This window comes from Halobacillus sp. A1-3 (assembly GCF_050971765.1).
Taxonomy (GTDB): domain Bacteria; phylum Bacillota; class Bacilli; order Bacillales; family Halobacillaceae; genus Halobacillus; species Halobacillus mangrovi_B.
In genome coordinates, this window is the sequence record NZ_JBPCEO010000002.1 from 114,191 (window position 1) to 516,990 (window position 402,800).

The window sequence follows — 402,800 nt, forward strand, 5'->3', positions numbered from 1 at the left end:
TGAATCGGCTCTTCATATACTTTTGCTTGCTCCCATTTTTCTTCAAAGAGGAATTGATGAGGGTTTTCTGGGTTCCTTTTCTCTAAATAAAGCTGCTGTACATCCGGTCCTACGTTGGTGACTCCCCATGCTACGTTATCGTTGTGACCAAGAATGATCCCAGGTATGCCTGCAAATATCACCCCAGAAACATTTAATTCTGGTGAACGGAGATGCATTTGATACCAAATTGAAGGGGTAGCAAGACCTAGATGTGGATCATCAGCGAGCATAGGAGCCCCTGAAGCTGTTCGATCCCCGCTAACCACCCAGTTGTTACTCCCATTGAATTCATGAGGGAGAATAACATCTTCAAAGCTTGCCGCTACATCGACGACTTCTGATTCATCCAAGATTGTCGGGGCAGCTTTTGGATATGTAGGAAAAAGTTCATACGCTTTCTCTTCGGGAAATTGGGACATTAAATAATAATTGAACGCCTGTCTTTCCCAGTGCCCACCTAAATCAAACGCCATATATTTCCCTATGGTTAGAGAGTCGATGGGCGTCCAAGGATCAGGTGAAATACCCATCAAAGCAAACTCAGGTGGAAGGCGATTTTCCTCTTTAGCCTCTTTTATATACGCATTTACCCCATCTGCATAGGCTTGTAAAATATTCACGGCATCTTCTGAGTACACTTTCAAAGATCTCTCAGCTGCTCTTCTTAAACCTAAGGTACGAAAATACTTGTCCTGATTTACTGTTGCCTCACCGACAACCTCACTCAATGTGCCTGATGCCTGTCTTCTTGCAAGTTCCATTTGAAATAATCGATCTTGCGCCTGTACATAGCCCTGGGCCTTGAACAAATCCTGAGAATTCTCAGCTTCTATATGAGGCACTCCGTCGCCGTCTCTTGTCACCTCTACAGGTTTTTGCAGTCCTTCAAGCAGTACTTCTCCCTCTACCTCAGGCAGACTACGATTTATGTAAACGTTTACAAAAATAAAAAGACTAATAACAAGCATACAAATGATTCCAAGTGTTACTAATGTCCATTTTTTCCACTTTCGCTTTTTGGGCCGTTCAGTATCGACCGATTTTTTCGCTACTTCCATACCCTTCCCTCCACGCCATATTTAACCTCATTATATCTTAAATATTCTGAAAGTTATATAAAAATGGTGGTCTGTTTCGACCATCGAAACGATTAATACAAGCTAAACACGGGTACATACATTCAGAACGCTTTGGAGGTGTTTATGATGGAAATGATTAATATTAGCAATACAAAATTACAAGCGAGCCGCATAGGTCTAGGTACATGGGCAATTGGCGGCTGGATGTGGGGCGGTACGGAGGAAGACGAGTCCATCCGCACGATCCATTCAGCGCTGGACCGGGGCATTAATTTTATCGATACCGCGCCCGTTTACGGCTTCGGTCGCTCTGAGGAGATCATTGGAAAAGCTATTCAACAGAAAGGTAATAGAGAAGATCTTTTGCTGGCTACCAAAGCAGGCATTGATTGGAACGATGATTCTGTATTCCGTAACGCCAGCAAGGAACGAATTCACAAGGAATTGGAAGACTCACTGAAACGCCTGCAAACCGACTACATTGACGTGTACCAGGTTCATTGGCCCGATCCTGTAACACCGATTCACGAAACTGCCGAAGCACTCCACTATTTATATAAACAAGGCAAGATTAGAGCAATAGGTGTCAGCAATTTCAGTCCTGAGCAAATGGATACGTTTAGGGAGGCAGCACCTATCCATACGTTGCAGCCGCCATACAATTTATTTGAACGGGAAATTGAAGATAAAACCTTGCCTTATACGCAGGAACATGACATTACAACAGTGTCTTACGGCTCTTTATGCAGAGGAATGCTATCCGGTAAAATGTCCTCAGACAGAGAGTTTGAAGGAGACGATTTGAGAAACAATGATCCTAAATTCCAACAGCCAAGATTCAAACAATATTTGAACGCCGTTCACGAGCTTGATCAATTAGCTCAGAACCGTTATGGTAAACGAGTGCTGCATCTTGCATTGAGATGGGTTCTCGACCAGCCTGGATCAGGCATTGCTCTCATGGGTGGCCGTCGCCCTGGACAGTTGGATCCAGTTGAAGAGGTTGAGGACTTTAAGATCGATGAAAAGACAATGCACGATATTGATGAGATTTTGCTAAAACACGTACATGATCCAGTGGGTCCTGAATTTATGGCTCCGCCTGATCGACAGGAACTTGGGTTGAAATAATCATCATCGTAGTCGGACTTTTTACAGTCCGGCTTTTTGATTTTAGGAAACCTTTATGAGAGAGTAATCGTACAAACATTAGAAAGTGAAAAATCAGGAGGTTCGCTTATGGATATTATCATTTGGGTGATTATCATCGCCTGTTTTATTGCTAGCTTTGCCAGCGTTATTTTTCCGATCATACCAGCACCCCTAGTACTTTGGATCGGTTTTCTTGCATACTTTTTCTTCCTAGATGGAGATCCGCTTTCTGCGTTCTTCTGGATTGGAATGATTCTACTAACCGTTATCCTAATTGTTTCCGATATTATTGCGAATAGCTATTTCGTCAAACGGTATGGAGGAAGTAAATGGGGAGAACGGATGGCTGCTGTAGGTGTTATTGTCGGTTCTTTCATTATTCCACCACTTGGTATTTTAATTATTCCATTTATTCTTGTGATTGCAACAGAGCTGGTGCAAAAACGATCTTCAAATGAGGCTTTTAAAGCCGCGATTGGCTCTCTGTTTGGCTTCTTGAGTGGAACGGTGGCAAAAATTATTATCCAGATCATCATGATTGTCTGGTTCTTTTTAGAGATTTAGTGCAGTAACTTACCAAAAATAATACTAATAAGTAAAAGCTCAGAGCTATAAACTCTGAGCTTTTACTATGTGGCCATATTCATCTAACTATTAATGTAGATTGTGAATTCTTTTTTACTTCTGTCCCATTCCTCTTAAGAATTGAAGAAGCATCGTAATGCTGCGATTGATTTCGGGATCTTTTAAGGCCTTTGCTAAATCAAAGATTGACGTTTTCTGTTCAGGACCGTCGGCATCCATGGCTTCAAGTCCCTGGTTTAGTCGATTGGTTAGGTCTCTTAATGCTTTCACATCAATTTCACCTAGTAAGAATATAAGCTCTGGTAGGTTTTCAAGTAAAGGAGTGTAACGCTCCTTACTAATTTCCTGGACAACATTTTCAAGCGCCTCTTTTTTTGTTTTAGTAAATGCGCTAGCGGTATCCAGGGTTCCTCCTTCATTTAACGCCTGAAGAAGATCGATGCCTTTTAAAATCGCTTCCTTGTTGTCGGCAACAGCTTCACGAACTTCAGCTGCGTCACTCTCCACCTGCTCCTCACGGGTTCTTTCATATCTTTTAATTTTAGTAATTGATTTCGCCATTATTTATTCACCTTATTTCCAGGGAATTTATAATCATCGCGTTCCCATTTTTTCTCGACCTGGACACTGATTTGTGGTACAGGGTTTCCTCTTCTATGATTATTCGGCGGAATTGGTGATTTTCCTTTCTTTTTCAGGACTTTCATCTTCACAGCAATTTCTTTATAGGCAGGTGTATCGGTATCTTTATCCACACGGTTGTCTGTCAAGTAGTTGATGGCCGTTTTTCCTCTGCCGCTTAAAGGTAAGAATAGCTCTTTCCCTTTAACACGATCCGTGATCGTTACGATTCCTGTTGCTTCTCCGGCTTCCGAGATCAACTTCACTTCTGCTCCTTCTTGAATGCCGCGTTCTTTCGCGAGTTCCTCTGATACCTCAATAAAGGCCTGAGGTGTCTTCCTAACAATCCCTTCAATACGATAGGTCATATTGCCCTCGTGGAAATGCTCAAGGAGCCTGCCGTTATTTACGTGCAAATCGTATTCTTCATTCGTATCATATTTCAACTCAAACGTAAGCGGATAGAGCTTCGCTTTTTTGTCTTCAAAAGGAAATCCTTCTGTGAACAACAGCGGAGAATCCGTTCCGTCTTCAGCAACCGGCCACTGCAATGATTTATACCCCTCCAGGAGCTCATAATTGACTCCAGCGAATAGTTTAGCTAGACTCGCGGATTCCTCCATAATTTCAGCTGGATGCTGATAATTCCAGTCATGGCCCATTTCTTTAGCGATCATCTGGATAATCTTCCAATCTGGATACGTTCCTTCTAACGGTTCGAAAGACTGATAGAGTCGCTGAATTCTCCGTTCGGTATTAGTGAATGTCCCTTCTTTTTCAAGACTCGGGGATGCTGGAAGAACAACATCTGCATATTCAGCCGTCTCTGTAAGGAACAAGTCCTGAACAACAAAGAAATCCAGTTTCTCAAGGGCAGCGGTGACATAATTGATGTTCGCATCGACGATCCCAGTGTCCTCACCCATAACGTACATAGATGAGAGCTCTCCGTCATGGATGGCCTTGATCATTTCGTGGTTGTCCATCCCAATCTCTTTTGGCAATTCAACGCCCCAAGCTTTTTCGTAGCGGGTTCTAACCTTTTCATCATCTACTTTCTCATATCCTGGGAAAAAGTTCGGCATGCTTCCGAAATCACTGCAGCCTTGAACATTGTTATGGCCACGGAGCGGATAGGCTCCCGTTCCCGGCTTTCCGTAATTGCCTGTAATCAACAATAGATTCGAAATAGCTGTACTCGTATCACTGCCTCGCATGTGCTGAGTCACACCCATAGCCCAGCAAACCGCGACGCTTTCTGCTGAACTGATTTCTTTAGCTAGTTCTTTTAACTCTTCGATAGAAATTCCTGTCATCTCTGAAGCATACTCTAGTGTGAAAGGTTCAAGACTTTCTCGATAATCATCAAAACCATTAACCCATTCGTTAAGGAAACTCTTATTCTCCCAACCTTGATCAAGAATGTATTTCGTAACGGCGGACAGCCAGACAAGGTCGGTGCCGGATTTCGGCTGGTAGAAACGGTCGGCTCGCTTCGCCATTTCATGTTTTCGAAGATCGAAGACAAATAGTTTCTGATCAAATAGTTTTTGAGAACGCTTGATTCTTGAAGCAAGGACAGGATGAGATTCCGCTGTATTTGAACCGATTGTAATGACAAGTTTTGCGCTGGCAATGTCATCGATGGAACCAGAATCTCCGCCATATCCAACCGTTCTAAACAAACCTTTAGTTGCTGGTGCCTGACAGTAACGGGAGCAATTATCTACGTTATTGGTTCCGATCACCTGGCGGGACAGCTTTTGCATGACATACGACTCTTCATTAGTTGCTTTTGATGATCCAATAAACGCAAGATGGTCAGCACCTTTTTCTGCTTTGATTTCATTGAAACGCTGAGCAACGTAAGAAATGGCTTCATCCCATTCCACTTCTTCAAAATAATCGCCACGGCGGATCAAAGGCTTCTGAAGGCGATCTTCACTATTAACGTAATCCCACCCGAATTTTCCTTTTACACACGTAGAAATGCCATTGGCTGGCGATTGTGGGTGAGGTTCGACTTTCAGCACTTTCCGATCCTTCGTCCAAACATCGAAGGAGCAGCCAACCCCACAGTACGTGCACACCGTTTTCGTTTTTTTAATGCGCTCTTCCCGCATTGCTGCTTCTGTATCGGACACAGCGAAAAGCGGTCCATACCCAGTTTCTACCTTCTTAGTCATCTCGATCATTGACCTTAGGATTCCTGGTTTCTGATCAGTTAAAAAACCCGCTTCGTGTTCCATTCCTTTTTCCATCATTGCGTTACACGGACACACTGTAGAGCACTGTCCGCAATTCACACACGAAGACTGGTCTATCGGAACATCGTTATCCCAGATGACACGTGGTTCTTGACGTTCCCAATCAATTGTAAGTGTTTCATTTACCTGGACATCCTGACAGACTTCTACACAACGTCCGCACAAGATACATTGATCAGGATCATACCGGTAAAAGGATCCTGAATCATCTATGTTATAGGAGGTTGGCTGGAAAGGTCGCGATTGATGCTCCAAACCGAAGTCCGCCATCGTATTATGAATTTCGCACGAGCCATTATTATAATCACAAACCGTACAATACAATTCATGTTTTTCCAAAATGCGGTCCAATGCTTCTTTCTGAGCTTTATGTACTTGAGGCAGTTGGGTTTGGACGCGCATTCCTGGCTCCACTTTCATACCACAAGCTCGTTCAAGTTTTCCATTTATCTGAACTAGACATGTGTCGCAAGTTTCGATAGGTCCTAACGATTCGTTGTAACAGATTTGAGGAACATTTTCCCCTGTGGTATTAATTAGATCCAATAAGTTTTGACCAGGATCCGCTAAGTATTCATTCCCGTTTACCGTAACGACTGTATGCTCTCTTTCTAACAAGTTAATCTCCCCTTTTTACTCAGAAGTGTTGAACGAGTGAAAATCGATGCGTTCTGGATGTGTGTACACATTCATCCTCTCGCCCCGGACAAAACCTACAGCTGTAATATTCAAGTCTTCAGCAAGCTGCAGTGCCAAGTCCGTAGGTGCAGATTTCGATAACAAGCACCCAATCCCCATTTTGGATACTTTTAATAAAACTTCAGATGAAATACGACCGCTGAAGATGATCACTTTATCTTTCAACTTCACACGGTTCTTTATCGTGTACCCGTAAAGCTTATCAAGAGCATTGTGTCTCCCGATATCAGCGAATTGAACTTCAATTCCATCTTTGGTTGCAAGTGCTGCTTGATGAGCGCCGCCTGTTCGTTGGAACATTCTTGCGCTTTCCTGGAAGTTATCCATCAGTTTGGAGCATTGTTCCGGCTTTATTGTTAAATGGCTCATTACTGTCTTTGCTGTAGTCGCATCATTTTGAAAATAGAAGGCCCTGCTCTTCCCACAACATGAGCCGATCCACCTTTTTTGCTGGGCAGCTAAATCAGGAAGATTTCTTCCTGTTTCAACGTAAGCAAAACCGGTGTCCTCATCGATAGAAAAACTTAATAAGTCCTTTCGATTACGAATAATTCCTTCAGAGGCTATATAGCCGATCACCAGTTCCTCCAGATTCAGCGGTGAACAAACCATTGTGGCGAACTCTTCACCATTGATTATCAAGGTCAACGGAAATTCTTCAGCAACTTCGTCGGTGACTGGGGTTGCTGTGTGATTGTGTATTCTGATCATATCCCAAGTTACTGTTCCTTTTTCCATAAGACCTCCTGTTAAAATGGATAATATAAACTGTTTTCCTCTTCTCGAAAAAATCAAACATTTGATAGCAAAAACGCCTGTCATTCATGTCGAATCACAGGCGCACACCGTTATATTTTTATATACTCCATTTCTCCTCTAAACTCCTCTTTCATTTGTCTATCATTGATAATTAAACTACTCTCGCTTAATGTCTTTCATTACTTCAGCAAAATTCCCACTCTTTTCTTCCAGCATTTTTTTTGCTTGAGAAACATCTGTTTTTAGTAAGACCATAAGAATGGCGACACGGGCATCACCTTGCGCCTGTTGACTATAGTGAAGAGCTTCCGCTTCTCCCACCCCAGTAAGCTCCTGAATAATAGAAAGAGTGCGTTTGCGAAGTTTTTCATTGGATGCCTGGACATTGACCATCAAATTGTTGTACACCTTACCAAGCTTGATCATCGATGCAGATGAGATCATGTTAAGTACCATCTTTTGAGCAGTGCCTGCTTTCAATCTTGTGGACCCAGTGATGACTTCCGCTCCTACTGGCAATTCAACAGGAAAATCGACTAACTTAGAAAGTTCAGCATTGTCGTTACAGCTAATACCCGCAGTTGGTACACCTAACTTTTTGGCCGCATCAATGACCCCAAGCACATAAGGAGTTCTCCCGCTTGATGCAATGCCTATGACCATATCATGCAGACTCACATGTTTCCCTACATCAGCTGCACCTGCTTCTTCACTATCCTCTGCTCCTTCTATTGCAAATCGGAGGGCGTGATCCCCTCCGGCTATAATGCCATTCACTAAATCATTCGGTACGCCAAATGTCGGCGGGCATTCTGAAGCATCAAGCACACCCAAGCGTCCACTCGTTCCCGCTCCGAAGTAAAAAAGCTTTCCCCCGTTTTTTAAAACCTTTACAGCTCGATCAATGACTTTTTCAATTTGAGGGAGGGCACGTTTGACGACTGCTGGCACCAAATGATCCTCTTCATTCATCAGCTCGATAATTTCCAGGGTAGAAAAGTTGTGCAGGCGATCAGATTTCTTATTTCTCATTTCCGTATTTAATCGATCGTTGACGTCTGTCATATTCGTACCTCCATTAGATGATGCTGTCGCAAATCGACTGATAGGACGATTTTGCTTTTTCTTTTATTTCATGGGTAATTGTAATACCAGCGGTTATCAATGCGCAGATACAAGCCCCTCCTGCTGGTGTAATATCTGGATAACATAACTTCTGTCTAATTTCCCTTTGATCCATTTGTTTTTTAAAAAGACTTCTAAAAAACTCCGAATGGAACATCCCTCCGCAGAGGACTAAGAATTCATTCCTTGTTTCAATTGCTTTAACCAGGTCCAAAAGGTGGTCAATAGATTTACGAACAAGAGTTAGAGCAGCCGGATTCTGCTGTTCTGCAAGAATGATTACAGTTCGAGACAGAGATGCAATTTTTAATCGAGGGTAAGGATCTTCATAAATCTTTGTAATGATTTCAGGTATGCTTATCAAATTCAAGTCGGAAAGCATCTCAGCAATAAACTCATCGTCCTTCTTTTCTCGTCCATCATGCATGACTGCTAGCAACTTCAAGGCTTCTTTTCCGATATCATATCCGCTTCCCTCATCCCCAAACAAATACCCCCACCCACCTACTCGCTTAAGTTTTGGTTCTTCATGGGTAACAGAATAAGCAATTGATCCTGTTCCTGCGATTAAGACATTTCCATGTAAAGAATACGTTCCGCTTGCCAATGCTCCATAAGCATCATTTACTACCTCAATTCGACCTTTGAAGTTCGGGAGCACCTCAACCATCCATTTTTTCCAGCGCAATCGATCCTCTTCTCGATCTCCGCCTGCTGTTGAAACGTAAATTCCCTTCAAGTGATCGATTGGCAGAATTTTTGTTAATTGAGAAAATATCCTGTGGATGGCATGTCGTACATCTTGTTCGCTCCGTGATTTTAAATTCGTAGATTCAGCTACCATTCGTTGGATGATCCTACCTTCATGATCACAAAGCAGCGCCTCTGTTTTTGAACCGCCGCCGTCTACTCCAACATAATAACTTTTACTTAATTGCACCTTGCGTCAGTCCCTCCATAAATTGCTTGGAAGCGACAAAGAAGAGAACCATCATTGGAAGGGATGCCAGAGTCAAACCAGCAAACAATGCTCCCCAGTCAGCCGAATATTCCCCAAACAAGGACAACATTCCGACTGGAATCGTCTTCTTTAAGTCATCGGTAATAAATATTAACGGGAAGAAAAAGTCATTCCACGATTGAATGAATTGGATGATCATAACAGTCCCTAGCGCAGGTCTCATCAGTGGCAGAACTACATTCCAGAGGATCCGCAAGTTCCCTGCCCCATCCATTCGAGCGGCTTCCTCAAGTTCTCTTGGCATCGTTCTGAAAAAACCAGTCAAGATGAGGATGGATAACGGGATACCTGTTGCCACATACATAAAAATCAAGGACCACAGCGAGTTTAATAGGTTCAAGTCTTTCATTAATATAAACAGCGGTACGATTCCCAGCTTGATCGGCAGCATCATTCCCATTAAGAAGAAAAAGAAAATCATGTTGTTCCATACAAACGTGAACCTTGCGATGTAAAAGGCCGCAAGAGAAGATGTCACCAGGATGAGCAAGACGGAAACGACACTTACAATCACACTATTGGTAAAGTACGTCATGAACGGAACCATTTCCAATAAGTTGCGGTATGTATCAAGCGAGAACGACTGTGGAAGTGCAAGCGGACTTGTAAAGATTTCTGCACTCGTTTTAAACGAGGATAAGATCATCAATAGAATGGGATAGATGCTGACAGAGGCGACAAAAAAAGCAAAGGCATAATAAAACGGTTTTGACCAGATGGTGTAATTCATCCTATCCCTCCTACATATCGACTTGTTTTCTCTGCATGTACTTCAAATATAATGCCGTAAAGAACGCAATAAACAGAAACAACACAACAGCAAGTGCGGATCCGAGACCAACAGCTGTAGTCGCACCACCTGTCGAGCCACCAAAGGCGAGACGATAGAAATAAACGGCCAGTGTATCGGTCGAGTGGTAAGGTTCTCCTTGCGATCCCTGCATCGCATAGACGAGTTCAAAGGCTTCAAACGATTGAATAAAGGTGAGTACTGTCATAATCATGATTGAGGGCACCATCAAAGGAATGATGATTCTCGTAATCATTGAAAAACTGTTTGCCCCATCCAGTTTGCCTGCTTCAAGCAGTTCTTGAGGGATGGATTGAAAGCCTGCCAGGAAGATTAATACACCGAAGCCAAGCCCGTACCAGCAGTTTACTAGGATAATAGCGATCAAGGCGGTATCCGGGTCTCCGAGCCAAGCTTTTTGCAAGGACTCTAAACCTAACCTCTCAAGAATCACGTTTAGCGCTCCATAGTTCGGATTTAGAATCAGCTTCCATAGAAAACCGACCACAATGACTGATAATAACCTCGGCAAAAAGTAAGCAATCTTTAGAAATTCCGATCCACGGACTTTTTTGTAAATCACATAGGCTAGTAGAAATGCAAGGCCATTTTGAAAAACCATCTGGAGCGCGAAATACAGAATATTATGGCCGAATGCATTCCAAAATAGATCAGAGAAAGGTTGAAGCGTAAAAAGATCTTTAAAATTTTTCAATCCGACAAATTCTCCGCGAACGATGCCTTTCCAATCAAAGAAACTATAGGTAAGCGCAGCGAACAGCGGGTAAACAATAAACAATCCATAAATGAGTAAGGCGGGAATAGGGAAAAGGTGAATCGTCCACCTTTTCCAGTTCCTCTGTTTTTTGTTGTTGCTTACAATCTTCGTCGCTGCTTTCCTATTCTCCGCTCCCTGTGTCCTATTGTAGTGGTTCATACCAGGATGCCGCGCTTTCTTGAATTGCTTTTGCCACTTCTTCTGGCGTACGCTCACCTAAATACATGCCTTGCAATTCTGTTTCAAGCGTTGCTTTAGTCGTAGGATTGCCGCCTGAAAAATGGACGAGCATCATGTATGGCGTAGACATTTCCTCTACTGCTTTACTAAGGTTATTAACAAGCTGATCATCAGATTCTATTCCAGGAATTGCGCTAATCATTTTAAACTCTTTTGTGAAAAGTTTTCCAAATTCTTCTGTCGTCATGAATTGAACGAATTTTTTCGCTGCCTCTTTGTGTTCTGAATTCGCATTTACAGCATAGGATCCATCTACCCAAGTCGTAATGGTTGGTTCTTTACCGACAGCTGAAGGCATCGGGAAGAAACCTAGCTCAAGATCAGGGTTCATTTCACGCAAAACCTCGATCTCCCAGCTTCCTAGCGGAAACATGGCAGCGTCACCAGTAAAGAACATCGTACGTATATCTTCCATACCTAGCCCTTCATAGTTTTCAGGGAAGTACTTTTTGAGCTCATCCATCGCATCAATAGAGCTTTGGAATTCTTCACTAGTAAAATCTTTTTCTCCCGCTGTAATTTTATCTACGAATTCATTTCCACCATAATGTGCTGGGCCAATGATTCCGTGTGATAGCGACAGCAGCCATCCTTCTTTTGATCCAAGAGAGATAGGGGTGTACCCTTCTTTTTTCAACGTTTCATTTAAAGAAATGAATTCTTCCCAAGTTTTCGGTTCTTCCAGACTGAGTTCATCGAAGACCTTTTTGTTATAAAACATTTGCGTTGTACTGATGTTTAAGGGAACGCCATATTGTTTTCCATCCGATCCTTTGGACGCTGCTAATGTGTCTTCTGAGAATTTATTAAGTCCTTCTAGATCGTCTAAAGGTTCAAGATAACCGGCATCGGCAAGTTCAATTCCAGGGGCATAAGGACGAAGGTGAATAATATCTGGACCTTCTCCGCTTTTAAGTGCTGTGTTCAAGATTGTGTTATATTCCGTGTTTTTTGAAGGCTCAAACTCGACGTTAATGTCTGGGTTTTCTTCTTGGAACTTATCAATAATTTTCTGGTAACTCGCTTTATCTTCCGTTCTCCAGCTGCCAATGGTTAACGTAACACTATCTTCACCAGAGTCTGAATCACCAGATGCATCTCCACTGCTTTCAGAACTACATCCTGACAATATTAGAATAAATGCTAAAAACCCTACAAACGTAAACGCTTTCATTTTTTTCATAAAATGATCCTCCTTAATCATTAATTAAAGATGAATGAATCAGTGAATGCAGGTGTGGCCGAATACGACCCATGTTATGCTTCCTGCCGAAATGCACAATATTCGTTAAAAAGGTGACGACAAGCTCTTTCTTTGGATCCACCCAAAGACTGGTTCCTGTAAATCCTGTATGGCCAAAACTTCCTTCTGACCACCTCCTTCCACATGAAAGCTCATTGCCTTGACCGCTCCATACTTCAAACCCAAGTCCCCGATTTTGTGTCACGTGTGTGGTTGCCTGCTGCATTCGCTGAGCATTTAGAACTTGCTGTCTAGTTGGGTAGAGAAAGTAATTTCCTAATTTGGCGACATCCGAAGCTGTTCCGAACAAACCTGCGCTTCCACTTCTTCCTTTAAGAAGATAAGCTTTTTCATCATGGACTTGCCCTTGAATGTAGTGATTTTTATACCATTCAGTTGAAGCTGTAAGATCAAGTTCTTTTGGGTTAAAAGTGGTACGTTTCATCCCCCAGGGGTTAAAAAGATGTGTCTTTGTGAATTCACCAAGTGTTAGGCCGCTGATCCTTTCTACAAGTTTACCGAGCAGAATCATTCCCAGGTCACTATAGAGGACCTGTTTTCCAGGAGAATTAAGCAAATTTAATTGGGTGATTTCATATAAAATATCTCTACTTTCCTCCCGTTTGACCATTTGAAGATCTGCAGGGAGGCCGGATGTATGGGTAAGCGCGTGTACAATTTGGACTTCGGGATGGGCGAATTCTGGGATGTACGTTTGAATGGAGTGATCCAATTCCAGACGGCTGTGATCGAGCAGCCAAAGGATGGATGGAAGTGTAGCCACCACTTTTGTAAGGGAGGCCAAGTCAAAGATGGTGTTCGTGGTGATTAGCTGTTCTCTTTGTATACGGGTGGTAAATCCACCATAAGCTTTGTGAAAAACTGTATTGCCTTTGTGCTGTATATGGAGAACCGCACCCGGAATCTCTTTACGATCTACTAATTCAGTTAAAAATTGATCAAACATGTTTTTTTACATCAACAGCCTTGCGGGTTCGCTCAAGAGCTGCAACGCTTTCTTCATAATTTCTACTCGTCATGCCAACATACAAAATATCAATCACGTTCAACTGGGAGATTCGTGAACTCATCGCACCGCTTCGAATGCTCTTTTCTAATGAGCTTGTGTATAGCTTAATGTCAGCTAGTTCTGAAACTGGATTCAATCCGTATTTCGTTAAGGTTATGACTTTTGCTCCGTTATCCTTGGCGACCTTTAAAGATTGAATAATATCTATGGTCTGGCCTGAATAAGAAATGCCAAAAACGACATCTGACTCCCCAAGATTTGCACTGATCGTCCCTTGGGTGTCATAGTCGACAGCGGCTTCACACCACCGGTTGATTCTTGATAGCTTTTGTTTAAAATCCCGGGCAATTAACCCCGAGGCCCCGATTCCATAAAGGGCAACTTTCCTTGCCTCTTGAAGGGCGTTGATCGCTTTTTCAACTTCTTCTTTAGATAGAACTGAAATAGTGTCATGAATGGACTGAATATTATTGTTTGAAACATTGGATATGAAAGAATCTACAGACCCGTCAATTGAAATCTCCTGGTAGGACTGATTGAAAGACGAGGACTTTGTGGCCAGGTCCCCGGCAATCCGCAGTTTCAACTCTTGAAAGCCTTTGTAATTTAGAGTGCGAGCTAAACGGATAATCGTCGCTTCACTAACCTCTGCCCGCTGGGAAAGCTTCTGGATGGACAAGTTGATCACTTCTTCTGGAAAATTAATTATGTACTCGGCTGCTTTACGTTCAGACGGCTTCAGTGAAGTAACGGCCTCTTGAATACTGATTAATCCACCGTTCATGAGTTGCCCCCTTTCTTATTTGCTCAGTTTATTCTAGTTTACCAAGTTTTATTTTATAATCAAGTGAATATTCTGAAGTTTTATTACATTATGAAAAATACCACCCGCCTTCGTTTGCGGGTGGTCGATGTTTAGTATAAGAGGTAATTCTCTCTCACTTCTTTAAATTCATTTAAGTCTTCTTGCCATTTGGCCTTCATTTCTTCCACACTGGTTCCTTCTTCAATTGCTTCGCGTATCCATCCATTCCCAACTAAAAGATCAAAGAAAGATACACCTTCACTATTTTCAGCGCGGAACTCAAAATCTTCTGGATACAGGTCATGGATAGTTTTCACTAAGCTTACACCCGTAGTTACAGGCTGAAAGGCTTCTTTATCTGTCACATGAATCTGGACCCCATGTGACAATTCACCAGCATGTTTAGAGAAAGATGGCGTGAAAGAGGCGGCTCTAAAATCAACGCCTGTAAGTTCCAATTCATTAAGAGCAGAAGCAAGCTCAGTTGAATCAATGTATGGCGCACCAATCAGCTCAAACGGTTTTGTTGTTCCTCGTCCTTCCGAGACATTCGTTCCTTCAATTAATGCCGCCCCGGGGTAGACGATTGCTGTATCCAGCGTCGGCATATTAGGAGATGGAAGTACCCACTCTAGCGGTGTCTCATCATAATACATATCTCTCTTCCAATGATCCATTTCTACAACAGTCAAGTCAGCTCCAATACCGAATTCCTTGTTGAACAGCTTCGCAAGCTCACCAACTGTCATGCCGTGACGGAGAGGAATTTCATACTTTCCTACAAAGGAGGAGTATTCATCGTTAAGTACCGGACCTTCCACAGCTTCACCGCCTAGTGGATTTGGGCGGTCAAGCACAATAAATTCAATGTTATTTTCCTGCGCAGCTTCCATAGCATAAGCCATTGTGTAAATGTAGGTGTAGAAGCGTGTTCCCACATCCTGGATGTCGAACAACAGAACATCAATACCCTCTAGCATTTCAGGCGTAGGTTTTCTTGTTGATCCGTATAGACTATACACAGGCAGACCTGTAGCTTCGTCAATGTAGTACTCTACATATTCTCCTGCCTGAGCACTACCACGCACTCCGTGCTCTGGACCATAGAGTGCTGTTAGATTAACGTCAGGGTCGTTATGGAGAGCATCCACGATGCTGTTTAGTTCTTGGTCTACCCCAGTAGGGTTGGTGATTAGCCCAACATTCTTTCCTTCAATAAGCTCTTTCTCATCTTCAAGTAAAACCTCTACTCCAAGCTCAAAATTCTTGTGTTTTTGTTTGTCGTTCCCATACCCATGACCCTTTCCTTTGCCATTATTGTCAGCAAGCACAACAGATAGGGATGACAATACGAGCAGCAACGCCAAGAAGATAATTGACCATTTTTTCAAGACAACATTCCTCCTCTTATTTTGTAAAAGCAGGTAGAGAAAAGACCCCTGCCGCTTATTGAACTAGTACGTTAACCCATGACCGAATGGATACAGGACGCCGTTTTCTTCACCTGGGATCGTCACAGGCAGTTTTCCTGCAGGTACATTTTCACCAAAAATCGCAGCAGCGGTTGCCTCAAAACTGGCGGTTCGGAAGCCATATTGAGCAAGATAAGCATCCACTTCAGGGTAAGCCATGATGTCATATGGATTTCGGATTCCTACACCAACCACGGGTGTTTCTGATTGAGTCAAAAGACGGTCGACCATTTGCATTTGCGGGTGTTCTGGAGATCTAGTCCACACACTATATGTGTAAGTGCCAACGATGATCTTATCAGCTGATTCGACGATTGTTTTCTGTTCTTCAGTAAAATCATAGTCTGAACCCACTTCTACAACCGTCGTATTTGCATGCTGATCTTTAACAGCATCTCCAAGGGAATTAACAAAACTATTTCCAATGACGACTACATGGTCATTGCTTTCTGCGTCTAAAGGCAGAACTTGTTCATTTTTCACTAAGGTAATGGATTCTTCAGCGGCCTCTTTTTCTACCGCTCTATGTTCGTCTGATCCTACTGTTTCAACAGCCTTTTGAATTTTATCTTCGATATTCTCAGGATTCTCAGTCTTAATGATGCCCCGGTTTACTTTCAGAGTTAAAATACGGTCTACAGAAGCTTCAATTCTTTTCTCTGAAATCTCACCAGATTGAACTGCGTCAAGGAGGCCCCCGGCTACTTCTTCAAGACCGACTGGCATCAAAACGATATCAGTTCCCGCTTTTACGGCCCGAACGGCTGCATCAACAGCACCGAAATGTTCAGCAATCGCGTTCATATTCATAGCATCTGTAATAATCACACCTTCATGGCCCATCTCTTCTCGCATAAGTCCTGTTAATACTTTATGGGAGAGTGTGGCTGGAAGAGAAATTTTCGTTCCATCTTTTTTGGAAATTACTTTCGTATCATCGATTTTTGGAAAGGTTACATGAGCGGTCATAACTGCATCGATCCCTGCTTCCATTGCTTTCTGGAATGGGTACAGTTCAACTTCTTTCAAACGCTCTTTATCATGCGGGACCTCGGGAAGGCCAAGGTGCGAATCAACGGCTGTGTCCCCATGGCCAGGGAAGTGTTTAGCCGTAGCAGCTACTCCTGTTTCTTGAAGACCTTTCGTATACGCCACTCCTAAGTCTGCCACTAGCTGTGGGTCTTCACCAAATGAACGAACACCGATAACAGGATTGTCCGGGTTATTATTTACATCCAGAACTGGAGCAAGGTTCATATTAATCCCAAGAGAAGAGAGTTCCTCTCCAATGGCGTGACCGACTTCATTACTGATTTCTTCAGAGCGTGTTGCCCCCAGCGCCATGTTTCCTGGCATATCTGTCCCTGATTGAAGACGGGTGACTATTCCGCCTTCCTGATCAATCGTCATCAACAACCCATATTTCTCGGAAGTTTCTTTATAGGCGGAAACCAATTTTGCTGTCTGCTCTGTTGTTACAACATTCTCTCTAAAAAGAATAACTCCACCTAAGTGGTATTTCTGGATTTGTTCTTCGATTTCAGGAAGCATTTCTGTCACATTCTCGCCATTCCATTTACGAAAATCCGGCATAAGCATCTGTCCAACTTTTTCTTCCAGTGTCATACCTTCAATGGCATTTTTGATAATGTCGTAACGATCACCTTTCTGCTTAACAAATGAAGGTTCTGCTTTTTTCAAAGAAGATTTATTTACTTTGTAATCCAGAGCGATTCTGTCAGTATGCACACCATCTGAAACACTAATAAACGTACGTCCTCTATGCTCCAAAATCGTTACATTCCCTTCATCATCTACGGTAGCCACATTATTGTTTGACGACTTCCAAGTCAGGTTATCCGATGTTTTCATAAAATGTCCATCATCATAAATGTGTAAGGCGGTCAGCGATACTTGATTTCCTTCGATTTGTGTATCAGCTTCTGGCACATTTTTCATTAGCACTAAGTCAGAGACTTCACTCTCGTCAGCACTAGTGCCTTTCGGTGTCAAAAGCGCCTGGGAAAAACTCATGACAAGCACTAAAAGTACAATCGTAAACTTTTTACTTCTAACTCCCAACTTTAACCCTCCTTTATATTACTTCCTAATAAGAGCGTTCCACCCATTCGTTACTTGTAAAGGTAATACTAGAGCCATTTACTTTAATATCATCTACATACCAGCCTCGGTTGTTGACAGAACCATCCGTCTCATAGGTGAACCGGACAAAATTCGTATCAGCGGGTAGTTCAACGTCCAATGTTTCCCATTCCTCACTGCTTCCCGTGACCATTGCGGCTTCTATCCAATCTTCTCCGTCTTTCGAATATTCAACGATTCCTTTGTCATAGCCTTCTTCAACCTTGTACCAAGTCTCAAACGAAAGTGTAGATTTCTCTTCAAGACTTAGTTCGGCTATAAGTTGATTTGTTTGATTGGACCCGTACCCTGCAAACCATGCTTCTCCTTTTTCATCCATCTCAACTGGAATCGCATCCGCCACTTTTCTGGCAAACTCTCTCCGCGTTGGTGACGTTGAAACAGTGTTTCTAGTAGGATGAACTCGGTTAGTCATTAGAATCGCAATGGTTTGGTTAGTCGGACTCACTACGATTGATGTCCCTGTATAACCTGTATGACCAAGAGTCGTTCTCTCTGATAGAGCATCCATAAACCAACCTTGCTGAAGCTCCCATCCAAGTCCATGATCATCACCTGGAAACTGAGGGATCCGATTCTCTGTTAAAAGTTGAATTGTCTCTGGTTTAAGAATCCGTGTGCCACCATACTTTCCTTCCATTAAAAACATGTGAGCGAACTTAGCTAAGTCTGAAGCCGTTGAGAAAACACCAGCATGACCGGCTACCCCGTCAAGGGACCATGCGCTTTCATCGTGGACTTCACCCCATACAAGTCCCCGGTTTGTCCATGGCTGGTATTCTGTTGCTGCGATACGGTCCTTTAATCGGGCAGGTGGATTATACATCGTATCGTCCATTCCGAGTGGTTCTGTAATTTCTTTTTTGACAAATTCATCAAGGCCCATTCCGGACAGGCGCTCGATTAAAGCTCCAAGTGTAATCATGTTGAGATCACTGTATGTATACTCGGCACCAGGTTCATCTTGAAGTGGATATTGGAATACGTATTGTAGCCGATCTTCGCGGGTACCTTCTACGGTGTAAAGAGGAATCCATGGTTTAAAACCAGAGGTATGTGTCATTAATTGTTCAATGGTAACGCTTTCTTTTCCGTTTGCAGCGAATTCTGGAATATATTTGGCAACCGGATCATCGAGCTCAAATTTCCCTTGCTCGTATAATTTCATTGCTGCGGTGGTTGTAAACAATTTGCTAATGGAAGCAAGATCAAAAATCGTATCTTCGCTCATAGGAATTGGATCATCCACTTGGGTGAACGCATCATCTTTGTATTGAACGGCATATCCATATGCTTCTTTTTTAACGACATGTCCTCTTCTGGCTACGAAAGCGACAGCTCCTGGCATCACCTGTTCCTGAATAGCTGAATTTAAGATGCTGTCAATTTCATTCAGGGGTGCTTCTCGCATGCCTGCGCCTCTAATGGAGCCCTGATGGAGGACTGGAGAGGTTGGTCCTGGCTGGTCCCATGTAAAGACAGGATGTCCTTTGTCACTAGATTGATTTAGATTTTGCTTTCCTTCTTTTTCAATCGTAGGCCCCTGATTTGCTAAACTAACTCCTGGTACGAGCAATGTGGTTCCTAGCACAGTCACTAACGCAACAGACAACGTTTTTCGACTCATATGTGTCCTCCTTTTTTCTTATCAGGTGGTGCAACTAAAGCCTCCTTTCTTCGCAGCTATAATGAACTTCTGTCTCAAGCATAAACCGAGCCTTTATAGTCGTCTATACCACTTTTGTCACGGTTGGTAAAAAAGCCTTTAATTTCCAATACTATCCACCTAAGCCATTTGAATGATTTTGAAATTTTGTGACATTTAAATGTATTTACCTAGGTAGTTTTATTTCAAAGGATCGTTTTAATGGGACTCAGGGAAGTGAGATTCTGCTGACTCTTTTCTACCTTGCTGAAACTCGGTATCTTCATTTCCCTATCTTCTTAACCAACACTTTCATTATTTCGATAACTCATTAGAATCAGACCGTATATAATTAAAAGTAGTACCGCCCCAACCAAACCGATGGATCCGCCTATCCACCCTGCTTTTTGTGCATGAACATTCTCTAAGATAATCCCTGTCCCAAACATGACTAAACCGATTTGGATATTTAAAATTGCTTCGATTAACCCAAAAACTCGACCTTGTTTACCCTTGGGGATTTGCTGCATGATCAGAGTATCCACACTCGCTCCACCAACCCCTCCTATAAAAGAAATACTGACAAATAATAGAGATAGCTGGAGAAAGTTATCAACTTGACTTGCAACTATCTGAAAAATACTTTCAGCAATTAACGCTACCATTCCAATTAAGAGGAAGTTCTTTGTTAGACGGCCGGTTACAAGAAAACTGAATATAAGGCCAGTTCCTAATGATCCGTATAGCAAGCCAACTCCAAGTTCATCCAACTTGAATGTTTGAGCTCCGTATACACTAATGAGAACATTAAATACCCCATCCATAGTCGCTGTGATGGTTTGAAGAATAACGGCAACAATTACAAATATACTAATCCCTTTTGAAAAGCTGCCCCTAGCTACCCTACTTTCAACTAAGGTTTGCGATTTATTCTTAACAGATAGCTTTCTAATAAGAAGCGCAGCAGCCAAAAAGGAACACGCGTTAAGCACAAATGCGAACTGATTACCTAATAAAAAAGCGACGACTCCACCAGTAATGGAACCTCCAATAAGCACGATTCCTAAAATCAGCTGCTCCATCCCATTCACTTTTATCAAAATGGTTTTATCCGTGATTTCTGCAATCGTACTTTTTCTAACTGGCAAATAGAAGGCTTCCCCACATGATAAGGCAATAACTCCTACAAATACGATCCATAAGTCCTCTTTCGATTTTACAAATAGAAAACTTAACGCAAAGGGAATACGAAGAAGATCCGTCGCCATCAGCAAACACTTTTTATTAAGTCGATCCGCAAGTTTTCCACCCAAGGGAGCAAGCAGCAAAAACGGCAAAATTCTAATGCCAAGTACAGCTCCGACCGCTAGTCCTGAACCTGTGATGTGAAGTACGAGTGTTAATACAGCGACTTGGCTGAACCGGTCTCCTATTCCATTGACAATTCCAGAAAAAAATAAGTAACTATATGGGTGATACTTCAATAAATTCATAGTATCCTCTCCACTAATTAGATATACATCTAATTAGTTATTCAAAAAAATTTGTTGATCTTCATTTGACTTACAACCTCAGTTCAGATTAAGACTCCTATTCTGATAGACTTTAATCCGAGGTATTTACTTGAAGTATGGCGAATGGAAATGACTCATACTGCAGCTAAATGGAGTGATTCTAAGCTTAATTTGAGTGATACAATCTTGGGTTTGAGGGGTTCTTTTGTAAGTGTGAGCGATTCTATAGTTTTAGGCATTGAGAAAGGGGGAGACTCGAGTGGGATCATTGTAAAGGGAAAATCCCGCAAGGCGCAGCTTGAGGAAGCTCACCGTACACCAGCGGAAAGCGAGTCCTTCCTCAATGCCCATAAACCATCACAAACATCTCAAAATCGAGTATTTTTAAGAGCTTGCAGATAGGTGTTACCTTCTCACAACGACTGGCCACATTTCTTTCGGGTTCAGTTCGTAACGATTGTTTTCTCTGTACATGAATGAATGCATGATCCATTCCCTGCGGATAGTGGCAAAGTCATCGAAGAACGTTTTAATGTATTCGTTAACTTCTTTTTCTTCATACGTCATCCCTTGCTCAAACCCTTGAACAAAATAAGATAGAATAACAATTTTCTTCTTCAGCTGACTTGGTATTGACTTCAGTTTCCCATCTTTTGCAATAAAGTTGTTCAACACCTTGGTCTGTTCTTTATCCGTAACTTGAAGTTCATTCCTGTTCATGGCTTCTTCATCTCCAATCCTTAAAATTGCTGTGGTCATAAACTCAAGCTTTCGTTCATCCAAATGAAAGTAAATCGTGTTTTTATCTCGGCGGGAATACACCATACCTGTATCCCTTAACTTTTTAAGATGATGAGTGATTGTCGGAGGTCTCAAGCCCAGTTTTCCGGCAATCGCCTGTCCGTGCAGAGGCCCTTGCCGCAATAATGCTACGATTCTTAGCCTTGTGGGATCCCCAACCGCTTTGTGAAAGGCAACCATTTTATCTAATTGCATATCGACTCCCCATTCCTATTTTCATATTCATCTAATTAGATAATAATCTAATCATTTAAAGCAGTCAATAAAAATCCATAAGAAAAGCACAGCATTTTTAGCTGTGCTTGCATAGTTCATTTAGTTAACGTTCGGCATGAGTTTTCATAAATTCATACACTTTCATGTCAATATATCCCCTGTCCTGCTCCCTTGCCTCAAAATTCTCGGTGTGAAGGTAAGCCGTAAGCCCTTTATGAAACTCGTCTTCTGATACTTCAGGGGACGTCAGGTAATCCAATTGAGCCAGCCATTGCCTAAGGTTCGACTCCTCTTCCCCTTCAATTTTTATTACGTCATCTGGGTTCGTCTCGCCAAAGTAGAGCTGCTGAAGCTGATAAATTCTCTCTAATTCTTCAATCGGTTCTGGATGATCGTCTACACGCAAATCAACGAACACATCGCTTAAACCTCCATACCCCCCATTTTCCTTAACGACATAAATGGCTGCTGACTGCTTCCCTCTGCTGTCACCGCCGGCATTTTGTGCTGCTTTTAATCCTGCAATCAATCGGTCGGCTAGTGGACCCTCGGTTGTTTCGAAAGCATCACCCAAGTGAGTGACTGTCTCTTTATTAACAAGGATGTTTCCCTGAGCAGCATAATTTTCCCCAGTAATGCCTCCAGCCCAGTCATAGCACTCCTCTCCAGTAAAAGTCGCCGCATTGCCTTTGGCATCGATGACCCCAATTTGTCTATGCGAAAAGTCTTCGTCATTGGATATAAGGGTTTGAATTACTTCATCTGGACAGCTTCCTTCTTCTAAAAGTCTCAATCCTTCAGGGCCATACGCTGGATTGGCGAACGCTTGGGTCGCGACAGCTCCTACCCCTGCTTTTGCCCACGGGACAACAGAGCCTACACCTAAGAATTTTGACTGGACAGCGACCCCTATTTCTCCTGTTTCTGGGTCATATCCCACAATAGAAAATGTTGCTATAATCGGTTGATTCTTTTTCAGTTTCATCCCCTCCAATAGTAGTTCCATTCGACTTTTTCCAGTAAAATCCTTCTTATCTTCAGGAGCATCTCTATGTTTTTCGTCAAAAAAATCGGGTATTAAATCAAATGTACCTTACAAAAAAGGAGAGGATCGAAATGAAACCACTACTACGTGAATACACAAATGATGAAAAACTGATGCAAGACGTAACGTCTCTTAAAAATCAAGGCATCGATAATAAGGACATTTATATTTTGTCTCACGATGATGATCGTACAGATCGAATCGCGAACAACGTGAACGCGAACACTATCGGCTTGTCCGAGCAAGACTTCAAAAATGTCATCTCTAACATTTTCAGTAAGCAAGGAGATGAGCTGAGAACGAAGCTTCAGGAAATAGGCTTTTCTCAACAAGAAGCGGAACAGTATGAAGAAGACATGGATGAAGGAAAAGTTCTGTTGATCGTTACCGATACACAAAAAGCACAGGGAATTCTATAAAATAGGAAGGACCGCTCACTCTTGAGCGGTCCTTTATTTTTGAACTCGCTGATTCGCTGATATATATCAGCGTTCGGCGATAAATATCTTCTTTAGCTGATAAGTAATAGATTATCGTTGATAAGTTAATATTCAATCTCAAACTCTACGGCCAGTAGTTTCCTAATATCGGTGTTAGATGCATCAAATTCTTTCACCACTCTATATTTTCCATTATCTAAGTTATAACTTTCTAGCTTTATTTCCTGAGTAAAATTTTCACCAGGGCCCGCCAAGTATTCGATATCTTCAAAGGCTCGATTTCCAGATACATTTTTCCATGACCCATTTTGATATTTTTCTATCGTATAAGGGGCACCGAAAGTTAATTGGGTAGGTCCCCAATTCTCAATCTTTACATTCATCGTATCATCAGGTTCTAGCACATCATTTTCTGTGTACATCCGCGCATTAAATTCCTCTGGAGGTACATAAAACAGAGACACATCCGTATCCAATACTTCATTGTTTTCACCAAGTGCCTCTTGGCTGTAGGTGTAAAGCACATCGGTTTCCTCAGGAAGTTGCACCGACAGCTTTTCCCCATTAGTAAATATTTTCTCCTTCACTATTTCGATCATCTCTAAGTCTCGATTACGTTCAATAAGCTGCACTCGAATCTTCTGATCGGGGAAAGACTCGTTTGTCCCTACATTCTCCCCTGGGTTGACCCTGTGAAAAGTAGTAGTTAAATAAATCCCTTTAAAGAATTTCTTCGTATAAGGTTCATAACCTGTTTTTTTATTGATCTCTTCTGTGGTCCATTCATGTTGATCAGGTATGTTCATCATAGAGTTAGGACCTCCGATTTGACTAGGAATTTCATTGGTTTGGGAATTACTTTTTGTGAAGGAACTACATCCGGCGAAAAGCACAAGTAAGACAACTAGTATGGACATTTGTTTCATGATATCCCCCCTCATTATCACCCATAGGTTTTCTCTATTATTTCAAAGGAGGAAAAAATAAACAATACTATAGTCCTGTAATTAGAATATAAAACCCATTGAGTGATCAGCCCAAAATAAGATATACCTTAAAGAGAATCAATTAAAAATAAAAGACGCCTTTCATGAGAAGACGCCTTTTTCACGTTTATTTTATTGAACCTTTCATCACTCCACTAATGATCCACTTCTGCGCAATTACATACACAAGAATCATAGGAGCAAGGGCCATCAAGTAGGAAGCAAAAGCCAGATTGTAGTTCGTACTGAATTCAGTTTGGAAAATATATTGAACGAGTGGTAGTGTCGCAAAGTCCGGATCGCTCAAAATAACAAGAGGAAGCATGAAATCGTTCCATGCCCACAAGCATGTCAATATCCCCACGGTAGCGTTCATTGGTGTTAGCAGAGGAAAAATAACTTTCCAAAACACTTTCCACGTACTAGCACCGTCCATGATAGCGGCTTCCTCCAGTTCCTTAGGAATGGATTTGATGTAGCCGACGTAAATGAATACGTTAAAAGCGAGTCCATAAACGACATACAAAAGAATCAGCCCTATCGGGTTATCAATATTCCAGATCGCCGTCTGCTTAACGATTGGGAGCATGATAATAGGGAACGGAACAAACATCGCACTAACGAAATAATAGAATAGAAATTTGTAGAATCGCTTGTGCATATTTCGTGCAATCGCGTAGGCAACAAGGGAATTGGAAAGCAGTGTAAACAACACGACAAACACCGTCACAAGTGTACTGTTCAACAACGCTCCAAAGAAATCCGTTACTTGAACAGCATCAACAAAGTTCTGAAAGCGCCACTCATTAGGCAGAGACAGTAAGGACCCTGACATTTCCTCGGGTGTTTTCAATGAGATCGTTATCGTCAAATAGAGAGGAAGTAAGACGAGCAAAGTTCCCACAATTAAAAGAGTAGTGACAAGCCAGTTTTTCTTTCCCTTTTCCATTACATCTCCACCTCCCGCTTCTGAAGTACGCGAATTTGAAAGATTGAAATGACAACAATAATGATAAAGTAAATGACAGCATTAGCAGATTGATAGGCGAACTCCCCGCCTTCAAATCCTCCTTTATAGATTAAAAGAGAAATAGATTCTGTCGCCTGCCCGGGGCCGCCATTTGTAAGAGCGACAATCTGATCAAAAGCCATAAGGAAATTTTTCATGGCCAAAACCATGTTGATCGTGAAAAATGGCGCAATTAAAGGGAAGGTAATTTTCAAAAACTTCTTCCACGCATTTGCTCCGTCCATTTCAGCCGCCTCATATACATCTTCCTGAATGGTTTGAAGACCGGCTAGATAAAGTATGGTATTGAAAGCTGTCGCCTGCCATACCGTCATAATGACAATTCCGAGCCATGCCGTATCAGGATCGCCGAGAATATTCTTGGCAAGAGCATCAATTCCTAGCACACCCATAATTTCGGGAAGAAAGTGAGTAAAAATGAAATTGAAGATAAACCCGACAATAAGAATACTTAAGATATTCGGTAGAAAATATATGGCTCTCAGTGTTTTTCTGAACTTAATTTTCGCATTTAACCCGAGTGCCACAGCTAAACTGAATATGTTTACTAGAATCGTAGATACAACCGCAAACTTAAATGTAAACCAGTAGGAACTTAACGCACGTCCATCTTGAAAAACATTTAAGTAATTACTGAAACCGACAAAATCCCACTCACCGTACCCACGCCAGTTTGTAAAGCTATAGAATATCCCTTGAAGCACAGGATAGGTGTGAAAAATAAAGAATATAATGACGGCTGGCATCGCCATCAGCAGAAAAGCACGCTGACGATTTTTCATTTTGCTTCCTCCCTTTTAACGTTTTTGGACTTTCTCCCATTCACGGTCCATTTTTTTCAAAAAGGCATCTGAATTCTTCTCGATCAGAAAAGCTTGAATTAGGTTCGGTGCCTGCATTCCGCTCGGATAGTAGTGATCTGGGAAGCTTGTAATCTCATCGTTCGCGATTTTTTCTTGCAAACCACTAAGCATCTCATCTTCTTGCTTTACACCTTTTAAAGCAGAGAAGGCATACTGTTCTTCAATGTACTGTTTAGCATTTTCTTCTTTCATCATAAATTCAATGAATTGACGCGCCTCTTTTGGATGATCCGAATCTTTTAGAGCAGTGAGCATCACATCTACACCTGACACAAGCTCATTCTTCTCAGGCTCGTTCGTGACTGGCATAGCAAATGTTCCGAGTTGTATCTCCGGATTAACTTTTTTCAGCTCTGGAATCGCCCAGTTTCCTTGGAAATAGAAAAGCGATTCTCCGTTTGCAAATGCATTGTTTCCATCGTTATAGCCATATTGGAAATTATCACTCAACCCGTACTCCAAAAGTGTCAGCATTTTATCTGTCACTTCTTGATAATCTTCAGCAAAACTTGCTTCACCGTTGTCTTTCTTCCGGCCGAAGTTATCCGGCTGCAACACGCCAGCTACAGCGTTCCAAGGAATCATGCCTGTCCACGCATCCTTCAGTGTGAAATAGATGGGCGTATTTCCCTCCTCTTCGGCTGTCTCTAATGCAGAGATAAATTCATCCCAGGTTTTTGGAACGTCTAACCCAAGTTCATTCATCAACTGTTTGTTATAAATGACGGCATTAGCATTGGTCGCATAAGGGAGGCCATAGGTCCCATCATGATTTCCTGGTACAAGGTCATTAATCATATCAATGTAACTCGGCTGAATATTCTCAAGCATCTTTGTCCCAGAATAATCCTTTAGCATTCCGGCATCAGCCAGCTCTCCATATAGTGAACTTCCTGCAATCGATAGAATATCAGGCATGTCTTCCTTTACTAGCTTTGTACGGAGCACCGTTTCTGCAGACGGCGGCGCGTATAGTTCTACATCAATGTTCGAGTGCTCCTCCTCAAATTCTTTGATCAGTTTGTTGTACGTCTCAATGCTTTCCGCTTTATTCGAAAACAGCTCAAGCTTGACTTTTCCGTCTGAAGAGGTATTCTCTTCACCGCATCCAGCAAGCAGTAAGCTTATGAACAAACAGCCTGTCAATAATTGAACGGCTCGCTTCATCATCTTCCACTCCTTTTGAGTAAGCGTTTACGTAAACGGTAAAACCAGTTCCCTATTCTTTATTTTTCTTTAGAGAGTAGACAGTGGCTTCATATGGCTCAAGTGACACTTTAGCAAGGCTTGATGGATCTGTAATGGTTCCTTCACGGTTCGTCAATACGACTTCTCCACTCTCTTGATGAAAATCACCAAGGAGCACTTTCTGTTCTTTACCCGTAAAATTACAAAGGACGAGTAAAACTTCATTACCATATGATCGTGTGTAGGCAAATACTTCTTCGCTATCCTCCAGAAGAAGATCAAATTTTCCGTGAACCACTAGGTCTTTAGATTTCCTAAGCTTAATTAACTTCTGATAATAATAGAAAACAGAATCTGGATCTGCTAGAGCTTCTTCAGCATTGATCGATTTATAATTAGGGTTTACTCCAAGCCAAGGGGTGCCTGTTGTAAATCCACCATTCTCTTCTGCCGACCATTGCATCGGTGTTCTTGCGTTGTCACGTCCTTTATGATGAATACGTTCCATCACGTCTTTGACGGAGTCTCCAAAGTCGTTCACCCGCTCTTCATACATGTTCAAAGACTCAAGGTCTTCATATTGATCAATCGTTTCAAATGCCACATTCGTCATTCCAAGTTCTTCGCCTTGGAAAATGTAAGGAGTTCCTTTCATCATATGAAGGCATGTACCGAGCATTTTTGCTGACTTTTTACGGTATTCCTGATCGTTACCGAACCGTGAGACGACACGAGGCTGGTCATGGTTATTCCAATATAAACTGTTCCAGCCTTCCTCCTCTAGCTCATACTGCCACTTCGATAGAATTCGTTTTAAATCTGTCAACTTCCACCCATTCAATGACCATTTTCCAAGTTCCCCACCATCGACATCCATGTGTTCGAAATGGAAGACCATTTGTAGTTCGTCACGGTGTTCTGCTGTGTAAAGTTTGCCTTCTTCAGGCGTGACACCAGGCATTTCACCAACAGTCATGACGTCATAATTAGATAGTACTTCTCTATTCATTTCATGTAAAAATTCATGAATTCTAGGACCATTCATAAAATAAGGGCTTCCATCTCCGTACTTTTTCCCTTCATGAATTAGACCGTCTGGATATTCAGGATCTTTTGATATGAAATTAATGACATCCATTCGGAAACCATCAATTCCTTTATCGAGCCACCATTTCATCATGCCATACAAATCTTCACGCACATCTTCATTCTCCCAATTCAAATCAGGCTGTTTTTTTGAGAAGATATGTAAAAAATACTCCTCTGTCGCTTCATCATATCGCCAGGTTGAACCACTGAAAGCAGATTCCCAATTGGTTGGAGGCTGACCGTTCTTACCTTCTTTCCAAATGTAATAATCTCTTTTTGGATTATCTTTTGATGATTTTGATTCCACAAACCATGCGTGCTCATCAGATGTATGGTTAACGACTAAATCCATCACAATTTTAAGGTTACGGGTGTGGGCTTCCTTTAACAAAAGTTCAAAATCCTCCATCGTACCGAACTCATCCATAATGGCACGGTAATCACGTATGTCATAGCCATTATCATCATTCGGAGAATCATATACCGGAGAAAGCCAAATCACATCGATTCCGAGCTCAGCCAAATAGTCCAATTTTTCAATGATGCCTGGAATATCTCCTATCCCGTCGCCATTACTGTCGTTAAAACTCCTTGGGTAAATTTGATAAACAACACTTTCTTTCCACCATTGTTTCGTCATTAATCTTTCCTCCTTAGAAAATAACGTAAGCGTTTACGTAAATAACTAAAAAAATTAGTTTATTTTTTTCACCGATTCCCTTTCCACTAACTTGTGAGAGAGAATCGCAGACTCTGCATTTTTCTCTTGTTTCATCGCAAGCACCATTTCAATCGCTTTTTCTCCCATTCTTTGAAAGGGTTGGGCAATCGTAGTTAATGGAGGGATGGACATTTCCGCATGCTTTAGATTGTCATAGCCAATAATGGACACATCCTCAGGAATACGTATATCCATCTTATAAGCAGCGGCTATAGCTCCTATCGCAATCTCATCACTTGCTGCAAAAACAGCTGTAGTTTCAGGATGACGTTCGATGAGCTTCGGAAAGTTTTCCACGCCATTTTCATAGGTGAATGAGGTTGATGTTTCCACAAGAGAATCTGAATATGGAAGCCCCGCTTCCAACAGTGCGCGTTTAAACCCTTCAATTCTCCCCATTCCCGCCATAAGTTCAGTAGGGTTACCTGAGATCATGCCAATATGTTTATGGCCGGAATCAATCAAATGACGTGTTGCTGTATACGCAGCATGGGAGTCATCTACTTTTACATAGGGAAGCGGAAATTTATATGACTGGGTTAACACTAAGGCTACAGGAACCCCCATCCGCTGAAAGGCGCTGTAGTAGTCTTCCGTTACCTCTTCACTTACAAACACCAGCCCGTCTACACGTTTTTCACTCAGTAATTGAATGTATCGGAGCGTCTTCTCTGGGTCAGCTGCAGTATTACAGACAATAACGCTGTACCCTTGCTCATGCGCACGCGCTTCGATGCCGTGAAGCACTTCAGCTGACAACATTCCAGAAACACTCGGAAATAAAACGCCGATCGTCCCCGTATTACGATTGACAAGTCCTCTTGCGATCGCATTCGGCTGATACCCAAGCTCCTCAATCGCCTCCAACACCTTGAGCCGTGTCTTTTCTGAGAAACCCGGCTGATTATTGAGCACTCTTGAAACGGTTGCAATGGACACATTCGCTGCTTTTGCTACATCTTGAATCGTTGGATTCATGGCCTGCACCTTACTTTCTTGATTTACGTAAGCGTTTACTAAAAGTATATACTTCACTATAAGTATTCCTTGTTTTTCCGTCAAGAACATTCTGATATTATCCTACTTATTTCACAAAGCACGGAGAGAAGTCCTATATGTTTAATTATCTATCTAAAATGCTATACTATTTGTTATAATATGTCAGAACATTCAATTAAAAGGAGGGTTACGATGGAAAATTCTTTAATTAAGTCTGATGACATTTGGTTATTATGGGCCTTCTTAGCAGGCTGGGCGGCCGTAAGTATTTATTTGGAACAACATTACAAATGGGCATCAAAAGTATCCGGTGCGATTATCGCATTAGTCGGGGCTATGATTTTAGCGAACCTGCAAGTCATCCCCCTGCAATCACCCGCTTATGATACCGTGTGGAACTATGTTGTACCGTTAGCCATTCCGCTTCTTTTGTTTAAGGCGAATATTAAAAAGATATGGAACGAAAGCGGACGGCTTCTATTTATCTTCTTTATCAGTGCTGCGGGTACAGTAGCTGGGTCTATAATCGCTTTTTCCCTTCTCAAAGATTCCATCCCAGGGCTTGATAAAGTGGGGGCTATGATGACAGGCTCCTACATTGGAGGGGGTGTAAATTTCGCCGCATTATCAACAAAATTTGAAGCTCCAGGTGAACTTGTGTCTTCAACGGTTGTTGCTGACAACTTGATGATGGCTCTGTATTTCTTTGTACTCATGGCTTTACCTGCGATCAACTTTTTCACAAAAAACTTTAAGACTCCTTACATAGATGAAAGAAATAGTTCGAGCAATAACGAAGCTGGTACAGAAGCTGCTTCCTATTGGGGAAGAAAAGAAATGTCCCTGCAGGATATTGGTCTCGCTGTCGGAACAGCGTTCGTTCTTGTTGCTGTTTCCTTTCAGTTAGCCGGATGGCTGGACGAGGTGATTCCTTCCGGAGACGAGGTGAACTTTTTCATAAATGCATTAAACGGAATATTCGGGGATAACTACTTGATGCTAACGACTCTAACCATGCTAGCTGTAACTTTCTTTCCTAGTTACTTTGAAAATATCCGCGGATCCCAAGAAATTGGCACCTATCTGATTTATATTTTCTTTGTGGTCATTGGAGTGCCTGCTTCCATTGTATTAATTTTTCAAAACGCTCCTTTACTACTAGTCTTTGTGTTTATCATTGTCGCCAGTAATATGATTGTCTCCTTTGTTTTAGGAAAAGTATTTAAATTCAGTCTAGAGGAAGTTATTGTTGCCTCAAATGCCAATGTAGGAGGGCTACTACGGCAGCAGCAATGGCGATTGCTAAAGGCTGGACGAGACTAGTTGTTCCTATCCTTTTAGTCGGCACCTTAGGCTATATTGTTGGAAATTATATTGGAACTGGAATCGGTGTATGGTTTAGTCAGTATTAGTCCTTTAAGAATTGCAACAGCCCGGCACCTAATTATACTCAAGGGGCCGGGCTCTCTAATTATTTCAGCTTCTTTTATAATATTTTACACCCTGTCTTATGGACAGATTTAAATTAAGAAGGAAGGATACTCCTTTACTTTTCAATAATCAACGCTTACCACCAATAAGGATAAAAGGGCCCGAACCATCTAAGACCGAAAAAAGGAAATCCGAATAAACCGAATGGACCAAAGAACGGAAAGAAGAAACGATTATCGCTAGATTGTTGCTGCGTTGATTGGTTTCCACTCGGCATGATTACATACATTTGATTTTGATCATAACTATGCAGAATGCCTGCATATCTATTTCCATCCGTTGTTTCAAACTGAACGAGTTGATACAAGTTCTTCTGACACATCTCTTTTATTTGCTGAGGACTCATTGCTTGAGTGTTACCGTTTGATAATTCTCTAGAAAAACTCAAGTCATCCCCTCCTTTAATGTTCTCCGATAGTTTATTCTGGAATGGTATCGGTGTGTTTGACCATTTAAAAGAAGAGAATGATTAAGTTTAGTTCCTCCAAGTTTTTCCTTTGTAAATTACAAATAAGCTATCTCTCATCCTCTTCTTCTTTTTTTCTGTCTTCTTCAAATGTACCCCAGTCGTAGCCTGATTTCCCCCAATAATATAGAAAAACCGCAGGTGCAGCGATCATTAAAACCCCTACAATTAAGTTCATCCCGACATGCTCACTCCTTCCTCCTCTTTGGCATATTTTCCTCAACAATTCATCCTTGAATCTTTCACGTTTAGTAAATTGTTTAATTTAATTTCCACGTGGAATGGTTTAGAAAAAATTGCAAGAAAGGATGTTCCTCTATGAAGGCAACAGATAATTACTTTACTAGGACATACGAACAATCTAGAGAAACGTTTCGCAATCTTTTATTTACTGTAAAAGAAAAATGGCCGAAAGCTGAATTATATACAAAGAGCATCGGTGAAGAACCGGACAATTCCATCGATGTCATTTATGCAGAGGGAGTTTCCTCTAATGATAAGGTTCTCTTCTTTACTACCGGAGAACACGGAATTGAAGGTTACACGGGAGCAACAGTCACCCATCTTTTTGTAGAAGAATATTTAGAAAAAATTAATCCAGAAACGACGGGGATTTGTCTCGTTCATGCCATCAATCCATGGGGCATGAGGAATTTCCGCCGTGTTACTGAAAATAATGTGGATCTTAACCGGAATTATGTATTTGAACCAGCGTCCGTTCCTGAAGATATAAACGAAAACTATGCAAATGAAAACCAAATTTTCCAGCCAAATGAAAAAGTAAAAGATGTAACTAAAGAAAAAACAGAGCTTTATGAGCAGTTGAGTAAAGGAATGATGAGAGAAGGCTACAGCGGCATTAAAAAGGCTAAAAGCATGGGCCAATTCGAATTTGAAAAAGGTGTCTATTATGGCGGTTCAGAAGAGGAAGAGTCAGCGCAGTATATAAAAACGTGGCAGAGAAAACTGCTTGCCAATTATCCACGGGTCATTCATATGGACTGGCATACGGCTCTAGGCCCTCCCAACGAGGTGACTATGGTCGTCTCAGAGCATGATGAACGTGATGAAGAGGAGATGAAAGAGCAATACGGTATGGAGAATATTGAAAAATTCACTCCTAAAAAAGTAAAAGGTGATTCCACGAACTACTTTCACAAACTTAATAAAGAAGAATATCCGGATACGTACCTTTTCTCTGCTCTGTTCGAGTTTGGTACTTTCGGTACAAGCAGAAAAGCGGAACTTAGGGAATTCACAACCATCATTTTAGAAAACCAACTGTACTGGGAAGGTGCCGAAAAGGAGGAGGATAGGCAGTGGATTTTAGAAGAGTTTCAAAACATGTTCTATCCTGATGACGAAGAATGGAGAGAATCCGTATTGAAGGAAGCACGTCTTGGCATTGAATCCGTTCTTACTCAAGAAGGAATTTTAGTTACAGGATAAGCAGCAGATATTTACTATAAATGGATGACAGCCGCCTTAGAGGCCAAACTAAGGCTTGAGGTGATAATAATGGAAAAACAACCAAAGAAAAAGTTTGAAATTCCGACTGAAGCTAATAAAAACGGAGAAGTCGGGATGCAGAATTCTGTAAACTCGAATCAACCTCTCAAATCTGAGGACAGCTTTTCTGGAGATTCTGTTGATGAGCATAAGAAATTAGAAGCCTTCAATGAGGATCAGGCAAAAAAGGAAATTGATCAGATCTTCAATAATTCTTAGGTAAATGTAGTAATTTAAAAAACTCCGCAAGGTCTTATACCCTGCGGAGATAACTATTGTTATTAAGCACCAGCCCATACATCTTTAGCGAACCGACCCTCTTTTTCAAGGTTATTTAACCATTCAACAGCATTCTCATAGGAGGTTTGCTGAATATCCTGATATCCTTTAATTAAAGTCTCGGTTACTTGGGGCGCCATTTTACTACCATCGCCACAAATGTACAAAAATCCCCCGTTGTTCAAAAGATCTACAAGCCGTGCTGCATCTTGCTGCATCAAATGCTGGACATACGTTTTCTTACAACTCTCTTGACGGGAGAAAGCTGTGTGCAGAGTGATCAGTCCTTCCTGCTCTGCTTTTTTCAACTCTTTCTCATACAAAAAGTCTTGTTCTGGATGACGGCACCCGAAATATAAATGGGCATCACCTAGTGCTTGCCCTTGCTCTTTTAGTACACGCCGTGTTTGGATAAAGCCTCGAAATGGCGCGATTCCTGTTCCTGGCCCAACTAAGACCATCGATGCCGCAGGATCTTCAGGGAGCTGGAAGTTGGACTGCGGTGTTCGGATGAAACAAGCCACTTTATCGGCTCCTTGTCGACAAGCCAAATAGTTGGATGCAACTCCAAGGTACTCGCCCTTTCCGCTCCATGCCGGTCCACGAACAACGCTCACAGTCACACTCACTTTGTCCTGCTGTAATCGTGGCGAACTGGATATAGAGTAATAGCGAGGTTTTAATGCTGGTAATAATGCCAAGAAACGCTCAAAGTCCAATTCACAAGAAGCAAATTCTTCAAGAATCTCAAGCATCGTTTTACGTTTTTCCAGCACCTCTTGCTTGTACTTATTATCTTCCAGCCACTGCTCTAGTTCTTTTTTATGAGGTGGACAAGGGTTGCTTGAAGCTAACTCGCGGAGCTGTCTCCTTGTTGCAGGTTCTTGTAATTCTACATAAGACATAAGCAGCTCCTTAAGCTGAATAGGTTGTTGAGTAGGCAGGTGTGCAGCTTTCCCCGCATCTTCCCCGAGCACGACGTAGTCGTCACCCTTTAAGCTAAAACGCTCTAGCACACGAGAAACGAGTTCATCACTATTTTGGGGCAATACTCCAAGGTGATCTCCTTCTTTATACATGACACCAGCCGGCAGATGTAGTTCTATGTGTCGTGTGCTTCGCTCCTCCGTAGTTAAAAGCTCTCTATTCTCTGTGACAACTGCTGTGAAAGCATGATGCTCACGAGCAACCGGCGTGTGGGATGATCCACTTATAAATTCCATCGATATTTGATTGGATTGCTGATTCGATTCCTCAAGCTTAAGGTTAAAGGTTTCTGCTAAACGATCCCATAGGAATTCTTCCCACTTTTCAAGGTCCCCTTCAAAATCTTCGTTAGCATCCCCTTCTCCACGAGTCACGATTCTCGTTGCGCCTCTTTTTTCAAGCTCTTCATCAATCAGTGTGGGGATTCTCTGGTACGTATTTGCCCAATTCCGATCTCCACAACCAAAAACAGCATATTTAACACCCTTCAAATCCTCTTTTTGTGTGGAGGATAGCCATTCGACAAATGAAATGGCGTTGTCTGGCGGGTGACCATTATAGGAAGCAGATACGATAATGGTACCGCCTTCCACTGGAAGCTGCCCTGTGTAATCATTAAGAGAAGCTGTTTCCACTTGAAACCCCAGATGTCTGGCTTTTTCCGCCAGTTCACGTGCCACACCTTCAGAAGTACCTAAGTTTGATCCATATAATAAAAGCATTGGAGTGTTATGGGCATCCACCATAGCGGTTTGCGCATTATTATCCTCTTCTGCTTTCTTTTCAGAATGGACAGGCATCTGAATGAAGTCAGCATTTTTTCTAGACTTTACTCTCATTGTCAATCCGTCTGGCTTCAAAGTAAGTGTTTCTTTAACATCAAGCTCATAGTTCGAATGATCCTCTAATTCAAAATGCTGCAAGACCATGCCAAGGACAAGAGTGGCTTCGTGCAGGGCGAATTGTTGACCGATACAGGCACGCTGGCCATTTCCGAAAGGTTTATAGGCATGGTGAGGAATCGAAGATGGGTCTTCAAACCGCTCTGGTTTAAAAGTTTCTGCATCTTCCCCCCATACAGATTTATCGCGATGAAGTTCTGGAATCAGAAGTGTAAATGTTTCCCCTTCTTCCACCTCATAAACACCATCAAGTGATGTATTTTCTTTTGCGTAGACAGAAAAAGCTGGGGCTGTCGGCCATAACCTTAACGCTTCACTCAAGACCATGCGTACATACTTCAACTTCTTCACCTGTTTATACGTCGGTGTTTCTTCTCCCAGAACTTCGTCTACTTCTTTATAAGCTTTCTCCAGCTTTTCTGGATTTTTCAATAAGTAATAGAGAGCAAACGACAGAAGGCCACTTGTAGTTTCGTGTCCTGCAATGAGAAAAGTGATGATTTGGAAGCGTATGTTTTTGTCATCAAGAGCTTCTCCCGTTTCTGGGTCTTTTCCTTTCAGCATATGAGCAAGCAAATCGTCTTCACCTTGATCTCCTGCTTGTTTTCGTTCTTCAATCAGCTCATCAACTAGGTTGAACATATAGTCGATGTCCCCTTTATATTGACGTTTCGATTTGACCATCAGTTTGTCCTGGATGCCCAAACGCTGAGTTTGATTCATGGATTCATCAAGTGCTCGTACCATCTTCTGAACAAACGGATGAGATGTCTCACGATAGAAACTATTAAACCGATAGTTAAACCCGCAGAGACCGATGGTATCCAATGTCAGGCGAGTCATATCTTCTGGGACATCGACTTCTTCCTTAGGGTTGAGTCTTGCCCATTTTTGAATTAATTGGGTAGCAAGATCGACCATTTTGTCATGATAGCCCTTCATTGCCTGTTGACTGAAACTTGGAAGAAGAATATTGTGGGCTTTCTTCCAATTCGGCTCCTCGGTTTCACTCGTGAACAATCCGTCACCGCCAAATGAACGGACTTTTTGAAGCGCAGGACCCAACTTTTTATCAAATCTTGATTCATCACAAATTTCAGCAGCAAATCTTGCGCTCGATACGAAATTACTCGTTCTTCCTGGAAAATGGAATTGATAGAGTGGTCCGAGTTCCCGAGCAAGCTTCATAAAGGACTGTATTGGTTTTTCTTTATCAATCAAAGGAAGGTTTCCTAAAGGACCATAGGATTTTGGTTGAGGGAGCATTTGAGTTTTTGACATTTAATTCACCTCTTAAAAGTTTATAATCCATACCGGAATGAATATTCATTCCAAAATAAAAGAGAAGGAACAGTGTCCCTTCATTCGTGACTACGGACCGCATCCCAGCAGCTAGCTTCTACACCTGCCAGTAATTCTTCTGACGCTTCAATTTCTCCTGCACGGATCAATTTGTATAATTCCAGAAAACCCCCGAAAATTATAGCGATTAAGGCTTTAGATGGAAGTTCTCGGATTTTATGCTCTTCCTTTCCCTTATCTAAGAAATCTCGAAGAATAGAGAGTAATTTTTCAAAGCGTTCACGACTTGTTTCATCTAAAAAGTAAGCGGCGTTATGTGTTTTAATGAAATACAACGCATGTTCATGTTCATTAGTAAACCGCACCATTCCTTCAAATAAATGATGAAATTGATCACGAATGCTGTGACCGAGTGGGTAATCTTCAAGCAGTGTATCTGTAAACAATTGAACATAATGTTGAAAAAGTGTGTTAACGAGTACTTCTTTATTTTCAAAATAGCGATAAATGGTCCCTGCCCCTACCTTTGCATCATTTGCGATCATCGGAATTGTTGTAGCGTCAAACCCTCGCTCAGCAAACAATGTCAAAGCACTGTAAAGGATATTCTCTCGCTTGCTTTCTGTAGTCGGCATGTTTTTTCCTCCCTCATCACCGGAATGAATGTTCATTCCAACTTAGTGTAAAACAGGAATGGAAAGAATTCAATCAAACAATATGCTCATCTGTGAATGATCCCAACATTTAGGAGTTTGAAAAAAATTGCTTAACAAGGTTTCCTTTTTCCAATTAAGTGGAAATCACTAAAATATCTGTTTGTAAAAGGTGGTCGTAGCATGACGAAAAATCTAAGTAAAGGGTGGATCTTTTTCTTCGGAGCCCTGGGCGGTTTGCTCTATGGATACGATACTGGAGTAATTTCAGGTGCCCTATTATTCATTAATGAAGATATCCCTCTTTCAAACTTCCTAGAAGGGCTAGTTGTCAGCTCCTTGCTTGTTGGTGCAATTGTCGGAGCAGGAATGAGCGGCTATGTATCGGACAGGTTCGGACGTAGACGTGTCGTTTTTGTTATCGCACTGATCTATATTATTGGTGCTCTAGTTCTCGCCTTTGCTCCTAATGTATCGATTTTAGTTCTAGGCCGTGTGATCTTAGGATTAGGTGTTGGCGGATCGACTGCAATTGTCCCTGTATACTTATCTGAAATGGCCCCGACTGATTCAAGGGGGGCCCTTGCTTCTCTTAACCAACTGATGATTACTATCGGAATTGTGCTTGCGTATTTTGTAAACTATGCCTTTACTCCTATCGAGGGATGGCGGTGGATGTTAGGGCTGGCAGCTGTACCTGCCGTTGTGCTTATGATAGGTGTTATGTTTATGCCAGAAAGTCCGAAATGGCTGCTGAAACAAAATCGTGAAAAAGAAGCACGAAAAGTTATGGGGCTTACAAGGAAACAGAGCGAAATCGACGACGAAGTTGAACAGATGAAAAAAATCGAAGCTGAAAAAGAAAGTACTTGGGATGTATTAAGATCAAAATGGGTACGCCCGATGCTAATTGTCGGGAGCGGAATTGCTATTTTCCAGCAGTTTATCGGGATCAATGCCGTAATCTATTACGCACCGACTATATTTACAAAAGCCGGACTTGGAGACTCTGCCTCCATTTTAGGTACTGTTGGAATAGGAATTCTTAACGTTCTCATGACTCTGGTCGCGATTGCAACGATCGACAAACTGGGCCGAAAAAAGCTATTGTTAATCGGAAACGTCGGGATGGTAACAAGTCTTGCCGTATTGGCCACTATATTATTTACGATGCAGTTAACAACTAGTGTTGCCTGGCTGACGGTTGTATTCCTCGGCTTATTCATTATCTTTTTCTCTGCCACATGGGGACCGGTGGTCTGGGTCATGCTGCCTGAATTGTTTCCAACAAAAGCTAGAGGTGCAGCAACGGGCTTTACCACATTGCTTTTATCTGCAGCCAATCTTATTGTCTCATTATTTTTCCCGATTCTGCTTGGAGCCATCGGTACCGCCTGGGTCTTCGTTATCTTTGCGGCAATAGGTGTGCTAGCCTTTCTATTCGTAGCCAAATACGTACCGGAAACGAAAGGCAGGAGCCTGGAAGAGATTGAACGTGATTTGAGAGGTCATGCTTCTTAAAAAGTAGGATCTGTTATCCAAGATGGGTGATTTATTCTGTCAGATTTCTTCAGTATAATAGCAGTATTTTGGAAGATTCGATTCCGAGATATCGTGGGTTTGTATATGTAATAGTGTTAGGGATGGCTGGAAAATAACTCGCTTTCCTGTGGAGGAACTGCCGAGCCTCCTCGTTCGCTGCGCTCTCTGTGGGGTCTCGTCTAGGTCCTTCTCCCACGGGAGTCTAGTCATTTTCCAGCCATCCCTGCTGTCAATAGTTTAACGAACCCTTTAGAATTGAGTTTCAGTATCCAAAGGGTGTTTAAATGAATTCCTCTCAACAACAGAGTGTTAAAGATACTCCTTGAAGCCTCTTCCTATAGTACAAGTACTAAAAAACGTGCTTCTGAAATGAAGAACCTACTATCTCATAATGGGTTTCCTTTTAATCATTTAATTGTAGGTGGGAGGGGAAATGGGGAGACTCCTAATTTAAAGGTGGAGGCGCCTCGAACAGCGGCGTATGGACTGGACTGAGCTGGAGGAGATAAAGGAAACACGTTGAGCGTTAGCGAATCGATGTTGACTTATCGTACAGAAGCGAGGGAAGTCTCACTAGCCGCTAGGCGCTGGAACTAGATATAACTCGGGAATGGAATGACTGGCAAGACCCCACAGAGAGCATAGCGAACGAGCAGGCTTGCCGTCATCCCCGCGGAAAGCGAGCCATTTCCCCACCCACCTCTCCAAATTACTAGGTAACTTAAACACCTCATTACCTTAGTCTTCAGGATAAGGAAGCTAATATTGAATAGGGATATTCCTTTAATGTTAGCCTTTTATCTACTACAAGGTTTAACTTCAAGAAAGAATATGAACAGAGAGCGCCACTTAAGAAGTGACGCTCTGTTTTTTATCCCCTTATGAATTTTTAGGCTCTCTAGCAAGCACCACATACACACTCATCCGTTCGGTTCCTGTGTTCTCTAGGCTGAGCATTTCTTCCTTACTGCAATGAATGGTATCTCCTTTTTCAATCTTATATTCATGATCGTCAATTTTGCATTTTCCTGTTCCAGCAAGCACTAATAGATAAACTTGTGTGTATGGATGGCTATGAGAAGGCAGATGCTGTCCAGGCATAAAGTTTAAAACGAACGCTTTACTCTTTTCTTCTTCAAATACCATTTGTTTGGTCATGCGTTTTTCATCAAACTTCTGAAACTTTCCAATTGGATGAACAGGCATAATGTCTCCTCCTTTAAGCGTTTTCAATTTTACTCACAGGACTGAACACTTCATAATGACGATGTTCCTCAGGTACTTCCCATTGTTTCAATGCTTCGTTAATGGTTTTCATAAAAGGGATAGGTCCGCAAAAATAGAAATCTTTCTTGTTATCTCCTAAAATCGTTTGTAACCACTCTAAATCTATGAACCCTTTTTTATCATAATCGTCTTCTAGTAGATCTTCATCAGAAGGGTTAGAGTAACAAACGTATGAGTGCACATTTTCATATGTAGCTGCGAGTTCTTTAACATGAGCACTCATTGCGTGGACTTTTCCTTTTTCTGCTGCGTGAATAAAAGTTATTTCTCTTCCCGGCTCGTCTTTCACAAGAGTATTTAACATGCTAATCATTGGTGTCAGCCCTACTCCCCCACTAATTAATACGATGGGCATCTCTTCTGTCACGATCGTAAAATCTCCAGCAGGAGCAGCGATATTCAGAAGGTCTCCCTCATTAATCTCTCGATGGAGATAATTCGAAACGACGCCCGGGGGTACTTCCTCATGACCGTCTTCACGTTTTACTGATATCCGATAGTAATCCTTTCCAGGGGAATCTGATAGACTGTAATGTCTCATATGAGTATAATTATCTCCTTCGATTTCCACTTGAAAAGTTAAATACTGTCCTGGCTTATAGACCATAATCTCTTTCCCATCCTCCGGTTTTAAATAAAAGGATGTGATGACATCACTTTCTTTAACTTTCTTGTCTACATAAAACGAACGTACTCCATTCCATCCTCCTGGCTGCTCCTCCACTTTTTTATATAATCCACTTTCGATATCAATAAACGCATTAGCGATCGCTTGATAGGCTTCTTCCCACGCACTCATCGTTTGTTTATCAATTGAATCACCAAGAATATCTTTTACTGCTTCCAGCAGAGTCTCACCAACAAGCGGATATTGTTCTGGCTTCACACCCAAGGCTCTATGTTTTTCTGTAACTCTTTCAATCATTTCTTCTATATTTTCCAATTGATCAATGTTTTCACCCGCTTTATAGACAGAATAAGCAAGGGCAGATTGTTGGATTCCAAGTCTTTGGTTGGTTTGATTGAAGATGTTATACAATTCTGGAGCTGTTGAGAATAACTTTTCATAAAACCTAGTACCAATTTCACGGCTATGCTCTTCTAATATTGGAGCGGACTGTTTAACGATATCTACTGTTTTCGCATCTAACATTAAATCCCACCTTCTTCTTAGATTGGGTAAAGCACCTTACAATTCCATGCTAGAATATTCCGACAATAAAAGCAATATTTAAAATACATCTTTTATCCTTTTTTCTCCAGTAAGGTTGCCAATACGTTCGCGTGGTTATATGTCGTTTCCTTTGCTGCAAAGAGGAGCGTAAGCTTTTGGTCTTGTGCATACTCTTGGAGCGTTTGAAACCCCTCTCGTTTCTTTTGGTCATTCTCTAACTCTTTTGTATAGAGACGTTCAAATTTTTCAAACTTATCTTCCTCATGATTGAACCATTGCCTCAACTCCTTGCTAGGAGCAACTGACTTTAACCATTCGTGCAGCCGTGCTTTATCTTTTGATACGCCTCTCGGCCAAATTCCATCTACTAAAATACGGACACCATCATCCTTTGAAGCATCCTCATAGATTCGTTTCGTTGTAATATGCATGTTTCTGATCCTCCCTCTCGTTACATAAATAAAAGAACCCATCTATAAATACATAAATGGGTTCTTTCTCGGTCATTTTTACTTTTCTTCAATAGGTTCATCAAATAAATCGGTAAATTTAGCAACATTTTCGTAGCTGAATTCAAACGCCATTCTTACTTCACCAAAACCTGGCTGGAAAAAATAGCCCTGAACCTCGTAGCTGCTCTTGTTTTCTCTAACTTTTGTAAGATGGAAGTATCTTTGAATATATTGTGCCATCTCTTCCAGTTTTTTGTTCCGTACTTTTATCCATTGGTCTTTTAGTTCTTCTGTTGGAAAGTCAGATTCCTTTAGCATTTGTTCACTCCTCTACGGAAATCAATTCTCTGAAAACTGTTTCTGTCATTATAATATAAAAGCTCACACTTATTTTCAACTGCTAGCCTTAAATGTCTGTTAGATTAATAGGTTTATTTTCAGAATTCACTAAAATTATATGGGAAAATCGTTCTTATTAACACTTCTTTGCCATTAAATACTTTATATTTTACTGAAGGTAGGGGTAGTAACTTTTAGATAATGAAGTATATTTTTGTCGCAGTTCTGAAAACATTTAGTTATGGTGAATGAAATAAGGCCTGAATAAAAGAAAAACAAGCCCAAAATGAGGCTTGCCTTACGAATGGTACAAAAAAATAGTTAAGTTTTCATTTTCATCAATCGTAGCTAATAAAATATCAGTTAGTTTAACGTCCTTATAGTTGGCGAAGAGCTTATTTAAAAGCCATACTTCATCTTTACCCATTTCGTGCAATTTTACATAATCAACTTTTCTTTCTTTAATGACGGTCTTTGGAAGCTGAAAAGGCTTAAGTGGCGTTCCAAAAGTCGAAGGAGTGATCGGCTGGTATTCACTTTTTAAGAAAATTGAAATTTGCCCACCTGGCTCCCATAATGCAAGCGCAACTTTCTCGATATCCTCCGTTTTTTTCTTTCGCAACTCTGACATAAGGACATCAACAGAAATTCTTGCTTTATTCATATTTTTCGACAGGATTTTCCCGTTCTCAATTAAAGGGTATGGCGTAGGTATAAAAAGTTTTCTAACCTTGCTAGACCTCAAACTCAATAAAATGCCTAGTAAGTATAAGACCAATATCACGCCCATTGTAATCATGGACCCTTTAAGCCCCAGCCCTTCATCGGAAAGTGGGTGTGCCATAATATTACCGATTAGCAGAATAATTACCATATCCAGAATCCCGAACTGTGAAATTGAACGCTGTCCCATAATTTTAGCCAGGATAAGAAAAAAGACAAAGCCAATCACGGCTCTTAACGCCCACTCTATAGTGTTTAGCGATTCTTGAGAACTGAAAAATTCCATTTATATAGTCTCCTTAAGAAAGGTACAGGTATAGTTTGCACCATTATCAAGGAGATTATAAAAAGAGAAAGGCAACTAATCTCACCACTGCCTCTCCATTCTCAGCTTTAAAGGTTTAAAAGCCTTTCTTTCACTTTTGCTGAATGAGTCCAATCCCGTTACCTGTCGGGTCTACCAAATACGCGAGAAAGAACTCGTCAAAATCCATTGGTTCTCTTACCACCATAGCCCCTTGTTTCTTAGCTTTTTCAATGGTATCTTCGATCGAATCCACTTCAATCTGAATCCTTGTCCCGTGCGGATAATCTTGAGGTCCCTTACTAATCCCACCGCTTAGATCCTGCTCTTTACCGAATGAAACAGGTCTGTAGCCCCATCTTGGTTCAGAAATTTCCCATCCAAACACTTCTGAATAAAACACTACTGCTCTTTCTGGTTCCTGACTATTGAGTTCAAATCCCACTACTCTACCCATCATAAAAGCCCCCTCATAAACTTTCCTAACTATCGACACTTTATATCCATTCGCTTCCAACTTCATAATTCCTTCTATTATGTTCAAATTAGAATTAGAATTTAGCTTTATCTTTAGCGTATAGAATGAAAAACGGGATTTATAAGAAATATATAGGTTTTATTCTCGCACAAGGACTGAGGAGGCTTGCCAGTTCCCCGCAGGAAAGCGAGTTGTTTCCCAGCCATACCCAACTTATTTATAAAAACGGACACAAATTATCCCGAATTCAATTTTCCCATCATAATATGGATATATTCTTTAATAAAAAAATAAGAGCCAGCAGGCATATTGATCTGCTGGCTCTTATTTTTTTATTAATTTACTTTCTTGTGAATGTCTCTGAAATTACTACTCCACGTTTTGCCATTTCCCCGATATAAATATCTCCTGGCACGATTCGTTCTGGAGGGCAAACCCCACGCTTTGTAATCGTCTGATGACCAATCAATTGGGCAACTACAGAAATGGTGTTAGCTGTCGCACGTGCCATGGCGGTAACTTGATTCTCTCGGTCTTTATATGTGATCATCTCATATTGATAGGTAGTCTCTTTACCGTACTGATTTCCTCCAACTTCCACACGCAGAAGAACGACATCGTCTTTATCCTTTAGATCCACGATTGGATCAATCGTTTTCAATAAAACTTCACGCGTCTTCACTTTCGTTCCATTCACTTCTACTTCATTGTCGCTGCCCGTCAATTTAAGATCGACTAAAAGCTTCATTTTTTCTGCATGACCTGGATAGCGAATGGTCTTATACTCTAAAGTGTCGATATCCGGATAGGACTTCAGCAAGGTAGAGGTTCCTCCAGAGGTATGAAAAGCCTCTAGCGGCCCGAACCGTTCAAAGTAGAGCGGTTCAAGTTCTGTCAGGGATGTCACTTCTTGTAACTTTCCGTTTCTAATAATAGTGGATGGATCTGTATAGTGATCCAATAAGCCTTCCATAGAAAAGACGTGATTGTATTCAATCGGAGGCTCTGGCTTAACTGGAATTCCTCCGACAAATAACCGGATAGAGTCTAGATGATCAAGCTTACTAGCACCGTATCCAGAAAGTATATTAATCATCCCAGGGGCTACCCCAAGGTCAGGAATCACAGTCACCCCGGCTGCTTTAGCAGCTTTATCGTGCTCTAGCACTTTGTCCGTAATATGACCAATGTGTCCACCAAGATCAACAGAATGCACTCCAACTGAAATCGCTGTTTTAGCAACAATTTCATTAAATGAGTAAAATAAAGCATTGATGACAACATCATAACTCTGAATAAACGCAGCCAATGCCTGCGTGTCGCCCGCGTCTACCTGATAGGCTTGAATCTTAGGTGAATTCAGTGACTGACAGACCGCTTGTGCTCTTTTCAGGTCGATATCTGCGAGGCCGACCTTCTCTACTCCTCGGCTTTGGACTAAATCTCTTGCCGCTTCTTTTCCCATCAATCCAGACCCTAGAACAGCTACTTTCATCGTCTGCACTTCCTCTCCCTTGGATTACATATGCCTCTACTCCACATCAATTTGCGCACGCTGAAGTTTCCCGCTGAAATCGACATATACGGATTTCCATTCAGTAAACACATCCAGCGCTGCTAATCCGGAATCCCGATGTCCGTTCCCTGTTCCTTTTGTACCTCCGAATGGCAGGTGAATTTCTGCACCTGTCGTCCCTGCGTTCACGTAAACAATCCCTGTATCTAAATCACGTTGTGCCTGAAACACTTTATTGACATCACGAGTGAATATTGAACTGGATAATCCATACTCCACGCTGTTATTAATTTCAATAGCTTCTTCCAAACTTTTAATAGGAATCAGAGAAACGACCGGACCGAAGATTTCTTCCTTAGCAATCCGCATATCAGGAGATACATCAGTAAATAGTGTTGGAGCAAAATAATGACCTTTGGCAAAGGCTCCATTCTCCATAACGTAACCGCCTGCTAATAGCTTTGCGCCTTCATTTCTTCCGATTTGGATATAGCTTTTAATCTTATCTAGTCCGCCTTGATTGATAATAGGCCCTACTTTGATCGTTTCATCTAGTCCATTACCAATGGAAAGCTTGGCCATCTCATTCAGTAAGCGCTCTTCTAACTGATTCTTCAAACTCTCATGTACCATCACTCGGCTACACGCTGTACAGCGCTGACCGCTTGTCCCAAAAGCACTCCACAGAATTCCTTCTACGGCCAGGGATAGATCGGCATCATCCATCACGATGACTGCATTCTTTCCACCCATTTCTAAGGAGACCTTTTTCAATTTCTGCCCGCATTTAGACGCAATGTTACGCCCAACGTTATTGGAACCAGTGAATGAAATGACACGTATATCATCTTGCTCGATCATTGCTTCCCCAACACTTGACCCAGATCCAAATACAACATTGACGACCCCGTTAGGAAGTCCTGCTTCTTCAAAAATTTTCGCGAGTTCAAATGCCATAATTGGTGTTTCCGTAGCCGGTTTCCAAACGACCGCATTTCCCGCTACGATGGCCGGGAATGATTTCCATGTTGCAATGGCAATTGGGAAGTTCCATGGCGTAATAATCCCGACGACCCCCACTGGGGCTCTTACACTCATAGCAAATTTATCTTTCAGCTCAGAAGGAGTGGTCTGTCCAAATAGTCGCCGCCCTTCCCCAGCCATATAAAAAGCCATGTCAATGCCCTCTTGGACTTCTCCGCGAGCTTCTTCGATAACCTTTCCGTTCTCCATCGTCAACAGTTGCGAAAGGTGCTCTTTTCTATCCTTCATAATCAGACCTACTCGGTAAAGCACTTCCGCCCGTTGAGGCGCTGGTACGAGGGCCCAATTTTTTTGAGCTTTTTTAGCGGACTCTGTAGCAGACTCCACGTCTTCCTTATTGGATAATGGAACTTGAACGAGCGTTTCTTTATTGGCAGGGTTCTTTACCGCTGTAAACTTTTCTGTAGAAGGTTCTACCCATTCCCCATTAATATAATTAAGAAGTTTTTCTTGTTTCATTAGCTTTTGATTCATTATCCATGTCCTCCTTGATCAGCTATTTGTTATAACGTGCTCTTACCTGCTGGATCGTCGAAGCAACTGAAATCTGCTCTCGATCCATTTCTACTTCAATGAGTACAGGTTTATCTATCTCCAACGCTTCTTCAAGCGCCTGTTCAAATTCTGACGGCCGTTTAACAAAATAACCTTTGCCTCCTAGGCTCTCAGCCATTGTAGAAAAAGGAACATCACCTAAGTCCGTGCCAATTGTTTTATACGGATAATGCATTTCTTGATGCATCCGAATTGTTCCATACATACGATTGTTGAACACGATACTTATAATTGGAATTTCATATCTGATGGCTGTTTCAAATTCCTGCATCGTCATCATGAACCCGCCATCACCAGATAACGAAACGACTGTGCGATTCGGTTGAGCAAGCTTAGCTCCAAGAGCTGCTGGCATCCCATATCCCATCGCCCCTGAGGTTGGCCCAATATATGTGTTGCGTTCATTAAACTGATAAAACGCATGCAGCCATCCAGCAAAATTACCTGCATCATTCGTGATCATTGTCCCTTCAGGCAGACATTTTTGCATAATGGAAATCAATTGTTGGTTGACGGTTCCATTTTCAGTCAATGTGCCTTTATAAACTTGTCTCCTTTTTTCCAGCCACTTTTGCCATTTCGGCCATAGTTTCATTGTTTGAAGAGCTTGTAGCGCTTCTTTAGTATCTGCCACAATGCCAAGGTCCGGGGCATAAACTTTTCCTAATATTTCACTATCAATATCTATATGAATGAGCGTTTGCTCTTTAGAAATAATGGAGTAATCCTGAGTCGTTACTTCGGAAAGCCTTGTACCAACGGCTAGAATCGTATCCGCTTCCTTGACCGTCTGCAGTAAGTCAGTGCGCATTCCTAATCCTAAATGACCGACGTAGTGAGGGTGATTATTCGGAAATACATCATGCCTCCGAAATGCCGCCATCACAGGCAAGCTGTATTTTTCCACAAAGCGCTGCAATGACGATTCCGCCCCTGCACTTTTTACACCGCCCCCAGCGATGACTAAAGGCTTTTCTGATTCCATAAGCAACCCTTCAACTTGCAAAACCTCAGAAATCGAAGGCCTTGGCTTCGGCCGAACAACTTTCGGGCCAAAAGTCATTTCAGCATCTTTCTTTAACACATCTTCAGGTAAAGCCAAAACAACTGGCCCTGGCCGCCCGGTCTGTGCAATTCGCAATGCGCGCTGCATCAGCTCAGGGACTCTTGGCGGTTCACGAATTTCGGCTACCCATTTTGCAATCGGACGAAAGAACGCTTCCAGATCAACTTCCTGAAAACCTTCCCTGCCGCTGAAGCTGCTATGGACTTGTCCTAACAAAACAACTAAAGGGGTGGAATCCTGATAAGCAGTATGAACGCCGATTGTCAGGTTGGATGCCCCTACACCTCTAGTCGCCATCACTACGCCAGGCTTTCCACTTGCCTTCGCAAATCCTTCCGCCATAAAGGAGGCACCGCCTTCATGGCGAGCTGAAATGAGTTCAATCTCTGGTGCATCGCGAATCGCATCCATAACCGGAAGATAACTTTCTCCGGGTACGCAGAACACTTTTGAAATTCCTTCCAGTCTAAGACATTCAACAATGGCTTGAGCACTAGTAAGTAACCTCACTCTACAGTCCCTCCTTTCCGAATATTTTTCATACGTTCAACCGCTTCACTTAATCTTTCAGTTGGCACAGATAAGGATATCCGGATGTACCCTTCTCCTCTCTGTCCGAAGGCTGTCCCAGGTGTTACGATGACACCCGCTTGATCGAGCACAAATTCAGAAAAGCTTTGCGATGTATATCCATCTGGAACTTTCGCCCATAGAAAAAACGTTCCTCTTGTTTTTTCCGCTTCCAGCCCAATTTCTTGTAATGGAGGCAGTACGGCTGCCATTCGTTTTTCATAGATCTCACAATTATCACTAACCGATGAAAAGTCGCTATTTAAAGCTGCAACACCAGCCTTCTGTATCGCAAGAAACTGACTCGTATCCGTGTTGCTCTTCACAATTGATAAAGCACGAATTAAGTCTTTATTCCCAACCACATAACCGATTCGCCATCCCGTCATATTAAAACTCTTGGATAACGATCCAAACTCTACTCCTATATCTCGAGCTTCAGGAACTTGTAGGAGACTCGGAGATTCATAGCCACGGAATGTGACTAAATCATAAGCCGCATCATGAGCGATGCAAATCTGGTTATTCCTCGCAAATTCCACCGCTTCCGTAAACGTCTCCGGCTCAACAGTTGCCCCTGTAGGGTTATTCGGATAGTTTAATAGCATTAGCTTGGCATGTTTCCTGTCAGTATCAGAGATTTGTTCAAATCCGGGCACATATCCTCTTGTTTCATCCAAAGGAAAATGAAGACTTTTACCGTGAGCCAAATGAACAGCTGATTGATAAACAGGATAGCCAGGATCAGGCAGCAATACCCCATCTCCAGGATTAATCAGTGCTTGAATCAGATGGGCAATCCCTTCTTTTGAACCGATTAATGTCAAAACTTCAGTATCAGGATCCAGTTCCACCTGATAATTTTTTTGATAAAACGAAGCAACCGCTTCTCTGAATTCTTGACAACCTCCATAAGGAGAATATTTATGATTTTTACTGTTTTTGGCTTCTGATATTAAACGATCGATAATAAAAGACGGTGTCGGCAAATCCGGCGCACCAATTCCCAAATCGATGACATCGATGCCTTGCTCTTCTAACTTTTTCTTTTTTTGATGAAAGATAGAAAACAGATAAGGAGGTAAACTTTTTACACGTTCTGAACCATAGATCATCTTTTTTGACCCCCGAATCAAGAGGATTATTTAGGAGGCTCTATTCAGTTTGAGAGCTTTAGCTCTTTCACATGGATTGCCTACTGTTACATCCTATTAAGAAAAAATGGGTTTATGATTGATCATTTCATAATCATAAATTCTATCCATTCTCTATAAAATGTAATGTAACTTAAAAACTATGAGGACAGACCCTATGCCTCTACTCCAATCAATCTAGTAGATCCCAAGCCAGCTGGATTCATACGTCGTATGGGTTCTGCTGGCTTTTTCCTATACAGAAAGGATGTGAACAATGTGATGGCTGCTTTAGAAGGAATCAGGGTACTCGATTTGACTAGAGTGCTCGCAGGTCCTTATTGTTCGATGATTATGGGTGACTTAGGTGCTGAAGTCATTAAAGTGGAGGCTCCGGGTGGAAGTGATGATACAAGAAAATGGGGGCCGCCGTTTCAGGAGGGGGTCAGCGCTTATTATTTATGTGCGAATCGGAATAAGAAGAGTTTGACCATCAATTTGAAAAGTGAAGATGGGAAAGAGATTATAAAAAAATTGGTGAAGCAAAGTGACGTTGTCCTACACAACTTCAAAACCGGAACAATGGAACGGCTTGGACTTGGTTACGACACGTTAAGTGAGATAAACCCTGGACTTGTGTACTGTTCCATTACCGGTTTTGGTGAGACGGGCCCATACAAACATCTGCCCGGCTATGATTTTATTATCCAGGCAATGAGCGGGCTGATGAGCATTACAGGAGATGCTGACTCGGGCCCACAAAAATTAGGGGTGGCCATAACGGACATCTTGACAGGTTTGTATGCATGTATTGGTGTTCAGGCGGCTTTATTAGAAAAGGGACAATCGGGAAAAGGACAGAAAATTGACCTTTCCTTATATGACTCGGCTGTAAGTTCGCTTATTAATATTGGCAGCAACTTTCTAATGACAGGACAAGTACCAGAACGATTAGGGAATCACCACGCAAATATCGTCCCTTACCAGACTTTTCGGTCCAGCGATGGCGAAATGGTCATTGCTGTAGGAAATGACCATCAATTTGCTGCGCTCTGCCAGGTCATCAACCAGAGCCACTTGATATTTGATACTCGGTTCCGGACCAATCCTGAGCGGGTCGAAAACAGAGAAGGACTGACAAAAGTATTGCAAAGCGCTTTTTCTAAGGAATCTACAGCGTTCTGGCAGGAAAAATGCCAAGAGGCTAATATTCCGTTCGGACCGATCCAGACGTTGAAAGATGTAGAAAACGATGATCATTTAAAAGCCCGTGAAATGTTCGTATCTGCAGACCATCCGAAAGCAGGACGCGTCAAAATGATTGGCAGTCCTTTGAAACTTTCACGTACACCGGCTCGAGTGAAGCACCATCCTCCTGAACCAGGTGAACATACAGAAGAAGTTTTGCAGGCGTTAGGGTACACACGATCCCATATTGAAAAACTGAGAGATTCAAAGACGATCTGAGGAGGGTTATTATGAATTTTGAATTTAGTGATGAACAAGTCATGCTGAGAAAGACAGTAAGAGATTTCGTAGATAAAGAGATTATGCCTTATATCGGAGAGTGGGATGCAAAAGGGCATTTTGAAACCAGTATTTTTAAAAAACTGGCCGACCTGGGTCTTATGGGTGTATGTATTCCGACAGAATATGGCGGCAGCGGAATGGATTACAACGCTTTGGCGATCGTTTGTGAAGAGTTAGAACGAGGGGATACGGCTTTTCGAACAGCGGTATCCGTCCATACGGGATTGAACAGTATGTCCCTCTTGCAGTGGGGAACTGAAGATCAAAAGCAAAAATATTTAGTTCCACAGGCAAAAGGAGAAAAAGTCGGCGCATTTGGACTAACCGAACCGGGAGCAGGATCTGATGTAGCTGCCCTGCAATCTACGGCAAGGCTTGAAGGAGACTATTATATCCTCAATGGACAAAAAACTTGGATCTCTCTTTGTGACACGGCGGATCATTTTCTCGTCTTCGCTTATACGAATAAAAACAAAAAACATCACGGAATCTCAGCGTTTATCGTTGAAAGGACGATGACCGGATTCTCTTCTAAAGCAACGAAAGGGAAGCTTGGCATTCGGGCAGGGAATACGGGAGAACTATTTTTTGACGGCGTTAAAATACCTAAAGAAAACCTACTCGGTAAAGAAGGTGACGGATTTAAAATTGCCATGGCTTCGTTAGACAATGGTCGCTTCACCGTTGCAGCGGGCGCGTGTGGACAGATTATGGCCTGCCTGGAAGCGAGCGTTGCCTACTGTCATGAACGAAAAACGTTTGGAAAAGAAATCGGCAGGCACCAACTTGTTCAGCAGATGGTTGCAAAGATGGAAGCAGGCCTGCAGATGAGCCGTTTACTCGTTTATCGTGCGGGGGAGCTGAAGAATGAAGGAAAACGAAACACGAGGGAGACGTCGCTAGCGAAATGGCAGGCGTGCGATTTTGCCAATCAAGCCGCTGATGATGCTGTACAAATTCACGGGGCTTATGGGTATTCGAATGAATATCCGGTTGAACGTTATTTAAGGAATTCAAAGGCACCTGTTATCTATGAAGGAACACGGGAGATTCACACGATTATGCAAGCGGAATATGTGCTCGGTTATCGTAAAGATAAAACACTGAATAAGATGCTTCCTCCTTGGAAGGGTTGATTATATAAAAAAAGCGTCATTCATAATTGAATGGCGCTTTTCTGTGAATTTTGGTGCAATCTATTCAAGTTTGTGCGTACTAATTAATCTTGTACGAAACTCAGTTCATTCCCATCCAGATCCAAGATAGTGAACTTTCGGCTGCCATATTCCGTATTAAAAAGTGCTTCTATTACCTCCACCTTATCTTTCACTCTGCTCCAAACGTCCTCTACGTCGTCAACATAAAAGTTAAATCTTCCCCTTGAAGGAATTTGTTCGTGTTCCAACAAGCCAAACATCGCACCGTCTTCATATTCAAAATGTACATAATTCGGATTGTCTGGCGGCCACTCTACTTCCACTACAAACCCTAAGGTGTCTTCATACCATTGGACAGCCTTGTTTATATCTTTCACATTAGCTCTTACATGCCTTAAGCTGGTTTTCACTCTATCCTCCCTCTCTCTTAAAAGGTTAACATCGCACCACGCTCATCAAAGGTCGAATCTGGATTCCAGGCAACTTCCCATAAATTGTTCTCAGGGTCTGCAAAATAGGAAGTGCGCCCTCCCCAAAATGCGTCACTCGGCTCTCTTAAAATTTCAGCTCCGAGTTCTCTCACCTGTTCAATGACTTCGTCTACCTCTTCCTTCGAATTCACGTTAATTGCGAGAGTAATCGGGTGATATTCACCTGTGGAGCGTGTTAATTGGATACCTGCATCCTTTTCCAATTCTTTAAATGGAAATAGGGTCAGCATTACTCCTGCTGTTTTAAATACGGCATAGTGATCGGAGCTAATGTCAGCTTCTTCCCAGCCTAACTTTTTATAAAAGGATCGCAGCTTAGGTAAATCTTCTGCTCCTAATGTAATTAATGAAACTCTTTGTGGTATCATTTTCCCACCCCTTATTCTTAATCTACTATTAGTATAATTATCTATTGATTCTGTGTATTGTAAAAATCGGACACCCTCAAAAAGGAAGGAGTGGTACCAACTCGTTTTTTTATGTCTTTTACAAAGTGGGATTGATCATAAAAATCAAGATCGTCAGGAAGGTTCAACTTCTTTGATGGAGACTGGTCAATCCATAAACTTAATGCCGATTGGAACCGGATGACCTGACTGAATTTTTTAGGACTCATACCGATAGCTTGATCGAACAGACGCTGCATACGCCGTCTTCCAATCACTTCTTTTTCACTGATTTGATTTACTGAGAGCATCCCTCTACTTGAAATAATCTGGAAAAGAATATTGTGTAGCTGATCGTCCTCTTTTTTTCTGAGGCAAGCATCCTTCAATATCTTTCGCAGCATATCATCACAAACTTTAATAAGTTCTGAAACAGATCGCGATTTTTGGAAAGCTTTATGGAGTACGGTGTTCAATAGCGGAGCCACATTACTTAATTCTGTAATCGCCTGAGCTGTTTCTTTCGCCTTTTGTGGAACGAAAAGAGAAGCAGCTCCAGGATAAAACCGGATCCCGAAAGACTTTTTGGTAGAAGATGTATCTTCTTTAAACGTAAAGTGATCTTCAAAAATACCACAATACCGAAAACTTAAGTCTTCGCAGTTATCATGGTATTCAATAATAATATCCGTACATCCATCTGGAATAACCGTAGACGTATACCCCTTCTTCTCGATTAAACTTCTCGGAGCAGAACTCCAATAGCAGCATACATAGGGCTGCAACGTCGGATGTGGCTGGTATTCATGATAGTGTGTGTAAGGACTTGTCATGATTTTTGGGGCGTAGGATCCAAATAGATCGATGACCAACCCCTCCTTAGCTGTAATTATTCTTTTTACTTCATTCAACAAACCATCCGTTTTTTCCTTTTGCGTTTTATTTCCATTCTACTTCAGAAGAGTAAACATATAGTTTTAATGAAAGAAAGACAAGGAGTGAATTCAAATGAGTGATTTCCATCTGTTTGTTATACTCACCGTTGTTTTAGTTGCATCAGCTTCCGTCATATTAGCAATAAGGTTTCAACATACCCTTAATCACGGTCAAAAGATGGTCTTAGCTATGGCACAAGGAACGAACCTTGGGTTTGTTGCTGGACTATTTATCGCTACGATCTTTCCAAACCAGTTATTTCTCTCCTCCCTCATAAGTCTTTTTGCAGGGGTTATTATTGGGGGTATATGTGGATATAAACTTGGAATGATTTCATGTTTAGAGGGAGTAACCTCAGGCTTGATGAGTAGTTTAATGGGGGCCATGCTGAGTGTAATGATACTTCCTCAACAAGCTATTATCTTTATACAGCTCTTCTTAACTTTATCGTTCTGTAGCCTTCTAATCTATCCTGTGCTTACAAACCACTCCACACGAATACCTTCAAAAAAATGGTTTCTAAAACCTTTGTTTATCTTATTGATCTCATCTGGCTACCTTATTGCTGGCAGTGTACTGGATCATTCACCAAACCATCACCCAGTTGACCACCATAAGAACCAGGATATTTCATAAAAAAAGGCAGAGAAATCATCTCTCTGCCTTTTTTCACTATAGTTATGCTGCTTTCAATAATTTTGCGTTTATGGCTACTACAATAGTACTGAAGCTCATGAGAATTGCTCCTACTGCTGGACTCAATACAATACCAATGGGTGCAAGCACGCCTGCAGCCAATGGAATCGCGAAAATATTGTATCCGGCTGCCCACCATAAATTTTGAACCATTTTCTTATACGTATTCTTAGATAGCTTGATGATAGACAGGATATCTTTTGGATTACTTTTAACAAGGACAATGTCCGCTGTTTCCACAGCTACATCGGTTCCGCTTCCGATCGCGACTCCTACATCTGCTGTAGCTAACGCGGGAGCATCATTGACTCCGTCACCTGTCATGGCAACTTTACGACCTTCTTCTTGTACCTTTTTCACTTGATCAGCTTTATGATCGGGTAGTACTTCAGCATACACTTCATCAATGCCGATCTGATCAGCTACCCAATCTGCCACTTTCTTGTTGTCGCCTGTAAGCATGATGGACTGAATATTATGTTTTTTCAATTCAGCTACGGTTTCTTTAGCGGAGTCCCGAACCATGTCTGCCATTGCAATCATTCCGACATAGTTTTGATCAACGAGAACGAATACAACCGTTTTTCCTTCTTCAGAGAGCTTGTTGAATGCATCGGTATCATAAGAATATCCTTGCTCTTTAATGTAGCCAGGACTAACGACCTTCACTTCCTGACCGTCTACTTTTCCTTGTAACCCTTTCCCAGTCATGGATTCAAAGTCTTTCACTTCGCCCAGATTGATCTTTTGGTCACGGGCTTTTTCTAATATACCTTGTGCTAGCGGGTGTTCAGAATTTTGCTCCACACTTCCCGCCCAGTATAGGAGTTGTTTTTCTTCCTGATTTTCTTCAGGTACGACATCGGTAACGCCGAACTCACCTTTGGTTAACGTACCTGTTTTATCAAAAATAACCGCATCGATGTTGCGTGCATTCTCAAATTGAGTACGGTTTCTAATTAACAATCCTTGCTTAGCGGAAAGTGACGTAGAGACGGCTACCACTAATGGAGCGGCAAGGCCTAATGCGTGCGGGCAGGTAATGACCATGACCGTAACCATTCGCTCAACGGCTGTATCAAAGGCAAACCCCAGGGATGTCCAAATAATAAATGTGGTTATCCCTGCTGTGAGTGCTAAATAAAACAACCACTTGGCTGCTCGATTTGCAAAATCTTGAGCCCGAGATTTAGAACTCTGAGCTTCTTTTACAAGCGTAATCACTTGAGACAAGTACGTATCATCACCGGTTTTCTTAACGCGGATCTTCAAGCTTCCTTCTTTGTTGATGGACCCTCCGATGACTTCATCTTCTTCGTTCTTCTCTACCGGCATGGATTCCCCTGTTAACATTGACTCATCAATGGCGGATTTTCCTTCATAAATCGTACCGTCTACCGGTATTTTTTCCCCAGGTTTCACTAAGACAAGATCATCGGATTGCAATTCTTGAAGCGGAACATCTTCCGTTTCTCCATTTTCGTTCAAGCGGTGAGCTTCGTTCGGCATCAGTTTAACAAGTTCCTGAAGAGCATTGGATGCCCCCATGACTGATTTCATTTCAATCCAGTGTCCGAGAAGCATGATATCGATTAAAGTCGCCAGCTCCCAGAAAAAGTTCCGACCTGACCAGCCGAATACAACCAGGGAACTGTACCCGTATGCCACTACGATAGCGAGACCGATCAAGGTCATCATACCAGGTTCTTTATTTTTCAGTTCATCCACAGACCCAGTCAAGAATGGCCAGCCACCGTAGAAAAAGACGAAAGTGGCTAATCCAAACAGTACGTATTGATCATAAGGGAATGAGAACTCAAGCCCGATAAATTCCTGAATCATTGGGGATAATAGCAGGATTGGAATGGTAACAATTAAAGAAATATAAAAACGTCGTTTAAAGTCTTCAATCATACTCCCATGGTCGTGATGATCATGGCCTCCATGATCGCCATGGTCATGATCGTCATGATGTTCATGTTCCTCATGATAATTGTGGTCATCCTGCTGCTCATGACTTCCATGATTATCATGCTCATGTGTTCGATGATTATGGTTGTGTTCTTGTGACATAACTGACTCCTCCTGTACGCATGATTCCATTTTTGTAATACTATTACCATGTAGGGGTATAAATAAAACATAAAAGATTATAAAAATAACCACGGATTCGAAAATTCAAATCCGTGGTTATTTTATGTCAGTATGGATTAAGCTATACTCTTACAAGCATCTGCACACTGGAAGCAAGCCTCCGCACATTTCTGGCAGTGATCGTGATCATGCTTCTTACACTCATTGCCGCAATCCTCACAAATTTTCGCACATACATTAGCGAGTTCAGCAGCAAACGGAGTGCCCCTTACTAATGCTTGTTCAAGGTAACCACAAATATCCGCACATTCGCGGTCTAAACGGATACATTGCGCCATCATTTTAATGTCATCCTCTTGCAGACAGGCATCGTAACAATGGTTACACGCCTCCATGCACTCATGCAAAGCTTTGATGGCAGACTGATAATTTTCGTGTGACATAACTAATTAAACGCCTCCTTATAAGATATGGTTCACAGAGACGATTACCCTATACCGGTATCATTAAACATATATTCCAAAATTTACGATCCGCAAATTTTGTTAACTAGCCAAATACAGGAATGTATTCCTATTTCGATTGACATGGATATTCGATTGGCCAAAGTCTAAGTGATTAGGGACAGAAACTGAATTTATAAAGGTTAATTTACAAAAAAAGAACCTCTCCTGATAACATAGAGAGGTTTTTTACTTCCTTTATTATTGCTGTGAAACAGGTCTTTTGTATGAAATTTCATTTTTATTATAAAACAAATAGAATTGCGACATTGATAACAAGATGATTATCGAAAACCCTAAGAAGATATTGCTGTAGACAGAAGTATCTCCATTAAAACCCAGCCAGTTGAATGGGTGAGATGGGTTAAATAGGTCCAGGGTTTTTCCAATTACCGCTCCACTTAAGGCTCCTGAAACAAAATTAAGCAAATTGAAAACTCCCATGCCTACACCTGTTTCATTCTTTTCTAACAGGTTGGCAAGTATATCAGCAGAAGACGCCTGAACAAGCGGAAAACTCATATAAGCAACAATAATGGTCGCACTGACAACAATCTGGTTTGCTCCTACGATTATGGAAAGAAGGAAAAATCCAGCCGCTAACAGGGCCATCGCCAAATATAGAACGAAAGTGTTGCCTTTTGAGTCGACAAGACTTCCGCCTTTTTGCCCCATAAGAGCAGCACTTAACGCACCAGGGAACAAGACAAGGCCAATAGCCATCGTTCCCAGTTGATAGCTATCTCTGAACATGATCGGCAGCATGAACATCATCCCGAATAAACAAGTGATGCTTAGAAAGCTTGTGATTATCGTCGAGCGGTATTTCACATTTTTAAACAAGTGCGGAGGGATAAACGGCTCTGCAATCGACCTCATTCTCCAAATATTTAATGCAAAGAAAAGGACGGTTAAAGCAAAAATCCACGTGATGCCAAGGGTAATTCCTAACAGGAGTGTGGAGATGAAACCAGCAATGAAAACAGCCCCTATATAATCAATGTATCCCTTCTTTACTTCTTCTTGAGGCAGATTTCTCCTTAAAAAAGGCAAAGTTATAATGATCATTGCAGAGGTTAAAAACAAATAACGCCAGTCGAGGAATCCGGCTATAAACCCTCCTGCTATCGGACCAATACCAGAAGCGAACGCCATTACAGATGAGACAATGCCTAAGACCTTTCCTCGGGTCTTTGGAAAATAACGAATCGGTGCTAAAAAGACTAGTGCAGGGATCATTGCTCCCCCAACGGCTTGAATGACTCTTGCCACTAACACCATTCCATAGTTCTGTGCGAAGAAACCAAATAATGATCCTATCGCAAAAATTGTTAATCCAAACGTGATCAGTGTACGGAATGGATAATAGTCAGCCAATTTACCATACGTCAATGCTCCGACAGCGTAAACCATGATATAACCCGTCATTACCCAGCTTACTTCCGAGGGCATCAATTGATAAGTCTTAGCAATATCCGGAACAGCGATATTGAACATTGTTCCGTTCATGACAGAAAGCATAAGGACCGCACATAAAGACACCAGAAGTCTCGTTGGATTTGGTATGTGCGGTTCGTTTTGCTGATCCATAGGAATTCCCCTCCTTTTTATTTCGTTACCCGAAATGAATCCTACACAACATGAAGGAGAATTGCAAAGATAAAGTGTCCATATTAAGATATTTTATAATTTCTTAACATTCAGATTCAGGATTCTGGCACTAAACTATAGTGAGAAGGTCAATAGTCCGTTACAATAGAAGTAAATATTAAGCTTAATATAGGAGGGAAAAAGATGAAAAAGTGGGCATTTGTTTCCGATTTTGATGGTACGATCTCGAATAAAGATTTTTACTGGGTTGTCATTGAAAAGTACTATCCAGAAGGAGAAGAGCTTTTTAAAAAGTGGAAAGCAGGTGAAATGAAAGATATTGACTTCCTGAGCACAATCTTCTCTTCCATAGACCAAGAGGAAGAAAAAATTATCGATGATATTTTGAACATCCCGATTGACGAGCACTTCCCTGCTTTTATAGAAAAAGTCCAACAAAACGGTGCTGATGTATACGTACTAAGTGCAGGTACAGATTATTATATCTATCACATTCTTAAGAAGTATGGCGTTAAGAATGTAACGGTCCTATCAAATGAAGGATACTATGAGAAAAAGAATATACATATGAACATAGATCCTGAGCACCGACACTACTCCGAACGTTACGGCATTGACAAGTCAAAGGTCATTCAAGAGTTAAAAGAAACCTATGACACCGTACATTTCGTAGGGGACAGCGAGCCAGATTCCCACCCTGCTATTTATGCAGACCTTACATTTGCCAAAGAAGCACTCCAGGATATTTTGACAGAAAAAGGTGTGCCCTTTGTTCCTATAGTATCCTTTAGGGATGTGGAAGAAAAATTGAAAGAGGAAGGTTTTATCTCTCATGAGTAATCCTATAACAAACATCCCCATACCTGCTATTCTGGAGATTAGAAACGGAGCAATTTACCACTTGGAAGCTTTGCTTAACAAGCATGGCTTTAAAAAAGTACTCGTTTTGTTTGATGATTTTACTTTTCATCAGTTCGAGCAAGAAGTGCGGGGAGCGTTTTCTACATTAGAACTTGAGACAGTCCTTTTGAACAATCAGATGGACTTAAGAGAGCTTGTTACGTACGCTTTTTCTTTTCACCCGTATGACGTCATTGTGGCCATTGGAGGAGGTTCCGTCATTGATTACGGGAAGTATATCAGCTTTTCACGTGGGACCCCATTCATCAGTGTCCCGACCTCTTCATCCAATGATGGCTTTGCGAGCAGCAACTGTTCTTTGCTTATTGGAGGGAAAAAAACGACGGTCCCCGCCAAAGTTCCTTATGGAATCGTTGCCGATCTTGATATTATCCAGCATGCCCCTGACAAATTCATTTTGGCTGGCGTTGGTGACTTGATGTCGAACATAACTGCGCTTTATGACTGGGAGTTCGAAGAGTCTCAAGGCGTAGGCTATGTGAACGCTTTTGCATCCATGCTGAGTAAAAAAGCCGTCAATAGCTTTATACGAACACCGATGCAAGACATCAAAAACCCTACGTTTTTAAAAGAGCTCGTCAGCTCCTTAACGATGGGAGGCGTAGCTACCGTCATCAGCGGAAACAGCGCCCCGATCAGCGGCTCAGAACATTTAATTTCACACGCCTTAGACAAGTATGCAGAACATCCACAGATGCACGGAATTCAAGTAGGAATCGCCACCTATATCATGGCAAATGTCCATGAACACCGGGCAGAACGAATGCAGAAGGTGTTTAGCCGAACGGGTTTTTTTGATTATGTAAAATCTCTTGAGATGAAAAAACAAGACTTTCAGCAAGCGATTGAAAAGAGTCCGCTCATCAAGCCGAACCGCTATACTTTTCTGCACCAAGAAGAGTATCGTACAAAAGCATTACGTTTTGTAGAAGAAGATGAAGTTATGAGGGACATCTTAATGTAATTGGTAAGGAACTCGCCAACGGGTTCCTTTTATTTTTTACACACAAAACCTTTATTTATAAAAATGTACTACGGAACCTCAACCTCGTGGCCCCCACAACATAACCGCCACCCCTACGATGCAAATCCCTGCTCCAAGAATATCGTAGAAATCAGGTGTTTTTCGATCTATCCCCCATCCCCATAATACAGACAATACAATGAAGACCCCGCCATAAGCGGCATAGACTCTGCCGAATGATGGAAAAGACTGAAAGGTCGCTATCACTCCATAAAGGGCTAGAGATAATCCACCAATGATCCCAAAGGAAAATGGTTTTCCTTCTCTCAGCCATAACCAAATTAAATAACCGCCTCCGATTTCAGCTACACCTGCGATTACAAATAGTAAAACAACAGTAATCAAAAGACTTCCTCCAAACCGTATATATTTTCACACCTTGATTATGTAAAAAAATAGAGAGCTCCCCTTCTCTATTTTTGTCTTATCAATCTCATACTGTTAATGGTCATGACCAGAAATGATTCCCGGGTCTGCTAAAACACCCATTCATACGTGAGGTTAATAGCATTGTTCCGAGCTTCGTAATGATTGAGAAACAGCAATACCGTTTAATGATGGCTAACGTTTTCCGGTCCTCTCATCGCAATTAAATAGACCAGTAATTTTAGCTGTTTTTTCTTGATTCTAACGCTTCAATCACCTGTACAACCGGCTCATCCCAAGGATGGTGAGGGTAAATGCCCTCCTCAATAATCTTTGCTAGTAACTCTTCATCTCTAGGGATAGAAAATTCCACTTTAAGTGAATTAACTTTTGTTGTCTCTCCAATGGTCCCTTCTTTTGGTATGGAATTTTCAGATGGAACAAACTGTTCTATTCCACCTTCAGAATTCCAGATTACATTTTTATAATTCCCATACCTTAAGTCATCGATAGCTAACACTCCATGAACTACCTTATCTAGGTATTCTGGTACAACAAACGTTCTAATTCTATAGATTTGTATTAGCTTCATACCCAATCTCCTCCTACTACTAATTTAGATCTAATACTATCACCATTTATAATTTCTGTTATTTAGTTGAATAGTATAAGTTTTGGTTTTAGTTCTGGGATACTAAATAGTTTTGCTCTTAATGGATTTAAGGTCTTACTCTTTATTGAGAATTTTTAATATTGTCTTAAAAAAGTTGATTCATGTTGTTTCCTTTAACTATACAAGCTGGTATAGAAATACATATACTATCTTAGTTAATTATAGGAGGTGAGAATAATGGAAAAATTCATAGCAAAACTGAAAGGAAGAAACGAAGTTCCTCCAGTAGATACCAATGCTTTCGGAGTGGCTAAATTTATAGCTAATAAACATTGTACGAAAATAAAATTCCATCTTGAAGTCGAAGATATTAAAAATTTCGTTCAAGCCCACATTCACTTTGGTAACCGTAAAGAAAATGGACCGGTGCTTGTTTTCCTTTTTGGTGCTGATCTAATGACTCTAGAAGAACAAAACGGCATAACTACACGGCGAGGAGTAGTTAGGGGTGTTATAACGAGTAAAGATATCGAAGACAACAATGTAGGTGTTAAAGATATTAGAGACCTACTCAAGCTTATGGAAAAAGAACTTACGTATGTAAACGTCCATACAGAGCAGAATCCTGGTGGAGAAATCAGGGGACAAATCATCCCTCTTCAAAAAAAATACTAAAGTAATTTCTACAGTCCTCTCTTCAGATATAAAACAGCCCCTTACTTCTTCATTACCCTAAAGGCTTCTTTTATTAGAAGTCTTTAATAGTTGATTACAATCTCTTTGAAAAAAGAAATCTCACCTAATTCGAGTTACCGCTATTTTAATGCAAAGAAATAGAGAGGCGAACCTCTCTATTTTTGTCTTAATAATCTCATACTGTTAATGATTACGACCAGAGCCGCTCCTGTATCAGCTAAAACAGCCATCCATAACGTGAGTAAGCCAGGAAAGATCAACAGCAAGGCTGCGAATTTCGTAATAAGAGAGAACCAGACGTTTTGTTTAATGATGGCTAAGGTTCTCCTGCTTAAACGAATAGTATGCGGAAGTTTTTCCAAGTTATCTGCCATTAGAACGATATCAGCTGTTTCCATTGCGGTATCCGTTCCTGCTCCTCCCATCGCGATCCCTAGATCAGCAGTAGCCAGTGCAGGAGCATCATTGATTCCGTCACCGACCATAGCTACGCGTTTTCCTTCTGCTTGAAGCTCTTTAACGGCCTTGACCTTATCTTCAGGTAGAAGCTCAGAGAAATATCGGTCCACTCCAGCTGATGAAGCTATTTTTTTCGCTGTGCCATCGTTATCACCTGTAAGCATAACTAATTCATTTAAACCAGCCTGCTTTAAATTCTGGATCGATTGAACCGTGATCTCACGGATTGTATCAGAAACTCCGATGATACCTAACACTTCTTTACGGGTACCAATAAGGACAATGGAACCTCCGTCGTTTTGAATGGAATGAATTTCACCGTTGACCTTATCTAAGGCAATATTCATCTCCTTGAAAAGTTTAGGGTTGCCTGCGAAATATTCCACACCATCAATCACAGCTTTCGCACCCTTCCCTGCAATCGCTTCGTAATTGGTTCCGTTTTTTACAGAAATATGTCTTTCTTTAGCGTAAGACGTAATCGCACTTGCGATCGGATGGGTCGAATACTCTTCAATGGTACGGGCAATCGATAACAAATCATCCCTATTATGACTCAAATCAACAAGCTGGGTTACTCTCGGTTTTCCTTCTGTAAGTGTACCAGTTTTATCAAAAGCCATTGCTGTAATTGCTCCAGCTTTTTCTAGGAAGGTACCTCCTTTAATGAGCACACCATTCTTCGCGGCGTTGCCAATTGCAGAAACGATCGCTACTGGAGTAGAGATTACTAATGCGCAAGGACACGCCACTACTAATAACGCAAGCCCTTTATAAATCCAATCTCCCCATGTTCCAAATCCTAAAAGCGGAGGGAAGACCATGATAAGGAGAGCAAGGATAAACACTATGGGTGTATAAACGCTTGCAAATCGATCGACGAATGCTTGAGTAGGGGCTTTTTGGGCCTGTGCCTCTTCTACAAGGTGGATAATGTTCGCAATGGTCGTGTCTTCCACAAGCTTTGTAACCTTTACCTCTATCGATCCATGCTCATTAATGGTCCCAGCAAATACTTCATCTCCTTGCTTTTTATCGACAGGCAGTGACTCCCCTGTGATTGGTGCCTGATTTAAGCTCGAGGAACCAGAAATGATTTCCCCGTCCAACGCAACTTTTTCTCCCGGCTTAATTAAAAGGACTTCTCCTATATACACATCCTCTACCGCTTTTTTAACCCATCCACTTCCAGCCTTCACTGTTGCTTCTGAAGGAGTCAGGTCGATTAAACTTCGAATTGAGTCTCTCGTACGTTCAATCGATCTGTTCTGAAGCGTGTTCCCAAGGGCAAACAGCCAGACAACCATTGCTCCTTCAAACCACTCGCCAATGAGGGCAGCTCCTAGAGCAGCAGAAGCCATTAGGACATTCATATCTAATGAACCACTTTTAATGGAATAGAATGCACTTTTTGCTGGTTTATATCCTCCGACAACTATGGATACAGCATAAAACAGTACGGCAAAAATTTCAGGAAGAGCTGTAAACGAACCGATAAAACCGAGCGCTAAGAAACTGCCGGAAATCGTCGTTCTAAGGTCTTTCGGTTTCGATTTTACCGCTTCTTCTTTTTTCACCTTTGAATCCACAGTTGCTTTAAACCCGGATTTTTCTACTTCTTTCATAATGACACTCGGAGACGCTGTATGTTGGATCTGTAATTTTCCGGTAGAAAAATTAACCCGTGCCTCTTTTACATCTGGATGCTGACTTAGATGCCTTTCGATGGTCTGGGCACAAGAACCACAGTCCATCCCTTCAATCACATAAGTTTCAGCCTGATGATTAACTACCGGAGGGGTTAGATCAAATCCTAGTTTACGAACCAGTTGTGGAACCTCATCAAGGACAGCTTCGCTGGACGCTTCTACCTTCAGCTTCCCTGTTCCATAATTGACTTCTACTGATTGAATACTTTCATTCTTTCCAAGACTTTTCTCAATCGTCGCCGCGCATGAAGGGCAATCCATCCCTTCCACTTTATAAGTGCGCAGAGATACCGAAGGTGAGATATTTTGTTTTGACTTCTCCCCCGCTCCTTGTTCACTTGAGCAGCAGCCAGAGCTTTCTTTTTCTGAAGTACTGCAGCATGTTCTTTCCTTCTCTATAGTACTGATATTCGGGCTATCTTTTTCTGTAGTTCCACAGCAGGAACTTTCTTTCTCAGAAGTACTCCAGCTCAATCTATCTTGTTCTTTAGTTACACTGCACGATGCATTTATGTCAGATTCAAGCGTTGGTGTGCTTGTATTGTCTGATGATTCGCTTGAACAGCAACTATTTTTCGGATGTTCTTCGATGCGACTCATTTCCATCACTCCAATTAACCTTCATTATTCATTCGCGTGAATCAAAGCAATCTTCACAAGCTGGTGAATATGTTCATCAGCTAAAGAATAAAAAACTAACTTTCCCTCTTTACGGTACTTAGCTAATCCCATGTTTCTTAATAAGCGTAAATGGTGTGACGCGGTAGCATTAGTTGAACGGATAATGTTTGCAACATCACAGACACACAGTTCCTCTTCTAGCGTTAACGCGTAAGCGATTTTCAAGCGCGTAGAATCTGACAACGCTTTAAAGATCAACTCTACACCCAGAACGTCATCCATTTTGGGCTGGACACGCTGGACTAGGTCTTCATCGTAGCAAAATGTATCGCATGTATCTTTGTTCGTAGTCTTTAATACTTTTTCACTCAATCTATACACCCTCATTCTAATATTCATTTGAATGTTTGTTTATAGTGTATGTTTCTGATGGAATGAAGTCAATACTTTTCATTCAAATAGGCATTTGAATGAAATGAGACCTCCATTTAGACTCTCTTTTACAGCTCTTATAAAAAAACAACGGATCACAGGGATCCGTTGTTTTTTAAGAGAATAACGATGTGACAGATTACTGCCCTCACCTTGTTACCAGCTTGCTTTTTTAACGCCAGGTACTTGCCCTTTATGAGCGTACTCTCTAAAAGCAATGCGAGACATATTAAATTTTCTCATATATCCACGCGGACGGCCGGTAATTCCACAGCGTCCATTCAGACGAGTTGGTGAAGAGTCACGGGGAAGCTTTTTCAACGCTTCGTAATCCCCTTTAGCCTTCAGCTCTTTACGAAGGTCTGCATATTTAGCGACCATTTCTTGTCGTTTCTTTTCTTTAACGACTTTTGACTTTCTAGCCATACAGTGAAAATCCTCCTTATTATATATTTTTTAATATGAAAAATGTCTATTTATTCGGTGTGCGTAAATAGTAATGGTTACTAATAAAAAATTAACAAAAATATATCGCGGGGTTTTCGACCGCGCGATAATCGATTAATAGTAACTATTACGATTTATTTTATACCTAAAGAATACATTTGTAAAGCCTTTAGGATTTTACACGCTCGGCGTTCCCTTCAGTAGTCGTTTCTGTATCCAGATGGCAGCAATTGCTCCTTCCCCCATTGCCGCTGTGACTAGTTCAGAGTGTGCCGCAATGTCTCCTGCTGCCCAAAGGTCAGGAACACTCGTCATTTTTGTACGAGAATCAATGATAAGATGATGCTTTTCATTCATCTCTGCACCTAACTTACTTGCTAACTTTGACTGAACTTTGTTACCGCCAAACGCTAAGAATCCTTTTTCAGCCTTAATGACCTTTCCCCCTGCTGTCTCCACACTCCCTATCGAACCGTTTTGGTGGTTAACTTTCTCAATCCTTTCATTTTGGACGAGAATGTTCCTATTTTCCATTGCCAACCTTCTCTTCTTTGAAACATCAGCTCCATCATGATTAATGTAGATAATATCTTCGCTCCAGTAATGGATGACCTCAGCCATTGCAGCGCCTGCATCCCCTGAGCCGATGACAATTGTCTTTTTATCCATAATCTCATACCCATCACAGTCTGGACAAATATAGAGGGATAGACCAAGACATTCCTTCATCCCTGGAATTGCTGGAAGGTTGTCCTTCACTCCTGTGGCAAGAAGCACCGTTTTTGCTTTGAATAGGCTTCCCTTTTCCACAGCGACAGTGAATCCTTCAGGTTCCTTATGTAGACGAGTAACTTCATCATTTAAAAATTCGACTCCAAGCCCTTTTGCTTGTGTAACTCCAGCTTGTCTTAGTTCTTTTCCACTTACCCCATTTGGGAAGCCAAGAATATTATTGTACTTTCTGCACAAGGTGGATCGCCCTTCCCCTGCATCAATCGTTAATACTTTTCTATTGTATCGCCCCAACTGAATAGATGCCTGCAACCCTCCAATACCGCCTCCGATGATGATGCAATCGTAAGTCATGAATAACGTCTCCTTTTCAAATGCCCTTTCCTTATTCTTCTACTCGATCCTTTCCATTATGTATGGAGTTTTACTTCTAAGGGGAGAAACACTCTATAATTTAGCTGTCGTTTTCCATTCACTATACTTTTTCTACGTAACAGCTTCGAAACTGAGTCTTCAGGATAAGGAGGATAATATTATTAGTGAATAACCTGGTGTTAAGTTATTCTCAGCAAGACGGTTCATTATTGTCACTAGAAAAAATCTCCCCAGCAAGGATACGGAGGAGATTTATGTTATTTATGATTCCTCAATAACGTAAGAAGTCAATTCTTTTATTTTTGCCTGTTTCCCTGCACTTGTGAACATGATAATATCGCAGAAATGAATTTGTTTACCCCCATTGAAGAAAAGAGTTCCATCAGCTGCACCAGTGCGTCCATGGGTAATGATGTTCTTCATATGAATTTTTGAGATGTTGCTTTCTTTCATCTGCTGGAGGGCTTCAGAAAAAGCTTTTTTACCTTGGATGAATTGATCTCCAACTATGTTCCATTTAATATCATCCGAGACACAACTTATTACAAACTCCACGTTATTCGTTGCAAAAGCAAGGTTAAACTCTTTAATTAACTGTTTCTTCGGAGCATTTCCGCAATCGTCATCACAAATAACCTCTAGATCTTCTTCCCGATTGTTCAATTTTGCACCTCCTATTTAACTGGGATCCATATCTCTGAGTAATAATCCTCTCTATATGGATCTTCTTCAGAATATACTTCCAGATCAGGTGTACCTGCATGTTCATATCCACTGGATGGAAACCATTCAGAGTAAATTAGTTTCCAAACCTTTTGAATCGCATCTGGCATAGGACCGTGCACTTCAAATACGGCCCACTTGGAAGAAGGTAGGTCAAGTTTGGAAAAGCCTTCAGGTACTTCTCCTTCATGGGCGGCTGCAATCCAGTAGTCAATATGATTGGCTTTAGTTTTACTTTTATCTACACATACTCCTAGCACGCCTTTAATGGCTCCGTCATTTACTCCGAATAACGTTTGACCTGTTCCATCCGCATTTACCTTATCCCAAAGTTGTGGAATTACCCTGTGGTTTTCTCCATTTGCACAAGAAACTTCCTGCTTCAATCCGACCACCTGAATTGGACCTTTTTCCACCATTTTGTATTGCATCGGTTCTGCCCCTTTCACATTTACCTGGATCACCAGGCGATTGTAGGATTTCATCTTTCCTCTAAAACTTCTTACTTCTCTTGGAGAAATACCGTGTTGTTTTTTGAAAGCTTTAGAAAAAGACTCAGGAGTGTCATAGCCGTATTTATAAGCCACATCAATTACCTTAATGTTTGAGGTTGAAAGCTCATGCGCCGCAAGAGTCAGTCTTCTTCTTCTGAGGTATTCGGCAACGGGAATGTCCGTTAACAATGTAAACATTCGCTGAAAGTGAAAAACGGACGTATGGGCCTGCTTGGCGATATCCTCAATGGAGATATTTTGGAGCAAATTTTCTTCCATATAATTAATTGACTTTTGTAATAATTGAACAAGCGTCAAATGAATCACTCCCTGACTCTATACTATCTTTACATCATGGCAAAATCCTGTCCGTTTCTGCTTTGTAAGAACAGGTTGATAAAGTGGGATTTCTCCCCTGTTATACCCCAGTAAAAAGGAGAATGCTCTATTTAAGTCACCCTCTCTTTCTACTTATCTTCCCTCATATAACGTTGGGTTCTGTCGTAGAAAATCCCAGGTTCATCAACTTTTACGTAAACGGTTTGAATCCTCTTCTTAAACCCGAAAAACCTTCTTATTTCAACGGGTTCTTTCAATTTTACGACGTAAGGAATAAATTCCTTTTCAAGACCGTGAAGGGCAAGCTCAAAACAATTCCGATCTCTTGCCACTTCCTCAGGTGTCTTTGTATTTTTCATGACAGCGTCTATCTTTTTCCAGGGGATGAATCCATAATATCGGATACCTTTTTGAAAATGAATGCCTTTCTGGTCAAGTACGACGGGCGCGAGTCTTATAGCTTGATAATCTGAAATGATAAAAAGTAACGCATATACATCAAAGGCAGTGAGAATCCAGGCAAGTGTGTGACTGTACATGGCGACCATGACATGAACGGCGATAATTTCAATGGCCATAGCGTGGACAAGCATAATGAAGACAGCCAGATAACTTCCGTCTTTGTGGAAACTAAAAGCACTGCCTTGGCTTTCGGGAATAACAGGTGCTGTTTTCCTCCAGCTGAACAAACTGTAGTATATAGCTGCTATATCGGTAGCTAAAATTCTCAGTGTGCTCTGGAATTTGTTTAAATGGTTAATTTTGAAGGAGAAGGTTTGTTGAATGGCATGAGTAAAACTAGATAGAAAGTGATAACGGCTCTCCTTGGCGATTTTATAATTCTCTATTAACAAAGGAAATCTCTTAACGACTGCAATAAGAAGAACTAGCTCGAGGAAAATTACTAATGCTTCGAGCATAATGACAGAGTGGTTAAAATAGGAGAGGTACCCGTCTGCTTGTTGAGGAATGACCCAGTTTGCAAGCAGCAACCCCAAAAACATAAAGGCAACCAATACCACCCACGATACTCTCTTCTTAAATCCAAAGAAGTAGAGTAAAAGAGGCAAAATAACGACAAGATCAAGTGCGGTACCAATACCTACAAAATCGTCAATTGGACCGACGAGCTGAACTTGCATGACGAGGATATTCGGAAGGATGATTAAGAAGAGAAAGAACAACATAAGTTTCCAAGCAATTTGATTCAAGGAAAAAGAAGCTGGCATGCGTTTCCCCACTTTCCATTTATGGATTTACCTCAAGTATATCTTAAAGGAAATAAATAAGTACGTTATTTCGGTGGTTTGTACTAAAAATAACACATTTTACCTTAGAGTTTATTTCATAAGGAAAAAGGTTTAGATGACCACTCAATCGGCTATACCTATTCGTGGTGCTATCTTCAATCTATCAAACCCTAATATTGTAACAAATACTTAATAATTTAGCATAAACATGTAGTTTACTTTTAGTAAAGTTTCTGTTAATTTATAAAAATGTTTAACATATAGAATACCAGGAGGTTACCTATGTTGAATCAAAAACAAAATTTATTAAACAAGGGCTGGTTTTTCTTTGCCATTGCTGCACTGTTTCTTTGGGCAAAAACCTATTACGCTCTTCAAAGTGCGTTCACATTAAATATTGAAAATTGGATCCAACAGTTTATATTAGTGATTACACCAATTAGTTCTTTACTATTTTTCTTAGGATTATCGTTCTTCTTCTCTCCTAAGAGAAGAAACAAAGCATTTATGACGATTTATTTCTTAATGTCCTTTGCTTTATATGCAAACGTTGTGTATTTCAGATTCTTCAACGATTACATTACTCTTCCAGTTCTTATGCAATATAAGAACTTCGGGGATCTCGGCGGAAGCGCTAAAGCACTTATTCATCCAATGGACATCCTGTATTGGGTTGATATCGTCATTCTGATTACATGGCTTGTTGCCAAAAAAGTTCGACCTAAGATGGAATTCCGCAGAAGAACCGTTGCGATGATTTTTGCAGCTTCTCTAGGGTTTGCAGCAGTGAATATAAGTTTAGCTGAAATGGAACGACCTCAGTTGCTAGTGAGAACGTTCGACCGTGCAAAACTCGTTAAATTACTAGGAATTTACAACTATCATATCTATGATACGGTAATGACAGCGAAAACTTCGTCTCACCGTGTTATGGCAGATAGTAACGAATTGACGGAAGTTTTAAACTATGTAAATTCTCAACAAGGTAAAATGGGTGCAAAAGGAAAGTACTTCGGTAAAGCAGAAGGAAAAAACGTTGTACTGGTATCCCTTGAGTCTACCCAAAACTTTGTAATCGACCGGAAATTGAATGGTCAAGAAATCACACCATTCTTGAATGATTTGAAAGATGATAGTTTTTACTTTAGTAATTTTTATCACAACACAGGACAAGGTAAAACGTCTGACTCAGAGTTCATCATTGATAACTCTATGTATGGACTTCCTAGAGGAGCTGTATTTACAACCAATGCAGGAAATGAATATAACGCTACTCCAGAGATTGTGAAGGATCACGGGTACACGCCGGTAAGTTTCCACGGAAATAACGCAAGTTTCTGGAACCGTGACATCATGTACCAAAGCCTTGGGTATGACCATTATTTCTCTAAAAAAGAATATAACGTGACGGATGAGAACTCCGTAAACTATGGATTGAAGGATATTCCATTCTTTGAACAGTCCATGCCGAAGCTGAAAGGTCTGGACAAGCCGTATTACGCGAAGTTCATTACAATGACAAACCATTACCCATATATCTTAAACAATGAAAAAAATAAAATGATTGAACCAGCGAATACAGGTGACGGATCCGTCGACCGTTATTTCCAAACGATGCGTTATCAAGACGAATCTATTAAGAAGTTTTTCCAAATGATGAAGGAACAGGGAGAATATAAAGATACAATCTTCGTCTTATATGGAGACCACTATGGTATTTCTGAAAACCATAACCGTGCCATGAGTGAGATACTTGGAAAAGAAATTCGCCCGTTTGAGCACATCCAACTGCAAAAGGTACCATTGATCATTCACGTACCTGGAATGGAAGGAAAAGAGATGGATACCGTAGGTGGACAAATCGACTTGAAACCTACAATTCTTAACCTGTTGGGCATTGAGCAAGAAAATGACGTGCAGTTTGGTACAGACTTATTTAAAGAAAACCGTGAAGATATGACCATCTTTCGTGATGGAAGTGTCGTCACTGATAAGTACGTTTACGCTGCTGAAAAAGATATTTGTTACGACAAAGAAACAGGAGAAGAAATTGATGCTAAATCCTGCGCCCCATTAAAAGAAAAAGCAGAAACGGAACTTGGTTTCTCTGACGAAGTCGTATACGGTGACTTGTTGAGGTTTATGGATAGTGAACAAGAAGAAAACAAACAGTCAGAATAAGAAAAAAAGACAAGCTCAGAGGATAACTCTGAGCTTGTCTTTTTCTTTAAGATCCTGACTTTTCATAAAGGGTTTCCCTTTTCTTCTTCTGTTGAGATAAATCCCGGCCTGACAAAAACCAGCCGCCAATGGCAACGGATAGTAACACAGTCCAGAAAATAATCGTCCAGGCAAGTCCGTGTGCGAAGTGTTCATCCAACACACCGACTTCTTTATGTGAAAGTGTAATGACAGCAAGTTTCACACCGACCCAGGCTACTATTAAATAAGCAGTTGTTTCCAAGCTAGGGCGTGTTTCAAGCAGCTTCACAAACCAGGTGGCTGCAAATTTAATTAAGACCAGACCAGCCACCCCTGCGATGACGACAACTAAGAATTTACCTCCATCCATTCCACCGAACTCTGGAAGTGGTGAACTTGGAAGCGCCAATGCCAATGCAACAGCAGCAAGTATTGAATCAATAGCAAAAACTAAATCTGCTGCTCCAATTTTGACGACAGTGGGCCAGAAGCCCTTTCCTTTCGCCTGATGACCATCAGCTGAACCTTCCTCCTCGTCTTCAGACTTACCTAAAATATTTTTAAGTCCTAAGTAAATGAGATAAGCGGCTCCGATGGCTTGTACTTGCCACACAGTAGCGATAAATGAAATCGCGAAAAGTGCTCCAAATCTAAATAGGAATGCAAAGAAAATACCATAATTGATCGCTCTTTTCTTCTGATCTTCAGGCAGGTGTTTGGCTATAACAGCCAAAACAAGAGCATTATCCGCTGACAATAACCCTTCTAATCCAATAAGGATCAATAATGTCCATCCATATTCTAACCAAATTGATTCCATAAACGTTCTCCTTTCAAATAAATAAAGGTCTTTACCACTTTTACGCAGTAAAGACCTCGCAAATAAAGACCTTTACCTTGTTGGCAAAGGTCTCGCTAGCAACTATACAGTCACCAGTAGTGCCGAGAGTAAATCTATCACTCTGTAATGACGACACCTACTGTTAAAGCTACTCCCCTTTTTAAACTAATTAGTAATATACCAAGTTAGTAATAATAGGTCAAGGTAGATTTCACCCGAAGCATATACTTTGAGAAGATGTTTTGGTTGTATACCCTTTACAAGCGTTAGTCAGGCCTTTCGCTCTACTATTGAATTCTAATAGAATTAATCCAATCTTATTGATGTCCCTTTTTAAAGATTAGTGGATTTCAAATCGGGTATGGATTATTAATGGAAATTATTCAAAGGAGGAATAAAATTGAACAACAAGATCATTGGTGGCGTTTTTTCTAATGTAGGAGATGCAGAGCGAGCGATTAAGGATTTACAACATCATGGATATGGATCTAATGATATATCAGTTTTTGCTAAAGACAAAAGTAAAGTAAATGTATTAGAAGATGAAATGGATACATCGGTATCTACCAATAAAGGTGGTCGTGGAAAAAATGCTGGGAAAGGCGCTGGGTTAGGCGCTTTATCCGGTGGAGTGTTAGGTGGAATTGGCGGTCTGATTACCGGGCTAGGCTTGCTTGCTATCCCAGGGATCGGGCAAATCGCTGCCGCTGGCCCGATTGCTGCCGCCCTTACTGGTGCAGGAGTAGGCGCTGGCGGGGGAGGAATCGTCGGGGCGTTAGTTGGAGCTGGAATGTCTGAGCATGAAGCTAAACAATACGAGAACCATTTGAAAGAAGGCAAAATTATCGTCATTGTTGAAGCTTCTGAAAAAATTCAGGATAAAGTTTATCGTACTTTCCTTAGTAATAAAACAGAGAACAAATCGATGTATCCTGATTCATACAAAAATCATAACCAAAACCATACCCAAAGTCATAACCAAAATTCTCATCATAGCCATACAACGGACAATAACCATGACAGAAAAACAAAAGAGGAAGCTTACGCTGGAAATCCATCTTCCAACCGCGAAACAGAAACACGTACGAGAACATCAGAGAGGCACGACTCTTCTCGAACAGAAACCAGCAGACGTAATTAAAAACACTAATATGACCTCTGGGAAATTACGAGCCCCAAAAAGGGAGCAGAAAAACCCTTAAGGCGATACGCCTTCGTAAAGCGAGTAATTTCCCAGACCAACTTTTTCTCTCTTTTTAGCCAAACGTACACAGAGAGAATTGTTTCTTTCACTTACTCAGTTTATAATAGTCCATCGTCGAAGAAATGGTAAAATCACAAGATTGATAAAGCAAAAGAGCATTTCTATTATCTACGACGACCTGCAACATAATTTTCTTAACCTGTTTTTCTCTCAATTGCTTAACTGCATTCATTATTATCTCTCTGCCATATCCTTTTCTCCGTTCTTCAGGAACCACCCCTAATCCATAGATTCCCCCCTTACCTTCACTTACTTCAAGGTGAACTTTTCCTACAGGTCTTTCTTCCCTTTCAGCAATATAAATTTCTACACCATGTTTCTCTTCCTCCTCAGGCAAAGTCAATCTTGTTTCGTCAATTTGAAAGTAAATGGCATTTTGTCTTGCGATTTCTTTTGCATCCTCGTTTGTAGCTTTTCTCAACTTGAGTTTACCGGTGGTATTCATATCTTCTGGTAATTTTGTTAAATACATATCATGTTCGGAATGTTCATACTGAGCACCCTGAGCTTGAATAAAAGCTTGGCCAGCTTCAGAATTTGAATCACTTAGGAGAAGGATCTCCAGCGATTCTCTTCTTTGCCATTCTTGCTTCACATGGGAAAATAATTCACTGAAAATGCCCTGCCTTCGATAGTCCGGATGAACCATTCCGTTTACTTCGAGTGCTTCTCCACCAAATTGACAGATTCCGATATATCCAATCAGAAAATCTCCATTATAGTATAAGAATTCATTCTTTTGCTCGCTTTCTTTTTTCAAGTGACTTCTTTTATAATCAAGCTCCAATTTCAACGTTACTGCATCATAATTCACACAAGCTCTTTTCAATTCTGTTACATCAATAAACTCTCCTCGGCTCAGAGCCGTTTTCTTTTTTATAGCAGGATTAGGGATAGGGGACATCATTAATCGCTCCTTATTAAATAATTACACTGCCCTTTTCTTCTTTATAAACCAAATGAAGGAAAAACCAAGGATAAATGCTACCAGGATATAAATGATTTTTTCGTACATATCCATGTAAACGACGATTTCGTTCCATGATGTACCCACTGAAGCCCCTACAAATACGAGCACAACGTTCCAAATCAAAGTCCCAAATGTGGTCAAAGCAAGAAATAATGAAAAGCTCATATTCGACATTCCTGCAGGGATGGAAATCAAACTTCGGACTAATGGTATAAATCGGCAAAACAGAACTGTCCACGGTCCATAGCGATCGAACCACAGATCTGCTTTATAAATATCCTTTTTCGTCAATCGTAAGAGATAGCCCCACTTGTCCACGATTTTTTCAAGCCTCTCTACATCCAGCTGCAACCCAAGTCCATACAGCAATGCTGCCCCTAACACCGAGCCAGCGGTTGCGGACATGATTACTCCGAATATGCTGATATTACTGGTTGTCGTCATAAACCCTCCAAAGGTCAAGATCACTTCAGAAGGAATGGGAGGAAAAATATTCTCAAGCGCAATCAATAAGAGAATCCCAATATATCCATAAGTATTGATTAGATCAATCAACCAATTTTCCATTTTTATCTCCCTCTTTAGATTGTTTCCTTATCCTTTTAGCACGATCGTTTCTCTCTTCGTATTTTGCTCCTCTTGCCATTCAATTACCATATAAACTCGACTGACTTCGTCAAAAGTAACAGGCTTGCCTTCCCTGTTTACGTATGTATCTCCTTTAATGGAACCTGTTTCAATCTTATTGACTTTGCTCTCGCCACTTACTGACTTTGTTTGTACGATTGTATCTGTTTCATCAATGACCGCATGAACGTTGATCTTGTAAAATTCAGGACTTCCGTTGTCCTTTCCTTTAAAAATGACCTTCCCATCTCCTGCTTTAAACAATTTTGGGGTACATTTGATCTTATAATGTTGTACTTCCCAATGGTCACTTTCTCCGTTCAACGATAGATGAAAGTGGTTTTCTTTATTCTCTTCCTGCAGGCCACAGCCCAAAAGCAACAATACTATCATTAAAAGCAGACTACATATTTTGATTATTCTCATGTTTTCTTACACCTCTGCTAGTTCATTCTATAGTTCTCTTGAATCAATCAGACCATTTCTGATGACGTTTTCTCCATTTTTTACAATAACATAAATATCCAGTTATAAATGAATCAAAATTCATTTTTCCATAAAAAAAAGACTGAATCCCATTCGATTCAGTCTTTCAACAAATCAATAAGTTGTGAACCATGTCCATTTTTGCAGATGATAGGTGGCGTAGCGAATAAATGTAAGATTACCTTGAAACTCCGAATAGTCTGCTGTATAAGTCTCGCCGTTTTCGTTATTCCACATCCGTTTAAAGTAGCTATCCACTTCTTTAAAAACTTCTTCAGAAGGTGGACCTTTGATGACCACATCTGCTTCAAGATTCAAGTTTGCCAGATTACGTCTTGTATAATTGGCAGAACCTGCAATAATAACATTTTCTTTCGACTTATCTATATATAACATTTTGGTGTGAAACTGCTCGATATTTACTTCATACCAGCGCATATTGATGTTTTTGTTACCTAAATTCTTCATTTCCGCTGCTACAGGTAAGTTAGGCAGGCCAGGTTTTTGGTGCCCAAAGGCTTTCTTATTCGGATCCATGATTATATTGACTACAGCCCCGCGATCAGCCGCTTTATCAAGCTGGTCAATCACTTTCCGGTCACCCAAGTAATACATGCCTAGCCAAACATTATCGCCTTCTCCTGCTTTTTTAAGTTCATCAAGAATGGAGCGATAGATCTTTCCTTCCGTCACAAATTGAGTTTGTAAATTTCCCTCTTGTTTTTCAAAAGACATGTCTTCATATTCAGGAAAATCAGCTTCTCCTGAATAATTGACCACTGCTTCTTCTGCTTCTAATATATCCTTAATGATTGGGCCTTTCATTTTGAATGCTACATTCTCATGATAGCCGCTTGCATCGTGTGGGTTTGCAGTTTGAACAATGGCAGAATCCTCCGTGACCAACAGCTTACGGTGATTCGCTTTAATGTTCAATAACTTCATGTACGACCTTAAGGTGACATCTGGTGCTTCTTTTGCGATTGGGTTACCAATCCAGCCCTGCCCTTCGGTTCCCATCCAGGAAAAGAACAAGCGCCATACGCTTGAATAAAGAGGGTTGGAATCACGGAGCTTATTTAGATTCGTGAGTACAACGTCCACTCCAGCGTCTTCTAAGCGGCGGATGGTCTCTGATTCGTACGATCCATAAATGGTATTGATCCGATCAGTAATGAAAACAACTTTTAGGTCAGGATGTTTTTCTTTTTGCTGGACAATTTGATCAACAAGGTTATCCGAAATCGGAGGAAACTCATTTTTTCCGTTTGTATAGCCATTAAATAAGAACATATCCGCTACAATAAAATCTTCTGCCTCAGAAATCGTCCGCCCTAACTCCTGAAAGATTTGACGTTCATGTACCGTCTCTCCGTCTTTATTCTCGTACGTTAAATCATAAAAAAATTCGATATCTTTCATCGAATGGGTTTCTCCTTGATAAGATATTCCTTCAGGCAATGGCTTCCACGAGGTATGATAGGCAATCATGAAGGTATTAACGAGGATAAATATGATGATGGTCCAGAAAATTTTGCTCTTATGAATTTGTCTTAACTTATTTCTTCTTTTCCGCATCCGTTTCTTCAAAAATCTCTTCATTAGTCAGTCCGCCTTTTTTATAGGGTGCAGTACTATTTTCACTAAAAAAATAGAAATCAAACCTAATACCTAAAAAAACCCTCGTTTTTATATAAAACGAGGGTTTTATCTTACTTTATTACTAATTGTGGGCGTTGAACAAAAAGCAGGGCTACAATCATCGCGCTCAGGACAAAAGCCGGCAGCATGTACCCCCCGTTATAAATAAGGGAGTACAACCATACGGGCTGACCTTCTGGAGCGAATTCTCCGTAAAAGACTATTCCAGCAATAAAGTGCCCCAAAAAGCGGAGTAAGCTTCCGATAAAACATCCGACAGTCACCCAAAAAATCAAAGAACCTTTTTCATTCGAAGAGATAGCTTTCCAGAGTGGTTGTGCCACAACCCCAGCTAAACCGATGACAGAAAAAGCGACCAGATAATCGAGAACCGTCTGCAACGGCGTGATGATATAAGCACCCGTTAGTATTTGATAAATCCCGAATAAAAGTCCTGTCGTCATTCCTCCTTTTACTCCCCAGCGAAATGCCATGATAAAGACGGGCACCATTGCAAATGAGACAGATCCGCCCTGCGCCCATAGTTTAAACGATAAAAAAGGAATGATATCAAGTAAAATGGCTAAAGCAGAAAAGATTGCCATTTCCACTAGAAATAATACACGTTGGTTTCTCACGATTGAGCCTCCTAATAAAAGACACAAAAAAAGCAACACCCAGGGGAAGCTTCCTGATGGAGGTTCCCGTTAAGCATTGCTCAACCATCAAAAGAGCCACCATCCCTACGCCAGTGCTAACTGACAGGTTCGAAGGGTCTGAACCGCATTCACTCTCAGCCGGAAGGCTCCCCTTGAAGGCTTTATACCGTTTACTTTTCTTGATTTGTCTTCTATTATAGTAAAAAAACAATGAGAATACAAAGATTTTTATTGCCCGGGAAATCCCTTTATAAAGGTATTCTAACGGTTGGGCTTTCGCTTATCATTTCGTTTTCGTGTACATTTGAAAGAATTCTAGACTTCGCTCAATAATTAAATCCTGGTCATTATCCAGTGTGGCTACGTGATAACTGTTTTCTAAATGGACGATTTCTTTGTGTTCTGAAAACACAGTATCAAAAATCACCTCTGAGTTATGCGGAGGAACGACGTGATCTTCATCTGAAACAAACACAAGTATCGGACAATGGACGCTTGATAGCTGGCTTTTCACCTGACTCATTAAATCTAAAAGCTGGTCAATGGAACGAACTGGTGTCCGTTCATAAGCAAGCTCTTCTACATCTTCCATCTTAATATCCGAACCAATCGCATCAGTGAACGGACCGTCCATTGCTTCTGTATTTTCCATCGCAGGAATATCAATCGCCGCATTAATCGGAATGACGCCTTCAATATCCGGATAGTTCTGGGCGACATATAACGCAAGTGTACCTCCCATAGAGAGTCCTACAGTAAAAATAACCTCACACCGATCTTTCAACCAGCGGTAACCCTCATCAATGGACTCGATCCAGTCCTCTTTTGTCGATTTTTCCATATCTTCTGGTGTCGTTCCGTGACCTTTCAGTCGTGGCGCACAAACGGTGTATCCAGCCCTTGCGTAGGCTTCTGCAAGAGGCCTCATGCTTTGAGTTGTACCAGTAAACCCGTGGGAAACTAGAATACCGACTTCATTTCCCTTGAAGTAAATAGGATCTGCACCTTTCAAGACGTTCGTCATTTCCATAAATTTCTCTCCTTTATCGATATATAATCAGGAAAGCAGATTTTTTAAAACCATTCTCTCTAACCATGCCCACGGAAGCACCTTCTTTAAGAATAGGTTCATCCTTACTCCTGGGCCAATTGGATAACGCAATTTTCGAATGCGATCTTTGTCTGCAAGTTTGGTCATTAGTGTAGCTACTTGTTGTGGGTCTCCGTGAGATTCACGATTTAATGCTTTCCAGAGAGCTTTCACATAATCAGCATAAGGTGATTCAGGGTTATAAACTGCGTTGGGCAGTTCCATTCCAGAACTCCAAATATTTGTTTCGTATGAGCCTGGTTCTATTAAAGCGACATCAACCCCAAAAGGTTTTACTTCTAACCGTAAACTTTCGGATAGTCCTTCCAGTGCGTATTTTGATGAGACGTATGCGGACAATCCAGGAAAGCCAATTCGACCGCTCACGCTGCTGACGTTTAAAATCTTTCCGCTTTGCTGTTTTCTCATTACAGGGAGTACGGCCTTCGTTACACTAATTACACCAAATACATTCGTTTCGAATTGGCGGCGATAGGCCTCCAAAGGTACCTGTTCCACAAAACCACCAATTGCAAAACCCGCATTATTGACGAGCACGTCCACTCTTTCAACTTCTTGAAGCCTTTCTTGAAAGTGAGCCAACGAGATAGCATCTGTTACATCTAATTGCCAAACTTCAATTCTTCGTTTGACTTCCTCATTTATAGAATCCCTTTTAAATAGTTTCGCTTTTTCCATATTTCTCATCGTTGCAATAACACGGAATCCTTTTTCTGCACATCTCAATGCGGTCATATAGCCAAAACCACTGGATGCACCGGTAATCACTACCGTTTTCATCAGATCAAACCTCCTCACTATTCTCTACATTTAGTTCGATACAGGCCCACCTTTTCCCTTTTCTAAAAAGGAATGCTAGGGTTCGATCTCGAATAATGGTAAAATAGCACGTGGTTTGTTTCTAACCAAAATCATTATAGAAAGGAAGTTTCATATCTATGAGTTCCAACATGAAGCTTCAGAAACTCTCGCCCTCTTTTGATCCATGGGAAGCATATATGGACGTAAAAGAACATGGAGAGATGACCTTATCCAATATTGAATTCACGACGACAACCTTATGTAATATGAGATGCGAGCACTGTGCAGTAGGATATACGTTACAAGATAAAGATCCAGAAGCATTGCCGATGGGACTAATTTTAAAGCGACTTGATGAGATCCCTCATTTACGAACTTTGAGTATCACTGGCGGAGAACCGATGATGTCTAAAAAATCTGTTGAAAACTACGTCGTGCCTTTGCTTAAATATGCTCACGAGCGTGGGGTCCACACGCAAATAAATTCCAACCTAACTCTTCCTTACAAGCGATACTTGCCGATTATTCCTTACTTGGATGTTTTACATATTTCACACAACTGGGGAACGATTGAAGAATTTATCCATACTGGATTTGCACGTATGGAAAGAAAACCATCGGAAGAAAACCGTAAAATGTTTTTCGACCGTATGGTGGAAAACTCTCAGCGTTTATCAGAAGAAGGGGTGATGGTTTCAGCAGAAACAATGCTGAACCGTCGGACGTACCCTTATCTTGAGGAAATCCACGACCATGTAAAGAAAATGAAGTGTGCAAGGCACGAAATTCACCCGATGTACCCTGTGGATTTTGCCAGCAGTTTAGAAACGTTGAGTCTTGAGAAAATGAGAGTAGCTATTAATCGTTTTCTTGATCACCGGGATCAAGAAATCTGGATGCTTTTTGGTACTCTTCCTTATTACCCATGCAGTTCTTCTCAAGATGATCTTGCCATGCTAAAACGATTGTATGAAGAGAAAAACGTGACAGTAAGGAATGACCCTGACGGCCGTTCCCGTTTAAACGTAAATGTTTTCAGCGGAGACATTATCGTGACTGACTTTGGAGACGAACCTGGCCTCGGAAACATCAAGAACACGAAACTTACAGATGCTTATCTCACCTGGATGCGAACAAAAACGGCTGAAAGTCTTAACTGCCACTGTCCAGCAGTTGAATGCCTTGGTCCAAATGTATTAGTCAAAAACACGTATTACCAAGATGTCGACTTCAAAAAACGCAATACAAAGCTATCTCTATAATAAAAGAAGAGCTTTCCACCGGAGACTCTTCTTATAATTTTTGACGAAATCCCCAAGTTTCAATAAACTTAATTATATTATCCAAGAAGGGGGAAGAAGTATGCCAGAAATAAAAGATGGTCCTGCTACAATAGCTTATACTTTACATAAAGAAGCAAATATTCATTTTGTGAAAATATATATTGATGATTTGAACGGGATTCAAGTGACTGCCCCGGAAGCAAGAAATGAAGATAAAATACAAGCCTTTCTTAATAAGAAAACAGAATGGATTATAGAGAAATGGAAATCTCTCCATGAAAATCTTTATCAAGTAGACCGTCTCACCTTAGAGGAAGGACAAAAGCTTTCTTATCTCGGTCGATCCTATCAACTCATCATTCAAGAATCAGATGAGGACCAAGCAACATTTCGCTTTCAAAAAGGGAAGTTTTGGTTTACTTTTCCACCAGCAATGGATAAAGAAGAGAGAAATGAGAAATTGATCCGCCTTGCTAAAGAGTGGCTTCAATCCAAAGCAGATGAAAAGTTTAGTAAGCTTCATAGTAGAAAAATTTTTCTGCAGGAAGACGTCTTTCGGTTAGGAATTAAAGAGCCTGATCACATTAAATTAAATTGGAGACTAGTGCAGCAGCCTAAAGCTGAAATTCTAGAACGAATTGAGGACTTAATACAAGAGAAGACATGTTAAAAACCCGCCAGAAGATTATCTGACGGGTTTTGATTTAAATGAATAGTAATAAACTTAAGGCCATCACAGCCATTCCTGCGACAACTCCATATATTGATAGATGGGCTTCCCCGTATCTTCTGGAAGCTGGAAGCAGCTCATCTAATGAAATAAAGACCATAATTCCCGCTACTCCAGCGAAGAGAATGCCGAAGACCATATCATTCAGAAATGGCATTAGAACGAGATAAGCAAGGATGGCACCAACCGGCTCTGACAATCCACTCAAGAAAGATAGATTAAATGCTTTCTTTTTGCTGCCTGTAGCGAAATAGACCGGAACTGAAACAGCAATTCCCTCTGGAATATTATGAATGGCAATTGCTACAGCGATCGCAACCCCGAGACTCGGGTCGTTCAATGCAGCAGTGAACGTTGCAATTCCTTCTGGAAAGTTGTGGATCGCAATAGCTAATGCTGTGAACGTTCCCATTTTTAGCAGCTGAGCATCTGTTCTTTCAGATTTAGGCTTCGACATATCCTCGACTTTCTTCACTTCATGCGGATTACCAGCTTTTGGGATTATTTTATCAATTAAGGCAATTACGAGCATTCCGCCAAAGAATCCTCCAACAGTCAACCATTTTCCTGGAACTTCACCCATAGAACTGACAAGCGCATCCTGAGCTTTAAAGAAGATTTCAACCATAGATACATAAATCATTACCCCTGCTGAAAAACCAAGGGATAAGGATAAAAATTTGGTATTAGTTGTTGATGTGAAGAAAGCTAAAATACTCCCGATCCCAGTAGCCAAACCGGCGAGAAGGGTCAGGCTAAAGGCGAGTACAAGATTTTCCATTCTTTTCTCTCCCTTTCTTACGAACATGCTAAAGTCATTGTATCTTATATTTTTTCGTTTGAACAACTTTTTTAGTTAGAGTAACTTTTTGTGTCCGCATAGAAATTATATGGCTATGACCTAAGTCCTTTATAATATTCAATTCTCACGCATGTGTGCCCATTTCCGCTCGACTCCAATGAAGAAACTATATAACTATAAAATACCTGACTTCTCATGATTAACGCCCATACTAGATCCTCCTATAGCGAACTCTTATAATGAGGAAAAATTACCAATTACAAAAGAGCATTATATGAGGATAATAATTATTAAATGTGTTATGGTGGGGACATGTCTCAGATTAGGAGTTGAAGTATGGAATTACTTCAATATATAAAAGATGAAGGATACACGGAAGCTTCTTTCGTTCATTTAGATGGAAACAACTATAATCTTTCCCTTCGCGAAATAAAAACTAACAAACAGCTTTATGAGCAATTGAATTTGGTACCAACCCGAGTTCATTATTTCCCGCTGGAGAGAGAACCCTATCTAGAATGTGTAAACTATGAAAAAATAATAAAAATTAAACTGATCAAGGGCACCCTGTGACCCTTCTTTTTAATTCACGGTCAGCCTCTCCTGATCTACTTCATAGAATATAAGCTTATGTATGGAGGGTTCCCATGTTCACACTTAGTGATATTCCTATGTTCTTTGTTAACTTTTTTCTTATATTACCCATCGTAACCCTCGTCCATGAAGCGGGACATGTGTTGACAGCCCGCTTGTTTGGAGGAAAGATCAAATTTTGCATAGGGACAGGCGAAACCCTTTTAAGTATCGGTTCTCTTGAAGTAAAGAAAAAATATTTTATGGAGGGCTGGTGTCAATATGAGTCCTTGACCTACAATAAAACATGGGCTCATGTCTCTATCTATCTAGCCGGTAGTCTATTCAATTTAATCGTCATCCTGCTGATGAATTACCTCATTATTACGGATGTCTTACCTGCCACACTATTTTTCTATCAGTACGCTTATTTTTCCATTTACTTCATCTTTTTTTCGTTATTCCCTTACAGAAATGATGATGGAAAGCCAAGCGATGGAATGGCTGTCTATGATGTCATTCGATACGGAAAAGCGGAAGATCCTATAGACTAAAACTAATGAAAAAAATTAAGGAGTATCTTCATGAATAACTTTCAAGTCGGGCAGCTAATTCAAAAAAGATGTACAAGCTGCTATAACAACCAAGTAACCGTCCTTAAAGTCGACCAAAAAGATTTCAATGAAAAATCCGCATTCTTCATTTGGACGCAATGTCCTGAATGCGGAATGAACCATAGCGAATTGATGCCAGAGAAAGTGAAAGTCAATGATAAAAGATCAACCAGTTAAATTGGTTGATCTTTTTTTATTTTTAACACTTTATTTTTTTACCCTTCTATAAGTGAAGGAAGAATCCAATAACGGGAATCGCCGCAGCTAAACCGCTCCCAAACATGCCTGTATAACTTACGTCTCTATTTTAATTCCAAACAGAAATGAAAAAAGAAACAATTTCACTGCAACAACCGTGCTATTAGAATCGGATATCCCTGGCCCCCCTGTGATCACTTTCTTTTCCTTCTGGCAACGTGCACACCGATAAATCGACCGAGACTTTATTTTCTTTATCCCATCCCACATGGATATATTTATGTAAGCCGATTCTGCAAAAAAGGGCAACTTCTTTCCTGATTACTAAATTGGAAACAATGATGCAGAGCACTCCACCTGTTATGAGAAAAACGGCAATTACACTCGACACCTTATGTTTGAAAGAATTCCTGTTAATAAAAGCAATGCACCAGCAAATTGCAATCCTCTCACGGGTAGAGAACCACCTTCCATCTCATCTTAAAAAATTTGAAGCTCTTCCCCACATAGATAAGTGTAGACACAACGAAACAGCCAACAAAAAACACGGTTTTGCCGAAGGTCGACCATCCTTTCATCCACCCCCAGCGTTTTCGGTCTGCATTTAACCAGAAAAAATCAATCACTACAGCAAGAACGAGGAGGACTAATGCAGAAAAGCGCCCATCTTAAAAACCTCCCATTCAATATTTTCACAAAGCACACCACAAATATTCCAAAATCATCCATTATAATGATTCGATAAGGGTCAATAAAGGTTTAGAAATCACGTCTTTCCCCTTTAACAGTAAAATAAAAGCATCAAGCTACTTCATAAAGAACTGAGAGGTCACGTCTGAAACCCCACATCAATAGCAGCATAGAGGAAATAATTAAAAACGGACCAGTTATCACTTGGAAAATATCTTGTTTAACGATACGGGTAAAGAATATTTTTAACCCACTAGCTTAAACCCAATTATACCTATAAAAGTAAAATGAAATAATACAATCTCATTCAAGCACCCTCCTTTATTTACTTTCATTCCATAAACCAAATTATGATTGAAATCATCTCATCACTCCCTATATTCTTGTTAACTGAAGAAAAGTTTCTACCTCTCTAAATTCATGAAAATTTAAGCAATGATGGGAATCCGTACAAACCCTTTTTAACTGAAGTGCATAGGAATATTATGTATAAATTTCTTGTTTACGGCTAATACTTTTAGCAATTTGATACGTTTTAAAACGAAAGGAGCCGTATCGTGGTCGAGAAGTATATGATTTATTACCAGGCAAAGTCCGGACTTGTTAAAGAAGCACCTGTGTTTGCCTCTCATAGAGAAAAAGCAAGGCAAGATTATTTAAAGAGTAATCCCCAAGCTAAAATTATTCATATCCGTCTTTTATAGAGATATGTTACTGTGCAAACGGCTAACCGAAAATTGGTTAAGCCGTTTTTCTTTTTAGTAAAGTAAGATGCATTCCATAGTGAATATTGATCACAAGACATATAAATTGTGATACCAATTTTCTACAAACATCCATATTATAAGAACTATATAAAATTCTTACAGTTCGTGCAATGAAGGTTAAATGTTGAATCATAAAGGGAATACGGCTATTATGAATTTCCAAATCTTTTCTTTAGGAGGGTATGAAATGTCTGAAAAAAAAGTTCTAATTGTAACTGGTGATGCTGTAGAAGCTTTAGAGGTGTATTACCCGTATTTCAGGTGTTTAGAAGAAGGTTTTGAGGTGGATATCGCTGCTCCTCATCAAAAAAAGCTGAACACAGTCATCCATGATTTTGAGGATTGGGAAACGTACACGGAAAAGAGGGGATATATGGTAGAGTCCAACCTGACTTTTTCCGATGTGAACCCTGGTAATTACGATGCATTGATCATTCCTGGGGGACGTGCTCCCGAACATATCCGCATGAATGAAAATTTGCCAGGAATCGTAAGCCACTTCTTTATTGCAGAAAAGCCTATTGCCGTTATGTGTCATGGAAGCCTTGTACTAACGACAATTGCGGATCAAGTGAAAGGGCGAAAGTTAACTGCCTACCACGCTTGTAAACCTGAAGTACAAAGCATCGGAGCAGAATACATGGATGAAATGAATTACGTCGATCATAACCTTATATCCGGTCATGCTTGGCCAGATCTTCCTGCGATTATGAAAGAATTTGTAAAGCAGGTGAATGGTTCAAAAGTAAATACGTAAGCGCAAGCTATTATGAACGACGATGTAGATAAATAGTTTTATTCCATTTAATTGAAGAATTCTGGATGACTGAATTTCGAGATTACAGCGTAATAGTGGAATGTAGATGGGAACCGTCCCCCCTCTTTTTAAGATTGTATCTTACATTATCTTAAGAAATGATAACTTGCTACGAAGGTGTCTTTACTATTCAAACGTTACGTAAGGAGATCCGAGAAATTGTGAGACTCCTACGGGGTGAACATGTTAGATGAGACCTTGGAAAACGAAATTTGAGGAGGCTCAGCAAACGTGAGCGATTTCACGGACCTCCTAAATCTATTCTGTTAACAGAAACCATTCATTCAATATCTCAAAACTGAGTCTTTAAAAACAGGGTATTTTTTTGAACAACAGAGTATAAATTCTACTTTTTGTCATTCATACGATAAAAGGGCGATATCAATCGCCCTTTTATAGTGATTTACCTGCTTTTTTGACAGGTTTCACACAGCATTTCGCCTTCATTTCTTAAATAAGATTTCACTTCTGCAAACCCTTTCATTTTAGGGTAGCGTAATTTCACATAGACAACATCGTTGCCGCTTATTTCTTTACCGCAACTTGCACATTCGGGTGCTCGATTTATCAATTGATCCACCTCCAAATGAATGTCTTCCCCTTTTATACGTATTGCTTCTAAAAAAGTTCCTTGCCCTACCATTTTTTCATTTTGCCCCTTAAAATTCAATGTTTAAATCACTTTTTATTTCATTAATTTTTTTATGATTGATCTGCCTGCCAACTAGTTTTTTTTAACCTCGGAGTCATAGTGAGCATGCCATCCTTTTGTGAAGTGTCGCTTTCCCAGAAAACTACCATCTAAGGATGATCTAATACCCAATCAAGTCAATAAAAATGTAAATAAAGCTGTAATTACTTAGATTATAAAAATGGGTTTTTCAACTTGTTAGTCGCCAGCTTTTTCTGACTCTGGTTTAGCCTTCTTCATCACTTGATAAATGTTTTTCACTCCCACAAGCACTAATAAAATCATTGCGATAGTGCGGATATCAATCCCGTTCCCCATGTAGATAGCATTAATATATAAAATAATTAAAGATGCAGCGATAAGAATAACGTTGGTAATGAGAATGATTATATTTTTTGCATTCATAGTGTACTCTCCTTTTCTCTTGTTACTTCCTCTTATTTTCACAGAAATTCCATAACAATTATTTCAAATTATTGCATAGGTGACAAATGTGTTTTTAGAGTGTACCCTATCTATTAGCATTCACTTATACTAGAATACAATTGACTTAATTTTATGATAATGGTATTGTGGTTGTTTATGAGATGAAAATCAATTACTATAGAAATAGCGAATTTTTTAATGAGGAGCGTATATATGAAACCATCCATTTACGGATTGACGTTTGATCAATTGACGGACTGGTTGATTGAGCACGGAGAGAAAAAGTTCCGAGCGAAGCAAGTATGGAATTGGCTCTACCAAAAGCGCGTGACGGATTTTTCACAAATGAAAAACTTGAACCAATCCTGTGTGGATCTGCTTGATCAACACTTTACAATTGAAACGTTAACCGAAGAAATTAAACAGGAGTCAAAAGACGGAACCATTAAGTTCTTATTTAAGCTTAATGATGGAAATGTTATTGAAACCGTTCTGATGCGGTTTAATTATGGTCTTTCTGTCTGTGTAACCACCCAGGTCGGATGTAATATCGGGTGCTCGTTCTGTGCAAGTGGTATTTTACGTAAAAACCGCGATTTAACGAGCGGGGAAATTGTTGAGCAAATTATGCAAGTACAGCACCACCTTGACCAGCAAGGAAAAGATGAGCGTGTCAGTCACATCGTTGTCATGGGAATTGGTGAACCATTCGATAACTACGACAACTTGATTGACTTTTTAAAAGTCGTCAACGACCAGAAAGGCTTGTCCATTGGAGCTCGCCACATCACGGTTTCCACGAGTGGAATTGCACCGAAAATGTACGAGTTTGCGGATGAAGGCATCCAAATCAATCTTGCTCTATCCATCCACGCACCAAACAATGAGCTGCGTTCACGAATCATGAAAATCAATAAGGCGTACCCGTTAGAAAAACTGATGCCTGCGATTGATTACTATCTTGAGAAAACCAACCGACGGATTACGTTTGAGTATATTCTGTTGCGCGACGTCAATGATCACGTAGCCGAGGCTCATCAGCTTGCAGATTTGTTGATGGATAAGCGCCACTTGTCTTACGTGAACTTGATTCCGTACAACCCAGTCGCTGACCATCCTTACGAACGAAGTGAAAAAGATGCAATTTTGTCGTTCTATCAGACATTGATGGATCGCGGAATTAAATGCGGAGTGCGCACTGAGCATGGCACGGACATTGACGCCGCATGTGGACAGCTACGCAGTAAGCAAATTGAAAAAGAAAAAGCACGCAAGAAGAAAAAGATGCAAACAAACTAAAATAAATGCATGAGGCCACGGGCCTCATGCATTTTTATTTCTAAAAGCGTAAGTATTTGATATTGAAAAGGTACACTTATGCCCCCTACAACTTTTACATTAACGAGTCATTAATAATGAATATGTTAAAAAATATAACAAATCTATAACAGACTAATTGAACGAATCAAAATATGTTATATTAATCTAGGTTTCTTATTAATAACCAATGTAGAAGGAGTACAGTTTATGAATAATAATAGAATAGAATCCATTTATTTCTTAAGATTATTCGCAATGCTTATGGTGGTACTCGTTCATGTCACCGCTGTTTTTCAATCAACTCTCACGCAGGGCACGGATGCGTATGCCACTTATCATTTTATCAATCGAATTATCCGTGTTGAGGCCGGAATATTTATTATGATTACAGCCATGGTATTTTTTTATAAATATATGAATCAAAAAATGGACCTCAATGAATTGAAACTCTATTATAAAAAAAGGGTCATGTATATCCTTGTTCCCTACCTTGTATGGGCGGTATTCTATGAAGCATTTTCTGTCTACACGGGGCTCGTTGAATTGAACTTTGTAGAGATGACATGGCGAATTCTTCAAGGAGAGTCATTTTACCAACTCCACTTTATCTTCTTGATCGTCCAGTTTTATCTCGTTTTTCCTATTCTTCTATATGCAGCAAAGAAGATAACCTTTTTCAGGAGGTATATGTGGTTAATTGGTATTGGAATAGAAGTAGGCTTCTACTTTCTTAACCGGGAATTCAGCTTGATCCCTTTCAATAGTTTCATCAGTTCCTTGGGTCCTTACTTGCTTGGTGCATGGATTGGAACGTACTACTTGAAACAAAAAGCCAAAATCTATAATCGGTCTACAATTGGCTGGTTGCTTTTTGCTATTATTGCAGGAGCCTCCTTTGTTTATTTAAATTACCATCTTTATACGGTAGCTTCGTTTACGCTTCCTGGCTATGTTTATCTGGTCGTGAATTTATTTTATATCGTAAGCGGAAGCTTCATTCTATTCCGTTTGACGGAGATCATCTGCGATCGATGGCCTGGAATCATTCCTTACGTAAAGAATATAGCTGTTTATTCTTTTGGGTTTTATTTGCTGCATCCAGTCATATTAAAAGTGGTTGCTCAATTCGTTCCCGTATCTGCTGGTGAATGGTTCCACATGGAAGTAGCAGCAAGGTTTTTATTTACACTTGTGTTGTGTTACTTCGCTATTTATATGACCCATCGGTTCTTCCCTTACCCTGGGTTAATTTTTGGAAAGCTTCCTAAGAAAGCTCGTTTCTTTATAACTCCAGAAAAACCTATTTTCGATCACCAAAAAAATGTTTCCTAATTAATAAAAAGCATGAGGCTAAGCGCCTCATGCTTTTTGCGTTTACAAGAGAGAAAGATTTCGTTAGAGTGCTTTCCTTGAGGTTGGGTCGCAATACTTATAAGATAAGGACTTATCTCATCGAGTTACGGCGCTACACCTCTAAGATAGGGCGTTATTCCATTACATTAAGGATTTATCCCTCTGAGTTAGGTCCCTATCAGCATCCATCAATTCCATAAATAGAGCCAGCCCAACCTACTGGACTGGCTTTACAATCATATTATAAATGATCACCATTCATAATGGAGTTTTTCACGACTACATAATCGACGTGGCGAATCGCATCAATATGGCTTCCCCCTGCGTACGAAATCGCGGACTGGAGATCCTGCTCCATCTCAACTAGAGTATCTTTAAGGGAACCTTTGTGAGGCACTATCATCTTTTTCCCTTCCACATTCTTCTTCTCGCCTTTTTGATACTCAGAAGCACTGCCAAAGTATTCTTTATATAGCGTTCCGTCTTTTTCAATCGTTTCCCCTGGAGACTCTTCATGACCGGCAAATAAAGAGCCGATCATAACCATGGAAGCACCGAATCGGATTGATTTGGCAATATCTCCGTGTGTGCGGATACCGCCATCAGCAATGATTGGCTTACTTGCTGCTTTCCCGCACCATTTTAAAGCAGCTAATTGCCATCCGCCCGTTCCGAAGCCTGTCTTCAGTTTGGTGATACACACTTTTCCAGGTCCTATACCTACTTTAGTAGCGTCTGCTCCAGCATTTTCCAGCTCACGTACAGCTTCCGGAGTACCTACGTTGCCGGCAATAACAAAAGTTTCTGGTAAGTGGTTTTTAATATGTTGAATCATTTCGATCACGGAGTTGGAGTGACCGTGAGCGATATCAATCGTAATAAACTCAGGGAAAAGCTTTTCTTCAGCTAATTGCTGAATGAACTCATACTCCTCTGCTTTTACTCCAACACTGATTGAGGCAATCAGATCCCTTGCTTTCATATCTTTTATAAAATCTTTACGTGTTTCAGGTTCAAAGCGATGCATAATGTAAAAGTAACTGCCTTCAGCAAGAGACCGTGCAATATTTTCGTCAATAATCGTCTGCATATTGGCAGGAACAACTGGTAATTTAAATTTGTGATTTCCTAAAGTAACTGTAGTATCGCATTCAGAACGACTGTTTACGATACATTTTGCTGGAATCAATTGAATATCTTCATAATCGAATACATTTTCCATAGTTAAACACCTCTAAAAACCGAATATTATACATTCGGCATAATATAATTGTTCGTCTATAAGTAAATTTACAAGATCAGAGACCTCTTGTCAAAGCATATACATTGTTACTTCCCAGATAATTGTCCTTTACATTCTCCTTTTCGTTCGTGTTCTTAACTATTCACTAATATAAGAAAAATTTGACCAAAGTTTGAAACGTTATTTGTACATTTTCGTATAACAGATAAAGGAGTGAAAGAAATGGAAGCATGTGTTTATTTTTCGGATAATTTCTTCTCTGCAGGCCGGACAGACATTTACAATGAAGAAAAGGAAATGGTTGGCTCATTAAACTTAAAAAGTGCCTTTTCTTCAAGTGTTGATGTAGAAGATACAAATGGAGAAATAGTAGTTCAAGGTTATTTTCCAATATTTTCTAATAAATGGAGTGTGCAACAAACAAAGGGTGAAGAGCTTGGGAAAGTAAAAACCGGATTTTCTTTCTTCAAAAAGCGTTTTCGATATGAGTCAAAGAACCAGTCACTTGAGATCGAATCTCCTGCCATGTCAAAAGAGTATACAATGACGGATAAATCCGGCGTAGAAGTAGCTACTTTCCGTAAAGTCAGCGGCGTTTTTCAGTCTGCGGCTTTCGAATTAAAAAACCACACCTCTTCTATATCAACTGAAGAATTGATTTCAGTCGTCATGGGAGTAAATGCGATTGAAAAAAGAAGAAGATCCACTGCGCACGGGACGCCTACATAAGCACAAAAGCGCATTAAATCATTTATATTTTCCTAGATAAAAGACAGAAGGAGATGTCTTCTTCTGGCTTAAGGTAAGTATTGAAATTGTGCTTCCACCCTTGCAACAATCTCCTGCTGCCCAGGTTCGATGGGAGTGAGAGCTGCTGCACTCATCACCTCAGCTTTTGGATAAGGACGGATGGGAGCTGTCTCACTCCCTCCCTTTTCAATCATTCTGATAGGCGTCTGCTCTAAATTCAATCGCATTGTGTTCGCAATGGTCTGCGCGTGTGCGAGTGCTTGCCCTAAAGCTATTCTTAAAGCTTCTTGATAATATTGTTCTGGATTTTTCAATGTGAATTGAATATTAGAAACCCTGTTTGCTCCATTAGAAACGGCTAAATCAACGATTGCTCCTGTTTGGTTGATGTCCTCCACTCTCACAGAGAGAATGTGCGTGACTTGATATCCACGGAATTGCTGCTTGCCGTCCACATAATCGTATTCAGGAAAGATGTAATAATCGGCCGTTTGAATATTCTCTTCCGATATGCCCGCTTGAATTAATGATTGTGTAATCTGACTGATTGTTTCGGCATTTGACTGCTGGGCTTCCTTCAATTCACGATTGTTTGTCTCTACACCAAAGCTGAGAATGGCCACATCTGGCCTTGCCGCTACCTTACCAGTTCCGTTTACTGTCATCATCCGTGCTTCTCCGTGGCTCCGGTTCATTTGAGGATAATAGTACAAAATCGGAACCCCCTTTCCTTGAACCTTCTTCTACATTTGATGACTCTATAAAAGAAATTATGCCGGACAAATAATGTAGCCCCATTTTAAAGAGGGCTACTATACTTTATTTTAATTTGTCATACAAGCGCATGAGCGCAACTGCAAATTCTCCACGGGTAAGATTGTTTTCTGGCAGGAACAGACCATTAGGATAACCGTTCAACAAACCAAGCTCAGCTGCACGTTTAATGGCATCTGCATAATAGGAGTCCGGCGGAACGTCACTGAAATCAGTCTCATCCTCATTAGAAGGTGGGATATAAGAGACATTGAAGTATTCGCAGATTCCTTTGGCGTGTTCCACTGCTACCTCACGTTGAAAAGATTCATTTATCATAAGTAAAGCTTCTTCTTTATTGTCCATAAACCCATTTTCCGTCAGTATTGCAGGCATGTTCGTTTCACGAAGTACGTGAAAGTTCGCCTCTTTGATTCCACGCCAGTTTTGCTTTGTTCCTTGGCGAAGATATTTACCTACAGCTGTAGCAAGTTTTCCTGACTCTGCGTTTAAGTTACCTGGATATACATAGATTTCTATTCCACTGGGGTTTTGTCCGGAAAACGAACCATCAAATGCATTATAATGAATGGAAACGTAAATGTCTGCTTTCCGAACATTCGCTAAATCTGTTCTTTTCACTAAGGGAATATCTTCATCTGTCGGAGCAACAAGAAGTGTAGCAAAGCCGCACCTCTCAAGTTCCTGCCTCAAAATTTTTACAACCGCTCGGTTAAACTCGTTTTCTTTAATTGACCTTCCTAATTCAGGTATAAACGGAGTACGTTTTCCAGCCGTATTCATACCATGGCCGTCATCCAACGCGACTAGTATTGTCATATTTCTCACTCTCTTAACTAATATTCAGGGCTTTAAAAGGTCCACGTATACGATTTGAATCCTGTAATTAAAGCTTATATACCGATTTATGAAAATACTTGCATTTTCCCCTAAAACCCTACTATCAGTAAATGCGCCAGTATTTAAAAGGGATTGTGTGAATGAACCATTCTGTAAAAAAAGTCCCGGAGCATTCGCCCCAGAACTCTCTACTCTTCTTCCTCTTCAGAGGTTAGCTCTTTTCCACTTCCCTCAAAGATTTTCATCGACTTGTTTTCAAACTTAACTGGGTAGGTCACTTTGTACTTCTTCACCTGTACTTCTCCGTCTTTCGTCTCTTCAGCTGTTAAAAACACAGTCACTTCAACGTATTCATCTATTGGATCAGCCACCAAGTTATCGACAGTCACAGACAAGGAGTTGTAATATCCTGACCTGAACTCTTCAAAAGACATTTCCTCCTGCTGAGTGCTGCCAAGTAAGGAATATGCCGTAACAAAGTCCCCTTGATTGATACTGTCATAAAAATAGTGGACTAAATAGGTCGCTTGCTCCGTCGGTGTTCCAGTCACCGGAGACTGAGGCTGGTTTTCTGTCAGCTCAGGAAAATCAGGCAGAGATTTCATTGGTTCAGCGCTCCAATTTTTAACCATCGGAAGAACACTTGCGATTGGTATGCTGAAACCTATGGACTCTTTTCCAAGCTTAGCCGAATTAATGCCAATGACTTCGCCTGTATGGCTATCGATTAATGGACCTCCGCTGTTGCCTGGAGATATCGGAGCAGAAATTTGATAAACATCCTTATATTCGAACGGGTCTATGTTCAAATTACGATTCAATCCACTGACTTCACCACGCGTCACAGTATTTTGCATCCCCAGCGGACTGCCCAGGGCTAGTACTTCATCGAGAAGCTCTACCCCACCATCTGTCTGAATCGTTAAAGGCTCTTTCCCTTTCAACCCTGGCACCCTGACAACAGCGATATCTGTGTCACGGCTGACCCCGATCACACTGCCCGACATTTCTTTTGAATCTGCGGTTACCACCTTCACTTCATTTGCATTAGCGACTACGTGAGCATTGGTGATCACGTCGCCTTGTTCATTGTAAAGAAATCCGGATCCTATCGAACCATCTTCAAGCTCGATTTGGACCACCAGTTTCTGAGATTCATAGATAATATCTTTCGTTTTTTTCGATACTTTTTCTTCACTATCTTCCGCACTGAGCGGCTCAGTTAATGCAGCTGTCGCACGAAGTTCTTCTGAGATGGAGTCGGATATAAAGTAAGCGGATATCCCTCCACCTGCGAAAATCAGGATCGATAGTGAAAGGCTGATGATCCAAGCACGTTTCACATCTCTTCCTCCTATTCTACTAGCCATTCCAGATCGGTCACTTGAACTGTATAATCACCATTTTTTAAATCATAATAGACTTTTTCAAAGGTCCCTTCATCCCCTGGATTCAAATATACTGGATATACTTTTGCTGAATCTTCTTTTACAACTTCATTTTCCTCATTACGAATTACATAATTAGCTGTAACCGTACTGAGTATTTGGGTAGCTACACTTTTCACCCTTCCGTTTAATTTAACATCTCCGTACTCGTCTTTTTTTAGCTGGACATCCACAACTTCAAGGGCAGCGTTTTGATTTTTTAATTCATCTTTTGCTGCCTGCTGCATGGCATCCTCCATACGATCTTGCTGTGCCTGCTCAAAGGATTCTCTTTCTTGCTTAATTCGTTCTTTCAGCTGGATCAGCTTTTCATGGTTTGTGACATATTGAAGTCCCTGGTCCACGATAGCTACAGCCTCATTATACTGTTTATTCTCGAGCGCAGCCTCTGCCTTTTTTGTCGATAGAGAAACGATCTTTTCATTAATTTTCTTTCGTACCTTTGAAGTTTCTTCTAGATTTAAACCAGATAACGTATTAAGCTTGGCAGCGAGTTCATCAACCTGCGTCAACTTACTTAATTCATCATTGATTTGCCTGAGCGTAATCTGAGATTGAAGACGGTTAGCTTCAGGAGTGAGAGTTGAAAAAAGTTTACTCTGTTCATTCTGAATTTGATTTTGAATCGCCGTCAGTTGTTCTTCCGCTTTATTTAAATCATTAGATTTAATATGCTTCTCTACTTCCGCCATATCACTTTGAATTAGCAACACCGTTTGGACTGCATTTAAGTTTTCTTGTAGCGGAGGAAATTCAGGGCGTTTATCCACGGCCTTTATCAATATTTTCTCAGCTTCTTCATATTTTCCGTCCAGTGCCAAACGCTCGGCCTTTTCTTTATTCTGGATGACTTGTTCATTCACTTCTTGTTGGTGAGTGTAGGTCCAAAACAGTCCACCTGCAGTCAACAGCAAAGCTAACACAGGAACTAAAATGGGCCACAGGAACCTGGACTTCTTTTCTCCGCTTTCCTTATGTATGTGATTTCCTTCGTTATCTATTAAACGCGTACCACATTGGGAGCAAAAACGGGAGTCCTCGTGCACTTCTTTCCCACAATGAGGGCAAAAAGTCATCGGCCCGTCCTCCTTTTTCCTAAACTTTTCACTATTTTTTGGAATTTCAAGCAATCAACCTCATTATAGCATGAGAATCTATTGAGTCGAAAACTAAAATTGAACCATTTTACCCTATTCCCCATATTCATTTCTTTTTCCAATTATGACAACTTTTAAAAAAACCATGAGAGACGCACTGCCCGATTCTCTGCTTATGCATAAGATGAGGTATCCCAAGCGAGAGGAGTGTAAATATGAGCAATCAAGCTAATAACAACAACCAGCCAAAACGTAAACCCTCACGCAAATCCTGTTGTGGTAAAAAAAGAAAAGGGACCTCTAGATAAGATTTGAAAGAGTCGCTGAGTGAAATAGCGACTCTTACCACTTTAGCACTATTTACCATTATCTGATGTAATTAAAATGTAACATAAATGTATCCGATCTGTCCTTGAGCATAGGATTTATGACCTGTTATACTCCTCTCAGTCAACCTTTGAAAGGGGTAAAAAAGTCATGAAGAAATCATTCATTTTATTATTTACAGTGGCTTTATATACACTTGGTATTTTGAACTTCGGCTCTCAAACGCACACCACAGTTCATGCAGATGAAATAGACGAGCCATCTAAGAAAAAAACAACAGTTATGGAGCTGAAAACAATAAGTCTAGACGAAAAAGAAAAAGAGCACAAGCGTTTTGAAAAGAAGCGAAATGATAAGAAAAAACATGCTGCAAAAGCTGCCGTTAAAAAAACAGTCAACGTAGAAGCGACTGCATATACTGCTTTTTGTGAGGGGTGTAGCGGCACCACTTATACAGGCATTGATCTTCGGGCCAATCCCGATAAGAAAGTAATTGCGGTCGATCCTGACGTCATCCCTCTAGGTTCAAAAGTAAGAGTCCCTGGTTATGGAGTAGCCGTAGCCGGTGATATCGGCGGAGACATTAAAGGGCACCGTATTGATGTGTTTATCCCACAAGAAGCAAAAGCCTTCAAATTCGGCAGAAAGCAAATCAAAATTGAGATCCTTGAATCATAATTTACAAAAGCCCAGCTCTATAATCAAAAGAGCTGGGCTTTTCTTATTAATCTCTCGAGAACCTTGTTCTTTTAGCACAGCGATCAAGATAAAAGCTTTCTACACCACTTGTGTGCAAAGCAACCCCGTCCTCTAGGAACCACCATGTTCCTCTGTCAAGCTGCTTCACTATAAATTCAGTTGCTTCTCTTTCGTTCATATCTTCACTTAATTCTAGATCATGGGTAACCACTCGTTTACTGTCGAGCAAAAAAATAACATGCCATTCTCTTTTACTAGCCATTTGAGTTCCTCCTTTATATGTAAATAGTTATTTTCTATTTACCCCAGCCCTTTTTAGTTTAATCTACCTCTCCCATAAAATACGTAAAACAGAAAAAACTACGCCTTTTTCAGACGTAGTTTCATGTTCTTTATGTAGGGGGAGGTGCGCCAGATGTTCGCCACGAAGTTCTTCGACTTGATTTCAACTGAACAAGGAAAAACCAACGAGTGACATGTAGGCAAGCGACAGGTATAAGACATCCCTCCAATTAGTTTATAGATTGTCCTGTCTTCCGTTTCAGTTTACCACTTGTCCGAACGATTAGTGTTAAGCGTTCGTAAAAAGTCAGTGAGAGTATTCTTTATAGTTCCATTGTATGCAGAAACCTTTACAAATAGACGAGCTATCCTTTAAAATAATTGACATTTAATAACATAGTAAACAAATAGGAATTAGGAGGTTTTAAATTGGCACAAACAGCTACTCCGTCCAATCAATGGAATAGACAGGAGAAAAAATATACTACTGAAATCGCTCAGTTAAATCCAATTCAAAAACCACTTGTCTGGGTCGGTGTAATTGCCGCACTCATACTATTTATTAGTATTGTAAGTGTAACCACATGGACTCAGGGCATTCTTTTTATCATCGGTTTAGGTTTCGGGCTTGCATTGCTCTATGCCCGCTTCGGATTCACTTCAGCTTTCAGAAGACTGATATCTGTCGGTAATGTCCAAGGATTGCAAGCTCATATGCTCATGCTTGCCGTGGCTACGACCTTGTTCGCTATTATTTTATCAACAGGTTTTAGTTTTACTGGTCAAGGGCCCCAAGGATACGTGTTCCCTGTCGGACTTAGTGTCGTTGCCGGCTCATTTATGTTTGGTGCTGGCATGCAAATGGGGTCAGGCTGCGCATCTGGTACCCTCTATACGGTGGGAGGTGGAAAATCTTCCATGGTTCTCACACTCTTTGGCTTTATTGCTGGATCAGTCCTAGGAGCTTATCACATCGGGTTTTGGCGGGAGCTCCCATCATTACCAGCCATCTCTCTTGCTGAGAGCACAGGATTTGGATACTTCGGGGGCTGGATCTTACAGATTGTCATCTTTTTAGGGATTTACGGTCTGACCTTGAAAATTTCTAAGAAAAAGAACCCGCCTAGAATGAAGCCTCTCGCGACAACTACTGGACTTAAAAAGTTATGGAGAGGGGCATGGCCGCTGCTTCTTGCTGCTGTTATTCTAGGGTTGTTAAACGCCTTAACGTTAACAATAAGAGGAAATCCCTGGGGCATCACATCAGCGTTTGCCTTATGGGGTTCTAAGTTCTTGCAAGTCTTTGGTGTCGATGTCGCAAGCTGGACGTATTGGCAAGGAAATGATGCATTGAATAAGAATGTCCTTGCAGACTCTACAAGTGTCATGAACTTCGGTATTATAATCGGCGCATTTATTGCTGCTGCTTTTCAAGGAAACTTCAAACCAGGAAAAATTAAGCCAGGAATTGCAGCGGCTTCCATCTTCGGTGGCGTACTGATGGGATATGGGGCACGCCTTGCTTTTGGCTGCAACATTGGTGCCTACTTCGGTGGTATCGCATCCTTCAGTCTTCACGGGTGGGTTTGGATGATCATGGCTCTCCTTGGAACGTATCTTGCCTTGTTCATTCGCCCTCTATTCGGATTGAAAAACCCAAGTCCTAAAGACTCAATTTGTTAAGTATAAAATCTCAGAGCACTGCTCTGAGATTTTTTTTTGCAGGCAGAGACCTCCCCTGTTCTTCTGCATGTTTTTTTGCCCAGTAGCAGAGACCACTAGGTAAACATCATCATTACCTGTTTCTTTTCCACGCAATCATGTCACATGAAGCCCTTTTGTATTTTCAAATAGATCCTTGTATAAAATATCTCCTTGTTCTTCAAGATAGAAAAGGATGGATTAACCAAGTATATCTAAAGGAGCTATCGATTTATGGATATCTTTGAACTAATATTTAGACTCGTTCTTGCCTTTTTAACTCTCCTAGTACTGACAAGAATTATGGGGAGAAAAGAAATCTCCCAGATGACTTTTTTCAACTTTGTTTCAGCCATTTCAATCGGGACATTAGGTGCTTCCCTTGCCATAGACTCCACCCTTAGTATTCAGAATGGGATGATCGCGCTTGTGGCATGGAGTGCTTTCACTATTCTCCTGGGTTACATTGATATTAAGTCTAAAAAAGCTCGTACTGCTGTAGAAGGCGAGCCTATTATTCTTATTAGAAACGGAAAGATCATGGATGAAGCCTTACAAAAGACTCGTCTTGATGTTGACGCCCTAAATGTTTTATTGAGAAAAAAGAATGTTTTTTCTCTATCAGATGTGGATTATGCGATCTTTGAGACAGACGGAACTCTTTCGGTATTGAAGAGCCACACGAAGCAAACGGTTACTAAAGGGGATATGAATACTCCCCTCAATCCGAACGAAATGTTTTCTTTACCTACAGCAGTTATTGCAGATGGAAAAGTAAATAGAGGAAACCTGGATAAATTAAACCTTGACCAAAATTGGCTTGATCAGCAGCTGAAGTTATCTGGTGTGAACTCTGTAGATGATGTGTTCTATGCCGAGGTGCAGAAAGACGGTTCTTTATATGTAGATCAAAATGAAGATATGCTTCATTAGGTAAAAGGATAGCAGTTATTCATATATAGCAGGATTATAGAAGGCTCGATATGGAAGCAAGGTGAGTTTGAAAGTTTCCGTTGCGATTAATTCCACCGATTGTATATGCGTAATTTACTTGGCAGGGCGATGGAGCTGGATGAGTCGTTTTCTTTCCAGGTAACCCTTCCTCCTACACTTAACAGCCGGTTTATAAACTAAAAAAGATCCTGTCACCTTGGTGGCAGGATCTTTAATTGATTTATTGATTCAATTGTTGTTGACACTGTTGAACAAGCTGCTGGATTTGTTGTAATTGCTGAGCAGCATTTTGTTCTGCTTGACTCATTTGCTGTTGAGGTGCATTCATTTGCTGGTTAGCTGGATTTCCAGCCTGAGCCTGCTGCTGAAGTTGCTGGGCGTTGCTCTGTTCCTGCTGCTGCAGTTGCTGAGCAATCTGAGCGATTTGTTGTAACGTCTGCTGTGCTTGTTGGTTAGCCATACGGAATTCCCCTTTCAAAATTAGGTACTATCGTATTTTCTCTATCTCCCTGTTTTTTATACGGGATAATTCCTTTGCTGCATTAATTTTAAAAATGAAAGGGATAAAAGGACTAATATGAAACAGGACGGAATAGCAATAACAATCGTAACAGCTTGAAGGGTCGATAGGTTTCCAATAAATAATAACGCTGCAGGCGGAAGGGATAATGCGATGGCCCAAAACAAGCGGTTCCACCGTTCTGGATCCCTGTTGACAGAACGCTGAGCCACTGCTGCAATAATGTAGGAAGAGGTATCATACGTCGTCGCAGTAAAGATCATGGATAACAAAGTAAACAAAGCCACCATGACTCCTCCTAATGGAAGTGTATAAATGATAGAGATAATGGCCTGATGAGGGACGCCTTCCTGGATAAATGAAGAGACATTCAAGACATGGGATAACTGCAGGAAAAGACCGTAGTTCCCTATAATGCAAAAAAACAGCCAGCACCCAAGTGGTCCGAACACAATAGTACCCAAAATCATTTGCTGAATCGTCCGTCCTCGCGATACTTTTGCAATAAATAATCCGATCGACGGCGCGTAAACAATCCACCAGGCCCAATAAAAAACTGTCCATTTCTCTGGGAAGCCTGATTTACCGATTGGATCAATCCAAGTATTCAGTCTAAAAAAGTTATTAGCGATCAGCCCAATACTATTCGTGGAGACCTCCATAATGAAAACCGTAGGGCCCAGAATAAAAATCAGTGAAAGAAAGAGCAAAATTAAATATAGATTTAGATTACTCAAGGTTTTTATCCCTTTTTCAAGACCAACATACACGCTCCCTGCAAAAAGCAGAGAACAAACCATCAGAATCATTACGTTCATTTGAAAACTTTCATTGATCCCTGTCACTTTGCTGATGCCTGAAGTCATCATTGGTACACTGATCCCAAGTGTCGTTCCAGAAGCTCCTAATAATCCTAGAACGAAAAACAAGTCAATTCCCTTCCCCACCCACGTGTCTGTATAATGATGCAGCATAGGACGGCAAGCTTCACTGATCTTAAGAATCGGTTGTCCCTTTACATGATAGATATAAGCAATCGGTAATGCAGGAAGAGTATAAATTGCCCAAGCCGTAGGACCATGGTGAAACATACCATAGGCGGCACTCCATTCAATTGCACTTGCAGTATTCGGAGCTAACCCAAGAGGAGGGTCTATCATGTGAAACCCCCACTCGATCGTGCCCCAGTACATTATGCCCGATCCAATCCCAGCACAGAAAATCATAGCAATCCAGCTTAAGCTTGAAAAAGCAGGAGTCTCCTGCTTTCTTCCCAATTTAATCTTTCCATAGGAGCTAAAGGCAACCCACAGAAGGAAAAGCAAAGCAGACATTCCCGCCCATAAAAAGACGATGCCCATCGCTTCATTAATTTGAATTCGAATGGTATCAAACCAAACATATAACGTATCAGGGAATAAAAATATCGCTCCACATACAATCGTCAAAAATAGTAAAGCTGCAATAAAAAAGTGCCAATCGATGACCGTGTTTTTCACAATTTAAAACTCCCTTAAAGAGACTGGCCTTTTTTCTGGCTTGTACTATTTTTATTCGAATCGATATTCGATAGAACATCGGAATATCTCTACCTTTTGCACGACTGTTCTCGTAACGGAAATCCCTTTTTATGTAATACTAAATATTCCATTATAAATTGGTTCTTTTCAATCTAACTATTTAATGTATTCAAAAAATACAATCCTATTTCCGAACGGATCTCCAACCCGAATTTCTCTCGTACTCCAAGGAGTTTTTTCAATGCCAGGACGTGCATATTTATATTGCTTTGAGCTCAACTTGGTATGAAGAGCATCTAAATTTTTTACTTCAATTCTAATTGAAGCTCCAGGACAACAATCTCCATAATGCTCTGTTAGTTGGATAATGCATTGATCAAACGATACTTGCATGTAGATAGGAAAGTCATTTTCTAATCTAAACTCCCAATCCACCTTAAATTCTAAAAAAGTCAAATAGAATTCTTTGGCTTTTTCTTCATCAAATATCCGAAAGATAGGTGTTGGGGTTTTTAACCTTATTTCATCAGTCTTCATATGGTTTATCACCTTTCCTTTTAATTATAATCACTTGTTTAACATAATATCAGGTGAAGCTCCGTTAGTTCTATTAAGCTCAGCGGAAAAGTGCATATGACTACTACCACTAATAACAATTCCATAATAACTAACTGATACCTCTTCTTCTCTGAGATTTTTCTTTCGTTAAAAAATAATAGGACTCTCTTTGGAAAAAGTTAAATTGATTGAATCCTTTTAATTTATATTTTCGTATATTCTAAGAAAAGGAGGAGAAACCATGTTTAAAAAACTATTAGCAAGTGTAGGGGTAGGCGCAGCAAAGGTTGATACCCAGTTAGAAAAAGAACAATTCATTCCAGGGGAAGACGTGCATGGCAAGGTAGTCATAAAAGGTGGAGATGTTGACCAAACTATCGATTCTATCCATATATTCCTCATGACAGAAGCGGTCCGTGAAGTGGATGACCGAAAAGTTAAAGAAAAAGTAGTTCTGCAAAAGTATCCTATTACTTCGCAGGAAACGATTAAGAAAGGTGAAACAAAAGAAATTCCATTCTCCATCAAAATTCCGTATCATGCTCCTGCATCTCTCGGAAGACTTCCGATTTGGTTTGAAACAGGACTCGATATTCCGAGGGCTCTGGATCCAGAAGACAGAGACCCGATCAAGCTGGCTCCACACCCTTCTATTGAGAGTGTGCTAGATGCCCTAAGTTACCTTGGATTTCAGCTTAGAAAAGTTGAAATGGAGTCATCAAAACGCTTCGGTTATGTTCAAGAATTTGAATTCACCCCAGGTGGAGAATACCGTTCATACTTAGACGAGCTTGAAGTGATTTTCTTCTTACAAGAAAATCATGTTGATGTCATGCTTGAAGTTGATCGACGTGCTCGAGGACTTGGCGGGTTATTTGCAGAAGCTTTAGAGATGGATGAAAGCCGTGCGAAAGTTACATTTACCAATCATGAGCTAAATGGACCATTAGATTCTGTCGTACGTAAGCTACAGCGCAAGATAGATCAATATAAGAAATAAGCAGTACCCGAGTGCAAGATTGAAATCGAACGACTTGATTAGATAGTTCATCCCTATTAATGTGTGAAATACTTAGCAAAATAAAAAAATCATATATAACAATAAACGTCTAGGCTGCGCACCTAGACGTTTATTGGTTCAACTAACCTTTTGTACCCCTAACGATAAAGTATAGGTATAAATCCATCAATTATTAAAACTAAGTAATATTTGGATCTGTAACTGCTTGACCAACTCCTGTGTCCACTACAGGAGTCCCATCTCCGTTGGTTTCAGAGATCGTCACATTTTCAGGAGCAATATACAACGAATCTCCAAAATTAATAACGCCACCACTAACGTTATTAATCTGAATTTTGCCAAAGATAATACAAGGCATATAACCATTCCTTTTCATGATATCTACTATATCTATATGATGGACCTTATACCTTGTATAGTTGATATGCGTAGTTCTATCCATTATTTATAGGATAAGGAAGTTGTCTCGATAGCGAGTACATATTCCCAATATACTAGCCTATAGTTTATATTAGCTTGATTTGTAATGCGAGTTTATAGAAATTGGCTTTTCTCCACCGCTGGAGCTTGTTCCTTTAACCTGTTTTAGCGTCGCTACTATAAGAAAGCTGACAATGACTAACAAAAGCCATGAACTCACTTTTCCTAGGTGAACGAGACTCCATGCCTCTGATTGGTTTGGGTATTCCCAGGCACCAAAGTAAGTCGCGATATTTTCTGCGACCCATATAAAAAAACCAATAAGAACAAAGGATAGGGAAAGAGGCATTTGGTAACGACTTCCATTAACCTCATAATCCACCCATGATCGCCAAAATACGATGAGAACTAATCCAGATAGCCACCAACGAACATCAATCCAGTAGTGATGCGTGAAAAAATTAAAATAAATTGCTGCTGCAAGAGGTACAACGATCCAAAATCGCGGCCATTGAACTAACCGAACATTCAACCTCCTCCAAGCCTGGCAAAGGTAGCTCGCTACACTCGCATACATGAATCCACTATACAAAGGCACGCCAAAAAATTTGGTATAACCTTCCTCGGGATAAGACCAGGAACCCATATGCACCTTAAAAATCTCAAGAGCAAGCCCTATAGCATGAAACAACGTAATAACCTTCAGTTCATCACGTGTTTCAAGTCCAGATCGTACCATCCACCATTGCATGAGAAGAAAGATAATGAGCAGCCAGTCGTACCTGGGCAGGAAGGGAAGTGGCAGAATTTGTGTAACGGCCAAAGAGCCAAAAATAACGACAGGAAACAAACAGGAAAGGGCTTGCTCCCATCCAAAATGAAGGAGTTGTTGAAATGCTCTTAGGATGCGCCTGCGGACTAATCTTTTAGTAAGCTCAATCGTCCTGTTCACTTTTATACTCCAATATATCGCCAGGCTGACACTCTAGCGCTTGACATATCGCTTCTAAAGTTGAAAATCGAACTGCTTTTGCCTTGCCATTTTTTAAAATGGATAGATTAGCCATCGTTATTCCAACCCTCTCTGAAAGCTCTGTCACACTCATTTTCCTTTTAGCCAGCATCACATCAATATTGATAATAATCGCCATATTTTTCACCTCATACCGTCAGATCATTTTCTGCTTTTATGTCTATGGCATTTTTTAGAAGCTTTTGAAGAACTGCCGTAAATACGGCAATCACTAGGGAAGCGAAAATAAATACCATACCGATCAGGATGACACCTGGAGCGTCATCTCTTTCTCCAATAATATAAAAGAATGGCAAGACGACCATATACACAATACTTATTGCAACTGCACAGAATTTCACATTTCTTAATGCTTCTACAGATGAGCTAGAAAATGCATAATTCTTATCAATAAAGCTCAAAAGTCTTAAAGCCTGGTACAATGCAATGAAAAATGGAATTGCTGCTATATACATACCTATTATTACAGCGTATAAAAAAGGAGCATAATTACTTTCTGATCCTTCACTCGCTATTGAGGGCAGCGCAAATATACATAACAGAAAAACCGTTAATCCAATCAGAAATACAACTGCTCTCAAAAAATTTGTTGATCCTCGATTCATTTCATCCACCTCGCTTGGTTATGTATTATTGATTATAATGTAATTTTTATCGTTTTACAATAAAACTATATCTTAATTTAACATATAATTATCGTTATATGTTCATCAATAAAGGATATGAGTAATACACAAAAAACGCAGCCACTTTTTACAAAAGAGCACTGCGTTCAAATAACTTTAGTGAGATTATTACGTCTATAGAGATATTAAATGTTTATAAAGTTTAAATAAGGAAATATATGGAGTGAAAATGGTTATCCTGTATTTTATGAGGTGTTTATATGAAACTATCACACAGAGTTATGATAGGAGTTATAATCGGAATTGCTCTTGCGTTAGGGCTTCAGCTAGGTATGATGATTACAGACAATTTTTTAATCGTTTGGATTATAGCACTTTTGATTGGCTTATTAGCTCGTGTCATAGCCCAGCTTGTTCTTAAAAATTTCGATACATCCAAATAGATGCGCATTATAAAAAGACACATTGCCAAGACAATATGTTTTTTTATGTAAGCTAGTTTTTCTTTATCTGTTCTCTTGACGATTCCAATTGATAGCCTTTGATTCTATTTTTGAAACTACTTCCTTCTTACCATTTATATAAGCATTTATATTAAAAGGATAGCGCTCAGCCAACTCAACTTTTAACTTTCCGTACTCCATTCTTTCCTTTGAATGGACCCTTAAATAATCTCGAAAAGCAACATGGCGTTCAATCTGCTCATCTCCTACCTCATAGATATGGACATGATGAGTTCGAACATCGCCGCCTTTTTCAAAATACCTCCGACCTGTTATTCCATTTTCCCCTTTGGGATGATAACTGATCGCTTTCATTGCTTTATTAAAATCGTCCACTTTGTTAATTTCTTTCACCACAGGCATTAGGTCAATAATGGGTTTAGCCATCATACCTTTTACAGAGGTGCTTCCTATATGGTACACATCTACCAATTCGTCTTTGAAAATCTCTCTTATTTTTTTCTTTTCTTCTTCAAACATAAACTCCCATTCTACTGTGTAAGGCTTAACCTCTACTTTTCTCATTTTGTTCACCTTTTCTTAGCTTTTAATCTCTCTTACATGAGCAACAATGGATTTCACAATTTCAGCCGCAGATCCACTTTGACTTAACCGCGGACTCTGGCCAGACCATAGTGACATTAATTCTGGTCGGTTCTGTTTAGCTGCTTCCTTTCGAATGCCCTTTGTCAAAGAGTTTTGTAATGGATAGTCTAATAGTTCACGTTCGTGGGCTTCCATTTCTTTAATGAAGGTGTTCTTAATACCTCTAGCAGGCTTACCACTAAATGAACGAGTTATAACCGTTTCTGTTTCACTTGTATGTAGAATCGATTCTTTATGTTGCGGTTTCGCTCCGCTTTCTTTACAAGTAACAAAAGCTGTGCCTAATTGAACGCCATCCGCACCTAGTACCAGAGAAGCTCGCACCCCTCTGCCGTCCATAATTCCACCTGCAGCAATTACGGGAATCTTCACTTGATCTGCGACTTGAGGTATGAGTGACATCGTGCCAATCATCGACTGATTGTAGGAACCAGAAAATGTTCCACGATGGCCTCCGGCTTCACTTCCCTGCGCTACCACGGTATCCATTCCATATTGTTCATTAAGGATTGCTTCTTCTACCGTAGTGGCCGTTCCCATTAAAACGATTCCTTCATTTTTAAGGTCTCGTATGATACCTTTCGGTGGAATTCCAAAGGTAAAACTGCATACCGGGACTTGCTCTTCAATAATTACATTGATTTGATTTTCAAAAAGGGATTCATCCACTTGCGGTTTCGCTTCATCTTTTATTCCTAATTCATTTCGAAAAGGTTCGAGTAACCGATTCGCTTCTTCTATTTCTTTCTCAGTCGCATGAGGATTTTCAGGCACAAACACATTTACGCCAAATGGACTTTGGGTTAAGTCCTTGATTTCTTGAATGCTCTCTTTCATAGTCTCAGGTGTCATATATCCTGCCCCGAGTGTTCCGAGCCCTCCTGCATTAGAAACCGCAGCGACGAGCTCTGGAGTGGTGACCCCTCCTGCCATACCAGCTTGTATAATTGGATGATGGATATTTAGCAACTCAAGTAATCGATTATAATTCCACATGTAGTCTACTCCTTTTGCTAAAGAATTTGAACCGGGTTTATCTTAACATATTTTTCCTGTTAATCTGATAACTTAACATTAAAAACATTTGCCATAAGCTAAGCCTTTTCTCATTAGCGGAAGTAATTATTTCTGAAAATTTTTTGCTTTCTAAGACAAATTAAAATAAATGGGTTTAGCGAAGCAAAAGCAGCAATGAGCAAGAAAGGTGAAGGCAGGTCTCAGCAAAGTGAATGCTCCATCTGTTACAAAAGAATCTTAGGTAAACATAAAAACCTCCAACATTGTGTAGTGCAAATAAACTTTTAGTACCCTGCCAAAACTGCAATAACTTCCTGGGTATCTGGGTCTACTAAAATAGTGGGGTAAGCATTTCTTTTTTCGCTGTCCCCTGGCGTAACCTTCAAGACCGTTTTGTTCAAATAATCTTCATCTAAATTCTGATGGGAGACGATTTCTTCATCAATTACTTTCTTTTCAATCTCTCCATTCAGCCATGCTTCCTTTTCCCGAAGTGCGATTTCAGAGTTCTCTACATACGACCAGACATTTTCTCTGATTTTCTGATCGGTCTCGCTACCTTGATTGCTTCTTTTTTCTATTGCCGTTGAATCACAACCTACAACAACGAACACAATAGATACAATCATTATGACTAGTTGCTTCACTAGTACCTTCCCCTTTGTGAGCTTTGTCGGTTTACTATGGTTACATTTTGAATAACCCCTCTAATTTTTACATCCTCCCCCTATCACTTTTTACCGATGACCTTTATAATAAGGAAGCATGAACTTTTGTAGAAAAGGTGTTTAAAAATGAGTTTATTAACTGTACAAAACTTAACCCACGGATTCGGAGATCGTGCGATTTTCGATGACGTTTCATTCCGTTTATTACAAGGAGAGCATATTGGACTGATTGGTGCCAATGGCGAAGGCAAGTCCACGTTTATGAATATAATTACTGGTAAGGTAGAGCCGGATGCCGGGACGATTACGTGGTCAAAGCATACGCGCGTCGGTTACCTCGATCAGCATGCTGATTTAAAGGAAGGCATGACGATTCGCGATGTTTTAAGAACAGCGTATCAATATCTATTTGATATGGAAACAGAGATGAACGAGCTTTTTACTAAAATGGGAGAAGTAGGTCCCGATGAATTAACAGAACTTCTAGAGGAAACAGGTCGGATCCAAGATGCCCTGACCAACAATGATTTCTATACAATTGATGCAAAAGTAGAGGAAGTGGCCAATGGTCTTGGGCTCGATGAAATCGGACTAGAGCGTGATGTATTTGACTTAAGCGGCGGTCAGCGCACGAAAGTGCTGCTAGCGAAGCTGCTTCTTGAAAAGCCGGACATTCTCCTTCTAGATGAGCCGACCAACTACCTGGACGTGGAGCATATTGAATGGCTGAAAAACTACTTGCTAGAGTATGATCATGCATTCATTTTGATTTCACACGATATTCCATTCTTAAACAGTGTTGTAAACTTGATCTATCATATGGAAAACCAGCAGCTAACCCGCTACCCTGGCGATTATCATGAATTTCTTCGTGTCTATGAAATGAAGAAACAGCAGCTGGAAGCCGCTTATAAAAAGCAGCAAAAAGAAATCGCCAATTTGAAAGACTTCGTGGCCCGTAACAAAGCGAATGCCGCAACGAGTAAAATGGCGATGTCCCGTCAAAAGAAGCTTGATAAGATGGATGTTATTGAGCTCGATTCGGAAAAACCGAAACCAACCTTTAACTTCAAACAAGCCCGGACTCCTGGGAAGTACTTGTTTGAAACGAAGGACCTTGTGATTGGATATGATGAACCCCTTTCCCGTCCGCTTAACCTTAGTATGGAACGCGGTCAGAAGCTTGCGTTATCAGGCGCAAACGGAATTGGAAAAACAACACTCTTGAAGAGTATACTAGGTGAAATCGAACCTGTCTCAGGCTCTGTCGAATTGGGTGATCACTTACACATCGGCTACTTCGAGCAGGAACTTAAAGAGATTAGCAACCACACCTGTATTGAAGAAATCTGGGAAGAATTCCGCCACTTTACTCAATATGAAGTACGTTCTGCCCTTGCTAAATGTGGCCTGACGCGTAAACATATTGAAAGCAAGGTTCAAGTTTTAAGCGGTGGTGAGAAGGCGAAAGTCCGCTTATGTAAATTGATCAATAAAGAAACCAACTTACTTGTACTGGATGAGCCCACCAACCACCTCGATGTCGATGCAAAAGCAGAGCTGAAACGGGCGCTTAAGGAGTATAAAGGAAGTGTCCTTCTCATTTCACACGAGCCTGAATTTTATCAGGATATTGTCACAGACGTTTGGAATTGTGAAGACTGGACCACTAAGGTCTTTCAATGAATGAACATTAAAAACGGTCATCGCAGCTTGTGGTGACCGTTTTTTATATTTATTTTATAACTGACCAATCGAGTTCACTGGAAGGTTTTATATCAATAGAATTCGTTTCGCTCCAAAAATTCGTTAATGTATAATGAGTATGATCAATGATTTGCTGCGCCGTTAGGTGGTCATTGTCACAAGTGGTGTGAGCATCTGAAATAAGAGTTACATTGTAACCAAAATCAAAAGCTCCTCTTGTAGTACAATCAACGCAGTAATCCGTCTGGGCGCCGCAAATATAAAGGTGGTCGGCTTGAATATCATCTAGGGTTCTCTTGAGTGATGTATGTACAAAAGCATTCGGCACAGTTTTAAAAATAATCGCATCTTGTTCCAAAGGCTTTTCTAATTCTGAATAGAGCTGCCAGCCTTCAGCCCCTCGTTTCATGGGACCTTCTGGATATTCATGCTGGACATATACAATAGGAATTTGCTTTTCTCTAGCCAAATGAATGGCTTTGTTCATGTGGTTGATTTTTTCTTCTCGTTTGTAGGCGTTTTCTACAACAGCCTCTTGCACATCAATTACAACGAGCGCTTCTTTTCCCATCTACTTCCCACCTTTGAAAATTATCTTCTTTATTTACTTTCTCTACTTCATCTCCTAGTTCCTGCGAATTTCGACTGCCAAACATTAAAATGAGAAAATAGAACCTATGGAATATTTTAATCGCACAATATTTAGAGTGCAGTTCAGGCAGCTTTTCACACAGTGGTAAAGGGCTTTAATATATTAATAGAAATAAAACTTTTTTAATGAATCCTTTAAATACCCCGTTTCGTATCAAGGATAAAGGGTAAAAAAATGGTATTAAGGGAGGATAGAAGCGTGAACGATAAAAAAGGATTAGAATTACAGAGGGAAGAAGTTAGAGAAAAAATGTATGAAGCGTATAATGCCCCTAATAACTACAGTGAAGTGCTAAGAATTTCTCAACAGCTGGATCAATTGTTGAATAAACTAAACGGAGAAGGATAATGGAACCTACATCGTTCCTCTAAAATGGTAAGGTATATTGCTTTTAAGCATGTCTTTCAATTTATAGGGAAGGTGAAGATGCTTCTCAGCCACCTCTTGATCTATCCATCGAATATCTTCAATCTCTTCCGGAAAGGATATCCTAATCTTTCCCCCAATAATTTCACCTGTAAAAGTAAAGAAAACGGCGTGATGCCCTCGTTCTTCTACAAATGCTTCACTTAGGCTGAATATCTGGTCAACTTCTACAATCAAACCCGTTTCTTCTATTACTTCTCTGATAGCGGCTTGCTTTAGAGTCTCACCATCTTCTACTGCTCCACCCGGTAGCGTAAAGTAAGACTCTTTTCTTCCTTTATTTTTAACCATCAATACCTGATCTTTTTCATTTAAAAGCAGCACATAAGCCACATCGACTCGTTTCACTTTTTTACCTCCTCAATGGAATAAAATCAACTGCCCAAAATAAACAAAGCTCATAATGACAATTACTAATGAGAAAGTCGTAAGGGAGCGAGGGAGTTTTCCGCGATAAACCACCAGGGACAGTCCTATGATTAGATGAAAGATCAGAAATAGTGATAAATTCAATTCACCCTCACTCCTCTGACTAGTATTGGATGGACGTAGATGGAGAAACAGGAGATTCCTCCATTTCCCATTCAGCCGGACCTTCGCTCGGTGCGATAGCCTTTCTCCAATACTCCCCGCTTTCTTTATCGAAGATGATAAGATTCGACTCGTTAGCTGAAATTATTTCGTATTTATAGCCATCTTCTTTTTCAACATCCACTTGCACATCTCTATTTTGTATAGGAGAAGGAGTATCCTTAGAATTGGCTACAGATTGAGAGATCAGCCAGCACCCAATCAGTATGCAAAGTCCTAAGAGAATATTTGAAAAGCTATGTAGTGATTTATTCATTTCTTAACCTCCATTACTTAAGAATCTATTTATTATGTATTCATAACAACCATCAAAGTCTATGCCAAAATTTGCATTCCATTCGGTGTATCCTTTTTAAGATTAGCACGGTAATAATCGATACCATCACAAACTTCACAATTTCCGTATCTTATGGTTATCGATCAGTCTTTGCATAGTAACTCTCCTCTTCATTCATCTTTGGAAAAATACTCATTTTCAACTCATTCCCCTCTCCCTCAGGTCATCCAAAATTTGGAATACCTGAGGGGAGGTGACTTTACACTTATTTTCTCATAGCATCCACGATGATCTACAAAATGCGAGAGAAATAAAATTAGAATACATCCTTTCGAGTGTTGTTCTATTTCATTTAATTACTGATAATAATTATGAAACAATCTCCCTCCAAACGGAGCCAACATCTCATCAATAAACTTGATTAGCTCACTTTTTTCATTTTCATTATAAAAGTATTGAGCACAATGTGTGAGTCTTTCCGCAATGACCTCGTCAAATTCTTTCAAGGAGCGGTACATCCATTTCCCCTCTCCTGTCCACATCTTATTGGCTCGTAAAATAAATTGGTGAAAACTTTCGATAAGCGCACTAACAGTATAAATGTCCTCCTGCCAGACTTGCGAGCCTTCTAGATCATCAAGAAGATCAGATAAAATATAGCGGTATTCATCCATTTTATGCGCAGGAAACGCACTCGGCCCTTCAGCTAAACGTACCTTCCCTTTTTCAACCAAGTCTTCCGCTTCTGTCCCGCCTTTAAGTACCACACCCTCTGCACACATGCGAGTAATCAGCGGAGTTCCTTCCTGTTGTTCTATAAAAAATTGAAGGTCAAGGGATTCATCATTATGGACAAAAGCTTCAACCGGAACACCGTGGAATAAGTATGACTTACGAAAAGAGCTCTTATCAATAATGATAATATCCAGATCAGAAGCAGGAGTTGCCCTGCCACTTACGACGCTACCTGATAATAAAGCAATAGAGCAATCGGGATAATGAGTTGATACAAATTGTCGGGCTTTATCCATCAGTTCTTTTTTCATTGCTTTCCATCCCCTTATAAAACAAGTCCAGACCATATTAAGGCCTGGACTTGAGTATTGATTAACAATAAAACGCAGCTCCAACGATGATCAGCAAAATAAATAGAACGAGGATTAAAACAAACGTATCGCCACGATCATACCTCGGTCCCCAGTATCCACAATGACTCATGTGATTTCCTCCTTTTTTCTAATCACCATAGCCTATGTAATTGGAGGAAAAGATGGATGGGCACTTACCTAACGAGCTGTCTTTGCATTCGTAAAACTTTACGCCTATAGAAAAAGCTTCGCTAAGATCACTCTTCTTCCTACTTACCTTCCTTAACCAATTGTGATTTCAAGAGTTCCTCCGATAAAACTGTTTGTTCATATGCATCTGAATCAATACTAAGCTCAACATCAATAGACTCTTAAGCATCATGAGTTCTTTCTGGACGGGATCTATCTAATTCATCGTTTTGTAAAAAGAATAACCGCAATGATCATGAGCACCATTCCAGCAATCCTCTGTCCATCCAACTGAATCTGAGGCATTCCGAACCAGCCGAAGTGATCAATTAATGAACTTGCAATCAACTGCGCTGTAATTAATGTTATGATTGCTGCAGCTACTCCTATACGTGGAACAGATAATACCATCGTTGAAACATAAAAAGCTCCTAGCAATCCCCCTAAAAGCTGCCATTTTGGCACTTGAAAAACATTCAGCAGATTCCCTCTTCCGAAAAACAACATAACCAGAAACAAAGCCACGGTCCCTACTAAAAATGAAACAAATGCTCCTTCGAAAATTCCAACCTTCTGACCGAGCCCGCCGTTTACGGTTGACTGTATTGCTACTCCAACGCCACCTATGAATACTAGCAGCATTAATAACCATTGCATGATCTCCCCTCCCTATTGTTGTGGTGTCAGATACAGGATGAACTCTTCAAGGTACAAGACACCAAATAAATCTTTGCCAGTACACAGTACCCACAATTCAGAATACTTACAATTATTGCAAACAGAGGGAGGTTTCTCAATAGTTTCAGGAAGGGTTTTACACTGAACTGTACCCCTAAAATGGACAGTTTAATAAAAGCGCCACTATTCCGTCTAAAACCTTTGGTGCTAAAAAATAGCCGAGACACGTGTCTCGGCTATCCTTATAGTTATTCTTATTTTTGTTCTTCAGCGAATTTTTGAATACGTTCACTAATCTCATCACGAACACGCTGGAAAACAGACCATTTTTCGTCATCTGTTCCTTCAGCTTTTGCGGGGTCGTCAAATCCCCAGTGGAAACGAGTTACGTGCGAAGGTGTCATTGGGCATTTGTCATTCGCGTCCCCACATAGTGTGATCGCATATGCGGCACTGTTCAATATATCCGGATCGATAATATCAGACGTTTGATCACTAATGTCGATTTCAACTTCTTTCATTGCCTTTACGGCGTTCGGATTTAAACCGTGTGCTTCAATTCCAGCTGATAGAACTTCGAATTGATCACCTAAATATTTCTTACCAAACCCTTCTGCCATTTGACTGCGGCAAGAGTTTCCTGTACATAGAAAATAAATGACTGGTTTGTTAGACATGGTGAATTTCTCCTTTATGGTTCAATTTTTTTATATAATCAATAGCCACACATATAAACCGACGAGCGTGATAAATAGCGTCGGAACGGTGAGAATGATTCCTACTTTAAAATAGTAGCCCCACGAAATACGGAATCCTTTCATCGATAAAACGTGAAGCCATAGCAATGTTGCTAAGGACCCAATTGGGGTAATCTTCGGTCCAAGATCAGAGCCGATAACGTTCGCATAAATCAATGCTTCCCGCATCGTTCCGGATGTATCTGTTCCGGCAATTGCTAATGCATCAATCATGACAGTAGGCATATTGTTCATGACAGACGATAAAATAGCTGCAATAAATCCCATCGAAATCGTTCCCACAAATAAGCCCTGATCGGCAGTTGCCTGTATGACATTTGCTAGCACATCGGTCAAACCGACGTTACGCAGTCCGTAAACGACAATATACATACCGAGTGAGAAGAAAACAATCGCCCATGGTGCTCCTTTGACAACATCACCTGTTTTGACGGCTGCACTTCTTCTTGCCATAAGTAAGAAAAAGACCGCTACGATTCCTGCGATGATGGAAACTGGAATTCCGAGTGGTTCACTGGCAAAATACCCGATGAGCAGAACCGCCAGAACACCCCATGACATGCGAAACATTTTAGAGTCCTGAATCACTTCTTTTGGTTTTTTCAATTGAGTTAAGTCATATTGCGCTGGTATACTCTTGCGGAAAAATACGAATAAAACCAACATACTTGCAGCTAATGAGAATAAATTCGGAACGATCATGCGAGAAGCATATTCGATAAATCCGATGTCAAAGAAGTCTGCCGATACGATGTTTACTAAATTACTGACAATCAACGGTAGTGACGTTGTATCTGCTATGAATCCACTCGCCATAATAAACGGAAGGATCATCGCTTCCTTGAAGTTCAAGTTCCTCACCATTGCCAATACAATCGGCGTAAGGATCAAAGCTGCCCCGTCATTCGCGAACAGCGCAGCTACCACTGCCCCCAACAACGTGACGTAAATAAACATTCGTTTTCCATCACCTTTGGCTACTCTTGCCATATGCAAAGCGGCCCATTCAAAAAATCCAATCTCATCAAGGATTAATGAAATGATAATGATGGCAACGAATGCCAGGGTCGCATTCCAGACAATGTCTGTGACAGCAAGGACATCCTGAAAGTCGACGACTCCAAAAATTAAAGCAAGAATCGCTCCTGCACAGGCTGACCAGCCAATGCCCAAATTCTTTGGCTGCCAAATAACTAAAACTAACGTAAGTACAAAAATAACTGTTGCAATAAGTGCCAAATTCAAAAGTATCCCCCTACTAATCGCACTGGATTCTGAGACCTGCTTCCTCCAATGCTGTTAATTTCTCTTTTTGATCAGGTATTTGTTCTAGTATTTGCAGTATGATCGGATAGGTTTCATGAGACGTATTCAAGGCATAAAATACCCATTGGCCATTACGTCGCTCTTTTACCAACCCAGCATCCCTTAATTTTCTAAGGTGCTGACTGACAGAGGGTTGGCTCATTTGCAAAACCTCTACGAACTCACAAACACAGCATTCTTGATCCTTTAAAAGCCCGATGATTGTTAATCGGGTTTTATCCCCTAATAGCTTCAACGTTTTTGCCGCAAATTCTAATTCAATGATGGTTTTCTCCATGTCATCACCTCGCTTAATATGATATAAGCATATACTTATATATGCAATAGGTAATACTAAAAAATTAAAAAATCCAGAAGCTTAATTAGCTTCTGGATCAATTTGTTGGTGATTTACTTATGAAGATTTCTTCCTGACTTCCTTTTCTCTTCTGAACTTACTACTCCTTGAAACTTCCTGATTGGCAGCTTTAAAGAACGAAGCTCCCATCAGAATAAGCACGAGTGAAAAAGGCAAAGCAGATATAATTAGGATATTCTGCAGCCCTTGAGTTCCGCCAAAATAAACGATGATAGCCGCCATGGAGGACAGCATAACACCCCAGACAATTTTCACGGTACTGGAAGGTTCTAAAGATCCCGATGAACTAAGCATCCCTAAAACGAAAGTTGCCGAATCAGCAGAAGTTATGAAGAAGATGGCAATGACAAAAATGGTGATGAAGGACATTAATGTACCTAAAGGATATTGCTCCAACACTCCAAAGGTTGCTGTTTCAAGAGCGTACTTCGAAATTTCAGCTACACCGTTTTGCTCGAGCTCAAGCGCAGAAACACCGAAGACCGCAAAGAAAATAAAGCAAACGAGCGACGGAACAATCAGCACCCCAAGCATGAATTCTTTCAACGTACGTCCTTTTGAAATACGGGCGATGAAGATACCGACAAAAGGAGACCAGGATATCCACCAGGCCCAGTAAAAGATCGTCCAGCTGTTGATCCATCCCCTGTTATCTTCATTTAATGGAGCTATTCGAAAGCTCATTTCAATAAAGTTCGTCATGTAATTTCCAAGCGATGCAGTGAACATATTCAATATGTGGAGAGTCGGTCCTACGATAAACAATAGAAGCAGCAAAAAGAAGCCGAGCCCCATGTTAATGTTGCTTAAATATTTTATCCCTTTATGAATTCCGGAATAAGCAGAAACGATAAATAGAACAGTAGCCACAGTTAAAATAATCAGCTGGAATCCATAGTTACTCGGCGTATTGAATAAAAAGGATAGACCTTCGTTAATCTGAGCAGATCCGAATCCTAGAGTTGCCGCTACACCTACAACGGTTGCAAAAACGGCTAATGTATCGACGAGCTTTCCAAAAATTCCATTCATTCGCTTTTCCCCAAACAAAGGAACTAGTGTGGCACTCACCAATCCCGGATAGCCTTTATGGAATTTGAAATAGGCAAGTACTAACGCGATAATTCCATAGACCGCCCAGGCAGAGATCCCCCAATGAAAAAAAGAATACTGCAAGGAGTCTTTGATCGCTTGATCTGAACCGAGCTCTGCCCTTGGAGAACTTTTGAACGCATGCGAAATTGGCTCAGCCGTAGTCCAGAAAACCATCCCCATTCCCATGCCTGCGCTGAATAGCATTGCAAACCAAGTCGGAAGGTTAAAATCAGGCTTTTCACCTTCTTTTCCTAGTCGCAGCTTTCCGAACCTGGAAAAGGTCAGGTAAACGCAAAAAAGAAATATGCAGGCCACGAGTAATAAATAGTACCATCCAAATTTATCTGATATGTATGAAGTAGCTGTACTGGAAACTGATTCTAAATGAGAAGGAGCGACAACTCCCCAGATGACAAACACGGAACAAAGAGTGACCGCGTACCAGAATACTGCAGTGACGTTTTTCATAAATCCACCTCTTCTATTGTTGTAACAACCATTCACTGATTGGATTGCAATATTGTAAATACCACTAGCTAAAAACTGGTAAACCACTTTTTATTTTTCCAGAAAAATATTTAGTGCATTTATGAATCAACCATTTACTTTCTTCACACAAGAAAACACGACCCTTAAAGAGAGTCGTGTTCTTCCTTAGTTATTTAACTTCAAGTGATACGTCATCGATAGAAATTTCATGACTTTCAGCTAATTGCCCCATCAAAAACTTAAGTGAGGCCGTGTCATCCGCTGTCATATCCCAATCAAACTCGTACGTCTGCATATCTTCAGTTAGAGAAACGACTTCGCTAAAGTAGCGATAGTAAGAGGCATTCTCTATCGTCACCTCAATGTTTCTCGGGATACTAGATTTGGCTTTAAAGGATAGAGTATACGTAATGTCTTTGCTTAACGAAAGCCCAGGTTGTTCTACTAGAACACTCCATGCTTCATTTCCCGCATTCTCAATATCTACTTTCAACTCTTCATCAATGGTCGACACATTCGCTTGTGCATCAAAGTGAATGTATGGAGACCAGGCTTCCATCCCGTTCGCAAAGTCTCCATTCTTCAATGGCTGAAGCTCCACGGAGTTGGATGTTTGCACAAGTCTTACATCATCTAAGTAGACCACTTCCGATTGGCCTCCAAGTTTGAAAAGCAGCTGTGATTCTAAGTCTGTAATGGTGTCAGGCATTTGGAACGTAACGGTGTGAGATTTCATTTCCTTAGAAAGATCGATCATTTCTGATGAATAACTCTCTGCTCCATCTTGACTGACGAAGTCTACTTCAAGGGACCTTTCTTTGTCTGCTCGAGCATTAAAAGTAAATTCATATTCCTGACCCTCCTGCAATTGAAGTCCAGTTTGTTTGAATATGAGGTCTTCAGGATCATCGCCTTTATCTAAAGGTTCAATTTTCGCTTCCCGTGTTTCCTCTGAGACACTTACCTCTGCTGAAGCTCCATTTTGAGAAATCAATTCCCAATAGTTGAGACGGGTCATATCCCCCTGGTCGAACGTTCCGTTATAAATACGGTTTCCGTCACTTAAAGGAGTCTTGGAAGTTGTTTCCTCCTGCTGACCGGTAACATCTTCTACACGAACATTTCCAATCCATACAGGTGCGGTTCCATTGCTACCCATATTAAATTCAAGTCTCGCGCCTAAATCTGTATCCTGATTCAGGGTGAAAGAGTAATTGTAAGACTGAACGGAGTCACTAAGCTGGAAGGTCTTCTCTCCAGAATAACTCGCATAGCCCCTTTCAGCTCCACCTGAAACTTTTGTCATCAAATTACGGTTCGTGTTCGATTTGGCATCAAAAGTCACTTCGTAGGTATGACCTTTCAAGATGGCAACCTTCTGAATCTGCTGCAAGGACCACAAAGCGTTTCCAGGGTTTTCAATTGTTGTCTTCGCGAACCGCTCTCCGTCAACTTCTGTAGTCGTCAGTGTACCCTGTCCCTCAAAGTTAGGTAGTTTTACAAAATTCCAATAGAGGGGATCAAGAGATTTTTCCGGTTGATCTACGATAGTAATTGGTTTCTCGTAAGTTTGATCATAAATCAAATTCCCATTCTCTAACGGCTGTTTTGCGTCCTCTGGCAGCTCTTCATCTTCAACTACCGGTTCAACAGGTTCTTGATAATCTCGTCCTGTCAGTTCATAGACTCTTACATAATCCACTTCCATTTCTCCAGGAAATTCAGTGGTTTCATCAGGGTTTCCACCATACCAGCCGCCAACAGCTAGATTCAGAATCATATAGAATTCTTGATCGAACGGTGCTGGATAGGCAAACTTATCTGCCTTATTGGTCCCTTTACTGAACCAGTCGTTTAATGTCTGATACAGATTACCATCTACATACCAACGGATTTCTCCTGGTTCCCACTCTACAGAGTATGTATGGAATCCAGTAATATCTTCTCCTTCTGGGAAGTGGTATTCCGTTCCAGTATAGGTGTTATTCGGGTATTCCTCACCATAGTGAATTGTACCGCCAACTTTGGTTGGGTCGCCGCCTGCTGCCTCCATAATGTCGATTTCACCGGACACAGGCCATGAGCCGTAAACATCATCTTCAGGCATCATCCAAAAAGCCGGCCAATACCCCTGTCCTTCTGGCAATTTCATTTTAGCTTCGAACTTCCCGTACTTTTTACTGAAAAGTCCTTTTGTCTTTAACTTTGCTGAAGTGTAGTCATAGGTTCCATATTCACCTTCAATAGGCTCTTCTTCTTTTTGAGCTTTAATAACAAGTTTCCCGTCCTCTGTGTAGGAGTTCTCACTTGAGTCTGTATAGTACTCCAACTCATTATTTCCCCAGCCAGGTGCCACAGGTTCACCTTCTTCATCTATGATCCAGTTTCCAATATCATAGTCCCATTTATCACGGTCAATCTGATTGGATATAAACTCATCAGCCCAAACGAGCGACCAATCTGAGTTTTCCTTAGATGCATCAAAGACACGCACATCATTTAATTCTGAATCAATGGTTAAAACATCATTTTGAATCGAATGATCAATATAAACGGTCCCCGTCACAGTAATTTCTTCTAACACAATATTTTTACCGCTCGTGATTACTAGATCCCCGTTTATTGTACTTTGCGAGAGTGTGACATTAGAGTGGTTGATCCAAGCGTTCCCCTGAACCTCTTCTCCTTCATATTTTCCTTTCTTGTCATAATAAGCTTCTATAAAAGAAGCGGACATAGATAGAACATCTGAACGTTTTACTGGCTTGTCAGACTCTTGATGCTGATTGAATTCATTTTCTAGTTGTGATGGAAGCAAGCGATCGCTGATTTCCTTGGCTTCCTTTTGCTTGATGACCTTGTTCAGATTTATTTGTTGACCACTTACATCTTGAATGGTTTGTATGACCTCTCTCGTCTCAATCCCAAACAAGTTGCCGAGAAAGGCAGCATACTCTTGATACGACATCGCTGCCTGATGATTCTTCTGTTCCTTCAAACCTTCCAACCATTCGCTCTCATATTTATACTCTTTTGATTCGCCATTCTTTGCTGAAGATTTTTCAGCTTGTACGGGTGAAAAACTCCCAAGGACAATCAGCACCGCCATGAAACAACAGAAAATTTTATTCAAACAAGCTCCTCCTTTGATTATTGTACAATCAGGAAACCGGTTTCGTTAATTATCAAAAAAATTTTATCGTTCAAACCACTTGTTCGTTACCGTTTGTTTATACCAGTAATAGCTGTCTTTTCTCGTCCGTTCAAAGGTTCTGAAATTGACATGAATGATCCCGAACCGCTTCTCATACCCTTCAGCCCATTCAAAATTATCAAGCAATGACCAGACAATATATCCTTTGATTGGTACGCCGGCTTGGATAGCTCTTTGCAAGGACGTCAGATGCTGTTTTAAATAATCGATCCGCTCCTGATCGTTCACTGTTCCATTTTCAACTTCGTGGTTATAGCAAGCACCGTTCTCCGTAATATAGATTGGTACATCCCCGTAAGTTTCGTGAATATTAGTGAGGACTCGATAAAAGCCATCCGCATAAATTGGCCATCCGATATCTGTCCGACGCTCGTCCAAAGGAATTTCTTCAACCTGGAACAAACCTCCATCTTCTTTGTAACGACCAAGACTGCCCGTGTAATAGTTGAGACCCATAAAATCAATTGGTTGTGAAATGACGTCCAGATCGCCTTCTTCCAATTTCAAAACTGCCTGATGTTCTTCAAAAAGGTGAACTAGCTCTTCTGGATAAGATCCTTTGAATACCGGATCCATGAACCATTCCTTTTGCCACATCATCGAACGTTCACATGCCTTTTTGTCTGCTTCAGATGGAGTGTAAGGCTGCAGCCAACCAACATTTGGTGCATAGCCGATTTCACCATCGGGAACGAGTTCTCTAAAGGATTGTACTGCCTTTCCATGAGCGAGCAATAAATGGTGCGCAACATCCACACCAGCTTGCAAATCTGTCTTCCCTGGAGCATGAATGCCTAAGTAGTTTGATAGAAACGAAGCGCACCAGGGTTCATTAATTGTAATCCATTTCTTTACCCGATCTCCAAATTCATTGAACATGGCAACCGCATAGTCATGGAATGCATCTGTTGTCGCTCTGCTTTCCCAGCCTCCGTTTTCTTGTAAAACTTGGGGAAGATCCCAATGATAGAGTGTAATCATAGGCTCTATCCCGTTCTCAAGAAGCTCATCTATCAAATTGCTGTAGTAAGCAACCCCTTTTGGATTGAGATCACCGGTTCCTTGAGGGATGACCCTCGACCAGGAAATCGAAAACCTGTATAGATCTACACCTAAATCTTTAAGATGCTGAACGTCTTCTTTATAGCGGTGATAGCTATCGCAAGCTTCATCCCCATGGTCTCCGTTTTTAACGTTGCCAGGAGCATGAGCAAATGTATCCCAAATCGAAGGTGTGCGTCCGTCTTTATGAGCCGCACCTTCGATTTGATAGGAAGCGGTGGCCGCTCCCCACTTTAATGTATCTGGAAATTGTATTGTAATTGTCATCTGTAAAACCTCCAACACTTTATGAAGGAATGGCTTATTTCTCTATACGCTAGATGACCGAATGACTAGCTCAGGATCCACTTTAACTGGGTAAATGTCCTCGTTTTCCTGAATGAGATCATCAAGCATATAGGCAGCCAGTTTCCCTAGTTTTTGTTTGTCTTGCTTCACGGTTGTTAAGGGTGGATCACTGTAACGGCAGGATTCAATATCATCACAGCCTATTAATTGAATATCTTCAGGAACAGACATTCCTTTTTCTTTAATGGCTTTCAACGCTCCTAACGCCATCATGTCAGAGGCAGCAAACACAGCTTGAGGTAATTCATCAGTCTCTAAGATCTGTTTCATAGCTTGATAGCCGCTCTCTTCAAAGAAGTCCCCGTATTTAATCCAACCTTCATGAATCGGTAACCCGAATTGCTTCATCCCTTCCATGAAGCCTTCATTCCTGATTCCCGCAATCAAGGAATCAGGCTTTCCTCCGATGTAAGCCACTTTCCGAATTTGATTCAAGTAGAGATGTTCCACCACTTTTAACCCGATTTTTGTATTATCCGTCATGATGTAACTAGAGCGAGGTCCCTCTAATTTCAAGTCGATTCCCATACAAGGAATGTCGCTTTTCGTAATTTCTTTAACCTCTTCTTCAATCTCATCCCCTGCAATGATAAGACACCCGTCTACGTGGAAATGTTTACAACGTTCTAAGTACTTGCTTTCTCCTTTGTAAAACTTCTCATTTGAAAACAAAAGGATGTCATAACCTAAACCGCCTACCGACTTTTTAAAAGCGTTGACCACCTCATTGAAGAACGGGTGTGTAAAATCAACATTGATTTTACCGGCATAGATCAATCCAATTAAATTGGATTTTTTAGTCGCTAATGATTTTGCAGAAAATGTTGGCTGATACTTTGTGTCCTCTATGATTTTATAAACTTTTTCACGAGTTGCTTCGCTGATTCCTCCATAATTGTTGATAATTTTGGATACAGTGGCTGGTGATACCCCAGCCATTTTAGCGATATCTCTGATTGTTAAGTCCATCCGTTACAGCTCCTTACACATATCCAAGTTTCTTATTTCTATATTGTACCAACAATTAGAGGGAGTAGCATGGTTATTTGATCGACCCTTCTGTGATACTTGAAATAAACCATTTATTAAAGAAAAGAAATATAACAATCAATGGAACAGTTGCCCAGAATACTCCGGAAAGCAGCATTCCAAAATCAACTCTAAACGCATTGTTTAAAGATGCTAGAGCCACTTGCAGTGTATAGGATGATGGGTCACGAAGTACGGTAAATTGCCATAAGAATTCGCCCCATACAAGAGTGAACACGATAATACCAAGCGTTGCAAATGCCGGCTTAACGATCGGCAATACGATACTCCAATAAATCCGGAAATTCGAGCACCCATCTAGTTTAGCCGCTTCCATCAATTCATCAGGCACCGACTGGCTGATATATTGCCGCATAAGGAAGATCCCCAGTGGATTCAGCAAGAAAATCACTCCAGCTCCCAGCAGTGTATCCAACCACCCTAGTTGAGAGATTAGATAATATTGAGGAATTAACCCTAATTGCGGCGGAATAACCATTGTAAGCAGAATACAAATGAACAAAAAGTTCTTACCAGGAAATTCAAATTTCGCAAAAGCGTAACCTGCCAGTGAACTGATGATCAAGACCGCCGCGGTGACGGTCGTACATAGTAGGATCGTATTCCACATCGCCTGGAAGAATGGAATCATATCTAACACTTTTTGGAAATTCTCGACAAGCATCCCTCCTGGAAGGATCGTCGGCGGAATTGAATTATAAGCCGCACTTGGTCTTGTGGCCATGACGAACATCCAATAAAACGGGAATAGAGATAGTAGAGAAGCAATCGTCAGCACAACATAAATCGGGATTGTACTCTTATTCAACTTTCTTTGGTATTGCTGCTTCATGATTTTGCACCTCGCTTCTTGCTGCCTGCTCCAGAAGTGAGCCATGTATTCAGTGCAGCCGCTCCGACAATAATGATTAACAACAAGACCGCAGTAGCTGATGCTGTACCGAAGGAGCCTAAGTTAAAGGCATCTCGATATAAGTACATGACTACAGTCATTGCCTCATCACGACTGAATGCCGATGAACCTAAGAAAACGGTTGGTTCTGCAAATAGCTGCAAAGCTCCTACTGTGGACATAAATACTGTCAGCACAATAAATGGCTTCAATAATGGAATCGTAATATGAAAGAATTGCTGGACTTTATTCGCTCCATCAATCGTTGCTGCCTCATACAAATCTTTCGGAATACTTTGAAGACCAGCCAAATAGATGATGGTGTTATATCCGACCCAGCGCCAAAATACCATGAGTGAAATCGCAATTTTCGCTCCCCACTCGGAGGTCTTCCAACTGACAGGGTCAAACCCAAACCAACCAATTACATAGTTAGCAAGAGCACTCTCATTGCTGCTGAAAAATACACCGAAAACTAATGCCACAGCTACCATGGAGGTGATATACGGCATAAAAATTGTTACTCTGAAAAAATTCGTGAAACGTATGACTGCCATATTTAAAAAGTAGGCTAAAATAATCCCTACTATTAATTGTGGAGCCGTCCCCATTAACCCCATAAGGACTGTGTTATATAACGACTTCCAAAACAAAGGATCCTGTAGAACAATAACAAAGTTGTTCATACCTACAAATTCCATTTCACCTAAACCATTCCACTTTTGAAAAGCAAGGACAATACTAAAAATGGCTGGATAAAGTCCAATGATGCCAAAAACGATAAAGAAAGGAGCCACATATAAATATCCTGAGATCATATCCTTCTTTTTCTCAGATAACTTTTTGGCTTTTACCGTAGATGCTCTTGCTTGCTTGTGTACGTTCTCCAAACTTTCTCCCCCCTTATGTAATCAGGGCTAGATGAAAGCTTCATCCAGCCCGATTGACTTTTATCTTTTCATCAGATCTTCTATACGCTTGACGGCTGCCTCCCACTCTTTCTCAGGATCTCCGCCTTCTTGCACATTACGTAACGCAGTTAAAATTTCATTGTTCACCGTAACGTATTTTGGTCCTTTGTAAACTTCAGGAATTTGCTTAGCAGCTTCAGCGAAGTATTTCGCTGTATTTTGGCCCCCAAAGTATTCATCTGCATTGTTCTTGAACTCTTCCATTTCATACACAGATGGTGCGGATGGGAATAGTCCACTTTCTACAAAAGATTTCAGTTGGTTTTCAGGAGATAGAAGCCATTTCGAGAATTCGTATGCTGCTTTCTCATGTTCCGTTTCTGCAGGAATTGCTACATAAGATCCGCCCCAGTTACCTGCAAATTGTTCTGGTAATGTGGTCACGCGCCATTTTCCTTCGCCTTCAGGAGCATTTTCTGTCATGTATCCTTTCAACCAGGCTGGTGCCATTTCTACAGCAAAACCACCTTTATTCAAAGCGTTAGCCCACTCTGGTGTCCACATTTCAAAATTGCCAACGTATCCTTCTTGATCTAAATCTACAGCGAAGTCATACGCTTCTTTAACGCCAGTATCCCCTTCGCCAATCAATAGTTCACCATCACGGTTAAAGTAACTCACTTCTAACGCATCCATATGAGCACGAAATGCCATTTCCATGCTGTCTACCATTGGTTGACCAGTCTCATCAAGGACTTTCTTCGCCGCATCCTTGAATTCTTCAGGAGTTGAAATGACCTCGCTTACTTTATCTGGATCTGTTGGCAAGCTGGCTTTTTCAAATACATCTGTGTGATAATACATCGCTTTCGGTCCGATGTCTGTAGGAAGACCGAACAAGAAATCACCTTCCCCATTCTCAGCACCGTTCCATTTCCAGTCTAAGTATTGATCCTGGATTTCTTCAGCACCTAAATCATATAAGTTCACAAAACGATCTTGCGCTTCACGGTATCGGTCTAGTTGATCCACTTCGATCATTGCTAAGTCAGGAGCTCCCGTACCAGCAGAAATCGCTGTGAACAGACTATTGTGGTGATCCCCAAGCTCTGATGTCTTCACATTGATTTTCACGTTAGGATTTTCTTTTTCATATTCTTTAGCCAATGCTTCATAGTTGGTTGCGCCAAATACCCAAAAGTCTAACGTAATTTCCTTGTCCCCTTGACCTTCACCTGATGCAGAGTCTTCGCCTCCGCTACAAGCAAATAGAAATGCGCTTATACTAAGTAACAGGACAGCCAGCAAACCTTTTTTTAAATTCATTTGTTTAACCCCTCCAAATAGACTTTTCGTCCCTATCCCAAATGTTTCTTGTTTACGAAACCGGTTTCGTAAACGTCTAAAAAAAATCAATTGATTTATTGCGTTGAGTTGATTATATCGAGAATTGAATCCGTTTTCAAGAACTTTTTCAGAAAATTAGACAGATTTACGCATATTTTTAGTAAACCGGTTTCGTTACCTTGTTATTATCCCTTCTCTCCGTTAGTGTTTTGACTTTATTCCTACTATGAATCAAAATAGAGTAGAACGAAGAGGTGAAACATATGGCAGAAAAAGTTTCTAATACTAGATGGTTCGGCATGGCGTTAAAAGCATTGATTGTTTTAGCCAGTAACGAAGGCCTCTGCCCAAGTGGTAAATTAGCAGAAAAGCTTGAATCCAAATCAGTATTTTTAAGAAAAATCTTAACTCATTTAGTTAAGGCTGGCTTAATTCAGGCAAAAGAAGGCCGAGACGGTGGGTATTCGCTGGTTAAAGCACCAGAAAAAATCACTCTTTCAGAAGTTTATGAAGCGATGAAGGTAGAGACATTTCCGAGAGAATTTTTAAGCGTTGAAAGTAAAGAATGCTTTACTCCTTCTACTAGGGATGCCCTTTGTGAACTACGCGACGAAATGGAAACCTGGATTCTTGAAGGGTTAGAACAAAAAACCATAGCTGATCTCATGAAAAAGTAAAACGAAACCGTTTATGGTTTCGTTTTTTTAGTAAGTAACTGTATTTGACAAAAGAACAGTTAGAGAATTATACTTTTCCTGTATTAATTACAGTTTACAAAGGAGAGCTGCTTTATGACTCAGAAAACGATGAGTAAGGACGAGTATTTAAATAAAGTGAAAGATCTAGATATAACCAGCGAAGCACCTAAAGTGCTAGAGAACACTGATTTTCTAACTGTAGCTAAGGAGCGCCGCTCTGTTCGTCAATATGATGCAGACTATAAAATAGAAGAAAGCGAGATTCGTGAATTGTTAGAAACAGCTATTCTCGCTCCATCCTCCTCTAACTTGCAGCCATGGAGATTTCTTGTCATTGAAGATCAATCGGAGAAGGAAAAACTTTCCCCTATTGCCAATGGGCAGCAGCAAATCACAGAAGCTTCTGTTGTAGTGGCTGTGCTAGGTGATAAAAAAGCTTATAAAAATGCGGATCAAATCTACAGCCAAATCGCTGAAAAAGGCAACATGCCTGAAGATATTAAAGAAATGTATGTAAACAGCATTTTGGAGAATTACGGCAACTTTTCTGAGGAGAAATTAACTCGTATTGCCATGATTGACGGCGGGCTTGTATCCATGCAGCTTATGCTTGCGGCTAAAGCGAAAGGGTATGATACTGTTCCAATGGGTGGGTTTGATGAAGCAGAATTTGTGAAAGCCTTCGATGTTCCAGATGACTACGAACCCGTTATGCTGATCTCGCTTGGTAAAGGGAAAAAAGCAGGATTTGAAAAAACTCGTTTGCCTTTAGATGATGTTCTTCAGTGGAATCGCTATTAAAAAAGGGATAGCGGTTGAATTAGTTATTCAATAATGTTCAACTAAGTTCACACATAAAGCTTCTAAATAATAAGATAGCACACCTTTTCGTGTCGAAAGGTGTGCTTATTTATTCTTGACCGGTATCCAAACTTCTTCTACTGCATTAGAGTCCATAGGATTGTATTCTTTTGTGAAACGTTCAAAATGCTCCCTGTTGTCTACAAGATAGTTGGATGATGGCAGCCATTCCTCGTAAAACGATTGTAATGTCTTATGAAATTCACTCGCAGGCCCATGGTGATAAAACATAACGTAAAGACCTCCATTGAGAATTATCGGCTCGAGTTCATCTTGTTTTTCATCAAACTCTCGCACTTCAACTACTGCCCACTTTTGAAACGGAGTGTCTGGTGTAAAACGAGCAGGATCAAATTTCTCATCGAAAACTTTCATATTATAAAGATTATCATCAATTCGATCCTTGATCGTTTTGTGTTTAGGCATAAAGCTTCTCCAAAGCTCAACGGTACGATCCTCGTTTAAAGACATTTGCTTCGATTTACCGATTAGTTTCTTTGCTTCTAACTGGATCAGTTTTGGAGTCATCTTATATATCCTTCCATTATGTTTATTGTTCAAGCCGATTCCTTCTATTTATAAAAGTAGTTTTCCAAGTAAATCAGAAAGAGAAATATAATAATCTTTTAGAGTAAATTTAGTTTCAATGCTCATTAAATGGTGAGAATGACAATTGTGAGAACGAAGGCAGAAGTAACAAAGGAGGCAACTGCGTTCGCATTCCTGCCTTTTCCAAGTTCATGAGCTCCTGAAGCTAATAACATAAGGCCTAAAAAAGTTAACATGAATGGTGTTAAATGGCTGTTCCCTGTTAAAAACACATAAGCGGCTAAAGAAAGTGTTATAAGCGCAAAAATGATTCTGAATATATTTGCCATGACCGGTCCCCTCTCTTTTAATCGAATGATAATTGAATGATAAAATGTAAGAAGTTAATTCTTTCTCTTCCAGTCCTCATAAAACCTTTTTAATACAGACTTAATTTCCATTAAGGTAAGTAATAATAAGAGAAGCATCATGAATGTAACCATTTCACCAGTAAAAAATGAAAGAATACCGATAATAACAATCCAGAACCAAAAATATTTATCATTCATAGGGCGCCACCCATTCCCTTCAATCGCAACTACTTGATCATAACTATTACAGAATTTCATGCATGAGAAGTGAATACCCCTTCTTATTTCCAATTATTTCAAAACGTATGAGTATACTCAAGATTTTTATAGTTATTACTTACAAAAAACGGGCTTTTTCTTATCCTACAGAGTTGAGTCCCATTAAGCTAAGTGAAATTAAAACTGGGACAGATCTGAATAATTCATGCTCACCTATCCACAACTGGACATTTTTTCATAAATTTTTCCTATTCCGTGTTGCTAATAAGGATAACATGGTGATACGGTAAAGGTATATACCTAATACACCTTTGAACTTTTGCTTAACAGATAGATCAAATAAATGAGTTCATAAGGAGGAGAGTATGAACACGGGTTTAGATTACAAACGTGATATAGAATTGATGTCTAATGATTTGACGTTTTTGTTGAAATCCTCAAGTACGTGTAAAAAGATTCCTAAAGGTACCTACCTATTTCAAGAAGGTGAAGACGCATGCGAACTTTACCTTATCCAGTCAGGCCTTTTTCAAATCAGTAAACTTACGATGGATGGAAAAGAATTGACGATGCGGATTTCAAAAAAGAATGATCTGATTGGGGAATTGATTTTATTTGCCGACAAATCCAAATATATGCTGAGTGCCCTGGCACTAGAAGAAAGTGAAGTCCTAGTCGTCAAAAAAAGTTATTTAGAAAAAGAATTGACTCGCAAAGCTTCATTAACTTTAGAATTTATGAGGTTTTTCTTCCTCTACTTCTCTGTACAAGCCTTCCTCTTCAGACTTGGCATGCTGAAGGGTCCGGGATTCCCAGTGTTCTACTAAAATGAAACTCACTTCTTTCGCTTTATTCATCTCTCTCTTTTCCATTAGTTCTTCTACCAACTCAGTCAATTCTTCTGCTTCTAATAGAGCCGCTTCGTGGATAGCGGAATGACTATCCACTTTTCTCAATGCTGGTCCTGACATCCACTCACAACCTTTCGAATTGTCGATTTGCTGTCATTATCTATGCAGAAAAAATTTTTGACTATGATTTATATCACACCCTTGGAGTAATGAAAGGCGGCTCTCTCAATTTTCTCCAATAAGGACTCTGCAAAGATGATGACCAGCCTGAAACAAAAAACGAGCTTTCCCTATCGAGAAAGCCCGCTTCTTCTTATTCTTATGGGTTCAGCTCATATTCCGCCAAAGTTACAGCAATTTGGTCTTCAATTACCTGGACCGATTCAAGATAATTGTTTAACACAACTGAGAAGATCAATTCTTCACCATCTGCAGACGTAACATATCCAGAAAGCGACGTCACACCTGTTAACGAGCCCGTTTTAGCACGCACATTATCTTCTGCTGCTGTCTCATCCATACGATAACGAAGCGTACCACCTACAAAACGTTCACTATTGCCTGCTACAGGAAGCGACTTCAAATAGGCCGGGAACCAATCTTTTTCTTTTACTTGATACAAAAGGTTTGAAATCTCATTGGCAGGCACCATATTGACATGAGACATACCCGACCCGTCACGAAGCCTCATCGTATCTGCATTCACTCCATTTGTATTCAAGAAATCTTCTACGACCTTCAAACCTTTATCCCAACTGCCTTCATCATGGACCATTTTCCCCATTTCTTTGATTAACACTTCAGCATGACCGTTGTTACTGATTTTCATAAACGGTATAAATAGTTCTTCCAAAGGGATGGACTCCTTCGAAACGATTATTTCAGCAGACTCAGGGGTTTTTCCGTCTACAACCTCTTTCCCTTTTACTTTAATTCCTTCTTGTTTTAATGCTTTACTAAAAAGATCGAGCGCAAGACCAGTCGGTTCAGAAACAGCAACCCAGGACCGAGAACGACTTCCATTCACTGGGATGGTACCCTCTACAACAATTTGATTTGTCCCGTGTTCTCGTTCAATGGAAATATCCTTGGACTGATCAGAGGACACTGTTTTTGCTCGATTGACGATTTCCACATGATCATTTTCAGGCGTTACCTTTATTTCAGCTGGTTCTCCCACTGCATGTGAAGGGTAGGCCGCAACAATGACAGTACCTGCATCATAATCTTCGTTCGGGGATGCGGTAAGTGCTGATATTTGAGAACCCGTATAATTGGTTTCATCGTTCCAGGAAATGTCTTCTGATAAACGAATATCGTCATACCATGTATCATCAGCTACGAGATTTCCTTTAACCTCCCTCATTCCTGCCTCTCTTAAGGATTGAGCCATAGCGTCAAAATCCTTTTCCATTAATGTTGGATCGCCTTTTCCTTTTAAGTATAAGTCTCCGTGAAGTTTATTTCCTTTTATCTCACCCTCTGCTAGTACCTCTGTCGTAAAAGTATATTCCGGTCCAAGGGTTTCAAGGGCTGCAGCTCCCGTTAGCAGCTTCATGTTCGAAGCGGGTTTTAGACGAAGATCAGCATCATGTTCATAGATCACTTCGCCAGTTTCAGCTAAACGGATACTCACTCCAGCAAGAGCACCGTCAAGCTTCTCATCCGCTAAAATCTCATTGATTTCTTCACCAAGGGCATCATTTTCTGCATTCACTTCTGTGTCTTCATACGTTTGATAAGGGGCGAGCATCAAGATTGCAACAAAAAACAGGACAGCCATTTGCTTACTTTTAAACGAGAACATAGTTATGTATCTTCCTCCTTGAAAATTATGGATACTACTAACATTAGCAGAAGTGACAGAAAATTATAATTATTTCCATGTTTTCCTTACAAAACAGGTCCATAGTCGTAGTTTGTGGTACATAACAATCCTTTAAACGGACTCAAAAGTTTAGTTTCCTAATGGCATCGGCAAGGCAGATATAAGTTGTGCAAAAAGAGGCAACTTCCACGGTTAGGAAGTTGCCTGATCTCAACCATATTCTTATGTCTATTCGTTCGTGTACGTTTTATTAACTTAACCCTCAGCTTTACTCCTCGCTCAACCAATCACACCATAAAACTACTTTCGCCTCAATGAAATCTCTTAATGAGAGCGACATTTACTGGTATACTAGTAACATTGTTTACATAGAGGTGAAATTATGAAAAAAATCTGGCATTTATACAAAAAATCTTCTTTTCTTTTAAAAATGACCATTGGCTTTTTACTCGGTATTGGGTCAGGAATTCTTATTGGACCCGAGATGGAAGTCGTTAAACCACTTGGCACGATCTTAATTAACTTATTAAACCTAGTGGCAGTACCTGTCATATTCCTTACTGTGGTCCTGGCTATTAATCAAATGAACCCTAAATACCTAGGAAGACTCGGTGGAAAGCTGCTTGTTTATTACGGACTTACAACAGCTGCAGCTGTATTAATTGGGGTTGGCCTTGCATTATGGATCACTCCAGGGGCAGGGCTCAGCCTCCCGAAAGCTCAAGTGGAAAAACCAGAAACGCCAGGCTTTACTGATGTCTTATTAAACATTGTTCCAGACAACTTGTTCCAAGCCTTTACTTCAGGGGAGCTAATGGGCATCCTGTTCCTCTCCGTCATCATAGGACTAACAATGGCCAAAATGCGATATTCAGATACACAAGAGTTGCAGCGTTCTGGGGAAAGGCTGCACAATCTGTTTTCCTCAGCGAATGACTTGTTCTTCCTATTATTACAGGGTATTCTCTTATATGCCCCGATCGGAATCTTTGCCATAGGGGCTTCCACCTTTGGCAGCCAGGGCTGGCAAACCTTTAAATCCCTGTTAGCATTCACCGGAGTCTTTTATCTGGGTGTCCTATTGTTGTGGTTATTGGTTTATACATCCTTCCTGAGATACGCACACGTAAATATTAAAGATTTTTTTGCTAAAACAAAGGATGCATATTTTACCGCGTTTTTTACATCAAGCAGTATCGCTTCTCTGCCGGTAGCCATAGAATCTGCTAAAAAAGCGGGCATTTCCGAACGGACTGTCAACTTCTCGCTTCCTATTGGAGCTGTGTTCAATTCAGACGGGGGAGCCCTACGCATGGGCGTGTCCATCGTATTCGCAGCAAATGTAACAGGATTAAATTTGTCCATCATGGACTTTATTACCATTGTGGTTATTGGTACATTGCTATCGATTGGGACAGCGGGTATTCCAGCTGCAGGCCTTGTCACATTGGCAGCAGTTCTTACTATGTTTAACCTGCCACTTGAAATCGTTGCCCTTATTGCCGGAGTCGATGTATTAATCGGCATGGCTGGGACAGCTTCCAACGTCCTTGGTGACATTGTCGGATCAGCTGTTGTCGACAAAAAGGAAACCAATCCACCTTCATCCCAAGCCCAATAATAAACTGTATAACTTTACAAGCATACCTTTTCAAAATCAATACAAATAAGCTCAGAGTATCTTATAGGACTCTGAGCTTTTCTTTTAAATGTAAAGTCATAGTCTCTGAAACCAATTCATTATAAAATTCTTTTCCTTATATTTGTCCTAATATACTAATCATTTAATCCCTTTCCATCGAGGATTTGCGATATATATTTTTCTACCCTTGCCTCTCGAGTTTTCGATTGTTTAGCTTTAGAAAAATAAAGACAGTAAGCTCTTTGCCGTCCAGGCGTCAGTGATTCAAAAGCCGTTTTCAATTCAGAGATTTCATTAAATTTATTTTGAAGTTCTTCCGGAATGTCTATTTCTTTTTTATACTCTACTTCTAATCCAGCTTTTTCAACTTCAATGGCTTCATCAATATAGTCTTTCAAAATGAATTCCATTTCTTCTATTTCTTTAATACTTTTAAATCGTATCTGGCGCGCCGCCTGTACATTTTCCGTTTGTTGAACTAGAAGGCCATGGCTATCCTTTAACAAGGCCCCTTTATGGAAGAGAAACGCGCAATAGTCTTTAAATCCATGGATTAAAACAACATTTTTATTTTGAAAGGTATAACAAGGTTTTCCCCACTTCAATTCTTCAGTCAGTTCACACTCAAGAGCGATATTTCTCAACTTGCCGAATTCTTTCTGCCATTGCTTAGAATTACTTAAAAACTCATCTACCTTAGGATTCATTGGACTATTAGTCATCAAAGAACACCTCTTTTTTTAGTTTCTTTCTACTCCTTTTTCACTTTACTTGAATATACATTAACCTTTAACAATTTTCTATGAGCCATACACATTAAATTAAAGGGTTACACAGTGAATAACTTGACATGAACTAAAATGGATTATTATGGCATTCCACCTGTATGAACACTTTTCAAGACTAAAGGACTAAGAGCTTTTCTTTAAACAATGGCTCTCTATTCAATATATTTTTGTTTGTTCAATTACTAGACTATTTCAGCGATTCCCTTCACCCCTGATTCTTTTGTAAAACGATAGGATGATGTTTGAATGTCCCCTTCAAATGGTATACCCCTAAGAATCAGCCTTTTAAAAAACTCTCGTAGAAGGAAGGATATTATGAAATATGGTGGAATACTTCTGGTTATGCTGGCGGCAATTCTTTGGGGGATTACCGGCGGGATAGCTAATATATTGATGAATAAAGGATGGGATCCTATAGTTATATCTTTTTACCGTGGAGCCGTAGGACTAATATGTGTTTTATTCTGGTTTCTTCTTCGCACAAAGCAAAATTGGCCAAGAGCTTCCTCTGTTTATTTATGGTCCACGCTTGCCGGAATCGGTGTTGCAGGAAACTTCACCTTTTATTTTCTAAGTATTGAAGCATCAAGTATCGCCATTGCAGCCACTTTAATGTACACAGCACCAGTGTTTGTACTGTTAGTTTCTTTTTTACTAAGGATAGAACGTTCAACATGGACAAAATGGGGATCCATTATTTTAGTGCTTATCGGAATAATTTTGCTTACAGGTGCTTATAAATCTGGCTCTTCCTCTGTCACTTTACTAGGTATTGCCACAGGACTTGGTGCAGGTCTTTCTTATGCGTTGTTTATCTTTAGTTTTAAAAAGTCTTCCGCACTCACCAAGCCGCAAACTACATTAACCATTGCTTTTTTTGCATTTTGCTTAATCCTTTCACTATTTATGGACTCTCAAGAAGCCATTTCTGTTCTGACTTCCAGTGATATCTGGTGGTTTATTCTTCTAGGACTTGTCGGCGCAGGAATATCTTTCGTCCTCTATGTAATTGGAATCAATTGGACTGCTCCCTCGACTGCTTCTATGATCGCTATGGTAGAGCCAGTTACAGCTTCCTTATTCGGTGTGTTGCTGCTTAATGACAGTTTGACTTTCGTCCAAGTTATTGGAATGGTCCTTATATTAGTCACAATCACCATCTTGAGTGTCAAGCAGTCCGAATAATTAAAGACGGTCACGGGCACACCTTGTAACAGATTTGTACAACCTGTATAAAAACATAGAACATGAGGAGACCCTCATGTTCTATAACTATTTGTATGAACATTCCCAACTACTGCAGTAGTGCTTTGTTTATTGAAAACTCAATACTTTTTCTTACAAAATGAATTTATTAAATACAAGTAAATATTCTCGGAACCCTGCTTTTAAAGGAAGTATAATTATGTTCACCATCAACTATTACCGAATAGTTAAAGTTAGGTGTCTTTTCTCTTAATAGCCTAGCAACTTCTTCGTTCGAAGCTATAAATTTTCTGTTTATCTCCTCATCTTCTGCTTCTTTGTCTCCCCAGTCTAAGTAAAGCCTGTGAAGAGATGAAAGGTCAGATTCTCTGATAAGCTCTACTATTTGTTCTTGGTTACGCCAAAAAGCAGAAGAGAAAGCAACTACATTTTTAAAAATATGTGGATATTTACATGCTGCATAAACAGAAATCAGCCCTCCTAATGATATACCAGCCATTGAAGTTTTTTCTTTTATAGTTCTATACTCCGTATCAATAAAAGGCTTAAGTTCTTTAGCTATAAAGTCGATATATTGACCTCCTTTACCTCCTAGTTTGCATTTATATCCTAGAACTTGCTCGCTGTACTTCCCATTTATCCAGGGACAGTATTCATTAATTCTCTCTTCCGGATTTTGATCGATACCCACCACAATACTATTTAATTTATTTTTGTCTAAGTAATCTTCAAGAGATAATGAAACACCGCCAATTGCATCAGCATCCCTAAACACATTCTGACCATCGTGCATATATATGACAGGGTAACGTTTTTCATCACTCGGATTATAATTATTAGGGAGATAAACCCTCACTTTTCTTTTTACTTTAAAAGACTTCATTTGAACTTGCAGGATTTCTACCATGTAATCCCTCTTCTCTTGATCAACCTACTTCCAATATATATATAACCATTAATTGAACAATCTCTGGTTACCTAATTGTTAACTAAATTTTACACATAGATTGGTAAATAAAATATAAATTCTTGAATCAAGGCACCCCCTTCGTCAGGATGCAGGAATACGGTTGATGTGAACTGCAATTTTTTTGTAAAAGAGTGCGCTAAGTGGTTATAAACCATTATTTTCCGCCTTATAAAGTAGACCTTTCTCATTAAGTTTTGATTTTATCTCTTTTGCGAATGGAACATTATTTGCTATCACAAACTGCCAATTCTGTTCCTTTAGAAACTCTTCTCTTTCTCTTAGTTTCCTTATTTCTATTAAGTCTTCTAGTGATCTGTTAACTGGACTCGTATCATTCTTTGCTAACTGATCTCGATAATGCTTTCTGAAATCTTTTTCTGTACACTTATTGACTTTCATAAAATGTTTTCTTAGGTTCTGCCTTACAAAACCTCTCATGTTACTATCTTCTATTCTGCGAGTCACATGGTGTATATGCTTTAAATCGTGACAGGACTTACACAAAGACTGTACGTCTTTTAGGATTAATAAAAATTTCTCCTCGTCATAGCCCCATACTTCATGAGCTTGTAGTTTTTCTTCACCACGATAACCGCATATCTGGCATGTAAAATCACCATTCTTATGAACATGGTTACGAATGCAGTTCCATAGAGTACCAGGTATTGAATTCCTTACCGTTTTGTTCTGTGCATATGAAGGCTTTCGAATCTCCACAGTTAGCTTGAAATCAGACATAACAACCTCCGTGTGATACCAGATACTTTTAAATTCAACAATAAACATAAATTACCTTCTACATAAGATCAAGCAAACGAAATTAACCAATGTGTTCCGTAAAGTTCCCTATAAGACATATTAAATTAGATGTGAAGATTATGTTTGATTAGAGTAAAGGAATTACCATTTTTGCCTTCTAAAAAACATACGATTGATTAGGAACGTATAGAAAATGGTTTGGCTCCCATTATTATTAAACCCATTTTAGATTTCTAATTGAATAATTAAAACTTGTACCATCACCATTTTTTAAGAGGCATACAAATGATGAGATCCGTTGGTGTAAGCTTAGTTATTCTTGCGGCTATATTCTGGGGCGTTAGCGGAGGGATTGCAGATATTTTAATGAGCAAGGACTGGAATCCTATTGTGATTTCTCTTTATGGGGGGCTGTTGGCTTTGTTTGTTTTTTTGCATGGTTTCTTTTTCGCTTTAAACAAAATTGGACCTCCTCTACTCGTTTATACATGTGGTCCATATTGGCTGGGGTTGGTGTTGCTGGGAATTTCACCTTTTATTTTCTCACCATCCAAGCCTCAAGCGTGGCTGTTGCCGCTACTTTAATGTACACAGCACCGGTATTCGTCCTCGTCATTTCATTTTTATTACGAATAGAACGTTCGACTTGGTTTAAATGGGGCTGCATATTGGGTGTACTTATGGGGATTATCATGCTTACAGATGCCTACAATACCGATTCCTTATCAGTGGGTTACATAGGGGTGGCATCCGGACTTGCTGCAGGCCTCTCCTATGCATTATTTATATTCGGATTTAAGAACGCCTCGTCCATCGGAAAGACACAGACTACCTTAACCATCGCATTCTTTTCATTTTGTCTTATCCTTTTACTTATCGCTGACATGAGTGAAGTCGCTAAAGTGGTGATGTCAAACGACATAGGCTGGTTTTTGTTATTGGGGATCCTGGGGGCTGGAATTTCGTTTATAATTTATGTGATTCAGTGGACTGCCCCTACTACTGATTCAATGGTCGCTATGGTTGAGCCGGTAACAGCTTCCTTATTTGGCTTTTTGCTTATCGGGGATCATTTGAGCACCATTCAACTACTTGGAATGGTGCTCATCCTGTTTACGGTTATCGTACTTAGCGTGAAGAAGCCTCCTCACCCTCAATAAAAACGTACTAAAATCGGCGCCTTATATCGGTCTCGGACCCCCGCTAACTAATGCTTTAGTATATTGGGGGCAAGCGCAATAATTTTTAAATCGATTATAATGTTTCATGAATGAAGCTTCCCCGCCAACCATCCAATACTATTAAACAATTTTTTTAAAAAAGACGATGTAATCCATTCAAACTCCCTCTATATTAGAAGGCTTGTTTTCAAAGTATCTAAATTCAATTTGGCTCAATAGTTATTTCTTTATAAATAGACTTATAAAAATCGTGAACTTCTTCATATAAGATTGGTTTCCCATTTTTGAATTTCGTACATCTCGGCTGTTGAGCCACCGTCCTCATAGCTGATTACTAGACCTTTACCATCACTTGTTAAAACAATAAATAATACATTCTTTCTATTCATTTTATTAGCCACAGCAATGGTAAACAATTTATCCTCATTAACATATTCCTTATTAAATTTGCTTATTTGGGTTTTTTTACTTTTTTATTTAATATCCGCAATTATTGATTCAAATTCATCTATTTTATTCTGCTTGCTAGTTTCAGTTTCTTCATTGGCATTAATAATGTGTTTATCATCCCGTATGTCTATAGAACCTATAGGCTGCATATTATCTACCACTGATGATAACGAGAAAACTTCATCATTTAGATTTTCGCACCCCGACTATAAATAGAAATAAAGAGGCGCAACCCTTGTTAAAGATACGCCCCCTATTGTTAAAGACTTGTATTACAAGAGTTGAGGCGATAAGAGGTTGTGAGTTTTGCATTTTTCCTTATCACATTCTTTAGAAAACTTATCCAACTCAAATTAACCGCTCTATGGGTCATACAAGCAACCTAATTAATAATTGCTGGATACATCATCTATAAATGAGGCTGTATGATCAATCTCATTATTAAACTTTCCCAAGTTGATACTTCAATCCCCCTTTAAGAGGGTGTTTTTACATACACATTTCCCACACACCAGTCCTATCACTCGTGTTATCATAATATTAATACTATTCAGAATTTAAATCTAATTCTGAATAAAAATTAAAGGAGGAATTGAATGCATAAACACATCTGGAAAGTAGCCGGTATTATGTTAGTGTTTGCTTTAGTCTTTTCATTCAATAACATAGCCCAAGCTTCAGTTCAAAAAGCAGCGGAGCAAAAGGCAGAGGTAGAAGAATACTTAATTGGCTTTAAATCAAAAGTGAACCAAAATGCCGTAAAAGGCGTGGGAGGGAAAGTACTCCATGAATATAAATATATGAATGTCGTACATGCTAAGCTGCCGGAACAAGCAGTAAAAGCATTATCCAACAATCCTAATGTGGCCTATGTAGAAAAAGATCATACCGCACAGGCGACTAGTCAGACGACGCCCTATGGAATCTCCCACATTAATGCAGATGATGTCCAAGCTCAAGGAACGACTGGGAATGGTGTAAAGGTAGCAGTCCTGGACTCTGGTATTGATGGAGCACATGAAGATTTAAACGTCGCTGGCGGAGAGAGCTTTGTTAGCGGTGAACCTAACCCCTTAGTGGATGGGAATGGTCATGGTACCCACGTAGCAGGAACAGTTGCAGGTGTAGATAATACATTAGGTGTGCTGGGTGTAGCACCATCTACTGAGCTCTACGCCGTTAAAGTATTAAGTAGTGAAGGCAGCGGTTCATACAGTGGAATTGCTCAAGGCATTGAGTGGGCCATTAGCAATGACATGGACATTATTAACATGAGTCTTGGAGGAAGCCGTGGTTCGGCCACTCTAGAACAAGCGGTAAACAATGCTGATGCTCAAGGCTTATTAGTAGTAGCTGCTGCTGGAAATGAAGGGTCTAAAGGGAAGAAAAACACAATCGGTTATCCTGCTAAATATGACGCTGCCATGGCTGTTGGTGCCGTAGACGATGCTAATAATAGAGCCTCATTTTCCAGTGTTGGGACTGAACTAGAAGTGATGGCTCCTGGTGTAGATATTTTAAGTTCTGTTCCAGGTAATGATTATCAGCGCTTTAATGGTACTTCCATGGCAAGTCCACATGTCGCAGGTGCAGCTGCTTTACTATTAGCAGATGATCCTGGATTGTCTAATGATCAGGTCAGACAAACATTAAATGACACAGCTGTTTCTCTTGGTGATTCCTTCTATTATGGAAATGGAGTTATCGACGTGCAAGCTGCTGTTCAATAATATTAAAAAGAAGCTCGGATACAAGTATAAAAGTACTGTTTCACATTTCTAACTAAAGTGAAAAAAGCGTATGAAACCAGATTTTAAATCTTGATTTCATACGCTTTTCTTTTACACTGAATATTATTCTATTCACTTCATTTTGTATTAGAGCAACAAACATGGTAATCTATTGAAATATAATTTTTCCGACTCAATCTCTAATTACTATAACAATTAACTACATGTGAAAAGAGCTTCAATGTATCACCAACGTATAAAATGGTGTATATTGAAGCTTTTTTGTTGAAGAAGTATATTAAAGTAGCCCTATACTTGAAGACTCGCTTTTAAGACAAACTATTACACTTTTTAAAGTTTTGGAATGCTTTTACAGTCTCATTATTTGGATCTCTGCTTAAAATGAATTCACCTACTTCTCTCAGCCGAATTGAAATTAGATTATTTGGAATTGAATCAAAGAATAATAGCATCTCTTTATAAAATAGATTATTAGGAGAAAGTTCTATGGCCCTTCTCGTATGGAATAACCCTGATTTGTATGCACCTTTGTAGTCTTTAAAAACATGACCCATGAGGTTACAAGCTATTCGATGTAACCCTACTATCTTCTTCCCAGCTTAAAAGGTAATAGATGAATGTATAAACACTAATATCTTTTTCTTCAAACGCTATTTCCATTATTTCATTTTCAAATTCATCCATGTCCATTTCGTGTTTAATAACCCTAGCTTCTTCAAACTCACTATTTGAAATAAGCTCGGCCAAGTTAGAATTATTCAAAATAAGCCAGCTCCTTTCCTAATATACATACGAAATCGATCAGTTTAGTTTCATACGTTAATTTTCTGAAGTTGACTCTTAACTATTTCTCCTAATTCTTTAGTAAAGAAAAGGCGACTATTCTTATTGAATAATCACCCCACATTACTTAAAGACTTGATTTCGAGATAACTTGGAGCAGAACATAACCTAACGCCCCGATAGCCTTTTACACCTTAATATAAACTCCACTCCATTAAATTTTTGCTCCAAAATCTGATTGGCAAAGAAAACGCCTTCTCATTATAGAAAGCTGAAGTATTGTTTTGGAATTTAACGAATCCTAGATAGTCTAGACCAAAAAGTTCAGCCACTCTTTTCAATATATTGTTTTATAATTTAGTTGCTAAGACATTATTCCTTGAGAAAGCTCGAAAGTATTGGCAGCAGTTTTTTTCCGTTAACCATATGATCTTGCTTTGCAAGTTGTACAAACTTTGCGTTTGGAATTGCCTTTGTTAGTTGGAGACCCACCTCATTTATTGAGGGCGGGCTTTTTTCGCCTACGACTATTTGTGTAGGTATGGAAATTTGAGTAGCTCGTTCCACGGGTGGCATATCCTGAGTTAGAGTAATATCATAAGCAAGGGTTGGAGCTAGAGCTTTCGTAGTTCTCCAGCCAGGAAATAATGGCAACAATAAAACAAATACTTTTGGCATCCCAATCCCCTTTAAAAAAGTAAGCATTGCTTCTGCATTTTTCTCGTTATCGAGAAGTTTGTGTATTTTTTGGCTTAATTGTTTGTATTCGGCTTTTTCTTTCTCATCACGTACATATGGCGCATCATACATAGTTACTTTTTGCACTTTGTTGCCAAGTCGAAGTGCTGCCTCAAGTGCGATTACAGCACCAGAAGAATGGCCATACAAATACGCCTTGCCGCCTGCCGCATCAATCATAGCTTCAATATCTTCGATTTCACGTTCTATAGTATAAGGCAGTGTGTTACCACTATCACCTCGTCCACGACGGTCATAATTGTAAACAGTGAATTGAGTGGCAAATATTTTGGCATCTCGCACTATGGGCTTAAATGAGCGATGGCAGCTTGCCCCCGTTATGTAAATGAGTGCTGGACCATCTCCGTAAACATCGTACGCCAAGGTTGTGCCGTCTTTTGACTGGGTTGTTTTCATAAATATCACCTTTTCCCTCAAAAAATAGATGAACTTTACCCACATACATTTGCCAACATTCCAATCAATATACTGCCAATACTTACATTTAATTTACATAAACATTAATTTCTACATCACCAATAAACTGAACTGATTGTTGAAAGGTAATCAGACCGTAATCATTAACTTAACTACTCTGTTAGCACAATAAGCGATAGTCACTATGCAGCTGTCGCCCCCTTATATGAAAGACTTAATTCCGAGATATCTTGAAGCAGATTTTAAACTAAAGCACCCGTATAGTTAAAAGGGTTAAATAACGTTGACGTTGAATTATATATTAAATAATCAAGGGCATTTTTTGGTTAAAATAAAAAACTAAAGGAGTATACTAATGAATAGTATTTTTGAGATCACGTATACAGATGAGATATTAAATCGTATCGGAAACTTAAATGAAGATTCACAACCAAAATGGGGAAAGATGGATGTCTCTCAAATGTTAGCTCATTGCTCAGCCTTCCAAGATATCGCAATGGGATACTCTTTACCCCCAAGAGGTTGGTTAGGGTTATTAGTAGGTAGATTTGCAAAACCCATTTTTTATAATGACAAACCTTTAGACCACAATATGTCGACTATTCCAACCATTTTAATTACAAGTAAAAGAGATTTTGATATAGAAAGAGAAAAACTGAAACAAAAAATAATAATATTTCAAAAGAATGGACCAGAGGCTTGTACAGATCATCCACATCCTTTTTTCGGAAAACTTACTTCTGAGCAATGGGGAAAAGGAATCTACAAGCATTTTGACCACCATTTAAAACAATTTGGTGTGTAGTGACCGGAGTTTAAATACACCTTATCTCTTAAAGGAACCTGCTTTGTTAGTTAAATAGCTTAATGCCCTGATATTCCTTGTGCTTATGTAATAAAGAGCTAAGGTACTATTGAACAATCGCCCCCCATTTATGTAGACTCGATTTTGAGATATATCTTGGGGGACTTTAACTTTAGCACCCGTTAAACAATTGACTGCATTCTATCGATATTCCTTTGCAAATGTCGAAGGTGAAAATAAAACGTTATATTTTCCTTCAAGTTCTTTCTGTACTTTTTCTGTTAGTTTCAATCCTTCTTTATTATGCTCTTCTTCTAGTTTAACACCATTAGGAACTATTCCACCATTATCCCAATCAATCCATTCACCATACTTCCCAATCCATTTCATTAACTCCAACTTCAAGTCGAGTTCAATTGGAGTGTCTTCTATGTCAAGGTTACAATTACAGCGATTACACCATATAGGATCTGCACCCACATCGCCCTCTACTTTTAATTCATTTGTTTTCTGTTGTTTGCATAGACATTTCAATCTGTCTACCATCTCCATTTATTAAAGTAAACTGCTCCTTTTTCTTTAGTAGAGAATCTTAATCTTCATCTTTATTGAACAATTGCCCCCCATCCGTTAGTTTAAGAACATTTTCACACGGTTTTTTCATTTAATAATTAATAACTATCGATAATTTATAGCTCACATAATTACTTATGTCGGTCAAAAATTCATCTAATACCTCGCTGGATGGAAATCTGCATTCGAGGAGATAACAACTTTCTCCACTAACTTTGTAATTGTTTACGACGTAACGATCTTGTTTTTTATATATGAGAGATAAGGATGGTGATTTGGATTCTTGGTATAGATATGAATTATTGTGTGAACAGGATACCCCATTTTTGCTTGATTAATATTAATCGTATAATCCTCAATAACTCCACTCTCTTCCAATTTAATCACCCTTGCTGATGCAGCTGGTCCTGTTAAGTGGACTTTCTCCCCTAAATCCTTCATTGTAATGCGACTGTTCTTGGAAAGTTCATCTAAGATAAGAAAAATCCGTTCTATCTAACATGTATTTAACTCCTTTCAAAAATAAAGTAAAACGTCCAAAAGACTTTATTAATTTTATATATCCATTTATAGGTCATATTATAGAATATACATTGAACCTAGTAATTTAGAAAGAAAAGGAGAAATTAGATATGAATATACACCAAATTCGAAATGCGACAATAGGTGTTGAATACTCTGGGAAAAAGTTTTTAATCGATCCAATGCTTGCTTAGAAAGGAACATACCCGACTTTCCCCAACGCACCACGACAGGATCAGAACAATCCTTTGGTAAGCTTACCAACATCCATCGAAAGCATTATTCAAGATATTGATGCGGTGATGTCACTCACCTGCATCCCGATCACTGGGGTGCTGCTGCTAAAGAAGCATTACCAAAAGAAATTAAAATATTCTCCCAGAATGAAGAAGATGCGATAGAAATTCGAAACGATGGCTTCAAAAATGTAGAGGTTTTACAAGAAGATACTATGTTCGAAGGTATTCAATTGATAAAAACCAAAGGCGAACATGGAAGAGGCGAAATCTTAAAACTTACTGGCCTTGTATGTGGTGTCGTCTTCAAACATTCCTCGGAGAAAACCTTATATGTTGCTGGAGATACGGTTTGGTATGAGGAAGTTCAAACTGTAATCGAGACACATAAACCAGAAATTATTGTGGTAAATGCTGGAGATAATCAATTCTTTGAAGGAGGTTCTTTGGTCATGGGAAAAGATGATGTCTATGAAGTGTATAAGAATGCTCCTAACGCAAAAATTATTGCTGTTCATATGGAAGCTGTTAATCACTGGCCATTATCAAGAGAAGAATTAAAGACCTTTTCTAATGAAAAAGGTATCTCCTCTAATGTTTTGGTTCCAGATGATGGAGACGAATACTCATTCTAATACTGAAACCAGACAGAAATAGACTTTTCTGTCTGGTTTTAATTTATATCCATAGTTACTCTACCTTTATTCAACTAAACTACCCTTTACTTTAAGACTCAGTTTCAAGATACATGATTGTTTGACCATATTTTAGCCCCTGCCCTCCATATATAAAAATGGTCCGTTACTTTCAACCGTAACGGACCACCCTTGCGACGTCTATAGAATTACACGACAAGCGAATTATATTATAGAAATACAAAATACATAATAAATAAACAGCCAAGAGAGTACATGATTGGGTGAACCTGTTTCCATTCCCTTTTTGCAATCATCGCAAATGGATAAAGGATAAACCCTAAAGCAATTCCAGTTGCAACACTAAATGTGAGCGGCATCATGATAATGGTGACAAATGCCGGAACTACAATTTCAAATCGGCTCCAGTCTATTTCTCTAACTTCTGTTGCCATTAGTGCACCGACAATGATAAGAGCAGGCGCTGTTACCTCAGGGGTAATAACGCCAAGTACTGGTGAGAAAAATAAGGCGATAAAGAAACAAACAGAGATTACTACACTTGTAAAACCAGTCCGACCGCCAACAGCAACCCCTGCTGATGATTCAACAAAAGAAGCTGTGGTCGACGTTCCGAAAATCGCTCCCATGACTCCAGAAGTAGAGTCAGCTAAAAGAGCTCGCCCCGCGTTTGGTATTTTGTTTTCTTTCATAATACCCGCCTGACTTGCCACTGCAATGAGGGCACCTGCCGTATCGAAAAAAGCCACAAATAAAAATGTAAAAATAACAGCAAGGACTTCTGGTGTCATCACATCTCCCAGGTGTTGAAATACGACACCAAATGTTGGCTCAAGACTAGGAACTTCTCCTACCACTGCATTAGGAACTTCTACTAACCCGACGATCATGCCAATAATACTTGTAAGGACAATGCCGTAGAATATTCCACCGCGAATACCGCGCACAAGCATCATAAGGGTAATAATGAAGCCAAACGCAGCGAGGGCAGTAGTCGGCGATGTTAACTTACCAATGGATACGAACGTTTCCTCACTTCCTACAACAATACCAGCATTTTTTAAACCTATGAATGCAATAAAAAAGCCAATTCCGCCTGCAATGGCATGTTTTAGATCTTTCGGTATAACATTAATAATCTTCTCTCTTATTTTAAGAAGACTTAAAATCATAAAGATAATTCCCGCGATAAAAACTCCAGTTAAAGCGACTTGCCATTCTATCCCCATTCCAATGACTACAGAAAAAGTGAAGAATGAATTGAGTCCCATACTTGGAGCAATCCCAACAGGAAAATTTGCAAGCAGTCCAATCAAAAGCGAACCGACAATTGCGGATAATGCTGTCGCTGTGAAGAGCGCCCCTTTATCCATACCTGCCTGACTTAAAATGATCGGGTTTACGACAAGTATATAGGCCATAGAAAGAAACGTGGTGATTCCTGCCAACATTTCTTTTTGATAGTTCGTTTCTCTTTCTTTGAACTTGAAGAAATTCCTCATGATGTTCCCTCCTATTGAATACAAAAAAGCACCGGCAGACTACCGGTGCTTTTACATAGGGAAAGAGAATAATCGTTTATTCCTCCCTGTAGACTAGCTATTTCCGGTAGCTGGTAGAAACGTTCAGGCCATATTCCTGAACTTATACAAGGTACTGTATCTATTTTGTCATAGGGAGAATCATACCAACGGAATATGTGTGGGTCAATGGTTATGATTAATGTTCGGGAATTCACTTTTTTCTGATTTTTTCGTATTTGTTGAAATATGTTACCTTTGGTTTCATCAAGGAAATCTATTTATTTATATCAGAAAAAAGAACGGGACAACGCCCGCTCTTTTCCAGCTAACCTTCTATAATTTTCGCTTTAAATTTTCGATTACGCGGACCATCAAACTCACAGAAGTATAGCCCTTGCCATGTTCCAAGTACAAGACTACCATCTTCAATGATTAATGTTTGAGCGTGACCGACGGTGCTAGTCTTCATGTGAGCTGCCGTATTTCCTTCCATATGCCGGTCTTCCTGATGCTCCCATGGATAGACTTCCGAGAACCGTCTAAGCATATCTGTTTTCACATCAGGATCGGCATTTTCATTTACTGTTAGTCCTGCGGTCGTATGCATGGATGAAACAACAACTAGCCCGTCCTTAATTCCTTCATCTTTGATCCATTCTTCTACTTGAGATGTGACATCAATCATTTGGTCATGCTGGTTTGTTTTCACTTCAAATACTTTATTCATGAAAATCCACCTCCAATTTGTGATTGTGCGTAGGTTTCCAGCTCTTGATATTTCTGATTTTCTTCGTTGAAAAAGACCTTTTCATGAACATGGAACTCCTTATTACCAAGATCAACATCGACGGCTGATTGATATACATATGTCCCATTCCCTCTCAGCTGGATCGAGTAACGTTCTTCTGATTTTTCTACAACACAGTTCACAAGACCACCTTTATTGATGACTACAATAGGTGTATCGATCTCATTCTGACCTAAAATAGTGGATACGAGCGAAGATGCAGACATCGCTGTCCCGCAGGCGTTCGTTAATCCTACACCGCGTTCATAGGTTTGAACGAATATTTTATTTTTCTCTAATATTTTCACAAAGCTGACATTCACACCATTAGGAAAAACTTCTGGAAGATGGTTCGCTTTTTTGCCAACCTCCAATAACTCATCCTGTTCGACCTCATTCATAATCGAGATAACGTGAGGATTTGGTACACTTAAGGCTGTAAACGTCCGCTTATCAGAGAGCTCTGGAATCTGCTTGTCGACCAGTTGTTCATTGCTGACGCTCATTGGCAGCGAAGCCACTTCGAAGGAAACAGGCTCAATAGCGACAGAGAACGTATCGATTCCTGGATAAATTTCTGCTACTTTTGAAGAAGCTAAGACCGCCTTTTCGGTCTCAATGGCTACTTCAGATTTTCCAGTTTTTTCAATGACATAGCGTGCGACACAACGCAAACCATTGCCGCACATTTCCGCTTCCGTTCCATCTGAATTAAACATACGCATTCTCGCTTCGGCCTTTTCAGATGGCATTACAAAAAGGATACCATCTGATCCGATACCTTCGTGACGATCACACAATAATATGGACAATTCCTTACGTTCACTTTCACTGAAGTCATACGATTGGTTCATCTCGTCAATCATGATGAAATCATTCCCAGATCCATGACATTTAATAAATTCAACCTTCACTAACGACGCCCCCTACGGTTTTCATTTGTATTATCATAGCATACGAATAAGTTTCAGTGATAGTTCGGAAGAGTTGATCGATTCTATTTCATTTTTGGAGGATAAACTACATAGTGTGTATGATACTATTAATTTGTTGAATGATTCTATGTAAAATAGATGGATATCTTTTTTTGGGAGGGGCTGAACATTTAGGACCATTTGTCTTTTCCACTTTATTATTTACCTTGCTTTTTATCACTCTCATCCTTATTGTCCTATTTAAAGTGGATTAGAAAAAGTATTCTCAGTGACGTCTACACGCCTTTTGACTACATGACAGGTCAATCGGTTCATGAATTTCAAGAAGAGAACAAGGAAAATGAACAGGGAGAGGAAAAGGAGAAAGGGATAATAAGGATAAATGAAAACAAAGAACATGTGGGTTCAATACCACAATCCACATATTTTTAGGAGGAATACGATGAATAAAGAATTTCGAGTCAAAATTGGACTGTTCAGCAGTCTGCTATTATGTATGGTTGGCCTCTATGAATGGATCGCCGATGTACCAGTAACTACCAATACATACATCCCTATTATTTTTTTCGTTGGAGGCACTATTGGGGCAATTGGTAATTATATCGAATTGAAAAAATTAAATAAAACGGATAAATAGGCAAAAAAAATAGAGGCCGCTGCCTCCTAAAATTTTTGCACGTCCCATAGCCGCTGATCTCTTAAGATGGAGTTTAGTTTTTCTGCTAATGTTTTTGCTTCATCAAGTTCAGTAAAGACTTTATCTTTTTGAATCAGAGTATCCTTCAACACTTCTGTTTTCCCACTGTTTTTCCTGACGAGCTTGTACATTTTCTTCCTATCCCTCCACTGATTAGTGTCCAAATCTATCTTTTGTATAATTTTATTATAATTTTTGTCCATTCATTTTCAACGGAGAGGATTGTCTATTTTAGTAGAACGTGTGTTTTCTATATGATCTATTACGACATTAAATTACCGGAAAAACAAAATAAGCGAGACAAAGTTTCTTATCAAAAATATACTCTAATCTTTATAAGGTCCTGGATACTTCCATCCTTAGCGCTTATCGTGTACACCCATAGTTCTCCTGTGTTAGACGTCGGCTGTCGATCAAACGGTATGGTTGTACTGAAAAATCCGTACGCAGGACCTCCTTCATCAGCCATTGCATAACGCTCTTTGGTTACGACAACACCGTTATCGTCTCTCAGTTGATAATTGATAACAGCTTCAAAAGCTCTGGCATACCCCTCTAATTGTTGACCACTTGCTATAGTAGAACCTGGTAAAGGTCTAGTCACAAAGATATTTCTTGAAGTTGGAATCGGAATAATTAACTGATATTCCGGCCAGATCACATCTCTTTGGAAGCCAGGACGATCTGCATTAGTTTCTTCCAAGTCTGAAACGGTAACCCCATACGTGCTTGCGATAGTAAAAAGGGTATCGCCGCTGACGATCTCATAGGTGAATGCAGGAACAAGTAAACGCTGCCCAACGAAAATCAGATTCGGGTTAGCCAGCTTGTTTACACCTGCAAGCAGGTCTACGTGAGTATCAAAGGTTTGAGCAATAGCTGTAAGTGTGTCTCCATTTGTAACAATATGACTGACAATTGGATTAGAAATGGAAGTAGGAATAATTAGTACATCATCCGGGAAGATCAACCCTCTATCGGTCACAGGGGGAAACAAATAGTTTGCTCTCTCAATTGCAGCGATCGTGCTCCCGTATGTTGCAGCAATCGAATAAAGTGTGTCTCCTGGCCTAACCGTGTAAATGAGTCCTTTGGTTTGGATTGTTGGCATGTTAACACCCCCTTTCCATATATCCTATGAAAAGAGGGGGTAATAGAGAACGTCAGATTGATTCCTAAGAGATATTTATAGATTAATAGATGGATTTATTAACAGAAGTTTTTCGAGCAATTTCTACAATTTTAATCGATGAATAGTCATAACTTCGTTTGATTACTAAAATCCAGGTCTCTCCTCCCATGGTTCAACCTCTCCCACTGTGCAAAATGGTTCATCCTGTTCGATCGCTTCTGCGACACCATTAGATATTTCACTATGAGTAAGCCAGCGCGAGCCTCCTTTTTCCTTAACGAAACCTAACAATACAGTGCGATAATGTCCCTGTGAAGGTAATGAAAGTGACTCTTTGTAGGCAATCGGATCAGATGAACTCCCAAGAATGTGAAAGAATCGAAAAGGCTTTTCTGATAGAGCTACTTCATCTATGAGAACTTGGGCTGCTTTTGGAGCCGTAGAGTGAATCCAGCTGACAACGAGTGATACGGGACCATGAATTTGGATAGCCTTCCGAATAGCGGTTTGCAGCTTGTCCTCTTCTGTGTAATCGACCAGCAACTTAGTCATTTTACTGACTGGATCAATTTTCTTCTTAATCCTGTCCATCTTCTCCTCATTTCTCGCAACGATAGAAAGCTGGTAACCTTGTTTCGCTAGTTGCACACAGCAGTCAGAAAGCATGCCGGTCCCCCCTATAATCAAAGCATGTTTCATTAGATTCCTCCTTCAACGTGCTCAATAAGTGTATTACTTCTATGTTCCCTACAAAATATGAAATATAGCACTCAAACTATAACTAACTTATCTTTTTTAATGGTTAAGAAAAGGCGATAAATAAATAAGCAACCTATCGTTCAAGGTGCTTATATGTGGACTGGTTTTTTTACTGGTCTTGCAGCAATTCTCACAATCCCCTCTTTCCTTGATATATGAAAAAAGAGACAATCTAGTATAGGTATGCAAAGGATTCATTTATTCAGTTTTTTTTGATAACTCTTTCTCTATTTCATCTAGTTTTTTAAAAGGAACCTTAATTTCTTCATGACCTTCTGGAAACACCACGTGGTTAAGCTTATTTAAATCATCTTTGTCCCATTCCACAATAAATGACCTCGGTATTGCGATATCCTCACCGCAGGATCCCATCTCTGAATCGATATCAATCGTAAGATTACCCTCGATACTTTTCGTACTGCTTACCACAGACTCACAGGTATTCTCATAAGTACCAATGAACAGAACACCATTTTCATCAAACTCTGGGTTCGACACTTCGCCACTAAAGTTGTAAAAATCCCATAGTTCTTTAAAAGTAGTTTGATCCGTTGCTTTCATGACTAGAAATTCAGAGTAGCCTCTTTCTGGAGAGAAAGAAATTTTGTGGAAATCTTTTGGCAAGACGTTCTCACTTTGGATTACAGACGAAGCATTGTTGATACAGCCAGTTAATAAGAAAAGAGAAGTGATCGCTAACATCCATCTAGTCACTTTATGCAAATGAAACACTCCCACCTACGATCTTTGTATTACTTTTATCCTATCACAGTAAGACTACTACCATTATATTAATCCAAAAAAGGACCAAATCCATTTGATTTGGTCCTCAATGATTTATTCCAAAGCTAAGCCGCTCTTTTCTTCATTAGCCATAAAAAGTACGGCGCACCAATTAACGCAACGAGAATACCTGATGGAATTTCATTCGGTGCCAATAGCGTACGGCTGAACAAGTCTGCAATGATCAGTAGAAAGCCCCCCAGAAGCATCGTTACAGGCAGAAGCCTCTGATTGGCACTTCCGACTAATAACCTCGCGACGTGCGGAGCGATTAAACCGACAAAGCCGATGGAACCGACAGCGGCAACACTGCATGCTGCAAGTAAAGTTGCGATTAAGGCCATTTGAAAACGAACCGAACGGACACGGAGTCCAAGCCCTTTCGCTGTATCATCCCCTAGCGACAAGACATCAAGCGTTTTGATGTAGAATACTAAAAGCGGAATGAACAAAATGATGGGCCAGATCAGATACTGCAATAGCTCAGCCCAGCCTTTTGCATAAGTCGTTCCTGACAGCCATGTTAAGGCAGAAGCGACACCTAAATCAGATTGAACAACAAGAATTTGAATAATCGCTGAGCCAAAAGCGGAAATACCAATTCCCAATAGCGCTAGTACGGTTGGCTGGAACTCTGCTTTTGCACCTAAAGCCATCACAATTAAGAAGAAGATAAGCGCACCAACCATTGCTCCTACAGGTATCCAGAAGGCGGAAACACTGAATACAAACATCGTCATTAAAGCACCGACACCGGCACCTGATGTAATTCCGATCACGGAAGGATCAGCCAGCGGGTTTCGCAGTACTCCTTGAAAGATCAGTCCGCTGACAGCAAGAATTGCTCCACTGAATAAAGCAACCAGGGCACGGGGCAGCCTTAAATTCAGGATGAAGTTTTTAATGAATTCGTTCGACTGCCCAAATAAGGCGTCATAAGCAACGAGTGGTTCAAATCCGTAATTCCCTGACGCCATACTGACAAATAAAGTGAGCAGAATTACAAGCCCTAATACTGGCGTCACTTTCCAAAGCGAAAGATTCGCTGAAGCTTTTCCCGCCATAACCGAGCCTGTCTCTTGATTGTTCCCCTCCTGTTTCATTCTTAGCACAAGCCAGATTAGCCAAGGGGAACCAATTAATGCTGTAATGGCTCCGACCGGCAGCTCCGAAAACGACGGGTCGATAATCCGGGCCAACACATCCGCCCCAAGCAGAACATTTCCGCCCCATAAAGCTGATCCTATCAATAAAGGAATATGCGAGCGGTATCCAATCAACTTGATAAGGTGTGGGGCCACAAGTCCGACAAATCCAATCGGCCCGACGATACTCACGGTCACACTTGTAAGAAGGACCGCTGCAAGAATCGAAATGAATTTGACGGTTCGGACATTTTGACCCAGAGCAGTCGCAACATCATCCCCTAGCGTCAGCGTATCCAGCTTACTCGCAAACCCGAAGGCGATCACTAACCCAAGCGCCACAAGCGGAAGCGAGAATTGCACACCGTCCCAGTTGTTTTGAACGAGTGTCCCTGAACCCCACAAGAACAGCCCCTGGGTTTCATTCTCATAAAAAATCTGCAGAACAGAAGTTAGCGAAGAAAAGAGGAAGGTGACAATCATTCCGGCTAAAACCATTCGTACAGGTGTTGCATTACCTGCACCTGAAAGGAGATAAACAATGGCAAACGTCGTAATTCCGCCGATAAACGCCGTAGCTATTCCATTTGCGAACATCGCAAACGGGAAGAAAATCGTGGTTACTACGACGGCGAAATACGTGCCTGAATGAATTCCCAATGTACTTGCAGAAGACAATGGGTTTTTTGTGACTGTCTGTAAAATAACCCCCGAAGCAGCAAGTGCTCCGCCAGCGATAATTCCCATCACGGCTCGAGGAAGACGCAAGACTCTCACCGTATGATGCTGAATGGTATCCTGAGGATTCATTAATGCCTCTACGACGGTGCCCAATGGGATTTCCACATTCCCCTGATTAATATGTATAAAAGTTAAAAGACACAACAATGCGGTCCCACCTCCAAAGGTGAGAACCGCGATCATTGTGTTTCTGAACGTAGCGTTCATGTTATCCACTCACTTTATTTCTCTTTTACAGCTGCATCCACGACCTGCTTAGCAAGAACTTCAGCAGAGAGCGGTCCGCCAAATGTCCAAGTATCTCCAGGCATTTTGTACGTACGATTTTCTTTCACAAACTTAAGTTTTTCCCAAGCCGGGTTGCCTTTCAGCTGATTCGTGAAGATATTATCTTCTTCTTGAACGATATAGAAGAAGTTTGCGTCCTGATAATTTTGCAACGTCTCTACCGTTGTAGATGTATAGCCGTATATTTCCAGCTTGTCTGATTCATAGGCATTATTCATACCCATCTTATTCATGACTTTAGCAACAATCGAGTTATCTGTAAACAAGCGAAGCGTTGGTGTATTTTGGGAAGTGAACGCCTGAGTGATCACATAGTCCATACCATCTTTACCTGCTTCTTTAAGACGTTCTTGCTGCTCTTTGAATGTTTTTTCCATGTTGTTCAATACTTCATCTGCTTTATCTTCTTTATCAACGACTTTTGCAATTGTATTGAATTCATCAATCATATTCTTATATTGGTCTTGGGCCGCTTCTTCAGAATATGGGGAGAACATAACCGTAGGTGCGATTGACTCAAGCTTATCCGCAATTCCTTCATGACGGAATTTAACTCCAATGATCAAATCTGGATCAAGTCGGGAAATTGCTTCAAGATTCGGTTCCGCACGTGTTCCTACATCCTTAACAGAATCGCTAAACGGAATGCCTACGTCAACCCAGTCTCCATATGAATCTAGACCAGCGACACCAACCGGCTCCATTCCTAGTGCTTGAAGATCTTCAGCATACGTCCATTCCAAAACAACTACTTTCTTAGGTGTTCCTTCAATCGTCTTCTCACCCATAGCATCTTCGATCGTTACAGAGCGGGATTCGTCAGACTTTTCTTCGGACTGTTCACCTTCAGACTCTGATCCTCCTGATTCTTCTGTATCTTCTCCACCGCCGCAAGCTGCAAGAACGGTTAGCATTAAAATAAGTGCAAAAAGCCAAAACTTTTTCACATTCGTTCATCCTTTCTTCTTCTCAAATTCTATGTAGAATCTTAATCATCCGTCTTTATACCCTAAAATCAATTGATAAAGATTCTCATTATCACTAACAGTTCATATCATACCCAAGTGCTAGGATTCTGTCAACGCTTTTCTGATCTAGCCAGTTATAATAAAAGGTTTGTCGTCCTTTCAATACTTCTATTCTTACCAATTCCTTAAACCCTTGTACGATATATTATGAAACAAATAAAATTCTCTTTCGTATGTAGTAATTAAACAAAATATGTGGGGAATGTATTAGTTTATGGAAATTTAAAAAAAGACTTTACGTATGTAATATTGGTAGGGATTCTACTATTATCTGTAGGCTGCTCGTCCTTTAGAGATGAAGAAGAGAATTCAAAAATAAGCGATAGTGAACAAAATATTTGAGCTGTTTTACAGAAGTTATTTACTGGTCCAAATGAGGAGCAGGAACAGTTTATGCACTTCAAAGAAGGAGAAAAGAAAAGAAAAAATTATTACAACAGTTGGTTAAATTTCAGGAAGAATATAAACCTTATGGAAGTGAAGATTTTTATGAGGGAATGGTCAACACTACTATGGCCACGCAATTCTTACACATAGCCTAATCTGACTATAAGTTAATACCTATTGATATAACCATTGTAGAAAGAGAAAATTATTACAAATTCACTGTGTAAGTGTCCTTTACGAATAACAAAAGTAATGAAAGTAAAAAGGTGAAGCTTAAAGGTCACGCACAAACTAATGAAGAACAGAAGGTTAGTAGTATTAATTTTTTTAATTCAGAAGAGCTTCGCAGCGTATTAAATGGAGGACACCCCCCCTAGTGTTTTTAATAACATCCAGGGGGGTAAAATCATCTTTTGAAAGAGGTACAACCTTAAACCTGTGAGCATTCTTTATAAAGAATCTATTACTCTCGGATAATTCCCTTACTGTATCCTTTTAGAACTTCCTTACTTTCCTGGTTTCGGTAAACAGATTCAAATTCTACTTCTTTGTAGTCATCCTTTTGCTTTACTTTCGTAAGGGTTAATTCGCATTCGATTGTATCGCCAGAAAAGACAGGTCTTAAATAGACACTATCCATAGTTTTGGCGATATAGTTGAGGTCTCCACCAATTTTCGTGCCGAGACTTGCCGTAAGCAACCCTTGCACCATCACTTTCCCATCTTTGTTGCGCTCCATATGATGAACTCCTTGATCTCCTGTGAGTTCAGCAAATTGAAAGACTTCCTCTTTACTGAAGGTTCTTGACCATACGAAGACTTGACCTTGCTTCAATTCCATTTTGATCCCTCCAATATTTGCTATCTATTATTATACCAAATGAATATAAAGGCTTCTGATTAAAAAAATCGAGACTTCTAATGTCACGGTTCTACTAAGATCGTTTAAAAGCGTCGAACATGTACGGGGGCAATCTCACTTGAGGGAGGATACAAGACACGGAATTTTCGGTTAATCGCTCTGATCAACCCCCGTTTCGCTTCCTCGCTATTGATTAATCCTTCAATTATATCTTCATGCTCATACCTTACTTCAAAATCAATTTGGTGATGTTTGTAGTGAATCTTTCCAGATACAATGATAGAGCATCCTCCTCTACTGAAAAGTTTCCATTTCCTTTTTTCCTTAATTTCTGTCGTATAAACCCATGCGTTTGCCTAAAACAATGAGGGACTGATTAATTTTCCATACGTAGTACAAGTGATGGACAAGGTCTCCCTGGCCATCATTATGGCCTGGAGCGTGTCGTTCGATTTGCTCCCGCTCAGGATGTAAATCGTAAAGCTCTCCGACTACTTCTTCTTTTTCAATCATAGTTGTGAGGACGTGAATATTGTGACTAAACTTTTCTTCCACCCTTTGAAAAACCTCACTTACTTCATCAGGATAGGTGAAATTCTTTTGATAGGCCGATGCCACAAGGTGCTTTGCATAATAATTTATCGCTGTAAAAACAGTGATCCATCTCGGCAGACCCGAATATTTACGAACTCCTGGTCCCTGTAATAGGGGTTTGGATTCATCCTCAATCTCCTGAATTTTAGCATCCAATTGGAATGCATGATCAGCCATAGTTTTGATATCGGAAGGCTCCCTGAAGCTTCGTACATAATCCGTTACATAGGATTCTAATTCCTCCAAATAATCTGCAAACGTCTGTGACACTTTGTCCATCGTTTTTGTGGGATAAATCACTGCGGCTACACCTAGAGCGATGGCTGCACCGGCGATCGTATCTATGACGCGTGCACCTAACAGTTCAAATGTGATTCCGCCAAGCATAAGATCGTACATAAACGCAATCAGCATCGTTATTAAAAGACTCATAATTGTGTAGGAAACAGGTAATAGATAAAAGGCCAAGAATATGAATGAAAACAGCAAAATGACTTCTAGTTGAGGATGACCTGACACCAATTTGGCTAGTCCGAAACCTAAGACAGCTCCGATGACCGTTCCAATCGATCGCTCTAATCCTTTAAGGTAAGTACGTCCTACGGTTTCAGTCCCTAACTGGACGATAAACGTAGTCAATAGCACCCAATAGGGTTGGATTGGAGAAATTGCGTAACCAACAATGACAGCGATCGTTCCCGCAATGACCGATTGAATAGCCTTCTTTGTTGTAGGCTTCATTCCTTTTTCTTCTTCCTTTTCTTCCTCTTCCACATTGGCGTCGTCTATTCTTTCCATAGTACTTGGCACCTTATTGATAGACCCCTTAATTTCGAGGGCGCCTTCCGTTACATGGGTTGCAATTGCCTCGATTCTCCGCACTAAATAAAGCCAACCTTCTGGCTGTGACGAACGCTCTTTAAACAAATTATCGATCATTTCTCTCAAAGACTTTATCACGTTTTCTGCTTCGACTAAGTTCTGTTTACTATAGGTATGATTAAGAACTTCTGCTTGCTGCAACGTATAGATCACTTTAACAAGAAGCGTACGCAGTTCCTTCATTTCCAAAGCATCATCATTTTTAAGCTTTTGTAAACTCTCAGACATCGTCATAACAAACATGGCTGTATCAAACACGTACAGCCTAAGCTGCTCTGTTCCAAGACCTGGCCAAAGTTCACGGATATCCTGAGCGTTCAGATCTGTAGAAACGTTGTTTGCGTATTCACGTAATTTCCTCACATTGTAATCCAGTTTCCTTCTCCTGGAATCACTCGTCATTGTATCCTGAATAATTTCTATCAGCAGTTGAAAAGTAAGGTTTGCCTGACGGTGAAAAGAATTCATACTTCGTTTAAGAAGCTGAACCGAATCCTTGAATAAAACAAAATTATAGAAATAAGCAAAACTGACGCCTATAAGTATCGTTAGGTAAAACCAAGGAAACTGATCTGGTGAAAGTTTCAGGAACGATGAGAAATATGAGGTAAAAAAACCGATCATGCCTAAGGAAAAGTATCGACTTCCAAACCTGGAAAAGTAAAAGCCACAAAAGATGATGGTTACCATCCAGGCTGAAACTAGAATCACATGGTCGGCAAGTAAAGACCCCACGGTTACACCTACTGCTGCTGATAAAGGGAGCAGTAATGTGGTTACCTGCTTCTTCTCTTTGGTGTCATCTAGCACAATCATGATCCCCATTAAGCCGCAAACACCAGCAATGATAGATGGAAGTAAAGGAGGATGGTCGAGCATATTAAGGAGGAGTGTACTCGCGAACACGGCTGAAATTAAACTAATGGTTGCTTTTCCTGCCTGATTCAAACGCTTCCGACCAGGATCAGACGCTAACAAGCGCCTCAGATAATAGGATTGTAAGTAAGTTTGTTTCACTAGTACACACCTCCTTTTTTAGATATCTTTTTATAGTAATCTTTTTTGGTTTCTAGAACAACCGATATGGATAGAAGAAGCTGCTGAATTTCAGCAGCTTTAATACGGTCTATTCTCACAATTTTTTTAGGTGTGGTTTTCTGATGATGAACTGAGTACAGTTATCAGCGAAAAAAGAGCGTTTGCCGTCCTTCGGTAGAATTATGTAGTTTCTTTTCTTGGAAAAACCGTATAGCTAAAGCTGATAAAAAAATCGATCACTAAAACGATCGACCATGCTCTCATTGTCTCCAAAAATGAGTTTGTTTGCTCAGTATCATGAATGTATAGAACAATGCCTCCCATCAGTGAGGCTCCAATCACCCAGGCCAGAACGTGCCGGTACCACCCTTCGCGTTCAGCTCTAGCCTTTTCCGTTCCATATTTTTTCAGCTTAAATGGTTTGTCTACCTGCGCAAATCGATAAAAAAATTGTCGGTCTGCCCATCTAACCATCTGATGTCCATAAGCTACACTTACTCCGATATAAATAGCTGCAATTCCGTGTACAGTTGTAGCAACAGCTTCATTTTTCAAATCAATAAAGGTCGCAATTAGAAGGAGGACATCGATAATTGGTGTACAGATAAGAAAAATCATACCAAGCCGGTTCTTCTTCAATACATAGCGTGAGAATAAACCGGCAACAAAAAAAAACCAAAATCCTATTTCACAAGCGATAATCATCCAGCCAATCACGAACAGCTCTCCTTTTTAATATTAATGGGTCTCCCTACACCTGCTAATTGTTAAGTGAAAACAATAACTTCTCACTTCAGTCTATTTGTAAAAAATATTTTATTCCTTACCCTTGTCTTGATTAGCACATTCAATTACAGATGCATGTTTTAGGAATCTTTTCACGGGAATGGTATTGTAAAATAACTTAAAGGAGGATTCTTACAAATGGCTGGAAAAGATCCAAAACAAGCAGCAGCGAAAATGAGTGAAGATAAAAAAGATGACATTATGAAGAATTTCGAATCGTTTAAAGACTATTTAGGAGATCAGGTACACAAAGGTGAGAAGCTCGGCTTAGATTCAGAGGGCCTTACCAAAGGTGCAAAACGAGTTGGAGACTACCTTTCCAAACATGAAGAGCCACGCAACCGTGAAGAAAAAGTTCTTAACGAATTGTGGAACGTAGCGAATAAAGAAGAACGTGAACATATGGCTCATGTACTAGTGAAACTGTCTGATCGAACCAATTAATACCGATAATCATCCCGTTCTCATAACGAGAACGGGTTACTTATTGAAAACTATGAGTGATTCTTTACTCTAATCCGAATCGGTAAGAATATTGATAAGTGATTCAAAATGATCGATATATGAGCTCATATGATTTATTAATGAGTATTTCTAATTAAATATTTCTTGCTAATGCGTATGAGAGAATATCTTTCTATGGAATTTATGAATTGTTATAGTAGAAAAATGATGGTAAAATAATAGTACCGTCTACGAAAGTTAAACCCTCAATCAACCATTCACTACAAGTGAATGATACATAGACGGTAAGCCCCCAACAAATGTTGAGGGCTTTTTTTGAACCAATTATACCTTTGCTTCATCTTTATTCAGTTGGTTAAGTAAGAGATCTAGCTTTTGAGATATATGGACGAGTTGGTCATAGCTGCTTCCCTTTTCATACTCTTCATACATGCGGCTGCGGAGCATCTCAATCTCAGCGTTCAATTCACTATTTTCAATTTTCCATCCACCTCACCTTTTGAACCCCTTAATTATATCTTTAATTAAGAATATTCTATCATTCAATAATTCAAGTTTGTATACTCCCCCCATGTTTATTTATTAAAATTTTTAAGAGTTTTTTTATTAATGTGACTGTCACCACCTCTGGACGGTTAAAAATCCTCTGGGGAATGATACTATTCCCTAATCCACGGCTTAAAACCATGACTAATCCATTTTCTTTATGTTTACCTGCTGTATATTCAGGAAAGAAGCCCTGGTTTGGAGCTACCAGCCCACCATCAAATGGGATTGTAAACTGTCCACCGTGCGCATGACCGCTCAATATCAGGTCAATGTTGAACTCTTGATACAAAGGGAATTTTTCCGGGCGATGCGATAATAGAATAGTAAACTCTGAAGTCGCTCCATTAGTGGTTAAATTTCTTAAATACTCTTCGAATGTTCCTTCTGTTTGATTGTTGAAGAGCGGGTCATCGATCCCGGCTATGGTAATCACATCACCATTCCTTTTCATTTCTTTACTCTCCTCCCTTAACACTTGGACCATAATATATCAATTTTTTCCAGAACAGGAAATTTCTTTGAACCGGATTCATGATTTCCTTTGGCATAAAAAGTTGTAGCTGTTTCATGAAGCTGCTCCATGAGTTGCAAGCTCGGCTTCATGTTTGACGTATCCTTGTCGATTAAGCCCCCCGTAAATACGATCGCATCTGGATTTTACTTTTGTATCTTTTCTAAAAGCCGCTTTTCCCTGTAGTCCTTGTTATGTAGGCCTGACAAATGCACGATAGTAAACCCAACAAACCCTTTTGGCAGATTGTCTGATTTTACATTCATTTTGGTGGTTACCAATGCATTATTTTGAAAATAGCTGAAGGTGCATCCAAAGAGTACAATCTTAAGTGCAATGATCAGTCTTTTCTTCGTAAGCACAAACAACCCTCCTCTCAAATAAAAAAGCCGAAACTTAGAGAATTCCCTAAATTCCAGCCTCCTATTTATTGCTTGCTTTCTTCAAAAACTTTTTTAACTTTTGGAACGACGTAATGGCTGCCGCCTTCCACATCTTCAATCATCATCGAGACGAGTAAATCGGAAGAATCTGTATTCCAGGCAACGAACCAGCCGTTTTCCTGTCCATTTTTAACTTCAAGTGACTGTTTTAGTTCAGCCGTTCCGGTTTTACCAGCAAGCTTGATACCAGAGATCTGCGGCTCATAACCAGTGCCTTCTGATGTCTCAACTACAGCTTGTAAACTTTCACGCACTGTCAAAGCCGTTTCTTGACTCATAACATTTTCATGCCAGACTTGTTCTGTTTCATCTTCTTTCATTAAAACTGGTTTCAATAATGTACCGTCTGTTACAAAAGGAGTATAGGTCATCGCTAAATGAAGCATGCTCATTTCCACTTGTCCCTGTCCGTAACCTGTATCTGCTAAAAGGGTTTCTTTTCCGAAGGTTTCTTCATTTAAAAGTTGGGAGGAACTGATTGGATAAGGGAATGGAATTTCCTCGCCAAACCCGAAGTCTTTCGCTTCTTGTAAAAAGGTTTCGCCACCAATTTCAAGAATGGAGCGGGCAAAGTATATATTGTCGGATCGAACGAGCGCATCACGTAATGTCACTTGTTTATCAACGTTAGCTCCATCGACTCTTGTGACAGCGTAACCGCCCCAGCCTTCTTGCGTATAAGTCTTATTCGGAATAGACATTTCTTCATTAGGGTTAATGGCACCTGTTTCAAGTCCAATCGCTGCGGTGATCGGTTTGAACGTTGATCCTGGCGCATACGTTTTTGTAAACTTGTTAATAAGCGGGCGTCCTGGGCTTTCCCGTAATTCCGTATAGCGTTCGCCGCTTAGTCCAAGGACAAACTCATTCGGATCATAAGCGGGTGAGCTGACAAGCGCATAGACTTCCCCAGTTTTAGGATTAATCGCCGCTGAAGCCCCAGAGTAGCCTTTTAACTGGTTATACACCCTCTTTTGCAAGTCAGAACGGATCGTTAAATTAAAATCTTTTCCATCCTCTGGTTCTTGTTCAGCTAGTACCTCTTTTTCATTCCCCTCTGTATCCTCGATGTATACACGGCCTCCTTTTGTGCCTCGCAACTCTTTCTCTAAGACAGCCTCAAGTCCAGCTTGCCCAATTTTACTCGTAGGTGTATACCCTTCGTCTTTTCTATCTTCAAGCTGTTCACCAGTAATCTTCCTAACAAAGCCCGTTAAATGGGCAGCGGCTTCTCCTAGAGGATAGACACGTGCTGACTTATCCTTAATTAGTGTTCCTTGTATTTCTTCAATGGAAGCTATTTGTTCTTCCTCATTATTTGCAATGGAAGCTACCGGCACAAACGAGTTTGGTTTGACCCATTTTTGCTCAAGATTCTGGTTAATGCCATCAACACTAATATCCAATATTTCTGCTAGTTCCTCTTTCGCTTCTTCCTTTTTCTCCTCGGTCTCTGGCATTCGTTCTGGTACGAGACCAACTTCTTTAACCGTACCGTTTACGGCAAGTTTTTTTCCGTTCTGATCAAAAATCTCTCCACGTTCAGGAGAAAGAACCCTTGCCCTCACTTTATCTCCTTCATTCATTCCAGCAAAAATCATAGAAGGATTCCAATTAAGAAGCCACTGATCCTCTTCCTCTCCTTCCTGATAAACCAGTTCTGCCTTATGAGAGAATTTTATTTTTCCACCCAGAGAATTCATACTAACCTGATAATTAAATGTCGGCTTTTCTTCTTTATCGTAATCCTGTTCCTCTTCAGGCAGCTCATAAGAAAAGGCCAACTCTTCCATATTAATTCCTTCATATATGGTAGCGTACCTATCCGAGAACTCTTTTTCTGTTATTGATTCTTTCGACCCTTCACTGATGAGGCTGTACATCTTTTCATACTCTTGGTTTTCCCATGCTTTCATATATTGTTTGAAAGTATCCTCAGGTTTCGGCTGCTGGGAACAACTGACGAGTGTAATAAATGCTAGAAAAACAACTAGTGATTTTAATAATTTCAATGTAAGGCTCCCCCCCCTATGTTTAAGACAAAATTTTCCTTATTAGTAGAAAGTATAACAAAAGTAAACAGCGTTAGACTGTAGTAATGCTCGTAAATCATGTAGTTTTCAATAGATGAAGCGTTTATGTTTAATGGGTTAGAGAATTATCCGAGCTTAATCCTTAATCATTATCGTTAAACATTGGACGGGAGAAACTTTCATTTGGTTTCACTTTTATTAATTTTTCTACAAAATTCCACAATCCTCTTATCCATCAATTTTTAGCTATACTTATTTTTGTATATTAATAAAAAAGTAAGAGAATATCACTTACACCAAAAAGACTGCTTTTAGTTTAGGTGATATTTCATATTTATCTATTAAGATGTGCTGTAAGGTCCATATCGACCAACCCACGAAGTATCAACCAGAGGAGTATCAGACAACAATTTTTTTATATACTACCTAATAGATTCCCTGTAAATATCTTCTGAGCTTTGGCTTAAATAAGTAGATATAATTTCATTGACATCATCAATCGATAGTTGAGGGTTTTCTTGCATTGTCTCTTGTGAATACATCGCTTCTTTGGCATCGGTTAAATGGTCGCGATACGTTTCTAGTACTTGTGTTTCTTTTTCATCCAGTTTTCCGTCTTGATTCATTGGGGCAGCGTACGATGTACCATTGGTTGTATAGCCACTTAATAAATATGTAGTCTCATAGAAAAAGTAAGTGTTAGGAATATCATAATCTAAGAAGTTCCTGCCACCTTGAATAATGGTATGAGTTCTAATTAAATCCTGTTCTAAAAACCTTAGAGCTTCTTTGAGCTCTCCCTTTTCTGGTTTATCCTCAAGGATGTTATTAATCTTAGTTAAACTGTCATCTATGGAAAAGTAAAAGTGGTTTATAAAGATATCGAATTCACGACTTTCTTCTTTAACTTCCTGATAGTATTGGTAGGATCCTAGTCCAAGTACGACAATGAAAAAAAGCATGACATAGATTAGAATCCTAATTTTTCTTTCCTTAAACATTCCTTTCACCCCTATATCATTTATAAAATTAGTCCTTGCTTTTTTCCATAATAAATAAGCGCTTCATATGGATCTCCCTCAATGTTCAATAGTTGACAAAAGGCTGGTTCTGTTTTTATTCCAAGATCCTTAAGCGATTTGACTTGCTCAGTTAACTGCGGATACCTTTGAAGCAGCTCATGTTCGGTCTTCATATGTATATAAGCATATTGCTTATCCACCGCTTCGTCTTGACCAAACACTTCGAACTCAAATCCACCATAGAGAAAGTTGGCTTTCACAACATTTTTTCCTCTAATTTTAGTTCTCTTAATTAAGAAGTCTCTTTCATTTTGATAAAGAGAGCAAAGCTCCTTCTCAAAACAATTCAAGTCATAGATCTCCATAATAATATCAAGGTCTGAACCTGTCACATTGATTCCAATAGGCATTGTTCCAGATAGAGTCGGATTATAGCACTTCAAATCTTCGAATCACCAAGCTCATTGATTGCAGAATAAGCGTCTTGTAGCTTTCGACTGCCATCCTTCATCTTTTCAAACAGTTTATCCAGCTTCACATCTACCTCCTATGTATGCAAATTCCAACTAACGATAAAAAAGTGCTTTCTCAACACGAGATAAGCACCTCTTGAATCTCTTCATTAATCATCAACCGAGGAACCATCATCACTGCCCCAATGGTTACCACTGTCATAATAAGGGGCAGCTTTATCAAAAGCCTTTTCCCTCTTACTTCGGCGAGTTTTATTCAATTCATCACCGTAGAAACGGTTGGTGTTCACGCCAAGAACGTCACGCAGCCAACCAATCAAAAGAGGCAGTCCTAAAAGGGCAAACATTCCAAGCAATAACCAGCCGCCGCTCACCATGAATCTCCCCCTCGTTACCCAGGTTAAATGTCTTACTACTAAGGGTACACCCATTAGGATAATTTTCAAAAATTATAAAGGGTAAGTAAGTTTATTATTCTTGAGTCTGATGAAAAAATATCCGTATCTTTTCAACACGGGCACGGTTGTACCTTTGGACCATGATGAAAGGAAGATTAAATAAGATAGCATAAACCATGATGATCCAGCCTGCTAATTGGGTATTGAATAGAAAAAATAAGGGTGCGGGCAGTATTTGCAGCCAATGAGAGAGTTCAGACCGATTGGTTGCGAGAACAAACTCATTGTAATCAGCTTCATTTCTCAAGCGGATCCCTGTTTTCCCTTTCCCATGATTAACCCATTTTTTCGCTTCAGGCAGCCTGTTCTTCCACTGCTTAATTTTCATACGTTCGTAAATAGCCCCATGTCTTTCCCATTCCCTCAGTTTATATAACTTGGAAAAGCTCATAACAAGAGAAGATGGAAATTGCGAAACGATTACACTTACACTTAAATGGATAACAAGCCAGGCAATAGCATTCACGAGAATCATTAAGGTGAGTCTCTTTTCTCTTTACCTACAATTTGGCGTCCCTTCCAGGTAGACTGCTTGAAGATATAGGTTTTTACAAAAGAGAATGCGAAAAGTAAGACAAAAAAGATGAAATACACCGGGAATAGAAATCCATCATACCAACGAAAATTCCCGACATCTTGCAAGATTCTATACAAAAGTACAGCGAGAAGACCATAACCGACTACTGTCCACCAGCCTGTTTCAAATAGATTTACAAGGTATGAAACGACAGATGTGATCCATATGATACTTGCGAAGGACATGATGGGTGAAGCTGTTGAGGCTCCTGACGCAAAGCTTTTTGACCACCCTTGAGCGACGGCTCTAAAGCTGGCCTCATACATTCTCATATTCACGACATTTTTCCCGCTGAATGCATAGGTTTTTATTCCTTTTGATTCCGCTTGTCTTGCAAAAGCAAGATGCTCAACAATTTCAGAACGAATCGCATGATGCCCGCCTAGATTCCAATACGTATCTGCATCAATAATTAGGCAGGGACCAAATCCGCCTTGCGCGCCTCCCATTTTTTTGAAAATGCTTGTGATACCTGAAGATGCAAAGACAACCAAATGAAATACAGCTGATAGTTTTTCTAAAAATGAGCCCATGCAATGATATGGATGAACCGTTATCAAAGAATTTGACCCTTTCGTTTCGTAATAATTCATGATTTTCTCTGAACCCTCTGGCGAAAACCATGTGTCTGCATCAAGGAAAAACAGTGATTTTCCTGTAGCTGCTTTTGCGCCATTATAACAAGCCCATGATTTTCCCATCCATCCATTTGGTAATGGAGGGTTCTTAATTACTTTAACTCCATACAGAGCCGCCGTCTCACTTGTTCGATCATCAGAGTCATCATCGACTACAATAATTTCTCTATGTTTACTTTCGACTGCTAAAATGGAAGGTAATAAACGCTTCAAGTTTTTTTCTTCATTACGCGCAGGAATAATAATGGTATAGGATGCGGAACTTTTTTGTTTACCTACTGGAAAAGAAACCCTGTGCCAAAAAAGCAGAAGAGTTGCCGTGACAGCTATTATCATAAACCACATTGCAATCACCTCATGCTTTTCAATAGTTTGTGGTTAAGCTTACATAAATGTACCCTTTCCGTTTTGTTGTTAGTCAAGCATAGAAACTGTTAATAACCAAAAGATGAATATCGATCTTTTGCAAGGGTACAACGAATAAAAAAGGAGTATTTTATGATTACACCTCTAATCGCAAAGCTATTACGAGTATGGCCTAACCAAGCTGAAAAAAGACCTATGGTCCCGATCCTACCTGTAAAATCCAAGAAAGAGCTGTTAATAGAAACAAGTGTAAAGCCTACATACATCACCTGCTATTATCCGCTAGGCAGGGAGGAACACAGCCTCCCTGCTTACCTCAACCTTCATGGCGGGGCTTTCATTATGAATTCCAAAGAAATGGACGATCCCTATTGTAGAAAGCTTGCAAATGATACAGGCTCTGTTGTTATTAATATTGATTACGCCAAAGCACCCGAATATCCTTTTCCTAAACCGATTGAACAGGTTTACGAAATTTTTCAGTGGATCAAAGAACGGGCGAATGAACTGAATATTGATCCAGAAAAGTTGATGGTGGGCGGCCAAAGTTCTGGTGGGAATATTGCGACAGCTCTCTGTTTACTGTTAAAAGAACGAAGGCAATCTCAGCCCATCCTTCAGGTCCTTGCTTATCCGATGCTTGATTTCGTCACCCCTCATAGTGAGAAGCCGGAACCTGATCCAAGGCGGGCCAAACATCCACAAGTAGCCAACTTTCTCAATCGTTGTTACGTCCCTGAAGAAGGTCAAGCACGACACCCGCAAGCTTCGCCCGTTCTAGCTGAGGAATTAGACGAACTTGCCCCTACACTTTTTGTAATCCCAGAATACGATGCGTTTACTCCAGAAGCCGAAGTCTACGCTGAAAATTTAAAAAAAGCAGGTAATCGTGTTAGGGAAGTAAAATTTAAAAACTGCTACCATGCGTTTACTCATTTGGGGCCTAAAGAGAAAGCTGAAGAAGCATGGAATTTAATTGCTGAAGAAATAAGGGGTGTGATTTCTTGATGCAAATATTATGTCGGTTCAGCTGCTCCTAACTAATAAAACGGTGATTGCTTTTTCTTTTCCATACGTTCCACTTCCTATTTAGAAAATAACATTTTTAGAACATAACATTGTGATACGCATCGTTAACTAATTCAATAGATCGAATCCACTGGTAGACAAATATACTTAAGACAGTCACATTTGCAATCACCGTTATGGATAAGTACTTCTTCTTTTTCAGAGCATCTTTCATGAGTTGATCATTAAATAAAACAGCATAAGTAGCCATAAAGAACGGAATGACACAAATAAAGACAAGAACCCATTTATTAAATTGGTCCATATAAGAACCTAAAATAGATAAGCTATCCTGTTTATCACTTACATCAGAATTAACTATAGCGCCTGGCTCGTTTAAACCCTCATGTAAGACAAATTGGCCCTCTTCAGTAACACTGTAATCCAAATACTGAAAATCGAAAGCAAAATAATAGATTCCTAGCAAGGCTAGAAGACTAATGGAAAAGATAGTGATCCACATTCGTATCTTTTTATCCATCCTATCCACTCCTTAGATTAAATATGCTGCTGTGGCTATCACCTAATATTAGGGATGAGTAGAACAGGCTGAGGATCCCATCCACTTTTGCATTTACCTCTCCCTTTAACCTTATTCCTTTTTGTTACTTCCAATTATTTCAAAACAAACAAACAGACTCAAGCACTTACTCCAGTTATAAATCTCCAAATAAAAAACCCCGAGGTTGATCGGGGCCTAGTGCTTGTCCTTATCTATCAAATTTTCCATACTTTCCTTAAACTCTCTCATTTTCTCATCAGGTTGCAGGTTTAATTCTTTCTCTTTTCCGTTCCAGGACTTTTTTGAATCTGTAGTAACACCTGTCTGTAATCCCGTAGGTTCATTTATAATTCCTTCCCTTTTTCCATCAGGATGTGGGGAAACTTCAGAGTGTGAGTTTTGAGCATCTTTAGGCATAATCTCTTCCTCCTTTTCCTTAAGGTGAGTGGAAAAGGTTGAATTTATTCATTTACAAAGAAAAAGTCTCTAATTAAGCTCCATTCAATGGGATGTCGATGTATTTTCTATATTTATTCGCTTCTACTTCTTGATACACTCGAACAAATCCCACTTCAAATGTTGGAAAAGGAGTAAGTTCTTTTTCTGTTGATTGTGCCTCCCGTTATGATGTTCCTTGTATGAAAAGTAATGGCTCGGCCAAGTAAGTGGAGTAAATCAAGCATTTACTTTTTATTCTCTAATTCACGTTTTATTTCCTTAAGAAGTTCGTTCTGCTGTTCTTGCTTTTCTATAATTTTATTAGATACCTTCTCTATCGTTTTAGTAATAGACCATAGAGAAAGAATAATAACAATGATTAAAGCCCCTATTTCCATTCATTAACACCCACATTCATTCCTTATTTATATACAAATTTACCACTGCCCTTCACGAATCTTGATTAAATACTTTGAACCTATTTAACACTCTCAAAATTCTCTGTTTCATTACATTTCTATGCAATTACCAGTCCCTTTTTATGTAAGTTAGCTAAATAAAACGTTTGCATTAGACAAAAATCAAATATTATCGACAAATACCAGAAAAGACTATTGTCCCTTTAAAAGATTCTTGATAGGATTATTTTTATTGCTTCATAGAGCCCCTTACTCACCAGGAAAGGAACATGTATATGCAACAAAAAACATCATTCTCTACTTACGCAGCCATCGGGACAATGCTCTTCGGGCTGTATTTTGGAGCTGGTAATTTAATCTTTCCGATCCAGCTAGGACAGCTTGCGGGGACTTCCTTTTGGCCTGCGCTGATTGGATTTCTTGTAACTGCCATCGGTCTCCCTCTTATGGGGATATTGGCGATTGGGCTGTCTGGGAGCCAGGGATTACACGATTTAGCAAGCCGGGTCCACCCACTGTTCGGTACAACTTTTGCTATTATTCTTTATTTAACCATTGGACCTTTTTTCGCTATTCCCCGGACGGCCACTGTACCGTTTGTAGTTGGCTTTGAACCGTTCATTCAGTCTGATCACAGCGGTCTCTGGCTTGCTTTGTTCAGCTTTCTGTTCTTTGCTCTCGTCTTTTATTTTTCATTGAACTCTGCGAAAGTAATGGATATCATTGGAAAATACTTAACACCGGCCTTTTTACTGTTTTTATCTATTTTAATTATAACGGCCATTGTTAAGCCGATGGGTAGCTTCGGAGAGCCTACAGGCAAGTATGGTACGCTGCCGTTTATGACTGGATTTAAAGAAGGGTATAACACAATGGATGCACTCGGTGCTCTGGCCTTCGGGATTGTCGTTATCCATGCTATTAAGAGAATGGGAATTACAGATAAGAAGGCCATCGCACAGACAACCTGGAAATCAGGCTTGTTCGCCATGGGTCTCATGACGCTGATTTATGGTTTAATTACGTATATGGGAGCATCTAGCATATCAGCTGTCGGTACTCTAGAAAATGGAGGGCTTACTTTTGCAGCTGTTTCCCAACATTATTTCGGAGCGTACGGTTCGATCTTACTAGCCATCATTATCGTTCTTGCGTGTTTAAAAACGAGCATAGGACTAATCATTGCTTGCAGTGAATTTTTCCATACCATTTATCCTAAGATCAGTTACAAGACGTTCGTTCTTATTTTAACGCTAACGTCATTTATGGTCGCTAACTTTGGACTAACGAATATCATTCAATACGCGGTCCCTGTGCTGATGTTCCTATATCCACTCGCGATCGTCTTGATTTTATTAGGACTCTCCTCTAGTTTATTTAAGCATAAGCGAAGTGTTTATACTGGTTCTATGATTTTGACATTTTTCGTAAGCTCCATTGATGGCTACAATGCTTTAGTCGGCACGGTGCCTGGGGCTGCTATTCATTTAATTGAGAAAGTTAGCGGATTTTATTACTCCTACCTGCCACTCTATGATATTGGACTTGGGTGGATTCTTCCAGCCTTTGTTGGGGCTGTTCTCGGCTATTTTTGGAGTGGTAGAAGCAAAACTCAATCACCTGTTTTTCAGACAAATCCAGGTACCCATTAGGCCCGAAAGACCAAATCTATGACGATTTGGTCTTTCTTTATTTCACTTACAGTACTCCCCTTTGACCTCGAACTTCATTAATGAATTCGCTAACACGCAAAATAATAGAATAGTTCTTTTAACGCGTAATTTTCTTCATACCATAATACTACAATGTTTTCACTTTTCTGAAAAATTTGGTAACATATGTGATACACCAAAAAGGAGGGAAATAGATGAAAGTTATTCAAGCAGAAGAAATCATAAAAAAATACTCTATGAAAGAAACGATGGCAAGCATTGAGAACTTTTTCTTGAGCAAAGAAGAGGACTACGTTTCACCTGATCGAATGCATATAGAAGATGGGGATAATACAGCTCTACTTATGCCAGCATTCTATGAAGATTATTATGCGACAAAGTTAGTTGGTGTCGCCCCCGAAAACTCGAACATTGGTAAAGACGCCATCCACGGATTAATGATTCTATATGATCGAAAAACGATGGAACCTTTATTTATATGTGATGCGATTGCCATTACCTCCTTACGTACTGGAGCCTTAGGCGGGCTTGGAATGAAGTATCTTGCAAGACCAGATGCTGAAACCGTAGGAATCATAGGCACTGGGACTCAAGGCTGGAGCCATTTGGAGTCTGCACTTGTAGCGAGAAATATTAAGAATGTACATATTTATAATCGAACAGAAGAAAAAGCTATTCACTTTAAATCAAAAGCAGAGAAAGCTTTCCCTGATGTCACCTTTACCGTTTCTTCTATAACAGATTTAGTTAGACAATCAGATATTATTGTTACGACGACCACCTCTACTACACCAGTTTTACCAGAATTAAATGAGTCTGAATGGAAGGGGAAACAGGTTGTTGGAATTGGATCGTTCCGTCCTACTATGCAGGAAATGTCCGATCAAGTATTAAATACGGCGGATGAAGTGTATGTAGATGCAGCTTCGGCTTTTCGTGAATCAGGTGATATGATTCGGGCGAAGGAATTACGTTCGGACTTAGAGGACTCTTGGGATCTCGAAAAAATCATTCAAAATAATCATCAACCTCAAAATTTACAGGATAAGACCATTGTTTATAAATCTGTAGGTGCTGCTATTTTTGACTTAGTCGTTGTCCAATCCATATATGAAAAGCTTTATAAGTAAGAGAGGAGGGATATAGATGAGGAAACTAACAAGAAAGAAATGGAAAGATCCTGGTATTGTCATGGTCATTCTTTTATCATTGATATCTGTAATTTTTTGGATCTGGTGGCCGACAGACACTTATTTAGCGGGTATATCCTTAGCTGGATGGGCAATGTTTGTTTGCTTTTTTATTTGGTTAGCTTTGACTGTCGCATACGTTGTATGGATGGAAAAATTAGAAAAAAGAGAAGCTGAATGGATAAATGAATCAGAGAGAAGAAAAATCAAATAAAGGAGTGAGAGTCGATGCAGATAATGGAAGCAACTATCTTAGCAATCTACTTAATTATTATGACGGTTATAGGGATTTGGTTTGCCAAACGGGCTCACTCATCAGAAGGAGACTATTGGACAGCCGGTGGTAAAATCAACAGCTTTGTAGGTTCATTTGCCTTTTTCGCTGCCGTTGCAAGCTCGAGTTCTTTGATGGGAGCCGTTGGTTCCGGAGTCGCTCTTGGGGTGCCATTTCTGCTAGCCTATGGGTTTGGTGCAGTAGCTATCCCCTCATTTGCTATGTTTTTAATCTCTGGACAAATTAGAAGAACAGGAGTAAAGACGCTGCCTGAATTTTTCAATCATCGGTATGGCAAGTCAGTCCAAATTGTAGCTGCGATTATAGTCGTACTTAGTATGACATTTTACATGATTCCACAATTGACAGCCTCTGGGCTTATCGGTTCTTATGTACTAGGCATTGATTATGTAACAGCGGTCATTATTTTGGGGCTTGGTTTTACTTTGTATGCTGCTTTAGGCGGTATGTGGGCCATTACATATACAGACTTAATCCAGGGCGCGGTTATGGTTATTGGAATGTTCATTTTAGCTATCATTATATTGATGGACCATGGTGGTGTCGGCACATTAATCCAAGATGCCCTGGCTGTCGATCCTCAATTCGGTTCCATTACGCAGCCATGGATGTCCTATTTCGGATTGTTTATTGCGTTTCTGTGGTTTGGCGTTGTTTCCCCTTCGGCAGTCATGAGAAATTTTGCCGCTCGTGATGCGAAGACAGCACGACGCTCTGCATTGGGAGCTTGTTTTCTTTATGTAACCGTCTTTATCTTTGGGTTCGTCATTGCATCGGCTGGAGCAAGCCTCGGAATCGCAGACACTTTAGAAAACCAGGATATGATTTTCATTTCAGTCATTGAACATTACATGCCTGCTTTATTAGCCGGAGTAATGTTAGCAGGATTACTGGCAGCCATCATGTCTTCTGCAGATGCAATGCTTTTAGCCGTAGCGGCTGGAATTGCTCACGATATTTATAAGGAACATATAAATAAAAAAGCTTCAGAAAAAGCGGTCACTCGCCTCGGTCTCATTGTGATGATCCTCGCCAGCATCGTAGGTATCATCTTTGCTATCGATCCTCCTCAATTGATCGCCGTAATGGTTGGCTGGGTAAGCGGAGCGATGCTATCTGCCTTTGGCTTCCCCCTGGTTCTAGGTTTATGGTGGAAACGGACAAATACTGCAGGAGCTTTAGCAGGTATGGTAGGAGGAACGGTTACTTTTATCATAATGGCATTGCTTCCTTTCGCATTAGTTTCCGAGCACCTGGTATCTGCTCCTGTTTCTGCGATATTAACGATTGTTGTTAGTTTAATGACTGCACCACCGTCTGAGGCTAAACAATTGGAAGTAGACCGTTATCATATGGACATAAATGCATAAGTAGGTGACCTCATGAATGTTAGTATTCTTGGAGAAGAAAGTATAATGGAAAAAGACCTGCCGGGGCACATGTATAAAAATTTAAAGCCTTCATTAAAATGGAATCGACAGTTAAATGAAGAAATCCTCCGACAGGGAATCATAAAAAAAGAGAAAATGTACCATCCGATGTGGGTGGTGAAAATGCTTGTCATTGCAGACAGAAAGCCTTTCCCTCCTAAAATAAAACCGAATATGGCTTTTATCGATGCGGTGTCAGGATACCGTGGATTGTTTCCAAGTATCCCGCCAATCACATCAAAGGAGGTATCTGAATCAAAATTAAAAAGAGCAGATATTACAAAGCAAGATTTACTAAAAAGATATGTAATAGATGTCCAAGATAAACAGATCAACAGAAATTATATATTAAAGAAACCAAGATATGAGATAAAGGAAACAGAATTGGTGTATTTGCCGTTGTGGGAAGTGGCCGTTGATACTAACTTTCTTACAACAACCTTTATCATTAATGGTAATACCGGAGAGTCAGAAGATTTGCTGTTTAAATTGTGGCAATCCAACGAGTGGAGACTATAAAAAAAAGGCCTGAGCAGTTTATACTCAGGCCTTTTTTCTATCCTCTTCAATGATTTATTAAATAGCAAAACGACATTTCCATTGAGTCTGTTCATAATTCTGCCTCTGGTTTATCACATATTCGACTCAATAACCAATCAATGAAAAAAGTATTCATCAAGTGCATGCTGTAAGGTCCCCAGCGTTTTCGTTTGTCGATTAAATAGTATTCCTGTTTTCGTCATTTCCCTTACAATTTCTTTCCTTAGTCCGGTAATGACCGTGTCACAACCCATCATAGAAATTCCATCAATAACCTTCTTTAATTCAGCAATCGTTTCACCTTTCATGGTGGCCACGCCAGATAAATCCATAATTAAGTGTTGAATTCCCAAATTTGAGATCTCTTCTAAAACTTTTTTATTAATAATTTCAACCCGATTAAGATCGAGATCACCAATCAAAGGCAGAATACAAATGGCGGAATCAATAGGAATAATTGGGACAGACAAATTCTCAACCAACTCTTTTTGCGCTCTTATCAATGAATCTTTATAGGTGGAATAATTAATGAAAAAAGTATTTAAGAATTCATCTACTCGATTATTGATTTCTTTTTCCAAATGAAAAAACTCATCAATATCCATGCTATTTGTGAGGTCATTGTATTCTTCTATAAATATCCAAATTGTTCTTCGAATCGCCTGAACCCATTCTAATTTAAATGAAATTTCTATCGAATGCTGCGCCCAAGCAATCCCTTCCATTTTTGCAAAGTGCTTCAGCTCTTCATCTTCCTTATCAATAATGTAAACGACTAATTTTTTGGCATTATTAACAAGATCGATATTTCCAATATGTAAAATTTCATCTATTTTATCTTTCACATAGACAGCTTCCGATAACAAAATACCTTCAAATACAAGCTTATTATTTTCAAAAAAATCTTTTAGCTTATCTGAATCATGAAAAGTGAATTCCATCTTATACTCCCTCCATAGTTAGTTTAGACACGTATGTTAGCTACAAAATAATTAAAGGTTTGTCATTGAAGAGGTTAAAGGATAGAAGTAAAAGTAACAAAGAATTTTTATATAATTTCTATACAGAACGTTACATCTCCTTCTCTTTCCTTACAATTTAAGCATCCCTATCACTATAATAACCATTCTCATTTTCCGCAGACCTTCTTATCACAAAAAAAGCGCAACCCACGAATGGACTGCGCGTCTTTGAATTTTACATTGTCTGATTTGTTGGTCTTACTACAATTTCGTTGATCGCAATTTCAGACGGCTCCTCTAGAGCATAGCGTATGGTTCTCGCAATACTATCTGGTGTAATAGCCTGTTCATAAAGTTCTTCAACGCCACCTTTAATATCCTCATCTGTGATGGTGGATGTAAGCTCGGTGGAGACGGCTCCAGGAGAAATGATGGTTGCTCTAATCTTACTATCTGCTGACTCTTCCATTCTCAGCCCATCAGTGATGGCTCTGACTGCAAATTTTGTTCCACTGTACACCGCACTTCCCGGAAAGACGACATGTCCGGCTACAGATGAAATATTAATGATGTGTCCTTTTTTCCTTTCACGCATGTGAGGAAGGACGGCGGATATTCCATAAAGTACGCCTTTAATGTTCACATCAATCATTTGATCCCATTCTTTAACTTTTTGTTTATTCAAGTAAGACAGTGGCATTAGCCCTGCGTTGTTTACAATGGCATCAATTTGACCAAATTCTTCTTGGGCAAACGAAGCAAGTTCTTCCATTTCTTCATACGAGGTCACATCTGTAGATTTAAAAATAGCTTGCCCTCCGTTTTGAATCACCTGGTTAGCAATTTCTTTTAAACGGTCTTCCCGCCTTGCTGCCAATACAAGTTTTGCTCCCTTAGAAGATAATTCCTTCGCTGTTTCTTCACCAATCCCACTAGAAGCTCCCGTAATTATTACGACTTGATCTTTTAGACTTGACACTAGTTAGCCTCCTGTTTGTAATTTACTTTGACTTCAAGTTTTTAGTTACCTAAAAAAGAACTAACTAAACACTAACTAGCCTATTGGAGAAGATAGAAGTCATCAATAAGTTGCAAATAAGATTTTAAGCAGACCTTCTACAGCTTCTTAAGTAATTTCAAACAACTGCTTTTTTAAGTGGCGAGAGATCAATTACAGACTCATTTCATATATCGATATTCCTTTAGACTGTTTAAAATAGAAAGCTCTTGTAATAATTCCTCGCCTACATTCGTTTCCCGAACCTTTTTCCTTTCAAGTTCCTTATCCACTAATCTTTTTACTGACAAAACGTCTGTTCCATTACTAAGAACCTCTTCTCTCGAGTTAAAATGTTTATGAGCAACCAGCTGCATGCCATAAGAATTATATAACAATGTGTAACCCGCAATACCTGTTTTTGATTGGTAAGCTTTTGAAAAACCTCCATCAATGACAATCATTTTTCCATTGGCTTTAATTGGGTTCTCTCCTTCAATTTCTTTAACCGGTGTATGCCCATTTATGATATGGCCTTGATCCGGATTCAAATCAAATTCTTTAAGGATTTTACGACAGGTTTCCTCATTTTCACGCAGATAGTAATAGGGATTCTTTTTCTCTCTATGGGTTTCCTTGTCCTCAATAAAATAGCGCTCAAAGGTGGTCATCGCTCTTTTCCCAAAAAGTGATGAATATTCGCCCGTCCATAAATACCAGACCATGTCTGTGGCAAGGTCATCCGTCTCTTCGGGGTGAGCAAAGGCATGTCGTAAATAATGCTCGAAAATATCAAGCAAATCACGGCCGCCATAATTCTTACCCTCAATCTCCATTTTTTCCATGTTTTCATTTTCATCCAAAGGGATGCATCCATGAATCAATAAGTTTCCGTTATATTTCAAATAAAGACTGCCCTTTTTCATGAGAAACTTCATATGTCGTGCCAACTTTTCAGAATGCTGGATTGAGAATAACAGCTTATCGATCACTTGCTTCTCTTCTTCTAGTAATTGATCAGGCTGTTCAGGGTTAACCGTTGCAAAACACGTATTCTCGAGGGGATAGGTATTCCCGTGAATTGTAATTTCGTTTTTATCATAATCCACTTTCTCTAGTAAAAGTCTTTCTGACATGTTAAAGTTTGGGCGTCTCTTGATAATTGGGGATTCAAGTTTAAATTGAATCATAGAAATCGCTTGATGTATTTTCGTAATTTGTAACTTTTCATGGTCGGTGGTATGTTTATCGGAATGTATTTTTGGTCTGAAGGCCGGATTGTCCTCATAGTATTTCTCCGCAAGGTTGAGAAGCGGTCTAAGATTAATGCCATAAACATCTTCAATAATATCCAAATTATCATAGCGTGCACAGATACGAATGATATTTGCGAGACAAACCTTTGAACCTGCAAACGCGCCAATCCATAAGGCATCATGATTGCCCCATTGAATATCAACGGAGTGATAATGTATGAGGGCTTCCATAATTTTATCAGGTTCAGGGCCACGATCATAAATGTCTCCCACTACGTGAAGATGATCGACAACCAAACGCTGAGTGCTGTAAGCCAGCCCTGTAATCAATTTATCCGCTTGTCCTAGAGAAATAATTTGCTGGACAATTTTTGTATAATACTGTTCCTTATTTGCGGATTCTTCTGTTTTGTATAAGAGCTCTTCTATAATGTAATCAAATTGATCAGGTAGTGCTTTGCGTAATTTCGAACGGGTGTATTTAGAGGAGGCATAAGAAATGAGCTTAATCATACGTTCAATTGTAAGTTTGTACCAGTGATTCAATTCTTGTTCGTTATCAAAATTATTTTTTATTAACGGTAACTTTTCTTCAGGATAATAGACTAATGTCGCCAATTCATTAATTTCTTGTTCATAGATGACACCGTTAAATATGTCTCTAATCTTCTCTTTCACTCTTCCTGAACCATTTCTTAACACATGCTGAAAGGCTTGATACTCCCCATGTAAATCACTGACAAAATGCTCTGTACCTTTCGGCAGATTAAGAATAGCTTCTAGATTAATAATTTCAGTGACTACTTTTTCTTCACAATCATATTTTTGTGCCAGTACATCTAAGTATTTTGTGTTCAAGATTATAGATCCCCCTTCATTACAATTGAACATTCGATTAAAATAACAGGTTACTTACTCTCTATTTTGCCATAGTTTTGATTTTCTTTGTTATTATTGATCGTAACATGTTTTTACTATTTAAAATGAAGCAACATTAAAAATTCTTCTTTCCGGACATAACAAAAATCCACCTTCTTTTTTCGAAGGTGGACGTTGTTAATCACTCAGCATTTCTTTTAACTTCCTCGTTATTTCATCAAGAGCTTGTTTTGCTCGATCAACTGTGCCGATCATATTGATAAAACTGTGGACCATGTAGTCATAATGCAAGAGGTCTACAGACACCCCACACTCCTCTAGACGTTTTTTATACGAGAAGCCTTCCTCCCTGAGAGGGTCAAATTCGGCAGTTACCAATAAGGTCTGAGGGAGCTCCTTCATATCGGGATTCCTTAAGGGAGAGACAAACATATCTTCCCCTTCTGTTGAATGATTTAAATAATGCTCAAAGAACCATTTCATTTTTTCATTCGTGAGATTATATTTGTAATTCGCTTGGTATGATAACGTATCAAAGTTGTAATCCAACACAGGGGTAATGAGGAACTGATGGGAGAGATCGATCTGCTCGTGGTCTCTGAAATAGATAGCTACTGCGGCTGCTAAATTCCCTCCAGAGCTTTCACCGCCTACGGCTAAATTGCTGGTATCACCTTTCCAATTTTTTATTTGATGGAATACCCACCTTATCGAGTCAATGGCATCGTAAAAAGCTGCGGGGTATTTATTTTCAGGAGCCAATCGGTAACCAACAGATACGACAATTACTTGAGCATGACAAGAGAAATAACGGCAAACGTTGTCTGCACTGTCTAAGTCACCAAACACCCAGCCTCCCCCATGAAAGTAGACGAGTACCGGAAACGGCCCTTTTCCTTTAGGGGCATAGATCCTTAATGGAATCTCATGCCCAACTTCGGCATGGAAAGATGTCTCTTCCACCCTTACACCAGCTACAGGCACTTCTGGAAAATATCCTCTGGCTATTTTGTAGTAGTCTCTTGATTGCTCTGGAGTTAATTGATTTAAAGGAGGATGCTCAAGTTCTATCATCTTATCTCTGATTATTTTAATTAGACGGATTACTTGAGGGTCAACATTCATAGTTCCTTCCATTACAACAACTCACTTCCCAATGGCTCTATTGAGGTATGGACCTCTACCTCAATGCCCTTATCTCTAAGTCTTTCTTCCACATCACTTTTCTCTCCTACGATCAGAGTGGCCTTTTTGTTAGGGAGTTCGATGCGTCCTAAGACTTCTCCCCCTATTTCCTTCAAGATTGGAATGACGATCCTATTTCGTATATCCGGTTCACCTACGATCCTTTCAGTCTGATAGCGTTTCAGTAGGAAAATAATCATGGCTCGGATAATAGAAAGTCCATCCTTTTTGTTTAAATAGGATCGAGGTCCAATCAAAAGATGCATGCCCAAGTCTTGATCTTGGTAATCATAATAGTCTTTAATTGGATCCTCTTTAACAGAATAAGCAATCAGATAGCAAACAGGGTTCCCTTCATATGAACCAATGTAACAATCCTTATGTTCTGCTTCTACTGATTTATGTACCCATGATTTGAACTCAGCCATCGGCAGATTAAGCTTCCAAAACGGTGCGATATGTTTTTGATGCATCCATTCATAAAGCAGCTCTACATCTTTTTCGTAGTCCAATGGACGGAATGAAAAATCCTCTATATTCTCTCCATCCTTTAACGCCAGTTCAGTGAAATTAATTGGTTGTTGCACGACTTACCCTCCTTATCAACGATAATGATAATGATTCTCATTATCATATATGTTTGATTATAGGGAAAAAGTTGAACAAGTGTCAACTGAACTTTTGACCTATCCCCTAATAAAGATAAGGACATTCTAATTATGCAACAGAATACCACCTTCAAGTATGACTAGATTTTTTCAGCTACGCAAAATAGCTCTGCAAAATCATTAACAACTGTTGATTCAGGGTCCCCCTGCACATCGAACCTCATTCTTTCCAGGCCTTTTTGGTATTCATCTTCGCTGATTAAAGTTAATGCGGATATATCTCGATTCTCAGCATGATTTAAGTAGTCTGCTATTTTGACTTCACTCAACTGATAGTCGATCTGCAAATCAACCTTAAAGCCGCGAGCTTTAAGTTGATCATAAATCATTTCTTTGTCCCAAAACCTTTTTTGATCTTCTATTTGAGCTGAAGGAAAATAGTGATACAGCCACCACAGTGGCATACGGTCAACAGAAATATTGTGCATGTAATAAACTCCACCTGGCTTCAATATTCTGTGAATCTCATCAAGCGCTTGGTGCTTATGAAGATAATGATGAAAGGCAAAATTATTGGCAATATAATCAAAAGATGCAGATCGATAAGGCAAATTCTCTGCAACTCCGTGGACTAAAGGTACGTTTTTAAGTCTAGTTAACGCTTTCTCAAGCATTTGTTCTGATGCATCTAAACCGTGCCAGTTGATATAGCTATCCTTGAACTCCTTCATTTGATGAGCAAGATAAAGCCCTGTTCCACAGGATAGATCAAGAATTTCATAACTCGATCGGCTGTGAGTTTCTATGTACGCTTTTAATCTTTTATCACGAAGAATTTCTTCACTTCTAAATTCATTCTGATCATATCTGGCAGCTATTTCAGAAAAGTTTGTTTCCTTCATACATCTCCTCCTATAAAAGTCTTCTAAACCTGAAGCCAAAACCGTATAACAACATGTCCACTTTATTCAACTTTATCTTTACCTTGTTCAAAATTCTACGCATCCTTTAGAATAAACCTCCACTTTCCGTCCATTCGTTATAAAATTCTACCTACTCCCTTCAGACGATTCGTAGGTTTTGTTAAGAAAGTTCCGGCCTCATTATAACCCCTCCTCATCGTCAAAACATATCACAATACGCCATTGGTTATACTATGTAACGTATTTACTCATATAAAGGAGTATGGTCAACATGATTGTGAATTTCTTTGCCTTTTGTATTTTCCCATGGTTTATCGTAATTTTTTTGCTGAAAATTGACCTTAAAATTGTGCTCCTTATCTCTCCTTTCGCTTCAATGATTGCTTGTATTATGAACACGTGGACCATTGCTTACGGTTTTGCTGATGTTTATCCTTTTGAAACAGAAACACATCTTGCTTCTTTACCTATGATTGTAGGAGTCGTTCCAGCTCTTTCTTCCCTGTTCGTACACCTCATTCAAACAATGCACCGTCCTCTTTTATGGATACCCGTTTTTATCATTGGTACCACCTCCTTTGAAGGAACCACCTTACTTTTAGGGCTTGTGGACTACGATAAAGGATGGAATATTATTTATACTAGTATCGAATATACCATTGGATACTGCAGCGTCTATGGATATTTCATGTGGTTAAAGTCGGAGCAAATCGTTTGAATATAAGAGTTGTTGTTCTCATTTTACACTACTTTCCTGCTCCATCAGTCGTATAATGGAAAGAAATAGGTTAAAGGGGAAGGGAAAAAATGATCTGTTCAACTTATCCGGCAAAGGTTGACGAGTGTGTGATGCTGAGTTGGGATATCATTCAGGTTGTTGCTGATACAGATTGGGTCAGCTTCATGTACAGCTACCCGAACTTGATTCCTCTGCCCCCCGAAAAGGTTCAGGAAATAGCTGAGAAAGTTCAACCATTAACTTTCGATGAACTTTATAACGCATTTCATAAGAAAGTATCGAAGGATGCAAACAATGCGGTTCAACTCTCAGCGCAGCGCTACATAGCCGCCATCCGAGGAGAGTTTTTTGATACATCAGGAAAAGCCTGACAACTATGGGGTCGTTAAGGCTTTTTTCAATGATTATCTGTTGTTAGTCGAATTCCAGGAGTAATATACAAATGCTATACTTTCCCCATTCATTTCAAAGTTTCTTTCCTTAGTCGCCGTCTGTGTAAAACCATTTTTCTCTAGAATCCTTCTAGAAGCGATATTCGAAGTGGTGGTTTTAGCCTCTATGTGATTGACGCCTAATTCTCTCACCTTTTCTAAAAGTAAACCCAATGCCTTACTCACCAGCCCTTTCCCACTATAAGCTTCTCCAATACGATATCCCAAATGTCCAGTCTTGCTGGACGCTTCCACATCAATCAAATTGACTCTCCCTAGAATCACCTCGTCTTCACCTTTAATTAAATAAAAATAAGACTTCCCTTGAAATTGTTCTTCTAACAGGGATTGATGAATGGTCTTATAAACCTCCCACTTATAATACTCCTCTCCTCTAATTGGCACCCATTTTTCAAAAAACGCTCGGTTCTCCATCTCAAATTTATAGAGAGCTTTCGCATCTGACTCCGATAGAGTCTCTAATATGATTCTCACAGGGATTCCCTCTCTTCTATACCTTTTTCGTTTAATTCAGCAACGTATGGTGAATACATGTCTCAACACAGCTTTTATTATAGAAAGAAGGTCTAAAAATGCTTCAAAGTTTTGTCACACACATTCCATCAACACTATTACACGTCCTTACAGGGAGTATCATTATGAATATAATATTTGAAAATCGAAATTACTCTCTTAGAAAACGTTTATTTATCTTTCTTATTGGCGGGTTGTTTGTATTAACTCCTGATATCCCTAAATTATTTGGGATTGTATCGCTACATTCCATATTTTTTGTTCCTTTCATAGGAGCGGGGCTGGCTTTTGCGGTTAAAAACATAATCAATCTGCCCTTTCTCAAGCTATGGATAGGGATGACAACTGTTTTAGCCATAGGCGGAATTGGAATCGATTATATTGGAAATGGTGTGCACGTGCTCTATCCGTTCGTAGAAAAAAACTTCTCCTTTTCCATCATCAGTAACGACTTCTGGCTTATTCTAATTTTATGTACAATCATCGCTTTCCGTATTATTGCTCCTTTTTTTACAACGTTCAAACAAGCAACAATGATTCTAAGCAGTGGTATCATCATAGTTGCATTTTTGCTCGGAGCAAAAGCGTATTTAAAGATCGAGTTAGAAAACAAACTTTACGAGCATTTCTCACATGTTCAACATATCGAAACAGTACCCGCTAATGATAAGTGGAGATTTGCTGTTTATACAAGTGAGCTATATGTTAATGGATCAACTTCCTTATGGCCTGAAAAAATCATTATTGATAATAAAGTATCGTTACCTAAATAGAAGCTTAAACCTTATAATACTTTTTCCACTACAACTGTGTATGATCAAAACTTTTTAATGCACCTTGGAATTAAGCGCTCTTTGCTTTCGGAGGAGGCTGAGAACTTGCTCGCGAAAGCTATGGATATTAACCAAGCGGGAATTCTGAACAAAGGAAAAGCCGAACAATGCACACACATTGTTCGGCTTAATTAGAATGTTTTCATCCCAACCTAGTCTAGATTAAGAAGACTTAACCCAATAAGCTGCGTCATTATCTGATGGAGAAGGTGGGAATTGGTCGCCTTCATTCAACTCAATTGTTTGTTTATCTTTACTAGCTTTACCGTTCACAAGACTGTCCACTTTGTACTTACCGCTTTCTGGAGCCTTTTCACCTGTTTTAAACTGTTTGCTTTTTGCCATTTTAATGAAACCTCCTTAGTAAGATATCTGCTACACTTACAAGATTCCTCCATATAACCATGGGTTAAACTTACTTATTTGATTCACTTTCTTTACGTATTCTTTCTGTAACTCTAGTAAATTTTTTGTAACTTTAACTAAACTCAATTACCTATACCTATTTTCCTGTAAAATAATCGGGAGCTTTATAATGGCGGGGATAATTGGAATTCTACCACCATATTCACTCTAGATAATTTTATAAAAATAGTAAATTATTACCTTTTTTATTTTTATAGCACATGTTGATTAAAACTTTATGGATTATAGGTTTTAATACTATAGTTGTCTATGTTTATTTTTAAAGGATTGGTAATATTTCACACCTTAAGGGGATAAAAATAGCATCTTGGCGTTTTAAACCAAGATGCCTAGAATTAAGTATTATGATGTGTTCATTACGAAAATGAGAGATTTTCTGGGACAAGTTCACTGTCGTTCGTTCCACACTCCGGACATTGAATCCAAAGCATATAAACTACTTTTTCATTGAAATCTCTTTCACTTACTTTAATGATTTCCATCTTATCATGAAAACAATTTGTGCATCTTTTTTGAATATGCTGCCCACTTTGAAGATGACCCATGAGAAAACCTCCTATATATTAGGATTATTTTCCATTAAAGAGTAATTTTATTTTCCATTTTTATCAATAGGAAATTGGAAGCAAAATGAGGCAGATCCACCTTCTGACTTTCTGTAGAGACTTAGGTCCTATATGTAAAAAATTCATTAAAAACAAGTTTATAACTGGTGCATAGGGATATTCATTGATAAAAATTTGTAGATTTTAAATTCGTTATTGTCTCTTGATGAAAATATAATTGCCATCATCCATCAATCCATTTCCATATCGAGCTGCGGAGGGGATTTAGGGCTCAAGTTTTGTCCTCTATGAAATAAGTAGCTAACAAGACATCAGTTCCAAGCGATTGAATATGATAATTATGTAAGGTCATCTCCGATAAAACTACTCCGCTTTCTAAACATTCTTTCTTAGTAAATCCCAGAACTCATCGGCTTATATCTTATCTAGTTCTATAGAGGATGTTCTTATTTCTAGGCTCAAATACTTTTCTTCTACTATTTGCAATTGTTCCTTTAAGTCGTGCATACAGAAACTTCCTTTCAATAAGAATTGAATTTTATATGAAATAAAGAAAAACTGCCCTATTGAGGCAGTTTCTTTTAACTTAAAACTTTTTCCTTGGTTACTACATCCACTTCAAACCCTAAATCTTCGATCATTTTGTGGTCTTCCGTACTTTCTTGCCCCTCTGTAGTTAGATAATCTCCAACAAAAATGGAGTTCGCTGGATATAAACTTAGCGGCTGTAGGCTGAGTAAATTCACCTCGCGCCCCCCGGAAACGCGGATTTCTTTTGTAGGGTTGATAAAACGGAAAAGGCATAAAATCTTTAAACAATAGGACGGCGTCAATTCGTCAGTCCCTTCAAGCGCTGTTCCATCGATGGCATGAAGGAAATTAACTGGAATGGAATCCGCATCCATGAGATTCAAGGCGCGCGCCATATCAACGATATCCTGTTTCGATTCTTTCATTCCGACTATGACACCGGAGCATGGGGAAAGTCCTGATTGTTTCGCATAGTTAACCGTTACGACACGATCGTCGTAGGTGTGACTCGTGGTGATTTGATCGTGGTGATTTTCTGAGGTGTTAATATTGTGGTTGTAACGATCGACGCCAGCCTCTTTCAACTGCTCAGCTTGTTCTGGTTTTAGTAGTCCCAAGCATGCACAAACCTTTATATCATACTTCGCTTTGATCTCTTTGACCGCCGAGGTTACAATATCTATCTCACGTGTGGAAGGCCCTCTTCCGCTTGCAACGATGCAATATGTACCAGACTTCATTTGGTGAGCTTTTTCTGCTCCTCGAACAATCGTATCTTTGTCCATCATTCGATATTTTTCGATGGGAGCTTTTGAATCTCTGGACTGCGCACAGTACCCGCAGTTCTCTGGACAAAAACCTGATTTTGTATTGATGATCATGTTCAGCTTCACTTTGTTCCCGTAAAACTTCTTTCTGACATGATAGGCACTGTGCAGCAAACTGAGCAGCTCATCTTCCGGGCAGTTTAGAACGTCTAAAGCTTCATCATTCGTAATCTCATAACCATTAATCGCTTTAATCGCTAAAACTCTCCACATAAACAAATCCCCTTTCTAAGAACGTATCGGTTAACCAATTTTGTCGAATGGTTAACAACCAATGATAGCGTACCATAATCTGTCATAAAAAACACCTTTTTCTGACATTACTTCAATTTGACAGTGTCCTGCCTCCATGCTAGTATTCTTTTAATCCATTAAACGAATACGATCTCTTATTTAGAGCGGTGGAGGGACTGGCCCAGCGAAGCCCGGCAGCCGAATCAGCATTTTTGCAGATTTAGGTGCCAATTCCAGCAAAGCTTTGCCTTTGAAAGATAAGAGAGGTTGTACGTATAAACCTCTCCTTCGTGAGAGGTTTTTTTCTTACATATGGATCAACAACTGAATACCGTAGATCTTCAGGTGCTGAATAGACTTATTCAGCTTAAAAGGGAAGTCCGGTGAAACTCCGGCACGGTCCCGCCACTGTAAATGGGAGCAAACCTGCTTGCAAGTCACTGTCTTTTAGATAAATAGACGGGAAGACGCAGGTTTGTGATGAACATAAGTCAGGAGACCTGCCTGTTGGTTGTACACTCAAACCTACGAGGAATAGGGAGGTGTTAAGACGAATGGGATCCGTTTGTTATAAACGGCTATTTCCCAAACTACTTTCAACCATCTCTCTCCTACATAGAGGGATTTTTTATTGTCAAAAATTAAAGGGAGGAATCAAAATGACTCAAGTACTAAGTTCAGCCATTGGTTATCCAAGAATCGGAGAAAATAGAGAATGGAAAAAGACATTGGAACGTTTTTGGAAGGGTTCAATCTCAGAAGAGGATCTGCTGAAAGACATGAAAAAAATTCGCCTGACTCATCTGCAAAAACAGAATAATCTTGGTATCGACTTGATACCGGTTGGGGATTTCAGTCTGTACGACCATGTTTTGGACACAGCATTTATGTTTGGGCTGATTCCCTCACGTTTTAAAAAAAGGGATTATTCTATAACTACTTATTTCGATATCGCACGCGGCAACGATGAATCCGTTGCTTCAGAAATGACGAAATGGTTCAATACCAATTACCATTATATCGTCCCTGAGATCCAATTAGATCAAACTCCCGAGCTTACACATAATTATCAGCTTCAATACTTTAAAGAAGCGAAAGAAGAACTTGGACTGACGACTAAACCGGTCTTGTTAGGTCCGATTACTTTTGTCAAGTTAGCAAAAGGGTATAGGGAAGCTGATGCAGGTCCTCTATTAGAGAAGCTTGTCCCTCTCTACATACAAGTGCTTCAGGAACTAATAAGTGCTGGTGCGGACTGGATTCAGGTGGATGAACCTATTCTATGTACATCAGTCTCTAAGAAAGACCTTCAACTTTTTAAAGAGGTGTATCATTCAATCCACCAGCAATTACCGGGAGCTAAGATTCTGCTTCAAACTTATTTTGAAGCTATTGATCATTATGAAGAGATCATATCCCTTCCAGTCGCGGGGATTGGCCTGGATTTCGTTCATGACGAAGGAGCGAATTTAGAAGCATTAAAGAAGCACGGTTTTCCTAAAGACAAAACCCTTGCTGGCGGGCTGATCAATGGCAGAAATATTTGGAGAACGGATTTGGAAGAGAAGCTTGCCCAAGTTGAGGAAATTCTTTCTGAAACTCAAAGCCTGATCGTCCAACCTTCTTGTAGTTTATTACACGTCCCTGTAACTGTAGAAACTGAACAAGAACTAGATCCTGAGTTAAAGAACGGGTTAGCTTTTGCCGATCAAAAACTTGAAGAAGTGACCCTTTTAACTAGAGGCATCAACAATGGAAGAGATTTAATTGAAGAAGAACTCGCTGTCCAAAAAGAGAAACGAAACCAACTATGGGCTTTAAAGCAAAATACATCAGATCGACTATCTGAGGGCACCGTTCACATGACAAAGCGAAATAGGGACTACCAAACTCGCAAGAAACTACAGGAAGCGTTTTTCAAGATTCCGCTGCTGCCAACGACAACCATCGGCAGTTTGCCGCAAACCAAAGGAATACGCCAGGCACGATCAAAATGGCGCCAAGGGGAATGGTCCGATTCCTATTATGAAACGTTTATAGAAAACAATATATCTGAATGGATTAACCGCCAGGAGGAATTGGGACTGGACGTACTTGTTCATGGAGAGTTTGAGCGCAACGACATGGTCGAGTTCTTTGGTGAAAAACTCGAAGGATTTGCGTTCACCCGATTTGGATGGGTGCAGTCCTATGGGTCTCGTTGCGTAAAACCGCCAATCATCTATACAGATGTGGCTTGGAAAGAAGCGATGACTGTAAAAGAAATCTGTTATGCACAGTCTCTGACCAATAAACCGGTGAAGGGAATGTTGACGGGTCCTATTACGATTTTGAACTGGTCGTTTGTACGTGAGGATATCACACGTTTTAATGTAGCCAAGCAAATTGCCTTAGCTTTGGAAAAGGAAATCAAAGCTCTTGAAGAGCAGGAAATTCGTATGATCCAAGTGGACGAGCCAGCATTAAGAGAAGGGCTACCTCTTAAAACGGAGAAGCAAAACCTCTATCTCGAACAGGCTGTCTATGCCTTTAAGCTAGCTACCTCATCCGTAAAAAATGAAACGCAAATCCACACTCATATGTGCTACTCAGAGTTTGGAGAAATTATGGAGACCATCAATCAACTGGATGCGGACGTGATATCCATCGAAGCTGCCCGCAGTCATGGAGAGATTATTGCTGACTTTGAGACCCATTCTTATGAAAAGGGCATCGGGCTTGGGGTTTACGACATTCATAGTCCTCGTATACCTCAGGTAGAAGAAATGAAAACCAATATTCAGCGCGCCTTACAGGTTCTAGATCCACGGCAGTTCTGGATCAATCCAGACTGTGGTCTAAAAACGAGAGGCGTTGAGGAAACAGAAACTGCTTTAGCCAACATGGTTATGGCAAGTAAGAAGATTCGTGAACAAATAAAGCAATCCGTCCAGGAGTAGGGATGGCATAAACTTACAGAGACATCTGGTTTTTTTACAAAGAAAGAACCCTTTCTTTTTGAAGGGTTCTTTCTTCATTGTACTATTTAGCATTTTCGTCAGGTTGATGGACGCCAAATATATTTCCTTCCGTATCGATGAAATATCCCTGCCAGGCCATTCCAGGAAGAGCATGTTTAGGCATGGCGACCTTACCTCCATTTTTAGTTATCATAGCTTCCACAGAGTCGAAATCTTCTACTCCCATTGTGCAAGCGTAACCATTCATGGGCTGATGTTCTTCTGGAGGCGGACTTTGCCGCTGCATCAACGCTCCATTGATCCCCGGCTCTTTTTCATCGCCGGTAACAGCTCCAAAGTAAGGCATGCCCGCATACTCACTCCAATCCTCAAACGTCCATCCAAAGACCTCACTATAAAACTTCTTCGCCCGTTCCATGTCCTCTACATGAATTTCAAAATGAATTAATCTGCTCATGATATCCTCCTAAGAATATAGTTTTTTAATAAATTCGTGTGTAAATTTCAAGTATGTGTATTCTTTATTCTCCTGAATATATTAATAATCCTTTATAAATTTAAGTTACTCAAAAATGAAAAAGAGCTTTCCTTGCTTCAAGTGTAAATTATACACCTAAAAATTTTTAATAAGTGAATAAAAGTAAAAGAGCCAACTGATAATACCTTTGTATAATTACTAAGGAGTGAGAGAAGTATGGGTATTTTGAGTGGCACTCAGCAGAAAGAACCATTACATTATGGTGAAGTATTTAGCCTGTGGAGTTATTTAACAACGATTAAAGGAACATCTGCGACTTATCAAACACTTTACAATCACGCAGGCGACCGGGAATTAAAAAGACTCCTGGAGGAACTAGTTCAAGGAATAAAACAAGAAACCAAAGAAATCGAGGAAATTCTTAAAGCAAATGGAATTGTACTTCCTCCTACACCACCTGAACGCTCTGTAGCTGATCTCGAAGATATTCCAGTTGGCGCTAGAATGAATGATCCGGAAATTAGTGCAGCTATTTCAATGAATATCGCTCAAGGACTTGTAGCATGCAGTCAAGCTATTGGGCAATCTACACGAGAAGATGTTGCAATGTTATTTGGACAAATGCACATGAACAAGGCACAAGCTGGGGCAAAAACGCTTCGTTTAAATAAAGAAAAAGGGTGGTTAATTTTACCACCTATGCATAAAAACAAATAATAAACGCAGAAACGTAAGAGAAATTGAAAAGGACCTAGTTAGGGTCCTTTTTTAAATCTAAGGGAGGATAACCCTATCCACCTCAAATTATATTTAATAATGAATGCCAGTCCATAGTCTCTTTTCCAGCAAAGTCCTATATTAAAGGTTTTAAGACGTTACTAATGGAAACATCAAATATGGTTTAGACTTTTAAAATATTTTGTTTTATGCACGCAAATTATATTTCTAATATAGAGTCAATATAAGAGATGGCGTACAAAAACCACAAACAAATAAGGATAAATTCAAGCACGAAAAAAACAACAAACCGACTAATGGTCTTTTGTTTCAACTAATAACCGACAGCCCAAAACACATAGATCATAATAAATCCTATATTTTCACCAATATGACATCCGGGATACGGAGCAAAGTTCATCCCTAGATAAGCTATGAATCCAAAGAACAATAAAAAGAATAGAAAAAGAAGATTCACTACGTGGACAGCTGTTTTCTGCATGTCTTCCATCTTCATATTTGCTCGAACAACTTATTCATACATATGGTTATTTACAAAAGGCTCAGCTCAGACTGAATGGACTTCTCTATAGGAAATACAGCTTTCAGTTCGATTAGGTCATGAACCACTTGATCAGCCTGTAAAAGTTCATCATCTTTTGCAAAATCAAAACGACATCCTATCGAAGCTAAGCCATTATCTTTGGCAGCATTAATATCAGACAGCCGATCACCCACGACTGCTCCATGACTGTGTTCATATTTCTCTAAAATAGTGCGTACTAAATCCGATTTGTTCAATGTATCGATCTGTTCAATACTAAAGGTCTCCGCTACCCATTGGTCTAAATGATAATAACGAACAATTGCGTTTAAGTATTCCGTTAACCCATTGCTTGCTATGTAAATAGAGTAATTATTTTCTTTTATATACCTTAATACTTCCCTTACATTCGGATATAACTCGCCTTTACCATCCCTTATATTCTCAATTAATCTTTGCAGAAAATAAGAGTCGGCTTGTTTCCTAACTTCAATAGAATGCTCGGGTAACAAAGCTTCCCATACTTCCGGTAAGGGAACCCCCATGATTTCTCGATATTTTTCAATCGGCGTTTCTTTATCCCACTGATTGAGAGAAGATAGATAATTAAATGTATCCTCTAAAGAAATTGCTAAAATTTTCTCTGTTTGAAATAACGTTCCATCCATATCAAAAATGATTGCCTGTGACATTGGCTTTTCTCCTTCGTAAAAAATTAACTTTGGTAGTTTATTATTCCTTCTAGACTACTTCCATTTTTCATTACCATTTAGTCCATTAACTTTTATACGTATCACCTTCTTCTACGTTTCAATAATTTAGGCAACTATACGAAGTTCCTTTTCTAAACTTTCCTCCGCTCTATACTCGATAGTTAAAAACAATGACATAAAAACTACATAAACAAAAATCCTGCTACAAATAGCAGGATTTTCATCGTTTATATTTGTACCCAAGTGTACTGGTCTCCCCAACTTTCCTTGGCTAACGTTTCTACCTCTTTTACAATTTCATCATCCACTGCAAATGCGTCACCTTGTTCATATTGATTGTAGTGAAACGCATAAAGACGCGCAACAAATTGATGAAAAGGCAATGAGGATTCTCCAGGAATTTCACCAAAGTTTTTCACGCTCGGCTGTATTCCCTGTCCCCAATCCTGAGCACTATCATTATTGGGATTGTAGAAGTAAATTCTCATTTCGCCTTTTGGATCTTTAGCGATTCTCTGGATCGATACTGCATGTAGTCCTAGAAACTTTCCAAAGGAATTGGTAATGAAGATACCCACCGGGTTAGGATAAATGAGTTCATATCCTTCGTTATAATCCGGGTGATGAGTCGCATAGAAAAGACGTACAAATCCTGGGTAGTCAGCGACAGATCCAGTCATTGGGTCGATAACACTGCAGAACCCTTTAGGAATCCAATTGCCGTAGAAGGCTGGATTTACCCATTTGTGCACATCATCACCTCGGAATTTCGAACGACGTACCAACTCGGAATAGATCCGATCCAGATGCGGCACAAGTACTAACGATACTGGATCTAATTCTTCGTGTAAGTCATCTACTAAGCCTTCTCGCAAATCCTTCGAGTGAATGGTCATGCCTTCAAACATAACATCAATATCGCCGTCTCTAGCCGCTCTGGCAATTAAGTCAAGTAAATGTCCAGGGGCATGGAGGGACCAGAGGCTGATTCCCCTCGCTGTCTGACACGTTGGATTCATTCCCTGTCCGATACCCAAGGGCTGACCAAACACACTAATTATTCCAGCTACAAGTATACTGTTTGCTGTAATTCCTTCATTTCCATTTATCGCATTAAGTAAGACTCTGCGTATATCAGGCTGAAGATCCAGCTCAATAATTCTCCGTATTCCTGGAATGACGGGAGAGGATGAAAGGACACCCCGGTCCAGCATTTTGGAAAGACCATATAAGGACTGACGTAAAGGAATGTGAACCCCCACTTTTATTAGATTCTGAACAAAATCCAGGTGTTCTTCGACATTCGCTTTTCCTTTTTTAGATACTTTCAAAGCATCTGGCAGCAACTGCGGGTAGTGCTTGTTCAGGTAGCGGACTAGAACAACATGGTTCGGGGCAACAAGACCTGTTTCATACATGGTTTTTGCAAACGCCTGTGCTTCTTTTTTCAGTTCTTCTTCTTTAAGCTCTTTCACCTTTTTACGATATTCTTTCACATTACTGTTCTGACTTTTCTTCGTTTTTCCATTCAACGCGTTCAAATAGGATTGAATCGCCTTTCGATCCCCATCATCAATTTCCTCATCTAACAATTGCTCTGCATGTTTGACCATCTTCACAATTCGATTCACCATAATCGGTCGTTGGGCAATCAAATCGCGGATCTCTTTAACAAGCTCGCCGGAAATGGAAGCCAGCGATAATTTTTCTGATAGAAATTGAAACAGACGCTCCATTCGGTCTTTATCTTTTCCTTTTCCTTCTATCCGAGCAGCTTCTGTTTCCTCTGGAAAAAGAATATCTATGTTCAATGCCATCACTTCATGTAAGAAGGTTTGCGCTTGTTCTTTTGTAACGCCTTCACGTTGATATTCACCTTTTGCAATGGCGACCATTCTCAGTTCACTCAGCATCTCTAAGATCGAGGTCATCCCTCCAGCTTGCAGCGAACCTTTCACTAGGTTCGGCTGCAGCTTAGATGGATCCTCCCACGGACTGTCCTGAAAAATGCCGGCCTGATCATACCGTTCAGCCATATTATATAAAACTGAAAAGCCTTCCTCTTCATCCATTAAATTGGCTGCTGCCTGCAGCACACTGCTATGGTACATCGATTTTGCGAAGGAATAAGCGGATTCCAATGCCTCTAATTCTTGTTTGAATGATTGTGCTTTCGTTGTTTCCACATTTAATGTCATAGCCTGCAGTTCCTCCTACACATAAAAGTCATGGTCTACATAATCCGTTAACAATCTTGAGATTTCATTACTGTCGTCGCCGTGGAAAAACACCGTTCCCCAGTGGTTTCCGTACCCTTCTCCCGTGTCTTGAATTTTAGAGACGGTCGGTTTATAAAGCGTGTGCTTATCAAAATTCGGATGTCCCTCTAAATCAGACGGAATATGCACTCGGCTGACACTTTTCTTTTTCGGGTAAACCATAAAGCTGCCTGCATGTCCATCCGCCTTCAATTCTTTAGGAATGTGAGTTCGTAATTCATCTTTAGTCGAATGCGGATCGCAACAAAGTAGATGGGCTCCAAAAGGATTGAACCCATATACTTTTTGGATCAGTTCAAAGATATGACCACCAGGAATACGATAAGCAATTTCTCCGAAGTAAACTTCTTCTTTTTCTGTAATGAAAAACTCTGGATGAACCATCCCGTATTGAATATCAAACGCTTCAATCAGTTTTTCGACTTCCTTAAGGATAATAGCGCGATATTGTTCGATCGCAGCAGATGGAGGAACCATACTTGAATAGCCAAGTAGAACGTACTCTGTAATATTTAAAAATTGGACTTCCCCTTGATGGATGAAAACTTCACAAGAAACTTCAATTCCTGGAAGATGACTTTCAACGAGACCCGGAAAGTTGTCATCTGTTAGTTTTTGATCAATATCCTCTTCAGAAAAAATCATCCGGTGACCGGCAGCTCCCGCTTTATTCAGCGCTTTAAAATGAATCGGATCGGCATGGTCCTTGTGAGTTTTCAACAACGATTGGTTTACTCGCTTAAAAAATCGGTGGACTTCTTCTTTATTTTCAACCTCTTCAAACACACCAACTTTCAATCCACCTAAATGGGCACGGCGTTTCATCATAGCCTTATCTCTAAAAAGAATCGAGTGTTCAAAGACGCTGGGATCATTTCTAAACCGAGCGTTCAGTGCTCCTGACCACTCCACCGTTTCTTCAAAAATGGGGATTGCAAGCCCAACATCCAAACTTCTAAGTTGATCGAACAAATCCCTCGACCTTTCATAAACTTCCTGATAATGCTTCGGCTTTCCAAAATCCCAAGATAGAAATGGAACCTGGTGCTGCTCTGCATACGGTTTAAAATCTTCATGACTTACAATGATGTATTCTTTCCCCATTTGCTGTATCGCTTCAATGGATGGAATGCTCCAACCGATTAAGGCGATTTTCTTTCCTATTTCGGGACGCTCATGGGTGATTCTTAACGGCCCGACTTCTCTACCATTCATGCGTTTACGATCCTGTTGGTTCGTCGATTTAAAAGTATTTGTTTCTGTATTCGTTCTTGGCATTTCCTTTTCACCTATCCTTGAAATGATTCAGCACCATTAAATTAGAATCTCCTCAAGTTTTGAAAATATCCTTTACAGAAACAATTTTGAAAAGGAAATATTTATACATTTTTACACAAAAAAAGGACAGCTAAATTTCGCTGTCCTGAGTTCATTTTATAATTGTTTATACCAGATATTCATATCCTCTAAGCCAGTTCCAATCATACTGTTTTGCACCATACATCCACCGTAAGTAAAGCCTTGCTGTGCCGTAATGATATTCATCCCCATTGAAATAGCTCTCGTATAAGAGTACATGGTCTTAATCCCGAGGTCTTTCATTTTTTCCTGTAGGGTAGGATATTGATGAGAAAGCAGGCCTTGTCCTCTATATGCGGGTAAGGTAGCGCAATCAGTAAACTCCGCCGCTCCATAATCGGAGAATATATCAGCAGAGCAAGCGCTTACAATCTTTCCATCGTGATAAATAAGAGAGAAATGAACATTGTCGTTTAGCATTTTCACTATATAATCCGGTTCATGTATTGGTGTTGGATATTTTGAAAAAATCGACTTATAAAAGTTGGCCATCTCCTCAGCTTGGTCTTCTTTTCCCCACGTCATTGTGTATCCCTCTTGAAGACCTTCCTTAATTGTATGTGAGGTAAGATCTAATTCTCTTACTCGGGAGATGACGTTCTTAGAGTCAGGCTGATTTCTATCAGGGTCCAAATATTTAGCATAAATTTTTGTGTCTTCTCCTCGAAAGAAGCCTTTGATTTCACCTTCCAATTTAGCTGAAAGTTCTCGCACAATCTCTTCCTCATCTGTTTGTGCTCTTACATAAAAAATAAGTTTATCACAATTCATTTCAGCCGCTGCCGTATCAAGCTCTTTCATACGTTCTTCATTCATATTTTCGGGCAGCTCATACACCTTAATACGTCTGCTGATCGGCTCCACATCAAAATAGTCTTTCTCCATAAGCGCATTTGCAGAAAGAAAACGGTTGGATCCCATTGATCATTCTCTCCTTTGTAGGTTCTTCTGCTCACTAGAAAAGGACGCTTCTCTTTTCTATTCCCAAAATTAAGAGGAATTAAAATTTCCTTTTACACTTCGATTTTACAGGAGTATGTTTTCATGTAAAAGCTAGTAAAGAAAAAACTGTTCAAGTATAATTAAATAGTTTAACAAAAATTTCCTTCATAAAATTCTGTGCGAATAGGAAGATAAAATGAATAGTATTTTGACCATTACTTTTTAGAAAGACGGCGATTCCTATGATCTTCAACTTTACTGTTGGGTTCATTCTCCCATGGTTAACTGCAATTATCTTATATCGAAAAGCACGCATTTTGATCTATACCGTGGTTCCTTTTACAGCCTTATTATCTGTACTATCAAACCAAATCGGTATGCAAAATGATTTATGGGCTTTAAATCCTGAACCAACCATCGTCTTGTTCGAGTCACTATTTATCGATATTGGCTATAATCCGATCATCTGCGCATGGTTCGCTTACTTCATATATTTTAAGCAAATCAGGAGGTTGTGGGTTTATGGCGGGTTTATCCTCTTAATTAACGGCATGGAACTATTGGCTCTTTTTACCGGTAAAGTAGAATACAGTGAACCATGGAACATCTATTACTCTTTTATCGTCTATGTATTATGTTTATTTATTACTGACTTTTATTACTCTAAAGTAGAAGAACTCAGAAAAGCCTGAACCTCACTTTATGGAGAGATCAGGCTTTTTTCTTTTATGACTACATGTTTTTTAGCATCTCTTCAATTACATGACTGGAGTTCTTCGCTGCTTCCTCTACAAAGTTTTCTTGAATTTCAGCAGCTTCTTCTCCCGCATCATCGGAAGCTGAGCGGATGACTACGTAAGGAATTTCATTTAAGTAGGCAACCTGTCCGACAGCTGCTCCTTCCATCTCTACGACATACGCACCAAACGTATCATAAATCCAATCTGTTTTTTCTTTACTTGCAATGAATTGATCTCCTGTCGCTATAGGTGCTTTGAATACATCGACGTAATCAGGGAGGCCTTTAGTACCTTTCTCCGCTAACTGGATCAGCTTTTGATCTGCTTCAAAATATCTCGTGTCCATATATGGAATTTGTCCAGGCTTGAAATCTTTAGCCGTTTCATCCATATCATGATGAACAGTTTTTGTAGATATGACGATGTCACCAAGCCCCAGCTCAGGGTAAATTCCTCCAGCGACTCCAGAGTTAATTAATACATCAGCTCCAAAATCACTGATGAGCATTTGTGCTGCAGAAGCTGCGTTCACTTTCCCTATTCCAGATTTCACAAGCACAATGGGCTGTCCTTCTAAATTTCCTTCATAAAAAGTTAACTGACCTTTTTTAGTTGTCTCTTCCACTTCCATATTAGAATGAAGGATGTCAATCTCTACTTTCATCGGTCCTATGATTCCTACTACTTTTTCTTCTTCTTTGTTAGCCGCTCCCGCTTCCTCAGGCTGTTCTCCACACGCTGCGAGCAAGAAAACTAAAATCAAGATCCCTATCAAACTGCTAATTCTTTGTTTTAAGCACATGCTGCTATTCCTCCCACTATTTTAAAATGCGAACATTATGTATTAAAATTAAGATAATGTACGTTTTTAATTCTACAGAACTCATTGTTCCTTGCCAACCCTTCTTTACAAATTTATAAAAACGAATGAATATAAAAAGAGGATGCCCCCCTACGAAGGGGAGCATCCTCATATAAACCTTGCTTTCGTCAATATTAATTACTTATTACGTATTTTTCCATACGAATGTCAGTCCATAATCGATCCTTCCAAAACGTGAAATCCATGATGCGACCAATTTCCTTATATCCCATTTTTTCATATAGCTTATAGGCAAAATGATTGAATTCAAAGACTCCAAGCTCAATTCTTCTTAACCCTTTTCGTTGGATCTGTTTCTCTAAATGCTCGATCGACAAACGACCAATCCCCTTACCACGGGCTTCAACTTCTCCGATGGTGATTCCAATCCAGGCCGTTTGTGGTACTTTTTTAAAGAGATGAGGCGGATCAATCATATAGTTCATTTCACCTACCAACTTTCCATCAAGGTAGATAAGATAAATATGATGATTTTTAATACGCTCCACTAAGTCCTCAAAAGTTACTGGTTTGGTAACTTCCAGGTCCTCTTGATTCTTGTTAGGTCGGGTTAAAGAAATTAAGGCAGAATCGTTTTCCCAACGATGGAATGCTTCTATAATCGTTTCTGTCGGTTGGGTCAGTTTGCAAAATTGAATATCCATAAGAAAGCCCCTCATTTATATTTTCAACTAACACGTTTTCTTGATTTGACATTTACCATCATACCGCCCATTTCGTTGACTACAATAGCTAAGAGAATGAGGACAATCCCAAACCATTGGAGCCATGTGACAGACTCAGAAAGAATGATCATCGCTGAAATAATTGCTACAGGAAGTTCAACAGAGCTCAATACATTCGCAAGCCGTCCAGATATAAGGGGAGCTCCTCCCGCAAAGAAAAGCGGAGGAATAATGGCACCGACTAAAGCCACTCCTGCACCGATGACCCATAACCCACTATCAAGGAGCGGATAAGTCGGTATATCTTTGAAGAAAACCACTATGACGAGAATCATTGATCCCGTCACCATGAGGGCACTTCGAAGAATTGGATGAGATTTCGTCGCAACTTGTCCACTGAAAAAAATAAATCCGGCATAGGAAAAGCCTGATAATAATCCTAGTAAAAGTCCCAAAGGTGGTAATTCAAAGATTTTTCCGTTGACCACATTCGAAGCAAAGACAACCCCTGTCAAAGTAATGACTAAAGAGATGAGATTTACTTTAGTTGGTTTACTTTTACTAAACACCCATTCATAGATCATACCAATCCAAACAAATTGAAAAAGAAGAATAATGGCTAAAGAAGCAGACAAATATTGCATCGCCCCGTAATAAAAAATACTCGTCAAGCCGACCGTCGTTCCCGTGGCTATGACTTTCCACAAATCAGCTTTTGTCATTTCTCTTGTCGTTAACCCTTTAAACAGGCTCAACGTCCATAACAAGATGAACCCCCAAAGCATTTGTGCAATATTGATTTCTCCCAGGCTGTAACCGTAAGCAAAACCTGTTTTAACAAAAATAGGTGTAAAACCAAAACTAGCCGCACCTAAAAATACTAAAGTAATGCCTTTAATTTTCACATCATGGCCTCCCTCCAACACTACTTCTATGTAAACAGCAATTTTATGGCCATTGCGATTACAGCCACAATTAATATTCGCTGTACCCATTTCTCTCCGTGCTTAACGGCAAATTTACTTCCGAGAAGCGCCCCTATACTCATCCCAGCCGCGAGCGTGAAACCGTATCCCCAATGAATCTGGTCATTGATAATAAAAACAGCTAATGCTGAAGCCGTATAAATCGCCACAATAAAAACTTTTATACTATTGATTTTAACAAGAGAAAGACCAGATACAAGCGTAAGCGCAGCAATGATAATAAAGCCGACACCTGCCTGGATAAAACCGCCATAGATTCCGACAAAAAAGAAGATCACGATAAGACCGAGTCTTCTCGGCCATGTGTTCTGGGAGACTTCAGTGGAAAGCCTCTTGTGTGGTTTCCAAACGATAATCGCTAAAACAACAATCATCACAATGGATAGAATTTTGTTAAAAACTTCATCAGGCAGTGATATCGCAAACCGAGCACCTACAATTGATCCGAGTAACGCAGGAACCGCCAGCATCGTACTGAATTTCCAGTCGAAATATCCGCTGTTTCTAAAAGATGCAATGGCGACAAGGTTTTGAGCCAATAAAGCAATCCGGTTCGTTCCATTTGCTACAGCAGAAGGCAGACCAAAAATGATGAGCATGGGCATCGTTAATAGCGAGCCACCTCCAGCCATGACGTTTATAAACCCAGCCCCGATTCCTACGGCCAAAATGGCTAAGAAAGATAGTATTGTCATTAACTTCATTCCTTTTTTCAGTTAGTAATTAGTATAATCGATTTCTTTCCATTTTCCTGTTATTGAGACTTATATTGAAATCAGATGGCAGACTCACCGAAAATAGATTTTGGTAATGATCATATGTAGGCTTACTATGATTACAATAAAAATAATGCCTTCAATCATTTTCTCACTTTTATAGAGAAAAGAATAATACAAAAAATAAAGTACCCAGGATACCAGTGTGATCAATCCAATTAAATAAGAAAATCGTTTATCATTCATAAGGACATCCTTTCTAGGATAGTCATATTGAACAAGTCCTGGCAAAAATTCTATTATTTTCAACTGTAATCGACATACAAAAAAAGTACCTTATTCTCTGCCAATTATTTCAAAACACTGCAAGTACCACAACCAAAAAAGAAGCTTACCCTTTAAACTGGATAAGCATTGCAAGACCTTCACTATGAATTTTACTTCCTCCAATACTCGAATCATTCACTATTGCTGTACATGAACCCTACTTAAACTACGCCATAGATCTCGGCCGAGTCGCTCTATACCAATGAAGACAAAGAACGAAAATAATGACCATATCTATCAAGTCCCCGCCATAATACATCAATTTACCACCAGCTTCTGCAGCCGCTCTTGATACTCCATTAGGGGGAAACGCATAAATGTACTTAGACAGAATTCCGTGTGCTGCCAGGGCAGCTATAAACACCAATGTCCGGTAAAAAAAACTGTACCGATGCGGTGTTGGGTCAATGTAGATTAATGAAATAGTGAAGAGATATCCAGCTAAGAACACGTGCACTTGGACAAGTACATGAAGCCAAAGATGTTGGTGCATCAACGCATATAAATCCGTGGTGTAAAGTACCCATAACCCACCAATATTTAAAATCGAAGCCGTAATGGGATGACTGAGAAAACTTACTGGTTCACTTCTCAGCATCCGCGTAATTAGACGTGCTTTTTTGACTGATAGAGCTCTTAACGCAAGCGTCATAGGTGCCCCCAAAACTAATAGTAGAGGCCCAAGCATGCCTAATAGCAAGTGGGTTACCATATGATAATAGAAATCATGTTGAGCTAGACCTGCCATAGGCCCAACGACAGAGAATAGACAACAAACGATACCTAGTGACCAAAAAACTGTACGGTATAATGGCCAGTCTCTCGAACGCCTTTTACTCATCCAAGTTAAAACCAGATAACAAATAAGGGCAACAACAAATAGAGCAGCTAATAAATAGGACATCCACACATGGGTTAACCCTTCCATTTACTCATAGACCCCTAATGCATTTTTTGTATTTGTCCTTATAAGCAAATACACTCCGATCACAATCATTATCAAAGCTAGCGCGTTCCAAATAATGTCATAGGGCAAGATATAAACATCGTATCTGATCTGGTGAAGACGCATCAGTTTGTGTTGAACGATGCCATCATAAAATTGAAAAAGTCCAGCCCCAAAGAGTACGCCTCCCCACCATCTCTTGAACCAAAAAGCTTTCCACCTTCTAAGGTCAGCAACTAAAAATAACCCGCCGATGGTAGCAAACCAGCTAAAAGCGTGAAAAAAACCGTCAGATACAAGTCCGACCGTAGTTGTGGACTTATCATAAAAATGGTGCCAATGTAACAGTTGGTGAAATACTGTTTCATCAACAAAAGCAGCCATCCCAATTCCAAACAAAAAGCCTGACCACAAATTTTTTGATAAATGTTTTGTACGCTTACTAGAAGTGTTCATCAACGTTGCACTCCCTTAATATATTGAATAAGCTTTTTCATATTAAATATCCAATAAAAGGGAATACAAAACAAATAATGCTCAAACTTCCAATATAAAAGAGACCTCTTAAGAGGCCTCTTCTCCTGTGCCGTTATTTCCTTTAAGCAAAAACAGGCAGTTCCTCTACCAATCGAATGCCGCTCGAAAATCCAGGCTGAAAGCGGCGGATGTTCACGGCAACATGTTCCCAAATCATGGATTGCAACTCATTTACAGGCATGTAACCGAAGCCAATGTCAGATAGAGAAGCTGCAGAAAGAATCGGAAGCTTCTGTTCAACGTAGTGATGGATAGAAGGAGAAGTTAAGGGTTTATCATAACCATTTACAACTGCTTCAATAAAATCATCCGAAGGCTGTACTTTTTTCATAAAGAGTTCTTTGTTCAGCACATCTTCGATAATCCAAAAGTAGAGATCCTTCTCTGAATGATAGACTAGCGTGTACTCCATAGTAATCCCCGCATCTAAATGTTGTTTCCAATGGAATACCAAATGAAGCGGACGGAACGCTTCTTTCGTTACCGCCACCCAGTGGGCACGGTCATATTTACGTAAAGAATGACAAGCATCCTCTACTATTTGTTGTTTCATTTGTTTGTCATATGGGTGTACTTGCGACATCCAATAATCCTCCTTCAGCATCAATAATCATTTACGAAATATTCTAACATACAGAAACGCATCTGAACCGTTTTCTGGAAAGAAAAAAAGTGATAAAAGGTTTATTACTTGACATATGGATATTTCAGAAGGAGTTGTTGTAGGATTGAACCCATAAAGGGTAGTATTCAGCAGGATCATCAATTAAACTACACATTTAACTCATATAAAAGGTAGACCTCTTATGGAATATTGTTTTTTACATTTACTGGGATGTATGAGACAATAAGAAAGTAGTTTTGAATTTGACTGCATCGTTTAGGGATTTTAAGGAGTTGACCTAATGTATATTCTGTCTCGTAGAATTAATGGGGGAACTGAAACCTTAAAGGACTCAAACAGTCATTTGAATAAAACCTTTCATGATTTCTCTTCCGCAAATCTTTTAGCAAAAAAACTAAATGCAAATACACACAAGAGTAAAAATTGGCAAGTTGAACTGAAGTAAGTAAGCGGGTGACTGCCCGTTTGCTTTTTGTTTTGAGGTTATTCATACTTCTAATAAACAGGAAAAAAGGCACTTGATCAAAAAAGTGCCTTTTTTCCTGTTTATACGATACGTTTAATTAATCTTCCAATCGCTCGTGGAATGAACATAAGTATATTAACTATTGTATGGATTAAAGATCGAATCAATCTCATTTTATATCCCTCCTTGGCTTTTAACTAACCATTCCACTATGGAATCAGGACTAAACTGATTCCTTTTCACTCTTTTAAAACTACTCACAACAGCCTAATGGATTTCCATCTGGGTCGTAGAACGTAAAATACCTTGTATTTCCTTCCCCACCAATTGGATCCCCTTTTACACTTTCTTCAATTAATTTCTTATACGGTAAGTCTAAATCTGTAGGAATGAAATTGTAGTACTTCCCAACACAAAACCCATTTTCAGGGAAAACCATCGGCTTATGACTTGGAGTTCGGACAAGACTAATTACGGTTTGAGATTCTACAGCCAATTTCATGTAATCGCATCTTTCTCATAATATAGTGGCTGACAACCTAATTTCTCCTCATACCATTCGCAGAATCCTCGGGGTTTGTAACTGGAATAAGAGCTCCTTCCATTCCTTTCAAAAGCGGTTGTGTCATGAAGAGACCTCCCTTTTATCATTAAGACCTTATTTTTACCCTTCTATATCTGAAGGTTTTTCTCCTTTACCATAGAGGCTTGGAAAAAATAATAATGTAACCCATTGCACAATAGTGATTACTATAAGTAGAGTCATATTTGAAGAAGTAAAAAGTCTTTCAACACTGAGCCTGGAGATGATGAAAAGGACTAATATTCCTATCAAAGGTACAAGAAAAGCATAAAGCCAGCGTTTCTTTGCAGATATCGTAAAAACCTCCCTTTATGACTACTCTATCCCCCCTACTACCTATCTCAAAACGGACCACGAATAAGGACGTGCCCCTTTGGACACGTCCTTATTCGTTATTCGAAATTCAATTGCCAAGAAACTCCATACCGGTCAACTACCCACCCGAATTTCTGACTGAACCCATAATTATCGAGAGGCATTAATGCTTCTCCATTTTCACCTAACTTCTCATAGTACCTTTCGAGTTCTTGCATTGATTCACATGTAATAAATAACGAGAAGGAAGGAGTAAAATCGAAATCATGAGGGGATGGGCTATCTATACACATAATTTCCTGACCTCTCAAAGTGAATACTGCTTGCATGACCGTTCCTTCTTTTCCCGGTCCTTCCGCTCCATAACGAGTCACCGATTTAATTTCTGAACCTTCAATAACAGAGGTATAGAACTTCATAGCCTCTTCCGCGTTTCCTTCTTGAAACATTAAAAATGGTGTAACTTTTTTCACATTGGAAACTCCTTTACTGGTGCTTTTCGAGGTGATCATCGAGTCGGTCCAATTGGGAATTGAAACCTTCGATCATGCCCATTCCCAGAACCTCATTGAGTTGCTCTTCAGTTGCAAATTCCGAGATAACCACTAGCTTTGAGTTCCCCTTATTTTCTTTGAATTCAATTGTGATTTCCATCTCAGGCATGCCTTCAACTGCGTTTCCTTTTTCATCAGCAAATACATCCGTATAAACAATTTTTTCAGGCTCAACGATTTCATTAAACGTGGCTTTCCCCCAAGATTCCTGACCGTAGAAGTCACCCTGGTTCTTATCCATACACCTCATGCAGTAATGCCATGTACCACCTGGCTTAAATTCGAATGTACGATTTTCCGTTTCCCATCCTTTTGGTCCCCACCAGTCTGATAATTGCTTTGAATCTGAATAGGCTTGAAACAGAAGACTTTGCGGAGCATGAAAGGTCCGCTCCATGACTAACACTCGCCCATCAACGTTTGTGCTCAAACCGCTGGCTGCTTCGTGTTCAGACATTTTCCTTTCTCCTTTCAGAAAGCAAGTTAATGTTTTTCAATTATCCATTCGTCATTAGCTTATTGATTTCCTTTATGTTTCATTAAATTCCAAAAAAAGAGAGAAACCACCATGGCTTCTCTCCGTTTATTTACATTGAATTTATTGCAATTTGTCAGGAAAATTCTCTTTTGCCTGTTTATCATTGATCTCAGTAAATATATTTTGTTTTTGCACATTTTCTTCTGTAGCTAATTGAAGCTTCAGTTGAGCCAGCTGTTGGGCGTTGCTTTCTAACGCCTGTATCAATTGATTCAAATCCTTCTTTGTTACAGGTTGGGAATCTTTCTTTAAAGTAAATCCTACCTGACCATTCGGCTCTAATGTCGCCCATTCCACATCAGTTATATTCGTAACATTTCTCTGGCGTAAATTCATCTCAAGCTGATCAACTGTCATTCTCAATTTCGAAAGCGTCCTTTCTTGAATTTCTCCATTTTGAATGACAACTTTTGATTTACCAGTAATCAATTTTTCTAGTCCATCTGATTTCACCTGGACAAACTCCATCGTTAGCAAAGTCAAAATTAAGATTCCGCCTACCATAAATGTGACCCAGATATTCTTTCCTGCTACCGGCTGAATGAGTAATGAACCGATGGCAATCATAATAACTGTCTCAGCTAAGGTCATTTGAGAAATTGTTTTTCTTCCCGCAATCCGTAATAAAAAAGTACCAACCACAACAATTAGCGCGGCTTTCCAAATAAAATCCCAATCCATAGCAAATTCTCCTTCATGAGTGATAGTATACTTTTTATCTTTTACTAAACAGGGGCTGCTATTCTATAGAAGATAACTTAGAACTTTGAACCGTCCTAAGCGTGTTGAATCAATTATTATTTTAATATAGAAAAACGCGCTCATTTTAATCAATAAAATGAACAAGTTCTAGAAATAATAAGAGCGAGAGGAGTGATCAATTTGGCTCAAGGAAATAAAAAACTCTCCAAGAAAAACGCACAGCAACATGCGCGTAAAGAAGAAAAACAACCAAGAAAGCGCCACCCTTAAGGAAATAACCAAAAATTAAACACAAAAAAGGAACTCCCTAGATAGAAAGTCCCTTAGGCTGTCGAGAGAGTCTCGACAGCCTCCAAACTCTTACTTAAACAAGGTCTTAACCCAGAGCCCTGGCAGTTAGACTCTAAGTGAGCAGCGAAATCCTCTTGCAGCATAGTAAGATTCTGCTCCGTTATGATACACGAAGACGTGACCATAACGATAATCACAAAAAAGTGCGCCTCCGAGTTTTCGGATATCAGCTGGCGTTTGAACCCAACTAGATGTTTTCTTATCGAAATTTTCAAGATCTTGTAGCTCTCGATATTGCTCTTCCGTCAAAAGTTCTACCCCCATAAAAGCTGCCATATCAATTGCGTTATTTTCGGGTTTATGTTTTTTCCGTGACTCTAACGCCTCACGATCGTAGCATACACTTCTCCGTCCTTTAGGACTTTCCGCTGAGCAATCATAAAAGATATATTCATCCTTCTTTTTATCATAATTCACGACATCCGGTTCACCACCGGTTTTCTCCATTTCATTGAGGGAACATAGTTTTTCCTTATTAGCCTCTAGCTTTGCTTGGACTTTCTCCCATACAAGGTCTTTATGGCGATTCATGTTTTTCTCAAACCGGTCTTTTAACACTGTAAGTAATTCTTCTCGTTGCTCTAGTGACAACTCCTGTATTTTACTGTTTTTAATTTCCTTTGTCATATCCGTTCCTCCCTGATCTTATGTCCTTAGTCAATTGGTTACCATATAAGCCGTAACCATTAAGTTCGATTCCTAAGAATTTTCTTGCTCCTTTCTCGGGATCTCATGTCCGTCACTTTAATTCACCCAAGCCATTAACGGTGTACACTACTAATTCTTTATAATCAACGTAAACCCTTTAAACTTGAGTATCCATTTCATGTGTCTTAAAGAGACACCATTTATGTAATATCATTTCAAACAGAACATTTCCGAAGATTTCCTACAGACCTTAGGGGGTTTGTCTTTTAATTAAGTGCTAACAAATTGATGGGTGAAATCCACTTGAATATTTATTTATTTCGACAGCGTCTTTCGACAACTATTCTCCATTTATAAACAGTATAATATTTCCATGCAAACTAAGGAAACTGATGGAGGATGGATGGAGAATGTTATTAAGAAAAATCGTTTTCGCTTTAGGGATGTTGGGACTGATTTTTAGTTTTATGGCGTTACCCACAGAAGCAGCACAGAACGAAGCAATTATTATCAATAAAAGCAGCAACAAACTGGCTTTTTATGAAAATGGTACGCTCCAGAAAGTGTTTCCTGTAGCAACTGGAAGAACGAAGAGTTTAACTCCGGAAGGGAAATTTTCTCTAGTAAATAAGGTTAAAAACAGGCCATGGTATAAAGAAAATATCCCGGGTGGAGATCCTCGCAATCCACTAGGTGCAAGGTGGCTAGGAATAAAAGTTCCGGGAGACTGGGGGCATACCTCGGGTAACGTTTATGGAGTGCATGGAACCAATAATCCTTCGTCAATTGGAACCTACGCATCCAGTGGATGTATCCGTATGTATAACAAAGATGTAATCTGGCTGTATGATCGGGCTGATAAGAATATTCCGGTCTATATTACAAGTTCTTCTTCATCCTTCACAACGTTAGCGCAAAATTATGGGGTTGGTAAAGTCAAAAAAGTAGTCGCAGGTTATGAAACCTTCAATGAAACCTTAAAATATGGCAGTAAAGGAGAGTCAGTAAAAATTCTACAGAGGAATCTAAACATTAGTGTGGATGGATCTTTTGGGAAACAAACGTTATATGCTGTTAAAAAATTTCAAAAATCAAATGGATTAATCGTTGATGGTATTGTAGGACCAAAAACTAGGAAAGCCTTATTCAATAATTAAAGCCAATGCTCAACAAATCAGCCACAGGAACACTATGCCAGTAAGCTAATTCATTTCTTCCTATATAAATACCTGTATAAACATTTTTTTCTAGCCCTTGGTTCATAAATTATGACTTAGAAAAGCCGGCCTCCATGATTCCCTAAGAGGGGAGGCCGGCTTTCGATAGTCCTCTTGCCAAGCCACCTGTCCCTAAGGATCGTCCGTTGAAGTGGAACTCCTCCCATCGTGATATTCCTCTCAAGTAACATAAACCTCTTTCCATCAATAATGAAATAACGATCGCCTTCGTAATAAACTTCCCTCACCTTGTAATTTACTCTTAAAGACCGTAGTCCTTATGATTAAAGTACCTTTCATCGAAATCTATCGTAATCGATCCTTTCCGAAACCCATCAACCAGTTAAAAAGGATAAATAATCCTAGTACAATTCCAACTGCCATTCCAATCATTAGAAAATTGTTCATATCGTAACTCCTTTTCGTCCCGTTCTATTTTGATTAGGAATAAATCAGGCTAAAAGTTTCGTACTGCATCTATCTATAAGTACATTCGAAGATAGCATTAAACCGACTTTTAAGTCCTGATTCATCAGAGACTTTGGTTATAAGATGAATTAAAAGAAAAACCGTTCCATGTAAAAGTACCATGAGATAACCTCAAAATTCATTCAGTGGTGAAACAGTGAAGAATATGATCGATATATCCTCCCACGCGTAGGCTTCACGTCCAATAGTATTCTGATAGTAAATAAAGGCATAAAAAAAAGCCGACTAACACATTTAGTCAGCTTCCCGCTATTACTCTGCCGTATTTGCTTTCAATGCTTTAATCGTACCGGTATGTACCCCTTCATGATAAGACGTGAAATTAAGGATTTCTCCAACTGTTGGCATAGATAAGAAGGGTTCTGCTGCTTCATCATCCAGCTGGCCGGTGAGCGACTCCTTCAGTCTAGCCGGCTGATCCTCCAGCTTCTGCTTTAGCTCATCAAGTGACGGAACATCGCCCTGCCAATCAGCTGGTTTTGTTCCTGGTGCGAAAAGTTCAAGGTAATGGGACGGCGTTTCTACCGGTTTACCACCGAACTTAGCAATCAATGAGTTTTGCACGACGTAAATATGGCCAAGGTTCCAGCGGATCGTGTTTTTGAATCCTTCCGGCTGTTTATCCGCCTGTTCTTCTGTGACACTGTCCATCTCCTTTAATGTCGCTTTTCTCACCAGGTTGATTTGTTGGAAAATCTGTTCTTCGTTCATGTTATAACCTCCATTCCTACCTATTATTCTAGCTTTCCACCTTATCCTTCTCAACTATCCAGCTCGGACATGTCATCGTTATACCTCCCTGCTGATTCAACAGTAAATAAGGTAAAATCTATCCCTCACTCTTCTTGGAAAAGAAAACTTGCCAATACGCTATTAATGTAAGAGGAATGACTATTACTACCTGCCCAGATAAACCTAACTCTAAATCAAAAAGTGGCATTATCAATAAACTCATCCCGAAAATATAAAGAGGTATTCCTATGATTTTTAGCGCAGTTACCATATTAACTATCCTTCAGTTCTCTCTTCCATATATGCTAGTACCTAACCCCAGTTTTAGCAGAGTGAGGTTCAGACACTAACACTATTTCCTAATCACCGGATACACCACCGTTCCATCCTCTTCCACAATAGGCATCGAACCCCACCGGCCAAGTTCATGACCAACTAGCTCCGTTTTTCCTTTAGAGTCGTTGATTATATGAAGGACCTCCCAGCCATTTGCCTGCAACCAGTTACTGATCAACAGGCGATGGCACCTTGCCGGATGCCGTTCGGAGCACATATAGACGAGATTCTTTTCTTTGGCCTCCGCTTTTAAATCCTCCAGCCCATTTTGAAACACTTCCGTTAAAGTATAATCCGCATAGTTGTGGAACGAGCGATTGTTCCACCCGTCATTTAGACCCTCTCCAATCTCGCCTGACCGGCTCCGCCTGCCACCGAGCAACGGAAAATGACGGTACGCGAGACCCGCTTCCCTAAGCCAACCATCCATTCTTTCCTTGTTAAACTGCGGGTATTTACGACTGGCTGGGAAAGCACGGACATCAGCTACATATTCAATATCAGCAGCCTCAAGCATCTGCAGGAATTGGTGCTTGTCATGGTCGGAATGCCCTATCGTATAGATTTTCATAACCCTTCCCCTTTGTTAGAAACTTTGTAACAAGCTATACCCTTTCTACTATTTTTTTAAAATTCCACCTTCAACCTAACAATAGCTTACCTAGTTGATTAAACTTACAAATTCTTTATCAATTGAAAGGGTTTATTCTGCATCCCCAACCCAGCAAAAATTATTTCCACTTAAGAAACCCCTCCTATATAATTTTTAATATTTTAACCCTTTTGATCCTTCGGTGAAAAAGTGACCGTTCTTTTAAACAACCGTCCCCTATTCCGGAAGACTCAATACCAAAATATATATAAATTTAGGAGAAGGAGGTGAATATTTTTAAAAAACAAAAAGATCTTCCATCAAGAAATAAAAAAGGAAGCGATCTGTTTGAGAAACGCCCCCGTTTATGTAAAAACTCGAATTCAAGATATATGGAAAAATCCTCCTCTGACGCTGCCTTTAGTTGTATTTAAACTCTATAATAAACACAGGTTATTTTTCAGCGACCTCATCATCTGAGTCTTATTATTATTCATCAAGCATGGATGCTGCTTTTTCAAATTCAATTTGGCTCTCCTGAAACTTCTTTTCTTTTGGAGGAAACGATTTATCGAACTCATTTACTTCATCATCGTCAACTTCTAGCACATCAGAAAAGCTCACATAACCAGACATATCATCCAACGCACCTTCGTAAAGTGGTAATACCAACAACCCTTTATAGAATTTTTTATCAGGCATGGATATGTTGTATTTTTTACCTCCTATAAATCCATATGGCTCATAATGATACGGGTATCCTAGTGTTATAATAGCACGGTATTCCTTTTCTTTTGCCACTTGAATTGAATGAGTTATTAACTTTCTCCCGAGTCCTTTCCTATGATATTCAGGAGATATAAAAACTGGTCCAAAACTAACTGTTTTATATTCTTTATTATCCTCGGATACTACCTTCGAATGAGTATAATATATACCACCTACAACATTATCCTCAACTTCAATCACAAATGAAAGTTCTTTGATAAAATCTTCATGTTCTCTCATTTTGTGTATAACAAAATGTTCATGACATCCAGGAAAATATAAATTCCAAAATGCTTCCCTAGCAATTTCTTCAACTACTTTGTAATCTTGTGGACTTTCATTTCTAATATTTATTTTCATAAACGATCTCCTTCCCATTTTACCTTATCCGATTATTTATATTATTAACAAGCATCAGGTAAAAAAACAGAAATTATCTCGAACTGAGATTTCCTCAATCCTTTCCTTACCTGAAAACTCAATTTCAAGATAAAGACACGTACTACTGTTCGAATAGACATCTTTAGTCACAACCCTTAAAACCCCTAGTATTACTTACGAAAAACAGTCGAACAAAAGAGGAATAACAGGAAGTGAACCACCTGTTTACAGTACCTGTCCTATATTGTTGAACGAAAGTGATAGTTATGTTGGTAGAAACGACATCGTTTTCCTCCCTCTCTATGATAGACTCATCTTACTCTTACTAGATGACAAGGAGGAAAATGATGAAGATATGCTCTATTCCACTACTCACTTCCCTAGTGTTACTAACCGGACTTCTGTTACCTGCCCTACCAGTTAATGCATCAAAAGAACCTACAGCTGATGAGCTAAAAAGTACTGTCGAACTGCCCGCCAAACTCAAGCCACTCCCAGAAGCCTCAAAGAAAACGGATGAGTTAAAAGAAAAGTTTAATAACATGAAAAAACAGCCCACGAATGAAAAAGGAAAATACAAAGCCTCTTCCATTTATCCTGATATTTTTCCAGAATATGAGCCTAACGATTCTATGGAATGGGCAGACTGGGTGCCTTTCGGAAGCATGGGCATGGGGGTTTTTGACGCCTATGAAGATTTGGACTTCTATCAGATGGATTTACCTTCTTCAGGAGACATCGAAATTGTTACAGTTTCTAATGAATATGCTGACCACATTGTCCCTGTCGCCCTTCTGGTTAAACCCAATGGGGAAATTATGGAGATCCTTAACCTGGAAGGCTACATAGACGAGGGAGTAAAGCTCATTTTCGAGACGATTGAAGGAGTAACCCCTGGAACGTATTACGTTGTAGTTTTTAATGCGGAAGATGACTTTGATTCTGAAGAGCCTTATTTTTTTGATGTTTACTATACTAGCGAAGAGCCAGTGATGACTTTCCCAGATGTGAAAGGTACCTGGGCTGAGCCTTATGTGAATTATATGGTGGAACAAGACCTGATGAACGGTTATCCAGATGGGACATTCGGTTTGAACAATCGAATTACTCGTGCAGAAGCCGCAGCTGTAATTGCGAGGGAGCTTGAGCTTTATCCTCAAGAATCCGATTTCAATGATGTTTCCCCAAGTCACTGGGCTTATGAATACATTGGAGCTATGGAGAAAGCCGGCATCCTATCCGGATATAAAGATGGAACCTTCAGGCCAAATGCTCACCTGAGCCGTGAAGAAATGGCTGCTTTATTAGTGAAAGCTTACTTTCTTGAAGGAAGAAGTAAAGTCCAATTCTCTGATGTGAGTCCAACCCGGTGGTCCTATCCATATATTCAAAATTTAGTAGCGAATGAGATTGTCAATGGGTACCCGGATGGTACGTTCAAACCAAGGGAAAGCATTAAACGTGGAGAGTTCGCAGCGATGATGGCAAGATTGCTAAGCTATGAATTTTAGATCATTGAAGCTCAGTTCAACAAAAACTGAGCTTCTTTTCTTGCTCCGATTAACGTTCATATACATTAACGATCACACTGCCATAGAGATCACCACCAATAAAAACATCTAACTTCCACATTCCGCTATCTGGAAGGGACATACTGGAAGGGACGTGGCGGTCCGCTCCGCTATTCGGTCCCATTAAACCAAGATCTTTTAATAAAGTAACCTCTTTATTCGTTTCTTTATGGATGGCTTTTATCATCAGTTTCCCATTTAGCTCTTCTTCATTTCCCCAAAAATGCCAAGCATACTTTTGGACCTTACCAGGATAAAACCTCATGAGTTCCGATTCATCATAAGTAAAACCTAGATGGTTTTCTACCCCTATGAAGGATAAGTTTTCTGACTCGAACAAAGGACTCTCTTTCCAAATAATTTCAGTGGACGGTATATTTGCTGTCTGACTTGCTTCAGGATTGTTAACTTTTGTCTCATTGCTTTGCACAGTCGAACATCCTAATAAAGCACTAAAACCACCAATGATAAAGACCGGTACCACGATTGACTTCCAAAGCATGATTACTTTTCTTCCCTCCTATAGTACGTAATTGGTAACAAAAGCAGGGACAAGGTAACAAATTTCTGCTCTTATGAAAATTTTACCATAAAATGTATGGTTCGTTTAATCACTCATTCTATAAAATAAGCCTCAGGGCGTAGATAAAAGTTATACCAGAGGTCGTTATTGTATGGCCTTTTCAAAACTATACTGAAAGTAGATAAAAAAGGGAGCGATAACAATGAAGAAAATCTTTCAGTTAGGTATTGCTGGAGTAAGTGCCGCCCTGCTTTTGACAGGCTGTCAATTTGCCCAGGCGGGAGATACAAAAAGCGAGAAAGAGGTCGTGGAAAGAGACAAAGCCAATTCCTTATCTGTTGACATTGAACTAGGTGTCGGTCAATTGAATGTTTCTAAAGGGGCAGAGAATTGGTTCGAAGGGGAGTTTAATTACGATCACACCAAGCTAAAACCTGTAGTAGATTACAATTTTAATGGCAGCCAAGGCGATTTGCATATCAGTCAAGAACGGAAAAAATTTAATTTTGGCTTTGGAAAAGAAAATCACACCCGTTGGGATCTTCTGTTAAATGAGGATATCCCGACTGAATTAGATGTTGATACAGGTGTATCTGATTCCGAACTTAACCTTTCTGGAATGAGACTGGAAGATTTGGATATCAACACAGGGGTGGGTGACGTTACAATCGATCTATCCGGTGCTTGGGATGAAAGCTTCAATGTAAGCATTGACTCAGGTGTTGGCAATACAACGATTTATATTCCTAAGGAAGTCGGTGTGAAACTGAGCGCAGACAAAGGTGTTGGAGATATAAACGTCAAGGACTTGATTGTCAAAGGCGATCATACGTATGTAAACGAGGCTTATGAAAAAGGGGCTGAGGTGGTTATAGAAATCGATGCGGACCTAGGAGTAGGAGATATTGAGGTACTGATGAAGTAGAAAGAAAGACGTTTCCCAATATAGGAAACGTCTTTTATGTTTTCATTTCATTGATGTTGGGAATAAAAATAATCTTACTGTTTACCGTTATGTAATTTAAGGTAATGCTTTTTCTTTTCCCATTGTTTATAAACGGTTTTATATATAGTTAATACAAAAAATATAGCGCCTATTACAGTAATAAACCAATTCAGGTCCGTAAAGAGAAAAGCTATGGTTAAAAGAATAATAGGAAAAGCCATATGAGCAGCCAGATAAAGAGTTCTCCGTTCGCCCCACATCCGCTCCCATATACGCCACATCTCCCTGTTCGGCTTTTTTGCCATAAATGAATAGTAACTCCAAAGTAAAAAAGTGAGTCCAGTGAGGGTAAACATAAATAGATCGATTTGATCTGTTGTCAATTTATTAAATGCCAATATAAAAGCAAAGACGATGGTTAGATAGCCAATGTATTTTTGCTGCTTGTGAAGTATGCTTCTTTGGTCCTCTTTTTCTTCATTCACATGATCCCCTCCAATCTTATGAATAATCCCCAAGGGGCTGCACGAAAGAAAATCTTTCGCTCACATACAATGTAATACTACAGACTATTGGAGGTGGGCACCATGCTCCACACGGTCAAAAAAGGCGAAACGCTTACTCAAATTTCTCGAGATTACCGAACACCTCTACAGGCCATCATCCAGGCAAACCCAACAATAAACCCGAATTTAATCTATCCCGGTCAAAAGATTAGGATTCCTGGTTTTCCTGATCCAAGCGAACTTCCATATAAAATTGATATTTCACTGAACCAGCGCAAGCTCAGACTCTTCAACAATGGAGTTTTGCAAAAAGAGTACCCGATTGCCGTAGGGAAGATGCTCAGTGCTACTCCTGTCGGCAATTACATTATCGTAAACAAAGCACCTAATCCAGGTGGTCCATTCGGCACGATGTGGATGAGTCTATCCAAACAGCATTATGGCATCCATGGAACAAACAATCCTAGTTCAATTGGCAAGGCCGTGTCTAAGGGATGCGTTCGGATGCATAATCGTAATGTGGAGGAACTTGCACGTACAATTCCCCTCGGGACACGCGTTTCGATTCATCCCTAGTTGATCAACTGCGATCGTCCAGCCTACATTGAATATATCCATGATACTTTAATATAATAAAACGCGGGATTTATTCCTCAACTTTTTCAATTGCAAGTTGGCTCATTCCCCACTCTATAATTGTATCTCCTGGCTCCCTTTGAAGAGATTGTAGCTGTTCAGCCATTTCATTCAAAAAGCCGGGCTCATACCTTTCAGTAATAAACGGATGCTGCTTCCATATACGGAAATTCAGGCAGAAACTCTGAGCTACAAGATCAACAGGCGGCGACACCTTCTCTACTTCATGATAAGTAATTTTTATATTGGGAATTTCACTCAGCCCATAAAATTGCCTTCCTGAATATAAGTCACCACCGTTATGTTTGATAAGATCTGCGACGATTTTAAAGTATTGAATAATGACAGGATGGTTCGAATCTATCCAAAGATTCTCTTCCAAAAGAATCTGTCCTCCACTTTGTAATTCCTCTACCCAATTTTCAACTACATTCCTTACATCTGGTAAATGAGTCAAAAGATAACGAGCGTAAATGAGATCAGGGGCTCCTGTTGGAAAAGGTGTTTGGGTTACATCATGCTGGATAAAAGTAATGTTGTCGAGATTGTTGGCTCGTGAAAGATGAGAAGAAGATATATCAACCCCGACCACTTTGTCTGGCTGGAGTTCTTCCGCGATCATTCGGGTTGTGTTTCCTGGACCGCAACCAAGATCAAGCGCTAATGGTACACAGGGATTTCCTGTCTTTTTAATAAACTTGCGGCTAGACGGACCAAACATTTTGTCAATAATGTGCAAACGGTCTGCAGCTTCATCGGTATCACTAAAGGAATATCGACTCATAAGCAAACCTCCTTCTTACAGCCAATCGCAACAAATCTACATCGATTAGTTGCTTCTATCGGCAAATATAGATTACTTTTACTTTAACATGAAATTCCCTCGAGCAAGGTATTGAGCCCAAAGATTTGTTTTATAGATAATAAATAAAAGGTCCTTGCCCTTCCTTAGACAAGAACCTTTTCTCTAAACACCGAACGTGTTTCCGCCGTTCACATTGATATTCTGCCCTGTGATAAACTCGGCTTCGTCACTGCATAAAAAGCCTACAGTATTTGCAATGTCTCCCGGTTTACCTAACCTTTTTAATGGTACCTGCTGGACATACGCTTTCGCACTTTCTTCAGTCACTTCCCCGTGCCGTTCTACTGGAATGAACCCAGGATGTACCGCGTTAACGGTAATACCGTACTCCCCTAACTCATTTGACCAAGACCTTGTCATGCCAATAACAGAAGACTTGGCCGTTACATAGTTGGAAAAGTGAGGATTACCGAGCTCCACGACTTCACTTCCAATATTGACGATCCTCCCCCATTCTTTCCTCTTCATTCCTCCCATCAATTCTTTTGTTAATAGAAGGGGGGCTTTTACAGAGAAGTGCAATTGGTCTAAGTAATCCTCCCACGTCACATCTTCCAAAGAAAACTCGGGCTGAGGTCCTGTCGCATTATTGACAACGATCGTAATCGGCTCTTGAAACAGAGTTTCAGCTTCATTCGCTAATCTTTTAACTTCATCTTCCTGAGTAATATCTGCCTGGATGGCCATTGCTTCCCCACCAAGATTCTCGATTTCATCTCTGACCGATTGTGCTTTCTCAGCGTCCCGATTGAAGTTTACTATCACTTTACTTCCCTGTTCAGCTAATTTTAACGCTATCGCTTTGCCCAAGCCTTTTGAACTTCCCGTTACTAGAGCTATTTTACTCATCAAACCTCTCCTTTTTTATGGTTAATTACAATTTATTTCGTAAATAGTCGTTGTAAATAGTCGAGCATTTCCAACGTCGTCGCATACAAGTACATGTGACGGACTAATGGACTCCTCTGAATAGGAAGAAAGACTACTCCCTTATATTCGATTTGTTTCACCATAATACTTGGAAGATAAGCGATACCTACGCCCAGGGATACGAGTCCTGCCATGGCATGGTAATGGCTTTCAACTATTTTCCCTTTATAATGATGCTCGTTTCTAATGGCACGGATTTGTTCGGACAGTGATCCTTCTGGAGGAATGATCTGTGTTTCCATCATGCACTCATCGATGGAGACCTCTTCCTTAGAGGCCAAATGGAACGAGACAGGAATGGCAGCAACAAACTCATCCTTAAACAACAGAGTGGAGCGGAGCTTTTTGTAAGTAGGTACATCCTGGATGATCGCTCCATCAATTTCATCGTTTTCTAAAAGAGGCAGTAAATCTTGACTATCATCCCTAATAGCCGTTACGTAGAAGTTTGCCCGCTCAAGATTCCCATAAAACTCATGTAAGAAATACGAGCTTAAGAAAGGAGTAGATCCAAACCGGACTTTGTCATGTCCCTGGTAATGAGTGACTGTCTTCTCAATTTCGGTGAAAAGCGGTCGTAATTCTTGGTATAGCCCTTTCCCTTTCTCGGTCAACTTCACTCCTCTTACCGAGCGATTAAAGAGGGAAAAGCCAAGCTCCTCTTCTAATAGTCTCATTTGCTTACTTAAGGCTGGTTGTGAAATAAACAAGGTATCAGCAGCCTTCGTAAAACTCTGCTGCTGAGCTACTTCGATAAAGTACTTAAGTTTTTGTAACATACTTCTACCCCCATCTATAACTTTAGCTCATGTATAATCATCATTTAAAGATTTATTATAACTATAGGTTATAAAAGCATAACTAATCAATAGTACCGTTAAACGCTCCTTAGCTTTTATGATGGTAGTAGATCACAGACATGGAGGATGATTGGGATGAGTAACGTGTACGTTCTACTATTTGTTTCCGTCATTTTCGAGGTCATTGGGGCTATATATATGAAACACACGAACGGCTTCAGTGATCTTGGAGCAAGTGTGGTGGTTGTAGTAAGCTACAGCTTGGCATTAAGTCTTTATATCCTCATTACAAAAAACCACGAGATAGGAAAGATTAACGCTCTCTGGTCTGGGGGAGGAACGACTCTTGTAACCATCTTAGGGATTTTAATTTTTAATGAATCTGTCACTATTTCCAAACTGCTAGGCGTAGGTATCATCATCGTTGGAATTTGCGGGCTCACCTTAAAACCTGGAAGAAAGATAAAATCTATTAGAAAAAGGAGTGCGTGACATTGGGATATTTAATCCTCTCATTATTCTTTGCCACATTAGGCAACATTTGCGTTAAACTATCATCTGGATTCCGACGTTTTCTTCCCAGTGCAGCATCTTTCGGGTTCATTGGGCTTTGCCTCTACTTTTTAACCTTAAGTGTCCAGACACTAGAAATTGGGATAGCTTATGCTGTGTGGTCCGGGGTTTCTATAGCTGCTACTACCTTATTTGGAATTTTTCTATTCAATGAGGAGGCTAGCCGAAGAAAGTTCATTTCTATTGGCTTAATCATCATTGGAGTGCTCTTCCTTTAAGAAGTCCTAGGGACCCCCTGGTTTCAGCCAGCGATCTTTGTTATCGGCAATAAAAGTTTTCATCCGTATCGGTTTTTTGTTTGTAAGCTTCTCATAATCATGGCTAATTCCTCTAGCAAGCCCTAATTTTGTTGGGAAATGAATACCGATAACAACCTTCACAAAATCCTCCTGTATCCCTTTTTTTATCATGTATTTCCTAAACTCTTTGACGGAAGGATTATCATAAGAAATGTTTACCCTGAGAACTTCGGTCATTTGTTCAGCGACCTCGTAAAAGTCCAGGGCATGGTCACCAGTGACCACATATTTTTGATTACGATGATTTGTTGGATTTTGAAAAACTTCAGCCGCCACTTCAGCAAGGTCCCTCGTATCAACAAAACTGGTCTTTCCTTTTCCCGCGGGTATAAAAATTCGCTGCCTCTCTTTAATCTCATTTCCAAGGAAGTCTGTTAAATTTTGCATAAAATAGCCGGCACGAATGAATGTATAAGGCAATCCTAGCTTTCGTATTAATTTTTCATTTTTAAAATGATGGATGAACGGCAGATATTGGACATCCTTTACTGAAAGATAAACAATGTGCTTAACATTTCTCTCCTTAGCTCTATGTAAAAACTGTTCAAACTTTAAATCATCTCCAGGCGGGTACATGAGAAAGATTTGATCGATTTGTTCCAAAGCCGAATCAAATGTAGAAGGGTCCGTGAAATCAAATGCTTTTAAATTGAATTGTGTTCCGTACCTTTCTTGAGATTCCTCTACATTTCTTACTGTACATATATAATCGATTCCTTTTTCCTTTAATTTCTTCGCCACTTCAGAACCTACTTTTCCTGTAAAACCAGTTACAAGCACACTCATAAAAGCAAGCCTCCTTATTATTTCCTCAATGCTTGATACCACCAGGATAAGAAATAGACCAATATAACAAACGAAACCCATGCCCACCCTTCCATTGCATAAAGACTTGTTACCCAGTATTGTAGTTCGTTTTGATCTGTTCTAGATATAGCACCCATGACATTGATGAATGCAAAGACTGGTAGCAAGAGAACTGTTATCACTGTAGATGTCACCATCTTGCGTTTGATTAACATTCGTACAGCAGCGAGAAAAGTACCGAAGAAACCCAAATAACAAATGATTAATAACCATCCAGGAATTGTAGGGGCCATGTCAACACTCCTCATTTGTATATTGGTGTAATTTTACACTAAAAGAACATCCTTTACAACTGCCTTTCTGAGGATAATGACAAAACATTTCTAAAAAAGCTATCAACAAAACAATCCTGCCTCAACATCCATGGAGGCAGGATTAGTTTATGCTCTATTTGATAATCGTTACCGGTACAGTTGCTTCTTTTGCTACTCTTTCACTAATGCTTCCTAACATGAATTTTTTAATGCCGCTGACACCGCGGCTTCCTATTACAATCACATCTACTTCATGATTAGAAGCATAGTGGCTTAACCGTTTGACAGGGTCACCTTTTAACACTTCATAAAAGACCGAGACCCCTTCTTGACCAGCGAGTTTCTTTGCCTTTGTAAAAATTTCATGATCGCTATGCTTGGTTTTTAAGTCACTTGGAGCCTTTTCCTTTTCATTGATATTCGCTTCATAAGCTTTTACGTCGGCACCACCGTAATTCACACTCATATCACTACCAGAGGTTAATGAATCAAACGGATCTCTGGCTTCTTCTTTCTCTACGTGGACAACCACCAATTGAGCGTGGTTTACTTTTGTTAACTCTACCGCATGTTCAAGAGCTTTCAAGCTTCCTTCGGATCCATCATATGCCGCCATAATTTTGTTATACATCCCTTACCATCCCTTTCATTATTTAGAAGAACTTACTTCCTATGTACCCTTTTCCAAGGTATTTTAAGTGTTTCTTTTTTTATAGTGGATCACTCCAGAAATGGGCGTGGATATTGTAACCATTCTGAAACCTCATCGAGCGAGCCTTCCATTAATGGGTAATCTTCAATTTGTTCTTCTCTAATTTTTATATTCAATTACACGCCTCCACATCATATAAGAATAAAACCATCTTCCTATTCGAACAATATACGAAAGGAGGAGACATTCATGAAAATAGCGATCATCGGGGCAGGACTGGCCGGGCTTTCTTTTGCATTGACCCTCGAAAAGCACGGACATTCTGCGGATATATTTGAAAAACAAAAAGAGATTGGCTTTGATATTAAACTTGCCCAGTTGATGACTCCTATTCTTCATGGACCTGTTGATAATATGATCCAGTTTCTTTCTGAAAACCATGATATTCATTTAAAACCTACTACCAATATTCAAAAGATCCATGTACACTCGCCAAATGAATCGGCTTTTGCTGAAGGAAAATTAGGCTTTGTTAATATGCGCGGTAACCATAAGGAAGCCTATGAAAAACAATTAGCAGAGCAGCTTGTCTCTAGCCGGATTTATTGCAATCATCACGTCACTTACCAAGAGATCTCAAAAGAATATAGCCACGTCGTATTAGCGAGTGGCGAACCTTTAGACACTGAACAGATTCAACCTTTTAAAGTCGAGTTCACCTCTACCTTTGCCGGGGCGACTGTAAAAGGAAATTTTATTCGAAATGAAGTTCATACATGGTTTGACACAGAGCTTGCACCGAAGGGACTCGTGTACTTCCTCCCTCATTCCGAAACCCAAGCCTCACTTGTATTAGTTTACCCTCAATACGATGAAAAAATGGTTCAAAACAAAGAAAGACTTTGGACTGAAGCTGTGAACCGCGCCTCTAAGACGCTTAATCAGACCCTAACTATTGAGGAAAATTTTTCAATTAGAGATTATGTGGTTGGTAAATGTGACTATCCTAGAATCGGTAATACGTTTTTCGCTGGGAACTGCTTTGGAGCCATTAAACCTTTCTTAGGGTTCGGCCAAACAGGCTCGATTCTTAGCGGAATCTATGCTGCTCAGGATATATGCGGACTTGGTGATTATGAAAAACTCTGTAAGCCACTTTATAAAGATTACCAAGACTCTTTGGCGCTTAGAAAGACCGTAGAAAGTTTAAACAATGATCAATTCGATCTTGTGACCAAAGCTCTTCGTGTAAAAGCTATAGAAAGCATTGTCACCGGGAGACATAAAAAGACTTTAAAGATTCTTAGCCAGTTCCTCAAACCCTTCACTAAGTAGTCTTATTTACGTATATCAAGATCTATTGAGGCCAACATTAATTTTAGAAAGGAGGGTACCCTCATATGAATAGACAAAGAGCGCAAGAAATATCTGAATCTCCAATCATGGCTAACGTTACGTACAATAATCAGCCGATCTATATCCAGCATGTTGATGAACAAAACGGTACGGCTAGAATCTACCCGCTTGACCAGCCCGAAAATGAGCAGGAAGTATCTTTGAATGAATTAAGGGAAGAACTTCATTAATACTTAAAATGAACACCATTCAAATATTTGTATTCTGTCTTAAGAATTGAATAAAACCAAAGAAAGCCTGTCCGGAAAGATAAGACAGGCTTTCTTTGGCTAACATATCATTCTGACTCAGCATTCTTTTATCTTATGCGCCTTAAAGTATATAAAACAGCTTATATACTTTTCCAAAAATACTTATAGATGAGGCTTATCGTTTATTAAAAGCCGTAATCTTGATCACGGTCTGTTAAAGGTATATCGTCATACTCACCAGCATCTATATTGTAAACTTCACCTGTAGCGACACCGTTTATAATTCCATACACCCCTGTTTCGACCGCTTTAACTAATTGCCCTCTCTTCTTCTGACCATAACTTTGCGTTTGACCAGTCACTTCAAATAGAACAGCTCCACTACCATTCAGTGCAAAAGAACCAAGTGCTGTTCCAGGAAGGTCAAGGTTTTGCGGGTAGAGGGTTATATTGTCAAACGGTGAGTTCCCTTTCACCTGTAACGCATCATAAGCGGCTACATTTAATTGCTTAGAAAATTCTTCATTGTAGGTATCCGCATATTCGTTGTATTTCGCTCCCTCTTCACTATCAGGGTTCGGAACAAAGTCACCTGAAATAGATAAGGTCACCTTATCGTCCGTACCTTCTACAAAATACTCGCCCTGGTGATGTAAGTCTACAAACACATCTACTTTACCGAATTCATTCATTAAGCCTTTGTAAACATCTCGTACTGTTTGAGCTTCAGGAGTAATGTACCAACCTGGTTCGGAGGAATTGCCAGGAAAATCTTCTGCTTGAGGTTCATAGTCAAGGTCTGGATTAAAATCTCTATTCACATCAAACCCTGGGTTAGATGCATAGTCCCAATATTGGTTTGTGTATGTGTAATAGTTCCAAGAAGGCTCAACGCCCTTTAATTGAGGAAAATCTTCCTCAACTTCGCTACAGGATAAATCATTTCCACGGCGATTTAACTCCGTAGCATCTGGATTAATCATCGGCATTGCCACGATCGTTACTTCTTCTCTTATCCTTTGAAACTCTGCAGAATTATTGGAACCAAGTTGTTGCAGCATATTTAATAAAGCAGCTGTTCCGGTTTTTTCATTCCCATGAATTTCACTTTGGATAAGAATAACTTTATCCCCTGTACCTACAGTAGCTGTATAGATTTCACGACCTTGATTCGAGTAACCAGCCACTTCAACATCGACTATTCCGCTGCTGCTTTTTTCAATTTGCTGAAGTTTTTTACTTAACTCGGCGTGGCTGATAAAACCGGAGATTGCGTACTCCTGGTTTTCCGGTGTTCCAGGGTTTGTATCATTAGGTGCTGCATAAACTGGGCTGATTAAACCAGCTGAAAGGACAACGGAACTACATATTAAGGCTAACTTCTTCTTTTTAATCATGCATGCCCCCCTCCATTATTTTCTATTTCTAACAATTATGTACTTCTATTTTGTATATTCTCTTCCCTCTATTTATCGAAAAAACAAAACATTTGTCCCATAAACAAAGATTGTGTCTAGTTCATAACCTACTTTCTTTACTCACCAGTTAGGTTAAAAGTTGGTCAAAAAAAAGAACACAGCGATCAGCTGTGTTCTATCTAGATTTTTTTATGCTCGCTTAACCCAATAAGCCGCTTCATTCTCTGATGGAGAAGGTGGAAATTGTTCGCCTTCTTCCAGTTTGATTTCAGTATTATCCTTACTGGAATTCCCATTCACAAGCTTGTCCACTTTATACGTACCGGTTTCTGGAGCCTTTTCACCTGTCTTAAACTGTTGATTTGCCATGAATATGCACCTCCGTTAGAATTATAGATGGTTAATTTTTTGCTGCGGTCGTGAATCAGGAGTTTTGGTTGGAGACATTTCCTGAATTACGGCCGCCTTTTTTTCCAATCTTCTCAAAATGCTCTTCGCCATATTTCTGACTGGTGGTTTCTCCACCCTTTTGACCGATCTCTTCAAAATGCTCCTGACTATACTCTTGGCTAGTCGTTTCTCCACCTTTTTGGCCAATATCCTCAAAGTGTTTCTGGCTGTACTCTTGGCTTGTTGTTTCTCCGCCTTTTTGCCCGATGTTTTCAAAGTGTTCTTGGCTGTATTCCTGACTTACTTTTTCGCCACCTTTTTGACCAATCTCTTCAAAATGTTCTTGATTGTATTTTCGTGCTGTTTTCTTGCCGCCTTTACGACCAGCCTCTTCTCTTGTCATGCTGCTTTGATTGTTTTTTGCCATTCCGACTAACCTCCTTTTGAATTATCGTCTGCATAAATACAATTTCTCGATTGCCGTTGATTTAAACTGTTTTTTCCACAAAATCCCTATTTATAAAATTTTTGAAATATCTGAAATATGATTGAAAACCTAACTATTATCTTTTACCTAAGAAAATTAACCTATTATTTCCGTTAGATTCATCTAGTTAGGCTAGCTTTAGAAAATCTCTTCCTTATAAATAGTAGTTACACTCTACCCTTTTACCAATATTAGTTTATTAATCGTTTATAAAGGAAATCGCTAAGTAAACGATATTTTTAAAAGGAGCTGTCCTTAAGGAAGAGCTGAAGGCTATAAGTATCAAAGGGATATTTACCATTGGTTCCCTTTACCTGGTATTAAGTCTTGGATATGAAGTATCTTTAATCAGTGTTATCCTTCTAAGTATTTTACTTGGTTCTCTCTCTTACTTAGCTGGAGACCGGCTCTTGCTCCCGAAGACCAACAACGTTACGGCTACAGCTGCTGATATTGGCTTAACCTTTTTAGTTGTTTGGATAAGTAGTGCCTTATTTTTCACAACGGATGGTTCGATTCTACTTGCCTCAACGATCTCAGCCATCATCCTAGGGGTCCTTGAATATAGTTTTCACCTTTACCTTGTTTCTCTTATTTTGCCTGCAAACAATCGGGTTAAGTACAGTTACTAAAATAGAACGGCCATCTTGCTTTACAAAGATGGCCGTTCTTAGTGTTAATTTGTATGTTCAATATCAACTTCAATAGGCTGAATATCTAAATACACGTTAATATAAGAGTAATCATCTTTGTTACCATCTTTATACCCCCAAAAACCTTCTGTGCCTTCTCCTTTCTTAAACGTCAACTCAAAACCTTTCCCTTCATTAAAGCTGTAGCTCTTCACTTCTTGTTCTTTTTCATTATCCAGTAACGTATAGGATAGAAAATTTCCTATCATCGGATGCGGAGTCAAGACACCAGAGTGAGGAGCTGCTTCATAGTAAAAATATTCATAGTCTGATGTTGAAACTTTATGGTCACTTATGGAGACTTTTTTCGTATTCAATTCTAGTTGGTCCCCTGAGGTTAGCCATGACAACTGGATGTCTTCATAACTTGATGGAGACGAAGCAGGCTGCCTAGCTTCTGTTAAATCAACTACGGAAACGCCACTTCTTCCTACTACTTCGATCGTTTGTTTATTGCTATCAAAAATCATGGCTGTATCCTCGTCTATTCCATAGGAAAATTCTCCATCTTCACCGTGAGCAAAGGTTGTAGCAATCAGTCTGCCCAACCGTGCTTTATTGTCAAAATGCTGGTCAATAATCCCATACGGAAAGAAACCTAATCCTTTCTCTAGATAAGAGGGGCCACCTTCTTGCTGAGACATGCTGTCATAGGTTTCAGTAAAGCCTTTAGCCAGGGTATCGTAGCTTCCTCCTCCAGCAATCATCACATCACTCATAATCGCTGCACCTGCACTAGTACCTCCTAAAACAGCGCCGCTTTCATAGATTTCCCACAAATTTTCAAGTACCTTCGACTTAGATCCATCTTCGTTAAGCAGCGTTGCAGTTACATCGGTCTGGTCCCCGCCGACAAACCATACGCCTTCATAATCTAGTACTTTCTCTGCTAGTTTTAAATCGTTTTTATTGTCCAACCAACTGGCTTCATCTTCTTCCGTCCCTTTAAAATCATGGTTCGATAAGGGCAGAATATCAATGTTTGCTTCATCAACTCCATAAGAAACCAAATCTTTCATAAAAGCACGGGAAGACTTAAGACTCGAACTTGCTGCCGGAATGATTGCATACTTTGCTCCTTCTCCAGCTCTCTCTATAAATGCATCATACACCTCCTTATTTGAGCTCCCCAAGGCTCCTCCTGCCATCACTAAGCTTCCTTTCGATTTAGGATTAAAAGTAGAGTTCGGCGGAGTAAACGTTGACTTTTGATAATCGTTAAATAGAAGATCACTTTCTTCAAATTCAATCTCAATCGGCTCGACATGCATATTCACATGCAGGAGAGAATAGGAATCCTTTTGTCCATCTTGATAGCCCCAAAATCCTTCAGTGTCCTCATCCTGATTAAAAGTCAGCTGGAATCCATCCCCTTGACTATCATATAGGTAACTGTGTACTTCATTGACTGCTTCATTATCTACCAATGAATAAGAAAGGTAGTTTGGCAGTGTACCATAGGAGCTCAGCACTCCAGTAGCAGGGAGTGGTTCGAAATTGTAATATTCATAGCCTTTTGTCGTTACCTTATCATCAAGAATGATGTATTTTTTCTCATCGAATTGATATCGATCACCGGCAGAAAGGTAACTTATACCTAAGTCGTTTATTTCTTGTCCATCTTTTCGAGCATTTGATGGATCTACAACAGTCACTGTGCTTCGACCGACGATCTCGACTGTTTTTTCTTGATTGTGAACGACCATGGCTGTGTCTTCATCAATGCCATAGGCTAATTGATCTTTTTCATATTTTAATGCAGTGGCCGCAAGCCTTCCTAAGCGTGAACGCTCATTAAAATGTTGGTCTACAATTCCCCATTGAAAGAACCCTAGCCCCTTTTCTATGTACACAGGAACATATTCTTCCTCAGGATTCGAAATATCTTCTTCTACAAATTCTTGATGAAAGCCTCCTAAGCTGTCTCCACCCGTTATCATTACGTCACTCATAATCGCAGCACCAGCACTTGTACCGGCTAAAACTGCTCCTTCTCTATATATGTCCCAAATGGCCTCTAAGGCTTTTGTTTGTTTACCATTTTTCTTCAAAAGTGTCTCGGTAATCTTTAGTTGATCTCCACCAACAAACCAGATTCCTGTCAGTCCTTTGATCTGATCGACGGTTTTGTTCTTTTGTGCATTGCTCTTCCATTTTCTTTCGTTATCAGCCGTTCCTTTAAAGTCATGTGACGAAAGCGGTAGAATCTCAATAGATGATTCATCTACACCATATGAGATTAAATCCTCCTTAAATTTATGAGTAGATTTCAAAGAACTTGAAGCTGCGGGAACAATTCCTATCTTAGCTTGATCTTTTCCTCCTGCAAGGTTGATGAACTCTTGATAGATTTCTGCGTTACTGCTGCCGAGAGCCCCTCCAACAATAACAAGATTTCCTTTAATGCCCTCCTCTTTTTTCTCTGCATGCGTAACACCAAACTGAGATGTGACTACTAAGAAAACGACCAGCAAAAGAAATAACCACTTCCTCATCTACCATTCTCCTTTCTATTTTTGTTTTCGCCTTTATATCATGCAATTTTTATGCCAACTTTAATTTACTGAATATACAGTATTTATAATATTATGTGGTGGAAATTGGTCGTTAATAAACTCTCTATTAAAACCAATGGAAATTAAATTACCCAGGAAATGAAAGATAAGTGACAGTATATTTTCTGTAATCATACAATCGTCTCATTTTTCAAAAATATGGTTTTTAATTGTAAGTTTATGGTTATATAGCTTATGTGCGCACATTAATTACAAAAAAAGGAAAGGAAGGATGAAAAAATGGCTGATCGTTATAAGACAGGTGAAAAAGCTCCAGAAAAAGGAACATACAAATTCGACGGTTTAGTGGATGGTGGAAATGAGAGCAACATTACAGAGGATGAAAAACATATCGAATTAAGCAATGGAGATACATTCCCTCCTCTTCGTTCGAATAAGGAAGCTGCTTATTGGAAAAAATCCAACTAAGCTGTGATCATAAAAAATGTCCTGAGCTTTATAGCGCTCAGGACATTTTGATTTTCATACATTTTATTTTGTTCTGTTATTCCCGCCGTTAATCAGTTTAAATTTTGCTGCTTTTTTATCGTCTGGATGCTGGTCAAATGCTACAATGGTGGCTCCTGTACCGACTGTGAGCGAACCGTCCGCTTCTACAAAAAATAGAGTACCCGGATGATCAACTTTAATAGACTGAACATTATGTTTAGCAAATACCTCTTGCAAATCTACAATCAGCTCTCTCTTACCGTACGTGAATGCCATTTGGTATTCATCTCCCTATGATCCATTCTATTAGTTATAGAGTATGTAAATAGAGAAAGAATAATACTTCCTTTTTTTAAACGGGAGATTATTTATTAATAACAAAAAACACTTGAACCAAACGAGATCCAAGCGTCTCTATATAAAAGTCTTAGTTACGGAATAATGAAAGAAGTTTTTCAAAGAAACCACCCTCTGACTTACGGTTCACAGATTCTTCCAACCGACGATTATAATCATTCTGCAAACGCCATTCCTTTTTCTGTTCTTCCCTCATTAGTTGCAACTCTTCCTGGAGGCTTTCACTTTTTTCTCTTTCCTGCTCAAGCAGCTGTTCATAATAATTTTCTTGCTGCTTTGTCATTTTTTCAAGCTTAGCCTGTGTTTTTTGAGCAGAGTTACCGACACCGGCACTGATGACATGGTGGTCTTGTTGGAGACGTGATACCGTTGTTTTCAGTTCTGCCATATCGTTTTGGAGTTGCACATTCATTTCACGGGAAGCGGCAAGCTCCTGGGAGATAAGCTTCAAGAACTCTCTCAACTGGTCATTATCTTGTAGTGATTGATCATATGTATCGGATACCGCTACTTCGTTTTGACCAGGGTTTTCCAACCTGCTTTTCTGTTGTTTTACCAGTTCTCTTGCTATATCATCTAAGGGCTTGTCCGTATCGCGTATCGCTATGAGCGCTTCGATATCGGATTGTACAAAGATGCGGCGGTCGCGATCTTTGAAGAACTCATATCCATATCTCTCAAGAATTTGACCGTACTTTCTAACCGTAGGCGTCGCAATGCCTACTTCTTCGGCCACTTCTTTAGAAGAGAAAGCTCTCTCATTTGGTTTTATATCGTGTCGCATATCGGACCTCCTTTTCCCTTAAATATGAAGGTTACGCGACAATTTTGCAAGCCTATATTACTATCCGATATAAAAAAGAGTCAAAAAGCCCATTCCCCATGGTGTACTTTTATGGATGCGCTTACCACATGTGGTAGCTTGCTGCAGTTTATCCCTTTTCTGTTATACTTTACTGACTTCTTTTCATGGGTCCGATGCTTAATCACTTGAAAACGTTGCCGAGCAATCAATTCTCCTAACCACTCATATAAGGAAAGATGCTAACTTTTTCCTTTAGCAATAATTTAATTATGAGATAGTCAGGAAAAGGCACCAAAAAAACGCTTTTCTTTTATGAAAAGCGCTGGATTTTGCATTAATCCTTCCATTTAAATGTACTCTCTGTTTTCATTTCGATGTTAGGGTGTTCTTTCAGCTCATTTACTAACTTGAAAATTGCATTATCTTTTTGCTTCGCTTCAATCATGCAATCAATTGTCCCCGTTGTACCGTTGACTTTTTCCACGAAGTCCAGAAACATCTCAACATCTACAAAATCTGCATGGCTCTTAAATTCTTTTTCATTCTTCGGGCTCGAGATATGCATTTTAACTGGCAGCGGGGAATGAGACCAAGTACTTACCACTCTCTCCCAATGATCTTCCCACTCTTCTCCATCGTGATTGGCAAGGTGATGATGGAGATCAAAAACAAGAGGAATATTCAACTTCTCACACACATACAAACAATTCTCTAGCGTGTACGACGTATCGTCATTTTCGATCATCACAACTTTTTGAATACCTTTAGGTACTAGTGACCAGTTATCAATAAAGCGTTCAAGAGACTTCTCTTTATCTGCATACCGCCCTCCTAAATGGAACACACAGCGGTGAGTCGGATCAATGCCCATCTCATGCAGCAATAGATAATGGTATTTCAACACTTTTAGAGATGCTTTAAATATCTCTTGATCAAGGGAGTTTAACACTACAAAATGATCTGGGTGAAAGTCCAGACGCATCCGGTTCTGTTCTGCGTAATTACCGAGCACTTTAAGATCTTCTTTAATAGGTGATAAATAGTCCCACCCTTGTAATTCTTCGTGAGTAGCGAGCGGAACGAGCCTTGAACTCAACCTAAAGAATTCAATATCGTGGGTTTTGTTGTGCTTAAGCAAACGTAAACAGCTATGGATATTCGCTTTTGCAATTCTTTCAAGCTTTCTAATTGCAGCTTCACGATCACGGATTTTGCTAAAAGCTTTGTAGGTCATGGTTTGTGATGGGGAAGCATTTTGAAGGTTTACACTCATCGCAACATATCCAAGTCGAAATAAAGTCATCATATATCACCCGGTTCCAGTTTTCCTTAGTTTGAACGAGGGTGAATTTCTTATCCTACTCAAAAACATAAAACCCTCATGATGGTTCCAGTCATTTTTATACACCTATGAAATAAGTATAAATGAGAAGGAGGAAGGATTACGATGATTTTAAAAATGATTGATTTAAGTCTTATGTCTGAACACTTGCCTGTTCATAAAGCAGAGTTGGATAAACTCGCATCATTCATTTGCAGTCTTGAAGATCCGACAGTCAAGCAAATCGCCTACGAGCAGTATGTAATCATGAAAAACCATGTGAAAGTAATGATCGGTTTAATGAATCCAAATCAAAACGAGCAAATTACAACAGCGGATTTACAAAATTGGGAGCCTGTTGAAATTAATTGTCAGGTGTCTTCTGTTGGAATGAGTCAAGAAAATATGTGGACTGAGCTGAAGACGTCAGCTCAAACCATGGCGAACAATAATTTCGAATCTTCTCTTAGAATGAAAGCCAAAAACGTGCGGAATATTCATCTTCATATGGCCATGCAGCAATCCATGATTCTGGACCGCTATACTGAATATATGGAGTCAATGACAGAAGACACAGCACCAGAAGCTTCCAAAGCACAACAGATAGAAGCTATGGAGACTTTTAAAAAGATGTTCAATCTGTAACCATGAAGTGCTTCATCATCTCATTTTCTATAAACTAGGCTGATACGATTGCTCTCTCACTACAAACGTTTCCGGCACTATTTTCACCAGAATGTTGTGATTTCCTAATTCTTTGAACATAGGGGGCCCCCCTCTCTTCGTCTGGACCCAGGTAACGCACGAGCAAACGTCTAGTTATCCTCCAATCAAAGGGTTCGATCGTTGCCTCTCCTCTAAATCCTGCATGAAGAACCATACCTGTTAATGGATCGCTCCACAATTCCTAAAGCACACTTAGGATTTTTTTCTAATCGGCCAGGAAGGCTGTCTGTTGCAGGTGTACCGATAATCCATAAGCATTCCTCTTCCCAATGAAACCATACAGGTGATTTTAGGTCCTTCCTCTGATGAAGTAGCTAGATGAGCGAATAAAGGTTTCTTTAGGAAATCATCTAAATTAAAGCTTCTTTCCCACTAATTATTTTCAACCAATCCACCGCCCTTTACAACATTATATAGAGTTGTGCAAACTTTTTTCATTCTTCCATTGGGAAGATAGCGATTTGTATCAGCTCGAAAATAATGCCTTGCTCCGGTATAGGTTGTATACCAAAGATTCGCTATAATTACAAACTCCTCTTTTGAGTAGGAAGTACATTCTATTGGATGAAAGGAGGTGCCGAAAACTGGATCTTGTAATTCGGCGACTCCCAAGCTTTTCTTTTCATCAAGCCATAAAGTAATTGGTCGCGGCATATCATTTACTTCCTTTCTATCTCATATTTTATTATCTTATTTAACTTAGGTTCATGATACAAAGGTGAGTAGATTAAATCTTCAGAATTCGGAAGTAGTTCTTCTCCGACTAAAGAATGAAAATCTTTCCTCTCATATACGAACGTTTACTAATTTCGTTTCATAAAAAAAGGAACTTCCATCAATTAGGAAGTTCCCTGCACTTAAAAGATTCCAAAGGAAATGAGCGACAGCGTCACTGTAATGGCGAAAATCAGCCATCCTATTACATTTACAAAAGTCGAGTTCACATGACCTCGTAGAGTTTGTTTATTGTTCATAGCAAACATAAGAAAGAGTACAATAATTGGTAAAATCAAACCGTTCGCATACTGTGAGAATACAATGAGTTGGATAGGATCATAACCAAGACTGGCAAAAATAATGCCGATAAGCAGAACAACTATCCAAACAAACCGGAATTTTGCTGAACGAAGATTGTTTCCCCATCCTAACGCACCAGCTGTTGCATAAGCAGCCGCAAGAGGTGCTGTCATAGCGGATGAAATTCCAGCAGCGAATATTCCAAAAGCAAAAACGTATTTCGCCCAGGAACCAAGTAATGGTTTTAACTGGTCAGCCATTGTACTCGGATCATTCAGACCTGTGCCTAATGGAAAAGCTGCCGCAGCAGTAATGATGATCGAGACGGAAATGACTCCGCAAATTGTGATTGTTGTGATGACATCAAATCGACTGTCCTTCAGTTCCGCTTCTCCCTTGAACCGCTCCTGCACAGTGGATGATTGTAAGAATAAGGTGTAAGGAACAATAGTTGTACCAATTAAAGAAATGACATATAACGTATTTCCTCCAGAGACTTTAGGTACAAATCCCTCTGTGATAATAGCAGATAAATCAGGTTGAATGACAATCGCAGTGATAACGAAACTAGTAGTCATCAAGGCAATGAGGGTAATAAATATGCGTTCGATAATCTTATATTTCCCAATCCATAACAAGAGTCCAGATAATACACCAATGATAATAGAAACAACAGGAGTAGAAAGCCCAGTAATGGCAACCATTCCAAGAGCTCCGCCTACGATATTCCCCGCTTCATAGGCAGCACTGCCAATCACTATTGCTGAGATAATAAGAAGAATGGTCAGCCATTTTAATACAGGATGAGAAAACTGTTCACGTAAAATTGTACTCAAGTCTTTCCTAGTAATAACTCCTAATCTTGTTACCATTTCTTGAAGAGCCATCGTTGCTAACACAGAAAAAACCAGTGCCCAGATCAGTGCATACCCAAATTCCGCCCCAACTTTACTTGCTGTGGTAACGGTTCCTGGACCGATAATTGCCGCAGCGACGATCGCTCCAGGCCCAATATTCTTTAACCTTCTTTTAAACTTGCTTCCATCCGGCATAGAATCCCTCTCTTCCGTATTAGATTACTTTTTCAAACGGAGTTTTCTATAGTGGCAGACGTATACTTACATAAAAAGCGCCCTACCTTATAAAGATATGCGCTTGGCCTTATGGAGCTATTAATAAATACGCCATTTTCCATGTTTGTCAGGATGTTCGGGCTTGGTTGAAAAAAAGGAAGGGAAAATACTCTGGCACCCATCAGCACAACTAATAAGATGGATAAGATCAACATCATTCTTTCTTCCTGAATTGGTAAGGTTTTCTGTTCATTTCCCTTTATTTGTAATTATTAACCTCTTCCCATATTTTTTCTAAGTATTTGTAACTGGTAGTGAAGAGAAGGTAATCATGATAAGACCAAAGGTCAACACGATACTTCCGATCCATATAACAACATCACGTTGTATGGATTGGAATTTACTCCTCCCTCACCAACCACACCATTGATGCGTGGTTCCCCCTCTGTTTACTTAAACAGAGGGACTTCGTTTTTACTTTCCCATTCTGGACGAAGGATGCTCATTTCCCAAAGACTCCAATATTCATCTTTATACTTCCGTGCATCCCTTAGTAACCCTTCCTTCTTAAAGCCCGCTTTCTCATAACAGGAGATAGCTGAGTGGTTAAAATCAAATACCCCAAGACTCACACGGTGCAAATGAAGCTCATTAAAGGCTATTTTTAAAATCTCTTCCATCATCGTTTGCCCAATCCCCTGCCCTCTTATCTCCTTGTCTCCAACCAATACTTTTCCAACTCTAGCAGACTGGTGAGCGTAATCTACTTTTCCTAAAGAGATGTGTCCAACCACCTCGGTACTCTCTTTGTTAAGAACACTGTACACGTAAGTAGCAGCTCCTTTGACATTCGCTCCTTCAAGATATCTATGTAACTGGGATTCATCGAGAGGGAACTGAAAATTCGGACCTCCCCATTGCAGCAGCAACTCTGGATTGTCTATCCATCCGATAAGCTTATGAAAATCTGCTTGTTCAAAATATTTTAGTTTCATTATACCTTCCCTACCTTTATTGGAAATACGTTCGCACATCACTGTTGTTGATTGCTATCACTTTTCTATCGTAAGCTTTAAGCTTCTCAGTCACTTCCCTTTTTCCTTCCTTTTCGAACCTCCTATTCCACTGGTACATTTTTTGTAGCATATCGAAGTCAGGCTCGTTCTATTCTTAATTTTTGCCTAATAAATCGGAGGTTGATTTGCCATAACCTTTTCTTATAGGAAGGGTTTAGAAATAGAATGACGTCTGCCTTCTAAAGGCTGTCATCTACCCATGTGTGATGCACCCCTTCAATAATCCACTTGTCTAAGCTGGTGATCTTCTTTAGATATTCATCCCGATCTGTCACCAACCTTCGTACATCACCGGTTGCCCGTCTTATCCATACTACATTATCCAACTCGTAATGAGGCAGATGTAGAGAAGTAGACAAAGACTTTGCTAAAGTTGTCTTACCACTCCCCACCGAGCCAATGATATGTATTTTCCTTACCTTATTTACATTCATAAAAAGACATCATTCCTTTGTTTACTTTTTGTTTCTTTCTATATCATTTCTTCATTCTCCTTTATTAAGAAAAATAATTTCAGTTCCAATTTCGTTTACATGAAAATTATTTTATGTATAATGAATAGTAAGTTGAAATAAATTTTGAACCCAAAAGGAGTTAATAATGATGACTCAATTACAAAACGTAGGCGTTGTTGGTTTAACCGTAATGGGTAAAAACCTTGCGCTAAACATCGAAAGCCGCGGGTATAACGTATCCGTATTCAACCGTACTTATGAACGAACAGAAAAATTTCTAGAAAATGAAGCAAAGGGTAAAAACTTTGTAGGTAATGAAAAAATCGAAGACTTTGTGGCTTCTCTTGAAAAACCTAGAGCGATTCTGCTTATGGTCAAAGCAGGTAAGCCGACAGATGCAACGATTGATACACTGCTTCCTCACCTTGATGAAGGCGACATTTTAATCGATGGAGGTAACACCTTCTATAAAGATACAATTGAGCGTAACGAAAAAATGAAAGAACGCGGCATCCACTTTATCGGAACCGGTGTATCGGGTGGTGAAGAGGGCGCTTTGAATGGTCCTTCTATCATGGCTGGAGGTTCAAAGGAAGCATACGAGCACGTAGAGCCATTATTGAAAGCTATCTCTGCAAAGGTCAATGAAGAGCCGTGTGCAGCCTATACTGGTCCAGACGGTTCTGGGCACTATGTGAAGATGGTTCACAACGGCATCGAATATAGTGACATGCAGTTAATTTCTGAAGTGTACTTTATCCTTAAGAACGTACTGAAGATGTCAGGAGAAGAACTTCATGAAGTGTTTGCTGAGTGGAACAAAGGTGAACTAGACAGTTACTTAATCGAAATTACAGCCGACATTTTCAAGAAAGAAGATGATGTTAACAAAGGTACACTTCTAGTCGACAACATCCTTGATACAGCCGGTCAAAAAGGAACTGGAAAATGGGCTAGTCAAAGCGCTCTAGATCTGGGCGTACCACAGTCCATCATTACAGAATCTGTTTACGCACGCTTTATTTCAGCATTGAAAGATGAGCGCGTGAAAGCAAGTAAAGAACTGAACGGACCTGAAGCTGAGGAATTCCAAGGCTCTAAAGAAGAACTGCTTGAACAGCTTCGTCAAGCTCTATACTTTAGTAAAATTTGCTCCTACGCCCAAGGATTTGCTCAAATGGGCAAAGCGTCTGAAGAATATAACTGGAACCTGGATTACGGAAACATTGCCATGATCTTCCGCGGTGGATGCATCATCCGTGCTCAGTTCCTTCAGAAAATTAAAGAAGCTTACGACCGTGAGCCTAAACTGGACAACCTTCTTCTTGACTCTTACTTCAAGAATATCGCAAATGATTACCACAAATCCTTGCGTAAGGTAATAACCCTTGCAATCGAACAAGGTATTGCAGTTCCAGCGTTGTCTAGCGCTCTTGCGTATTATGACAGCTATCGCTCTGAGCGTCTTCCAGCCAATCTTCTGCAGGCTCAGCGTGACTACTTCGGCGCTCACACCTATCAGCGTCTCGACAAAGAAGGTACCTTCCATACTGAATGGCAGGAAATTACTCAAAAAACCGATCAGTAATTTTATAAGAAAAAGAGCGAAGGCTTATCTAGCCTTCGCTCTTTTAATAGGGTCTTATTTATTGGTTCGTCTTTCGTTTTCGGAATGCGAAGAAAGCTCCTCCACCCACAAACAATGCGCCAAATAACATACTGGATGGGTAAATAGCCCCTGCCTTCTTAACTGATTCTTCTTCAACCTTCGAGACATTCTCAGGTTTCTTATTTTCAAGAATCTTAGAGATGTTTTTCGCTTGATCTGTGTTATCAATTAATCCACTGAACTGTTCTGATTGAGGTCCATAAGCATACACATTTACATCAACCCCTGTGTGACCGTCCGTTGTCCACCCTGTTCCAGAACGTTCGTTAAAGATTTTTTCAATTTGATTATCTACTTCTGTCAGCTTGGCTTCTTCCTTATCATACTCTGCTTCCACTGCATCTTGAACAGCTTTAAGTTCCTCTTCTTTCAGCTTGAACTTTATGTTTTTATTTAGAACAGTCTTGACTTTCTTTCCTTCTTCTACAATTTGTTCAGCCATATAGTCCGGTGTCTTTTTCGCTGCTCGGATCGTTTGAGGATCCCATTTGTATGGGCCTCCCTCTCCAATTGTCATGCCGCCTGTGGAATGGTCAGCCGTGGCTACTACAAGCGTTTCTTCGTCTTCTTTCGCAAACTCAATGACTTTTTGAAAAGCTTTTTCGAAGTCCTCCATTTCACTCATAGCTCCGACCACGTCATTATCATGTCCTGCCCAGTCAATCTGGCTTCCCTCTACCATAAGGAAGAATCCATCTTCATTTTCACTCAGTTTATCCAGAGCTGTCGATGTCATCTCTTCCAAAGAAGGCTGTTCTTTTGGTCGATCAATGGCCTTGTCCAATCCTACAGGAGCAAACAAACCAAGAATTTGATCACTAGAAGATTTTTTCATTTCTTTTGTCGTTGTGGCATAATCATAGCCATCCTTCTGGAATTCTTCTGCTAGATTTCGATCATCACGTTCAAAGTAATCCGTACCTCCACCTAGAAGGACGTCAACTTTATGCTCCCCCTTAATCTGATCGTCATAATAATCGTCAGCAATAGCATCATAGTTGTGACGGGACTCATCATGAGTTCCAAATGCTGCTGGTGTTGCATGGTTGATTTGCGAAGTTGAAACAAGCCCTGTAGACATACCTTGTTCTTTAGCTTGCTCAAGAACGGTTTTCGTGTCTTGTTTCTCCAAATCTACACCGATGGCACCGTTATAAGTTTTTACACCGGAAGACATGGATGTGGCTGTGGCAGCAGAGTCTGGAATGTTCTCTTTTTCATCATCTTCTCCGCCATCATGGAAAGGATCTGCAGAGTAAACCGTCTGAACACCTTTCAGATAAGGATCAAATGAGGTCTCCTCCATCTCCATTGTATCTAGATCATCTTTAAAGTAACGATAGGCTGTATTATAAGCAGGACCCATTCCATCTCCAACTAGGAATATGACATTTTTCACTTCAGATCCTTTTTCATTCTCCTCCGCACTTACGTATTGGTTCTGAGTCACTCCCGCAGCTGTTCCAAAAAGCATGGTGGATAGCGCCGTTACAGAGAGCACCTTCTTCAAGTTGTTTTTCATAAGTATCATACCTCCTAAGTAGTTTGCGAGTATTAGTGTAAGGAGGAAACTTTAATAGAATAATAATAATAGGTTACGGGAATGTAAAAGATTGTAGAACTTTTGCAAATACAGGGGATTTTTAAATAAAAATGGCTGTCGAGATTTTCTCGACAGCCATTTAGCTACTTCTTAAATCACCCGCAATACTAGGACGCCCGACGGAATGATATTCGATCAGATGTTGGCGTACATCGTCCAATTGGAAACAGTTTCTCCCATCATAAATAATCGGATCCGCCTTCATTAGCTCTTTCACATCTTTTAGTGATAAGTTTTTGATTTGATCCCATTCCGTTAAGATAAAACCTACCTCAGCATCATGAAGGGCCTCCGCCGCCGATTTGGCAAACCACACCTGCCGGGGCAAAATAGGTGCGGCATTTTCCATCGCAAACGGATCATAAGCCGTTACCTCCGCCCCCTCCTCTATCAGTCGATGAATCACGACTAGGGAAGCTGCCTCTCGCATATCATCTGTACCCGGTTTATAGGCGAGCCCCAGGACCGCTACCTTTTTCCCTTCGAGACTGCCTAATCGCTGCTTAGCTTTTTGAACAAGAGATAGTTGCTGTTGATTATTAACACGAATCACTGATTTTAGCAATTCAAAATCATGGTCGACTCCACCGGCCATATGTACCAGGGCATTGGTATCTTTCGGGAAACAGGAACCGCCATAACCGATACCTGCCTTTAAAAACTGGTGTCCAATTCGTTTGTCCAACCCCATTCCATAGGCAACATCTTCTACATTCGCCCCTATTTTTTCACATATATTCGCAATCTCATTAATGAAGCTGATTTTTGTTGCTAAAAAAGCATTCGAAGCGTATTTAATCATTTCAGCATTTTTGATGTCTGTGACAACCAAAGGGAGATCTAACGGCTGATTTATTTGTTCAATCACAGCAGCTGCCTGCTTATTCTCTGCTCCAATCACAATACGATCTCCATGGAACGTATCGTGAATCGCTGAGCCCTCCCGTAAGAACTCAGGGTTATGTACCACTTCAATGGAAACATCGTTTTTCAAATGAGAATGAATGAACGATTTAAGATATTCATTCGATCCCACAGGAACCGTACTCTTGGTGACAATGATTGCGTCTTGAACAAGGTGATGGGCAATGCTTTTTGCTGCGCTCTCTACTGCTGTTAAATCTGTTGTACCATCAGGGTACTGCGGGGTTCCTACAGCAAGGTAAATAACACCAGCCTTTTCCAAGCCTTTTTCAAACTCGCTCGAAAAGAACAGTCTCTCTGCTTGAATGTTTTGCTTCATTAAGGATTCCAACCCCTCCTCATAAATAGGGGGTATCCCTTTCTTCATCTTTTCAACCTTTTCTTCATCTATATCAATACACGTAACCTGATGACCGATTTCCGCTAAGCAAACTCCTGTCACCAGACCGACATACCCTGTTCCTACTACGGCTAATTTCACTAACAAACACCTCTTCTACTTCCTTATCCATTCGTAAAGCTCTATCTTCCCGTACACGGGATCATACAGATCATTTGAACTGAATTCAGCGATTTTTCGTACTCTATTTTGCACATCATACCCCTGCTTTTCGAATCCCTTTATGACATGATTCGTCAATAAGACTCTCTTATCCTTATTGTAGGTCAATTCGGATTGAAAATAGTCATACGTAAAAATCTTCTTGTATGCGAAATCAACTGAAAGATAGTCCATTACGCGTGACTCTTCCCAAGTATATACAACCTTTTGTCCCTTTAAGTCACTTATATGTTGAGTAAGTTGATAAACGGCAGGTGGAAGCTCTGCTTTTTTTTCAGCCAAACCTTGACCGACCCAAGTTTGGACAATCACAAGGGATATACCCACCCCGATGATAACCATTTTCGCTCGATCAGCATAGAAATGAAGCAGAATATACACAGATACTCCGGACAAAGGCAAGATGTGTCTTGGCTTATCAATGTTCTGTGCAAAAAGCGCCCATAAGAAATAGGCGATCCATAAAAGTAAGAGACCATGTAAAAACGTATCCTTTTTAAATCTTGTCTTTGAGAACTGAAAGATGATCAACAGGAATAATGTAACGTATAACCCAAGGATAACCCAGGACCTTGCGCTAAGGGCTGTCCAGCCTAGATTATAGAAAAGGAGCATGATCATCCTTTCCCACAGCGGCATCGAATCCGCAGTCACCGCTCCTCCCCATTCCGTAAAATGACCGGCAACAAAACCAAAAGCAAGCTCGATAAACGTACTAAAACTGCCGGTAGAAAGCAACAATCCAACTACCCAAATGAGTTGAAAAGCTACGGCAAGGAAAGCCTGGGTTAAAATAAACTGAGCGTAAGACTTTTTCGATAGAAAAGCCCTCCGTTCTCTCCACCAAAACCAAAGAATACCTAAACCGAAGGGGAGATAGGATAAACGCACTCCCAACAAAACACTGAAAAGAAGGAGAGGGAGAATTCGCCAGCCTAACGCAGAAGACCTGCTTGCTTGATATAGACTCCATACATACCACCAAAGCACAGAGACCGCTGCCGCTTCACTCATCGCTTCCGTACTCATGACCCACAAATACCCCATAGAGTGAATGACAGCCGTAAATAAAAGCGCTTGAAGAACAGGGAATCTTCTCTTGAATAACAAGTAGATTGGAACAAGGGAACTCATTGTTATCATCGTGTTAAAAACAGATAGGGCATGGATAGGATCTCCAATCCATCTATGTACCATCATGCCGCCTAAGATAAAATAAGGATAGCCTGGGAAATGTGGCTGCATGGAAAAAAGATCGTAATCCGTGATTCCAAGGGCAAAATCTACCTGGTCCCAGGACCTCGCCCATTCACTTGCATCTATTAGTCTGAAATACAATGTATAGCTCACGAAAATCAAAAACATTGCCCAGGCAATTATAGTGATTTTTTTATTGGAATCATCTAGACTCAGCTTCATGACTGACTGCTCCTTTTTGATCATACATAGAAAATGCAAGGCATAATCGAAATTACGCCTTGCATTTGAACTCATTTATTTAACGTTCTGTCCTGCCGCTTGATTGGAATACGTAGGCTTTACTTGTTTTTGAACTTTCTCTACCTTTTGTTTGGCTGGCTCTTGATTCTTTGCCGTAACTAAAAGGTAAATAACAACAAAGTACCCAATATAGGCAAGCATTTCTTCAAGAGAAGGCATGGAGGAATATCCAAACAAAGCTTTCAGGAAAATTCCTACATCGCCGGAAAGAAGGGGCGCTGTTCCTGTATCACGTAAGAAGTGTGCATAATCAATTGGGTGTTCTGGAAGTAACCAAGTGATGTTATAAACATGAGGCATAACACTTCCGATCATTTGCAAGTCTTGCATCATAGAAATACCTTGTACGAGAAGACCTGCAGCAATCATGACAATAAAAGCTCCAGTCACTTTAAAGAAGGATTTCAAAGGAATACGCATAGTCCCTTTGAAGAACAGGTAGCTGATGACAGAAGCAATAATGACCCCTGTAATAGCTCCCCATCCTTGAAAACCTTTTTCGATGTCTCCGCCCGTAATCGCAGCGAAGAAGAAAACCGTTTCAACTCCTTCACGAAGAACGACTAAGAAAGAGTGGATGACCATACCGACGACGTTCCCTGTCGTCACTAATTTACCCATCTTGCCTTCCATTTGCCCTTTAAGGTTTTTACTGTGTTTAGCCATCCAAAAGACCATTTGAGTCAGTAACAAGGATGACACAAGCATGATGCTGACTTTCAAATACATCTCGCTGCCCATGGCTGCAAAGCTTGTGAATACGACTTGAAACAACATCGCTACTCCTACACTTGCAAGAATGGCGAGTCCTGCTCCCAGCCACACATATTTAGTAAATTTCTTGTTATCTGTCCTTTTAAGGAAAGTGGTAATGATACCGACAATCAAAAGGGCTTCTAACACCTCACGAAAAGTGATTAACAACGCTTGGATTTCCATGAACCTACACCTCTTCTACGCTTGGGATCATTTTTTTCTACGAATAAAATAAATGACAACACCGATGATGACTACACCAATGACCAAGAGAGGGAGCCAATTTTTCAATTCAGAAAAGTCTGTATACTTATCAACAGCAGATTGGCTTCCATTCTCTCCCTCTGTCGCACTTTCGGTAAAGTGCCCGGCACTGTATTCCTCAATATCAAAGGGTTGTTTCAATTCTTCTAGAATAAAATCCTTACTTGAAACAAATTGTTCCTTATCTGATTCTTTCTCCCCTACGCCGAATAAACCAGGGTTTCCTAGAGCTTCAAGTGCTTGATCAAATTCATCTTTGATTTTGCCATCCAATTCAGAATTTTCGTTTGCCACGGCAGGGGATAAAGCTTCATATGTAGCATTTCCCTTAGCCAACAACTTCTTACTTGTATCATAATCATCAAAATTCTTTTCAATGGCTTCAAGGCGTCTAGAAATGTTCAACGCCAAAAGCTTTTGCATATTTTCAATGGTTGCTTCTTTGTCTTTATTTTCAATGGAGTCGAGGATCACTTCGGATACATCTTCTCCCATATGCATATCGACTTCTTCTTTTACAGTATTGTAAAGAGCTTCCGCTTCCTCAAAGTTCGGAGGCGTTTGATTTAATTTTACGACCATGTCCTTATAAACTTCAGCAATCTTCTCTTCACTAGGATCACCATAAGAGTATGCAGCCACATTGGTTTGTATAGAGAACGTGATGAACAGCATCATAGCTAGAAATAAACTGAATTTTTTCATGCATAGCAACTCCTGTCAATTAAATGATAAAGATTATCAATATCATTGTCAATAAGAAAAAGCGTATTCATTCCGCCTTTGATTGAGCCGAACCCTTTAGTTCTAAAGGACGGCACTTAATCTCAACTTTTTTCAAAGGACGTGACATTTCTTTGACAATTGCCGGAAGCACCGAAGTCATATAGGCTCGGAACTTGATGAATGACTGTCCTTTGGATCGAACCTGGTACGTAATAGGCACTTCTTTAACCCGAAACCCTTTTCTCACAAGGTTCAGGGTAAGGACTTGTGCATAGTTGTAGTCATGGATAATTTCAGCATGCTCCATTGCCTGTCTTGAGAAGGCACGCATCCCCGATTGACCGTCGTAAATCCACTTTCCAAGCAGCACCGATTGTAAAAAGGTAAAGAAGTAGTTCCCTAATCGGCGATGCAATCTCATCCCTTGAATGGTCCCTAAAAATCTTGACCCCATCGTATAGTCATAATCTCCCTCAAGGATTGGCTGAATCAATTCGGGTATTTCCCAGGCCGGATACTCATTATCCGCATCAATCATGACACCGATATCAGCTCCTAATTGATAAGACTGCTTCAAAGCTTCTCGTACAGAAGCCCCTAACCCTTTATTTTCGGTGTGTGAAAATATATGGTCGGCACCAGCCTTTTTGGCTATCTCTACCGTTTTATCTGTTGAGCCATCATTGATGACAAGCACCTCCACCTTAATCAATGGATGGAAGTTGCGAGGTATTTTTCGAATCACTTCTGCGATCGATTCTTCTTCATTGTGTGCTGGTAAAAATACGATGACTTTCTGCTTCATGCTGAGATTCCTTTCTTGTCGTTTTTATTGCTTCTGTCAGTATAGCTCCACGGCTGTGATTCGGTAAAGGAACACCGAGTAAGTGAGCCACTGTTGGTGCAACAGAGATTAAACTGTGCTTGTCATCTACCACTTTTCCTTCCTCAATGGTTGGTCCGCACATAAAGAATGGAACGTAACGTTCTCCTTCGTCCAAATGACCGTGCCCACCGATTCCATCCGCCTGTCCATGGTCAGCACAAATAAGCAAGGTGGTATTATCCATGTATCCCTTCGTTTCCATCCAGTATACAAACTCTTCAATTAAACGGTCCGCCTCTTCGATTTTTTGAATGTATTCATCATAGAGGACCCCACGGCTATGTCCGGTTTGATCGGTAGAGATCAGCTGGATATTGAAAAAGTCCAGGTCTTCTTTTTCCATAATTTGCTTCGCATTTTCCAGAATCCCTTTATCTACGGAATCATTATCCATGACAGCCGTATAAGAATCGACATCATCTCCCATAGCATCAATCAGATGAGCAACTCCCAGCAGCCGCCCTTTCTTTCCAACTTTTCTTAAAGAATCAAATATAGATTCGACTTTGATTCCTAGTTTCCACACCATGTTTGATTTGATGCCATGTTCTTTCGGGTACGTCCCCGTCATCATCGATGAAAAACAAACAACTGTCCGCGCAGGATAGACTGTTTCCATCTGGGCGTACTCTGTTCCACTTTTGCGTAGTTTATCCAAAAATGGAGTGTTCGCTTCCTGGAAACGTTCTTTTCTCATTCCATCAATGACAATCATAATTACTTTATCATTGGGTTGCTCATGGTCTTTTACAGGCTCTGTATAGGTTTGTTTCATCTCCGGTTTCCAATCGAATAAATAACGATGAAGCACCCAGGATAAAGCCCACACCCCAACAAGGAACAAGGCATACCCAATGATATCTACTGAACGGCCCTCAGTAGTCTGAACGAAGAACAACTCCCAAACGGATAGAATCAGCAAGAATTTCGGCATCTGCTCCTGAGCATTGCCGCTTGTCGAATCACTATTTTTTAAAACAAGTTTCCAGAACCGCGTAAAATTCAGCCAAGACGTACCAATTCTTAAATGATAATAGAAGGTACCCCAAAAAAAGACCGTGAAAAAGTAATAAAGTCCTAGCGCGAATCCTAAGAGTGCCAGGTTCACTGCTCCATACACGATCAAATAACCGACGAAAGGAATCCAAAGATAATTCCTCAGCAAGAGAGGAAAGTCGTAATGGTAATATAGAGCAAGTAAAGGCACAACAAACAAAAAGCTGAATCCAGCTGCCTGCCAGAAGGAAGGGTCTCCCCATTCTTTCATATAAAAAAGAAGCATCGTCCCGACGACAAAAATCGGTGTGAACGGCTTGCCTTCATTTAATAAATTCCAGCCTCGTGCGGCAATCACCTCGAATGTGGAGGCCTGTTTCATACTAATCTTCCTTTCTTTTCATCCAGAGCTTTATGGTTGTCCATGAAATAGGAGCAGAGAGAATTAAATAAAAACCGATAACAAATGAAAAAATGAATTTATATCCGTGGGTCAGGATGGCAATGGTATACGCTTCCTTGATCGGAACCTGAAAGGCCCTTAATCCAAAGCTCATGAAGCTTTCATAGGTGCCAATCCCGCCTGGGGAAAAATGGAACACTTGACCAGCAATCGTAAAGCTGTTTACCCAGATGGACTTCAGAAACGTAAGCGTTGTTTCAAACTGAGTGGAAACCGCAATTACGATGACAGCTTCCAGAATCCAGCTTACTACAATCAGCAGAACGAGTACTATCCCTTTTACCGAAAAAATAATCGATCCTGCATGCTTTGCTTGTGAAAAAATTACCTTTCTCCACTTTTCTTTTAATAGGAGAAGGCCCAGTAACGCAGCTCCACCTACGATCAATCCAATCATGAATAAATAAGAGATCGACATGCCTAAATAAAAGACACCTGCCAAAGCGATGAATCCAAGAATCATTAAATCGAGAATCCTCATGATAATTACGGACTCGAGAGCTGATTTCCAACTGACTTGATTTGAGCTTGCCAAGTACCCTGTCCGAATTAAATCCCCGGCTTTTATCGGAAGCAGATGATTAAGAAATAAGCTATAGAACAATCCATCGACAAAATGCTTGAAAGGCATTCGCTCATTTACATACATCTGCCAAGCTTTCGCTCTCAGAAGGAAGGCGGATAGATAAGCAATGGTCATCGCTAGAAGGATCCATCCGTTACGAAACAGAGCTTTCATTTCACTAAGAATATACGAAAGGTCAAAAGCGATGGATGTTAACCATATGAAACAAACACCGACAATTACTCTGCCTCCCCATTGTACATAACGCTTCATTTGGTGCATGAATTCATCCAACGCACTGTACGTTCAATTCCTTCTTCTATGGAAACAGTAGGTTTATAGCCGAGTAGTGTTTTCGCTTTTGAAATATCTGACCAGGTTTGAACGACATCCCCCGTCCGCCACGGCTTTTGTACCATTTCCATGTCTGGATAAAATTTTTCAAAATTCTTCAGCAGTCGTTCCATTGTGACGGGCTCTCCATATCCAATATTAAACGTCTCATTCATGTGGTTTTGACCTAAGACGGCATAGACACCATCGACGATATCATCAATATACGTATAATCACGCGCTGTTCCACTCCCAAAGACTTCTATCGGCAAACGATTGGAAAGCAAGTCCGCAAATTTGGGAATTGCCATGTCCGGTCTTCCCCACGGGCCATAGACAGTAAAAAAGCGAAGAATGGACAATCGAAAACCATAGATGTGCTGAAAGGAATGGCAAAAGGATTCTGCCCCGAACTTAGAGGCAGCATAAGGGGAAACGACTTTCCCATCAGCCATATCTTCGGTCAATGGACGACCTTCTTGGTTTCCATATACAGACGACGATGATGAAAAAATAACATGAGGAACTCCGGCCTCCCCTGCACTTTTCAGTACGTTGATCGTCATTTCAATATCATAATGGACATAGGCTAAAGGTTCTTTTACTGAATAAGCCACTCCAGGCAGAGCAGCGAGATGAATAACGGCATCATAGGACTGATCTTTAAAAATCTTCTGACAGGCTTTTTTATCGGTTAAATCCACTTTATAAAAATGAAAGTCCCCTGCTCTTTTCACTTGATCCAATTGGCGCCTTTTTCGATCAGGATCGTAATAAGGGTCAAAATTATCCACAATGGTGACCTCATGATTTTCATTAATAAGTCTGGAGCAGACATGAGATCCTATGAACCCCGCTCCTCCTGTAACTAAAATACGCAATCTTGCCACCTCAATTGTCCAAAATCAAAGTAAAAAACCTTGTTTCGAAAAACAAGGTTTCTTACATCTATCATAACCTATTTCTTGCGTGCTTACTTAGCTTCTTCAATGACAGTGTTCAATGTTTCCTCGATTTTCTCAAGAACATCCATTGCTTGCTGCTTCTCATCTGCTTTAACAGCCTCTAAATAGCCTTGAGCTTGCTCATTCAGGGTATTATAAGCTTCTTCTCCTTGTACACGCTTAATATCGCTTGCAATCATATCAATGAACAAAGCACCTTCAAGACCCGTGATTACGGAATTGTCTTCTCCCCAGTCTTCTTCACTTTCTTCATATTCGTGAAGGGCTACTTTCGCAAGACCACGGACAAACGCATTGTTCACAGCCTCTGGGTCAAGTTCTTTGACGTCCGTTTCAAGATTGAAATTCTCCTCAATGACAGCTGCTTCATCAGGGGCATATTCAGAGATATAATCGGAAACGGATTGGTAGAATGCCCAGCCTTCTGCTTGCTCAACTTTTGCGTGTTCAGGATCTTCTTTGGCTTCCTTAGCTGCTTTGGATGCATACCCATGCGGCATGGCCCCGGCTGCAAGATAGAAGGTTTTCATCATCGTCTTGTCGACGACTTGCTTTCCTAATTCAAACCCAAGTTTATCATCATTTTCGACGGCTTTTTCGATTTCGTTGAAACCACCCTCGATCTGATCTACCATGTTTGTGTCATACGCAGCATCACGCTTTTCAACCGTTTCTTTCAATACGGTATAAAATTCCTTCGCTTCAGCGATTTCTTCCTTCGCCAGCTCTTTGTCTCCCCAGCTTTCACTGATTTCCTGGAATTCATGTTTAATTGTCAGATAGAATACTTTCTGTGTAAGCTTGTCAAAGATCTGTTTAACGATTTGACCATCCATTTCTCCACTTTTACCTGCTTCAAGAGCAGTAGATATTTGTTGATCAATGTTTCCGTCACGGTTGGCTACCAATGTTTTCAACGAATTGTTATATAGATCGATCACTTTTTCGTAATCAACTTCTTCTCCCTCACCAGCTTTAGCTAGTTCGGCTATTCCTTCGTTGTAAGCCTGTACAAATTCAGAGTCTGATTCTTGATCATTCTCTTCTTCACTCTCATCGTTTTCTTCTGCACCTTCATTGGAAGCCTGCTCTTTTTCTTCTTGAGAAGTATTATCCTTCTCTGTATCCTCACCAGAAGTGTTTTCATTTTGTCCGCATGCAGATAAAACTAGTCCGATAACAATCAATAATAATACCAGCTTATTTTTCAAGAACATCGTAATCCTCCTGTGTTTATGTAAGTAATAATTGAAAATGAATATCAATTGCAAAAATAATTATAAAGAGAATGATTCTCAATGTCAACCAGATATTTATACCAATGACAATGATTCCGATTGTGTTTGGATACAGATCCAGTCATTTTTAAAAGACCAAATTTGTAAATATTGTCGGACTCTGTAGGTATTTTGGTTACGAAAAGGCGGCATTCGTGGTATCTTTTCAAAAATTATCATGAGATAATTTTATTACAGATTCAATAGGTTAAAAAGTGAGGTGAGTGCTATTTACAAACTCATAAGAATCAGAGATGGACGGACGGAAACGCTTAAGAATACAAGCAGTCAGGAAGACAAAATATTTCAAGGAAGACTTGATGCGGAACGGATGGCTGATCAAATTAATTCCAATAGCTTTAAACACCGCTTTTGGAATATAAGAAGAATTGATTAAAGGGTAGGTAACTGCCTCTTTTTTTTTGCCCAAAAAGAGTAATTAAGTATTGATAATCCAGTCTGCTTCTTCTAAAGGTCTTACTTTTTGTAAGTAATAGTCCTCCGCTTTCCAATACCTGTTTTGAAATTTGTCGATCTTCCTTCTCGTTGCTTTACTTTCTCTCATCCACCTTTTTTTCCTCGGACAATGAAGATAGATTACCCGGTCAAATACAGGTTTAAACTCCTCTCTTTGAAGGAAAACTCCTTCCACAATTACTATGTCAAATTTGGTCATATCCATGAGTTCTTTTCGATGACGGTCAGTTTGCGAATCATAGCGAGCAAGGATTAATTCATCTGCCTCTTTTAACTGATGAAAAAGTGAATCTCTTAATTCAACTATATTCCACTGCAGAAAATAGTACTCCTCCCAATCCTTGTACTGCGTGTCATATCGCTTTTCACGTTCTACAATATAGTCATCGATCGAGAGGATCTGGACATTTTTGTCGCCTGCTTCTAATGTCTTCGCCAATCGTTGGCTAAATGTCGATTTCCCTGATCTGCTCAATCCGTCTATTCCCAGAATTAAACGATCTTGTTTCGATTCCTTGCTCATTATTTCTGCTAGATTCAATAAATTCATGAGATACTCCTTTTATAACGAAATAAGGCCGTCAACAGATCTGGAATACCAAAGACAGGTTCTGAGTCTGCAGTTTCCTTCATTTTTCTAATCTGAATAGGTTGAAATTGGTGAAAGATCTTCTTGAGCGTTTCTTCCGTAAAGCCCAAACCTCCTTTCAAGCTTTTTTCCCTGTACACTTCCCAATCTGTCATTTCAGCACCTCCGAATCTTCCTCCTTTAACAAAACACGTGATGGCAAACCACCGCTCGGGCTTCAAGGCTTTTCTTATTAAATTTATGTAGCACATTCTGCGATGTGGAGCGATATGGTGAAAACAGCCAGAATCATAAACTAAATCATAGGTTCCCTTTTCTACATCTAAGTCAAAAATATTTTCTTTTATGAATTTCACATGAAGCTTTTTTTCTTGTGCTCGCTCTTTAGCCCACTCCAATGACGTTTCCGACAAGTCTACGGCGTCTACTTCCCACCCTTTCTCAGCCAAATAGATAGCATTTCTACCAGGTCCACAGCCCAGCTCAAGCACTTTTCCTTTTGAGATCAGTCCTTCATCTAAGTACGCTACCAAATTCTCATCTGGAGCATTTTCAAAAAATGGAACAGGCTTGTCCCTGTCCGAATAAAATTCATCCCAAAAAAGAGTAGGTTCTCGCAAAAATTCATCTAACATAAGCATTAATTGGTTATAATTATAAATGGTTTCTTTCATTAGAAGTCCTCCTTCTGTGATTGTCTTTATTATACTTTAACTCTCTTTGCACGGGATTACAGGACCGTTAAAGTCCTATGACTTTCACTGGTTTAAGGACCTTTTGTTGCTTCATGGATTAGGGTTTTCATCTAGTTCCTAGGCATTTTAAGAGTAGAGGACAGCTGATGAAGGCCCCTTGGGAACCATCTGGATAAAATATAGGAGAATTGAAGCTTTGTCGCTCTCAGAAGAAGCTCTCCACTAGATAGATTTTTAATTATTACGAATGTTACAGAGACATTACAAAAAACAAAAAAAGACGCTCTCTTATAGGAAAGCGTCTGTTAGTTATGATCTCCTTGTTCGATTCTTAAACTGAGGAGCGTGGTCTTTTGCAAATTCAATAATGTATTTATAGGTCTCAGGGTCAATATCTTTGGGACTTGGAATATAAAGCTTCGCTGTGCCTTCATCAATGATTTTGATTCTTGCTCCTCCACGTACGTATAACGTGACATACAGAAAGGGATCTTTCATTTGATTCTCTATCAAAAATTCCTTTGGAAAATCAGCCGTAATCAAAAGCCGGTCTTCTACTTGCTTCAAAGATAGCTGGCTATAAAACTTAAGGTTCTTTACATCACTCAGATACAATGAATGAGCACTCCTTTAATATCTTTTTTCTATTTTATCATTTCATCAGACTTGTAACACGGGCTGGATGGAAGTCCTTACCCATCTTACTCTTAGTCATACTTGTATATTCCCTCACAAAGTGAAATGATCGTAAAAATTATAATAAATTAATGTTACAGCCGTTTACGATTTAACCAGCAACCTTCCATAACCTTTTCCATTACATTTGCTCCTTAGCGACGTATTTAAAACGGTGATATCAATAGGAATATACTACACTATAACTCTAAACCTTTTTATGCATGCTTAGCTAACGATGAAGGATCAATTTCAAACTAATGGGTCAAAGGTTACTTACGTCCAAGTTCATCCCATTTACGATACTCTTCAAACACCTTTTGAACATTCCCCGAGTTCTTTTCCACTAAATTGTGGATAGTTAAAAAGCTGCGCCAATAATCAAACATAATGCTAGTCATATTTCCTTCATAGGTTGCTTAATTTGATACTGTTTTTTAATTGAATAAATCGCCATCACTAAACTTATTGTAACGAGGATTGCTAATCCGCCAAAAGGACATTAGTTCCATATGTATTCACCTCATCCTGTCAATATAAAAGACACTGCAACCAAGCTTTCCTCCAAAAAAATCTTGATATCGAAAAATCATTAAAAATCCTATAAAAGCAAGAACGCTATCCTCAAAAATGGTTGTGAATCTCATAGCTGCAAGTTTAAGGAAAATTCCCTGAGTTACTTAATATCAACAAAATATTTAGTCTTATCGTCCCGCTTCATTTCCTCCCTATTTTGACAGTAAAAATCTTTTATTATTCCATTACGTTTAAGGATCTGTTCCGTTTCAGAAAACTGACGAAAAAATGGACGCCTAATGAAGGCATCCATTTTTTAGTGAAACTTCAATCTTCTAATAGCTGTGTAGAGATCCACCATGGATTCCCGCCCGGATCCTTCACTCCACCGCGTTGATCTGGATCATTTTCCTTCTTAACAGGTTTCTGCACACTTGTTCCACCAGCTTCTAACGCCTTGTTACTCTATCCATGGTGATTGACAAGCATAAAACATTTGATGAAGTCATGAGTTTCAATCAATAGTCCGCATTAAATCTCACCCCAGTTAGCGTGGGGTCATATAACCATCAGGGTCTTCTAAAACTAATTCCCGGGCATTCCATAGCTCCCATGTTATTTTCCCTCCTTTCATAACAGCGTTAATGAAACTATAAACGCTTACGTTACGTGAGGGTTAATAAGTTTTTAATCCCATTAATAAGCTCCTTGAGAGTAGGTCAGCTCATAACTGTGGGTATAAATTTCAAATATATTTCCGAAAGGATCCTCGACATATACCATTTTATATGGCTTCTCAACCGGATAGTATTCTCGAATGGGCATACGCTGCTTTCCACCATGTTGTTTAATCTTTTCCACCATCCCCTCGATATTGGGGTCTTGAATACAGAAGTGGAAGATTCCTGTTTTCCAGTATTCAAAGTTGTTTTCAGGTTGTTCGTTATGCGGAAACTCAAACAGTTCAATACCGATTTTATCTCCTGTCGTTAAGTGAGCGATACGGAAGGTTTCCCAGTCATCTCCGAATACGTCTCTGCACATTTGGCCGACTGGCGTATCATCGTTCTCCACTTCGGTTGGCTCCATTATTGTGTACCACCCGAATACCTCAGTGTAAAATTTCACAGCTGCGTCTAAATCAGGGACAGATAGTCCAATATGAGAAAAAGCTCTTGGATATGGTATCATTGTTTTAATCCTCCTAGATATGATGTGATTTCATTATAAGGATGAAGTGCTCTCCATGTAAGAATGCACTTTTTTGTGAGAAACTATCCTAGAGGTAAGAAAGGACGGATTTAATAATGAGTACTCCTACAGATGAACATGGTAAATTGAAGTGCTCGATTGAATATACATTGAAAAAAATCGGTGGCAAATGGAAGACGGTGATTTTGTGGCACTTAGGTGTCGATGGCACACTAAGATATAACGAAATCAGAAGACTGCTTCCCGGTGTTACCCATAAAGTGCTGACCCAGCAGTTAAAAGAACTGGAAGAAGATGAACTTGTGAACCGAAAACAGTATGAAACGATCCCGCCAAAAGTGGAATATTCGATGACGGCTAAAGGTGAGACGTTGATGCCAATACTTGAATTGATGCATGACTGGGGATCCGAGCATCAAGAAACATATAGTTCTATAGAAAAAAAGCCGTGATGGATATGAAATCCGAAAACGGTTTTTTCTCTATGTACACTCTAGGAGAGTAGACCCTGATCAATCGCGTTCAGCTAACAGCTCCTCTGTTGGTGGTTACGAATCAGTCGAATTTGACCGCGATGATTCAGTTCATCTTCAAACACGTGGAACCACCGAAAATAATTATTGGCTTTATGATTGGGGCCAAATGGAGAAACCTCATCTAACCAGGCATCATCCTTCTCCTTAAAACGTCTTTGAGTTTCTTCACGTACCTTCTGAAGCTGATTTAGATAAAAATCAAGCTCCCTGCTATTCATAACCTCATGTGCCTTTTCACCAAGTGTTAAACCAAGTTCAATTTTATGTAACTCTTCTTTATTAGGATCTCGACCTTCAAACGTGATGATCTGATAGACTTCTTCTACACAGGACATGTGGTGTAAGAGACAGCCGATAGAATTTCCTTGTCCATTCATACGGTAATCAAGCTGTGAAATCGTTAACCCCTGGACCGCTTCAAGTGTCGTCATTCTTGTATATTCCATCATTGAAAGTAAGCGTCCAATAGCCGGTGTGTACCCCTCAATTGGTTTGACTATGAATTTTTCAAGATCAGTAGTCTTCATAAAACTCCTCCTTATAAATTTATCTGATTTTTAGCATTTCACAATTTCCAAAATTCCACAACTACCCGGTTCAGATACGGGTTTCTATTACTCTCATGATGGGTTACTTTTCCTATATATTATTTATAGATATTATTGAAAAAATATGAGGATTATGGTTTTATAGTAAAAGAAATAAAACTTGTCAGCAGGTTTTTCAATCCTAACAAAAAACTATCTACTAACGAATACGTTTTATAAATATATTTGATTCATAAAATGCTCGATGAAATGAAAACCACCATGATGAGGGAATATGGGTACATTACACAGGAGGAAGTCAAATGGGTGAACAGGCAAATTTGATAGGTGAAAAAATTGTTGAAAATCGTTTCGAAATTTCGGCACTCGCTTTGGAATTGAGAATGCAAGAAGAACCGGAACTTGTTAAAAAGATAAAATCAAGAAAGTATATGTCTCTCACAGAGCAAGAGGCAGAAGAGTTTGGCAGTACCATCATTAAGTATTTGGGAGAAGCCGTATATGGTGATGAAAAGCTATACTTCGACCTTATTACAGATTGGAGTAAAAAAGCGGGAGAAATCGCTGTATTGGAGAAAATCCCTCTTGAAGAATCTCTAGACGGGCTGCGCTTTTTCAGGTCAGCCATTCTAAAAACAATTAAGCAGGAAGCTGACCAATCTTCGATTACCATCGATGAAGTTATTGACGCGATCACCATTATTGATCCACTCATAGACCGTTGCATTTATAGTTACAGCCTCGTCTATTTGGAAGAGCATAAAAGTGAAATGAGTAAAGCCTATGCCAATATCCAAGAACTGCTCATGCCCATTGTTCCAATAACGAACGGTATCGCTGTTCTTCCTATCATCGGTGAAATGAATGAAGAACGATCCCAATACATCCTTGAAAAAACTTTAGAAGAAAGCAAACGGCTGCAGTTAAGTCATTTAATTATTGATCTTTCTGGTATTGCCATCATTGATACGATGGTTGCACATAACTTAAATTCTATATTTAACGCTCTGAAATTGCTTGGTGTACAGCCGATCTTGACAGGGATGCGTGCGGAACTGACTCAAACTGTTGTTTCTCTCGGTATTGACTTCAAAGCGATCGCTACATTCAGAAGCTTGCAGATGGCCTTAGAGTCGATCGGATTTGTACAGGATCCAGTCTTAACAAATACTAAATAGAAATAAAAAAGGGAACTTCCTATATATGTAGGAAGTTCTCTATCTTTTTAAATTGGATAATCAATCTGTCAGATACTTATTTACGATCCTTTTTTAAATTAGCAATATATTCTTCTAATTGATCAAAAGCCCCATTAAATCCTTGTTTTAATTGATCCTGGGTCTGTTCGAAGGCCACCCTTTCTTCCTCTGTGACATATATCGGCTCTCCTTTAAAATGAACAGTGGTTACTCCGTCTTCTTCTGAGAAGGTCACAGTATTTACAACTTCCATCGGCCAATAGTCATGATACGGACCACGGGTTAATTTGCCCTGCTCATTTAAGTACGAATGAACGTATGTTAGTTTTTCAGGTCCCTCTAACTCCCGATAGTTAAACTTCCCCCATACCGGACGTCCCTTCTTGTCTGTGTTTTTATATTGGTAGTTGCCTTCCTTTCGAGTGAGGTCCTGCTGTTTCACTTCGACAGCGTCTTCTCTAGGTGCCCACCAGTGATGCAGGTGTTCGGACTCTGTCCATGCTTCATACAGGATGTCTCTCGGGGCGTGAAACGTTCGTGTCATCGTGAATTTCTTTGGACGATCGGACATTAAAACTCCTCCTTGTATATGAAGTCTATTTATACCAAATCACATCTTATTTGTACCTTTCTCGCTGAACATCGCTTTAGACGGGAGCTTGCATCATTCATATCCGACTTTGCACTATTTAGGACGAGTTATGCTCCCATTCCCTCTTCAACACCTTTTCACACAAAAAACTGCCGCACCTATAAGGTACGGCAGTCTTCATGTTACGCGATCACCATTTTCTTAGAGTTGGCTAGCTTGCGGATCAAGGGAAGTTTGGAAAGATCCATGTTCCCTCCACTTAAAATCACACCGCAACGCTGGCTGTCAGAGGAAGCTTGCCCGCTCAGAAGGCCAGCTAGCGCTGTGGCGCCTGCTCCTTCAACGAGTGTTTTTTCTCTTTCCAATAACATCAGCATGGCTTTAGCGATTTCTTGCTCATCGACTGTGATGACTTGATCCACATACTTTTGGATGCAAGAAAAGGTGAGTTTCCCTTTTTCCTTCACAGCGATTCCATCAGCAATCGTAGCAACGGAAGTCAGCTTTTCAGGTCCTTTTTTATAAAGGGCATTATAGGTGGACGGAGCTTTAGCGGATTGGACACCGATGACTCGGATATCTGGCTTCAGCTGTTTGGCTGCGAATGCCACTCCGCTGATTAGTCCGCCTCCACCGATTGGAACATATAAGGTGTCGAGATCCGGCTGCTGTTGAAGCATTTCAACAGCAATCGTTCCTTGACCGGCCATGACATCATAGTCATCAAACGGGTGAAGAAATGTTGCACCTAAGCGTTCTTGCTCTTTCATGGCCGCTTGGTAGGCTTCCTGAAAGGATTCGCCTGTAAGAACGACTCTTGCTCCATAGCCTTCTGTCGCTTCTACTTTTGCCCGTGGTGTTGCTTCTGGCATGAAGATTTTCGCTTGGATGCCGCGTTTTGTCGCAGCGAGTGCTACGCCCTGGGCATGGTTGCCGGCAGAGGCAGCGATAACTCCACGACGAGCTTCTTCATCCGTTAAGCTTTCCACTTTGTAAGAAGCACCTCTTACTTTAAATGCTCCTGTTTTCTGCTGGTTTTCCATTTTCAAGTACACGTCTTGACCGGTTTGCTGATTGAGGGTCGCCGATGTTTCTAAAGGCGTCCGGTGAATCACCTCTTGTAATTTTTCATGTGCATCCATTACTTTTGCTAGCGTTAAGAAATCCCCAACGTCTTCACTCCCTTTGAATTTGATTTTTCGAATTGATCGATTTGATCTTCATACGTTAACGTCACAGCAATTTCATCCCAGCCATTCAACAACATTTCTTTGTGGTAAGGCTGGATATCGAAGGAAACGTCTTGTTTTCCATCAGAGATGATTTGCTGTTCCAGGTCGACGCTTAGTTCGTATGGCTGATCGCTTGCTTTTTGAATCCATTGTTCCGTTACGGACTTTGGCAACTGGATCGGCAGGATACCGTTTTTAAAGCAGTTGCTGTAAAAAATGTCAGCAAAACTCGGGGCAACTACGACTCGGAAGCCGTAATCCTGAATCGCCCACGGAGCGTGCTCACGAGAAGACCCGCATCCGAAGTTTTCACCTCCTACAAGAATCGAGGCACCATCATACATCGGATCATTCAGAGAAAAGTCTTCCCTTGGCGTCCCATCGTCATGGAAACGCCAATTGTAGAAAAGGAATTGTCCAAATCCCTGTCGTTCAATTCGTTTCAAAAATTGCTTCGGAATAATTTGGTCTGTATCCACGTTCGAGCGATTCAATGGATAGACGAGACCTTTATGCTTTTTCAATGGCTCCATGTCTTCACCCTCCTACAGCACTGGCATATTTTCTGACATCGACGAACTTTCCTTCGAGTGCAGCGGCGGCTGCCATTTCAGGGCTGACGAGATGAGTTCTCGCTCCGTTTCCTTGACGCCCTTCAAAGTTTCGGTTTGATGTGGAAGCACAGCGTTCGCCTGGAGGAACGATATCATCATTCATCGCAAGGCACATACTACATCCAGCATCGCGCCATTCAAATCCAGCTGTAAGGAAGATTGTATCTAATCCTTCCTCTTCAGCCGCATCTTTGACGGACTTGGAACCTGGAACGACAAGTGCTCTCACATTTTCATGGACTTTGCCGCCACGAACGATTTCAGCAGCTTTTCTCAAGTCACTCAGTCTGGAGTTGGTACAGGAACCGATGAATACGTGCTCAATTGGGATGGAAACAATCGGCTGATTCGCTTCAAGTCCCATATAATCGATGGCACGCTGTACACCATCCTGGTCTTCGTCTTCTCCCATTGCCTCAGGATCAGGGACGCTTCCGCCAACAGGTACACATTGAGATGGGTTTGTTCCCCAAGTCACCTGTGGTTCGATTTCATTGGCGTGCATAATGACAGTTTGATCGTAGCTTGCTTCCTCATCAGAAGCTAGAGACAGCCACTGTTCAGCGATTTCGTCAAAAGCTTCGCCTTCTGGAACGTAACGTTTACCTTTTAAATAATCGACAGTGGTCTGGTCGGGACTGATCAAGCCTGCTCGTGCGCCAGCCTCAATGGACATGTTGCAAACCGTCATTCGCTCTTCCATAGAAAGGTTGTGAATTGCCTCACCGGTATATTCAATGACGTGCCCTGTACCAAATCGAACACCATATTTTCCTATGATCGCAAGGATTAAATCCTTTGCAGTTACGCCTGTACCCAATTTGCCTTCAATATGAACTTGAAGGGTCTTCGGCTTTGCCTGCCACAAAGACTGTGTGGCTAAGACGTGTTCCACTTCACTTGTCCCAATACCAAAGGCTAAGGCTCCGAATGCTCCATGGGTTGATGTGTGGCTGTCTCCGCAAACAATCGTCTTACCTGGCTGAGTTAATCCAAGTTCAGGCCCAATAACGTGTACAATTCCTTGATCCGGGTGGTTAATGTCTGCCAAATTAATTCCGAATTCTTCACAGTTATCTTTCAGCGTTTCCATTTGTTTCTTAGAAACGGCATCCTTAATGACGTTCCGGTGGACGGTCGGAACGTTGTGATCCATCGTGGCGAAGGTGCGTTCAGGACGCCGCACCTTTCGGCCACTCATTCGCAAACCTTCAAATGCTTGAGGGGAAGTCACTTCATGGACCAAATGTAAGTCGATATATAATAGGTTCGGCTTCCCCTCTTCTTCATGAACAACATGCTGCTCCCAAATCTTTTCAATAATTGTCTTCGGTTGACTCATTTGTTCCACTCCCCTCTTTTACACGTAACAGCGCATGATATTTTCAGCTGCATCACTTGTACTTAATTGTTCGATCACTTTACTCGCAAGTTCACTTCCGCTTACTTGCACGCTGTTCGTCATATGCAGATCTGCTGTATGATAACGAGCTTGCAATACATCAGCCACGGCTTTTTCAATTTCCTCAGCTTCTTGTTCCATTTGGAAGGAATGCTTCAGCATCATCGCTGTTGAAAGGATAGCAGCCAGCGGATTGGCTTTATTTTCTCCAGCGATATCTGGAGCAGAACCGTGAACCGGTTCATAGAGTCCGACACCATCACTTCTTACGCTCGCCGATGGAAGCATGCCAAGGGACCCAGTAAGAACAGATGCTTCATCACTCAAAATATCGCCGAACATATTTTCAGTAACAATAACATCAAAAGCGGATGGGTTCGTGACAAGCTTCATCGCTGCAGCGTCTACAAGCATATGCTCAACGGTAACATCCGGGTAATCCTTTTTCTTTTCTTCAACAATTTCACGCCACATACGGCTTGATTCCAGTACGTTCGCTTTATCGACGGATGTAAGGTGCTTCCTCCGAAGTCTTGCACTTTCGAAACCTTTTTCTACAATACGTTCGATTTCTTCTTTTTGATAGGCAAGTGTATCAACAACTTCCTTGCCATTCTTCCTACGTTCACTAGGCTCACCGAAATACAGACCCCCAGTCAGCTCACGAACGATCAGAAGGTCACTGCCTGCGACCACTTCAGGTTTAAGCGGCGATGCATGCAGCAATTGTTGATAAGCTTTGACGGGACGAAGATTTGCAAAAAGTCCAAGTTGTTTACGGATGCCAAGCAGTCCTTTTTCAGGCCTCATGTGGCCAGGCAGTTGATCCCATTTTGGACCTCCAACAGCTCCGAGAAAAACAGCATCGGCTTTTTTGCACGCTTCTACTGTATTTTCAGGAAGCGGCGATCCTTGCTGATCGATCGCCGCTCCTCCGATGTCCTGACTTTCAAACGTGAACGTGTGTTGATAACGTTCTGCAACGGCTTCAAGAACGCGTTTAGCTGCTTTGGTGACTTCCGGGCCGATTCCATCTCCCGGCAAAAGAACGATATGCTTTTTCATTGGACATCCCCCTTTTTAAACTTGAACTTGTTGATACGAATCCTTATATTGTCGATTAAGTGTACGGTTTACAGCATTGATGAAGGCATTCGCCGAAGCTTCCAATACGTCCTGATCAGCAGCACGACCAGAGGCTTTCACACCATTGACGGTCAACTGAACATGGACTTCAGCTAGAGCATCTCGCCCTTTACCAATTGAACTCAATTGATAGTCCTGCAAATGAACATCTGCATCAATCAAATCATCCAGCGTATTGTAAATCGCTTCTACGCTTCCTTCGCCTGTATTTGCTTTTTCGACTTCCTCGCCATCTGGACGGGTAAGCAGTACTGTAGCAGTCGGGCGATTGATACTTCCGTATTGTACTTGGAAAGCCTTCATCTCGTACTTAGGCTGATCTTCGTTTTCTGTTTGCGTATCGGTTAGAATCGCAAACAAATCGTCTTCTGTGACTTCTTTCTTCTTGCCTGTAAGATTCTTGAAGGATTCAAACGCTTCCTTTAGCTTGGAGTCGTTCAGTTCGAAGCCAAGCTCTTGTGCTTTTTGTTTGAATGCGTGTCGGCCAGAGTGTTTGCCCAGCACCATTCGATTGGAATCGATGCCAACCATCGCTGGCGTGATAATTTCGTACGTTGATGCTTCCTTCAATACGCCGTCCTGGTGAATACCAGATTCGTGAGCAAAAGCATTACGTCCAACTACCGCTTTATTTCCTGGGACCATCATGCCTGTCAGACGGCTGACAAGATCACTCGTACGTTTGATTTCATTCAAGACGAGGTTGGTCTGGTAGTCGTAACGGTCTTTACGGATTTGAAGTGCAACAGCAATCTCTTCAAGAGCAGCGTTTCCTGCACGCTCGCCAATTCCGTTGATCGTTCCTTCAATTTGTCGAACGCCGTGTTCGATAGCAGAAATGCTATTGCTTACAGCCATCCCCAGGTCATCGTGGCAGTGTGCAGAAAGAATGGCTTTATCGATATTCGAGACGTTTTCTTTCACGTACTGAAACATCTTGCCGTATTCATCCGGAGTCGTGTAGCCAACTGTATCAGGCAAGTTGATGACTGTAGCACCAGCATCGATCACTTTCTCAATAATATGAACTAAGAAATCAAGGTCGGAGCGGCTGGCATCTTCTGCTGACCACTGGACGTGAGGGAATTTTTCCTTCGCGTAAGCAACCATTTCAACAGCAGTTTCAACGATTTCCTCCGGTGTTTTCTTCAATTTATGAGTCATGTGGATTGGAGAGGTGGCTAGAAAAATATGCAACCTCGGCTCCGATCCGCCTTTCAAGGCTTCCCAAGCGATGTCGATGTCACGCTTGTTTGCTCTCGCTAATCCTGTAACCGAACAACCTCGGACGGTATCAGCAATTTCTTTGACGGCATCAAAGTCGCCTTGGGAGGAAGCAGGAAAACCTGCTTCCATTATATCTACCCCTAGACGTTCCAGCTGTTTGGCAATTTCAAGTTTCTCGAGACGATTCAAATTGACTCCAGCGGACTGCTCTCCATCTCTTAGTGTTGTATCGAATACATTAACGTGAGCCATGTGTGACCACATCCTTTTCTTTGGATTGGGATTTCTTGACGAATGGCATTAATTCACGGAGCTCTCTACCCACCTTCTCGATTTGATGACTATTCTCTCTTGCATTGATCGCGTTGAATTCCGGACGATTGACTTTGTTTTCAAGAATCCAGCCTTTAGCGAATTTACCAGTCTGGATATCTGTTAATACGTCTTTCATGCGGGCTTTAGTGGACTCATCAACGACACGTGGTCCGGAAACGAAGTCACCCCACTGTGCAGTATCGGAAATGGAATAACGCATGCCCTCAAGACCACCTTCGTACATAAGATCGACGATAAGTTTCAGCTCGTGCATACATTCGAAGTAAGCAACTTCAGGCTGATAGCCTGCTTCTGTCAGCGTTTCGAATCCGGCTTTTACTAAGCTTGAAAGACCTCCGCAAAGTACTGCCTGCTCTCCAAATAGATCAGTTTCCGTTTCTTCTTGGAAACTTGTTTCAAGTACGCCTGCACGGCCGCCTCCGATGCCTTTAGCGTAAGCAAGCGCGATTTCTTTCGCTTCACCTGTTACGTTTTGCTCAACACCGATTAGTGCCGGGACACCCGCACCTTCTTCAAAAGTACGACGGACAAGGTGTCCTGGTCCTTTTGGTGCAACAAGGAAAACGTCAACATCAGATGGCGGGACCACCTGGTTAAAATGGACATTAAAACCGTGAGCGAAGGCCAATGCTGCGCCAGACTTCAGATTCGGTTTGATGTGTTCTTCGTATACACTCGGCTGATGTTCATCCGGCAAGAGCACCATGACCACATCTGCGTCTGCTACTGCTTCTGCTACTACTTTGACTTCTAGGCCGTCTTGTTCCGCTTTATCCCATGACTTCCCTTTACGAAGTCCAACCACTACATCATGACCACTTTCTTTCAGGTTCTGAGCGTGAGCATGCCCCTGGGATCCATATCCAACAACGGCCACCTTTTTATTTTTTAGTACCTCATCTTGAATATCGTTGTGATAATAAACTTTTGCCATTTGTAAACATCCTCTCCGTGATTATTTTAGTAGTGAATAAGGTTTGAACTCGGTAACTTGCGGTTGATGCCCTCTTGTAAAGGCTGTTAAACCGGTGCGAGCCAATTCTTTAATTCCATAAGGTCTTAATAGTTCGATAAGGGCATCGACTTTATCTGATTTTCCAGTTACCTGAACCGTCACGCTTTCTTTGCTGACATCGATAATTGATGCCCGGAACGGTTCAATGATGCCCTGGATTTCATTTCGGATTTGCGGGTTACTGATGACTTTCACCATCGCTAGCTCCCTTGCCACAATAGCTTTATCTGAAATATCCGAAACTTTCAATACATCAATCTGTTTGTTAAGCTGTTTCGTCAGCTGTTCTAGCTTTCTCTCATCTTCCACTTCCACGACGAAGGTCATTTTTGAGACCCCTTCCGTTTCTGTACGTCCGACGGAGATGCTTTCTATATTGAACTGCCGTTTCGCCAGCAACCCTGTCACCCGGTTGAGAACACCGCTTCGGTTGTGGACGATAGCTGTTACAATCCTTCTCATGGTTTCTTCACCCCAATCATTTCGTGAAGCCCTTTGCCTGGGGCAATCATTGGATATACATTTTCCTTCTGAAGTACGCGGCAATCGATAACTGCTGGCTGATCATCAGCTAGTACTTTCGGAAGGACTTCTTCCAAACTCTTTTGTGAATCGATATAGTAACCGGGTACTTGATAGCTTTCTGCAAGTTTCACAAAATCAGGTTGAACATCGATGATCGATTCGGAGTAACGCTCTTCATAGAACTTCTCTTGCCACTGACGAACCATACCGAGCGCCTGATTGTTGACGATGAGAACTTTCACCGGCAGCCTCCGCTCCTGTAAAATAGACAGCTCTTGCATAGTCATCTGGAACCCGCCGTCTCCTACGATTGCAACGCAAGTAGAATCCATATCAGCGAGCTGTGCACCGATGGCTGCTGGGAAGCCGTATCCCATCGTTCCCAAACCTCCTGAAGTTACCCAGCGATTCGGACGGTCAAAATGATAATATTGCGCGGCCCACATCTGGTGCTGACCAACATCAGTGGTTACAACAGCATCGCCTTTCGTATATTCATAGACTTTTTGGATCAACCATTGGGGAACAATTTCTGATTCCGGCTGTTCATGCCACAGCGGACATTCCGTCTTATTATGATCGATCTCAGCCATCCAGTTTTTATGATCAAGCCCCTGGACTTTCTTCTTGTTGATTGATTGGAGTGCCGCTTTTGCATCCGATACGATTGGGATTTGTGTCGGTACGTTTTTACCGATCTCCGCCGGATCAACATCGATGTGTGCAACAGTCGCTGACGGTGCAAAATGTTTCAGGTTACCGGTCAGACGATCATCGAAACGGGAACCGATGTTAATTAACAGATCACACTCGTAAAGAGCAATGTTTGCTGCATATGTTCCGTGCATCCCCGCCATTCCAAGCGACAGGTCATCATCTCCTGGGTAACTCCCTAGACCGAGCAGTGTAGTCGTGACAGGCAGCTGGTAATTGTGAACGAATTCTTTCAAATCTTCTGAAGCACCTGCATGAACGATTCCTGAACCTGCAAGCACCACAGGTTTCTTGGCTGCCACTAGCGCTTCATGAAGCTTACTAATCTGAAGTGGATTTGGTTTTAAATTCGGCTGATAACCCGGTAGATGAAAGCTATCATCGACTTTATTTGTTTGAACTGTCGATGAAATGTCTTTGGGAATATCAACGACTACTGGACCAGGACGTCCGGTGGTGGCAATATGAAAGGCTTCCTTCACAATTCTAGGGAGCTCTTCGATCGCTTGAACTTGATAGTTGTGTTTAGTAATAGGAGTAGTGATACCCATGATATCTGACTCTTGGAACGCATCAGTACCTATAACTCCTTTAGCAACTTGGCCTGTGAAAATGACGAGTGGAATAGAATCCATCATGGCATCCGCTATCCCAGTCACAAGGTTTGTCGCTCCTGGCCCTGATGTACCGATCACAACGCCTGCTCTTCCAGATACTCTCGCGTATCCTTCTGCTGCGTGTATCCCCCCTTGTTCATGTCTAGGCAGGATATGGTCGAAACTTCCTTTCGCACGATAGATGGCATCATAAATCGGTAATACAGCTCCACCCGGGTATCCGAACAGCGTATCGACTTTTTGATCGATCAACGCTTCTACTAACAAATCCGCCCCTGTCTTCGTGGCCGTCTGCTCTTTCACACTTGCCTCTGCCTTCATTTTTTAATCCCTCCTACTGAAACTTTAAAGCTTAAGCGCTCGATCAGCGCTGAAGTTATGTCATGAAAAAAGACCTTTCCCATCCTCTGCTTCCTTATACACAGAACGGTATAAGGAAAGAGAGGGGTGAAAAGGTCTTCGGTTTCCACGGTACCACCCTCATTCATGAAGCTTAACGCTTCACCTCATGGAATTCATCTGAATTCCTTTTGATAACAGGTGCAGTGAACACCTGGTCCTGCCTACTTGAGAGGTTCAGCAAGGACACTCAGGGATGATGTCAGAATAAGATGTATTTCCGGGCTTCCAGCAACCCCGGCTCTCTGTGAATACAAGAACTTATTCCTTTATTCCCGTCTTCGCATTACGATTTGTTTAATTGTCAATTAACTAGCTAACGTGTGCCTGGTCCTCAGCATACACTTTGTGACCATCTGTCGTTGTGATCTTTCTAAATTCAGAGAGAAGGTGGTTTGTAACAACACCAGGGCTTCCATCTCCTACTTGACGCTGATCCACTTCTACTACAGCAATGACTTCTGCTGCTGTTCCAGTTAAGAAAACTTCGTCAGCCACGTAAACATCATGTCGAGTGAATGGCTGTTCTTTTACTTCATAGCCTTTTTCTTTTGCTAGGTCGATGATGGCGTTTCGCGTTATTCCTTCGAGTGCTCCTAAATAAGTTGGTGGTGTCAGGATTGTTCCATTCTTCACGATGAAGATATTGTCCGCTGAACCTTCTGTTACATAGCCTTGATCATTCAGCATGAGGGCTTCATCGACACCTATCTGGTTCGCTTCCATTTTCACTAAGATATTATTTAAATAATTTAATGATTTCACTTGTGGAGGTAAAACGTCCGGTCGGTTTCTTCGACTTGATACAGATGCAAGTCTTACCCCGCGTTCATAGAGTTCTTTCGGGAATAAAGCGAGTGCCTCAGCAATGACAACCACACGTGGATTTGAACAACTCGCTGGATCTAGACCCAAGTTGCCAGATCCTCTAGAAACAACGACGCGAATATAAGCGGTCTCTAGTTGGTTTTTTCGGACGGTTTCCGCAATAATCTCTTCAAGCTCCTCCTTTTCATATGGAATCTGAAGCATGATTGATTTTGCTGAATCATACAAGCGATTCAAATGTTCGTCGAGCTTAAAGATATTGCCTTCGTAGACACGAATGCCTTCGAACACCCCATCTCCATATAAGAAACCATGGTCGTAAACGGAAACAACGGCCTCATTTTTGTTAACATATTCGCCACCTAAGTAAATCCATTGGCTGCTCATTCTTAGCACTCCTTTCTTTTATAGTTTAATGTTTGAAATTTTAGAGAATGATTGATAAAGAGCGGACCCTGTCTAGGTAAGCATGCACTCTCACTTTTGTCAGGGTCCAAATGGTCCTTCCACATGAAATCAACCATCCGATTAATTCGGGGTTTCGGTGTAGTTGATTGAGGACTACTTTAAACGGATTTGTGTCTAAGGTCAACAGCTTTTTAAAAAGTTTTCTGAACACTTAGATTATTCAGTGTTTTTGTAAAGCGCTTACATGCGCTCCAGCCAAGGCGTACAAGAGATAGAGCGTTCTTTCTTTTTTTCTTTTTTATCTTTTTTTAAAGGAAAAATAAGCTAATTTTCATGAGGCAAAAATTAGAATTTTTTTACTCTAATTTTAATTTAGAACCTAATAAAAAACACTTTTTACACTATTTTCTTTTGCGTTTTTTTACACCGAATAATTAAGTATTGAGTATTAATTTTTAGTACTTTAGCAGAAAATCTTTTGATAAACCTTATTCATAGTCATTCGCCCTCTCATGTCTTCTTGTCCCTTCATAGTTTGTGGTATAGGACAAAAAAGGTGGTGAAACACATGGGCTGGTATGGTGGCTACGGCGGCTTTGGTGGCTGCGGATACGGCGGAAGATACGGTGGAAGTTCTTTCGTATTGATCGTCGTGTTGTTTATTCTTTTGATTATTGTAGGAGCTTCTTTCTATTACTAAAATTGAATATCAATCATTGTGAATCACCGTTACCCGTTCTCAAGTGATTCACACAGTAACCAGAGGTGGCTTCACCATCCTCTGGTTTTTTCTTGTCCAGAAGAAAAGCGTACTCCCTTGGAAGCCCTACTATCTTAGGACAAGCAATGTACTGGATTTTTTTCTAAATAAAGTCGATTGAATTAGATATTGAAGGACTAGACGCTGGACCTTTGAGTTGTATCGTGCCAAAAAGTTATTCGAATACTAAATCACGTTATACTTTCCTGAACATAAAAAAATCAAGAACTGCTGCTCTTGATTCGATGAATTAGGTATAATTGCAATAAATATGAATCCTTTTCTTTCTCTAAAACGTATTCTTAAGTAAGTAATAATTTTTAAAACAAGGAGGCGTAGCAAAATGTTTATCCGAATATTTCATAAAATGAACCGAACTGGTAAGATTGTGTTAGCTGCTGGATCGGTTGGTTTGTTGGCAGGTGGGATTGCTCTCCTCTTCTTTTAAAGCGAATTAAACTCCCATTTCCTCATTTTGTTTGTATTCTAGGTTGATATGAATTTGTTCAAGCTCTGGCAATGTCATATCTCTTGTTCTTTTTCCGAGACAATCTTGAGTGTATCCTAAATCCATTAACTTGCTTATGAGAGAGCTCCTCTTATCCTCCACTCTTCTGTTCAAACTCGTAAACATCAAGCTCATACAATCACCTCCATACCCGTCGACTTGTAAACTACTATTCAGTAGCTTATAAGCACTATACCCGATTTGAGTCTTTGTGAACCTAGTACTCAAGGTTGACATTATTAAATGACCTGCTCCCCCCTTTTTCTTCCATAAAAAAACAGGCATCGAAGACAATCGTCATTGCTTAACAAATTTTAGGGAATTTTTAGTATAGTTAAACGATTCGAAATAATTTATAATAGACCATATGCCGATATCATAATCGAATTTTTTCAGAGAGAATACGATGAACTATAATTCTTATCTGGGCACTTGAATTATAGGGAGTAAGTAGTGCAACCGGCTCCTGCGAGGCTATTTATTTTCATTCTAAAATGAATGAATCAAGGGGGCGCTTAGGTGAAAAAACTGCCTAACGATTTACTGGTAGATACTTATCAAATGGCATGCAAACTAGAGCTTTCGCTTGAATTCGTTCAATTATTAAAACAGGAAATGACTCGACGAGGATTAGACTATACTAGACCTGTAATTGAACGTCGAAAAAAAGAAAAGCTAACAGTTTAAACGTGGTAGACCCTCAATTCCAGAGGGTCTTTTTTTTGTCCATTATTACTTTACTTCAATCTTCCCTTCTCATATCCCGCTCTATTTGGTTCATACTGTTATTAGAAAAAAGGAGGGTAATGATGGAAGACATTATTCAAGTTGTTTCAAGATCATTAGGGAGTTTTGTCCTTTTAGTTGTCGTCACTTTGTTTACCGGTAAACATATTAATGCTCATAAAAATTACTACAGCTTTGCGCTTTCGATTACAATTGGATCGTTTATAGCTAATATGGGGTTTAATACAAAGTTGAACTTCTTTGAGATGGCTACGGGATTTCTTGCTTTAATTTTCATGTTTTATTTATTACTTTTTTTAGCTGCCAAAAGTCGACGATTACGATCCTGGATTTCAGGCCAGCCTACCGTAGTAATGGAAGGTGGAAAAATTCTCGAGGACAATATGAAGAAGATTAAATTCTCTCTGGATGACCTTAACCAGCACCTAAGAGAGTTTGGAATATTTGATATTAATGAAGTGGATGATGCGATGGTGGAAGTAAGTGGCGAATTATCCATTCGTAAAAAGAACCAATTTCAGCCTGTGACAAAGAAAGATCTAAACCTTTCTTCATCTCCAGGATCTTTGCCTATCGAGCTGATCATGAACGGGAGAATGATAAGGAAAAACTTCTCCGATTACTACAATGATTCATGGATTAAAACTGAATTAAAAACAAGGAGTTTAAATATTGAAGACGTGCACTATGCAGTTGTGAACAGTAACGGTATTCTTTTCATTGATACCTATCAAGATCATATTGAATCCCCATCAGATATCGAATAAACATACCTTCAATCAAATTCATTCCCTCCTCTTTTACTTGAAATAGCGTTATTCATCATTGAATTTTTGATAACAACTTGCGATCCCTTTTACTATATAAAAGTGAAAGATCAGTAAAAACGATTTAACACGACACTTCTTTTAAAAATTCCCTTTAAAAAAAGAGTAAAAAAATTAAAAGTGTACACATTATAAAATGTTTCAATCTATAAATGTACATGGAGGGAAAGAAATGAAAAAGAAATTATTAATCCTAACAATGTCTCTTCTTGTCTCAACAGGCATGTTAGCTGCATGTAACGTGGATAACAATGAGATGAATGAGGATCCAGAAGATGTAAATTACGATCCAGTCCGTTATAACGATGGAGATAACGACCTAGACCAGCGCAGAGATCCAAATATGGATCGAGATATGGATATGGACATGGATAGAAATGGCGATGACGACCGTGATCGTATCCGTCAGCCTGGTGAGCGTGACACTCCGAATAACATGGATGAAGAAGAGCCAGATCTTGACGAAGAACCATCAGAAGAAAGACGTGGCCAATAAGGCAGAAAAGAGCAGATGTTATGACACCTGCTCTTTTTGTTTTTCATGGTTGATTTAGCATGATTGGGGCAGGCTAACATGGAATCTATGGGTACTTAGGAGGAAAATCTATGTCAAATAAAAAGAAAGAAATTCATCCTAAACAACATCAAGACCGTCAGCCTGGCTTTGAATACGAAATGAAACCACAGCCAGAGTACGTAGATGATAAATACAAAGGCAGCGGAAAGCTAAATGGAAAAATAGCCATCATCACAGGTGGAGACAGCGGTATTGGCCGAGCAGTAAGTTTATACTTTGCAAAAGAAGGGGCAGACGTAGCCGTCCTCTACCTTGATGAACATGAAGATGCTGAAACGACTAAGAAACTAGTCGAAAGTGAAGGAAATAAATGTGAGCTGATTAGTGGTGATATCGGCGACTCTGTTTTTTGTGAGAACGCTGTAAAACAAATTACAGACAGCTTTGGAAAAATTGATGTACTTGTAAACAACGCTGCCGAACAGTATCCACAACAGAATTTTCTCGATATTACAAACGAGCAAATGGAAAAGACATTTCGGACCAATTTCTTTTCTTACTTTTATATGACGAAAGCTGTGCTTCCCCACCTAAAAAAAGGAAGCAGCATTATCAACACATCTTCCGTGACTGCTTATCAAGGAAACGAACAGTTGATTGATTATTCATCGACAAAAGGAGCGATAACTACTTTCACTAGATCTATGGCTAAGTCACTTGTAAGTAAAGGCATTCGGGTTAATGGGGTTGCTCCTGGACCAATCTGGACCCCGCTCATCCCAGCAAGTTTTGACAAACAAAAAGTTGCCGAATTTGGTTCTGATAACCCGATGGGACGACCTGGACAGCCCAGGGAAGTTGCTCCTGCTTTTGTCTATTTAGCAAGTAATGACTCCAGCTACGTTACCGGACAGATGATTCATGTGAATGGTGGAATTCCAGTAAATGGATGACAGGAATTGGTCGGATAGAAAAACCCGAATAATGATTCACTTGTCCGCTTAATCATCATTCGGGTTTGTTCTATGCCTGCAGTTTTTTACTTTCCAACGTAGTTGGATTAAAAGAGAGTGATTGTGTTGGATGTAATTTTTCAATCATAATTTTTAAATTTTCTAGTTCTCTTTCTGAGTACACTGTATTCCGCTTTTCCAATTGTCTTACAAAAAACTTTGAAAGAACGGCTTGATCATCAAAAACGTACGGAGTCTTCATTTCGGAAAAATTAATAAGACTATTGTTATGATGATTAAAGTAAAGGATAGGTATAACAGAACTGTCATTAACCTGCCCTTTTAGCAGTTGTTTGAAAGCATCTACTCCAGCCATCATGTTAAATACTGGGTTTTTAACAGAATAGACATTCATTCCTGTCTGGTCCGCATTGTTATTCTCGAATATGATTGTCTTCTCAGTTTCATCCTCTTCAGTTGAAGAAAGATGATCGAGAAGGAATGAGAACTCTTTCGCTTTACCCCTGGTAAGTCCATGAAGTACATTTCCATCAAACTCATTGTTATCAATGATGTAGATGCCTGTTCTCATCAATACTATGTGATTAATTTTGTTAAGACTCATTTCACCCTCGGTTGTTTTCATTGGAAGAAACACGTTTGAAAGCACCATCATTTCTAATGGTTTAATAACCCCTTCCCTTACCAACTTCTCCTTCAGATTTGTTAGAAGAGTATGGATTTGTATATCAACCGAGTTTTTTGAAATTTCTTCAATACTGTGTACATATGTTTTAAAATCACTAATTTTAGCTTCATACTCTTCTTTAATCTTTTCATCACGTTCGTTATCCTTTTGTTTGAATTCTTGCTCCACTTTATCCAAATCTGAGATGGCTTCCGTTTCAATTTCTATTAACTCTTCTCTATGTTTTTTACTCTTGTTCAGTAAAACTAATAATAACCCTAGAACAAAACAGCCTAGCGCTGCAATGACTACAAGCAGTACTTTTATATCGAGAAACATCATGTAATCCATAACTACCTTCCTCCACTCAATTTTTCTTTTTATAGGTTTCGGATTGAATTTGTCGAATTCGGTCGTTTTTTATTAAAATGGCTGTTTTTACATAGATTTTTATATATTATGGAAAAAAAGAGGGATATTAAATCCCCCTTTTCGATCTGGATAAATACTTATTTACTTGTCTTATTAGTTTCATTTTCCACTCAACTACTGAGTATTAAGCTCAAGATGGTCGTTTAGTTGATTAGAAATTTGACGGAGTTTCTCCTTATCAGGAATATAATAGTAATTCCCGTTGATGTTTTTCCCCTTACCTTCGATATTGTGTTGCGCGATGTTGTTACGTGCTTGTTTGTAATTGGATTGAAGATGCCACATATCCTTGAATGTCATATTGGTTTTCACATTATCCTCAAGCACCTTAACCATGTCATCGAATTTAGTAACAGTAGATAAACTTGTTCCTTTGCTAATCAGTGCTTCAATTACTTGACGCTGACGTATTTGCCGGCCAAAGTCCCCTCTTGGGTCTTTTTTTCTCATCCGAGCATAGATTAGGGCTTCTTTACCATTCAAATGTAGTTCACCTTTAGGGAAGTACGTATCTTTAATATCAAACCCCAGTCCTGCCGTATTGAAACCTAATTCATTGTGAACTTTAACGCCTCCTAAAGTATCCACGATATTTTCAAAGCCATTAAAATTAACTTTTGCAAAATAATCTACTGGAACGTCTAAAAGATTTTCCACAGATCGGACAGTTAATTCTGTTCCACCTACTTGATACGAACTATTAATTTTATTTACAGCACCTTTCACCTCCGAGTAGGTGTCACGCGGAACACTTACCATTTGGGTTGAGTTTGAATCAGGATTAATAGTCATAAGAATTAGCGTATCCGTCCTACTCGTTGTTTCACCCGGTCGTCTATCCAGCCCCATCAGCAGTACAGAGATAGGATCACCTTCTGACAAACTGAGGTCTTCCCTCCGATCTTCATATCCCGTCCTCTTACCGATCTCTTCATATACACTTGAGGAGGTTGAGGTAATGAAGTTAAAAGCATAACTGCAAGCCCCTAAAGTAAGTACTGTAGTTGAGGTCAAAATAAACAGTAATATTTTTTTGCCCATCTCTCATTCCTCCACTAGTAAACCCGTTAGCTTTGTTTGTATAAATGGATCTGTCAACATCAGTTGGCTAGGCTGCATGAGTAGAATCCTTTTTATGGTAGCTACGTCCCGTTCGATCAACTTTATTCCACTTTTTGTTGAAGAAATAAGAAATGCTTCCATACATAACGAAATAAACACTTACGAAACGGAAAATTAAAATATCAAAAATGATCGTCCAAAACAACCGGAGCCAATCTCTTTTTTTAAACGAAAACCCGTGATGCCTATTCATTCCAAGTGCAACTAAATCATAGAGGACTCCAAACAAAAAGATGAAAAACAAATAAAAAAACATGTAATCTAATATGGAGTTTTCAGGATTGTTGATTAAATTCACTAAGACTATACCTGTCATTGCGTAAGCAGCAAGGGTCCCTACAAGAAATGTCTCGAATACATAAAAAAAGGAAACAGGTTTAGTAAATAGCGTTTTTAAGAAAAATCCCCAAAAATGAATAATGCAATCGACATAAGCTTTCTGCCAACGCAATCGCTGCTTAGTTAAATCCTTCCATGTTTCAGGTAGCTCGGTATAGCCGACAGCGCCAGCTATAAAATTAATTTTCAAATGTTTATGTTTCGCTATGTACCTTTGAATACGTAGAGTTATATCAATGTCCTCTCCTATTGTTTTCCGGTACCCGCCTACATCCAAAAGAATTTGTTTGTCAAATATCCCGAAGGCTCCTGAAATGACGGCTAAAGCTTTAAATCGAACTAAAGACAGCTTAGATATATAGAAAGCTTTTAAGAAATCTAAAACTTGGACTCTTACCAGCATATTTGCCATTTTTAGTGATAAGCGGCTCATCGGTTTATCTGTTTTGGTTTGCAGGACGTGGACCATTCCACCTGCAGCTACAACATTTTCATCTTCGAAAGTTTGATTAACCGCTGATAATGCCTTCTCTGTTAATATCGTGTCTGCATCCAGTGTGATGAGCAAATCTTTACGTGAATATTCAATTCCTGCATTTAATGCATCTGCTTTTCCTCCATTTACTTTGTCGATAACGTAAATGTTCGGCCATATACTTGATTGATAAATAGCCTCCACGTTTTCATGAGATATCTTCCCAAGTGACGTCAGTGAACATGGTTTTAACTGCAGGAATCGATTCAAATGAACCATCGTATTATCCGTTGAACCATCATTAATATATAGGACCTCATAATCTGAATAAGCCAGTGTTTTCATACTCTCAATTGAAGTCTCAATGATTCTCTCCTCATTAAAGCATGGAACGACTATGCTTATTCCCTTTTCGTCCTTATACCCACGATCCATCATCCATTCTTCCAACTTAGACCCCTTGTTTTTACGTTCGTCTGATTCATTGAAGAATGGCAGACAATGGTATAAATGAAGTACAGGAAACGTCACACTTAATAAAAAAAATGCCGTAATCAATATATCCAATGTAACCCCTCCTTATGGAAAACCACTTCTTTTATAAAAAGTGGATCTGCCTATTTTACAAACATCTATTTATCACTCATTGATCAATAAAAAATGTCCCCAGTAGAAGGAGGACGAAGAATATAATAGCACACCTTAACATCAAACCATACAGGAGTAAAATCTCAAATACTCAAATACAGCTAAAGGCATACGGATGGCATTTTTTACGTTTTTCTACATATATATAGGTATTTTACGCTAATTACTGTTGACACCCTCTAAAAGGAAAGGAGGGACAAGGAATCTTATGAAGATATATGCCCGTTTACTAGAAGCCCTAACTCCTACCTGTTTTTAATTTATAATGGTTCCAACGGCCGTCTACTGTTCATATGAGAGATCTGTGACTCCTATTGTCTGTTTCACAGTCTCACTAACTCACGCATAGGCTAATGAGGATATAACTGAAAAGACAGGAGGAAGTTGGATGTATTATTACTATCAAGTGCCTAATGGGTATCCGTATTTACAGAACCCTTATTACCAGCATCCTTATTCTCGTTATCCTAATTACTTTCATAACAATCAAAGCTATTATCGAGCGAGACAGCCGGTTCAAGGTCAGGCCACATGGACAGAAGGAGGACCCGTTACTCAGTGTGACATTCCATGGTCTACAAATAACTACATGACCGCGGCTGTGGGAAGTAACTCCCCTTATCAATGTGGTCAAACCATTAAAGTAAAAAATTTATCCAATCAAAAAGAAGTATTAGTAACCGTTGTCGATCAAGTACCAAATTATCCAGCTAATAAAATAAATCTTCATAGAAAAGCCTTTGAGGCCTTAGGGGCGAATGTAGGATCAGGAATCATTAATGTAGAGATCATTGCTTCACCTGAATTAGAGGAAGAAAAATGGGGAAAATACCTTTTAGAAATTGTTATTGCTGCTTACCCCAACTACAAAGTCACAGATTACAGTAAATTAAGTACGCAGCAAAATGGGAATCAAATGAGAGAAGATTATAAGTTTGTTTTACAATCTACTCAGGAAACGATCAATATCCAAGGTACGGTCGTTTATAATCCGAATACCGATCGGATTATTTCCATTAACTTTAAAGAAATATAAATAAGAGACAGGAGTTTCCCCTGTCTCTTACCCTTTAATTACATACTCAAATAAAACGTTATAAGAAAAGAAATGACGCGGCCTCTCCCTGGATGAGAAACCGCGCCATTCCGGCACTTTGTATGGATGATTCCGATTGGGCTCGAACCAACGACCTCCACCCTGTCAAGGTGGCGCTCTCCCAGCTGAGCTACGGAATCATATGTATGTCGTCTGACAAGTAATAATATACAATGGATTTCGATAAGTGTCAACAAGATTTAAAGATTTTTTTAAGGTTATGTAAAAACTGCGCAAATATCTTCATTTTTCTTCCATATTACATCTGTTCTACTTTTTCGATAATTCTATGGTAAAATATATATGTTACGTTTAAGTATTTATGACAGCGGGAATTTTGTATAGGAACTTCCTTGCATGTTAGGAGGTGGTCGATGATGGGAAGAAACGGATCTTTTAAAGAATATAGCCTTGAAAGCAACTATCTAAACGAAACAATGACATTAAGAGTGTACGTACCCGAAAATTACTCTCCATTATACAAGTACCATTTCTGTATTATGCAAGATGGAAATGACTATTTCCAAATGGGTCGTGCGGCCACGCTTAGTGATCAACTGCATGCTAATGAAGAGATTGAGAATACCATTTTCATCGGTATCCATTATAATGACAAATACGATCGTCAGGATAAATACCATCCAGATGGAAAAAAACAAGCGGATTATGTAAATTTCCTAATTCGTGAAGTAGTTCCATTCCTTGATGAGGAATTGCCTGGCTTCTGTATGGGTAGAGGTCGTACGCTTGTCGGTGATTCATTAGCCGGTACACTTGCTTTAATGACCGCTGCGAAATTCCCGAACGTTTTTGGGAACGTCATCATGCAGAGCCCTTATGTGGATGAACACGTGAAGGAAGTTGTCATGTCTGCGAAGGATTTTTCACCGTTGACGATTTACCATACGATTGGGAGTCAGGAAACAGATGTTGAAACAACAGAAGGCGCAAGAAAGAATTTCCTAAAACCAAACCTTGAGTTGCGTGATTTCTTGCAGGATCAGCCGCTTGATTACACGTTTTATGAATTAGACGGGAACCACACGTGGGGGACTTGGCAAAAAGACTTCAAACGCGCTTTACTTACTTTGTTTGGAAAATAATTTCTAATAGTAAATGAGAATCAGGAGGGGTTAGTCTTATGAAATACGGTATTGCGATATTTCCATCGAAAAAGGTACAAGATGAGGCGAATTCATATCGAAAGCGCTATGATCCTCACTATGCATTAATTCCACCGCACATTACATTAAAAGAAGCTTTTGAAGCAGATGAAAGCGAAATTGAATCTACTATTATTCCTGAACTAAAGGAAATTGCAAAAAACACCCAGCCTTTTTCTTACGGTATTTACAAGGTGAGCTCATTCTCACCTGTGACCAACACGATTTACTTGAAGATTGAGCCGTCTGAAGAAATCTTCGGGTTAAACGAAAAGCTTCATTCCGGTCCACTACATGAAGAAAAAGACTACGCATTCGTTCCCCACATCACGATCGCCCAGAAACTGACCGATGCTGAGTTTTCTGATGTGTATGGCAGCTTGAATATGACGAAGTTCGACATTCAGGATGAGGTGGACCGTTTCCAACTGCTTTATCAACTTGAAAACGGCGCATGGAGCGTTTATGAAACGTTCCGACTTGGTAAAGGGTAATCCTGATGGATATCCGCCGAGTTTCAAATCAACAACAAAAAGACGACGCGTTCCAAGTTCGGCGCGTCGTTTTTATCGAGGAACAAAACGTTCCAGAAGAGTTGGAAATCGATGAAGATGATCAAACAGCCGTTCACCTTGTGGGGTACGAAGAAAACCATCCTGTTGCTGCCGCCCGTCTCAGGTTTGTTGATGGATACGGAAAGCTTGAGCGCATTTGTGTCATGAAAGAATATCGAGGTCATTCTTTTGGTAAACAAATAATAAGTTTTATGGAACAAATCATTAAAGATCATGACAGGGATACCGCTAAATTAAACGCCCAAACCCATGCAGAGAATTTTTACCAATCGCTTGGCTATGTGACCGTTTCTGACGAGTTTATGGACGCTGGAATTCCTCACGTCACTATGATCAAAAAACTCAAAACATAAGACCTGCCCAAACGGCAGGTTTTTTTCGTTTAGATCCTGTGGTCTTTGTCTAGAATTGAAAGTATATGACCACACAAGGATCGTGATTAAGTATGGAATATCTAAGAATAACAGCAGAAACGTTTTTCGGGTTTTTTGCCCTTTTCGTTCTCACAAAAGTCTTAGGAAAAACACAGATCACTCAAATAACTGCCTTTGACTTCATCGCGGCACTTGTATTAGGCGAATTGGTTGGAAACGCCTTGTACGACGATAAAATCGGAATTGCAAAAGTTGCTTTTGCGATATTTTTATGGGGCGTACTCATTTATGTTACCGAAATCATAACAGAGAAATTTAAAGGCACACGCAGCCTCTTAGAGGGAAAACCGGCTCTCATCATTCATAAAGGAAAAATCGATAGGGATCGAATGAAAAAAAATAAATTAGATATCAATCAACTTCAGCATTTATTACGATCTAAAGATGTTTTTTCAATCCAAGAAGTAGAATATGCTGTTCTTGAAACAGATGGAACCGTCTCAGTATTGAAGAAAGCGCCATACCAAAACGTCAACCGAATGGACATGAACTTAAAGCCCGAGAACGTCCCTCTTCCGATGGCACTGATTAGTGATGGTGAGATCATTTGGGACAACTTAAAAGAAGCCGGGTTGGATGAAAAGTGGTTGAATGCCCAGCTTAAGGCTCAGAACGTCAATAAGCCGAGCGACGTCTTTTATGCTGAATACCAGGAAGGCGACTCTCAGCTGTTTTTACTTAACTTTTAGCACCAGAATGGAAGACCCATCTATGACCAACAACATCATCTTGGATCCGTTGGTCTTTTTTTAGTGCGACTAGATAAGCGGTAACGGCCGTTCTATATAACAGCCACTGAGAAAGCTGGGGAGTACTTACTTCATAATGCTCACACATAGCAGCAACCACTGATTCATGACTCACCCATTCTTTTTGTATTATGTAGTTCTCAAGCCAATTCATAAGCTTCACGTGGACGTCTATGTTTTGCTGGATGGTTGTTGAAGGATCTTTTTCAAAAGGTCCGTGCCCCGGGACTGCCCCTTCCATTTCTATGGCTAGCAATTTTTCTAAGCTTTTAATCGTCAGATCGGCATCAGTAATATAGGGAATAATATGCTTACGTAAAGCGTCTTCTCCAAAATAACTGTCCGTTGCATACAAAATACCATTCGCTTTTAGAGCAAGTTGATGATAACTGTGACCTGGAAGCAGAAAAATTTCTCCTTCAACCTCTCCCGCTTGAAGGCTTCCCTCACTGACAACTTCATCAATTCTTATCGATTCACCTTCTAGAAACTTATTTCTTAATTCTTTTACCGGATCATTGCCACCAAACAAATATAGCGGCTCCAACTTTGGGTTCCTTAAAATCGCTTCCTCAAATTTCGGAGCGTACGTATAGACTTCATAATTTTCCTGTATGTAAGCCGCACCTCCGTAATGATCTGCGTGCGCGTGCGTAATAAAAAGGTGCGTCAATGGAAGCTCTCGATCTTTGAGTTCCTTGAGCACCTTTTTTATTGATGATTTATCAATCCCTGCATCAATCAACAGGCCTGTAGTTCCCGATTGAACGTAGCCGATGTTTACAGAGCTTTGAAAATAGTAACAAGTTGAATTAATCTGTTGAAATGACATGGAAAACGACTCCTTTAGCTTTTTTATATGGTTTCGCTAAAGTTCTTTCCTATTCCTGTCATTTCTGAGTAAATTGTAAGAAACTTTCTGATCAGAAGTGCTCGTCGTTCCTGGTTATTTGGATTTTGCAGTGAGTAAATTTGCTGTCTAACTTCGCTTTATATACCTTATGAAGGACAAAAGCAGCTCCCTGCCTCGGGATTGTTCGCTTGCGAACATGCTCCTGCTACCTTCACCTTTTCCTTTTTGCAACCTCGTATAATCTTAGAAAATTACTCAAAGAAACGCTCCATTTTCCCTATCTGTTTGTTTAGAAATTTCTCCATATCGGTCATGCGCTTTGTAAAACGCTTATCCCACGCTTGAAAATCTTTCTCCCACGCATCAAACTTCTTCTCAGGCTGCTTGATAATTCCATTCATTTTCGACGTTTCTTCATCCATTTCCTTTAACACTTCAAAAATAGACTTGTATTTTTTGCTCATAAATGACGGTCACTCAATCCATAAAGGGCCGATTGCAGTCCCGCAATGGAAAGCAGTAGCACGAGCCATTCACCGTAAGGAATATAATAATAGAACGCCATCATGATTGCTGCTGACCATACCCCCACACACCAATGACAACTTAGACCTTCACCAATCCATCCGTTAGGTTCTACCCATTCTTCCTCTTCTCCTTGATCGTTCATGACAATTTTCGTATCCATAAACGGTTTACGCAGCCATTCCATAATCAGGTCACGCACAATCAAACGTGTAAACCGAAAACTGGCAAATCCTAAAATTAACACTTCTAACCAAGTAATGTTTACCATTCCCTTATTCCCCCTCTTCATGAGAAAAGCCACTACCTTCCATGTAGTGGCTGCAATGATATGAAATTAGAACCAACGGAAGCCTCCACGACGGTCAGAAGATTCGTCGCGATGATCTCTTGAGCTGCTTTCACGATCACGTTCTCCTCTAACGTCATCTTTTCCACGACGGCGTCCACCGAAGAATGGATCGAACCGATTATCACGGTGGCGATCATGACGATCGTCCCTTCTAGGTTGGATCACAACATTTTCCGCCTCTATGAATAGGTCGTCGACTTTAATGACCCTTTTCTTTTCAGACATATTATTCATCTCCTTATTCGAAGTCATTGTTAATCTATGGGATTTGACCTATTCAGGTATGGTCGTTCGCCTATTCTTCTAGAAAAAGTTATCGATTGCCTAAAAACAGACAAATGCCCACACCGACCTAAACACCCAACATATTCTATTAAAGACAATACGTCAATTCGTATGGAAAGGGGAAAATTTTAATGAGCTGTGGTAAAAAATTCGATACGGGCTCTTGTGTGATTGACATTCTTAAAGATATCGTAGATGCTCAGAATGACGTAATGCGTGACTGCACGACGAGCTGTGAACGTTCCATTGCAGATCTATTAGGTGATGTGGGCGGAGGTTCTGGTTTTGATACCGTTCCTGTCATCCTTTACTGTAAAGACTGCAAACCTTTCAAAGGGTATGGTACGAAGAAAAATTCCGGTTCTTGTAACGTAAAAGGGAGCTTTTTCTTCCGCGTTAAATCTGTTGATGACGATGGCTGCGCCGTATTAGAGCTATTGTTCTCAGACAATGACCGTTTGGGCGGAGTTGAGGACGATGAATCATCTTCAAGTCACCACAATCACCATCGTATGATCGTAGATCCTAAATCTCCTGCACAACAAGATTGCGAAGACCTACGCGCTTCTGGCATTTGCATCACGGTTGACTTGAACTGCTTCTGTCACGTGACATGTCTTCCGGCTGCTGCAACACTATAATTTACACTTAAAAAACCGCGCTCACTTGGGCACGGTTTTTTTGTGCTTAAAATCCGATCAATCGAATATCTTTGATTTTCTCAAAAGGTACATCTTGATGGTAAGGGCGTTGAAAAATCTTCATAGATACAATGCCATCCTGATAATCGGTAATGTACCCTCGATAAGCATTCTCCTCTGTGGAAACTTCACATTTCATTTTAGGGACGTGTGGAGATAACTGAAAGAAATAATTCACTTTCCCCTCAAGGTCTAAGTCTTGAAACCGCTGCCTTCTTTCACGAGGCTTTTGGACTTGAGACTCTTTTTCAGCTGAGGGTGTATCTTCCTGTTCGGTTTGTTCAGCGTTAGGTTCAACCTTTTCTGCCGTATCAGCAGTATTTTGATTTCTTAATCGAAGCTCCATTTCGTGTATGGACGTCCCTCCACTACTACTCGCTTGAGAAGAGCTCGACGAGCGTTGTGAACGAAAGCTTGTTTGCATTGGTACTTCCGCCGGTTTAAATTTAGGTTGGGCAATATAGAGCATCGGCTGCTTCGCCAAACGTTTCTTTTCAGCCATACGGATCTCTCCTTTATTTATCGGTCATCATTCTATGTATATGCCTAGTCCCTTCAGCCATGTTCATAATTACACTGTTTTGACAAAATTAGAGTGCTTTGCATTAATTTCACCTAAGAACGTCTTCTTATTTTTATGAATGTTTCCGTTACATAGTACCATGATAGGTGTTCTTAAACGCTCGCTTTCCTGTGAGCGAACTGGCAAGCCTACTCGTTCGTGCGTTCTTCACCTAGCTCCTTATCCCGTGGGAATTTCGTCAATCTCAAGTAATCCCTAACACTTTTACGAGAGCGAACCCAACTTCTCTCGGAATCAAACCTCCAAGACTAGTGATATGTAGTTGTATAAGAGCCAAACAAAAAGCCCTTTTCTGACTCTAAACAGAAAAGGGCTTTAATTCTAGACTTTATTAGTAAGAAACAATGTTGAAACCTGAATCGACGTGAATGATTTCGCCTGTCACACCTCGTGAAAGATCACTCATCAAGTAATAAGCTGTATCGCCGACCTCTTCCTGCGTCACTGGTCTGCGCAATGGAGAACGTTCTTCAATGACAGAAAGAATCTGATTGAAATCACCGACTCCTTTTGCAGAAAGCGTACGAATTGGCCCAGCTGAGATTGCATTAACACGAATGTTATGTTTCCCTAGATCGTTCGCCAAGTATTTCATGCTTGCATCAAGACTTGCTTTCGCTACTCCCATAACGTTGTAGTTTTTCACTACTTGTTCACCGCCGAGGTAAGTAAGTGTCAAAATGCTTCCTCCATCCGTCATCAGTGGCTTCGCTGCTCGTGCGACAGCAGTCAAGGAATAAGAACTGATGTTGTGAGCAGTAAGGAAACCATCGCGGCTCGTATTCAAGAACTCATCTTTCAACTCGTCACGGTTTGCAAAAGCGATGCAGTGGGCAAGACCATGGATGGTGCCTACATCTTCTTGAATTTTTTCAAACGTCTGGATGATGGCTTCATCATTAGTGACATCACATTCGTAAACGAGTGATTCTTCTCCGCCTTCAAGTGTTTCAGCAAGATCTTTGACAGATTTAGCAAAGCGTTCAGAAGCAACGGTGAAGATTAATCGCGCTCCAGCTTCATGAAGAGAGCGAGCTATGCCCCAGGCAATGCTTCGTTTATTGGCCACTCCCATGACCACATACGTGCGTCCTTCTAAAGAAAAATTCATTCCATATCCTCCTTGAGGTAATTTCAACATTTAGGATTTGTTATTAGTACCTGCTCCTATTTTATAATAGATAAGGTACCACCCGCAACCTGATTACTAATAATGATTAACGACTTTACTTAGGTTTACCCTGTTCGTTAAGCAAGTAAGCGGGCGTTGAAAAATAAAAGGACTTAGTTCAAAACGTATTTAGATCTCTAACTTTATAATTGAATGAAATAGGTAATAAAGGATATTCAACTATATAGCAGTATACTGGAACACTCGAATTCGAGTTGGGGTTTGTATTTGCAATTAAGTAAGGGATGGCTGGAAAATAACTCGCTTTCCTGTTGGGGAACTGGCAAGCCTCCTCGTTCGCTACGCTCTCTGTGGGGTCTCGCCTAGGTCCTTCTCCCACGGGAGTCTCGCCAGTTTCCAGCCATCCCAGATGTTATTAACCTCACAAACCCACCTATTTTCAATATTGAGGTGAGTAATGAAAGCATTTTAAAATTCATTACAATCCTATTCTGATAGGATCCTTCTAAAGTGGGTCATAAGAATTAAATTGATTGTTTCTACTATGGTACTCGTTTCCGGTCCGATAATAAATAGCAAGGTGAGAGGGGGGTGAAACTCCTAATTTAAAGGTGAAAGTGCCTGGAACAGCAGAGTTTGGACTGGACGACTAGGGTGTGGAGAAGCCTCGAAAGACCCGACAAGCATAAGACAGGAGTGGTCTTTCCCCACTGCAACGATTGTCTTATGTCTCGAGGGGCTAGGCGCTTCGCAACTCAAGAATAGAAAAAGTGTAAGGATCTATAAGTATCCTTACACTTTCTTTGTGACTAACACCACTCGCAAAATTCTAGTTCCATTTTCAATTCATCCACATATTCATGAGAACCGGTTACGATAAGTCGGTCTCCCATCTTGAGTTCCGTATCTCCATGTGGGACGATGGAATCCTTCCCACGGAAAATTCTGACCATAATCACATCTCCTGTGAATGGGAATTCCCTTAGATACATGCCATTGTATTCAGAGTTGTTCATATTGATCTGATAGAGTGCTGTTTCTTGATTCGTTAAGATATCAACTACGTTTGGCGCTTCGATCATCGCTTTCAACAGAGCTTTTGAGGATAAGAATACAGAGAAGACGCTGATATTTAAGTCTCTCATCTCTGATGCAAGCTCTGGAGATTCAATCCGGGCGATTACCCTCTCTACCCCTTGTTCCTTAGCGTAACGAGCGACTTCCGCATTCTTTTGCTCATCGCCAGTTGAAGCCACAACAAGGTCGACATCGAATACTCCGTACTCCTTCATGGATTCAACTTCATACCCCTCCACTTCTTTGATATCGAAGCAAGAGCGGCTGATTTTATCATCAATTTTGTCTACCTTTGTATGATACAAATGAGTTTCATAAGCGTTAATATCTAACTCTCGAACTACAGGCAGTGTCATACGGTTTGAACCGATGAATGAAACGACCACCTTGTGATCTTCATCTTCAAACCGGCCATAGATTTTCTTAAAGACGATCGGTGCTACAAGACAAGTGAGAACAGCGACTAAAATAAGCGCTCCCTCCATTTGTGCATCAATCATCCCTTCCCTTTCTCCAATGGTCGCTGCTGCGATAACTAAAGAAAGAGTCGAAGTCAAAATAAAACCGGTACTAAGCACCGTTCTTGTATCGTACCACTTCTTCAAAATAAGAGCAGGCACGATTTTTGAAACAAGAAGAGCTATGAATAATAACGGAATTAAAATAACAACGCGTCGGTCCGTAAACAATGACCAAATATCAATTTCTACCCCGACCATAACGAAGAAGATGGGAATAAGAAAGCCGTAACCAAAGCTGTCGAGTTTTTTAACCATCTCTTGATTGGGGGACAGCAGTGATACAAGCGTTCCAGCCAAGAAAGCACCAAGAATGTTCTCAGCTCCAACTGTTTCAGAAAGGGCCACAAGTAGAATAATTAAGGTAAAGACAGCCCTCGTATCAATCTGGATCGTACCTTTAGCCATAGTTTCAATAAATGACTGATGACGGAACTGCTTTCCTACAAAGTACAGCAAAACACCGACAGCAAATAGGAGGAGCAATAGCCACGTATTCCCGTGACTTTCTCCGTACAAAGAAACGAAGATGGCCAGTAGAATCATTGTAGCTAAATCGGCAATAACGGCAATCAAGAGAATCGTCTGCCCGATTGTCGTCTTCATCATCTGGGCATCCTTCAACGTAGGCACAACGACACCAAGTGAAACTGTAGATATGATCAAAGTCATCAAGAAAGCATTATCGATAAATCCTGCAAGAACAAACAAATAGGATAGTCCTAGTGATATAGCAAAAATACCGACAAATACAATCAGGGCGACAAAGACTGGATTAGGTGCTCCTGTTCCTTTATTTTCAGGTTTGGCCTTCTTTTTTCTGCGGGCAAAGATGGAGAAGTCGATCTCAAGTCCGCTCAAAAACATCAGGAAAATGAACCCTAATGTAGAGAGAATTTCAAGCCAGCTTCCTTGTTCAACTAAATCGAACCCGCTTTGTCCTATAATCAATCCAACTATGATCTCTGCGACCACGACTGGAATCATATTTAATTTAAACCTATGCAATATGATGGGAGTAATAAATGCTGCAAGAATGACAATAACTAGTGATGTTACTGAAGCACCATGTTCCATACTCGCCCTCCTTCCGTTATATTAATAAGTTCATAAACGCTGTCGCCATCCCAAAGTAAATCAAGATGGAAATGATGTCATTAATCGTGGTGATGAACGGACCGGAAGCAACGGCAGGGTCAATGTTGAACCGATGCATTATAAGCGGAACGAGAGATCCAGCCAAAGTGGCCACAATCAAAGTCAATAGGATTGAGACACCAACAAGTAGCCCTAAAAAGAAGTTCCCTTGCCAGAAATAAACGATCAATGTAATTAACAATCCGCAGGACACACCTGTAATGAGGCCAGTGCCTGCCTCTCTGAACATCATCTTCCATTTTCCTTGTTTATCAATTTCACCAGTAGCGATTCCGCGGACAGCGACGGCAAGAGCCTGTGTTCCTGTGTTCCCGGCCATGCCGGCAATCAATGGTATAAACACAGCTAAAATAGCTACTTTATCCAATGTTTCTTCAAATCTTCCGATAAGACTTGCAGTTAAACTTCCTAGAAAAAGAAGGATGACAAGCCACGGAAGTCGTTTTTTTGCTGATGCGAACGCATTTTCATCAGGACTGTCCACATCGGAAACCGCGGCTAACTTAGAATAGTCATCGCTTGCTTCTTCTTCCATGACATCCATAATATCATCAACTGTAATGATTCCAAGCAAGTGGTTTTGAAAATCGACAACCGGCAAAGCGAGAAAGTCATAGTCTCTAACCATCCGGGCAACTTCCTCCTGATCCTCTCCAACAGATACGGAGACAACCCGTTCATTCATGACATCAGAGATCATCCAGTCCTCTTCAGAAATGATCAGATCTCTTAAGGATATGACGCCGACCAGCCGTTTATCCTCATCAACCACATACGTATAGTAGATGGTCTCAGCATCTGGCGCTTCTGTCCGTAAATGGACCATCGCCTGTTTAATCGTCATGTTCGCTTTTACAACAACGAACTCTGTCGTCATAATTGATCCGGCTGTTTTTTCTTCATAGTGAAGCAAATCTTTAATTTCTTGAGCGGCTTCATTATCCATTATCGTCAAAAAGCTTGCTACTTTATCTTTATCTAATTCGTTAAAAATATCGACAGCATCATCTGTCGACATCTCCGCAAATACTTGAGCGGCAAAACGAGGATCCATCTCGGAGAAAAATGGCTCGATGTCCTCGTAATCAATATGTTCCATAACATCAGCGACTTCTTCCGGGGACAGGTAAGTGTAGATTTGCATACGGACATCCACTTCTAATCCTTCGAAGATTCTCGCTTGATCATAAGGATGGAGTTCTAAAAATTCTGCACGAAATTGATCGATATGATCATTTAACAATGCATCCTCAATATTGCTCCAAACCTCTTGGCGCTCCTGGTCATCTAAATGTTCCATAAGCAACCCTCCTCGACGTCCTTATCGTCTTTGACCGTTTAATCTTAATTGTCCATATAGGGTTTGTCAACGAATGAATTTTCTTTTTAAATAAATCCTAACACTTCGCTTAAAATTATCTCTATAATCATGTACACTTACAATTATACCCGAAGTTTAACAGATTGCTCGATAGAAAGGGAACAAACATGAATGATTATCAACAATCCTCACCGATAGATTTTACTATTATTTTTGTCGTTATTGCTTTTGGAATTATCAGCTGCTATACCTTATATACTGTAAATCCATACTTAGGTGTCATCGACCAGGGAGCTTACATGAAGCAAATTGTCTGGTACATACTTGGTTCAATAGGTGCAGCGATCGTCATGATTGTTGATTATGACCGCCTCAACCAAATTGTCTGGGGGCTTTACGGGTTTGGTGTCCTTATGCTACTAATGATTTTCTTGAATATCCCTCCCGGCATTGTCCATGAATCAGGCGGAGCCGTCAGCTGGTTCAAATTTCCGGGGATTGGTACTATTCAACCTTCTGAATTCATGAAAGTTTTTCTCGTTATAGCATTAGCTCATGTGATTGTAAGACATAATGAAAAGAACAGAGTTAGAACGATCCAATCAGATCTTCTATTATTACTTAAATTATTAGGGCTTGCGATTATCCCTATGGGATTAATCGCCGTACAGCCTGACTTAGGAACGTTCTTAGTTTTAGGCTCAATTACTGCCTTCATGATTCTTGTCTCAGGTATTCAATGGAGGATTCTACTTTCTATTGTATCTTCCATTTTTCTTATGGTAGGTGTTGTAGCTTTAATGTTTGTCCTTAATTTTTCACAGGTGACAACATTCTTAGAGGAATCCGTATTTGCTCACGTGGATTCCCGTTTTTATGGATGGCTGCAGCCTGAAAAATATGAACAAAGCGCAGGACTGCAATTGCTTAAGTCGATTACAGCCATCGGTTCTGGTCAGTTGACTGGAAAAGGCCCAGGGAACTTCGAAGTAACCGTTCCTGAGCGCCATACCGATATGATTTTTACGGCAATTTCCGAACAATTCGGGTTCGTTGGATCCAGTATTGTTGTAACTCTGTTTTTCTTATTGCTCTACCGTATGATTCAGATCGCTTTCGAAAGCAATGACGCTTTCGGAAGTTACTTGATCGTCGGTATAGTCGCTATGATTGCGTTTCAGTTTTTCCAAAACATCGGAATGTCTATCCAGCTTCTTCCGATTACTGGACTGCCGCTTCCTTTTATAAGTTATGGAGGAAGTTCGACACTCGCTTACATGTTTGCGATCGGCATCGTCCTGAATGTTAAATCGCGAACGAAAACGTACATGTTTGAATAAAGGAATCCAAAGGTGGGGAAGCTTGAAACAGTCTTCCCACCTTTTTTAATAGGAGGAAATCAGAATGAAAGTTGACATTATCGGCGATATCCATGGCTGTCTTCCAGAGCTGGAAGCGTTGTTCACGGAGATGGGATACGACTGGAAAAATGGCTTACCCATTCATCCCGATGGACGCACCCCAGTCTTTGTCGGTGACTTAGCCGACCGTGGCCCTGCCTCCATCGCATGTATCCAGCTCGTGTACCGGCTCGTTATTGAAAAAAATTCAGCCATATATGTGCCAGGTAATCACTGCGATAAACTGTATCGCTTTTTCAAAGGTAATCCTGTTAAGGAGACTCACGGATTAGAAACGACCACCGCTGAATACAGGGAGCTCTCACCAAAAGAACAAGAGAAAGTAAAAGAGCAATTTTTAACCCTGGTTGAAGAGTCACCTCTCTACCATGTTATCCCAGAGGTCAATGCTGTCGTCGCCCACGCCGGTATAAAAGGAGACGATATTGGAAACAAAAACAAACGGATCAAAACATTTGTCTTATATGGAGACATTACGGGAGAGAAGCTGCCAGACGGCCGACCTGTTCGTCGTGACTGGGCCCAGCATTATACAGGAAACCGCTGGATTGTATATGGACATACCCCAACAAAAGAGCCCCGCTTCATCAATAAGACGGTTAACATTGATACAGGATGCGTATTTGGAGGTCATTTGACGGCTTTTCGACTGCCCGAAGAGGAAATTGTTCAGGTTCCATCATCCATGCCTCTGGTGGAAGAGAAATTTAGATATTAAAAAGGATCAGGGATTTTCCTGATCTTTTTTAATGACTTGTGTGGAGTTCAGAGTTTAACTTTATTGTTTCCTGTTTAAAGGATTAAGATGTCGATGGTTATATAAAGCCATATATCTATTCTCATAATTTTTGCATCTTGAACGAATTGTTCTTCTCAATAATCGGTAACTAACATTAATAAATAGGGGTCTTTTACATCTGAAAGGGAAATGTCGTTTTTATTATCGTTGGAAACGTTAAAATATTTATTCTCTAAAACATATAAGAGGCGTCCATTTAATTTGGACGCCCCTTTTTTAGTTAAATCTTAAGATTAAGGTCTTTTCTTAAAATTCCTCCAAGATTCAGGGAGTTCTGAAATAAACCTTAATTTCTCATTCGTCCAAGGATGGAGAAACTTCACCTGATGACAGTGAAGCGCTTGCCCCTGTAAAAACGACATTTCTTTACCTCCATACAGTGAATCTCCTGCCAGCGGATTCCCTAGATGAGCCATATGAACACGGATTTGGTGGGTCCTCCCTGTCAGTAGCTCAAGTTCAACAAGAGAATAATGGTTATACCTTTCTTCTGTATGATAAATGGTTTGAGAAGGTTTCCCTTCTTTGGAGACCGTTCTTCTAATGATAGAGCCTTCCATTCGAGCAATCGGTTCATTAATCAGCCCTTTATCGTGGAGGACGAGTCCGTGAACAATGGCTTTATATCTGCGGTCAATCTGTTTTTGTTCCTTTGTCAGCAGCATATGGCTGTAAGCATGTTTAGCAACAACCATGAGTCCTGAGGTGTCCTTGTCCAGCCTAGTTACAATATGGATCGTCGAAGAAATCCCCTGCTTGTCGTAGTAGCCAAGCAGCCGGTTCGCTATCGAAGTCTGGGTTCGATCAATGGAAGGAATGACAGCTACTCCTGCGGGCTTATCAAGCACAAGCAAATCTTCATCCTCATACACAATGGAAAGCGGACCTTCTTCTGGGAAAATCCGCCCCCCTCGCTCCTCCTCAGGAAAACAAACGGTTACCACATCACCCGTACGAAGCGGCTTCCATAACTCTGAGGAACCTTCATTGACTAGCACCTTGCCTGCTTCCTTTACTCGCTTGAAGATTTGTCTTGAAAACCGTCCATATTCGAATAAAAAAGCTTTCACAGAACAGCCGTCCCACTCTTCAGGGACATGCCACGCTTTTACTAACGGCTTCACCCGTTATGCTCATCCGATACGAATGAATCGTGAACCCTTTTCCAAAAAGGAAACGGACGAAAACGAGCGAATCTTACTTTTTCACGAGCAACCCTGCACTGAATAGACTTCACGTCTTTATAAGTACGTGTAATATGATCGATGGTGAAGAGGAAACTCCGTTCATTCAAGGGTTTCAAGAGACATGTATGATGGCTTGGTAAAATCAGTGGAGAACCGATTGTCCGGAAGACGCGATTATTGATTGACGCCATCTCTGCAATTTGAATTGCTTCAATGGATGGATGCAAAATCGCTCCTCCAAGTGCTTTATTATAGGCTGTACTGCCAGAAGGAGTAGAAATACAAAGTCCGTCTCCTCGGAACGTTTCAAAATGATCTCCTTTAATTTCGATATCAAGCACAACAGAGCCTTCAGACGTTTTGATTGCACATTCGTTTAAAGCTAAATACCGATCCTCTTCTCCTCCACTTTTCGGACGAATGGTTACTTCAAGAAGTGGATACTCCACAACCTGAAAAGGCGTTTTGGCAATTTCTATGATCAGCTTCTCCAATTCATCCGGCATCCAGTCTGCATAGAAACCTAAATGGCCGGTGTGAATCCCGATAAAAGCCGTTTCATCAAGCCTGTGGACATACGTATGAAAAGCCTCGAGCAGAGTTCCGTCTCCTCCCACTGAGATAGCGAGATCAGGCTCATCTTCATTGTACTCTAGGTTGAATTCTGTCAGGTAGTTTTTGATTTTTGTACGGATTTCGTTAGATTTTTGATCTCCTTTAGATAAGATCGAGAACTTCATCAGGCCTTTCAACTCCTCTATCCTTTTTTAGGCTCCTTCTTTTTATCTTCTTTACGCAGGAACACCTTCTGAGCCTCTTGAATTTCACTTTTAATTTTCGACATTTCTTCATCCAATTGGAAAGCAGCCTCCGCTGCACGTTTTAACCTTGATTTGACCTCAGTTGGTATTTTGCCCGCATATTTGTAATTTAACGAATGCTCATTCGTTGCCCAGAAATTCATGGCAAGCGTTCTGATCTGTATTTCCGCAAGAACGATTTTCTCTCCATGAATAGTTTCGACTGGGTAGTTGATAATTACGTGGTAAGAACGGTAACCGCTGTCTTTTTTACGAGTGATATAGTCTTTTTCTTCCACAATATCGAAATCGTGGCGGTTTTTCAGCATATCGACGACGGCATAAATGTCATCAACAAACTGACATACGACTCTCACACCTGCAATATCTTGTAACTCTTTTTCAATGTTTTCAGGATTGATTGCTTTTCGGCGTGCTTTTTCAATAATACTTGATTTCGGCTTCACACGGCCCGTCACAAATTCAATAGGGGACTGTTCCATTTCATATTCGAACTGGCGCCGCATCCCTTTCAATTTTACTTTTAATTCTTCTACGACTTGCGCATAAGGAGCTATAAATATATCCCAATTCATGTAGCGCCCACCTTTATGTATCCAATCTATATAGTAAATATGTGCGTTTCCTCTTAGGTTCATTGTATCATAAACATAAGAGACATCTGAAATAACCAAAGGAGGTTCTCTCATGTCCCAAGAAATCGAAATTGAATTCAAGAATTTATTAACTTTGGAAGAATACGAACAAGTCTATCAGTATTTACCATTCAAATCAGTTGAACTTATTGAACAAACCAATTATTATTTTGAATCAGATGATTTCAAGCTCCGCGAGCAGGGTGCTGCTTTACGTATTCGAAAGAAAAATGACCAATGGATGCTCACGTTGAAGCAGCCTCACGAAGAGGGGCTTCTTGAAACTCATGATTCCCTTACGGAAGAAGAAGCAAACTTGTGGATACAAAACAAAATGGTTGAAAAGCCACATACAAAAAAGCAGTTCAATGAGCTTAATATTTCTGTAGACGAACTCGCTTACCTCGGCTCTTTGACTACTCGCCGTAAAGAATTAGAATTCAAAGAAACCACAGTAGTACTTGACCATAGTTTATATTACGACGAAGAAGACTTTGAACTTGAAATCGAAGCTCCTTCCAAACAACAAGGTGAAGAAGTTTTTGAAGAAATTTTGACGGCTTGCGATATTCCTAAGCGAGAGACAGATAATAAGATCAGACGCTTTTACAAAGCCAAGCTGAAATCAGAATAGTTGCCGTAATGATAAGCCATTGCTAAAATGGATAAACAGACAGGAAGGGATTTTATGCAACAACGACCTGGATCAATATATGATGAACTCGGTAAAGAAAAAATCGATGAGCTTGTAGAAGCTTTCTATAAACGTGTAAGTCAACATCCGGACCTAATTCCGATCTTTCCCGATGATTTAACAGAGACAATTCGCAAACAAAAACAATTTCTCACACAATTTTTTGGAGGGCCTCCTCTTTATATAGAAGAGCACGGGCATCCGATGCTGCGCGCAAGACATTTGCCATTTAAAATCACACCTACAAGACGTGATGCATGGCTATCTTGCATGTCAGGAGCAATGAATGAAGTACAGATTGAAGAGCCGTTCCGTTCAGCCATGTTTGAACGATTAACGATGACGGCCAACCACATGATGAATACACCAGAGGACGAGAAAGGAGAATCGATGTGAGTTGGAAGAGCCTGAGCAGCCATAAAGACACACAAGGAACAGCAAGCGGCTTTTTTAATCTTTTGAAACGCCCGGTTGAAATTTATGTCTTCATCGATCCGCTCTGTCCTGAATGTTGGTCACTCGAACCATTTCTAAAAAAACTCACCATCGAATATGGACGCTTTTTTACTCTCCGCCCGATTATCGGTGGTCAATTAGCTTCCTGGAATCAAAATAAGAAAGTAAAACCTGAGAATTTAAAGCAGGCTTGGGATAAAACTGGGTGCCAGACAGGGATGTGCTGTGATGGAGACGTTTGGCTGGAAAACCCAGTATCCTCCCCTTTTTCAACAGCTCTAGCTGTGAAAGCGGCAGAGTTACAGGGGAAGAAGGCTGGCATGAGATTTTTACGTAAGGTTCAAGAATACGTTTTTCTCGAAAAACAAAACATTTCAGATGAAGAAGTATTGATCGAATGTGCAAGTAAGAGTCGGTTAGATGTAGAGGAATTCAAAAAGGATCTCCATTCAGAGGCAGCTAAAAAAGCCTTACAGTGTGATTTGAAGTTGACAAAAGAAATGGAAGTCGACTCTACTCCCACCATAGTGCTTTTCAATGAATCAGAGGAAGATGCTGGTCTAAAAATCACTGGGCTTTACTCTTACGACGTATATGTGAAAGTGTTGAAGGAAATGCTTCAGAAAGATCCCAAACCGGCGATTAAACCAGAACTTGAGGATTTTCTTCAGCATTTTCGCTTTGTGGCTAATAAGGAAATCGCGGTGGTCTATGACTGGAGCGAACAGCAAGCGAAAAAAGAGATGAAAAAGCTCGTCCTAAAACAAAAAGTAAGAGAGATTCCAGTGAAGCACGGAGCTTTTTGGGAATATCTCGGCTGACAGATAAGCCTCCATTATTGGGGGCTTACTTTTTTGTTGTTTCATTAATGGCTATTTCCCATGTATCAGCTCCTCACCTTCAACATACTCATTTATAAAGGGGGAATGTCCACATGAAGCGTCTAATCTTGTTGCTATCTATCCTGACTCTTATCGTGCTTTCTTTTTTTCATTTATTTGCCTTGATGCGTCTATATCCATTATATGTTACCTCTCCACTCCTCTTCATCGCTATTTACTTGACCATCGCCTCCTTTTCCCACCGAAAGACTTTTCGAGGATTTCATAAATAACGAACCCACGTGATAAAGGATCACGTGGGTTTCTAATTATTTCAGGAGCGCTTCCATTTCATTAAGTTTTTCTTCAAACACATCGAGAGCTGAAAGAATTGGATCTTTCGAAGTCATATCGACTCCTGCACGCTTCAGAACTTCTATCGGATAATCACTGCTTCCTGCTTTAAGGAAACTCTTGTAGCGATCGACAGCTGCCTCACCTTCAGAAAGAATCTGATCAGCAAGAGCTGTTGCTGCCGCATATCCAGTAGAGTATTGATAAACATAATACCCCATGTAGAAGTGTGGAATTCGCGCCCATTCCAGCCCAATCTTATCATCGACAACGATATTGTCACCAAAATACTTCTTGTTCAAGTCATAGTATATTTCAGTCAGTTTATCCGCGGTCAATGCTTCTCCATTTTGAGCCTGGATGTGAATTTCATGTTCAAATTCCGCAAACATTGTCTGGCGGAAAACTGTTCCTCTAAAGCCTTCCAGGAAGTTGTTCAACAAATACAGCTTTTCTTTTTCACTCTTGGTATTTTTCAGCATGTAATCATTGAGCAGTGCTTCATTACATGTGGAAGCCACTTCGGCTACGAAGATCGAGTAGTTTCCGTATCGGTAGGGTTGATTTTTATGTGTGTAATAGCTATGCAAGGAGTGGCCAAGTTCGTGAGCAAGTGTAAATAAATTATTTACGTTATCCTGCCAGTTCATCAGGATATATGGATTTGTTCCATAGTGACCTGAAGAGTAAGCTCCGCTTCGCTTTCCTTTATTCTCCTCAACGTCGATCCATCGATTTTCAAAGCCTTCTTTCACGATATTGACGTACTCTTCTCCTAAAGGTTCCAATCCTTTCAACACCTGTTTTTTTGCTTCTTCGTAGGAAATTTCCATCTCAGCGTCTTTTACAAGAGGTGTGTAAATGTCATACATATGAACCTCGTCTAAACCAAGCGTCTCTTTACGAAGCTCTATATAGCGGTGCAGCAATGGAAGACGTTCATTAACTGCTTCAATCAAATTATCGTAGACGGTTTCCGGGATATTGTTGTTGTTAAGCTTGGCTTGACGTGCTCGATCGTAATTTCTAACAGTAGCATTAAAATTATTCTTTTTAACATGACCGCTTAAAGTTGAAGCAAATGTATTTTTAAAAGACCCGAAAGTATCATACATGGCGTCAAATGCAGCTTTTCTTACTTCTCGATCAGAGGATTTCAGAAACCCTACGTACCTACCGTGAGTCAGATCTACTTCTTCCCCTTCTTCATTTTTAATAGCAGGGAATGTAAGATCCGCATTATTCAGAGCGCCGAAAGTTTGTGATGGATTCGAGCCAATTTCAGAAAAGCCCGCGAGAAGCTTTTCTTCTTTTTCACTAAGAACGTGAGGGCGCTGGCGGCTGATTTCATCCAGTGTATGAGAATATTCGTTAAGAGGCTCATAGTCCCTTATGAATTGCTTAATTTCTTCTTCAGGAAGACTCAGGATCTCAGGTACAATAAAGCTCATCGATGAAGCGATTTTCGTGTATAGACTTTCTGCCTTCGCATTCATCTCCTGATAATGGGAGTTTGTTGTATCCTGGTCGTTTCTCATATGAGCATAGGTATAAAGCAAACCGATTTTATTAGAAAGCTTATCTTGAAAGGCTAGCAGGTTGTAAAGATTTTCACCTGACTGGTCAAGCGTCCCGCGATATTGTTCAAGCTCCGGCAAAAGCTGTTTAATATTCTCAAGTTCTTTATACCATTCTTCATCAGTAGCAAATATTTCTTCAAGATTCCACGTTTTTTCAACTGGTACTTCATCTCTTTTTGGTAATTCTTTAGTAGAAGCCATAAACATCCTCCTTTAATTATTCGTCCCCCTAAAGAAAGTTCTCGACTTAGGGAACAAACCCTTCTAAATTATGAATTCTTTGTAAATTTTTTAACTGATTTATCATATTCTTGTCATCTTCGAGGGCATTCTTCATATTTTGATGAAAAGTTATCTCTTTTTTCTTTACCCATTGGTTAGAATTAATCTTTTTAAGCACTTCTAATCCTTCTAATAAATTTACGTATTGCATGGCTACATCTACTTGATACTGGTTAATCGTCGGTGGAGTAAATATGGACGGAAACTGACCGATTTCACCTACGGACTTTTTCATAAAGTGGTCCATAAGCAGTCGTGTCTGCCAAATATAGGGCTTCATTTTTAGAGAAAGCTGACCAGCAACAGGTAAATAACAGACTGATGGAATAAGTGAAAAATGATGACCATTTAAATAGACATATTGTCTAAATTGATATTCAAGAGAACTAACTTTTGCCTTGTACCGGGTTCGATGATTATATAATAGCTTTTCCCATGAATGGGTCAGAGGATACTTTAAAGAAGATTTTTTGGCGGTAAATAATTGAGGAAATTTAAAGGATGGGAGCGGGTAACCGTTTACTACTCCATAAACGTATGGTTTTCCTGTGTAGTGAAGATTTGAAAGCACGATCATTTGTTTTTGATCAGGATCATAAAAATATAAGTGAAATTGATCGTTGAAATAATAAAGGAAAGACCGTAGAAAGTCATTCAAAAGAAACCCGCGATGACTATGCTGTTTCAATTGTTTGATACCCAAAATCCATAAAGGAAAAATTCCTTCTCTAAGATATGCTTGGTTACGCTTGGTTATCTCTTTTATAGAAATAGTAGAGCACTGATACTCAAATGCAATTCTTTTCTCTCTATAAGTGATGAGAATATCCGGGCGCTGCTGAATTTCTTTTAAATATGTTTCTAATTCTACGTTGTAACCTTGCCTCTTCATCCAGTGAAATAGGTCCCATTTTCCTGTCTCATGAATCACTGATTCTCCTTTATGTAGGACACAGTTACTCTTTGGGAAATGAGCAAAATGAGGAGTCACCTTAGGTCCTGCCCTAACTAGTAACCTTTCGTGACAATTCGGACAGTGAAATGTTTCGGATTTGATTTGGCGGAGTTCATCCATTGTCAGTTGATACAAAGACTTTAACTCCCCATGATGATTGACGGCGTAATACAATCCACCACCTCCTACTCCTACACTATTCGACACAATCCATTATTTTCCTCCTAAAACAAAAAAATAAGCACACAGGAGGTGTGCTTGTAGAATGATTAATCAACTGGAAAATATTCTTTCACCGATTGTAAAGCATTTTCAGAGAAAATAACTTTTCCATATTCTTCAAGTCGATGAACGGTGATGGAGGACTCAATTCCAAATTCCATCAGCTGACTTAAAATATTTTCTTGTTCGTCATCACTCATATTTTCATCAGTGAACTGAATATATAAATAGTACTTATCTTCAAAATGGAATAAACGCAAATCAAGGGATTCATCCAGAGACAAATAGTGACTCAATTGAATGACATCTTCAAACTCATTGAACTTGAGTGTAAAGGTAAGCGGTTCTTCAGAATAATCATCCGATTCCTCTTCGTCATCTTGGTCGTTATCATCCGTTTGAGACTGATTAAATTTATCATCAAGCAAAGATTCCAGTTTTTCATCGACCGGTACATCAATCGCTTTACCATCATCATTAGGTAGTTCCAGCTTTTGACCGTCTTGGGAAACTTGAGCCTTCGTTACGATGACTTCTAAGCCTTTGTCCATAGCCTGAACTTGGATCCAAAGAGGACCATCGGCCTGGAAATTTTCCTGGTCATTGACTTCATCCATCATTTCCCAGAAAAGCTGCTCACTTCGTTCACGGTTATACCAGATTTCTTCTCTGTCAAAACCGCGTTGTTCTACGTCCTGATAGGACACATAAAACTTAACTGTGTTTTCATTGATACGTTCTATTTCCATACGTCTCTCTCCCTTCATAACATGTTTTAAGGGGGAAGGGAACACTCACCCTTTTAAGTTCGCTTATAAGAACCTTACCCGTTAGGTCAAAGCTTCAACCATCTTGATGTTTTGTTTAGGGTTGATGTACTTCTATTGTATGACAGTGAAAGCCAAATGGAAAACAAATTGCTTTAATTCAGCATATGACCCTATTCTCGGGAATGCTTTCGTTTATTACGGCATATCTTTTTTATAGGTTGGGTTCCTATTTTAGCCTATTCTTCAATGTTTGTCACTACATAGTAGGAGGATTTCTTAATGAATTTGGACATGCTCGAGCCCATACTCATCATCATTAGTATCGATATCATCTTAGGCGGAGATAATGCCGTTGTTATTGCATTAGCCAGTCGTAACCTTCCGCCTGAGCAAAGAAACAAGGCCATTTTTTTAGGAACAGGTTTAGCTATTGCAGCAAGAGTTTTGTTAACCACCGTCGCTCTTTATCTTCTCCAAATTCCCTTTCTTCAATTAATTGGAGGATTGCTTCTTTTTTACATAGCTTTGAAGCTGCTGACGGATGAGGATGACAACCAACAGATCAGCGCAGGCGACAGTCTCATGGCAGCAGTCAAAACCATCGTTTTTGCAGATATCGTCATGGGTTTTGATAATGTACTTGCTATCGCTGGTGCTTCACATAACAACATTGCTTTAGTCATTATGGGATTGTTGGTGTCTGTTCCTATTATTGTCTGGGGAAGCCGTTTTATCCTAATGCTGATGGACCGTTTTCCATTGCTCATTTATTTCGGAGCAGGGATTTTAGCATATACTGCAGCTGAAATGGTGCTAGAAGACAGCTATGTTCTTCATGTCCTTTATGAATATCCATTGGTTAAGGATTGGCTTCCAATTCTCGGTGTTGTTGCGACGATAAGTACCGGTTATTTTGTTAATAAGAAAAGAGAAGACGCAGCAGCTTGACTAACCTAAAAAAAGCTGTGACCGGATTGGCCACAGCTTTTTTGTATTAATTGACTAAGCGTTGCGCTTCTTTCAGTTGGAACGTTCGTACACTTCTAGGCAAGAAGCGACGGATTTCATCCTCGTTGTATCCAACTTGCAATCGTTTATCATCAATGATGATCGGGCGACGCAAAAGTCCAGGGTTTTCTTGTATTAGATCAAAAAGCTCCTGCATTGGAAGTTGATCAAAATCAACTTTTAACTTTTGGAATACTTTGGAACGAGTTGAAATAATTTCTTCTGTTCCATCTTCAGTCATTCGCAATATTTCTTTGATTTCGTCTAAAGTTAACGGCTCAGAGAAAATATTTCTCTCTGTGTATGCGATATCGTGCTCTTCGAGCCACGCTTTCGCTTTACGACATGATGTACAACTAGGTGAGGTATAAAGTGTTACCATACAGAAACTTCACTCCTCAATATATTATGGTAAAATGTTGATTCCTTATTACTTTAAAATCAATATAATTTAAACCTTGATTCTACTATATCACACTTGTCAAGTAATATCTATATTCCCTTATAAAAAGGTGATATAATTCATTTTTTAACCCAATGCAGTACACTATTCCACAAATTAAACTTGTTTAAACCTGTTTTTTATGTTTTTTATTAAGCCATTCATTTTCAACTAAATGTGTCCATTGAAAATACCCACCCGTAAACAGGTGGGTATTACTTATGCATTTTTCGTTCCATCCAATTCATTAAGAATGTTTTCAGAATCTCGCTCATCATCAATAGAAAGTACTTCATCGACAGGTTGATACGACTTCCCATAAAATTCTTCATCTTTGTACGTATGAACTTGGGTGTACATCTGTTTCATTTTTTCATAAATCTCTTCTTCAGAAGCATCTTCTGGAGACCAATAAAGGATTTCCATTTTATTAACTTCATTTGTCGCTAACGAGCGTCTAGTATAACCGATCGATTGTGCATGTTTAAAGCCTTCACGCTGGTAAAAACGGAGACGCTTTTCAGTATCCGTTTCATCATAATCGACAGGCTCAACTTCAAGGATGATCGGCTTCCCTTTTGCTTTCATTTTCTCGATGAGTTTGTGGCCAAGTCCTTGACCACGAGCATTAGTGGAAACGTATACATAATCGATAAAAATAAACGTGTCAAATTCTGCATACATTAGAACATGATTTTCGTCTTCATCTTTGTAATAAATGTCACTTTTCTCTTTTAGTAACGCTTCCATATGCTCCTTCGATTTCATTTCCTCTACCGGAAAATATTCGTTCAGCTTTTCATACCAGTTCATTGATCTACTCCCTTATCATTAGTCATTTTCAATTATACCTGACTTTTCGTGAGTTGTTAAATTGTCCGAAAGTTCCCATTAGGTACAGTTCCCTACTTAGGGTGAAAATAAACAAAGAGTGGCTATTCACGCCACTCCTGTTATTTTAATTCGTCGGTGTATAATCGACGTTCGGTGAATAGTTATTTCCGGCATTCCAAATCAAGTACTCATTGATTCCATTTTCTTTTAGAGCTTTAATTTGAGTTTCCACTTCAGCTTTGCCGTACTGCTTCGTAGGTCCTGAGTACAACCATGGAGCCTCAAAGTCCTGAATCCATGGTCTAGAAGTCGGCTTCTCCTCCAGTTTACCTAAAACCTCGTTTTCGACTTTTGCATATTCACTAACTAAACGGTAAGGTTCTGCATCAGGCTTTGAAATACCGAAGTAAGGGCCCCAATGACTTGGGTAAATCATTGAAGATATTACGTCGACATTGCTGGAGATCTTAGTGAAATTCTGACCGATGTTTGGAGCTTCAGGGATTGTCGCGGAGTATCCAAATATATCTACAGATACATCCACATCATAATTGCTTAGGCCTTCTCTCGCATAAGCTACAAAATCTGTGACTGCTTTAACACGCTTTTGAACTTCTTCCATTTCAAGGTTTGCATAATCTCCTTGACTGTATTCCAGGATATCATCACGATTCCCAAACCCTTCTGGGAACCTTACATAATCGAACTGGATCTCCTGAAAGCCCATTTCTGCAGCCATTTTAGCAATCTCGAGATTGTAATCCCACACTTCCTTCATGAAAGGATTCACGAAAGCTTCTCCTCGTCCATTGACCCAAACTTTTCCATTTTGGGTATAGGACAAATCAGGGCGTTCCTTGGCAAGTAGAGAATCTTTAAACACAACTACACGCGCTATAGGATAAATCCCCTTTTTCTCTAGTTCTTTCAACATCTCTCTTGGATCATCTATGTACGATTCGGCAATATGCGCATATTTATCGTTTTCTGGTTCGAAGGTCAGGTTTCCATGGTCCTCCTTAATATCAATAACCATAGCATTTAAATCAGTAGAGTCGACTAGTTCTGTCAGCTCACTCATTTTTGCACCGCCGGCTGATGGACCTGTCACATATATGCCTCTAACAGCGTCGGGATATTCAAAATTGAGACCTGAATCATAAACAAATCTCACAGCCGGATCTGGGACCTTCAGCGCCTTTAATTCCATTGGCTTCTTCGTCAACAATTGAATTTCTTTTGCACTTTCTCCTTCTTCTGCGCTCACCGTTCCCATGGATAAGGCAAAAAGGAGAATGCTAGAGAAGATCAGAACACAGAGTTGTCTTTTCCCCATTTACATCCTACTTTCCTATTATATATTTTCCTTTTTATTATATAAGACGATACTTTCTAGGAACAGGTTTATTTTTCAATTTTTACCTATTCAAATGATAACACTACTATTTACCTATGAACAATTAATTTAGACAATAATCACTTATTGAATTTTACAAATAAAGCGGCATTCTTCCACAAGACAGCAGTTTTTTTAAAGACTTAAATTCGAGATGTTTGTGGTGATGTAGGATCGTTTAGGAAGGATTCCTCGAAACTGAGTATTCAGAATGAAGAACTATTGTAGAACATTACACATTGCCAATAAAAAAAGACCCTGCAATGCATGCAAGGTCTTTCCCTATCTAACCTGACTTATTGTTTAACGGCTCCGTGTTCTTTCTTATAATGCTCAAATTCCTTCGTTGTGCAAAGTACCCAGTGACCTGGACGTACTTCGCGAAACTCAGGCTCTTCACTCGTATCGTGGTTGTTTGGATCATAGGTAAAACGCTCACGAGAACGCTCGTAGTCTGGATCCGGCAACGGAATCGCAGATAGAAGCGACTGCGTGTACGGGTGGATTGGGTGATTATAAAGATCATCCGCATCTGCTAGCTCTACCATCTTACCAAAGTACATAACACCAATACGATCACTAATATATTTGACCATAGACAAATCGTGGGCGATAAACAAGTACGTAAGGTTCTTTTCCTTTTGCAGCTTCTTCAATAAGTTTACAACCTGTGCTTGAATCGACACGTCTAGTGCTGAGATCGGCTCATCGGCGATGATGAAGCTTGGGTCTACAGCCAGGGCACGTGCAATTCCGATACGTTGTCGCTGACCGCCACTAAATTCGTGAGGGTAACGGTTTGCATGTTCTTTGTTCAGTCCAACTGTTTCCAACAGTTCATGAACTTTCGCTTTACGCTCTTTATCGTTTTTCGCAAGACCATGAATATCCATGCCCTCAGCGATAATATCTTCAACTTTCATACGAGGGTTCAAAGATGCATAAGGATCCTGGAAGATCATTTGCATTTCACGGTTAAATTTTCTTAATTGCTCACGGTTCTTTTTGCCGTGGACGTTTTCACCGTTAAAAGTTACTTCACCGTCCGTCGCATCATAAAGGCGGATGATCGTACGGCCGGTAGTCGATTTACCACAACCTGACTCTCCTACCAACCCGAACGTTTCTCCTTTATAAATGTCGAAGTTCAGTCCATCGACAGCTTTTACGACACTGTGGCGGCCAGTCTTAAAATGTTGCTTTAAGTTTTTAATTTCTAATAATTTTTCTTTACTCATGCGCGATCACCTTCCGAACTGGTTGTAGCCATACCTTCCATTCGTTTCTTGACGGTTGCCGGCGGCTCAATCTTAGGTGCGTTTTCGTGCAGTAACCAGGTCGCTGCGTAATGAGTGTCAGAAACCTTGAACATTGGTGGCTCCTGCTCCAAATCAATTTGCATGGCATACTCATTACGAGCAGCAAACGCATCTCCTTTCGGAGGATCTAAAAGATCTGGTGGAGAACCTGGGATGGCATAAAGCTCTTCATCATCACTGTCTAGCGATGGCATGGAACCTAAAAGTCCCCATGTGTATGGGTGTTTAGGATTGTAGAATATATCATCCACAGTACCGATTTCAACAATTTTCCCCGCATACATTACAGCGACTCTGTCAGCTACGTTTGCTACGACACCCAGGTCGTGCGTAATGAAGATCGTTGCGGAATCAGTCTTCTTCTGAATATCTTTCATCAATTCCAAGATCTGTGCTTGGATGGTTACATCTAATGCTGTTGTTGGCTCATCAGCAATCAATAGTTTAGGATTACATGCAAGGGCAATGGCTACGACAACACGCTGCCTCATTCCACCAGAGAACTGGTGAGGATACTGTTTTAAACGTGATTCAGGATCAGGAATTCCAACTAATTCGAGAAGCTCGACCACACGTTTACGCGCTTGAGATCTGTTCATTTTTTGGTGTTTGATCAGACCTTCCATGATCTGGTTCCCAACCTTCATCGTAGGGTTAAGAGAAGTCATTGGATCCTGGAAGATCATTGCCATATCTTTTCCGCGGATTTTCTGCATTTCTTTTTCACTTAGCTTGGCCAAATCTCTACCTTCAAAAAGGATTTCCCCTTCTTTGATCCGACCTGGTGGTTTCGGTATCAAATGCATAAGTGCTTTGGTTGTTACGGACTTACCAGAGCCGGACTCTCCAACAATGGCAAGCGTCTCACCTTTTTTCAAATCGAAATTGACCCCACGTACAGCTTTTACTTCACCGCCGTAGGTGTCAAAGGAAACATGTAAGTTTTTTACGTCTAGTAATTTTTCCATTTTGTACACCTACCTCCTATTCACGCATCTTCGGATCAAATGCATCACGAAGACCATCAGCTAAGACATTAAAGGCAATCATGATTAGCGAGATTACAATTGCCGGGAATAATAAAATGTGTGGATAGATTTGGAGCGATTTAAACCCATCCTCAATCAGTGTACCTAATGAGGCGATCGGTGTTGGAAGTCCTAACCCGATAAAGCTTAAGAACGCTTCAAAGAAAATGGCACTTGGAATCGTAAACATTGTATTAATAATAATCAGCCCCAATACGTTCGGAACTAAGTGTTTTCTTAAAATTCGATTGTCAGGTGCCCCAAGCGTCTGGGAAGCAAGAACAAACTCCTGGTTTTTCAATTTCAGTACCTGTCCCCTGACGATCCGGGCCATCGATATCCAGCCGGTTATCGTCAACGCTATCGTGATCGAGAGTATCCCTGGATCCAAAATTAGGATAAAGAGAATAACTACGACAAGATTCGGAATTCCCATTAAAATTTCAATGATACGCTGCATGTAGTTATCGACACGGCCGCCATAATACGCAGAAATTCCTCCATAAGCTACACCAATGATCATATCAATCGTAGCTGCCAAGAAAGCAATGTACAAGGAGATTCGCGTTCCTTTCCATGTACGTGTCCATAAATCACGTCCGAGACCATCAGTACCAAACCAGAATGACTGATCATTCATATCTTTTGCTGCATACACATCATAAGTCGCTTTAACTTCAGCCACTTCTCCATTTGATCCATCATTCAATGTCTCAAGCTTTATGAAGTCCTCCTGATTATTAAAACGCATCAACGCTTTTGTTTCCGCCTGCTCTAAAGAATCAGCTGTAGCGGTATCAGAAAGCGTACCATCCATACCAAGCCAACCAAGCCCTTCTACTTTAGGAGGCATCTTCGCACGGGACAAATCTTGTTCAAATTCACCGTAAGGATTCATATACGGTCCAAATATAGCCATAATAATTAGGACAACTAACGTCCCTAGCCCGATCATCGCCCCAACATTTTTACGAAGGCGGATAAAGGAATCCTGCCAGAATGACAGACTCGGACGATTAATCTTTTCACTATCATTATCTTTCCTGTCAACGGGTACAAATAGATCTTTCGACGGTTTGTGATGATTATCCATAAGTTACTACTCTCCTTCTGCTAGTCGAATTCTTGGATCAATGACTCCGTAAAGAAGGTCAATGACCAGGATAATTAAGATGAAAAGGAATGCGATTAGTAACGTTGTACCCATAATGATCGGAAAGTCGTTTGTGTTAATCGCTTTTACGAACTGTTCACCAATTCCTGGAACGGCAAAAATGTTTTCAATAACAAGTGTACCTGTCATCAAACCGATAGCTAACGGGCCGAGCACTGTGATTAATGGAATCAAAGCGTTTCTAACACCGTGTTTAAATACGACGCCAAATTTATTGACACCTTTTGCACGTGCTGTCGTAATATAATCAGATCCCAAAACTTCTAGCATTTCAGTTCTCATAAAGCGGGCTGCAATTGCAATCGGGAAGATGGCCAACGCAACTGTTGGTAGGACGGTATGTGCCCATGTTCCCCATAATGCAACTGGGAACCAGCCTAACTTTACACCGACGAAATATTGCAAAATTCCTGCGAATACGAAGGAAGGAATAGATTTTCCTACAACGGCGATAAATGTAGAACCATAATCAAGAAAACCGTTGTGATAGATCGCTGATACAAGGCCGAGCAGCATGCCAAGAATTGTACCGATGACCATAGCTTGTACACCTAATGTCATAGATGGACCAATTCGCTCCATGATAATTGTTGTTACTTCTCTGTTGTCGAATTGGAACGAAATCCCTAAGTCACCCTGTGTAAGATTCACGATGTAGTTGAAATACTGAACAGGGACCGGGTCATCCAATCCGTACTTTTCTAATACGACCGCTTGTTGTTCTTCAGATAATTTATCTGCAGCACTTAGGGGAGTACCTGGTAGAAACTTCATTAAGAAGAACGTAAATGTAGCGATCAAAAACATCGTTATAACCATGTAGACCAAACGTTGAAGTATATAACGTGTCATATCAACACCTCCTGTTAAGTTAAACCCTATATCTCTATATTATGGAATTGACAGAAATTTGTCTATAATTAGAAAACTTTGTTTACAGGGAAAAAGAGAGCATACGCCAACTTGGACATATACTCTCCCCCCTATTAGCTAGCCTATATGCGGTTAAAACTACTTAAACCTATTATTTACCTTCGATATAAGCATGTTTGTAAGTGTAGTCAGGTCCCATTGGGTTAGTGATTACACCTTTAACATAAGGCTTCACAAGTTTAGCAGATGCACGTTGGTAAAGAGGTACTAGGACTGCATCTTCTTGGATCAATTTCTTCTCTGCTTCAAGGAAAGTTTCAAAACGCTCGACTGGTTTTTGAGCTAGCTCATTGTTAGCTTTCTCAATCATAGCGTCGTACTCTTCATTAGCGTAACCAGTCTTGTTGTTTCCGCCATCTGTAACCCACATGTTCAAGAACGTATTTGGATCGATGTAGTCAGGACCCCATCCAGCGTTTTGGATCTCATAGTCCATGCTTGTGTCACGATCAAGACGCTCTTTGAAAGGTACAGATTGTACATTTACAGTAAGACCTTCCAGTTGCTCAAGTTGGTCTTTAATGTAAGCATCAAGGTTTTTAGCAACTTCACTGTCTCCACCAAGGTAGTTCAATTCAATTGTATCTTGACCTAGCTCTTCTTTAGCTGTAGACCAAAGCTCTTGAGCTTTCTCTACGTTATATTCAACAAGGTCTCCGTTGATTTCACGGAAGTCTTCTCCAGACTCTGGGTGTTTAACAAAGTTCTTAGGAATATCACCGACAGCTGGAAGGGAACCGTTATTCAAGATAACGTCAACCATGCTTTGACGGTCAATAACCATTTGCATAGCTTTACGAGCGTTTACGTTAGCAAGAACGTCATTAGCTTCTTGGTTAAGCTTCAAGTAGAACAACACAGGCTCTTCTTCAACGATGAATTCTTCAGAAGAACGGTATTGGTCTACGAATTCAGCTGAAAGACCAGCACGATCTATTTCACCAGTTTCATACAAGTTAACAGCTGTAGCTGTATCTTTTACAACTTTAACATTGATCTTTTCAAGTTTTACGTTTTCAGCATCCCAATAATCTTCGTTTTTCTCTAGTGTCCAGCCTTCACCATGGTTCCACTCAGTCATCTTGAATGGTCCATTGAAAGTAAGTGTATCGGCTTCAAGTGCGTATTGATCACCTTGTTCCTCAACAAACTTTTTGTTCAGTGGAAGGAAAGTACCAAATGTTGTAAGAGACTCGAAGTATGGAATTGGTTTCTCTAGAGTTACTTCAAGCGTGTAATCATCTACTGCTTTAACACCAAGGTCTTCAACTGGTGCTTCACCATTAGCAATAGCTTCTGCGTTTTTAATAACGCCGCCCATCATGTATGGACCATATTCAGATCCAGTATCAGGGTTTACTGCACGCTGCCAAGCGTAAACGAAATCGTTTGCTGTGACAGGATCACCATTTGTCCATGTTGCATCTTCACGAAGATTGAAAGTCCATGTAAGAGCATCTTCACTTACCTCGTGATCTTTTGCAATCCCTGGTTCAGGTTTAGCATCCTCACCAAGACGATAAAGCCCGTCCATAGTGGAACCAAGGAATTGGAATGCAACTGCGTCAGTCGCTAGAGATGCATCCATTGTAGGAATCTCTGCGGAATCCGTAATATTAAGTACTTGCTCGCTGTCGCCAGCGGCTTCTTCAGTGTTTCCTTCGCCTTCGCCTTCTCCGCCTTCGGAGCCTGTGTTCTCTTCTCCGCCGCCGGAACAAGCAGCTAGGAACATGCTAAGTACTAGTGCGAGTACTAGCAATAACCAATTTGTCTTTTTCATGTAGAAAATGACCTCCCCTAAAAATTTTCAAAAAATTTAATGTGGAATTTTGTCCACATATCGAATTATACAAGTTTTCTAACTATTTTGCATTAATTTTTTTCTTATATTTCTGAGAATCCCCATCATTATTACGTTTCTGTGACACAAAACGTGACTTTTTACCCAGTTTATTTTACAATTAATTTGTCAAAAAATAATTAATTATAAACCTCTATGCATAAAAAAATAACAAGGTTTTTGTCATAACCTTGTTTTATCACGTTTAAACGTTAAAGTATGTGCATGAATCATTCAAATTTTTAATAAAATAGAATTTTCTGTTTATTAATATGGTTTACAATTCCTTCAAAACAAAAATCATGCTATAATATTTAATAGTTTTGATGGAAGGTGTGATACTTTTTGAGTCTATTGCGCAATAAATGGATAGTACTTTTGTTTAATGTAATGATCGTGACCCTGCTTTTCACTGTACTAGCGCCTGTTTATGATCTGTTTCATTACATTAACCAGTTGTTCTATATCGCTTATTTCTATCTATTTGTCGGCATTCTCCTTTGGGTCATCCGAGGTGGATTTTTTGACGCTATAACATACAGCTTTAGAAGATTTTCTAATAAGATGGCAAAACAAAAAGATTATTTGGATGATTGGAAGCAAAAGCCTTTGCCTTCTCAGACGATTGAGAAAAGCTGGTTGTCATTCTTTCTATTCCATGGCGCTATGTTAATGATTGGTTTACTTGCTTTACTTGCTGTTTACTACAATATGTAATGTACTTGTCAGCATAAATTATTTAGTTTATAATAATTCCCTAAATCAATAAGGTAAGAGCGATGAGGAAGAGAAAGTACTTTTAATGATATCTTTTCAGAGAGGCTGTGGACGGTGTGAACAGTCAAGAGCATTAGAAGGAAATGGGGCTTCTGAGCTTCAAATGACGTAAATCGGCGTTAACGATCATAAGCTGACTTTTCTAAATGAAAAGTAATTAGGGTGGCACCGCGGAATCATTCGTCCCTTCCATGTTTGGAAGCGATGAGTGATTTTTTTATGCTTTTATTGGTAATAATCAATCTAAAAAAGTCCTGTATCACTAATCCAAACAAGAGCTTAGGAAAAGAAAATAAAATAATGAGGTGAAGGAAATGAAGACGATTTTTTCAGGGATTCAACCTAGTGGCACATTGACATTGGGGAATTATTTGGGGGCAATGAAGCATTTTGTTGATTTACAGGATGAGCAGAAATGCTACTTCTGCATTGTTGACGAACATGCCATAACCGTGCCTCAAGATCGGCTGAAGTTGAGAGAAAATATTAAATCACTAGCTGCGTTATATTTAGCATCAGGGATTGATCCTAATAAATCCACGCTATTCATTCAATCTGAAGTTCCAGCACACACTCAGCTTGGTTGGATGTTACAATGTGTTAGCTATATTGGTGAACTAGAACGGATGACTCAATTTAAAGATAAATCAGCAGGAGGCAAAGAAGGAGTTACCTCTGGGTTACTGACCTACCCTCCACTAATGGCTTCTGATATTCTTCTATACAAAACGGATATTGTCCCTGTAGGAGAGGATCAGAAGCAGCACCTAGAGCTAACTCGTAATTTAGCTCAGCGATTTAACAATAAATACAATGACATTTTTACTGTTCCTGAAGTAAGCATCCCTAAAGTGGGGGCAAGGATCATGTCTCTTCAAGAGCCAACTAAGAAAATGAGTAAATCTGACTCCAATCAGAAAGCTTTCATTTCTATGTTGGATGATGAGAAGAAGATTATGAAGAAAGTGAAGAGCGCGGTTACAGATTCTGATGGGATTGTGAAATATGATAAAGATAACAAACCCGGCGTCGCTAACCTCCTTACGATCTACTCCATATGCGCTGGTATTTCTATTGAAGATTTAGAGATTAAATATAAAGGAAAAGGCTATGGAGAGTTTAAGCAGGATGTGGCTGAAGCTGTTATTGCCACGCTAAAGCCTATTCAAGATAGGTATCATGAGCTAATCAATTCAGAAGAACTGGACGATATCTTAGATAATGGTGCTGAACAAGCTTCCTATGAAGCAAACAAAATGCTTAGAAAAGCGAAAAAAGCCATGGGTCTGGGACGCGTGAAGAAAAACAAGTAACTTTTAACAACCAAAAGCCAGAATTGGGATGTTAGATCCTCAATTCTGGCTATTTAAATGATGTGATTTATGCTGATTTTCTCCCTGCCAAATCGTTTCAAAGAAAGGCTGGCCTTTAATAATTTTCCCACAAAGCTCTTCATGCAGAGGGCTCCATCCTTTGCATGTTCCTTCATACAAGCGATCCCATGCTTCTTCATTGGATAACTGTTTAATATGAGAATACTGACAAGGATCCCATTCTGTTAACCAATACCTGATCTCTTCTGGATGATCGGAATTTTTCAGTTGATCCAATGCCATCATAAGAAGCTGTTTTAATTGACGCTCTCTTCTCGTTAAACCTGACATTTTACCCGGTTCTAATGAAAGGATATGATGCTCTTTTGAAATGCTTTCTTCTATTATATAGCTTTCTGGATGTTTACCTTGCACCATTTCAAAAACTAAACGTTCTTGGCGGGGAATCAACCGACTCTTTTTAACGGGCAAGGTATACCCTAATGTATCAAACACAATGACATCTTTTCCGTTCGTGACTACCGCAGCATAATCAACTGTGTGTCTTTCTTGGTTTTTCTTCAAATACGTTTTCCGATGGATATCCTGTAATAGCGACATAGGTAAGTCTTGAAGATCATTTTCAATAAAATCGAAGAGTTCATCCGTAATGAACAACAGCGGAATCTGATCAATCAACTCTATCCCATCTTCTTTACGCCATTCATGAAATCTGCAAACGTTATACCCGTTCTCTTCTCCTTCAAACCAGTTCACCCATAGATCATGCATGTATAACATCTTGGCCCCTCACTTTCATTCACTGATCTCTTTAGGTTACATTATGACCAATACTGGCTTTTTTATTCTTTAGAACCATTATTTACTAAACTAATCTTTCATGAAAAAAAGAGCGACTGAAATGAGTAATATTCCAAGAGGAAAAAAATAACACTCAACTCTGGACTGAATCAGAATGAAAAACTCCCACCAGCTCAAGCCTGCAGGAACGAGGTTCAAATACGTAATCGTGACAGTTCCGCCAGCTACTGCAAGTCCGAATCCTGTTAGAAACAACATCCAATACCACATTGCCCATCCCTCCGGCCTGTCCTCCTACTGCTATCTTATGAGGGACAACCTTCTATCATGCGTGAGATTCCAATTGTTCTACCTCTTTACTTACATACCAATTAACGGTAAATTAATGATCAGAGAGAGAGATAGATTACGAAAGGATGATCGACTTGTCGAATTCACGCCGCCTGCGGAAAAAGCGTCAAAAAAAGAGAAAGCTCAAGCTTACTCTCGGCCTTTTCGCCCTCGCCATACTACTTACTTTGGGGTACTCCGGATTTGAGTATATATCCGGGAAACAGCAAGCACTCGGGAGTTCCAGTGCGGAAGCGGAAGAAAACAACCCCCTGGCCGAAACAACAAGCAAATATAAAGATTCTTTTAATGGCGTTGATAATAAAGATCACAAAGTAAATGTGCTTCTTCTTGGAATCGATCAAAGGGATAAAGAGCTCACTCGTACAGATACGATTATGATTGCCCAGTATGATACAAAAGCCGATACAGCAAAAATAGCTTCCCTTATGAGAGACACATATGTGAATATCCCTGATCATGGATACAACAAAATCAATGCAGCTTTTGCCATTGGCGGACCCGAATTGTTAAGGCAGACCATTTCTGAGAATTTCGGTATTGAGCTTGAATATTATTCGATCGTGGACTTCGAAGGTTTTACTCAAGTCATGGACACAGTTAGTCCTGAAGGATTAGAAGTAGATGTTGAAAAAGATATGTATTATAAATCACAGGGTGGTGCCACCCACATTGACTTAAAAGCAGGCACCCAGAACTTGAACGGAGAGGAATTGTTAGGATACGTCCGATACCGCAGTGACAACCAAGGCGACTACGGACGGGTGGAACGTCAACAAGAGGTGATTAATCTGTTAAAAGAAGAGATTTTCTCTATAAACGGTGTGTTAAAAGCTCCTAGATTGATCGGTACGCTGCAACCTTATATCGATACTAATATGGGAAGCGGAAAAATTCTTAAGCTCGGAAAGGAGTACTTGATAAATCCAGTTGAGAAAGTGGAGACGCTTAGAATACCTACAGATGATAATGTGTGGAATGAGCGGAAAGAATACCCGATTGGTCTTGTACTTGCTCATAATGAGGAGAAAACGAGAAAAACTCTACAAGATTATTTTGAGGAAGAAAAAAGCTCATAAATAAAACCCGATGTCTATAAAAAAGACATCGGGTTTTTCTATTTATTAATCCGTGTATTTTTGGAAAATAAGTGACGCATTGTGGCCGCCAAAACCTAAGGAGTTACTCATTACAGCATTCACTTCCTGTTTCCGGGCTTCATTTGGAACATAATCCAAATCACAATCAGGATCTGGTGTTTCGTAATTGATTGTTGGAGGCAAAATTCCTTCATTGATGGCTTTCATGGAAATGATAGCCTCTACTGCGCCAGCTGCTCCAAGAAGGTGCCCGGTCATAGATTTTGTTGAGGATATAGCAAGCTTCTCAGCATGATCCTGGAACACTGTTTTTGCAGCGTGCGTTTCGAATTTATCATTAAGCTCCGTTGAGGTACCATGAGCGTTCAAGTAGTCAATGGCACTCGGCTCAAGGTTTGCATCTTCAATTGCTTGTTTCATTGCACGTGCAGCACCGTCTCCTTCTGGTGCTGGAGAAGTGATGTGATAAGCATCACCAGTAGAGCCATATCCTGTCAGCTCACCGTAAATTTTCGCTCCGCGTTTTTTAGCAGACTCCAATGTTTCAAGAATAAGGATTCCAGCCCCTTCTCCCATAACAAATCCATCACGATTTTTATCAAACGGGCGGCTGGCTGTATTCGGGTCTTCATTCAGTGATAGCGCACGAGCTGCTGCGAATCCTGCGAAGGACATCTTATTCATTGGAGCTTCTGTACCACCTGCAACCATGATATCGGCATCTCCGCGCTGGATAACCCTAAACGCATCACCGATCGAGTTTGCTCCCGAAGAGCAAGCTGTCACGGTACATGAGTTAATCGCTTTTGCCCCTAGAGAAATAGATACTTGTCCAGCAGCCATATCAGGAATCATCATCGGAATGAAGAATGGACTTACACGACGATAGCCTTTCTTCTGGAAAGTTTCAAATTGGGACTCATACGTACCCATTCCGCCAATCCCAGAGCCGATCCACACCCCAGTTCGTTCTGCATTATCCTCATTAATTTCAAGACCTGCATCTTCAACCGCCATGTGGGAAGCAACCATAGCGTATTGTACAAATGGGTCCATACGTCGTGCATCTTTACGATCTACGTACTTTGATGCGTCAAAATCTTTCAATTCTGCTGCTACACTTACTGGATAGTCATCTTTATTCACTTTGGTAATTTCACCAATACCAGATTGACCACTCTTAATATTTCTCCACATTTCTTCTACTGAATTACCTACGGGAGTTACGGCTCCCATACCGGTAATTACGACACGTCGTTTATCCATTATTCCAAACCTCCTTGGTTACTTACCCCATCGAAGTGCAACGGCACCCCATGTGAGTCCGCCGCCGAATCCGACAAGAACTACTAGATCGTTATCTTTTATTTTACCTGCCTTTACGTCTTCTGACAAAGCAATTGGAATGGATGCAGAAGATGTATTTCCGTAACGCTTCACTTGGGTTGACATTTTCTCTTCAGGAATGCCAAGGCGTTGTCTTGCTGCTTCCATAATTCTTATGTTGGCCTGATGAGGAACCAAATAGTCGACATCCTGCTCACTCAAACCAATTTTCTTAACGACATTCACAGAAGACTCAGGCATTTGTCTAACAGCAAACTTAAACACTTCACGTCCGTTCATGAACAGCGTATCATCTTGATAAAGATATTGACCGCCGCTTCCGTCAGACCCTAATTCGGATGATAGGATCCCTTTATCATCACTGACGGGACCAATGACAGCCGCACCTGCACCATCACCGAACAGTACGCATGTATTACGGTCATTCCAATCAGTAATTTTAGATAGTTTCTCTACACCGACCACAAGAACATTCTTATAAGCATTAGTTTTGATGAATTGTTCAGCTGTAATCACACCGTACATAAAACCTGCACAGGCTGCACTCAAATCCATTGCTGCCACTTTCCGTGCACCTAAACGATGCTGAAGCATTGTAGCTACAGAAGGGAACGGCGTATCAGGAGTTACAGTTGCAACAAGGATCATATCCAGATCTTCGGCCTTCATGTTTGCATCCTCAAGTGCTTTTTGAGCTGCTTCGTAGGCCATATCTGACGTATCCATCTCATCTGAGGCTATTCTTCGCTCCTCAATCCCAGTACGTGTACGAATCCATTCATCACTAGTATCCACCATTTTCTCTAAATCTTTATTGGTCAGAACTTTTTCTGGAGCGTAGTGACCTACGCCTAGGAATCCTGCGTTCATATATTCATCCCCTTAAAGGTAATATCTAATATCAATTCTTATGACTTGGTACTAATTTTAATTCATATTATGGTTTTCTGCAAGTCTCCCCTATATTACTGAGAGGAGACTACTGCCCACAAGATCAGCCTTTTCAGCTCATATGATAGTCTGAGGGGGGGTGCACTCATGGCTGAAAGAAATCGTCCGCCGTTCGAGCAATTTTTCAATAACTTTCCAAATGGGAATAAAGGAAAGCAAGAACAGGAGCCTGCAAGCGTTGATTGGTCCGACTTAATTACAGAAGTATCGAAAACTTGGAAATCCATTTCTCCTATCGTCAAACCAATGATGGATAAATTCAAAAAATAAAATAGACTTCGTGTCAAAGCACACAAAGTCTATTCGTTGGGAAGCTTTCCAGTTTTCATATATTGTTCGATCCAATCATCCATCTGCTTTTGGAAAGATTCAGGGATTTCGGGGCTGTATTCGCCTAGTTTAATGGCCCCGTCCTGAAAGTCAAACGTTAGCGGTTTACCGGGAAGTTCTCCTTCTACAAATCGATCCATGGCCAGATTGTAAACCACGTCTACCTTTTGGACAGTGCTCGTCAACACCGTATTTTCTGCCACAGAAGATTGATCAGATACATAACCGATTGCGTAATGTCCATCCTTTTGAACTTCATTGATTACAGGAACATTAAAAATGTCTCCTGCAGGATAAAAGACATCGACCCCTTCTTCTTCCATCTGTTCATACAGCATCCGCGCTTTTTCCGTATTTTCCCAGCTGTTGGTATAAGCGATATGGACATCTGCTTCCGAATTTTGATACATAACACCCTCATAAAAACCTTCTATTTCTGGCTGCCATTCAAACGAAGCAATAATACCTATCAAATCCGCCTCTGTCATTTTTCCTGCAACCATACCTGCGAAGAATCCCATCGCATTAGCACTGAAATTCAAACTCGTCACATTTTCTGCCGAAAACTGACCATTAAAATAAATGAACTGAACATCTGGATATTGTTTATGAAGTTGTTGAAAATGTTTCCCATAAATGTTGCTGTGACCAAATATGATATTGACGCCTTTATTGACTAAATGATCGACAGCTTGAACAGTTTGGGAATAACTTTTTATTCCTTCTTTAAAGTATATATCCACTCCATACTCATCCTGAATGGATTGTAAACCTTTATATCCTTGCTGGCCCCAGGCTTGATCGTGAATGGTCGTTTCGACAAGCATTCCTACCCGATTGGCTTGCCCGTTCCCTGATATTTGATTGCATCCAGTTAGAAGCAATAGTAGAGAGAGGAATAAGACGTATAGTGTTCTCACGTTAAGCACTCCTAATATCGCACTACTTGTATCCTCCCTTATTCTACCTTGCTTTAACACTGAAAGTAAATGTGTATGTTTACATAAGTCCTAAAGAAAGGCTTAATTCGTGGCTTTTCCATACGGCTTCAACATTTCTTCTAATTTCGCCCTCTGACTTTGCCTGATCTATTCGTAAATCATGGTCTTTTCCAATAACAAGGAAGTCGCACACTTCATTTACAAAATCTGAAATGTACACGCCATTGTTCTTAAGAACCCATTGATATAAACCGTCTGAACTATGGATGTTTAACGCGGTAAGATCCATCCATTCTCCATATAGCTCAGGCATCTCTATTCGTTTTGTCAGTGATTTATCTGCCCCCTGCTGAATAATAAGAAGGCTGTCTTCTATATTCACTCGCCACTCCTCCGGACCCGTATGGAGATGCTTCTCTTTATCTATATGATTATAAAAATGTTGAAAATTACTATTCCGCCCTACGAACATATATAAATGGTCACAAAGAAGATCATCCATATGGTCGATACCGACAACTTCATAGCCCTCTTGAAGAAGGCCTGTACTGATATGATATCCAATCCAATGAAAGCATGGGGATACGGTGATCATCATCCATCCTTCCCTCCTTCCTCATCTTTCTCATTTTATTCGCCGCCCTATAGAATGATGTTTCTAAAAGCGATTTCATATTTCTTTTTATTAAGAGTTCTGATAAGATAGAAACAGAATGTGTAAAATGAGGTGAGTAGTGATGCGGATCATTTGGACTATGATTTGGGCCTTTTTATTAAGTGCTATGGCTGTATATGTCATCAGTAATATGTCTGGAGGCCACTTTGATTTCCTTCAAGTTATTATTCTGACGGTGCTTTTCACAATAGCTGCCGTAGTTCTTGGAGAAGGTGTCATAAAGGAAGAAGAGGCTTAATAGTAAATTCCTGAAGCGTTGCTATCAGAAGATGGCAGCGTTTTTTCGTTGGTTTAAACAAGTCTTATTACATACATGGATCATTTACGAATGAATATCTTGACTTATTGCACATAAAAATCAACTAGCGATATAGTAAGGCCATGCGTTTTTCACATACTGCCATTTAGGAGGACAAACATACATGGAAGAGATATGGATACTTCTTAAATACTTATTTCTTGGAATTTTCCAAGGGTTCACAGAACCTATTCCCATTTCGTCAAGTGGTCACTTAGTCATCTTACAAGATATCATTGGAATGGAATTTGACGGTTTACAATTCGAGGTCCTTGTGAACTTCGGTTCTTTAGTCGCTGTATTAATCGTTTATAGAGACGACTTAATGCGATTAACTAAGAACGGGATTGGCTATATAATCTCAAAGGATGACCGTCAGAAGGATGAGTTTGACTTTATTGTCTATTTGATCATCGGTACCATTCCTGCAGGTGTGTTAGGCATATTGCTTGGGGATGCGATTGAAGGATTATCTACAACTCAGACCGTTGGGATTACACTCATTATCACTGGTATTGCATTGTGGCTGATTCGAAACTTGCAAGGTAGAAAGGGAGAAGGTCAGCTCAACTGGAAAGATGCAACGATTGTCGGTTTAGGCCAGGCTGTGGCGCTTATTCCTGGCATCAGCCGTTCAGGAGCAACCATTGTAGCTGCCATGTTTTTAGGAATGAAGCGTGAAACGGCACTGCGTTTTTCTTTTCTGTTGTACATTCCAGTCAGCTTAGGTACGATGCTCTTGTCTATTGAAGAATTGGTTGCCAGCGCGGATTCAGCTGGGATATGGATGGGATATACGATCGCATTTCTTGGATCTGTGGTAGCCTCCTATTTTTCTTTAAAATGGTTTATGAACGTTATGGAAAAAGGGAAGCTCAAATACTTTGCTTACTATTGCTTTATAGTAGGTGGGTTAGTATTACTCGTTGTCTTACTTTAAAGATAACTTCACTACAGATATATAAATTTTCCTTAAGGGAGCTAGTCGCATAAAGTTGACTAGCTTCTTTTTTATAGAAACTTTTATTAGTAGTTTCCCCTTCCTCCTTTACTGGTATCAGATGACGGCAATGAATCCACCTTAAAAAGACAATTATTTCGAACTCAAGTCTTCAGGTGTAGGAAGGTTAAAAATTGCGATTAGAAAAAGTCAGCCACTCTGGCTGACTTTTGTTATCCTCCGCTTACTGGAGGAATAAAGGCAATGGTGTCTCCGTCTTTCACTTCTGTTTCATTTTTTGCAAACTCCTCATTAACAGCAACCATTGAATGCTCTACGTTAGAAAGAGAATAAACTTTTTGAATAATTTCCTTGATCTCTTCAATTTTTTTCCCACTCATATTCAACTCGATACTATCCTCGCCCATCTTCTCGCGGAGCTCTGCAAAGAAAAGGATTTTGTTCATTTCATCTCCTCCTTGGATGGTATACCTGCTTTATTCTCCAACTGATCCCCGATCCACTTCTCACCGTTTTCCCAATGCTCTTTTTTCCAGATCGGTACAATTTCCTTAATGCGCTCGATTGCATAGCGACTTGCTTCATAGGAATGTGCTCTATGCGGTGTGGATACAGCGATTATGACTGCTATATCCGTAATGTCCAAACGGCCAACTCGATGTACAATAGCCGTTTTCGAATCGGGCCATTTATTATTTATCTCTTCTCCTATTTCAGCGAGTTTCTTTTCAGCCATTGGTTTATAAGCCTCATACTCCAAATAAAGAGTTCGTTTACCATGAGTAAGTTCCCTGACAGTTCCTATAAACGTATTTATTGCCCCTGCCTGTCTTCTCGTTACACGGTCGACTACCACTTGGACATCCAGCGGTTCTTCTGAAATCCAAAAATCACTCATCAGGTTTCCCTCCCTTAGCAACATGGTACACATCTGACATTCTCTTTCTCCATTCCCTCAACGTGTACACAGGAATAGAAAGATGATCTGTTAAATTTTCATTCCATGTAATAACAAACTGGATGTTCGTAAGATCCAACAATTTTAAATCGTCCGTTCGCTTAATGATCACCGCCTTAGGATAATGCTCGTATTTAAATCCTTCAACGACAATTAAATCAGGAGAAAAATTACGATATAATTCCACAAGGTGTTTGAGCGTAAATCCTTCCGGGTGATTAAGCTCGAGTTGAAATCTTCTTGGACTATCGACACCTGTCATGAACGCCCCCGACTCATGTAAACGATAACTGTCCGTTTCATGATGCATGACTTTCAACGGTTCATCGTGGCCATGGTGTTTGATAGCAGCTACCCGCTGCCCTCTAGCCGATCCATATGCGATGATTTCTGATAACAACGAGGTCTTGCCTGTATTCTTGTATCCTACGATTTGGAAGACCGGCGATTGTGTAGACATTGGCCTCTCCCCTCCATTCTTTTAAGCTAAGCGTTATGTAAAAACCCCTGCCGTACGTCGGTGCGGCAGGGGTTAAAATGCTTATCCATATTGGATGCCAAATCAATCAGGTATACCTAATGCGATTTTTGCATAACGGCTCATGCGATCCTTCGTCCATGGTGGATTCCAAACGATATTCACCTGAACTTCATTAACTTCTGGTAAATCAGCTAAACAACGTTTTACATCTTGTTCGATATGACCCGCTAACGGGCAGCCCATCGCTGTTAATGTCATTGTAACTGTAGTATTCCCTTCGTCATCTATATCGACGCCGTAGACAAGGCCCAGGTTGACAATATCAATGCCAAGCTCAGGGTCAATGACATTTTCAAGGGCACCCATAGCATTTTCTTCAAGTGCTGTACTCACATTTGTTCCCCCTTCACTATTCTTCAAAACCTATTATAAACAAAAATAGCGGTAGAATAAAATATTCTCGGTTATCATAATACTAATTCTAACCAATTCACCATTTCAAGAACAGCGAATCGACTTACTTTATGATCTCTTCCTACCTCCCGCAAGAAGCGAATGTTCTCTGGATTCTTATAGTAATGGATAGCTTTATTATAAAAATCATAAGAATGTTGGAAAGGCACAACAGGATCTACATCGCCATGCCAGAAAAAAAGAGGCCTTCCATAAAGCTTCTCCATTTGATTTGATAAATCAATTCCTTCAAGCGACTTATAAAGATCTTCTAGCTGATCCTGGTTTAGAGGAAGCGGAATACCTGTCTGTTCTACATCGTGAACCATTTTTCTTGCGAACTCAACAGGTTTAGGTGTTCCCATCATAACTGTTGCCGCTTGGATCCAGGGATACATCGTCAGGGCAGCACTAGTTGTAATGCCTCCCATTGACGTTCCGCCTACACCAAATTTCCGTTCTTTAACCAAGCCTTGGCGATCCAGTTCATCTTTTATATCTTGCAGTTCTTTTAAATTTTGATACACGATGTCCCAGAATTTGAAGTTCAATTCTTGTTTGGATAAATCTTGTTCCCTTTCACCGTGGAACGCACTATCAGGAAGGATGACGCGATATCCTTTCTGAGCAAGTAAATAAGCTAGAGGTAAATTATGTTCTTTGGCTGAAGTAAAGCCATGAAAATATACAAATGCAGGTAATGGTTCTTCTTGTTTCGATGATTCTACAACGGTAAGTACTGGAATGTTTTTTAATGTTCCCCTATAAATGCCAATCATTCTGTATTTCCTTTCCGATAAACTTTACTCTCTGTTTAAATGATAATAATAATTCTGAATTATAATGTAATCGTAACACTGCCCTTTTTAATTGGAAAGTGTTAGGTTGCGAAGTGGGAATTTCTTTACAATTTACCTGTTTTCCCGCTACACTATAACAAAATGAGGTGAAAGCAATGAACAAACAACACTTAATCGCATTAGATCTAGATGGAACGCTTCTAACTGACGATAAAGTCATCAGTACAGAGACGAAAGAAACGGTTCTTAAAGCGATGGATCAGGGACATATCGTTGTGATCGCTACTGGACGGCCACACCGTGCAAGCATTGATTTCTATCATGAGCTTGGACTGGAGACTCCAATGGTTAACTTCAACGGTGCATTAATTCACCATCCTAAAGACCATCGTTGGGACGCTATTCATTCTCCCCTTTCCATCCGAACGGCCCACAAGATTATTCATACATGCCAGGAACTTGGTGTAAAAAATATTCTTGCTGAAGTAAAAGATAAAGTTTATCTTGATCAGCATGACGAAGAAATTATGAGCATTTTTCAAACGAAGAATGATCCAATTACAGTCGGTCGACTTCAGTCGAACTTAAAAGAAGATCCGACATCCATTTTGATTCATCCTGAAGAAGAAAAAATCAAAAAGCTCCGTCAAGAATTGGATACACACGCTTCCTTGATTGATCATAGAAAATGGGGAGCCCCTTGGCACGTCATCGAAATTGTCCGCTCCGGGATGAATAAAGCCGTGGGTCTGGACAAAATCGCTCGTTATTTTCACATTCCTCAAAACAGAATCATCGCCTTTGGTGATGAAGACAATGATTTCGAAATGATCGATTATGCTGGTGTCGGGGTAGCAATGGGCAATGCTATTGACGAATTGAAAGGTATCGCCAATCATGTAACTCTTACGAATGAAGAGGACGGTATTGGAGAGTTCTTAACAGAATATTTGAAGTTAAATAAAAAAGCCATGTAAGTAAACTTTTTCCTTGATTAAAGAATCGGCTTCTTCCCATACTAAGCTTGAACGTGAAAGCGTTCAGGCTTCTTTTTATGACAGGAGGGTCTTGTCATGGAACCAGAGAAGAAAAATCGCAAGGAAAACCGCTATTCAGAAGTTCGTAAATTCGACGAAAGCGAGATGGAGCCAAAAAGGCTTTCAGAAGCAGCTCGAAAAGAAATCGAATCTGATCAGCATACGGTAGGAGGGTTTTAAAATGGCTAGAAACCTTTTTGAAAATGCACGAGAAGCGGTTAACCGTTTCACCCAAAACCGTGATGGACGTCAACCATCCCAAGAGGATATGCAAGCGGCGAAACAAGCGATTCAATCTGCATATAGCCAATGTTCTCAAGAGGAGAAACAACAGCTACAGCAGCTAGAACAACAGCTTGAGAGCCATCACCAAAACATGCGATAAACCTTGTGAAGACCAGGTCGTTTTAACGGCCTGGTCTTTATCATTCACCTAAATGAAGGAAAAAAAATCAACCATTAGACGGAGTTATTATTTTTTAGAAATGGGTATTTTAAGAATAACCCCCTAAAGATTTTCATAAGTAATGCAGAAACATCCTGAGCGCTAGTGCACGTTCAGGGCCGTTTCTGTGTTTTTTATTTTGTACATAGTTCTTCCAGACTTTCAATAACCTTTAAATTTGGGTGTGAGACAGGAGAATCATTGGATTGTATATAAATCCCCTTCATCCCCATTTCTAAAGCTGGGGCGATTTCATTCATGAAATTGTCCCCGATAGAAATGGTCTCTTCTGGCTTTAATCGATAATTATGTAATACTTCTTGAAAGATGTCTTCCGTTCGCACAGGTTTTTCCGCATTAGATATAACATCTTCGAAAATACCTTCAAGATCTATAGCTTTTAATATCCGATCTACATCATAACCTTCACTGTTTGTCACCAAAATGAGGGCTTTAGTTTTTTTCCATTGTAAAAGTGAGTTTTTTAATCCTTTTGTCTTTGTCAAATGAAACTCTTTAGATCCCATATAATCTTTTGTTGCCACATAACATTCGCGTGCGTCCTCAGTATTTACTCCATAGTGTGTGGCAGTTGAAAAAGGTAGCCACCATCCGTCCCCTATAGCAATTTTCTCATTAAAATCATAAGTTAAGGCTTCTGGAAAATATTTCAACACTTTCTTTTCAGACCACTGTTCTCCTGTCCACGTTTCAACACGGATAGCATGGTTAGTAAACGGATCAACGGAAATAATTGCATCATGCGTTCTATCATAGACCTTACCAATGGCAAGAGGGTGTTCTCCATTACGAATTGAGTCATAATCCCTTTCGAACAATGACCTGTTTTCTTTATTTAACTTCTGTTTTAAAAGTTTTGCATAATAAGTGAAGTGATCTGTATCTTCATATAACGTGCCATCTAAATCAAAAATTAACGCTTTCGCCTGGTCCAGCATGTCACTCCTCCTTGCTGTTCTTAGTGTAAACACTTGATCTTTCTCTATACGAAATTCCCTATTTTTCCAATTTGTGTTAACATCAAAACAGCATATCGCAAAGGAGTTTAGCCAATGGTCGCGATCTATATAAACGTCACTTTATTTGTTTGTCTTTTATTTTCTATTTATTATTTCTTGATGAGAAGAAAAAAAGCTGAAATCACTGGTATTAAAAGTGCTCTGCCTTCTATTTGCTTCTTCCTTATAGCCACTATTAATCTTTCAGGGATGGTCTTCAACTTATTAGGTGTCTTCAGCTGGACACTTACTATCGTACTACTTCTGCTTGGTGCCTACTTTACGAAGCATTTACCTCCAAAATCAGAAGCAAACGTTTTATAAAATTACTGGGAAAGTCAAGCGCGTTAAATAATTAGACCTGTGAAGATCAATGTACGAGCACCAGAAGTTAATCGCTTCCCTTTTAACGTCAAGTGCCTAATTTGAAAAGGCATAGCCCAGCCTGGCTATGCCTTTTCATTAGGAACGATGGTATGATTTTTTTAATGTAATGGCATAGAGGGCATGACCGAGCAGCCAATACAAAATAGCGATCCCATCTGTTAATGCAGGGGTTTCTTTTATAGCGAGAATAGTAAGCGGTACGTAGGTCGTAGCTGCCCCAGCCGACAAAATAATGGCCAGCAGCCATTGATTTCGATTCGTCGGCTTCAGGCGTTTTTCCATAAACACATACGCAAACAAAATCCCTATTACCCAGGAAATGACCATGTGAAACAGCCATTCCATCACAATCGGCCAATCAATGCTCCCGACCACAGGAATGAAATCGACATTCATCAACAGCGTATAGATCTTTTTACCAGTGACTAATTCGACATACCACATATACATCCCTAAAACGATTCCGGATGTGGTACCAATCCATATGCCCCATCGAATCATAAGCGACCTCCACGTCTGTTAATAAGCTTCTTGTTTTCTAAGTTCCCTTAGTAAATTTTCTAAAACCTGACGAAGCTCTCTATGGTCACCTTCTAACATTCTGAAGTAAAGCGCTCTTAAAAAGTGTTTGCTGTTGTTAATGATGATATCCTCTTTTGGGTCATCCCAGCTTTCTCGGTAATAAAGTAGAGTTTCAAGCCACTCTACCCGATCTGTTGGACTGATTTTTTTAAACATCATCATGACCGCTGTCACCATGCGCTCTTCTTCATCAAACAAATACGGATGATCAATCAGAAATTGATCCTTAATAATCGGCAATACTTCTTTAATCTGACTTTTAGTAATCTCGTCGCAGGCTGCTACATGGTATAACGCGTCTGCAGCGTGAGCCATGGCATGAGCCCAGCCTTTCCCTTTTACGTATCCTCTGTGGTCAGACTCCTGTTTCATATACTTTTTTAAGTTTTCCCAAACCCTGTGGATTTCCTCTTTTTTTAAAAATGGGGATTTCCGATGTTTTTCAATAATAGGTGGAATCAATAATACAGAAAAGCTTCGTTTGAATACGGCATCCTCTTCCTTTTTTGAAGTTCCTATCCGATAAAACAAGTAATTTTTATTTAAAATCGATTGTAATATATTTTTAAGCTGCTCGTGGCTATAATGGCCTCGCTCTATAAATGTTGTGAAAATCGAGTGAATCAAATCATCCCTCAATACAGGATGCACAGACCCGATTCTCTGCAGCATCATTGTTGTCAATTCTTGTAAACTTTGATTCTCAGGCAACTGAAAGTCGTTGTCCTTAATCGGTTGTAACACGTCGATTAGTCGAGACTCCATACCACACCTCCTAAAAATTGTTTTCATTGTAACACAATAATTGGGAAGTACCGTAAGATTATGATCAATTGTTTTGACTTTGGTGTTTTTTTGGTAGAATAGGAGGAGATGTTATGGAGGAGGATGCAAAATGGCAATTCAAGTACAAGAAACCCCAAACCCGAATGCACGTAAGTTTACTACAGACTCTATGATCTTCGAAGGTGACGGTAGTGTATCAGTCATGCCAGGTCAAACGAGTGAGCATAAAATCATGAACGACCTAATGGAATTAGATGAAGTCGATAATGTATTTGGTTTCCAAAACTTTATCACTGTCAACAAACTTCCTAATGCTGATTGGGACACCCTGACACCGAAAGTGGAAGGCGTACTTACAGAATACGGTTATTAATTATTAAAGAAGCCGCCACAATTTATGTGGCGGCTTTCTTCTTATTCACTAGGAAATTGCTCTAATGGAATATTGTTTACATGTATAGGCTTTCCGTCTTTTGCGCTCTCTTCAAACAATACGAGCGTCAATGTTCCATAATCAGGTAATTGTTCTGGTGATACATTAACTTCCAGTTCAAACTCTGACCACTCCGGAGCGCCTTTTTCCACTTGTACTGACGTAGGCTCTACTTGAACCATATGGCCGTCTTCAACGCTATACATAAAATTCCCTTCAAACACTCTCGCCTCTCCTTTGACAATGTAGGAGCCACTTTCACCGGAAACCTTTATATTTCTAAATGCTTCACCATTTCCATATTTCTTATTTTCTTCATTCGACTCCTCTTTCTCAGGACTGTCTTCGATCGTAAATGACTGGGTCATTTGGTAAGGTGTCGCTTCTAATGATTGATCATTGATGGAATCAACCAAAAAAGTAATCGTTGCCTCATAATTACCTTTCTCTTCAATACCTGTCCACGTTTCCGTTGCGGATAGGGCTTCCCCCGCTGGGATTTCTTCAGTTGTCAACCCCTGTGCGAACATCTTATCAGCAGAGAATGTGTAAACACTTTCTCCTTCTTCGTTCTCAACTTTCACTTCATATTGCTGACTTGAAGTAAACCCTATAATTAGAGGGTCCTCCCCAGTATTTTCTAAGGAAAAATCAAACTTCGCCGTATCCTCTGTTGTCTCAACCTTTGCATCCATTTTCAGCTGGCTGATCAATGATTCCATATTGATTTCCGGCTCCTCTGCAGCTTCATTTTGTTCCGTATTTTCTTCACCGTTCGCTTCTTTTGTTTCTGATTTTGATCCGCAAGCGACTAAAGTAAGAATCATAATGCCCACCATGATGATCCACAGTTTCTTCATAAGTTCACTCCTCTAAAGTTCCTATTTATAAGGATTAGTCGGTTGTATTACAAAAAGGTTACAGTTATCGATCATCTTTTCTGAAGAAACCGAAAATCCCTGTGGTTTGAACGATGTTTGTAAAGGCATATGGATCAACTTCATGAATGATATGCTGCAGATCGTATAATTCATATCGAGTAATAACCATTACAAGCATATTCTTGTCCTGCTGCGTGAAAGCACCTTTAGCTGGAAGTGTTGTAATCCCGCGAACCATCTGGGCATGAATCGCTTTTTCCAAGTCCGCCGCTTTCGTTGTAATGATCATAGCTGTCAGTTTCTCGTGACGAGTATGGATCGCATCAATGACCCTTGTAGTTACATAGAGAGTCAATAACGTATAAAGGGCGTTCTCCGGTTTATATAAAATCCCGGCAATCACAATGATAGCCCCGTTGAGGAATAAGAAATAAGTCCCGATTGGACGATCCTTCATTCTTGATAGGATCATTGCTATGATATCGAGTCCTCCCGTGGAAGCACCCCACTTCAATGTTATTCCAACGCCAAGGCCACCAAGGACACCCCCGAAGACAGCGTTCAAAATGATATCTGATGAGAGCTGCTGAACTGGAATCAATTCAAGAAAAAGGGTAGTAAATGCGACTGACACAGCACTGTAGATGGTAAAACCTTTTCCAACTTTATACCATCCTAAAATGGCTACCGGTATATTAAGAATGAATAAGATCAAACCTGTACTAAGGCCAGGCACACCTAGAAAATCTGTAAAAATACTAGTAAGTAACTGTGCAGTACCAGTGAATCCACTCGCATAGACATTTGCTTCTATGAGGAAAAGATTCAAGGATACTGCATTTAACACGGCTCCTAAAAGCACGATAACTATTCGTTTAAGTTCGAATGTAAACACGGAACAACCTCCCTAACCAATCTTCTCTTCTTTTTTTATCACCGTACACGTGCAAAATCAAGTCCACATTTGTTTATTTTGTCACATTATGTCGCCCTCTTAAACATATAAGGTTTTATTTTGACTATTTATAGGCATTGAGGCTAAACTGAAGACAGAATAAAAAGATAGAAGGTGACTATTAATGAATGTACAAATCTTGTGTGATTCTGGTTGTGACCTATCGAACGAAACGTTGGAAGCATTGTCCCTTGAAATGCTGTCTCTAAAAGTGACGATCAAGGATGAAGAATATGAAGATGGGAAAACCATCTCACCGTTTCAAGTTTATGAGAGTATGCGTAGCGGCGAAGTACCGAAGACTTCTCAAGTATCACCTCAGGCCTTTCGTGAAACCTTCATTAAATATGCGGAGAAAGACCAGCCCTTCCTCTATTTCGCTTTGTCTTCCGAATTGTCCGGTACATATCAAACAGCCAAAATGGTTGAACAGGAAGTAAAAGAAGAATACGAAAACGCAAAATTTGAAGTCATTGACACAAAAGCGGCATCTTTAGGTTATGGGCTTGTTATTATGAGAGTCGCTGAACTAGCAAAACAAGGTCGCAGCTACGAAGACATTTTAGAAATCGGACAATATCATGCCGACCACATGGAACACATTTTTACCGTGGACGATTTAGAATACCTTTATCGTGGTGGACGCGTGAGCCGAACGGCAGCTTTTGTCGGAAGCCTGCTTAAAATCAAGCCGCTTTTACATATGGAAGATGGAAAGCTGGTTCCACTTGAAAAAATAAGAGGCTCAAAAAAACTTTGGAAGCGAATGGTCGAAATTATGGGTGAACGCGGCAAAGACTTCGAGCATCAACGGATTGCAATAAGTCACGGAGATGCCTTGGAAACCGCTGAACAACTCGCAGATATGATACAGCAGGAGTACAATGTAAAAGATATTCATATTGATATGATCGGGTCATCGATCGGGGCTCACGCCGGACCAGGAACGATTGCTCTTTTCTTTTTAAACGACACATATCAATAACTATACCCCAAAACCTGTAACGAAATCCTCCTTAAGACGTCTAATCCCAAAAGAACTGTTGTTATTGGGTAAAACTTATAAGGGGGTCTTTTCGTGTTGAAAAAAACAAAGTGGTTTCTATTCGTGTTGCTTAGCTTTACTCTCATCGGCTGCAGCAGCGGGGAGGACCAATCCGCCGAAGAATCTACGGCAGACAGTAGTGATTCTTCAGAAGGAGCGACATCTGAAGAAGCAGCGACAAACGGTTTGTCTGAAACACCTGAATCAAAAGAGACATCTAAGGTGATTCCAGAGAATACGAATGATAAAATGATGGTTTACGAAGCTCATATAGAGCTTGAAACAGAAGATTATGATCAGTTTTATCAGAGTTTACAAGAAAAAATGGATGAAACAGAAGCGTATATTGTTGAAACAAATATCCATAAAACACCGCAAGGGAATCGCGAAGGCCATATTCGCCTGAGGGTGCCACAAAGTCATTTCGAAACACTACTGACAAGTTTCAAAAACATTAGTGATACTATACAATCCAGAAATGTTTCCGGCCGGGACGTAACGAAAGAGTATGTAGACTTGGAGTCCCGTTTAGAAGCAAAAAGTAAAGTAGAAGCTCGTTTACTTACTTTCTTAGAACAAGCAGAAAAGACAGAAGATTTAATTAAGGTTTCACAAGACCTTGAACGTGTTCAGGCTGAAATCGAGACTTTAAAAGGCCAAATGAATTACTTAAAGAATCAGAGCGATTTTTCCACCATTACCGTAAGCCTAACGGAAACAAAAGTCGTTGTCCCTAAAGTTGATAGTCAGGAATTGAACACATGGGAAAAAACAAAGCAAGCTTTCTTCAGTTCCGTAAACGGACTCGTTAGCTTTTTCTCCTGGCTATTTATTTTTATAATCGGGTACTCCCCACTGATTATTTTGTTCATGGTCATCGGCCTGCTTATCTGGCTCTGGCTGCGAAAAAATAGAAATCGAGTGAAGGAAAATTAAATTTAGACAACCAAATTTCTTGTAGAAAAATTCCCCCTTTTTTCTGCAAGGAATTTTTCATGACCTTACAAAATGTACATTCATTCCTCAGATTCAAGATTTATACCCATATAGTGAATTCCACCCTTTTATTAGTAGATTCGCCCTCCACAATCTATTAAAATTTCATAGAATATAGTGCTGGACCAGCTAGCCAAGGGTAGAAAGGGGGATGGATTATGGTTCAATGTCTATCTTGCAATATCCCTCAGACTGTAAGAGTTAATGAGCAGCATGCCTTTCAAGTGTGCGCACTTACAGCAGATTTAGTTTGTGTAAATGCCAGTATTGTCGCCACATTAGGAAATCCTTCTCAGAAAGATGCCTTTGAACTGTATATGTACACCGAAGACCAGTTTGTTCCTGTATCTTTTAATGATATCGGTGTTTTCATTTACGAAGAGCCTACAATCAATAGCTGTGCTCTCCTGTTCATTACATTTAAAGAAACAGGGAAATACAGATTTCAATTGGATTTGGTTTCCGAAAGCGGCAACTTGCCTCTTGCTGATCTTTCATTCGAAGTCAATGTCATAAACGAGCTGGAATAGCAAAAAAGAAGCGAGCCCGGGAATTCGGACTTGCTTCTTTTATGGTTAAGATTGATTTGTTTTTCTATTTTTTAAACTTATAGCTATAACAGCTATAACAAAAAGGGACAGGACTCCTCCTACAAAACCGATAAACAGCCAATTGTAGCCCCGGTCCTGCTCTACTAGAAAGACATCAGCCGTTTCTCGCTCCATACCTAATCGGTAAACGCCGTCTTTTTGCTGCCGTATAATTCCATCTTGGATTAAACCCGTTAATTGCTGATCATCCTCCAAGCTCGTTAGCTCTGTTGATTTCGTTTCTTTAGCATTATTTATAGCAATAATCATCGTCTGTTCTTGGTATGTACGCTTAAAAACAGCAAGTCCATCTTTATTGTACATTTCCACAAAATCGCCGCGTGTCAGAGCTGGAAATTGGTCTCTCATCGACGTCAACTTTTCGATACGTCGCTTCAGTTCTTCATCTTCTGCTTTGAAGTTCATCATAGGTATGCTTGAAGGGTCTCCTCCATCATCTAATGGAACTTCAGATCCAAAATAAAGCACCGGAATCCCTGGTGACGTGAATAAATAAGTAAGAGCCAGTTCCCATCGAGTGATCGGGTTCAGCCCTTCTTCTACAGCTAGATGAGTAAAGCGGGGAACAACAGGACTGTCCATATAATGTAAGAGCTGGTCTGAGTTTGAGTATTTATCACGGTTTTCTTCCCATATATCATATAAATTATCCAGTGATCGTCCTGAAGAGGCAAACACTTCCCGGATACTTTCATTTAGGGCCGTATCAATCCTTCCGCTTACTTCAGCTGAACTATCCGCCGCAATGAAAAAGTTTTCGTTCTCTAAGGCGACTTCGTCCATAAGGGTTTGGATAAACTCTGGAGAGACCGATGATGCGTCAAAGAGCTTAAATGCATCTACTCCTGTTTGGTTTTTCCAGAATTGCGCTGTTTCAATTAAGTATTGTTGGACGTCAGGGTTGCTTGTATTTAAAGCACGCGTTTTTTCTAGCCAAGGATTTTGGTTTTCCTCTGCTCCATCCTTAAACCAATCTGTCTTCGATTGATCCTCCAGCCAAGGGTGTTCGGGACTCGTGTGTCCTATCACCAAGTCAAGCATAACCTTCATATCCCGCTTATGTGCTTCTTCTATGAGCCGTTTGACATCTTCTACACTTCCAAAATGTTCTTCCACTTTGCGGAAGTCCTCAATCCAATATCCATGGTACCCTTTCTCACTGTTCGCCATAATCGGGGACAGTTCGATAGTTGTAAATCCAAGTTCTTTTATATGATCCAACTGATCGATCACTCCCTGGATGTCACCTCCATGGTAAGCCTCAGGGTTACTTGTGTCGACATTCTCATTATTTTCGACACTGCCGTTCATGAACCGGTCGACCATTACATAGTAAATACTTTCATCCTGCCATTTTCGTCCTTCTTTTTCAACGGCTCCTACGGGGAGGGCGTATAAAAAAAGTAACGGGACCATGAGAACGATTATTGATTTTCTCATTACCGCTCCTCCTTCGAACATTTATGCTAACCCTTCTAGAGTATCCCTTTTGGCGGTCTACCGTCAATTGAATCTAGCCCTTTTGGTAGCGAATACATAAATTAGTCACATTTGATAAATCAAGCAGTTATTTAGAAAACTTGATTTCGACTCGAGTTGTGAAGTTTCCGTTTCCGTGAATAGAAGTAGGAGTTTTCGAATGCGGAAACATCTAGAAGGAAGACATGATCGAGATTTAACTTTTCAATCCCATATGGAACGGAACGCTGAAAAAGCTTTAAATAGACTTATTAGTGTTATTTATGGAGTACTTTCATTAATTGAATCCAATATTTCCGTTTGATATGAACACTATCAGGTCATGAAAACTCAAGCTGATTTTAGATGGTCCGTTCATCAGAGGACTTATGGGTTGGCTGGAAAACGGCGATACTCTCTTCGGAGAAGGGACTAGGCTAGAGACCACAAGGAGCACAGCGACTGAGGAGGCTTGCCAGTTCCCCCACAGGAAAGCGAGTCGTTTTCCAGCCAACCCTCTCCCATATAACGTAACGGACCGAAGATAATCTGAATAAAAATACCGCCCTTTAGGACGGTATCATATCTTCTATAATCGAATGTTGTACGTCTTGAGCCAATAGTTGATCTGACACAAGTGAGCGATTAATTGTGGGCCAGTCATGAGCTGGCCGAACCAAGGCGTATCAATTGATTTCCCTTCTGAGTCATTCAACTTCCGAATTCTATTGCGATCAAACAAATCAAAAAGCGGAGCGTTCGAATCTGCTAAAATATCATTCATCCACGTGCATACGGATTTCGTATAATCAGGGTGGAAGGTTTTCGGATAAGGGTTCTTTTTCCTGAACAATACTTTATCCGGTAAAACCCCTCTTAAGGCTTGGCGAAGCAACCCCTTCTCCTGATTATTGTAATGTTTCATGTTCCACGGGATATTCCACGCATACTCGACAATCCTATGGTCACTGAAGGGCACACGTACTTCGAGACTTGCGCCCATACTCATCCGGTCTTTTCTTTCTAATAGGGTTTGCATGAACCAATTCATATTTAAGTAAAACATTTGCCTATGCTTTTGAGCTGCTTCGTCCTCCCCTTTGAGAATCGGCGCTTCATCTACCGTTTCCTGATAGCGACGAAGCATATAAGCTTCGATATCTACGTCCAAGTCACTTCTAACAAGAGAAACACGTTCATCCAATGACCGGATCCATGGAAAGCCTTTTCGCTCCTGGTCCTCTTTTCGGTAGTACCAGGGGTAGCCACCGAAGATTTCATCTGCACATTCTCCTGAAAGTGCCACTGTTACGTGATTCTTGATTTGCTCACAAAACCACAAAAGTGAGGAATCCACGTCTGCCATGCCCGGTAAATCTCTAAGCTCAACAGCACGTTTTAGTCGATCGACTAAATCGCTGGTTTCTGCCCGCATGACCGTATGATCGGTGTGGTTTTCTCTGCTGACAAGATTGATATAAGATTCATCACGATCTGGTTGGAAAGCATTCTTCTTAAAATATTTTTCTTGATCTTTATAATCAATCGAAAAGGTTTGCAGACTCCCTTTTCCCTCTTTTTTATATTTTTCTGCAGCTACAGCAGTAATTGCACTCGAATCTACTCCTCCAGATAAAAAGGTACCTAACTTCACGTCCGATACAAGCTGTCTTTCTGAGGCATCAATGAAGAGTTCCCTGACTTTTTCAACGGTCTGATCAAAGTTATGCTCATGAGGTTCACTGACGACATTCCAGTAGCGATCAATTGAAAGCTTCCCTTTTTCCCAAACTGCCCTGTGACCAGGACGTACCTCATGGATTTGATCAAAGACCCCATGCCCCGGTGTTCGGGACGGTCCTAAAGAAAGAATTTCGTGGATCCCTTCCTCTCCTACTTTCGCTTCAACTTCTGGATGGGCGAGGATGGCTTTCATCTCTGAGGCGAACAGGACTCCTGACTTGTGATCACTGTAAAATAGGGGTTTAACACCGAGGCGGTCTCTAGCCAAAAACAGACGTTTTCGATTCGTCTCCCAAACGCTGAAAGCAAAAATCCCATTCAAATGTTTTACGCAGTCAACGCCCCACTCCATATAGCTGATCAGCACGACTTCCGTATCAGAATGGGAGGTGAAACTCCATCCTTTCGCTTTCAACATATTTCTTACGTCATCTGTATTATAAAGCTCTCCATTGTAGCATAAGACATATTTTTCATCCCTTGCTTCTCTTACCATTGGTTGCTTTCCTCCGGCTGGGTCAACGACGATCAACCGCTGATGGCCGAAAGCAGCTGGACCTTCCATCCATTTTTGATAATCATCTGGGCCGCGATGACGCAGTGTATCAGCCATTCGGTCTAATATGGGTGCTTTTTCATTGATCTTATGTTGATAATCGATCCAACCAACAATGCCACACATCTAGCCTCACCATCCTTTATTTACAAAAGATAAATCTCTTTAGTACATAAAAAAACCATCATAACTCAGTTTATGATGGACCTTATCCCTCTATGAATTTTTTTAACAAAAGGCTTGACTTTTTAAGTGAGAATGATTATCATTTTAATTGATAATAGTTATCAGCCCGTTATCCCCCAAATAACGGCTCAGTTCGAAGCACAGACATAATAGCTGTAACCTACAGCCCCCCTTTTTATTAAAAACGCTGCATGCTTAATAGCATGCAGCGTTTATTTTATACAGGCAGTATACCTGCTGGTAAGAAGCCAAATCCTAAGATCAGCGCAAGAACGGCTGCGATGAACAATTGTCCCCACCATGCAGCAGCTGGCTTTTTCTTCTTGTATTTAATTGTCACCATTTCCATTGCTGCAATTGCCCATAAGCCAACAAGCACCTTGATGATAACAAGCGCCCCATAACTTGAGTAGCTCGCAAATAAGGAGCCTCCAGAATAAAGAATCAACAAATAGTCCAAGCGCAAAATCATGTGAGAAATCTTTGCTGCTTTTTCATTACCAGCTCGCGTAAACGTTGTTGCGAGTGCCACTAATACGAACGCGATTACCCATGAGGTAATATGTAAGTGTGCCACGAATTTTCCTCCTTTACTTAAATCATCTACGGATATAATAATACCATGACAGGAGGAGCGATTCCTAACTAAAAGTCCGTATGGATAATTTTTTTGAGTCGTAAGAAAATTAAAATTAAACCTGTTATAATGGATGGAGATTTAATGAAATTGGAGGGATACCATGGTTGTTTCAAGTCAACAAATTATCGATCAAACGCAAGAATATGGTGCAAAAAACTACCACCCGCTTCCAATCGTCATCGCTAAAGCGGATGGTGTATGGGTAGAGGATCCTGAGGGTAATCGTTATATGGATATGTTAAGCGCTTACTCAGCAGTGAACCAGGGGCACCGTCATCCACGTATTATTGAAGCCTTGACGGAACAGGCCAGCCGAGTCACATTGACCTCAAGAGCTTTTCATAATGATCAGCTCGGTCCTTGGTATGAAAAGATTTGTAAGATTACGAATAAAGAAATGGCTCTGCCAATGAATACTGGTGCAGAAGCGGTCGAAACAGCCATTAAAGCAGCAAGACGCTGGGCATATGATGTGAAAAAAGTTGAAGAGGATCAAGCAGAAATCATCGCTTGTACGGGAAATTTCCACGGCCGTACAATGACCGCGGTCTCTCTTTCTTCAGAAAAAGAGTATAAACGCGGATTCGGTCCGATGCTTCCTGGAATTAAACTCGTACCCTATGGAGACGTAGAAGCATTAAAAGAAGCCATTACAGAAAACACCGCTGGGTTCATCCTAGAACCGATCCAAGGAGAAGCTGGAATTGTTATGCCTCCAGAAGGTTTCTTGAAAGAAGCTTATAATGTGTGCCAGGAAAATAATGTCCTGTTCATCGCTGATGAAATCCAGGCAGGGCTCGGACGAAGCGGTAAAATGTTCGCCTGTGATTGGGAAGATGTAAGCCCTGATGTGCTGATCTTAGGAAAAGCGCTTGGGGGAGGAGTATTCCCTATTTCTTGCGTAGTTGCTAATAAAGAAGTGCTTGGCGTCTTCAACCCTGGGTCCCATGGCTCTACTTTTGGCGGAAACCCACTCGCATGTGCCGTATCTGTAGCCTCCCTGGAAGTGATTGAAGAGGAAAATCTCGTCGACCGCTCCCTTGAGCTTGGGAATTATATGATGGAGGAATTGAAATCCATTGATAATCCGAAAATTAAAGAAGTGCGAGGCAAAGGTCTTTTTATCGGAGTTGAGATGACAGAACCTGCCCGCAAGTACTGTGAACAATTGAAAGAAAAAGGGCTGCTATGTAAAGAAACCCATCAGAACGTTATCCGTTTTGCTCCTCCACTCGTGATCGAAAAAGAAGACCTCAAATGGGCAATTGATCAAATAAAAGCTGTATTAAGCTAATATCAATGACAAAGGTGTCACCTCTAACGAGGTGACACCTTTTATTCTCTATTCGGCTGCTTCTTCCAACGAAGCAATTTTTTTATGGCCCCACGGGGCGATGACGATCTCAACAACCGATTCTCCAATGCGCTCTTCGTAATATTCTCCTGTATTCTCTTCAACATAATAGCGATTTAGGCCAATATCGACCTGATACGTTTTATTCATTTCATCGTGCCACAGATAACGTGCACGTAGAACAGTCTGGTTTTCCTCTGCTTCCTTCCAAATTTTTGAGGCTTCCACAAGTTCGTAAACGCCTTCATTATTGGATTCCAGCAAAAGAAATACACGATCTCCTCGTTCTAACTCTTTTTCAACAGCCCATTGTTCTTCAGGGATTTGTTCAACTTCATAAGATAAAGCTACATAGTCCCCATAAAATGGATCCCGGGGGTCAACAGGAGCCGTTTTAAGCTTAATTGTCTCACCCATGGCGTCCATGACGTAAAAAGAAATGGACATTAACGAAAGGAAAAGAATTTGTAAAAAGACGATAAGATAAAAAATCCACCGTTTCATCATGCTTCTCCTCCTTTATGAAACTGTCTTCGTTTTCTTTCAAGGAAGAAGCTAAGAGCAAATAGCAGAATCCCACCGATAAAGAAAAACAAAGAACGGTTCATGAAATCCCACGCAAGCTGGAAATAGGCGAGGAGTGTAGTGACTAAAAAGGCTACAGTCCCTTTATTAACCCACCGTACAACCTCCTGCTGGTACCCTGAAACCAGCCACATAAGGGCATACCCGAACAACAACACAAGCGACAAAACGTCTCCAAATCCGAATCTGAAGACTGGGACAAATAAAATGAGATCGATCCAATAGTAGTTGTTTGGGCTAATCGCTGAGCGAATCACAGCAAATACAAACAACACCGCCCATACAATGAAGAAATAGAAAGAGGATTCATTCTGGGCGAACCAATAATCGTAACCAAGGAAAAATACTTGCAAGATATTGAGTACTAATATCGACAGGATTGCCGAAGATTTGAAAATCCGAATCTGCCCTTTTCGAACAACCAGATCATCCAGTAAATACAAGGCTAAAAATAATACAATTAACCAGTAATAAGGAAAACCCTCACTGAACACGAGGACAAGGCTGTGAATGACGTAAGCAATGGAAAATACGAGAGAAGCCATAGTTAGCTTATTCTTATACACGACCCATCCGAGCCCGAATAAAAATAGAACACCAAGCCATAAGTGATAAGACTGAAAAACGATTCCGCTATATACTTGACCTATTGTTGTGATAACCACAGTCGCTATAAAAAATGTCCAATTCTGATATAAGAAATACAAACTTGACCCGGCTAATGCCCAAACAAAAAACGGAAAGGCACTAAATGACGTATAATGGTACATCTGCCCTGTCAAGAAAATCCCTGCACCGAAAATCAGTAAAGCTGTTAAGATCAGGCTTGTGCCTAAACGATCTGCACGTTTCCGACAGGCATACTCTCCTCCCAGATAAAATAGGAGCATTGAGCCAATAATGATCCCCATACGTGATAAGTCGTGCATCTCAGTCCAGTTGGAAGCAATAAAAGTTAAAAATCCTAATCCTATGAAAATAGCAGCAAATGTAAGTAAAACCGGTTTATTTTGCTTTTTTGGATATTGTTCAATTAATTGATCGCGCTGGGTTTCAGAAATGATATGTGCTTCTACCCATTTTTTGCTTTCTTTTATGATCTGGTCGCGATTCATTTCGCTGACCCCCTCTGTTATGAAACTGCTTTTTGTTTCCGTCTTAACGGCTGTTTTGTTTTGTACGTCAACGAACGCCAAACCCATTCAAGCGGTCCGTACCGATACTTGGTCAGCCAGGCTTTACTCGCATACACTTGTAGAGGAAAGACGATGACCACAATGATCATACTCCAAATAGGCGGAACCTTTGCATACAATCCGAAACCCACGGAATAAAAGAGTAAAAAACTGATCAATGATTGGAAGATGTAGTTAGACAGAGACATCCGCCCCACCCAGGTTAATGGATGCACAATTTTGGAACCCATTTCCGACCTGAACAATAGAGTAATAGATAGAACATAAAAAATGGCCGAAGCTGTTCCTCCTACATTATCCTGCATGAGGTCAAACCATTCTGGATTCCCAAAGAAATAAGGCCCGGCTTTGAACACGAAAAATAGCAAACCAGTCAATAACCAGACTTTCTTTATAGAAGACAGATGCTTTTCCGGTTGATGCAGCCAACGCTTCTTACAAACATAGAGACCGAACAAGAACATGGGAATTAAGCTTAGTGCAAGAAAGGGAAGATTAGCAAATTGATTCGCATAATACCAGTCATCTGCATTTTGTTGCCAAATATTCAGTAAACTTCCCTGTCCGTAATTTGTGATAGCTTCTTGAATCAATGGTCGGTTTACCATTCCTTGTAATTGGTCTCTGAACATATATAAAGAGAATGTCAATGGAAGGACTAATATAGCAAGCATAAAGTAAGCCCACACTAATATCCAGCCCTTTGAAACATTGAAAAAGGCGAACAATACCATCCCTAGCACACCGTAAGATAAAAGTATATCTCCGTGCCAAATGAGAAAAGCATGAATCAAACCGAATCCAGTCAAAATCAATAGCCTTCTGAAAATGACTGGGCGGTAATTTATATTTTTTTCATCCAAACGCTCCTTCATCATTTGCATGCCAAAGCCAAACATAAAGGAAAACAAGGTATAGAAGCTTGCCTGGAAGAAAATATCCACGATCGCTTGAACCGTATGGCTCAATGGAGAGGGCCAATATTCGGCAGCTCCTCCATATAAAAAATAAGGAGCATTGAAAGCTGGAACGTTGACCATAAAAATGCCTAAAATCGCAAGGCCGCGTGCGGCGTCAACCCAGCTCAACCGCTCCGATTCACGTAATGGTGAAGCTGATGATTTCATTTCTATTCCCCCTATAGTTCCATTTTACTTTGATTACGTAATGAAGACAATTGCGTTTCATAAAATGAAGAAAGGAGTTTTTCTTATGCCAGCGAAAGTCGGAGCCGTTGAAGTAATCAGTTTATCTTCTTCAAGTATCTTTAATATCGGCGATGTTTACAATATGGCTCCGCAAGCATGGGCTAAAACCTTTGCTGGAGGCGGGTCGTTCAATACGGGAAATGGTCTACGCATCGATTTGAACCGTTCCAATACGTATGTGAATGACCAGGAAGTGATTGATCAATCCATTGCGAATAACACTTAGGAGGCAATTCCTATGAATATTACCGTACACCAGTCCATTTGCATTCATGTGTTAAGAATAGGGTCTGTAGCAAACTCCTCCGTTGTACAGATAGGAAGTTCAGGCGTCATTCAGGCTAAAGCTGACTTATACAATACAGGCGGCTTTTTGAAGCCCGCTGAATTAGCTCAGCCTGTTGAGGGAACGGTTACCTTCCCTGGAGAAGCCGAAGTCTCTCCTCTTGTCCCTCTTTCCATAACATAGACCTTTTTCCAAGTGCATAGAAATGAAGAGAAGGGGGTGATCCGAGTTGAACAACTACTATTCCTGGCAGTCATACATTCAACAAATGATGCAGCAGATGGAGCAGCAAAGGCTGTTGATTGAACAGCTACAAAAAAAGATTGAGGAGATGCAGTCCAACGATAAGCCGACAACCGTTATAGAAAGAATCGAATATCACTTTGACCAGTTGAAAATAGAAACTCTTGAAGGGACCCTTCAAATCGGACTAACACCCAACGGAGCAGATGTTTCAGAATTAGGGGAACTTTACGCGAACCAAGGCGGGCCTCCACAGGATTCGGTACTACACTCCCTTCAGGAATATATGACGACAGACATTCCGATGTGGATGGATAAATACGTTAGAGATCATGATATCGCAATCAGTGATGATCATAAACAACATATGATTACTGATGTGAGAAAACAACTCCCTCAGCGGATAGAATTTTATAAAAACCAGGACCCTGAAATAGATGAGACGAACCTGCTTCACCAAATTCAAACAGAGATACGTCAGTCGATGGCTCAATATTTTGATTCCTATCAAGGAGATGGTTAGATGATTAATCATATTGTCCATAATTACGGACTTCATATTGGAAGAATCCGTGTAACCGGTGTTTCCTCCTCTTCCGTTCTTCTAGTCGGTGACAACAAAACCATCCGTATGCAATCCTTTTTTGATACACCTCCGGAATCCCTAATCATCGGCCCATATACATCACTTGAAGAAGAAGCAGTCGTTGATATGGAGGAAGAGATCCCAAATGATTAAACGCATGGTCTATGTAGATCGTATCGAGCTGATATCTGTGTTGATTGCTTCTGTGGCCACCATTGGGGATGTTTATCGAGCAGCACCAAGATCAAAAGTCTTAGCTGTTCAAAAAGAAGGACCGGAATTCATATCAGGTCGATTCAAATTTGAAGATTACCCTATCTTCTCCCGTGAAAGTTCACCTCCGCTTCCTCCCATCACTATCAATACCTACACGTACCATACCAGTCCAATTATTGTAGATGAGATTGACGTAACAGGTGTGTCTACAGCAGGGGTTTTCCAAGTGGGCGGTATCGACCATATCGATGCTCATTCAAGGACAAAACATTTTCGTATTTTACAAGATGGAGAACCCTCTTAGTTTTTTCGCATAGGCTATAAAGATATCTATAAATCGCACGAACTTTATTTTAAGGAGGCGGTTGTTATGCCGGCCATCGTCGGTCCCATCAGTATAAACAGCGTTGGCGGTGGTGTCGTCAATTTCGGAGACTCTTTTTACCTGTCTCCAAAAAGCACCTCAAAAACAAACTCAGGCTCTGGAGCTTTGAATACAGGAAACTGGATTATCACGAACAATGGACTGAGCTCTACAAATCCATTCGATCCGGATGGCGCTGATCAGAACATTACAGCTAATGCATAGTTTTTTGGTTAGTAAATTCCGTTAGGGCATTACTAGTAGGAGTTAGGGTGCTATTAAGATCAGTAAGGACGTTACTTTATTGAGTTAGGGCGCTCTTGTTATCTGTTAAGGCTCTACTTTCATCAATGAGTTTCTTATCTTAAATTAAACCCCTTATCGTTAAAAAAGCAAAGAACCTCTGGCACCAAGCCAGAGGTTCTTTGCTTTACTTTCTTTTTCTTCGATTCGACTTTCTTGTCGTAATTCTTTTTTCAGGGTCCTGCTTTTTCACCCATTTGATATACTTCCGCACATCAGGATGATCTTTCAAACGTTCTAATGTGTGGTAAAATGCCGCCAGCTCTTCATTGGTAAACAGAGCATGAATCTGCCGGTGGCAGGCACTGCACAGCAGGACTGTGGGCCCTTCTACTCCCCCGTATTGCCTTGGAATGAGATGGTGCTCCGTCGTTGTCACTGGAGAACGCTCACAAAGATCACACACTTCTTCCACTGTTCTCTACCTCCACTGATAAAGCTCCGTTAAAGAAGTAAAGACTGCTTCTTCGGACAGGCTGCTTCCAGATCTTTTCAAGAGCGGTTCGATATAGTTGGACTTGCGTTTGATATCGCTCGCGCAAAACGAGCTCGATTGATTCCTCTCCTTCTGGAAGCTGATCCGATTTATAATCAAGGATCATCCAGCCATCTTCATAAGGGATCATGGCATCAATGACACCCTGGATAAAGACTTGCTCATCTGTTGGTTCTTTCCAATCTCTATAGACTTCATTCGCAGGCAGTGTCAAACTGAACGGAACTTCACGTTCTACTTGATCTGCTTCCATAACAAGTTTTCCAATAGGGGTAAGGAAAAACTTAGTAATAGAATCGACATCAATAACATCAGCTTCATCTCTATTAAGGATTTCTTTCAGGACTAAATGTTCAACAAACTCCTCTACTTCAGAGGAGGACATTTCTTTAGTAAAAGGAATGTGCTGCATAACCGTGTGCATCGCACTCCCTTTTTCTGCTGCCGTCAGCTGTTTATCTTGCTGCATAAAACGCGGACGACGAACAATCGGTGCACGATAAGGAACTAGCAGCTGATCACTAGAGTATTCATCCTTTGTTTCCCTTTGCCGCTTGATTTCCGTAACGGTCTGCTTCGCCCTTGATGTAGCTGCCTTCTCGTGGGGATAAACAAAGTCTAGCCTCTCAACGATTCTTGCATCATGTTCTTCCTCAATAGTTACAGGTGTCCACTCTTTAACCGCCTGATGCAGCTCTTCATCCCGCATTTCTTTCAGCTCATCAATAACTGCGAACTCACTGCCATGGGCAATTTCCACTTGCCATTCTGATTCATCCTCATGAATTTCGTCGGCTGTTTCCACCTGGATTTCTCCACGCAGATTTTCCGTGTGATGATGACGAATTAACGCCGGGCCAACCCAATCCAAATAAGATTTGGCATCTAACCGTTCATGCGGCGGAAGTACCCAGCTCTTTTTATCAACAAACGCTTGCCACTTCTCCTGTTTTTTTTCAAAAGAAGCAACGTTTCCGACCATGACGAGCTTTTCCTTAGCTCTAGTCAACGCCACATATAAGACTCGCATTTCTTCCGCCAATAATTCTCTTTTCTTCGCTTGTTTCAAGGCGTGATAAGCAAGCGTCGGATACATGAGACGTTTTTCTGGGTTGATGTAACGTGACCCGAATCCATAGTCTTTGTGAAGTAAATAACGATTTCGCAAATCCATCATATTAAATTGTTTGTCCATCGCTCCTAAGAGAACGACTGGAAACTCCAGCCCTTTACTTTTATGAATCGTCATAATGCGAACGACATCTTCCTGTTCCCCGAGCGCACGGGCGGCACCGAGGTCATCTCCTCGCTCTTCGATTCTCTCAATGAAACGCAGGAATCGGAACAATCCGCGGAAAGATGTCGCCTCATAGGATCTCGCCCTGTCATAAAGGGCTCTTAAGTTCGCCTGTCGCTGCCTTCCACCTGGCATCCCACCGACGAAGTCATAGTATCCGGTTTCTCTGTAAATATCCCAAATCAGCTCCGATAAAGCTCCCTGTCTTGCTCGTTCTCGGAAGCTTTGAATCTTCTGTAAAAAGTATCCCACTTTTCGGCCAAGCACATTTGCAGCCCGATATTTCTGAATGGCTTCGTAATAGCTCACCCGTTTGTTTTCCAATCTTAATGTGGCCAGCTCATCTTCATTCAGCCCTACAATCGGTGATTTTAATACAGAGGCAAGCGGAATGTCCTGCATGGGGTTATCAATAACCTTGAGCAGACTAAGCATGACTTTGATCTCTATCGCCTCAAAATAGCCTGTAGACAGCTCGGCATAAACAGGAATTCCTTGTTGTTTCAACTCATCAACAATAGTTGGAGCCCAAGTCATTGACCTCATTAAAATAACAATATCACGGTACTGGATCGGACGTTTCGTTCCTGTTTCTTTGTCTACCACCTGCATAGGAGAGTCTTCTTCATGACCGAGCCATTTGCGAATTTTCTTTCCGTAGGCTCTTGCCTCAAGCTGAGCTTTTTCAAGATCCTTATACTCTTCATTTTCTTCTGTATCGGTTTCTCTTGCTTCTCGATCAATGAGATAAAGCTCGGTCTTAGCATCATCCGCTGTCAGTTCATCGTAAATTTGATTGCTGTAGATAAGCTCGGCTTCTTTTTCATACTTCATCTCCCCGACCTCTTCATCGAGTACTTGTCGGAAAATATAGTTCGTCGCATCAAGCACTTGCTTACGGCTCCTGAAATTACGAGCAAGGTCAATCCGTTCACCGGGCTGACCATCCAATCCATAGGCTTTATATTTATTCAAAAACAGAGAGGGCTCCGCATGACGGAAACGATAGATACTTTGTTTTACGTCTCCAACCATAAACAAATGTCCTGCCTCCTGCCCGTCGGTCAACAGGCGGAGCAGCGTTTCCTGGACGAGGTTCGTATCTTGGTACTCATCAATAAGCACTTCAGAAAATTGCTTATGAAATCCTTCCGCGACTTCTGAAGGCAAAGGCTGATCCGGTGTAGACGCGTTATCCAGCAGAATCTGCAGGCAGTAATGCTCGAGATCTGAAAAGTCAACGATCGCTTTTTCCTTTTTCAGCTGTTCGTATCGTTGTTTGAAGTCTTTAACGATAATTGCCAGTTGTTCCATGACAGGGTAAAGCTCGCGCATATCTTTCAGGTAACTTTCAAGCGAGCGAGAAAACCATTCATCACGAAGCTCATTCCAGCGCTTTTTATAGCTATCACGGATCTTTTTCGCTTTATCTTTCTTCGCTTCATCACAGTCCATCTTTTTTCGTGATAAGGTGGCGAATTTACTCTCACCCATATACGATTGAAGCTCTTCCCAAGAATGCTCTAAGGCACCTTTGGCCTGTTGGATCATTTCGAGATCCTGATCAACGGTTTCCCCATAGCTGTAAGGACCATCAGGCTCTCGGGTCAATTGTAAAAACTGGTTTGCTTCTGCTTCCATCGCCTTCAATTGGCTGTGGACCTCTTGCTTCAAAAGGTTAAGCCATGGGAGGTCCTCTTCTCCCGTTCCTTCCTTCACTTCATACATTTCGACCATCTGATCAAGCCACGCCTCAGGCCATGGATTTTGTGTTGCAAACGTGTAAAGCTCCAACACAAGCTTTTCCACGTCTAAGTCACTTCTGTCACTGGAAAATCGTTCGACAACATCAAAGAAGCGTTCCTGCTCATTTCCTTCTTTTCCATACCAATCCTCAAACAGATCCTCCAGGACTTCTTGCTGAATCAAATCGGATTCAATTGTATCCGCAATTCTGAAACCTGGATCTAAATCAAGCATGTATGCATATCGTCTCACGACTTCCATACAAAAAGAGTGCAAGGTCGAAATGGAAGCATTCTGTAATAAGGAGAGCTGCTTCTTCAAATGGTGCGACCCTGGATATTCTTCAAGAGCATGAGCCAGTGCCTGTCCTACTCGATTCCTCATCTCCTGGGCTGCGGCGTTCGTAAACGTCACGACTAACAGCGAATCGATATTGACAGGAGATTCCTTATGCAGCAGCTTTTGGATAATGCGTTCAACTAGTACAGCTGTTTTTCCAGAGCCTGCTGCTGCAGCTACCAAGATATTTGACCCATGGGAATATATCGCCCGCTCTTGCTCTGCTGTCCAGCTTACCATGTGGAACCCTCCTCTCTTTTAGCAATCTTCTCTAACACTTCTTCATCTTTCATTTCTTGAAGTTTACGATATTCGTTTTCTTCTAAACTCGGATCGAACTGACAAACCGATCGATACGGACAAAAACTGCAGGCAACCTGTTGTTTCTGCTGATAAGGATTCAAGTTTACTTTTCCATCTGTAATGCTTGTACCTGCATTACTCATTAGTTGTCGGATATACTGGTTCAGTTCTTGGAATCGCTCGGCATCTGCGGTTTGTGACCCCTTATAAAAACCGCCCTTTGCTTTTAATCCCGCCGGAATGATTGGACTGTGCCCTTTCTCAAGTCCTGTGTCCATCATTTGAACGATGCGCTCATTTTCAAGAAGTAACCCTTGCATTTTAAATTTCTTAAAAATTTCCTCTTCTATTTGAGCATCATCCAGCATCTGTTTACCTGAGATCATTGGATTATGGACATGGAAGTAAAGCACACCAGCTGGAGAAGCTGGAGATCCAAGCCAGCGCTCGGCGTTTGATAGGACCACATCCAGGTAAGCAAGCATTTGTAAGGACAAACCATAGTACACATCTACAAGGCTCAGTCCTTTAGCACTGGACTTGTAATCGATGATTCTGAGAAACAGATCATCTTCGGTTAATGCTTTATCCACCCGGTCAATCCGTCCACGAAGCATCAATTCATAACCGTTAGGAAGATCAAGTGATAATGGAGGCAGTTTCTCGTCTTTTCCTGTTCCAAAACCTAGTTCCAGTCCAACGGGAGAAAACTGACTCTTTCTTGCCTGTTCGCTCAAGACAAACGCTGCTCGTGCAATGACGCTTTGAAGTTTCTTCTGAATGTATTGATAACGATTGGAACTGTGCAAAATCTGGTTTTGCAAGATTGGGGCCAGCTGATAAGTTGCCCGCTCTGCATAGAGATTTGCTTCCCTATGATTCAATTGAGCAAAATCTCGCCCATCAGCTTGAACCCACTCAGTAATTTGCTTTAAGGCTTCGTGGAAGAGTTGTCCGATATCCGGTGCATCAAGCTTATATGTCCGTCTCTCCTCTAGATTCAAGCTGTGCCTTGCAAAGTATTGATAGGAACAGCGGTGATAAGTTTCAAGTCTCGAGACACTTGTTTTATGCTGTTTTTGGAACAATTGCTCAGTCGTTTCTTTCGACAAATCCACGGGCTTGTTTTGATAGAACAAGCTTTGCAGAACACGATTAGTCAACCCAAAAGGCTCTTCTTCTGCAATGTACCAATTTAACACGCTCCACCATACCGGCTCCATCCGATACCCTTTCAAATACCTGGCCAGCTGAGCAGTCAAGGCAGATCTTGTCTTTACGGGATTCGTAATAAAGCGTGTCGCCTCATGCAGGTCATCAGGATCTTGCAGCAAAACATGCTCTTTACAATGAGGAAAAAGCTCTTCTATCCGCTGAATGAGCGTCGCAGGAACTTTGGACTTTCCTTCCTCATTACTAAGCGGATAGCTGACCCACAGTCGATCCTTTGCCATCGTTAACGCTAAATAGACATAAAAACGATCATCGAGCAGTTGACGACTGCTTCCATCCGCAAGCAGCAGGCCTTGCTCAGCAAGCAGCGAACGCTCTTGTTCAGAAATCATTCCGTCACTCGGTGGTTTCATCGGCCACATGCCGTCAGTTACTCCTAACAAGAAGGCAGCTTTGATTCCTGTAATCCTTGAGCGATCGACACTCCCTACAATGACATGATCCATACTCGGGGGTACGTGAGCAAATGTGAGCGACTCCAGACCACTTTCAATGGTATTACGGAACAGCTGTAAAGACATTTTTTCTTCTCCAGCCATTTCCACGATTTCATCAAGCAGTTGAAGAAAAGCATCCCACACCTGCTCCTGCTCTCGCCCGCGTTCAATCTCACCTGTTTCATCATAGTATTCCCGCCACTTTTCCAAACGCTGAGGGACCTGCAAGTGTTCCAGCCACATGTACATCACTTCGGCACGTTCGGCAATTGTTTTTGCTTCACGTAATTTCTTATCGAACACTTCTAGCGCTTTGCGCACTTGGTTTCGATAAGCATTGATTCTCTCTTGCTTTTCTTTTTCATCATCAGTTTGGGAAGCCTGGTCAAATCCACGGAAACGCTGGTAGACCCAATCGTTATCCGAAAACCACTGGCTTCTTGAGCGAATACCATACTCAAGCACATAATTCTCCAGTTCATCTATCGCATCTTCCGTTAGTGGATAAGTTGGATCCGTCGCTGGAATAAAGCTTGTCTTCAATAAACGGAAAACTGCATCATATCTGAAATTCCCGTCTATGACATCAAGAGCAGAACGGATCAACTCGACCATAGGGTGGTTGAGCATCGTTCGTTTCTCATCAATGAAAACCGGGATATTGTAATCATCAAATAAAGTTTCAATCAGACTATGGTAGACCTCCGGCTCTCTCATTAAAATTGCCATATCCTTGAAGCGGTAGCCTTCATCGCGAACAAGCCTCAGGATTTCCTGAGCGACCCCCTCAATTTCTGCCCGAGGGTGGACCGCCTCTGCCACTTTGATCGGGACTTCTCCTTCATAGGAAGGAGCAGGACGTTCTTCAAAGTGCTTTTCTAAATGTAAAAAAGCCGGTCGTCCCTTTAGACGTCCTTGTGTATGGTCAAGAACTTCAACCTCATCAATCTTTTCTCCAGCCTCAAGGGTAAGTTCCTGCAGTTTCAAATAGGTTTCCTTTGTTTCATGGAACAAGTCAAGCTCAGGATTCATACCATTCTCTGGCTTTTCTGTTGTTAACGTCACATGAACATTCTTTACTTTTCTTACCAAAGCGTCAATAACTTCATATTCCTGAGGAGTAAAGCTATGGAAGCCATCGATATAAATATCGGCCCCTTCTAAAAATGAAGCTTCTGGAATTTTACTTGCGAGCAGCTTCAGTTGATCTTCGCTATCTATGTACTGCTCTCTTAGAGAATCGACAAGTCGGTCATAGATATAAGATAAATCATCCAGCTTATCCCTTAACCCTTGTTCTTGGCTAGTTGTATGAACAAACTGGTCAAGGGCATTCATTTGAACGTGAAGGTCTTCCGGGGTGATCCTGTATCGTTTAAATTCTGTGATCATCCCTTCCAGCTGTTCTATGAACCCTTGCTTTTCTACTGCTTTTTGGAACACTCTCCAATCTGAAGTCCTCTCTTCGACTATTTTTCTTAGTATCATTTGGACTCCTGTAGAGGTGATGAACTTCTTTGTGCCCCCGCCCGTTTCTTGAAGTACTCTCCAAGCTAAACGGGAAAAACTGAACACCTGAGCACGAATCGACCCTTCCACTCCATCCCGCTTCAATAGAGCATATTCCTGTTGAAAAGTCATCTGGTCAGGGACGATATAAACAATCGACTTCCCTCTAGGATCCGCTTTCAGTTCCGACTCTATTTCTTCTAAACAGCGTGTACTTTTTCCTGCTCCGGAACGTCCGAGCAATAAACGCATCCCCATATTCTTCCGCTCCTTTTTATTAAATCATATCTTCTATTTTATCATTTTTCACCTTTATCGTCGGTGCTTACGCTTTTGTAGGATTTGTTATTTTTTTCATAAAAAAAACCGCCCTAAAGACGGTCCCATTTTCCTCAATTGAATTGTAAAGCTACTTGAGAGAACGGCCAGTAACGGACATCCACTTTTCCGACTACCGTCTCGATGTTTACAAAACCAAAGTAACGGCTGTCCAGACTGTCTCTGCGGTTATCTCCCATGACAAACAGCTGTCCCTCGGGAACTTTTTTCTTTCCAGTCACTTCTTCTAATGAAAAATCTTGTGTGAAAGGCAGCCCATCGTTTGGTCGCAATGAATCTAGATAGTGCTCCTCCACCAGCTCCCCATTCACATAGAGCTGATCATTCTTCATTTCTATTTCATCGCCACTAACTCCAATAACTCGTTTCACATAATCTTCTTTTTCATTTGCGTGGAAAACAATAACGTCCTGTCTTCCTATGTCTTTCCAATCGTAGACAACTTTATTGACCATTAGTAAATTGCCGTCATAAAGGGTCGGTTCCATCGATTCACCATCAACGATATAGCTGGCGAACATAAAGGATCGGAATACAAAAGCCAGCAGCAGAGCGAACAAAATGGTTCGTATGGCTTTTTGATATTTTTTTTTCATCGTTTAATCCTCCAGGTCTTGTTCTACCAACATTTTACCCGTCCTAGACTAAACTTAATCACTCGTGTAGGCTTGACGTTTCGCTTTGTTATGGATTCGTCTCTCTATAAATTTACCTAGAATCCAAAACAGAAGGATACATATACCTACTACAATCGCTTTTACCGGGTTTTGGGCAAAAGAGGCTATGCTGCTTCCGACATAAGCTATTGTGAAAATCATAACCGATTTCCCTAATAAAACAGCTAGGATGAACTGTTGCCTGCTTACCTTTGATAGCCCCGATACGACGTTGATGATTGAAGAAGGGGAAAACGGAAAACACATAAGGATAAACAAAGGACCAAATCCATGCTCCTCTACCCAGGTCATGACCCGCTGAACCTGACGGTGTTTTGTGATAAACCGGAAAAACCTTTTGTCACCGAGTCTTCTTATGACTAGAAACACAATAATTGCTCCCACGACTGCCCCAGCCCAGGAATACAGAAAACCTTTAAAAAGTCCGTAGACGACTGAGTTTGCCAGTACAAACGCTACGAGCGGCAAGAGCGGTAAAAAAGCTTCCAGCATCGGAAACAATATTCCGGGCAGCGGCCCGAAACTTTCCAGCTTTTCCAACTGATTGATAATGTATTCAAATAATTGATCGTTTTCAGCCATTCTTTTCCAACGATCGATGGATACGGATAATAAGTACATAAGGCGAGACTGCTCCTTGTCCCACACCGATAACCAGTGTATGCTTTTCCTTTATTTTAAACGAAACCCATGCATCTGCCTACTAATACATTGTTCTAAGAACTATCCTTTCCCATTTTGCCATTTTTAGCCTTTCGCCAAATTCTCTTGCATAATCACCCGTCTAGCGTGGTATAATACAAACAAGAACACACGTTCGTATATGGAGGAGAATAGCATGAGGTACTTAAAACAGAAAGAACTTGATCTTGCTTCCCGCTATTTATTTTTATCCATGGCTATCGCCGTCATCCGTCAGGACAGAAAACATTTTGAACAGGGGAAGTTTAAAATAAAAGAACCGTACATGGAACTGTTGGGAAAAATGGAGTTAGAGGCAAGAGAAGAGCGGAAACATCTCCGCTTACAAATGGATCGCCAGAAGCTGCAGGTGATAGAGTCAGGAAGGAACGACTCGTTTACCTCTTTCTTGTTTCTGGCTCATGGTTATGAAGAGAAGCGGAACTATTTCAATCCGGCCATCAGGAAAAAAGTGGAACTTATTTTGTTCGAGCTTATGAGAAAGTCTCAGCAATCCTCTCGCTCGAAGTCTCCTGAACCTCAGGCTGAGCATTCAAACGATCTTCAAGGATAACTCGGAAATGTGCGGTACGCTGCACTTGGTTGGCAAACATTCCTACAGATACGGGCAGATTCAAGTTAACTCCATTGGAAAATTGTATGGTCGTGGTATGATCAGATTCGCCTTTATAAGAGCGAATGTACTTATGAGCGACCCAGGAGCATTCTTTACGTTTCGGGGAGATGATAGGAAAGAAATAGATACCCATTGCTTCAGAAATGACAATCGGGGGTTTGTGTGTATAACTTGTCACTTGCTTTGTACCTAAAATACGTCCTTCAAGACTGCTGGCAAAGTAACGACATGAATCATCGACGACCTGGCTTGGACATTTAGTAATTTCAAAACGGTTTCCTCGTTCGACCACTTGAGTGATGACTTGTCCACGATCATCGTACTTTGCAATCAAAGCCATCGTTTGGGGATTAATTTCATATTCTTTTTTTTGAGCGTATTCCATCCAATTTCAACATCCCTTCCATTTAATTGGCGGCAGCCCTTCCTTTAGGCAGAACGTGCCGCTTATCTTCTTCAATTTACCAAAAGATGAACAAAAAGTCTAAACTTTTTAAAAATGTGCAATTTTTTCAACTTTGATATACTACAATTAAGCTAATTTATTGCCATTTTGATAATAGTTCTTCCGTATCTTTCCTTTCCTCTCGACCGAAGTCCGGATTCAGAAGCGTAAAAAACTCGAGTTCGGGTTGAATATCTTTCAAGTCGAACACCCCCTGTGAATTTCACTCATGCTTAAAAGGAGGAAAAAACCGTGTGGAAACGTAAGAAAAAACAACAGCATAAAAATAAAGAGCAATCTTTGGAAGTCCGTGATTTATCCATTCATGAGGTGCGCAAAGCCGTGCATGCTTATGCAGACGATAAACCCTCCGAAGTGCCTCTCAGTGTGCTAATCAAAGAGGATTTGACGTTGGATTATGAACTGCTCTCCCCTTACCTTCATGCCGTCCCTGAGAAAAACTACTACATGTCGCGGGAGACTTATGAATTGTTTGAAGAAGAAGACCAGGATTTAGCCCGTGAAATTGACCAAGTCCAAAGGGCCGTTGACCACTACATGAAAGAGACGCAGGAGCTGCCTGTCATTGACAATGATCCTTTTAAGCGGATAAATTATTATAAGCTGGAGAGGCTTGGGTTGTTACCCAATCGTCCAAACCGGGATTATTATATGACAAGAGAAGAATTCATGGTCACCTATCAAAAACCTGATTAATCAGTGGAAAAGTTTAGAAAAAAAGTGCCAATGCTCACGAAGAGCATTGGCCAAAAGAGACGACTGGTTAACTTTTGAGTGAGGGAATTAATTTTGAAAAAGTTCTCCGAGACGAGGAGAAACTTCTCCATACACTCATCAGCAATTTTCATTACTGACCTATTTATGACAACCAGATCATAAATAGGAATGAGATCAATAAGCATCACCGCTTATCTATTTCTATTTTAATATATAGATGTTCGACCTTCACCGAAAAAATTTTGCGGAAGACCGCAAGCGGTTGCGAAATTTCTAGTTTATGACATCATACATCCTTCTTATATAGAGGGTTCCAAAATCCTTCTTTGTTCATCCTCGAGCTTCTTTTGTTCTCCTACAAATTGCTCTCTCAATGAATCTAAGTCCATAATGACGGAACGGGTCTTACTTCTCATTTTTCTGACTTCTTCCTGTGAAGTTTGAATGCGATTTTGTACAAACCAGTCCACAATCAATCCGTCCAAAAAATAGTCAGCAATCGTCATTCCTCCCGAGATTTCTATCCTAAGATCATAATGGTTACCTAAATCATTAATCTCTCTTGCGAACTTCCGCAAATATCTTTGCGCAGAATGAACGGCTGAATTTGCGTCATCTACACGTGAATGCTTTACAGCAGTAGTGAGCATCCCTCCACCAAGCATATCAAGGGCGCCCCAATTTTCAGCGCTGTCAAGGGAAGACGAAGCTTCGCCCAAGGCGATCACCGCTCTTTTCCCCGCAGATAGAGCTTCATCGACTTCTTCAATTTCTGCCAGCACCTCGGAGCGATTTTCTGACAGCTCAAGTAATCGCTGACCATCTGTGTCCCCCTGTTCAACCAAAAATGTTTTCTTTTGTTGAAGCAGACGCTCATATTCCTCGCCTGGGTTACCTAAACGATTCAACTGATCTCTTAAACTTCGGAGTTCCTGTTCCATCTCCTGAACAGAATGATAAGCTTCTCTCCATTTAATCCGCGCCTCCACTACTTCACGTTCTTCCTCTTCAACTCGTTCTACCTTATTGCCAGATAAGGTGGCAAATAAATTAGTGAAGCTAATTCTTTCAAGCTTTTCTAAGTCTTCTTTTTCTTGGTCTAAGGTATGTAAGAATTTCTGCTCCTGTTCTTTTAAGTTTTCCAGCTCTTTTGTTAGCTGAGCACTCTCGCGTTTAAGTCGATCATGGTACAACGTACGCTTTCTTACTTCAGTCAACTGTTCATGGAATCTTTTCATCATTTCAACGCCTCCTTGAATACATGTACGGGCCTTCCCGCTATGACGTTTCATAAAAATAAGCAATTCCATGGAAACGGAATTGCTCAATGACTAACTTATACTTTTTATGACTGTGCCAGCTGCTCGCGTAAATTTTTCCTTAAAATCTTTCCTGTCGTATTTTTAGGCAATTCGCTCATGAATTCCACACGAGATGGAAGTTTATATTTGGCTAAATGCTCACGGCAGTACTCCATCAATTCTGTTTCCGTCAACGTAGGGTTATTAGAGACAACAAAACTGATAACAGATTCGCCAAGCTCTGGGTCCGGGGCGCCGACTACAGCTACTTCCGTTACATCCGGATGATTATAGAGTACTTCCTCCACTTCACGAGGATAAACATTGTATCCACCTACTAGAATCATATCTTTCTTACGATCTACAATATAGAAATACCCTTCCTCATCCTTACGAGCCATGTCTCCCGTGTATAGCCAGCCATCACGGATCGTTACAGCGGTTTCTTCTGGAAGCTTATAATATCCTTTCATCACGTTAGGTCCTTTGACGATCAGTTCACCAACTTCACCGGAAGGTACTTCTTCTCCTAATTCATCGACGACTTTATTTTCAACGTTACTAATATTTGTCCCGATCGATCCTGCTTTTCGAGGACGATCCAGAGGGTTGAAGGCTGTGACCGGCGAAGCTTCTGACAACCCATAGCCTTCTGATATGCGGACATTAAACTGCTCTTCAAAAGAATTTAATAAGGCGACTGGCATTGAGGATCCTCCAGATACGCAAATCCTCATGTTGTTAAACGTGTGGGTTTGCTCTTTTCCGGTTTGAAGTAAATAGTTGTACATGGTTGGAACTCCAGCAAATACAGTAGCTTCATACTTTTCAGCGATGGCAAATACATCTTGAGGAGAGAATTTAGGAACAACCAGAACCGTACCCCCACTCATAAGCGGAGCATTCAAGGCTACAGTCAAACAAAAAACATGGAACATAGGAAGCGTAGCAATGACGCGATCCTCAGAATTAATCCTCAAGTAATCAGCAACATCCACGGCGTTTGAATAGAGGTTGTTGTGGGTCAGCATAGCCCCTTTTGGCTTTCCAGTCGTACCTGAAGTATAAAGAATCACTGCCACTTCTTCTCCATCCAGCGAAGGACGGTTATAAGTTAAACTCCCTTCTTCCACCGCTTCTGTAAACGGTTTCAATTTTAGAGATAAAGAAGAATTGGACAAATCGATCCCTACTCCTGTTTCGGCTACAAAATAGTGATAGACTTCAAGCTGATCGTCCATATGCTCAAATTTCTCAAGCAGGACATCCATCGTGATTACAACTTTAACATCACCATTTTTCAAAATATAGCTCATCTCATCAGCGGTATAAGTAGGATTGATTGGAATGACTGTAAGACCTGCGCGTAAAGCACCATAAAGACCAATCATAAATAGCGGACTGTTTGCACTGACTAACGCTAAATGATCACCTTTACCGTATCCTAATTCTGTGAGTCTAGAAGCAAACTTAGTTACAGACGCATCGAAACTTCGATAGCTTACACGATCCTCTTGAAATATGTAAGCTTCCTTATCAGGATGCTGTTCTGCTGTTTTCGACAGCTGTTCACTTAGATTCAAATCTTGCTCCCCCTTCGCTTAATGAATGAATGGTCATTCATTATATGCTATGCTAATAAATTTTCACTCTAATTATAATATACTGAAAATTAACATTCAAGAATGTTCATAGATCGATATGGTTTTACAAAAGCTTCCACTGTAAATTTCATTTATTCAACTACTTGGCAGAAAAATTGAATACTTAACTTCAAAATAAATGAGTTCGTTCTCATTGGAGAGGATTACTTATTACGGTGGGATCAGTGGCAGTTGCTTAATTCCGAATTTACCAACAGCAAATACTTCAAGACCGTTTCAAGCCTCCCCCATCATTTACAAAAATGTTTCTATTCTATTTTTTTCAGGGGTATAAAGCTATTTTATAAGATTAGAAAAAGCCGGCTTTTTACAAAGCCAGCCTTCGAATTAATAAACCATATCCAAAAAGTCATCTTTTGTTATTTTTCCTAAGTAATGAGAAATGTCCACATCACCAAGTGCTTCTGAAATAGCTTGTCGGTTGTACTGCGTACTAATCAAGGCTTCCTCAATCTCACTGATATCGCCGACTCCGAAGAAGTCACCGAAAATTTTTGCGTTTTGAATATATCCTTTTTTTACATCAAGACGAATGTCGTAGCTTCCTGCTCCTTCAATTCGTTTTGTATGCTGAATGTTGAATTTCGGTGACTTTCCATAGTTCCAATCCCAGTTTTTGTAGCGTTCTTCTGCCAGCTGATAGATATTTTCCCAGTCTTCTTCTGTCAGCTTATACTGCGGGACGTCTTTTACATCTTCCACATCGAAAATATAACGAAGAATCAGGTTCTTAAACTCTTCCATCGTGATTTTTTCCTCCAGGAATTCGGAAATATTTGCCACACGACTTCGGATCGATTTAATTCCTTTTGATTTAATTTTTTCTGTCTTAACGTTCAATGCGGATACAACATTTTCAATTTCAGAATCAAACATCAACGTTCCATGACTGAACATACGGCCTCTTGTGGAAAATTGAGCATTTCCTGAGATTTTTCTTCCATCTTCAGCGACGATGTCATTCCGCCCGGATAACTCTGCATTGACGCCAAGTTTTTTCAGTGCCTCTGTAACAGGCTTAGTGAATTTAGCAAAATCATGGAAGCTATCTCCATCATCTTTCGTAATAAAGCTGAAGTTCAGGTTCCCTAAATCATGATACACTGCCCCGCCACCAGAAAGGCGTCGAACCACATGGATGTTATGATCCTCTACATAATTGGTGTTAATTTCTTCAACGGTGTTCTGGTTCTTTCCAATGATTATCGAAGGTTCATTAATATAGAAAAGCAGATACGTATCATTAATATCGAGATTCTTTAACGCATATTCTTCAATAGCTAAATTAATTCTCGGGTCATTGAATCCCTCATGGTCGATAAAAAGCATTCATCTCATCCTTCCTCATTGCCTGTTTCTAATTACTTATTGTAATAGTTTCGACAGAATAAGACAATTTATCTCCACCATTAATTCGACCAGGATAACCCTTCTTCTGCCAATTGAATAGTTCCATTAAATTCATCTTCTGCTTCCTGTCTTAAACGCACTAGCTGACCAAAATGAGGTAAGTGACTGAGCCACAATGTCCCAACCTCTGCTTTAGATGCTATTTTTGCCGCTTCGACACTTGACATGTGTCCGGGTCCTTGTCCATCCATTCCTTTATAAAAATTTGTGTCCGTAATTAACAAATCGGCCTGTTTGGCAAAATCCGCCCACTCAGGAAAGTAGCTTGTATCTGCTGTGTAAACTGCCGTTCCTTTCCCGTCCGTTATTCTCATACCATAACAAGAAACGGGATGCACCGTTTTTAGAAACTCAATTGTAAAGGGTCCAACCTGTAAAGAACCTTCAGGATCGTAGGCAACCCCTTCTGTATATTGATGAGTCAATAGTTGAAATTTCTCGCTGTCTTCATCATGGCCATAAATCGGAAGAATTTCCTCTGTTTCATTTAGCGTGTTTTGTACTAGACATGCATACTGAAGGGCCCCAATGTCAGCAATATGATCATGATGATAATGAGAGAGTACCACGGCATCAAGATCTGTTACTTTTTTGAACTGCTGTAAACGGGAGAGCACCCCACTTCCGCAATCCACAAGCATAGTAAATCCATCTGATTCAAACAAATATCCTGATGTGGCACTTCCAGCTGCAGGATAAGCGCCCCAATAGCCTATAACTGTCACTTTCATATTCAACACTCCCTGGTTCTTTTTTACTAATTGCACATTGTTTTATAACAGGTGGTTGATTTCTGCATATTGTTATAATACAATGACTTTACATTCAAAATATTAAAACAATTTGGAGGGGATTCCTTATGATGAACGTTATTGAATTTTTCCGTAACCTGCCTAAAAAACACTGCACAAGCTGCGGTAGTGTAATAGAAGAAAAGGCTGACTGCTACGGTAATGTGTGTGATGAATGCGACCACCCTGCTCGATAATTCTAGTATTCCACAAAAGAATAAAATTGGAACATATGAATTTGGAGCAGCTGACATCAGCTGCTTATTTTTTTGTTCTATAACAGGATTCTAAACAAAAACTTATGTAAACGTTTACAAAGTTGTCACAACTTAGGCTGACTACTAAGGAAAAAGGTGTTATAATAAAAGTGTAAAGAAGATAACAAAAAAACTTAAACAACTTAGGTGACTCAACCATCGCGAGTTCGTTTCCAAACGAACAAAAGCGCCGGCCAAATGAAGGAACACTAATCCTGTGGAAAGGATGGAGAATCAGCCTTGGAATGGTCAGGCCGCCAACAGGTCTACAGTTCAATGTAGACAATAGATGTCTCTAATGAAGGACGATGACCTCTTCAGGCAGAAAAAATCACCACCATGATGAGGTAGTCTAACAAAGAGAAAAACCTAGTCCGATCATTTCTTTTGAAAGAGTGTAAAACGAAAGTAAGAGGAACAAAATCGGACTTAACCAAAACGAAGGAAACGGATTCCCTAAAGAATTGTCCTTCAAGAAAGATAATGTTCAAACAGATGTAGAATCATGGATGATTCTTACATGGTTGGGTCACCTAAGTTGTTTATCCCTTCCCCTGGCTTATGCAAGGGGTTTTTTATTTGCGCCTATAAAGGTAAACAATTTTTTACACATTGTAAGAAATTGTTTACTTTTTTGTTCAAGGAGTGAAGGAACTATGCTCCTCCTTAACTCTTCCATAAAGAAAAATAAAGAGAAGCATCTATAGAAATAGAATCCATTATTTAAGCAAAAGCATTCTCTGTATTCCCCTGTCCCTTCTCAGATTTAGAAGCCTCAATAAATTTTATGACCAACCATAATATAATCAGCCCCACTCCACCAGCTGCAAAAAAGCTTACATTCAAATATTTATCCATTACCAGTGACATACCCGGTGGCCCGAAAGCAACCCCAACGAACCTTGCCGAACTGTAAAAAGAAGAAATGGTTCCTCTTTCTTCTTTTTCAATCCCCTCCGTTATAAGAGCATCCAGGACAGGTAAGGTAGCCCCCATAGCTATACCGAACAAACTTGTGATTCCAAGGAGCAACACCAACTTTTCGCTAGTGTACCCAACGAAAACGACACTGACTGAAATTACAATCAAGCTGGTCATCAATACTCTTTTCATCGTTTTAAGGTTATCTTTAATTTTCTTCCCAGCTATATAGGAGGCTCCACATAATCCGAGAAGGGGAACCGCAAGAACTAAGCCTTTCTTAACTCCATAAATATCATGGATTTTCTCAAGATTATCCGATAAAAAGAACAAGACAGCAAATAACAGAAACATTAAATAAACACCGACTAAAAATACGGTATAAATCCATCTTCCCTCTTTTTTAAATATGTCCTTTGTTTTATGGACAAACGCTTTAAATTTCACGGGTTCGTCTTTTTTCTTGGGAACTTTAATAAAAAAGAAAACAAGTGCTATGGAGATCAAACTGAAAAACGATATTGAAAAAAACGGAAGAAACCATAAGAACGCCGCAAAAGCTGCTCCTAAAATTGGACTTAATACTTTTCCAAAGGTATTCGAGGTTTCGATTAATCCAAGGCAAGAACTTGTTTTTTCATCATCTCCTTTATAAAGATCCCCTACTAAAGGGAGGATGATAGGTGTCGCTCCAGCTGCCCCGATTCCTTGAAGAACACGACCAATCAGAATCCACGTATATGGGTCATTCCCTTTCCAAGAAGCAAATCCTGCGATGATTCCTCCTATCAAAGCAAGAATTAAACTGGGCAAGATGACAATTTTTCGGCCAAATCGATCAGATAAATAGCCTGCGACAGGGATCAAAAAAATAGCGGCTAGTGAATAGCTTGTGATAATCATGCTGGATTGAAAAGAAGTAATATCCACTTTCTTTTCAAATATCGGCAGAACAGGGATTAACATTGAGTTCCCGAGGGTCATAACTAAAGGAATGGATGCCATGCTGACTAGGCACCATCTCCCTACTTTTTGGTCTTTTCCTGTATTTTCCATATAAAAGCTGAACCTCCTCTATTCTACCTTTGTAGAATTCCAAATCCGTTCTTTCCTTATGCAAAATGAGAATCCTAAAAGAATTTCTACTAACTGCTATACACGAATGACCATATAGTCTCCGTTGTTCAATTGAACAACATCGGCTTTCATTGCTTTGGCAATATCTACTGTCATTTCCTTAGAGGCTTCCATATCTTCTGCGAATAAGGTGAGACAACTGCTCGCAAGTACCCGGTTATTGTTAATCGTTACATAAGCCAAAATTTCATATTGAGGCTTGATGGTTGATTCTCTCCCCATTTACTTTTCCTCCTTTACATCTGTTTTCATTACACGATGGGATTTCTTTGTACTTTCAAGCAATGGACACTTTTTTACCACTTCAATCAGGGCATCAATATCTTGCTTGATCGGCACAAGAGTAATCACCACCCGCCCCTTTTCATAATCTTTTCTGGTAAAATGGTAGCGTTTATTGCCTAACGCTCTGGTTGCTTCAAACAAAGCTGCCTGCCTTTGCCCAAAATTATCAAGATTGATTCGGTAGTGGTTTTCATTTGGATAAATTACCACTGCTAATCCTTCTTCTTTAAATAGGGTTGCTGCATTATCCGTACCTAAAAGATTACTAACAAAAATTCCATCAACGAAGAGGCTTGAGTCCTTGACTTCTACTTTTCCTTCTTCAACTTGAGCAATATCCCCAATACTTTTTCCTTTAGTAAAATGCTTCAGGAAAAATAGTATAACGAGCCCACCTAGAACACCTAAAGCTGTATCTACAGCTAATTGAAAGGGTAAGGAGGATATAATTAAAGAAACAACAAACGAAGTAATGAATGCAATGTAGTTCCTTGCTTCAAACGTTTTTGCTATTCCATCAATATAAGCGTTCCCTCGATAGGTGTACTCTGTATTCTCTAATTCACTCAAGCTCTCCTTCTCCATTTTTCTAACGTCTCTAAACTGTTGTAATGCGAGAGTTAAAAATGTGACCGCAACAAAATTCTTGCTTATTAAGGCTGGAATAGCTACGGCTCCTAAAGCTGAAGCGACAAAACCTGTAATCAAATGGATTAAATAGCCATTTGGATAACTTGGGTACTGTCGATAATCTTCTTTTAACAACCATACTCTTCCAAGTGTTCCTATAATGACAGCCGTTATGATTATACTCAACTGTTCAAAGGAGAGCTCTCCATTCATCAGTATCACTCCTAAACATTAAACTTCCCATTATTATTTCCGATTATTAGAGGTTAACCCGCTTCACCCTCCAAAAGTAGCCTTCTATAAAAACGCAGGCCACCACCTTGCCTTATTCGAAGTGAATCGAGAAAGCCTATTTTTACAAACAAAAAAATCCACACGAAGTGGATTTTAGTGTACAGACAATTTTCTTCTTTTTGTTGAATTCCGTATAAGAAGTTCGTGATCATAGACATATTCTCTTGGGTAGTGTGTCCCCGGATGCAGCAGCTGTTGCAATAATATTTCTACTGCTTTGTTCGCCATTTGTTTTACAGGCTGTTCCACTGTTGTAACTGAAGGAACCATTAACAGGGAGATCATTTGATTATCAAACCCGACCACAGCCAGATCGTGAGGGATTTCCCAATCATATTGACTTGCTTCATATATTATCCCTGCCGCTACTTCATCTGACCCTGTAAAAACACCGTCAATATATGGATGATTTTCTTTAATAAAATGAAAGACCTTCTGCCCATCTTTCACATCAAGTGCCCAATCAATATTCAAATCCTCTATCTTGCTTGTCCCCTTATCTTTAAGGGCTTCCTCGAACCCTTTTCTGCGTTCGGAAGTCAAATGACTATCAGGACCACCGCTGACATACGCAATATGATTACATCCTTGCTCCATCAAATGCTTAGTGGCTTCATAAGACGCCTTTTTATGATCCATGTGCACCGTTGGCACAGGTGTACCTTCCATATATTCGTTACAAACAACAATTGGTCCTGATTCTAAATAGGGTTCAACGTCTTCCCAATTATTTATGATGGAGGCCATAATGACTCCATCTACTTGTTTTGTTTTTAAAAGCTGTAAATAATCCATCTCTTTTTTCTTGGAATCATGAGTTTGGCAGACGATAACCTGATAACCCCATTCAGAGGCCTTCTCTTCCATAGATTCAATTAAATTTCCGAAAAACGGGTTTGTTATTCTTGGTAAGAGTACGGCGATGGTTTCTGTACGTTGACTTCTGAGTCTGCGGGCTGATGAATTGGGGACGTAACCAAGGTCATGCATGGCTTGGATGATTCGCTGTCTTTTCTCTTCTGTGACATAAGGCTGGTCGTTAATCACGCGGGATACGGTTGTTCTGGATAACCCAGCCAATTTCGCTACATCTTCAATCGTAGCCATTCTTATTCCCCCTACTGATAATCTAGCAAACATTGAAAACGCTTCCATATAAAATCATACTAATCCTTCCAATTTGTTGCAAGTCTTTTCACAAAATAAAGAATTTAAAATTCAGTTGATTCTTATCTATGTATCTCAAGTGGTCCTTAACACGATGGAAATTCGATCTCCAACTCTTCACTTCTAATCGAAAAGAATCATGCACTGACAAGCACAAAAACAAGAAAAACTGCTGTGATCCCACAGCAGTTTTCTAGAATAATTATTGGAGGTAATCTAATACTTGTTGGACAGCTGCTTCTCCCTGGTCAATACAATCTGGGAGGCCGATACCTCGGTAGGAACCTCCAGCAAGGTAAACGCCCGGAATATGCTCTTTCATTTGACCAGTAATGGTCTCTAGCCGTTCTTTATGACCGACTTTGTATTGAGGCATTGCATCATGCCAGCGTGTTACGATCGAAAAGTCAGGACGCTCCGAAATGTCCATCGTCTGGTTTAAATCCCGAAGACAGATTTCTACAATTTCTTCATCCGTTAAGTCGACCACTTCTTGGTCGTCCGGTTTTCCGACGTAGCAGCGCAGCAGCACTTTACCTTCTGGTGTGGAATGCGGCCACTTTTTATGCGTCCACGTACATGCAGTTATTCGAAAGTCACTGTTTCGGGATACGACAAACCCTGTACCATCGATATCTTTTTTAATCGCTGAGGCATCAAACGCCATAGCAACGTTGGCGACAGAGGTGGCATTCTTTTCTTTAAAAGGAGCCATAAATTCATAGTGAGTCAGCATTCGTTGTGCCGCAAAGTGAGGGACAGCAAGAATAACCGCATCCGCTTCTTGGACGGTTCCATTATTGAGCAATAAGTGATAGCCTTTATCATGCTTTTCAATGTGGTTCACTTGCGTGTTCTTCTGAACAACGTCAGGTTCCAGCTCTTCCTCAATTGCATGGACAAGGGAGCCTAGACCATTTTCAAGGGTGCGGAACATACTTGGCTTTTTCTCACCTTTTTTCGGCTTCTTCATAGGATATTTCTTTCTTAACCCCTTGATCAGGCTCCCGTAATGCTGTTCAAAGTCATAAAACATCGGGAAAGTTGACTGTAGACTTAGTTCATCGATATCACCTGCATAAATACCTGATAACAGAGGCTCAATCAAATTTTCTACAACTTCATTTCCTAGCCGACGCCGGAAAAACAACCCAAGTGATTGATCTCCATCTACATGTTTCTTTTGCTTCACAAGGTCCTGGGCGGCTCTCACTTTGCCAACAGGACTGAATAAGCCTGAGAAAAGGAATGGGCGGATTCTTGTCGGGATTCCCATAAAGGATCCGCTCGGCATAGGGTGAAGCTTCCCATTAACAAGAATGTATGATTGGCCCGTACCATTAGGAACAAGCTTACCTCCTAAACCGACTTCTTGAGCTAATCTTGCTGCACTCTCTTTACGGGCAAGAAAAGAATCAGGTCCTCGTTCAATAGTGAACCCGTCTTTTTGAACAGTTTCAATTTTACCGCCGAGGTGGTCACTAGATTCGAGTAGTTTAATCTTAATCGGCAGATTTTCGTTCTGCTTTTCTTTTTGTAAGTAGTAAGCGGCCGTCAGCCCTGAAATTCCACCGCCGATGATGACGACCTGTTTTGGTTCAGACATATTATCCCTGCTCTTTCACTTTGTCTAATACAACGTTTGCTAGCGTGTGAATGAATTTTGGATGAGTGTTAGGCATCTCAGGGCGGTAGTAATTCGCGCCAATTTCATCACAAACAACCTTACATTCATAATCATTGTCATAAAGCACTTCAAGGTGATCAGATACGAAACCGACTGGAGCATAAACAAATGTCGTATATCCTTTTTCATTGTAAAGTTCACTTGTTAAGTCCTGTACATCAGGGCCGATCCAAGGATCCGGTGTGTTTCCTTCACTTTGCCATCCAATCTCATACTGAGTAATCCCTGTGGCTTCAGAGATTAACTCGGCCGTTTTCTTAAGCTGATCCGGATAAGGGTCTCCGCCTTCGAGAATTTTCATTGGCAAGCTGTGAGCAGAAACGATTAAACAGGCTTTTTGCTTTTCCTCTTCACTCATTTTTGCGTATTCTTGATTGATTTTTTCTTTCCAATAATCGATGAATCCAGGGGCATCATACCAGCTTTCAACTGAACGGATGGTGATTCCATGCTTGTCCGCTTCTTCCTGTGCACGTCCATTGTAGGATTTAACACTGTACGTAGAGTAGTGAGGGGCAAGAACGATTGATACAGCTTCTTCTATGCCGTCTTTTGCCATCGCTTCTACTGCATCTTCTACGAATGGTTCAATATGTTTTAAACCTAAGTATAGTTTGAATTCCACATCATTTTGAAGTTCATTCAATTCTGCTTCCAATGCTTTTCCCTGATCTTCTGTGATCCGTGCTAAAGGAGAAATCCCTCCGATTGCATCGTAACGATCCCGCAAGTCTTGCAGCATTTCATCGGAAGGCTTGCGGCCTCTGCGAATATGGGTATAATATCTTTCAAGATCTTCTTCCTTATAAGGTGTTCCATAAGCCATGACCAATAGGCCCATTTGTTTTTTTGCCATCATTATTCACCTCTTATCTAGTTTTTGAATAATCATGAATCAACTTCGTCAGTCGTTTCAATGTTTCCGGCTGGATATCCGGTGTAACCCCATGGCCAAGATTGAAAATATGCGCAGGATGTTGTCTTCCTTCATCTATAATACGCTTAGCACGTTCTTCGATCACGTTCCAATCGGCCAGCAATGTAGATGGATCAAGATTTCCTTGAAGAGGTTTTGTAATTCCGTTTTCACGGGCTTCTGTAATTGACATTCTCCAGTCAAGTCCAAGTACGTCAATTGGAAGTTCATTCCACTCCAATGCTAGATGGCGAGCACCCACTCCGAATAAGATCAAAGGAACATCTTCTTCTTGAAGCTCACGGAAGATCCGCTCCATAACAGGTTTAATGTACGTGCGGTAATCCGCAGCATTCAAAGCACCAACCCATGAATCAAAGATCTGGATGGCACTCGCACCTGCTGCAACCTGGGCACGCACGTAAGTAATAACCATATCGGCTAATTTTTCCATCAGGGAGAACCATGCCATCGGTTCACTGTACATAAGGGCTTTAGTTTTATTGTAATTCTTAGAAGGGCCGCCCTCAATCATATAACTTGCAAGTGTAAAAGGCGCTCCACTAAATCCAATTAACGGAACATTCAACTGCTCTTTCGTTAAAAGACGAATCGTATCCAAGACGTAAGGTACATCAGATTCTGGGTCAATGGTTCCCAGCTTTTCAATGTCCGCCTTTGTCCGAGTCGGATTATGAATCACTGGGCCGATTCCTTTTTTAATTTCAACGTCTACTCCAATTGCTGGAAGCGGGGACATAATGTCTTTATAGAGAATCGCAGCATCGACCCCGTATTGTTCAACAGGCAGGCGTGTGACATAAGCACACAGCTCGGGCTGATGAGTAATCTCAAACAATGAATACTTTTCCTTCAATTTACGGTATTCTGGCTGAGATCTTCCAGCCTGACGCATGAACCACACTGGCGTATGGTCCGTTTTTTCTCCACGAAAAGCTCTGAGAATCGTATCGTTTTCAATTTTCTTCATGGTTATATGCTCCTTTATTCACGATCAAATCAATCATCCGTTATCCACTATACCGATTTATCACCGCTGTGTATAGAATGATTGCTTATTTGTCACGATATTGTTCATTTTTTCACAGGTCCCAGCTGAGCGTTACCGAATTGGAAGGTTTGCCTTCAGCTCCAGTTAAGGGATCGTAAGGAACAACGTAATACGTCGTTTGGTCAAAAATGCCAAACGCACTTACTTTGTAACTTCCCTTTCCTGTCACTTCTCCAACATTAACATCTTCTCCTTCTTCTTCACGGTAGATACGGTATACTACTCGCTGATCACTCGAAGGCGTCCATTCTAACGTTCCTCTTAAGAGTGCAAGTCCCGAAAGTCTGAGTTTCCCTTCTAGATCATTGATCACCGGCAAATCGATAGGTTCCGGCAAACTTTCAACCCCTTCTGGTTTGGAGAAGGAAGCGGTCAAGTTCTTTTGCTGATCAACTTTAGTTAAAATGTTCTTCATCATGCGTGTAGGATAAGAACTGCCTCCTTCTAACCATCGCTGCTCGCCAACGCGATCATATCCCATCCACAGTACGCCGACATATTCAGGGGTGTAGCCAGCAAACCACACATCCGAATTTCCTTTTCCTGAAGCAAGCTGACTTGTCCCCGTCTTGCCTGCTAATGCTTTCGCATAATCTCCTGCACTTGCAGTCCCTTCTTCCACCGTGGTTTGAAGCATTTCCGTCATGAACCAGGCTGTCTGCTTATTGAAAACCTTTTTTTCCTTTAGCTTGTGCTCGTGGATGATTTCACCGTCTCTATTTTCAATAGAACGAATCGTATACCCTACAACCCTTTTTCCTTGTTGGGCAAAACTACGGTAAGCCTCTGTTAACTGAAGAGGTGAGTATCCTTTGGACAAGCCCCCTAATGCAATCGCCAGTCCTTTATCTTCAGTAGGCAGGCCCAATTTGCTCAAATACTGTTTAGAGTAGTTAACACCAATTCTGTCAAGAAGCCATACGGCAGAAACATTTTTCGATTCAACCAAAGCCTCATATAAGGAAACTTCCCCCTCATATTCATCGTTATAATTAGAAGGATTGAAATTTCCTGCAAACGATTGACGACTATCGGATAGTAGTGTGAATGGATCATAGTTATCATCCATTAACGCAGGACCATAAACAGCGAGGGGTTTGATGACAGAAGCAGGCTGATGTTTAGTCTTCACCCTGTTTACATCGCCATGTTTAAAATCACGCCCTCCGACAGCGGCCACTAAGGCCCCTGATTTATGATCCATTAGTGTAAAGGCGCCTTCTACTTGACCTTGAGAAGATGGCACAAACTCTCCATTTTTCATCTGGTCTGCAGCAATACGTTGAATAGCAGGATCCATTTCTACAACGATTCTGTATCCGCCACGTTTCAACTCTTCTCTTGAAATATGATACTTTTCCGCTGCCTCATCAATCACAAGATCAACATAGCTGTTCGACCATGTTTCCTCAGCTTCATTTTTCCTCTCCGTTCCAAGCGTTGAACCCTGAAAGCTGATCATTTCTTCCGTATCCAGCACACCAATAACTGCCATTCTAGCGAGAACCACATTCCTGCGCTGCTTCGCTTCTTCAGGATGGTCAAAAGGAGAGTAGTTATTTGGTGCTTTTGGCAATCCCGCGAGTAATGCCGCCTGGGGAACTGTTAAGTCAGAAACCGAAACGTTGAAATAATGTTGGGAAGCTGCTTCTATTCCGTAAGCGCCTTCTCCGAAATAAATACGATTTAGATATAATTCCAAAATTTCTTCTTTCGTGTATTTACGTTCTAAATACTTCGCAGCCATTACTTCTTTTGTTTTTCTCATCCATGTTTTGTCATTCGATAAGAAAAGGTTTTTGGCAAGCTGCTGAGTGATCGTACTTCCACCCTCTACCTTCTCCATGGCAATAATATCTTTGTAAACAGCTCTGGCAATTGATTTGAAATCGACTCCGGAGTGATCATAAAACCGGGAATCCTCGATAGCAATAAAAGCATTTCGTACATGTTCTGGAATTTGATCGATAGGTACGATCTTCCTGTTTTTCGTATAAATTCGTTCAATAACTTCCCCATCTTTAGTTTCTACGGTTGTCATTTCATCTAAAACTAGATCTCTCTGATCAACTACAAACCGCCCGCCAAATACAATCGTTGCATAGCCGATAATCATTAATAGCAGGATGGACCCAACAATAATCCCGGGCCATTTCAAATGCTTTGTCCATGTGGGTAGTCGTTTTTTATACTCTTTGATGTTCAACTCTTGTGCATCCTTTCTGAACGATTCCTTCAAACTTGCTCCTTCCATGTATCAATTGCTAAAATGAACATAACGCAGGAAAGGAGACATCGCTATGAAGGTTTCGATGACAAATGGTACATTGAATTACTTAGCTAAGCTAAACCAAAATCACCCAGATGTTCACTTACTTTTCATGCAAGACCAGGATAAAACCGTCGCCTATTATGAGGGTGACCAAACGTCCATTTTCGAAGAAGGCCGAGATTACGAAGTCGTAGATTCTGTCGGAAATATGCAGGCCAAAGGCTTCGTCGTGATGAACAACATTCCTGTCAGTGACGAAGGACGCCCCGTTTTTGAGGATCGTTTCAAGCAAAGAGCAGGAAACGTGGAGAACATGGAAGGGTTTCAAGCCATCCGTATCTTAAGACCTCTCAGAGGTAATACTTATGTGGTTCTCACCCAATGGAGGAATCCTCAAGACTTTGAAGATTGGAAGAACTCCAAATCCTTTGAACAAGCTCACAAAAACTCTGGCCCTAAACACCAGAAAAAGCCTTCTTTTATTGATGGCGACGCTTATATCACAAAATATCATATGGTGCAGATGGAAGAATAAAGGAAAAGTGAGCGGTTATCGGGCCGCTCACTTTTTTTCTATTCCTCCGGTTTATCAGGAGCGTCCTTCAGTACTTCCTGGTGAAAGAATTCGTCGAAAGCATCAACGCTTTGCTCACCCGATATACGTGCTGTTTCTTCTCCATTTTCGTAATGTACGATGGTCGGTGTCCCTTCAATTTCGTACTCATTCCATAGACTCTCAAATTCCAGCAAGTTTAATTTCTTCATATCTATACCTAGTTCCTGAACCATCGGCACCACGACAGGGGTCGTTCGCTGACAATGGATACATGTTGGACTATAGAAATAAACCGTAGTTGGTTCACCCGAGTTAATTTGTTCTTTTAATTCATCAGGAGTCACTTGATTTTGGTACATCGGATCATCCAGCTGATCAATTGTTGCCTGATCTAATGTCTCTTTCCCATAAGGGTTATCCGCTGTCTTTTGGTTATTTTGATAATTAACAACAAAAATTAGTACGGCGATAAGAACGGCAAGCACCGCTCCGAAAATAGCCATTTTCTTTTTCATGTTTTTACGATCTCCTTTTCTTCATGAGCAACGTGCCATGGGTAATAAAGATGATGATGAAAGCCAGTCCAGCTAAAAATGGAATCGTCACAAAGCCAAAGTAATTTACATACTGAGCATTACAGGGTACGAGTCCACACGCGCCTCCGTCCGATAATGCAGGCACTTTTTGAATGGAATAATGATAGATAGAAACCAACATTCCAATCCCGCTAAGGATAATACCGGGGATAGCAATCTCCTGGTTTTTCTTCACCAATGCAGCCCCATAGACGAAGATAAGCGGATACATCAATATTCGCTGGTACCAACAGAGTTCACACGGTTCATACTTGAGGACTTCAGAAAAAAATAAGCTTCCAGCTGTGGCTACTAATGCTGTAGCCCAGATTACAAACAAATAAGTTTCGTGATTTGATTTCATAAGTATACTAATCCTTTCTACCTCTCCCATGTGTATTATACTAGGTATTAATTTGAATACAAAATACTTTCCCTGCTAAAGTTTTCCGTTTTGGTCATAAAAAAACAAAAAGCCACGCAATGGTGGCTTTTGGGGAATTATGATTTTTTAAGCAACTGATTTCTGTGGGCATATACAGCTGCCTGAGTACGATCTTGGACGCCAAGTTTACTCAATACATTACTTACATGAGTCTTAACCGTCTTTATCCCTATATAGAGATGTTCACCGATTTCCTGATTCGTCATCCCTTCTCCTATGCACATTAATACTTCTAGTTCTCTTCTTGTCAATTCCTCATGAGGTTTTTTCTCTTTTCGAAGACGAGTCATCATTTTGGTAGCTACTTTTGGCTCGATCACATTTTCACCTTGATAGGCTTTTCGAATGGCCTCAGCGATTTCATCCGCAGAAGAAGTCTTCAGCATATAACTGAAAGCTCCCGCCTCAAGAGCAGGAAAAACCTTTTCGTCATCATAAAAGCTTGTGAGAATAATAATTTTACAATCCTCTGTTTTCATGATTTCCTCGGTTGCCTCAATTCCTGTTCCCTGTTCCATGATCAAATCCATCAAAACCACATCAGGTTTCAGTTCCTTAACTAAGTCCGCTCCTTTGAACCCGCTTGACGCTTCACCTACAACTTCTAAATCATCCTCCGTATCTAAATAAGCGATGATTCCTTTTCTTACTACATCGTGATCATCAATTACGGCGACACGTATCATTTTGACTCCTCCTTACTTTGAACAGTTGTTGGCACTCTTATATCGATATGCGTTCCTTCTCCTTCTCTAGAACGAAGCGTAAAAACGCCTCCTATTTCTTCGCAGCGCTCTTTCATAGACTTTAACCCATAAGAAGCCTTATTGCTTTTCTTTTCCTCTGGATCAAAACCAGCGCCGTCATCCGATATATGTAGAAACATCTCTCCCTTAGAATGAGTCAAATTTACTTTAACTTCGGATGCATTCGCATGACGTAATATGTTCGATAGCGCTTCCTGTACTACTCTAAAGAGCTGTTCCTCTGTCGTTCTCGATATTTGATCCATCTCCTCCATTTGGACTTCAAAATGGAGTGGACATTTTTGTTTTAATTCTTCAATGAGAGAAAAAACCCCTTCGGTTAGTGGTTCCCCTGACAAATGAACAGGCCTTAAGTGCAGGAGAAGGGCCCTCATTTCTGTCTGAGCTTGTAGTGCCATCTGCGTGATTTCTTCGAGTTGCTTCTTGGCTTTTTCGGGATTTTTATCAAATACTTTTCCCGTAGCTTGAGCCATCATGGTCAAAGCGAACAATTGTTGACTAACGGCATCATGCAGATCCCTGGCTAATCTCTGTCTCTCTTCAATCGTTGCTGCCTTATGAGCAGAGCGTGCTAGTTCTGCTTTTTCATCGGCAAGCTTTAATAAAGACTCTTTTTGCTGCTGTAGCTTTTCTCCCAGCTCATTAAGTTCATCCCCTAAGCTGGCGACCTCATCGTTTTCATTAAAGTAAATTCTTGAAGAAAATTCTCCTCTTGATAGCTGGGTAATCATCGTTGAGATATAATCAAATCGCTGTTTCATATCGCCGCTCGATTTGAAGCCAGCATAGATAGACATAAAGAATCCTACAATCAAATACGAGAGGATAAAAAATAAAATGGCACCCGGGCTTAGCCATGATGGTTCGAACCAGACGTGAATGGAAAGAAGTACAGCCAATAATATAAATATATTCAAAATGAGCCCGTACAAATGTGATCGAATATACATATATCGGATACTATTCAACTGTTTTAACATGCCCGTTTTCCCCTCCTATACATGGTCAACCTTTATGGAACCTACTCTAAAATCAATATAGAGGGATAACCTTCTGGTGGCAGAGTGATAATCCTCGGTCTCGTATACAAGCTCTCGTTTAAACCCACTTGCGTTCTGATTATTGACCTGGATATCCCCCGTCTTAATACTTGCCTCAACTCTGAATGGGACATTCTTCGGAATTACCATTTTCACATCACCGATCCAGCCTCTTACATGGATAGGAGTATCCCCATCTGGAATGAATGCTCTTGTGAAATCGAACTTATAATCTCCGATTCCATTCCAAAGATCCATCGGTTCCACTTTCCAGTTATCCTTTTTAAACTCCTGACTTCCGATTGCCATCCGACTTGGTTTTGGGTCTTTCCTATTGAACGTTGCTGTGTCCTGAGCAGCTGCGTTTGAATCATAGTGGAACTCAAAATTCCTCTTTCGCTTATTTCCACCCAAAAATATAGCGAATCCGATATAAATAAACAGTAGAGGCCATAGCCTCAGCACATCACCCAGTTCAAATACAATTACTTCAAGACGGTCCAGTAGAAGCAGCGTTCCTAAAATAGTCAAAAACGAACCAAGAACCCATGAGCCACCTGACTTTAAAAGGGCATCCAACCACATTTTCATTCCAATACCAAGAAGTAAAACTGGATAAATGTTCTCCCATGAGAGACTCATTTCCAGGGAAATAACGTCTAAATTAGACAAAAGTAATAGAACTCCGACAGAGACTAGTACTATAGCCAATAAAATATTCACAAACCCTTTTTTCATTCCTAATCACCCTTTTCTTTCCTAAGACTATTAATTCTATATGAGGTGGAAGATTCCTTTAATTCAACCTTAATGTGAAAAGACTCCCTTCCTGCTTACTTTTAATTTACTTGGATCACCTCGTAATTAAAACGAGCCTCAGACTGTTTTCACCTCCGTCTCTAGACTGACTATTTCTGTAAACAAACATGTTTAAAGAGCGTACTTCAGGGAATATCTATATAGTGTCAATTCTTTATAAGGAGGATGTTAGGTTATGGATGAAAAAATGAAAGCACTAATCGATGGACTAAACGAAGACTTGGCTCATGAATATGCCGCTACGATTATGTACACATATAATGCGGCAGTCGTCACAGGTTTATATCGCTCCGTATTAAAGCCATTCTTTGAGAGTGAGGTCACAGACGAACAAGGCCACGCTCTTTACTTAGCAGAAAAGATTAGTACTCTTGGTGGTACTCCAACAACAACTCCTGCTGAGGTCAAGCAGTTGACTGAAGTTAAACCTATGCTTGAAGAAGCTATGGAAGCAGAACGTCAAACAATCGTACGCTATGAAGAGCGCAAAGCGCAGGCTGAAGAATTAGGGTTAACCGAGCTTTCAGTAAAACTAGATGATTTAATTTCTGATGAAACTGGTCATATGGAAGAGATCGGACGTCTTCTGAAAGATTCCCGTTTATACGATTAATACTAAAAAGCCGCTATCAACATAGCGGCTTTTTTAATTTCTCTTGAACTTTTCCATTTGCCTTAATAGTCAGATTAGTTTGAGAATCCTGCAGTCATGTATTACACTTTATTCAACCATTCTCAAAGAGGAGGAACATACATGTGGGACACGATTTTTCAAGCGGTTGACGACCAGTATGAGCAGATGGTTGAAACGCGAAGACACCTACACCAGCACCCTGAAGTCTCTTTCAAAGAGGAAGACACGGCTCAGTTTATTATAGATACATACGAAAGACTGGGACTACCTTATAAAAGCAAAGTGGGCGGCAATGGTGTCATTGCTACGCTTGAAGGAGGAAAACCGGGGAAAACGGTGGCTTTAAGAGCAGATTTTGATGCCCTTCCGATTCAAGAAGAAAATGAAGTCAGCTATAAATCGAAAAACGACGGAGCTATGCACGCTTGTGGTCATGATGGTCACACAGCGGCCCTACTAGGATTAGCAGAAGCTATACTTCCATTTAAAGAAGATCTACCCGGTACGATTGTTTTTCTCCACCAGCATGCCGAGGAGTACGCTCCAGGCGGAGCCAAACCAATTCTTGAAACTGGAGCTTTGGAACACGTCGATGCTGTATTTGGTACACACATTTGGGTGAATACGCCTGTTGGTATCATCCAAGCTTCTAAAGGTCCATTCATGGCAGGTGCCGATCGTTTTGAAATTAAGATTCAAGGGAAAGGCGGTCATGGAGCCCAGCCCCACCAAACCAAGGATGCTATTGTTATCGCTTCTCAGCTTGTCACATCTCTACAACAAGTGGTAAGCAGAAGGGTAGATCCTTTAAAGACTGCCGTACTATCTGTGGGAACATTCGAAGCTGGGCATACATTTAACATCATTGCTGATTCAGCTGAATTAACAGGCACAGTCCGGACATTTGATGAAGAGGTTCAAGCACTGATCATTGATGAGATGGAAAAAATTATTAAAGGCACTTGCGAGAGCAATGGTGCGGACTATGAATTCAATTATCATAAAGGGTATCCTCCTGTCGTCAACCACGAAACAGAAGCTGAGCTGATTTTACATCGCTCACACGAAGCAGATCCATCACTGAAAACGGAGGAAATTGAACCCGTAATGGCTGGAGAGGATTTTGCATATTATTTACTAGATAAGCCAGGTGCTTTTTATTTTACTGGCGGGCAAATCCCTGACCACTATTATCCCCACCATCATCCTAAATTTGATTTTGATGAGAAAGCTTTAAATCATGCCGCAAAAACACTTCTGCAAGCTTACAGAAGCTATCAGGAGGAAGTCTAAAAAACATTCATAATAAACGGAGGCGGCAAGCGTTCATTGTCGTCTCTCCTAAATGTTCCATCATACGGCCATTAGCTACGTAACCCACAACCGCTCCAAACCCCGGAATCAGTTGAAATAACTTCACAAAATCAAGCGTATCCCTGTACTCGATTTGGAGAGTTTTCCAGTCCATGTTTTTCTGTTTCAGATCTAAGTGATTCCAATTCAACACCTTCCCCCTTACCTTCTCCTTAGCCTCATCACTTGAAAAGGCAAGCATGAATAGGTGAAGCAAGAAGACTCGCTCCTCGTACTTACGAACATCCAGTCCATAAATTTGTCCGGCATCAAATAAAAATTTCATTTTAATACTTAATAATAAAGGAAAGTCTGCTGCCCCTAACCAGAATCCGCCGAAGCCGGTCCCTGCCCCTTCAAAAGCAGCTGTCTTTTTATATTGGTCCAGTCTTTCTCTCACTAGCTGTTCTCTTACTTGAAATGACAAAGATGAATTTACATCCACAGGACGTATGTATTCGGAAGTCGTCAGTGACACCTCAATCATTTTTCTAATGCTTTCGGTAACAACGCTGTGAATTTGATCAGGGATTCTTTGGTTGATTGATGATTGTAATCGTTTAGACGTCCGCTGCAGCACAGACGACCTTTTTTCTAAGGAACGACTCCAGCGTTCTGCCTCTTTTTTCACCTTTGTTTCGTAATCCATAGGTCTTCCCTCCATATTATTTACATGATATTAATCACCAGTAATTATAAAAAAAGAACTTTCTTCTATTAGAAGTATGGGATTTCTATCCATATGAGTGCTCTGTAAATAACTGTAATAAAACCTATCACAAGACTTTCAAAATTCGGTCCAAATGAAAATGATGGTAAGGACATCGATCAATTTTAACTAGGTCCGGGAAATGGCGAGACTCCTGTGGGAATAGAGTTCATGGTGAGAGCCCGCAAGGCAAATCCTGAGGAAGGCTCACCGGACTCCCACGGAAAGCGAGCCATTTCCCGGGCCTCCTACTCCTGTCTATGGCAACGGTAACCTCTCAAGTCTCCAAGAATACTCCTCTATAACTGAATAAACCAAAGATTATGCAAAAAGAGAGCGAGGTCCCGCTCTCTTTTTGTGAACAGTTAGCTTAATCTAGGCTTCACATAAGCGTTAATAAAGGCAAAACTGAACAAACTTCCTCCTGCCCAAACGATAGCAAGCCCCAATGGGTTCCACTGCAGCAAGAATAATAAACCGAACAGGAAGGTCTGGAACAACATTAATTGCCTTAGCCATTGAAGTAAAGCCTGTTGTTTCCACTCCTGCCGTACAGGATACAAGTCTAACCATACGACCGTACGGTGGTGATTCCATAAGGTCATCATCTGAAATGCGCTCAAGTATAAAAAGAGAATCGCAAATGCGATTTTCACCCAGACATTTGGCACAAACCAAATAGCTAGGCCTCCAATGATTACCAAGCGAAAATACATGCCCAAATAGTCACTGCTTCTTGTAAAAGTGATTCTATAAAGGTACGTATAGGTTCGATCTTGACGATAAGGAATTTTAGATACTAAAGCCTGCACTAACGTATGGCGTTTTTTTACCGTATTTTTTAAATGAGGTACATCAGTAAACATATTTGCTATCCGGTAAAAAGTCCTCATGCGCTGTTGGTCTTTTTCAACAAGCAAATCCCACGCTAGTCCTGCTTTTTGCCTGGCAAGTGTGTACGTATAAAGTACTACGACTACTAATAGTACGGTGACAATACTTGCAAAAACCCATTCGCCCTTTGATAAAAAATAAAAGATCACAACATTTAAGATGGCTTTTACTATTTGATCGGTCCATCTTATTCTGGGATTACGGTCTTTCAACATCCACCAGTTGGAAAGCATATTCCATACTTTCACAATTAAGAAGACGCCAATCATCATTAAATAATGCTCTGTGCCCAACTCAGGGTATGTGGCAAAATACAATGGACCTAAAGCTGCCGCAATAAGAAAAACAACATAGAGCTGGACAATAAAGCTATAATACAAACACCTTTTGAAGTAATCATTTAGTTGAAACTCAGCAGGCAAAAGGAAGACTAAGTCCGGCTCTTTAAGTAACGTTCGTACAGGGCTATAGCTCGCAAAGAGTCCGAATGCGACCCCTGTAATCACTGCTGTTGGGAAGTTGTCCGGCAAATCCAGAAGCCATTGCTGGTAATAATAGGCCAAGGCTGAGATGAAAAAGAGCATCGCAAACGCAATGTGACCATTAAAGATATATTTTAAGTACCGGCTTGTCTCTTTCATATGCTCAGAAAACCGGCGGGTCCAAAGTTCTTTTGCGTTAATCATCGTTCTCTTCCTTTGTCAATTGGACGTAAATATCATCCAACGACGCCCCGGCCATTCTAAAGGACTCTTGTAATTCTTTTAACGTCCCCATGGCTCTGATTTTTCCGTCATGAAGGATGATGAAGCGATCACAGTATTTTTCCGCGGTCGCAAGTATATGTGTTGACATCAAGATTCCTGCCCCATTCTCTTTCATCTCTTCCATCATTTGAAGATACGATTGAATCCCTAATGGATCCAACCCTACAAACGGTTCATCTACTATATAGAGATCAGGCTGAATGAGAAAAGCGCACATAATCATGACTTTCTGTCGCATACCTTTTGAAAAATGAACCGGGAACCATTTCAGTTTCTTTTCCAATCGGAATTCTTTTAACAGGGGATCTAACCGTTTTTTAAAGATATCCTCAGGAACATTGTAAGCCATCGCCGTTAAATGAAGATGCTCATATAAAGTCAGTTCATCATATAGTATCGGCATTTCAGGTATGTAACCGATCTGCTGACGATATTCTTCAGGGTTTTCTTCAAAAGAAGTTCCTTTAATGGATACTTTTCCTTTTTTCGCTTGCATCATACCGATGATATGTTTAATCGTTGTACTTTTTCCTGCTCCATTTAAACCAATTAATCCAACAATTTCGCGCGGATCTACATCAAACGAAATTCCGTGCAAAACATTTTTATGTGTATATCCACCATAAAGGTCATTGACTTTTAATAAAGATTGCAAACTGCATCCCTCTTTTCATTAACATCCATTCTTCACAAATTTTATCACAATTGCCGAGCCGCTTGCACTTTTTCCAAAGATGGCTTCTTTCGATTGGAACACTCACATTATGATACAATAATACAAAATGATAAGGAGTGAGATTGATGAGTCAAGATTGTATTTTTTGCAAAATCATTGATGGCGAAATTCCTTCAGCAAAAGTGTATGAGGACGAGGATGTCTATGCCTTTTTAGATATCAGCCAGGTTACAAAAGGCCACACGCTAGTCATTCCTAAACAACATACACAGGATATCTACCACACTGATTCAGATGTTGCAGAGAAGCTATTTGCAAGAGTACCGAAGATCGCCAATGCTCTTAAAAAGACGTATGAACCAATCGGGTTGAACGTTCTGAACAATAATGAGGAACCTGCAGGCCAATCTGTTTTTCACCTACATATCCATCTTATTCCTAGATACGGGAAACAAGACGGATTCCGCGCCAACTGGGAAGTCCATTCAGATGAATACACTACTGAAGATCTACAATCAATTGCCGCTGAGATCAACAGCCACATACAAGGTTAATGTAAATTTTGATTTTCCGTCTGATTTCTTGGTATAATTAGGTCATGCTTTCGCAAGTGGTCATGAGGACACACTTGGGAAGTAAATTCAGATTAGACGAGTATAGTTGAGGAGAGATGCTTAAATGAATACGCGTATCTTGGTGATGTTATCATTATTTGTAGGGATTGGAGCAGTCCTTCATGCGATTGTCCCGCCATTCTTTTTAGGAATGCGACCGGACATGATGTTAGCGATGATGTTCTTAGGAATCATTCTTTTTCCTAAATTGCCCTACGTCCTGATTTTATCACTTGCTACAGGGTTTATATCCGCTCTGACCACAACGGTTCCAGGAGGGCAGATTGCAAACCTAATTGATAAACCAATTACCGCATTCAGCGTTTTTGGATTATTTATGATTCTAAAACCTTTGCTCAAAGGTAAGTTTGCTGCACCCGTTCTGGCTGGTGTCGGAACGTTGATCAGTGGGGCCGTATTCCTAGGCATTGTTCTTTTTGCTATCGGTTTGATGGATGCCAGCTTTAGCGTAATGTTTTTGACGGTTGTTATTCCTACCGCAGCATTGAATACCGCATTCGTAGCCGTGATTTACCCGATTGCAACAGGGATTTTAAAAAGAACAAATATGTCTTATGCAGTTCCAGCGCATAAATCTGCAAACTAAAATTCCAACTAGCGAGAAGCTAATCTCACATGATGAAGGCACTACCTAATCGTAGTGCCTTTGCTACATCATTTCCCTCCTCCATCAAGACATTCAGCCAGACAATTTTTTTAGTTGTTTTTAGGTTTCATTCATACATATATAGAGAAAATAATACTATGACATGGAAATGTGAAAGGAGTTTTCTATATGCCAAACGGAAAGTCACTTGCTCTTGGTTTTATCTTCGGCGGCGTCGTTGGAGCTGCCTACACACTACTAAGCGCTCCATCTTCAGGTCGCGATTTACGTGAAAATGCCAAATTAAAAAGTGAAAGTCTTAAAAATACTGTTCTCAGCCTGAAAGAAGAAGGCATGCAGTTGAAAGATCAAATCGCTCAAACCTCTAAAGAAGGTGCAGAGCTGATTAAAGAACTTTCAGAAGATGTAAAAACATCCGTGGAGAGCTGGAAGAAAACAGTTGAACCTCACCAAAAGAACATTCAAAAGTATTTAGAACAAATAGAAGAAAGCTTAAAAGAGCTGGAAGAAAAAGCGAAGGCCCAGGAAGATAATACGGCTACCCAGCCTGATCACGAGATCATTAATCACCAGTAATTAAATGATATAAAAACCCCAGAAGGTTTAACCTTCTGGGGTTACTTATTTATATAGGAAATTATGGGTTATTACTCTGCAGGTTTTAGATCTTCGATAGACTCTACATCCATATACTTAGGAACAACGAGTCCAATTTTAGCTCCTTCAAGGTTAGCACCCAGGTCTTCAAGGTTATCTTTATGCTGCTTATATAAATCACCGTGAGTACCTGGAAGCCATGCTGCAACCATTCCGGCTACTTCACCTTCTGCTACAGCTTCCCACATCGGACCATTATCCAGAGGAGTGATTGTCACTTCAAACCCCTGCTGCTTCAATACTTCAGCAACAACGTTTGTAGAAGCTATTTCTGAATCCCAGTTTACATACACAAGTTCAACTTCTGTGCCGTCTACTTTTTCTGTTCCTTTTGTCCACTCGTCTACTTTGTCCTGGTTATTCTCAATCCATTTTTGCGCAGCTTCCTGTTCACTTGTACCTTTATTGATATCAAGCATTACAGTTTCCATATCCTTAGCCGTCCAATTGAATTGATCTAGAACCTTATAAGCGTTTGGCTTGTCACCTTTCAGACCCTTACGCACCATTGTTTTAATTTGTTCTTCGCCACCGAAGACTTCTTTCGGATCTTCTAGATATTTCAGATCATACTTGGCAAATTTCCAATGTGGCGTCCATCCTGTAACCACAATTGGCTCTTCATTTTCAATCGCTTCCCCAAGAGCTGTTGCCATCGCACCAGAAGAAGATGTTGCTACTTCCCAGCCAGCAAGGTTTTCATATTCCTCTGTTGCCGTTTGGGCTGCTTTTACTACTCCTGCGCCTGCTTCAATCCCCGTGATCTCATAATTCATTTCTTCACTATAACTTGTGGAGTCTCCACCTTCGCTTCCGGAGCTCTCAGAACCTTCATCAGAAGATCCGCAGCCTGCTGCAACAAGTGTCAGTGATAATCCAGCTGCCATACCTAGACGTTTCCAATCTAATTTAAACATGTAAACCTCTCCCCTTTTAATAGATTGATTTATATGGAAAGGGCTTGAAGCAGCCCTTTCTTATTTTTTATTGTTCACCGCGTTGAGTATTTAAGTTCTGTGTAAATCGGTCGATGATAATAGCCAAAATTACAATACCTAGACCTGCGACAAATCCTGTACCAACTTCTGCACGCTGCAGTCCTGTAATAACCGTTTGGCCAAGTCCTTTTGCACCGATCATGGATGCAATAACAACCATAGAAAGAGCAAGCATAACTGTTTGGTTAATTCCTGCCATGATTGTTTTCTTAGCCATCGGCAATTGAACTTTAAATAGTTTTTGCGTTCCGGTTGTTCCAAATGAATCAGATGCTTCAATTAATTCATGAGATACTTGACGGATTCCTAAGTTTGTAAAGCGAACCGTCGGAGGTGTTGCGAAAATAACAGATGCAAATACACCTGGGACCATACCGATACTGAAGAATGCAACAGCCGGAATCAAATAAACGAACGCCGGCATCGTCTGCATGAAGTCAAGGATTGGCGTAAGAATCCTTTCTACCACTTTGCTTTTGGCCATCCAGATCCCGAATGGAACTCCAATTATGACAGAAATTAAACTCGCAAATATCACGAGCGTAAATGTATTCATTAATTCTGCCCAAAGCTCCTGGTTGGAAATAAACCAAAGACCAATGATTGAGAAAGCAGCCAAACCAAACTTTTTACCTGATATAAAGAATGCTACAACACCAACAATTAAAATAAAGAGCCAGATTGGGATACTCATCAACCAATCTTCAGCGAACATTTCTATAAAGTCGCCAAAGTCATTTTTAATAAAATCAAATAGAAATTCGAACGTATCTGTAATCCAATCGGTAGCAGAAGAAATCCATTCCGCTACTGGAATTTTAGGAATCAATTCCATTTAAGTTCACCTCACTTCCAGCTAATGCAGCAATGACAGCCCCTCTTACAATAATTCCTCGCAGCTTGCCATCTTCGACAACAGCTACAGGTACAGGCGCGTCATGTATTACATTGAAAATCTCATTCATAGATGTATCTTTTTCAACTTTCGGGATGTCAGTGCGAAGAATTGATTTCAGATCTTTCGCATCCTTCTTAACAGCTTCGGATACATCGTCTGCCGTTACGTAGCCTTTCAGGTTACGCTTTGCGTCAGTGACATAGATCGTAGATAGACCTTCTTTTCGCATGCGCTCTAGCGCTGTTCTTGGTCCATGTTTCTCGATATCAACAGTTTCTGGACGTTTCATTATGTGCTCTGCTGACAGCACTTTAGAACGATCAACGTCCTCAACGAACTTCTCAACATAATCATTGGCAGGGTTAACTAGAATCTCTTCCGGTGTACCAATTTGCACGATCTTTCCGTCCTTCATTAACGCAATTCGGTCACCGATCCTTAGTGCTTCGTCCAGGTCGTGAGTGATGAATAGGATCGTCTTTCTCATAGACTCTTGAAGCTCAAGTAATTCATCCTGCATCTCTTTTCTGATAAGTGGGTCAAGTGCAGAAAAAGCTTCGTCCATAAGCAGTACTTCTGGATCGTTCGCAAGTGCACGGGCTAAACCGACACGCTGCTGCATCCCGCCTGACAGTTGTCCTGGGAATTGATGGATATAGTCTCCTAGCCCTACCATTTCAAGTGACTTTTGCGCTTTTTCCTTACGTTTATCCTTGTCCACCCCTTGAACCTCAAGACCGAATTCAGCATTTTCAAGAACGGTACGGTGTGGAAACAAAGCAAAGCGTTGGAAAACCATGCTTAACTTTTGACGGCGGACTTCACGGAGATTTTTCTTATCCATTTTCGCTAAGTCCTGACCATCGATGTACACGCTGCCTTCCGTTGGTTCGATCAATCGGTTAATTAAACGAACGAGCGTTGATTTACCACTTCCGGATAATCCCATGATGACGAATATTTCTCCTTCTTCTACATCAAACGATGCCCGGTTCACCCCAACGGTATTGCCTGTTTTCTGTAATATCTCTTCTTTGGATAAACCTTCGTCCAAATATTTAGTAGCTTTCTTTGCTTGCTTACCAAATATTTTGGACAAGTTTTCTACCTGTATGATCGGCACGTCTATCACCTCTTATGTTTTAGTTTATTATGGTACGTTCGGTTCGTTTTTTATCCGTACTCGCTCAATCACCTTTACTACTGTAACCTATTTGTAACAAAAAGTTCAAACCATAAATACTTTAAAATAAGAACAAAAAATACGTACAGTTTAAACTGTATAAAGTTAAAACACTCAATTACTTCCTTTAACTTTTATTTTCTCTAAAATACTCCCTTATATTTAATTTTTATTAAAATCCAAAATATAGTAATGTTGTCATAGCAACCTTGAGAAGGAGGATCTTATGGTATTAAAAGATCATCAATCACTAGAAGACATCCATACAAAAGTCATACACGAGTTCTCAAAAACCCTCGAGATGTTCGGATTAACTCCGGCAGACGCTCGGTTATTCGTAACCTTATATATTAATCGTTCTCCTATGACATTGGATGATATGAGTGAGGTGCTTGGAAAAAGTAAAACTTCTATGAGTACAGGCGTACGAGGGCTGGTTGACCAGGGGTTAGTCGAACGGGTATGGAAAAAAGGGGTACGGAAAGACCTCTATCAAGCAAATGAAAACCTTTATAAGAATTTCATGTCTTCTTATATAAATAAATGGCAAAAGGCAGCCTATGAGCAAGAGGGATCATTAAAGGGGATTGAAAATGACCTAAAGGATCGTTATCAAGACTTTTCAGAGGATCAAGAAATGAATAAAGCAAATAACCTTTATAAGCGCGTTGAAGATATGATTAAATTCCATGAATTAATTATGCGTGCGTTTCAAGAAATTAACCCCAATGCAAGCTCCTACTAATTAACCCCTATTTAATGACCAGAAATCATAAGACCATCAGTCCGGAAAAAATCTTTTTCAAGGTACTGATGGTCCTAGGATTTAAATACTCACGATTGGACTCTCGGCTAAAGAATTTAGTTCACTTTCGAGAAAATGGAAGTCGTAATACGAACGAATTTATTGTTCGTATTTTTTTTATATAATATTTTAGCACATTATATCTTGAAAATTTTTTTAAAAATATTATCATTAAAGGTGACACGGTCTGTTCTAAGATGTGGTTTTCTTGGCGATTTCCTCATTCATGTAAACCTGCCACTCAAGATTATTGACTACCCTAAAGAAGGTGAGATGTATGAAAGATAAAATTTCCAAACGGGAGGCAATTTTTTATAGTCACAAAATGGCGCAACTTTCCAAAGCTCTCTGGAAAGCCATTGAAAAGGATTGGCAAGAATGGATCAAGCCTTTCAAACTTAATATCAATGAGCACCATATCCTATGGATTTCTTACCATTTAAAAGGGGCTAGTATCTCTGAAATTTCGAAGTACGGGGTTATGCACGTGTCTACAGCATTCAATTTCTCAAAAAAGCTTGAGGAAAGAGGATTATTACAATTCTCTAAGCGGGAAAATGATAAGCGAAACACATATGTGGAACTGACAGAGGAAGGTGTAGAGTTGTTAGAAGCCACATTAGCGGAATATAATCCCGATGATAACTCAGTATTAAGAGGCGTACTTCCAATGACAGAAATGTATGGGAAGCTCCCTGAATTTTTGGACTTATCTGCATTAATTAAGGAAATCTATGGGGACGAGTATATGGAAATCTTAGAGCGTTCTTTGGAAAGTATTGAAACGGATTCAGTAATCAATCAGCCAACAGACCTAGAAACGTATAAAAAACAAAAACCAAAATCGTCTTAAATCGTACTAGTTATAATACCATTTCATTTTTGCTGTTTTTGAAGTAAAATAACCCTTTCTGAAATCATTATTCAGAAAGGGTTATTTTATTTACAGACTGAACTAACGGTCTAATTGTTCCTCCAATTTTCCTCTTCATCGGCCTCTTTCAAATCATCACTTTGTGAACCTCCACTACATACAATGAACTCCCATCAAATCAGTTCTTACAACAAATATTTTTTTTACAAAAAACCTATTGCTTTTTCCCGTGAAACGTACTATTATTCCTTTTGTGCGATAATCAAAAATGATTTGACGAAATTACCAATATCATAGCGATATTTCTTATAAAATCACAGTACTTTTTGTAGCAAAGGGGGATTCTATGATGAATTGCTGGAAAACAGTGAACATCAACAAAGAATTCGGTCTTAACCGCTTATACCTGATGTCGTTTTTGACTGGACTTTTGTCCTTTCTACTGTTATATTTACCGTTTTCTATGTTCCATGGCACCCACGATATGAAAGATCACGGCTTTTTGCCGCTTCTTGTCATATTGTTTTTCTTGCCATCTATGCATAGACTCATGCATATTTTGCCGCTCATTCTCTTTTATAAGAGACTTCGAGTGAACTTTAAATTCAGAAAACGTGTTATTCCAACTTTCACTTACCAATGCAAATCGAAGTTATCAAAACAGACATCTATCATGATGGCGCTGGCACCAACGTTGTTCATTACTGTTCCGGCACTCATCATGGCCTGTGTCTTCCCTAACTACTATGCGTATTTAATCTTGTTTGCATCTGTAAATATTGGAATATCTTTTTCTGATTATCTCTATCTGAATTATTTTGCAAGAGCCCCGCGCAAATGCATTATTGAGAATGCGAAAGAAGGCTACGACATCCTTGTACAACAGCGTGAAGCTTAATCAAATACAGAAGATAAAGAAGCTCAGAGTTAAGTAAACTCTGAGCTTTTTCTCATCCCACTAACCCCTACTTATCCTGAAGACTCAGTTTCGAGACTTACTGGGGCCGTTACCCTATTAGGAGTAGGGATTGGATGGAAAATGACTCGCTTTCCTGCGGGGGAACTGGCAAGCCTCCTCGTTCGCTGCGCTCTCTGGGGTCTCGCCTAGCTCCTTCTCCCGCGGGAGTCTCGCCATTTTCCATCCAACCCATTTATAGTGTAATGAACGGCCCATCTAACAGGAGTAAGGAGGCTCTGATTTCCTAAATTACAGGAAGATTTTCGGTACTAATAACGTTTCCGTTTATCCCAACACCCGTAAGGAGGTCCGAGAAATCGCGAGACCCTGTTGGGACATCCGGCATGATAGGTGAGACCCCGGAGAGCTTTAGCTCGAGGAGACTCAGAACATGCCCACGGAAAGCGAGTGATTTCTCGGACCTCCAAATTCCGCTTAGGGCAACGGAAACTTCACAGTACCTCGAAATCTAGTCTTCAAGATAACTGCTATATAGTTGAATAATAACCCAACATAAATGTTCTTTTTCTGTTTTTCACCGCATAATTCTGTTCAAGGGTAAGAAATTTTGATAGAGTAGTTTCATAGGGAATAAAGGAGGTTTCTTCATCATGGCATTTGGATTTATCTTGTATGCACTCGTCATTCTATTTGTGTTCAACTCACTCACTCATTCCTTATGCTTGAAAACAAAGATGTCGACTGAAAAGCAAACTCGCGTCTTCAGAACGATCAATGTTCTGATCACCATATTACTCATATCTTCATATGTAGAAGTACTCAATACACTATAAGCAGACAGGCCATGACGGAACCCCGTCACGGCCTGCTTTTTTCTGTTCAGACTCTTTTTATATTTCTTTTCCTCTATGGAACATGCGAGGCAAAATATGTTATATTTACTCATGGGCTGTAATAAGTAGATATCTCTACGTCACGAAAATCATAAAATCGCAAATAGGAGTGTACGTCATGAAGAAAATTGCAATCACAGCTGCCATAGCGGCCAGCGTATTTACTTTATCCGCTTGTTCATCTAATGCGGATGATTCCAAAGCTGTTGTAGAAACAAGCGGCGGGGAAATTACAAAAGAAGAATTTTATCAGGAATTAAAGAAAAGTAATGGAGAACAAGTTCTACAGCAACTAGTCATGAAGGAAGTTCTAGCAGATAAATACGATGTATCTGATGAAGCAGTCAATAAAGAACTGGAAACCTTAAAAGAACAATACGGTGACCAATTTGAAATGGTCCTTCAACAAAGCGGCTATGGAAGCGAAGAAGAATTTAAAGAGGTCATTCGCTTCAGCCTTCTACAAGAAAAAGCAGCATCTGAAGATGTCGAAATTTCAGAAGAAGAAATGAAGCAATATTATGAGCGCATGAAGACAGAAGTTCAAGCAAGCCACATCCTTGTCAAAGATGAAGCAACAGCTAAAGAAGTAAAACAGAAGCTTGAAGACGGTGGAGACTTTGGGAAGCTTGCAAGCGAATATTCTTCGGACGGATCTGCACAGCAAGGCGGTAAGCTTGGCTGGTTCGGACCTGGTAAGATGGCACCTGAATTCGAAGAAGCTGCATATAGCCTTGAAAAAGGCGAAATTAGCGAACCTGTCAAAACTCAATTCGGCTATCACATTATTAAAGTAACAGACAAACGCGATGCAGAAGATGTGAAACCATACGAGGAAGCAAAAGAAGAAATCAAGCGTACCCTTGTAAGTCAAAAAGTCGACCAGGCTAAGCTGCAAGAGAAAATGGATAAATTGATGCAAGAAGCAGAAATTGACGTAAAAATTGAAGAGTACAAAGACCTATTCAAACAACCTGAATCTGCTCCTGCCGAGGGTTCTGAGTCAGGCGGTTCTGAAGGAAATAGTTCAGAACAGAACACAACAGAGGAATAAACAAACATAAACTCTAAGCATTAATCTGTACAAACCAAAAGCCAGGTGATTCCAATCACCTGGCTTTTAATCTGGCATCATCGTTTTCTCTTTTTTGCCGCGTCTTTCTTTCTCTCTTTCCATCCGTTTCAAATAGACTTGACCTTCTTGTTCGATAAATTGCTGCTCCAAATGATGCTCTGCCCGCATCGCACGAATAGCCATATAACCACTTATAAAAATAAAAATAATACAAAAGTACACCCAGATTGGAATCCCAAACAACATAGTTGGTTCCTCCCTAACTCATTTGTATCTAGTCTATGAAGACGACACACAGATTATGAACAAGCCTTGTTAAGAAGTAACCTCTCTCATCCTTCTAAACATGACAAAATAGATAGCTGCGCTTCCTACAGCAAAAAAACCCAGCAAGATAAAAGTCATAGAATAACTCATATAATTTGAGAAAATTAAACTTAAAGGTGCAAGCAGTCTCCCTAATGTAAACCTTAGCGAAGCAGCAGAAAAATACTGTCCTCTCATATTTTCTGGAGCGAGTTTAGAAAAAAAGCTCTCCTGATTCCAACTACCATTAATTCTGCTAAAGTAAAAATTCCCATGGCCAGTATGAATACCCAAACACTCTGGGTCATTCCATATAAGGTAATCCCTACGTCAAAAAATATACTTGAAAAGATAAACACTCTCTTTTCCTTAAACCGGTTCATCCATTTCGTTACCGCTACTGTAAATGAGCTACAAGCAAACCATTTTCGGCTAACAAGAGACCGAAAGCCCGTTCACCTGAAACTGTCCATTTCCAGTCTCCCACTTAGAGCAAAGTTTGATTTTGAACGACTTCACTCGTTTAAACAGCAATCAACAAGTCCAGTTGCATAAATGTTTGGGCAGCTAAAGCACATGCAATGATGAAAAGAAGAAATGTGCGGTCATTTGCGATGATGCGGTAGTCACTTAACTCTTTCCAAATTACAGAGAATAGAGTTTCCCCTTTTTTCCTTACCCCTTTCTTTCACCGTCGTCGTTTCCTCCAAGTAGTAAGAAAGAACACCAGCTAAAAGCGCAGTGATAACCACTCCAGCAAGAATCATCGAAAAACGATATGTATAGAAGATTTAACTCCCTATTAAAGGTCCGATGACCACTGCAATATTAATAGAGGTATAAAAAACTGCAAAAACATCTGCTCGTTCTTTCTCGGGTACAACGTCAGCGACCATTGCATGAGAAGTTGGCCAATAAATAACCCCAAATATGATCAATAAACTGAAGGCGATAAATGTATCTATTGGATAATCGAGCCAAGGGGGAGTTAGCGGCTGCGAACAGTAAAAAGGTCAAACTCTCCCCTATTGCAGAGTAGACCATCAGTCTTTTGCATTCGAAACGATCTGCACAATACCCTCCAATCAAGCTAGCAAGCACCGAAAAGGCCTGGGATAGCATTGGTAGAATTCCTGCATAATCTTTACCAAACGAACGTTCAAAGTAGATCGTCATAAAGGGGAAGAACATCCAAAATAAAATATTCATCGTACCTTCCCCAAACAGATGGATCATTCAATTCCTATCCCAATATTTCCATTTCGTGTTTTTTCTCCTGCGGCGGTTATTTTTCTTCAAATAATGGTTTATAAAAAGAACGCTGTTCAAGTGAATACATTTTTTCCGTAAAATCTCCAGGATTCACTTTTGTTAACGCTCGATTCATCATATTAAGTCTTGCATCAAGCATATCGATGTAGTGTAGTACTTCCGCTTCCCGTACTAGTGGTGGTTTCGGACTTCCCCACTCCGCTTTTCCGTGATGGCTTAAAATCAGATGCTGTAAAACGGTTACTTCTTCTCCTTCGATCTGCAGTTCGTTCGCCATAACTCGAATCTCTTCCACCATTAAAGGAATGTGGCCAATCAACTTGCCCTCTACTGTATAGGAAGGGGATGCTGCATTCGATAACTCTCTTAATTTCCCTAGGTCATGCAGTATGATTCCTGCATAAAGCAGATCTTTATTCAATTCAGGATAGAGTCCAACTAATTCTTTTGCTAAACGAAGCATGGAAACGATATGATGAGCTAGGCCTGATACATATTCATGATGGTTCCGGACAGCTGCAGGGTAAGTAAGCAGATCATCTTGATATTGCTTCACAAACTGCCGAGTGATTCTTTGGAGATTGGCATTTTTCATTTCAAATATTGCCTCTGTGATGTGTTCCATTAAGTCTCCCTTTTCAACAGGAGCTTTCTCAATAAAATCAGACACAAAGACTCCATCCGTCGTTTGGGAAGGACGGATACTGTGGATTTTTAACTGTGGTTTGTTGCGGAATTGTCCCACTTCCCCATTTACTTTTACAAGCTCTCCCTGCTGGAAAACTTGCTCGTCCTCATTACTCGCTTCCCAAAGTTTTGCGTCAATTTCCCCTGTCTTATCCTTCAGCATGAACGATAAGAATGGTTTGCCATTACTAGCTACTCCTTTTGTAGCTGATTTAATCAATAGAAAATGGTCGAAGGTTTCTCCGATTTGATAATAAGCAATTCCTTTTTTCAAACTTCACTCCCCCTTTTTCGTATATAAAAAAACTGTCCCTTTATCCCTTCACGTACTATATTACTACGCTCTTGGAGGTGGGGACAGCTTTATACTTTTAGGAATCCTGGGTTTCTTTCTGATCGACCTTAGGTACATACTGGAAGATCTCACCAGACTCTACGACATGGATGAATTTCATCAGCCATCGATAATAGTTTTGAGCATAAGTGAGCTTTTCGATGTCCTGATCTATTTTCTGAATTAATTTTTCATCCTCTGTCTGCTCTTTAAGGTCTATTAATTCTTGTATAGTTTCATCAGCTTCTTCGATATTGGTTTCTGTATGATGTCTCCATCGACTTCCAAACAGAGAGGTAAATGACTTGTACCAATCTTCTTCAGATTTGTACAAATCTTTGCGAACGCCTTTTTTAAATGAAGGTTCGACCATTTTCATATCAGATAGAGCTCTTACACCCGTGGACATACTCGTTTTACTCATTTCAAGGGCTTCCCTCATGTCATCAAGAGTCATTGGCTCTCCAGAAAAGTAAAGCACTCCATACAATCGGCCTATGGATGGGGTGACACCATATAGATTCATGTTCTTTGCGATCACTTGTATGAATTGTTCGATTGTTTCTTCATATTTAATCCAGTCATTATTATTTTTTTCTGGCAATGGAAACCCTCCAATTGCTATTTACTCACTATTAATTGTTTAAACGCAAACCTCTGTGTCCTCTATGCCCATGAGACCAGGTCAAAGAGTAAGTTTGTACACTGTCTCCAGACTTTACAAAATATCCATTAATAATTACTGCGCCTTAATCTTAAAACATTTTATCATTAAAATAGGGGATATGCGACCTTATCCCACATTTTAGTCCAGAATTAGCGTTTTTACTTTGCTAAAATGGTTCTGTAAATCGTTTCTCCACGTAAAAAGAACGACTTGATGGCGGCTTGCGACTTCTTCCAATATTCTCAGCATGACCTGAAGACGATCTTGATCGAAATGGACAAAAGCATCATCCATGAGAAATGGAAGACGTAATGTTTCTGCCATTGTCTCTCCCAAAGCAATTCTTAAAGCAACATAGAGCTGATCTTTCGCGCCTCTGGACAATTCTTGAACTTCAAAATGCTGACCGTTCTTATGGGCGAGCTTCATCTCTTGTTGTTCTGTGGATAAAAGGAGGATGTCAGTATAGCGATCGTTTGTCAATTGACTGAAATAAACCGTAGCTTTTGCAATCACTTCTGGGAGGTACTTCTCCATATATTGCTTTTTTGTTTTCTGTAACAGTTGAAAAGCGAATTGATGTCTCACCCACTCTTTTGCATGCTCCCTTAGTTTATCCTTTTCTAACTCTGATTGGTGGATTAATTCAGAGAGCTGCCCTGAGTTCTCCAATTGAAGAAGCTGATTTTTTGTATCCGAAAGGGCTTGCTGTAGTTCTCTCAGATTTGCTTCCGTTTCTGTCATAATATCGTTTAAACCTTGCATTTCTGCTCTGAGCTTAGCTTCATCTGGGGTTTGCTCCCAGATGTTAAATTCCTGCTGTTCATTTTCAATAATCATCCCGTTAATCTGCTGTTCTAATCTTTGGAGTGATCTTTGGTCCTCCTTCAATCTCTCATGCTCATCGGCTAACGAATAAAAGGACTCCTCATCTTCTGCTCCGGCTTGTTTAAAAAGCTCATCCCTTTTCTCGATGAACGAATGAAGCCGCAGAGTGATTTCATGAATCTTTTGCTTCACCTCATTAACCTCATGATGGAATTGCCTTACACGCTCTGCATTTCGTTCATGTTTGTGCACCCATAATTGAAGCTGATCCCACAATTGATCGACGCTTTTCTGAACCGATTCCCAATTCTTATCTTTGTAAAACTTCTCCAGATCAAAAAATATTTTCTGAATCACTTGGTTATTCGATTCAATTTGATTTTGGAGTGATTCAATTTCCTCACTTCTTTCTTTCGCCTTGGCCAAAAGGTGATAAAGCTTATCCCAATGGCTAATATCAAGAGACATTAAAAACGGATAGAGATTCTCCTGCTCCTGAATTCCCGCTTCTAATCTCCTTTTCCTCTGTAGTAATAGTCTTCGTTTCTCATCCAGCCGAATTTCGTCTTGGTTTAATTGTTTCCAACGGTCTTTTACGTGCCGATACTCAGCCCTACTCTTTTCAAACTGCTGTAACTTCTCTCTTGCTTCTTCCACCGAGAGCTCTGGAACGTGGGCAGCACTCTCCTTAGCGGCCTGCAAATTCTTTTGGTACGTTCGATGATTAGCCATACCTCCGATGATAAAAAGGATGGCGGCTATTGTTGAAAACACGCCTAATAAGATACTTGAAATGATCCACGCTGCGAGCCCTCCGGCAATAAAAAGAAACAACGCAAACCCGAACAGTAAATCACGACGTTGTTTGATAGGTTCCAGATTTATCGCTGATATATCTGTACGGCGGTAGGATTCATCGAGGACTTTAGAATATTGATTCGCGTCCTTTTCACTGATCCTTTCAAACTTTAACTTTTCCAGTTTTTCTTCTAAGTGTTGTTTTTCCTGATGTAACTCTCGGCCACTTTCGTTTAAACGGGTTTCTTCTTGCCTAATGGCGTGTGCTTCATTTTTTAAATCTGCCCATGTTTCTTCTATGTAAAAGGGCAAGGGTGACTCTGTTACCTCATCTTCCGTAATTGGAATATCCATATGACGAAGCTGCTGGTCTAATTGACTTCGAACAACTTCCATTTGACCGGTCATTTGCTCTTTGTAATGAGATGCCTGTTCATAACGGTTTCGGTCTTGCAATAGAACTTTTCCTTGTTCTAACTCATCAGAGGTCGGCTGGTTGTCTTCAAGTTCCTCCAACCGCTCATTCATCTCTGTAAGGTTTGTTTCTAATAAATGCTTTTCGCTTTCCAGTGGAAGTAGATTTTCTCTTAATTGCCTGTAACGTTCTCTTCCTTGCGAAGGAAATTCGAAGTATTGCTCACTCTCGTTCACTTGCTTTTGAAGCTGATGATATTCCGAAATAACAGGAATCGCTTTTAGTAATTGTTCATAGCTGTACAGCTTCTTTCTTGTATCCTTAATCTTCCATTCACTCTGATTAATTCGATGAATGAGGTGTACTCGATGGTCTTGCAGCTTCTGATAATCCGCTTCTTCTCTTTCAGCGGCTAAACGTTGTTTTTGGACATCTTCTACTACACGAAGCTGTTGATTGATTATCGGGTTTCGCCCCTTTGGCTTAAACTGCTGTTCAACTTGCTTTGCGAACCACTTCTCCGTTTCATAGATCCGATCAGAACCGGTTAAGCCAATATTTAATAATACTTCACCTAGTTCACTTCCCGACATTCGGTGCAAATCCAGTAAGTCTTCAGCACTGAAGCTGAAAATAGAGTTATAGACCTCCCGATTTGTTCCTTTCAACAAATCGCAGAGCCAATCTTCGCCATATTCCTCTCCGTTCGTCAGCCTGCAAAGTGCTTTACCGTTCCGTTGATTATGGACGCGTTCGATGACCACATGCTTATGCTTCTCTGTGCTGATTATTAACTGGCCACCAATAGCTCCTCCTTTCTTAGGCTGGTAATATTCTCGTTGTTTGGGTGTAAGCCCGAATAACATAAAAAGAATAAACTGGTGAATAGTTGACTTTCCAGCTTCGTTTTGTCCTGATAAAAGGTTGACCTGTCCTAGCTCTAGAAAAAACGATTTATTTTGCCATTTCCCAAAGCCATAAATGTGAATTTCTTTAATATTCATGATGACTGATCCTCTCTCTTTAACAATTGGTCGATCACCATTACCTTTGCAGACTCCATTTCATCTAAGATTTCTTCACGTGTTAAAGGATTCATATGTTTCGCTGCATTTCGATGTTTGAATAAGGGTGCAAGCCAACCTTGCACCTCTTCTTCACTTACATCATCCATCCCTCTAAGAAATTCTCCGATAAAATGCTGCCCTTTCTTTAACTCACCTTCGTTCCAAAATGGAAGGTCTTCCACTTTTACATGGTGGATATAAATCCAATCCCCAGTGATATTCTCAGTCTCGTTGACAATATTCACCCATTCACCAAGTAGTTCTTCACCTTCCCACTTACGCAATTCACCTGTATTTGAGGTAAGGTTTACTTCCAGCATTGTACACTTGTTTCTTTGAGAAACCTGGGATTTAGCTTGTTGAAGCACCTGTTCTAGTTCATGAGGAGAAGTGAGATGATCACAGGGTACAGTTACAGATTCAAATGTAAAACTATGTAGGTCTATAAATGTACGGAGATAATCAGCACCATTAAATTCTATTAAATAGCACCCCTTTTCGCCGGCTTCTTTTGTTGATCGTCCTTGGATATTTCCTGGATAGATCGCAGGAGGGTCTTCAGACAACACCAGTCTTTGATGGATATGTCCAAGTGCCCAATAGTCCATCTGATGATTATAAAGCTCTTCCATCCGAAACGGTGCGTAGACATCATGATCGGTGTTCGTTTCAAGACTGCCGTGCAGCATGGCAATGTGATACTGTGGATCTCCGCTTATTTTAAACTCGTTAACTTTTCTTTCACGTATTTCTCTTTCCATATAGCTGAAACCGTAGATGTTGGCGATATGCTGGTCGTTTTTATAAAAAGGAATGGTTTCTATTTCTTGAGAAGAAAAGACGTGGACATTTCTAGGAAATGCGATCGGGTACCGATCGCCTTGAAGGTAGTCATGATTTCCATAGCTTATAAACACTTCGATACCGTGATCATAAAGGTTCTGGAAGGCATTTCTCAAAAAAACCTGTGCCTTCAAACTTCTTACAGATTCGTTGAATAAGTCTCCTACTAGCAAAATAAAATCGACTTGATGCTCAATAGCTTGGTTGATGAGGCGTTCAAAGGCTTCAAATGTACTTTTTCTCAAACGTTCTAACAGTTCCTCAGGATAATGACTTTTACTTTTAAACAGACTGTCCAAATGTAAATCTGCGCTATGTATAAACCTTAATTTTGAATGCATCCACAAGCTCCGTTCTATAAATGTTCTTCCTTATATTTTAACAAAGGACACTTACGAATGCACGTTCGCAAAAAAGTGGATGTATGTCCCTTAATTCCTCAACGCCTCCTATCCTGAAGACTCAGTTTCAGAATGGCTATACAATTGGGTTAGTTTGTTTCCGTTATCTAGTATCAGGAAAGGTGTTCGGGGAAATCGCTCGCTTTCCGCGGGGATGACGGCAAGCTTCCTCGGTTTACCAACCTGCTGAATCTTGCCAGCCATTCCATTCCCGCAGCAGTCTCACGATTTCCCCTCCTACCTTGCTTATTTATTAGCTGAACGGAAACGTAGACAAAAATAGAAACAGTCCATTTAATTCAATTATTCAATTTTGGTGGATTTCAAGATGATTCCATTATAGAAAGTCAATTAGCCTCACTCTTAATACTGAAATTAGGTGGGTTTGGGAGGTTAATGATAGCTGGGATGGCTGGAAAATGACTAGATTCCCGTGGGAGAAGGAGCTAGGCGATACCCCACAGAGAGCGCAGCGAGGGAGGCTCGACAGTTCCCCCACAGGAAAGTGTTCAAATGCGGAATCGCCCCGGTAGACACGACTCGCATAAGCAGAAAATCAAAAGGAATGTGCCTTTTCATTCCATTGATTTTCTGCTTATGACGCGAGTGTCTGGGCGATGCAGCTAGACGAGTTATTTTCCAGCCATCCCTTACCCTATTACAAATTCAAACCCAAATCATCTCAAATATGAGCGTTCTAGAAGCCTGCTATATAGTTGAACATTGACTATTATACCTGTAAACCATAGACCACATTAAAAACCCGTATTCTCACGGTGAGAAATACGGGTGTAAAGCTTTATCCTTCTTTTTTCGATAACTGTAAGGCTTTTTTAAAGTCCTTCAAGGAAGAGGATTTCCCATACATTAAAACTCCTCCACGATAAATTCTTGCTCCAACTAGCCCTAATAAAATAATTGAGACGACAAGTATGGAAATAGAGAGCGTAACTTCCCATACAGAAATATCCAGCATTCCTACCCGCAAAAACATAATCAATGGAGTGAAAAATGGAATGTAAGAGGTAGCCGTGACAAAAGGTGCCTCAGGCATGGACAATCCGAAGATCGCAATCATAAACGCTGCAACCACAAGCATCATCATCGGTGCGACAATTTGCTGGGCATCTTCAAGCCGGCTAACCAGCGATCCTAATGTGGCCGCTAGTGTAGCATAAAGCAGGTAACCGAGCACGAAGAATACAACTGCGTAGATTATCGTGCTAGCCTGGACTTCAGTAAATCCAAACGACTCCAGCAGCGACCCATTATTAGAATTCATCGCCTGCTGAATACCGAAGTAACCGACAAGTAAAAGAATCGCGAACTGGGTTAAGCCAACTAAAGCGATCCCTATAATTTTTGCAAACATTTGAGAGACAGGGGATACACTTGAGATTAAGATCTCCATGACTCGACTGGACTTCTCAGTAGCTACATCGGTAGAAATCATATTGCCATACATCATAACTGAGAAATACATAAAAAATAACATCACATAAACAAGACCTCGTGTCTGACTTAACTCCTCTGCCGATTTTGCACTCTCTTCTAAAGCAACCAAATTAAAATTGACAGGAGAAGATATTTGCTGAATCGTAGTGGATTCAACGTTAGCTTTTTCAGTAACGACACCAACTTTTACTTGTTGAAGTGCCTGACGAATTGGCTGACTTTCTCCAGTATTTGCAATTTGATTAGCATAGTATGTTCCCTCCGGAAGTCCTTGTTCATTTTCAATAAGTTCTACAACTGAATGATACTCACCTTCTTCTACCTCAACTTTTGCTTCTTTGAGACTTCCATTATAATTTTCAAGGGTATAGTCTTCGTTTGTATTTAACACCCCATTAAGTGATTGATACCATTGTTCATTTTCAGTAACAACAGCTACCTTCTTTTCCTCATCATCTCCGCTGAATTGTTCAATGATGGTTTGGAGGTTGGTTAAAGCAAAAACTAGTAGAACAGTAAGAATGGTTGTAATGAGAAATGATTTTGATTTTACACGGTTCAAATACGTATGTGATAACATAATGAAAAATTTATTCATAGGAAGCACCAACTTTCTCTATGAAAATATCATTCAACGTCGGCTCTTCCAGGTTGAAGGTGCGGACAAACCCTTTTCCAGAGAGCTCACGAAATACCTCTTGAGATACCTCTTCATTATTAATCTGTAACTCGCAGCCCTCCGAGAGCGATCTGTACTTTGTTACTCCGGATACACTCTCCAGGTATCTGGTATCGAAATCAGCATGAACCCGGATGTTTTTCTTACCAAAAGAGCGTTTAATTTCTTTCAACTGGCCATGAACGACTGGCGTTCCATGATGCAGGATGCACAAATGCTCACATAGCTCTTCCACATGTTCCATTCGGTGAGAAGAAAATACTATGGAAGTACCGGATTCCTTCAAATCAACCACGGCTTCTTTGAGCATTTCCACATTTACAGGATCAAGCCCAGAGAATGGCTCATCAAGAATCAATAATTTCGGTTTATGCAGGACAGCTGAAATAAATTGAATTTTTTGCTGATTTCCTTTAGACAATTCCTCTACTCTTTTATTTCTATAATCAGGGACCTTAAATCGATCCAGCCAATATTCTAGCTCTTTAGTAGATGCAGATTTAGGCATGCCTCTTAACTTGGCGAGATAAACTAGTTGATCCCGAACTTTCAATTTAGGATAAAGACCCCGCTCTTCCGGCAAATACCCGATTAAATGACTCTGGTCATACCCAATATCTCCATCATTCCAAGTAATTGTTCCTCCTGTCTGATCAAGCAGCCCGAGTATCATTCGAAAAGTCGTTGTTTTTCCAGCACCATTAGCTCCGAGAAAGCCGAAGATCTGCTTCTCTGGAATCTCTAACGACAGGTGGTCTACCGCAGTGAACGAACCAAATTTCTTAGTTACATTATGTAAGCGTAATGTCATACCTACACCCCTCTCTTCTCTACATGAAATACGCAGCAAGAATAAAAACGTTTCAATCTTTTATAAAATTTTTTTAGAATCAAGCAGGAATTTATCATGAAGATACAAAAGATAGTATAATGAATACATATTCATTTCGGGGAGGAACACCAATGAAAACATACTTTCTAACTGTATTCGAAAAGGATGGAACAAATGTATTGGATGAAACATTCCAAGCTGAGAATGATAATCAAGCTAAAGAAATCGGCAGTGAAAAACTTGAAGAAAAAGGATTCAGTGAGCACACGCACCGTTGCGTCGCTCCCGAAGGCCATCTAGTACTCTTCCACCGATAAAAAAAGTCGCGCTCACTGCGCGACTTTTTTTATCTTCCTTGAAATTTGGGTTTTCTTTTTTCCATAAAGGCTGTAACACCTTCCTGGTGATCTTTTGTCTGTCTTAACTCCCACTGAGCTTGTCGTTCTTTGGATAGATATTGAAGAAGTTTATCCACGCCATATTGATGATAAATCTGTTTGGTTTTGATCATTGACTGCAAAGGGCGCATACTCCATTTTCTTGCAATAGCCGCTACTTCATCATGAAACGAATCGTTAAGGACGATGTCCACAAGTTTATGATCGAAAGCTTCCTTTGCTTTCATTTGTTGCCCTTCCCACGCAAATTGCTTTGCCTGATGGGTCCCTAATCTTTCCTGGAGCCAGAAATGACCACCTCCATCAGGAGCAAGACCTATACCAATAAAATTCATGGAAATCGTTGCGTCAGCTTCAGCCACAACATAGTCAGCTGCCAAAGCGATACTCAACCCTAGCCCCACAACTGGCCCATGGATAGCTGATATCACAATCTTAGGCATTGTATAAAGGGTCGTTACGATTGTTTCAATATGGTCCATAACTTGGTCATATTTTTTTGCGTCTTGAACTTCTTTCATCATCGTAATATCTCCGCCTGCACAAAACCCTTCTCCTTCACCGCAAAGAACAACGACCTGAGGCTCAAGCTCTCTAACTTCGCTCACCGCTTCTGAAAATTCTTCCAGCATTTCTATATTTAGAGCATTGTACTTTTCTCCGCGTGCAATTTTTAAATAGACGACATTATCATGTTCTTCTATTTTAAAGAAATTCATTCTCATACCCCTTTATAAAAAATGATTTCATCTCTACTAAACATTTTCTGCGGCTGGAAGACAATTTCCTGCAAGAATCGAAGAAAAGTACTGATTTACACGTAGATTCAACTTGATTCCATTTGTGGTATATAACAAAAAAAGCCACCTTTACTCAGGTGGCTTCCGCTTTTCTTTATTGTTGTGGTTCTTCCGGATTGCCGTAAAGCTCTTCTAGCGGCTTCGTGATGATACGGCTGATGTCATTGATGACTGTGTTCAAGCGCTGCTCTTGTTCCATAAGTTGGGAAATTTGCGGATGCTGTTGAACAAGTTCAACGACTTTACGAGCTTGCTCGACTTCTTCCTCAGAGATTTCTTCACCTTGCATTTGTTTTTGCTGTAGCGTCATTTGAGTCTGACGGAAATCATCGAACATTTTTTTAGCAGCTTCGTCGTTCATTACTGCTTCATAAGCTTCTTTCAAGCCTGTGAATTCTTCACTATTTCGAATCGCTTTCTCTAAATCATACGCGTGATCATATAGATTTGCCATAAATTAAGAACCTCCTAAAAGTTTCGTTCTGTGACTCCTCCCCCACTATAACAAACTAAAGAAGGTCTGTATAGGAAACCATAATTATCCGAAAAATAGCACAATAATCCCCTGAAGCATTCCGATCAATCCACCAAGTAAAGCTCCTAAATAGGTGATCATTTTGAATTCCCTTCGTGAAATGCCTAATACCATCTCTTCTAGCCGTTGAACTTGAAAAGCCTCCACTTCTTCCTGAACAATTTCAGAAAGATGCATGGTTTCCATCATACGGTCCATTCTCGAAGAAAGAAGCTCGGTCATTTTAGTGATAAAAAGCGGAATGAGACTATAAACGATTTTCTCACGGTGTGGGCGGGTCCATTCAGCTATAGTTTTCGTCATCCATTTTTCAATCGGCAAAGCTTTGGCTACAGCTTGGCCTAGCACTCGTCCAATCGTCTGTCGTCCAATTTTGTCTTCAAAAAAACTTACCCGATGCTCCATGAGTTCTTTAAGTTCTGATTGAAGCATCCCTCTCAGCCAAACATTCATTTCATTGTCAGCAATATATCTTGTAATAGCGGGATAAATCCGTTCTGTAATTCCATCAGGTCCCATAAAAGAAGAAATCATGTTCCCGAGGAATCCTTGATTATCAAGGTAATTCTCAATGAGAGCTGTTACTTTTTGTCTGCCTTCCCGGCTTCTGAAATACCTGAGGATGCTTTCTTGGATATGATCAGCCAAACGATCGGTTCCTTCTTCAGCTTTGCGCCTCCATTCTTCAGAAATAATTTCTTCTAATGGTACATGCCGGTATTCATCCATAAGGGTATGGTAGCGCTCTTCGATCCATTCAGAAACTGATTTTTCAAGTTTCTCTGACGAAAGTTCCACGTCCAGATTACGAGCAAGGTCCTTTACCGTTGCCGGGTGATCAAGCCAATTTTCAACTTCTTTTTGAGCCCATGTCGTAACCTGCTCCTGAAAAATAGGAGCTTTTAACTTTCTGCGTAAACCCTCTGGAGTTAACAAATGCTCAACAACCATCTTCCCTAACTGACGGGCAAGTTCCTGCTGTCTTTTTGGAATAAGGCCTGGAGTAAACGGCAAACGGTATTTCCCAATATAAATGGCACGATAGGGACGAAATAACATTTTGATAGCTAATGAATTCGTCACCCCTCCTATCATTGCGCCTATTATAATCATCATTAATATCAATATCACAGGATTCATGGTACAACCTCTTTCTAATAATCATGCTGTACCCAGTATAATCCAATTATTTTCAATGTGCCAATGAGAGCATAAAAAAACAGGCCTTTGTTAGACCTGAATTAGGGTTACTTTAAGCGTCCTAAGATTGTGCCAAAACGTGTGGCATGTTCCATTTCATCTGTCATTGCAATAAATAAAGGTTGATAAGCCATTTGATTCGGAAGCATAAAGAGCATTTCACGATACATTTCAGCTGCTTCAAACTCATCCTTCTGTGCTTTTTTCACACCGTCTTCAAAAGACTGATACATCACCTTTTCGGGTTTGAACCGATGGTACTGACCTGTTAGCTGATAATGCAGGCGTTGAAACATTTTGTAGTGCTCCAGCTCATCATCTTCTGCGTGCTTGATATAGTCTTTAAACATCCGATTGCTCGTATCCTCACCCAGACGTTTATAGAAATCGTTGGCATTCCACTCGTTTTCTATCGCCACCTGCAGCATATTCAAGAACTTGTTGGGTTGGTTATACATTAGTCTCCCTCCTCTATTAAATAGATATGAGAGAGAGGGACAATCTTATGCCTATTCTTTTGTCTCTATACATGGTTTTAGGTTTCTTATACCTTCTTTTACTCCTTCTTTAATAAAAGCCTCATTATCCTGAAGACTTCAATATAAGATAATGGATTTTTTAGATGGGGCTGTTTCCGTTACCTAGTAATCTGGAGAGGTGAGAGGGAAAATGACTCGCTTTCCGCGGGGATGACGGCAAGCCTCCTCGGTTTTCCAACCTGTGGGGTCTTGCCAGCCATACTATTCCCTAGTTATATCTAGTTTC

The 402,800-nt window shown here is 40.3% G+C and carries 418 protein-coding genes, 1 tRNA gene, 5 pseudogenes, 5 riboswitches and 1 other annotated feature (1 of these 430 cut by a window edge); of the genes and pseudogenes, 123 read left to right on the plus strand and 301 right to left on the minus strand.

Annotated elements, in window-relative coordinates; translation table 11 throughout:
• A protein-coding gene (locus tag ACRYKC_RS03350) for a penicillin acylase family protein (protein ID WP_433805255.1) crosses the window boundary here: on the minus strand, nt 1–1,100 show its start. The gene continues 1,291 nt to the left of window position 1, outside the view; 1,100 of the gene's 2,391 nt are visible here — the first part of the coding sequence; the start codon lies at nt 1,098–1,100; its stop codon lies beyond the left edge, outside the window.
• 147 nt (nt 1,101–1,247) lie between these two features.
• Here ACRYKC_RS03350 and ACRYKC_RS03355 point away from each other — a divergent pair, with 147 nt between their 5' ends.
• Both ACRYKC_RS03355 and ACRYKC_RS03360 read left to right on the plus strand, forming a co-directional pair.
• Entirely contained in the window at nt 1,248–2,252 is a 1,005-nt protein-coding gene (locus ACRYKC_RS03355) for an aldo/keto reductase (protein WP_433805256.1), read from the plus strand.
• A gap of 108 nt (nt 2,253–2,360) precedes the next feature.
• Nucleotides 2,361–2,837 (plus strand): DUF456 domain-containing protein, encoded by a 477-nt coding sequence (locus ACRYKC_RS03360; protein WP_433805257.1) that lies wholly within the window; start codon nt 2,361–2,363, stop codon nt 2,835–2,837.
• A 114-nt stretch (nt 2,838–2,951) separates the two neighbouring features.
• Here ACRYKC_RS03360 and ACRYKC_RS03365 read toward each other — a convergent pair whose 3' ends face one another.
• The 16 genes from ACRYKC_RS03365 to ACRYKC_RS03440 form a co-directional block, all read right to left on the minus strand.
• Nucleotides 2,952–3,419: a helical membrane plugin domain-containing protein gene (locus ACRYKC_RS03365; RefSeq protein WP_433805258.1), complete on the minus strand. Its 468-nt coding sequence runs from the start codon at nt 3,417–3,419 to the stop codon at nt 2,952–2,954.
• Nucleotides 3,419–6,364, minus strand: coding sequence for a formate dehydrogenase subunit alpha (gene fdhF / locus ACRYKC_RS03370; RefSeq protein ID WP_433805259.1), 2,946 nt, complete (start codon nt 6,362–6,364; stop codon nt 3,419–3,421). Before fdhF ends, ACRYKC_RS03365 begins: the two co-directional genes overlap by 1 nt.
• 15 nt (nt 6,365–6,379) lie before the next feature.
• The gene (gene fdhD, locus ACRYKC_RS03375; protein WP_433805260.1) at nt 6,380–7,183 is read right to left on the minus strand and encodes a formate dehydrogenase accessory sulfurtransferase FdhD; all 804 of its coding nucleotides are present in this window, start codon (nt 7,181–7,183) and stop codon (nt 6,380–6,382) included.
• Between the two features lie 177 nt (nt 7,184–7,360).
• The gene (gene murQ / locus ACRYKC_RS03380) at nt 7,361–8,269 is read right to left on the minus strand and encodes an N-acetylmuramic acid 6-phosphate etherase (RefSeq protein ID WP_433805261.1); all 909 of its coding nucleotides are present in this window, start codon (nt 8,267–8,269) and stop codon (nt 7,361–7,363) included.
• A 13-nt stretch (nt 8,270–8,282) separates the two neighbouring features.
• Nucleotides 8,283–9,269 carry an N-acetylglucosamine kinase gene (locus ACRYKC_RS03385; RefSeq protein WP_433805263.1) on the minus strand — a complete coding sequence of 329 codons (987 nt, stop codon included), beginning with the start codon at nt 9,267–9,269 and terminating at the stop codon, nt 8,283–8,285.
• A complete protein-coding gene (locus tag ACRYKC_RS03390; RefSeq protein WP_433805264.1) occupies nt 9,256–10,080 on the minus strand; it encodes a carbohydrate ABC transporter permease in 825 nt (274 codons plus the stop codon). Before ACRYKC_RS03390 ends, ACRYKC_RS03385 begins: the two co-directional genes overlap by 14 nt.
• A gap of 10 nt (nt 10,081–10,090) precedes the next feature.
• On the minus strand, nt 10,091–11,077 hold the full coding sequence (locus ACRYKC_RS03395) for a carbohydrate ABC transporter permease (RefSeq protein WP_433805265.1): 987 nt from the start codon (nt 11,075–11,077) through the stop codon (nt 10,091–10,093).
• Complete coding sequence (locus ACRYKC_RS03400) at nt 11,061–12,341, minus strand: ABC transporter substrate-binding protein (protein ID WP_433805266.1); 1,281 nt, start codon at nt 12,339–12,341, stop codon at nt 11,061–11,063. The genes ACRYKC_RS03395 and ACRYKC_RS03400 overlap by 17 nt, the downstream gene beginning before the upstream one ends.
• 13 nt (nt 12,342–12,354) lie before the next feature.
• Nucleotides 12,355–13,368, minus strand: a complete 1,014-nt coding sequence (locus ACRYKC_RS03405; RefSeq protein ID WP_433805267.1) for a serine hydrolase domain-containing protein — start codon at nt 13,366–13,368, stop codon at nt 12,355–12,357.
• Nucleotides 13,361–14,215 carry a MurR/RpiR family transcriptional regulator gene (locus ACRYKC_RS03410; protein WP_433805268.1) on the minus strand — a complete coding sequence of 285 codons (855 nt, stop codon included), beginning with the start codon at nt 14,213–14,215 and terminating at the stop codon, nt 13,361–13,363. The genes ACRYKC_RS03405 and ACRYKC_RS03410 overlap by 8 nt, the downstream gene beginning before the upstream one ends.
• A 131-nt stretch (nt 14,216–14,346) precedes the next feature.
• Nucleotides 14,347–15,627 carry an exo-beta-N-acetylmuramidase NamZ family protein gene (locus ACRYKC_RS03415; RefSeq protein ID WP_433805269.1) on the minus strand — a complete coding sequence of 427 codons (1,281 nt, stop codon included), beginning with the start codon at nt 15,625–15,627 and terminating at the stop codon, nt 14,347–14,349.
• Between the two features lie 63 nt (nt 15,628–15,690).
• A complete protein-coding gene (locus ACRYKC_RS03420) occupies nt 15,691–17,742 on the minus strand; it encodes a glycoside hydrolase family 3 protein (protein WP_433805704.1) in 2,052 nt (683 codons plus the stop codon).
• Nucleotides 17,743–17,815: 73 nt separating this feature from the next.
• Nucleotides 17,816–19,498: a serine hydrolase domain-containing protein gene (locus ACRYKC_RS03425; RefSeq protein WP_433805271.1), complete on the minus strand. Its 1,683-nt coding sequence runs from the start codon at nt 19,496–19,498 to the stop codon at nt 17,816–17,818.
• 317 nt (nt 19,499–19,815) lie between these two features.
• Nucleotides 19,816–21,009, minus strand: coding sequence for an MFS transporter (locus ACRYKC_RS03430; protein WP_433805272.1), 1,194 nt, complete (start codon nt 21,007–21,009; stop codon nt 19,816–19,818).
• Nucleotides 21,010–21,435: 426 nt separating this feature from the next.
• A complete protein-coding gene (locus ACRYKC_RS03435) occupies nt 21,436–22,026 on the minus strand; it encodes a DUF2087 domain-containing protein (RefSeq protein WP_433805273.1) in 591 nt (196 codons plus the stop codon).
• Between the two features lie 124 nt (nt 22,027–22,150).
• A complete protein-coding gene (locus ACRYKC_RS03440; RefSeq protein ID WP_433805274.1) occupies nt 22,151–23,053 on the minus strand; it encodes a DUF1028 domain-containing protein in 903 nt (300 codons plus the stop codon).
• Between the two features lie 110 nt (nt 23,054–23,163).
• Here ACRYKC_RS03440 and ACRYKC_RS03445 point away from each other — a divergent pair, with 110 nt between their 5' ends.
• Nucleotides 23,164–23,511, plus strand: a complete 348-nt coding sequence (locus ACRYKC_RS03445) for a YflT domain-containing protein (protein WP_433805275.1) — start codon at nt 23,164–23,166, stop codon at nt 23,509–23,511.
• Nucleotides 23,512–23,636: 125 nt separating this feature from the next.
• Here ACRYKC_RS03445 and ACRYKC_RS03450 read toward each other — a convergent pair whose 3' ends face one another.
• From ACRYKC_RS03450 to ACRYKC_RS03475, 6 genes are all read right to left on the minus strand, one after another.
• Nucleotides 23,637–24,458 (minus strand): immunoglobulin-like domain-containing protein, encoded by an 822-nt coding sequence (locus ACRYKC_RS03450; protein ID WP_433805276.1) that lies wholly within the window; start codon nt 24,456–24,458, stop codon nt 23,637–23,639.
• Nucleotides 24,459–24,645: 187 nt separating this feature from the next.
• Nucleotides 24,646–25,467 carry a carbohydrate ABC transporter permease gene (locus tag ACRYKC_RS03455; RefSeq protein WP_433805277.1) on the minus strand — a complete coding sequence of 274 codons (822 nt, stop codon included), beginning with the start codon at nt 25,465–25,467 and terminating at the stop codon, nt 24,646–24,648.
• Nucleotides 25,467–26,330 carry a carbohydrate ABC transporter permease gene (locus tag ACRYKC_RS03460; RefSeq protein ID WP_433805278.1) on the minus strand — a complete coding sequence of 288 codons (864 nt, stop codon included), beginning with the start codon at nt 26,328–26,330 and terminating at the stop codon, nt 25,467–25,469. Before ACRYKC_RS03460 ends, ACRYKC_RS03455 begins: the two co-directional genes overlap by 1 nt.
• A 15-nt stretch (nt 26,331–26,345) precedes the next feature.
• On the minus strand, nt 26,346–27,578 hold the full coding sequence (locus ACRYKC_RS03465; protein WP_433805279.1) for an ABC transporter substrate-binding protein: 1,233 nt from the start codon (nt 27,576–27,578) through the stop codon (nt 26,346–26,348).
• Nucleotides 27,579–27,630: 52 nt separating this feature from the next.
• Entirely contained in the window at nt 27,631–29,328 is a 1,698-nt protein-coding gene (locus ACRYKC_RS03470; RefSeq protein WP_433805280.1) for a glycoside hydrolase family 13 protein, read from the minus strand.
• Between the two features lie 54 nt (nt 29,329–29,382).
• Entirely contained in the window at nt 29,383–30,444 is a 1,062-nt protein-coding gene (locus tag ACRYKC_RS03475; protein WP_433805281.1) for a LacI family DNA-binding transcriptional regulator, read from the minus strand.
• A gap of 156 nt (nt 30,445–30,600) precedes the next feature.
• Between ACRYKC_RS03475 and ACRYKC_RS03480 the strand changes: the two are divergent.
• Nucleotides 30,601–31,820 (plus strand): annotated as a pseudogene (locus ACRYKC_RS03480) (DUF819 family protein).
• Between the two features lie 155 nt (nt 31,821–31,975).
• Here ACRYKC_RS03480 and ACRYKC_RS03485 read toward each other — a convergent pair.
• Nucleotides 31,976–32,287, minus strand: coding sequence for a hypothetical protein (locus ACRYKC_RS03485; protein WP_433805282.1), 312 nt, complete (start codon nt 32,285–32,287; stop codon nt 31,976–31,978).
• A gap of 127 nt (nt 32,288–32,414) precedes the next feature.
• Entirely contained in the window at nt 32,415–32,543 is a 129-nt protein-coding gene (locus tag ACRYKC_RS03490) for a hypothetical protein (RefSeq protein ID WP_433805283.1), read from the minus strand.
• Nucleotides 32,544–32,683: 140 nt separating this feature from the next.
• Between ACRYKC_RS03490 and ACRYKC_RS03495 the strand changes: the two genes are divergently transcribed.
• Together ACRYKC_RS03495 and ACRYKC_RS03500 are read left to right on the plus strand one after the other, a co-directional pair.
• Entirely contained in the window at nt 32,684–33,814 is a 1,131-nt protein-coding gene (locus ACRYKC_RS03495; protein ID WP_433805284.1) for a M14 family metallopeptidase, read from the plus strand.
• Between the two features lie 69 nt (nt 33,815–33,883).
• Nucleotides 33,884–34,093, plus strand: coding sequence for a hypothetical protein (locus ACRYKC_RS03500; RefSeq protein WP_433805285.1), 210 nt, complete (start codon nt 33,884–33,886; stop codon nt 34,091–34,093).
• Between the two features lie 62 nt (nt 34,094–34,155).
• On the opposite strand, the gene ACRYKC_RS03505 is transcribed toward ACRYKC_RS03500, so the two are convergent.
• Nucleotides 34,156–37,323 (minus strand): bifunctional cytochrome P450/NADPH--P450 reductase, encoded by a 3,168-nt coding sequence (locus ACRYKC_RS03505; protein ID WP_433805286.1) that lies wholly within the window; start codon nt 37,321–37,323, stop codon nt 34,156–34,158.
• An 80-nt stretch (nt 37,324–37,403) separates the two neighbouring features.
• Entirely contained in the window at nt 37,404–37,979 is a 576-nt protein-coding gene (locus ACRYKC_RS03510; protein WP_433805287.1) for a TetR/AcrR family transcriptional regulator, read from the minus strand.
• Nucleotides 37,980–38,180: 201 nt separating this feature from the next.
• Between ACRYKC_RS03510 and ACRYKC_RS03515 the strand changes: the two genes are divergently transcribed.
• A complete protein-coding gene (locus ACRYKC_RS03515; RefSeq protein WP_433805288.1) occupies nt 38,181–39,518 on the plus strand; it encodes a sugar porter family MFS transporter in 1,338 nt (445 codons plus the stop codon).
• A 594-nt stretch (nt 39,519–40,112) separates the two neighbouring features.
• On the opposite strand, the gene ACRYKC_RS03520 is transcribed toward ACRYKC_RS03515, so the two are convergent.
• From ACRYKC_RS03520 to ACRYKC_RS03570, 11 genes are all read right to left on the minus strand, one after another.
• A complete protein-coding gene (locus tag ACRYKC_RS03520) occupies nt 40,113–40,235 on the minus strand; it encodes a hypothetical protein (protein ID WP_433805289.1) in 123 nt (40 codons plus the stop codon).
• A gap of 183 nt (nt 40,236–40,418) precedes the next feature.
• Nucleotides 40,419–40,745 carry a cupin domain-containing protein gene (locus tag ACRYKC_RS03525; protein WP_433805290.1) on the minus strand — a complete coding sequence of 109 codons (327 nt, stop codon included), beginning with the start codon at nt 40,743–40,745 and terminating at the stop codon, nt 40,419–40,421.
• A 13-nt stretch (nt 40,746–40,758) separates the two neighbouring features.
• Nucleotides 40,759–41,979: an NO-inducible flavohemoprotein gene (gene hmpA / locus ACRYKC_RS03530; protein ID WP_433805291.1), complete on the minus strand. Its 1,221-nt coding sequence runs from the start codon at nt 41,977–41,979 to the stop codon at nt 40,759–40,761.
• A 92-nt stretch (nt 41,980–42,071) separates the two neighbouring features.
• Nucleotides 42,072–42,431 carry a DUF488 domain-containing protein gene (locus ACRYKC_RS03535; protein WP_433805292.1) on the minus strand — a complete coding sequence of 120 codons (360 nt, stop codon included), beginning with the start codon at nt 42,429–42,431 and terminating at the stop codon, nt 42,072–42,074.
• A gap of 78 nt (nt 42,432–42,509) precedes the next feature.
• Nucleotides 42,510–42,770 (minus strand): hypothetical protein, encoded by a 261-nt coding sequence (locus ACRYKC_RS03540; protein ID WP_433805293.1) that lies wholly within the window; start codon nt 42,768–42,770, stop codon nt 42,510–42,512.
• A gap of 319 nt (nt 42,771–43,089) precedes the next feature.
• Nucleotides 43,090–43,800, minus strand: coding sequence for a DUF421 domain-containing protein (locus ACRYKC_RS03545; RefSeq protein WP_433805294.1), 711 nt, complete (start codon nt 43,798–43,800; stop codon nt 43,090–43,092).
• A 130-nt stretch (nt 43,801–43,930) separates the two neighbouring features.
• A complete protein-coding gene (locus ACRYKC_RS03550; RefSeq protein WP_433805295.1) occupies nt 43,931–44,275 on the minus strand; it encodes a VOC family protein in 345 nt (114 codons plus the stop codon).
• 361 nt (nt 44,276–44,636) lie between these two features.
• The gene (locus ACRYKC_RS03555; protein WP_433805296.1) at nt 44,637–45,800 is read right to left on the minus strand and encodes a saccharopine dehydrogenase family protein; all 1,164 of its coding nucleotides are present in this window, start codon (nt 45,798–45,800) and stop codon (nt 44,637–44,639) included.
• A 27-nt stretch (nt 45,801–45,827) separates the two neighbouring features.
• A complete protein-coding gene (locus tag ACRYKC_RS03560) occupies nt 45,828–47,330 on the minus strand; it encodes an aldehyde dehydrogenase family protein (protein WP_433805297.1) in 1,503 nt (500 codons plus the stop codon).
• A gap of 22 nt (nt 47,331–47,352) precedes the next feature.
• Nucleotides 47,353–48,987, minus strand: a complete 1,635-nt coding sequence (locus tag ACRYKC_RS03565) for a thiamine pyrophosphate-dependent enzyme (protein WP_433805299.1) — start codon at nt 48,985–48,987, stop codon at nt 47,353–47,355.
• Nucleotides 48,984–50,162 (minus strand): LL-diaminopimelate aminotransferase, encoded by a 1,179-nt coding sequence (locus tag ACRYKC_RS03570; RefSeq protein ID WP_433805300.1) that lies wholly within the window; start codon nt 50,160–50,162, stop codon nt 48,984–48,986. The genes ACRYKC_RS03565 and ACRYKC_RS03570 overlap by 4 nt, the downstream gene beginning before the upstream one ends.
• 297 nt (nt 50,163–50,459) lie before the next feature.
• Between ACRYKC_RS03570 and ACRYKC_RS03575 the strand changes: the two genes are divergently transcribed.
• Nucleotides 50,460–51,647 carry a CaiB/BaiF CoA transferase family protein gene (locus ACRYKC_RS03575; RefSeq protein WP_433805706.1) on the plus strand — a complete coding sequence of 396 codons (1,188 nt, stop codon included), beginning with the start codon at nt 50,460–50,462 and terminating at the stop codon, nt 51,645–51,647.
• A gap of 11 nt (nt 51,648–51,658) precedes the next feature.
• The gene (locus ACRYKC_RS03580) at nt 51,659–52,846 is read left to right on the plus strand and encodes an acyl-CoA dehydrogenase family protein (protein ID WP_433805301.1); all 1,188 of its coding nucleotides are present in this window, start codon (nt 51,659–51,661) and stop codon (nt 52,844–52,846) included.
• 83 nt (nt 52,847–52,929) lie between these two features.
• Here the strand turns inward: ACRYKC_RS03580 and ACRYKC_RS03585 are convergent, their stop codons facing one another.
• The 3 genes from ACRYKC_RS03585 to ACRYKC_RS03595 are packed head-to-tail and all read right to left on the minus strand — an operon-like array spanning nt 52,930 to nt 54,655.
• Nucleotides 52,930–53,277, minus strand: a complete 348-nt coding sequence (locus tag ACRYKC_RS03585) for a VOC family protein (RefSeq protein WP_433805302.1) — start codon at nt 53,275–53,277, stop codon at nt 52,930–52,932.
• A gap of 17 nt (nt 53,278–53,294) precedes the next feature.
• A complete protein-coding gene (locus ACRYKC_RS03590; protein WP_433805303.1) occupies nt 53,295–53,726 on the minus strand; it encodes a VOC family protein in 432 nt (143 codons plus the stop codon).
• Nucleotides 53,727–53,767: 41 nt separating this feature from the next.
• Nucleotides 53,768–54,655: a DUF6597 domain-containing transcriptional factor gene (locus tag ACRYKC_RS03595; protein WP_433805304.1), complete on the minus strand. Its 888-nt coding sequence runs from the start codon at nt 54,653–54,655 to the stop codon at nt 53,768–53,770.
• Between the two features lie 97 nt (nt 54,656–54,752).
• On the opposite strand from ACRYKC_RS03595, the gene ACRYKC_RS03600 reads away from it, so the two are divergent.
• The gene (locus ACRYKC_RS03600) at nt 54,753–55,316 is read left to right on the plus strand and encodes a hypothetical protein (RefSeq protein ID WP_433805305.1); all 564 of its coding nucleotides are present in this window, start codon (nt 54,753–54,755) and stop codon (nt 55,314–55,316) included.
• Nucleotides 55,317–55,358: 42 nt separating this feature from the next.
• Here the strand turns inward: ACRYKC_RS03600 and ACRYKC_RS03605 are convergent, their stop codons facing one another.
• From ACRYKC_RS03605 to ACRYKC_RS03615, 3 genes are all read right to left on the minus strand, one after another.
• Nucleotides 55,359–57,449 (minus strand): heavy metal translocating P-type ATPase, encoded by a 2,091-nt coding sequence (locus ACRYKC_RS03605; RefSeq protein ID WP_433805306.1) that lies wholly within the window; start codon nt 57,447–57,449, stop codon nt 55,359–55,361.
• 137 nt (nt 57,450–57,586) lie between these two features.
• On the minus strand, nt 57,587–57,913 hold the full coding sequence (locus tag ACRYKC_RS03610) for a four-helix bundle copper-binding protein (protein ID WP_085030217.1): 327 nt from the start codon (nt 57,911–57,913) through the stop codon (nt 57,587–57,589).
• Between the two features lie 261 nt (nt 57,914–58,174).
• Nucleotides 58,175–59,563 carry an MFS transporter gene (locus ACRYKC_RS03615; RefSeq protein WP_433805307.1) on the minus strand — a complete coding sequence of 463 codons (1,389 nt, stop codon included), beginning with the start codon at nt 59,561–59,563 and terminating at the stop codon, nt 58,175–58,177.
• A 204-nt stretch (nt 59,564–59,767) separates the two neighbouring features.
• Between ACRYKC_RS03615 and ACRYKC_RS03620 the strand changes: the two genes are divergently transcribed.
• Nucleotides 59,768–60,424, plus strand: coding sequence for an MtnX-like HAD-IB family phosphatase (locus ACRYKC_RS03620; protein ID WP_433805308.1), 657 nt, complete (start codon nt 59,768–59,770; stop codon nt 60,422–60,424).
• Complete coding sequence (locus ACRYKC_RS03625; RefSeq protein ID WP_433805309.1) at nt 60,417–61,469, plus strand: iron-containing alcohol dehydrogenase family protein; 1,053 nt, start codon at nt 60,417–60,419, stop codon at nt 61,467–61,469. Before ACRYKC_RS03620 ends, ACRYKC_RS03625 begins: the two co-directional genes overlap by 8 nt.
• 78 nt (nt 61,470–61,547) lie before the next feature.
• On the opposite strand, the gene ACRYKC_RS03630 is transcribed toward ACRYKC_RS03625, so the two are convergent.
• Together ACRYKC_RS03630 and ACRYKC_RS03635 are read right to left on the minus strand one after the other, a co-directional pair.
• Nucleotides 61,548–61,871, minus strand: a complete 324-nt coding sequence (locus ACRYKC_RS03630; RefSeq protein WP_433805708.1) for a YnfA family protein — start codon at nt 61,869–61,871, stop codon at nt 61,548–61,550.
• Nucleotides 61,872–62,136: 265 nt separating this feature from the next.
• Entirely contained in the window at nt 62,137–62,487 is a 351-nt protein-coding gene (locus ACRYKC_RS03635; protein WP_433805310.1) for a YqfO family protein, read from the minus strand.
• Between the two features lie 258 nt (nt 62,488–62,745).
• Between ACRYKC_RS03635 and ACRYKC_RS03640 the strand changes: the two genes are divergently transcribed.
• Complete coding sequence (locus tag ACRYKC_RS03640) at nt 62,746–63,183, plus strand: CHRD domain-containing protein (protein ID WP_433805312.1); 438 nt, start codon at nt 62,746–62,748, stop codon at nt 63,181–63,183.
• Between the two features lie 176 nt (nt 63,184–63,359).
• Here ACRYKC_RS03640 and ACRYKC_RS03645 read toward each other — a convergent pair whose 3' ends face one another.
• From ACRYKC_RS03645 to ACRYKC_RS03675, 7 genes are all read right to left on the minus strand, one after another.
• The gene (locus tag ACRYKC_RS03645; protein ID WP_433805313.1) at nt 63,360–65,978 is read right to left on the minus strand and encodes a heavy metal translocating P-type ATPase; all 2,619 of its coding nucleotides are present in this window, start codon (nt 65,976–65,978) and stop codon (nt 63,360–63,362) included.
• A gap of 18 nt (nt 65,979–65,996) precedes the next feature.
• Entirely contained in the window at nt 65,997–66,365 is a 369-nt protein-coding gene (locus ACRYKC_RS03650) for an ArsR/SmtB family transcription factor (RefSeq protein ID WP_433805314.1), read from the minus strand.
• A gap of 216 nt (nt 66,366–66,581) precedes the next feature.
• Nucleotides 66,582–66,851: a 30S ribosomal protein S14 gene (gene rpsN, locus ACRYKC_RS03655; protein ID WP_433805315.1), complete on the minus strand. Its 270-nt coding sequence runs from the start codon at nt 66,849–66,851 to the stop codon at nt 66,582–66,584.
• 198 nt (nt 66,852–67,049) lie between these two features.
• Entirely contained in the window at nt 67,050–67,958 is a 909-nt protein-coding gene (locus tag ACRYKC_RS03660) for an NAD(P)/FAD-dependent oxidoreductase (protein ID WP_433805316.1), read from the minus strand.
• A 282-nt stretch (nt 67,959–68,240) separates the two neighbouring features.
• Nucleotides 68,241–68,642 (minus strand): nuclear transport factor 2 family protein, encoded by a 402-nt coding sequence (locus tag ACRYKC_RS03665; RefSeq protein WP_433805317.1) that lies wholly within the window; start codon nt 68,640–68,642, stop codon nt 68,241–68,243.
• Nucleotides 68,643–68,653: 11 nt separating this feature from the next.
• Nucleotides 68,654–69,514 carry an AraC family transcriptional regulator gene (locus tag ACRYKC_RS03670; protein WP_433805318.1) on the minus strand — a complete coding sequence of 287 codons (861 nt, stop codon included), beginning with the start codon at nt 69,512–69,514 and terminating at the stop codon, nt 68,654–68,656.
• A gap of 149 nt (nt 69,515–69,663) precedes the next feature.
• On the minus strand, nt 69,664–70,746 hold the full coding sequence (locus ACRYKC_RS03675) for a hypothetical protein (protein WP_433805319.1): 1,083 nt from the start codon (nt 70,744–70,746) through the stop codon (nt 69,664–69,666).
• Between the two features lie 321 nt (nt 70,747–71,067).
• Between ACRYKC_RS03675 and ACRYKC_RS03680 the strand changes: the two genes are divergently transcribed.
• Nucleotides 71,068–72,966, plus strand: coding sequence for an LTA synthase family protein (locus tag ACRYKC_RS03680; RefSeq protein ID WP_433805320.1), 1,899 nt, complete (start codon nt 71,068–71,070; stop codon nt 72,964–72,966).
• A 46-nt stretch (nt 72,967–73,012) separates the two neighbouring features.
• Here the strand turns inward: ACRYKC_RS03680 and ACRYKC_RS03685 are convergent, their stop codons facing one another.
• Nucleotides 73,013–73,807, minus strand: coding sequence for a TerC family protein (locus tag ACRYKC_RS03685; protein ID WP_433805321.1), 795 nt, complete (start codon nt 73,805–73,807; stop codon nt 73,013–73,015).
• A gap of 421 nt (nt 73,808–74,228) precedes the next feature.
• Here ACRYKC_RS03685 and ACRYKC_RS03690 point away from each other — a divergent pair, with 421 nt between their 5' ends.
• Complete coding sequence (locus tag ACRYKC_RS03690) at nt 74,229–74,969, plus strand: general stress protein (protein ID WP_433805322.1); 741 nt, start codon at nt 74,229–74,231, stop codon at nt 74,967–74,969.
• A gap of 148 nt (nt 74,970–75,117) precedes the next feature.
• Here the strand turns inward: ACRYKC_RS03690 and ACRYKC_RS03695 are convergent, their stop codons facing one another.
• The 7 genes from ACRYKC_RS03695 to ACRYKC_RS03725 form a co-directional block, all read right to left on the minus strand.
• Nucleotides 75,118–75,996, minus strand: a complete 879-nt coding sequence (locus tag ACRYKC_RS03695; protein ID WP_433805323.1) for a GNAT family N-acetyltransferase — start codon at nt 75,994–75,996, stop codon at nt 75,118–75,120.
• 24 nt (nt 75,997–76,020) lie between these two features.
• Nucleotides 76,021–76,629, minus strand: a complete 609-nt coding sequence (locus ACRYKC_RS03700; RefSeq protein WP_433805325.1) for a DedA family protein — start codon at nt 76,627–76,629, stop codon at nt 76,021–76,023.
• 27 nt (nt 76,630–76,656) lie between these two features.
• Nucleotides 76,657–77,082, minus strand: coding sequence for a hypothetical protein (locus ACRYKC_RS03705; protein WP_433805326.1), 426 nt, complete (start codon nt 77,080–77,082; stop codon nt 76,657–76,659).
• A gap of 207 nt (nt 77,083–77,289) precedes the next feature.
• Nucleotides 77,290–78,777 carry a phospholipase D family protein gene (locus ACRYKC_RS03710; RefSeq protein WP_433805327.1) on the minus strand — a complete coding sequence of 496 codons (1,488 nt, stop codon included), beginning with the start codon at nt 78,775–78,777 and terminating at the stop codon, nt 77,290–77,292.
• Nucleotides 78,778–78,887: 110 nt separating this feature from the next.
• The gene (gene thiT, locus ACRYKC_RS03715; protein ID WP_433805328.1) at nt 78,888–79,454 is read right to left on the minus strand and encodes an energy-coupled thiamine transporter ThiT; all 567 of its coding nucleotides are present in this window, start codon (nt 79,452–79,454) and stop codon (nt 78,888–78,890) included.
• Between the two features lie 85 nt (nt 79,455–79,539).
• Nucleotides 79,540–79,638, minus strand: a riboswitch (TPP riboswitch).
• A 120-nt stretch (nt 79,639–79,758) separates the two neighbouring features.
• Nucleotides 79,759–80,505 (minus strand): alpha/beta hydrolase, encoded by a 747-nt coding sequence (locus ACRYKC_RS03720; protein ID WP_433805329.1) that lies wholly within the window; start codon nt 80,503–80,505, stop codon nt 79,759–79,761.
• A gap of 27 nt (nt 80,506–80,532) precedes the next feature.
• Nucleotides 80,533–81,366, minus strand: a complete 834-nt coding sequence (locus ACRYKC_RS03725) for an SDR family oxidoreductase (RefSeq protein ID WP_433805330.1) — start codon at nt 81,364–81,366, stop codon at nt 80,533–80,535.
• Between the two features lie 170 nt (nt 81,367–81,536).
• Here ACRYKC_RS03725 and yfkAB point away from each other — a divergent pair, with 170 nt between their 5' ends.
• Nucleotides 81,537–82,649, plus strand: a complete 1,113-nt coding sequence (gene yfkAB, locus ACRYKC_RS03730) for a radical SAM/CxCxxxxC motif protein YfkAB (RefSeq protein WP_433805331.1) — start codon at nt 81,537–81,539, stop codon at nt 82,647–82,649.
• Nucleotides 82,650–82,749: 100 nt separating this feature from the next.
• On the plus strand, nt 82,750–83,340 hold the full coding sequence (locus ACRYKC_RS03735) for a YgjP-like metallopeptidase domain-containing protein (protein ID WP_433805333.1): 591 nt from the start codon (nt 82,750–82,752) through the stop codon (nt 83,338–83,340).
• Between the two features lie 34 nt (nt 83,341–83,374).
• Here ACRYKC_RS03735 and zupT read toward each other — a convergent pair whose 3' ends face one another.
• The gene (zupT, locus tag ACRYKC_RS03740) at nt 83,375–84,181 is read right to left on the minus strand and encodes a zinc transporter ZupT (RefSeq protein WP_433805334.1); all 807 of its coding nucleotides are present in this window, start codon (nt 84,179–84,181) and stop codon (nt 83,375–83,377) included.
• A gap of 357 nt (nt 84,182–84,538) precedes the next feature.
• Here zupT and ACRYKC_RS03745 point away from each other — a divergent pair, with 357 nt between their 5' ends.
• The 5 genes from ACRYKC_RS03745 (at nt 84,539) to ACRYKC_RS03765 (ending at nt 87,801) form a co-directional block, all read left to right on the plus strand.
• Nucleotides 84,539–84,775: a hypothetical protein gene (locus ACRYKC_RS03745; RefSeq protein ID WP_433805335.1), complete on the plus strand. Its 237-nt coding sequence runs from the start codon at nt 84,539–84,541 to the stop codon at nt 84,773–84,775.
• A gap of 74 nt (nt 84,776–84,849) precedes the next feature.
• A complete protein-coding gene (locus ACRYKC_RS03750; RefSeq protein ID WP_433805336.1) occupies nt 84,850–85,329 on the plus strand; it encodes a site-2 protease family protein in 480 nt (159 codons plus the stop codon).
• Nucleotides 85,330–85,359: 30 nt separating this feature from the next.
• On the plus strand, nt 85,360–85,566 hold the full coding sequence (locus ACRYKC_RS03755; RefSeq protein WP_433805337.1) for a hypothetical protein: 207 nt from the start codon (nt 85,360–85,362) through the stop codon (nt 85,564–85,566).
• Nucleotides 85,567–86,834: 1,268 nt separating this feature from the next.
• A complete protein-coding gene (locus tag ACRYKC_RS03760) occupies nt 86,835–86,981 on the plus strand; it encodes a hypothetical protein (RefSeq protein WP_433805338.1) in 147 nt (48 codons plus the stop codon).
• 250 nt (nt 86,982–87,231) lie between these two features.
• Nucleotides 87,232–87,801 carry a DJ-1/PfpI family protein gene (locus ACRYKC_RS03765; protein ID WP_433805339.1) on the plus strand — a complete coding sequence of 190 codons (570 nt, stop codon included), beginning with the start codon at nt 87,232–87,234 and terminating at the stop codon, nt 87,799–87,801.
• A 463-nt stretch (nt 87,802–88,264) separates the two neighbouring features.
• Here the strand turns inward: ACRYKC_RS03765 and ACRYKC_RS03770 are convergent, their stop codons facing one another.
• Together ACRYKC_RS03770 and ACRYKC_RS03775 are read right to left on the minus strand one after the other, a co-directional pair.
• Nucleotides 88,265–88,432 carry a Fe3+ hydroxamate ABC transporter substrate-binding protein gene (locus tag ACRYKC_RS03770; protein ID WP_433805340.1) on the minus strand — a complete coding sequence of 56 codons (168 nt, stop codon included), beginning with the start codon at nt 88,430–88,432 and terminating at the stop codon, nt 88,265–88,267.
• A 318-nt stretch (nt 88,433–88,750) separates the two neighbouring features.
• Nucleotides 88,751–88,957: a hypothetical protein gene (locus tag ACRYKC_RS03775; RefSeq protein ID WP_433805341.1), complete on the minus strand. Its 207-nt coding sequence runs from the start codon at nt 88,955–88,957 to the stop codon at nt 88,751–88,753.
• A gap of 234 nt (nt 88,958–89,191) precedes the next feature.
• Here ACRYKC_RS03775 and rlmN point away from each other — a divergent pair, with 234 nt between their 5' ends.
• On the plus strand, nt 89,192–90,277 hold the full coding sequence (gene rlmN / locus ACRYKC_RS03780; RefSeq protein WP_433805342.1) for a dual-specificity RNA methyltransferase RlmN: 1,086 nt from the start codon (nt 89,192–89,194) through the stop codon (nt 90,275–90,277).
• 228 nt (nt 90,278–90,505) lie between these two features.
• Nucleotides 90,506–91,630, plus strand: coding sequence for an acyltransferase (locus ACRYKC_RS03785; RefSeq protein WP_433805343.1), 1,125 nt, complete (start codon nt 90,506–90,508; stop codon nt 91,628–91,630).
• Nucleotides 91,631–91,892: 262 nt separating this feature from the next.
• Here ACRYKC_RS03785 and guaC read toward each other — a convergent pair whose 3' ends face one another.
• Nucleotides 91,893–92,873 carry a GMP reductase gene (gene guaC / locus ACRYKC_RS03790; protein ID WP_433805344.1) on the minus strand — a complete coding sequence of 327 codons (981 nt, stop codon included), beginning with the start codon at nt 92,871–92,873 and terminating at the stop codon, nt 91,893–91,895.
• 243 nt (nt 92,874–93,116) lie between these two features.
• Between guaC and ACRYKC_RS03795 the strand changes: the two genes are divergently transcribed.
• Nucleotides 93,117–93,623 (plus strand): LURP-one-related/scramblase family protein, encoded by a 507-nt coding sequence (locus ACRYKC_RS03795; RefSeq protein ID WP_433805345.1) that lies wholly within the window; start codon nt 93,117–93,119, stop codon nt 93,621–93,623.
• 68 nt (nt 93,624–93,691) lie between these two features.
• On the opposite strand, the gene ACRYKC_RS03800 is transcribed toward ACRYKC_RS03795, so the two are convergent.
• The 4 genes from ACRYKC_RS03800 to ACRYKC_RS03815 form a co-directional block, all read right to left on the minus strand.
• Nucleotides 93,692–94,339 (minus strand): SIMPL domain-containing protein, encoded by a 648-nt coding sequence (locus tag ACRYKC_RS03800; protein ID WP_433805346.1) that lies wholly within the window; start codon nt 94,337–94,339, stop codon nt 93,692–93,694.
• A gap of 124 nt (nt 94,340–94,463) precedes the next feature.
• Nucleotides 94,464–95,237, minus strand: a complete 774-nt coding sequence (locus tag ACRYKC_RS03805) for an N-acetylmuramoyl-L-alanine amidase (RefSeq protein WP_433805347.1) — start codon at nt 95,235–95,237, stop codon at nt 94,464–94,466.
• Nucleotides 95,238–95,446: 209 nt separating this feature from the next.
• Nucleotides 95,447–96,601 (minus strand): S1C family serine protease, encoded by a 1,155-nt coding sequence (locus ACRYKC_RS03810; RefSeq protein ID WP_433805348.1) that lies wholly within the window; start codon nt 96,599–96,601, stop codon nt 95,447–95,449.
• Nucleotides 96,602–96,612: 11 nt separating this feature from the next.
• Nucleotides 96,613–97,782: a zinc ribbon domain-containing protein gene (locus ACRYKC_RS03815; protein ID WP_433805349.1), complete on the minus strand. Its 1,170-nt coding sequence runs from the start codon at nt 97,780–97,782 to the stop codon at nt 96,613–96,615.
• 498 nt (nt 97,783–98,280) lie between these two features.
• Here ACRYKC_RS03815 and ACRYKC_RS03820 point away from each other — a divergent pair, with 498 nt between their 5' ends.
• Nucleotides 98,281–98,808, plus strand: coding sequence for a 3D domain-containing protein (locus ACRYKC_RS03820; protein ID WP_433805350.1), 528 nt, complete (start codon nt 98,281–98,283; stop codon nt 98,806–98,808).
• Nucleotides 98,809–98,854: 46 nt separating this feature from the next.
• Here the strand turns inward: ACRYKC_RS03820 and ACRYKC_RS03825 are convergent, their stop codons facing one another.
• A complete protein-coding gene (locus ACRYKC_RS03825; RefSeq protein ID WP_085030257.1) occupies nt 98,855–99,091 on the minus strand; it encodes a hypothetical protein in 237 nt (78 codons plus the stop codon).
• A 449-nt stretch (nt 99,092–99,540) separates the two neighbouring features.
• On the opposite strand from ACRYKC_RS03825, the gene ACRYKC_RS03830 reads away from it, so the two are divergent.
• Nucleotides 99,541–100,794: a YeeE/YedE family protein gene (locus ACRYKC_RS03830; protein ID WP_433805351.1), complete on the plus strand. Its 1,254-nt coding sequence runs from the start codon at nt 99,541–99,543 to the stop codon at nt 100,792–100,794.
• Between the two features lie 252 nt (nt 100,795–101,046).
• Nucleotides 101,047–101,745, plus strand: a complete 699-nt coding sequence (locus ACRYKC_RS03835) for a DUF421 domain-containing protein (RefSeq protein ID WP_433805352.1) — start codon at nt 101,047–101,049, stop codon at nt 101,743–101,745.
• Nucleotides 101,746–101,986: 241 nt separating this feature from the next.
• Here ACRYKC_RS03835 and ACRYKC_RS03840 read toward each other — a convergent pair whose 3' ends face one another.
• From ACRYKC_RS03840 to ACRYKC_RS03850, 3 genes are all read right to left on the minus strand, one after another.
• Nucleotides 101,987–102,244: a hypothetical protein gene (locus tag ACRYKC_RS03840; protein ID WP_433805353.1), complete on the minus strand. Its 258-nt coding sequence runs from the start codon at nt 102,242–102,244 to the stop codon at nt 101,987–101,989.
• A gap of 38 nt (nt 102,245–102,282) precedes the next feature.
• Nucleotides 102,283–103,785: a BCCT family transporter gene (locus ACRYKC_RS03845; RefSeq protein WP_433805354.1), complete on the minus strand. Its 1,503-nt coding sequence runs from the start codon at nt 103,783–103,785 to the stop codon at nt 102,283–102,285.
• A 177-nt stretch (nt 103,786–103,962) separates the two neighbouring features.
• Nucleotides 103,963–104,343 (minus strand): glyoxalase superfamily protein, encoded by a 381-nt coding sequence (locus tag ACRYKC_RS03850; RefSeq protein WP_433805355.1) that lies wholly within the window; start codon nt 104,341–104,343, stop codon nt 103,963–103,965.
• 262 nt (nt 104,344–104,605) lie between these two features.
• On the opposite strand from ACRYKC_RS03850, the gene ACRYKC_RS03855 reads away from it, so the two are divergent.
• Nucleotides 104,606–105,364, plus strand: coding sequence for a sporulation protein (locus ACRYKC_RS03855; protein WP_433805356.1), 759 nt, complete (start codon nt 104,606–104,608; stop codon nt 105,362–105,364).
• 199 nt (nt 105,365–105,563) lie between these two features.
• On the opposite strand, the gene ACRYKC_RS03860 is transcribed toward ACRYKC_RS03855, so the two are convergent.
• The 4 genes from ACRYKC_RS03860 to ACRYKC_RS03875 form a co-directional block, all read right to left on the minus strand.
• Complete coding sequence (locus ACRYKC_RS03860; protein ID WP_433805357.1) at nt 105,564–105,743, minus strand: spore germination protein; 180 nt, start codon at nt 105,741–105,743, stop codon at nt 105,564–105,566.
• A 153-nt stretch (nt 105,744–105,896) separates the two neighbouring features.
• Nucleotides 105,897–106,712: a DUF817 domain-containing protein gene (locus ACRYKC_RS03865; RefSeq protein WP_433805709.1), complete on the minus strand. Its 816-nt coding sequence runs from the start codon at nt 106,710–106,712 to the stop codon at nt 105,897–105,899.
• Nucleotides 106,713–106,740: 28 nt separating this feature from the next.
• The gene (locus tag ACRYKC_RS03870; RefSeq protein WP_433805358.1) at nt 106,741–106,956 is read right to left on the minus strand and encodes a helix-turn-helix domain-containing protein; all 216 of its coding nucleotides are present in this window, start codon (nt 106,954–106,956) and stop codon (nt 106,741–106,743) included.
• Between the two features lie 10 nt (nt 106,957–106,966).
• On the minus strand, nt 106,967–107,443 hold the full coding sequence (locus ACRYKC_RS03875; protein WP_433805359.1) for a DUF2975 domain-containing protein: 477 nt from the start codon (nt 107,441–107,443) through the stop codon (nt 106,967–106,969).
• A 281-nt stretch (nt 107,444–107,724) separates the two neighbouring features.
• Here ACRYKC_RS03875 and ACRYKC_RS03880 point away from each other — a divergent pair, with 281 nt between their 5' ends.
• The gene (locus tag ACRYKC_RS03880; protein ID WP_433805360.1) at nt 107,725–107,907 is read left to right on the plus strand and encodes a hypothetical protein; all 183 of its coding nucleotides are present in this window, start codon (nt 107,725–107,727) and stop codon (nt 107,905–107,907) included.
• A 63-nt stretch (nt 107,908–107,970) separates the two neighbouring features.
• On the opposite strand, the gene ACRYKC_RS03885 is transcribed toward ACRYKC_RS03880, so the two are convergent.
• From ACRYKC_RS03885 to ACRYKC_RS03895, 3 genes are all read right to left on the minus strand, one after another.
• Nucleotides 107,971–108,492: a GrpB family protein gene (locus ACRYKC_RS03885; RefSeq protein WP_433805361.1), complete on the minus strand. Its 522-nt coding sequence runs from the start codon at nt 108,490–108,492 to the stop codon at nt 107,971–107,973.
• A 15-nt stretch (nt 108,493–108,507) separates the two neighbouring features.
• Nucleotides 108,508–109,569 carry an NAD(P)H-dependent flavin oxidoreductase gene (locus ACRYKC_RS03890; RefSeq protein WP_433805362.1) on the minus strand — a complete coding sequence of 354 codons (1,062 nt, stop codon included), beginning with the start codon at nt 109,567–109,569 and terminating at the stop codon, nt 108,508–108,510.
• A 305-nt stretch (nt 109,570–109,874) separates the two neighbouring features.
• Nucleotides 109,875–110,237, minus strand: coding sequence for a hypothetical protein (locus ACRYKC_RS03895; RefSeq protein WP_433805363.1), 363 nt, complete (start codon nt 110,235–110,237; stop codon nt 109,875–109,877).
• Between the two features lie 147 nt (nt 110,238–110,384).
• Here ACRYKC_RS03895 and ACRYKC_RS03900 point away from each other — a divergent pair, with 147 nt between their 5' ends.
• Nucleotides 110,385–111,944 carry an ABC-F family ATP-binding cassette domain-containing protein gene (locus ACRYKC_RS03900; RefSeq protein ID WP_433805364.1) on the plus strand — a complete coding sequence of 520 codons (1,560 nt, stop codon included), beginning with the start codon at nt 110,385–110,387 and terminating at the stop codon, nt 111,942–111,944.
• 49 nt (nt 111,945–111,993) lie between these two features.
• Here the strand turns inward: ACRYKC_RS03900 and ACRYKC_RS03905 are convergent, their stop codons facing one another.
• Nucleotides 111,994–112,536 (minus strand): cysteine hydrolase family protein, encoded by a 543-nt coding sequence (locus ACRYKC_RS03905; protein ID WP_433805365.1) that lies wholly within the window; start codon nt 112,534–112,536, stop codon nt 111,994–111,996.
• A 279-nt stretch (nt 112,537–112,815) separates the two neighbouring features.
• Here ACRYKC_RS03905 and ACRYKC_RS03910 point away from each other — a divergent pair, with 279 nt between their 5' ends.
• Entirely contained in the window at nt 112,816–112,965 is a 150-nt protein-coding gene (locus ACRYKC_RS03910) for a Spo0E family sporulation regulatory protein-aspartic acid phosphatase (RefSeq protein ID WP_433805366.1), read from the plus strand.
• 6 nt (nt 112,966–112,971) lie between these two features.
• On the opposite strand, the gene ACRYKC_RS03915 is transcribed toward ACRYKC_RS03910, so the two are convergent.
• From ACRYKC_RS03915 to ACRYKC_RS03985, 15 genes are all read right to left on the minus strand, one after another.
• Nucleotides 112,972–113,391 carry an NUDIX hydrolase gene (locus tag ACRYKC_RS03915; RefSeq protein WP_433805367.1) on the minus strand — a complete coding sequence of 140 codons (420 nt, stop codon included), beginning with the start codon at nt 113,389–113,391 and terminating at the stop codon, nt 112,972–112,974.
• Nucleotides 113,392–113,575: 184 nt separating this feature from the next.
• Nucleotides 113,576–113,890: a hypothetical protein gene (locus tag ACRYKC_RS03920; RefSeq protein ID WP_433805368.1), complete on the minus strand. Its 315-nt coding sequence runs from the start codon at nt 113,888–113,890 to the stop codon at nt 113,576–113,578.
• A gap of 377 nt (nt 113,891–114,267) precedes the next feature.
• Nucleotides 114,268–114,957 (minus strand): nucleotidyltransferase domain-containing protein, encoded by a 690-nt coding sequence (locus ACRYKC_RS03925; protein ID WP_433805369.1) that lies wholly within the window; start codon nt 114,955–114,957, stop codon nt 114,268–114,270.
• A 61-nt stretch (nt 114,958–115,018) separates the two neighbouring features.
• The gene (locus ACRYKC_RS03930; protein WP_433805370.1) at nt 115,019–115,129 is read right to left on the minus strand and encodes a YjcZ family sporulation protein; all 111 of its coding nucleotides are present in this window, start codon (nt 115,127–115,129) and stop codon (nt 115,019–115,021) included.
• A 281-nt stretch (nt 115,130–115,410) separates the two neighbouring features.
• Nucleotides 115,411–115,845: a DMT family transporter gene (locus ACRYKC_RS03935; RefSeq protein ID WP_433805371.1), complete on the minus strand. Its 435-nt coding sequence runs from the start codon at nt 115,843–115,845 to the stop codon at nt 115,411–115,413.
• 275 nt (nt 115,846–116,120) lie between these two features.
• Nucleotides 116,121–116,543: an arsenate reductase (thioredoxin) gene (arsC, locus tag ACRYKC_RS03940; protein ID WP_433805372.1), complete on the minus strand. Its 423-nt coding sequence runs from the start codon at nt 116,541–116,543 to the stop codon at nt 116,121–116,123.
• A gap of 30 nt (nt 116,544–116,573) precedes the next feature.
• Nucleotides 116,574–117,869, minus strand: a complete 1,296-nt coding sequence (locus ACRYKC_RS03945; RefSeq protein WP_433805373.1) for an arsenic transporter — start codon at nt 117,867–117,869, stop codon at nt 116,574–116,576.
• Nucleotides 117,870–117,882: 13 nt separating this feature from the next.
• Entirely contained in the window at nt 117,883–118,227 is a 345-nt protein-coding gene (locus tag ACRYKC_RS03950; RefSeq protein ID WP_433805374.1) for an ArsR/SmtB family transcription factor, read from the minus strand.
• Nucleotides 118,228–118,344: 117 nt separating this feature from the next.
• On the minus strand, nt 118,345–119,871 hold the full coding sequence (locus tag ACRYKC_RS03955) for a BCCT family transporter (protein ID WP_433805375.1): 1,527 nt from the start codon (nt 119,869–119,871) through the stop codon (nt 118,345–118,347).
• A gap of 190 nt (nt 119,872–120,061) precedes the next feature.
• Complete coding sequence (locus ACRYKC_RS03960) at nt 120,062–123,025, minus strand: carbohydrate binding domain-containing protein (RefSeq protein WP_433805376.1); 2,964 nt, start codon at nt 123,023–123,025, stop codon at nt 120,062–120,064.
• A gap of 63 nt (nt 123,026–123,088) precedes the next feature.
• Nucleotides 123,089–124,435 (minus strand): GH1 family beta-glucosidase, encoded by a 1,347-nt coding sequence (locus ACRYKC_RS03965; RefSeq protein ID WP_433805378.1) that lies wholly within the window; start codon nt 124,433–124,435, stop codon nt 123,089–123,091.
• A gap of 42 nt (nt 124,436–124,477) precedes the next feature.
• Nucleotides 124,478–125,485: a LacI family DNA-binding transcriptional regulator gene (locus tag ACRYKC_RS03970; RefSeq protein WP_433805379.1), complete on the minus strand. Its 1,008-nt coding sequence runs from the start codon at nt 125,483–125,485 to the stop codon at nt 124,478–124,480.
• A gap of 73 nt (nt 125,486–125,558) precedes the next feature.
• A complete protein-coding gene (locus ACRYKC_RS03975; RefSeq protein WP_433805380.1) occupies nt 125,559–126,398 on the minus strand; it encodes a carbohydrate ABC transporter permease in 840 nt (279 codons plus the stop codon).
• Complete coding sequence (locus ACRYKC_RS03980) at nt 126,395–127,348, minus strand: carbohydrate ABC transporter permease (RefSeq protein ID WP_433805381.1); 954 nt, start codon at nt 127,346–127,348, stop codon at nt 126,395–126,397. Before ACRYKC_RS03980 ends, ACRYKC_RS03975 begins: the two co-directional genes overlap by 4 nt.
• A gap of 60 nt (nt 127,349–127,408) precedes the next feature.
• Entirely contained in the window at nt 127,409–128,695 is a 1,287-nt protein-coding gene (locus tag ACRYKC_RS03985) for an ABC transporter substrate-binding protein (RefSeq protein WP_433805382.1), read from the minus strand.
• A 284-nt stretch (nt 128,696–128,979) separates the two neighbouring features.
• Between ACRYKC_RS03985 and ACRYKC_RS03990 the strand changes: the two genes are divergently transcribed.
• Together ACRYKC_RS03990 and ACRYKC_RS03995 are read left to right on the plus strand one after the other, a co-directional pair.
• Nucleotides 128,980–129,393 (plus strand): RrF2 family transcriptional regulator, encoded by a 414-nt coding sequence (locus tag ACRYKC_RS03990; protein ID WP_433805383.1) that lies wholly within the window; start codon nt 128,980–128,982, stop codon nt 129,391–129,393.
• 114 nt (nt 129,394–129,507) lie between these two features.
• Nucleotides 129,508–130,215, plus strand: coding sequence for a nitroreductase family protein (locus tag ACRYKC_RS03995; RefSeq protein WP_433805384.1), 708 nt, complete (start codon nt 129,508–129,510; stop codon nt 130,213–130,215).
• A 105-nt stretch (nt 130,216–130,320) separates the two neighbouring features.
• Here ACRYKC_RS03995 and ACRYKC_RS04000 read toward each other — a convergent pair whose 3' ends face one another.
• The 3 genes from ACRYKC_RS04000 to ACRYKC_RS04010 all read right to left on the minus strand — a co-directional run bounded on the left by ACRYKC_RS04000 (nt 130,321) and on the right by ACRYKC_RS04010 (nt 131,432).
• The gene (locus tag ACRYKC_RS04000; RefSeq protein ID WP_433805385.1) at nt 130,321–130,803 is read right to left on the minus strand and encodes a GyrI-like domain-containing protein; all 483 of its coding nucleotides are present in this window, start codon (nt 130,801–130,803) and stop codon (nt 130,321–130,323) included.
• Nucleotides 130,804–130,928: 125 nt separating this feature from the next.
• Entirely contained in the window at nt 130,929–131,153 is a 225-nt protein-coding gene (locus tag ACRYKC_RS04005) for a DUF3953 domain-containing protein (RefSeq protein ID WP_433805386.1), read from the minus strand.
• 54 nt (nt 131,154–131,207) lie between these two features.
• Nucleotides 131,208–131,432: a hypothetical protein gene (locus ACRYKC_RS04010; protein ID WP_433805387.1), complete on the minus strand. Its 225-nt coding sequence runs from the start codon at nt 131,430–131,432 to the stop codon at nt 131,208–131,210.
• Nucleotides 131,433–131,758: 326 nt separating this feature from the next.
• On the opposite strand from ACRYKC_RS04010, the gene ACRYKC_RS04015 reads away from it, so the two are divergent.
• Nucleotides 131,759–132,220, plus strand: coding sequence for a Crp/Fnr family transcriptional regulator (locus tag ACRYKC_RS04015; RefSeq protein ID WP_433805388.1), 462 nt, complete (start codon nt 131,759–131,761; stop codon nt 132,218–132,220).
• Between the two features lie 343 nt (nt 132,221–132,563).
• Here ACRYKC_RS04015 and dacB read toward each other — a convergent pair whose 3' ends face one another.
• Complete coding sequence (dacB, locus tag ACRYKC_RS04020; RefSeq protein WP_433805389.1) at nt 132,564–134,051, minus strand: D-alanyl-D-alanine carboxypeptidase/D-alanyl-D-alanine endopeptidase; 1,488 nt, start codon at nt 134,049–134,051, stop codon at nt 132,564–132,566.
• 403 nt (nt 134,052–134,454) lie between these two features.
• On the opposite strand from dacB, the gene ACRYKC_RS04025 reads away from it, so the two are divergent.
• Nucleotides 134,455–135,693, plus strand: a complete 1,239-nt coding sequence (locus tag ACRYKC_RS04025; protein ID WP_433805390.1) for a dicarboxylate/amino acid:cation symporter — start codon at nt 134,455–134,457, stop codon at nt 135,691–135,693.
• A gap of 155 nt (nt 135,694–135,848) precedes the next feature.
• On the opposite strand, the gene ACRYKC_RS04030 is transcribed toward ACRYKC_RS04025, so the two are convergent.
• Complete coding sequence (locus ACRYKC_RS04030; protein WP_433805391.1) at nt 135,849–136,436, minus strand: YdeI/OmpD-associated family protein; 588 nt, start codon at nt 136,434–136,436, stop codon at nt 135,849–135,851.
• A gap of 381 nt (nt 136,437–136,817) precedes the next feature.
• Between ACRYKC_RS04030 and ACRYKC_RS04035 the strand changes: the two genes are divergently transcribed.
• Nucleotides 136,818–137,687, plus strand: coding sequence for a DMT family transporter (locus tag ACRYKC_RS04035; RefSeq protein WP_433805392.1), 870 nt, complete (start codon nt 136,818–136,820; stop codon nt 137,685–137,687).
• Between the two features lie 169 nt (nt 137,688–137,856).
• Here ACRYKC_RS04035 and ACRYKC_RS04040 read toward each other — a convergent pair whose 3' ends face one another.
• Both ACRYKC_RS04040 and ACRYKC_RS04045 read right to left on the minus strand, forming a co-directional pair.
• Nucleotides 137,857–138,591, minus strand: coding sequence for an alpha/beta hydrolase (locus ACRYKC_RS04040; RefSeq protein ID WP_433805394.1), 735 nt, complete (start codon nt 138,589–138,591; stop codon nt 137,857–137,859).
• Between the two features lie 231 nt (nt 138,592–138,822).
• The gene (locus ACRYKC_RS04045) at nt 138,823–139,464 is read right to left on the minus strand and encodes a hypothetical protein (protein ID WP_433805395.1); all 642 of its coding nucleotides are present in this window, start codon (nt 139,462–139,464) and stop codon (nt 138,823–138,825) included.
• A 261-nt stretch (nt 139,465–139,725) separates the two neighbouring features.
• Here ACRYKC_RS04045 and ACRYKC_RS04050 point away from each other — a divergent pair.
• Nucleotides 139,726–140,597: pseudogene (locus tag ACRYKC_RS04050) on the plus strand (DMT family transporter).
• A 281-nt stretch (nt 140,598–140,878) separates the two neighbouring features.
• On the opposite strand, the gene ACRYKC_RS04055 reads toward ACRYKC_RS04050, so the two are convergent.
• Nucleotides 140,879–141,007: a hypothetical protein gene (locus tag ACRYKC_RS04055; protein ID WP_433805397.1), complete on the minus strand. Its 129-nt coding sequence runs from the start codon at nt 141,005–141,007 to the stop codon at nt 140,879–140,881.
• A gap of 657 nt (nt 141,008–141,664) precedes the next feature.
• On the opposite strand from ACRYKC_RS04055, the gene ACRYKC_RS04060 reads away from it, so the two are divergent.
• Nucleotides 141,665–142,798 (plus strand): S8 family peptidase, encoded by a 1,134-nt coding sequence (locus tag ACRYKC_RS04060; RefSeq protein ID WP_433805398.1) that lies wholly within the window; start codon nt 141,665–141,667, stop codon nt 142,796–142,798.
• Nucleotides 142,799–143,377: 579 nt separating this feature from the next.
• Here ACRYKC_RS04060 and ACRYKC_RS04065 read toward each other — a convergent pair.
• Nucleotides 143,378–143,566: a hypothetical protein gene (locus ACRYKC_RS04065; RefSeq protein WP_433805400.1), complete on the minus strand. Its 189-nt coding sequence runs from the start codon at nt 143,564–143,566 to the stop codon at nt 143,378–143,380.
• A 408-nt stretch (nt 143,567–143,974) separates the two neighbouring features.
• On the minus strand, nt 143,975–144,757 hold the full coding sequence (locus ACRYKC_RS04070) for an alpha/beta fold hydrolase (RefSeq protein WP_433805402.1): 783 nt from the start codon (nt 144,755–144,757) through the stop codon (nt 143,975–143,977).
• Nucleotides 144,758–145,133: 376 nt separating this feature from the next.
• On the opposite strand from ACRYKC_RS04070, the gene ACRYKC_RS04075 reads away from it, so the two are divergent.
• Nucleotides 145,134–145,583: a DUF1569 domain-containing protein gene (locus ACRYKC_RS04075; protein WP_433805403.1), complete on the plus strand. Its 450-nt coding sequence runs from the start codon at nt 145,134–145,136 to the stop codon at nt 145,581–145,583.
• Nucleotides 145,584–145,784: 201 nt separating this feature from the next.
• On the opposite strand, the gene ACRYKC_RS04080 is transcribed toward ACRYKC_RS04075, so the two are convergent.
• Both ACRYKC_RS04080 and ACRYKC_RS04085 read right to left on the minus strand, forming a co-directional pair.
• Complete coding sequence (locus ACRYKC_RS04080; RefSeq protein WP_433805404.1) at nt 145,785–146,129, minus strand: hypothetical protein; 345 nt, start codon at nt 146,127–146,129, stop codon at nt 145,785–145,787.
• Nucleotides 146,130–146,247: 118 nt separating this feature from the next.
• Nucleotides 146,248–146,658: pseudogene (locus tag ACRYKC_RS04085) on the minus strand (Lrp/AsnC family transcriptional regulator).
• A gap of 130 nt (nt 146,659–146,788) precedes the next feature.
• Between ACRYKC_RS04085 and ACRYKC_RS04090 the strand changes: the two are divergent.
• Nucleotides 146,789–147,549, plus strand: a pseudogene (locus ACRYKC_RS04090) (MBL fold metallo-hydrolase).
• Nucleotides 147,550–147,779: 230 nt separating this feature from the next.
• Here ACRYKC_RS04090 and ACRYKC_RS04095 read toward each other — a convergent pair.
• The 3 genes from ACRYKC_RS04095 to dapF all read right to left on the minus strand — a co-directional run bounded on the left by ACRYKC_RS04095 (nt 147,780) and on the right by dapF (nt 150,794).
• Nucleotides 147,780–149,072 carry an NCS2 family permease gene (locus ACRYKC_RS04095; RefSeq protein WP_433805405.1) on the minus strand — a complete coding sequence of 431 codons (1,293 nt, stop codon included), beginning with the start codon at nt 149,070–149,072 and terminating at the stop codon, nt 147,780–147,782.
• A gap of 69 nt (nt 149,073–149,141) precedes the next feature.
• Nucleotides 149,142–149,242, minus strand: a riboswitch (purine riboswitch).
• Nucleotides 149,243–149,418: 176 nt separating this feature from the next.
• On the minus strand, nt 149,419–149,820 hold the full coding sequence (locus ACRYKC_RS04100; RefSeq protein WP_433805406.1) for a secondary thiamine-phosphate synthase enzyme YjbQ: 402 nt from the start codon (nt 149,818–149,820) through the stop codon (nt 149,419–149,421).
• Entirely contained in the window at nt 149,817–150,794 is a 978-nt protein-coding gene (gene dapF / locus ACRYKC_RS04105) for a diaminopimelate epimerase (protein WP_433805408.1), read from the minus strand. The genes ACRYKC_RS04100 and dapF overlap by 4 nt, the downstream gene beginning before the upstream one ends.
• A gap of 463 nt (nt 150,795–151,257) precedes the next feature.
• Here dapF and ACRYKC_RS04110 point away from each other — a divergent pair, with 463 nt between their 5' ends.
• The gene (locus tag ACRYKC_RS04110) at nt 151,258–151,452 is read left to right on the plus strand and encodes a hypothetical protein (protein WP_433805409.1); all 195 of its coding nucleotides are present in this window, start codon (nt 151,258–151,260) and stop codon (nt 151,450–151,452) included.
• Between the two features lie 26 nt (nt 151,453–151,478).
• On the opposite strand, the gene ACRYKC_RS04115 is transcribed toward ACRYKC_RS04110, so the two are convergent.
• The 9 genes from ACRYKC_RS04115 to ACRYKC_RS04155 form a co-directional block, all read right to left on the minus strand.
• The gene (locus ACRYKC_RS04115) at nt 151,479–151,643 is read right to left on the minus strand and encodes a hypothetical protein (protein ID WP_433805410.1); all 165 of its coding nucleotides are present in this window, start codon (nt 151,641–151,643) and stop codon (nt 151,479–151,481) included.
• Nucleotides 151,644–151,825: 182 nt separating this feature from the next.
• Complete coding sequence (locus ACRYKC_RS04120) at nt 151,826–152,623, minus strand: LysM peptidoglycan-binding domain-containing protein (RefSeq protein ID WP_433805411.1); 798 nt, start codon at nt 152,621–152,623, stop codon at nt 151,826–151,828.
• Nucleotides 152,624–152,788: 165 nt separating this feature from the next.
• The gene (locus ACRYKC_RS04125) at nt 152,789–153,343 is read right to left on the minus strand and encodes a short-chain dehydrogenase (RefSeq protein ID WP_433805412.1); all 555 of its coding nucleotides are present in this window, start codon (nt 153,341–153,343) and stop codon (nt 152,789–152,791) included.
• A gap of 258 nt (nt 153,344–153,601) precedes the next feature.
• Nucleotides 153,602–154,117 carry a hypothetical protein gene (locus ACRYKC_RS04130; RefSeq protein ID WP_433805413.1) on the minus strand — a complete coding sequence of 172 codons (516 nt, stop codon included), beginning with the start codon at nt 154,115–154,117 and terminating at the stop codon, nt 153,602–153,604.
• Nucleotides 154,118–154,251: 134 nt separating this feature from the next.
• Nucleotides 154,252–156,279 (minus strand): iron ABC transporter permease, encoded by a 2,028-nt coding sequence (locus ACRYKC_RS04135; protein WP_433805414.1) that lies wholly within the window; start codon nt 156,277–156,279, stop codon nt 154,252–154,254.
• Between the two features lie 14 nt (nt 156,280–156,293).
• Nucleotides 156,294–157,307, minus strand: a complete 1,014-nt coding sequence (locus tag ACRYKC_RS04140; protein WP_433805415.1) for an ABC transporter substrate-binding protein — start codon at nt 157,305–157,307, stop codon at nt 156,294–156,296.
• Between the two features lie 931 nt (nt 157,308–158,238).
• Nucleotides 158,239–158,616: a hotdog family protein gene (locus ACRYKC_RS04145; protein WP_433805416.1), complete on the minus strand. Its 378-nt coding sequence runs from the start codon at nt 158,614–158,616 to the stop codon at nt 158,239–158,241.
• Nucleotides 158,617–158,961: 345 nt separating this feature from the next.
• Nucleotides 158,962–161,130: an FUSC family protein gene (locus tag ACRYKC_RS04150; protein WP_433805417.1), complete on the minus strand. Its 2,169-nt coding sequence runs from the start codon at nt 161,128–161,130 to the stop codon at nt 158,962–158,964.
• A 201-nt stretch (nt 161,131–161,331) separates the two neighbouring features.
• Complete coding sequence (locus ACRYKC_RS04155) at nt 161,332–161,868, minus strand: hypothetical protein (protein WP_433805419.1); 537 nt, start codon at nt 161,866–161,868, stop codon at nt 161,332–161,334.
• A gap of 207 nt (nt 161,869–162,075) precedes the next feature.
• Between ACRYKC_RS04155 and ACRYKC_RS04160 the strand changes: the two genes are divergently transcribed.
• A complete protein-coding gene (locus ACRYKC_RS04160; RefSeq protein WP_433805420.1) occupies nt 162,076–162,381 on the plus strand; it encodes a DUF3243 domain-containing protein in 306 nt (101 codons plus the stop codon).
• Between the two features lie 345 nt (nt 162,382–162,726).
• On the opposite strand, the gene ACRYKC_RS04165 is transcribed toward ACRYKC_RS04160, so the two are convergent.
• From ACRYKC_RS04165 to ACRYKC_RS04210, 10 genes are all read right to left on the minus strand, one after another.
• Nucleotides 162,727–162,867 (minus strand): aspartyl-phosphate phosphatase Spo0E family protein, encoded by a 141-nt coding sequence (locus ACRYKC_RS04165; RefSeq protein ID WP_433805421.1) that lies wholly within the window; start codon nt 162,865–162,867, stop codon nt 162,727–162,729.
• Between the two features lie 85 nt (nt 162,868–162,952).
• Entirely contained in the window at nt 162,953–163,402 is a 450-nt protein-coding gene (locus ACRYKC_RS04170; protein WP_433805422.1) for a metallophosphoesterase, read from the minus strand.
• A 17-nt stretch (nt 163,403–163,419) separates the two neighbouring features.
• Nucleotides 163,420–163,554, minus strand: a complete 135-nt coding sequence (locus ACRYKC_RS04175) for a hypothetical protein (protein WP_433805423.1) — start codon at nt 163,552–163,554, stop codon at nt 163,420–163,422.
• A gap of 54 nt (nt 163,555–163,608) precedes the next feature.
• On the minus strand, nt 163,609–163,824 hold the full coding sequence (locus tag ACRYKC_RS04180) for a hypothetical protein (protein WP_433805424.1): 216 nt from the start codon (nt 163,822–163,824) through the stop codon (nt 163,609–163,611).
• 65 nt (nt 163,825–163,889) lie between these two features.
• Nucleotides 163,890–165,917, minus strand: coding sequence for a penicillin-binding transpeptidase domain-containing protein (locus tag ACRYKC_RS04185; RefSeq protein ID WP_433805425.1), 2,028 nt, complete (start codon nt 165,915–165,917; stop codon nt 163,890–163,892).
• A gap of 443 nt (nt 165,918–166,360) precedes the next feature.
• Nucleotides 166,361–166,939 carry a hypothetical protein gene (locus tag ACRYKC_RS04190; RefSeq protein WP_433805426.1) on the minus strand — a complete coding sequence of 193 codons (579 nt, stop codon included), beginning with the start codon at nt 166,937–166,939 and terminating at the stop codon, nt 166,361–166,363.
• 20 nt (nt 166,940–166,959) lie between these two features.
• Nucleotides 166,960–167,403: a DUF4269 domain-containing protein gene (locus ACRYKC_RS04195; RefSeq protein ID WP_433805427.1), complete on the minus strand. Its 444-nt coding sequence runs from the start codon at nt 167,401–167,403 to the stop codon at nt 166,960–166,962.
• 179 nt (nt 167,404–167,582) lie between these two features.
• A complete protein-coding gene (locus ACRYKC_RS04200; RefSeq protein ID WP_433805428.1) occupies nt 167,583–167,810 on the minus strand; it encodes a hypothetical protein in 228 nt (75 codons plus the stop codon).
• Nucleotides 167,811–167,904: 94 nt separating this feature from the next.
• The gene (locus ACRYKC_RS04205; RefSeq protein WP_433805429.1) at nt 167,905–168,366 is read right to left on the minus strand and encodes a glycosyl-4,4'-diaponeurosporenoate acyltransferase CrtO family protein; all 462 of its coding nucleotides are present in this window, start codon (nt 168,364–168,366) and stop codon (nt 167,905–167,907) included.
• On the minus strand, nt 168,366–169,451 hold the full coding sequence (locus ACRYKC_RS04210; RefSeq protein WP_433805430.1) for a glycosyltransferase family 2 protein: 1,086 nt from the start codon (nt 169,449–169,451) through the stop codon (nt 168,366–168,368). Before ACRYKC_RS04210 ends, ACRYKC_RS04205 begins: the two co-directional genes overlap by 1 nt.
• Nucleotides 169,452–169,604: 153 nt before the next feature.
• Here ACRYKC_RS04210 and ACRYKC_RS04215 point away from each other — a divergent pair, with 153 nt between their 5' ends.
• Complete coding sequence (locus ACRYKC_RS04215; protein ID WP_433805432.1) at nt 169,605–170,480, plus strand: alpha/beta hydrolase; 876 nt, start codon at nt 169,605–169,607, stop codon at nt 170,478–170,480.
• A 97-nt stretch (nt 170,481–170,577) separates the two neighbouring features.
• Here ACRYKC_RS04215 and ACRYKC_RS04220 read toward each other — a convergent pair whose 3' ends face one another.
• The gene (locus tag ACRYKC_RS04220; RefSeq protein WP_433805433.1) at nt 170,578–171,021 is read right to left on the minus strand and encodes a hypothetical protein; all 444 of its coding nucleotides are present in this window, start codon (nt 171,019–171,021) and stop codon (nt 170,578–170,580) included.
• A gap of 216 nt (nt 171,022–171,237) precedes the next feature.
• Entirely contained in the window at nt 171,238–171,459 is a 222-nt protein-coding gene (locus ACRYKC_RS04225) for a hypothetical protein (RefSeq protein WP_433805434.1), read from the minus strand.
• Between the two features lie 715 nt (nt 171,460–172,174).
• Here ACRYKC_RS04225 and brnQ point away from each other — a divergent pair.
• From brnQ to ACRYKC_RS04250, 5 genes are all read left to right on the plus strand, one after another.
• The gene (gene brnQ / locus ACRYKC_RS04230) at nt 172,175–173,551 is read left to right on the plus strand and encodes a branched-chain amino acid transport system II carrier protein (RefSeq protein ID WP_433805435.1); all 1,377 of its coding nucleotides are present in this window, start codon (nt 172,175–172,177) and stop codon (nt 173,549–173,551) included.
• A 215-nt stretch (nt 173,552–173,766) separates the two neighbouring features.
• Nucleotides 173,767–174,702 (plus strand): ornithine cyclodeaminase family protein, encoded by a 936-nt coding sequence (locus ACRYKC_RS04235; protein WP_433805436.1) that lies wholly within the window; start codon nt 173,767–173,769, stop codon nt 174,700–174,702.
• Between the two features lie 16 nt (nt 174,703–174,718).
• A complete protein-coding gene (locus ACRYKC_RS04240; protein WP_433805437.1) occupies nt 174,719–174,976 on the plus strand; it encodes a hypothetical protein in 258 nt (85 codons plus the stop codon).
• 14 nt (nt 174,977–174,990) lie between these two features.
• Nucleotides 174,991–176,427: a sodium:solute symporter family protein gene (locus ACRYKC_RS04245; RefSeq protein ID WP_433805438.1), complete on the plus strand. Its 1,437-nt coding sequence runs from the start codon at nt 174,991–174,993 to the stop codon at nt 176,425–176,427.
• 12 nt (nt 176,428–176,439) lie between these two features.
• Nucleotides 176,440–177,006, plus strand: coding sequence for a hypothetical protein (locus ACRYKC_RS04250; RefSeq protein WP_433805440.1), 567 nt, complete (start codon nt 176,440–176,442; stop codon nt 177,004–177,006).
• Between the two features lie 137 nt (nt 177,007–177,143).
• Here ACRYKC_RS04250 and ACRYKC_RS04255 read toward each other — a convergent pair whose 3' ends face one another.
• The 6 genes from ACRYKC_RS04255 to ACRYKC_RS04280 all read right to left on the minus strand — a co-directional run bounded on the left by ACRYKC_RS04255 (nt 177,144) and on the right by ACRYKC_RS04280 (nt 183,816).
• Complete coding sequence (locus ACRYKC_RS04255) at nt 177,144–177,968, minus strand: STAS domain-containing protein (RefSeq protein ID WP_433805441.1); 825 nt, start codon at nt 177,966–177,968, stop codon at nt 177,144–177,146.
• A 256-nt stretch (nt 177,969–178,224) separates the two neighbouring features.
• On the minus strand, nt 178,225–178,968 hold the full coding sequence (locus ACRYKC_RS04260; protein WP_433805443.1) for an SDR family oxidoreductase: 744 nt from the start codon (nt 178,966–178,968) through the stop codon (nt 178,225–178,227).
• 200 nt (nt 178,969–179,168) lie between these two features.
• Nucleotides 179,169–181,100 (minus strand): fructose-1,6-bisphosphatase, encoded by a 1,932-nt coding sequence (gene fbp / locus ACRYKC_RS04265; protein ID WP_433805444.1) that lies wholly within the window; start codon nt 181,098–181,100, stop codon nt 179,169–179,171.
• Nucleotides 181,101–181,298: 198 nt separating this feature from the next.
• Nucleotides 181,299–182,246: an alpha/beta hydrolase gene (locus ACRYKC_RS04270; protein WP_433805445.1), complete on the minus strand. Its 948-nt coding sequence runs from the start codon at nt 182,244–182,246 to the stop codon at nt 181,299–181,301.
• Nucleotides 182,247–182,257: 11 nt separating this feature from the next.
• The gene (locus ACRYKC_RS04275) at nt 182,258–182,893 is read right to left on the minus strand and encodes a GNAT family N-acetyltransferase (RefSeq protein ID WP_433805446.1); all 636 of its coding nucleotides are present in this window, start codon (nt 182,891–182,893) and stop codon (nt 182,258–182,260) included.
• Nucleotides 182,894–183,054: 161 nt separating this feature from the next.
• Nucleotides 183,055–183,816 carry a class I SAM-dependent methyltransferase gene (locus ACRYKC_RS04280; RefSeq protein ID WP_433805447.1) on the minus strand — a complete coding sequence of 254 codons (762 nt, stop codon included), beginning with the start codon at nt 183,814–183,816 and terminating at the stop codon, nt 183,055–183,057.
• Nucleotides 183,817–184,108: 292 nt separating this feature from the next.
• On the opposite strand from ACRYKC_RS04280, the gene ACRYKC_RS04285 reads away from it, so the two are divergent.
• Both ACRYKC_RS04285 and ACRYKC_RS04290 read left to right on the plus strand, forming a co-directional pair.
• The gene (locus tag ACRYKC_RS04285) at nt 184,109–184,555 is read left to right on the plus strand and encodes a hypothetical protein (protein WP_433805448.1); all 447 of its coding nucleotides are present in this window, start codon (nt 184,109–184,111) and stop codon (nt 184,553–184,555) included.
• Between the two features lie 128 nt (nt 184,556–184,683).
• A pseudogene (locus ACRYKC_RS04290) lies at nt 184,684–184,947 on the plus strand (hypothetical protein); the annotation flags it as partial.
• 33 nt (nt 184,948–184,980) lie between these two features.
• On the opposite strand, the gene ACRYKC_RS04295 reads toward ACRYKC_RS04290, so the two are convergent.
• Nucleotides 184,981–185,502 (minus strand): GNAT family N-acetyltransferase, encoded by a 522-nt coding sequence (locus ACRYKC_RS04295; RefSeq protein ID WP_433805449.1) that lies wholly within the window; start codon nt 185,500–185,502, stop codon nt 184,981–184,983.
• Nucleotides 185,503–185,666: 164 nt separating this feature from the next.
• On the opposite strand from ACRYKC_RS04295, the gene ACRYKC_RS04300 reads away from it, so the two are divergent.
• Entirely contained in the window at nt 185,667–186,314 is a 648-nt protein-coding gene (locus tag ACRYKC_RS04300; protein WP_433805451.1) for a hypothetical protein, read from the plus strand.
• Nucleotides 186,315–186,536: 222 nt separating this feature from the next.
• On the opposite strand, the gene ACRYKC_RS04305 is transcribed toward ACRYKC_RS04300, so the two are convergent.
• The 3 genes from ACRYKC_RS04305 to bioB all read right to left on the minus strand — a co-directional run bounded on the left by ACRYKC_RS04305 (nt 186,537) and on the right by bioB (nt 188,937).
• Nucleotides 186,537–186,719 carry a YjzC family protein gene (locus ACRYKC_RS04305; protein WP_433805452.1) on the minus strand — a complete coding sequence of 61 codons (183 nt, stop codon included), beginning with the start codon at nt 186,717–186,719 and terminating at the stop codon, nt 186,537–186,539.
• A 437-nt stretch (nt 186,720–187,156) separates the two neighbouring features.
• Nucleotides 187,157–187,345 (minus strand): hypothetical protein, encoded by a 189-nt coding sequence (locus ACRYKC_RS04310; RefSeq protein WP_433805453.1) that lies wholly within the window; start codon nt 187,343–187,345, stop codon nt 187,157–187,159.
• Between the two features lie 602 nt (nt 187,346–187,947).
• Nucleotides 187,948–188,937: a biotin synthase BioB gene (gene bioB, locus ACRYKC_RS04315; protein WP_433805454.1), complete on the minus strand. Its 990-nt coding sequence runs from the start codon at nt 188,935–188,937 to the stop codon at nt 187,948–187,950.
• 173 nt (nt 188,938–189,110) lie between these two features.
• Nucleotides 189,111–189,222: riboswitch (SAM riboswitch) on the plus strand.
• 62 nt (nt 189,223–189,284) lie between these two features.
• A riboswitch (cobalamin riboswitch) is annotated at nt 189,285–189,480 on the plus strand.
• A gap of 137 nt (nt 189,481–189,617) precedes the next feature.
• Here bioB and metE point away from each other — a divergent pair.
• Nucleotides 189,618–191,897: a 5-methyltetrahydropteroyltriglutamate--homocysteine S-methyltransferase gene (gene metE / locus ACRYKC_RS04320; RefSeq protein WP_433805456.1), complete on the plus strand. Its 2,280-nt coding sequence runs from the start codon at nt 189,618–189,620 to the stop codon at nt 191,895–191,897.
• Between the two features lie 82 nt (nt 191,898–191,979).
• On the opposite strand, the gene ACRYKC_RS04325 is transcribed toward metE, so the two are convergent.
• Nucleotides 191,980–192,375 (minus strand): VOC family protein, encoded by a 396-nt coding sequence (locus ACRYKC_RS04325; protein WP_433805457.1) that lies wholly within the window; start codon nt 192,373–192,375, stop codon nt 191,980–191,982.
• A 237-nt stretch (nt 192,376–192,612) separates the two neighbouring features.
• Between ACRYKC_RS04325 and ACRYKC_RS04330 the strand changes: the two genes are divergently transcribed.
• Nucleotides 192,613–193,113, plus strand: a complete 501-nt coding sequence (locus tag ACRYKC_RS04330) for a DUF3231 family protein (RefSeq protein WP_433805458.1) — start codon at nt 192,613–192,615, stop codon at nt 193,111–193,113.
• A 334-nt stretch (nt 193,114–193,447) separates the two neighbouring features.
• On the opposite strand, the gene ACRYKC_RS04335 is transcribed toward ACRYKC_RS04330, so the two are convergent.
• The 5 genes from ACRYKC_RS04335 to ablB all read right to left on the minus strand — a co-directional run bounded on the left by ACRYKC_RS04335 (nt 193,448) and on the right by ablB (nt 198,929).
• A complete protein-coding gene (locus ACRYKC_RS04335) occupies nt 193,448–193,630 on the minus strand; it encodes a hypothetical protein (protein ID WP_433805459.1) in 183 nt (60 codons plus the stop codon).
• A 35-nt stretch (nt 193,631–193,665) separates the two neighbouring features.
• On the minus strand, nt 193,666–194,349 hold the full coding sequence (locus ACRYKC_RS04340) for an HAD family hydrolase (protein ID WP_433805460.1): 684 nt from the start codon (nt 194,347–194,349) through the stop codon (nt 193,666–193,668).
• A 248-nt stretch (nt 194,350–194,597) separates the two neighbouring features.
• Complete coding sequence (locus ACRYKC_RS04345; RefSeq protein WP_433805461.1) at nt 194,598–196,568, minus strand: hypothetical protein; 1,971 nt, start codon at nt 196,566–196,568, stop codon at nt 194,598–194,600.
• Between the two features lie 15 nt (nt 196,569–196,583).
• A complete protein-coding gene (locus tag ACRYKC_RS04350) occupies nt 196,584–197,927 on the minus strand; it encodes an ATP-grasp domain-containing protein (protein ID WP_433805462.1) in 1,344 nt (447 codons plus the stop codon).
• A 156-nt stretch (nt 197,928–198,083) separates the two neighbouring features.
• Nucleotides 198,084–198,929: a putative beta-lysine N-acetyltransferase gene (ablB, locus tag ACRYKC_RS04355; protein WP_433805463.1), complete on the minus strand. Its 846-nt coding sequence runs from the start codon at nt 198,927–198,929 to the stop codon at nt 198,084–198,086.
• Between the two features lie 263 nt (nt 198,930–199,192).
• Here ablB and ACRYKC_RS04360 point away from each other — a divergent pair, with 263 nt between their 5' ends.
• On the plus strand, nt 199,193–199,642 hold the full coding sequence (locus ACRYKC_RS04360; protein WP_433805465.1) for a hypothetical protein: 450 nt from the start codon (nt 199,193–199,195) through the stop codon (nt 199,640–199,642).
• Nucleotides 199,643–199,682: 40 nt separating this feature from the next.
• On the opposite strand, the gene ACRYKC_RS04365 is transcribed toward ACRYKC_RS04360, so the two are convergent.
• From ACRYKC_RS04365 to ACRYKC_RS04420, 12 genes are all read right to left on the minus strand, one after another.
• Nucleotides 199,683–200,492 (minus strand): 5'-methylthioadenosine/adenosylhomocysteine nucleosidase, encoded by an 810-nt coding sequence (locus ACRYKC_RS04365; RefSeq protein WP_433805466.1) that lies wholly within the window; start codon nt 200,490–200,492, stop codon nt 199,683–199,685.
• Nucleotides 200,493–200,686: 194 nt separating this feature from the next.
• Nucleotides 200,687–201,217, minus strand: a complete 531-nt coding sequence (locus tag ACRYKC_RS04370; RefSeq protein ID WP_433805468.1) for a GNAT family N-acetyltransferase — start codon at nt 201,215–201,217, stop codon at nt 200,687–200,689.
• A gap of 23 nt (nt 201,218–201,240) precedes the next feature.
• The gene (locus tag ACRYKC_RS04375) at nt 201,241–202,143 is read right to left on the minus strand and encodes an EamA family transporter (RefSeq protein ID WP_433805469.1); all 903 of its coding nucleotides are present in this window, start codon (nt 202,141–202,143) and stop codon (nt 201,241–201,243) included.
• Between the two features lie 26 nt (nt 202,144–202,169).
• Nucleotides 202,170–202,928, minus strand: coding sequence for a sulfite exporter TauE/SafE family protein (locus tag ACRYKC_RS04380; RefSeq protein ID WP_433805470.1), 759 nt, complete (start codon nt 202,926–202,928; stop codon nt 202,170–202,172).
• Nucleotides 202,929–203,433: 505 nt separating this feature from the next.
• On the minus strand, nt 203,434–204,195 hold the full coding sequence (locus ACRYKC_RS04385; protein ID WP_433805471.1) for a cytochrome c oxidase assembly protein: 762 nt from the start codon (nt 204,193–204,195) through the stop codon (nt 203,434–203,436).
• Nucleotides 204,196–204,669 carry a DUF2243 domain-containing protein gene (locus ACRYKC_RS04390; protein ID WP_433805472.1) on the minus strand — a complete coding sequence of 158 codons (474 nt, stop codon included), beginning with the start codon at nt 204,667–204,669 and terminating at the stop codon, nt 204,196–204,198.
• 142 nt (nt 204,670–204,811) lie between these two features.
• A complete protein-coding gene (locus tag ACRYKC_RS04395; RefSeq protein ID WP_433805473.1) occupies nt 204,812–205,333 on the minus strand; it encodes a hypothetical protein in 522 nt (173 codons plus the stop codon).
• A 761-nt stretch (nt 205,334–206,094) separates the two neighbouring features.
• Nucleotides 206,095–206,343 (minus strand): VOC family protein, encoded by a 249-nt coding sequence (locus tag ACRYKC_RS04400; protein WP_433805474.1) that lies wholly within the window; start codon nt 206,341–206,343, stop codon nt 206,095–206,097.
• A gap of 473 nt (nt 206,344–206,816) precedes the next feature.
• Nucleotides 206,817–207,212: a VOC family protein gene (locus ACRYKC_RS04405; RefSeq protein WP_433805475.1), complete on the minus strand. Its 396-nt coding sequence runs from the start codon at nt 207,210–207,212 to the stop codon at nt 206,817–206,819.
• A gap of 13 nt (nt 207,213–207,225) precedes the next feature.
• A complete protein-coding gene (locus ACRYKC_RS04410) occupies nt 207,226–207,750 on the minus strand; it encodes an SRPBCC family protein (RefSeq protein WP_433805477.1) in 525 nt (174 codons plus the stop codon).
• Between the two features lie 141 nt (nt 207,751–207,891).
• The gene (locus ACRYKC_RS04415) at nt 207,892–208,512 is read right to left on the minus strand and encodes a DUF421 domain-containing protein (RefSeq protein ID WP_433805478.1); all 621 of its coding nucleotides are present in this window, start codon (nt 208,510–208,512) and stop codon (nt 207,892–207,894) included.
• A 417-nt stretch (nt 208,513–208,929) separates the two neighbouring features.
• Nucleotides 208,930–209,511 carry a DUF4256 domain-containing protein gene (locus ACRYKC_RS04420; RefSeq protein ID WP_433805479.1) on the minus strand — a complete coding sequence of 194 codons (582 nt, stop codon included), beginning with the start codon at nt 209,509–209,511 and terminating at the stop codon, nt 208,930–208,932.
• 431 nt (nt 209,512–209,942) lie between these two features.
• Here ACRYKC_RS04420 and ACRYKC_RS04425 point away from each other — a divergent pair, with 431 nt between their 5' ends.
• Complete coding sequence (locus ACRYKC_RS04425; protein ID WP_433805480.1) at nt 209,943–210,689, plus strand: L,D-transpeptidase family protein; 747 nt, start codon at nt 209,943–209,945, stop codon at nt 210,687–210,689.
• A gap of 801 nt (nt 210,690–211,490) precedes the next feature.
• Here ACRYKC_RS04425 and ACRYKC_RS04430 read toward each other — a convergent pair.
• From ACRYKC_RS04430 to ACRYKC_RS04440, 3 genes are all read right to left on the minus strand, one after another.
• A complete protein-coding gene (locus ACRYKC_RS04430; protein WP_433805481.1) occupies nt 211,491–211,949 on the minus strand; it encodes a DinB family protein in 459 nt (152 codons plus the stop codon).
• Between the two features lie 373 nt (nt 211,950–212,322).
• On the minus strand, nt 212,323–212,823 hold the full coding sequence (locus ACRYKC_RS04435) for a DUF488 domain-containing protein (protein WP_433805482.1): 501 nt from the start codon (nt 212,821–212,823) through the stop codon (nt 212,323–212,325).
• Nucleotides 212,824–213,387: 564 nt separating this feature from the next.
• Entirely contained in the window at nt 213,388–214,026 is a 639-nt protein-coding gene (locus ACRYKC_RS04440; protein ID WP_433805484.1) for a GNAT family N-acetyltransferase, read from the minus strand.
• 368 nt (nt 214,027–214,394) lie between these two features.
• On the opposite strand from ACRYKC_RS04440, the gene ACRYKC_RS04445 reads away from it, so the two are divergent.
• The gene (locus ACRYKC_RS04445) at nt 214,395–215,558 is read left to right on the plus strand and encodes an S-layer homology domain-containing protein (protein ID WP_433805485.1); all 1,164 of its coding nucleotides are present in this window, start codon (nt 214,395–214,397) and stop codon (nt 215,556–215,558) included.
• 49 nt (nt 215,559–215,607) lie between these two features.
• Here the strand turns inward: ACRYKC_RS04445 and ACRYKC_RS04450 are convergent, their stop codons facing one another.
• Nucleotides 215,608–216,120, minus strand: a complete 513-nt coding sequence (locus tag ACRYKC_RS04450; protein WP_433805486.1) for a DUF4871 domain-containing protein — start codon at nt 216,118–216,120, stop codon at nt 215,608–215,610.
• Between the two features lie 223 nt (nt 216,121–216,343).
• Here ACRYKC_RS04450 and ACRYKC_RS04455 point away from each other — a divergent pair, with 223 nt between their 5' ends.
• Nucleotides 216,344–217,066, plus strand: a complete 723-nt coding sequence (locus ACRYKC_RS04455; protein ID WP_433805487.1) for a toast rack family protein — start codon at nt 216,344–216,346, stop codon at nt 217,064–217,066.
• 74 nt (nt 217,067–217,140) lie between these two features.
• On the opposite strand, the gene ACRYKC_RS04460 is transcribed toward ACRYKC_RS04455, so the two are convergent.
• Entirely contained in the window at nt 217,141–217,572 is a 432-nt protein-coding gene (locus ACRYKC_RS04460; RefSeq protein WP_433805488.1) for a hypothetical protein, read from the minus strand.
• A 102-nt stretch (nt 217,573–217,674) separates the two neighbouring features.
• Between ACRYKC_RS04460 and ACRYKC_RS04465 the strand changes: the two genes are divergently transcribed.
• Entirely contained in the window at nt 217,675–218,169 is a 495-nt protein-coding gene (locus ACRYKC_RS04465; protein WP_433805489.1) for a L,D-transpeptidase family protein, read from the plus strand.
• Nucleotides 218,170–218,239: 70 nt separating this feature from the next.
• Here ACRYKC_RS04465 and ACRYKC_RS04470 read toward each other — a convergent pair whose 3' ends face one another.
• From ACRYKC_RS04470 to ACRYKC_RS04480, 3 genes are all read right to left on the minus strand, one after another.
• Nucleotides 218,240–219,013 (minus strand): class I SAM-dependent methyltransferase, encoded by a 774-nt coding sequence (locus ACRYKC_RS04470; protein WP_433805490.1) that lies wholly within the window; start codon nt 219,011–219,013, stop codon nt 218,240–218,242.
• A gap of 183 nt (nt 219,014–219,196) precedes the next feature.
• Nucleotides 219,197–219,943, minus strand: coding sequence for an SDR family NAD(P)-dependent oxidoreductase (locus ACRYKC_RS04475; protein ID WP_433805491.1), 747 nt, complete (start codon nt 219,941–219,943; stop codon nt 219,197–219,199).
• A 32-nt stretch (nt 219,944–219,975) separates the two neighbouring features.
• Nucleotides 219,976–220,803: a LysR family transcriptional regulator gene (locus ACRYKC_RS04480; RefSeq protein ID WP_433805492.1), complete on the minus strand. Its 828-nt coding sequence runs from the start codon at nt 220,801–220,803 to the stop codon at nt 219,976–219,978.
• Between the two features lie 156 nt (nt 220,804–220,959).
• Between ACRYKC_RS04480 and ACRYKC_RS04485 the strand changes: the two genes are divergently transcribed.
• On the plus strand, nt 220,960–221,316 hold the full coding sequence (locus tag ACRYKC_RS04485) for a DMT family transporter (protein ID WP_433805493.1): 357 nt from the start codon (nt 220,960–220,962) through the stop codon (nt 221,314–221,316).
• Entirely contained in the window at nt 221,313–221,615 is a 303-nt protein-coding gene (locus ACRYKC_RS04490) for a DMT family transporter (RefSeq protein ID WP_433805494.1), read from the plus strand. Before ACRYKC_RS04485 ends, ACRYKC_RS04490 begins: the two co-directional genes overlap by 4 nt.
• Nucleotides 221,616–221,621: 6 nt before the next feature.
• Here ACRYKC_RS04490 and ACRYKC_RS04495 read toward each other — a convergent pair whose 3' ends face one another.
• The 3 genes from ACRYKC_RS04495 to ACRYKC_RS04505 all read right to left on the minus strand — a co-directional run bounded on the left by ACRYKC_RS04495 (nt 221,622) and on the right by ACRYKC_RS04505 (nt 223,448).
• The gene (locus ACRYKC_RS04495) at nt 221,622–222,482 is read right to left on the minus strand and encodes an SDR family oxidoreductase (RefSeq protein WP_433805495.1); all 861 of its coding nucleotides are present in this window, start codon (nt 222,480–222,482) and stop codon (nt 221,622–221,624) included.
• Between the two features lie 17 nt (nt 222,483–222,499).
• Nucleotides 222,500–222,796: a hypothetical protein gene (locus ACRYKC_RS04500; RefSeq protein WP_433805496.1), complete on the minus strand. Its 297-nt coding sequence runs from the start codon at nt 222,794–222,796 to the stop codon at nt 222,500–222,502.
• A 154-nt stretch (nt 222,797–222,950) separates the two neighbouring features.
• Nucleotides 222,951–223,448, minus strand: a complete 498-nt coding sequence (locus tag ACRYKC_RS04505) for a universal stress protein (RefSeq protein ID WP_433805497.1) — start codon at nt 223,446–223,448, stop codon at nt 222,951–222,953.
• A gap of 270 nt (nt 223,449–223,718) precedes the next feature.
• Between ACRYKC_RS04505 and ACRYKC_RS04510 the strand changes: the two genes are divergently transcribed.
• Nucleotides 223,719–224,804 (plus strand): NAD(P)/FAD-dependent oxidoreductase, encoded by a 1,086-nt coding sequence (locus ACRYKC_RS04510; protein ID WP_433805498.1) that lies wholly within the window; start codon nt 223,719–223,721, stop codon nt 224,802–224,804.
• A 65-nt stretch (nt 224,805–224,869) separates the two neighbouring features.
• On the plus strand, nt 224,870–225,055 hold the full coding sequence (locus ACRYKC_RS04515) for a small acid-soluble spore protein H (protein WP_433805499.1): 186 nt from the start codon (nt 224,870–224,872) through the stop codon (nt 225,053–225,055).
• Nucleotides 225,056–225,261: 206 nt separating this feature from the next.
• Here ACRYKC_RS04515 and ACRYKC_RS04520 read toward each other — a convergent pair whose 3' ends face one another.
• The 3 genes from ACRYKC_RS04520 to ACRYKC_RS04530 all read right to left on the minus strand — a co-directional run bounded on the left by ACRYKC_RS04520 (nt 225,262) and on the right by ACRYKC_RS04530 (nt 227,311).
• Entirely contained in the window at nt 225,262–226,473 is a 1,212-nt protein-coding gene (locus tag ACRYKC_RS04520; RefSeq protein ID WP_433805500.1) for a M14 family zinc carboxypeptidase, read from the minus strand.
• Between the two features lie 210 nt (nt 226,474–226,683).
• Nucleotides 226,684–226,863 (minus strand): YjzC family protein, encoded by a 180-nt coding sequence (locus ACRYKC_RS04525; protein ID WP_433805501.1) that lies wholly within the window; start codon nt 226,861–226,863, stop codon nt 226,684–226,686.
• A gap of 55 nt (nt 226,864–226,918) precedes the next feature.
• A complete protein-coding gene (locus tag ACRYKC_RS04530; RefSeq protein WP_433805502.1) occupies nt 226,919–227,311 on the minus strand; it encodes a glucose starvation-inducible protein B in 393 nt (130 codons plus the stop codon).
• A gap of 326 nt (nt 227,312–227,637) precedes the next feature.
• Between ACRYKC_RS04530 and ACRYKC_RS04535 the strand changes: the two genes are divergently transcribed.
• The gene (locus ACRYKC_RS04535; RefSeq protein ID WP_433805711.1) at nt 227,638–228,003 is read left to right on the plus strand and encodes a DUF2512 family protein; all 366 of its coding nucleotides are present in this window, start codon (nt 227,638–227,640) and stop codon (nt 228,001–228,003) included.
• 44 nt (nt 228,004–228,047) lie between these two features.
• On the opposite strand, the gene ACRYKC_RS04540 is transcribed toward ACRYKC_RS04535, so the two are convergent.
• Nucleotides 228,048–230,558 (minus strand): cyanophycinase, encoded by a 2,511-nt coding sequence (locus ACRYKC_RS04540; protein WP_433805503.1) that lies wholly within the window; start codon nt 230,556–230,558, stop codon nt 228,048–228,050.
• 300 nt (nt 230,559–230,858) lie between these two features.
• Between ACRYKC_RS04540 and ACRYKC_RS04545 the strand changes: the two genes are divergently transcribed.
• Entirely contained in the window at nt 230,859–231,047 is a 189-nt protein-coding gene (locus ACRYKC_RS04545; RefSeq protein WP_433805504.1) for a YjzC family protein, read from the plus strand.
• A 63-nt stretch (nt 231,048–231,110) separates the two neighbouring features.
• Here ACRYKC_RS04545 and ACRYKC_RS04550 read toward each other — a convergent pair whose 3' ends face one another.
• The 3 genes from ACRYKC_RS04550 to uvsE form a co-directional block, all read right to left on the minus strand.
• Nucleotides 231,111–231,344: a hypothetical protein gene (locus tag ACRYKC_RS04550; protein ID WP_433805505.1), complete on the minus strand. Its 234-nt coding sequence runs from the start codon at nt 231,342–231,344 to the stop codon at nt 231,111–231,113.
• 151 nt (nt 231,345–231,495) lie between these two features.
• Nucleotides 231,496–232,209 carry a hypothetical protein gene (locus tag ACRYKC_RS04555; RefSeq protein WP_433805506.1) on the minus strand — a complete coding sequence of 238 codons (714 nt, stop codon included), beginning with the start codon at nt 232,207–232,209 and terminating at the stop codon, nt 231,496–231,498.
• A 355-nt stretch (nt 232,210–232,564) separates the two neighbouring features.
• Entirely contained in the window at nt 232,565–233,533 is a 969-nt protein-coding gene (uvsE, locus tag ACRYKC_RS04560; protein WP_433805507.1) for a UV DNA damage repair endonuclease UvsE, read from the minus strand.
• Nucleotides 233,534–233,677: 144 nt separating this feature from the next.
• On the opposite strand from uvsE, the gene ACRYKC_RS04565 reads away from it, so the two are divergent.
• On the plus strand, nt 233,678–234,196 hold the full coding sequence (locus ACRYKC_RS04565; protein ID WP_433805508.1) for a hypothetical protein: 519 nt from the start codon (nt 233,678–233,680) through the stop codon (nt 234,194–234,196).
• 453 nt (nt 234,197–234,649) lie between these two features.
• Here ACRYKC_RS04565 and ACRYKC_RS04570 read toward each other — a convergent pair whose 3' ends face one another.
• From ACRYKC_RS04570 to ACRYKC_RS04585, 4 genes are all read right to left on the minus strand, one after another.
• Nucleotides 234,650–234,931, minus strand: coding sequence for a hypothetical protein (locus tag ACRYKC_RS04570; protein ID WP_433805509.1), 282 nt, complete (start codon nt 234,929–234,931; stop codon nt 234,650–234,652).
• Between the two features lie 203 nt (nt 234,932–235,134).
• Complete coding sequence (locus ACRYKC_RS04575) at nt 235,135–236,346, minus strand: Nramp family divalent metal transporter (protein WP_433805510.1); 1,212 nt, start codon at nt 236,344–236,346, stop codon at nt 235,135–235,137.
• A gap of 470 nt (nt 236,347–236,816) precedes the next feature.
• Complete coding sequence (locus tag ACRYKC_RS04580; protein ID WP_433805713.1) at nt 236,817–237,365, minus strand: GNAT family N-acetyltransferase; 549 nt, start codon at nt 237,363–237,365, stop codon at nt 236,817–236,819.
• A gap of 257 nt (nt 237,366–237,622) precedes the next feature.
• Nucleotides 237,623–237,877 carry a P-loop NTPase family protein gene (locus tag ACRYKC_RS04585; protein ID WP_433805511.1) on the minus strand — a complete coding sequence of 85 codons (255 nt, stop codon included), beginning with the start codon at nt 237,875–237,877 and terminating at the stop codon, nt 237,623–237,625.
• A gap of 169 nt (nt 237,878–238,046) precedes the next feature.
• Between ACRYKC_RS04585 and gndA the strand changes: the two genes are divergently transcribed.
• Nucleotides 238,047–239,486 (plus strand): NADP-dependent phosphogluconate dehydrogenase, encoded by a 1,440-nt coding sequence (gene gndA, locus ACRYKC_RS04590; protein WP_433805512.1) that lies wholly within the window; start codon nt 238,047–238,049, stop codon nt 239,484–239,486.
• Between the two features lie 58 nt (nt 239,487–239,544).
• Here gndA and ACRYKC_RS04595 read toward each other — a convergent pair whose 3' ends face one another.
• The 16 genes from ACRYKC_RS04595 to ACRYKC_RS04670 form a co-directional block, all read right to left on the minus strand.
• Nucleotides 239,545–241,098, minus strand: a complete 1,554-nt coding sequence (locus ACRYKC_RS04595; protein ID WP_433805513.1) for an alkaline phosphatase — start codon at nt 241,096–241,098, stop codon at nt 239,545–239,547.
• A 151-nt stretch (nt 241,099–241,249) separates the two neighbouring features.
• Complete coding sequence (locus ACRYKC_RS04600) at nt 241,250–242,575, minus strand: UDP-glucose dehydrogenase family protein (RefSeq protein WP_433805514.1); 1,326 nt, start codon at nt 242,573–242,575, stop codon at nt 241,250–241,252.
• Nucleotides 242,576–242,590: 15 nt separating this feature from the next.
• A complete protein-coding gene (locus ACRYKC_RS04605; RefSeq protein ID WP_433805515.1) occupies nt 242,591–244,075 on the minus strand; it encodes a nucleoporin-interacting protein in 1,485 nt (494 codons plus the stop codon).
• Between the two features lie 75 nt (nt 244,076–244,150).
• A complete protein-coding gene (locus tag ACRYKC_RS04610; protein ID WP_433805516.1) occupies nt 244,151–245,095 on the minus strand; it encodes an FTR1 family iron permease in 945 nt (314 codons plus the stop codon).
• A gap of 27 nt (nt 245,096–245,122) precedes the next feature.
• Nucleotides 245,123–245,881, minus strand: coding sequence for a hypothetical protein (locus tag ACRYKC_RS04615; protein ID WP_433805517.1), 759 nt, complete (start codon nt 245,879–245,881; stop codon nt 245,123–245,125).
• Between the two features lie 67 nt (nt 245,882–245,948).
• Nucleotides 245,949–246,707: a glycosyltransferase family 2 protein gene (locus tag ACRYKC_RS04620; RefSeq protein ID WP_433805518.1), complete on the minus strand. Its 759-nt coding sequence runs from the start codon at nt 246,705–246,707 to the stop codon at nt 245,949–245,951.
• A complete protein-coding gene (locus ACRYKC_RS04625) occupies nt 246,667–248,166 on the minus strand; it encodes an alkaline phosphatase family protein (protein ID WP_433805519.1) in 1,500 nt (499 codons plus the stop codon). Before ACRYKC_RS04625 ends, ACRYKC_RS04620 begins: the two co-directional genes overlap by 41 nt.
• 1 nt (nt 248,167) lies before the next feature.
• Complete coding sequence (locus tag ACRYKC_RS04630; protein ID WP_433805520.1) at nt 248,168–249,094, minus strand: lysylphosphatidylglycerol synthase transmembrane domain-containing protein; 927 nt, start codon at nt 249,092–249,094, stop codon at nt 248,168–248,170.
• On the minus strand, nt 249,082–250,026 hold the full coding sequence (locus ACRYKC_RS04635) for an NAD-dependent epimerase/dehydratase family protein (protein WP_433805521.1): 945 nt from the start codon (nt 250,024–250,026) through the stop codon (nt 249,082–249,084). The genes ACRYKC_RS04630 and ACRYKC_RS04635 overlap by 13 nt, the downstream gene beginning before the upstream one ends.
• Before the next feature lie 92 nt (nt 250,027–250,118).
• Nucleotides 250,119–251,327 carry a hypothetical protein gene (locus tag ACRYKC_RS04640; protein WP_433805522.1) on the minus strand — a complete coding sequence of 403 codons (1,209 nt, stop codon included), beginning with the start codon at nt 251,325–251,327 and terminating at the stop codon, nt 250,119–250,121.
• Nucleotides 251,328–251,595: 268 nt separating this feature from the next.
• Nucleotides 251,596–251,817 (minus strand): hypothetical protein, encoded by a 222-nt coding sequence (locus ACRYKC_RS04645; protein ID WP_433805523.1) that lies wholly within the window; start codon nt 251,815–251,817, stop codon nt 251,596–251,598.
• A 9-nt stretch (nt 251,818–251,826) separates the two neighbouring features.
• Nucleotides 251,827–252,414 (minus strand): kinase, encoded by a 588-nt coding sequence (locus ACRYKC_RS04650; protein WP_433805524.1) that lies wholly within the window; start codon nt 252,412–252,414, stop codon nt 251,827–251,829.
• Nucleotides 252,411–253,127, minus strand: a complete 717-nt coding sequence (locus tag ACRYKC_RS04655) for a class I SAM-dependent methyltransferase (RefSeq protein ID WP_433805525.1) — start codon at nt 253,125–253,127, stop codon at nt 252,411–252,413. Before ACRYKC_RS04655 ends, ACRYKC_RS04650 begins: the two co-directional genes overlap by 4 nt.
• Nucleotides 253,128–253,457: 330 nt before the next feature.
• Entirely contained in the window at nt 253,458–253,763 is a 306-nt protein-coding gene (locus tag ACRYKC_RS04660; RefSeq protein ID WP_433805526.1) for a hypothetical protein, read from the minus strand.
• A 332-nt stretch (nt 253,764–254,095) separates the two neighbouring features.
• Nucleotides 254,096–254,224, minus strand: coding sequence for a hypothetical protein (locus tag ACRYKC_RS04665; protein WP_433805527.1), 129 nt, complete (start codon nt 254,222–254,224; stop codon nt 254,096–254,098).
• An 811-nt stretch (nt 254,225–255,035) separates the two neighbouring features.
• The gene (locus tag ACRYKC_RS04670) at nt 255,036–255,527 is read right to left on the minus strand and encodes a lactoylglutathione lyase family protein (protein WP_433805715.1); all 492 of its coding nucleotides are present in this window, start codon (nt 255,525–255,527) and stop codon (nt 255,036–255,038) included.
• A 119-nt stretch (nt 255,528–255,646) separates the two neighbouring features.
• Between ACRYKC_RS04670 and ACRYKC_RS04675 the strand changes: the two genes are divergently transcribed.
• Nucleotides 255,647–256,003, plus strand: coding sequence for a winged helix-turn-helix transcriptional regulator (locus tag ACRYKC_RS04675; protein WP_433805528.1), 357 nt, complete (start codon nt 255,647–255,649; stop codon nt 256,001–256,003).
• Nucleotides 256,004–256,077: 74 nt separating this feature from the next.
• Here the strand turns inward: ACRYKC_RS04675 and ACRYKC_RS04680 are convergent, their stop codons facing one another.
• On the minus strand, nt 256,078–256,614 hold the full coding sequence (locus tag ACRYKC_RS04680; RefSeq protein ID WP_433805529.1) for a DinB family protein: 537 nt from the start codon (nt 256,612–256,614) through the stop codon (nt 256,078–256,080).
• A 323-nt stretch (nt 256,615–256,937) separates the two neighbouring features.
• Here ACRYKC_RS04680 and ACRYKC_RS04685 point away from each other — a divergent pair, with 323 nt between their 5' ends.
• Nucleotides 256,938–257,813 carry an STAS domain-containing protein gene (locus tag ACRYKC_RS04685; protein ID WP_433805530.1) on the plus strand — a complete coding sequence of 292 codons (876 nt, stop codon included), beginning with the start codon at nt 256,938–256,940 and terminating at the stop codon, nt 257,811–257,813.
• Nucleotides 257,814–257,889: 76 nt separating this feature from the next.
• Here the strand turns inward: ACRYKC_RS04685 and ACRYKC_RS04690 are convergent, their stop codons facing one another.
• The 10 genes from ACRYKC_RS04690 to ilvE all read right to left on the minus strand — a co-directional run bounded on the left by ACRYKC_RS04690 (nt 257,890) and on the right by ilvE (nt 268,868).
• Complete coding sequence (locus tag ACRYKC_RS04690; RefSeq protein WP_433805531.1) at nt 257,890–258,405, minus strand: SRPBCC family protein; 516 nt, start codon at nt 258,403–258,405, stop codon at nt 257,890–257,892.
• 203 nt (nt 258,406–258,608) lie between these two features.
• Entirely contained in the window at nt 258,609–259,568 is a 960-nt protein-coding gene (gene ilvA, locus ACRYKC_RS04695; RefSeq protein ID WP_232324797.1) for a threonine ammonia-lyase, read from the minus strand.
• A gap of 14 nt (nt 259,569–259,582) precedes the next feature.
• Nucleotides 259,583–260,191 carry a 3-isopropylmalate dehydratase small subunit gene (gene leuD, locus ACRYKC_RS04700; protein ID WP_433805533.1) on the minus strand — a complete coding sequence of 203 codons (609 nt, stop codon included), beginning with the start codon at nt 260,189–260,191 and terminating at the stop codon, nt 259,583–259,585.
• Between the two features lie 4 nt (nt 260,192–260,195).
• Entirely contained in the window at nt 260,196–261,614 is a 1,419-nt protein-coding gene (gene leuC, locus ACRYKC_RS04705; protein WP_433805534.1) for a 3-isopropylmalate dehydratase large subunit, read from the minus strand.
• Between the two features lie 18 nt (nt 261,615–261,632).
• Nucleotides 261,633–262,739: a 3-isopropylmalate dehydrogenase gene (leuB, locus tag ACRYKC_RS04710; protein ID WP_433805535.1), complete on the minus strand. Its 1,107-nt coding sequence runs from the start codon at nt 262,737–262,739 to the stop codon at nt 261,633–261,635.
• 15 nt (nt 262,740–262,754) lie between these two features.
• Entirely contained in the window at nt 262,755–264,299 is a 1,545-nt protein-coding gene (locus ACRYKC_RS04715) for a 2-isopropylmalate synthase (protein ID WP_433805537.1), read from the minus strand.
• The gene (gene ilvC / locus ACRYKC_RS04720; RefSeq protein ID WP_085030440.1) at nt 264,286–265,317 is read right to left on the minus strand and encodes a ketol-acid reductoisomerase; all 1,032 of its coding nucleotides are present in this window, start codon (nt 265,315–265,317) and stop codon (nt 264,286–264,288) included. Before ilvC ends, ACRYKC_RS04715 begins: the two co-directional genes overlap by 14 nt.
• A 21-nt stretch (nt 265,318–265,338) precedes the next feature.
• Complete coding sequence (gene ilvN / locus ACRYKC_RS04725; RefSeq protein ID WP_433805538.1) at nt 265,339–265,860, minus strand: acetolactate synthase small subunit; 522 nt, start codon at nt 265,858–265,860, stop codon at nt 265,339–265,341.
• Nucleotides 265,857–267,575, minus strand: a complete 1,719-nt coding sequence (gene ilvB / locus ACRYKC_RS04730; RefSeq protein ID WP_433805539.1) for a biosynthetic-type acetolactate synthase large subunit — start codon at nt 267,573–267,575, stop codon at nt 265,857–265,859. Before ilvB ends, ilvN begins: the two co-directional genes overlap by 4 nt.
• A 390-nt stretch (nt 267,576–267,965) precedes the next feature.
• Nucleotides 267,966–268,868, minus strand: coding sequence for a branched-chain-amino-acid transaminase (ilvE, locus tag ACRYKC_RS04735; protein ID WP_433805540.1), 903 nt, complete (start codon nt 268,866–268,868; stop codon nt 267,966–267,968).
• Nucleotides 268,869–269,457: 589 nt separating this feature from the next.
• On the opposite strand from ilvE, the gene ACRYKC_RS04740 reads away from it, so the two are divergent.
• A complete protein-coding gene (locus tag ACRYKC_RS04740; protein WP_433805541.1) occupies nt 269,458–269,589 on the plus strand; it encodes a YjcZ family sporulation protein in 132 nt (43 codons plus the stop codon).
• Nucleotides 269,590–270,103: 514 nt separating this feature from the next.
• Here ACRYKC_RS04740 and ACRYKC_RS04745 read toward each other — a convergent pair.
• Nucleotides 270,104–270,292 carry a hypothetical protein gene (locus ACRYKC_RS04745; RefSeq protein WP_433805543.1) on the minus strand — a complete coding sequence of 63 codons (189 nt, stop codon included), beginning with the start codon at nt 270,290–270,292 and terminating at the stop codon, nt 270,104–270,106.
• A 255-nt stretch (nt 270,293–270,547) separates the two neighbouring features.
• A riboswitch (cyclic di-GMP riboswitch) is annotated at nt 270,548–270,631 on the plus strand.
• Nucleotides 270,632–270,676: 45 nt separating this feature from the next.
• Here ACRYKC_RS04745 and sda point away from each other — a divergent pair.
• The 4 genes from sda to ACRYKC_RS04765 all read left to right on the plus strand — a co-directional run bounded on the left by sda (nt 270,677) and on the right by ACRYKC_RS04765 (nt 273,201).
• Complete coding sequence (gene sda / locus ACRYKC_RS04750; protein WP_433805544.1) at nt 270,677–270,844, plus strand: sporulation histidine kinase inhibitor Sda; 168 nt, start codon at nt 270,677–270,679, stop codon at nt 270,842–270,844.
• A gap of 122 nt (nt 270,845–270,966) precedes the next feature.
• Nucleotides 270,967–271,671, plus strand: coding sequence for a DUF421 domain-containing protein (locus ACRYKC_RS04755; protein ID WP_433805546.1), 705 nt, complete (start codon nt 270,967–270,969; stop codon nt 271,669–271,671).
• Between the two features lie 232 nt (nt 271,672–271,903).
• A complete protein-coding gene (locus tag ACRYKC_RS04760; RefSeq protein ID WP_433805547.1) occupies nt 271,904–272,227 on the plus strand; it encodes a hypothetical protein in 324 nt (107 codons plus the stop codon).
• A 110-nt stretch (nt 272,228–272,337) separates the two neighbouring features.
• The gene (locus ACRYKC_RS04765) at nt 272,338–273,201 is read left to right on the plus strand and encodes an SDR family oxidoreductase (protein WP_433805548.1); all 864 of its coding nucleotides are present in this window, start codon (nt 272,338–272,340) and stop codon (nt 273,199–273,201) included.
• A 70-nt stretch (nt 273,202–273,271) separates the two neighbouring features.
• Here the strand turns inward: ACRYKC_RS04765 and ACRYKC_RS04770 are convergent, their stop codons facing one another.
• The 3 genes from ACRYKC_RS04770 to ACRYKC_RS04780 all read right to left on the minus strand — a co-directional run bounded on the left by ACRYKC_RS04770 (nt 273,272) and on the right by ACRYKC_RS04780 (nt 276,824).
• Nucleotides 273,272–274,240 (minus strand): type 2 periplasmic-binding domain-containing protein, encoded by a 969-nt coding sequence (locus ACRYKC_RS04770; RefSeq protein WP_433805549.1) that lies wholly within the window; start codon nt 274,238–274,240, stop codon nt 273,272–273,274.
• A gap of 195 nt (nt 274,241–274,435) precedes the next feature.
• Nucleotides 274,436–275,362 carry an LCP family glycopolymer transferase gene (locus ACRYKC_RS04775; RefSeq protein WP_433805550.1) on the minus strand — a complete coding sequence of 309 codons (927 nt, stop codon included), beginning with the start codon at nt 275,360–275,362 and terminating at the stop codon, nt 274,436–274,438.
• 67 nt (nt 275,363–275,429) lie between these two features.
• Nucleotides 275,430–276,824, minus strand: coding sequence for a glycosyltransferase family 2 protein (locus tag ACRYKC_RS04780; protein WP_433805551.1), 1,395 nt, complete (start codon nt 276,822–276,824; stop codon nt 275,430–275,432).
• Nucleotides 276,825–277,293: 469 nt separating this feature from the next.
• Here ACRYKC_RS04780 and ACRYKC_RS04785 point away from each other — a divergent pair, with 469 nt between their 5' ends.
• The gene (locus ACRYKC_RS04785; RefSeq protein WP_433805552.1) at nt 277,294–277,941 is read left to right on the plus strand and encodes a DUF3889 domain-containing protein; all 648 of its coding nucleotides are present in this window, start codon (nt 277,294–277,296) and stop codon (nt 277,939–277,941) included.
• Nucleotides 277,942–278,068: 127 nt separating this feature from the next.
• Here the strand turns inward: ACRYKC_RS04785 and ACRYKC_RS04790 are convergent.
• A tRNA-Val gene (locus ACRYKC_RS04790) sits at nt 278,069–278,141 on the minus strand.
• Nucleotides 278,142–278,378: 237 nt separating this feature from the next.
• Here ACRYKC_RS04790 and ACRYKC_RS04795 point away from each other — a divergent pair.
• The 4 genes from ACRYKC_RS04795 (at nt 278,379) to ACRYKC_RS04810 (ending at nt 280,862) form a co-directional block, all read left to right on the plus strand.
• Nucleotides 278,379–279,104, plus strand: coding sequence for an alpha/beta hydrolase (locus ACRYKC_RS04795; RefSeq protein WP_433805553.1), 726 nt, complete (start codon nt 278,379–278,381; stop codon nt 279,102–279,104).
• Between the two features lie 38 nt (nt 279,105–279,142).
• Nucleotides 279,143–279,658, plus strand: coding sequence for a YjcG family protein (locus tag ACRYKC_RS04800; protein ID WP_433805555.1), 516 nt, complete (start codon nt 279,143–279,145; stop codon nt 279,656–279,658).
• 5 nt (nt 279,659–279,663) lie between these two features.
• Nucleotides 279,664–280,092: a GNAT family N-acetyltransferase gene (locus ACRYKC_RS04805; protein ID WP_433805556.1), complete on the plus strand. Its 429-nt coding sequence runs from the start codon at nt 279,664–279,666 to the stop codon at nt 280,090–280,092.
• 92 nt (nt 280,093–280,184) lie between these two features.
• A complete protein-coding gene (locus ACRYKC_RS04810) occupies nt 280,185–280,862 on the plus strand; it encodes a DUF421 domain-containing protein (protein ID WP_433805557.1) in 678 nt (225 codons plus the stop codon).
• Here ACRYKC_RS04810 and ACRYKC_RS04815 read toward each other — a convergent pair.
• The 4 genes from ACRYKC_RS04815 to ACRYKC_RS04830 form a co-directional block, all read right to left on the minus strand.
• Nucleotides 280,852–281,754, minus strand: a complete 903-nt coding sequence (locus tag ACRYKC_RS04815) for an MBL fold metallo-hydrolase (protein ID WP_433805558.1) — start codon at nt 281,752–281,754, stop codon at nt 280,852–280,854. The two genes, ACRYKC_RS04810 and ACRYKC_RS04815, sit on opposite strands and share 11 nt — an antisense overlap.
• Before the next feature lie 272 nt (nt 281,755–282,026).
• Nucleotides 282,027–282,239, minus strand: coding sequence for a hypothetical protein (locus ACRYKC_RS04820; RefSeq protein ID WP_433805559.1), 213 nt, complete (start codon nt 282,237–282,239; stop codon nt 282,027–282,029).
• The gene (locus ACRYKC_RS04825) at nt 282,236–282,571 is read right to left on the minus strand and encodes a DUF1360 domain-containing protein (protein WP_433805561.1); all 336 of its coding nucleotides are present in this window, start codon (nt 282,569–282,571) and stop codon (nt 282,236–282,238) included. Before ACRYKC_RS04825 ends, ACRYKC_RS04820 begins: the two co-directional genes overlap by 4 nt.
• 66 nt (nt 282,572–282,637) lie before the next feature.
• Nucleotides 282,638–282,877, minus strand: a complete 240-nt coding sequence (locus tag ACRYKC_RS04830) for a hypothetical protein (RefSeq protein ID WP_433805562.1) — start codon at nt 282,875–282,877, stop codon at nt 282,638–282,640.
• 191 nt (nt 282,878–283,068) lie between these two features.
• Here ACRYKC_RS04830 and ACRYKC_RS04835 point away from each other — a divergent pair, with 191 nt between their 5' ends.
• Entirely contained in the window at nt 283,069–283,578 is a 510-nt protein-coding gene (locus tag ACRYKC_RS04835) for a CotY/CotZ family spore coat protein (protein WP_433805563.1), read from the plus strand.
• Between the two features lie 46 nt (nt 283,579–283,624).
• Here the strand turns inward: ACRYKC_RS04835 and ACRYKC_RS04840 are convergent, their stop codons facing one another.
• The 4 genes from ACRYKC_RS04840 to mgtE form a co-directional block, all read right to left on the minus strand.
• Nucleotides 283,625–284,140: a CotO family spore coat protein gene (locus ACRYKC_RS04840; RefSeq protein ID WP_433805564.1), complete on the minus strand. Its 516-nt coding sequence runs from the start codon at nt 284,138–284,140 to the stop codon at nt 283,625–283,627.
• Between the two features lie 412 nt (nt 284,141–284,552).
• Entirely contained in the window at nt 284,553–285,332 is a 780-nt protein-coding gene (gene fabI, locus ACRYKC_RS04845; protein ID WP_085030467.1) for an enoyl-ACP reductase FabI, read from the minus strand.
• A gap of 830 nt (nt 285,333–286,162) precedes the next feature.
• A complete protein-coding gene (locus ACRYKC_RS04850) occupies nt 286,163–288,025 on the minus strand; it encodes a monovalent cation:proton antiporter family protein (RefSeq protein WP_433805566.1) in 1,863 nt (620 codons plus the stop codon).
• A gap of 16 nt (nt 288,026–288,041) precedes the next feature.
• Nucleotides 288,042–289,406: a magnesium transporter gene (gene mgtE, locus ACRYKC_RS04855; RefSeq protein ID WP_433805567.1), complete on the minus strand. Its 1,365-nt coding sequence runs from the start codon at nt 289,404–289,406 to the stop codon at nt 288,042–288,044.
• 188 nt (nt 289,407–289,594) lie between these two features.
• Between mgtE and ACRYKC_RS04860 the strand changes: the two genes are divergently transcribed.
• Together ACRYKC_RS04860 and prpE are read left to right on the plus strand one after the other, a co-directional pair.
• On the plus strand, nt 289,595–290,767 hold the full coding sequence (locus tag ACRYKC_RS04860; RefSeq protein ID WP_433805568.1) for an FtsW/RodA/SpoVE family cell cycle protein: 1,173 nt from the start codon (nt 289,595–289,597) through the stop codon (nt 290,765–290,767).
• 64 nt (nt 290,768–290,831) lie between these two features.
• Entirely contained in the window at nt 290,832–291,566 is a 735-nt protein-coding gene (gene prpE, locus ACRYKC_RS04865; RefSeq protein ID WP_433805569.1) for a bis(5'-nucleosyl)-tetraphosphatase PrpE, read from the plus strand.
• Nucleotides 291,567–291,880: 314 nt separating this feature from the next.
• Here prpE and ACRYKC_RS04870 read toward each other — a convergent pair whose 3' ends face one another.
• Genes ACRYKC_RS04870 through yjbM form a run of 3 tightly spaced genes read right to left on the minus strand, consistent with a single transcriptional unit; the run spans nt 291,881 to nt 294,230 of the window.
• On the minus strand, nt 291,881–292,771 hold the full coding sequence (locus ACRYKC_RS04870; RefSeq protein WP_433805570.1) for an RluA family pseudouridine synthase: 891 nt from the start codon (nt 292,769–292,771) through the stop codon (nt 291,881–291,883).
• A complete protein-coding gene (locus ACRYKC_RS04875; protein ID WP_085030474.1) occupies nt 292,768–293,574 on the minus strand; it encodes an NAD kinase in 807 nt (268 codons plus the stop codon). The genes ACRYKC_RS04870 and ACRYKC_RS04875 overlap by 4 nt, the downstream gene beginning before the upstream one ends.
• Nucleotides 293,575–293,591: 17 nt before the next feature.
• Nucleotides 293,592–294,230 carry a GTP diphosphokinase gene (yjbM, locus tag ACRYKC_RS04880; RefSeq protein WP_085030475.1) on the minus strand — a complete coding sequence of 213 codons (639 nt, stop codon included), beginning with the start codon at nt 294,228–294,230 and terminating at the stop codon, nt 293,592–293,594.
• 112 nt (nt 294,231–294,342) lie between these two features.
• Between yjbM and ACRYKC_RS04885 the strand changes: the two genes are divergently transcribed.
• The 3 genes from ACRYKC_RS04885 to ACRYKC_RS04895 are packed head-to-tail and all read left to right on the plus strand — an operon-like array spanning nt 294,343 to nt 296,261.
• Complete coding sequence (locus tag ACRYKC_RS04885; protein WP_433805571.1) at nt 294,343–294,924, plus strand: CYTH domain-containing protein; 582 nt, start codon at nt 294,343–294,345, stop codon at nt 294,922–294,924.
• 54 nt (nt 294,925–294,978) lie between these two features.
• Entirely contained in the window at nt 294,979–295,380 is a 402-nt protein-coding gene (locus tag ACRYKC_RS04890) for a globin domain-containing protein (RefSeq protein WP_433805572.1), read from the plus strand.
• Nucleotides 295,377–296,261, plus strand: a complete 885-nt coding sequence (locus ACRYKC_RS04895; protein WP_433805573.1) for a ClpXP adapter SpxH family protein — start codon at nt 295,377–295,379, stop codon at nt 296,259–296,261. The genes ACRYKC_RS04890 and ACRYKC_RS04895 overlap by 4 nt, the downstream gene beginning before the upstream one ends.
• Before the next feature lie 329 nt (nt 296,262–296,590).
• Here the strand turns inward: ACRYKC_RS04895 and pepF are convergent, their stop codons facing one another.
• The 3 genes from pepF to mecA form a co-directional block, all read right to left on the minus strand.
• Nucleotides 296,591–298,396 carry an oligoendopeptidase F gene (gene pepF / locus ACRYKC_RS04900; RefSeq protein WP_433805574.1) on the minus strand — a complete coding sequence of 602 codons (1,806 nt, stop codon included), beginning with the start codon at nt 298,394–298,396 and terminating at the stop codon, nt 296,591–296,593.
• A gap of 46 nt (nt 298,397–298,442) precedes the next feature.
• Complete coding sequence (locus tag ACRYKC_RS04905) at nt 298,443–299,639, minus strand: competence protein CoiA (protein ID WP_433805575.1); 1,197 nt, start codon at nt 299,637–299,639, stop codon at nt 298,443–298,445.
• Nucleotides 299,640–299,701: 62 nt separating this feature from the next.
• Nucleotides 299,702–300,403 (minus strand): adaptor protein MecA, encoded by a 702-nt coding sequence (mecA, locus tag ACRYKC_RS04910; protein ID WP_433805576.1) that lies wholly within the window; start codon nt 300,401–300,403, stop codon nt 299,702–299,704.
• Nucleotides 300,404–300,703: 300 nt separating this feature from the next.
• Between mecA and ACRYKC_RS04915 the strand changes: the two genes are divergently transcribed.
• On the plus strand, nt 300,704–301,372 hold the full coding sequence (locus ACRYKC_RS04915; protein ID WP_433805577.1) for a TerC family protein: 669 nt from the start codon (nt 300,704–300,706) through the stop codon (nt 301,370–301,372).
• A 46-nt stretch (nt 301,373–301,418) separates the two neighbouring features.
• Here ACRYKC_RS04915 and spxA read toward each other — a convergent pair whose 3' ends face one another.
• The 8 genes from spxA to ACRYKC_RS04955 form a co-directional block, all read right to left on the minus strand.
• Nucleotides 301,419–301,814, minus strand: a complete 396-nt coding sequence (gene spxA, locus ACRYKC_RS04920; RefSeq protein ID WP_035546175.1) for a transcriptional regulator SpxA — start codon at nt 301,812–301,814, stop codon at nt 301,419–301,421.
• 279 nt (nt 301,815–302,093) lie between these two features.
• Entirely contained in the window at nt 302,094–302,687 is a 594-nt protein-coding gene (locus ACRYKC_RS04925; RefSeq protein WP_433805578.1) for a GNAT family N-acetyltransferase, read from the minus strand.
• 145 nt (nt 302,688–302,832) lie between these two features.
• Nucleotides 302,833–304,044, minus strand: coding sequence for a putative glycoside hydrolase (locus tag ACRYKC_RS04930; protein WP_433805580.1), 1,212 nt, complete (start codon nt 304,042–304,044; stop codon nt 302,833–302,835).
• A 356-nt stretch (nt 304,045–304,400) separates the two neighbouring features.
• Entirely contained in the window at nt 304,401–305,342 is a 942-nt protein-coding gene (locus ACRYKC_RS04935; protein ID WP_433805581.1) for an ABC transporter ATP-binding protein, read from the minus strand.
• Nucleotides 305,339–306,391, minus strand: a complete 1,053-nt coding sequence (locus ACRYKC_RS04940; RefSeq protein ID WP_433805582.1) for an ABC transporter ATP-binding protein — start codon at nt 306,389–306,391, stop codon at nt 305,339–305,341. Before ACRYKC_RS04940 ends, ACRYKC_RS04935 begins: the two co-directional genes overlap by 4 nt.
• 16 nt (nt 306,392–306,407) lie before the next feature.
• Complete coding sequence (opp3C, locus tag ACRYKC_RS04945; protein WP_433805583.1) at nt 306,408–307,544, minus strand: oligopeptide ABC transporter permease; 1,137 nt, start codon at nt 307,542–307,544, stop codon at nt 306,408–306,410.
• A gap of 6 nt (nt 307,545–307,550) precedes the next feature.
• Complete coding sequence (gene opp3b, locus ACRYKC_RS04950; RefSeq protein WP_433805584.1) at nt 307,551–308,477, minus strand: oligopeptide ABC transporter permease; 927 nt, start codon at nt 308,475–308,477, stop codon at nt 307,551–307,553.
• 172 nt (nt 308,478–308,649) lie between these two features.
• Nucleotides 308,650–310,338: a peptide ABC transporter substrate-binding protein gene (locus tag ACRYKC_RS04955; RefSeq protein ID WP_433805585.1), complete on the minus strand. Its 1,689-nt coding sequence runs from the start codon at nt 310,336–310,338 to the stop codon at nt 308,650–308,652.
• 405 nt (nt 310,339–310,743) lie between these two features.
• Here ACRYKC_RS04955 and ACRYKC_RS04960 point away from each other — a divergent pair, with 405 nt between their 5' ends.
• Nucleotides 310,744–311,115 (plus strand): DUF3899 domain-containing protein, encoded by a 372-nt coding sequence (locus ACRYKC_RS04960; protein WP_085030491.1) that lies wholly within the window; start codon nt 310,744–310,746, stop codon nt 311,113–311,115.
• 53 nt (nt 311,116–311,168) lie between these two features.
• Nucleotides 311,169–311,366 (plus strand) — a binding site (T-box leader).
• 123 nt (nt 311,367–311,489) lie between these two features.
• On the plus strand, nt 311,490–312,488 hold the full coding sequence (gene trpS / locus ACRYKC_RS04965; protein WP_433805587.1) for a tryptophan--tRNA ligase: 999 nt from the start codon (nt 311,490–311,492) through the stop codon (nt 312,486–312,488).
• 39 nt (nt 312,489–312,527) lie between these two features.
• Here trpS and ACRYKC_RS04970 read toward each other — a convergent pair whose 3' ends face one another.
• Complete coding sequence (locus ACRYKC_RS04970; RefSeq protein ID WP_433805589.1) at nt 312,528–313,289, minus strand: YjbA family protein; 762 nt, start codon at nt 313,287–313,289, stop codon at nt 312,528–312,530.
• Nucleotides 313,290–313,379: 90 nt separating this feature from the next.
• Nucleotides 313,380–313,580, minus strand: a complete 201-nt coding sequence (locus ACRYKC_RS04975; protein ID WP_433805591.1) for a YuzI family membrane protein — start codon at nt 313,578–313,580, stop codon at nt 313,380–313,382.
• 155 nt (nt 313,581–313,735) lie between these two features.
• Between ACRYKC_RS04975 and ACRYKC_RS04980 the strand changes: the two genes are divergently transcribed.
• Complete coding sequence (locus tag ACRYKC_RS04980) at nt 313,736–314,740, plus strand: LCP family protein (protein ID WP_433805592.1); 1,005 nt, start codon at nt 313,736–313,738, stop codon at nt 314,738–314,740.
• Between the two features lie 45 nt (nt 314,741–314,785).
• Here the strand turns inward: ACRYKC_RS04980 and fabF are convergent, their stop codons facing one another.
• Nucleotides 314,786–316,027, minus strand: coding sequence for a beta-ketoacyl-ACP synthase II (gene fabF, locus ACRYKC_RS04985; protein ID WP_433805593.1), 1,242 nt, complete (start codon nt 316,025–316,027; stop codon nt 314,786–314,788).
• Nucleotides 316,028–316,045: 18 nt separating this feature from the next.
• Complete coding sequence (locus ACRYKC_RS04990) at nt 316,046–316,978, minus strand: beta-ketoacyl-ACP synthase III (protein WP_433805594.1); 933 nt, start codon at nt 316,976–316,978, stop codon at nt 316,046–316,048.
• A 168-nt stretch (nt 316,979–317,146) separates the two neighbouring features.
• On the opposite strand from ACRYKC_RS04990, the gene ACRYKC_RS04995 reads away from it, so the two are divergent.
• Nucleotides 317,147–317,329: a hypothetical protein gene (locus ACRYKC_RS04995; RefSeq protein WP_433805595.1), complete on the plus strand. Its 183-nt coding sequence runs from the start codon at nt 317,147–317,149 to the stop codon at nt 317,327–317,329.
• Nucleotides 317,330–317,358: 29 nt separating this feature from the next.
• Here ACRYKC_RS04995 and ACRYKC_RS05000 read toward each other — a convergent pair whose 3' ends face one another.
• Both ACRYKC_RS05000 and ACRYKC_RS05005 read right to left on the minus strand, forming a co-directional pair.
• Nucleotides 317,359–318,309 carry a BMP family ABC transporter substrate-binding protein gene (locus ACRYKC_RS05000; RefSeq protein WP_433805596.1) on the minus strand — a complete coding sequence of 317 codons (951 nt, stop codon included), beginning with the start codon at nt 318,307–318,309 and terminating at the stop codon, nt 317,359–317,361.
• A 79-nt stretch (nt 318,310–318,388) separates the two neighbouring features.
• Nucleotides 318,389–318,928: a hypothetical protein gene (locus tag ACRYKC_RS05005; RefSeq protein WP_433805597.1), complete on the minus strand. Its 540-nt coding sequence runs from the start codon at nt 318,926–318,928 to the stop codon at nt 318,389–318,391.
• A gap of 139 nt (nt 318,929–319,067) precedes the next feature.
• On the opposite strand from ACRYKC_RS05005, the gene ACRYKC_RS05010 reads away from it, so the two are divergent.
• Nucleotides 319,068–319,244, plus strand: coding sequence for a YjzD family protein (locus ACRYKC_RS05010; RefSeq protein WP_085030499.1), 177 nt, complete (start codon nt 319,068–319,070; stop codon nt 319,242–319,244).
• Nucleotides 319,245–319,428: 184 nt separating this feature from the next.
• Complete coding sequence (locus tag ACRYKC_RS05015) at nt 319,429–320,244, plus strand: undecaprenyl-diphosphate phosphatase (RefSeq protein ID WP_433805598.1); 816 nt, start codon at nt 319,429–319,431, stop codon at nt 320,242–320,244.
• 233 nt (nt 320,245–320,477) lie between these two features.
• On the opposite strand, the gene moaD is transcribed toward ACRYKC_RS05015, so the two are convergent.
• The 5 genes from moaD to ACRYKC_RS05040 all read right to left on the minus strand — a co-directional run bounded on the left by moaD (nt 320,478) and on the right by ACRYKC_RS05040 (nt 322,936).
• Nucleotides 320,478–320,711 carry a molybdopterin converting factor subunit 1 gene (moaD, locus tag ACRYKC_RS05020; RefSeq protein ID WP_433805599.1) on the minus strand — a complete coding sequence of 78 codons (234 nt, stop codon included), beginning with the start codon at nt 320,709–320,711 and terminating at the stop codon, nt 320,478–320,480.
• Nucleotides 320,708–321,163, minus strand: a complete 456-nt coding sequence (locus ACRYKC_RS05025; protein ID WP_433805600.1) for a molybdenum cofactor biosynthesis protein MoaE — start codon at nt 321,161–321,163, stop codon at nt 320,708–320,710. Before ACRYKC_RS05025 ends, moaD begins: the two co-directional genes overlap by 4 nt.
• Nucleotides 321,156–321,683: a molybdopterin-guanine dinucleotide biosynthesis protein B gene (gene mobB / locus ACRYKC_RS05030; RefSeq protein ID WP_433805601.1), complete on the minus strand. Its 528-nt coding sequence runs from the start codon at nt 321,681–321,683 to the stop codon at nt 321,156–321,158. Before mobB ends, ACRYKC_RS05025 begins: the two co-directional genes overlap by 8 nt.
• 102 nt (nt 321,684–321,785) lie before the next feature.
• The gene (locus ACRYKC_RS05035; RefSeq protein ID WP_433805602.1) at nt 321,786–322,097 is read right to left on the minus strand and encodes a metal-sulfur cluster assembly factor; all 312 of its coding nucleotides are present in this window, start codon (nt 322,095–322,097) and stop codon (nt 321,786–321,788) included.
• A 74-nt stretch (nt 322,098–322,171) separates the two neighbouring features.
• Entirely contained in the window at nt 322,172–322,936 is a 765-nt protein-coding gene (locus ACRYKC_RS05040) for an alpha/beta fold hydrolase (RefSeq protein WP_433805603.1), read from the minus strand.
• A gap of 176 nt (nt 322,937–323,112) precedes the next feature.
• Here ACRYKC_RS05040 and ACRYKC_RS05045 point away from each other — a divergent pair, with 176 nt between their 5' ends.
• From ACRYKC_RS05045 to ACRYKC_RS05055, 3 genes are all read left to right on the plus strand, one after another.
• On the plus strand, nt 323,113–323,934 hold the full coding sequence (locus tag ACRYKC_RS05045; RefSeq protein ID WP_433805604.1) for a Cof-type HAD-IIB family hydrolase: 822 nt from the start codon (nt 323,113–323,115) through the stop codon (nt 323,932–323,934).
• 96 nt (nt 323,935–324,030) lie between these two features.
• Nucleotides 324,031–324,174, plus strand: coding sequence for a hypothetical protein (locus ACRYKC_RS05050; RefSeq protein ID WP_198162640.1), 144 nt, complete (start codon nt 324,031–324,033; stop codon nt 324,172–324,174).
• 1 nt (nt 324,175) lies between these two features.
• Entirely contained in the window at nt 324,176–324,379 is a 204-nt protein-coding gene (locus tag ACRYKC_RS05055; RefSeq protein WP_433805605.1) for a DUF3813 domain-containing protein, read from the plus strand.
• Between the two features lie 194 nt (nt 324,380–324,573).
• Here ACRYKC_RS05055 and ACRYKC_RS05060 read toward each other — a convergent pair whose 3' ends face one another.
• The gene (locus ACRYKC_RS05060; protein ID WP_433805606.1) at nt 324,574–325,398 is read right to left on the minus strand and encodes an HAD family hydrolase; all 825 of its coding nucleotides are present in this window, start codon (nt 325,396–325,398) and stop codon (nt 324,574–324,576) included.
• Between the two features lie 114 nt (nt 325,399–325,512).
• Here ACRYKC_RS05060 and ACRYKC_RS05065 point away from each other — a divergent pair, with 114 nt between their 5' ends.
• Entirely contained in the window at nt 325,513–325,782 is a 270-nt protein-coding gene (locus ACRYKC_RS05065; RefSeq protein ID WP_433805607.1) for a hypothetical protein, read from the plus strand.
• A gap of 138 nt (nt 325,783–325,920) precedes the next feature.
• Here the strand turns inward: ACRYKC_RS05065 and ACRYKC_RS05070 are convergent, their stop codons facing one another.
• Together ACRYKC_RS05070 and ACRYKC_RS05075 are read right to left on the minus strand one after the other, a co-directional pair.
• Nucleotides 325,921–326,346 (minus strand): hypothetical protein, encoded by a 426-nt coding sequence (locus tag ACRYKC_RS05070; RefSeq protein ID WP_433805608.1) that lies wholly within the window; start codon nt 326,344–326,346, stop codon nt 325,921–325,923.
• 18 nt (nt 326,347–326,364) lie between these two features.
• Nucleotides 326,365–327,192 carry a DUF2785 domain-containing protein gene (locus ACRYKC_RS05075; RefSeq protein WP_433805609.1) on the minus strand — a complete coding sequence of 276 codons (828 nt, stop codon included), beginning with the start codon at nt 327,190–327,192 and terminating at the stop codon, nt 326,365–326,367.
• A gap of 130 nt (nt 327,193–327,322) precedes the next feature.
• Between ACRYKC_RS05075 and ACRYKC_RS05080 the strand changes: the two genes are divergently transcribed.
• The gene (locus ACRYKC_RS05080; protein WP_085030511.1) at nt 327,323–327,586 is read left to right on the plus strand and encodes a NifU N-terminal domain-containing protein; all 264 of its coding nucleotides are present in this window, start codon (nt 327,323–327,325) and stop codon (nt 327,584–327,586) included.
• Between the two features lie 41 nt (nt 327,587–327,627).
• Here the strand turns inward: ACRYKC_RS05080 and ACRYKC_RS05085 are convergent, their stop codons facing one another.
• A complete protein-coding gene (locus ACRYKC_RS05085) occupies nt 327,628–328,506 on the minus strand; it encodes a BsuPI-related putative proteinase inhibitor (protein ID WP_433805610.1) in 879 nt (292 codons plus the stop codon).
• A gap of 64 nt (nt 328,507–328,570) precedes the next feature.
• Nucleotides 328,571–329,422, minus strand: a complete 852-nt coding sequence (locus ACRYKC_RS05090; RefSeq protein ID WP_433805611.1) for a YitT family protein — start codon at nt 329,420–329,422, stop codon at nt 328,571–328,573.
• A 184-nt stretch (nt 329,423–329,606) separates the two neighbouring features.
• Between ACRYKC_RS05090 and ACRYKC_RS05095 the strand changes: the two genes are divergently transcribed.
• The 3 genes from ACRYKC_RS05095 (at nt 329,607) to ACRYKC_RS05105 (ending at nt 332,053) form a co-directional block, all read left to right on the plus strand.
• On the plus strand, nt 329,607–330,467 hold the full coding sequence (locus ACRYKC_RS05095; protein ID WP_433805612.1) for a DegV family protein: 861 nt from the start codon (nt 329,607–329,609) through the stop codon (nt 330,465–330,467).
• A gap of 93 nt (nt 330,468–330,560) precedes the next feature.
• Entirely contained in the window at nt 330,561–331,463 is a 903-nt protein-coding gene (locus ACRYKC_RS05100) for a DUF4349 domain-containing protein (RefSeq protein WP_433805613.1), read from the plus strand.
• Nucleotides 331,464–331,681: 218 nt separating this feature from the next.
• On the plus strand, nt 331,682–332,053 hold the full coding sequence (locus tag ACRYKC_RS05105) for a hypothetical protein (protein WP_433805614.1): 372 nt from the start codon (nt 331,682–331,684) through the stop codon (nt 332,051–332,053).
• Nucleotides 332,054–332,098: 45 nt separating this feature from the next.
• Here the strand turns inward: ACRYKC_RS05105 and ACRYKC_RS05110 are convergent, their stop codons facing one another.
• Entirely contained in the window at nt 332,099–333,574 is a 1,476-nt protein-coding gene (locus tag ACRYKC_RS05110) for an alpha-amylase family glycosyl hydrolase (RefSeq protein ID WP_433805615.1), read from the minus strand.
• Between the two features lie 199 nt (nt 333,575–333,773).
• Between ACRYKC_RS05110 and ACRYKC_RS05115 the strand changes: the two genes are divergently transcribed.
• Entirely contained in the window at nt 333,774–333,917 is a 144-nt protein-coding gene (locus ACRYKC_RS05115; RefSeq protein WP_433805616.1) for a hypothetical protein, read from the plus strand.
• A 264-nt stretch (nt 333,918–334,181) separates the two neighbouring features.
• On the opposite strand, the gene asnB is transcribed toward ACRYKC_RS05115, so the two are convergent.
• Nucleotides 334,182–336,017, minus strand: a complete 1,836-nt coding sequence (gene asnB / locus ACRYKC_RS05120; protein WP_433805617.1) for an asparagine synthase (glutamine-hydrolyzing) — start codon at nt 336,015–336,017, stop codon at nt 334,182–334,184.
• 277 nt (nt 336,018–336,294) lie between these two features.
• Complete coding sequence (locus tag ACRYKC_RS05125) at nt 336,295–336,654, minus strand: YisL family protein (RefSeq protein WP_433805618.1); 360 nt, start codon at nt 336,652–336,654, stop codon at nt 336,295–336,297.
• 163 nt (nt 336,655–336,817) lie between these two features.
• On the opposite strand from ACRYKC_RS05125, the gene ACRYKC_RS05130 reads away from it, so the two are divergent.
• On the plus strand, nt 336,818–338,011 hold the full coding sequence (locus tag ACRYKC_RS05130) for an ornithine--oxo-acid transaminase (RefSeq protein ID WP_085030521.1): 1,194 nt from the start codon (nt 336,818–336,820) through the stop codon (nt 338,009–338,011).
• A 48-nt stretch (nt 338,012–338,059) separates the two neighbouring features.
• On the opposite strand, the gene ACRYKC_RS05135 is transcribed toward ACRYKC_RS05130, so the two are convergent.
• Genes ACRYKC_RS05135 through ACRYKC_RS05145 form a run of 3 tightly spaced genes read right to left on the minus strand, consistent with a single transcriptional unit; the run spans nt 338,060 to nt 340,979 of the window.
• Entirely contained in the window at nt 338,060–338,575 is a 516-nt protein-coding gene (locus ACRYKC_RS05135) for a GDYXXLXY domain-containing protein (protein ID WP_433805619.1), read from the minus strand.
• A complete protein-coding gene (locus ACRYKC_RS05140; RefSeq protein ID WP_433805620.1) occupies nt 338,575–339,771 on the minus strand; it encodes a DUF2157 domain-containing protein in 1,197 nt (398 codons plus the stop codon). Before ACRYKC_RS05140 ends, ACRYKC_RS05135 begins: the two co-directional genes overlap by 1 nt.
• Nucleotides 339,772–339,788: 17 nt before the next feature.
• Nucleotides 339,789–340,979: a DUF418 domain-containing protein gene (locus tag ACRYKC_RS05145; RefSeq protein WP_433805621.1), complete on the minus strand. Its 1,191-nt coding sequence runs from the start codon at nt 340,977–340,979 to the stop codon at nt 339,789–339,791.
• An 85-nt stretch (nt 340,980–341,064) separates the two neighbouring features.
• Here ACRYKC_RS05145 and ACRYKC_RS05150 point away from each other — a divergent pair, with 85 nt between their 5' ends.
• From ACRYKC_RS05150 to ACRYKC_RS05175, 6 genes are all read left to right on the plus strand, one after another.
• Complete coding sequence (locus tag ACRYKC_RS05150; RefSeq protein WP_433805622.1) at nt 341,065–341,286, plus strand: spore germination protein; 222 nt, start codon at nt 341,065–341,067, stop codon at nt 341,284–341,286.
• A gap of 12 nt (nt 341,287–341,298) precedes the next feature.
• Complete coding sequence (locus ACRYKC_RS05155) at nt 341,299–341,529, plus strand: spore germination protein GerPB (protein WP_433805624.1); 231 nt, start codon at nt 341,299–341,301, stop codon at nt 341,527–341,529.
• 46 nt (nt 341,530–341,575) lie between these two features.
• Nucleotides 341,576–342,112, plus strand: a complete 537-nt coding sequence (gerPC, locus tag ACRYKC_RS05160; protein WP_433805625.1) for a spore germination protein GerPC — start codon at nt 341,576–341,578, stop codon at nt 342,110–342,112.
• Entirely contained in the window at nt 342,113–342,328 is a 216-nt protein-coding gene (locus ACRYKC_RS05165) for a spore gernimation protein GerPD (protein ID WP_433805626.1), read from the plus strand.
• Nucleotides 342,321–342,695: a spore germination protein GerPE gene (locus ACRYKC_RS05170; protein WP_433805627.1), complete on the plus strand. Its 375-nt coding sequence runs from the start codon at nt 342,321–342,323 to the stop codon at nt 342,693–342,695. The genes ACRYKC_RS05165 and ACRYKC_RS05170 overlap by 8 nt, the downstream gene beginning before the upstream one ends.
• A 66-nt stretch (nt 342,696–342,761) precedes the next feature.
• Entirely contained in the window at nt 342,762–342,980 is a 219-nt protein-coding gene (locus tag ACRYKC_RS05175; RefSeq protein WP_085030528.1) for a spore germination protein, read from the plus strand.
• A 205-nt stretch (nt 342,981–343,185) separates the two neighbouring features.
• Here ACRYKC_RS05175 and ACRYKC_RS05180 read toward each other — a convergent pair whose 3' ends face one another.
• The 5 genes from ACRYKC_RS05180 to ACRYKC_RS05200 all read right to left on the minus strand — a co-directional run bounded on the left by ACRYKC_RS05180 (nt 343,186) and on the right by ACRYKC_RS05200 (nt 352,055).
• Nucleotides 343,186–343,473 carry a P-loop NTPase family protein gene (locus ACRYKC_RS05180; RefSeq protein WP_433805628.1) on the minus strand — a complete coding sequence of 96 codons (288 nt, stop codon included), beginning with the start codon at nt 343,471–343,473 and terminating at the stop codon, nt 343,186–343,188.
• Entirely contained in the window at nt 343,457–347,176 is a 3,720-nt protein-coding gene (gene addA / locus ACRYKC_RS05185; protein ID WP_433805629.1) for a helicase-exonuclease AddAB subunit AddA, read from the minus strand. Before addA ends, ACRYKC_RS05180 begins: the two co-directional genes overlap by 17 nt.
• Nucleotides 347,170–350,676 carry a helicase-exonuclease AddAB subunit AddB gene (gene addB / locus ACRYKC_RS05190; RefSeq protein ID WP_433805630.1) on the minus strand — a complete coding sequence of 1,169 codons (3,507 nt, stop codon included), beginning with the start codon at nt 350,674–350,676 and terminating at the stop codon, nt 347,170–347,172. The genes addA and addB overlap by 7 nt, the downstream gene beginning before the upstream one ends.
• 134 nt (nt 350,677–350,810) lie before the next feature.
• Entirely contained in the window at nt 350,811–351,353 is a 543-nt protein-coding gene (lepB, locus tag ACRYKC_RS05195) for a signal peptidase I (RefSeq protein WP_433805631.1), read from the minus strand.
• A gap of 54 nt (nt 351,354–351,407) precedes the next feature.
• Nucleotides 351,408–352,055: a TVP38/TMEM64 family protein gene (locus tag ACRYKC_RS05200; RefSeq protein WP_433805632.1), complete on the minus strand. Its 648-nt coding sequence runs from the start codon at nt 352,053–352,055 to the stop codon at nt 351,408–351,410.
• Nucleotides 352,056–352,272: 217 nt separating this feature from the next.
• Between ACRYKC_RS05200 and ACRYKC_RS05205 the strand changes: the two genes are divergently transcribed.
• A complete protein-coding gene (locus tag ACRYKC_RS05205; protein ID WP_433805633.1) occupies nt 352,273–352,689 on the plus strand; it encodes a YhjD family protein in 417 nt (138 codons plus the stop codon).
• Here the strand turns inward: ACRYKC_RS05205 and ACRYKC_RS05210 are convergent.
• Nucleotides 352,610–353,137, minus strand: a complete 528-nt coding sequence (locus ACRYKC_RS05210; protein ID WP_433805634.1) for a competence protein ComK — start codon at nt 353,135–353,137, stop codon at nt 352,610–352,612. The genes ACRYKC_RS05205 and ACRYKC_RS05210 overlap by 80 nt on opposite strands.
• 312 nt (nt 353,138–353,449) lie before the next feature.
• Between ACRYKC_RS05210 and ACRYKC_RS05215 the strand changes: the two genes are divergently transcribed.
• Nucleotides 353,450–353,914, plus strand: coding sequence for a DUF3939 domain-containing protein (locus ACRYKC_RS05215; protein ID WP_433805635.1), 465 nt, complete (start codon nt 353,450–353,452; stop codon nt 353,912–353,914).
• A 320-nt stretch (nt 353,915–354,234) separates the two neighbouring features.
• Here the strand turns inward: ACRYKC_RS05215 and ACRYKC_RS05220 are convergent, their stop codons facing one another.
• The 4 genes from ACRYKC_RS05220 to ACRYKC_RS05235 form a co-directional block, all read right to left on the minus strand.
• Nucleotides 354,235–355,176: a hypothetical protein gene (locus ACRYKC_RS05220; protein ID WP_433805636.1), complete on the minus strand. Its 942-nt coding sequence runs from the start codon at nt 355,174–355,176 to the stop codon at nt 354,235–354,237.
• Between the two features lie 104 nt (nt 355,177–355,280).
• A complete protein-coding gene (locus ACRYKC_RS05225) occupies nt 355,281–356,819 on the minus strand; it encodes a fatty acid--CoA ligase family protein (protein ID WP_433805637.1) in 1,539 nt (512 codons plus the stop codon).
• Between the two features lie 408 nt (nt 356,820–357,227).
• A complete protein-coding gene (gene lplA / locus ACRYKC_RS05230) occupies nt 357,228–358,229 on the minus strand; it encodes a lipoate--protein ligase (protein ID WP_433805638.1) in 1,002 nt (333 codons plus the stop codon).
• An 80-nt stretch (nt 358,230–358,309) separates the two neighbouring features.
• Entirely contained in the window at nt 358,310–359,041 is a 732-nt protein-coding gene (locus ACRYKC_RS05235; RefSeq protein ID WP_433805639.1) for an MBL fold metallo-hydrolase, read from the minus strand.
• Nucleotides 359,042–359,169: 128 nt separating this feature from the next.
• Here ACRYKC_RS05235 and yhfH point away from each other — a divergent pair, with 128 nt between their 5' ends.
• Entirely contained in the window at nt 359,170–359,298 is a 129-nt protein-coding gene (gene yhfH / locus ACRYKC_RS05240) for a protein YhfH (protein WP_433805640.1), read from the plus strand.
• A gap of 783 nt (nt 359,299–360,081) precedes the next feature.
• Here yhfH and ACRYKC_RS05245 read toward each other — a convergent pair.
• The 8 genes from ACRYKC_RS05245 to ACRYKC_RS05280 all read right to left on the minus strand — a co-directional run bounded on the left by ACRYKC_RS05245 (nt 360,082) and on the right by ACRYKC_RS05280 (nt 369,706).
• On the minus strand, nt 360,082–361,335 hold the full coding sequence (locus tag ACRYKC_RS05245) for an MFS transporter (RefSeq protein ID WP_433805641.1): 1,254 nt from the start codon (nt 361,333–361,335) through the stop codon (nt 360,082–360,084).
• A gap of 96 nt (nt 361,336–361,431) precedes the next feature.
• Nucleotides 361,432–361,638: a capping complex subunit for YIEGIA gene (locus ACRYKC_RS05250; protein WP_433805642.1), complete on the minus strand. Its 207-nt coding sequence runs from the start codon at nt 361,636–361,638 to the stop codon at nt 361,432–361,434.
• Nucleotides 361,639–362,547 (minus strand): YIEGIA family protein, encoded by a 909-nt coding sequence (locus tag ACRYKC_RS05255; RefSeq protein ID WP_433805716.1) that lies wholly within the window; start codon nt 362,545–362,547, stop codon nt 361,639–361,641.
• 171 nt (nt 362,548–362,718) lie between these two features.
• Nucleotides 362,719–363,732 (minus strand): LacI family DNA-binding transcriptional regulator, encoded by a 1,014-nt coding sequence (locus tag ACRYKC_RS05260; protein WP_433805644.1) that lies wholly within the window; start codon nt 363,730–363,732, stop codon nt 362,719–362,721.
• Between the two features lie 262 nt (nt 363,733–363,994).
• Nucleotides 363,995–365,398 (minus strand): protoporphyrinogen oxidase, encoded by a 1,404-nt coding sequence (gene hemY / locus ACRYKC_RS05265; RefSeq protein ID WP_433805645.1) that lies wholly within the window; start codon nt 365,396–365,398, stop codon nt 363,995–363,997.
• A 1-nt stretch (nt 365,399) separates the two neighbouring features.
• Nucleotides 365,400–366,335: a ferrochelatase gene (hemH, locus tag ACRYKC_RS05270; protein ID WP_433805646.1), complete on the minus strand. Its 936-nt coding sequence runs from the start codon at nt 366,333–366,335 to the stop codon at nt 365,400–365,402.
• A gap of 13 nt (nt 366,336–366,348) precedes the next feature.
• Nucleotides 366,349–367,386, minus strand: coding sequence for a uroporphyrinogen decarboxylase (gene hemE, locus ACRYKC_RS05275; protein WP_433805647.1), 1,038 nt, complete (start codon nt 367,384–367,386; stop codon nt 366,349–366,351).
• Nucleotides 367,387–367,498: 112 nt separating this feature from the next.
• Nucleotides 367,499–369,706: a transglycosylase domain-containing protein gene (locus tag ACRYKC_RS05280; RefSeq protein WP_433805649.1), complete on the minus strand. Its 2,208-nt coding sequence runs from the start codon at nt 369,704–369,706 to the stop codon at nt 367,499–367,501.
• A gap of 61 nt (nt 369,707–369,767) precedes the next feature.
• On the opposite strand from ACRYKC_RS05280, the gene ACRYKC_RS05285 reads away from it, so the two are divergent.
• Nucleotides 369,768–370,274 (plus strand): antibiotic biosynthesis monooxygenase family protein, encoded by a 507-nt coding sequence (locus ACRYKC_RS05285; protein WP_433805651.1) that lies wholly within the window; start codon nt 369,768–369,770, stop codon nt 370,272–370,274.
• A 38-nt stretch (nt 370,275–370,312) separates the two neighbouring features.
• Here the strand turns inward: ACRYKC_RS05285 and ACRYKC_RS05290 are convergent, their stop codons facing one another.
• The 5 genes from ACRYKC_RS05290 to liaF form a co-directional block, all read right to left on the minus strand.
• On the minus strand, nt 370,313–370,810 hold the full coding sequence (locus ACRYKC_RS05290; RefSeq protein WP_433805652.1) for a thioredoxin family protein: 498 nt from the start codon (nt 370,808–370,810) through the stop codon (nt 370,313–370,315).
• Nucleotides 370,811–370,814: 4 nt separating this feature from the next.
• Entirely contained in the window at nt 370,815–371,234 is a 420-nt protein-coding gene (locus ACRYKC_RS05295; protein WP_433805654.1) for a disulfide oxidoreductase, read from the minus strand.
• Nucleotides 371,235–371,371: 137 nt separating this feature from the next.
• Nucleotides 371,372–372,001, minus strand: a complete 630-nt coding sequence (locus tag ACRYKC_RS05300; protein ID WP_433805655.1) for a response regulator — start codon at nt 371,999–372,001, stop codon at nt 371,372–371,374.
• On the minus strand, nt 371,998–373,032 hold the full coding sequence (locus tag ACRYKC_RS05305; RefSeq protein WP_433805656.1) for a sensor histidine kinase: 1,035 nt from the start codon (nt 373,030–373,032) through the stop codon (nt 371,998–372,000). The genes ACRYKC_RS05300 and ACRYKC_RS05305 overlap by 4 nt, the downstream gene beginning before the upstream one ends.
• A gap of 45 nt (nt 373,033–373,077) precedes the next feature.
• Nucleotides 373,078–373,860, minus strand: a complete 783-nt coding sequence (gene liaF / locus ACRYKC_RS05310) for a cell wall-active antibiotics response protein LiaF (protein WP_433805657.1) — start codon at nt 373,858–373,860, stop codon at nt 373,078–373,080.
• A gap of 256 nt (nt 373,861–374,116) precedes the next feature.
• On the opposite strand from liaF, the gene ACRYKC_RS05315 reads away from it, so the two are divergent.
• Together ACRYKC_RS05315 and ACRYKC_RS05320 are read left to right on the plus strand one after the other, a co-directional pair.
• Nucleotides 374,117–374,554 carry a ferritin-like domain-containing protein gene (locus ACRYKC_RS05315; RefSeq protein ID WP_433805659.1) on the plus strand — a complete coding sequence of 146 codons (438 nt, stop codon included), beginning with the start codon at nt 374,117–374,119 and terminating at the stop codon, nt 374,552–374,554.
• A gap of 141 nt (nt 374,555–374,695) precedes the next feature.
• On the plus strand, nt 374,696–375,868 hold the full coding sequence (locus ACRYKC_RS05320) for a M20 metallopeptidase family protein (protein WP_433805661.1): 1,173 nt from the start codon (nt 374,696–374,698) through the stop codon (nt 375,866–375,868).
• A 7-nt stretch (nt 375,869–375,875) separates the two neighbouring features.
• Here ACRYKC_RS05320 and ACRYKC_RS05325 read toward each other — a convergent pair whose 3' ends face one another.
• From ACRYKC_RS05325 to ACRYKC_RS05335, 3 genes are all read right to left on the minus strand, one after another.
• Nucleotides 375,876–376,577 carry an EcsC family protein gene (locus ACRYKC_RS05325; RefSeq protein WP_433805662.1) on the minus strand — a complete coding sequence of 234 codons (702 nt, stop codon included), beginning with the start codon at nt 376,575–376,577 and terminating at the stop codon, nt 375,876–375,878.
• A gap of 425 nt (nt 376,578–377,002) precedes the next feature.
• Entirely contained in the window at nt 377,003–378,217 is a 1,215-nt protein-coding gene (locus ACRYKC_RS05330) for an ABC transporter permease (protein ID WP_433805663.1), read from the minus strand.
• A complete protein-coding gene (locus ACRYKC_RS05335; protein WP_433805664.1) occupies nt 378,210–378,953 on the minus strand; it encodes an ABC transporter ATP-binding protein in 744 nt (247 codons plus the stop codon). The genes ACRYKC_RS05330 and ACRYKC_RS05335 overlap by 8 nt, the downstream gene beginning before the upstream one ends.
• Nucleotides 378,954–379,096: 143 nt before the next feature.
• Here ACRYKC_RS05335 and ACRYKC_RS05340 point away from each other — a divergent pair, with 143 nt between their 5' ends.
• From ACRYKC_RS05340 to ACRYKC_RS05350, 3 genes are all read left to right on the plus strand, one after another.
• A complete protein-coding gene (locus tag ACRYKC_RS05340; RefSeq protein ID WP_433805666.1) occupies nt 379,097–379,528 on the plus strand; it encodes an HIT family protein in 432 nt (143 codons plus the stop codon).
• 124 nt (nt 379,529–379,652) lie between these two features.
• Nucleotides 379,653–380,195 (plus strand): tryptophan transporter, encoded by a 543-nt coding sequence (locus tag ACRYKC_RS05345; RefSeq protein WP_433805667.1) that lies wholly within the window; start codon nt 379,653–379,655, stop codon nt 380,193–380,195.
• A gap of 189 nt (nt 380,196–380,384) precedes the next feature.
• Nucleotides 380,385–380,792: a YtxH domain-containing protein gene (locus ACRYKC_RS05350; protein WP_433805669.1), complete on the plus strand. Its 408-nt coding sequence runs from the start codon at nt 380,385–380,387 to the stop codon at nt 380,790–380,792.
• 71 nt (nt 380,793–380,863) lie between these two features.
• Here the strand turns inward: ACRYKC_RS05350 and ACRYKC_RS05355 are convergent, their stop codons facing one another.
• From ACRYKC_RS05355 to proV, 3 genes are all read right to left on the minus strand, one after another.
• Nucleotides 380,864–381,790 carry a glycine betaine ABC transporter substrate-binding protein gene (locus ACRYKC_RS05355; RefSeq protein WP_433805671.1) on the minus strand — a complete coding sequence of 309 codons (927 nt, stop codon included), beginning with the start codon at nt 381,788–381,790 and terminating at the stop codon, nt 380,864–380,866.
• A 67-nt stretch (nt 381,791–381,857) separates the two neighbouring features.
• Nucleotides 381,858–382,706, minus strand: coding sequence for an ABC transporter permease (locus ACRYKC_RS05360; RefSeq protein WP_433805672.1), 849 nt, complete (start codon nt 382,704–382,706; stop codon nt 381,858–381,860).
• Nucleotides 382,690–383,892: a glycine betaine/L-proline ABC transporter ATP-binding protein ProV gene (gene proV / locus ACRYKC_RS05365; RefSeq protein ID WP_433805673.1), complete on the minus strand. Its 1,203-nt coding sequence runs from the start codon at nt 383,890–383,892 to the stop codon at nt 382,690–382,692. Before proV ends, ACRYKC_RS05360 begins: the two co-directional genes overlap by 17 nt.
• A 286-nt stretch (nt 383,893–384,178) precedes the next feature.
• Between proV and ACRYKC_RS05370 the strand changes: the two genes are divergently transcribed.
• From ACRYKC_RS05370 to ACRYKC_RS05390, 5 genes are all read left to right on the plus strand, one after another.
• Entirely contained in the window at nt 384,179–384,697 is a 519-nt protein-coding gene (locus tag ACRYKC_RS05370) for a GbsR/MarR family transcriptional regulator (protein WP_433805675.1), read from the plus strand.
• A gap of 337 nt (nt 384,698–385,034) precedes the next feature.
• A complete protein-coding gene (locus ACRYKC_RS05375) occupies nt 385,035–385,610 on the plus strand; it encodes an HTH-type transcriptional regulator Hpr (protein WP_433805676.1) in 576 nt (191 codons plus the stop codon).
• A gap of 370 nt (nt 385,611–385,980) precedes the next feature.
• Nucleotides 385,981–386,529, plus strand: coding sequence for a DUF3267 domain-containing protein (locus tag ACRYKC_RS05380; protein WP_433805677.1), 549 nt, complete (start codon nt 385,981–385,983; stop codon nt 386,527–386,529).
• Nucleotides 386,530–387,200: 671 nt separating this feature from the next.
• Nucleotides 387,201–387,383 carry a hypothetical protein gene (locus tag ACRYKC_RS05385; RefSeq protein ID WP_085030571.1) on the plus strand — a complete coding sequence of 61 codons (183 nt, stop codon included), beginning with the start codon at nt 387,201–387,203 and terminating at the stop codon, nt 387,381–387,383.
• A gap of 178 nt (nt 387,384–387,561) precedes the next feature.
• Nucleotides 387,562–388,497 (plus strand): peptidylprolyl isomerase, encoded by a 936-nt coding sequence (locus tag ACRYKC_RS05390; RefSeq protein ID WP_433805678.1) that lies wholly within the window; start codon nt 387,562–387,564, stop codon nt 388,495–388,497.
• 66 nt (nt 388,498–388,563) lie between these two features.
• Here the strand turns inward: ACRYKC_RS05390 and ACRYKC_RS05395 are convergent, their stop codons facing one another.
• The 10 genes from ACRYKC_RS05395 to ACRYKC_RS05440 all read right to left on the minus strand — a co-directional run bounded on the left by ACRYKC_RS05395 (nt 388,564) and on the right by ACRYKC_RS05440 (nt 399,081).
• A complete protein-coding gene (locus ACRYKC_RS05395) occupies nt 388,564–388,764 on the minus strand; it encodes a sporulation YhaL family protein (protein ID WP_085030573.1) in 201 nt (66 codons plus the stop codon).
• Nucleotides 388,765–388,833: 69 nt separating this feature from the next.
• Nucleotides 388,834–389,118, minus strand: coding sequence for a hypothetical protein (locus ACRYKC_RS05400; protein WP_433805680.1), 285 nt, complete (start codon nt 389,116–389,118; stop codon nt 388,834–388,836).
• 497 nt (nt 389,119–389,615) lie between these two features.
• Nucleotides 389,616–389,720 (minus strand): hypothetical protein, encoded by a 105-nt coding sequence (locus ACRYKC_RS05405; protein WP_433805681.1) that lies wholly within the window; start codon nt 389,718–389,720, stop codon nt 389,616–389,618.
• Nucleotides 389,710–390,033, minus strand: a complete 324-nt coding sequence (locus ACRYKC_RS05410) for an MFS transporter (protein ID WP_433805682.1) — start codon at nt 390,031–390,033, stop codon at nt 389,710–389,712. The genes ACRYKC_RS05405 and ACRYKC_RS05410 overlap by 11 nt, the downstream gene beginning before the upstream one ends.
• 76 nt (nt 390,034–390,109) lie before the next feature.
• On the minus strand, nt 390,110–391,057 hold the full coding sequence (yhaM, locus tag ACRYKC_RS05415; protein WP_433805683.1) for a 3'-5' exoribonuclease YhaM: 948 nt from the start codon (nt 391,055–391,057) through the stop codon (nt 390,110–390,112).
• Between the two features lie 97 nt (nt 391,058–391,154).
• The gene (locus tag ACRYKC_RS05420) at nt 391,155–391,721 is read right to left on the minus strand and encodes a GbsR/MarR family transcriptional regulator (protein WP_433805684.1); all 567 of its coding nucleotides are present in this window, start codon (nt 391,719–391,721) and stop codon (nt 391,155–391,157) included.
• A 201-nt stretch (nt 391,722–391,922) separates the two neighbouring features.
• The gene (locus ACRYKC_RS05425; protein WP_433805686.1) at nt 391,923–394,829 is read right to left on the minus strand and encodes an ATP-binding protein; all 2,907 of its coding nucleotides are present in this window, start codon (nt 394,827–394,829) and stop codon (nt 391,923–391,925) included.
• Nucleotides 394,826–396,076, minus strand: a complete 1,251-nt coding sequence (locus ACRYKC_RS05430) for a metallophosphoesterase family protein (RefSeq protein WP_433805687.1) — start codon at nt 396,074–396,076, stop codon at nt 394,826–394,828. Before ACRYKC_RS05430 ends, ACRYKC_RS05425 begins: the two co-directional genes overlap by 4 nt.
• An 859-nt stretch (nt 396,077–396,935) precedes the next feature.
• On the minus strand, nt 396,936–398,171 hold the full coding sequence (locus tag ACRYKC_RS05435) for an ABC transporter permease (protein WP_433805689.1): 1,236 nt from the start codon (nt 398,169–398,171) through the stop codon (nt 396,936–396,938).
• Nucleotides 398,172–398,181: 10 nt separating this feature from the next.
• Entirely contained in the window at nt 398,182–399,081 is a 900-nt protein-coding gene (locus tag ACRYKC_RS05440) for an ABC transporter ATP-binding protein (RefSeq protein ID WP_433805691.1), read from the minus strand.
• A 152-nt stretch (nt 399,082–399,233) separates the two neighbouring features.
• On the opposite strand from ACRYKC_RS05440, the gene ACRYKC_RS05445 reads away from it, so the two are divergent.
• The gene (locus ACRYKC_RS05445) at nt 399,234–399,419 is read left to right on the plus strand and encodes a YhzD family protein (protein ID WP_433805693.1); all 186 of its coding nucleotides are present in this window, start codon (nt 399,234–399,236) and stop codon (nt 399,417–399,419) included.
• A gap of 29 nt (nt 399,420–399,448) precedes the next feature.
• Here the strand turns inward: ACRYKC_RS05445 and ACRYKC_RS05450 are convergent, their stop codons facing one another.
• The 4 genes from ACRYKC_RS05450 to ACRYKC_RS05465 form a co-directional block, all read right to left on the minus strand.
• A complete protein-coding gene (locus tag ACRYKC_RS05450; RefSeq protein ID WP_433805695.1) occupies nt 399,449–400,219 on the minus strand; it encodes an enoyl-CoA hydratase in 771 nt (256 codons plus the stop codon).
• Between the two features lie 175 nt (nt 400,220–400,394).
• Nucleotides 400,395–400,754 (minus strand): YlbF/YmcA family competence regulator, encoded by a 360-nt coding sequence (locus tag ACRYKC_RS05455; RefSeq protein ID WP_433805697.1) that lies wholly within the window; start codon nt 400,752–400,754, stop codon nt 400,395–400,397.
• Nucleotides 400,755–400,838: 84 nt separating this feature from the next.
• The gene (locus ACRYKC_RS05460; protein WP_433805698.1) at nt 400,839–401,975 is read right to left on the minus strand and encodes a DUF445 domain-containing protein; all 1,137 of its coding nucleotides are present in this window, start codon (nt 401,973–401,975) and stop codon (nt 400,839–400,841) included.
• 107 nt (nt 401,976–402,082) lie between these two features.
• Nucleotides 402,083–402,493: a ferritin-like domain-containing protein gene (locus ACRYKC_RS05465; RefSeq protein WP_433805699.1), complete on the minus strand. Its 411-nt coding sequence runs from the start codon at nt 402,491–402,493 to the stop codon at nt 402,083–402,085.
• Nucleotides 402,494–402,800: the final 307 nt, after the last annotated feature.

What these genes read in the sequence shown, in the direction of transcription:
- ACRYKC_RS03400 (WP_433805266.1), bottom strand. Translation starts at nt 12,341, where the DNA reads ATGAAAAAAATGAAAGCGTTTACGTTTGTAGGGTTTTTAGCATTTATT.
- ACRYKC_RS04245 (WP_433805438.1), top strand. Translation starts at nt 174,991, where the DNA reads ATGCAGATAATGGAAGCAACTATCTTAGCAATCTACTTAATTATTATG.
- ACRYKC_RS04120 (WP_433805411.1), bottom strand. Translation starts at nt 152,623, where the DNA reads ATGCCAACAATCCAAACCAAAGGACTCATTTACACGGTTAGGCCAGGA.
- ACRYKC_RS04925 (WP_433805578.1), bottom strand. Translation starts at nt 302,687, where the DNA reads ATGAACTGGTATGAAAAGCTGAACGAATATTTTCCGGTAGAGGAAATG.
- mgtE (WP_433805567.1), bottom strand. Translation starts at nt 289,406, where the DNA reads ATGGAACATTTAGATGACCAGGAGCGCCAAGAGGTTTGGAGCAATATT.
- ACRYKC_RS03890 (WP_433805362.1), bottom strand. Translation starts at nt 109,569, where the DNA reads ATGTGGAATTATAATCGATTACTTGAGTTGCTAAATATCCATCATCCA.
- ACRYKC_RS04390 (WP_433805472.1), bottom strand. Translation starts at nt 204,669, where the DNA reads ATGAACACTTCTAGTAAGCGTACAAAACATTTATCAAAAAATTTGTGG.
- ACRYKC_RS03640 (WP_433805312.1), top strand. Translation starts at nt 62,746, where the DNA reads ATGGAAAAATTCATAGCAAAACTGAAAGGAAGAAACGAAGTTCCTCCA.
- ACRYKC_RS05450 (WP_433805695.1), bottom strand. Translation starts at nt 400,219, where the DNA reads ATGAATTTCTTTAAAATAGAAGAACATGATAATGTCGTCTATTTAAAA.
- asnB (WP_433805617.1), bottom strand. Translation starts at nt 336,017, where the DNA reads ATGTGTGGCATTGTTGGTTGGATCGATTATCAACATAAGATCAATGAA.
- ACRYKC_RS04585 (WP_433805511.1), bottom strand. Translation starts at nt 237,877, where the DNA reads ATGAATGTAAATAAGGTAAGGAAAATACATATCATTGGCTCGGTGGGG.
- ACRYKC_RS03815 (WP_433805349.1), bottom strand. Translation starts at nt 97,782, where the DNA reads ATGACTTTTTGCCCTCATTGTGGGAAAGAAGTGCACGAGGACTCCCGT.
- ACRYKC_RS05045 (WP_433805604.1), top strand. Translation starts at nt 323,113, where the DNA reads ATGAACAAACAACACTTAATCGCATTAGATCTAGATGGAACGCTTCTA.
- ACRYKC_RS04310 (WP_433805453.1), bottom strand. Translation starts at nt 187,345, where the DNA reads ATGGGTCATCTTCAAAGTGGGCAGCATATTCAAAAAAGATGCACAAAT.
- ACRYKC_RS04840 (WP_433805564.1), bottom strand. Translation starts at nt 284,140, where the DNA reads ATGGCTGAAAAGAAACGTTTGGCGAAGCAGCCGATGCTCTATATTGCC.
- ACRYKC_RS03855 (WP_433805356.1), top strand. Translation starts at nt 104,606, where the DNA reads ATGTTTAAAAAACTATTAGCAAGTGTAGGGGTAGGCGCAGCAAAGGTT.
- ACRYKC_RS03965 (WP_433805378.1), bottom strand. Translation starts at nt 124,435, where the DNA reads ATGACAATTACAATACAATTTCCAGATACATTAAAGTGGGGAGCGGCC.
- ACRYKC_RS04040 (WP_433805394.1), bottom strand. Translation starts at nt 138,591, where the DNA reads ATGAAGTCTTTTAAAGTAAAAAGAAAAGTGAGGGTTTATCTCCCTAAT.
- ACRYKC_RS04345 (WP_433805461.1), bottom strand. Translation starts at nt 196,568, where the DNA reads ATGACATTAAATGTGGAAACAACGAAAGCACAATCATTCAAACAAGAA.
- ACRYKC_RS05210 (WP_433805634.1), bottom strand. Translation starts at nt 353,137, where the DNA reads ATGGAATACGCTCAAAAAAAAGAATATGAAATTAATCCCCAAACGATG.
- ACRYKC_RS03860 (WP_433805357.1), bottom strand. Translation starts at nt 105,743, where the DNA reads ATGCCTTGTATTATCTTTGGCAAAATTCAGATTAATAACGTTAGTGGT.
- ACRYKC_RS03610 (WP_085030217.1), bottom strand. Translation starts at nt 57,913, where the DNA reads ATGTCACACGAAAATTATCAGTCTGCCATCAAAGCTTTGCATGAGTGC.
- ACRYKC_RS04690 (WP_433805531.1), bottom strand. Translation starts at nt 258,405, where the DNA reads ATGTCCGATCGTCCAAAGAAATTCACGATGACACGAACGTTTCACGCC.
- ACRYKC_RS03990 (WP_433805383.1), top strand. Translation starts at nt 128,980, where the DNA reads ATGGCAGAAAAAGTTTCTAATACTAGATGGTTCGGCATGGCGTTAAAA.
- ACRYKC_RS04255 (WP_433805441.1), bottom strand. Translation starts at nt 177,968, where the DNA reads ATGGAATTCACTTTTCATGATTCAGATAAGCTAAAAGATTTTTTTGAA.
- ilvE (WP_433805540.1), bottom strand. Translation starts at nt 268,868, where the DNA reads ATGAGCAGCCAATGGATTTACTTAGGTGGCGAATATGTTAACAAAAAT.
- ACRYKC_RS04450 (WP_433805486.1), bottom strand. Translation starts at nt 216,120, where the DNA reads ATGCTTTGGAAGTCAATCGTGGTACCGGTCTTTATCATTGGTGGTTTT.
- ACRYKC_RS04415 (WP_433805478.1), bottom strand. Translation starts at nt 208,512, where the DNA reads ATGGATTGGGATTTTATTTGGAAAGCCGCGCTAATTGTTGTGGTTGGT.
- ACRYKC_RS03695 (WP_433805323.1), bottom strand. Translation starts at nt 75,996, where the DNA reads ATGTCCCCTATCCCTAATCCTGCTATAAAAAAGAAAACGGCTCTGAGC.
- ACRYKC_RS03950 (WP_433805374.1), bottom strand. Translation starts at nt 118,227, where the DNA reads ATGGAGAAAACCATCATTGAATTAGAATTTGCGGCAAAAACGTTGAAG.
- ACRYKC_RS04000 (WP_433805385.1), bottom strand. Translation starts at nt 130,803, where the DNA reads ATGACTCCAAAACTGATCCAGTTAGAAGCAAAGAAACTAATCGGTAAA.
- ACRYKC_RS05375 (WP_433805676.1), top strand. Translation starts at nt 385,035, where the DNA reads ATGAAAGATAAAATTTCCAAACGGGAGGCAATTTTTTATAGTCACAAA.
- ACRYKC_RS04955 (WP_433805585.1), bottom strand. Translation starts at nt 310,338, where the DNA reads ATGAAAAAGACAAATTGGTTATTGCTAGTACTCGCACTAGTACTTAGC.
- ACRYKC_RS04175 (WP_433805423.1), bottom strand. Translation starts at nt 163,554, where the DNA reads ATGAAGCCGAGCTTGCAACTCATGGAGCAGCTTCATGAAACAGCTACA.
- ACRYKC_RS03805 (WP_433805347.1), bottom strand. Translation starts at nt 95,237, where the DNA reads ATGACAATACTAGTCGCGTTGGATGACGGCCATGGTATGAATACGGCT.
- ACRYKC_RS03995 (WP_433805384.1), top strand. Translation starts at nt 129,508, where the DNA reads ATGACTCAGAAAACGATGAGTAAGGACGAGTATTTAAATAAAGTGAAA.
- ACRYKC_RS05435 (WP_433805689.1), bottom strand. Translation starts at nt 398,171, where the DNA reads ATGTTATCACATACGTATTTGAACCGTGTAAAATCAAAATCATTTCTC.
- ACRYKC_RS04810 (WP_433805557.1), top strand. Translation starts at nt 280,185, where the DNA reads ATGGAATATCTAAGAATAACAGCAGAAACGTTTTTCGGGTTTTTTGCC.
- ACRYKC_RS04595 (WP_433805513.1), bottom strand. Translation starts at nt 241,098, where the DNA reads ATGATACTTATGAAAAACAACTTGAAGAAGGTGCTCTCTGTAACGGCG.
- ACRYKC_RS04300 (WP_433805451.1), top strand. Translation starts at nt 185,667, where the DNA reads ATGAATATAATATTTGAAAATCGAAATTACTCTCTTAGAAAACGTTTA.
- ACRYKC_RS03560 (WP_433805297.1), bottom strand. Translation starts at nt 47,330, where the DNA reads ATGAATCAAAAGCTAATGAAACAAGAAAAACTTCTTAATTATATTAAT.
- ACRYKC_RS03900 (WP_433805364.1), top strand. Translation starts at nt 110,385, where the DNA reads ATGAGTTTATTAACTGTACAAAACTTAACCCACGGATTCGGAGATCGT.
- ACRYKC_RS05065 (WP_433805607.1), top strand. Translation starts at nt 325,513, where the DNA reads ATGGTCGCGATCTATATAAACGTCACTTTATTTGTTTGTCTTTTATTT.
- ACRYKC_RS05315 (WP_433805659.1), top strand. Translation starts at nt 374,117, where the DNA reads ATGGATGAAAAAATGAAAGCACTAATCGATGGACTAAACGAAGACTTG.
- ACRYKC_RS05235 (WP_433805639.1), bottom strand. Translation starts at nt 359,041, where the DNA reads ATGAAAGTGACAGTTATAGGCTATTGGGGCGCTTATCCTGCAGCTGGA.
- ACRYKC_RS03620 (WP_433805308.1), top strand. Translation starts at nt 59,768, where the DNA reads ATGAAAAAGTGGGCATTTGTTTCCGATTTTGATGGTACGATCTCGAAT.
- ACRYKC_RS04010 (WP_433805387.1), bottom strand. Translation starts at nt 131,432, where the DNA reads ATGAAATTCTGTAATAGTTATGATCAAGTAGTTGCGATTGAAGGGAAT.
- ACRYKC_RS03795 (WP_433805345.1), top strand. Translation starts at nt 93,117, where the DNA reads ATGGAAGCATGTGTTTATTTTTCGGATAATTTCTTCTCTGCAGGCCGG.
- ACRYKC_RS04365 (WP_433805466.1), bottom strand. Translation starts at nt 200,492, where the DNA reads ATGTGCTTAAAACAAAGAATTAGCAGTTTGATAGGGATCTTGATTTTA.
- ACRYKC_RS04885 (WP_433805571.1), top strand. Translation starts at nt 294,343, where the DNA reads ATGTCCCAAGAAATCGAAATTGAATTCAAGAATTTATTAACTTTGGAA.
- ACRYKC_RS04740 (WP_433805541.1), top strand. Translation starts at nt 269,458, where the DNA reads ATGGGCTGGTATGGTGGCTACGGCGGCTTTGGTGGCTGCGGATACGGC.
- ACRYKC_RS04615 (WP_433805517.1), bottom strand. Translation starts at nt 245,881, where the DNA reads ATGAAAAAATTCAGTTTATTTCTAGCTATGATGCTGTTCATCACGTTC.
- ACRYKC_RS04890 (WP_433805572.1), top strand. Translation starts at nt 294,979, where the DNA reads ATGCAACAACGACCTGGATCAATATATGATGAACTCGGTAAAGAAAAA.
- ACRYKC_RS03580 (WP_433805301.1), top strand. Translation starts at nt 51,659, where the DNA reads ATGAATTTTGAATTTAGTGATGAACAAGTCATGCTGAGAAAGACAGTA.
- ACRYKC_RS04775 (WP_433805550.1), bottom strand. Translation starts at nt 275,362, where the DNA reads ATGGGCAAAAAAATATTACTGTTTATTTTGACCTCAACTACAGTACTT.
- ACRYKC_RS05360 (WP_433805672.1), bottom strand. Translation starts at nt 382,706, where the DNA reads ATGGAATTGATTCCTAAAATTCCAGTAGCGGAATGGATTTCTTCTGCT.
- ACRYKC_RS04215 (WP_433805432.1), top strand. Translation starts at nt 169,605, where the DNA reads ATGATTACACCTCTAATCGCAAAGCTATTACGAGTATGGCCTAACCAA.
- ACRYKC_RS03510 (WP_433805287.1), bottom strand. Translation starts at nt 37,979, where the DNA reads ATGCCGACTACAGAAAGCAAGCGAGAGAATATCCTTTACAGTGCTTTG.
- ACRYKC_RS04680 (WP_433805529.1), bottom strand. Translation starts at nt 256,614, where the DNA reads ATGAAGACTACTGATCTTGAAAAATTCATAGTCAAACCAATTGAGGGG.
- ACRYKC_RS04935 (WP_433805581.1), bottom strand. Translation starts at nt 305,342, where the DNA reads ATGAGTAAAGAAAAATTATTAGAAATTAAAAACTTAAAGCAACATTTT.
- ACRYKC_RS04610 (WP_433805516.1), bottom strand. Translation starts at nt 245,095, where the DNA reads ATGGAAATCCAAGCGTTGTTAATCACTTTTCGTGAGGTGTTAGAAGCC.
- ACRYKC_RS03550 (WP_433805295.1), bottom strand. Translation starts at nt 44,275, where the DNA reads ATGGGTAGAGTAGTGGGATTTGAACTCAATAGTCAGGAACCAGAAAGA.
- ACRYKC_RS03765 (WP_433805339.1), top strand. Translation starts at nt 87,232, where the DNA reads ATGTCTGAAAAAAAAGTTCTAATTGTAACTGGTGATGCTGTAGAAGCT.
- ACRYKC_RS03955 (WP_433805375.1), bottom strand. Translation starts at nt 119,871, where the DNA reads ATGAAAAACGTCACTGCAGTATTCTGGTACGCGGTCACTCTTTGTTCC.
- ablB (WP_433805463.1), bottom strand. Translation starts at nt 198,929, where the DNA reads ATGGGATCCAACCGTTTTCTTTCTGCAAATGCGCTTATGGAGAAAGAC.
- rpsN (WP_433805315.1), bottom strand. Translation starts at nt 66,851, where the DNA reads ATGGCTAGAAAGTCAAAAGTCGTTAAAGAAAAGAAACGACAAGAAATG.
- ACRYKC_RS05135 (WP_433805619.1), bottom strand. Translation starts at nt 338,575, where the DNA reads ATGAAACGGTGGATTTTTTATCTTATCGTCTTTTTACAAATTCTTTTC.
- ACRYKC_RS05285 (WP_433805651.1), top strand. Translation starts at nt 369,768, where the DNA reads ATGAAGGTTTCGATGACAAATGGTACATTGAATTACTTAGCTAAGCTA.
- ACRYKC_RS04400 (WP_433805474.1), bottom strand. Translation starts at nt 206,343, where the DNA reads ATGAAATTGGCTGTAGAATCTCAAACCGTAATTAGTCTTGTCCGAACT.
- ACRYKC_RS03720 (WP_433805329.1), bottom strand. Translation starts at nt 80,505, where the DNA reads ATGGAAATGACGAACGTCTTGAAAGGTGCAGATCCTATTTACTTCAAG.
- ACRYKC_RS03710 (WP_433805327.1), bottom strand. Translation starts at nt 78,777, where the DNA reads ATGAAGAGATTTTTGAAGAAACGGATGCGGAAAAGAAGAAATAAGTTA.
- ACRYKC_RS05350 (WP_433805669.1), top strand. Translation starts at nt 380,385, where the DNA reads ATGCCAAACGGAAAGTCACTTGCTCTTGGTTTTATCTTCGGCGGCGTC.
- ACRYKC_RS03420 (WP_433805704.1), bottom strand. Translation starts at nt 17,742, where the DNA reads ATGAGTTTTTCCCAGGCGCTTTTGACACCGAAAGGCACTAGTGCTGAC.
- ACRYKC_RS04015 (WP_433805388.1), top strand. Translation starts at nt 131,759, where the DNA reads ATGAACACGGGTTTAGATTACAAACGTGATATAGAATTGATGTCTAAT.
- ACRYKC_RS03465 (WP_433805279.1), bottom strand. Translation starts at nt 27,578, where the DNA reads ATGAAGCGAGCCGTTCAATTATTGACAGGCTGTTTGTTCATAAGCTTA.
- ACRYKC_RS04030 (WP_433805391.1), bottom strand. Translation starts at nt 136,436, where the DNA reads ATGACTAATAGTCCAATGAATCCTAAGGTAGATGAGTTTTTAAGTAAT.
- ACRYKC_RS05390 (WP_433805678.1), top strand. Translation starts at nt 387,562, where the DNA reads ATGAAGAAAATTGCAATCACAGCTGCCATAGCGGCCAGCGTATTTACT.
- ACRYKC_RS04100 (WP_433805406.1), bottom strand. Translation starts at nt 149,820, where the DNA reads ATGAATAAAGTATTTGAAGTGAAAACAAACCAGCATGACCAAATGATT.
- trpS (WP_433805587.1), top strand. Translation starts at nt 311,490, where the DNA reads ATGAAGACGATTTTTTCAGGGATTCAACCTAGTGGCACATTGACATTG.
- ACRYKC_RS04530 (WP_433805502.1), bottom strand. Translation starts at nt 227,311, where the DNA reads ATGGCAAAAAACAATCAAAGCAGCATGACAAGAGAAGAGGCTGGTCGT.
- ACRYKC_RS05300 (WP_433805655.1), bottom strand. Translation starts at nt 372,001, where the DNA reads ATGATACGTGTCGCCGTAATTGATGATCACGATGTAGTAAGAAAAGGA.
- ACRYKC_RS03390 (WP_433805264.1), bottom strand. Translation starts at nt 10,080, where the DNA reads ATGAATTACACCATCTGGTCAAAACCGTTTTATTATGCCTTTGCTTTT.
- ACRYKC_RS03545 (WP_433805294.1), bottom strand. Translation starts at nt 43,800, where the DNA reads ATGGAATTTTTCAGTTCTCAAGAATCGCTAAACACTATAGAGTGGGCG.
- leuB (WP_433805535.1), bottom strand. Translation starts at nt 262,739, where the DNA reads ATGAAAAAGCATATCGTTCTTTTGCCGGGAGATGGAATCGGCCCGGAA.
- ACRYKC_RS03500 (WP_433805285.1), top strand. Translation starts at nt 33,884, where the DNA reads ATGGAAAAACAACCAAAGAAAAAGTTTGAAATTCCGACTGAAGCTAAT.
- arsC (WP_433805372.1), bottom strand. Translation starts at nt 116,543, where the DNA reads ATGTCTAACAAACCAGTCATTTATTTTCTATGTACAGGAAACTCTTGC.
- ACRYKC_RS03870 (WP_433805358.1), bottom strand. Translation starts at nt 106,956, where the DNA reads ATGGCGATTATTATCAATATTGATGTGATGCTGGCTAAAAGGAAAATG.
- ilvN (WP_433805538.1), bottom strand. Translation starts at nt 265,860, where the DNA reads ATGAGAAGGATTGTAACAGCTATCGTCCACAACCGAAGCGGTGTTCTC.
- ACRYKC_RS05040 (WP_433805603.1), bottom strand. Translation starts at nt 322,936, where the DNA reads ATGATTGGCATTTATAGGGGAACATTAAAAAACATTCCAGTACTTACC.
- ACRYKC_RS05005 (WP_433805597.1), bottom strand. Translation starts at nt 318,928, where the DNA reads ATGATGATCACCGTATCCCCATGCTTTCATTGGATTGGATATCATATC.
- ACRYKC_RS04330 (WP_433805458.1), top strand. Translation starts at nt 192,613, where the DNA reads ATGGGTATTTTGAGTGGCACTCAGCAGAAAGAACCATTACATTATGGT.
- opp3b (WP_433805584.1), bottom strand. Translation starts at nt 308,477, where the DNA reads ATGACACGTTATATACTTCAACGTTTGGTCTACATGGTTATAACGATG.
- ACRYKC_RS05305 (WP_433805656.1), bottom strand. Translation starts at nt 373,032, where the DNA reads ATGTATATTCGATCACATTTGTACGGGCTCATTTTGAATATATTTATA.
- ACRYKC_RS04755 (WP_433805546.1), top strand. Translation starts at nt 270,967, where the DNA reads ATGGAAGACATTATTCAAGTTGTTTCAAGATCATTAGGGAGTTTTGTC.
- metE (WP_433805456.1), top strand. Translation starts at nt 189,618, where the DNA reads ATGACTCAAGTACTAAGTTCAGCCATTGGTTATCCAAGAATCGGAGAA.
- spxA (WP_035546175.1), bottom strand. Translation starts at nt 301,814, where the DNA reads ATGGTAACACTTTATACCTCACCTAGTTGTACATCATGTCGTAAAGCG.
- ACRYKC_RS04350 (WP_433805462.1), bottom strand. Translation starts at nt 197,927, where the DNA reads ATGCCAAGAACGAATACAGAAACAAATACTTTTAAATCGACGAACCAA.
- ACRYKC_RS04110 (WP_433805409.1), top strand. Translation starts at nt 151,258, where the DNA reads ATGAATAAAGAATTTCGAGTCAAAATTGGACTGTTCAGCAGTCTGCTA.
- ACRYKC_RS05220 (WP_433805636.1), bottom strand. Translation starts at nt 355,176, where the DNA reads ATGATGAAAAGATTCCATGAACAGTTGACTGAAGTAAGAAAGCGTACG.
- murQ (WP_433805261.1), bottom strand. Translation starts at nt 8,269, where the DNA reads ATGACAGACGTCAACGATCGATTAAATACGGAAATGAGAAATAAGAAA.
- ACRYKC_RS04080 (WP_433805404.1), bottom strand. Translation starts at nt 146,129, where the DNA reads ATGGTAGACAGATTGAAATGTCTATGCAAACAACAGAAAACAAATGAA.
- ACRYKC_RS04570 (WP_433805509.1), bottom strand. Translation starts at nt 234,931, where the DNA reads ATGCCGCGACCAATTACTTTATGGCTTGATGAAAAGAAAAGCTTGGGA.
- prpE (WP_433805569.1), top strand. Translation starts at nt 290,832, where the DNA reads ATGAAAGTTGACATTATCGGCGATATCCATGGCTGTCTTCCAGAGCTG.
- ACRYKC_RS05370 (WP_433805675.1), top strand. Translation starts at nt 384,179, where the DNA reads ATGGTATTAAAAGATCATCAATCACTAGAAGACATCCATACAAAAGTC.
- ACRYKC_RS04145 (WP_433805416.1), bottom strand. Translation starts at nt 158,616, where the DNA reads ATGGAATTGAAGCAAGGTCAAGTCTTCGTATGGTCAAGAACCTTCAGT.
- ACRYKC_RS04650 (WP_433805524.1), bottom strand. Translation starts at nt 252,414, where the DNA reads ATGAATTTATTGAATCTAGCAGAAATAATGAGCAAGGAATCGAAACAA.
- ACRYKC_RS04515 (WP_433805499.1), top strand. Translation starts at nt 224,870, where the DNA reads ATGAATAGACAAAGAGCGCAAGAAATATCTGAATCTCCAATCATGGCT.
- ACRYKC_RS03360 (WP_433805257.1), top strand. Translation starts at nt 2,361, where the DNA reads ATGGATATTATCATTTGGGTGATTATCATCGCCTGTTTTATTGCTAGC.
- ACRYKC_RS03460 (WP_433805278.1), bottom strand. Translation starts at nt 26,330, where the DNA reads ATGAAAAATCGTCAGCGTGCTTTTCTGCTGATGGCGATGCCAGCCGTC.
- ACRYKC_RS04485 (WP_433805493.1), top strand. Translation starts at nt 220,960, where the DNA reads ATGAGTAACGTGTACGTTCTACTATTTGTTTCCGTCATTTTCGAGGTC.
- ACRYKC_RS03515 (WP_433805288.1), top strand. Translation starts at nt 38,181, where the DNA reads ATGACGAAAAATCTAAGTAAAGGGTGGATCTTTTTCTTCGGAGCCCTG.
- fabI (WP_085030467.1), bottom strand. Translation starts at nt 285,332, where the DNA reads ATGAATTTTTCTTTAGAAGGACGCACGTATGTGGTCATGGGAGTGGCC.
- ACRYKC_RS04500 (WP_433805496.1), bottom strand. Translation starts at nt 222,796, where the DNA reads ATGGCCCCTACAATTCCTGGATGGTTATTAATCATTTGTTATTTGGGT.
- ACRYKC_RS03440 (WP_433805274.1), bottom strand. Translation starts at nt 23,053, where the DNA reads ATGGAACTACTATTGGAGGGGATGAAACTGAAAAAGAATCAACCGATT.
- ACRYKC_RS03735 (WP_433805333.1), top strand. Translation starts at nt 82,750, where the DNA reads ATGCCAGAAATAAAAGATGGTCCTGCTACAATAGCTTATACTTTACAT.
- ACRYKC_RS04850 (WP_433805566.1), bottom strand. Translation starts at nt 288,025, where the DNA reads ATGGAACATGGTGCTTCAGTAACATCACTAGTTATTGTCATTCTTGCA.
- ilvB (WP_433805539.1), bottom strand. Translation starts at nt 267,575, where the DNA reads ATGAAGGCAGAGGCAAGTGTGAAAGAGCAGACGGCCACGAAGACAGGG.
- ACRYKC_RS03835 (WP_433805352.1), top strand. Translation starts at nt 101,047, where the DNA reads ATGGATATCTTTGAACTAATATTTAGACTCGTTCTTGCCTTTTTAACT.
- ACRYKC_RS04655 (WP_433805525.1), bottom strand. Translation starts at nt 253,127, where the DNA reads ATGAAAGAAACCATTTATAATTATAACCAATTAATGCTTATGTTAGAT.
- ACRYKC_RS04770 (WP_433805549.1), bottom strand. Translation starts at nt 274,240, where the DNA reads ATGGATTACATGATGTTTCTCGATATAAAAGTACTGCTTGTAGTCATT.
- hemH (WP_433805646.1), bottom strand. Translation starts at nt 366,335, where the DNA reads ATGGCAAAAAAACAAATGGGCCTATTGGTCATGGCTTATGGAACACCT.
- ACRYKC_RS04380 (WP_433805470.1), bottom strand. Translation starts at nt 202,928, where the DNA reads ATGAAGTTAATGACAATACTATCTTTCTTAGCCATTTTGGCCGTAGGA.
- yjbM (WP_085030475.1), bottom strand. Translation starts at nt 294,230, where the DNA reads ATGAATTGGGATATATTTATAGCTCCTTATGCGCAAGTCGTAGAAGAA.
- ACRYKC_RS03645 (WP_433805313.1), bottom strand. Translation starts at nt 65,978, where the DNA reads ATGGAAATGAGTCGCATCGAAGAACATCCGAAAAATAGTTGCTGTTCA.
- ACRYKC_RS04045 (WP_433805395.1), bottom strand. Translation starts at nt 139,464, where the DNA reads ATGTTTATTGTTGAATTTAAAAGTATCTGGTATCACACGGAGGTTGTT.
- ACRYKC_RS03800 (WP_433805346.1), bottom strand. Translation starts at nt 94,339, where the DNA reads ATGAACCGGAGCCACGGAGAAGCACGGATGATGACAGTAAACGGAACT.
- ACRYKC_RS04990 (WP_433805594.1), bottom strand. Translation starts at nt 316,978, where the DNA reads ATGAACGCAGGATTCCTAGGCGTAGGTCACTACGCTCCAGAAAAAGTT.
- fabF (WP_433805593.1), bottom strand. Translation starts at nt 316,027, where the DNA reads ATGGATAAACGACGTGTCGTAATTACCGGTATGGGAGCCGTAACTCCC.
- ACRYKC_RS04940 (WP_433805582.1), bottom strand. Translation starts at nt 306,391, where the DNA reads ATGGAAAAATTACTAGACGTAAAAAACTTACATGTTTCCTTTGACACC.
- leuC (WP_433805534.1), bottom strand. Translation starts at nt 261,614, where the DNA reads ATGAGTCAACCGAAGACAATTATTGAAAAGATTTGGGAGCAGCATGTT.
- ACRYKC_RS03985 (WP_433805382.1), bottom strand. Translation starts at nt 128,695, where the DNA reads ATGAATTTAAAAAAAGGTTTGCTGGCTGTCCTGTTACTTAGTATAAGC.
- ACRYKC_RS04280 (WP_433805447.1), bottom strand. Translation starts at nt 183,816, where the DNA reads ATGAAGGAAACAAACTTTTCTGAAATAGCTGCCAGATATGATCAGAAT.
- ACRYKC_RS05425 (WP_433805686.1), bottom strand. Translation starts at nt 394,829, where the DNA reads ATGAATATTAAAGAAATTCACATTTATGGCTTTGGGAAATGGCAAAAT.
- ilvC (WP_085030440.1), bottom strand. Translation starts at nt 265,317, where the DNA reads ATGGCAAAAGTTTATTATCACAACGATATTCAAGATGAGGTACTAAAA.
- ACRYKC_RS03970 (WP_433805379.1), bottom strand. Translation starts at nt 125,485, where the DNA reads ATGGACTTAACAATCAGAGATATCGCTAAAATGGCTGGGGTATCACCA.
- ACRYKC_RS03430 (WP_433805272.1), bottom strand. Translation starts at nt 21,009, where the DNA reads ATGAATTTATTGAAGTATCACCCATATAGTTACTTATTTTTTTCTGGA.
- ACRYKC_RS04445 (WP_433805485.1), top strand. Translation starts at nt 214,395, where the DNA reads ATGAAGATATGCTCTATTCCACTACTCACTTCCCTAGTGTTACTAACC.
- ACRYKC_RS04395 (WP_433805473.1), bottom strand. Translation starts at nt 205,333, where the DNA reads ATGTCGCAAGTACACCCATATGACAAACAAATGAAACAACAAATAGTA.
- ACRYKC_RS04785 (WP_433805552.1), top strand. Translation starts at nt 277,294, where the DNA reads ATGTATTATTACTATCAAGTGCCTAATGGGTATCCGTATTTACAGAAC.
- ACRYKC_RS05410 (WP_433805682.1), bottom strand. Translation starts at nt 390,033, where the DNA reads ATGAATATTTTATTTTGGATGTTCTTCCCCTTTATGACGATCTACTTT.
- ACRYKC_RS05330 (WP_433805663.1), bottom strand. Translation starts at nt 378,217, where the DNA reads ATGATTAACGCAAAAGAACTTTGGACCCGCCGGTTTTCTGAGCATATG.
- ACRYKC_RS03685 (WP_433805321.1), bottom strand. Translation starts at nt 73,807, where the DNA reads ATGGAATCAATTTGGTTAGAATATGGATGGACATTATTGATCCTTATT.
- ACRYKC_RS05165 (WP_433805626.1), top strand. Translation starts at nt 342,113, where the DNA reads ATGATTAATCATATTGTCCATAATTACGGACTTCATATTGGAAGAATC.
- ACRYKC_RS04745 (WP_433805543.1), bottom strand. Translation starts at nt 270,292, where the DNA reads ATGAGCTTGATGTTTACGAGTTTGAACAGAAGAGTGGAGGATAAGAGG.
- ACRYKC_RS03920 (WP_433805368.1), bottom strand. Translation starts at nt 113,890, where the DNA reads ATGAATAAATCACTACATAGCTTTTCAAATATTCTCTTAGGACTTTGC.
- ACRYKC_RS04860 (WP_433805568.1), top strand. Translation starts at nt 289,595, where the DNA reads ATGAATGATTATCAACAATCCTCACCGATAGATTTTACTATTATTTTT.
- ACRYKC_RS03410 (WP_433805268.1), bottom strand. Translation starts at nt 14,215, where the DNA reads ATGAACGGTGGATTAATCAGTATTCAAGAGGCCGTTACTTCACTGAAG.
- ACRYKC_RS04425 (WP_433805480.1), top strand. Translation starts at nt 209,943, where the DNA reads ATGTTATTAAGAAAAATCGTTTTCGCTTTAGGGATGTTGGGACTGATT.
- ACRYKC_RS03820 (WP_433805350.1), top strand. Translation starts at nt 98,281, where the DNA reads ATGAAGAAATCATTCATTTTATTATTTACAGTGGCTTTATATACACTT.
- ACRYKC_RS04520 (WP_433805500.1), bottom strand. Translation starts at nt 226,473, where the DNA reads ATGATTAAAAAGAAGAAGTTAGCCTTAATATGTAGTTCCGTTGTCCTT.
- ACRYKC_RS05325 (WP_433805662.1), bottom strand. Translation starts at nt 376,577, where the DNA reads ATGGATTACGAAACAAAGGTGAAAAAAGAGGCAGAACGCTGGAGTCGT.
- ACRYKC_RS03495 (WP_433805284.1), top strand. Translation starts at nt 32,684, where the DNA reads ATGAAGGCAACAGATAATTACTTTACTAGGACATACGAACAATCTAGA.
- ACRYKC_RS03885 (WP_433805361.1), bottom strand. Translation starts at nt 108,492, where the DNA reads ATGAGAAAAGTAGAGGTTAAGCCTTACACAGTAGAATGGGAGTTTATG.
- addA (WP_433805629.1), bottom strand. Translation starts at nt 347,176, where the DNA reads ATGGTAAGCTGGACAGCAGAGCAAGAGCGGGCGATATATTCCCATGGG.
- ACRYKC_RS03625 (WP_433805309.1), top strand. Translation starts at nt 60,417, where the DNA reads ATGAGTAATCCTATAACAAACATCCCCATACCTGCTATTCTGGAGATT.
- pepF (WP_433805574.1), bottom strand. Translation starts at nt 298,396, where the DNA reads ATGGCTTCTACTAAAGAATTACCAAAAAGAGATGAAGTACCAGTTGAA.
- ACRYKC_RS05205 (WP_433805633.1), top strand. Translation starts at nt 352,273, where the DNA reads ATGAGGTACTTAAAACAGAAAGAACTTGATCTTGCTTCCCGCTATTTA.
- ACRYKC_RS04475 (WP_433805491.1), bottom strand. Translation starts at nt 219,943, where the DNA reads ATGAGTAAAATAGCTCTAGTAACGGGAAGTTCAAAAGGCTTGGGCAAA.
- ACRYKC_RS04270 (WP_433805445.1), bottom strand. Translation starts at nt 182,246, where the DNA reads ATGAATGTTGACCCTCAAGTAATCCGTCTAATTAAAATAATCAGAGAT.
- ACRYKC_RS04035 (WP_433805392.1), top strand. Translation starts at nt 136,818, where the DNA reads ATGAAATATGGTGGAATACTTCTGGTTATGCTGGCGGCAATTCTTTGG.
- ACRYKC_RS03755 (WP_433805337.1), top strand. Translation starts at nt 85,360, where the DNA reads ATGAATAACTTTCAAGTCGGGCAGCTAATTCAAAAAAGATGTACAAGC.
- lepB (WP_433805631.1), bottom strand. Translation starts at nt 351,353, where the DNA reads ATGAAAAAAAAATATCAAAAAGCCATACGAACCATTTTGTTCGCTCTG.
- ACRYKC_RS05095 (WP_433805612.1), top strand. Translation starts at nt 329,607, where the DNA reads ATGAATGTACAAATCTTGTGTGATTCTGGTTGTGACCTATCGAACGAA.
- ACRYKC_RS04465 (WP_433805489.1), top strand. Translation starts at nt 217,675, where the DNA reads ATGCTCCACACGGTCAAAAAAGGCGAAACGCTTACTCAAATTTCTCGA.
- moaD (WP_433805599.1), bottom strand. Translation starts at nt 320,711, where the DNA reads ATGAACAAAATCCTTTTCTTTGCAGAGCTCCGCGAGAAGATGGGCGAG.
- ACRYKC_RS05105 (WP_433805614.1), top strand. Translation starts at nt 331,682, where the DNA reads ATGGTTCAATGTCTATCTTGCAATATCCCTCAGACTGTAAGAGTTAAT.
- ACRYKC_RS03525 (WP_433805290.1), bottom strand. Translation starts at nt 40,745, where the DNA reads ATGCCTGTTCATCCAATTGGAAAGTTTCAGAAGTTTGATGAAAAACGC.
- ACRYKC_RS03925 (WP_433805369.1), bottom strand. Translation starts at nt 114,957, where the DNA reads ATGAAAAAAGAACTGATGGATAAAGCCCGACAATTTGTATCAACTCAT.
- ACRYKC_RS03435 (WP_433805273.1), bottom strand. Translation starts at nt 22,026, where the DNA reads ATGCAATTAGATAAAATGGTTGCCTTTCACAAAGCGGTTGGGGATCCC.
- ACRYKC_RS03785 (WP_433805343.1), top strand. Translation starts at nt 90,506, where the DNA reads ATGAATAATAATAGAATAGAATCCATTTATTTCTTAAGATTATTCGCA.
- ACRYKC_RS05175 (WP_085030528.1), top strand. Translation starts at nt 342,762, where the DNA reads ATGCCGGCCATCGTCGGTCCCATCAGTATAAACAGCGTTGGCGGTGGT.
- mobB (WP_433805601.1), bottom strand. Translation starts at nt 321,683, where the DNA reads ATGTCTACACAATCGCCGGTCTTCCAAATCGTAGGATACAAGAATACA.
- ACRYKC_RS04815 (WP_433805558.1), bottom strand. Translation starts at nt 281,754, where the DNA reads ATGTCATTTCAACAGATTAATTCAACTTGTTACTATTTTCAAAGCTCT.
- ACRYKC_RS04675 (WP_433805528.1), top strand. Translation starts at nt 255,647, where the DNA reads ATGAGTACTCCTACAGATGAACATGGTAAATTGAAGTGCTCGATTGAA.
- ACRYKC_RS03445 (WP_433805275.1), top strand. Translation starts at nt 23,164, where the DNA reads ATGAAACCACTACTACGTGAATACACAAATGATGAAAAACTGATGCAA.
- ACRYKC_RS05115 (WP_433805616.1), top strand. Translation starts at nt 333,774, where the DNA reads ATGCGGAAACATCTAGAAGGAAGACATGATCGAGATTTAACTTTTCAA.
- ACRYKC_RS04005 (WP_433805386.1), bottom strand. Translation starts at nt 131,153, where the DNA reads ATGGCAAATATATTCAGAATCATTTTTGCGCTTATAACACTTTCTTTA.
- ACRYKC_RS04115 (WP_433805410.1), bottom strand. Translation starts at nt 151,643, where the DNA reads ATGTACAAGCTCGTCAGGAAAAACAGTGGGAAAACAGAAGTGTTGAAG.
- ACRYKC_RS04160 (WP_433805420.1), top strand. Translation starts at nt 162,076, where the DNA reads ATGGCTGGAAAAGATCCAAAACAAGCAGCAGCGAAAATGAGTGAAGAT.
- ACRYKC_RS04060 (WP_433805398.1), top strand. Translation starts at nt 141,665, where the DNA reads ATGCATAAACACATCTGGAAAGTAGCCGGTATTATGTTAGTGTTTGCT.
- ACRYKC_RS05320 (WP_433805661.1), top strand. Translation starts at nt 374,696, where the DNA reads ATGTGGGACACGATTTTTCAAGCGGTTGACGACCAGTATGAGCAGATG.
- liaF (WP_433805657.1), bottom strand. Translation starts at nt 373,860, where the DNA reads ATGAAAAAAGGGTTTGTGAATATTTTATTGGCTATAGTACTAGTCTCT.
- ACRYKC_RS04715 (WP_433805537.1), bottom strand. Translation starts at nt 264,299, where the DNA reads ATGGCTCACGTTAATGTATTCGATACAACACTAAGAGATGGAGAGCAG.
- ACRYKC_RS04305 (WP_433805452.1), bottom strand. Translation starts at nt 186,719, where the DNA reads ATGGCAAAAAGCAAACAGTTTAAAACAGGTGAAAAGGCTCCAGAAAGC.
- leuD (WP_433805533.1), bottom strand. Translation starts at nt 260,191, where the DNA reads ATGGAGCCATTGAAAAAGCATAAAGGTCTCGTCTATCCATTGAATCGC.
- ACRYKC_RS04190 (WP_433805426.1), bottom strand. Translation starts at nt 166,939, where the DNA reads ATGTTTAAGGAAAGAAAAATTAGGATTCTAATCTATGTCATGCTTTTT.
- hemY (WP_433805645.1), bottom strand. Translation starts at nt 365,398, where the DNA reads ATGTCTGAACCAAAACAGGTCGTCATCATCGGCGGTGGAATTTCAGGG.
- ACRYKC_RS04970 (WP_433805589.1), bottom strand. Translation starts at nt 313,289, where the DNA reads ATGTTATACATGCATGATCTATGGGTGAACTGGTTTGAAGGAGAAGAG.
- ACRYKC_RS04370 (WP_433805468.1), bottom strand. Translation starts at nt 201,217, where the DNA reads ATGGATATTCAATTTTGCAAACTGACCCAACCGACAGAAACGATTATA.
- ACRYKC_RS04025 (WP_433805390.1), top strand. Translation starts at nt 134,455, where the DNA reads ATGAAAAAAATCTGGCATTTATACAAAAAATCTTCTTTTCTTTTAAAA.
- ACRYKC_RS05170 (WP_433805627.1), top strand. Translation starts at nt 342,321, where the DNA reads ATGATTAAACGCATGGTCTATGTAGATCGTATCGAGCTGATATCTGTG.
- ACRYKC_RS05455 (WP_433805697.1), bottom strand. Translation starts at nt 400,754, where the DNA reads ATGGCAAATCTATATGATCACGCGTATGATTTAGAGAAAGCGATTCGA.
- ACRYKC_RS03635 (WP_433805310.1), bottom strand. Translation starts at nt 62,487, where the DNA reads ATGAAGCTAATACAAATCTATAGAATTAGAACGTTTGTTGTACCAGAA.
- guaC (WP_433805344.1), bottom strand. Translation starts at nt 92,873, where the DNA reads ATGGAAAATGTATTCGATTATGAAGATATTCAATTGATTCCAGCAAAA.
- ACRYKC_RS03600 (WP_433805305.1), top strand. Translation starts at nt 54,753, where the DNA reads ATGAGTGATTTCCATCTGTTTGTTATACTCACCGTTGTTTTAGTTGCA.
- ACRYKC_RS04510 (WP_433805498.1), top strand. Translation starts at nt 223,719, where the DNA reads ATGAAAATAGCGATCATCGGGGCAGGACTGGCCGGGCTTTCTTTTGCA.
- ACRYKC_RS05055 (WP_433805605.1), top strand. Translation starts at nt 324,176, where the DNA reads ATGGCTAGAAACCTTTTTGAAAATGCACGAGAAGCGGTTAACCGTTTC.
- uvsE (WP_433805507.1), bottom strand. Translation starts at nt 233,533, where the DNA reads ATGACTTTATTTCGACTTGGATATGTTGCGATGAGTGTAAACCTTCAA.
- ACRYKC_RS05085 (WP_433805610.1), bottom strand. Translation starts at nt 328,506, where the DNA reads ATGAAGAAACTGTGGATCATCATGGTGGGCATTATGATTCTTACTTTA.
- ACRYKC_RS04235 (WP_433805436.1), top strand. Translation starts at nt 173,767, where the DNA reads ATGAAAGTTATTCAAGCAGAAGAAATCATAAAAAAATACTCTATGAAA.
- rlmN (WP_433805342.1), top strand. Translation starts at nt 89,192, where the DNA reads ATGAAACCATCCATTTACGGATTGACGTTTGATCAATTGACGGACTGG.
- ACRYKC_RS03750 (WP_433805336.1), top strand. Translation starts at nt 84,850, where the DNA reads ATGTTCACACTTAGTGATATTCCTATGTTCTTTGTTAACTTTTTTCTT.
- ACRYKC_RS04795 (WP_433805553.1), top strand. Translation starts at nt 278,379, where the DNA reads ATGGGAAGAAACGGATCTTTTAAAGAATATAGCCTTGAAAGCAACTAT.
- ACRYKC_RS05200 (WP_433805632.1), bottom strand. Translation starts at nt 352,055, where the DNA reads ATGTACTTATTATCCGTATCCATCGATCGTTGGAAAAGAATGGCTGAA.
- ACRYKC_RS05430 (WP_433805687.1), bottom strand. Translation starts at nt 396,076, where the DNA reads ATGCATTCAAAATTAAGGTTTATACATAGCGCAGATTTACATTTGGAC.
- hemE (WP_433805647.1), bottom strand. Translation starts at nt 367,386, where the DNA reads ATGAAGAAAATTGAAAACGATACGATTCTCAGAGCTTTTCGTGGAGAA.
- ACRYKC_RS04440 (WP_433805484.1), bottom strand. Translation starts at nt 214,026, where the DNA reads ATGAAAATAAATATTAGAAATGAAAGTCCACAAGATTACAAAGTAGTT.
- zupT (WP_433805334.1), bottom strand. Translation starts at nt 84,181, where the DNA reads ATGGAAAATCTTGTACTCGCCTTTAGCCTGACCCTTCTCGCCGGTTTG.
- ACRYKC_RS03975 (WP_433805380.1), bottom strand. Translation starts at nt 126,398, where the DNA reads ATGAAGCAGCAATACCAAAGAAAGTTGAATAAGAGTACAATCCCGATT.
- ACRYKC_RS05080 (WP_085030511.1), top strand. Translation starts at nt 327,323, where the DNA reads ATGGCAATTCAAGTACAAGAAACCCCAAACCCGAATGCACGTAAGTTT.
- ACRYKC_RS04075 (WP_433805403.1), top strand. Translation starts at nt 145,134, where the DNA reads ATGAATAGTATTTTTGAGATCACGTATACAGATGAGATATTAAATCGT.
- ACRYKC_RS03880 (WP_433805360.1), top strand. Translation starts at nt 107,725, where the DNA reads ATGAAACTATCACACAGAGTTATGATAGGAGTTATAATCGGAATTGCT.
- ACRYKC_RS05025 (WP_433805600.1), bottom strand. Translation starts at nt 321,163, where the DNA reads ATGAGTGATTTTTGGATTTCAGAAGAACCGCTGGATGTCCAAGTGGTA.
- ACRYKC_RS04340 (WP_433805460.1), bottom strand. Translation starts at nt 194,349, where the DNA reads ATGTCACAGGCAATCATTTTTGATATGGATGGAACGTTATTTCAAACA.
- ACRYKC_RS05010 (WP_085030499.1), top strand. Translation starts at nt 319,068, where the DNA reads ATGCGGATCATTTGGACTATGATTTGGGCCTTTTTATTAAGTGCTATG.
- ACRYKC_RS04545 (WP_433805504.1), top strand. Translation starts at nt 230,859, where the DNA reads ATGGCTGATCGTTATAAGACAGGTGAAAAAGCTCCAGAAAAAGGAACA.
- ACRYKC_RS03570 (WP_433805300.1), bottom strand. Translation starts at nt 50,162, where the DNA reads ATGATCTATGGTTCAGAACGTGTAAAAAGTTTACCTCCTTATCTGTTT.
- ACRYKC_RS04495 (WP_433805495.1), bottom strand. Translation starts at nt 222,482, where the DNA reads ATGAGTGTGCTTGTAACTGGTTTTACAGGAAAAGTAGGTTCTGAAGTG.
- ACRYKC_RS04550 (WP_433805505.1), bottom strand. Translation starts at nt 231,344, where the DNA reads ATGGCATTCACGTACGGTAAGAGAGAGCTGATTGTAGATTTGCAAGAG.
- ACRYKC_RS04525 (WP_433805501.1), bottom strand. Translation starts at nt 226,863, where the DNA reads ATGGCAAATCAACAGTTTAAGACAGGTGAAAAGGCTCCAGAAACCGGT.
- ACRYKC_RS04605 (WP_433805515.1), bottom strand. Translation starts at nt 244,075, where the DNA reads ATGAAGCTGAGTCTAGATGATTCCAATAAAAAAATCACTATAATTGCC.
- ACRYKC_RS04070 (WP_433805402.1), bottom strand. Translation starts at nt 144,757, where the DNA reads ATGAAAACAACCCAGTCAAAAGACGGCACAACCTTGGCGTACGATGTT.
- addB (WP_433805630.1), bottom strand. Translation starts at nt 350,676, where the DNA reads ATGGGGATGCGTTTATTGCTCGGACGTTCCGGAGCAGGAAAAAGTACA.
- ACRYKC_RS03725 (WP_433805330.1), bottom strand. Translation starts at nt 81,366, where the DNA reads ATGAAAACGGTAGTGATTACCGGTGCATCCAGTGGTTTTGGCTATATG.
- ACRYKC_RS03680 (WP_433805320.1), top strand. Translation starts at nt 71,068, where the DNA reads ATGTTGAATCAAAAACAAAATTTATTAAACAAGGGCTGGTTTTTCTTT.
- ACRYKC_RS04630 (WP_433805520.1), bottom strand. Translation starts at nt 249,094, where the DNA reads ATGCACCAAATGAAGCGTTATGTACAATGGGGAGGCAGAGTAATTGTC.
- ACRYKC_RS05050 (WP_198162640.1), top strand. Translation starts at nt 324,031, where the DNA reads ATGGAACCAGAGAAGAAAAATCGCAAGGAAAACCGCTATTCAGAAGTT.
- ACRYKC_RS03395 (WP_433805265.1), bottom strand. Translation starts at nt 11,077, where the DNA reads ATGAACCACTACAATAGGACACAGGGAGCGGAGAATAGGAAAGCAGCG.
- ACRYKC_RS03700 (WP_433805325.1), bottom strand. Translation starts at nt 76,629, where the DNA reads ATGGAAAATTGGTTGATTGATCTAATCAATACTTATGGATATATTGGG.
- ACRYKC_RS03470 (WP_433805280.1), bottom strand. Translation starts at nt 29,328, where the DNA reads ATGACGAAACAATGGTGGAAAGAAAGTGTTGTTTATCAAATTTACCCA.
- ACRYKC_RS05150 (WP_433805622.1), top strand. Translation starts at nt 341,065, where the DNA reads ATGCCAGCGAAAGTCGGAGCCGTTGAAGTAATCAGTTTATCTTCTTCA.
- ACRYKC_RS03490 (WP_433805283.1), bottom strand. Translation starts at nt 32,543, where the DNA reads ATGAACTTAATTGTAGGGGTTTTAATGATCGCTGCACCTGCGGTTTTT.
- ACRYKC_RS03425 (WP_433805271.1), bottom strand. Translation starts at nt 19,498, where the DNA reads ATGAGTCGAAAAACGTTGTCTGTTGCGTTAGTGACTGTGCTAGGAACC.
- ACRYKC_RS04765 (WP_433805548.1), top strand. Translation starts at nt 272,338, where the DNA reads ATGTCAAATAAAAAGAAAGAAATTCATCCTAAACAACATCAAGACCGT.
- ACRYKC_RS03535 (WP_433805292.1), bottom strand. Translation starts at nt 42,431, where the DNA reads ATGCATATTACAACGAAACGAATCTATGAGGATGCTTCAAAGGATGAT.
- ACRYKC_RS05290 (WP_433805652.1), bottom strand. Translation starts at nt 370,810, where the DNA reads ATGAAAAAGAAAATGGCTATTTTCGGAGCGGTGCTTGCCGTTCTTATC.
- ACRYKC_RS05145 (WP_433805621.1), bottom strand. Translation starts at nt 340,979, where the DNA reads ATGAAATCATCAGCTTCACCATTACGTGAATCGGAGCGGTTGAGCTGG.
- ACRYKC_RS05380 (WP_433805677.1), top strand. Translation starts at nt 385,981, where the DNA reads ATGAATTGCTGGAAAACAGTGAACATCAACAAAGAATTCGGTCTTAAC.
- ACRYKC_RS05060 (WP_433805606.1), bottom strand. Translation starts at nt 325,398, where the DNA reads ATGCTGGACCAGGCGAAAGCGTTAATTTTTGATTTAGATGGCACGTTA.
- ACRYKC_RS04225 (WP_433805434.1), bottom strand. Translation starts at nt 171,459, where the DNA reads ATGCCTAAAGATGCTCAAAACTCACACTCTGAAGTTTCCCCACATCCT.
- ACRYKC_RS05385 (WP_085030571.1), top strand. Translation starts at nt 387,201, where the DNA reads ATGGCATTTGGATTTATCTTGTATGCACTCGTCATTCTATTTGTGTTC.
- ACRYKC_RS04220 (WP_433805433.1), bottom strand. Translation starts at nt 171,021, where the DNA reads ATGGATAAAAAGATACGAATGTGGATCACTATCTTTTCCATTAGTCTT.
- ACRYKC_RS05440 (WP_433805691.1), bottom strand. Translation starts at nt 399,081, where the DNA reads ATGACATTACGCTTACATAATGTAACTAAGAAATTTGGTTCGTTCACT.
- ACRYKC_RS04410 (WP_433805477.1), bottom strand. Translation starts at nt 207,750, where the DNA reads ATGTCTGAACACGAAGCAGCCAGCGGTTTGAGCACAAACGTTGATGGG.
- ACRYKC_RS03450 (WP_433805276.1), bottom strand. Translation starts at nt 24,458, where the DNA reads ATGAAACAAATGTCCATACTAGTTGTCTTACTTGTGCTTTTCGCCGGA.
- ACRYKC_RS05465 (WP_433805699.1), bottom strand. Translation starts at nt 402,493, where the DNA reads ATGTATAACCAACCCAACAAGTTCTTGAATATGCTGCAGGTGGCGATA.
- ACRYKC_RS05070 (WP_433805608.1), bottom strand. Translation starts at nt 326,346, where the DNA reads ATGATTCGATGGGGCATATGGATTGGTACCACATCCGGAATCGTTTTA.
- ACRYKC_RS04505 (WP_433805497.1), bottom strand. Translation starts at nt 223,448, where the DNA reads ATGTATAACAAAATTATGGCGGCATATGATGGATCCGAAGGAAGCTTG.
- fdhD (WP_433805260.1), bottom strand. Translation starts at nt 7,183, where the DNA reads ATGGAAAAAGGAACAGTAACTTGGGATATGATCAGAATACACAATCAC.
- ACRYKC_RS04200 (WP_433805428.1), bottom strand. Translation starts at nt 167,810, where the DNA reads ATGGTGAGCGGCGGCTGGTTATTGCTTGGAATGTTTGCCCTTTTAGGA.
- bioB (WP_433805454.1), bottom strand. Translation starts at nt 188,937, where the DNA reads ATGTGGAGAGTTTTAGCGATTAAAGCGATTAATGGTTATGAGATTACG.
- ACRYKC_RS04125 (WP_433805412.1), bottom strand. Translation starts at nt 153,343, where the DNA reads ATGAAACATGCTTTGATTATAGGGGGGACCGGCATGCTTTCTGACTGC.
- ACRYKC_RS05405 (WP_433805681.1), bottom strand. Translation starts at nt 389,720, where the DNA reads ATGGTCGCTGACGTTGTACCCGAGAAAGAACGAGCAGATGTTTTTGCA.
- ACRYKC_RS03825 (WP_085030257.1), bottom strand. Translation starts at nt 99,091, where the DNA reads ATGGCTAGTAAAAGAGAATGGCATGTTATTTTTTTGCTCGACAGTAAA.
- ACRYKC_RS04875 (WP_085030474.1), bottom strand. Translation starts at nt 293,574, where the DNA reads ATGAAGTTCTCGATCTTATCTAAAGGAGATCAAAAATCTAACGAAATC.
- ACRYKC_RS04555 (WP_433805506.1), bottom strand. Translation starts at nt 232,209, where the DNA reads ATGCGACACGATATAAAACCAAATGAGAGAGCTTTCTCTTCTAAAGAA.
- ACRYKC_RS04625 (WP_433805519.1), bottom strand. Translation starts at nt 248,166, where the DNA reads ATGAAACAGGCCTCCACATTCGAGGTGATTGCCGCACGAGGCTGGAAT.
- ACRYKC_RS03405 (WP_433805267.1), bottom strand. Translation starts at nt 13,368, where the DNA reads ATGTTTGATCAATTTTTAACTGAATTAGTAGATCGTAAAGAGATTCCG.
- ACRYKC_RS05250 (WP_433805642.1), bottom strand. Translation starts at nt 361,638, where the DNA reads ATGGGGAGAGAATCAACCATCAAGCCTCAATATGAAATTTTGGCTTAT.
- ACRYKC_RS04575 (WP_433805510.1), bottom strand. Translation starts at nt 236,346, where the DNA reads ATGCCGGATGGAAGCAAGTTTAAAAGAAGGTTAAAGAATATTGGGCCT.
- ACRYKC_RS03365 (WP_433805258.1), bottom strand. Translation starts at nt 3,419, where the DNA reads ATGGCGAAATCAATTACTAAAATTAAAAGATATGAAAGAACCCGTGAG.
- ACRYKC_RS05295 (WP_433805654.1), bottom strand. Translation starts at nt 371,234, where the DNA reads ATGAAATCAAATCACGAAACTTATTTGTTTGTAATCTGGGCTACAGCA.
- ACRYKC_RS04995 (WP_433805595.1), top strand. Translation starts at nt 317,147, where the DNA reads ATGGCTGAAAGAAATCGTCCGCCGTTCGAGCAATTTTTCAATAACTTT.
- dacB (WP_433805389.1), bottom strand. Translation starts at nt 134,051, where the DNA reads ATGTTCTCGTTTAAAAGTAAGCAAATGGCTGTCCTGTTTTTTGTTGCA.
- ACRYKC_RS03540 (WP_433805293.1), bottom strand. Translation starts at nt 42,770, where the DNA reads ATGCTAAAGGAATCTGACTTTCCAACAGAAGAACTAAAAGACCAATGG.
- ACRYKC_RS05130 (WP_085030521.1), top strand. Translation starts at nt 336,818, where the DNA reads ATGGTTGTTTCAAGTCAACAAATTATCGATCAAACGCAAGAATATGGT.
- ACRYKC_RS04335 (WP_433805459.1), bottom strand. Translation starts at nt 193,630, where the DNA reads ATGAAGATGGAAGACATGCAGAAAACAGCTGTCCACGTAGTGAATCTT.
- mecA (WP_433805576.1), bottom strand. Translation starts at nt 300,403, where the DNA reads ATGGAAATAGAACGTATCAATGAAAACACAGTTAAGTTTTATGTGTCC.
- ACRYKC_RS03355 (WP_433805256.1), top strand. Translation starts at nt 1,248, where the DNA reads ATGGAAATGATTAATATTAGCAATACAAAATTACAAGCGAGCCGCATA.
- ACRYKC_RS04760 (WP_433805547.1), top strand. Translation starts at nt 271,904, where the DNA reads ATGAAAAAGAAATTATTAATCCTAACAATGTCTCTTCTTGTCTCAACA.
- ACRYKC_RS05155 (WP_433805624.1), top strand. Translation starts at nt 341,299, where the DNA reads ATGAATATTACCGTACACCAGTCCATTTGCATTCATGTGTTAAGAATA.
- ACRYKC_RS04480 (WP_433805492.1), bottom strand. Translation starts at nt 220,803, where the DNA reads ATGTTACAAAAACTTAAGTACTTTATCGAAGTAGCTCAGCAGCAGAGT.
- ACRYKC_RS04930 (WP_433805580.1), bottom strand. Translation starts at nt 304,044, where the DNA reads ATGGGGAAAAGACAACTCTGTGTTCTGATCTTCTCTAGCATTCTCCTT.
- ACRYKC_RS05140 (WP_433805620.1), bottom strand. Translation starts at nt 339,771, where the DNA reads ATGAATCGCGACCAGATCATAAAAGAAAGCAAAAAATGGGTAGAAGCA.
- ACRYKC_RS04470 (WP_433805490.1), bottom strand. Translation starts at nt 219,013, where the DNA reads ATGAGTCGATATTCCTTTAGTGATACCGATGAAGCTGCAGACCGTTTG.
- ACRYKC_RS04170 (WP_433805422.1), bottom strand. Translation starts at nt 163,402, where the DNA reads ATGAAAAGGAATGGTGATGTGATTACCATAGCCGGGATCGATGACCCG.
- ACRYKC_RS03875 (WP_433805359.1), bottom strand. Translation starts at nt 107,443, where the DNA reads ATGAATCGAGGATCAACAAATTTTTTGAGAGCAGTTGTATTTCTGATT.
- ACRYKC_RS03775 (WP_433805341.1), bottom strand. Translation starts at nt 88,957, where the DNA reads ATGAATGCAAAAAATATAATCATTCTCATTACCAACGTTATTCTTATC.
- ACRYKC_RS04250 (WP_433805440.1), top strand. Translation starts at nt 176,440, where the DNA reads ATGAATGTTAGTATTCTTGGAGAAGAAAGTATAATGGAAAAAGACCTG.
- ACRYKC_RS04835 (WP_433805563.1), top strand. Translation starts at nt 283,069, where the DNA reads ATGAGCTGTGGTAAAAAATTCGATACGGGCTCTTGTGTGATTGACATT.
- ACRYKC_RS03705 (WP_433805326.1), bottom strand. Translation starts at nt 77,082, where the DNA reads ATGATAGTATTGTTGCTTTTGGGCTGTGGCCTGCAGGAAGAGAATAAA.
- ACRYKC_RS04620 (WP_433805518.1), bottom strand. Translation starts at nt 246,707, where the DNA reads ATGAAGCAGAAAGTCATCGTATTTTTACCAGCACACAATGAAGAAGAA.
- ACRYKC_RS03590 (WP_433805303.1), bottom strand. Translation starts at nt 53,726, where the DNA reads ATGATACCACAAAGAGTTTCATTAATTACATTAGGAGCAGAAGATTTA.
- ACRYKC_RS04385 (WP_433805471.1), bottom strand. Translation starts at nt 204,195, where the DNA reads ATGGAAGGGTTAACCCATGTGTGGATGTCCTATTTATTAGCTGCTCTA.
- ACRYKC_RS03850 (WP_433805355.1), bottom strand. Translation starts at nt 104,343, where the DNA reads ATGAAGACTGATGAAATAAGGTTAAAAACCCCAACACCTATCTTTCGG.
- ACRYKC_RS03605 (WP_433805306.1), bottom strand. Translation starts at nt 57,449, where the DNA reads ATGTCACAAGAACACAACCATAATCATCGAACACATGAGCATGATAAT.
- yfkAB (WP_433805331.1), top strand. Translation starts at nt 81,537, where the DNA reads ATGAAGCTTCAGAAACTCTCGCCCTCTTTTGATCCATGGGAAGCATAT.
- ACRYKC_RS05260 (WP_433805644.1), bottom strand. Translation starts at nt 363,732, where the DNA reads ATGGCTACGATTGAAGATGTAGCGAAATTGGCTGGGTTATCCAGAACA.
- ACRYKC_RS03930 (WP_433805370.1), bottom strand. Translation starts at nt 115,129, where the DNA reads ATGAGTCATTGTGGATACTGGGGACCGAGGTATGATCGTGGCGATACG.
- ACRYKC_RS04830 (WP_433805562.1), bottom strand. Translation starts at nt 282,877, where the DNA reads ATGTCTGAAAAGAAAAGGGTCATTAAAGTCGACGACCTATTCATAGAG.
- ACRYKC_RS03660 (WP_433805316.1), bottom strand. Translation starts at nt 67,958, where the DNA reads ATGACTTACGATTGCATCATCATCGGAGGCGGTATTGGAGGGTTGCAG.
- ACRYKC_RS05015 (WP_433805598.1), top strand. Translation starts at nt 319,429, where the DNA reads ATGGAAGAGATATGGATACTTCTTAAATACTTATTTCTTGGAATTTTC.
- ACRYKC_RS04800 (WP_433805555.1), top strand. Translation starts at nt 279,143, where the DNA reads ATGAAATACGGTATTGCGATATTTCCATCGAAAAAGGTACAAGATGAG.
- opp3C (WP_433805583.1), bottom strand. Translation starts at nt 307,544, where the DNA reads ATGGATAATCATCACAAACCGTCGAAAGATCTATTTGTACCCGTTGAC.
- ACRYKC_RS04975 (WP_433805591.1), bottom strand. Translation starts at nt 313,580, where the DNA reads ATGTGGTATTGGATGTTGTTTCTAACAGGATTCGGACTTGCAGTAGCT.
- ACRYKC_RS05445 (WP_433805693.1), top strand. Translation starts at nt 399,234, where the DNA reads ATGAAAACATACTTTCTAACTGTATTCGAAAAGGATGGAACAAATGTA.
- ACRYKC_RS05355 (WP_433805671.1), bottom strand. Translation starts at nt 381,790, where the DNA reads ATGTTTAAATTAGATTGGAAACGTCTAGGTATGGCAGCTGGATTATCA.
- ACRYKC_RS04420 (WP_433805479.1), bottom strand. Translation starts at nt 209,511, where the DNA reads ATGACAAAGGAAATTAAAAACAGTAAAATACAGGAGTTGTCACTAGAG.
- ACRYKC_RS04360 (WP_433805465.1), top strand. Translation starts at nt 199,193, where the DNA reads ATGATCTTCAACTTTACTGTTGGGTTCATTCTCCCATGGTTAACTGCA.
- ACRYKC_RS05075 (WP_433805609.1), bottom strand. Translation starts at nt 327,192, where the DNA reads ATGGAGTCTCGACTAATCGACGTGTTACAACCGATTAAGGACAACGAC.
- ACRYKC_RS04135 (WP_433805414.1), bottom strand. Translation starts at nt 156,279, where the DNA reads ATGAACGCTACGTTCAGAAACACAATGATCGCGGTTCTCACCTTTGGA.
- ACRYKC_RS04565 (WP_433805508.1), top strand. Translation starts at nt 233,678, where the DNA reads ATGATTTTAAAAATGATTGATTTAAGTCTTATGTCTGAACACTTGCCT.
- ACRYKC_RS04915 (WP_433805577.1), top strand. Translation starts at nt 300,704, where the DNA reads ATGAATTTGGACATGCTCGAGCCCATACTCATCATCATTAGTATCGAT.
- ACRYKC_RS05110 (WP_433805615.1), bottom strand. Translation starts at nt 333,574, where the DNA reads ATGAGAAAATCAATAATCGTTCTCATGGTCCCGTTACTTTTTTTATAC.
- ACRYKC_RS05245 (WP_433805641.1), bottom strand. Translation starts at nt 361,335, where the DNA reads ATGGAAAATACAGGAAAAGACCAAAAAGTAGGGAGATGGTGCCTAGTC.
- ACRYKC_RS04820 (WP_433805559.1), bottom strand. Translation starts at nt 282,239, where the DNA reads ATGAGCAAAAAATACAAGTCTATTTTTGAAGTGTTAAAGGAAATGGAT.
- ACRYKC_RS05395 (WP_085030573.1), bottom strand. Translation starts at nt 388,764, where the DNA reads ATGTTGTTTGGGATTCCAATCTGGGTGTACTTTTGTATTATTTTTATT.
- ACRYKC_RS04205 (WP_433805429.1), bottom strand. Translation starts at nt 168,366, where the DNA reads ATGATTCTCGTGAATGCTATTGCCTGGCTTGTTATCCATTTAAGTGTA.
- ACRYKC_RS04435 (WP_433805482.1), bottom strand. Translation starts at nt 212,823, where the DNA reads ATGCTTGAGGCTGCTGATATTGAATATGTAGCTGATGTCCGTGCTTTC.
- ACRYKC_RS03905 (WP_433805365.1), bottom strand. Translation starts at nt 112,536, where the DNA reads ATGGGAAAAGAAGCGCTCGTTGTAATTGATGTGCAAGAGGCTGTTGTA.
- yhfH (WP_433805640.1), top strand. Translation starts at nt 359,170, where the DNA reads ATGATGAACGTTATTGAATTTTTCCGTAACCTGCCTAAAAAACACTGC.
- ACRYKC_RS04240 (WP_433805437.1), top strand. Translation starts at nt 174,719, where the DNA reads ATGAGGAAACTAACAAGAAAGAAATGGAAAGATCCTGGTATTGTCATG.
- gndA (WP_433805512.1), top strand. Translation starts at nt 238,047, where the DNA reads ATGACTCAATTACAAAACGTAGGCGTTGTTGGTTTAACCGTAATGGGT.
- ACRYKC_RS03505 (WP_433805286.1), bottom strand. Translation starts at nt 37,323, where the DNA reads ATGTCAAAAACTCAAATGCTCCCTCAACCAAAATCCTATGGTCCTTTA.
- lplA (WP_433805638.1), bottom strand. Translation starts at nt 358,229, where the DNA reads ATGCTTTTTATCGACCATGAGGGATTCAATGACCCGAGAATTAATTTA.
- ACRYKC_RS03745 (WP_433805335.1), top strand. Translation starts at nt 84,539, where the DNA reads ATGGAATTACTTCAATATATAAAAGATGAAGGATACACGGAAGCTTCT.
- ACRYKC_RS03935 (WP_433805371.1), bottom strand. Translation starts at nt 115,845, where the DNA reads ATGCAATGGTTATTAATGCTGCTAGTATTCATAGGTGGCGTTGGAGTA.
- ACRYKC_RS04805 (WP_433805556.1), top strand. Translation starts at nt 279,664, where the DNA reads ATGGATATCCGCCGAGTTTCAAATCAACAACAAAAAGACGACGCGTTC.
- ACRYKC_RS03615 (WP_433805307.1), bottom strand. Translation starts at nt 59,563, where the DNA reads ATGGATCAGCAAAACGAACCGCACATACCAAATCCAACGAGACTTCTG.
- ACRYKC_RS04685 (WP_433805530.1), top strand. Translation starts at nt 256,938, where the DNA reads ATGGGTGAACAGGCAAATTTGATAGGTGAAAAAATTGTTGAAAATCGT.
- ACRYKC_RS04825 (WP_433805561.1), bottom strand. Translation starts at nt 282,571, where the DNA reads ATGGTAAACATTACTTGGTTAGAAGTGTTAATTTTAGGATTTGCCAGT.
- ACRYKC_RS04540 (WP_433805503.1), bottom strand. Translation starts at nt 230,558, where the DNA reads ATGAGGAAGTGGTTATTTCTTTTGCTGGTCGTTTTCTTAGTAGTCACA.
- ACRYKC_RS04430 (WP_433805481.1), bottom strand. Translation starts at nt 211,949, where the DNA reads ATGAACGAAGAACAGATTTTCCAACAAATCAACCTGGTGAGAAAAGCG.
- ACRYKC_RS04055 (WP_433805397.1), bottom strand. Translation starts at nt 141,007, where the DNA reads ATGAATAGAAAGAATGTATTATTTATTGTTTTAACAAGTGATGGTAAA.
- ACRYKC_RS04665 (WP_433805527.1), bottom strand. Translation starts at nt 254,224, where the DNA reads ATGACTAGCATTATGTTTGATTATTGGCGCAGCTTTTTAACTATCCAC.
- ACRYKC_RS05460 (WP_433805698.1), bottom strand. Translation starts at nt 401,975, where the DNA reads ATGAATCCTGTGATATTGATATTAATGATGATTATAATAGGCGCAATG.
- ACRYKC_RS05345 (WP_433805667.1), top strand. Translation starts at nt 379,653, where the DNA reads ATGAATACGCGTATCTTGGTGATGTTATCATTATTTGTAGGGATTGGA.
- ACRYKC_RS04285 (WP_433805448.1), top strand. Translation starts at nt 184,109, where the DNA reads ATGATTGTGAATTTCTTTGCCTTTTGTATTTTCCCATGGTTTATCGTA.
- hmpA (WP_433805291.1), bottom strand. Translation starts at nt 41,979, where the DNA reads ATGTTAGATGCGAAAACAGTAGATATCGTTAAACAGTCCGCTCCAATA.
- ACRYKC_RS04095 (WP_433805405.1), bottom strand. Translation starts at nt 149,072, where the DNA reads ATGAGGAATTTCTTCAAGTTCAAAGAAAGAGAAACGAACTATCAAAAA.
- ACRYKC_RS04325 (WP_433805457.1), bottom strand. Translation starts at nt 192,375, where the DNA reads ATGAGCAGATTAATTCATTTTGAAATTCATGTAGAGGACATGGAACGG.
- ACRYKC_RS04640 (WP_433805522.1), bottom strand. Translation starts at nt 251,327, where the DNA reads ATGTTCTTGAAAAATAAGCTGGTATTATTATTGATTGTTATCGGACTA.
- ilvA (WP_232324797.1), bottom strand. Translation starts at nt 259,568, where the DNA reads ATGGATGCACATGAAAAATTACAAGAGGTGATTCACCGGACGCCTTTA.
- ACRYKC_RS03455 (WP_433805277.1), bottom strand. Translation starts at nt 25,467, where the DNA reads ATGGAAAAGGGAAAGAAAAACTGGCTTGTCACTACTCTTTTAATTGTG.
- brnQ (WP_433805435.1), top strand. Translation starts at nt 172,175, where the DNA reads ATGCAACAAAAAACATCATTCTCTACTTACGCAGCCATCGGGACAATG.
- ACRYKC_RS04455 (WP_433805487.1), top strand. Translation starts at nt 216,344, where the DNA reads ATGAAGAAAATCTTTCAGTTAGGTATTGCTGGAGTAAGTGCCGCCCTG.
- ACRYKC_RS04210 (WP_433805430.1), bottom strand. Translation starts at nt 169,451, where the DNA reads ATGTGGTTTATGATAATAGCTGTCACGGCAACTCTTCTGCTTTTTTGG.